The organism is Kitasatospora sp. NBC_00039, assembly GCF_045160625.1.
GTDB lineage: Bacteria > Actinomycetota > Actinomycetes > Streptomycetales > Streptomycetaceae > Kitasatospora.
Genome location: NZ_CP108289.1, coordinates 3,711,951 through 4,167,602, shown reverse-complemented (window position 1 = coordinate 4,167,602; position 455,652 = coordinate 3,711,951). Strand labels below are relative to the sequence as shown.

General features: G+C 72.9%; 404 protein-coding genes, 7 tRNA genes, 3 rRNA genes, 8 pseudogenes and 3 riboswitches (2 of these 425 running past the window's edge). Of the genes and pseudogenes, 265 read left to right on the top strand and 157 right to left on the bottom strand.

What is annotated here, in order from left to right:
* From OG286_RS18410 to OG286_RS18375, 8 genes are all read left to right on the top strand, one after another.
* A protein-coding gene (locus OG286_RS18410; RefSeq protein WP_396325543.1) for an LCP family protein crosses the window boundary here: on the top strand, nt 1-1,613 show its 3' portion. 199 nt of this gene lie to the left of the window's left edge; 1,613 of the gene's 1,812 nt are visible here — the last part of the coding sequence; its start codon lies beyond the left edge, outside the window; it ends in the stop codon at nt 1,611-1,613.
* A gap of 121 nt (nt 1,614-1,734) precedes the next feature.
* Nucleotides 1,735-2,181: an SRPBCC domain-containing protein gene (locus OG286_RS18405; protein ID WP_405365491.1), complete on the top strand. Its 447-nt coding sequence runs from the start codon at nt 1,735-1,737 to the stop codon at nt 2,179-2,181.
* A 240-nt stretch (nt 2,182-2,421) separates the two neighbouring features.
* Nucleotides 2,422-3,207 (top strand): VOC family protein, encoded by a 786-nt coding sequence (locus OG286_RS18400; RefSeq protein WP_396325541.1) that lies wholly within the window; start codon nt 2,422-2,424, stop codon nt 3,205-3,207.
* 207 nt (nt 3,208-3,414) lie between these two features.
* Complete coding sequence (locus OG286_RS18395) at nt 3,415-4,164, top strand: HAD family hydrolase (RefSeq protein ID WP_396325540.1); 750 nt, start codon at nt 3,415-3,417, stop codon at nt 4,162-4,164.
* Nucleotides 4,161-6,569 carry a glycoside hydrolase family 65 protein gene (locus OG286_RS18390; protein WP_396325539.1) on the top strand — a complete coding sequence of 803 codons (2,409 nt, stop codon included), beginning with the start codon at nt 4,161-4,163 and terminating at the stop codon, nt 6,567-6,569. Before OG286_RS18395 ends, OG286_RS18390 begins: the two co-directional genes overlap by 4 nt.
* A 132-nt stretch (nt 6,570-6,701) precedes the next feature.
* Nucleotides 6,702-8,414 carry a pyruvate dehydrogenase gene (locus tag OG286_RS18385; protein ID WP_396325550.1) on the top strand — a complete coding sequence of 571 codons (1,713 nt, stop codon included), beginning with the start codon at nt 6,702-6,704 and terminating at the stop codon, nt 8,412-8,414.
* 169 nt (nt 8,415-8,583) lie between these two features.
* The gene (locus tag OG286_RS18380; RefSeq protein ID WP_396325538.1) at nt 8,584-9,219 is read left to right on the top strand and encodes a helix-turn-helix domain-containing protein; all 636 of its coding nucleotides are present in this window, start codon (nt 8,584-8,586) and stop codon (nt 9,217-9,219) included.
* A 32-nt stretch (nt 9,220-9,251) separates the two neighbouring features.
* Nucleotides 9,252-9,464, top strand: a complete 213-nt coding sequence (locus OG286_RS18375; protein ID WP_396325537.1) for a DUF6126 family protein — start codon at nt 9,252-9,254, stop codon at nt 9,462-9,464.
* Between the two features lie 46 nt (nt 9,465-9,510).
* On the opposite strand, the gene OG286_RS18370 is transcribed toward OG286_RS18375, so the two are convergent.
* Nucleotides 9,511-10,980, bottom strand: coding sequence for a PLP-dependent aminotransferase family protein (locus OG286_RS18370; RefSeq protein ID WP_396325536.1), 1,470 nt, complete (start codon nt 10,978-10,980; stop codon nt 9,511-9,513).
* 237 nt (nt 10,981-11,217) lie between these two features.
* Between OG286_RS18370 and OG286_RS18365 the strand changes: the two genes are divergently transcribed.
* From OG286_RS18365 to OG286_RS18350, 4 genes are all read left to right on the top strand, one after another.
* On the top strand, nt 11,218-12,117 hold the full coding sequence (locus OG286_RS18365) for a sigma-70 family RNA polymerase sigma factor (protein ID WP_405360910.1): 900 nt from the start codon (nt 11,218-11,220) through the stop codon (nt 12,115-12,117).
* Nucleotides 12,118-12,320: 203 nt separating this feature from the next.
* Complete coding sequence (locus OG286_RS18360) at nt 12,321-12,683, top strand: YciI family protein (RefSeq protein WP_396325534.1); 363 nt, start codon at nt 12,321-12,323, stop codon at nt 12,681-12,683.
* Nucleotides 12,680-13,930: an RNA polymerase sigma factor gene (locus OG286_RS18355; protein WP_396325533.1), complete on the top strand. Its 1,251-nt coding sequence runs from the start codon at nt 12,680-12,682 to the stop codon at nt 13,928-13,930. Before OG286_RS18360 ends, OG286_RS18355 begins: the two co-directional genes overlap by 4 nt.
* Nucleotides 13,927-14,706, top strand: coding sequence for an alpha/beta fold hydrolase (locus OG286_RS18350; protein ID WP_396325532.1), 780 nt, complete (start codon nt 13,927-13,929; stop codon nt 14,704-14,706). Before OG286_RS18355 ends, OG286_RS18350 begins: the two co-directional genes overlap by 4 nt.
* 55 nt (nt 14,707-14,761) lie before the next feature.
* On the opposite strand, the gene OG286_RS18345 is transcribed toward OG286_RS18350, so the two are convergent.
* On the bottom strand, nt 14,762-15,547 hold the full coding sequence (locus tag OG286_RS18345) for an alpha/beta fold hydrolase (RefSeq protein ID WP_405360912.1): 786 nt from the start codon (nt 15,545-15,547) through the stop codon (nt 14,762-14,764).
* A 115-nt stretch (nt 15,548-15,662) separates the two neighbouring features.
* Nucleotides 15,663-16,619: a GlxA family transcriptional regulator gene (locus OG286_RS18340; RefSeq protein ID WP_405360914.1), complete on the bottom strand. Its 957-nt coding sequence runs from the start codon at nt 16,617-16,619 to the stop codon at nt 15,663-15,665.
* 102 nt (nt 16,620-16,721) lie between these two features.
* Here OG286_RS18340 and OG286_RS18335 point away from each other — a divergent pair, with 102 nt between their 5' ends.
* Nucleotides 16,722-17,315 (top strand): MBL fold metallo-hydrolase, encoded by a 594-nt coding sequence (locus OG286_RS18335; protein WP_405360916.1) that lies wholly within the window; start codon nt 16,722-16,724, stop codon nt 17,313-17,315.
* A 95-nt stretch (nt 17,316-17,410) separates the two neighbouring features.
* Here OG286_RS18335 and OG286_RS18330 read toward each other — a convergent pair whose 3' ends face one another.
* The gene (locus OG286_RS18330) at nt 17,411-18,196 is read right to left on the bottom strand and encodes an NRDE family protein (RefSeq protein ID WP_396325528.1); all 786 of its coding nucleotides are present in this window, start codon (nt 18,194-18,196) and stop codon (nt 17,411-17,413) included.
* Between the two features lie 231 nt (nt 18,197-18,427).
* Here OG286_RS18330 and OG286_RS18325 point away from each other — a divergent pair, with 231 nt between their 5' ends.
* Together OG286_RS18325 and OG286_RS18320 are read left to right on the top strand one after the other, a co-directional pair.
* A complete protein-coding gene (locus OG286_RS18325; RefSeq protein ID WP_396325527.1) occupies nt 18,428-18,904 on the top strand; it encodes a carboxymuconolactone decarboxylase family protein in 477 nt (158 codons plus the stop codon).
* A 12-nt stretch (nt 18,905-18,916) separates the two neighbouring features.
* Nucleotides 18,917-19,738: an isocitrate lyase/phosphoenolpyruvate mutase family protein gene (locus OG286_RS18320; RefSeq protein ID WP_405360919.1), complete on the top strand. Its 822-nt coding sequence runs from the start codon at nt 18,917-18,919 to the stop codon at nt 19,736-19,738.
* On the opposite strand, the gene OG286_RS18315 is transcribed toward OG286_RS18320, so the two are convergent.
* The 8 genes from OG286_RS18315 to OG286_RS18280 form a co-directional block, all read right to left on the bottom strand.
* Nucleotides 19,705-19,983 (bottom strand): hypothetical protein, encoded by a 279-nt coding sequence (locus OG286_RS18315; RefSeq protein WP_396325525.1) that lies wholly within the window; start codon nt 19,981-19,983, stop codon nt 19,705-19,707. The genes OG286_RS18320 and OG286_RS18315 overlap by 34 nt on opposite strands.
* 44 nt (nt 19,984-20,027) lie before the next feature.
* A complete protein-coding gene (locus OG286_RS18310) occupies nt 20,028-21,134 on the bottom strand; it encodes a cytochrome P450 (protein ID WP_405365489.1) in 1,107 nt (368 codons plus the stop codon).
* Nucleotides 21,098-22,630: a cytochrome P450 gene (locus OG286_RS18305; protein WP_405365487.1), complete on the bottom strand. Its 1,533-nt coding sequence runs from the start codon at nt 22,628-22,630 to the stop codon at nt 21,098-21,100. The genes OG286_RS18310 and OG286_RS18305 overlap by 37 nt, the downstream gene beginning before the upstream one ends.
* Entirely contained in the window at nt 22,627-23,196 is a 570-nt protein-coding gene (locus OG286_RS18300; RefSeq protein ID WP_396325549.1) for a GTP-binding protein, read from the bottom strand. The genes OG286_RS18305 and OG286_RS18300 overlap by 4 nt, the downstream gene beginning before the upstream one ends.
* A gap of 52 nt (nt 23,197-23,248) precedes the next feature.
* A complete protein-coding gene (locus tag OG286_RS18295; protein WP_405360924.1) occupies nt 23,249-23,596 on the bottom strand; it encodes a DUF742 domain-containing protein in 348 nt (115 codons plus the stop codon).
* A complete protein-coding gene (locus OG286_RS18290) occupies nt 23,593-24,006 on the bottom strand; it encodes a roadblock/LC7 domain-containing protein (RefSeq protein ID WP_396325521.1) in 414 nt (137 codons plus the stop codon). The genes OG286_RS18295 and OG286_RS18290 overlap by 4 nt, the downstream gene beginning before the upstream one ends.
* Nucleotides 23,990-25,333 (bottom strand): sensor histidine kinase, encoded by a 1,344-nt coding sequence (locus OG286_RS18285; protein ID WP_396325548.1) that lies wholly within the window; start codon nt 25,331-25,333, stop codon nt 23,990-23,992. The genes OG286_RS18290 and OG286_RS18285 overlap by 17 nt, the downstream gene beginning before the upstream one ends.
* Before the next feature lie 172 nt (nt 25,334-25,505).
* Nucleotides 25,506-27,836, bottom strand: a complete 2,331-nt coding sequence (locus OG286_RS18280) for a SpoIIE family protein phosphatase (RefSeq protein WP_396325520.1) — start codon at nt 27,834-27,836, stop codon at nt 25,506-25,508.
* A gap of 185 nt (nt 27,837-28,021) precedes the next feature.
* Between OG286_RS18280 and OG286_RS18275 the strand changes: the two genes are divergently transcribed.
* Nucleotides 28,022-28,098 (top strand) — tRNA-Ile (locus OG286_RS18275).
* Nucleotides 28,099-28,172: 74 nt separating this feature from the next.
* Here the strand turns inward: OG286_RS18275 and OG286_RS18270 are convergent.
* The 3 genes from OG286_RS18270 to OG286_RS18260 form a co-directional block, all read right to left on the bottom strand.
* Complete coding sequence (locus OG286_RS18270; RefSeq protein WP_396325519.1) at nt 28,173-28,742, bottom strand: TetR/AcrR family transcriptional regulator; 570 nt, start codon at nt 28,740-28,742, stop codon at nt 28,173-28,175.
* Nucleotides 28,743-28,911: 169 nt separating this feature from the next.
* The gene (locus OG286_RS18265) at nt 28,912-29,742 is read right to left on the bottom strand and encodes an alpha/beta fold hydrolase (protein ID WP_396325518.1); all 831 of its coding nucleotides are present in this window, start codon (nt 29,740-29,742) and stop codon (nt 28,912-28,914) included.
* 127 nt (nt 29,743-29,869) lie between these two features.
* Entirely contained in the window at nt 29,870-30,160 is a 291-nt protein-coding gene (locus OG286_RS18260) for a YiaA/YiaB family inner membrane protein (RefSeq protein WP_396325517.1), read from the bottom strand.
* 246 nt (nt 30,161-30,406) lie between these two features.
* Nucleotides 30,407-30,565, top strand: a riboswitch (cyclic di-AMP (ydaO/yuaA leader).
* Between the two features lie 12 nt (nt 30,566-30,577).
* Between OG286_RS18260 and OG286_RS18255 the strand changes: the two genes are divergently transcribed.
* Complete coding sequence (locus OG286_RS18255) at nt 30,578-31,438, top strand: M23 family metallopeptidase (protein ID WP_396325516.1); 861 nt, start codon at nt 30,578-30,580, stop codon at nt 31,436-31,438.
* A gap of 133 nt (nt 31,439-31,571) precedes the next feature.
* Here OG286_RS18255 and OG286_RS18250 read toward each other — a convergent pair whose 3' ends face one another.
* Entirely contained in the window at nt 31,572-32,444 is an 873-nt protein-coding gene (locus OG286_RS18250) for a hypothetical protein (RefSeq protein WP_396325515.1), read from the bottom strand.
* 203 nt (nt 32,445-32,647) lie between these two features.
* Between OG286_RS18250 and OG286_RS18245 the strand changes: the two are divergent.
* The 4 genes and pseudogenes from OG286_RS18245 to OG286_RS18230 form a co-directional block, all read left to right on the top strand.
* Nucleotides 32,648-32,983: pseudogene (locus tag OG286_RS18245) on the top strand (transposase); the annotation flags it as partial.
* 76 nt (nt 32,984-33,059) lie between these two features.
* Nucleotides 33,060-33,218, top strand: coding sequence for a GNAT family N-acetyltransferase (locus tag OG286_RS18240; RefSeq protein ID WP_396325551.1), 159 nt, complete (start codon nt 33,060-33,062; stop codon nt 33,216-33,218).
* A 134-nt stretch (nt 33,219-33,352) separates the two neighbouring features.
* Complete coding sequence (locus OG286_RS18235; RefSeq protein ID WP_396325514.1) at nt 33,353-34,066, top strand: sensor domain-containing protein; 714 nt, start codon at nt 33,353-33,355, stop codon at nt 34,064-34,066.
* A 93-nt stretch (nt 34,067-34,159) separates the two neighbouring features.
* Nucleotides 34,160-34,915, top strand: coding sequence for a class I SAM-dependent methyltransferase (locus OG286_RS18230; protein ID WP_396325513.1), 756 nt, complete (start codon nt 34,160-34,162; stop codon nt 34,913-34,915).
* A gap of 45 nt (nt 34,916-34,960) precedes the next feature.
* Here the strand turns inward: OG286_RS18230 and OG286_RS18225 are convergent, their stop codons facing one another.
* The 7 genes from OG286_RS18225 to OG286_RS18195 form a co-directional block, all read right to left on the bottom strand.
* Nucleotides 34,961-36,109: a hypothetical protein gene (locus OG286_RS18225; protein WP_405360928.1), complete on the bottom strand. Its 1,149-nt coding sequence runs from the start codon at nt 36,107-36,109 to the stop codon at nt 34,961-34,963.
* Between the two features lie 508 nt (nt 36,110-36,617).
* Nucleotides 36,618-36,691 (bottom strand) — tRNA-Met (locus OG286_RS18220).
* A gap of 50 nt (nt 36,692-36,741) precedes the next feature.
* Nucleotides 36,742-38,028, bottom strand: a complete 1,287-nt coding sequence (locus tag OG286_RS18215; protein WP_396325511.1) for a PrsW family intramembrane metalloprotease — start codon at nt 38,026-38,028, stop codon at nt 36,742-36,744.
* 126 nt (nt 38,029-38,154) lie between these two features.
* Nucleotides 38,155-38,985 (bottom strand): tRNA (guanosine(46)-N7)-methyltransferase TrmB, encoded by an 831-nt coding sequence (gene trmB / locus OG286_RS18210; RefSeq protein WP_396325510.1) that lies wholly within the window; start codon nt 38,983-38,985, stop codon nt 38,155-38,157.
* A 79-nt stretch (nt 38,986-39,064) separates the two neighbouring features.
* Nucleotides 39,065-40,300, bottom strand: coding sequence for an L-2-hydroxyglutarate oxidase (gene lhgO / locus OG286_RS18205; protein WP_396325509.1), 1,236 nt, complete (start codon nt 40,298-40,300; stop codon nt 39,065-39,067).
* A gap of 72 nt (nt 40,301-40,372) precedes the next feature.
* The gene (locus OG286_RS18200) at nt 40,373-41,962 is read right to left on the bottom strand and encodes a TROVE domain-containing protein (RefSeq protein WP_396325508.1); all 1,590 of its coding nucleotides are present in this window, start codon (nt 41,960-41,962) and stop codon (nt 40,373-40,375) included.
* A 550-nt stretch (nt 41,963-42,512) separates the two neighbouring features.
* The gene (locus OG286_RS18195; protein ID WP_396325507.1) at nt 42,513-43,940 is read right to left on the bottom strand and encodes an MFS transporter; all 1,428 of its coding nucleotides are present in this window, start codon (nt 43,938-43,940) and stop codon (nt 42,513-42,515) included.
* Nucleotides 43,941-44,689: 749 nt separating this feature from the next.
* On the opposite strand from OG286_RS18195, the gene OG286_RS18190 reads away from it, so the two are divergent.
* The 3 genes from OG286_RS18190 to OG286_RS18180 all read left to right on the top strand — a co-directional run bounded on the left by OG286_RS18190 (nt 44,690) and on the right by OG286_RS18180 (nt 48,326).
* Nucleotides 44,690-46,861 carry an asparagine synthase-related protein gene (locus tag OG286_RS18190; protein ID WP_405360932.1) on the top strand — a complete coding sequence of 724 codons (2,172 nt, stop codon included), beginning with the start codon at nt 44,690-44,692 and terminating at the stop codon, nt 46,859-46,861.
* Between the two features lie 141 nt (nt 46,862-47,002).
* On the top strand, nt 47,003-47,524 hold the full coding sequence (locus OG286_RS18185; protein ID WP_396325505.1) for a universal stress protein: 522 nt from the start codon (nt 47,003-47,005) through the stop codon (nt 47,522-47,524).
* A gap of 97 nt (nt 47,525-47,621) precedes the next feature.
* Entirely contained in the window at nt 47,622-48,326 is a 705-nt protein-coding gene (locus OG286_RS18180) for a DsbA family oxidoreductase (RefSeq protein ID WP_396325504.1), read from the top strand.
* Between the two features lie 102 nt (nt 48,327-48,428).
* On the opposite strand, the gene OG286_RS18175 is transcribed toward OG286_RS18180, so the two are convergent.
* Together OG286_RS18175 and OG286_RS18170 are read right to left on the bottom strand one after the other, a co-directional pair.
* On the bottom strand, nt 48,429-50,489 hold the full coding sequence (locus OG286_RS18175) for a sigma-70 family RNA polymerase sigma factor (protein ID WP_405365485.1): 2,061 nt from the start codon (nt 50,487-50,489) through the stop codon (nt 48,429-48,431).
* A 569-nt stretch (nt 50,490-51,058) separates the two neighbouring features.
* The gene (locus OG286_RS18170) at nt 51,059-51,985 is read right to left on the bottom strand and encodes a helix-turn-helix domain-containing protein (RefSeq protein WP_405365483.1); all 927 of its coding nucleotides are present in this window, start codon (nt 51,983-51,985) and stop codon (nt 51,059-51,061) included.
* Between the two features lie 554 nt (nt 51,986-52,539).
* Between OG286_RS18170 and OG286_RS18165 the strand changes: the two genes are divergently transcribed.
* From OG286_RS18165 to pstB, 13 genes are all read left to right on the top strand, one after another.
* Nucleotides 52,540-53,940 (top strand): NAD(P)/FAD-dependent oxidoreductase, encoded by a 1,401-nt coding sequence (locus OG286_RS18165; RefSeq protein ID WP_405366060.1) that lies wholly within the window; start codon nt 52,540-52,542, stop codon nt 53,938-53,940.
* Between the two features lie 151 nt (nt 53,941-54,091).
* Nucleotides 54,092-55,462, top strand: a complete 1,371-nt coding sequence (locus OG286_RS18160; protein WP_405366059.1) for a PP2C family protein-serine/threonine phosphatase — start codon at nt 54,092-54,094, stop codon at nt 55,460-55,462.
* Between the two features lie 551 nt (nt 55,463-56,013).
* Nucleotides 56,014-57,537: ribosomal RNA gene (locus tag OG286_RS18155) — 16S ribosomal RNA — on the top strand.
* Between the two features lie 276 nt (nt 57,538-57,813).
* Nucleotides 57,814-60,936: ribosomal RNA gene (locus OG286_RS18150) — 23S ribosomal RNA — on the top strand.
* An 85-nt stretch (nt 60,937-61,021) separates the two neighbouring features.
* Nucleotides 61,022-61,138: ribosomal RNA gene (gene rrf, locus OG286_RS18145) — 5S ribosomal RNA — on the top strand.
* Together the 16S, 23S and 5S rRNA genes form the textbook arrangement of a ribosomal RNA operon.
* 75 nt (nt 61,139-61,213) lie before the next feature.
* Nucleotides 61,214-62,245, top strand: a complete 1,032-nt coding sequence (mshD, locus tag OG286_RS18140) for a mycothiol synthase (protein ID WP_396325441.1) — start codon at nt 61,214-61,216, stop codon at nt 62,243-62,245.
* A 289-nt stretch (nt 62,246-62,534) separates the two neighbouring features.
* The gene (locus tag OG286_RS18135; RefSeq protein WP_396325445.1) at nt 62,535-64,712 is read left to right on the top strand and encodes an RNA degradosome polyphosphate kinase; all 2,178 of its coding nucleotides are present in this window, start codon (nt 62,535-62,537) and stop codon (nt 64,710-64,712) included.
* A 197-nt stretch (nt 64,713-64,909) separates the two neighbouring features.
* Nucleotides 64,910-65,995 carry a CHAD domain-containing protein gene (locus tag OG286_RS18130; protein WP_396325439.1) on the top strand — a complete coding sequence of 362 codons (1,086 nt, stop codon included), beginning with the start codon at nt 64,910-64,912 and terminating at the stop codon, nt 65,993-65,995.
* Between the two features lie 82 nt (nt 65,996-66,077).
* Nucleotides 66,078-66,536, top strand: coding sequence for an NUDIX hydrolase (locus OG286_RS18125; protein WP_396325444.1), 459 nt, complete (start codon nt 66,078-66,080; stop codon nt 66,534-66,536).
* Nucleotides 66,537-66,763: 227 nt separating this feature from the next.
* A complete protein-coding gene (pstS, locus tag OG286_RS18120; RefSeq protein WP_396325438.1) occupies nt 66,764-67,897 on the top strand; it encodes a phosphate ABC transporter substrate-binding protein PstS in 1,134 nt (377 codons plus the stop codon).
* Between the two features lie 145 nt (nt 67,898-68,042).
* Entirely contained in the window at nt 68,043-69,023 is a 981-nt protein-coding gene (pstC, locus tag OG286_RS18115) for a phosphate ABC transporter permease subunit PstC (RefSeq protein WP_396325437.1), read from the top strand.
* 103 nt (nt 69,024-69,126) lie between these two features.
* Nucleotides 69,127-70,203, top strand: a complete 1,077-nt coding sequence (gene pstA / locus OG286_RS18110; protein WP_405365481.1) for a phosphate ABC transporter permease PstA — start codon at nt 69,127-69,129, stop codon at nt 70,201-70,203.
* Between the two features lie 70 nt (nt 70,204-70,273).
* Complete coding sequence (gene pstB, locus OG286_RS18105; RefSeq protein ID WP_396325435.1) at nt 70,274-71,050, top strand: phosphate ABC transporter ATP-binding protein PstB; 777 nt, start codon at nt 70,274-70,276, stop codon at nt 71,048-71,050.
* A 140-nt stretch (nt 71,051-71,190) separates the two neighbouring features.
* Here pstB and OG286_RS18100 read toward each other — a convergent pair whose 3' ends face one another.
* Together OG286_RS18100 and OG286_RS18095 are read right to left on the bottom strand one after the other, a co-directional pair.
* Complete coding sequence (locus OG286_RS18100; protein ID WP_405365479.1) at nt 71,191-72,186, bottom strand: anion permease; 996 nt, start codon at nt 72,184-72,186, stop codon at nt 71,191-71,193.
* 5 nt (nt 72,187-72,191) lie between these two features.
* The gene (locus OG286_RS18095; protein ID WP_329489086.1) at nt 72,192-72,812 is read right to left on the bottom strand and encodes a DUF47 family protein; all 621 of its coding nucleotides are present in this window, start codon (nt 72,810-72,812) and stop codon (nt 72,192-72,194) included.
* 385 nt (nt 72,813-73,197) lie between these two features.
* Between OG286_RS18095 and OG286_RS18090 the strand changes: the two genes are divergently transcribed.
* Nucleotides 73,198-73,605 carry a metal-sensitive transcriptional regulator gene (locus OG286_RS18090; RefSeq protein WP_396325432.1) on the top strand — a complete coding sequence of 136 codons (408 nt, stop codon included), beginning with the start codon at nt 73,198-73,200 and terminating at the stop codon, nt 73,603-73,605.
* 73 nt (nt 73,606-73,678) lie between these two features.
* On the opposite strand, the gene OG286_RS18085 is transcribed toward OG286_RS18090, so the two are convergent.
* Complete coding sequence (locus tag OG286_RS18085) at nt 73,679-73,882, bottom strand: hypothetical protein (RefSeq protein WP_396325431.1); 204 nt, start codon at nt 73,880-73,882, stop codon at nt 73,679-73,681.
* Between the two features lie 172 nt (nt 73,883-74,054).
* Nucleotides 74,055-74,954, bottom strand: coding sequence for a hypothetical protein (locus OG286_RS18080; RefSeq protein WP_396325430.1), 900 nt, complete (start codon nt 74,952-74,954; stop codon nt 74,055-74,057).
* Between the two features lie 159 nt (nt 74,955-75,113).
* On the opposite strand from OG286_RS18080, the gene OG286_RS18075 reads away from it, so the two are divergent.
* A complete protein-coding gene (locus tag OG286_RS18075) occupies nt 75,114-75,305 on the top strand; it encodes a hypothetical protein (RefSeq protein WP_396325429.1) in 192 nt (63 codons plus the stop codon).
* A gap of 55 nt (nt 75,306-75,360) precedes the next feature.
* Here OG286_RS18075 and OG286_RS18070 read toward each other — a convergent pair whose 3' ends face one another.
* Nucleotides 75,361-76,068 carry a phosphatase PAP2 family protein gene (locus OG286_RS18070; RefSeq protein WP_396325428.1) on the bottom strand — a complete coding sequence of 236 codons (708 nt, stop codon included), beginning with the start codon at nt 76,066-76,068 and terminating at the stop codon, nt 75,361-75,363.
* 193 nt (nt 76,069-76,261) lie between these two features.
* Nucleotides 76,262-77,467 (bottom strand): NlpC/P60 family protein, encoded by a 1,206-nt coding sequence (locus OG286_RS18065; protein WP_405365477.1) that lies wholly within the window; start codon nt 77,465-77,467, stop codon nt 76,262-76,264.
* Between the two features lie 239 nt (nt 77,468-77,706).
* Here OG286_RS18065 and OG286_RS18060 point away from each other — a divergent pair, with 239 nt between their 5' ends.
* From OG286_RS18060 to OG286_RS18035, 6 genes are all read left to right on the top strand, one after another.
* Nucleotides 77,707-78,057: a hypothetical protein gene (locus tag OG286_RS18060; protein ID WP_241002623.1), complete on the top strand. Its 351-nt coding sequence runs from the start codon at nt 77,707-77,709 to the stop codon at nt 78,055-78,057.
* Nucleotides 78,058-78,224: 167 nt separating this feature from the next.
* Nucleotides 78,225-79,040 (top strand): hypothetical protein, encoded by an 816-nt coding sequence (locus OG286_RS18055; RefSeq protein ID WP_405365475.1) that lies wholly within the window; start codon nt 78,225-78,227, stop codon nt 79,038-79,040.
* A gap of 286 nt (nt 79,041-79,326) precedes the next feature.
* Nucleotides 79,327-80,313 carry a hypothetical protein gene (locus OG286_RS18050; RefSeq protein ID WP_405365473.1) on the top strand — a complete coding sequence of 329 codons (987 nt, stop codon included), beginning with the start codon at nt 79,327-79,329 and terminating at the stop codon, nt 80,311-80,313.
* A 7-nt stretch (nt 80,314-80,320) separates the two neighbouring features.
* Nucleotides 80,321-81,895 (top strand): SCO6880 family protein, encoded by a 1,575-nt coding sequence (locus OG286_RS18045; RefSeq protein ID WP_396325424.1) that lies wholly within the window; start codon nt 80,321-80,323, stop codon nt 81,893-81,895.
* Nucleotides 81,896-81,913: 18 nt separating this feature from the next.
* A complete protein-coding gene (locus OG286_RS18040) occupies nt 81,914-83,263 on the top strand; it encodes an ATP-binding protein (protein WP_396325423.1) in 1,350 nt (449 codons plus the stop codon).
* A gap of 257 nt (nt 83,264-83,520) precedes the next feature.
* Complete coding sequence (locus OG286_RS18035) at nt 83,521-85,314, top strand: bifunctional metallophosphatase/5'-nucleotidase (RefSeq protein WP_405365471.1); 1,794 nt, start codon at nt 83,521-83,523, stop codon at nt 85,312-85,314.
* 68 nt (nt 85,315-85,382) lie between these two features.
* Here the strand turns inward: OG286_RS18035 and OG286_RS18030 are convergent, their stop codons facing one another.
* The 5 genes from OG286_RS18030 to OG286_RS18010 form a co-directional block, all read right to left on the bottom strand.
* Nucleotides 85,383-86,942, bottom strand: a complete 1,560-nt coding sequence (locus OG286_RS18030) for a sensor histidine kinase (protein ID WP_396325421.1) — start codon at nt 86,940-86,942, stop codon at nt 85,383-85,385.
* Between the two features lie 73 nt (nt 86,943-87,015).
* On the bottom strand, nt 87,016-87,789 hold the full coding sequence (locus OG286_RS18025) for a response regulator transcription factor (protein ID WP_396325420.1): 774 nt from the start codon (nt 87,787-87,789) through the stop codon (nt 87,016-87,018).
* A gap of 98 nt (nt 87,790-87,887) precedes the next feature.
* On the bottom strand, nt 87,888-89,087 hold the full coding sequence (locus OG286_RS18020; RefSeq protein WP_396325419.1) for a S1C family serine protease: 1,200 nt from the start codon (nt 89,085-89,087) through the stop codon (nt 87,888-87,890).
* 89 nt (nt 89,088-89,176) lie between these two features.
* The gene (locus OG286_RS18015) at nt 89,177-90,229 is read right to left on the bottom strand and encodes a LacI family DNA-binding transcriptional regulator (RefSeq protein WP_396325418.1); all 1,053 of its coding nucleotides are present in this window, start codon (nt 90,227-90,229) and stop codon (nt 89,177-89,179) included.
* 122 nt (nt 90,230-90,351) lie between these two features.
* Complete coding sequence (locus tag OG286_RS18010; RefSeq protein ID WP_396325417.1) at nt 90,352-91,083, bottom strand: response regulator transcription factor; 732 nt, start codon at nt 91,081-91,083, stop codon at nt 90,352-90,354.
* Nucleotides 91,084-91,807: 724 nt separating this feature from the next.
* Here OG286_RS18010 and OG286_RS18005 point away from each other — a divergent pair.
* From OG286_RS18005 to OG286_RS17975, 7 genes are all read left to right on the top strand, one after another.
* A complete protein-coding gene (locus OG286_RS18005) occupies nt 91,808-92,101 on the top strand; it encodes a MoaD/ThiS family protein (RefSeq protein ID WP_396325416.1) in 294 nt (97 codons plus the stop codon).
* A gap of 5 nt (nt 92,102-92,106) precedes the next feature.
* Nucleotides 92,107-93,483 carry a hypothetical protein gene (locus tag OG286_RS18000; protein ID WP_405360944.1) on the top strand — a complete coding sequence of 459 codons (1,377 nt, stop codon included), beginning with the start codon at nt 92,107-92,109 and terminating at the stop codon, nt 93,481-93,483.
* Between the two features lie 175 nt (nt 93,484-93,658).
* Entirely contained in the window at nt 93,659-94,375 is a 717-nt protein-coding gene (locus OG286_RS17995) for a DUF2993 domain-containing protein (protein ID WP_396325414.1), read from the top strand.
* Between the two features lie 221 nt (nt 94,376-94,596).
* Nucleotides 94,597-94,677, top strand: coding sequence for an Ms5788A family Cys-rich leader peptide (locus tag OG286_RS17990; RefSeq protein ID WP_350517234.1), 81 nt, complete (start codon nt 94,597-94,599; stop codon nt 94,675-94,677).
* A gap of 232 nt (nt 94,678-94,909) precedes the next feature.
* On the top strand, nt 94,910-95,743 hold the full coding sequence (locus tag OG286_RS17985; protein ID WP_396325413.1) for a sulfurtransferase: 834 nt from the start codon (nt 94,910-94,912) through the stop codon (nt 95,741-95,743).
* 40 nt (nt 95,744-95,783) lie between these two features.
* Entirely contained in the window at nt 95,784-96,074 is a 291-nt protein-coding gene (locus OG286_RS17980) for a DUF1416 domain-containing protein (protein ID WP_093861460.1), read from the top strand.
* Between the two features lie 66 nt (nt 96,075-96,140).
* A complete protein-coding gene (locus OG286_RS17975) occupies nt 96,141-96,416 on the top strand; it encodes a DUF3099 domain-containing protein (protein WP_396325412.1) in 276 nt (91 codons plus the stop codon).
* Between the two features lie 15 nt (nt 96,417-96,431).
* On the opposite strand, the gene OG286_RS17970 is transcribed toward OG286_RS17975, so the two are convergent.
* A complete protein-coding gene (locus OG286_RS17970; RefSeq protein ID WP_396325411.1) occupies nt 96,432-96,815 on the bottom strand; it encodes a DsrE family protein in 384 nt (127 codons plus the stop codon).
* A gap of 274 nt (nt 96,816-97,089) precedes the next feature.
* Here OG286_RS17970 and OG286_RS17965 point away from each other — a divergent pair, with 274 nt between their 5' ends.
* The 3 genes from OG286_RS17965 (at nt 97,090) to OG286_RS17955 (ending at nt 99,223) form a co-directional block, all read left to right on the top strand.
* Complete coding sequence (locus OG286_RS17965) at nt 97,090-97,692, top strand: FABP family protein (RefSeq protein WP_396325410.1); 603 nt, start codon at nt 97,090-97,092, stop codon at nt 97,690-97,692.
* 93 nt (nt 97,693-97,785) lie between these two features.
* A complete protein-coding gene (locus tag OG286_RS17960) occupies nt 97,786-98,250 on the top strand; it encodes a Fur family transcriptional regulator (protein WP_396325409.1) in 465 nt (154 codons plus the stop codon).
* A 10-nt stretch (nt 98,251-98,260) separates the two neighbouring features.
* Entirely contained in the window at nt 98,261-99,223 is a 963-nt protein-coding gene (locus OG286_RS17955; protein ID WP_396325408.1) for a YgfZ/GcvT domain-containing protein, read from the top strand.
* Nucleotides 99,224-99,226: 3 nt separating this feature from the next.
* Here OG286_RS17955 and dtd read toward each other — a convergent pair whose 3' ends face one another.
* Complete coding sequence (gene dtd / locus OG286_RS17950; protein WP_396325406.1) at nt 99,227-99,667, bottom strand: D-aminoacyl-tRNA deacylase; 441 nt, start codon at nt 99,665-99,667, stop codon at nt 99,227-99,229.
* 579 nt (nt 99,668-100,246) lie between these two features.
* On the opposite strand from dtd, the gene OG286_RS17945 reads away from it, so the two are divergent.
* The 3 genes from OG286_RS17945 to OG286_RS17935 all read left to right on the top strand — a co-directional run bounded on the left by OG286_RS17945 (nt 100,247) and on the right by OG286_RS17935 (nt 102,224).
* The gene (locus OG286_RS17945) at nt 100,247-100,870 is read left to right on the top strand and encodes an ABC transporter substrate-binding protein (RefSeq protein WP_396325405.1); all 624 of its coding nucleotides are present in this window, start codon (nt 100,247-100,249) and stop codon (nt 100,868-100,870) included.
* A 74-nt stretch (nt 100,871-100,944) separates the two neighbouring features.
* A complete protein-coding gene (locus OG286_RS17940) occupies nt 100,945-101,904 on the top strand; it encodes an asparaginase (protein WP_396325404.1) in 960 nt (319 codons plus the stop codon).
* 104 nt (nt 101,905-102,008) lie between these two features.
* On the top strand, nt 102,009-102,224 hold the full coding sequence (locus OG286_RS17935) for a dodecin (protein ID WP_396325403.1): 216 nt from the start codon (nt 102,009-102,011) through the stop codon (nt 102,222-102,224).
* 69 nt (nt 102,225-102,293) lie between these two features.
* On the opposite strand, the pseudogene OG286_RS17930 reads toward OG286_RS17935, so the two are convergent.
* Nucleotides 102,294-102,584 (bottom strand): annotated as a pseudogene (locus tag OG286_RS17930) (hemin ABC transporter ATP-binding protein); the annotation flags it as partial.
* Nucleotides 102,585-102,893: 309 nt separating this feature from the next.
* Nucleotides 102,894-103,385, bottom strand: a complete 492-nt coding sequence (locus OG286_RS17925; protein WP_148643392.1) for an inorganic diphosphatase — start codon at nt 103,383-103,385, stop codon at nt 102,894-102,896.
* Between the two features lie 76 nt (nt 103,386-103,461).
* On the opposite strand from OG286_RS17925, the gene dacB reads away from it, so the two are divergent.
* From dacB to folE, 6 genes are all read left to right on the top strand, one after another.
* Nucleotides 103,462-105,120 (top strand): D-alanyl-D-alanine carboxypeptidase/D-alanyl-D-alanine-endopeptidase, encoded by a 1,659-nt coding sequence (gene dacB, locus OG286_RS17920; RefSeq protein ID WP_405360950.1) that lies wholly within the window; start codon nt 103,462-103,464, stop codon nt 105,118-105,120.
* 133 nt (nt 105,121-105,253) lie between these two features.
* Nucleotides 105,254-106,435, top strand: coding sequence for a zinc-dependent metalloprotease (locus OG286_RS17915; protein ID WP_396325401.1), 1,182 nt, complete (start codon nt 105,254-105,256; stop codon nt 106,433-106,435).
* 284 nt (nt 106,436-106,719) lie between these two features.
* The gene (tilS, locus tag OG286_RS17910) at nt 106,720-107,847 is read left to right on the top strand and encodes a tRNA lysidine(34) synthetase TilS (protein ID WP_396325400.1); all 1,128 of its coding nucleotides are present in this window, start codon (nt 106,720-106,722) and stop codon (nt 107,845-107,847) included.
* A gap of 71 nt (nt 107,848-107,918) precedes the next feature.
* On the top strand, nt 107,919-108,473 hold the full coding sequence (gene hpt, locus OG286_RS17905) for a hypoxanthine phosphoribosyltransferase (protein ID WP_030059589.1): 555 nt from the start codon (nt 107,919-107,921) through the stop codon (nt 108,471-108,473).
* Nucleotides 108,474-108,716: 243 nt separating this feature from the next.
* Complete coding sequence (ftsH, locus tag OG286_RS17900; protein ID WP_396325399.1) at nt 108,717-110,768, top strand: ATP-dependent zinc metalloprotease FtsH; 2,052 nt, start codon at nt 108,717-108,719, stop codon at nt 110,766-110,768.
* 110 nt (nt 110,769-110,878) lie between these two features.
* Nucleotides 110,879-111,484 carry a GTP cyclohydrolase I FolE gene (gene folE, locus OG286_RS17895; protein WP_396325398.1) on the top strand — a complete coding sequence of 202 codons (606 nt, stop codon included), beginning with the start codon at nt 110,879-110,881 and terminating at the stop codon, nt 111,482-111,484.
* Between the two features lie 24 nt (nt 111,485-111,508).
* On the opposite strand, the gene OG286_RS17890 is transcribed toward folE, so the two are convergent.
* A complete protein-coding gene (locus OG286_RS17890) occupies nt 111,509-112,297 on the bottom strand; it encodes a ferritin-like domain-containing protein (RefSeq protein ID WP_405365469.1) in 789 nt (262 codons plus the stop codon).
* A 134-nt stretch (nt 112,298-112,431) separates the two neighbouring features.
* Nucleotides 112,432-113,592 carry an alpha/beta hydrolase gene (locus tag OG286_RS17885; protein ID WP_396325396.1) on the bottom strand — a complete coding sequence of 387 codons (1,161 nt, stop codon included), beginning with the start codon at nt 113,590-113,592 and terminating at the stop codon, nt 112,432-112,434.
* A 373-nt stretch (nt 113,593-113,965) separates the two neighbouring features.
* On the opposite strand from OG286_RS17885, the gene OG286_RS17880 reads away from it, so the two are divergent.
* The 7 genes from OG286_RS17880 (at nt 113,966) to OG286_RS17850 (ending at nt 120,579) form a co-directional block, all read left to right on the top strand.
* A complete protein-coding gene (locus OG286_RS17880; RefSeq protein ID WP_396325394.1) occupies nt 113,966-115,801 on the top strand; it encodes a phosphatidylglycerol lysyltransferase domain-containing protein in 1,836 nt (611 codons plus the stop codon).
* Between the two features lie 86 nt (nt 115,802-115,887).
* On the top strand, nt 115,888-116,793 hold the full coding sequence (gene folP / locus OG286_RS17875) for a dihydropteroate synthase (protein WP_396325393.1): 906 nt from the start codon (nt 115,888-115,890) through the stop codon (nt 116,791-116,793).
* A 31-nt stretch (nt 116,794-116,824) separates the two neighbouring features.
* Nucleotides 116,825-117,307: a nuclear transport factor 2 family protein gene (locus OG286_RS17870; RefSeq protein ID WP_396325392.1), complete on the top strand. Its 483-nt coding sequence runs from the start codon at nt 116,825-116,827 to the stop codon at nt 117,305-117,307.
* Between the two features lie 246 nt (nt 117,308-117,553).
* Nucleotides 117,554-117,913 carry a dihydroneopterin aldolase gene (gene folB, locus OG286_RS17865; protein ID WP_030059580.1) on the top strand — a complete coding sequence of 120 codons (360 nt, stop codon included), beginning with the start codon at nt 117,554-117,556 and terminating at the stop codon, nt 117,911-117,913.
* Between the two features lie 40 nt (nt 117,914-117,953).
* Nucleotides 117,954-118,553: a 2-amino-4-hydroxy-6-hydroxymethyldihydropteridine diphosphokinase gene (gene folK, locus OG286_RS17860; RefSeq protein ID WP_396325391.1), complete on the top strand. Its 600-nt coding sequence runs from the start codon at nt 117,954-117,956 to the stop codon at nt 118,551-118,553.
* Between the two features lie 214 nt (nt 118,554-118,767).
* The gene (locus tag OG286_RS17855; RefSeq protein WP_396325390.1) at nt 118,768-119,256 is read left to right on the top strand and encodes a DUF3180 domain-containing protein; all 489 of its coding nucleotides are present in this window, start codon (nt 118,768-118,770) and stop codon (nt 119,254-119,256) included.
* Between the two features lie 144 nt (nt 119,257-119,400).
* A complete protein-coding gene (locus OG286_RS17850) occupies nt 119,401-120,579 on the top strand; it encodes a hypothetical protein (RefSeq protein WP_405360956.1) in 1,179 nt (392 codons plus the stop codon).
* A gap of 208 nt (nt 120,580-120,787) precedes the next feature.
* On the opposite strand, the gene OG286_RS17845 is transcribed toward OG286_RS17850, so the two are convergent.
* Complete coding sequence (locus OG286_RS17845) at nt 120,788-121,363, bottom strand: TerD family protein (protein WP_396325388.1); 576 nt, start codon at nt 121,361-121,363, stop codon at nt 120,788-120,790.
* A gap of 124 nt (nt 121,364-121,487) precedes the next feature.
* Nucleotides 121,488-121,976: a hypothetical protein gene (locus OG286_RS17840; RefSeq protein WP_396325442.1), complete on the bottom strand. Its 489-nt coding sequence runs from the start codon at nt 121,974-121,976 to the stop codon at nt 121,488-121,490.
* Nucleotides 121,977-122,038: 62 nt separating this feature from the next.
* Between OG286_RS17840 and arfB the strand changes: the two genes are divergently transcribed.
* Nucleotides 122,039-122,470, top strand: a complete 432-nt coding sequence (arfB, locus tag OG286_RS17835) for an alternative ribosome rescue aminoacyl-tRNA hydrolase ArfB (RefSeq protein WP_396325387.1) — start codon at nt 122,039-122,041, stop codon at nt 122,468-122,470.
* Nucleotides 122,471-122,484: 14 nt separating this feature from the next.
* Here arfB and OG286_RS17830 read toward each other — a convergent pair whose 3' ends face one another.
* Nucleotides 122,485-123,012: a flavin reductase family protein gene (locus tag OG286_RS17830; RefSeq protein WP_396325386.1), complete on the bottom strand. Its 528-nt coding sequence runs from the start codon at nt 123,010-123,012 to the stop codon at nt 122,485-122,487.
* 368 nt (nt 123,013-123,380) lie between these two features.
* Between OG286_RS17830 and OG286_RS17825 the strand changes: the two genes are divergently transcribed.
* Nucleotides 123,381-125,186 (top strand): diguanylate cyclase domain-containing protein, encoded by a 1,806-nt coding sequence (locus tag OG286_RS17825; RefSeq protein ID WP_396325385.1) that lies wholly within the window; start codon nt 123,381-123,383, stop codon nt 125,184-125,186.
* A 151-nt stretch (nt 125,187-125,337) separates the two neighbouring features.
* Nucleotides 125,338-126,336, top strand: a complete 999-nt coding sequence (locus tag OG286_RS17820) for a hypothetical protein (RefSeq protein ID WP_405360959.1) — start codon at nt 125,338-125,340, stop codon at nt 126,334-126,336.
* Nucleotides 126,337-126,413: 77 nt separating this feature from the next.
* Here the strand turns inward: OG286_RS17820 and nagA are convergent, their stop codons facing one another.
* Nucleotides 126,414-127,610 carry an N-acetylglucosamine-6-phosphate deacetylase gene (gene nagA, locus OG286_RS17815; RefSeq protein WP_405365467.1) on the bottom strand — a complete coding sequence of 399 codons (1,197 nt, stop codon included), beginning with the start codon at nt 127,608-127,610 and terminating at the stop codon, nt 126,414-126,416.
* Nucleotides 127,607-128,554: an ROK family protein gene (locus tag OG286_RS17810; protein ID WP_396324358.1), complete on the bottom strand. Its 948-nt coding sequence runs from the start codon at nt 128,552-128,554 to the stop codon at nt 127,607-127,609. Before OG286_RS17810 ends, nagA begins: the two co-directional genes overlap by 4 nt.
* A gap of 348 nt (nt 128,555-128,902) precedes the next feature.
* On the opposite strand from OG286_RS17810, the gene OG286_RS17805 reads away from it, so the two are divergent.
* Nucleotides 128,903-130,174 (top strand): extracellular solute-binding protein, encoded by a 1,272-nt coding sequence (locus OG286_RS17805; protein ID WP_405360963.1) that lies wholly within the window; start codon nt 128,903-128,905, stop codon nt 130,172-130,174.
* 24 nt (nt 130,175-130,198) lie between these two features.
* On the opposite strand, the gene OG286_RS17800 is transcribed toward OG286_RS17805, so the two are convergent.
* Nucleotides 130,199-130,543, bottom strand: coding sequence for a cupin domain-containing protein (locus tag OG286_RS17800; protein WP_396324360.1), 345 nt, complete (start codon nt 130,541-130,543; stop codon nt 130,199-130,201).
* A 66-nt stretch (nt 130,544-130,609) separates the two neighbouring features.
* Between OG286_RS17800 and OG286_RS17795 the strand changes: the two genes are divergently transcribed.
* Nucleotides 130,610-130,870: a DUF3263 domain-containing protein gene (locus tag OG286_RS17795; protein ID WP_396324361.1), complete on the top strand. Its 261-nt coding sequence runs from the start codon at nt 130,610-130,612 to the stop codon at nt 130,868-130,870.
* A gap of 44 nt (nt 130,871-130,914) precedes the next feature.
* On the top strand, nt 130,915-131,757 hold the full coding sequence (gene otsB / locus OG286_RS17790) for a trehalose-phosphatase (protein ID WP_396324362.1): 843 nt from the start codon (nt 130,915-130,917) through the stop codon (nt 131,755-131,757).
* Here the strand turns inward: otsB and OG286_RS17785 are convergent, their stop codons facing one another.
* Together OG286_RS17785 and OG286_RS17780 are read right to left on the bottom strand one after the other, a co-directional pair.
* On the bottom strand, nt 131,758-133,227 hold the full coding sequence (locus tag OG286_RS17785) for a trehalose-6-phosphate synthase (protein ID WP_396324363.1): 1,470 nt from the start codon (nt 133,225-133,227) through the stop codon (nt 131,758-131,760).
* Between the two features lie 38 nt (nt 133,228-133,265).
* Nucleotides 133,266-134,273 carry a glucosyl-3-phosphoglycerate synthase gene (locus OG286_RS17780; RefSeq protein ID WP_396324364.1) on the bottom strand — a complete coding sequence of 336 codons (1,008 nt, stop codon included), beginning with the start codon at nt 134,271-134,273 and terminating at the stop codon, nt 133,266-133,268.
* A 171-nt stretch (nt 134,274-134,444) separates the two neighbouring features.
* Nucleotides 134,445-134,579: riboswitch (SAM riboswitch) on the top strand.
* 17 nt (nt 134,580-134,596) lie between these two features.
* Here OG286_RS17780 and thrC point away from each other — a divergent pair.
* The 5 genes from thrC to OG286_RS17755 all read left to right on the top strand — a co-directional run bounded on the left by thrC (nt 134,597) and on the right by OG286_RS17755 (nt 139,495).
* Nucleotides 134,597-135,892, top strand: coding sequence for a threonine synthase (gene thrC, locus OG286_RS17775; protein WP_396324365.1), 1,296 nt, complete (start codon nt 134,597-134,599; stop codon nt 135,890-135,892).
* Nucleotides 135,893-135,923: 31 nt separating this feature from the next.
* Nucleotides 135,924-136,202 carry a ubiquitin-like small modifier protein 1 gene (locus OG286_RS17770; protein WP_396324366.1) on the top strand — a complete coding sequence of 93 codons (279 nt, stop codon included), beginning with the start codon at nt 135,924-135,926 and terminating at the stop codon, nt 136,200-136,202.
* A gap of 684 nt (nt 136,203-136,886) precedes the next feature.
* A complete protein-coding gene (locus tag OG286_RS17765) occupies nt 136,887-137,090 on the top strand; it encodes a cold-shock protein (RefSeq protein WP_030289665.1) in 204 nt (67 codons plus the stop codon).
* A gap of 324 nt (nt 137,091-137,414) precedes the next feature.
* Complete coding sequence (gene groL, locus OG286_RS17760; protein WP_209412901.1) at nt 137,415-139,037, top strand: chaperonin GroEL; 1,623 nt, start codon at nt 137,415-137,417, stop codon at nt 139,035-139,037.
* A 98-nt stretch (nt 139,038-139,135) separates the two neighbouring features.
* Nucleotides 139,136-139,495: a hypothetical protein gene (locus OG286_RS17755; protein WP_396324367.1), complete on the top strand. Its 360-nt coding sequence runs from the start codon at nt 139,136-139,138 to the stop codon at nt 139,493-139,495.
* Nucleotides 139,496-139,546: 51 nt separating this feature from the next.
* Here OG286_RS17755 and OG286_RS17750 read toward each other — a convergent pair whose 3' ends face one another.
* Nucleotides 139,547-140,179, bottom strand: coding sequence for a hypothetical protein (locus OG286_RS17750; RefSeq protein ID WP_405360968.1), 633 nt, complete (start codon nt 140,177-140,179; stop codon nt 139,547-139,549).
* Nucleotides 140,180-140,266: 87 nt separating this feature from the next.
* Here OG286_RS17750 and OG286_RS17745 point away from each other — a divergent pair, with 87 nt between their 5' ends.
* From OG286_RS17745 to OG286_RS17735, 3 genes are all read left to right on the top strand, one after another.
* Complete coding sequence (locus OG286_RS17745; protein WP_396324369.1) at nt 140,267-140,614, top strand: PadR family transcriptional regulator; 348 nt, start codon at nt 140,267-140,269, stop codon at nt 140,612-140,614.
* Complete coding sequence (locus tag OG286_RS17740) at nt 140,611-141,543, top strand: hypothetical protein (protein ID WP_396324370.1); 933 nt, start codon at nt 140,611-140,613, stop codon at nt 141,541-141,543. Before OG286_RS17745 ends, OG286_RS17740 begins: the two co-directional genes overlap by 4 nt.
* 149 nt (nt 141,544-141,692) lie before the next feature.
* A complete protein-coding gene (locus OG286_RS17735; RefSeq protein ID WP_396324371.1) occupies nt 141,693-142,379 on the top strand; it encodes a copper homeostasis protein CutC in 687 nt (228 codons plus the stop codon).
* Between the two features lie 115 nt (nt 142,380-142,494).
* Here OG286_RS17735 and OG286_RS17730 read toward each other — a convergent pair whose 3' ends face one another.
* Nucleotides 142,495-144,654 (bottom strand): HelD family protein, encoded by a 2,160-nt coding sequence (locus OG286_RS17730; protein WP_396324372.1) that lies wholly within the window; start codon nt 144,652-144,654, stop codon nt 142,495-142,497.
* Nucleotides 144,655-144,979: 325 nt separating this feature from the next.
* Here OG286_RS17730 and OG286_RS17725 point away from each other — a divergent pair, with 325 nt between their 5' ends.
* Nucleotides 144,980-145,180: a hypothetical protein gene (locus OG286_RS17725; RefSeq protein WP_396324373.1), complete on the top strand. Its 201-nt coding sequence runs from the start codon at nt 144,980-144,982 to the stop codon at nt 145,178-145,180.
* A gap of 30 nt (nt 145,181-145,210) precedes the next feature.
* Here the strand turns inward: OG286_RS17725 and OG286_RS17720 are convergent, their stop codons facing one another.
* Together OG286_RS17720 and OG286_RS17715 are read right to left on the bottom strand one after the other, a co-directional pair.
* A complete protein-coding gene (locus OG286_RS17720; protein ID WP_396324374.1) occupies nt 145,211-146,848 on the bottom strand; it encodes a DNA repair helicase XPB in 1,638 nt (545 codons plus the stop codon).
* Nucleotides 146,849-146,945: 97 nt separating this feature from the next.
* Nucleotides 146,946-147,347 carry a hypothetical protein gene (locus OG286_RS17715; protein ID WP_405360971.1) on the bottom strand — a complete coding sequence of 134 codons (402 nt, stop codon included), beginning with the start codon at nt 147,345-147,347 and terminating at the stop codon, nt 146,946-146,948.
* 105 nt (nt 147,348-147,452) lie between these two features.
* Between OG286_RS17715 and OG286_RS17710 the strand changes: the two genes are divergently transcribed.
* Nucleotides 147,453-147,707 carry a hypothetical protein gene (locus OG286_RS17710; RefSeq protein WP_396324376.1) on the top strand — a complete coding sequence of 85 codons (255 nt, stop codon included), beginning with the start codon at nt 147,453-147,455 and terminating at the stop codon, nt 147,705-147,707.
* Between the two features lie 8 nt (nt 147,708-147,715).
* On the opposite strand, the gene OG286_RS17705 is transcribed toward OG286_RS17710, so the two are convergent.
* Entirely contained in the window at nt 147,716-150,283 is a 2,568-nt protein-coding gene (locus OG286_RS17705) for a helicase-associated domain-containing protein (protein WP_396324377.1), read from the bottom strand.
* 126 nt (nt 150,284-150,409) lie between these two features.
* On the opposite strand from OG286_RS17705, the gene OG286_RS17700 reads away from it, so the two are divergent.
* The gene (locus OG286_RS17700) at nt 150,410-151,321 is read left to right on the top strand and encodes a hypothetical protein (RefSeq protein ID WP_405365464.1); all 912 of its coding nucleotides are present in this window, start codon (nt 150,410-150,412) and stop codon (nt 151,319-151,321) included.
* Nucleotides 151,322-151,353: 32 nt separating this feature from the next.
* Here the strand turns inward: OG286_RS17700 and OG286_RS17695 are convergent, their stop codons facing one another.
* Nucleotides 151,354-151,989 carry an NAD(P)-dependent oxidoreductase gene (locus OG286_RS17695; protein WP_405360976.1) on the bottom strand — a complete coding sequence of 212 codons (636 nt, stop codon included), beginning with the start codon at nt 151,987-151,989 and terminating at the stop codon, nt 151,354-151,356.
* 123 nt (nt 151,990-152,112) lie between these two features.
* Between OG286_RS17695 and OG286_RS17690 the strand changes: the two genes are divergently transcribed.
* Nucleotides 152,113-152,877 carry an SDR family NAD(P)-dependent oxidoreductase gene (locus OG286_RS17690; protein WP_396324380.1) on the top strand — a complete coding sequence of 255 codons (765 nt, stop codon included), beginning with the start codon at nt 152,113-152,115 and terminating at the stop codon, nt 152,875-152,877.
* A 126-nt stretch (nt 152,878-153,003) separates the two neighbouring features.
* A complete protein-coding gene (locus OG286_RS17685; protein WP_405360978.1) occupies nt 153,004-153,603 on the top strand; it encodes a TetR/AcrR family transcriptional regulator in 600 nt (199 codons plus the stop codon).
* Between the two features lie 26 nt (nt 153,604-153,629).
* Here OG286_RS17685 and OG286_RS17680 read toward each other — a convergent pair whose 3' ends face one another.
* Nucleotides 153,630-154,229, bottom strand: coding sequence for a TIGR03086 family metal-binding protein (locus OG286_RS17680; RefSeq protein WP_405365462.1), 600 nt, complete (start codon nt 154,227-154,229; stop codon nt 153,630-153,632).
* A gap of 64 nt (nt 154,230-154,293) precedes the next feature.
* Between OG286_RS17680 and OG286_RS17675 the strand changes: the two genes are divergently transcribed.
* Complete coding sequence (locus OG286_RS17675; protein WP_405360982.1) at nt 154,294-155,091, top strand: DUF6597 domain-containing transcriptional factor; 798 nt, start codon at nt 154,294-154,296, stop codon at nt 155,089-155,091.
* A gap of 92 nt (nt 155,092-155,183) precedes the next feature.
* Here OG286_RS17675 and OG286_RS17670 read toward each other — a convergent pair whose 3' ends face one another.
* The 3 genes and pseudogenes from OG286_RS17670 to OG286_RS17660 form a co-directional block, all read right to left on the bottom strand.
* Nucleotides 155,184-155,435, bottom strand: coding sequence for a hypothetical protein (locus tag OG286_RS17670; protein ID WP_405360984.1), 252 nt, complete (start codon nt 155,433-155,435; stop codon nt 155,184-155,186).
* On the bottom strand, nt 155,432-156,400 hold the full coding sequence (locus OG286_RS17665) for an ABC transporter substrate-binding protein (protein WP_405360986.1): 969 nt from the start codon (nt 156,398-156,400) through the stop codon (nt 155,432-155,434). Before OG286_RS17665 ends, OG286_RS17670 begins: the two co-directional genes overlap by 4 nt.
* 58 nt (nt 156,401-156,458) lie before the next feature.
* A pseudogene (locus OG286_RS17660) lies at nt 156,459-157,010 on the bottom strand (ABC transporter ATP-binding protein); the annotation flags it as partial.
* Nucleotides 157,011-157,181: 171 nt separating this feature from the next.
* Here OG286_RS17660 and OG286_RS17655 point away from each other — a divergent pair.
* Nucleotides 157,182-157,826, top strand: coding sequence for an HAD family hydrolase (locus OG286_RS17655; protein ID WP_405360988.1), 645 nt, complete (start codon nt 157,182-157,184; stop codon nt 157,824-157,826).
* Nucleotides 157,827-157,836: 10 nt separating this feature from the next.
* Here OG286_RS17655 and OG286_RS17650 read toward each other — a convergent pair whose 3' ends face one another.
* Complete coding sequence (locus OG286_RS17650) at nt 157,837-158,070, bottom strand: hypothetical protein (protein ID WP_396324387.1); 234 nt, start codon at nt 158,068-158,070, stop codon at nt 157,837-157,839.
* Between the two features lie 463 nt (nt 158,071-158,533).
* On the opposite strand from OG286_RS17650, the gene OG286_RS17645 reads away from it, so the two are divergent.
* Nucleotides 158,534-158,917, top strand: a complete 384-nt coding sequence (locus OG286_RS17645; RefSeq protein WP_396324388.1) for a cold-shock protein — start codon at nt 158,534-158,536, stop codon at nt 158,915-158,917.
* An 89-nt stretch (nt 158,918-159,006) separates the two neighbouring features.
* Here OG286_RS17645 and OG286_RS17640 read toward each other — a convergent pair whose 3' ends face one another.
* The 4 genes from OG286_RS17640 to OG286_RS17625 all read right to left on the bottom strand — a co-directional run bounded on the left by OG286_RS17640 (nt 159,007) and on the right by OG286_RS17625 (nt 162,553).
* The gene (locus OG286_RS17640; protein WP_396324389.1) at nt 159,007-159,852 is read right to left on the bottom strand and encodes a menaquinone biosynthesis family protein; all 846 of its coding nucleotides are present in this window, start codon (nt 159,850-159,852) and stop codon (nt 159,007-159,009) included.
* On the bottom strand, nt 159,845-160,594 hold the full coding sequence (locus tag OG286_RS17635) for a futalosine hydrolase (protein WP_396324390.1): 750 nt from the start codon (nt 160,592-160,594) through the stop codon (nt 159,845-159,847). Before OG286_RS17635 ends, OG286_RS17640 begins: the two co-directional genes overlap by 8 nt.
* Before the next feature lie 10 nt (nt 160,595-160,604).
* Nucleotides 160,605-161,138 carry a hypothetical protein gene (locus OG286_RS17630; RefSeq protein WP_396324391.1) on the bottom strand — a complete coding sequence of 178 codons (534 nt, stop codon included), beginning with the start codon at nt 161,136-161,138 and terminating at the stop codon, nt 160,605-160,607.
* A gap of 107 nt (nt 161,139-161,245) precedes the next feature.
* Entirely contained in the window at nt 161,246-162,553 is a 1,308-nt protein-coding gene (locus OG286_RS17625) for an MFS transporter (protein WP_396324456.1), read from the bottom strand.
* A gap of 621 nt (nt 162,554-163,174) precedes the next feature.
* On the opposite strand from OG286_RS17625, the gene OG286_RS17620 reads away from it, so the two are divergent.
* Both OG286_RS17620 and OG286_RS17615 read left to right on the top strand, forming a co-directional pair.
* Complete coding sequence (locus OG286_RS17620; protein ID WP_396324457.1) at nt 163,175-164,056, top strand: DUF3027 domain-containing protein; 882 nt, start codon at nt 163,175-163,177, stop codon at nt 164,054-164,056.
* Between the two features lie 208 nt (nt 164,057-164,264).
* The gene (locus OG286_RS17615; protein ID WP_396324392.1) at nt 164,265-167,570 is read left to right on the top strand and encodes a sacsin N-terminal ATP-binding-like domain-containing protein; all 3,306 of its coding nucleotides are present in this window, start codon (nt 164,265-164,267) and stop codon (nt 167,568-167,570) included.
* Here OG286_RS17615 and OG286_RS17610 read toward each other — a convergent pair.
* The gene (locus OG286_RS17610) at nt 167,567-168,592 is read right to left on the bottom strand and encodes a LuxR C-terminal-related transcriptional regulator (RefSeq protein WP_405360992.1); all 1,026 of its coding nucleotides are present in this window, start codon (nt 168,590-168,592) and stop codon (nt 167,567-167,569) included. The two genes, OG286_RS17615 and OG286_RS17610, sit on opposite strands and share 4 nt — an antisense overlap.
* Nucleotides 168,593-168,698: 106 nt before the next feature.
* Between OG286_RS17610 and OG286_RS17605 the strand changes: the two genes are divergently transcribed.
* A complete protein-coding gene (locus OG286_RS17605) occupies nt 168,699-169,682 on the top strand; it encodes an EamA family transporter (protein ID WP_405360994.1) in 984 nt (327 codons plus the stop codon).
* Here the strand turns inward: OG286_RS17605 and OG286_RS17600 are convergent.
* Genes OG286_RS17600 through OG286_RS17590 form a run of 3 tightly spaced genes read right to left on the bottom strand, consistent with a single transcriptional unit; the run spans nt 169,619 to nt 172,777 of the window.
* Nucleotides 169,619-169,840, bottom strand: a complete 222-nt coding sequence (locus tag OG286_RS17600; protein ID WP_405360996.1) for a hypothetical protein — start codon at nt 169,838-169,840, stop codon at nt 169,619-169,621. The two genes, OG286_RS17605 and OG286_RS17600, sit on opposite strands and share 64 nt — an antisense overlap.
* A gap of 41 nt (nt 169,841-169,881) precedes the next feature.
* Nucleotides 169,882-172,386, bottom strand: coding sequence for an HAD-IC family P-type ATPase (locus OG286_RS17595; protein WP_405360998.1), 2,505 nt, complete (start codon nt 172,384-172,386; stop codon nt 169,882-169,884).
* A 52-nt stretch (nt 172,387-172,438) separates the two neighbouring features.
* Nucleotides 172,439-172,777, bottom strand: a complete 339-nt coding sequence (locus OG286_RS17590) for a DUF2530 domain-containing protein (RefSeq protein WP_405361000.1) — start codon at nt 172,775-172,777, stop codon at nt 172,439-172,441.
* Between the two features lie 256 nt (nt 172,778-173,033).
* Between OG286_RS17590 and OG286_RS17585 the strand changes: the two genes are divergently transcribed.
* Nucleotides 173,034-174,494: an NCS2 family permease gene (locus tag OG286_RS17585; protein ID WP_396324398.1), complete on the top strand. Its 1,461-nt coding sequence runs from the start codon at nt 173,034-173,036 to the stop codon at nt 174,492-174,494.
* A 106-nt stretch (nt 174,495-174,600) separates the two neighbouring features.
* Here OG286_RS17585 and OG286_RS17580 read toward each other — a convergent pair whose 3' ends face one another.
* From OG286_RS17580 to OG286_RS17560, 5 genes are all read right to left on the bottom strand, one after another.
* Nucleotides 174,601-175,314 carry a creatininase family protein gene (locus tag OG286_RS17580; protein WP_405365460.1) on the bottom strand — a complete coding sequence of 238 codons (714 nt, stop codon included), beginning with the start codon at nt 175,312-175,314 and terminating at the stop codon, nt 174,601-174,603.
* A gap of 17 nt (nt 175,315-175,331) precedes the next feature.
* A complete protein-coding gene (locus OG286_RS17575) occupies nt 175,332-175,961 on the bottom strand; it encodes a hypothetical protein (protein ID WP_405361004.1) in 630 nt (209 codons plus the stop codon).
* 106 nt (nt 175,962-176,067) lie between these two features.
* Nucleotides 176,068-176,562, bottom strand: a complete 495-nt coding sequence (locus OG286_RS17570; protein ID WP_396324402.1) for an NUDIX domain-containing protein — start codon at nt 176,560-176,562, stop codon at nt 176,068-176,070.
* Nucleotides 176,563-176,735: 173 nt separating this feature from the next.
* Nucleotides 176,736-177,752, bottom strand: coding sequence for a hypothetical protein (locus OG286_RS17565; protein WP_396324403.1), 1,017 nt, complete (start codon nt 177,750-177,752; stop codon nt 176,736-176,738).
* Nucleotides 177,753-177,936: 184 nt separating this feature from the next.
* Entirely contained in the window at nt 177,937-178,380 is a 444-nt protein-coding gene (locus tag OG286_RS17560; RefSeq protein ID WP_396324458.1) for a VOC family protein, read from the bottom strand.
* Nucleotides 178,381-178,538: 158 nt separating this feature from the next.
* Between OG286_RS17560 and OG286_RS17555 the strand changes: the two genes are divergently transcribed.
* From OG286_RS17555 to OG286_RS17540, 4 genes are all read left to right on the top strand, one after another.
* Nucleotides 178,539-179,441: a DUF4231 domain-containing protein gene (locus tag OG286_RS17555; RefSeq protein ID WP_396324404.1), complete on the top strand. Its 903-nt coding sequence runs from the start codon at nt 178,539-178,541 to the stop codon at nt 179,439-179,441.
* Nucleotides 179,442-179,544: 103 nt separating this feature from the next.
* Nucleotides 179,545-180,027 carry an effector-associated constant component EACC1 gene (locus OG286_RS17550; RefSeq protein WP_396324405.1) on the top strand — a complete coding sequence of 161 codons (483 nt, stop codon included), beginning with the start codon at nt 179,545-179,547 and terminating at the stop codon, nt 180,025-180,027.
* A 5-nt stretch (nt 180,028-180,032) separates the two neighbouring features.
* Nucleotides 180,033-184,586 carry a hypothetical protein gene (locus tag OG286_RS17545; protein WP_405365458.1) on the top strand — a complete coding sequence of 1,518 codons (4,554 nt, stop codon included), beginning with the start codon at nt 180,033-180,035 and terminating at the stop codon, nt 184,584-184,586.
* Nucleotides 184,587-184,848: 262 nt separating this feature from the next.
* Complete coding sequence (locus OG286_RS17540) at nt 184,849-186,561, top strand: hydrogenase maturation protein (protein ID WP_396324407.1); 1,713 nt, start codon at nt 184,849-184,851, stop codon at nt 186,559-186,561.
* A 67-nt stretch (nt 186,562-186,628) separates the two neighbouring features.
* Here the strand turns inward: OG286_RS17540 and OG286_RS17535 are convergent, their stop codons facing one another.
* The gene (locus tag OG286_RS17535) at nt 186,629-187,411 is read right to left on the bottom strand and encodes an MHYT domain-containing protein (protein ID WP_396324408.1); all 783 of its coding nucleotides are present in this window, start codon (nt 187,409-187,411) and stop codon (nt 186,629-186,631) included.
* 331 nt (nt 187,412-187,742) lie between these two features.
* A complete protein-coding gene (locus OG286_RS17530; RefSeq protein WP_396324409.1) occupies nt 187,743-188,147 on the bottom strand; it encodes a VOC family protein in 405 nt (134 codons plus the stop codon).
* Between the two features lie 294 nt (nt 188,148-188,441).
* Between OG286_RS17530 and OG286_RS17525 the strand changes: the two genes are divergently transcribed.
* The 7 genes from OG286_RS17525 (at nt 188,442) to OG286_RS17495 (ending at nt 195,688) form a co-directional block, all read left to right on the top strand.
* On the top strand, nt 188,442-189,182 hold the full coding sequence (locus OG286_RS17525; RefSeq protein WP_396324410.1) for a WXG100 family type VII secretion target: 741 nt from the start codon (nt 188,442-188,444) through the stop codon (nt 189,180-189,182).
* Entirely contained in the window at nt 189,179-190,177 is a 999-nt protein-coding gene (locus OG286_RS17520; protein ID WP_396324411.1) for a nucleic acid/nucleotide deaminase domain-containing protein, read from the top strand. The genes OG286_RS17525 and OG286_RS17520 overlap by 4 nt, the downstream gene beginning before the upstream one ends.
* Nucleotides 190,178-190,228: 51 nt before the next feature.
* Nucleotides 190,229-190,759: an SUKH-4 family immunity protein gene (locus OG286_RS17515; RefSeq protein WP_396324412.1), complete on the top strand. Its 531-nt coding sequence runs from the start codon at nt 190,229-190,231 to the stop codon at nt 190,757-190,759.
* 16 nt (nt 190,760-190,775) lie between these two features.
* The gene (locus OG286_RS17510; RefSeq protein ID WP_396324413.1) at nt 190,776-191,624 is read left to right on the top strand and encodes a nucleic acid/nucleotide deaminase domain-containing protein; all 849 of its coding nucleotides are present in this window, start codon (nt 190,776-190,778) and stop codon (nt 191,622-191,624) included.
* A gap of 58 nt (nt 191,625-191,682) precedes the next feature.
* Entirely contained in the window at nt 191,683-193,485 is a 1,803-nt protein-coding gene (locus tag OG286_RS17505) for a hypothetical protein (protein ID WP_405365455.1), read from the top strand.
* A gap of 87 nt (nt 193,486-193,572) precedes the next feature.
* Nucleotides 193,573-194,007 carry a MarR family winged helix-turn-helix transcriptional regulator gene (locus OG286_RS17500; RefSeq protein WP_396324415.1) on the top strand — a complete coding sequence of 145 codons (435 nt, stop codon included), beginning with the start codon at nt 193,573-193,575 and terminating at the stop codon, nt 194,005-194,007.
* 124 nt (nt 194,008-194,131) lie between these two features.
* Entirely contained in the window at nt 194,132-195,688 is a 1,557-nt protein-coding gene (locus tag OG286_RS17495) for an MFS transporter (RefSeq protein ID WP_405361018.1), read from the top strand.
* Between the two features lie 48 nt (nt 195,689-195,736).
* On the opposite strand, the gene OG286_RS17490 is transcribed toward OG286_RS17495, so the two are convergent.
* Complete coding sequence (locus OG286_RS17490; protein WP_396324417.1) at nt 195,737-196,255, bottom strand: GNAT family N-acetyltransferase; 519 nt, start codon at nt 196,253-196,255, stop codon at nt 195,737-195,739.
* A 44-nt stretch (nt 196,256-196,299) separates the two neighbouring features.
* Here OG286_RS17490 and thpR point away from each other — a divergent pair, with 44 nt between their 5' ends.
* Nucleotides 196,300-196,887, top strand: a complete 588-nt coding sequence (thpR, locus tag OG286_RS17485; RefSeq protein ID WP_396324418.1) for an RNA 2',3'-cyclic phosphodiesterase — start codon at nt 196,300-196,302, stop codon at nt 196,885-196,887.
* A gap of 19 nt (nt 196,888-196,906) precedes the next feature.
* Here the strand turns inward: thpR and OG286_RS17480 are convergent, their stop codons facing one another.
* Nucleotides 196,907-197,527 (bottom strand): TetR/AcrR family transcriptional regulator, encoded by a 621-nt coding sequence (locus OG286_RS17480; RefSeq protein ID WP_396324419.1) that lies wholly within the window; start codon nt 197,525-197,527, stop codon nt 196,907-196,909.
* Nucleotides 197,528-197,611: 84 nt separating this feature from the next.
* On the opposite strand from OG286_RS17480, the gene OG286_RS17475 reads away from it, so the two are divergent.
* Nucleotides 197,612-198,409, top strand: coding sequence for an SDR family oxidoreductase (locus OG286_RS17475; protein WP_396324420.1), 798 nt, complete (start codon nt 197,612-197,614; stop codon nt 198,407-198,409).
* A gap of 150 nt (nt 198,410-198,559) precedes the next feature.
* Here the strand turns inward: OG286_RS17475 and serC are convergent, their stop codons facing one another.
* Nucleotides 198,560-199,678: a phosphoserine transaminase gene (gene serC, locus OG286_RS17470; protein WP_405365453.1), complete on the bottom strand. Its 1,119-nt coding sequence runs from the start codon at nt 199,676-199,678 to the stop codon at nt 198,560-198,562.
* A 133-nt stretch (nt 199,679-199,811) separates the two neighbouring features.
* Nucleotides 199,812-200,912 (bottom strand): citrate synthase 2, encoded by a 1,101-nt coding sequence (locus OG286_RS17465; RefSeq protein ID WP_396324422.1) that lies wholly within the window; start codon nt 200,910-200,912, stop codon nt 199,812-199,814.
* Nucleotides 200,913-201,329: 417 nt separating this feature from the next.
* On the opposite strand from OG286_RS17465, the gene pdxH reads away from it, so the two are divergent.
* From pdxH to OG286_RS17410, 11 genes are all read left to right on the top strand, one after another.
* Nucleotides 201,330-201,962, top strand: coding sequence for a pyridoxamine 5'-phosphate oxidase (gene pdxH, locus OG286_RS17460; RefSeq protein WP_396324459.1), 633 nt, complete (start codon nt 201,330-201,332; stop codon nt 201,960-201,962).
* Nucleotides 201,963-202,279: 317 nt separating this feature from the next.
* The gene (locus OG286_RS17455) at nt 202,280-202,459 is read left to right on the top strand and encodes a hypothetical protein (protein WP_396324423.1); all 180 of its coding nucleotides are present in this window, start codon (nt 202,280-202,282) and stop codon (nt 202,457-202,459) included.
* Between the two features lie 168 nt (nt 202,460-202,627).
* Complete coding sequence (locus OG286_RS17450; protein WP_396324424.1) at nt 202,628-204,022, top strand: TIR-like protein FxsC; 1,395 nt, start codon at nt 202,628-202,630, stop codon at nt 204,020-204,022.
* Nucleotides 204,019-208,068, top strand: coding sequence for an FxSxx-COOH system tetratricopeptide repeat protein (gene fxsT / locus OG286_RS17445; RefSeq protein WP_405365451.1), 4,050 nt, complete (start codon nt 204,019-204,021; stop codon nt 208,066-208,068). The genes OG286_RS17450 and fxsT (OG286_RS17445) overlap by 4 nt, the downstream gene beginning before the upstream one ends.
* A 217-nt stretch (nt 208,069-208,285) precedes the next feature.
* Nucleotides 208,286-208,471 carry a hypothetical protein gene (locus tag OG286_RS17440; protein ID WP_396324426.1) on the top strand — a complete coding sequence of 62 codons (186 nt, stop codon included), beginning with the start codon at nt 208,286-208,288 and terminating at the stop codon, nt 208,469-208,471.
* A gap of 41 nt (nt 208,472-208,512) precedes the next feature.
* The gene (locus tag OG286_RS17435) at nt 208,513-210,957 is read left to right on the top strand and encodes an FxsB family cyclophane-forming radical SAM/SPASM peptide maturase (RefSeq protein ID WP_405361025.1); all 2,445 of its coding nucleotides are present in this window, start codon (nt 208,513-208,515) and stop codon (nt 210,955-210,957) included.
* A 343-nt stretch (nt 210,958-211,300) separates the two neighbouring features.
* A complete protein-coding gene (locus OG286_RS17430; protein WP_396324428.1) occupies nt 211,301-212,104 on the top strand; it encodes an aminoglycoside N(3)-acetyltransferase in 804 nt (267 codons plus the stop codon).
* Nucleotides 212,105-212,421: 317 nt separating this feature from the next.
* Nucleotides 212,422-213,261 (top strand): aminoglycoside N(3)-acetyltransferase, encoded by an 840-nt coding sequence (locus tag OG286_RS17425; protein ID WP_396324429.1) that lies wholly within the window; start codon nt 212,422-212,424, stop codon nt 213,259-213,261.
* A 147-nt stretch (nt 213,262-213,408) separates the two neighbouring features.
* The gene (locus OG286_RS17420) at nt 213,409-214,773 is read left to right on the top strand and encodes a TIR-like protein FxsC (protein ID WP_396324430.1); all 1,365 of its coding nucleotides are present in this window, start codon (nt 213,409-213,411) and stop codon (nt 214,771-214,773) included.
* A gap of 73 nt (nt 214,774-214,846) precedes the next feature.
* Nucleotides 214,847-218,839 carry an FxSxx-COOH system tetratricopeptide repeat protein gene (gene fxsT / locus OG286_RS17415; protein WP_396324431.1) on the top strand — a complete coding sequence of 1,331 codons (3,993 nt, stop codon included), beginning with the start codon at nt 214,847-214,849 and terminating at the stop codon, nt 218,837-218,839.
* Between the two features lie 43 nt (nt 218,840-218,882).
* Nucleotides 218,883-219,851 carry a 2-hydroxyacid dehydrogenase gene (locus tag OG286_RS17410; protein WP_396324432.1) on the top strand — a complete coding sequence of 323 codons (969 nt, stop codon included), beginning with the start codon at nt 218,883-218,885 and terminating at the stop codon, nt 219,849-219,851.
* Here the strand turns inward: OG286_RS17410 and OG286_RS17405 are convergent.
* From OG286_RS17405 to OG286_RS17395, 3 genes are all read right to left on the bottom strand, one after another.
* Nucleotides 219,841-220,728 carry an alpha/beta fold hydrolase gene (locus OG286_RS17405; RefSeq protein ID WP_396324460.1) on the bottom strand — a complete coding sequence of 296 codons (888 nt, stop codon included), beginning with the start codon at nt 220,726-220,728 and terminating at the stop codon, nt 219,841-219,843. The genes OG286_RS17410 and OG286_RS17405 overlap by 11 nt on opposite strands.
* A 91-nt stretch (nt 220,729-220,819) precedes the next feature.
* Complete coding sequence (locus tag OG286_RS17400) at nt 220,820-221,731, bottom strand: DUF4231 domain-containing protein (protein WP_396324433.1); 912 nt, start codon at nt 221,729-221,731, stop codon at nt 220,820-220,822.
* Nucleotides 221,732-221,897: 166 nt separating this feature from the next.
* Entirely contained in the window at nt 221,898-222,662 is a 765-nt protein-coding gene (locus OG286_RS17395; protein ID WP_396324434.1) for a sugar isomerase domain-containing protein, read from the bottom strand.
* Nucleotides 222,663-222,883: 221 nt separating this feature from the next.
* On the opposite strand from OG286_RS17395, the gene OG286_RS17390 reads away from it, so the two are divergent.
* Nucleotides 222,884-223,576: a metal-dependent transcriptional regulator gene (locus tag OG286_RS17390; protein ID WP_396324435.1), complete on the top strand. Its 693-nt coding sequence runs from the start codon at nt 222,884-222,886 to the stop codon at nt 223,574-223,576.
* Between the two features lie 534 nt (nt 223,577-224,110).
* Here the strand turns inward: OG286_RS17390 and OG286_RS17385 are convergent.
* Nucleotides 224,111-224,809 (bottom strand): bifunctional DNA primase/polymerase, encoded by a 699-nt coding sequence (locus tag OG286_RS17385; RefSeq protein ID WP_396324461.1) that lies wholly within the window; start codon nt 224,807-224,809, stop codon nt 224,111-224,113.
* A gap of 324 nt (nt 224,810-225,133) precedes the next feature.
* Between OG286_RS17385 and OG286_RS17380 the strand changes: the two genes are divergently transcribed.
* Together OG286_RS17380 and OG286_RS17375 are read left to right on the top strand one after the other, a co-directional pair.
* Nucleotides 225,134-226,510: a transcriptional regulator gene (locus tag OG286_RS17380; protein ID WP_148643299.1), complete on the top strand. Its 1,377-nt coding sequence runs from the start codon at nt 225,134-225,136 to the stop codon at nt 226,508-226,510.
* Nucleotides 226,511-226,695: 185 nt separating this feature from the next.
* Nucleotides 226,696-227,877, top strand: a complete 1,182-nt coding sequence (locus tag OG286_RS17375; protein ID WP_396324436.1) for a hypothetical protein — start codon at nt 226,696-226,698, stop codon at nt 227,875-227,877.
* Nucleotides 227,878-228,030: 153 nt separating this feature from the next.
* On the opposite strand, the gene OG286_RS17370 is transcribed toward OG286_RS17375, so the two are convergent.
* Nucleotides 228,031-229,338 (bottom strand): ABC transporter substrate-binding protein, encoded by a 1,308-nt coding sequence (locus OG286_RS17370; protein ID WP_396324437.1) that lies wholly within the window; start codon nt 229,336-229,338, stop codon nt 228,031-228,033.
* 173 nt (nt 229,339-229,511) lie between these two features.
* Here OG286_RS17370 and OG286_RS17365 point away from each other — a divergent pair, with 173 nt between their 5' ends.
* Entirely contained in the window at nt 229,512-230,027 is a 516-nt protein-coding gene (locus OG286_RS17365) for an SCO4402 family protein (protein WP_396324438.1), read from the top strand.
* A 233-nt stretch (nt 230,028-230,260) separates the two neighbouring features.
* Nucleotides 230,261-231,127 carry a formyltetrahydrofolate deformylase gene (purU, locus tag OG286_RS17360; RefSeq protein WP_396324439.1) on the top strand — a complete coding sequence of 289 codons (867 nt, stop codon included), beginning with the start codon at nt 230,261-230,263 and terminating at the stop codon, nt 231,125-231,127.
* Nucleotides 231,128-231,234: 107 nt separating this feature from the next.
* Here purU and OG286_RS17355 read toward each other — a convergent pair whose 3' ends face one another.
* On the bottom strand, nt 231,235-232,416 hold the full coding sequence (locus OG286_RS17355; protein ID WP_396324440.1) for a zf-HC2 domain-containing protein: 1,182 nt from the start codon (nt 232,414-232,416) through the stop codon (nt 231,235-231,237).
* A complete protein-coding gene (locus OG286_RS17350; RefSeq protein ID WP_396324462.1) occupies nt 232,413-233,165 on the bottom strand; it encodes a sigma-70 family RNA polymerase sigma factor in 753 nt (250 codons plus the stop codon). The genes OG286_RS17355 and OG286_RS17350 overlap by 4 nt, the downstream gene beginning before the upstream one ends.
* 547 nt (nt 233,166-233,712) lie before the next feature.
* On the opposite strand from OG286_RS17350, the gene OG286_RS17345 reads away from it, so the two are divergent.
* Nucleotides 233,713-234,273, top strand: a complete 561-nt coding sequence (locus tag OG286_RS17345; RefSeq protein ID WP_396324441.1) for an ATP-binding protein — start codon at nt 233,713-233,715, stop codon at nt 234,271-234,273.
* A 419-nt stretch (nt 234,274-234,692) separates the two neighbouring features.
* Here the strand turns inward: OG286_RS17345 and OG286_RS17340 are convergent, their stop codons facing one another.
* Entirely contained in the window at nt 234,693-235,670 is a 978-nt protein-coding gene (locus OG286_RS17340) for a GlxA family transcriptional regulator (protein ID WP_396324442.1), read from the bottom strand.
* Between the two features lie 124 nt (nt 235,671-235,794).
* Here OG286_RS17340 and OG286_RS17335 point away from each other — a divergent pair, with 124 nt between their 5' ends.
* From OG286_RS17335 to OG286_RS17315, 5 genes are all read left to right on the top strand, one after another.
* A complete protein-coding gene (locus OG286_RS17335) occupies nt 235,795-237,216 on the top strand; it encodes an MFS transporter (RefSeq protein ID WP_405365448.1) in 1,422 nt (473 codons plus the stop codon).
* A 22-nt stretch (nt 237,217-237,238) separates the two neighbouring features.
* On the top strand, nt 237,239-237,766 hold the full coding sequence (locus tag OG286_RS17330) for a GNAT family N-acetyltransferase (RefSeq protein ID WP_396324444.1): 528 nt from the start codon (nt 237,239-237,241) through the stop codon (nt 237,764-237,766).
* Between the two features lie 117 nt (nt 237,767-237,883).
* Nucleotides 237,884-238,225 carry a DUF4229 domain-containing protein gene (locus tag OG286_RS17325; protein ID WP_396324445.1) on the top strand — a complete coding sequence of 114 codons (342 nt, stop codon included), beginning with the start codon at nt 237,884-237,886 and terminating at the stop codon, nt 238,223-238,225.
* A gap of 14 nt (nt 238,226-238,239) precedes the next feature.
* On the top strand, nt 238,240-239,427 hold the full coding sequence (locus OG286_RS17320; RefSeq protein WP_405365446.1) for a LacI family DNA-binding transcriptional regulator: 1,188 nt from the start codon (nt 238,240-238,242) through the stop codon (nt 239,425-239,427).
* Between the two features lie 222 nt (nt 239,428-239,649).
* Nucleotides 239,650-239,877 carry a hypothetical protein gene (locus tag OG286_RS17315; RefSeq protein WP_396324447.1) on the top strand — a complete coding sequence of 76 codons (228 nt, stop codon included), beginning with the start codon at nt 239,650-239,652 and terminating at the stop codon, nt 239,875-239,877.
* A 165-nt stretch (nt 239,878-240,042) separates the two neighbouring features.
* On the opposite strand, the gene OG286_RS17310 is transcribed toward OG286_RS17315, so the two are convergent.
* Nucleotides 240,043-241,257 (bottom strand): MFS transporter, encoded by a 1,215-nt coding sequence (locus OG286_RS17310; RefSeq protein WP_396324448.1) that lies wholly within the window; start codon nt 241,255-241,257, stop codon nt 240,043-240,045.
* Between the two features lie 449 nt (nt 241,258-241,706).
* On the opposite strand from OG286_RS17310, the gene OG286_RS17305 reads away from it, so the two are divergent.
* Nucleotides 241,707-243,068, top strand: a complete 1,362-nt coding sequence (locus OG286_RS17305) for a dicarboxylate/amino acid:cation symporter (RefSeq protein WP_405365444.1) — start codon at nt 241,707-241,709, stop codon at nt 243,066-243,068.
* Nucleotides 243,069-243,229: 161 nt separating this feature from the next.
* On the opposite strand, the gene OG286_RS17300 is transcribed toward OG286_RS17305, so the two are convergent.
* Nucleotides 243,230-243,748 carry a GNAT family N-acetyltransferase gene (locus OG286_RS17300; protein WP_405361040.1) on the bottom strand — a complete coding sequence of 173 codons (519 nt, stop codon included), beginning with the start codon at nt 243,746-243,748 and terminating at the stop codon, nt 243,230-243,232.
* 66 nt (nt 243,749-243,814) lie between these two features.
* On the opposite strand from OG286_RS17300, the gene OG286_RS17295 reads away from it, so the two are divergent.
* On the top strand, nt 243,815-244,135 hold the full coding sequence (locus OG286_RS17295; RefSeq protein WP_396324451.1) for a hypothetical protein: 321 nt from the start codon (nt 243,815-243,817) through the stop codon (nt 244,133-244,135).
* 82 nt (nt 244,136-244,217) lie between these two features.
* On the opposite strand, the gene OG286_RS17290 is transcribed toward OG286_RS17295, so the two are convergent.
* The 3 genes from OG286_RS17290 to OG286_RS17280 form a co-directional block, all read right to left on the bottom strand.
* Nucleotides 244,218-244,418 (bottom strand): hypothetical protein, encoded by a 201-nt coding sequence (locus tag OG286_RS17290; RefSeq protein WP_405361042.1) that lies wholly within the window; start codon nt 244,416-244,418, stop codon nt 244,218-244,220.
* Nucleotides 244,419-244,476: 58 nt separating this feature from the next.
* Nucleotides 244,477-244,608, bottom strand: coding sequence for a hypothetical protein (locus OG286_RS17285; RefSeq protein ID WP_405361044.1), 132 nt, complete (start codon nt 244,606-244,608; stop codon nt 244,477-244,479).
* 451 nt (nt 244,609-245,059) lie between these two features.
* Nucleotides 245,060-245,263 (bottom strand): cold-shock protein, encoded by a 204-nt coding sequence (locus tag OG286_RS17280; RefSeq protein WP_057227626.1) that lies wholly within the window; start codon nt 245,261-245,263, stop codon nt 245,060-245,062.
* A gap of 323 nt (nt 245,264-245,586) precedes the next feature.
* Here OG286_RS17280 and OG286_RS17275 point away from each other — a divergent pair, with 323 nt between their 5' ends.
* The 7 genes from OG286_RS17275 (at nt 245,587) to OG286_RS17245 (ending at nt 254,002) form a co-directional block, all read left to right on the top strand.
* On the top strand, nt 245,587-246,486 hold the full coding sequence (locus OG286_RS17275) for a menaquinone biosynthetic enzyme MqnA/MqnD family protein (protein WP_405361047.1): 900 nt from the start codon (nt 245,587-245,589) through the stop codon (nt 246,484-246,486).
* Between the two features lie 213 nt (nt 246,487-246,699).
* Nucleotides 246,700-248,493: a serine/threonine-protein kinase gene (locus OG286_RS17270; protein WP_396324455.1), complete on the top strand. Its 1,794-nt coding sequence runs from the start codon at nt 246,700-246,702 to the stop codon at nt 248,491-248,493.
* Between the two features lie 103 nt (nt 248,494-248,596).
* Nucleotides 248,597-249,820: a cyclic dehypoxanthinyl futalosine synthase gene (gene mqnC / locus OG286_RS17265; RefSeq protein WP_405361051.1), complete on the top strand. Its 1,224-nt coding sequence runs from the start codon at nt 248,597-248,599 to the stop codon at nt 249,818-249,820.
* Nucleotides 249,821-249,900: 80 nt separating this feature from the next.
* Nucleotides 249,901-250,560: an imidazolonepropionase-like domain-containing protein gene (locus OG286_RS17260; protein ID WP_396324555.1), complete on the top strand. Its 660-nt coding sequence runs from the start codon at nt 249,901-249,903 to the stop codon at nt 250,558-250,560.
* A 437-nt stretch (nt 250,561-250,997) separates the two neighbouring features.
* Nucleotides 250,998-251,585, top strand: a complete 588-nt coding sequence (locus tag OG286_RS17255; protein WP_405361053.1) for a hypothetical protein — start codon at nt 250,998-251,000, stop codon at nt 251,583-251,585.
* A 77-nt stretch (nt 251,586-251,662) separates the two neighbouring features.
* Complete coding sequence (locus tag OG286_RS17250) at nt 251,663-252,358, top strand: demethylmenaquinone methyltransferase (protein ID WP_396324553.1); 696 nt, start codon at nt 251,663-251,665, stop codon at nt 252,356-252,358.
* A gap of 354 nt (nt 252,359-252,712) precedes the next feature.
* On the top strand, nt 252,713-254,002 hold the full coding sequence (locus OG286_RS17245) for a geranylgeranyl reductase family protein (RefSeq protein WP_396324563.1): 1,290 nt from the start codon (nt 252,713-252,715) through the stop codon (nt 254,000-254,002).
* 204 nt (nt 254,003-254,206) lie between these two features.
* On the opposite strand, the gene OG286_RS17240 is transcribed toward OG286_RS17245, so the two are convergent.
* From OG286_RS17240 to OG286_RS17225, 4 genes are all read right to left on the bottom strand, one after another.
* Nucleotides 254,207-254,743: a hypothetical protein gene (locus OG286_RS17240; RefSeq protein WP_396324552.1), complete on the bottom strand. Its 537-nt coding sequence runs from the start codon at nt 254,741-254,743 to the stop codon at nt 254,207-254,209.
* A gap of 262 nt (nt 254,744-255,005) precedes the next feature.
* Nucleotides 255,006-255,332, bottom strand: a complete 327-nt coding sequence (locus OG286_RS17235) for a MazG-like family protein (protein ID WP_396324551.1) — start codon at nt 255,330-255,332, stop codon at nt 255,006-255,008.
* A gap of 85 nt (nt 255,333-255,417) precedes the next feature.
* Nucleotides 255,418-256,095 (bottom strand): peptidylprolyl isomerase, encoded by a 678-nt coding sequence (locus OG286_RS17230; RefSeq protein WP_396324550.1) that lies wholly within the window; start codon nt 256,093-256,095, stop codon nt 255,418-255,420.
* 435 nt (nt 256,096-256,530) lie between these two features.
* Nucleotides 256,531-257,148 carry a TetR/AcrR family transcriptional regulator gene (locus OG286_RS17225; protein WP_396324549.1) on the bottom strand — a complete coding sequence of 206 codons (618 nt, stop codon included), beginning with the start codon at nt 257,146-257,148 and terminating at the stop codon, nt 256,531-256,533.
* A 112-nt stretch (nt 257,149-257,260) separates the two neighbouring features.
* Here OG286_RS17225 and OG286_RS17220 point away from each other — a divergent pair, with 112 nt between their 5' ends.
* Together OG286_RS17220 and OG286_RS17215 are read left to right on the top strand one after the other, a co-directional pair.
* Complete coding sequence (locus OG286_RS17220) at nt 257,261-257,923, top strand: CatB-related O-acetyltransferase (protein ID WP_405361057.1); 663 nt, start codon at nt 257,261-257,263, stop codon at nt 257,921-257,923.
* Between the two features lie 282 nt (nt 257,924-258,205).
* Nucleotides 258,206-259,153 (top strand): DMT family transporter, encoded by a 948-nt coding sequence (locus OG286_RS17215; RefSeq protein ID WP_405365441.1) that lies wholly within the window; start codon nt 258,206-258,208, stop codon nt 259,151-259,153.
* A gap of 13 nt (nt 259,154-259,166) precedes the next feature.
* On the opposite strand, the gene OG286_RS17210 is transcribed toward OG286_RS17215, so the two are convergent.
* Nucleotides 259,167-259,832 carry a hypothetical protein gene (locus tag OG286_RS17210; RefSeq protein WP_396324547.1) on the bottom strand — a complete coding sequence of 222 codons (666 nt, stop codon included), beginning with the start codon at nt 259,830-259,832 and terminating at the stop codon, nt 259,167-259,169.
* A gap of 188 nt (nt 259,833-260,020) precedes the next feature.
* On the opposite strand from OG286_RS17210, the gene OG286_RS17205 reads away from it, so the two are divergent.
* The 20 genes from OG286_RS17205 to OG286_RS17110 all read left to right on the top strand — a co-directional run bounded on the left by OG286_RS17205 (nt 260,021) and on the right by OG286_RS17110 (nt 284,659).
* On the top strand, nt 260,021-261,130 hold the full coding sequence (locus OG286_RS17205; protein ID WP_405365439.1) for a sensor histidine kinase: 1,110 nt from the start codon (nt 260,021-260,023) through the stop codon (nt 261,128-261,130).
* Nucleotides 261,127-261,855: a response regulator gene (locus OG286_RS17200; RefSeq protein WP_396324545.1), complete on the top strand. Its 729-nt coding sequence runs from the start codon at nt 261,127-261,129 to the stop codon at nt 261,853-261,855. Before OG286_RS17205 ends, OG286_RS17200 begins: the two co-directional genes overlap by 4 nt.
* Before the next feature lie 795 nt (nt 261,856-262,650).
* Nucleotides 262,651-263,010 carry an NADH-quinone oxidoreductase subunit A gene (locus OG286_RS17195; protein ID WP_014137597.1) on the top strand — a complete coding sequence of 120 codons (360 nt, stop codon included), beginning with the start codon at nt 262,651-262,653 and terminating at the stop codon, nt 263,008-263,010.
* 116 nt (nt 263,011-263,126) lie between these two features.
* Entirely contained in the window at nt 263,127-263,681 is a 555-nt protein-coding gene (locus OG286_RS17190; RefSeq protein WP_396324544.1) for a NuoB/complex I 20 kDa subunit family protein, read from the top strand.
* The gene (locus OG286_RS17185; RefSeq protein WP_396324543.1) at nt 263,678-264,391 is read left to right on the top strand and encodes an NADH-quinone oxidoreductase subunit C; all 714 of its coding nucleotides are present in this window, start codon (nt 263,678-263,680) and stop codon (nt 264,389-264,391) included. Before OG286_RS17190 ends, OG286_RS17185 begins: the two co-directional genes overlap by 4 nt.
* Nucleotides 264,391-265,833 (top strand): NADH-quinone oxidoreductase subunit D, encoded by a 1,443-nt coding sequence (locus OG286_RS17180; protein WP_396324542.1) that lies wholly within the window; start codon nt 264,391-264,393, stop codon nt 265,831-265,833. The genes OG286_RS17185 and OG286_RS17180 overlap by 1 nt, the downstream gene beginning before the upstream one ends.
* Nucleotides 265,830-266,675 (top strand): NADH-quinone oxidoreductase subunit NuoE, encoded by an 846-nt coding sequence (nuoE, locus tag OG286_RS17175; RefSeq protein ID WP_405365436.1) that lies wholly within the window; start codon nt 265,830-265,832, stop codon nt 266,673-266,675. The genes OG286_RS17180 and nuoE overlap by 4 nt, the downstream gene beginning before the upstream one ends.
* The gene (gene nuoF / locus OG286_RS17170; protein ID WP_396324540.1) at nt 266,675-268,036 is read left to right on the top strand and encodes an NADH-quinone oxidoreductase subunit NuoF; all 1,362 of its coding nucleotides are present in this window, start codon (nt 266,675-266,677) and stop codon (nt 268,034-268,036) included. Before nuoE ends, nuoF begins: the two co-directional genes overlap by 1 nt.
* On the top strand, nt 268,033-270,690 hold the full coding sequence (locus OG286_RS17165; RefSeq protein WP_396324539.1) for an NADH-quinone oxidoreductase subunit G: 2,658 nt from the start codon (nt 268,033-268,035) through the stop codon (nt 270,688-270,690). Before nuoF ends, OG286_RS17165 begins: the two co-directional genes overlap by 4 nt.
* The gene (gene nuoH / locus OG286_RS17160; protein WP_396324538.1) at nt 270,687-272,048 is read left to right on the top strand and encodes an NADH-quinone oxidoreductase subunit NuoH; all 1,362 of its coding nucleotides are present in this window, start codon (nt 270,687-270,689) and stop codon (nt 272,046-272,048) included. Before OG286_RS17165 ends, nuoH begins: the two co-directional genes overlap by 4 nt.
* A gap of 6 nt (nt 272,049-272,054) precedes the next feature.
* A complete protein-coding gene (gene nuoI, locus OG286_RS17155; RefSeq protein WP_396324537.1) occupies nt 272,055-272,666 on the top strand; it encodes an NADH-quinone oxidoreductase subunit NuoI in 612 nt (203 codons plus the stop codon).
* Nucleotides 272,663-273,607 carry an NADH-quinone oxidoreductase subunit J gene (locus OG286_RS17150; RefSeq protein ID WP_396324536.1) on the top strand — a complete coding sequence of 315 codons (945 nt, stop codon included), beginning with the start codon at nt 272,663-272,665 and terminating at the stop codon, nt 273,605-273,607. Before nuoI ends, OG286_RS17150 begins: the two co-directional genes overlap by 4 nt.
* Nucleotides 273,604-273,903 (top strand): NADH-quinone oxidoreductase subunit NuoK, encoded by a 300-nt coding sequence (gene nuoK / locus OG286_RS17145; RefSeq protein WP_209412994.1) that lies wholly within the window; start codon nt 273,604-273,606, stop codon nt 273,901-273,903. Before OG286_RS17150 ends, nuoK begins: the two co-directional genes overlap by 4 nt.
* 14 nt (nt 273,904-273,917) lie before the next feature.
* Entirely contained in the window at nt 273,918-275,813 is a 1,896-nt protein-coding gene (gene nuoL, locus OG286_RS17140) for an NADH-quinone oxidoreductase subunit L (protein ID WP_396324535.1), read from the top strand.
* 34 nt (nt 275,814-275,847) lie between these two features.
* Nucleotides 275,848-277,479: an NADH-quinone oxidoreductase subunit M gene (locus tag OG286_RS17135; RefSeq protein WP_396324534.1), complete on the top strand. Its 1,632-nt coding sequence runs from the start codon at nt 275,848-275,850 to the stop codon at nt 277,477-277,479.
* Nucleotides 277,476-279,113: an NADH-quinone oxidoreductase subunit NuoN gene (gene nuoN, locus OG286_RS17130; protein WP_396324533.1), complete on the top strand. Its 1,638-nt coding sequence runs from the start codon at nt 277,476-277,478 to the stop codon at nt 279,111-279,113. Before OG286_RS17135 ends, nuoN begins: the two co-directional genes overlap by 4 nt.
* A 232-nt stretch (nt 279,114-279,345) precedes the next feature.
* Complete coding sequence (locus OG286_RS17125; protein WP_396324532.1) at nt 279,346-280,356, top strand: polyprenyl synthetase family protein; 1,011 nt, start codon at nt 279,346-279,348, stop codon at nt 280,354-280,356.
* 244 nt (nt 280,357-280,600) lie between these two features.
* Nucleotides 280,601-281,263: a LuxR C-terminal-related transcriptional regulator gene (locus OG286_RS17120; RefSeq protein ID WP_396324531.1), complete on the top strand. Its 663-nt coding sequence runs from the start codon at nt 280,601-280,603 to the stop codon at nt 281,261-281,263.
* 298 nt (nt 281,264-281,561) lie between these two features.
* The gene (locus OG286_RS17115; protein WP_396324530.1) at nt 281,562-283,610 is read left to right on the top strand and encodes a 2-oxoacid:acceptor oxidoreductase subunit alpha; all 2,049 of its coding nucleotides are present in this window, start codon (nt 281,562-281,564) and stop codon (nt 283,608-283,610) included.
* A complete protein-coding gene (locus OG286_RS17110) occupies nt 283,607-284,659 on the top strand; it encodes a 2-oxoacid:ferredoxin oxidoreductase subunit beta (protein WP_396324529.1) in 1,053 nt (350 codons plus the stop codon). The genes OG286_RS17115 and OG286_RS17110 overlap by 4 nt, the downstream gene beginning before the upstream one ends.
* A 71-nt stretch (nt 284,660-284,730) precedes the next feature.
* On the opposite strand, the gene OG286_RS17105 is transcribed toward OG286_RS17110, so the two are convergent.
* Entirely contained in the window at nt 284,731-285,111 is a 381-nt protein-coding gene (locus OG286_RS17105) for a VOC family protein (protein ID WP_396324528.1), read from the bottom strand.
* A 329-nt stretch (nt 285,112-285,440) separates the two neighbouring features.
* Here OG286_RS17105 and OG286_RS17100 point away from each other — a divergent pair, with 329 nt between their 5' ends.
* Entirely contained in the window at nt 285,441-285,824 is a 384-nt protein-coding gene (locus tag OG286_RS17100; RefSeq protein WP_396324562.1) for a carboxymuconolactone decarboxylase family protein, read from the top strand.
* Between the two features lie 66 nt (nt 285,825-285,890).
* Here the strand turns inward: OG286_RS17100 and OG286_RS17095 are convergent, their stop codons facing one another.
* Nucleotides 285,891-286,085 carry a hypothetical protein gene (locus OG286_RS17095; RefSeq protein ID WP_396324527.1) on the bottom strand — a complete coding sequence of 65 codons (195 nt, stop codon included), beginning with the start codon at nt 286,083-286,085 and terminating at the stop codon, nt 285,891-285,893.
* Nucleotides 286,086-286,196: 111 nt separating this feature from the next.
* Nucleotides 286,197-286,916, bottom strand: a complete 720-nt coding sequence (locus OG286_RS17090; protein ID WP_396324526.1) for a hypothetical protein — start codon at nt 286,914-286,916, stop codon at nt 286,197-286,199.
* A 312-nt stretch (nt 286,917-287,228) separates the two neighbouring features.
* Here OG286_RS17090 and OG286_RS17085 point away from each other — a divergent pair, with 312 nt between their 5' ends.
* Nucleotides 287,229-288,047, top strand: a complete 819-nt coding sequence (locus OG286_RS17085) for a hypothetical protein (RefSeq protein WP_405365434.1) — start codon at nt 287,229-287,231, stop codon at nt 288,045-288,047.
* A gap of 44 nt (nt 288,048-288,091) precedes the next feature.
* On the opposite strand, the gene OG286_RS17080 is transcribed toward OG286_RS17085, so the two are convergent.
* Nucleotides 288,092-288,292, bottom strand: a complete 201-nt coding sequence (locus tag OG286_RS17080) for a DUF397 domain-containing protein (RefSeq protein WP_405365432.1) — start codon at nt 288,290-288,292, stop codon at nt 288,092-288,094.
* A 10-nt stretch (nt 288,293-288,302) separates the two neighbouring features.
* A complete protein-coding gene (locus tag OG286_RS17075; protein ID WP_405365430.1) occupies nt 288,303-289,193 on the bottom strand; it encodes a helix-turn-helix domain-containing protein in 891 nt (296 codons plus the stop codon).
* 249 nt (nt 289,194-289,442) lie between these two features.
* On the opposite strand from OG286_RS17075, the gene OG286_RS17070 reads away from it, so the two are divergent.
* From OG286_RS17070 to OG286_RS17055, 4 genes are read left to right on the top strand one after another with little or no spacing between them, the layout of a single operon-like run.
* On the top strand, nt 289,443-289,808 hold the full coding sequence (locus OG286_RS17070; protein ID WP_396324522.1) for an ATP-binding protein: 366 nt from the start codon (nt 289,443-289,445) through the stop codon (nt 289,806-289,808).
* Nucleotides 289,809-289,845: 37 nt separating this feature from the next.
* Nucleotides 289,846-290,085 (top strand): hypothetical protein, encoded by a 240-nt coding sequence (locus tag OG286_RS17065; RefSeq protein WP_405361074.1) that lies wholly within the window; start codon nt 289,846-289,848, stop codon nt 290,083-290,085.
* A complete protein-coding gene (locus OG286_RS17060) occupies nt 290,082-290,231 on the top strand; it encodes a hypothetical protein (protein ID WP_405361076.1) in 150 nt (49 codons plus the stop codon). The genes OG286_RS17065 and OG286_RS17060 overlap by 4 nt, the downstream gene beginning before the upstream one ends.
* Nucleotides 290,232-290,267: 36 nt before the next feature.
* The gene (locus OG286_RS17055) at nt 290,268-290,600 is read left to right on the top strand and encodes a hypothetical protein (RefSeq protein ID WP_396324519.1); all 333 of its coding nucleotides are present in this window, start codon (nt 290,268-290,270) and stop codon (nt 290,598-290,600) included.
* A 216-nt stretch (nt 290,601-290,816) separates the two neighbouring features.
* On the opposite strand, the gene OG286_RS17050 is transcribed toward OG286_RS17055, so the two are convergent.
* The gene (locus OG286_RS17050) at nt 290,817-291,446 is read right to left on the bottom strand and encodes a class I SAM-dependent methyltransferase (protein ID WP_396324518.1); all 630 of its coding nucleotides are present in this window, start codon (nt 291,444-291,446) and stop codon (nt 290,817-290,819) included.
* Nucleotides 291,447-291,567: 121 nt separating this feature from the next.
* On the opposite strand from OG286_RS17050, the pseudogene OG286_RS17045 reads away from it, so the two are divergent.
* Nucleotides 291,568-291,681, top strand: a pseudogene (locus tag OG286_RS17045) (IS5/IS1182 family transposase); the annotation flags it as partial.
* Nucleotides 291,682-291,698: 17 nt separating this feature from the next.
* On the opposite strand, the gene OG286_RS17040 reads toward OG286_RS17045, so the two are convergent.
* The 4 genes from OG286_RS17040 to OG286_RS17025 form a co-directional block, all read right to left on the bottom strand.
* Nucleotides 291,699-292,268 (bottom strand): hypothetical protein, encoded by a 570-nt coding sequence (locus OG286_RS17040; protein WP_405365428.1) that lies wholly within the window; start codon nt 292,266-292,268, stop codon nt 291,699-291,701.
* 116 nt (nt 292,269-292,384) lie between these two features.
* A complete protein-coding gene (locus OG286_RS17035; protein WP_405365426.1) occupies nt 292,385-293,398 on the bottom strand; it encodes a hypothetical protein in 1,014 nt (337 codons plus the stop codon).
* A 200-nt stretch (nt 293,399-293,598) separates the two neighbouring features.
* Nucleotides 293,599-293,949: a hypothetical protein gene (locus OG286_RS17030; protein WP_396324515.1), complete on the bottom strand. Its 351-nt coding sequence runs from the start codon at nt 293,947-293,949 to the stop codon at nt 293,599-293,601.
* Between the two features lie 231 nt (nt 293,950-294,180).
* Nucleotides 294,181-294,726, bottom strand: a complete 546-nt coding sequence (locus tag OG286_RS17025; protein WP_396324514.1) for a hypothetical protein — start codon at nt 294,724-294,726, stop codon at nt 294,181-294,183.
* A gap of 242 nt (nt 294,727-294,968) precedes the next feature.
* On the opposite strand from OG286_RS17025, the gene OG286_RS17020 reads away from it, so the two are divergent.
* On the top strand, nt 294,969-295,886 hold the full coding sequence (locus OG286_RS17020; RefSeq protein ID WP_396324513.1) for a DUF6891 domain-containing protein: 918 nt from the start codon (nt 294,969-294,971) through the stop codon (nt 295,884-295,886).
* Between the two features lie 33 nt (nt 295,887-295,919).
* Here OG286_RS17020 and OG286_RS17015 read toward each other — a convergent pair whose 3' ends face one another.
* On the bottom strand, nt 295,920-296,120 hold the full coding sequence (locus OG286_RS17015) for a DUF6011 domain-containing protein (protein ID WP_405365424.1): 201 nt from the start codon (nt 296,118-296,120) through the stop codon (nt 295,920-295,922).
* 42 nt (nt 296,121-296,162) lie between these two features.
* Between OG286_RS17015 and OG286_RS17010 the strand changes: the two genes are divergently transcribed.
* Nucleotides 296,163-296,936 (top strand): TetR/AcrR family transcriptional regulator, encoded by a 774-nt coding sequence (locus OG286_RS17010; protein ID WP_396324511.1) that lies wholly within the window; start codon nt 296,163-296,165, stop codon nt 296,934-296,936.
* A gap of 262 nt (nt 296,937-297,198) precedes the next feature.
* On the opposite strand, the gene OG286_RS17005 is transcribed toward OG286_RS17010, so the two are convergent.
* Nucleotides 297,199-297,537: a winged helix-turn-helix transcriptional regulator gene (locus OG286_RS17005; RefSeq protein ID WP_396324561.1), complete on the bottom strand. Its 339-nt coding sequence runs from the start codon at nt 297,535-297,537 to the stop codon at nt 297,199-297,201.
* 217 nt (nt 297,538-297,754) lie between these two features.
* Here OG286_RS17005 and OG286_RS17000 point away from each other — a divergent pair, with 217 nt between their 5' ends.
* Nucleotides 297,755-298,609 (top strand): SDR family oxidoreductase, encoded by an 855-nt coding sequence (locus OG286_RS17000; protein ID WP_396324510.1) that lies wholly within the window; start codon nt 297,755-297,757, stop codon nt 298,607-298,609.
* 113 nt (nt 298,610-298,722) lie between these two features.
* The gene (gene rarD, locus OG286_RS16995; RefSeq protein WP_396324509.1) at nt 298,723-299,742 is read left to right on the top strand and encodes an EamA family transporter RarD; all 1,020 of its coding nucleotides are present in this window, start codon (nt 298,723-298,725) and stop codon (nt 299,740-299,742) included.
* Nucleotides 299,743-299,846: 104 nt separating this feature from the next.
* Here the strand turns inward: rarD and OG286_RS16990 are convergent, their stop codons facing one another.
* From OG286_RS16990 to OG286_RS16980, 3 genes are all read right to left on the bottom strand, one after another.
* Complete coding sequence (locus OG286_RS16990; RefSeq protein WP_396324508.1) at nt 299,847-300,770, bottom strand: ABC transporter permease; 924 nt, start codon at nt 300,768-300,770, stop codon at nt 299,847-299,849.
* Nucleotides 300,757-301,689 carry an ABC transporter ATP-binding protein gene (locus tag OG286_RS16985; RefSeq protein WP_396324507.1) on the bottom strand — a complete coding sequence of 311 codons (933 nt, stop codon included), beginning with the start codon at nt 301,687-301,689 and terminating at the stop codon, nt 300,757-300,759. Before OG286_RS16985 ends, OG286_RS16990 begins: the two co-directional genes overlap by 14 nt.
* A gap of 264 nt (nt 301,690-301,953) precedes the next feature.
* Nucleotides 301,954-303,216, bottom strand: a complete 1,263-nt coding sequence (locus tag OG286_RS16980) for an outer membrane lipoprotein carrier protein LolA (protein ID WP_396324506.1) — start codon at nt 303,214-303,216, stop codon at nt 301,954-301,956.
* Between the two features lie 180 nt (nt 303,217-303,396).
* On the opposite strand from OG286_RS16980, the gene OG286_RS16975 reads away from it, so the two are divergent.
* Complete coding sequence (locus tag OG286_RS16975; RefSeq protein WP_405365422.1) at nt 303,397-305,967, top strand: bifunctional FO biosynthesis protein CofGH; 2,571 nt, start codon at nt 303,397-303,399, stop codon at nt 305,965-305,967.
* Nucleotides 305,968-306,062: 95 nt separating this feature from the next.
* The gene (locus tag OG286_RS16970) at nt 306,063-306,437 is read left to right on the top strand and encodes a hypothetical protein (protein WP_396324504.1); all 375 of its coding nucleotides are present in this window, start codon (nt 306,063-306,065) and stop codon (nt 306,435-306,437) included.
* Between the two features lie 36 nt (nt 306,438-306,473).
* On the opposite strand, the gene OG286_RS16965 is transcribed toward OG286_RS16970, so the two are convergent.
* Entirely contained in the window at nt 306,474-306,659 is a 186-nt protein-coding gene (locus tag OG286_RS16965) for a hypothetical protein (RefSeq protein WP_396324503.1), read from the bottom strand.
* A 124-nt stretch (nt 306,660-306,783) separates the two neighbouring features.
* Here OG286_RS16965 and OG286_RS16960 point away from each other — a divergent pair, with 124 nt between their 5' ends.
* On the top strand, nt 306,784-307,899 hold the full coding sequence (locus OG286_RS16960; protein ID WP_396324560.1) for an ADP-ribosylglycohydrolase family protein: 1,116 nt from the start codon (nt 306,784-306,786) through the stop codon (nt 307,897-307,899).
* A gap of 202 nt (nt 307,900-308,101) precedes the next feature.
* On the opposite strand, the gene OG286_RS16955 is transcribed toward OG286_RS16960, so the two are convergent.
* The 3 genes from OG286_RS16955 to OG286_RS16945 form a co-directional block, all read right to left on the bottom strand.
* On the bottom strand, nt 308,102-308,311 hold the full coding sequence (locus OG286_RS16955) for a DUF397 domain-containing protein (protein WP_396324502.1): 210 nt from the start codon (nt 308,309-308,311) through the stop codon (nt 308,102-308,104).
* On the bottom strand, nt 308,308-309,171 hold the full coding sequence (locus OG286_RS16950; RefSeq protein WP_396324501.1) for a helix-turn-helix domain-containing protein: 864 nt from the start codon (nt 309,169-309,171) through the stop codon (nt 308,308-308,310). The genes OG286_RS16955 and OG286_RS16950 overlap by 4 nt, the downstream gene beginning before the upstream one ends.
* Nucleotides 309,172-309,773: 602 nt before the next feature.
* Nucleotides 309,774-310,523 (bottom strand): GPP34 family phosphoprotein, encoded by a 750-nt coding sequence (locus OG286_RS16945; RefSeq protein WP_396324500.1) that lies wholly within the window; start codon nt 310,521-310,523, stop codon nt 309,774-309,776.
* A 298-nt stretch (nt 310,524-310,821) separates the two neighbouring features.
* On the opposite strand from OG286_RS16945, the gene OG286_RS16940 reads away from it, so the two are divergent.
* Nucleotides 310,822-313,224, top strand: coding sequence for a hypothetical protein (locus OG286_RS16940; protein WP_405365420.1), 2,403 nt, complete (start codon nt 310,822-310,824; stop codon nt 313,222-313,224).
* Between the two features lie 121 nt (nt 313,225-313,345).
* On the opposite strand, the gene OG286_RS16935 is transcribed toward OG286_RS16940, so the two are convergent.
* Both OG286_RS16935 and OG286_RS16930 read right to left on the bottom strand, forming a co-directional pair.
* On the bottom strand, nt 313,346-314,236 hold the full coding sequence (locus OG286_RS16935; protein ID WP_405365418.1) for a YhjD/YihY/BrkB family envelope integrity protein: 891 nt from the start codon (nt 314,234-314,236) through the stop codon (nt 313,346-313,348).
* Nucleotides 314,237-314,364: 128 nt separating this feature from the next.
* Complete coding sequence (locus OG286_RS16930; protein WP_396324497.1) at nt 314,365-315,906, bottom strand: glycosyltransferase family 39 protein; 1,542 nt, start codon at nt 315,904-315,906, stop codon at nt 314,365-314,367.
* 194 nt (nt 315,907-316,100) lie between these two features.
* On the opposite strand from OG286_RS16930, the gene OG286_RS16925 reads away from it, so the two are divergent.
* Both OG286_RS16925 and OG286_RS16920 read left to right on the top strand, forming a co-directional pair.
* Nucleotides 316,101-316,173: transfer RNA gene (locus tag OG286_RS16925), tRNA-Arg, on the top strand.
* A 229-nt stretch (nt 316,174-316,402) separates the two neighbouring features.
* The gene (locus OG286_RS16920; RefSeq protein ID WP_396324496.1) at nt 316,403-318,913 is read left to right on the top strand and encodes an FtsX-like permease family protein; all 2,511 of its coding nucleotides are present in this window, start codon (nt 316,403-316,405) and stop codon (nt 318,911-318,913) included.
* 102 nt (nt 318,914-319,015) lie between these two features.
* On the opposite strand, the gene OG286_RS16915 is transcribed toward OG286_RS16920, so the two are convergent.
* Nucleotides 319,016-319,825: a phosphatase PAP2 family protein gene (locus OG286_RS16915; RefSeq protein ID WP_396324495.1), complete on the bottom strand. Its 810-nt coding sequence runs from the start codon at nt 319,823-319,825 to the stop codon at nt 319,016-319,018.
* Nucleotides 319,826-320,259: 434 nt separating this feature from the next.
* Between OG286_RS16915 and OG286_RS16910 the strand changes: the two genes are divergently transcribed.
* Nucleotides 320,260-321,231, top strand: a complete 972-nt coding sequence (locus OG286_RS16910; protein WP_396324494.1) for a sigma-70 family RNA polymerase sigma factor — start codon at nt 320,260-320,262, stop codon at nt 321,229-321,231.
* Between the two features lie 181 nt (nt 321,232-321,412).
* Entirely contained in the window at nt 321,413-321,691 is a 279-nt protein-coding gene (locus OG286_RS16905; RefSeq protein ID WP_396324493.1) for a hypothetical protein, read from the top strand.
* A 286-nt stretch (nt 321,692-321,977) separates the two neighbouring features.
* On the opposite strand, the pseudogene OG286_RS16900 reads toward OG286_RS16905, so the two are convergent.
* The 4 genes and pseudogenes from OG286_RS16900 to OG286_RS16885 all read right to left on the bottom strand — a co-directional run.
* A pseudogene (locus OG286_RS16900) lies at nt 321,978-322,034 on the bottom strand (MscL family protein); the annotation flags it as partial.
* Between the two features lie 668 nt (nt 322,035-322,702).
* Nucleotides 322,703-323,014 (bottom strand): FmdB family zinc ribbon protein, encoded by a 312-nt coding sequence (locus OG286_RS16895; RefSeq protein WP_396324492.1) that lies wholly within the window; start codon nt 323,012-323,014, stop codon nt 322,703-322,705.
* 147 nt (nt 323,015-323,161) lie between these two features.
* On the bottom strand, nt 323,162-324,487 hold the full coding sequence (locus tag OG286_RS16890; protein WP_396324559.1) for an MFS transporter: 1,326 nt from the start codon (nt 324,485-324,487) through the stop codon (nt 323,162-323,164).
* A gap of 509 nt (nt 324,488-324,996) precedes the next feature.
* Complete coding sequence (locus OG286_RS16885) at nt 324,997-326,487, bottom strand: potassium/proton antiporter (RefSeq protein ID WP_396324491.1); 1,491 nt, start codon at nt 326,485-326,487, stop codon at nt 324,997-324,999.
* Between the two features lie 342 nt (nt 326,488-326,829).
* Between OG286_RS16885 and OG286_RS16880 the strand changes: the two genes are divergently transcribed.
* Nucleotides 326,830-329,538 (top strand): penicillin acylase family protein, encoded by a 2,709-nt coding sequence (locus tag OG286_RS16880; RefSeq protein ID WP_405361090.1) that lies wholly within the window; start codon nt 326,830-326,832, stop codon nt 329,536-329,538.
* A gap of 81 nt (nt 329,539-329,619) precedes the next feature.
* On the opposite strand, the gene OG286_RS16875 is transcribed toward OG286_RS16880, so the two are convergent.
* Nucleotides 329,620-330,195: a 5-formyltetrahydrofolate cyclo-ligase gene (locus tag OG286_RS16875; RefSeq protein ID WP_396324558.1), complete on the bottom strand. Its 576-nt coding sequence runs from the start codon at nt 330,193-330,195 to the stop codon at nt 329,620-329,622.
* 105 nt (nt 330,196-330,300) lie between these two features.
* On the opposite strand from OG286_RS16875, the gene OG286_RS16870 reads away from it, so the two are divergent.
* From OG286_RS16870 to OG286_RS16835, 8 genes are all read left to right on the top strand, one after another.
* Nucleotides 330,301-331,209 (top strand): GGDEF domain-containing protein, encoded by a 909-nt coding sequence (locus tag OG286_RS16870; protein ID WP_405361092.1) that lies wholly within the window; start codon nt 330,301-330,303, stop codon nt 331,207-331,209.
* Between the two features lie 13 nt (nt 331,210-331,222).
* Entirely contained in the window at nt 331,223-332,143 is a 921-nt protein-coding gene (galU, locus tag OG286_RS16865; RefSeq protein WP_396324488.1) for a UTP--glucose-1-phosphate uridylyltransferase GalU, read from the top strand.
* 26 nt (nt 332,144-332,169) lie between these two features.
* Nucleotides 332,170-333,537: a gephyrin-like molybdotransferase Glp gene (gene glp / locus OG286_RS16860; RefSeq protein WP_405361094.1), complete on the top strand. Its 1,368-nt coding sequence runs from the start codon at nt 332,170-332,172 to the stop codon at nt 333,535-333,537.
* Nucleotides 333,538-333,645: 108 nt separating this feature from the next.
* A complete protein-coding gene (gene moaC / locus OG286_RS16855) occupies nt 333,646-334,146 on the top strand; it encodes a cyclic pyranopterin monophosphate synthase MoaC (protein ID WP_396324486.1) in 501 nt (166 codons plus the stop codon).
* Complete coding sequence (locus tag OG286_RS16850) at nt 334,143-334,661, top strand: molybdenum cofactor biosynthesis protein B (RefSeq protein ID WP_396324485.1); 519 nt, start codon at nt 334,143-334,145, stop codon at nt 334,659-334,661. The genes moaC and OG286_RS16850 overlap by 4 nt, the downstream gene beginning before the upstream one ends.
* Nucleotides 334,658-335,284 carry a GNAT family N-acetyltransferase gene (locus OG286_RS16845; RefSeq protein ID WP_396324557.1) on the top strand — a complete coding sequence of 209 codons (627 nt, stop codon included), beginning with the start codon at nt 334,658-334,660 and terminating at the stop codon, nt 335,282-335,284. Before OG286_RS16850 ends, OG286_RS16845 begins: the two co-directional genes overlap by 4 nt.
* A 150-nt stretch (nt 335,285-335,434) precedes the next feature.
* Nucleotides 335,435-336,511, top strand: coding sequence for a gephyrin-like molybdotransferase receptor GlpR (glpR, locus tag OG286_RS16840; RefSeq protein ID WP_396324484.1), 1,077 nt, complete (start codon nt 335,435-335,437; stop codon nt 336,509-336,511).
* Between the two features lie 81 nt (nt 336,512-336,592).
* Nucleotides 336,593-336,666 (top strand) — tRNA-Ala (locus OG286_RS16835).
* A 198-nt stretch (nt 336,667-336,864) separates the two neighbouring features.
* On the opposite strand, the gene OG286_RS16830 is transcribed toward OG286_RS16835, so the two are convergent.
* Nucleotides 336,865-337,755, bottom strand: a complete 891-nt coding sequence (locus tag OG286_RS16830; RefSeq protein WP_396324483.1) for a peptidase — start codon at nt 337,753-337,755, stop codon at nt 336,865-336,867.
* Nucleotides 337,756-337,757: 2 nt separating this feature from the next.
* Nucleotides 337,758-339,074, bottom strand: a complete 1,317-nt coding sequence (locus OG286_RS16825; RefSeq protein ID WP_396324482.1) for a VWA domain-containing protein — start codon at nt 339,072-339,074, stop codon at nt 337,758-337,760.
* Between the two features lie 315 nt (nt 339,075-339,389).
* Between OG286_RS16825 and OG286_RS16820 the strand changes: the two genes are divergently transcribed.
* The 5 genes from OG286_RS16820 to OG286_RS16800 all read left to right on the top strand — a co-directional run bounded on the left by OG286_RS16820 (nt 339,390) and on the right by OG286_RS16800 (nt 345,924).
* Nucleotides 339,390-339,653 carry a DUF1269 domain-containing protein gene (locus OG286_RS16820; RefSeq protein ID WP_396324481.1) on the top strand — a complete coding sequence of 88 codons (264 nt, stop codon included), beginning with the start codon at nt 339,390-339,392 and terminating at the stop codon, nt 339,651-339,653.
* Nucleotides 339,654-339,795: 142 nt separating this feature from the next.
* Nucleotides 339,796-341,127 carry an FtsW/RodA/SpoVE family cell cycle protein gene (locus OG286_RS16815; protein WP_405365416.1) on the top strand — a complete coding sequence of 444 codons (1,332 nt, stop codon included), beginning with the start codon at nt 339,796-339,798 and terminating at the stop codon, nt 341,125-341,127.
* Nucleotides 341,127-342,635: a penicillin-binding transpeptidase domain-containing protein gene (locus tag OG286_RS16810; RefSeq protein ID WP_396324479.1), complete on the top strand. Its 1,509-nt coding sequence runs from the start codon at nt 341,127-341,129 to the stop codon at nt 342,633-342,635. Before OG286_RS16815 ends, OG286_RS16810 begins: the two co-directional genes overlap by 1 nt.
* A gap of 180 nt (nt 342,636-342,815) precedes the next feature.
* A complete protein-coding gene (locus OG286_RS16805) occupies nt 342,816-344,390 on the top strand; it encodes an amino acid permease (protein ID WP_396324556.1) in 1,575 nt (524 codons plus the stop codon).
* Nucleotides 344,391-344,517: 127 nt separating this feature from the next.
* Nucleotides 344,518-345,924 carry a glycosyltransferase 87 family protein gene (locus tag OG286_RS16800; RefSeq protein WP_396324478.1) on the top strand — a complete coding sequence of 469 codons (1,407 nt, stop codon included), beginning with the start codon at nt 344,518-344,520 and terminating at the stop codon, nt 345,922-345,924.
* A 27-nt stretch (nt 345,925-345,951) separates the two neighbouring features.
* On the opposite strand, the gene OG286_RS16795 is transcribed toward OG286_RS16800, so the two are convergent.
* Together OG286_RS16795 and OG286_RS16790 are read right to left on the bottom strand one after the other, a co-directional pair.
* A complete protein-coding gene (locus OG286_RS16795) occupies nt 345,952-347,724 on the bottom strand; it encodes a penicillin-binding transpeptidase domain-containing protein (protein ID WP_396324477.1) in 1,773 nt (590 codons plus the stop codon).
* Between the two features lie 163 nt (nt 347,725-347,887).
* Entirely contained in the window at nt 347,888-349,720 is a 1,833-nt protein-coding gene (locus OG286_RS16790) for a dolichyl-phosphate-mannose--protein mannosyltransferase (protein WP_396324476.1), read from the bottom strand.
* Nucleotides 349,721-349,826: 106 nt separating this feature from the next.
* Between OG286_RS16790 and rsmI the strand changes: the two genes are divergently transcribed.
* From rsmI to OG286_RS16735, 11 genes are all read left to right on the top strand, one after another.
* A complete protein-coding gene (rsmI, locus tag OG286_RS16785) occupies nt 349,827-350,684 on the top strand; it encodes a 16S rRNA (cytidine(1402)-2'-O)-methyltransferase (protein ID WP_405361099.1) in 858 nt (285 codons plus the stop codon).
* 235 nt (nt 350,685-350,919) lie between these two features.
* Nucleotides 350,920-351,366: a hypothetical protein gene (locus OG286_RS16780; RefSeq protein ID WP_396324474.1), complete on the top strand. Its 447-nt coding sequence runs from the start codon at nt 350,920-350,922 to the stop codon at nt 351,364-351,366.
* A gap of 151 nt (nt 351,367-351,517) precedes the next feature.
* Nucleotides 351,518-353,137 (top strand): methionine--tRNA ligase, encoded by a 1,620-nt coding sequence (gene metG / locus OG286_RS16775; protein WP_405361101.1) that lies wholly within the window; start codon nt 351,518-351,520, stop codon nt 353,135-353,137.
* Nucleotides 353,137-354,015, top strand: coding sequence for a TatD family hydrolase (locus tag OG286_RS16770; protein ID WP_405361103.1), 879 nt, complete (start codon nt 353,137-353,139; stop codon nt 354,013-354,015). The genes metG and OG286_RS16770 overlap by 1 nt, the downstream gene beginning before the upstream one ends.
* Nucleotides 354,016-354,265: 250 nt before the next feature.
* On the top strand, nt 354,266-355,150 hold the full coding sequence (rsmA, locus tag OG286_RS16765; RefSeq protein ID WP_396324470.1) for a 16S rRNA (adenine(1518)-N(6)/adenine(1519)-N(6))-dimethyltransferase RsmA: 885 nt from the start codon (nt 354,266-354,268) through the stop codon (nt 355,148-355,150).
* On the top strand, nt 355,147-356,076 hold the full coding sequence (locus OG286_RS16760) for a 4-(cytidine 5'-diphospho)-2-C-methyl-D-erythritol kinase (protein WP_396324469.1): 930 nt from the start codon (nt 355,147-355,149) through the stop codon (nt 356,074-356,076). The genes rsmA and OG286_RS16760 overlap by 4 nt, the downstream gene beginning before the upstream one ends.
* 248 nt (nt 356,077-356,324) lie before the next feature.
* Nucleotides 356,325-358,148: an ABC-F family ATP-binding cassette domain-containing protein gene (locus tag OG286_RS16755; protein WP_405361106.1), complete on the top strand. Its 1,824-nt coding sequence runs from the start codon at nt 356,325-356,327 to the stop codon at nt 358,146-358,148.
* 368 nt (nt 358,149-358,516) lie between these two features.
* Nucleotides 358,517-359,104 (top strand): hypothetical protein, encoded by a 588-nt coding sequence (locus tag OG286_RS16750; protein WP_405361108.1) that lies wholly within the window; start codon nt 358,517-358,519, stop codon nt 359,102-359,104.
* Nucleotides 359,105-359,177: 73 nt separating this feature from the next.
* On the top strand, nt 359,178-360,770 hold the full coding sequence (locus OG286_RS16745; protein WP_405361110.1) for a WXG100 family type VII secretion target: 1,593 nt from the start codon (nt 359,178-359,180) through the stop codon (nt 360,768-360,770).
* 97 nt (nt 360,771-360,867) lie between these two features.
* Entirely contained in the window at nt 360,868-362,274 is a 1,407-nt protein-coding gene (locus OG286_RS16740) for a S8 family serine peptidase (RefSeq protein ID WP_405361112.1), read from the top strand.
* 456 nt (nt 362,275-362,730) lie between these two features.
* A complete protein-coding gene (locus OG286_RS16735) occupies nt 362,731-365,076 on the top strand; it encodes a hypothetical protein (RefSeq protein ID WP_405365414.1) in 2,346 nt (781 codons plus the stop codon).
* A 65-nt stretch (nt 365,077-365,141) separates the two neighbouring features.
* Here the strand turns inward: OG286_RS16735 and OG286_RS16730 are convergent, their stop codons facing one another.
* Genes OG286_RS16730 through OG286_RS16715 form a run of 4 tightly spaced genes read right to left on the bottom strand, consistent with a single transcriptional unit; the run spans nt 365,142 to nt 368,958 of the window.
* A complete protein-coding gene (locus tag OG286_RS16730; RefSeq protein ID WP_405361124.1) occupies nt 365,142-365,585 on the bottom strand; it encodes a hypothetical protein in 444 nt (147 codons plus the stop codon).
* Between the two features lie 16 nt (nt 365,586-365,601).
* Nucleotides 365,602-367,983, bottom strand: coding sequence for a putative T7SS-secreted protein (locus tag OG286_RS16725; RefSeq protein ID WP_405365412.1), 2,382 nt, complete (start codon nt 367,981-367,983; stop codon nt 365,602-365,604).
* A complete protein-coding gene (locus OG286_RS16720) occupies nt 367,983-368,543 on the bottom strand; it encodes a hypothetical protein (protein WP_405361128.1) in 561 nt (186 codons plus the stop codon). The genes OG286_RS16725 and OG286_RS16720 overlap by 1 nt, the downstream gene beginning before the upstream one ends.
* Nucleotide 368,544: 1 nt before the next feature.
* Nucleotides 368,545-368,958 carry a hypothetical protein gene (locus OG286_RS16715; protein WP_405361130.1) on the bottom strand — a complete coding sequence of 138 codons (414 nt, stop codon included), beginning with the start codon at nt 368,956-368,958 and terminating at the stop codon, nt 368,545-368,547.
* 227 nt (nt 368,959-369,185) lie between these two features.
* Between OG286_RS16715 and OG286_RS16710 the strand changes: the two genes are divergently transcribed.
* A complete protein-coding gene (locus OG286_RS16710; protein WP_396325376.1) occupies nt 369,186-370,532 on the top strand; it encodes an MFS transporter in 1,347 nt (448 codons plus the stop codon).
* A gap of 21 nt (nt 370,533-370,553) precedes the next feature.
* Here OG286_RS16710 and OG286_RS16705 read toward each other — a convergent pair whose 3' ends face one another.
* The gene (locus OG286_RS16705) at nt 370,554-371,150 is read right to left on the bottom strand and encodes a flavodoxin family protein (protein ID WP_396325375.1); all 597 of its coding nucleotides are present in this window, start codon (nt 371,148-371,150) and stop codon (nt 370,554-370,556) included.
* Nucleotides 371,151-371,322: 172 nt separating this feature from the next.
* Here OG286_RS16705 and OG286_RS16700 point away from each other — a divergent pair, with 172 nt between their 5' ends.
* The 4 genes from OG286_RS16700 (at nt 371,323) to galE (ending at nt 374,071) form a co-directional block, all read left to right on the top strand.
* Nucleotides 371,323-371,733: a winged helix-turn-helix transcriptional regulator gene (locus OG286_RS16700; protein ID WP_396325374.1), complete on the top strand. Its 411-nt coding sequence runs from the start codon at nt 371,323-371,325 to the stop codon at nt 371,731-371,733.
* Between the two features lie 118 nt (nt 371,734-371,851).
* A tRNA-Thr gene (locus OG286_RS16695) sits at nt 371,852-371,924 on the top strand.
* Between the two features lie 179 nt (nt 371,925-372,103).
* Nucleotides 372,104-372,772: a LuxR C-terminal-related transcriptional regulator gene (locus tag OG286_RS16690; protein WP_396325373.1), complete on the top strand. Its 669-nt coding sequence runs from the start codon at nt 372,104-372,106 to the stop codon at nt 372,770-372,772.
* 336 nt (nt 372,773-373,108) lie between these two features.
* Nucleotides 373,109-374,071: a UDP-glucose 4-epimerase GalE gene (gene galE / locus OG286_RS16685; protein WP_396325372.1), complete on the top strand. Its 963-nt coding sequence runs from the start codon at nt 373,109-373,111 to the stop codon at nt 374,069-374,071.
* Between the two features lie 104 nt (nt 374,072-374,175).
* On the opposite strand, the gene OG286_RS16680 is transcribed toward galE, so the two are convergent.
* Nucleotides 374,176-374,832: a TetR/AcrR family transcriptional regulator gene (locus tag OG286_RS16680; RefSeq protein WP_396325371.1), complete on the bottom strand. Its 657-nt coding sequence runs from the start codon at nt 374,830-374,832 to the stop codon at nt 374,176-374,178.
* 134 nt (nt 374,833-374,966) lie between these two features.
* Here OG286_RS16680 and OG286_RS16675 point away from each other — a divergent pair, with 134 nt between their 5' ends.
* The 4 genes from OG286_RS16675 to OG286_RS16660 all read left to right on the top strand — a co-directional run bounded on the left by OG286_RS16675 (nt 374,967) and on the right by OG286_RS16660 (nt 378,700).
* On the top strand, nt 374,967-375,548 hold the full coding sequence (locus tag OG286_RS16675; protein WP_396325369.1) for an NADPH-dependent FMN reductase: 582 nt from the start codon (nt 374,967-374,969) through the stop codon (nt 375,546-375,548).
* A gap of 21 nt (nt 375,549-375,569) precedes the next feature.
* On the top strand, nt 375,570-375,758 hold the full coding sequence (locus tag OG286_RS16670) for a hypothetical protein (RefSeq protein WP_405365410.1): 189 nt from the start codon (nt 375,570-375,572) through the stop codon (nt 375,756-375,758).
* A gap of 391 nt (nt 375,759-376,149) precedes the next feature.
* Nucleotides 376,150-377,085 carry a LuxR C-terminal-related transcriptional regulator gene (locus tag OG286_RS16665; RefSeq protein ID WP_396325367.1) on the top strand — a complete coding sequence of 312 codons (936 nt, stop codon included), beginning with the start codon at nt 376,150-376,152 and terminating at the stop codon, nt 377,083-377,085.
* Between the two features lie 61 nt (nt 377,086-377,146).
* Nucleotides 377,147-378,700 carry a polysaccharide biosynthesis protein gene (locus tag OG286_RS16660; protein ID WP_405361136.1) on the top strand — a complete coding sequence of 518 codons (1,554 nt, stop codon included), beginning with the start codon at nt 377,147-377,149 and terminating at the stop codon, nt 378,698-378,700.
* A 22-nt stretch (nt 378,701-378,722) separates the two neighbouring features.
* Here OG286_RS16660 and OG286_RS16655 read toward each other — a convergent pair whose 3' ends face one another.
* On the bottom strand, nt 378,723-379,220 hold the full coding sequence (locus OG286_RS16655; RefSeq protein WP_209417545.1) for a MarR family winged helix-turn-helix transcriptional regulator: 498 nt from the start codon (nt 379,218-379,220) through the stop codon (nt 378,723-378,725).
* Between the two features lie 111 nt (nt 379,221-379,331).
* On the opposite strand from OG286_RS16655, the gene OG286_RS16650 reads away from it, so the two are divergent.
* Entirely contained in the window at nt 379,332-380,123 is a 792-nt protein-coding gene (locus tag OG286_RS16650) for a methyltransferase domain-containing protein (protein WP_405361138.1), read from the top strand.
* Here the strand turns inward: OG286_RS16650 and OG286_RS16645 are convergent.
* Together OG286_RS16645 and OG286_RS16640 are read right to left on the bottom strand one after the other, a co-directional pair.
* Entirely contained in the window at nt 380,120-380,869 is a 750-nt protein-coding gene (locus tag OG286_RS16645; RefSeq protein WP_396325364.1) for a TetR family transcriptional regulator, read from the bottom strand. The genes OG286_RS16650 and OG286_RS16645 overlap by 4 nt on opposite strands.
* Nucleotides 380,870-380,895: 26 nt before the next feature.
* Nucleotides 380,896-381,867 carry an acyl-CoA desaturase gene (locus OG286_RS16640; RefSeq protein ID WP_396325363.1) on the bottom strand — a complete coding sequence of 324 codons (972 nt, stop codon included), beginning with the start codon at nt 381,865-381,867 and terminating at the stop codon, nt 380,896-380,898.
* 174 nt (nt 381,868-382,041) lie between these two features.
* Between OG286_RS16640 and OG286_RS16635 the strand changes: the two genes are divergently transcribed.
* From OG286_RS16635 to OG286_RS16600, 8 genes are all read left to right on the top strand, one after another.
* Complete coding sequence (locus tag OG286_RS16635; RefSeq protein ID WP_396325362.1) at nt 382,042-382,341, top strand: hypothetical protein; 300 nt, start codon at nt 382,042-382,044, stop codon at nt 382,339-382,341.
* Nucleotides 382,334-382,474, top strand: a complete 141-nt coding sequence (locus tag OG286_RS16630) for a hypothetical protein (protein WP_396325361.1) — start codon at nt 382,334-382,336, stop codon at nt 382,472-382,474. Before OG286_RS16635 ends, OG286_RS16630 begins: the two co-directional genes overlap by 8 nt.
* A gap of 7 nt (nt 382,475-382,481) precedes the next feature.
* Nucleotides 382,482-382,554 (top strand) — tRNA-Gln (locus OG286_RS16625).
* Between the two features lie 145 nt (nt 382,555-382,699).
* A complete protein-coding gene (gene glmU / locus OG286_RS16620; RefSeq protein ID WP_396325360.1) occupies nt 382,700-384,157 on the top strand; it encodes a bifunctional UDP-N-acetylglucosamine diphosphorylase/glucosamine-1-phosphate N-acetyltransferase GlmU in 1,458 nt (485 codons plus the stop codon).
* A gap of 202 nt (nt 384,158-384,359) precedes the next feature.
* Entirely contained in the window at nt 384,360-385,337 is a 978-nt protein-coding gene (locus tag OG286_RS16615; protein ID WP_396325358.1) for a ribose-phosphate diphosphokinase, read from the top strand.
* 282 nt (nt 385,338-385,619) lie between these two features.
* Complete coding sequence (locus OG286_RS16610; RefSeq protein ID WP_396325357.1) at nt 385,620-386,219, top strand: 50S ribosomal protein L25/general stress protein Ctc; 600 nt, start codon at nt 385,620-385,622, stop codon at nt 386,217-386,219.
* 108 nt (nt 386,220-386,327) lie between these two features.
* Entirely contained in the window at nt 386,328-386,909 is a 582-nt protein-coding gene (pth, locus tag OG286_RS16605) for an aminoacyl-tRNA hydrolase (RefSeq protein WP_396325356.1), read from the top strand.
* Nucleotides 386,910-387,053: 144 nt separating this feature from the next.
* Nucleotides 387,054-387,380, top strand: coding sequence for a hypothetical protein (locus OG286_RS16600; protein ID WP_396325355.1), 327 nt, complete (start codon nt 387,054-387,056; stop codon nt 387,378-387,380).
* A gap of 186 nt (nt 387,381-387,566) precedes the next feature.
* Here OG286_RS16600 and ppc read toward each other — a convergent pair whose 3' ends face one another.
* Complete coding sequence (gene ppc / locus OG286_RS16595; protein ID WP_396325354.1) at nt 387,567-390,431, bottom strand: phosphoenolpyruvate carboxylase; 2,865 nt, start codon at nt 390,429-390,431, stop codon at nt 387,567-387,569.
* Between the two features lie 259 nt (nt 390,432-390,690).
* Between ppc and OG286_RS16590 the strand changes: the two genes are divergently transcribed.
* Nucleotides 390,691-391,959: a sensor histidine kinase gene (locus tag OG286_RS16590; protein WP_396325353.1), complete on the top strand. Its 1,269-nt coding sequence runs from the start codon at nt 390,691-390,693 to the stop codon at nt 391,957-391,959.
* A gap of 88 nt (nt 391,960-392,047) precedes the next feature.
* Here the strand turns inward: OG286_RS16590 and OG286_RS16585 are convergent, their stop codons facing one another.
* A complete protein-coding gene (locus OG286_RS16585) occupies nt 392,048-392,593 on the bottom strand; it encodes an SUKH-3 domain-containing protein (protein WP_396325382.1) in 546 nt (181 codons plus the stop codon).
* A 64-nt stretch (nt 392,594-392,657) separates the two neighbouring features.
* Nucleotides 392,658-393,113, bottom strand: coding sequence for a YwqJ-related putative deaminase (locus OG286_RS16580; RefSeq protein WP_396325352.1), 456 nt, complete (start codon nt 393,111-393,113; stop codon nt 392,658-392,660).
* A gap of 361 nt (nt 393,114-393,474) precedes the next feature.
* Here OG286_RS16580 and OG286_RS16575 point away from each other — a divergent pair, with 361 nt between their 5' ends.
* The 7 genes from OG286_RS16575 (at nt 393,475) to OG286_RS16545 (ending at nt 403,743) form a co-directional block, all read left to right on the top strand.
* Nucleotides 393,475-394,665 (top strand): Gfo/Idh/MocA family protein, encoded by a 1,191-nt coding sequence (locus OG286_RS16575; protein ID WP_396325351.1) that lies wholly within the window; start codon nt 393,475-393,477, stop codon nt 394,663-394,665.
* The gene (locus tag OG286_RS16570; protein ID WP_396325350.1) at nt 394,662-395,642 is read left to right on the top strand and encodes an NAD-dependent epimerase/dehydratase family protein; all 981 of its coding nucleotides are present in this window, start codon (nt 394,662-394,664) and stop codon (nt 395,640-395,642) included. The genes OG286_RS16575 and OG286_RS16570 overlap by 4 nt, the downstream gene beginning before the upstream one ends.
* A 51-nt stretch (nt 395,643-395,693) precedes the next feature.
* Entirely contained in the window at nt 395,694-396,845 is a 1,152-nt protein-coding gene (locus OG286_RS16565; RefSeq protein WP_396325349.1) for a DegT/DnrJ/EryC1/StrS family aminotransferase, read from the top strand.
* A 57-nt stretch (nt 396,846-396,902) separates the two neighbouring features.
* Nucleotides 396,903-398,018, top strand: a complete 1,116-nt coding sequence (locus tag OG286_RS16560) for a DegT/DnrJ/EryC1/StrS family aminotransferase (protein WP_396325348.1) — start codon at nt 396,903-396,905, stop codon at nt 398,016-398,018.
* Between the two features lie 186 nt (nt 398,019-398,204).
* Nucleotides 398,205-399,206, top strand: a complete 1,002-nt coding sequence (locus OG286_RS16555) for an SMI1/KNR4 family protein (RefSeq protein ID WP_396325347.1) — start codon at nt 398,205-398,207, stop codon at nt 399,204-399,206.
* Nucleotides 399,207-399,326: 120 nt separating this feature from the next.
* Nucleotides 399,327-402,029 (top strand): SUKH-4 family immunity protein, encoded by a 2,703-nt coding sequence (locus OG286_RS16550; protein ID WP_405365408.1) that lies wholly within the window; start codon nt 399,327-399,329, stop codon nt 402,027-402,029.
* A gap of 265 nt (nt 402,030-402,294) precedes the next feature.
* Nucleotides 402,295-403,743, top strand: a complete 1,449-nt coding sequence (locus tag OG286_RS16545) for a hypothetical protein (protein WP_405365406.1) — start codon at nt 402,295-402,297, stop codon at nt 403,741-403,743.
* Nucleotides 403,744-403,822: 79 nt separating this feature from the next.
* Here OG286_RS16545 and OG286_RS16540 read toward each other — a convergent pair whose 3' ends face one another.
* Nucleotides 403,823-404,491, bottom strand: a complete 669-nt coding sequence (locus tag OG286_RS16540; RefSeq protein ID WP_396325344.1) for a hypothetical protein — start codon at nt 404,489-404,491, stop codon at nt 403,823-403,825.
* Nucleotides 404,492-404,878: 387 nt separating this feature from the next.
* Between OG286_RS16540 and OG286_RS16535 the strand changes: the two genes are divergently transcribed.
* A complete protein-coding gene (locus OG286_RS16535; RefSeq protein ID WP_396325343.1) occupies nt 404,879-405,280 on the top strand; it encodes a beta/gamma crystallin domain-containing protein in 402 nt (133 codons plus the stop codon).
* Nucleotides 405,281-405,358: 78 nt separating this feature from the next.
* On the opposite strand, the gene OG286_RS16530 is transcribed toward OG286_RS16535, so the two are convergent.
* Nucleotides 405,359-406,672, bottom strand: coding sequence for a nucleotide sugar dehydrogenase (locus tag OG286_RS16530; RefSeq protein WP_396325342.1), 1,314 nt, complete (start codon nt 406,670-406,672; stop codon nt 405,359-405,361).
* A gap of 720 nt (nt 406,673-407,392) precedes the next feature.
* Here OG286_RS16530 and mfd point away from each other — a divergent pair.
* Nucleotides 407,393-411,025 carry a transcription-repair coupling factor gene (gene mfd / locus OG286_RS16525; protein WP_396325341.1) on the top strand — a complete coding sequence of 1,211 codons (3,633 nt, stop codon included), beginning with the start codon at nt 407,393-407,395 and terminating at the stop codon, nt 411,023-411,025.
* A 121-nt stretch (nt 411,026-411,146) separates the two neighbouring features.
* Here the strand turns inward: mfd and OG286_RS16520 are convergent, their stop codons facing one another.
* Nucleotides 411,147-411,788 (bottom strand): DUF4352 domain-containing protein, encoded by a 642-nt coding sequence (locus OG286_RS16520; RefSeq protein ID WP_396325340.1) that lies wholly within the window; start codon nt 411,786-411,788, stop codon nt 411,147-411,149.
* Nucleotides 411,789-412,011: 223 nt separating this feature from the next.
* On the opposite strand from OG286_RS16520, the gene OG286_RS16515 reads away from it, so the two are divergent.
* The 3 genes from OG286_RS16515 (at nt 412,012) to OG286_RS16505 (ending at nt 416,960) form a co-directional block, all read left to right on the top strand.
* Nucleotides 412,012-414,285 (top strand): N-6 DNA methylase, encoded by a 2,274-nt coding sequence (locus OG286_RS16515; protein WP_396325339.1) that lies wholly within the window; start codon nt 412,012-412,014, stop codon nt 414,283-414,285.
* 147 nt (nt 414,286-414,432) lie between these two features.
* Entirely contained in the window at nt 414,433-415,278 is an 846-nt protein-coding gene (locus OG286_RS16510; RefSeq protein WP_405365404.1) for a hypothetical protein, read from the top strand.
* Nucleotides 415,275-416,960 carry a protein kinase domain-containing protein gene (locus OG286_RS16505; RefSeq protein ID WP_405361155.1) on the top strand — a complete coding sequence of 562 codons (1,686 nt, stop codon included), beginning with the start codon at nt 415,275-415,277 and terminating at the stop codon, nt 416,958-416,960. The genes OG286_RS16510 and OG286_RS16505 overlap by 4 nt, the downstream gene beginning before the upstream one ends.
* Nucleotides 416,961-417,001: 41 nt before the next feature.
* On the opposite strand, the gene OG286_RS16500 is transcribed toward OG286_RS16505, so the two are convergent.
* Nucleotides 417,002-417,481, bottom strand: a complete 480-nt coding sequence (locus OG286_RS16500) for a hypothetical protein (RefSeq protein WP_405361157.1) — start codon at nt 417,479-417,481, stop codon at nt 417,002-417,004.
* Between OG286_RS16500 and OG286_RS16495 the strand changes: the two are divergent.
* Nucleotides 417,480-417,590 (top strand): annotated as a pseudogene (locus OG286_RS16495) (histidine kinase); the annotation flags it as partial. The gene OG286_RS16500 and the pseudogene OG286_RS16495 sit on opposite strands and share 2 nt — an antisense overlap.
* Nucleotides 417,591-418,239: 649 nt before the next feature.
* Nucleotides 418,240-418,707 (top strand): annotated as a pseudogene (locus OG286_RS16490) (LuxR C-terminal-related transcriptional regulator); the annotation flags it as partial.
* A gap of 111 nt (nt 418,708-418,818) precedes the next feature.
* Here the strand turns inward: OG286_RS16490 and OG286_RS16485 are convergent.
* Nucleotides 418,819-419,472: pseudogene (locus tag OG286_RS16485) on the bottom strand (phosphatase PAP2 family protein); the annotation flags it as partial.
* A gap of 228 nt (nt 419,473-419,700) precedes the next feature.
* On the opposite strand from OG286_RS16485, the gene OG286_RS16480 reads away from it, so the two are divergent.
* Both OG286_RS16480 and OG286_RS16475 read left to right on the top strand, forming a co-directional pair.
* Nucleotides 419,701-420,297: a hypothetical protein gene (locus OG286_RS16480; protein WP_396325334.1), complete on the top strand. Its 597-nt coding sequence runs from the start codon at nt 419,701-419,703 to the stop codon at nt 420,295-420,297.
* A 173-nt stretch (nt 420,298-420,470) separates the two neighbouring features.
* On the top strand, nt 420,471-421,505 hold the full coding sequence (locus OG286_RS16475) for a MazG family protein (protein WP_396325333.1): 1,035 nt from the start codon (nt 420,471-420,473) through the stop codon (nt 421,503-421,505).
* A gap of 83 nt (nt 421,506-421,588) precedes the next feature.
* Here OG286_RS16475 and OG286_RS16470 read toward each other — a convergent pair whose 3' ends face one another.
* Nucleotides 421,589-422,014 (bottom strand): SDR family NAD(P)-dependent oxidoreductase, encoded by a 426-nt coding sequence (locus OG286_RS16470; protein WP_396325331.1) that lies wholly within the window; start codon nt 422,012-422,014, stop codon nt 421,589-421,591.
* A gap of 265 nt (nt 422,015-422,279) precedes the next feature.
* Between OG286_RS16470 and OG286_RS16465 the strand changes: the two genes are divergently transcribed.
* From OG286_RS16465 to OG286_RS16435, 7 genes are all read left to right on the top strand, one after another.
* Nucleotides 422,280-423,557 carry a cytochrome P450 gene (locus tag OG286_RS16465; RefSeq protein WP_405361160.1) on the top strand — a complete coding sequence of 426 codons (1,278 nt, stop codon included), beginning with the start codon at nt 422,280-422,282 and terminating at the stop codon, nt 423,555-423,557.
* A 274-nt stretch (nt 423,558-423,831) separates the two neighbouring features.
* Nucleotides 423,832-423,999: riboswitch (cyclic di-AMP (ydaO/yuaA leader) on the top strand.
* 5 nt (nt 424,000-424,004) lie between these two features.
* On the top strand, nt 424,005-424,904 hold the full coding sequence (locus tag OG286_RS16460; RefSeq protein ID WP_396325329.1) for a transglycosylase family protein: 900 nt from the start codon (nt 424,005-424,007) through the stop codon (nt 424,902-424,904).
* 247 nt (nt 424,905-425,151) lie between these two features.
* Complete coding sequence (eno, locus tag OG286_RS16455) at nt 425,152-426,438, top strand: phosphopyruvate hydratase (RefSeq protein ID WP_396325328.1); 1,287 nt, start codon at nt 425,152-425,154, stop codon at nt 426,436-426,438.
* Between the two features lie 143 nt (nt 426,439-426,581).
* Nucleotides 426,582-427,067, top strand: coding sequence for a septum formation initiator family protein (locus tag OG286_RS16450; RefSeq protein ID WP_396325327.1), 486 nt, complete (start codon nt 426,582-426,584; stop codon nt 427,065-427,067).
* Nucleotides 427,057-427,707, top strand: a complete 651-nt coding sequence (locus OG286_RS16445; protein WP_396325326.1) for a DUF501 domain-containing protein — start codon at nt 427,057-427,059, stop codon at nt 427,705-427,707. The genes OG286_RS16450 and OG286_RS16445 overlap by 11 nt, the downstream gene beginning before the upstream one ends.
* Nucleotides 427,704-428,645 (top strand): exopolyphosphatase, encoded by a 942-nt coding sequence (locus OG286_RS16440; protein ID WP_405365402.1) that lies wholly within the window; start codon nt 427,704-427,706, stop codon nt 428,643-428,645. Before OG286_RS16445 ends, OG286_RS16440 begins: the two co-directional genes overlap by 4 nt.
* A gap of 428 nt (nt 428,646-429,073) precedes the next feature.
* Nucleotides 429,074-430,444, top strand: a complete 1,371-nt coding sequence (locus tag OG286_RS16435) for an NAD(P)/FAD-dependent oxidoreductase (protein WP_396325324.1) — start codon at nt 429,074-429,076, stop codon at nt 430,442-430,444.
* A 263-nt stretch (nt 430,445-430,707) separates the two neighbouring features.
* Here OG286_RS16435 and OG286_RS16430 read toward each other — a convergent pair whose 3' ends face one another.
* Nucleotides 430,708-433,266, bottom strand: coding sequence for an ABC transporter permease (locus OG286_RS16430; protein ID WP_396325323.1), 2,559 nt, complete (start codon nt 433,264-433,266; stop codon nt 430,708-430,710).
* A 47-nt stretch (nt 433,267-433,313) separates the two neighbouring features.
* Nucleotides 433,314-434,087 (bottom strand): ABC transporter ATP-binding protein, encoded by a 774-nt coding sequence (locus OG286_RS16425; protein ID WP_405361167.1) that lies wholly within the window; start codon nt 434,085-434,087, stop codon nt 433,314-433,316.
* Between the two features lie 407 nt (nt 434,088-434,494).
* Here OG286_RS16425 and OG286_RS16420 point away from each other — a divergent pair.
* The 3 genes from OG286_RS16420 to OG286_RS16410 all read left to right on the top strand — a co-directional run bounded on the left by OG286_RS16420 (nt 434,495) and on the right by OG286_RS16410 (nt 436,088).
* Nucleotides 434,495-434,579: transfer RNA gene (locus OG286_RS16420), tRNA-Leu, on the top strand.
* 141 nt (nt 434,580-434,720) lie between these two features.
* Nucleotides 434,721-435,629, top strand: coding sequence for a Bax inhibitor-1/YccA family protein (locus OG286_RS16415; RefSeq protein WP_405365399.1), 909 nt, complete (start codon nt 434,721-434,723; stop codon nt 435,627-435,629).
* An 81-nt stretch (nt 435,630-435,710) separates the two neighbouring features.
* Nucleotides 435,711-436,088: a hypothetical protein gene (locus OG286_RS16410; RefSeq protein WP_396320579.1), complete on the top strand. Its 378-nt coding sequence runs from the start codon at nt 435,711-435,713 to the stop codon at nt 436,086-436,088.
* A 102-nt stretch (nt 436,089-436,190) separates the two neighbouring features.
* Here OG286_RS16410 and OG286_RS16405 read toward each other — a convergent pair whose 3' ends face one another.
* The 3 genes from OG286_RS16405 to OG286_RS16395 form a co-directional block, all read right to left on the bottom strand.
* Nucleotides 436,191-437,144, bottom strand: coding sequence for a hypothetical protein (locus OG286_RS16405; RefSeq protein ID WP_405365397.1), 954 nt, complete (start codon nt 437,142-437,144; stop codon nt 436,191-436,193).
* Between the two features lie 320 nt (nt 437,145-437,464).
* A complete protein-coding gene (locus OG286_RS16400) occupies nt 437,465-438,685 on the bottom strand; it encodes an acetyl-CoA C-acetyltransferase (RefSeq protein ID WP_396320581.1) in 1,221 nt (406 codons plus the stop codon).
* Between the two features lie 120 nt (nt 438,686-438,805).
* Complete coding sequence (locus OG286_RS16395) at nt 438,806-439,939, bottom strand: SGNH/GDSL hydrolase family protein (protein WP_396320582.1); 1,134 nt, start codon at nt 439,937-439,939, stop codon at nt 438,806-438,808.
* A 224-nt stretch (nt 439,940-440,163) separates the two neighbouring features.
* Here OG286_RS16395 and OG286_RS16390 point away from each other — a divergent pair, with 224 nt between their 5' ends.
* The 6 genes from OG286_RS16390 (at nt 440,164) to OG286_RS16365 (ending at nt 446,153) form a co-directional block, all read left to right on the top strand.
* Nucleotides 440,164-441,564 carry a cystathionine beta-synthase gene (locus OG286_RS16390; RefSeq protein ID WP_396320583.1) on the top strand — a complete coding sequence of 467 codons (1,401 nt, stop codon included), beginning with the start codon at nt 440,164-440,166 and terminating at the stop codon, nt 441,562-441,564.
* 451 nt (nt 441,565-442,015) lie between these two features.
* Nucleotides 442,016-442,354 carry a hypothetical protein gene (locus OG286_RS16385; RefSeq protein ID WP_396320584.1) on the top strand — a complete coding sequence of 113 codons (339 nt, stop codon included), beginning with the start codon at nt 442,016-442,018 and terminating at the stop codon, nt 442,352-442,354.
* Between the two features lie 196 nt (nt 442,355-442,550).
* Complete coding sequence (locus tag OG286_RS16380; protein ID WP_396320585.1) at nt 442,551-443,852, top strand: Ig-like domain-containing protein; 1,302 nt, start codon at nt 442,551-442,553, stop codon at nt 443,850-443,852.
* Nucleotides 443,853-444,025: 173 nt separating this feature from the next.
* On the top strand, nt 444,026-444,580 hold the full coding sequence (locus OG286_RS16375) for a SigE family RNA polymerase sigma factor (protein ID WP_396320586.1): 555 nt from the start codon (nt 444,026-444,028) through the stop codon (nt 444,578-444,580).
* The gene (locus OG286_RS16370) at nt 444,577-445,365 is read left to right on the top strand and encodes a hypothetical protein (RefSeq protein WP_405361174.1); all 789 of its coding nucleotides are present in this window, start codon (nt 444,577-444,579) and stop codon (nt 445,363-445,365) included. The genes OG286_RS16375 and OG286_RS16370 overlap by 4 nt, the downstream gene beginning before the upstream one ends.
* Before the next feature lie 293 nt (nt 445,366-445,658).
* The gene (locus OG286_RS16365; RefSeq protein ID WP_396320588.1) at nt 445,659-446,153 is read left to right on the top strand and encodes a DUF1203 domain-containing protein; all 495 of its coding nucleotides are present in this window, start codon (nt 445,659-445,661) and stop codon (nt 446,151-446,153) included.
* A 19-nt stretch (nt 446,154-446,172) separates the two neighbouring features.
* Here OG286_RS16365 and OG286_RS16360 read toward each other — a convergent pair whose 3' ends face one another.
* Nucleotides 446,173-446,538: a cupin domain-containing protein gene (locus OG286_RS16360; RefSeq protein ID WP_396320589.1), complete on the bottom strand. Its 366-nt coding sequence runs from the start codon at nt 446,536-446,538 to the stop codon at nt 446,173-446,175.
* 107 nt (nt 446,539-446,645) lie between these two features.
* A complete protein-coding gene (gene msrA / locus OG286_RS16355; protein ID WP_405361176.1) occupies nt 446,646-447,314 on the bottom strand; it encodes a peptide-methionine (S)-S-oxide reductase MsrA in 669 nt (222 codons plus the stop codon).
* A gap of 130 nt (nt 447,315-447,444) precedes the next feature.
* Here msrA and OG286_RS16350 point away from each other — a divergent pair, with 130 nt between their 5' ends.
* Nucleotides 447,445-448,602, top strand: coding sequence for a cystathionine gamma-synthase (locus OG286_RS16350; RefSeq protein ID WP_396320591.1), 1,158 nt, complete (start codon nt 447,445-447,447; stop codon nt 448,600-448,602).
* A gap of 56 nt (nt 448,603-448,658) precedes the next feature.
* Here OG286_RS16350 and OG286_RS16345 read toward each other — a convergent pair whose 3' ends face one another.
* A complete protein-coding gene (locus OG286_RS16345) occupies nt 448,659-449,138 on the bottom strand; it encodes a MarR family winged helix-turn-helix transcriptional regulator (RefSeq protein ID WP_396320592.1) in 480 nt (159 codons plus the stop codon).
* Nucleotides 449,139-449,260: 122 nt separating this feature from the next.
* Here OG286_RS16345 and ilvA point away from each other — a divergent pair, with 122 nt between their 5' ends.
* From ilvA to OG286_RS16330, 3 genes are all read left to right on the top strand, one after another.
* Nucleotides 449,261-450,472, top strand: a complete 1,212-nt coding sequence (gene ilvA / locus OG286_RS16340) for a threonine ammonia-lyase (protein WP_396320593.1) — start codon at nt 449,261-449,263, stop codon at nt 450,470-450,472.
* A gap of 213 nt (nt 450,473-450,685) precedes the next feature.
* Complete coding sequence (locus tag OG286_RS16335) at nt 450,686-451,789, top strand: ATP-binding cassette domain-containing protein (protein WP_396320594.1); 1,104 nt, start codon at nt 450,686-450,688, stop codon at nt 451,787-451,789.
* 1 nt (nt 451,790) lies between these two features.
* The gene (locus OG286_RS16330; RefSeq protein ID WP_396320595.1) at nt 451,791-452,648 is read left to right on the top strand and encodes an ABC transporter permease; all 858 of its coding nucleotides are present in this window, start codon (nt 451,791-451,793) and stop codon (nt 452,646-452,648) included.
* A 68-nt stretch (nt 452,649-452,716) separates the two neighbouring features.
* Here the strand turns inward: OG286_RS16330 and greA are convergent, their stop codons facing one another.
* A complete protein-coding gene (greA, locus tag OG286_RS16325; RefSeq protein WP_396320596.1) occupies nt 452,717-453,217 on the bottom strand; it encodes a transcription elongation factor GreA in 501 nt (166 codons plus the stop codon).
* Nucleotides 453,218-453,506: 289 nt separating this feature from the next.
* On the bottom strand, nt 453,507-453,923 hold the full coding sequence (locus OG286_RS16320; protein WP_396320597.1) for a DUF4307 domain-containing protein: 417 nt from the start codon (nt 453,921-453,923) through the stop codon (nt 453,507-453,509).
* Between the two features lie 256 nt (nt 453,924-454,179).
* Here OG286_RS16320 and mca point away from each other — a divergent pair, with 256 nt between their 5' ends.
* The 3 genes in view from mca to OG286_RS16305 are tightly spaced (at most 48 nt apart) and all read left to right on the top strand, a layout consistent with a single transcriptional unit that may run on beyond the window.
* Nucleotides 454,180-455,085 carry a mycothiol conjugate amidase Mca gene (gene mca, locus OG286_RS16315; protein ID WP_396320598.1) on the top strand — a complete coding sequence of 302 codons (906 nt, stop codon included), beginning with the start codon at nt 454,180-454,182 and terminating at the stop codon, nt 455,083-455,085.
* 48 nt (nt 455,086-455,133) lie between these two features.
* The gene (locus OG286_RS16310; protein ID WP_396320599.1) at nt 455,134-455,325 is read left to right on the top strand and encodes a hypothetical protein; all 192 of its coding nucleotides are present in this window, start codon (nt 455,134-455,136) and stop codon (nt 455,323-455,325) included.
* Nucleotides 455,326-455,367: 42 nt separating this feature from the next.
* Nucleotides 455,368-455,652 carry the 5' end (the start) of a thioredoxin domain-containing protein gene (locus OG286_RS16305; RefSeq protein WP_405365395.1) on the top strand. The gene runs 1,779 nt beyond the window's last position, so 285 of the gene's 2,064 nt are visible here — the first part of the coding sequence; its start codon is at nt 455,368-455,370; its stop codon lies off the right edge, out of view.

Here is a 455,652-nt window from a genome sequence, read left to right as displayed (position 1 = left end):
ACGGCCAGGCGGCCGCCGATGCGTCGGCGGCCGGTGGCCGGGCGGCGGCGCGCAACAGCCGCAAGCCGAAGAAGAACGTGAAGAAGATCGTGGCCTGGTCGGCGGCCGGCGTGCTGGTGCTGATAGCCGGCGCGGGCGGCGCGATCTACCTCAAGCTCAACGGCAACATCAAGTCCTTCGACGCGGACGCCATCGCCGCCGACCGCCCGCCCGAGGCCCAGGCCGACGCGGACGGCAACAAGCCGGTCAACGTGCTGCTGATCGGCTCCGACAGCCGCGGCAAGAACAATTCCGACCTCGGCGGCGGAGCCGAGGACGGCGGTGCCCGCTCGGACACCACGATCCTGTTGCACGTCTACGCGGACCACAAGCACGCCGTCGGCATCTCGATCCCGCGCAACGCCAAGGTCGCGATCCCGCCCTGCAAGCTGCCGAACGGCAAGTGGACGAAGGGGACTTCCAGCGACCTGTTCAACGCCGCCTTCTCCATCGGCGGGACGGACGAAGGCAACCCGGCCTGCACCCAGAACACGGTCGAGAAGCTCACCGGCATCCGGGTGGACCACACCATCGTGATCGACTTCCAGGGATTCTCCGCGATGACCAAGGCGGTCAACGGGGTGGACATCTGCCTGCCGAAGCCGATCTACGAGGGCGACATCAATCCCAAGCTGCCAAAGAAGGGCAGTGTCGTCCTGCCGCAGGGCAAACAGAAGGTGGAGGGGCAGCAGGCGCTCGACTACGTGCGGCTGCGCCACGGCATCGGCGACGGCTCCGACATCGGCCGGATGAAGCGCCAGCAGGCCTTCCTCGGTTCGCTCGCCTCCAACATCAAGGGCCAGGGCCTCAACCCCACAACCCTGCTGCCACTTGCCGACGCCGCCACCAAGTCGATGACCGTCGACCCCGGTCTCTCCTCCGCCGACAAGCTGCTCTCCTTCGGCCTCTCGCTGAAGAACATCGACATGCACGACCTCAAGTTCGTGACGGTGCCGTGGCGTTTCCGGACCCAGGACATGGACCTCGACATCGTCGAGGCGGACGCCAAGAAGCTCTGGGACACCATCAGGGCCGACCGGACCATCGACGGCCAGAACGCCACCGGCGAGCAGCCGGCCGAGGCCACCACGCCCGCCGCCCCGAACACCCCGGCCCCCGCCGCGACCAGCTCGGCTCCCGGGCCCGCCTCCGACGCGGGCAACGCCGCCATCAAGGTGGCGGTCTACAACGGGACCACCACCACGGGGATGGACGGCAAGGCGGCCGAGCTGCTCAAGGGAGCCAAGTTCAACGCCACCAAGGCGGGCCCCGCGGCCAGCACCAAGCGGGCGACGACGGTGGTCGAGTACGGCTCAGGCCAGAAGGCCAACGCCCAGAAGGTCGCCGAGCTCTTCCCCGGGGCGACCGTCGAGGCCGGCTCCTCGGCGGGCATCCTCGTGGTCGTGGGCAAGGACTTCGTGGCCGCCAACGGCGGCGGCGCGGCCTCCACGGCCGCCTCCGGCGCCCCGGCCGCGCCCGCAGCGCCCGCCCCGCTGCCCAGCAGCGTCACCGAGAACACCCGCTCGGCGGACGACGACATCTGCGCCGGCACCACCTACGGCAGTGGTGGATAACGCACGGTAGTGGCAGCAGAGAGCCGTCGCACAGGGCCCGGGGTGTGCCGACCCCGGGCCCTGTGCCATGGTGGCCGGAGGGGGACCGATCAGGGGGGCGCAGGCCCGAAAGGCGGATCCCATGGCCGAGATCGCCCTGCAGCTCGACATCGCCGCACCCCGTGCCGTCGTCCTCGCCGCGCTCAACACCCACGACGGGCTCACCAGCTGGTGGACCACCGAGGTGGACCGTGACGGGGACGTGCTGCTCTTCGACTTCCCCGGCGTCCCCGAGCCGTTCCGCCTGCGCCGCGAGCGCGCCGACCAGGACCGGGTGGTCTGGACGAACGTCGGCACCTTCCCGCCGCACTGGGCCGGCACCTGGATCAGCTGGGACCTCGCCGGCCAGCCCGACGCACCCGACCGCACCCGGCTGCTGTTCCGCCACGGCGGGTGGCAGCCCGGCACCGAGGACGGCGTGCCGATGGTGGCCGGCACCTGGGCCGAGCTGCTGGTCCGGCTCAAGGACTACGCGCAGAGCGGCAAGGTGCAGCCGTACTTCGTGAAGCCGGTGCCGCACGACTCGTAGCCCGCCGGGCCGTACCCGTCCCTCGCCAGGCGTCGTCCCCCGCCGTCCCCTGCCAGGCGTCGTCCCCCGGCCGGGCGCCGTCCGGTGGCGGGAACGCGGGGCCGCGGCGAAGGTGGGCGGTGTGCCGCCCGTCCGGCCGCGCATCCGCCGTACCCGCGCTCCGAGCACGACCTGCAGCCGGGACCGGCCGTGGCCCCCGGCCGGCCGTGCCGGAGGACCATCGCCCTTGGAGGCCCAGCAATGCCCGAAGTCACCGCTCCCTACAAGCCCGGCACCCCGTGCTGGATCGACCTGATGACGAGCGACCAGCAGGCCGCGCTCGACTTCTACCGCGACCTGTTCGGCTGGCAGGGCGAGATCGGCCCGCCCGAGTTCGGCGGCTACGCGATGTGCCTGCTGAACGGCAAGCCGGTCGCCGGGATCATGGCGCAGATGGCCCCCGAGGGCCAGCCCGTCCCGCCGGTCTCCTGGACCACTTACCTGGCCTCGGACGACGCCGACGCCACCGGCCGGGCGATCGCCGAGAGCGGCGGCACGATCCTCTACCCGGCGATGGACGTCGGCACGGTCGGCCGGATGCTGGTCGCCGCCGACCCGACGGGCGGGGTGTTCGGCGTCTGGCAGAAGGTCGACTTCATCGGCGCCGGCATCGTCAACGAGCCCGGCTCGCTGGTCTGGAACGAGCTCAACACGACCGACACCGACGCGGCCGGGGCGTTCTACCAGCAGGCGGTGGGCCTGCGCCCGGCGACCCTCCAGGGCATGGAGGGCTACTTCACGCTCAACGCCGGCGAGCGCGCGGTGGGCGGCATGCAGAAGCTGCCCGACTACCTGGCGCCCGGTACGCCGCCGCACTGGATGACCTACTTCTCGGTGGACGACACCGACTCCACCGTGGACGCCCTGGTCAAGGCCGGTGGCTCGGTGATCCGGCCGTCGTTCGACATGCAGTCCGGCCGGATGGCGGTCGTCACGGACCCGCAGGGTGCCGTCTTCGCGGTGATCGCCTCGCCCGACTCGCCGTAACGAGCCGCACCGTGCCGCGACGAGCCGAAACGTGCCGCGACTGGCTTGCGACGAGCCGCAACCAGCCGCGACGCGCCGCAACGCGCCCCGACTCTCCGTGACGTACCCGGACCCGCCCGGAGCCGCTGCGGCCCGGAAGCCGCCCGTTCCCGCGACGCGCCGCCGGGAATGGGCGGCTTCCCGCGGTCCGCGGGTAAGACTGCACCCATGCTGGGGCTTCCGGACGACATCCGTGCTTTCCTCTTCGACCTCGACGGGGTGCTCACCCAGACCGCCAAGGTGCACGCCGCGGCCTGGAAGGACACCTTCGACGCCTTTCTGAGCGCCGAAGCGGCCCGCAGCGGCGGGCAGTTCGTCCCCTTCGACGCCGTCGACGACTACGACACCTACGTCGACGGCCGCCCGAGACTCGACGGCACCCGGGCCTTCCTGCACAGCCGTGGCGTCGACCTGCCGGAGGGCACCGACGCCGACCCGCCGGGCGCCCGCACCGTGCACGGGATCGGCCTGGCCAAGAACGACACCGTGCTGCGGATGATCCGCGAACAGGGCGTCCAGCCGTACGAGGGCTCGGTTGCGTACGTGCACCGGCTGCGGGCGCTCGGGCTGCCCAGCGCGGTGGTCTCGTCCAGCGCCAACTGCCGTGACGTGCTGCGCGCCGCCGGGATCGAGGAGCTGTTCGACGTGGTCGTGGACGGCGTCGTCGCCCGGCGCGAGGGACTGCCGGGCAAGCCCGCGCCCGACACCTACCTGGCCGCCGCCCGGGCACTCGGCGTCGGGCCCGCGCACGCCGCCGTCTTCGAGGACGCGCTCGCCGGGGTCGCCTCCGGGCGGGCCGGCGGCTTCGGCGCGGTGGTCGGCGTGGACCGCACCGGCCAGGCCGCCGAACTGCGCCGCCACGGCGCCACCGTGGTCGTCAACGACCTCGCGGAGCTGCTCGAAGGGGGCTCGGCATGACCGGACTGGACAACTTCACCGTCGACCCGTGGCAGATCGCCGAACAGGGCCTCGACCTGGCCTCGATGGCCCGCGCCGAGTCCGTCTTCGCGCTCTCCAACGGTCACATCGGCCTGCGCGCCAACCTCGACGAGGGCGAGCCGCACGGCCTGCCCGGCACCTACCTCAACGGCGTGTTCGAGCTGCGCCCGCTGCCGTACGGCGAGGGCGGCTACGGCTATCCGGAGTCCAGCCAGAGCGTCATCAACATCACCAACGGGAAGATCATCCGACTCCTGGTCGACGACGAGCCGTTCGACCTGCGCTACGGCGAACTGGTCAGCCACCGGCGGTGGTTGGACTTCCGGGACGGCCTGCTGCGGCGCGAGGCGGAGTGGACCTCCCCGGCCGGGCGGACCATCAGGGTGCACTCCACCCGGCTGGTCTCGCTCACCCAGCGGGCCATCGCCGCCGTCGAGTACACCGTGGAGGCGGTGGACGCGCCGGTGCGGATCGTCCTCCAGTCGGAGCTGGTCGCCAACGAGCAGCTGCCCGGCGGGCCCGAGGGCGACCCCCGGGTGGCCGCCGTGCTGGAGGCCCCGCTGATCGCCGAGGTGCACCACGCCGGCGGCAGCAAGGCCGTCCTGGTGCACCGCACCCGCTACAGCGGCATCCGGGTCGCCGCCGGGATGGACCACGTCATCGAGGGGCCGGACCGGCTGGACACCGTCGCCGAGGCCGAGGCCGACCACTGCCGGATCAGCGTCACCACCCTGCTCGAACCCGGCGAGAAGCTGCGGCTGGTCAAGTTCATGTCCTACGGCTGGTCCGCGACCCGCTCGCTGCCCGCCGTCCGGGACCAGGTGGAGGCCGCGCTGACCGCCGCCCGGTACACCGGCTGGGGCGGTCTGGTCGCCGAACAGGCCCGTTTCCTCAAGGAGTTCTGGGAGACCAGCGACGTCGAGATCGAGGGCGACGTCGAACTCCAGCAGGCCGTCCGGTTCGCCGTCTTCCACGTGCTCCAGGCCGGCGCCAGGAGCGAGGAACGGGCCATCCCCGCCAAGGGGTTGACCGGCCCGGGTTACGACGGGCACAGCTTCTGGGACACCGAGACGTTCGTCCTCCCGGTGCTCACCTACTGCCTGCCGTCCGCCGTCAACCAGGCGCTCCGCTGGCGCCACACCACCCTCCCATTGGCCCGTGACCGGGCCACCCAACTCGGGCTCTCCGGCGCGGTGTTCCCGTGGCGGACGATCCGCGGCGAGGAGTGCTCCGGCTACTGGCCGGCCGGTACCGCGGCGTTCCACATCGGCGCCGACATCGCCGCCGCCGTCGCCCGCTACGTCCGGGCCACCGGGGACGTCGGGTTCGAGCGCGAGTACGGCCTGGAACTGCTGGTCGAGACCGCCCGGATGTGGCGTTCGCTCGGCCACCACGACGCCGTCGGCAAGTTCCGCATCGAGGGCGTCACCGGACCGGACGAGTACAGCGCCGTCGCCGACAACAACGTCTTCACCAACCTGATGGCGCAGACCAACCTGCGCGCCGCCGCCGAGGCCGCGGGCCGGCACCCGCGCGAGGCCGCCGCGCTCGGCGTCGACACCGAGGAGACCGCCGCGTGGCGGGACGCCGCCGCCGCGATGTTCGTCCCGTACGACGAGAACCTCGGCGTCCACCCGCAGGCCGACGGCTTCACCGACCACCAGTACTGGGACTTCGAGCACACCCCGCCCGAGAACTACCCGCTGCTGCTGCACTACCCGTACTTCGACCTGTACCGCAAGCAGGTGGTCAAGCAGGCCGACCTGGTGCTCGCCATGCAGGTCCGCGGCGACGCCTTCACCGACGAGCAGAAGGCCCGCAACTTCGCCTACTACGAGCGGCTGACCGTCCGCGACTCCTCGCTCTCCGCCTGCACCCAGGCGGTGATCGCCGCCGAGGTCGGCCAGCTGGACCTCGCCTACGACTACACCGCCGAAGCCGCCCTGATGGACCTCCACGACCTCGGCGGCAACACCCGCGACGGCCTGCACATGGCCTCGCTCGCCGGTACCTGCGTCGCCCTGGTGGCCGGCTTCGGCGGGCTCCGGGACCACAGCGAGACGCTCTCCTTCCGGCCCCGGCTCCCGGCCGGGCTGATGAAGCTCGGCTTCTCGCTGATGGTGCGCGGCCAGCTGCTCGGTGTCCGGATCACCCACGACGGCACGACGTACACGCTGCGCCGCGGCGAGGTGATCCACCTGCGGCACGACGGCGAGGCGGTGCAGGTGAAGGCGGGCGCACCGGTCACCGTCCCGACCGTCGTCCCGCCCGTCCAGGAACGGTGCAGCCAGCCCCCCGGCCGTGAACCGGCCCGCCGCCAGCCCCAGGCCGGCGTCGTCGCCGGCACCCTGGGCCCGGGCCCGGACCACCTCGCGGCGGAGTAGGGGTCCCCGGCTGCTTCACCCCTTCGGCCCCTCCCCGCATGCGTCGTGCGCCCTCCCGCCCGAGGGTGCAGGTGTCCTGTGGCAACCGGCGGCCGGTGAAGGAGTGCCCCCGTGGTGAGTGTGGCCGAGCAGATGGTGGAGGTGCTCCGGCAGGCCGGGGTGGAGCGGGTGTACGGGGTGGTCGGCGACAGCCTCAACCCGGTGGTGGACGCGATCCGCCGGGCCGAGGGGATCAGCTGGGTGCACGTCCGCAACGAGGAGGCCGGCGCCTTCGCGGCCGCCGCCGAGGCCGAGCTGAGCGGGCGCCTCGCGGTCTGCGCGGGCTCCTGCGGCCCCGGAAACACCCACCTGATCCAGGGGCTCTACGACGCCCAGCGCAGCGGCCTGCCGGTGCTCGCGCTGGCCTCGCACATCCCGTCCGCGCAGATCGGCACCGGCTTCTTCCAGGAGACCCACCCCGAGCGGGTGTTCACCGACTGCAGCACCTGGTGCGAGATGGTCTCCACCGCCGAGCAGATGCCCCGCCTGATCCGCGTGGCGATCCAGCACGCGCTGGGCGCCCACGGCGTCTCCGTGCTCGTCTTCCCCGGTGACGTGGCCGCGCTGCCCGCCGCCGGGCCGACCGGGACGAGCCACTTCCTCACCGAGCAGGCGGTGGCCGCCCCGCCCTGGTCGCAAGTGCAGGCGCTCGCCCGTGCCCTCAACGAGGCCGCCCGGGTGGCCCTGTTCTGCGGCGCGGGGGTGCGCGGGGCGCACGCCGAGGTGCTGGAGGCCGCGGAGGCCCTGCACGCGCCGGTCGGGCACTCCCTGCGGGGCAAGGAGTGGATCCAGTACGACAACCCGTACGACGTCGGGATGAGCGGCCTGCTCGGCTACGGCGCCTGCCACGAGGCGCTGCACTCCGCCGACCTGGTGCTGCTGCTCGGTACCGACTTCCCCTACGACTCCTTCCTGCCGCAGGCCCGCACCATCCAGGTGGACCACGACGCCACCCGGCTGGGCCGGCGCACCCCGCTCGAACTCGCCGTCCACGGCGACGTCTCGGCGACCCTGCGCGCCGTCCTGCCGCTGCTGGAGACGAAGAGCGACCGCACCTTCCTGGACGAAATGCTGCGCAAGCACTGGCGGGCGCTGGAGGACGTGGTCGGCGCCTACACCCGGGACATCGAGAAGCACCTGCCGATCCACCCCGAGTACGTGGCCTCGGTGCTGGACGAGGTGGCCGCCGACGACGCGGTGTTCACCGTGGACACCGGGATGAACAACGTCTGGGCCGCCCGCTACCTGCGGCCCAACGGGCGCCGCCGGGTGATCGGCTCGTTCCTGCACGGCTCGATGGCCAACGCGCTGCCGCACGCGATCGGCGCCCAACTGGCCTGCCCCGGGCGGCAGGTGGTGGCGATGGCGGGTGACGGCGGGCTGTCGATGCTGCTGGGTGAGCTGCTCACGGTGGCGAGGCACCGGCTGCCGGTGAAGACGGTGGTGTTCAACAACGGCGCGCTCGGCATGATCAAGCTGGAGATGCTGGTCTCCGGCTACCCGGAGTCGGAGATCGACAACGGGGACGTCGACTACGCGGGGATCGCCCGGGCGATGGGCATCCCGGCGAAGCGGGTCACCGATCCGGCGCGGGTGCGGGAGGTGCTGGTGGAGGTGCTGGAGCGGCCCGGCCCGGCACTGGTGGACGTGGTCACCGACCCGAACGCGCTCTCCATCCCGCCGCACATCACCGCCGCCCAGCTGAAGGGCTTCGCCCTGGCGGCCGGGCGGACGGTGCTCTCGGGCGGGGTCGGTCGCATGATCGACCTGGCCCGGAGCAACCTGAGGAACATCCCCCGGCCGTAGCGGTACCGGGCCTCGCGGGGCGGGTCCGCCGGGGTCTCGTACGGCCGGGCTGTCGGGCTCTCCTGGGGCCGGCCCGACGGGGCCTTCCGTCGGCGTCGGGCCTTCCGGGGTGGTTTGCCTCTGAGGCAAAGTCCTTGCCCCTGCGGCACGCGGGGTGTCCACTGGTCCCATGACCACCAGCCCACCCGGTCCCTCCACCCCCGGCGACCAGCCCGACGACCAGGAGGTCGTCGGCCTCGCCGCGAGGCTGCGCGAGCACCGGCTCGGCAGCCGCCTCACGCTGGAGGTCGCCGCCGCCCGGGTCGGTCTCTCCCCAGCCTATCTGTCCCGGCTGGAGACCGGCCGCCGGCAGCCCTCGCTGCCCGTCCTGCTGGGCCTCGCCCGCGCCTACGGCACCTCCGTCTCGGGCCTCCTCGGCGAGGCCCTGGTGGAGCCGGACCCGGTGGTGCGCGGCGGCGCGATCGAACCAGGGCGCGCGGGCGGCTGGGGCTACCGCCGGGCCGGCGCCCCCGGCCGCGCCATGCAGGCGCTGCGCGTGCACGTCCCCCCGGGCGTGCAGGACGCCGTGGTCCGGGTCCACCCCGGCGAGGAGTGGCTGTACGTCCTCCAGGGCCGGCTGAGGCTGACCCTCGGCGACCACGTCCACCTCCTTGCGGAGGGCGACTCCGCGCACTTCGACTCGCTCACCCCGCACTGCATCGCCGCCGAGTCGGCGGACGGGGTCGAGCTGCTCTTCGTCCACACCCTGCTGCAGAGCCCCGGCGGCGAACTCTGCCTCGGCGGCGGCCCTGCCGCACCCCACTGACCGTACGTCAGAACTCCTGGAGGAGAACTCCCATGGCTGATCCCGCCACCACCGTCACCGGGCCCGCCGCCACCGTCGGGGCCCCCGCCGCCGAGGCTCCTGCGGCCGACGCCCCCAAGACCATCGACGCCGGCAAGTGGGCCAACCGCCGGGTCGGCATCCGGGTGCTGATCTACATGGTGGCCACCCACGCCTTCGCGGGCTTCATCATGCTGCTCTTCGAGCTGGGCAACCGCAACAATTAGGCCGCCCCGCCGACCGGTTCGGCCGGTCGGCGCGTCACGCCCGGACTCACCGCTCCCGCAGCAGCTCGCAGAGCGCGTCCAGGGCGGCCGGGAAGTCGCGGTCGGGCGGGGTGCCGTAGCCGACCACCAGGGCGGGCGGGGCGTCCGGGGCGGAAGCGGGCTCGGCGAGGTGCCGGGTGAGGCCGCTGAGGACCAGTCCGGCCGCCTCGGCGCGGGCCAGCAGCTCGGCCTCCGGCGTTGCGCCGGGCGGCAGTTGCAGCACGGCGTGCAGCCCGGCGGCGATGCCCGTCACCCGGACGTGCGGAGCCCGCTCGGCGAGCGCCGCGACGAGTAGGTCGCGGCGGCGCCGGTAGTGCAGCCGGGAGCGGCGGACGTGCCGGTCGTAGGTGCCGGACGTGATCAGCTCGGCGAGGGTGAGCTGGTCGAGCACCGGCGACATGGTGTCCGCCAGTTGCTTCAGCCGGGCCACCGGCTCGACCAGCGCGTCCGGCAGCGCCAGCCAGGCCAGCCGGAGGCCGGGGGCGAGGCTCTTCGCGGCCGTCCCCGCGTACACGACCCGCTCGGGGTCGAGCGCCTGCATCGCGCCCAGCGGCTGCCGGTCGTAACGGAACTCGCCGTCGTAGTCGTCCTCGATCACGTAGCCGTCGTGTTCGCGCGCCCAGGTGACGGCGGCGGCCCGGCGTTCGGCGGCCAGCGCCGCGCCGGTCGGGAACTGGTGGGCGGGGGTGAGCAGGACGGCCGCGTCCCGCCGCCCGTCCAGCAGGTCGGTGCGGGCGCCCGCCCCGTCCAGCGGCAGCGGGACGGCGGCCAGCCCGGCGGCGCGGACGATGGCGCGCTGCGGCGCCAGCCCGTAGGCCTCGACGGCCAGCGACGTGGCGGCGCGCTGGTGCCGGGGCCGGCGTTCGCGCAGGGCGGTGCAGAGCAGGCCGAGCCCCTGCGTGAACCCGGCGCAGATCAGCAGGTGTTCCGGGTCGGTCCGCACGCCGCGCACCCGGGCCAGGTAGTCGGTGAGCGCCTGCCGCAGCTCGATCCGCCCCAGCGGGCTGCCGTAGTCGAACGCCTCGTGCGGCGCGGTGGCGAGCGCCCGCCGGGCGGCCGCGAGCCAGGCGCTGCGCGGGAAGAGCGAGACGTCCGGCCGCCCCGGCATCAGGTCGTACCGGCCGGTGCGGCGGCCGCGCGGCACGCCCGCCGCCCGCCGGCCCGGGCGCGGTGTCGTCCGCTCGGCCACCGTGGTGCCCGAGCCCTGCCGCGAGGTGAGCCACCCCTCGGCGGTGAGCTGCCCGTACGCCTCGACCACGGTGTTCCGGGCGATCCCGAGGTCCTCGCCGAGCGCCCGGGAGGACGGCAGCCGGGTGCCGGGCGCAAGCCGCCCGTCCTGCACCGCCTCCCGTAGTGCGTCCTCCAGCGCCGCCCGCACCCCGGCCCCGGCGGCCCGCCGCCCGGTGAGGTCGAGGTGCAGGTCGCCGCCGAAGGTGGTCCACGCGGAGGTGCGGGAGGTGGCGCGGGAGGTGGTCATGGGCTGAGGGGCCGTTCCGTGCGTTCCGTTGCCGAGGCTGTCCGTACGGGGATTATCGCCCTTCTCCCGGCCGGGCTCTCCCCGCTGGTCGCGCTCCTGGTCCCGTGGTTCCACGACAGCCACGTCGCGGCCTCGAACGGCGTGGGAGGGCACGCCGCGTCGGGCCGGGTGCCTCGCCCGCCCGGCCGGTTATCGTCCTTCACAGCACCGACGGATCAGAGTTGGGGGATGTGACAGGTGATCGGGGAAGATTTCCAGGCACAGCAGTTCGAGGAGCACCGGCACCAACTGCGGGCGGTCGCCTACCGGATGCTCGGCTCGCTCAGCGAGGCCGAGGACGCCGTGCAGGAGACGTGGCTCCGGCTCAGCCGCACCGACACCACCGAGGTGGCCAACCTCGGCGCGTGGCTGACCACCGTGGTCGGCCGGATCTGCCTGGACCTGCTGCGCTCGCGCACCGCCCGGCGCGAGGACCCGCTGCAGGACCAGGACGGACAGTTCCGGCTGCCGGACCCGGTGGTCGGCCCCGCCTACGGCGCCGTCGACCCGGAGCACGAGATCCTCATGGCCGACTCGGTCGGCATCGCGCTGATGGTCGTCCTGGAGACGCTCGCCCCGGCCGAGCGGCTCGCCTTCGTGCTGCACGACCTGTTCTCCGTGCCCTTCGACGAGATCGCGCCGATCCTCGGCCGCACCTCGGCCTCCACCCGGCAGCTCGCCAGCCGTGCCCGCCGTCGCGTCCAGGGCGCCGCCCCGGCCCCCGACAGCGACCTGGCCAAGCGCCGCGAGGTGGTGGAGGCCTTCCTCATTGCCTCGCGCGCCGGGGACTTCGACGCCCTGCTCGCCGTCCTCGACCCCGAGGTGGTGGCCCGCTCCGACGGCGGCACGCTCCGCCCGAGTCTGCTCCGCCGCGGCGCGGCCGACGTCGCCTCCCAGGCGATCACCTTCGCCCGCTTCGCCCAGGACGGCCGCCCGGTGCTCATCAACGGCGCGCCCGGTGTGCTCTCGCTCGCCGACGGCAAGCCGCTCTCGCTCATGGCGTTCACCATCCACGGTGGCCGGATCATCGCGATGGACTTCCTCACCGACCCGGAGCGCCTGGCCCGGCTCGACCTGTCGGACCTGCTGGACGGCTGAGGCCGGGAGCCTCTCCGCGCGGCGGGCCGCACCAGGCCCGCCGCGCGGCCGCTGATCGGCCTGCCCGCGTTCCAGCAGGTCAGCAGGGGGCCGGAAAAACTTCGAAGTAAGTCTGTCGACGGATGTAGAGGGCTGCCTCGGCCGCTCCGACTGAAGGGTGACAGCGCGCCGACGGGGCGCGCGGGACGGGGAGGACACCCGAGATGAAGTACGTCGCGATGATCTACGGCAACCAGGCCAAGTGGGCGTCGTTCCCGGCCGAGGACTGGCCCGAGGCGATCGCCAAGCAGGACGCGTTCAACAAGAAGTACCGCGGGAGCGGCGAGCTGATCGGCGCCTACGGCCTCGCCGACGCGGCCAATGCGCAGCTGGTCCGCCGGGAGGCCGGCCTGCCGGCGGTCACCGACGGCCCGTACCTGGAGACCAAGGAGTACGTCGCCAGCTTCTACCTGCTGGACTGCGACAGCCTGGAGCGGGCCCAGCAGATCGCCGCCGACCTGCCGTTCGCGGACGTCGACCCGGTCGAGCTCTGGCCGGTCCTGCACGACGCCGCGGCCGACGTGTGACCGCGCTGCTCCCGGACGGCATCGAGGGCCTGCTGCGCGAACTCGCGCCGCAGGCCCTCGGGGCGCTCGTCCGCCGCTACGGCGTCTTCGACGCCTGTGAGGACGCCGTGCAGGAGGCCCTGCTCGCCGCCGCCCTCCAGTGGCCCGAGGCCGGCGTGCCGGAGAACCCGCGCGGCTGGCTGGTCACCGTCGCCTCCCGCCGCCTGGTCGACCAGGTGCGCAGCGAGACGGCCCGCCGCCGCCGCGAGGACGCGCTCGCCCTGGCCACCCCGCAGTCCGCGCTGCTCAGCCACGCCGCCGACGCCCGGCCGGACGCCGACCGGGACGACTCGCTGGCGCTGCTCCTCCTCTGCTGTCACCCCGCGCTCTCCGCGCCCAGCCGGATCGCGCTGACCCTGCGCGCCGTCGGCGGCCTGAGCACCGCGCAGATCGCCGCGGCCTTCCTGGTCCCCGAGGCGACCATGGCCCAGCGGATCAGCCGGGCCAAGGCGACGATCAAGGGCCTGCCCCTCGCCGCGCCGCAGGGACCGGAGCGCGCCGAGCGCCTGGAGGAGGTCCGGCAGGTGCTCTACCTCGTCTTCAACGAGGGCTACACCACGACCGACGGCGCCGACCTCACCACGCCCGAGCTCTCCACCGAGGCGATCCGTCTCACCCGGTTGCTCCTGCGTCTGGCCCCCGAGGACGCCGAGACGGCCGGCCTGCTCGCCCTGATGCTGCTCACCGACGCCCGCCGCCCGGCCCGCACCGGCCCCGGTGGGAAGCTGGTGCCGCTGGCCGAGCAGGACCGGGGGCAGTGGGACGCGGGGCTCGTCACGGAGGGCGTGGAGCTGATCAGCCGTACCCTGCCACGCGGACAGGTCGGCCCGTACCAGCTGCAGGCGGCCATCGCGGCGGTGCACGACGAGGCCGCGGACGACGCGTCCACGGACTGGCCGCAGATCCTCGTCCTGTACGGCCTGCTGGAGCAGTTCGGGCCGAACCCGATGGTGACGCTCAACCGCGCGGTCGCCGTCGCGATGGTGCACGGGCCTGCCGCGGGGCTGGAGCTGCTCGCCACGCTGGAGGCCGACAAGCGGATGGCCTGCCACCACCGCCTGCTCGCCACCCGGGCCCACCTTCTGGAGCTGCTGGGCGACAAGGCGGGTGCGGTGGCCGCCTACCGCGAGGCCGCCCGCCGCACCACCAGCGCGCCGGAGCGGCGCCACCTGACGGAACGTGCCCAGTGCTCGGAGGCCACGGTATGAGGTTCGTCGTTCGTGACGGGGTGCGGCTCGCCTGCCGCGACTCGGGCGGCCCCGGGACGCCCGTGGTTCTGCTGCACGGGCTGGCCGGCCACGCGGGGGAGTGGGACGCCGTTGCGCGGAGCCTCAGCGCCCGGCACCGCGTCGTCGCCGTCGACCAGCGCGGCCACGGCGCCAGCGAGCGCCGGCCGCAGAACGTCTCGCGAGCCGCGTACGTGGCCGACGTGGTCGCGGTGATCGGGCAACTCGGCCTGGAACGCCCGGTCCTGGTAGGCCAGTCCTACGGCGGGCACGCGGCGATGCTCACCGCTGCCGCGCACCCGTCGCTGGTGAGCGGCCTGGTCCTGGTCGAGGCCGGGCCGGCCGGGTCCGACCCGGAGACGCAGGCCGGAATCGCCGGCTGGTTCGACTCCTGGCCGACGCCGTTCCCCTCCCACGAGGCCGCCGTCGCGTTCCTCGGCGGCGGCCCGGTCGGCGAGGGCTGGGCGGCGGGCCTGGAGGAGCGCGACGGCGGCTGGTGGCCGCGCTTCGACCGCGACGTGATGGTCGCGTCGCTGGACGAGAACGCGCAGCGCTCCTGGTGGGACGAGTGGGCGGCGGTGGCCTGCCCGACCCTCGCCGTCCTGGGCCAGTCCGGCATCATCGGCGCCGAGGAGATCGACCGCATGCTCCACACCCGGCCGGCGACGGTCGCCGTCGGCGTCCCCGGCACGGGCCACGACCTCCATCTCGAACGCCCTGCCGAGCTGGCGCGGTTGATCGGCGAGTTCGTCCGGTAGGCCCCGCGCCCGCCCGCTCGGCCTGTGAACGCCTGCTCGGCCTCTGCCGGGCCGCTCACGTCGCGTCGGCGTACAGCTCCTCCACCAGCCGCGCGACGGCTTCCGGCTCGCGCAGCGTCGGATAGTGGTCGGAGCCCGCCAGCCGGATCAGCCGGCAGCCGGGGATCCGGGCCGCCATCTCCTCGTTGCAGCGCACGACCGCCGGCCGGTCCTGCTCCCCCAGCGCCAGCACGGTGGGTGCGGTGATCTCGCCGAGCCGGTCGAAGGCCGGCGCATCGGTCTCCTGGTACCCGACGTTGCTGAACCAGGCGGGCAGGACCGCCCGGAGGTGCGCGGCGCCGACCGGATCGGCCTCGGGCGTGCCCCCGCCGGCCAGCCCCCAGAGGCCCAGCCCGAGCCGGACGACGCCCTCCAGGTCGCCGGCCGTGGCCAGCCGCTGCACGTTCTCGTACAGCTCGGTCTCGTCGAGCCCGTCATATCCGGTGACCCCGGGGACGAACAGCGCGAGGCCCGCCACCCGCTCCGGGGCGTCCAGCGTCAGGTTGACCGAGGCGGCCCCGCCCATGCTGGAGCCGACCAGGACCGCCCGTGCCAGCCCGAAGTGGTCGAGCACCGCGGCGAGGTCCTCGGCCGGGGAGTACGCGGCCGTGGGCGCGGGCGACCGCCCGTAGCCGCGGGCGTCGAAGCGGACCACCCGGTGCTGCGCGGTGAGCGCAGGGAGCACCGGGTCCCAGACGGTCGAGTCGCCGACGCCCGGGTGGACCAGGACCAGCGGCAGCCCGTCCCCTCCCGAGTCCTCGGCCCAGAGTTCACCGCTGGCGACAGGCACCGTGGTTTCCATGGCGCCCAGTCTGTTCGACCGGACGACCCTCCGCCACGAGATGTCGGCCCTTTGGCGGGAAATTCCCCCGACCGGGACGGCCCGCAGACGGCCTCACCCGCCGGCCGGACAGGACCTAAGGGGTGCGGGCGAAGGAACGGCGGTAGGAGCGCGGCGGTACGCCCCGGCGGCGGACGAACTGGGCCCGCAGGACGGCCGCGCTCCCGTAGCCGACGCGGCGGGCGATCTCCTCGACCGGCAGGTCCGTGGTCTCCAGCAGTTCCTCGGCGCGGTTCAGCCGCAGGTTGAGCAGCCAGGCGTGGGGGGTGGTGCCGGTCGCGGCGGTGAAGCGGCGGGCGAAGGAACGCCTGCTCATCAGGGCCCGGCGGGCGAGTTCGGCGACGGTGAGCGGCTGGTCGAGGTGTTCGTGGGCCCAGGTCAGGGCGTCGGTCAGGCGTTCGTCCCGGCAGTCCTCGGGGGCGGGGCTGGTCAGGTACTGGGCCTGTCCGCCCTCGCGGTGGGAGGGCAGCACGAGGTCCCGCGCGATGGCGTTGGCCGTCGCGGCGCCGTACTCGCGGCGCAGGAGGTGCAGGCACAGGTCGAAGCCTGCGGCGGCTCCGGCGCCGGTGGTGATCCGGCCCTCGTCGACGTAGAGGGCGTCGGGTTCCACGGTGACGCGGGGGTAGCGGTCGGCCAGCAGGCCGGCGAAGCGCCAGTGCGTGGTGGCGCGCCGGCCGTCGAGCAGCCCGGCCGCGGCGAGCGCGAACGCGCCGACGCAGTGCGCGGCGACGATCGCGCCGCGCCGGTGCGCCGTGGTCAGCGCATCGAGGACGTCGGGCCCCGGGGGCGTCCGGAAGCCGGTCCAAGGCAGCGTGATCACCAGGTCGGCCGTGGCGATCCGGTCCAGGCCGTGCTCGACGGTGACCGGCAGTCCGACGTCGCTGCGGACCTGCCCGGGCTGGTCGGTGCAGAGCGCGAAGTCGAAGCTCGGCAGCCCCTGGCCGCGCGCGTCGAAGACCTCGGAGGCGATGCCGGCCCCGAGCAGGCCCACACCGGGCGGGGCGTACGCGGCGACGGTCACGAAAGGCGGCATGCGGGGAGTGTGGCACCCTTCCCCGGCTCCTGGCACGTTTTCTGCGATCAGTGGCAGCACGGCCACTCGTGGCGGACCGGGCGGCACCGAAGAATTGAGGGCATGACAGACGCTCCCCTGGGCCGCACCGCCGCCTACACGATCCTGACCACCGGCTACACCCTGTCCACCGGCCCCGGGGTCGCCGCCACGGTCTCCTACGTACGTGACGGCGACCGTCACGTGATCGTCGACCCCGGCATGGTGGCCGGCCGGGACCGGATCCTCGGCCCGCTCGCCGAACTGGGGCTCCGCCCGGACGACATCACCGACGTGGTGCTCAGCCACCACCACCCGGACAACACCATGAACGTGGGCCTGTTCGGCAGTGCCCGCGTCCACGACCACAAGGCGATCTACCGGAACGACCAGTGGACCGACCGCGACGCGGAGGGCTACGAGCTCACCCCGTCCCTGCGGCTGATCCGCACCCCGGGGCACAGCCCCGAGGACATCACGCTGCTGGCGGGTACGGAGACGGGCGTCGTGGCCTTCGTCGGTGATCTCTGGTGGCGGCCCAACGGCCCGGTGGTCGACCCGGTGGCCCCGGACCTCGACGGCCTGCGGGCCTCCCGCCTCCGTGTGCTCGCGGCCGCGGACCGGCTCGTCCCCGGCCACGGCGGCCCCTTCCCGGCCGACGAGAGCGCCCCCCTGTAACCGCGGGCTCGCGGACCTGACCGAACCCGCGCGGCCGGCCGCCGTCCGCGTCGTACGGCGCCGGCGCCGTACGACGACGGCCCGCCGGCCCGGACCTAAAGGACCCGGCGCCAGCCGCCGTCCGCCGGACCGCCCACCGGCGCGGGGCCGAAGTCGTAGCGCACGCCGCCGGGGCCGAAGGCGAGCAGGGAGATCGAGGACGAGCCCCAGATCCGCCCGTCCCCGAACTCGCGCCGCTGGACCAGTGCCGCCGGGTCGTCCAGGGCGAGGCCGTCGCCGGAGACGATCGGCAGCCACGCGCCCCACGCCTGCTCCGTCCCGACGGCGTCCGCCGCCGGCTCCGGCCGCGCGGCGGTCTCGAAGCGGGCGCGGAAGTGGGCGGCGCGGGCGGCCATCAGTGAGCGGACCAGCTCCGACGCGGTGCGGTCCGCCGCCATGCCCTCCAGCCCGTCGTTGAGCACGACGCTCAGGCCGGGCGGCAGTTCGCGCTGCTCCGGCCGGCTGCCGCCCCAGCTCAGCACCCGTGCACCGGCCGGCCCCGCCAGGACGAGGTGGAACGGGTCGTACCGCTCCAGGTCGAGGTGCCCGATCCCGCCGTCCCGGACGGCGGTCAGCGGCAGCTCGCCGCGGGAGAGCCGGGCCTGCGCCGGGGCCATGGCGCCGAAGCCGTTCAGCAGGCAGGCCGCCACCGGGTCGGCGCCGGGGCGGACCGCCAGCCACGTCCCGCCCGCCGCGAGGTCCAGCCCGCCGATGGTCGTCGGGTGTCCGGGCCAGTGGTGGTCCGGCGGCGACCAGCGTCGCCCGGCGTACTCGTCCCGGACGGACAGCAGCAGCACGGGAACCGCCGACGACGGCTCGATGCTGACGAACGCGGTGCACACGCGCAGGGCCCCCTGACCTCGCCGACTCCGGGCGGCCCACGGGTACCGCCCTCCCCGTGATCCTCGCACGAACGTTCGCGTCCGGGCAGGGTCGGGCCGTCCCCCTTCCGCCGTCCCCGGGCCGGACCGGGACGGACCGGCGGGCATGGTGGCCCGACCGTCGAGTGGCCCACGATTTCGAGGCTCGAATGGGCCGGGCCGTCAGTCCACTCCCCGCCTAGGGTGGCAGGTATGACGACGACGACCGAGACCACCACCGTGCCCGCCCCCGAGCAGCGGATCTCCCTCCCCGACCTCGCCCCCGACTTCTACCAGGCCATGTTCGCGCTGGAGCGCGGCGCCCGGAAGGGCGTGGACCCGACGCTGGCCGAGCTGGTCAAGGTGCACGCCTCGATGATCAACGGCTGCGCCTTCTGCATCGACATGCACTCCACCGACGCGGTCAAGAACGGCGAGCAGAACCACCGGCTGCTCTCCCTCCCGGCCTGGCGCGAGACCTCCTGGTTCACCGCCAGGGAGCGGGCCGCCCTCGCGCTGACGGAGTCGGTCACCCTGCTGACCGAGGGGCACGTGCCGGACGCCGTCTACAACGAGGCCGCCGAGCACTTCGAGGAGGCCGAACTGGCCCAGCTGATCGCGTTGATCATCACCATCAACGCCTGGAACCGGATCGGCGTCACCTCCCGCCTCAGCCCGGCCGCGAAGTAGGGACCACCGGACATGACCGACACGATCGACAGCCGGCAGCAGAAGGCCCGCAGGCTCCGCGAACTGCACCGCCCCGGTGAGCCCTTGGTGCTCGCCAACGTCTGGGACGCCGCGGGTGCGCGCCTGGTCGCGGCCGCCGGTGCGCAGGCCGTCGCGACGGCCAGCGCCAGTGTCTCCTGGACGCTCGGCAGCGCGGACGGGGACGCGGCGGACCGGGACGAGGTGCTCGCCCAGACCGCGCTGGTCGTGCGCTCGGTCGGGCTGCCGGTGACGGCGGACCTGGAGACCGGGTTCGGCGCCACCGCCGCCGACGTCGGCGGGACGGTGGCAGCCCTGCTCGCCACGGGCGCGGTCGGCGTGAACCTGGAGGACGCCGACCGGCCGGCCGACGAGGCCGCCGAGCGGATCGCGGCGGCCCGGGCGGCGGCGACGGCGGCCGGGGTCGACCTCTTCATCAACGGCCGCACCGACGTGTTCCTCCATCAGATCGGCGACCCGGCCGGCCGCCTGGCCGAGGCGGTCGCCCGCCTGCGCGCCTACGTCGAGGCGGGCGCGGACGGGGTGTTCGTGCCCGGAGTGGCCGACCCGGAGACGATCGCGGCGCTGGTCGCGGCCGTCCCGGCGCCGCTGAACGTGCTGGCGGGCCCGGGCTCGCCGTCCGTGCCGGAGCTGGCGAAGCTGGGCGTGGCCCGGGTCAGCCTCGGGCCGGGCCTGGCCAAGGTGGCGTACGCGGCGGTGCGCCGGGCCGCCGGGGAGGTCTACGGCGCGGGCACCTACACCGCCCTCGACGGCGGCCTCACCTACCAGGAGCTGAACGCCCTGGCCGAAGGCTGAGCGAGCCGCCGCCCCCCGGGCATCTGGTTGTTGCCGACGGCCTCCACCTGCTGTGCGAGGTGGCCGGCCATCGGCAGCTTGCCGGCCTCTTGCAGGGCGAGGCCGGTGGGGGAGAGGTTGAGGCCGCTGGAGAGGCCGTCCAGCGCGTCCGGCTGCGAGGCGGTCGAGGTCGTGGCGGACGCGGCGGGGGCGGCCAGCGCGAGGCCCGCCATGGTCAGGGCGGCCAGGGTGGCGAGTTTCTTCATGGAACCCCCAACCACCCGGCCGCCCCGAGGTCACACCCGATCCGTCAGACGGTCACCCGCAGCGTCTTCACGCTGTTGCTGATGAACGACCCGATCGGCTCGGCCGGGCCCTCCTCGGCCAGGGCCAGCCCGGGGAACCGCTCGAACAGGTACCGCAGCGCCGTCTCCGCCTCCAGCCGGGCGAGCCCGGAGCCGAGGCAGAAGTGCGGGCCGTGGCCGAGCGAGAGGTGCCGGTTCGGCTGCCGGGTGAGGTCGAAGCGGTCGGCGTCCTCGTAGTGCCCGGAGTCCCGCCCGGCGGCGGCGTACGAGGCGAGCAGCGCCTCGCCGCGCCGGATGACGACCTCCCCGACCGGGATGTCCTCGGTCGCGTACCGCAGCGGGAACTGCCCGACCGGCGAGTCGTAGCGGAGCGTCTCCTCGACCACCGCGGACCACGACGCCGTGCCGTCCAGCACCAGCCGCAGCTGGTCGGGGTGGGCGAGCAGGGCGCGGACGGCGTTGGTGATCAGGTTGAGCGTGGTCTCGTGGCCGGCCACCAGCATCAGCAGCAGGGTGCCCACCAGCTCCTGCTCGCTGAGCCGGTCCCCGGCCTCGCGGGCCGCGATCAGGTCGGTGGTGAGGTCGTCGCCGGGCTCGGCGCGCTTGACCGCGACGACCGAGGCGAGCAGGGCGAACAGGCCCTGCTGGGCGGCGATGGCGGCCTCGGGGGTGGCGGAGCTGGAGACCAGGGTGTCGGAGAGCTCGTGCAGTTCGTCCTGCTGCTTGGGCGGCAGGCCCAGCAGCTCGCCGATGACCTGCATCGGCAGCGGGTAGGCGAAGTGCTCGCGCAGGTCGAACCCGCCCTCCAGCGTGGCGACCCGGTCGAGCAGCGTCACCGTCCGGGCCTCGACCGCGGGCTGCAGCTCGGCGATCCGGCGCGGGGTGAAGGCCTGGCTGACCAGGCCGCGCAGCCGTCGGTGGTCCTCGCCGTCGGCGGTGACCATGCCCGGCACGGTGACGAAGTTCAGCAGCGGCCAGCCCTTGGGCAGCCGGCCCTCGGTGAAGGTCGTCCACAGCTGCGGGTTCTTGCCGACGCGCGGGTCGGCGAGCAGCTCCTGAAGGGTGTCGTGGTGGGTTATCGCCCAGACCACCACCCCGCCAGGGAGTTCCACCAGGACCGCCGGCCCGGCTGCCCGGAGCCGGGCGTTCTCGCCGTGCTGGTCGCGTCCGAAGGGGTCGAGCCGGACGGGCTCGGGGCGGTGGCCGGCTCGGTCGTGCTCGGGTGCGGCGGTGTCCATGCGGGCCTCTCGGGTGCGGGAAGGCGGGGCGGGGTGAAGGCGCTGTACAGCACCGGCAGGCTGACCAGGGCGCGCGACCACGGTGACGGTCGCCAGGCCAGGTCCTGCGGAGGCACTGCCAGTTGGAGGTCGGGCAGGCGGTGCAGCAGGGTCTCGACGGCGGTCTCGACGATGATCCGGGCCGGGTGCTGGGCCGGGCAGACGTGCCTGCCTGCGCCCCAGGCCAGGTGGGCCCGGTTCCCGCCGAGGGTGCCGTGCGCGGCGGACGCGGCGGCCGGGTCGGCGTTGGCCGCGGCGAGGCCGAGGACGAGCATGTCGCCGGCGCTGATGTACTGGCCGCCGAGCACGGTGTCGCCGGTGGCCCAGCGGCCGGGGAAGTTCTGCGTCGGCGGGTCGCGCCAGAGCACCTCCTCCAGCGCGTCGGCGACGGTGAGCCGCCCGCCGGTGAGGGTGGCCCGGAACCGCCGGTCGGTGAGCAGCAGCCGCAGGGTGTTGCCGGTCCAGTTGATGCTGGTCTCGTTGCCCGCGACCATCATCACCACCAGGTGGTGGACCGCCTCCTCGTCGGTCAGCGCGGCCGGGTGGGCCAGCAGCCAGGAGGTGAGGTCGGCGCCGGGCGTGGTGCGCCGCCGCCGGACGAGGTCGACCAGGATGGCCTGGAACTCCGCGTTGGCCCGGACGGACTTCTCGCTGCTGTCGACGAAGTGGCTGATCAGCTCGATGAGACGGGGCCCGGCCTCGGCGGGCAGGCCGATCAGCTGGGTGAAGACCAGCAGCGGCAGCCGGCGCGCGTACTGGGCGACCAGGTCGGCGGTGCCGTCCGGGCCCCAGCTGTCGATCAGGGCGTGGGCGGCGGCCTCGGTGGTCTCGCGCAGCTGGCGGTGGTCGATCTGGGCGAGCGTGTCGGAGACGGCGGCGCGCAGCCGCTGGTGCTCGGCGCCGTCCAGGTTGAGCAGGGTGGGCCGCCAGGCGGTCATCGGCAGCAGCCGGGAGTCGGCGGCGAGCCGGCCCTCGGCCGGGACCCGCCAGCCACGCGAGTCCTTGGAGAACAGGGCCTCGTTGCGGGTGAGTTCGAGCAGCTCGGGGTAGCCGAGCACCAGCCAGGCCTCGACGCCGGGCTCCAGCTCGATCGGCGCGACCGGGCCGTACTGCGCGCGCAGCCGGGCGTACAGGCCGTGCGGGTCGTCGGCGACGGCGGGCCCGTACAGCTGCGCCGGCGGCAGCCCGGCGGGGAAGCCGCCGCCGGTGGGGACGCCCCCGCCCGGCGTGCCCCCGCCGGCGTGTGCCGGGCAGCCGGGCGGGGGGCCGGCCTGGGGGCCGGGGGGCGGAGCCAGGGGCGGAACGGCCGTACCGGGCTCGGGGGTCGTCATCGTGGGAGCTCCAGGACGGCGGTGGCGTGCAGGTGGCCGACGAAGTCGATCAGCAGGTCGTACGCGGCCCGCCGGTCCCGCGCGTCGCAGTACAGGATCGGCACGTCGGGCAGCAGGTCGAGGGCGGAGCGCAGCTCCTCCTCGGGGTAACTCGGCGTGCCCGGGAAGGTGTTGACGGCCACGGCGAACGGGATCCGCTGCTCCTCCAGCCGCCCGAGCACGTCGAAGCTCTCGTCCGGCCGTCGCAGGTCCACCATGGCGATGGCGCCGAGCGCACCGCGCGAGAGATCGTCCCAGAGCGGCCAGAACCGCTGCTGGCCGGGAGTGCCGAAGAGGTACAGGGCGAGCCGCGGGTTGAGCGTGATCCGGCCGAAGTCCAGCGCGACGGTGGTGGTGGTCTTGTCGCCGCGCCCGGTGAGGTCGTCGATGCCGCTGCTGGCGGCCGTCATGGTCTCCTCGGTGCGCAGCGGGGTGATCTCGCTGAGCGAGCCGACCAGCGTGGTCTTGCCGACCCCGAACGGGCCGGTGACCAGGATCTTGACCGCACCCTGCACGGAGGGGGGCAGGTACTGCGGCTCGGCGGGCGGGCCGGAGGCGGCGGACCGGTCGGCGGGGGCTTCAGCGGAGTTGGCGGAGGCCAACGAGCACCTCTTCCAGGAGGGTTGCGGGCAGGCGTTCGGCCTGCGGGACGGGCGGGAGCACCTGCACGGCGCCGAGGTCCCAGAGGTCGCCGACCAGCACCCTGACGATGCCGAGCGGCAGCCCCAGGTGGGCCGCCACCTCGGCGATCGACAGCAGGCTGCGGCAGAGGTCCAGGATCCGGTGGTGCTCGCGGTTGAGCAGCACGTCCTCGGGCAGTTCGGGGCGGTCGGGTAAGGCGCTGACGAGGCTTTCGACGGCGAGCGCGGCCCGGGTGGGCCGGCTGCGGCCTCCGGTGATCACATAGGGCCGTACCGGCCCGCTCACCGCTGGCCCCCCGCCGCGTGGTCGACCCGCGGCGGGCTGGTGAGGTGGCTGCCGATCCGCTCGACCAGGACCTGCATCTGGTAGGCGACCAGGCCGGCGTCGACGGCCTCGCCGGTCACCACGGCCAGGTGGGCGCCGGCCCCGGCGGCGACGATGAAGAGGTAGCCGCCGCCGTACTCGATGATGATCTGGCGGGTGGCGCTGCCGTGGCCGCCGAAGCCCTGGGCGACGCCGCGGGCCAGCGACTGCAGGCCCGAGCAGGCGGCGGCGAGCCGTTCGGCGTCCTCGCGCAGGATGCCCTCGCTGCGGCCGATCTCCAGCCCGTCGTTGGACACCACGACGGCGTGCCGGACCTCGGGGACGGAGACGATGTCGGCGAGCAGCCAGCCGAGATCAGGGGTGGTGGTCATGGAACTCTCCGAAGCTGGGGGGGAGCTGGGGGGAAGCGGGAAGGGAAGGATCGGGCCGGGCATCGGCCCGGGCGGCCGAGCGGCCGCTGGCCGTCCCGGCCTGGAACATCGCCATGAACGCCTGGGCGTCCTGCGCCGAGCGGTACGGCGGGGCGGGCGCCGGCGGGGGAGCGGCCGGCGCGCCGTGGCGGTTGGCGCGGTCGCGCCGGTGGCTCCGGCGGGGCAGCGGCGGTGGGGCGTCGTGGCCGGGCGAGGGGGATCGGTCGGTCGGCGGGGTTTCCACCAGGGGGTGTCCGGGGCCCGGGGGGTGTCCCGGCTCCGGGGGCCGGCCGGCTCCCTGGGGGGTGGCCGTGGGTGCGGCCGGGTGCAGGGGGGGTGCGGGGTGGCGCGGGCCGAGGGTGAACGCCGGGTCGCCGGGGCCGAGGCCCGGGACGGTCGGTGGGAGGGGCTCGGTGAGCAGGGCGTTCGGCAGCAGCACCACGACCCGCACGCCGCCGTAGGGTGAGGGCGCGGAGCTGAGGGTGACCCGGAATCCGTACTGATCGGCGAGCCTGCCGACCGCCGCGAGGCCCAGCTGCGGCACCTCGCCGAGGCGGGAGACCTCCAGCGCGGAGCCGCCGGCCAGGGCGGAGGCCGCCTTGGCGACGGCCTGCTCGGGCATGCCGACGCCGCCGTCGTCGATCTCGATGACGGCGCCGTTGTGGACCGGCATCAGGGTGACGAACACCTGCGTGCTGGGCGGCGAGTAGCGGGTGGCGTTGTCCAGCAGTTCGGCCACGGCGTGGATCAGTGCCTCGGCGGCGGCGCCGACCACGGCGGTGTCGATCCTGCTGCGGACGACCACTCGCTGGAAGGGCAGGATGCGCGACTGGGCGCCGCGGACCACGTCCTCCAGCGAGACCGGTTCGGGCCAGTGCCGCCCGGCCCGGGCGCCGCAGAGGACGGCCAGGGTCTGGGCGAGGCGGGCCTGCTGGGCGGCGGCGTGGTCCGCCTTGAGCAGGCCCTCCAGCAGGGCCGGGTCGTCGTGGGTGCGTTCCATCTCGTCCAGCAGGGCCTGCTGGTCGTGCGCCATGACGAGGATCCGGCGGGCCACGCTGAGGAAGGCGCGCTGGGTGGAGGCGTTGAGTTCCTGTTCCTGCTGGACGGCGGCCAGTTCGCCGCCTCGCCGGGCCAGTTCGGCGTTGAGCTCCTCCCGCAGGCGGGCGAGCTCGTGCTGCTGGCGGTTGTGGCGGCGGCGCAGGGTGGCGGAGACCGCGCGGTAGCGGGCGGCGACCACGAGGGCGAGGACGGCGAGAACGCCGGTTGCCGTTGCGCACCACTGAGTCATCGTCACGCGGCGAATTCTAGGGTGATGATCCTACGAAGGTGTGAACGGATCTCGCCAAGTGACCGGATCTCGTCAATATCCCGTCATTACGGCGTCAATCCGATGTCCTTCGTCCCCGATCGGCCCTTGGGGCGACGGGCTTTGTCGTCCGCTCACCTCCGGGGCGGGGCGTCTACTGCCCTGCTGACATCCGGTGCAACAGGAGCAGTGCCACGTCGTCCGGCCGGGAGCGCCGCTCGGTGACGTTGAGGGTGAGCAGGTCGGCCAGCCGCTCCAGGGCCGGCGCCGGACCGATCCGCGCCGGGCCGGTCTGCCGGGCCCAGAGCTCCAGCCCACCGAGCATCCGCTGCACCGACTCGTCGTAGTCCTCCTCGCGGTCCTCGACCAGCCCGTCCGTGTAGACGAGCAGCGTCTCGCCGGCTGCCAGGTGGCCGACCGACAGGTGGTAGACGGCCTCCGGGTCGACGCCCAGCGGGGGGCCGCCTGGCAGGTCCAGCTCCACGGCCTTGGCGTCGTCGGTGATCCGGACCGGGGACGGGTGCCCGGCGCGGGCCGCGCGCAGGGTGCCGTCGGCCGGGTCGACGGTGAGGTAGAGGCAGGTGGCGAAGAGGTCGGTGTCCAGGCCGGAGAGCAGCCGGCTCGTCCGGGCCAGCGTCGCGGCCGGATCGTGCCCGTCGGTCGCGTACGCCCGCAGGGCGCTGCGCAACTGCCCCATCACGGCGGTGGCCTCGGCGTTGTGGCCCTGGACGTCGCCGATCACCAGGCCGATCCTGCCGTCCGGCAGCCGGAGCAGGTCGTACCAGTCACCGCCGATCTGCATGCCCTCGGTGCCCGGCAGGTAGCGGGCGGCGCTGGCGATCCCGGGCAGCCGGGGCAGGGTGCGCGGCAGCATGGCGCGCTGGAGCTCGGTGGCCCGGTGGTGGTGGGTGTCGTAGAGGCGGGCGCGTTCCAGGGACTGCGCCAGGATGCCGGCGAACGCGGAGTAGAAGGTGCGGTCCTCGCGCCCGAAGACCCGCTCGGTCGCGAAGGTGATCAGGCAGGAGCCGACCTGCCGCCCCGAGGCGACCAGCGGCAGCACCGCCCAGGCGGGCGGGGTCAGCCGCCCGCCGCCGCCCGCCGGGGCGCGCCCCGTCCGGCCCGGTTCGCTGAACAGCGGGGTGGAGCGGGCCAGCGCGTGCTGCATGACGCCCTCGGAGAGGTCGGCCAGCCGGGTCAGCTCGGTCCGGCGCGGCCCGCCGTAGACGGTGTGGGAGACGGGCAGCAGCCGGCCCTCGTCCACCAGGTCGAGCACGATGCTGGCGGCGCCGAAGGCCGGGCGGGCGATGTCGGTGACCGCGGTGGTGACGTCCCGGACGGTGATCGCGCGGGACAGCGCCCGGGTGAGCGCCAGCAGCAGCGACGAGCGGGCCCCGGCCGCGGGGGCGCCGCCCGGCTCGCCGGCGGGCGGGCGTTCCTCGGGGGCGCGGGCGCGGTCCCGGTCGGCAACCAGGCCGGCGATCCGGACCGGCCGCCGGTGCACGTCCAGCATCACCTCGCCGGTCTCCTCGATCCGGACCACCCCGCCGCCCCGGCCCAGCACCCGGTAGGTGATCCGGTACGGGCCGCCGGTGGCGAGGGCCTCGGCGAGGGCGGCCTGGAAGTCCGGCAGGTCCTCCGGGTGGACGATCCGCTCCGGGTCGGGGGCGGGCGCCGGGCCGCCCCCGTCCGGCGGCGGCTGGCCCGCGACCCGGTAGGCCTGGGCGTCCCAGTAGGTCTCGCCGGTGACCAGGTCGCGTTCGAAGGCGCCGTGCCCGGCGGAGCGGACGGCCAGCGAGAGCAGCGGGTGGGCCAGCCCGTCGGCCCGCCCGGCGCTCTCCCCGCCGGGCGCCTGCAGCGTTCCGGCCCCGGGTACGGCTCCGGCTCCGGGCACGGGCCCCGGGCGGGCCCCCCGCTTCACGCCGGTCTCGGCGTTCACGTGGTCGAGCAGGTGGGAGAGCCGGTGGGCGCAGGCGTCGCCGAGCGTCTCCAGGACGTCCAGGTCGCGGCGGGGGACGGTGCCCCGGTGGGCCAGCGCCAGGGCCAGCACGCCGATCGGCTCCCCGTCGACGATCATCGGCAGGGTGATGACGGCGACCATGCCGGTGCCCATGCCCGCGTTGCGGTTGGGGTAGTCGACGCTGGTGCGCTCGGGGCTGAGCAGATAGGGCCGGCGCAGCCTGAGCGCCATCGCGGCGGGCAGGTCGCTCGCCGGGTCGACCACGTTGTACCGCTCGTGTGCCCACTCGGGCAGGCCGTGGGAGGCGGCGAGCCGGAGCATGCCGGCGGAGTCCAGCAGGTAGAGCGCGGAACCCTCGCCGGTGATCCAGCCCGGGCCCTCGGCGAGCACCGTGCCGAGGAGGTCGGCGGCGCTGGTGCAGCCGAGCAGTAAGCGGACGCAGCGCATGGCGCTGCGCGCGGTGGGGCTGCTGCGCGGCGTCCGGCTCTCGTCCTCGGACGGGGGAAGCCACGGCGAGGTCAGGTCCATGGGATCCCCGGCCTTTCCGTTGCCTTCTCGGGTGGTCCTTATCGGCCACTCAATTCTTAATACCTTATTTCTTATGCCGGTGAATGGTGACTCGGGCGGTGAGCCCCGCCGGGGCCGGGGCGCGGGACCGGCCGGGACGGATGTGCGGCACCGGGCCCGGGTCGAGTAGGATATGCGATCGGCGAGGGCCTATAGCTCAGACGGTTAGAGCGCTTCCCTGATAAGGAAGAGGCCACAGGTTCAAGTCCTGTTAGGCCCACCACCACGAAGGGCCCGGAGCGATCCCGCTCCGGGCCCTTCGGCGTCCCCGCCGCCCCCTCGCGGGTGCGCGGCGGCTCAGGCCCCGGGCCAGTCGCGGAGGCCGTGGGTCAGCACGGCGATCAGGCGGTCCTGGGTCCCGCCGAGGTCCTCGGCGAGCTGGAACGCGCCGCCGATGGAGAGCGAGGCGAAGCCGTGGGCCACCGAGCGGACGGCGCGGGCGGCGTGGATGGCCTCCGACCCGGAGAGCCCGTACTCGCGCAGCACCGCGATGATCACGCCGACCAGTCGCGTGGCCGCCCGGGTGAGGTCGTCGTCCGGCTGCGGGGCCTGCGGGAGCGCGTTGTAGCGGTGCGGGTGCTCGGTGGCGTACGCGTGGTAGGCGCGCAGGACGGCGGCGACGGCGTCGTCCCCGCCGCGGCCGAGGGCGGCCTCGGCGAGCCGGTCGGCCAACTCCTCGGTGACCCGGACGGCGATCAGCCGCCGCAGTTCGGCCAGGCCGCCGCTGACGTGCTTGTACAGCGAGGGCGTGGCCACGCCGGCCCGCACGGCGACGGCGGCGAGGGTGAGGGCCTCCGGGCCCTGCTCGTCGATGAGGGCGAGGGCGTGGCCGACGACCTGCTCGGGGGTGAGTCCTACTCGGGGCATGGGGGCGGTTCTCCGTGGTTCGGGTTCCGGGCGTCGGGAGGTCCGGCCCGGGCTGCGGCTGCTGGACGTCGGCTGCGGCTCAGGCAGGTGCGGCTCAGGCAGGTGCGGCTCGGGCCGGTACAGCTCAGGCAGGTGCGGCTCGGGCCGGTACAGCTCAGGCAGGTGCGGCTCAGGCGGCCAGCTCGGCGAGGAACGGCAGCAGCGCGTCGGCGGTGGCCTGCGGGTGGTCGGCCATCGGGTAGTGGCCGGCGTCCTCGATCATCACCTTGCGGGCGCGCAGGGCGGCGGCCTGCCGGTCGGCGACCAGCTCCGGCTCGGGGAAGTCGGGGTCCTTGCCGCCCATGACGACCAGCGCCGGGCACTTCACGGCGGCGGTCCAGCCGACGGGCGCGGAGTCCCCGTGGAGCTGCCCGCGGGTGGCGGTCTTGCGGCCGGGCGTCCGCATCGCGGCGACCAGCCCGTCGACGTACGCGTCGAAGTCGGCCGGCTTGGCGGTGGGGTAGGCCATCTTCCGGTGGTAGAGGCCCCACACCGCGGGGGAGTGCACCAGCAGCGTGCCCATCACGGCGAATGTCGCGCGCTGCAGGGCGTTCGGCGGCAGGTTCTCGACGAAGGCGTCCAGCAGGACGATCCCGGCGACCCGCTCGGGTGCGTCCCCGGCGGCCTTGACCACGGTGGCGCCGGTGTACGAGTTGCCGGCGAGGACGGCGCGCTCGATGCCGAGGTGGTCGAGCAGGGCGAGGACGTCGGTGGCGATCGCGGCCGGCGAGTAGTCGTCCCAGGCGATCGAGGACTCGCCGAAGCCGCGCAGGTCCATCGTGATCACCCGGTGGCCGGCGGCGACCAGCAGCGGGCGCAGGTGGCGGTAGGCGGCCCGGCTGTCGAGCATCCCGGGGAGCAGGACGACGGGGGCGCCGTCGCCCTGCTCGGTGTCGTCGTAGGCGAGCCGGCCGCCGGGGACGTCGAGGTACTGGGTGGTGGGGGCGGTGGTGCCGGACATGGGGCCTCCTCGGTCCGCCGGGACGGTCATCGGCGGGTGTGCCGATAGCCATAAAGCTAAGGCTAATAGCCTTAGCCGTCAAGTGGTCGCCGGCGGCCTTGTCCGAAGGGCGGATGGCCGCAGGGCGTCAGACCCCCTCCACCTTGAACGGGTCGTGCTCGGCCAGCAGCTTCTCCAGCCGGGCCTGGTCCACCCGGGTGACGATCTCGTTGGTCTCCTGCTTGTCGCGGATCACCTTGGCCAGGGTGAACGAGGAGGTGACGGTGTAGAGCAGGCCGATCCCGAGGAAGGCCCGGGTCCAGCCGCCCACCGGGAGGTAGGCGATCCCGACCGCGAGGGTGGTGCCGGAGAGCGCGAAGGAGAGCACGGCCTGGATGTAGTACGCGGCCGTGGTGCGGGACTGCATCGGTGCGTTCATGGCGCCAGGATGGCCGCGTCCGACCGGGCCGCACATGAGTAGAAGTACTCAGGTGGGGGGTCGTTCGTTGACGTCCAATCACGTTCGGTAGTGTCAGTTGTCGTCAAACCCCCCAAAACGCCCATCAGATCACGTAGTGTTCCGGACCATGTCCTGCTGCCCCGGACGGATGGCTTGGAATCAGGGGCTCCTAGGATTAACGTTTGATAACGCAGCGCGGTCCGCAACGCCGTACCCAGACGGCACCGTGCGCCGTCGCCTAATCCCACCGACCGGCCTCCGGGCAGGTCAGGGAGCCGGGGAACCACGTTCCTTGGGGTGAATCGGCCGGGCCCAGGCCCAGCCGTAGGAGACCTTCCTGCTCCGAACCCGTCAGCTAACCCGGTAGGCGCGAAGGAAGGAAAGGAGCGCGCCTCCGTGGCGTCGACGCACTCTCCGGCACACCTGCCCGGCTCCCCCGCCGGCACCCAGCTGCTCGACCACCCGTGGCCGCCCGCCCACCCCGGCGAGTACGGCGGGCCCTCCGACGAGGCCGCCCCGCAGGCCGCCGAGGCCAACCGGCACCGGATGCCGCGTCAGACCCGTGGGACCGCGCCACTGCTCGGCGTCACCGCCGTCGCCGCCACCCTGGGCGCCACCGGCTTCGCCTCCGCGACCCCGGCCGCCGCGCCCGCCGTCGAGGCCCCCGACGAGACCCCGGTCGCCCTCGCCGCCGACCCCGGCCTCGCGCTCGCCGCCCGGATCCAGCAGCAGGCCGACAGCCAGCGCACCGCCGCCGATGAGACCGCCCGGCTCGAGGCCGCCAAGGAGGCCGAGGCCAAGCGTGCCGCGCAGCAGCAGGAGGCCAAGCGGGCCGCCGAGGAGGCCGAGAAGGCCAAGCTCGCCGCCATCAACCTGCCGGTGCGCGACTACAACCTCTCCGCCCACTACGGCCAGAGCGCCTCGTACTGGGCCCACCTGCACACCGGCCTGGACTTCGCCGCGGACACCGGCACCCCCGTCTACGCGGTCGGCCAGGGCACCGTCACCTCGGCCGGCTGGGCCGGCTCCTACGGATACCGGATCGTCGAGACGCTGCCCGACGGCACCGAGATCTGGTACTGCCACCTCTCCTCGATCATCAAGGGCTCCGGCAAGGTCGTCCCCGGCCAGCAGCTCGGCAAGGTCGGCGCCACCGGAAACGTCACCGGCCCGCACCTGCACCTGGAGGTGCGCCCCGGCGGCGGCGCCCCGGTCGACCCGGAGACCTGGTTCGAGCAGCGCGGCATCACCCCCTGAGGCACCGCGTCCCCTGAGGCGCCACACCGCCTGAGGCATCGCACCGCCTGGGACACCGCACCGCCTGGGACACCGCACCACCTGACGCACCGCGAGGAAAGGGCGCCCCCGGTCCGGGGCGCCCTTTCGCGTCTCACTCCGCCGGCAGCTGCGCCAGGTAGGCGTCGATCTCCTCCTGGCCCGGCTCCGGCGCGAGGTCCGGGAACTCCGCCACCAGCAGCCGCGGAAGCCCCGGCACCGTCCACTCGCCGATCAGGTCCAGCGCCGCCTCGGCCGCCGCCTCCTCGAACGCCCCGAAGTCCCCGGCCAGCTCGTCCGGCATCGGGCGCCCCAGCGCCGTCAGCTCCGCCAGATTGCGGTAGCTGCGCCGCATCAGGCCCTGCTCCAGCAGCAGCCGGGCACCGTCCGTGGCCATCCCGACCGAGAGCACCCGGGCCGCGCCCCAGCCGTCCTCGTCCAGCTCGTCCAGCCACCCGGCCGCCGCCAGCGCCTCGAACGCGGCCCGCCGGTCCTCCTCCGCCAGCTCCCGGAACGCCGCCAGCCACTCCCGCACCGCCGCCTCGTCGGCGACGTCCACGTCGTGCGCGCACAGCAGCACCGTGTACAGCCGGGGCCAGGTCACCAGGTCGGCCCGGCGCAGCAGCCCGGCCGCCACCTCGCCCTGCCACTCGGCCTCCGCGTGCAGCCGCTCCTGCCGCTTGGCGTTGAGCCGCTTCGTCGCCCGCTGGTGATCGATCAGCAGCCTCACCGCCTCGCCGTACGCCAGAGGGTCCTGCTCCGGCGCGGGCTGGACGTACAGGTGGAGCCGCTCGTACAGCAGCTGTTCCACGGCGCCCGAGGTCAGCTCCGGCCAGCCGTCGTGCATCCTGCTCTCGCCCAGCTCCAGCAGCGCCAGCACCGCCCGCAGCGGGGGTTCGGCCACCGGCGCGCGGCCCTCGGCCTCCGCCCAGGCGAGCAGGTCGGCGGCCTTGGTGCGCGGGGCGAGCCGCAGGTCTTCTTCTTCCACCTCCTGATTTTCGCAGGGAATTCTGACCTTTGACGCCGGGGGGCTGACCATCCGCCGCCCACGCGTGCGCAGCGTGGCAGTGGCACTACGGAATGTCAGTGCCGTGTGGCGCGGTGGCTGTATTGACCGAGGGGGGTGGGCTGGGATGGTGCTGCTGACCGCCGAACAGGACCGGCCAGAGCCGCTGCCCCCCGACGGACAGCGTGGTCGGTATCGACCTGGGTGCAGCCCATTTCCTCGCCGACTCGAATTCCGGCTTCGTGCCCAATCCGCGTCACGGTCGTGCCGCCGCCGGGAAGCTGGAAGCCGCCCAGCAGGCTCTGTCCCGGTGCAAGCGCCGTAGCAGTCGGCGTCGGAAGGTCGTCCAACGGGTGGTCGCCCTGCACCGCAAGGTGCGCCGTCAGCGGCTCGACCACGCGCACAAGGCCGCGCGCACGCTGGTTCGCGCGCACGACGTCATCGCGCACGAGGACCTCAGGATCAGCCACCGCTCCGCCCACCTCGGCTACGCGCTGCGCCCGGACGCCTGGGGCAACGGCTACGCGGGCGAGATCACCCGGCTGCTCTGCGAGTTCGCGTTCGGGCCGACCCGGCCTGCACCGGCTGGTCGCCCGGGTGGACGTGGCCAATGCCGCCTCCATCCGGGTGCTCACCCGGGCCGGCTTCCGGCCGGAGGGCCGGCTGCGCCACCACGTGTACCTGCGCGGCGCCTGGCACGACTCCTTCCAGTACTCCCTGCTCGCCGACGAGTGGCCACCGCGCCCGCAGCGCTGAGCACGAGAGCGAAGGGGGGTTAACCCCACCCCGCTTCGGCGGGGAGCCGGATGTCCGCCCGGCCCGCACTTTGACAGGGTTGAGCCATCAGCCCGACCGGCACCGCCGCAGACCCGAGGACCGAGGCCCAGGCCATGAGCACCAGCGAGAGCATGCAGCGCAGCGAGTACGACTGGCACGAGGGCGTCCGCCGTACCCAGGAGCCGCCGTACGCCTGGCGGGCGCCGTTCTCCTCCTACTTCTACCGGGAGCTGGGCTTCGCCCTCAGCGGCCTGCCCGTCGCCCTCGTCGGGTTCACCTTCGGCGTCAGCCTGTTCTGCTTCGGCCTCGGCACCTTCCTCACCGTCCTCGGCATCCCGGTCCTGGCCGGGCTGACCGGCGGCGCGCGCGGCTTCGGCCGGCTGGAGCGGGCCCGGACCCGCTCGATGCTGGCGCTCGACGTGCCCGGACCGGCGCCGGTCCGGGCCGTTCGCCCCGGGGCGTGGGGCTCGATCACCGCGCGGCTGGCGGACGCGGCCGGCTGGAAGGCCGTGCTGTACCAGGTGGTGATGCTCCCGTGGGCCGTGCTGAGCTTCGCGGTGTCGCTGATCTTCCTGCTGATCGGCTGGACGCTCGCGCTCTACCCGGTCTACCACTGGGTCTTCCCGACCTACACCGAGTGGCCCGGCTACCGGCTCTTCGACTTCTGGGACAGCCACGGGGTCGAGCACGTCTACTACGTCCAGTCGCCGCTGCAGATCGCCGGGGTCTCGCTGATCGGGCTGTTCTTCGTCTTCCTCACCCCGCAGCTGGTGCGCGGCCTGACCAACGTCAACCGCCTCGCCGTCCGCGGTCTGCTCGGCCGCTGAGCCCCGGCTCCTCGGCCCGCTGCCCCGTACCGGCCCCGCCCGCGCCCGGACGCTCCGGATGCGGGCGGGGCCGGCCCGTGTTCGCATGGCCGGGTGACCGCCCGCACCACCTCTGGCAACCCCGGCCCGGCGGCCGGAGTCCTCGTCACCTCACGCCCGCTGGACGAGTACTGCGGCCTCTTCGGACTGACCCGTGCCCAGCTCGCCGCCCTCCCCGGGCCGCTGCTCGACTGCCCCGGCGGCGCGGCGGGCATGGCCGCCGAGGCGCGCGAACTCGGCTGCCACGTGATCGCCACCGACCCGGCGTACGCCCGGCCCGTCCCCGAGATCGAGGCCCGCGCGATGGCCGCCCGGGCGTCGATGGCCGCCGCGCTGGACGCCCGCCCCGACCTCTACCCCGCGCCGTACTTCCACCCGTACGACCGCTACCTGCGCAGCTGGGACCGGGCCCGCCGGCTGTTCACCGCCGACACCGCCGCCCACCCGCAGCAGTACGTGGCCGCCGCGCTGCCCCGGCTGCCGTTCGCCGACGGTACCTTCGCGCTCACCCTCAGCGGGTACCTGATCTTCGCCTACCCCGAGCTGTTCGGCCCCGAGCGGCAGGTGGCCGCGCTGACCGAGCTGGTCCGGGTGACCGCCCCCGACGGCGAGGTCCGGGTCCACCCCCTGTGCGACGGCGCCGGCCGCCGCTGCCCCCACCTCGACGGGCTGCGGCACGCCCTGGGCGAGCGCCGGATCGCCAGCGAGGTCCGCCGTCTCCCGGCCGGCGGCGCGGGCCGCCCGGGGCGCGTGCTCGTCCTCCGGGCCGCCGACCACCGCCGCCGGGCCGGCGTCATGGGGCGTGGCTGACCATTCCGTGCGCCGGCCGGGAACCGCCCGGCCACGCCCGTGCGGTCACTGCGGCGGTTCGGCGGGTTGCGGAGCGCCGGCCGGTTCGGCCGGCTGTGCCCCGTCGGCCGGGCCGGCCTGCTGCGGGATGACCGTCGTCGCCTCCAGCCGGGACAGTATCTTCTCCGCCAGCCAGCTCCGGTCCGAGCCGTACGGGATGCCGTCCGGTGCCACGAGCTGCCCGGACACCGCCTCGCGCAGCCGCCCCACGTCGGTGGCCGGCAGCCGGGCGAGCAGGCCGCGGGCGGCCAGCAGCGCGTTGTACTGCTCGAAGCCCGAGCGCGGGTGCTCGATCGCCTCCAGCACGCTGGGCAGGTCGGCCAGTGACGGATCGCCCTGCATCAGCGCCAGCGCCTGGATCCGCCGCCCCTCGGAGCCGTCCGCGAACAGCTCGCGCACCTGGTCCGAAGTGAGCGCCGAGCGGCGCGCCGTCGACCGGACCTCGGCCACCACGGTCGCCGGACCGGCCGCGGTGCCCGGCGGCAGCCGGCGGGCCGGCTCCTCGGCACGGTCGGCGCTGCCGCCGAGCAGACCCAGGTGCCGCATCGCCCGCACCCGCAGGTCGTCCGCGCCCACCTTGTCGCCCCGGCGGTCGCGGTCCTGTCCGGCCAGGAAGAGGTCCAGCGCCTGGTCCGCGTCGGAGAGCACCTGCGGCAGCGTCAGCCGGGTCACCAGCCACCCGGCCAGGAACCCGGACACCAGGAAGTAGAGGACCAGCGCGGCCGAGAACGGCACCGCGCCCTCGCCGCCGCCCAGCGCGGGAGCCAGCGCCGTACCGAGCTGGTGCAGCCGCTCGCCGAGCGAACCGAGCTGGGTCAGCCCGACGCCCAGCAGGACCTTGGTCAGCCAGTCCGAGACCTGCTCCAGATTGGTGTTCGGTACGTACGAGCCGTGCGGCTCACCGCCGGGGCCGCCGGGGCCGCCGGCACCGCCGCGCACCCGCGGCACCCCGAACAGGAACCCCAGCGCACCGCCCAGCACTACCGCCGCCCCGGCCACCACCAGGCCGCCGCCCAATGCCTGCCATACGTGCTCGCGGCCGAGCGAGAACAGCAGCAGCCCGAGCAACCCCACCCCGGGCAGCACCCCGGCCGCCCCCCGCTGTGCCGCGCGTCCGGCCGCCCCGCCCCCGGCCCGCCGGGTCGTCCTCGCCATCGCGTACCCCCTGTACCCGTCCCGCTACGGAATCCGGGCCGACTCTAGCGCCGGAGCCGGGCGGCCGAAACGCCTCGGACCGGCCCCGGAAACGCAGACAGCCCGTGGGCTGCTCCTCCGCGCCGGCCCTGCGAGGGGCCTGGCGCCGAGGCACCGGGGATGTACCGGTGAGCCCACGGGCCGGGTGACTGCTTGGGATTTCGCCTGCCGGAGGCCTAGGACCTCGCCCTGCGCAGGCAGGGGCGGCTCTAGCGAGCAGCCACCTCACGCATCCTGACGGTACTCAACCAGGATCACCTCCTTTCAGTGTGCCGCCACTGTAGGCAGCTCCCCCGAGGGAGGGCAACGGATTATTCGCGGAGAGCCTTTGGGCAGGGAGGGGCCTCGGGCAGTGGACACCCCCCCCGGGACAGTGGAGGGCCCCGGCCGGTGGACGCCCCCCGGGCCTCAGAGGGCGGACATGCGAAAGGCCCGGAGGACGAGTCCTCCGGGCCTTCCTGCTACTGAGTAGCGGGGACAGGATTTGAACCTGCGACCTCTGGGTTATGAGCCCAGCGAGCTACCGAGCTGCTCCACCCCGCGTCGGTGAACACAACAATACGGGGAAGTCGCGCGGATGGGAAATCGCTTCCTCAGCGGCCCCGCTCCGGGCCCTTGGCCCGGCGTGCGGAACGGCGTGCGGTGCGGGCCCGGGCCCAGGCGGCGAAGCAGATCAGTGCGGCGAAGCAGGGCACCATCAGCATCGCGTAGACCAGCAGGAAGCCGTGGGTGCCGAGGTCGGCGGCGGCGTTCCAGGTGCCGTGCAGGGCCATCGCGAGCAGCAGCCCGGCGGGCGCGGCCAGGCGGGCCAGCCAACGGCGGCCGGTGGTGAGGGTGACGGCCAGGCCCAGTCCGGTGAGCGCGGTGAACAGCGGGTGGGCGAACGGGGAGAGCAGGCCGCGCAGCACGAAGGTCTGCACGGTGCTGTCGAAGTCCCGCAGGCTGGGCGAGGCGCCGAGGCCGATGCTGTCCAGCCGCTGCTGCTGGTCGTCGGTGAAGGCGCGCCCCAGGTAGAGCGCGTTCTCGGTGAAGGCGAAGCCGCAGGCGGTGATCCCGCCGAGGACCACCCCGGCGGCCAGCGTCCGTGGCCGTGCGCGGGCGCGCGGGCGGTCGTGGGTCAGCGGGTAGGGGCGCAGGTACGGCAGCGGGCGCAGGTAGGGGCGCAGCCGTCCGCGGGCGTGCGGGAGGGCGGGCCGACGGTCGTACGGCCGGGGCGCCCGGGGGCCGGGGAGCGGGCGCAGGACGGTCGCGCAGGGGCGGTCGGTGCGGTGGCCGCGACATCGGAGCCGCTGTCCTAGCGGGAGCAGCAGGACCAGCAGCGCGGCGCCCTTGGCGCTCTCCTCGATCACCGGGGTGACCAGGTCGGCGCCCAGCATCTCGCCGAGGCTGCCCTGGTGGGCGGTCAGGTAGGTGCTGGTCCAGCCGTTGGCGAGGATGGCGGCGGTGGTCGCCGCGAAGGCGCCCCAGCCGAGGCAGAACACGGTGTGCCGCAGCGGCACCCGGGCGGTCTGGTTGAGCCAGGCGAGGCCGCCGAGCACGAAGGGCAGCGGGACCGTCGCGAGGCCGAGGCCGACCAGCAGCCCGGTGGTCCCGGTCTGGCGGCGGACCAGGTGCAGGATGAGGACGCCGCAGCCGGCCAGGGTGAGGACGGCGGTCGCGGTGACCGAGGAGAGCGCGACCGAGCGGGTGGGGCGCGGCAGCCGGGACGGCGGGGCCGGCGCCGCCACGGGGACGGGGACGGGCAGCCGGGGCACGGTGCGGTGGGCCCGGCGCATCCGGGGCCCCGGGATGGTGCGGGTGCCGGCGGTGCGCGTGGGCATCTCTCGGTCGTCGGCGGCCTGGACGGTGGTCCGGAACCCGCCGCCGGACGGGCTGCTCACCCGGCACAGGGTAGGCCAAGGCACCGGCTCCACGGGAGGACTCGGGACGAATCCCCCCGTCCGGGCCGGGCCGGACCGCGTTCCACGGGCACCGCGGGGCCGCCGGGTCGAACGCCCGGCGGCGGGTCAGCGGCGGCGGAACAGCAGGTCGTGCACCACGTGGCCCTTGGCGATGCCGGCCCGTTCGAACTTGGTGACCGGCCGCCAGTCCGGCCGCGGCGCATAGCCGGGGATGCTGCCGTCCGGGTGGTCCGCGGGCTCCAGCCAGCCGGTGCCGTCACCCTCGGGGTGCAGGTTCTCCAGCTCGGGGGAGGCGGAGAGCACCTCCAGCATCTGCTCGGCGTACGGCTCCCAGTCGGTGGCGCAGTGCACCAGGGCGCCGGGGGCCAGCCGGGGCAGGACCAGCTCCAGGAAGGACGGCTGGACCAGCCGGCGCTTGTGGTGCTTCGGCTTGGGCCACGGGTCGGCGAAGTACACCCGCAGGCCGGCCAGCGAGGCGTCCGGGAGCATGTCGCGGAGCAGGATCACGGCGTCACCGGCGGCGAGCCGCACGTTCTGCGAGCCGTCGCGCTCCAGCATGCCGAGCAGGTTGCCGTGGCCGGGGGTGTGGACGTCGGCGGCGAGGATGCCCCTGGCCGGGTCGGCGGCGGCCATCGCGGCGGTGGTCTCGCCCATGCCGAAGCCGATCTCCAGGGTGACCGGGAGGTCGCCGAAGAGCTCGCGCAGGTCGAGCGGGCTGCCGTCGATCGCGATGCCGTACTTCTCCCAGCCCCGGTCCAGCGCGCCCGCCTGGGCGTTGGTCATCCGGCCCCGGCGCGGCTGGAAGCTGCGGATGCGCCGCTCGCTGTGCTGGGCCTCGGTGGCCCGGTGCGGGTACATCGGCGCGGGGTAGCCGGCCGGCGCGGCGGAGAGCCGGGCGGACGGCGATTGCTGGGGGATCGGGGCGGTGGCAGTCACAATCAACCGAGTCTACGGGGCCGCCGGGTACGGGCCGCAGGGCCTGTGACGCACGTGACGCGGGGGCCGTCGTACCGGCTCACCCGCCCGCCTCCAGCGCGGCCAGCGCCCGGCGGGCCACCTCGCGGCCGATCGGGAGGGAGGCGGTGGCGGCCGGGGAGGGCGCGTTGAGCACGTGCACCAGGCGGCGGGTGGAGCGCGGGTCGTCCGGGTCGAAGCCGGCGAAGGCGAAGTCGTCCAGCAGCGCGCCGTCCCGGGTCACCGCCTGGGCCCGCACCCCGGCGCCGGCCGGTACGAGGTCCTCGGAGGTGACGGCCGGCAGCAGCCGTCGGACGGCGGCGGTGAACGCCCGCTTGGAGAGCGAGCGGTGCAGCTCGCCGAGCTCGTACCGCCAGTGCCGGCGGGCGATCTGCCAGGTGCCGGGGAAGGCCAGCGTGCCGGCCAGGTCGCGCGGGCGGACGGTGCGCCAGTCGTAGCCCTCGCGGGCCAGCGCGGGTACCGCGTTCGGGCCGACGTGCACGTCGCCGTGGATGCCCCGGGTCAGGTGCACGCCGAGGAAGGGGAACGCCGGGTCGGGCACCGGGTAGACCAGGCCGCGCACCAGCTCCCGGCGGTCCTTGGCGAGCTCGTAGTACTCGCCGCGGAACGGCACGATCCGCACGCCGGGGTCGTCGCCGGCCAGCCGGGCGATCCGGTCGCTGTGCAGGCCCGCGCAGTTCACCAGCACCTGGCAGCGCAGCTCCCCGGCGGAGGTCTGCACCGTCACCCCGTCGGCCCGGCGGGCGACCGCCCGCAGCTCGGTGCCGGTCCGCAGCTCCGCGCCGGCCTCGCGGGCCAGCCGGGCGTAGGTGCCGGCCACGGCGGGGAAGTCGCAGATGCCGGTGGTGCCGACGTGCAGTCCGGCGATGCCGGTGACCTCCGGCTCGTACCCGGCGATGCCGGTGCGGTCCAGCTCGGTGACCGGGATTCCGTTCTCCCGGCCGCGCTCGGCCAGCGCCCGCAGCCTCGGCAGCTCGGCCGGGTCGGTGGCGACGATCAGCTTGCCGGTGACCTCGTGCGGGATGTCGTGGGTACGGCAGAACCCGACCATCTCGGCGGCACCCGCGACGGCGTAGCGGGCCTTGAGCGAGCCCGGCCGGTAGTAGACGCCGCTGTGGATGACCCCGCTGTTGCGGCCGGTCTGGTGCGCCGCGAAACCGGTCTCCTTCTCCAGCACCGCCAGCCGCAGCCCGGGCCGCTCCAGGGTCAGCGCGTACGCCGTGGAGAGCCCGACGATCCCCCCGCCCACCACCAGCACGTCGACGTCGTACGCCACCGCTCGCTCCTCGCTCGACCCGGCCCCCGCCCGCCGATGCTGCCACGGCGGGCGGGGCCGGTCGAGGGGGCCTCAGTGGCCCGCCGGCTCCAGCCACGGCCAGGCCGCGTCCCGGCGCGATTCCAGCAGGGGGATCAGCCGGAACGCGGCGTCGCCCAGCCCGCCGAAGGTGTGCCGGTTCGCCGCGCCGCTCGGGCCGTGGCCGGGGGCGTAGCCGGCCAGGTTCCACGTGTAGACGGGCACCTCGGCCGGGATGGCGGCCAGCGGGTCACCGTTCCAGTGGCCGGGCCCGGTCTGCTCGTCGGTGACGATGACGACCCGGTCGTGGCCGCGGTAGTGGGTGCGGACGGCCTCCGCGGTGGCGGTGCCGCCGAGGTTGCCGAAGCGCTCCAGGACGCGCAGCACCGCCTCGCCCCTGCCCACCTCGACGACCCGGCTGGTGGAGCCGAACTCGACCAGGTCCGCGTCGGCGGCCCGGACCTTCAGGGCCGTTGCGAAGATCGCCGCCGAGTCGGCCCGGTTGAGCTGGGTCTGCGCGCTCGGCCGGTCGAACATCGAGCCCGAGCGGTCGACCAGGACCAGCGTCCGGCCGGGCAGCGCGGGCACGTTGGCGAGCGAGTGGGAGAGCGCCGTCTCCAGCGCGTGCCCCCAGCGCAGCGACGGCGCGTGCCGGTGGGCGGCGAGGTAGCGGAACGGGAACTGGCGGGAGCGGCGCACCTCGCCCCGGTCGCTGATCCGCCGCGCGACCTCGGCCGCGGTCTCGTCCGAGACCCCGGCCTGGTCGAAGTTGCGCAGGTTGCGCACCAGGGCCATCGGGCCCATGGACGGGATGACCGCCTCCCAGACGTCCGCGTCCAGCGGTCCCTGCAGCCAGCCGGCCAGCGCCTCCCAGGTCAGCCCGGCGGCGGCCAGCCGTTCGGCGCCGCCCTCGGCGGTCACCGCTGCCCGCCGCTGCTCGACGGGCAGCGCGAGCAGCTCGCGGTTGGCGGTGAGCAGCGCGTCCGAGGCCGGCGGTACGGCCTCGTCCGGCCGGTGCCGGCGGTCCAGCGCGTAGCGGAACAGCTCGCCCTGCCACGGCTTGGCCGGGTCGGGCGAGGGGTGGGTCAGTTCCAGCACGTCGCCGAAGCGGTAACCCTTGGACGCGGTGTCGTACTTGAGCAGGGAGCGGCCGTGGTAGAGCCGCCGGACGGCGTCCGCGACGCCGCGCTTGAGCGGCTTCGGCAGCGCGCGGCCGTAGCGGGACGTCCAGTAGGCGAGCAGCTCGCCGGGCTCGTCGGCGCGCTGGAGAGCGGCGTCGACGGCCTGCCGGGAGAAGCCGGGCGCCTTGGCGTCCAGCCGGGCGCGGGTGAACTCGGCGGCGCCGACCAGTGCGGCCGTGCGCAGGTGGGCGCCGGACCGCAGCCAGCGCAGCAGGCCGAGGGTCCACTCCGGGTCGGCGACGGCGAGTTCGCGCACCAGTGCGGTGTAGCGGTCGTCCCGCGCCCCGCCCTTCTCGTAGAAGGTGTCCTGGCCCACGAGGTTGGCCACCGACAGCAGGAAGAGTTCGGACTTGGCGTCGCGCAGGAATCCCGTTCCGCCGTTGTGGTTGACGGTCCGCCGCCCGGTGGTGGTCACGGGCGAGATCGGAATCGGCCTGCCGGTACGGACGTTGAAACGCGACATGGTGGAATCCCCCTGCTGGCTGGTGGAACGTGCAGGAGGCATGGCGGAGCAAGGGGTGCCCGAGATCGTGCCGGCCCTGCGGCCGGCGTCGGCGGAGGTGTATGCCTTGTGCTCTACCCGGATTGAGCTAGCGGCCGCGCTCGCGCACGGCACGCCCGGGATTCGAACCCGGAACCGCAAGATCCGAAGTAACCCCCGCCTGCGCACCGGGCACCCCCCGGCGCTCTGCCTCCCGAGATCAAAGGTGGCGGCGGTGTTGTGCGGGCTCGAACCGCAGCGTCGTGCCGACGCCTCACCAAGAAGTAACCGCTGCCCACGCACCGGGAGGTGCGGAAAAACCTATTCAGGAATGTGGTGTCCGGAGATCGAGGACGGCTGAGGTGACGAAGCTGCTCTACCGACTGAGCTACACCGACCCGAAGTCGGTGACGGGACTCGAACCCGCGACCCGCCCATTTACAGTGGAAGTAACCTCTGCCTGCGCACCCGGACGAGAGAGACCATAGCCAGGCCTCTCCCGCCCGTGCATCCGAATTACCGCGGGGCGCCGCTACGCCGGGGCGACGATCACCGCGCGCGCCCGCTCCGTCAGTTCCCTTACCCGGCGCTCGCCCTGGAACGGTTCGAGGCGGCGGAGCATCTCCACCACGTACTCGCGGCTGCGCTGGGAGGAGATCCGGCCGGCCACCTCGACGGCGCGTTCGCCGGCCGCGACCGCCGCGTCCAGGTTGCCGGCCTCGGCCTCGGCCATCGCGGAGACGACCAGCCGCAGCCCGTGCGAGCGGACGTAGCCCTCGGTGGGCCGGGCCAGCGCCTCCCGGGTGAACTGGCGGACCTTGGAGGGCACTCCGAGGTCGCGGAAGCACTCGGCGGCGTCGGCCGCGAGCCGGTCGTAGGCGTAGAAGTCGATCCACGCCGGATCGGGGTCCCCGGCGCGAGCCCGTTCGAGTGCGCTCTCCGCCGCGCCGAGCGCCGTCGCGCACGCCGCCGCATTGCGGGCCTTGGCCTGGGCCCGTGCCTCGACCAGGTGGAAGAAGCTCATGGTGCGGGCGGTGGCCAGGCCCCGGTTGCGCTCCAGCGCGGCCTGGGCGAGGTCGACCGCCTCCTCGGCGAAGCCCCGGTAGCCGGCCTGCAGGCTCATCGAGGCCAGCACGTAGCCGCCGAGCGGCACGTCGGCGGCGGCCCTGGCCAGCCGCAGTGCCTGGATGTAGTAGCGCTGGGCCGCCTCGTGCTGGCCGGTGTCGAACGCCATCCACCCGGCCAGGCGGGTGAGTTCGGCGGTCGCGCCGAACAGCGCCCGGCCGACCGCGTCGCTGTACGAGGCGAGCAGCAGCGGCGCCGCCTCCACCCGCAGGCACTCCGGGACCATCGAGGAACGCCAGTCCCCGCCGCCGTACTTGGAGTCCCAGCGGCGGGCCTCCTGGGCGGCCTCGCGGAGCTTGGCGGCGTCCGAGTGGCCGACCCGGTACGAGCTCGCGTCGGCGGGCGTGCGCGGCGCCTCGCGGGCCACCGAGCCGTCCGCCGGGGTGATCAGCCAGCGGGAGACGGGAGTCGCGTACGCGGCCACCGAGAAGGTGCCGGCCAGGCTGTCGCTCCAGCGGCCGCCGCCGGGGCCACGCCGCAGGTCGAGGTCGACCCGCCAGAGGTCGGTGGCCGAGCGGACCGCCTCGGAGACCTCGCGCGGGAAGGCCAGGCCGAGTTCGGGCGCCGGGTCGGTGTCGCCGAGGCCGATCTCCTCCAGTGGCACCGGCCGGCCGAGCTTGCCGCCGATCGCCGTGGCGATCAGGTGCGGGACGGGGCCCTGCGGGACCATGCCCTTGCTGACCCAGCGGGCCACCGAGGTCTTGTCGTAGCGCAGCGTCAGTCCGCGTTGGGCGCCGAGGTCGTTGACCCGACGGGCCAGGCCGGCGTTGCTGATCTGCGCGAGGGTCAGGAGCGTGCCGAGCCGTTCGTTCGGTCCTCGTGGGCTGACGGTCATGGTGGCGGCGGCACCTCCTGCGGCCTTGTGCGCGGGGCCCGGGCGGCACCGGGCCGTGGCTGCTGTACCTAGAGTAGTCGGACGCGTTCCGAGGGTTAAGAGGCCGCATTCCGGATGGCGGGATCGCGCACCCGGCCGCCGTCGGCGGGCGGTCCGGCGGGCGGTCCGGCGGGGTCGGTCCGGACCGTCCGGAACCGGCCGCGGGCGGTGGGTCCGGCCGCGAGCCGGAGCGTTGTGCTCCGGTCCCGTGTCGATGTGCGCCCGGCCGTGCCCCCTGGCCCGACCGGCTGGTCGGCGATTCGCTGGTGGTCGTGGGTCGGCCCGCCGTCGAGGACCCGGCGGGCCGGGGGATGCCGCCGTCTCAATCCCCGCGGACGGTGGCGGAGCCCGGGAGGGCATGCGGATGCCCTCCCGGGCCGAACGACGCCTTTCGGCCATCCCGCGATGGCCATGACAAGGCGGCCGTGAGGGCGGTCCGGGCCGTGGAGGGGGAGGCCCGGCCCGCCCGGCAGAGCAGCCGGAGCCGCCCGGCCCCGCGGCGCGGCCCGGTGACGGAGCCCGGTGCCGCCCGGCGACGCGAAATCGGAAACGCCAACTCCGGTCACGCGACCGCGAAGCGGTGGCACGATGTCTCCTGACGGCGCGCCGGATCCGCGGTGGGCGGCCGCCGCGGCGCGCCACGGGCTGGCAAGGGCGGCCCGGCGGCGGACGCGCCGCACGGCGGCAGGTCCTCGTCCGGTGGAGGCGCGATGCGGTGGCTGACGGGCTGGAGCACGGGCTCACCCCGGGCGGGCGCCCCGGCGCACGAGGCGCCCGGCGCGGTGGAACCGATTGCCGCGCGCCCCCTCTGGACCGGCCCCAACCCGCTCTGGGCGGTCGGCGACTGGCGGCCGGGGGAGATCCGCCTCGCCACCCTCCGCCCCGGCGCCCGCGCCACGGTCACCACCGGCCCGGCCGGCCCCGACCCCGTCGAGGACACCCCCGCCACCACCCGGCTCGCCGTTCTCGGCCACTGCGGCGCCTCCGACGCCGAACTGGCCGCCGGCCTCGCCGCCGCCCGCGGCGGCGCCGTCCGCCACCTCACGGCCTGGCCCGGCAGCTACACCGCCGTGCTGCGTACCGGCACCCGCTCCACCGTGCTGCTCACCGACCTCGCCGGCGCCCAGCCCGTCTTCCACACCCCCTGGGCCGGGGGCACCGCGTACGCCACCGCCGCCCTCCCGCTGGCCGACCTGGTCGGCGCGCCCCTCGACACCGGCCACCTCGCCGCCCGGCTCGCCTGCCCCGAGTCCCCGGAGGCGCTCGGCACGGGCACCCCGTACCTCGGCGTGCGGCAGGTGCCGCCGGGCCACGCGCTGGCCATCCGGGGCGGCCGTCCCTACCTCTCGGCGTACGACGAACCCGCCGGCGCGGCGCAGCAGCGCGGCGAGGCGCCGGCCGTCCGCGAACTCACCCGCGCCCTGCTGGAGTCGGTCCGCTCCCGGGTCCGCACCCCCGCGCCCGGCCCCGGGGCCGGTGGCCGGGCCCGGTTGGGCGTCGACCTCTCGTACGGGACGGCCTCCGCCACCGTCGCCCTGCTCGCGGCCGCCGTGCCGCTCGCCCCGGTGCCGGGCGCGGGCATCCCGGCCCACGGGGCGCCGCCGGTCCGGGGGGCGCAGAGGGGCGAGGGCGTCCGGAGCGGGGCCGTGAAGGGTTCCTGGGCCCGCGCGGCCGTCCGGCCGCCGTCCGCCCCGGAGCAGCTGGCCGCCGTGACCCTCGGCGAGACCGGGACGCCGGCTCCCCTCGCGCTCGCCCCGGACCTGCCCCGGCTGCGGCACACCGTGCTCGCCCCCGGCCCCGGCACCCTCCCCTACGCGGACCTGCGGGCCGAGCCGCAGGCCGGCCGGCTCACCGACGAGCCGGGTGCCGAACTGGTCGCCGCCGCCCGGGCCGAGGCCCGTTTCGACGCCGGCGGCACCGACCACCTCACCGGGTACGGCGCCCGCCAGGTGCTCGACGGGCACCCGGCCCGGCTCGCCGATCTGGTCCGGGCCGGCCGCCCGCGCGAACTGCTGCCCCCGGTGGCCGCGCTGGCCGGCGCCGACCGCGCCGCCGTCGGCGTCCTGGCCGGTGCGCTGCGGACCCCGCTCACCGTGGTCCGGGCCGCCCACCGGCTCTCCCGGATCCGCTACGCCGAGGCGCTCGACGACGCCGCGGTGAAGCTGACGCTCCGGCACGTCCCGGACGGGGGCGGGACGGCCGGCTCGCGTTCGGCCGACGACCTGGCCTGGTGCGTCCCCGGTCCGGCGGCCCGCTGGCTCTCCGACGAGGCGCTCTCCGCGGTCGCCCTGCGGCTGCGGCTGGCGGCGCGCGAACCGGCGCCCGCCGAACTGCCCGGCGCACGCCGAGCCCGGCACGCCCTGCACCGGCACGCGCGCGGGTTCCGCACGCTGGTGCACGTCGCCGAGCAGCCCGGCCAGCGGCTGCACGCGCCGTTCCTGGACAACCAGGTGGTCCGCGCGGCCCGTCTGCTGCCCGACGACGTCCGGCTCCAGCCCGGTGCCCGGCCCGCCCTGCTGCATGCCGTCCTCGCCGGCGCCGGCCGCACCGACCTGCCGCCCGACTGGGGCCGCGGCCCCCGCCCCGACCGCACCGCCGCCGCCCGGGCCGGCCTGCGGCTGGCCGCCGACGGCCTCGCCGAACTGTTCGACGCCCCGCTGCTCGCCGAGGCGGGCCTGATCGACCTCCCCGCCGTCCGCGCCGGCCTGGCCCGCTCCGCCGACCCGGCCACCCCGCTGCCGCCCGGCACCCTGGCGGGCCTCGCCGAACTGGTCGCCACCGAGCTCTGGCTCCGCCGCGTCCGCGCCCGCCGCCACGGTGCCTGCTGGACCGGCCTCCCCCTCGCCCAGCGCCCCGCGCTCGCACCGGCCCGCCTCGCCTGACCCGCCTAGCCCGGCCCGCAGGAGTACTGCGGGGCGCGGGGCCCGTTGTGAAGGCCCGGCGCGGCTCGCCCGTCCGGATGGGCGGGGCGGGCAATCATGGCGCCATCCCGTCCCGTCCGTCCCCCAACCGTGGAGGCCGTGGTGACCAGCGCCAGCCCGGATCCGTCCGTTCCCGTCGTCCTGTCGGTCCTCGGCCGGCCGCCGACGGGCCGCCCGCCCGGGGTGCTGGCGGCGTGCGACGGTTCGGACGGCTCGCTCTGGGCGCTGGACCGGGCGATGACCGAGGCGGAGCGGTTCGACCTGCCGCTCTACGTGCTCGCGGTGGTCAACCCGGCGCCGGCCGGGTACCCGCCGGGGATGGCCGAGCTGGTGCAGGAGAGCGTCGAGACGCTGGTCGAGAGCATGGCGGACGGCCTGCGCCGCGCGGTGGCCGCGGTGCAGCGGGCCCGGATCCGCCGGTACGAGGGGGAGCTGTCGCTGCACGTGGTGCTCGGCAACGTGATCGAGGTGCTGCTCGCCGCCTCGGGCCGGCAGCACACGCTGGTGCTCGGCACCCGCGGCAACGGCGGCTACGCCCGGCTGCTGCTGGGCTCGGTCAGTTCGGCGGCGGTCCACCACGCCGTCTGCCCGGTCCTGGTCGTCCCCGCACCGCCGAACCCGTGATCCGCCGCGGTGGGCCGGCCTGCCGGGAATGTCCCGAGATGGTTCATCGTTCACCTATCTCGGAACCCGTCCTCCCCACCCCTGGAGAACCCCCGTCATGAAGGTCGAGATCTACTCCGACATCGCCTGCCCCTGGTGCTACATCGGCAAGCGCCGCTTCGAGGAGGCGCTCGAGGGCTTCGCGGGCAAGGAGAACGTCGAGGTGGTCTACCGGCCGTACCAGCTGGTGCCGGACGCGCCGGCCACGGCGAGCCCGCACCGCGCCTGGCTGGCCGAGCGCTACGGCCCGCAGTCCGTCGCGATGGACGCGCGGGTGGCCGAGCTGGGCCGCGCCGAGGGCATCACCTACGACTTCGACACGGCGCTGCACGCCAACACCTTCCTCGGCCACCGGCTGCTCCACCTCGCCGAGACCGAGTACGGCGCGGCCGCCCAGGGCCGGCTGAAGGAGGCGCTGCTCAAGGCGCACTTCACCGACGGCGTGGACGTCGGCGACCGCGCGGCGCTGACCGAGGTCGCCGTCGCGGCCGGCCTGGACCGCGACCGGGTGGCGGCCTACCTCGCGGGCGACGAGGGCACCGCTGCGGTCCGCGCCCAGCTGGCGGAGGCCCGTGAGCTGGGCATCACCGCCGTGCCGACCTTCGTCTTCGAGGGCAAGTGGGCGGTCCAGGGCGGCCAGGAGGCCGAGACCTTCCGCAAGGTGCTGGAGCAGGTCGCCACCGAGATCGGCGAGCGGCGCCCGGTGCCGGTGCAGGTCGCCCCGGCCGGGGAGGCCTGCGCGGACGGCGCCTGCGCGATCTGACCCGCCCGCTGCCCGCGGAGAGCGCCGGCTGTCCGGCCAAGGAGAGCGCCGGCTGTCCGGAAGAACACCACGAGCACGCCCCCCGAGGCCCGCTTCACCGCGTCAGACGCACCGGAAGCGGGCCTCGGCCCAGTCCGCCGCGTTCAGCGCCGACCAGAAGCCGTGCGCCGGGGTGACCACCAGCCGGATCGACTTCTGCCCGTCCAGCGGCACGTGCACCGGCACCGCGTCGTCCCCCGTGGCCAGGACCGGTGACCGCCAGAGCGTGCGGCCGTCACCGCCCTGCACGGAGAAGACCACGCCGCCGGGCGAGGCGGTGATGTCGTCCACCCCGGCCAGCGCGTCGAAGGACGTGCAGCCGCGGTTGAGGTCGATCTGCGTGCTGGCGGGCGCGTGCACGGTGATGCCGTGCGCGTGCCGGGTGCCGCCGATCGAGACGCTGTCGCGCTGCCAGAACCAGTCGCTGCCCTTCTGCCGGATGCTCGGGCCCGGCGGCGGCACCCGGTTGTTGCCGGGCTTGCGCACCGGCAGGTCGTCGGCCCAGAAGTCGGTCGGGGCCGGCGGCGTCGGTGTCGGTTTCGGTGTCGGCGGTTTCGGTGTCGGCACCGGCGGGAGCGTCGGGGTGGGCACCACGGGCACGTCCGGCGTGGGCACCGGCGGCACGACCGGCGTCGGCACCTCCGGCACGGGGGGCTTCGGCGGCAGGGGCTTCGGCGTCGAAGTGGCGATCGGTGCGGGCGTCAGCGTCGGGGACGCCGGGCGCGGGCTCGGCGCGGGTGGCGGCGGCGCGGCCTTGGGTGCCGGGCGCGGCGGGGCCTTCGGCGCCGGCGTGGCGGACGGGCTCGGCGCGGGCTCCTCCGCCGGCGGCGGAGGAGCCGGGCTGCTCGGGGCCGGGCGCGGTGGCGCCGGCGGGGCCGGCGGGGCCGGTGGCGGCGCGGGCACGGCGGGGGAGGAGGCCGGGGGAGCGGCCAGCGGGGGCTTCGGTTCGGGCGCGCCGGTCAGCGCGTACGCGGCGACCGCGGCCGCGGTCACCGCGACGGCGGCGGCGATCCCGGCCTTCGCCGCGGTGCCCAGACCCTGGCCGACCGCCGCACCGGTGGCCCCGCTCCCGGACCCCGCCGCACCACCGGCGGCACTGCCCGCGGTCGCGCCGGCCGCCGCCGTTCCGGCCGCCGCCCCGCCGACCGCCCCGCCCACGGCGGCCGCGGCGGCGCTGAAGCCACCCAGGCCGACCCAGACCAGCACGCCGCCGGGCAGCAGCGCCCGCAGACCGTGGTTGATCTCGGAGAGCTCCAGGCAGGCGGCCGTGCACCGGTCACACTCCTTCAGATGCCGGCCGACCTCGGCCGACGCCCGCTTGCGCAGCGCACCGCGCGCGTGCGCGCCGAGCCGGTTGGCGTACGCCTCGCAGGCCCGGTCCTGGCTGCCCGAGACGTGGGCCTGGAGGAACCCCGCGGCCAGCCGGTCGCGCGCCCGGTGCGCCTGGACGGCGGTGGCGTTGGCGGTCTTGCCGAGCATCACCGCGACGGTCTTCGGGGACTCCCGCTCGACCTCGGTGTGCCAGAGCACCATCCGGTCGTCCTCGGGCAGTTCGGCGTAGGCCTGCATCACCATGCGCTGGTCGGCCATCGCCATCGCCCAGGCGTCGGCCCCCGGGTCGGCCAGGTCGAGGCCGAGGGTGGCGACCGAGGTCTGCGCGAACGCGCTGAAGTCGTCGACGAGTTGCTCGCGGCGCTCGCTGCGGGTCCAGGCGGCGGCGACGTTGCGCACCGCGGTCAGCAGGTAGGCACGGACGGCGAACTCAGGTCCCTTGCCCGCCTTCAGCGCCTGCAGGGTGCGGGCGAACACCTCGCCGGCGAGGTCCTCGGCGGTGAAGCTGTCACGGCAGCAGGTCCGCGCGTAGCGGCGCACCGAGTCGGCGTGCCGGCGGTAGATCTCCTCGTACGCGGCTTCGTCGCCGGCCCGGACGAGGGCGGTCAACTCGGCGTCGGAGGGCGGGCGCTCGCCGTCCACCGGGTCGGCGGGCGCGGGCACGGTCGGGCGGGCGGGGACGCCGTCGCCGACGAAGGCCTCGGGGGCGACGCCGCCCCGGCCGGCCGTGGCCTGGCCGGGGACGCGGGTGGGCGGGAGCGCGGCGGCGGAGAGCGATTCGCGGCTGGGCATGCCGGCCTGGTCCGGCACCTGTCCCGGGTTCCCGGGATTGCCCGGGGCCCCCTGGTGTCCGGACCGCTGGTGTCCGGACGGTGACGGCCCTGACCGTCCGGGCAGGGCGCCGGGCGTGTGCCCCGGCGCGTGACCGGGCGAACCAGCGCTCGGACCGTCAGCCGCGCCCTGCGGCCCGCCCGTGCCGGACCGGCCGAAGTCGAGGCCGTAGCCGTAGTCGTTCTGTTCCTCGGCGCTCACAACGGACCCCAGATTCCACGACAGCCCCCGTAGTGTGGCAGGGCGCGCGGGAATACGTGGGCGCACGATTTCCCGTCGTACGGCGCCGAGTGCGCGCGAACGGCGCGCATCGGGACATTGGCTCCAACCACGGGCAAAGGATGGCATAGCGCAGAGTTGGGCGGTAGCCGGACCGCCGTGACCCACCCTTCCGAGGGGGCCGTCGCGGATGTGTTCGGCCCGCGCCCTGGGCCCGGGAGCACGGCGGCCGAACGGGGCGAGCCCCGTCCGCGCGCCGCTCCGACGTCCAACCCGCCTGCCCGAAACGGACGGAGGCCCCCCGGGGGAGCTCAGCGCGCCCGCAGGCCGTCCAGCAGGATCTGCAGCAGCCGGTCGGCCGGGCCCGCCGCGGGCTGACCGTCCGTCTGCCGACCACCCGTCACCGGTGAACCGTCCGCCGGGGCCGCCGCCGACGCGTGCGCGGGCTCCCCCGCCACCGCGCGCGTGGCGTGCACCGGCACCGAGGCGGTCAGCACCAGCACCACGTCCGCCACCGTCACCCCGGGGCGCAGCTCGCCCGCCGCACCCGCCCGGGCCACCAGCGCGGCCAGCAGCTGCAGCAGCAGCCGCGGGTCCGCATCGGCCGGCGCCGGCTCCCCGGCGCCCTGCTGCGCCACGGCGCCGGCCGGTCCGGTGCCGTGCGCCCGGGCGCCGTGTGGCTCGAACCGGCCCCCGAGGAGCCCGCCCGCCCCCGCCGGCCCCGGCACCCGGCCCAGCTCCTCCGCGTACCTGAAGGCCTCCGGCGGCAGCAGCCGCCCGGCACCCGTGGACACCGCCCGCGCCAGGTACCCGGCCAGCGACTCCCAGGCGCCCCCGCCGCCGTACAGCGACTCGCGCGCCTGCGTCGTCAGCCAGGCCACCTCCTCGGCGGCGATCCGCTGGACCAGCACCTCCTTGCTCGGGAAGCGCCGGTACACCGTGCCGACCCCGACCCCGGCCCGGCGCGCGACCTCCTCCATCGGCGCGTCGTAGCCGAACTCGCCGAACACCTCGCGGGCCGCACGCAGCACGCTCTCCAGGTTCCGCCGGGCGTCCACCCGCAGCCGGGCCCCGGGCGCCGGACCGCCACCGCCCTGCGGCGGCTCGGCCCGGTACGGCACCCCGGCGTACGCCGTCCCGGCCTGCGCCGGAAGGTCCGCGGGGCCGCGTTGCTCCGGCACCACACCCTGGACGGTACGCGGTGCATCCCGCCCCAACAGTCGATCCTGCTCCATCATCCCAACTCTCCCCCGCAGGCGCCCGATCCCGGGCCCTGTCGTCGCCCGCCCCTGCACCCCCCGGTGCAGCTCCGTCCGTTGTCAGAAATGACCCGATGACCCATCGCTCGTGCCGGTTGTGCCGCTCGCCCTGCCCAGGTGGTGCCCGACCACGATCGCCGGACCGCACATGTCCGACCGCATACGCATGAACGCCACACGTTTGAGGCCTCGTGCGGGACTACCCTTCCCCGCATCACGCTCCCGCAGTCGGGTTGCTCCCGCCAACGCTGGAACTGGCCGTAATGGCAGCTCCACGGTGCGTCGCCGCCGGTTGACATGGCGATGGCCGCTCCGACACGCAATCCGACCATAGTTCACCGCCGTTGAAAGCCGAAAGTGCGTCAGAAACTCGCCCCGGCAGCACATCCGGCCCCACCTGTCCACTCCCGCCCCAACTGCCTCGGCACGGACTGTGGACAAGAGGGCCCCCGACGGTCCTTCATGGAGGGCGTGGTGGGGGGTGCCCCGGCCGACGGGGCCGGGGGAAGGGTCACTTCGGCCGGAGGTGCGCTATCAGGATCCTGATCGTCGGGGGCGGCTGCGCCGGTATGTCCGCCGCGCTGCACCTCCAGCGCGGCCTGCGCGAGCGGCTCCGCCGCGGCGACGTGGAGATCACCGTGGTCGAACCGCAGTCCTACCTGACCTACCACCCGCTGCTCGCCGAGGTCGCGGCCGGCTCGATCGACCCCCGCCACGTGGTCGTCCCGCTCCGCCGCGCGCTGCCGGACTGCCGCGTCCTCACCGCCCGGATCACCCGGATCGAGCACGCAACCCGCCGGGCCTGGGCCGACGCCGCCGGCCAGGGTGAACCGCCCGCCCCCGTCGAGCTGGACTACGACGTCCTGGTGGTGGCCCCAGGCTCGGTCTCCCGGACGGCGCCCGTCCCCGGCCTGGCCGAACACGGCCTCGGCTTCTCCACCGTCGGCGAGGCGGTGAGCCTGCGCAACCACGTCCTGGAACAGCTCGACCTCGCCTCCGCCACCCGCGACCCGGCCCTGCGCCAGGCCGCGCTCACCTTCGTCTTCGTCGGCGCGGGCTACGCCGGCGTCGGCGCGCTCGCCGAGCTGGAGGACATGGCCCGGTACGCGGTCCGCGGCTACCACAACATCAGCCCCGAGGACCTGCGCTGGGTGCTGGTCGAGGCCTCCGGCCGGATCCTCGCCGAGGAGCCCCCCGAACTGGCCGCGCACACCCTGGCCCAACTGCGCGAGCGAAGCGTCGATGTCCGGCTGCACACCACCCTGGAGTCGGCCGCCGGGCGGGTCATGGCACTCTCCGACGGCAGCCACTTCGCCGCCCGCACGCTGGTCTGGACGGCCGGGGTGCGCCCGTCCCCGCTGCTGCGCGACACCGACCTTCCGCTGGACGCCTCCGGCCGGATCCGCTGCCTGGCCACCCTGCAGGCCGTCGGCCCGGACGGCCGGGCGCTGCCCGGGGTCTGGGCCGCCGGGGACGGCGCCGCCGTACCCGACCCGCACGCCGACGGGGCGCCCTGCGCGCCCAACGCCCAGCACGCCTTCGCGCAGGCCGAGCTGCTCGCCGCCAACGTGCTCGTCGCGCTGGAGGGCGGCCCCCGGGCGGCGGGCATCACCGAGTACCGGCCGGACCGCGCGGCCTGCTCGACCTCGCTCGGCCTGCGCAGCGCCGTCGCGCACACCCGGCGCGGCGGCCGGCTGACCGGCCGGCGGGCCTGGTGGCTGCACCGGGCCCGGCACCTGCGCCGGATGCCGAGCACCGACCGGCGGGTGCGGGTCCTGATGGACTGGCTGCTGGGCGGGGTGTTCTCCCGCGAGGTGGTCTCGCTGGGGGCGGTCGAGCACCCGCGCTCGGAGTTCGAGGCGGGTTTCGGTCCGGGCTCCGGCCCCGGCTCCGGGCCGAGGTCCGGGCCGAGGTCCGGGCCCGGCTGTGACTGACATGACGGCCGCGCCGTGCGCGCGCGACTTCCGGAATCGGGCCTCCGCCTGACAGGATCTGCCCAACCGAGTCATTACCCCGTGTGCCAGTGCGCATACAAAAAGTGATGATATGCCTGGAAACCGAGGAAGCGGCCGTCGTTTGAATCTCATGCGCTGGAGCGCCCGGCTCACCGGAGTCCCTTGGCGTGCCGCCCCGTCCACCGGGACCGGCACCGACCAGGGCGCGCCGTCCGGCGACGTCGTGGTCCCCAGCCCACGCGACCCCACCAGCCTCGTCAGCCCGACCGAGGTGCTCGACCCGCAGCGGCCCCAGGACCTGCGCGAGGTGCTGAACCGCATTCCCGCCCCGGTCGCCGTCACCTACGGCCCGCTGCACCAGCTCGGCTACGCCAACCGCGCCTACCGCGAACTCTTCGGCGACCGCCCCACCGGCCTGCCCGCCTGCGACGCCCTGCCCGAACTCGGCACCATGGGCGTCCTGCCACTGATGGACCAGGTCATCCGCGGCGGCCGGCCGCGCAGCGTCAAGGCCCGCTGCATCCTCGGCCTCACCGGCAACCGCTACTACAACGTCTCCTGCGTCCCGCTCAGCCGCCAGGAACACCGCACGGACCCGGGCGACACCGACGAGCCCAAGGAGACGCCGCCCGCCGGCGTCCTCATCTTCGCCGCCGAGGTCACGGACCAGGTCCTCACCGCCGCCCGCCTCCGGGAGGCAGAACGCCGACAGCGCGAGGCCGCCGTCACCCTCCAGCGCAGTCTGCTCCCGCAGAAGCTCGACCAGCCGGCGGACCTCCGGGTCGCCGCCACCTACCAGCCGGGTGGCGCCGAGGCCGCGGTCGGCGGCGACTGGTACGACGTCATCGCCATCGACGGCGGCCGGACGGCACTGGTCATCGGCGACGTGATGGGCCGCGGCCTGCGCGCCGCCGCCGTCATGGGGCAGCTCAGGACGGCGGTCCGCGCCTACGCCCGCCTCGACCTCCCCCCGCACGAGGTGATGAGCCTGCTCGACGGCCTCGCCATGGAGATCGACGCCAACCAGATCGCCACCTGCGCCTACGCCGTCTGGGATCCCCAGCGCCGCACCCTCACCTACGCCTCCGCGGGCCACCTCCCCATACTGCTGCGCTGCCCCGATGGCACCGTCCTGCGCGGAGAGGAACAGAACGGCCCGCCGCTCGGCACCGGCGGCGGCGTCCACGTCTCGCACACCCTGCGCCTGCTTCCCGGCACCACCGGCGTCCTCTATACGGACGGCCTCGTGGAGCGCCGGGACGAGGACATCGACCAGGGCCTCGACCTCCTGGCCCGCACCCTCACCGGCGCGGTCGGCGCTCCCGAGGTCATCTGCGCCCGCCTGCTCCGGGCGATGGGCGTGACCGCGGAGCACGACGACGACATCGCCGTGCTCGCCTTCCAACTGCCGGCCGAGGAGAACCCTCCGGAGCCGAAGCCCCGGCTGGAGCTGCAGGAAGGGCTACGGACCGGGGTTGACCCGGGCCCGCAAGAGGTCTAGTGTTCTTCGAGCTGCCTGGCAGGGAGCACCGGACACGCATCGGCGCGGACGGTCCCGGGGCGGCCAATCCCTAGAAACACCACTTCCCGGTTCGGGCTGGGTCGCGTATTGCCTTTTTCGGCGACGTGGCTCGGGTCTTGTTCGGTGTGCCCGTTTATATGGATTGCGGCCGGATTCGCCTTTCGGGGCGGGGATGGGCTAGAGTTTGAAACGTCGGACGGGGCGTCAAGCCGCAGAAGACACCAGCGAGTTGGATGAATGAAGCGCCGGAAACGGAGCGGAAAACGTCTGGTAAGCTGGAAACACGAAAGAACGAAGCGCCCGGAGGGCCCGCTGGAAGGCGGTCCGAAGGAAGTGTCCGTTCCTTGAGAACTCAACAGCGTGCCAAAAGTCAACGCCAGATATGTTGACATCCCCGGCCTCGGTCTTCTGACCGGGGTTGGAGATTCCTTTATGAAGTAAACACTAGCGAGGACGCAGTGCGCGGGGCCGCCCTATTCCGGTGGTTGCCGTGCCGCTCGACGCGAGTGCGGCCCGATTGCGGGCAGACATTCACGGAGAGTTTGATCCTGGCTCAGGACGAACGCTGGCGGCGTGCTTAACACATGCAAGTCGAACGGTGAAGCCCTTCGGGGTGGATCAGTGGCGAACGGGTGAGTAACACGTGGGCAATCTGCCCTGCACTCTGGGACAAGCCCTGGAAACGGGGTCTAATACCGGATATGACCTGGGACCGCATGGTCCTGGGTGTAAAGCTCCGGCGGTGCAGGATGAGCCCGCGGCCTATCAGCTTGTTGGTGGGGTAATGGCCTACCAAGGCGACGACGGGTAGCCGGCCTGAGAGGGCGACCGGCCACACTGGGACTGAGACACGGCCCAGACTCCTACGGGAGGCAGCAGTGGGGAATATTGCACAATGGGCGAAAGCCTGATGCAGCGACGCCGCGTGAGGGATGACGGCCTTCGGGTTGTAAACCTCTTTCAGCAGGGAAGAAGCGCAAGTGACGGTACCTGCAGAAGAAGCACCGGCTAACTACGTGCCAGCAGCCGCGGTAATACGTAGGGTGCGAGCGTTGTCCGGAATTATTGGGCGTAAAGAGCTCGTAGGCGGCCTGTCGCGTCGGATGTGAAAGCCCGGGGCTTAACCCCGGGTCTGCATTCGATACGGGCAGGCTAGAGTGTGGTAGGGGAGATCGGAATTCCTGGTGTAGCGGTGAAATGCGCAGATATCAGGAGGAACACCGGTGGCGAAGGCGGATCTCTGGGCCATTACTGACGCTGAGGAGCGAAAGCGTGGGGAGCGAACAGGATTAGATACCCTGGTAGTCCACGCCGTAAACGTTGGGAACTAGGTGTTGGCGACATTCCACGTCGTCGGTGCCGCAGCTAACGCATTAAGTTCCCCGCCTGGGGAGTACGGCCGCAAGGCTAAAACTCAAAGGAATTGACGGGGGCCCGCACAAGCAGCGGAGCATGTGGCTTAATTCGACGCAACGCGAAGAACCTTACCAAGGCTTGACATATACCGGAAACGGCTAGAGATAGTCGCCCCCTTGTGGTCGGTATACAGGTGGTGCATGGTTGTCGTCAGCTCGTGTCGTGAGATGTTGGGTTAAGTCCCGCAACGAGCGCAACCCTTGTTCTGTGTTGCCAGCATGCCTTTCGGGGTGATGGGGACTCACAGGAGACTGCCGGGGTCAACTCGGAGGAAGGTGGGGACGACGTCAAATCATCATGCCCCTTATGTCTTGGGCTGCACACGTGCTACAATGGTCGGTACAAAGGGCTGCGATGCCGCGAGGCGGAGCGAATCCCAAAAAGCCGGCCTCAGTTCGGATTGGGGTCTGCAACTCGACCCCATGAAGTTGGAGTTGCTAGTAATCGCAGATCAGCATGCTGCGGTGAATACGTTCCCGGGCCTTGTACACACCGCCCGTCACGTCACGAAAGTCGGTAACACCCGAAGCCGGTGGCCTAACCCGTAAGGGGAGGAGCCGTCGAAGGTGGGACCAGCGATTGGGACGAAGTCGTAACAAGGTAGCCGTACCGGAAGGTGCGGCTGGATCACCTCCTTTCTAAGGAGCAATATGCCGCTTGCAGGCGAATGTTCTGCACGGTTGCTCATGGGTGGAACGTTGACTATTCGGCACATCAGGTAGGGCCTGTTAGTACTGCTTCGGCGTGGAACACAGAGCACTGCATGATGTGTCGGGCACGTTGTTGGGTCCTGAGGGAACGGCCGTATGGCTGTTGCTTCAGAGATGCCGGTCCCACTGAAGAGATCCGTTCGGGTCTTGGGGGTGGGTGACTGGTCGTTGTTTGAGAACTGCACAGTGGACGCGAGCATCTGTGGCCAAGTTTTTAAGGGCGCACGGTGGATGCCTTGGCACCAGGAACCGATGAAGGACGTGGGAGGCCACGATAGTCCCCGGGGAGCCGTCAACCAGGCTTTGATCCGGGGGTTTCCGAATGGGGAAACCCGGCAGTCGTCATGGGCTGTCACCCATACCTGAACACATAGGGTATGTGGAGGGAACGCGGGGAAGTGAAACATCTCAGTACCCGCAGGAAGAGAAAACAACCGTGATTCCGGGAGTAGTGGCGAGCGAAACCGGATGAGGCTAAACCCAGGTGGTGTGAGACCCGGCAGGGGTTGCCACTTGGGGGTCGTGGGATTTTTCTTGACCGGTCTGCCGGCCGGTCGGCGAGTCAGAAACCGTATGGATAGTCGAAGGACATGCGAAAGGTCCGGCGTAGAGGGTAAGACCCCCGTAGACGAAATCTGTGCGGCTCGTTTGAGAAACTCCCAAGTAGCACGGGGCCCGAGAAATCCCGTGTGAATCTGGCGGGACCACCCGCTAAGCCTAAATATTCCCTGGTGACCGATAGCGGATAGTACCGTGAGGGAATGGTGAAAAGTACCGCGGGAGCGGAGTGAAATAGTACCTGAAACCGTGTGCCTACAAGCCGTGGGAGCGTCGGACATGCAGCTTGCTGTGTGTCTCGTGACTGCGTGCCTTTTGAAGAATGAGCCTGCGAGTTTGCGGTGTGTAGCGAGGTTAACCCGTGTGGGGTAGCCGTAGCGAAAGCGAGTCCGAATAGGGCGTTTGAGTTGCACGCCCAAGACCCGAAGCGGAGTGATCTAGCCATGGGCAGGTTGAAGCGGAGGTAAGACTTCGTGGAGGACCGAACCCACCAGGGTTGAAAACCTGGGGGATGACCTGTGGTTAGGGGTGAAAGGCCAATCAAACTCCGTGATAGCTGGTTCTCCCCGAAATGCATTTAGGTGCAGCGTCACGTGTTTCTTGCCGGAGGTAGAGCACTGGATAGGCGATGGGCCTCACCGGGTTACTGACCTTAGCCAAACTCCGAATGCCGGTAAGTGAGAGCGTGGCAGTGAGACTGTGGGGGATAAGCTCCATGGTCGAGAGGGAAACAGCCCAGAACACCGACTAAGGTCCCTAAGCGTGTGCTAAGTGGGAAAGGATGTGGAGTCGCAGAGACAACCAGGAGGTTGGCTTAGAAGCAGCCACCCTTGAAAGAGTGCGTAATAGCTCACTGGTCAAGTGATTCCGCGCCGACAATGTAGCGGGGCTCAAGCACATCACCGAAGTCGTGTCATTGCAGCATGAAGGGCCAACGCCTGCTGTGATGGGTAGGGGAGCGTCGTGTGCCGGGTGAAGCGGCGGTGGAAACCAGTCGTGGACGGTACACGAGTGAGAATGCAGGCATGAGTAGCGATACAAGAGTGAGAAACTCTTGCGCCGATTGACCAAGGGTTCCTGGGTCAAGCTGATCTGCCCAGGGTAAGTCGGGACCTAAGGCGAGGCCGACAGGCGTAGTCGATGGACAACGGGTTGATATTCCCGTACCCGCTTTGAAGCGCCAACGCTGAACCAGGTGATGCTAAGGCCGCGAAGCCGGCCCGGAGTCTTCGGACAAAGGGACGTGGTGGAGCCGCCGGACCAAGTCTGCAGTAGGTGAGCGATGGGGTGACGCAGGAAGGTAGTCCAGCCCGGGCGGTGGTTGTCCCGGGGTAAGGGTGTAGGCCGAGTGATAGGCAAATCCGTCACTCATTAAGGCTGAGACCTGATGCCGAGCCGATTGTGGTGAAGTGGATGATCCTATGCTGTCGAGAAAAGCCTCTAGCGAGTTTCATGGCGGCCCGTACCCCAAACCGACTCAGGTGGTCAGGTAGAGAATACCGAGGCGTTCGGGTGAACTATGGTTAAGGAACTCGGCAAAATGCCCCCGTAACTTCGGGAGAAGGGGGGCCATTCCTGGTGACGGCACTTGCTGCCAGAGCTGGGGGTGGCCGCAGAGACCAGCGAGAAGCGACTGTTTACTAAAAACACAGGTCCGTGCGAAGCCGTAAGGCGATGTATACGGACTGACGCCTGCCCGGTGCTGGAACGTTAAGGGGACCGGTTAGCTTGGATTCGTCCAGGCGAAGCTGAGAACTTAAGCGCCAGTAAACGGCGGTGGTAACTATAACCATCCTAAGGTAGCGAAATTCCTTGTCGGGTAAGTTCCGACCTGCACGAATGGCGTAACGACTTCTCGACTGTCTCAACCATAGGCCCGGTGAAATTGCATTACGAGTAAAGATGCTCGTTTCGCGCAGCAGGACGGAAAGACCCCGGGACCTTTACTATAGCTTGATATTGGTGTTCGGTTCGGCTTGTGTAGGATAGGTGGGAGACTTTGAAGCAGCAACGCCAGTTGTTGTGGAGTCGTCGTTGAAATACCACTCTGGTCGTGCTGGATGTCTAACCTGGGTCCGTGATCCGGATCAGGGACAGTGTCTGGTGGGTAGTTTAACTGGGGCGGTTGCCTCCTAAAGGGTAACGGAGGCGCCCAAAGGTTCCCTCAGCCTGGTTGGCAATCAGGTGTTGAGTGTAAGTGCACAAGGGAGCTTGACTGTGAGACTGACGGGTCGAGCAGGTACGAAAGTAGGGACTAGTGATCCGGCGGTGGCTTGTGGAAGCGCCGTCGCTCAACGGATAAAAGGTACCCCGGGGATAACAGGCTGATCTTCCCCAAGAGTCCATATCGACGGGATGGTTTGGCACCTCGATGTCGGCTCGTCGCATCCTGGGGCTGGAGTAGGTCCCAAGGGTTGGGCTGTTCGCCCATTAAAGCGGTACGCGAGCTGGGTTTAGAACGTCGTGAGACAGTTCGGTCCCTATCCGCTGTGCGCGTAGGAGTGTTGAGAAGGGCTGTCCCTAGTACGAGAGGACCGGGACGGACGAACCTCTGGTGTGCCAGTTGTCCTGCCAAGGGCATGGCTGGTTGGCTACGTTCGGGAGGGATAACCGCTGAAAGCATCTAAGCGGGAAGCCTGCTTCGAGATGAGCACTCCCACCTCCTTGAGAGGGTAAGGCTCCCAGTAGACGACTGGGTTGATAGGCCGGATATGGAAGCCCTGTGAGGGGTGGAGTTGACCGGTACTAATAGGCCGAGGGCTTGTCCTCAGTTGCTCGCGTCCACTGTGTTGTTCTGAAACAACGACCCCCATGCCTGGTCACGGTATGGGTGCGGCCGACAGTTTCATAGTGTTTCGGTGGTCATAGCGTGAGGGAAACGCCCGGTTACATTCCGAACCCGGAAGCTAAGCCTCACAGCGCCGATGGTACTGCAGGGGGGACCCTGTGGGAGAGTAGGACGCCGCCGAACAATCATTCACAAAGAACCCCCACCCGGGATCCGGGTGGGGGTTCTTTGCGTTTCAGGTTGACGTATCGTCAGGGCATGGACGATCAGGACGCTCAGCAGGAACGGGTCTACGACGGAACACCGGCGACCGGCGAGGGCGCGGTGGTCGTCGCCCGTGAGGTGCTTTCGCCGGATGTGCGGGACGGCGCACTGCGCGTCCTGGCGGACGCTCAGGCGGTGGACGGCCGGGAGGCGGTCTCCGAGCAGGGGCGGCTCCGGTTGCGTTCCTCCGACTCCGCCCGCGCCGGGGTGGTCCACCTCGTCCAGCACGAAGGCCGTGAAGCCAAGGACATCGCCGGCTACGGCCAGCTCGAGGTCCCCCAAGCCGGTGATGCCAACCCCTCCGCCGAGCTGGTGGTCGTTCCGGCCGTGCGCGGCCGGGGCTACGGTCGCCCGCTGGTGGACGCGGTTCTCGCCGAGGCGCACCGCGCCGGCCGGGACCACGTCGACTTCTGGGTGCACGGCGGCCACCCGGCTGCCCGCCATCTGGCCGAGCGGTACGGCGCCGAGCTGGTCCGCGAGCTGCGGCAGATGCGCCGGACCGGGCCGCAGACAGAGGAGGTCGCGCTCCCCGACGGGGTCGAGCTACGGACGTTCCGTCCGGGCGTCGACGACGCGGAGTGGCTGCGGCTGAACGCGCTCGCCTTCGCCCACCACCCGGAGCAGGGCGCCTGGACGCAGCGGGACCTCGCCGACCGGCTGGCCGAGCCCTGGTTCGACCCGGCGGGCTTCTTCCTCGCCACCCGTGAGGGCAAGGTCGTGGGCTTCCACTGGACCAAGGTGCACCCGGCGACGGCCACCGAGCCGGCGCTGGGCGAGGTGTACGTGGTCGGGGTGGACCCGGCGGAGCAGGGCAGCGGCCTCGGCCGGGCACTGACCGCGGCCGGCCTGCGGCACCTGACCGGCGGCGGCCCGGGTGAGCGGGGGCTGGCGACCGTACTTCTCTACGTCGATGCCGACAATCCGGCCGCTGTGCGGGTATATGAACGACTGGGGTTCATCATTCACGAGGTGGACCTGATGTACCGCGCCGAGTACCGCACGCACCACGAGCCGAGCGGGGCATAGCGGAGAGCCGGGGCCGGAGGCAACCGGCCGGTCGTACGACACCGGTCCGGCCCCGGCTCCGACCGACTCAGCTTTCCTCCTGGCCATGCGGTGTTTACCGTGGATTCAATTGCTGCCGCGAAGATCACAGGATGAAGTCCGCAGTGTCTCGTTCGTGCAGCGTCGGCGACGCCTGCCGGCCGGTCCCGTGTTGACCGCGCCGGGCGGGTGGGCGTTGGCGCTGGGCGAGAACGAGGGCCCGCAGAGCCTGTCGCGTCCGGACGCCGTCCTGCTGGAGGAGCTGGAGCCCATGAGCATCCCCCGCCCCGTCTCTGCCCCGCTGTCGCCTCCGGCCAGAATGTCCAGTGCCCTGGGGATAGCGCCGGAGCTGCCGGCCGCCGACGAGCAGGACCAGGAGGAACTGCCCCAGGGCCGCTTCCTGGACCGCGAGCGCAGCTGGCTCGCGTTCAACGAGCGGGTCCTGGAGCTGGCCGAGGACCCTGCGATCCCGTTGCTGGAACGGGCCAAGTTCCTGGCGATCTTCGCGAGCAACCTGGACGAGTTCTTCATGGTCCGGGTGGCCGGCCTGAAGCGCCGGATCGCCACCGGAGTGGCCCAGCGCAGTGCCTCGGGCCTTCAGCCGCGCGAGGTCCTGGATCTGATCTGGACCCGTTCGCGCGAGCTCATGGCCCGCCACGCCGCCGCCTTCCAGCAGGAGGTCCTGCCGGACCTCGCCGCCGAGGGCATCGAGCTGGTCCGCTGGCCGGAGCTGGCCGAGAAGGAGCAGGCCCGCCTGCACACCCTGTTCCGGCAGAAGATCTTCCCGGTGCTCACCCCCCTGGCGGTGGACCCGGCGCACCCCTTCCCGTACATATCGGGGCTCTCCCTCAACCTCGCCGTGGTCGTGCGCAACCCGGTCTCGGGCCACAAGCACTTCGCCCGGGTGAAGGTCCCGCAGTCCCTGGCCCGGTTCCTGGAGGCGTCGCCGCAGCGGTACGTGCCGCTGGAGGACGTGATGGGGGCGCACCTGGAGGAGCTCTTCCCGGGCATGGAGGTGCTGGCGCACCACGCGTTCCGGGTGACCCGCAACGAGGATCTCGAGGTGGAGGAGGACGACACCGAGAACATCCTCAAGGCCCTGGAGAAGGAGCTGATGCGGCGGCGCTTCGGCCCGCCGGTGCGGCTGGAGGTCGAGGAGTCGATCGACCCCTACATCCTGGACCTGCTGGTGCGGGAGCTGAACATCACCGAGGCGGAGGTCTTCCCGCTGCCCGGTCCGCTCGACCTGACCGGCCTGTTCGGCATCGCCGACCTGGACCGTCCGGAGCTGAAGTACCCGAAGTTCGTGGCCGGTACGGCGCGTGGGCTGACCGACGTCGAGTCGGCCTCCCAGCCGGACATCTTCGCCGCGATGCGCGAGCGGGACGTGCTGCTGCACCACCCGTACGACAGCTTCTCCACCTCGGTGCAGGCCTTCCTCGAGCAGGCCGCGGGCGACCCGGACGTGCTGGCGATCAAGCAGACGCTGTACCGGACGTCCGGTGACTCGCCGATCGTGGATGCGCTGATCGACGCGGCGGAGTCCGGCAAGCAGGTGCTCGTCCTGGTCGAGATCAAGGCTCGCTTCGACGAGCAGGCCAACATCAAGTGGGCCCGCAAGCTGGAGGAGTCCGGCTGCCACGTCGTCTACGGTCTGGTGGGGCTCAAGACGCACTGCAAGCTGTCGCTGGTGGTCCGCCAGGAGGGGGACACCCTTCGGCGCTACTCGCACGTGGGCACCGGCAACTACCACCCGAAGACGGCCCGGCTGTACGAGGACATCGGGCTGCTGACCTCGGACCCGCAGGTCGGCGCGGACCTCTCGGACCTCTTCAACCGGCTCTCCGGCTACTCGCGCCGCGAGTCGTACCGCCGGCTGCTGACCGCGCCGCGCGGGCTGCGGGACGGGCTGATCTCGCGGATCCACAACGAGATCGCCCACCACCGGGCCGGTCGTCCGGCGTACGTGAAGCTCAAGGTCAACTCGATCGTCGACGAGGCCGTGATCGACGCGCTGTACCGGGCCTCCCGGGCCGGCGTGCCGGTGGACGTCTGGGTGCGCGGGATCTGCGCGATCCGCCCGGGGGTGCCCGGGCTGAGCGAGAACATCCGGGTGCGCAGCATCCTCGGGCGCTTCCTGGAGCACTCGCGGATCTTCGTGTTCGGCAACAACGGCGATCCGGAGGTGTGGATCGGCAGCGCCGACATGATGCACCGCAACCTGGACCGCCGGATCGAGGCGCTGCTGCGGATCACCGACCCGGCGCACCGGGCCGAGCTGTCCGGACTGATCGACCTCGGGGTGTCGGACGAGACGGAGTCCTGGCACCTGGGGGCGGACGGGGCGTGGACGCGCCACGCCCAGGACGCGGAGGGGAAGTCGCTGCGGCACGTCCAGGACCTGCTCATCGACTCGCGCCAGCGCCGCCGGGCCGCCGCGGCCCGGTGACGGTGCGCCGCTGCCGCGGCGCCCGGCCACGACCACCGACGCGTGCCACCGAGGCCGAGGCCGGCGAGGGCGGCGGCCACTGATGCGTGCCACTGACGCGAGCCACTGATGCGAGCCGCTGAGCGGTCGGGACCCGCCGCAGCGGTCGGCCACCAGCCCCGGGGGACGGCCCCGGGGGAACGGGGATCTAGCTAGTCATGACCGATGCGCCGATGACGGCCCTGGCGGCCTCCACCGCGACCGCCGGGGACATCCTCTCCAGCCATCTCACCGCCCAGGCCGGCGTGTTCCTGCGCGCGCTGCCGCAGGCGGTGGGCGAGGTCGGCGCCAGACCGGGGATGGCCGTCGTCCCGTCCGTCGGGACGGCCGACCTGCTGCGGGCGGTGCGGCGGATCGGCGGGCTGCTGCACACCTTCGGCGGCACGTTCGAACAGACCTGGGCGCAGGAGTCGCGCACCGAGCTTCGCTGGCTGCTCAACCTGCTGGCTCTGGAGCCGGGGTACGTCCGCCGCTCGGCCCGGTTGCTGGGCGCGCTGGACGCGCTGAGCGGCAGCGAGGCGGACGGCGCGGGGATGCTCGCCGGCCACGCCGGGGTGCCGAAGGCGCGGGCGCTGCTCGACCGCCAGCTGACCCTGGCCCGGACCAGGGCGCACACGTCGGTGCTCCAGGAGCTGCGTTCGGCGCGGCTGCACGCGCTGGCGGACCGGATGACTCTGCTGGTCGCCGAGGCGCCGATGCTGGACGCGGCGGACGGCCGGGCCGCGGCGGTGCTGCTGCCGCAGGCCGGGGCGGCGTTCACCGCGCTGGCCGCGAGCGCCCGGCAGCTGCCGTTGCAGCGGGCCGCCACCCCGTACGGCGGGGACGGGCTGCGCCGGCTCGGCTCGGTGCCGCCGGCCCGGGGCGCGGTGGACGCGGACGCGGCGCTCGCGGCGGACGACGCCCCGTGGCACCGGGTGCGGATCCTGGTGAAGCGGGCCCGGTACGCGTTGGAGGTGTGCGGCCGGCCGGCCGTCGAGCTGGACGAGCTGGACGAGGTGCTGGGCCGGCACCAGGAGGCGGCGGACGCCGCGGTCACCGCGGCCACCGCGGCACGGACGCCGAGGATCACGCCCGCGACGGCGTACGTGCTCGGTGTGGTGCATGCTGATCAACGACTGGAGGTGGAGGCGGCACGGTACGCCTTCGGCCACCGGTGGCCCGAGCTCCCGTCCGGCCTGGACGGTGGGCTGGAGATTCCCCCGGCCGAGGGCTGGGGGTCCGACCCCGCACCCCGGATGGCATGAGTTGCGCAACCGCCTGAGCACCGAGCAGGCCGATGGCCCCTTCACGAGCAGCAGCCCCGGCGGCGGGCGGTCGCCGGTCGTCCTGGCCGCGGGCGCGGTGCTCTGGCTGCCCGGGCGGCCCAAGAAGAGCGGCCGGCTGGGGCGGCCGCGGATCGCGGTGATCCACCGGCCCAAGTACGACGACTGGAGCCTGCCCAAGGGCAAGCTCGACCCGGGCGAGGGCGTGGTCGAGGCGGCGCTGCGCGAGGTGCGCGAGGAGACCGGGTTCAGCTGCGTGCTGGGGGATGAACTGCCGGCCCAGCACTACCTGGCGCAGGGGCGGCCGAAGGAGGTCAGGTACTGGGCGGCGGTGCCGTCCGCCGGGGCGTTCCGGCCGAGCCGGGAGGTGGACCGGCTGGACTGGCTGCCGGCCGGGAAGGCGCGGGCGCGGCTCACGCACGAGCGGGACCGGGTGCTGGTGGACGCCTTGCTGGAGCTGCTGGGCGCCCGGCCGGTGGCCGGTGGGCGGGGCCGGCCGTCGGTGAAGGAACAGTGGAAGTGATCTCCCCGCGCCCTTGCCGTGACGCAACCGTTACTACCTGACGTAGTTTCCTGCCATCCGTTCGAGGTTCACTCGCCGTTCACTTCCGACCGGCTGACGTGTCACTTACCCGGCCTAACTTCGGGGATACCGGAGGGCCGCACGGGCCCCGGACCACAGCAAAACCCGCGCTCCGCCGTCTTCGTACGGCCCGCGCGCCGGGCAATGCCACAGAAAGGGACATCCCTGTGAAGCTCCAGCGGAACGGCCGCTCCAAGGCCCTCGCCATCGGTGCCATGGCGCTCGTCAGCTCGCTGTCGCTCGCCGCCTGCGGTTCGGACGAGAACAACAACACCAACGCCGGCAGCGGTTCCAGCGGGTCCGCTCCGGCCGCGATCAACTGTGGCAGCAAGCCCACCGCCCTGCTCTCCGCGGGCTCCACCGCCCAGGGCACCGCGATCGACGTCCTGAAGACCAACTTCGGTGCGGCCTGCAAGGAAGCCTCCATCAACTACGGTGGCGGCGGCTCGGGTGCCGGTGTCCAGCAGTTCAACCAGGGCAAGATCCAGTTCGCGGGCTCCGACTCGGCGCTGAAGCCGGCCGAGGTCGAGGACAGCAAGAAGGTCTGCACCGGCGGCCAGGGCGTCAACCTGCCGCTCGTCGCGGGTCTCGTCTCGATCGTCTACAACGTGGACAACGTCGACAACCTGGTCCTGGACGGCCCGACCATCGCCAAGATCTTCGACTCGCAGATCACCAAGTGGAACGACCCGGCGATCGCCGCCCTCAACCCGGGCGCCAAGCTGCCGGACGCCGACATCCAGGCCGTCCACCGCACGGACGACTCCGGCACCACCGAGAACCTGACCAAGTACTTCGCCAAGGTCTCGGGCGGCGCCTGGTCCTACCCGGCCGGCAAGGCCTGGGCGGGCAAGGGCGGCCAGGGCGCCAACGGCTCCGCCGGTGTCGCGGCCCAGGTGAAGCAGGTCAAGAACTCGATCAGCTACGCCGAGCTGGCGTACGCCCAGACCAACAACCTGAAGAGCGCCGCGATCAACACCGGCGCCTCCAAGCCGGTCGAGGCCACCGCCGCCAACGCCGCCACCACCTTCGCCAAGGCGAAGATCGCCGGCACCGGCAGCGACCTCGCGCTGACCCTCGACTACGCGACCAAGGACGAGGGCGCCTACCCGTTGGTCCTGGTCACCTACGAGATCGTCTGCGACAAGGGCAACAAGGCCGACACCCTCGACACCCTGAAGGCCTTCCTCGCCTACGGCATCAGCGACGCCGGCCAGAAGGCCATTGGTGAGAAGGGCTACGTGCCGCTCCCCAAGGAGCTGACCGACAAGGTCAACGCCGTCATCCCGACGCTGGCCTGATCCAGTAGGACCTCCGGTGGAGCGGCCCCGTGAACGAGGGGGGTCGGGGCCGCTCCACCGGGAGCAGAGACCGAGAAGCACGTCCGGGGCACCGCCGCCAGGGTGCCGCCCCCTCGGGGCAGCACCACCAGACCGGAGTAGACCAATGACTTCATCCACCCCTGCCGCCCCGCGAGGCAGGGAACGCCGCAAGCGCGACAGCCGGCTCGGCGACAAGATCTTCATGAATGCCGCGCGAGGCTCGGGCATCCTGCTGCTGGTCGTCATGGCCGCCATCGCAGGGTTCCTGGCCTGGCGCTCCGGCATCGCCCTCGGCAAGAACCAGGGCAACTTCCTCACCACCTTCGAGTGGACGCCGGACGCCCCGAAGCCGGTCTTCGGCATCGCCGTCCTCGCGTTCGGCACCATCGTCAGCGCGGTCATCGCGATGGCGATCGCCGTGCCGGTGGCCATCGGCATCGCGCTGTTCATCTCGCACTACGCGCCGCGCCGGATCGCCCAGCCGTTCGCCTACCTGGTGGACCTGCTGGCGGCCGTGCCCAGCATCATCTACGGCCTCTGGGGCGCGCTCTTCCTGGTGCCGCACCTGTACGGGCTGACCAGTTGGCTGGACGAGTACCTCGGCTGGACGTACGTCTTCGACCAGTCCCGGACCGGCACCGTGCCGCGCACCCTGTTCACCGTCGGCATCCTGCTGGCCATCATGATCCTGCCGATCATCACCGCGGTGAGCCGCGAGGTCTTCCGGCAGGCGCCGCGGATGCACGAGGAGGCCGCGCTCGCGCTCGGCGCGACCCGCTGGGAGATGATCCGCACCGCGGTGCTGCCGTTCGGCCGCCCGGGCATCATCTCCGCCTCGATGCTCGGCCTCGGCCGCGCGCTCGGCGAGACCATCGCGGTCGCGGTGGTGCTCTCCTCCAACAACGTTCTCTCGCTGCACCTGCTCGACCCGGGCGGCGGCACCTTCGCACAGAACATCGCGCTGAAGTTCAGCGAGGCCCAGCCCTTCGGCCGGGACGCGCTGATGGCCTCCGGCCTCGTCCTGTTCGTGATCACCCTGCTGGTGAACGGTGCCGCGCGGCTGATCGTCGCCCGCCGCAAGGAGTACTCGGGGGCCAACGCATGAGTGAGCGATGGGGGTGCTCCCTGCCGAAGGCCGGGGGAGAGCGAATCATCGAAGGGTGCGGGTTGCGCGCATGCGCCCCGACGAGCGCAGCGAGGAGGGCCGCATGAGCGCCGCGACCACTACCGTTCCGGCGGACGCCCGCCCGGTCGGCCGCCCGCTGACCGCGAACCGGCTGCCCAAGCGGGCCCCGGCCGCCGTCGCCGCCGGCTCGATCGCCCTGGGCTGCGCGATCGGCGCGCTCGGCGGCCTGGAGAGCCACCTGCAGTGGGGTCTGATCTCCGCGCTGCTGTTCCTGGCGATCAGCTACGGGCTCGCCGCCCGGGTCGAGGGCCGCCGCCAGGCCAAGGACCGCTTCGCCACCTCGGTGGTCTGGGTCGCCTTCATCCTGGCCGTGGTCCCGCTGATCGCGCTGACCGTCTACACCGTCCAGCAGGGTGCCGCGGTGGTGGACGGCAACTTCCTGACCCACTCCATGAAGGGCGTCCTGCAGGCGGGCCCGGGCGGTGGTATCTACCACGCGCTGATCGGCACCCTGCAGCAGGTCCTGCTGGCCACCGCGATGGCCGCCCCGATCGGCCTGCTGACCGCCGTCTACCTCGTCGAGTACGGCCGCGGCCGGCTCGCCAAGGCGGTCACCTTCTTCGTCGACGTCATGACGGGTGTCCCGTCGATCGTCGCCGGTCTGTTCGTCCTCTCCCTGTGGAACGTCGCCCTCGGCTTCAACTACTCCGGCTTCTCGGGCGCCATCGCACTCGCGATCCTGATGATGCCGGTGGTGGTCCGCTCCACCGAGGAGATGCTGAAGCTCGTCCCGAACGAGCTGCGCGAGGCCTCGTACGCGCTCGGTGTGCCGAAGTGGAAGACCATCCTGCGGATCGTCCTCCCCACCGCGATCGGCGGCATCACCACGGGTCTGATGCTCGCGGTCGCCCGCATCACCGGCGAGACCGCCCCGGTGCTGATGCTGGTGTTCGGTGCCGACTACATCAACAGCAACCCGTTCGACGGTCCGCAGCAGTCGCTGCCGATGTACATCTGGCAGCAGTACGCCATGGTCAACAACGACTACGGCTACGCCCGCGCCTGGGGTGCCGCGCTCGTGCTGATCGCCTTCGTGATGGGGCTCAACCTCATCGCCCGGGGCATCGCACGCTGGCGCTCGCCCAAGGGCGGACACTGAGCCTCCGACTGACGTACGACACAGAATTCATCAGCGGCCCCCGGCCGCGGGCGAGAGAAGACGAAAGATCATGGCCAAGCGCATCGACGTCAGCGGACTGTCCGCCTTCTACGGCACCACCAAGGCCATCGAGGACATCTCGATGAGCATCGAACCCCGTTCGGTGACGGCCTTCATCGGCCCCTCCGGCTGCGGGAAGTCCACCTTCCTGCGCACCCTCAACCGGATGCACGAGGTGATCCCCGGCGCCCGGGTCGAGGGCAAGGTGCTCCTGGACGACGAGAACCTCTACGGCTCCTCGGTCGACCCGGTCGCCGTCCGCCGCTCGGTGGGCATGGTCTTCCAGCGTCCGAACCCGTTCCCGACCATGTCGATCTACGACAACGTGGTCGCCGGACTGAAGCTCGCGGGCGTGCGCAAGAAGTCCGTCCTGGACGGCGTGGTGGAGAAGTCCCTCAAGGGCGCCAACCTCTGGAAGGAGGTCAAGGACCGGCTGAACAAGCCGGGCGCCGGCCTCTCCGGCGGTCAGCAGCAGCGCCTCTGCATCGCCCGCGCCATCGCGGTCGAGCCGCAGGTCCTGCTGATGGACGAGCCCTGCTCCGCGCTCGACCCGATCTCCACCCTCGCCATCGAGGACCTCATCGGCGAGCTGAAGTCCCAGTTCACCATCGTCATCGTCACGCACAACATGCAGCAGGCGGCCCGCGTCAGCGACCGCACCGCCTTCTTCAACCTGGCCGGGGTCGGCCAGCCGGGCAAGCTGATCGAACTGGACGACACCCAGCGGATCTTCTCCAACCCGTCCGTGCAGGCGACCGAGGACTACATCTCGGGCCGTTTCGGTTAGTCGGGCCGCTCCTCCCGAGGAGCCCCGACCCACAGACTGCTTCGCGGTGCTGCATGGCGGTGCCGCCGCGAAGTATGAAGAAGGGCCCGCCCCCGAGATGTGGGGGCGGGCCCTTGTCAGTTCCAGGGGCGTCCGGAGGCTCAGCCCCAGAACAGGTGGATGAACCAGTACACCAGCGCTGCGACGATGGCGGCCGCCGGCATCGTGATGAACCAGCCGAGCACGATGTTCTTCGCCACGCCCCAGCGGACCGCGCGGATCCGCTTGGTGGCCCCCACGCCCATGATCGCCGAGGTGATCACGTGGGTGGTGGAGATCGGCGCCTTGAAGACGAACGACGTGATGTACATGACGGTCGAGGCGGTGGCCTCGGCCGCGAAGCCCTGCGGCGGGTCCAGCTCGATGATCTTGCGACCGAGGGTCCGCATGATCCGCCAGCCACCCGCGTAGGTGCCCAGCGAGAGCATCGTGGCGCAGGAGATCTTCACCCAGACCGGGATGGCGTCGGTGCTCTGGTGGCCCGAGATGGTGAGGGCCATCACCACGATGCCCATGGTCTTCTGGGCGTCCTGCAGGCCGTGTGCGAGGGCCATGGCGGCGGCCGAGGCGGTCTGGGCGACCCGGAAGTTGCGCTTGGCGCGGTGCGGGTTGGCCCGCCGGAAGACCCAGAGGATCGCCAGCATCACGATGAAGCCGCCGATCAGGCCGACGATCGGCGAGACGATCATCGGAATGACGATCTTGTCCAGGACGCCGCTCCAGATCACCTCGGTGCCGCCGGCCAGTGCCGCGCCCACCATGCCGCCGAACAGCGCGTGCGAGGAGGAGGACGGGAGGCCGAAGTACCAGGTGACCAGGTTCCAGGTGATCGCACCGACCAGGGCGGCGAAGAGGATCGCCATGCCCTGACTGCCGGTGGGTGTCTCGATGATGCCCTTGGAGACGGTGTGCGCCACGCCGCTGCCGAGGAAGGCGCCGGCCAGGTTCATCACGGCGGCCATCGCGAGCGCGGCCCGCGGGGTCAGCGCCCGGGTGGAGACCGAGGTGGCGATGGCGTTCGCCGAGTCGTGGAAGCCGTTGGTGTAGGTGAAGAAGAACGCAACGCCGAGGACGGCGATGAGTGCTGCCATGTCCACGAGGGTCAGGACTCCTTGACGGCGATGGTCTCCACCGTGTTGGCGACGTGCTCGAAAGCGTCCGCCGCCTCCTCAAGAACGTCCACGACCTGCTTGAGCTTGAGCACCTCGATGGCGTCGTACTGGCCGGAGAACAGGTGGGCGAGCAGCTTGCGGTGGATCTGGTCGGCCTGGTTCTCCAGGCGGTTGACCTCGATCCAGTACTCGGTGAGGTTGGACATGGTGCGCAGGTTCGGCATCGCCTCGGCGGTGAGCTCGGCGGCGCGCGCCAGCACCTCGATCTGCTGCTCGATCCCCTTGGGCAGGGTCTGGATGTCGTAGAGGACGACCAGGTCGACGGCCTCCTCCATGAAGTCCATGATGTCGTCCAGCGACGAGGCGAGGCTGTAGATGTCCTCGCGGTCGAAGGGCGTGATGAAGGACGAGTTCAGCTGGTGGAAGACGGCATGGGTGGTGTCGTCCCCGGCGTGCTCGGCGGCGCGCATGCGCTCGACGATCTCCGCGCGGGCCGACACGTCTGATCCCAGCAGTTCCAGCAGGAGCTTCGACCCGACGACGAGGTTCTCCGCTGCCGCGGCGAACATGTCGTAGAAGCTCGTCTCCTTCGGGGTCAGGCTAAAACGCACGGAAATCTCCGATGTGCGGGGTAGGGACTGAACGATGCTAGGTGCAACCAAGCGCAATCGTGCAAACGGGGTGGTGAGGGAGGAGCCGGAACCTCCTCTTCCGGTTGCCTGCCGCAGCAGTGGACCCGGGCCGCACGCCCATGTGCGGACACGAGCCCCCAGTCTGACGGAACCTCGCCCGGATTGCCCCCGGCGTGCGGGCGGAAGACTGCGGTGTCGGCCCGGAAGGGGGAGCCCCTCCGCACACCCCTTTCGGAGCCGCCCGGACACCTCTCCGGTGCGCTCCGGGCCTGCGGACTTGCGCCGGAGGAACACCGGGACCGGCCCCGGTGTTGGACACTGGAGGCCGACGCAGCCACCGAGGCACTCAGACGAAGGCGGGCCGATGACCACGACGGAAGCGCGCACCCAGCCGGACCACGCGCCCGGGGCGGAGCCGGGCGGCGACCAGCCGGTGCCGGCCGCCGCGGAGGCGGCCGACCAGCACGCCGACCAGCACGCCGGCCACGGGCCCCACGGGTACAGCGGGCAGAAGGACGCCCACCTCAAGCGGCTGCGCCGGATCGAGGGCCAGATCCGCGGTCTCCAGCGGATGGTCGACGAGGACGTCTACTGCATCGACGTGCTCACCCAGGTCTCGGCCAGCACCAAGGCCCTGCAGTCCTTCGCGCTCTCGCTGCTGGAGGAACACCTGCGGCACTGCGTCGCCGCGGCCGCCGAGGAGGGCGGCACCGAGCTGGACGCCAAGGTCGCGGAGGCCACCGCCGCGATCGCCCGGCTGCTGCGCAGCTGAGACGCTGGGCAGCCGCACCCCGCGCAGCCGCACCCCGGGCGCTCCCGCACGGCGGAGGTACCGGCGCCCACTCTCAGTTCTGGCCCCCCGCTTCCGGCGGCCCGTCGGCGGACACCCCGCCGTCGGGCCGGTCCAGCAGCACCTCGTCGATCCGCTCGGTCGGCAGCCGGTCGTCGGTGCTGGCCGTGGCGGCGATCATCAGCTCACCGGCCAGGTCGATCTCGTCGAGGGCCGCGTCGTCGTGGCCGCCGCTGCGGCCGCCCGTGGACGACACCACCTGCACCACCCCTTCAGTGCCTCGCCAGCCCGGGCGGCAGCCACCCGACGTCCAGCCTAGGCACTTCGGAGCCCGCCCACATGGCACGGACGGGCCATCTCGGCGCCGCCGAAACGGGTGGGCCCGACCGCTCCGGGCGGTCCACCGACGCCGACGGCGCCCCTGCGCCCCGCTACTTCGGGCTCTCCGTGGGCTTCATCGCGTAGATGTCGGAGGCCGGCGGCTCGGCCGCCTCCACCGCCTTGCCGAAGTCGGCCAGCGCGGTGGTCGACGTCACCTTCACCTGGTCCTTCGCCTCCTTGGAGCCGGCCACCCCGGCGAAGGTGAACACCTCGACCACCTTGTGGAGCCGGCCCTGCTCGTCCAGCCAGGCGTCGTACGGGACCTCCTTGACCGTGAAGGTCTGCGCCGCCATCCGCAGGCCGTCCCCGCCCCGGCCGCCGGTGGCCTCGGCCGCCTTGGTCAGGTCCAGGGTGCCGCGGTAGTGCTTCAGGGCCACCCCGCCGACCGTCTCGGTGCCGACCAGGTCCGCCTTCTGTGCCCCGCGCAGCGCGCCGGTGGCGGAGGCGGGGTCGGTCGCGCCGCTGGAGACGAGGTTGCCGTCCGGAAGCTGGCGCACGTCCAGCTTGACCCACTTGCCCTCGGGCACCTTGGCGCCGCTGTTCTGCAGATAGACGGTGCCCGGCAGGACCACCTCGACGATCTTCCCGGTGGTCGCCGCGCCGGGCGGCACCGTCACCTCCAGCCGCCCGATCCGCTTCACGTAGTCGTAGCCGCCGGTGCCGGTGAAGACGGCCTTCCTGTCGGCGGACTCGGTGACCAGCTCGGTGGTGGTGTGCGCGGAGCCCGTCCGACCGGTGATGTCGGCGGCGTTGCGGACGGCCGTCACCGGGTCGGCGGAGAGCTGGTCGGGGGCGGCCGCCTTCCGGTCGGCGGAGCCGTCGGACGCGCCGGAGCAGCCGACCAGCCCGGTGAGGGCGGCGGCGAGGGCGACGGCTCCGGCCGCCGACCGCAGGTGTGGCAGCGGGCGGCCGTGCCGCCGGCCGCTGCGCTGCACGCCGGTGATCTTCATCTCGCGACAACCCCCTCGGGCCCGACTGCCCCGCCGGCCACCACCACCGGGTGGGCAGAGCTCTTGCCGGGCAAACGAGTTGAGGTCCGGGGGGTTACGCGGAACCCGGCGCGCAGCGGGCGTCGCGCGCCGGGGGCCCGGCGGGTTACCGTGAGGCACGTGCACAGTGAGCTGCCGGCTGACCCCGGCACCACCCCGATGCCCGAGCACCGTGTCGCGATCAGCGAGCGCGGTTCCTTCTGTTTCGCGACCTGCAGCTGCGGCTGGTTCTCACCGGCCCGCCGCTCCCGCGACCTGAGCAGACGCGAGGCCGCCGACCACCTGGTGGAGAACGGCGCCGGCGGCTCCTAGCCGTCGGGGACGGCGTTCCGGGAAGGAAGACGGCACCGGCCTTCGGGGCCGGGCCTCAGGCCGCCAGGTCGGACTCCGGCGGCTGCTCGTCGGCCCGGACGGGGCCGCGCCCGCCACCGCGCCGCCGTCCGCCGCGCGGGCCGCTCTGCGGGGCCCGGATCAGCGGGGCGGCCGCGGTCCGAGCCAGTGCGTGGCACAGCGGGACCAGCACGGCCATCGCGATCGGTGCCAGCAGCAGGACGACCGCGGTGGCGAGCGCGAAGCCGCCGATCACGTCGGTCGGATAGTGGACGCCCATGTACATCCGGCAGAAGCCCTGCAGGAGGGCGAGCCCCCCGGCGATCCAGCCGAGCCGGCGGTTCACCAGGAACAACGCGACCGCGATGCCCATCGACATCGTCGAGTGGTCGCTGACGAAGGAGTGCGTGCCGGCCTTGCCGTCCACCAGCACGTCCAGCCCGGTGTGGTCGACGAACGGGCGCGGGCGGTCCACGATGGCGGCGATCGGCAGGTTGGCCAGCTCGGCGATGGCGACCGAGAGCGGTGCCCAGAGCAGGCCGGCGACGGCCACCGGGGCGTCCGGGCGGCGTCTGGCCTGCAGCCAGCCGACCAGGCCGAGCAGGGCCAGGCCGATCAGGATGCCGTACTCACCGATCCAGGAGACCAGGTGGTCCAGCCACTCCGGGGAGCGCTTGGCCAGGCCGTTGACGGCGTAGAGCAGGCCGAGGTCGGGGTTGGTCGTGTCGGCAAGCGGCGTCGACACGCCGCACCTCCTTCTGGTCCGCAGCACCTGGTCGTTCCGGCCGTGGCCCGCCCGCCCCTTCCTGTCCGGGAAGGTGACGTGGGGCCATCGGACAGAACGTCATAACCGGGCTACAGCGTTCCACGGAAACACGCGGTTATCGAAACTTGACTCAGCGTCCACAGTGCACGCACACCCGGCGGTCCGGGGAGGGTCAGCTCTTTGCAGGCGTTTGACCTGGACCTGTCGGGGTGGGGTCGGCCGCGGCGGCCGCCCGGGACGCCGGGCCGGCGGCGGGCGCCCCCAGGGCGGCGGCGGCCGAGGGGGCGGCCGGGATCGGCGTGGGGGTCGGGGCCGGGGTCTCCGGAGCGGTGGTGCCCGGGCGGCTCGGGGCGGTGATGCTGCCGTCCGCGTTGCGCCCCGGCAGCGCCTGCGCGCTGTCCGAGGTGACTCGGGTGGCACCGATGTACTCCCGGGTGTCGATCTTGTCGTAGCGGATCACCGCACCCGTGTGCGGCGCGTTGATCATGTACCCGCCGCCGACGTAGATACCGACGTGGTGGATGCTCCGCGGATCCGTCAGGTCCGTTGCCCAGAAGACCAGATCCCCCGGGCGGAGCTGGTCGCGCGAGGGGTGCTGCCCGGCGTACCACTGGTCGTTGGCCACCCGGGGGAGCGTGATCCCCACACTGGCGTACGCGGCCTGGGTGAGCCCGGAACAGTCGAACCGCCCGTTCTGCGACGGCAGCCCCTCGCCGCCCCACAGGTACGGGGTGCCGAGCTTGGTCTGCGCGAAGTAGATCGCGCCGGAGGACTGCTGGGAGACCTCCACCGGCGCCGTCGGCGCCGTGAAGCTGCGGGCCATCGCCTGGATGTTCTTCACGTAGCCCTGGGTCTCCTTGTACGGCGGCACCCCGTTGTACCTGGTCACCGCGTACGGGCCGGCGTTGTAGGCGGCCAGCAGGTTGGCCTGGCGGTCGCCCGGCACCTTGGAGACGTCCTTGGCGAGGGCGCAGTCGAACGTGGCCGCCGAGGCGATCGCGTCCATCGGGTCCCAGACGTCCTTCTTGCCGTCATTGTTGCCGTCCGTGCCGTATGTTCCCCACGTCTCCGGCATGAACTGCGCCATTCCCTGTGCGCCCACGCCCGACCGGGCACGCGGGTCGAAACCGCTTTCCTGGTACAGCTGCGCCGCGAGCATCGGCGGCGAGATCTCCGGACAGAGCGCGCCCCACTGCTGGATCGATGCCTGGTAGGCCGCCGGAACGGTGCCCGGCGAGAGCGCGGAGCGATTGGCCGACTGCTGCGGCGCACCACTCGCCGCATACGTCGCGACCGTGACCATGCAGATGAAGCCGACCGCGACAACTCCCGCAGCGGCGGCGGCCGTACCGGCCTTCCGGAGTACCATCAGCACCATCCCGACGAATCGTCAGTCGAAGTGTCCCGGAAGGCGTTGCTCACCGCAATCATCAGAGATACAAAGAGTGAGCGCTATCCTTCGTACGGTGGACATCCTCGCGTACGTGTCCCATACCTCACGACCAATCCGCGAGAAGCAGCCAAGTCGACATCAGATCCGGCCAAGAATAGGTACCGACCCTTCGCGCGGGCGGGGTCTGGGCCCTTGAATTTGCCTGATCGGGCGGTGAGACGGAAATGAACCTGAGCAGCGTGAACAGCATCGCGATCGGCCACCTGGCCGAGGACCCACCAAAGAAGCCGAATATCGACACCATCATCGGCGGGATCGCCCCGGACTGGGGCCCGTTCGCGAGCCTCGGGTCGGAGGCCCGGGTGATGGTCGAGGTCGTCATGGCCGTGGCGATCCTGGCCTGCCTCGGCATCGCCGTCTGGGGCGCGGCCAAGCAGCGCATCGGCGCCACCGCCATGCGCGACAGCTTCGGTGCCGAACAGGGCAAGGGGCTGATCATCGCCGGGCTGACCGGCGTGTTCATCATTGGATCACTCGGCACTCTGTTCACCATTGTGTACGGCATGGCCATCTGACGATCGGACAGGGCCGACGAGACAGGCGGTGAGCCCGCCCGGCCGTCCGGCCGCCACGATCCGCCGGAGTCCCCGCCGGGAGTCCACCCATCACCCCGCCCTCCGCGCCCGCCCACGGGCGGAGGGGCCCCGGAGCCGCCCCGGCTCCCCGCACCAGGAGGGCCGCCGTGCCGTTGTCCGACGACCAGCCGCACACCCGTACGCGGCTGCCGGTCGGTGAACAGCCCTCCTCCCAGCCGACCACCCGTCAGTCCAGGCCGCTGCGAACCCTGCTGACCGTCCTGGCGGTCGTCACCCTGCTCGTGGTCGCCATCTCCATCGCCAACCGCGGCAAGGCCGACCCCGGCAGCACCGCCGGGCGTTCCGCCGACGCCGCCCCCACCGCCGCCTCCGGCGCCGGACCCGCCCCCAGTGGCGACCAGCCCGTCAGCACCACCACCAACGGCATCGGCAGCGGCTTCCCGCACACCGACCAGGGCGCACAGTCGGCCGCCGCCAACTACGCGGTCGCCATCGGCTCCGCCGACATGTTCCGCACCGACAGCCGCCACGCCATCGTCGCCACCATCACCGACCCGTCCGCCACGGCAGCCCTCCAGAGCCGCCTGGACCAGGGGTTCGGCGGTGACACCGCCACCCGCTACGGCCTCGACGCCCAGGGCCACGCGCCCAAGGGCCTCACCTTCGTCAGCCGCACGGTCCCGGCCGGCACCAAGTCGGTCGACTACAGCGACAGCGACACCAAGGTCGAGGTCTGGTGCACCGGCCTCACCGGCCTCGCCGGCGAACGCTCCGTCCGGCCCGTCACGGAGAACTGGTTCACCCTCACCCTGACCCTCCACTGGACGGGCAGCGACTGGAAGCTCACCGACTACGCAAGCCGGCAGGGCCCAGCCCCGATGCCGGGCGACCAACAGGCCGCCACCGCCGAGGAGATCACCGGCGCCGTCCAGCAGTTCGGGGGTTTCCGCTATGCCCGTTGACGCCGTCACAAGGAAGATGGCCCGGTTCGGTGGGGTGCTGGGGGTGCTGGTCACTCTTCAAGTCACCTCCCTGGCCCTGGCCTCGCGGGCACTGGCGGAGCCCAGTCCGAGCCCGACAGCTTCGCCCAGCGGGAACGACTGCGATGTGCTGCCACTTCCAGGTAGCGGTGTCTACTGCGCGTCCAAGCCCGGCGGCAGCGGATCCATCCCCGGAAGCTCGACTGTTGGCGGTGTCACCGACCCGCTCGGGTCGTTGGCGAAGGGGTGTGCGCAGGCGGCGGCCTGGGTGGTGCGGAGTCTGTCGGGGGCGATCGACGGGACGACGCAGGTGGACTTCACCAACGCGTCGTTCCTGCAGCAGTACGCGGTGGTGTTCGCCGCGTCCACGATCATCACGCTCGTGCTCTGGCTGCTGGCGGTGACGAAGCGGGCGGTGCGCGGGGCGCCGTTGACGACGGCGGTGTCGGAGGCGATCGGCTTCCTGTGGCTGACCGTCGTGGCGTCGGCGTTCACGCCGCTGATCCTCTACACCGTGGTGAGCGCGACGGACGGGGTCACCAAGGCGATCGCGGTGGGGACGAAGTCGGACACCGGGACGTACCTGGGCGGGTTCGCGGACACTCTGGAGAAGGGGTCGATGGGTGGCGGCCCGCTGATCCTGATCATCGTGTCGCTGGTGGCCGTGCTGGCGGCGGCGGTGCTCTGGGTGGAGCTGCTGATCCGGGCGGCGATGCTGTACGTGGGCGCGCTGCTGGGAACGGCGGTGTACGCGGGGCTGGTGGACAAACAGCTGTGGAAGCACGTGCGCCGCTGGGCGGGGGTGATGCTGGCGGTGGACCTGGCGAAGCCGATCATCGTGATCATCCTTGGGCTGGCGGGCGCGGTGGCGACCGGTGCCGGGGCCAGTGACGACTTCGCGCGGGTGCTGTCGGGGCTGGCGATCCTCTTCCTGTCGATCTTCGCGAGCGCCTCGGTCTACCGTTTCGTGCCGGGCTTCGGCGACGAGATCATGAGCATGCGCAACGCCCGGGCCAACGCGGTGTCGGCCGGTTCGGCGATGATCAACGGGACCGCCAACCTGGTGAAGCAGGGCATCAGCACGCACGGCGACCGCGGCCCGCAGGGCGCCGGCGGAGGCGGTGCGGGTTCGGGCGGCGGCTCGGTCGCGCCGGGGATCGCCGCCCACGCCGCGCGCACCCCGGCGCCGCCGCCGCAGGCCGCACCGCCGGCGTCGGTTCCGATCCGCGACAGCAATCCAGCGAAGGGAGGGTGACGGGTAAGTGAGCAGCGAACCACTCGGTCAGTACGGTGCCCAGTACGCCCAGCCGTACGTGCACCAGCGCCGCACCTACCTGATCGGCAAGGCCCGCCCGAACGCGCCGATCGGCCGCAACCGGGAGTCCGGCGAGATCGTTCTGATCATCTTCGGGGCGTTCCTCGGCATGCTCTGGGGCCTGATGATGCCGGTCCTGCCGCTGCGCATCGCGGGCCTGGTCGGCCTGCCGATGCTGGCGATCGCGGCGGTCTACGTGCCGTACCGGCGCCGGACGTTCTACAAGTGGGTGGAGATCAACCGCACCTACCGCCGGACGGTCCGCAGCGGCCGGGCGGTGTGGAAGTCGGACGCGATGGACGCCGGCACCCGGCTGGACGGCCGCGAGGTCGAGGTCGGGCCGCCGCCCGGGGTCGGGCGGCTGCGCTGGCTGGCGGCGCCGTTCGGGCCGGACGAGGTCGGGGTGCTGATGCACCTGGAGCGGCGCACGGTGACGGCGGCGATCGAGATCGAGGGCCCGGGCGTCGGTCTGCGCGACTCGGAGGACCAGGAGGCGCTGGTCGACCGGTTCGGCACGCTGCTGAAGCACGTCGCCAACGGGGACGGTTTCGTGACCCGGCTGCAGATCCTCGCCCGGACGCTGCCGGCCGACCCGGACGCGCACGCCAAGGACGTGGAGCGACGCGGCGACCACGACGCGCCGCGCTGGCTGCAGGACTCGTACGACCAGCTGCAGTCGATGGTGTCGACCTCCTCGGAGCAGCACCGGGCGTACCTGGTGGCCTGCATGCACTACACCCGTGACCTGGCGGCCGAGGCGCACGCGATGGGCCGGACGGCGACCGGGCGCCGGGCTCGGGACGACGAGGGCCTGGCCGCGGTGATGGCCCGGGAGCTGACCGACATCTGTGCGCGGCTGGCGGAGGCGGACATCCGGGTGCGCCAGCCGCTGGGCCAGGCGCGGCTCTCCTCGCTGCTGCACTCGATGTACGACCCGGACCACCCGATCGACCACATCCAGGCGATGTCCCGCCGCAACGCCTGGCCGGCGGAGCTGGACGCGACGCACCCGCAGTTCCTGCAGGCGAAGACCCGGGAGTCGGTGACCCGGGCGCCGTGGTGCCACGCCACCGCCTGGATCAAGGAGTGGCCGCTGACCCCGGTGGGCGTCAACTTCCTGGCCCCGTTGCTGGTGCACACCCCGGACGTGATCCGGACGGTCGCGGTGACGATGGACCTGGAGCCCACCGACGTCGCGATCGAGCGGATGCTCACCGAGAAGACCAACGACGAGGCGGAGGCGAGCCGCGCCGCCAAGATGAACCGTACGGTCGACCCGCGCGACCTGGCGCACACCGGCCGGGTCGACCAGCGTGGTGACGACCTGGCGTCCGGCGCGGCCGGGGTCAACCTGGTCGGCTACATCACGGTGTCCTCGCGCAGCCCCGAGGCGCTGGCCCGCGACAAGCGGACCATCCGTGCCTCGGCCGGCAAGAGCTACCTCAAGCTGGAGTGGTGCGACCGCGAGCACCACCGCGCGTTCGTCAACACCCTGCCGTTCGCCACCGGCATCCGCCGCTGATCCACCTGGAGGCCCCGTATGGCGATCGGCAACCTCACCGACGCGTTCACCAGCCTGATGTTCGGCAAGGTGGAGACCACCCGCCTGCCGGTGCGCACCTCCACCGGCCAGGCGCAGGCGGTCTACCTGCCCACCGCCGCGCCGGGGCTGGGTGATTCGGGCGTGATCATCGGCCGCGAGGTCTACAGCGGCAAGGGGTACGTCTACGACCCCTTCCAGCTGTACGGGCAGCAGCTGCCGGCCCCGCACTGGCTGGTGCTGGGCGAGTCCGGCAACGGCAAGTCGGCGCTGGAGAAGACGTACGTGCTGCGCCAGCTGCGGTTCCGGGACCGCCAGGTGGTGGTGCTCGACGCGCAGGGCGAGGACGGGGTCGGCGAGTGGAACCTGATCGCCAACGCCCTGGGCATAAAGTCGATCCGGCTCGACCCGATGGCGGCCCGGGACGGCGGGGTGAAGCTCAACCCGCTGGACCCGGCGATCACCCAGACCGGCCAGCTGTCGTTGCTGCGCACCATCATCGAGGTCGCGATGGGGCGCGGCCTGGAGGAGCGGGCCGGCTTCGCGCTGAAGGCGGCGCACGCCCATGTGATCGCGACCGTGAGGGATCGCCAGCCGGTCCTGGACGACATCATCAACACCCTGCGCAGCCCCGAGCTGTCCTCGGTGGACTCGCTGGGCGTGGCGGTGGACGAGGTGCAGTCCTGGGGCCTGGACGTGGCGCTGGTGCTGGACCGTCTGGTCGACGGTGACCTGCGCGGCATGTTCGACGGTTCGACCACGGACGGAATCGACCTGGACGCGCCGCTGATCGTCTTCGACCTGTCGCACATCGACCGGAACTCGATCGCGATGCCGATCCTGATGGCGATCGTCGGGGTCTGGCTGGAACACACCTGGATCAGGCCGGACCGGAAGAAGCGGATCTTCCTGGTCGAGGAGGCCTGGCACATCATCAACAGCCCCTTCGTGGCCCAGCTGTTCCAGCGACTGCTGAAGTTCGGGCGCCGGCTCGGCCTCTCGTTCGTGGCCGTGGTCCACCACCTGTCCGACGTGGTGGACGGCGCGGCGGCCAAGGAGGCCTCGGCGATCCTCAAGATGGCCTCCACCCGGACCATCTACATGCAGAAGGCCGAGGAGGCGAGAGCCACCGGCCGGGTGCTGGGTCTGCCCCGCTGGGCGGTGGAGATCATCCCCACACTTTCGCCGGGCATCGCGGTCTGGGATGTGAACGGCAACGTCCAGGTGGTGAAGCACATCATCACCGAGACCGAGCGGCCACTGGTCTATACCGACCGCGCGATGACCGAGGATGCGGTGGCCGAACGGGTGCGTGCCGAGCGGCAGTTGGCGGCCGAGCCGGGCGTCTGACGAGCGCCTCGAAGGATGCGTGGCGGTCCGGACCACTCCCGGGGCCGCCGTCGGAGGGGGCGGGCCGGCCCGCCCGGCAGGCCCCGCGCGGCCGGAAGTCCGGCGACGATTCGTCAGCAGGTGACCCTGTCGTTATGTTCAGGGTCCTGACAGCTACGCGCGTTGACTCTAGGCTGCACTCGCGCAAGGACACCGTCGCCCGCCCGGACCTTCGTCCGCAGCCGGGCGCTCTCTCAAGGTGCAGGGGACCCCTCAGAATGTTCACCGTCAGATCCCGACGTGCGGTGCTGGCCGCGGTCGCCGCAGCCGGTCTCGTCGGCACGGTGGCCGTGCCGACCGCAGCCCAGGCCGCGGACGCCAAGCGGCACAAGACCGTCAACCTCCAGCTGCTGGCGATCAACGACCTCCACGGCAACCTGGAGCCCCCGGCCGGCTCGTCCGGCACCATCAAGGAGATCGACCCGGCCACCGGGCAGGTCGTCTCCACCCCGGCCGGCGGTGTCGAGTACCTGGCCACCGCGCTGCGCCAGGCCCGGATCCCGGCCGACGACTCGATCACCGTCGCCGCCGGTGACATCGTCGGCGCCTCCCCGCTGACGTCGGCGCTCTTCCACGACGAGCCGACCATCGAGGCGATGGACAAGCTCGGCCTGGACGTCACGGCGGTCGGCAACCACGAGTTCGACGAGGGCGCCAAGGAGCTCATCCGCCTCCAGGAGGGCGGCTGCCACCCGGTGGACGGCTGCTACGAGGAGGGGCGCAAGTTCAAGGGCGCAAACTTCAACTACCTCGCCGCCAACGTCACCAACGAGAAGACCGGCAAGCCGATCCTGGCCCCCTACTGGGTGACCAAGTCGCAGGGCGTGAAGGTCGGCTTCATCGGCGCCACCCTGGAGGGCACGCCGAACATCGTGACCGCCGAGGGCGTCAAGGGCCTGAAGTTCGGCAACGAGGTCGCCACGATCAACAAGTACGCGGCCGAGCTGAAGAAGCAGGGCGTCAACTCGATCGTCGCGCTGATCCACGAGGGCGGCTACCCGGCCAGCAGCACGTACAACTACGACTGCGGCACCGCCGGCCAGGGCATCTCCGGCCCGATCGTCGACATCGCCAAGAACCTGGACCCGGCGATCGGCGCCATCGTCACCGGTCACACCCACAACGCCTACGCCTGCACCATCCCCGACCCGCAGGGCGTGCCGCGCTCGGTGACCAGCGCCGCCTCCTTCGGCCGGCTCTACACCGAGATCGACCTGAAGCTCGACAAGACCACGGGCACCATCGTCCGCCCGTCGGTCAAGGCCGAGAACCACGTCGTGCGCCAGAACGTCGCGAAGGCCCCGGACATGACGGAGCTGATCGCGCACTACTCCAAGCTGGCCGCGCCGATCGCCAACCGCCCGGTCGGCTTCATCGCCTCGGACCTCAACGGCCGCGGCAGCAGCGACCTGGAGAAGCCGCTCGGTGACGTGATCGCCGACGCGCAGCTGGAGGGCCTTGCCCCCGCCGACAAGGGCGGTGCGCAGGTCGCGTTCATGAACCCCGGAGGCATCCGCTCCGACCTGGTCTACAAGGCGAGCGCCGCCGAGGGCGACGGCGTGGTGACCTACGGCGAGGCGTTCACCGTCCAGCCGTTCACCAACATGATGCAGGTCAAGACGCTGACCGGCGCCCAGCTGATCCAGCTGCTCCAGCAGCAGGTGAGCGGCCCGAACGACGCCGCGCCGAAGATCCTCCAGTCGTCCAAGGGCCTGACCTACACCCTGGACATGCGCAAGACCGGCGCCGACCGGGTGCTGGTGGACTCCATCCGCCTCAACGGCGCGCCGATCGACCCGGCCGGCAAGTACCGGGCCGCGGCCAACGAGTTCCTGGCCGGCGGCGGCGACGGCTTCCCGGCCTTCGCGGCCGGCACCGACAAGCTGGTCGGCGCCTCGGACCTGGACGTCTTCACCGCCTACCTCGCCGCGCACAGCTCGGCGGCCTCGCTGTTGAAGGCGCCGGCGCAGGACCGGATCAAGGTCCTCGGCCCGGGCAGCGACATCGACTGACCGAGGCCGGCAGGGACGGGCGGGGCGCTGTCGGGGCGCCCCGCCCGTTCTGCGTTCTACGGCCCCGGCTACGTGGGCGCGGGCCCTCCCGGCAGCCGGACGGTGGCGAGGGCGCCCGGCCCGCCGTCCTGGGCCGGACCGAGCGAGACCTCGCCGCCGGACTCCCGCACACTCTGCGCGACGATCGACAAGCCGAGGCCGGAGCCCGGGAGTTGCCGCGAGGACGGCGAACGCCAGAACCGGTCGAAGACGTACTGCAGCTCGTCCGGCGGAATGCCGGGGCCGTGGTCGCGGACGGTCAGCACTCCCTGCTGGAGGCCGACTTCGATGGTGCCTCCGGGCGGGCTGTACTTGACCGCGTTGTCCAGCAGGTTGATCACCGCCCGTTCGAGGGCGGCGGCATCGCCACGCACGAACCACGGCGCGACCGCGGTCTCGAAGACCAGCCCGGGGCCGCGCAACTTCGCCCGTGCGACAGCCCGTTCGGCGATCTCGTGCAGGGCGACGACCGCCAGGCTGCGGACCGGCTTCGGCGAGTCCGGGCGGGAGAGCTGGAGCAGATCGCCGATCAGGAGGGTGAGTTCCTGCATCTGCGCCTTCATGTTGCCGAGCAGCTTGGTCTTGGTCGCGGGCGGCAGCGGGCGGCCGGTGTCGTCGCTGCGGATGAGGAGATCGACGTTGGTGCGGAGGGAGGTCAGCGGCGTGCGGAGCTCGTGCCCGGCATCGGCGATCAGCCGGGTCTGGCGGTCACGGGAGTTGGCGAGCGCGGTGCTCATGGAGTTGAAGGAGGCGGAGAGCCGCGCGATCTCGTCGCTGCCCTGCACGGGGATGGTGGTGCCGACCTCCTCGGTCCGGGCGATGTGCTCGACCACGTCGGTGAGCCGGTCGACGGGCTTGAGCGCGGACCGGGCGACGAGCCGGCCCGCGAGGCCGGCGAGGATGATGCCGCCGACGGCCACGCCGCCGAGGATGATGGCGAGTTGGTTGAGGGACTCCTCGACGATGGCCACCGGGTCGGCTACCAGGTAGCCGTACACCTTCCCCTCGTAAGCGAAGGTGGACACGCGGACCCGGACGTCCTCGCCCGTGGTGAACGTCCCGTCGCGGTAGGTGTAGTGGCCGAGCCGGGCGCTCCCTTGCGGTGCCTGCAGATCGGATGACGTGAGGGTGATGGCGTGGGTGGCGCCGGTGGGCAGGCACGGCTGGCCGTCCGGCGAGATCACCTGGACGGACCACCGGGGAGCGCCGACCATGATCCGGCCACCGTTCCCCGGGGCGGTGGCGGCAGCTGCCGCGGTCGCGGCGGCGAGCGCTCCGCTCGGCGTCGGGGCGCACCAGTAGTAGTCCTGGAGCAGCCGCTGCGGCGGCTTCACGCCGGGCGGCCCGTCCTGGATCGGCGAGGGAGCGGCGGTCGCCAGATTGCGGTCCACCTGGTCGTACAGCCGCTGTTCCACGATGAACCAACACGCCAGCGCCGACAACGCGATGGCCACCGCGACCGCCGCGGCCGTCAGGAACGTGAGCCGGCTGCGCAGGGACTGCGCGCGGTACCAGCGGACGAGGCGTTGGCGGCGGGGGACGCGGGGCGGGGCGAGGGGCGGTGGCGGTGGGGTGGCGGTGTCGCTCACGCGCCCTCCTCGCTCCGCCCGGAGGCCCTTTCGCGTGACGCGCCCCTGCTCACGGCCGGCTCATCGCGCCCGCTCACGCCGGGGTGCCGGCGGCCGGGCGGAGGGCGTAGCCGACGCCGCGTACGGTCTGGATGAGCCGGGGCATGCCGCCCTGCTCGGTCTTGCGGCGCAGGTACATCACGTACACGTCTAGGGAGTTGGAGGAGGGCTCGAAGTCGAAGCCCCAGACCGCCTTGAGGATCTGTTCGCGGGTGAGCACCTGGCGGGGGTGGGAGAGGAACATCTCCAGCAGCATGAACTCGGTGCGGGTGAGCTCGACCGGCTTGCCGGCGCGGGTGACCTCGCGGGTGGCGGTGTTCATCCGCAGGTCGGCGAAGGCGAGGACCTCGGTGTCGTCCTCGACGGCCGCGGCGCGGGCGGCGGCTTCGGTGGCGAGGGCGTTGCGCCGAAGCAGGGCGCGGACGCGGGCGAGCAGTTCGTCCAGCTCGAAGGGCTTGGCGAGGTAGTCGTCGGCGCCGACGTCGAGGCCGGTGACCCGGTCGCCGACGGCGTCGCGGGCGGTGAGCATCAGGACCGGGACGGTGTCGCCGCGCGAGCGCATCCGGCGGACGGCGGTGAGGCCGTCCATCCGGGGCATCATGATGTCCAGCAGGACGAGGTCGGGCTTGTCGCGTTCGACGGACTCCAGGGCCTCGTACCCGTCCGTCGCGGTGGCCACCTCGTAGCCCTCGAAGGCGAGGCTGCTCTCCAGGGCGTCCCGGAGGGCGGGTTCGTCGTCGACCACGAGGAGCCGGGCGGTGGCCTGTCCTGGCTCGGCGGGGGTGCGGTCGTCGGCGGACGGGGTCATGGGCGGTTGCCCTTTCTCATCGTCGGAGAGCCTGCTGGCGGGGCGTGCGGGGGCGTGCGGTGGGCGGGTGCGGAGACCTGCCCGGAGTAATTGTCCGTCTAGACGTTCTGGCCGGCCTGCAGCTTCGGCAGCACCTGCTTGATGTCGTTGATCGGGATGGCGAAGCCGAGGCCGACGCTGCCGGCGCTGCTGGTGCCTGCGGTGGAGCTGGAGCCGCTCGCCGAGTACATCGCCGAGTTGATGCCGATGACCTGGCCGCCGGCGTTGATCAGCGGGCCGCCGGAGTTGCCGGGGTTGAGGGCGGCGTCGGTCTGGAAGGCCTTGTAGGTGGAGGTCTCGCCGCCGCCCTGCGGGGTGCTGCCGCGCAGGCCGGGCAGGTTGGGGAAGCCGAACCCGCCGTTGCCGCTGGTGGTGCCCTCGTCGACCTGGACGGTGACCTCGCGGTTCTGGGCGCTGATGATGCCCGAGGTGACGGTGCCGGTGAGGCCCTCCGGGTTGCCGATGGCGACGACCGGGTCGCCGACGGAGACGGCGGAGGAGTCGCCGAGGGTGGCGGGGGTGAGGTTCCCGGCGCCGCTCGCGGTGATCACGGCGGCGTCCAGGGCCTTGTCGGTGCCGGTGACGGTGGCCCTGGCGGTGGAGCCGTCCTTGAAGGTGACGGTGACCTGTCCGCCGTCGGCCGCGCCGGAGACCACGTGGTAGTTGGTGAGGATCTGGCCATCCTTGGTGAGGACCACGCCGGTGCCGGTGGAGGTGCCGTTCGCGGTCCTCACGGTGATCTGGACGACGCTCGGCGAGACGGCGGACGCGATGGCGGCGACGTCGGCGCTGCCGTCCGAGCGGGCGGAGACGGGGCTGGCGACGGTGGCGGTGCGGCCGGCCGAGCCGTGCTCGCCGGCGGCGATCGCGCCGCCGGTCACCCCGCCGAGGACGGCGGCGACCGCGGCGACGGCGGTGACCAGGGCGAGCCGGCCGCGGAGGAGGCCTCGCCGGGCCCGGCCGTCGGGCGCGGAGGGCCCGCCGCCCTCGGGCGGGGCGGGGGGCATGGGAGGCCCGGCGGGCGGGGGAGGGGGCGGGGTCCCGACCGAGGGGGTCTCGGCGGCGGGGTGCCCGAAGGCCTGGTGGCCGCCGGCCGGCTGGTACCCGGGGGCCGCTTGGTACCCGCTGGTCGCGCTGTCGAGGACGGTGCCCGGGATGACCTGTCCCTGGGCGGGGCCCGGGTACGCCTGAGGGTGCCCGGTGCCGTACTCGTACAGGCCGTCGTACTGCTCGCCGTGGTGCTGCTGCCGATCGCTCATGTCGACCAACGTCCGCCCGCTGGATGAGGATCCGATGAGAGCGGGCTCAGAAGGCCCCGAGAAGCCCGTTGACTTCTCATAAAGCCTGGTCAGGCCGGGGTCGGCGCCCCGGTCGGGTCGCAGCCGCAGGAACGGCGGATGACCAGGCGCGACGGGAACTTGCGGACCCGTTCGGTGTCCGAGCCCGGCACCATCAGCGAGTCGTCCAGTACCAGGTCCACGGCGGCCCGGGCCATCGCGTCGCGGTCGGAGGCGACGGTGGTGAGCGGCGGGTCGGCGAGGGCGGCCTCGGGCACGTCGTCGAAGCCGGTCACCGCGAGGTCCTCCGGTACGCGCAGGCCCACCTCGCGGGCGGCCCGCAGCACGCCGATCGCCTGGTCGTCGGTGGAGCAGAAGATGGCCGGCGGGCGCTTCTCCGAGCGCAGCAGGCCGAGCGCGACCTCGTAGGCGCCGTAGCGGTGGAAGGGCGCGTCGATCAGGTACGGCTCGGTGGGCAGGCCGTGGGCGTCCATGGCGCGCTGCCAGCCCTCGACGTGGTCGATGACCGGGTCGCCGGGGGCGGGGGACTCGACCGGGCCGCCGAAGCAGGCCACGTACGGGTGTCCGTGCTCCTCCAGCAGGTGGCGGACGACGGCCTCGGCGCCGCCCACGTCGTCGGTGACCACGGCGACGTCGTCGATGGCCTCGGGGCGGCGGTGCAGCAGCACCACCTTGGCGCCCTCCATCGCGGCGAACTCCTCGGCGGCCCGCTGCGAGGGGCCCTGGCTGACGAGGATCAGGCCGGAGACCCGCATGCCGAGGAAGGCGCGGACGTAGTGCACCTCTCGGTCGTCCACGTAGTCGGAGTTGCCGATCAGCACGAGCTTGCCGCGTTCGGAGGCGGCGCGTTCGACGGCGTGCGCCATCTCGGCGAAGAACGGCTGGCGGGCGTCGGGGACGACCATGCCGATCAGGTTGGTGCGGCGGGAGGCCATGGCCTGGGCGACGCTGTTCGGCCGGTAGCCGAGCTGCTCGATCGCGGCGAGGACCTTCTCCTTGGTCGCGGGCGCGACCGGGCGCGGCCCGTTGTTGATGACGTAGCTGACGACCGCGGTCGAGGTCCCAGCCAGTCGGGCTACGTCGTCGCGCGTCACTTTGGCCACGGGGGGAGTCTACGCGTGTGGCGTCCGCCCGGGCAGTGTGAGCTCGGCTACCGGGCGATGTCCGCAGGACAGTCCGGGGCGAATGCGGACAGGCCGGGCGGGGTCGCCCGCCCGGCCTGCGGTCAGGCCTCCAGCGGGGCCGAGGCGCGCTGGGCCAGGTCGGGCCGCTCGCCCTTGTCCGGCTTCTCGGGCACGACGAAGCGGTAGCCGACGTTGCGCACGGTGCCGATCAGCTGTTCGTGCTCGACGCCGAGCTTGGCGCGCAGCCGGCGGACGTGGACGTCGACCGTCCGGGTGCCGCCGAAGTAGTCGTAGCCCCACACCTCCTGGAGCAGCTGTGCCCGGGTGAAGACCCGGCCGGGGTGCTGCGCGAGGTACTTGAGCAGCTCGAACTCCTTGAAGGTGAGGTCGAGCACCCGGCCCTTGAGCTTGGCGGAGTAGGTGGCCTCGTCGACCGAGAGGTCGCCGTTGCGGATCTCCATCGGGCTGTCGTCCGTGACCACCTGGAGCCGGCCGAGGGCGAGCCGCAGCCGGGCCTCGACCTCGGCGGGGCCGGCGGTGTCCAGCAGGACGTCGTCGATGCCCCATTCGGCGGTGACGGCGGCCAGGCCGCCCTCGGTGACCACCAGGATCAGCGGACAGCCGATGCCGGTGGAGCGCAGCAGCTGGCAGAGGCTGCGGATCTGCGGCAGGTCGCGCCTGCCGTCGACCAGGATGACGTCGGCGCTGGGGGTGTCGACCAGGGCCGATCCCTCGGCCGGTGCCACCCGGACGTTGTGCAGCAGCAGGCCGAGGGCGGGCAGCACCTCCGCTGAGGGCTGCAGTGCGTTGGTGAGGAGGAGTAGAGAACTCATACCCGGTTAGTCCCCTTTCCGGGTCGTCGCGGTCGCGTTGCGGCTGCCGCCACAGCCGGATGGCGCTCGTGCAGGGAGGTGTCGCGCGCGGCACGTCCGAAGAAGAAGGCGGCGGCGGGCGACGGGTGGGGGGTGAAGGACGCCGGGTGCCCACCGGAGGACTCGCCGGAGCGCACGACGGAGCGGCTTTCGCACCAGAGGTCCCGCAACCCCTGAGGCACCGTCTCTGCCCTGCTCATCCCGCGAACCTTCCGGTCTGTCCCGTTCCGGGCGGCGGCCCGGCGCCGGGTGTCCGTACGCCCCTGCCGGGCCGGGCACGTCGTTGTGCCGCGAATGGCGGGGCCGTTCCTGCGGTGCGCCGGGGGTGGGCCGACGAATCGCAAGAACGTCCGTACTGGCGTCCTGAAAGCACAAAAGGATCCGGGGGCGACTCTGCCCGGATCCCTCAGGGCACGAGAATAGCCGACCGGCCCCCGCGCCGGGAGGCCCCGAAAGCGGCGGTTCGCCCATTCCGGGCGTGTTCGGGGTGAGCCTGGCCACAGCTCCGGCGGCCCGCCGGCACCCGCCGGGCCAGGGCGGTTGCCGGTCGTGGCGGCGGACACGCCATCATGGGACGCACATCGGCGGCACCGTGCGCGTACACCTTTCGGGTGGTGTCCGGACGCTCCGGTGGCGACCCGGCCGGGGTGTCCGGGCCGGGGCGAGGACGACGAGAGGGGTTGCCATGGGTGCGACCACGGAGCCGGCGGGCGCCGCCACGGTGAGCGGAACGATCCGCTACTGGGCGGCGGCGAAGTCGGAGGCCGGGCTGGCCGAGGAGCCGTACGAGGCGGCGACCCTGGCGGAGGCGCTGGCCGCGGCCAGGCAGCGGCACGCCGACCGGCCGAAGCTCGTCCGGCTGCTCGGGCACTGCTCCTACCTGGTGGACGGCTCGCCGGTCGGCGGGCGCGACCACGCGACCGTGGCCCTCACCGAGGGCGGCACGGTCGAGGTGCTCCCGCCGTTCGCGGGAGGGTGAGCGGCGTGACGGATCCGAACCTGAACGGCGGCCCGGACGGCCGGCAGCAGCAGCCGCACCGGCAGGCACAGCAGGAGCACCCGCAGGCACAGCAGCAGCCGTACCCGCAGGGGCAGCAGTACCCGCAGCAGCAGCATCTGCAGCAGCAGCACCTGCAGCACCCGCAGCCCCCGTACGGGCAGCAGCAGGCGTACGCGCCGGAGCCGTATGCGCAGCAGGGGCACGCGGCCCAGCCGCACGCCCCCGGCCAGGGGTACGCGCCGGGGCAGGAACAGTACGGTCAGCCCGGGCAGGAACAGCACGGCCGGCCGCAGCACGGGCAGCACCGGCGCCACGGGCAGCCGCCGTACGGGCAGCCGCCCGCGGACGACGCCGCGACGGCCCTGCTGCCGCCCGTCCCGCCGATGGACGATGCGGCGGCCACAACGCTGCTGCCGCCCGTGGTGGTGTCGGGCGCGATGCCGACGGCGGCCCAGGCCCAGGTGCAGGCCCAGGCCCAGGCCCCGGTCTTCGACCCGCCGACCATGACGCTCAAGCGCCCGGCCGCCCCCGCCGCCCACGGCGCGCCGTACGCCGCCGTCCCGGCGCAGCCGGTCCCGGCTGCCGCGGCGCCCACCGGCCCCACCGGCCCCACCGCTGTGCCCGCGCGGGCACCCCGGACGGGCTCGCCGATCATCGACCCGGGCCTGCAGCCCGCCCTGATCACCGCCGCCGTCGCGGCCCTGCTGGCCGGTGGAGCGGCGCTCGGGCAGGTCGCGCTGGCCCTGGTGGTCGCGGCGCTCCAGGCGCTGACGGCGGCCGGCTGGTTCCGCCTCAACGGCATGTGGCCGGCCCGCCAGGGCATCGCGCTGGCCGCGCTGGCCGGCCTCACGGCCGACGTGGCGGTGCTGCTGGCCGACTCGGACGGCGGCGCGGCGGCCGTGGCGGGCACGCTGGGCGGGTTCTTCCTGCTGGTCCTGGTGTTGCAGACGTTCCGGCCCTCGGACCCGAAGGAGCGGTTCTACGCGCTGACCGTGCTCGGCTCGGCCACCGTGGTGACGGTGCTCTGCACCACGCTGCTGCTGGCCGACTGGGTGCCGGCGGCGGTCGGCGCGGTCGCGCTGGCCACCGTGCTGGCGGCCGCGCCCCTGCCGGGCCCCAAGCAGCTGGGCCCGGTGCCGGTGGGGTGGGTGCTCGGCCTGGTCGCGGCCGTGGTGTTCGGCCTGGTCGTGGGCGCGCCGCCGGTGCTGGGCGTCCTCGCGGGCCTCGGCGCGCTGGTCGGCCGCCGGGTGGCCGGGTACGACTTCCCGTCCCGCTTCGTGCACATGACGGCGGGCGTGGCGCTGCCGTTGGCGGTGGCCTCGCCGCTGGTCTGGATCGCCACCCGTCTGCTGGCCGGCTGACCCCCGGCCGCTCGCCGCTGCGACGCCCCGCCCCGGAACCATGCTCCGGGGCGGGGCGTCGTACCGTCGTGCGGGGAGCTGCCCCGTGGGGCGTGCGGGACGAGAACGACGATCAGTGCGGGACGAGAACGACGAACAGCAGGACGACAGCGGCAGGCGACGACGGGGGAGAGCGATGCGCGGTTGGCTGAAGGCGACGATCGGCCTGGCGGTGCTCTGCGGGCTGCTGGTGGGCGCCGACCGGATCGCCGTCGGGGTGGCCGAGGACGAGGCCGCCGACCAGATGGTGAAGAGCGGCCGGATGAGCCAGCGCCCGGACGTGTCGATCGAGGGCTTCCCGTTCCTCACCCAGGTGCTGTCGATGAAGCTGGACGACGTCCGGATCTCGGCCGACGGCCTGACCGTCGGCGACGGGACCCACCAGGTGGCGCTGCACTCCTTCAAGGCCAAGCTGGCCGGGGTCGAGGTGAGCGACAGCATGACCAGTGCCACCGTCGACAGCGGCACCGGCACCGGCCTGATCTCGTACGCGGACCTGGCCCAGCTGCTGCCGCCGGCGTCCCAGATGGTGCCGAACGCGGGCAAGCTCCCGCTGGGCTCCGGCACCCGGCTGAGCCTCTCCTACGGCGGCCCGGGCAGGATCAAGGCCTCCCTGGGCCCCCTCCCGATCGGGGAGGGCTCGGTGCACAGCCAGGGCAACACCGTCACGGCGGACGGCTTCAAGCTGAGCGGCATGGCCGGGATGCTGGCGGGCCTGGCCAACCAGCAGGTCGAGCCGGTGAGCTTCACCCTGGCCGCTCTGCCGGCCGGGCTCAAGCTGGCCTCGGTGTCGCCGCAGGAGGAGGGCCTCCAGCTGACCTTCGACGGCAACCACGTCAAGGTCATCGGCTGACCGAAGCCGCACATCCGGTCCGCTTCGTTCCGCTCCGCGAGACGCGCTGTCCAGCGCCGGCCGCGGAGCGGTGTCGTTCCTGCCCCTGTGCGGACCTCCTGACGGCCCCTGGCCGGTTCCCGCCACCCAGTGAATGGCTAAATCTCAATATTCGGATCATTTGATCTCAGGATTCGATACGCTAATGACAGCGGGCATCCGGTGTCCCTAGCATCGTCGGCATGAAGCGACAGACGGACCTCACGAAGCGGCGGGCGGTAGACCTGTGCCGCGTGGCCGCCTGTCTGTGTCGAATGCGCTAACTCGGCTTCCTGGCAGGGCTGTTGAAGCCCGCCGCCGATTCCCCTGGTGACCTGGCCCGGCTTTTGGGTCGACCGTCGCCGCTGCCCACCGCAGACCATTGTCCGGCCGCACCGTGCACCCCCTCTCGTCCCAGTATTCGGACAAGAATTCGGACCGGCCGCCGCCGGGCGACCCGCAGCACCCCCAGCAGCAGCACCTTCCGCAAACCGCCCCCGGATGGAGAACATCACCATGAGCCGCAGCGACGTCCTGGTCGACGCCGACTGGGTCCAGGCCCGCCTGGACGACCCGAAGGTGGCCATCGTCGAGGTCGACGAGGACACCTCCGCCTACGACAAGAACCACATCCGCAACGCCGTCCGGATCGACTGGAAGACCGACCTCCAGGACCCGGTCCGCCGCGACTTCATCGACCAGGCCGGCTTCGAGGCGCTGCTCAGCGCCAAGGGCATCGCCAACGACGACACCGTGGTGCTCTACGGCGGCAACAACAACTGGTTCGCCTCGTACGCCTACTGGTACTTCAAGCTGTACGGCCACGGCGACGTCCGCCTGCTGGACGGCGGCCGCAAGAAGTGGGAGCTGGACTCCCGCGACCTGGTCTCCGAGGTGCCGGCCCGCGCCGCGACCGAGTACAAGGCGCAGGCCGTCGACTCCTCGATCCGCGCCTTCCGTGACGACGTGGTCGCCGCCATCGGCAACCTGAACCTGGTCGACGTGCGCTCGCCCGACGAGTTCTCCGGCAAGCTGCTAGCCCCGGCCCACCTCCCCCAGGAGCAGTCGCAGCGCCCCGGCCACGTGCCGAGCGCCCGCAACATCCCGTGGGCCAAGAACGCCAACGACGACGGCACCTTCAAGAGCGACGACGAGCTCAAGGCCCTGTACGAGGCCGAGGGCATCGACCTCGCGAAGGACACCATCGCCTACTGCCGCATCGGCGAGCGCTCCGCGCTCACCTGGTTCGTGCTCCACGAGCTGCTCGGCCAGGAGAACGTGAAGAACTACGACGGTTCGTGGACCGAGTACGGCAGCCTCGTCGGCGTGCCGATCGAGCTCGGCAACTGAGCCTCCGGCTCGAACCGTAAGTCAGAAGGGAAGACAAGACATGTGCGGTGCGAAGGCCGGCGGCCCGGACCTGGCAGGAGTTGACGTGGCGAACGAGACGATCATCCAGGGGTCCGTGACCCGAGACGGCGAGCCGGTCAACGGCTACGTCCGGCTGCTCGACGAGGGCGGCGAGTTCACGGCCGAGGTGCCCACCTCGGCGACCGGACAGTTCCGGTTCTTCGCCCGCCCGGGCAAGTGGACCCTGCGCGCGCTGGTCCCGGGCCAGACCGTGGACCGCCAGGTGGTCGCCTCCCAGGGCAACCTGACCGAGGTCGCGATCGCGGTCTGATCCACCCCCGCGAAACAGCACCGAGGGCCCCTGCCGAGCAGGGGCCCTCGGGCATACCGTGGAACCGTGCAGGGACGCCGGCGCCACCGCTACTACTTCGCCATGATGGCCGTCTGCCTCGGGCTGTTCGTGCTGGCCTGGGGCGTGGTGCGGTTCTGGTCCGTGCCGGCCGCGATCGCCATGTGCGTCGTCGCGATGGTCATCCCCCCTGCCGCCGCGGTCTTCGCCAACAAGCGGGACCCGGAGGACGACTGGTGGAACGACCCGCGCTGGGACGATCCGAAGTGGGACGACCCCGGCCACGACCGGGACCGCCCGGACCGGGAGGACCGCTCCTGGTGAACGGGGAGAGCGCTCCTAGTACACGAGCGCCTGCACACCGTCGGCCATGATCTCGCTGACGAAGACCTGGGCGCCCGCGATCCGGACTCCCTCGACGGTGTCCTTCTGCTCGATCCCGCGCCGCACCGCGCACTGGGTGCAGAGGGTGACGGTGCCGGCCGCCAGGATCGACTCCAGCAGGTCCGGCAGGGGCGCCGCGTGCGGCAGCTCGAACTCCGCGGCGCGCCCGGGCAGCGCGAACCAGGACGACTCCCCGGTCAGCCAGAGCGAGACCTCGATCCCGCTGGCGACGGCGACCGCCGCCACCGTGAAGGCCTGCGAACAGCGCTCCGGCGCGTCCGCCCCGGCGGTGACCTTGATGACGAGCTTCTTCGCGCTCTGCGATGCGTTCGACGACATGCCGACACCCTAGATCGCCGACGTGGTGGGGCTCACCGAGACCCGTCGACACCCGGCGGATAGAGTGAGCGCGAGCAAAATCCACCACACTGTCGCCGCCCTGGGAGCCCCCCGTGTCCGGTCTGGAAATCTTCTTCGACGGTCTGCTGGCCCTCATGGCCGTGCTGATCACCTGGTTCGCCATCTTCTCGGTGATGAAGCTGTACCAGGGCCAGCGCTGAGCCGGCTGCCGTACGGTTGAAGCAGCCCCATACCGACGACAGCGACCAGGAACATGATCGAGATCCCCTCTGACCTCCACAGGGACGTCGTCCCGCTCGCCTTCCTCCTCGGCACCTGGGAGGGCGCGGGTGTCTACGCCCCTCTGCCGGGTGAAGGAGGCCCGGGCACGGAGAAGTGCAACTTCGGCCAGGAGATCGTCATCCGGCACGACGGCCGGCCCTTCCTGGAGTTCCGCTCCCGCACCTGGGTGCTGAACGAGGAGGGCGAGAAGGTCCGTCCGCTGGAGAACGAGCACGCGTTCTGGCGCATCACCAGCAACCACCACGGCACCAGCGGCGCCCGCGGGATCGAGATCTCCTCCGTCCGCGACGACGGCACCGTCGAGATCTGGTACGGCGAGCTGGCCGACGGCAAGCCGCAGATCGACGTCTCCACCGACGCGGTGGCCCGGATCGAGGGCTCGGCGCCGTACTCCGGCGGCAAGCGCCTGTACGGCTTCGTCAACGAGGAGCTGCTCTGGGTCGGCGAGAAGGCCGCTCCCGAGGTGTCGCTGCGCCCGTACATGTCGGCGCAGCTGAAGAAGGTGCTGAGCCCGGCGCAGCTGATCAAGGACATCAACGACCTGCCGGACGACGGCATCGCGTTCTTCCGCTGATCGCAACGGCTCATCGAGCTCATGGGTAGGGACCGGCCCCCGGCCGGTCCCTACACTTGCCTCAGGACCCCCGACCTTGACAGGGACAGCACCGTGGCGGACACCGGCACCACCGACTGGCAGCTCTCCGGCGACTGGAAGGCCGACCTGCGCGAACGCGGCTACCGGCTGACCCCCCAGCGCCAGCTCGTGCTGGAGGCGGTCGACGTCCTCGACCACGCGACCCCGGACGACATCCTCGGCCATGTCCGGCAGACCGCCAGCGGCATCAACATCTCCACCGTCTACCGGACCCTGGAGCTGCTGGAGGAGCTGGGACTGGTCTCCCACGCGCACCTCGGCCACGGCGCCCCGACGTACCACCTGGCCGGCCGTCACCACCACCTGCACCTGGTCTGCCGGGACTGCGAGAAGGTCACCGAGACCGGCACCGAGATCGCCCGGCCGCTGATCGAGAGCCTGCGCGAGCAGCACGGCTTCGACACCGACCTCAAGCACTTCGCCATCTTCGGCCGCTGCGCCGACTGCACCGCCAAGCGCGCCGGGGACCAGTCGTAAGCTGGCCGGTATGAAGAGCCCGCTGCTTGCGCTGCCCGGTGCCGTCCCCGCCGAGGGAACCGACGAGGGCGTGGCCGCCCACTACGGTGACATCTTCCGCGAGCAACGCAACCTGGCGCAGGGCACCGGCTTCGTGGACCTCTCGCACCGCGGCGTGCTCACCGTCACCGGCGACGACCGGCTGGCCTGGCTGCACCTGCTCCTCACCCAGCACGTCAGCGCGCTGCCGCCGCAGCAGGCCACCGAGGCGCTGGTGCTCTCCCCGAACGGGCACGTCGAGCACGCGCTCTACCTGGTCGACGACGGCACCACCACCTGGGCGCACGTCGAGCCGGGCACCCAGCAGGCGCTGATCGGCTACCTGGAGAGCATGAAGTTCTTCTACCGGGTGGAGGTCGCCGACGCGACCGCCGACTACGCGGTGGTGTACCTGCCGGCCGGCTCCACCGCCCCGGCGGAGGGCGCGGCGGCGGTCCGCGAGCTGTCGTACGGGCGGGACCTCTTCCTGCCGCGTGCCGAGCTGGCGAAGCTGACCGAGGGCTACGGCCCGGCGGCCGGGATCTGGGCGTACGAGGCGCTGCGGATCGAGGGCCACCGGCCCCGGCTCGGCTTCGAGACCGACCACCGGACCATCCCGCACGAGGTGGACTGGCTGACCACCGCGGTGCACCTGCAGAAGGGCTGCTACCGCGGGCAGGAGACGGTCGCCCGGGTGCACAACCTGGGCCGGCCGCCGCGCCGCCTGGTCTTCCTGCACCTGGACGGCACCGAGGAGGTGCTGCCCCCGCACGGGGCGGAGGTGCGGCTCGCCTCGGATCCGGACGGCCGGGCGCTGGGCGTCGTGACGTCCTCGGCGCGCCACCACGAGCTGGGCCCGGTCGCGCTGGCCGTGGTCAAGCGGAACGTCCCGGTGGACGCGGTGCTGCTGGCCGGGACGGTGCCGGGGACGCAGGACGTGATCGTCCCGCAGTAGGTCTCAGACCTCGACGAGCACGGTGAACGGTCCGTCGTTCACCAGCGCCACCCGCATGTCCGCGCCGAACCTGCCCGTCTCCACCTTGGCGCCGAGCGCGCGCAGCCCGGCGACCACCTCGTCCACCAGCGGCTCGGCGACCGGCCCGGGGGCGGCGGCGTTCCAGGTGGGGCGGCGGCCCTTGCGGGCGTCGCCGTAGAGCGTGAACTGGCTGATCACCAGCAGCGGGGCGGCCAGGTCGGAGCAGGACTGCTCGACGCCGTTCCCGTCCGCCTCCAGCAGCCGCAGGGTCCAGAGCTTGCGGGCCAGCTGGGCGGCCTTGGCGGGGGTGTCGTCGTGCGTGACACCGACCAGGACACAGAGCCCGGGCCCCTCGATCGCGCCGACGGTCTCTCCGGCCACGGTCACCCGGGCCTCGGTCACTCGCTGCACCACTGCTCGCATGCGGCCATTGTGCCGGAGCGGGCCGGGCCGCCCGCAGGGCCCCCGGGTGGTCCGCGAGGGTTCGGGAGGGGCCGCGGGGCAGGCCCGGGAGGAGGGCCTCGGGGCGGCCATGCCCGGGAGGAGGGCCTCGGGGCGGCCGCGGGGCAGGGGTAAGACCCGGCGCGTATGGACATGGTGCGCGCCGGGTGGGGCGCGCCTGCGCCTCTTCGGGCGCCGCTCCTCCTGGGGAAAGCCTTGGTCGTATCAGCCACCCCCGTTCGCCAGGGGGCCGTTCGGGTGCACGGGCGGTGCACCGGCGGTGGGCGGGGTGGCACGCTGGGGAACCGTACGAGGGGTCCGGGGCGCCAGAGGTCCGCCGCACCGGGCCCGGTTCGGCCGGGCGGTCGAGTCGATAGGTCAGGCGTTCTGGTGGTGTCGCCCCGGCGGGTGGCACCACTCGGGGGCGGGAACCTTCGGGGGCGCCCGGGCGTGCCAACGGACGGGTACGCGCGACGGCCCGCCGGGGGAACGGGCCGGACCTGCGGCAGGCGACGGGGTGCCGCGAGCGGGCGGGATCGGACGACGGCAGGTGGTTGGTTGATGGACGCGAGCAGCGCGGCGCAGGACCGGTCCGGGCGGGTGCCCGGGGGCACGGAGCCGGCGGGGGACACCTCCCGCCCGGCGGCGGGCAAGGAGGGCGAGCCCGAGCTGGAGCGGCTGGGCCTGGCGCAGCTGCGGACCCTGCGCCGGGAGACCCTGGAACAGGAGGCCGACCTCTCCTATCTGCGGCGGCTGCTGCACGGGCGGATGGACATCCTCCGGGCCGAGCTGGACCGCCGGCCGGGCACCGCCGTCCGCACGGCGGCGGGGGGCGAGATCCCGGTGGGCGGCGCCCTGCTGGACCGGCTGCCGGCCATCCTCACCGACGCGCCGTCCACGGTGCGGCGCTCCGCCCGGCACGTCACGCTGGGGCCGCCGCGCGGCCAGCAGTCCCAGCTGGAGGCGGACGAGCTGATGGGCGACGTCCAGCTGGCCGACCTGGCGGCCCACCCGGAGGCGGAGCTGCTGGCCGCGCTGGACCGGCTGCGGGCACACGAGCGCGAGGTGTCCGGCCGGCGGCAGCGGCTGCTGCGGACGGCGGACGGCTGCAGTGCCGAGATCACCCGCAGGTACCGTGATGGGGAAGCGCGGGTCGAGGACCTGCTCGCGGGCGGCCCGCTCTGACCGGGTGAGGGCGTCCGGGGGTGGGGAGGCCCGGCTCGCCCCCGGCTCACCCTCGCCCCCGGAAGGCTTCCGCCATGTCCCACTCCGCCGCCCTGCCCGCCCTCGCCGAGGTCATACGCTCGGGCTTCACCGAGGGCCGGCACCACGGCTCGCTGGTGCTGCTCGCCGCCGACGGCTCGGTCGAGTTCGCCCTGGGCGCTCCCGAAGCTCCGGTCTTCCCGCGGTCGTGCGCCAAGCCGTTCCAGGCGGTGGCCACGCTGCGGGCGGGGCTGGCGATCGGCGGTGAGCTGCTGGCGCTGGCGGCTTCCAGCCACTCGGCAGAATCGTTTCACCGCGACGGCGTGAGGCAGATCCTGGCCGGTGCCGGGCTGGACGAGTCCGCCCTGCAGACCCCGGCGGACCTGCCGCTGGACGAGACCGAGGCCGAACTGCTCCTGAAGTCCGGCGGCGAGCGCGCGCCGATCCTGATGGACTGCTCCGGCAAGCACGCCGGCTGGCTGGCCGCCTGCGTCGCCAACGGCTGGCCGACCGCGAGCTACCTCGACCCGGCGCACCCGGTCCAGCAGCTCGCCCGTGAAGCTCTCCAGGAGGCCACCGGCGAGACGCCGGCACACGCCGGGGTGGACGGCTGCGGCGCGCCGCTGCTGGCCCTCAGCCTGACCGGCCTGGCCCGCGGCTACCGCGCGCTGGTGCTCGCCGAGGAGGGCACCCCGCAGCGCCGGGTGGCCGACGCGATGCGTGCCCACCCCGAGTACGTGGCCGGCACCCGCCGGGCCGACACCTGGCTGATGCGGGCGGTGCCGGGTGCGCTCTCCAAGATGGGCGCCGAGGCGGTCCAGGTGGTGGCGCTGCCGGACGGCCGGGCGCTCGCCTTCAAGATCGACGACGGTGCCGAGCGGGCCCGCGGGCCGGTCCTGGCGGCCGCACTGGGCCGGCTCGGCGTGGTGGCGGCGGACGACACCATCGACCGGATCGGCGCGGCCCCGCTGTTCGGCGGCGGCGTGCCGGTGGGCGAGGTCCGGGCGGCGTTCTAGGACCCGGGCGCGCCCGGCGGACTCCCCGTGGCGGCCGCCGGGGTGCGGAGCGACCGGAGGCGGTGCACGGTGGACCGGGGGCCGTCGCAGAGAGGGAGTCCGCCATGAGTGAGCACGTGTACCGGGTGACCGAGATCGTCGGGTCCTCGACCGAGTCCATCGACGCCGCCATCAGCAACGGGGTCGAGCGGGCGTCCCGGACGCTGCGCAACCTCGACTGGTTCGAGGTGACGCAGGTCCGGGGCCACTTGGAGGACGGCCGGATCAAGCACTACCAGGTCGGCCTGAAGATCGGCTTCCGGCTGGACGACGAAGGCTGAGCCGGCGGGGGCCGTGCCAGTGGGGGCCGTGCCGGTGAGGGCCGGGCCGGCGAGGGCGGGGCCCCAGCCCCGCTCCGGCAGCGCCAGCGGGACGCCCGTGCGCGGGTGCGGCAGTACCTCGACCGGGTGGCCGTACACCTCGCTGAGCAGCGGTGCGCGCAGCACCTCGCCCACCGGGCCGGCCGCGACCGTGGCGCCGCCGCTCAGCAGCACCATCCGGTCCGCGTAGGCCGCCGCCAGCGAGAGGTCGTGCAGCACCACGACCACGGCGTCCCCGGCGGCCGCGCGGGCCCGGGCCACCCGCAGCACCAGCTCCTGGTGGCGCAGGTCGAGTGCGGCGGTGGGCTCGTCCATGAGCAAGGGCCCGGTGCGGACGGGCTGCTCGGGCGTGGGCCTGCGGCCTCCAGGGATCGAAATCGGCCGACTAATGATGGTTAGCCTAACCTAAGTCTCCATCATGCCGACAGGGTGTCGGCAACCCCGGGCACCTCGCCCCCGGCCCGGACGCACGCTCCGGACCCAGCCTCGGACACGGACCCACTTCCCGGCCCCGCACACGGCCCCGCACACGGCGAAGGCCGGGGCCCGCGGACCATTCCGCGTACCCCGGCCTCCGACTGCCTCGACCTACCTCGAACTGCCCTGGGCGAACGAGATCGGTACGTCGGCTCAGTGACCGCCCTGCTCCGCCAGACGCTTGATCGACGCGGTGACCTCGGCCTCGGCCTCGGCGCGGCCGACCCAGTTGGCACCCTCGACCGACTTGCCCGGCTCCAGGTCCTTGTAGACCTCGAAGAAGTGCTGGATCTCCAGGCGGTCGAACTCCGACACGTGGTGGATGTCCTGCAGGTGCTCCCAGCGCGGGTCCGTCGCCGGGACGCAGAGCAGCTTGTCGTCGCCGCCGGCCTCGTCCGTCATCTTGAACATGCCGATGACGCGGCACTTGATCAGGCAGCCGGGGAAGGTCGGCTCCTCGAGGATGACCAGGGCGTCCAGCGGGTCGCCGTCGTCCGCGAGGGTGCCCTCGACGTAGCCGTAGTCGGCGGGGTACCGGGTCGAGGTGAACAGCATCCGGTCAAGACGAAGGCGACCGGTCTCGTGGTCGACCTCGTACTTGTTGCGAGAGCCCTTAGGGATTTCGATAAGGACGTCGAATTCCAACGGTTCCTCCAAGGTAGGGACTGACAGAATCCAAGTGTCTCCTACGGGAGTGAGTGCTCAGGAAAGGGGCCGGTCGGTGGGCGCAGGGGTCGGGGCGGGGTACCGCCGCAGGGGGACGGCCGCGGGGCTGTTCGGGGCGGCACTACTGGTCGCCGGGGCGGTCCTCACCTCGGGCGGTGGAGCGTACGCGCAGCCGTCCCCGCCGCCCGGCGGGCAGAGCGCCACCGGCCGGGGCGAGGGCGACGACCGGGACGGCGGACACGGCGACAAGGGCGGCGGAAGTAGCGGCGACAAGGGCAACAACGGGGGCAACGGCAAGGGCAAGGGGCGCACCGGTGCCACCGAGACGCCCCGCCCGGCCGGAACCGGCGCCGGCAACGGGCCGGTGGCCCCCGCCGCCGACCCCACCACCGCCACCGGTGCCCCCGCCTCGCCGGCCACCGGCCACCCGGCCCCCGCCGCCGGGGCCGTGCTGGCCTCCGCGGAGGCCGGGCCGACCGCCGGGCTGCCCACCGGCCAGGGCCTCCAGCAGGCGCTCGCCACCGTGCTCGGCGACCGCAACCTCGGCACCGTCAGCCTCGCCGTCGCGGACGCCGCCGGCGGCCGGCTCCTCTACGGCTCCGGGGAGAACACCCCCGCCACGCCCGCCTCCACCACCAAGCTGGCGACCTCGGTCGCGGCGCTCTCGCTGATCCCGGGCGACACCCGGCTGACCACCCGGGTCGTCAAGGGCGCGGATCCCGGCGAGATCACCCTCGTGGGTGGCGGCGACCCCACCCTCACCGCGCTGCCCGCCGACCAGGTGCAGATCGCCGGTCTGCCTGCCGACGCCGACACCGCCCCCGCCTCGCTGGACGCGCTGGCCCGGCAGACCGCCGCCGCCCTCAAGGCCACCGGCACCACCACGGTCAAGCTCGACTACGACCTCTCGCTGTACTCCGGCAACCCGCAGCACAAGAACCACGACGCGGCCAACATCGCGCTCGTCACCTCGCTGATGGTGGACGAGGGCAAGGTCGACCCGAAGAGCAGGGAGGACGCGCCCGCCCGCGTCGCGGATCCGGCCTTGTCGGCCGCCGACGCCTTCGCGACCCTGCTGAAGGCCCAGGGCGTCACCGTCGACGGCAGGGCCAAGCCCGCCACGGCACCCGCGGCCGCCACCGCGCCCGTTCTCGGCCGGGTGGACTCGCCGACCGTCGCCCGCCTGGTCGAACGGCTGCTGACCACCTCCGACAACACCCTCGCCGAGGCGATCGCCCGTCAGGCCGCGCTCGCCGCCCACCAGCCGGCCAGCTTCGAGGGCGCCGCCACCGCGGTCACCCAGGAGCTCGCCCGGCTCGGCGTGCCGACGGCCGGCGTGGTGCTCAACGACGGCAGCGGGCTGCACCAGGGCAACGCGATCCCGCCGGCCGTCCTGGTCCAACTGCTCTCGCTGGCCGCCTCGGAGCAGCACCCGACGCTGCGTCCGGTGCTCACCGGCCTGCCCATCGCCGGCTTCACCGGCACCCTCGGCAAGCGCTTCGGCTCCGGCTCCGGCGCCGCCGAGGCGGCCGGCCTGGTCCGCGCCAAGACCGGCAGCCTCAGCGGCGTCAACACCCTGGCCGGCACGGTGGTGGACGCCGAGGGCCGGCTGCTCTCCTTCGCCGTGATGACCAGGACCAACGCCCCCGCCGACACCGCCCGCGCGGCCATGGACCGCATCGTCGCCCGCCTCGCCGCCTGCGGCTGCCACTGACGGCCCGACAGGTCGCCGCCGGGCGCGATCCCGGCGGCCGGGCGCCGTTCGCACGGGCCCCGTCCGGTTCCGCCCCGCAGACCGTCGGTACCTGTGGCTCCCCCGGATGGGCGGGAGCACGTACGGTGAGGGCATGACGAGCGCGAGCGGCGGTGCTGACATGGTCGACTGGAATCTCGCGGTCGCAACCGCGACCAGGCTGGTGCGGCCCGGGCCGGAGGTGAGCCGCGCCGAGGCGTCGGCCGTCGTGGCCGAGCTGCGCCGGCACGCCCTGGAGGCCGAGGAGCACGTCCGGGCGTTCACCGGCATGCGCTCCAGCAGCCTCGTGGAGGCCGCCGCGACCCCGGTGCTGATCGTGGACCGCCCCGGCTGGGTGCGGGCCAACGTGGCGGGCTTCCGCACGATCGTCCAGCCGCTGGTGGAGAAGCTCCAGGCCCGCAGGGCGGGCAGCGCGGCCGCGGGTGTCCTCGGCACGGTGGGGGAGAAGGCCACCGGGATCGAGGTCGGCGCCCTGCTGGCCTTCCTGTCCACCAAGGTGCTCGGCCAGTACGAGACGTTCGCCCCGGCAGAGCCCTCGCTGGAGGCGCCGGACAGCCCGGCCGCGCTGTTCGACAAGCCCAGGCTGGGCCCCGACGGCCCCGGCCCTGGCCGGCTGCTGCTGGTGGCGCCGAACATCGTGCACGTCGAGCGGGAGCTGGACGTCGACCCGGCCGACTTCCGGCTCTGGGTCTGCCTGCACGAGGAGACCCACCGCACCCAGTTCACCGCGGTGCCGTGGCTGCGCGACCACATCCAGTCCGAGGTGCAGTCCTTCCTGTCCGAGACGGACGTCGACCCGGGTGCGCTGCTGGACCGGCTGCGGGACGCGGCCGGCTCGCTCGGCGGCGGCCTGCCGGGCCTCGGCGGCCGCGGAGACGCCGGACGGGCCTCCGCCGGCCTGCTGGAGATCGTCCAGTCGCCCGCACAGCGCGAGATCCTGGGCCGGCTGACGGCCGTGATGTCGCTGCTGGAGGGTCACGCGGACGTGGTGATGGACGGCGTCGGCCCGGCGGTGGTGCCGAGCGTCGCGGAGATCCGGGAGAAGTTCCAGCAGCGCCGGGACCGGGGCGCCAACCGGCTGGACCTGGTGCTGCGCCGGCTGCTCGGCATGGACGCCAAGCTCCGCCAGTACCAGGACGGCGCGGTCTTCGTGCGCGGCGTGGTGGACGAGGTCGGCATGGACGGCTTCAACCGGGTCTGGACGTCGCCGAACACGCTGCCGACCAAGGACGAGATCCACGACCCGGCGGCCTGGGTGGCCCGCGTCGCCCGCTGACGCGCGCGGCGGGGCGAGCCACATCGCGCGGGACACGCCGAGGGTGGTCGAGGGCGGTCAAACCCGTTCGTACGAGTGGTCCAGTCGTGCAGATGGCGGGTGAAGATACGTTTCTCCATTCACCCGAACGTGGGACGGTGGTCGTACCGGTGGCGCGGGTGGCGTAGCGGGTGCCTCCTTTCTGCCACCATCTGTGAGCGCCCGGTAACAGGGTGCTCACGGATGCGCGGTCCCTGCCGCGCCCACCGCCGTCCTGTCCCCCCTCCGCCAAGGAGCCGTCCGCCGTGGGCCCACACCCCGCTGTCGCCGCGATACGCCTGGCCGTACGCCGCACGCTCACCGACCTCGCCGCCGAGGCTGGCACCACCTTCACCGCGCCCGTGCGCGAGCCCCGCGAGCGCCCGAGCGGGGCACCGCTGGTCGGCGCCGCCGTCGGGACCACCCTGATCGGCAACGCCCACCGCCACCCCTCCGGGCTTCCGCGCACCCCGGCGGCGCCCGGTTCGCCGCTGGTCCTGGTCGCCGTCAGCGGCGGCGCGGACTCCATGGCGCTGGCCATCGCGGCCGCCTTCGAAGCCCCCAAGATCGGCCTGCGGGTCGGCGCCGTCACCGTCGACCACGGCCTCCAGACCGGCTCCGCCGACCGCGCCGCCCAGGTCGCCGAGCGGCTCCGCTCGCTCGGCCTCGACCCGGTCGAGGCCGTCCCGGTCCGGGTCGGCCGCGCCGGCGGCCCCGAGGCCGCCGCCCGGGACGCCCGCTACGCGGCCCTGGACGAGGCCGCCGAGCGCCACGGAGCGGTCGCCGTCCTGCTCGGCCACACCCGCGACGACCAGGCCGAGACGGTGCTGCTGGGCCTGGCCCGCGGCTCCGGCTCCCGCTCGCTGGCCGGGATGCCGGCCCAGAAGGGCCGCTACCGCCGCCCGCTGCTGGAGCTGGACCGGGCCGCCACCCGCCAGGCCTGCTCCGCCCAGGCGATCCCGGTCTGGGACGACCCGCACAACTGCGACCCCGCCTACACCCGCTCCCGGGTGCGCCACGAGGTGCTGCCGGTGCTGGAGAAGCACCTCGGCGGCGGCGTGGTCGAGGCGCTGGCCCGCACCGCCCGGCTGTTCCGGGACGACGCCGACGCGCTGGACCAGTGGGCCGCGCTCGCCGAGCGCGACCTCCGGACGGGCGAAGGCACGCTGGACGCCGCCAAGCTGGCCGAACTGCCGCCCGCGGTACGCCGCCGGGTGCTGCGCCGGGCCGCGCTGCGGGCGGGCTGCCCGGCGGGGGACCTCTTCGCGCGCCACCTCGAAACGATCGACCTGCTGGTCACCGGTTGGCGCGGCCAGGGGCCGCTGCACCTACCCGGGGGCGTCGAAGCCACCCGCAGGTGTGGCACGCTGGTCTTTCGGCGGCAGGGCGACTGACGGGCAGGCATGCTCCCGGGGCGCCGGGCCGCCGGCCATCCAGACCCCGAACGTTTGAGGACGTATCCCCGGTGGACCAGAACGACATGGGCGCTGACCTCGCGAAGGTGCTCATCAGCAAGGACGAGATCGACGCCAAGCTCCTGGAGCTGGCCGAGCGCATCGACCGGGACTACGCAGGCAAGGACCTGCTGATCGTCGGCGTCCTCAAGGGGGCCGTGATGGTCATGGCGGACCTCGCCCGTGCGCTGCACTCGCAGGTCACCATGGACTGGATGGCGGTCTCCTCGTACGGGATGGGCACCAAGTCCTCCGGCGTGGTGCGGATCCTCAAGGACCTCGACACCGACATCGCCGGCCGGGACGTCCTGATCGTCGAGGACATCATCGACTCGGGCCTGACCCTGTCCTGGCTGCTCGGCAACCTGGGCTCGCGCGGCCCGGCCTCGCTGGAGGTCTGCACCCTGCTGCGCAAGCCCGACGCGGCCAAGGTCGAGATCGACGTCAAGTACGTCGGCTTCGACATCCCCAACGAGTTCGTGGTCGGCTACGGCCTCGACTACGCGGAGAAGCTGCGTAACCTCCCCTTCATCGGGACCCTCGCCCCGCACGTCTACGGCGGCTGAGAAAAAACGGTCCCGGGGCCCCGTTCGGGCTACGGGCGGGAACAGTACGCCGTTCCCGCCCGTTGGATCGGGGGGAAATAGAAATACGTCGTGTCGCTGTGCTCCCGCCACGGGTGGGTCGGACTGCGGTACGGTCCAATAAAACCGCTCTTCACATGAGCACAGACCGGATGCGCCGGCGGCCCTCGAGCCCCGCGGCGCCGTTGAGTGGCAGGAGGGACGGGGCGGCAACGCCCCGCATGGATGGACGTCAAGCGATACTTCCGTGCGCCGATCATGTGGATCGTGCTGGCCGTCCTCGCCGTCATCGTGCTGATGCAGGTCGTTTCTGACTCGAACGGCTACAAGACGGTGGACACCGGGCAGGTCGTCGCAGCGATCGATGCCAAGCAGGTCAAGTCGGCGCAGATCACCACCGGTGACTCGAACACGATCAAGATCCAGCTGAAGGACGGCGCCAAGCTGTCCGACGCCGGCACGGGCAAGCCCCCGTCCGGCAGCAAGTTCCAGGCCTCGTACATCGGCGACCAGGGTGTCAATCTCGCCGAGAAGCTCCAGGCCCAGATCAACGACAACGACCAGAGCACGCTCTCCGACGGCTACACCGTCAGCCCGGAGAAGCAGAGCACCTTCGTCAGCCTCCTGCTGTCGATGCTGCCCATCGTGATCATCGTGCTCGTCTTCCTGTTCCTGATGAACCAGATGCAGGGCGGCGGCTCGCGCGTCATGCAGTTCGGCAAGTCGAAGGCCAAGCTGCTCACCAAGGACACCCCGAAGACCACGTTCTCGGATGTCGCAGGTGCGGACGAGGCGGTCGAGGAGCTCCACGAGATCAAGGAGTTCCTGCAGGAGCCGGCCAAGTTCCAGGCCGTCGGTGCCAAGATCCCCAAGGGCGTGCTGCTGTACGGCCCGCCCGGTACCGGTAAGACCCTGCTGGCGCGCGCCGTCGCGGGCGAGGCCGGGGTGCCGTTCTACTCGATCTCCGGCTCCGACTTCGTCGAGATGTTCGTGGGTGTCGGCGCCAGCCGCGTCCGCGACCTCTTCGAGCAGGCCAAGGCGAACGCCCCGGCGATCGTCTTCGTCGACGAGATCGACGCCGTCGGCCGGCACCGCGGTGCGGGCCTCGGCGGCGGCCACGACGAGCGCGAGCAGACCCTCAACCAGCTGCTGGTCGAGATGGACGGCTTCGACGTCAAGGGCGGCGTGATCCTGATCGCCGCGACCAACCGCCCCGACATCCTGGACCCGGCGCTGCTGCGCCCGGGCCGCTTCGACCGTCAGATCGCGGTCGAGCGCCCCGACCTCCAGGGCCGGCTGGACATCCTCAAGGTGCACCAGAAGGGCAAGCCGATCGCGCCCGACGTCGACCTCTCGGCCGTCGCCAAGCGCACCCCCGGCTTCACCGGCGCGGACCTGTCGAACGTCCTCAACGAGGCCGCTCTGCTGACCGCCCGCTCGGACAAGAAGCTGATCGACAACAACATCCTGGACGAGGCGATCGACCGCGTCGTGGCCGGTCCGCAGAAGCGCACGCGGATCATGTCCGACAAGGAGAAGAAGATCACCGCGTACCACGAGGGCGGCCACGCCCTGGTGGCGGCGGCGTGCCCCAACAGCGACCCGGTGCACAAGATCACGATCCTGTCCCGCGGCCGGGCCCTCGGCTACACCATGGTGCTGCCGGACGAGGACAAGTACTCCACCACCCGCAACGAGATGCTCGACCAGCTGGCCTACATGCTGGGCGGGCGTGCGGCGGAGGAGCTGGTCTTCCACGACCCGACCACCGGCGCCTCGAACGACATCGAGAAGGCCACCGCCACCGCGCGGGCCATGGTCACCCAGTACGGCATGACCGAGCGCCTCGGCGCGATCAAGTTCGGCTCGGACAACTCGGAGCCGTTCCTCGGTCGTGAGATGGGACACCAGCGCGACTACTCGGAAGAGGTCGCCGGGCTGGTCGACGAAGAGGTCAAGAAGCTCATCGAGAACGCGCACAACGAGGCCTGGGAGATCCTGGTCGAGAACCGCGACGTGCTCGACAACCTGGTCCTGGAGCTCCTGGAGAAGGAGACCCTCAACAAGGAGCAGATCGCCGAGATCTTCTCGACCATCGTCAAGCGCCCGGCCCGGCCGGCCTGGACGGGCTCGTCCCGTCGGACGCCGTCCACCCGGCCGCCGGTGCAGTCGCCGAAGGAGCTGGCGCTCACCAACGGCGCCGCCGCCATCGACACCGCTCCGGTGGACGTGGTGAAGCTCCCGCCGCTGCCGGCGGAGCCGCCCACGGAGGGCTGATCCAGCGCCTGGACAGTACGGAATGGATGCCGCGTCACCGGGGTTTGTACCCTGGAGGCGCGGCATCCGTGCTGTTCAGCCAGTCGTTCCCACTAGTTAGCGAGGCCCGCATGATCGACCCGGTGACGCTCGACGGTCCGCCCGCCGTCGGGACCTTCGACCAGAAGCGGGCCGAGAACGCCATTCGCGAGCTCCTGCTCGCCGTGGGGGAGGACCCGGACCGCGAGGGCCTGCTGGAGACGCCGGCCCGGGTCGCCCGGGCCTACAAGGAGATATTCGCGGGCCTCTGGCAGGAGCCCGAGGACGTCCTCACCACCACCTTCGACCTCGGCCACGACGAGATGGTGCTGGTCAAGGACATCGAGCTGACGTCCGTCTGCGAGCACCACCTGGTGCCGTTCCGGGGCGTGGCGCACGTCGGGTACATCCCCTCGGCCAGCGGGAAGATCACCGGGCTGTCCAAGCTGGCCCGGCTGGTGGACGTCTACGCCCGCCGCCCTCAGGTGCAGGAGCGGCTCACCAGCCAGGTCGCCGACGCGCTGATGCGGATCCTCGAACCGCGCGGGGCGATCGTCGTGGTCGAGTGCGAGCACATGTGCATGTCGATGCGCGGTATCCGCAAGCCCGGCGCCAAGACCATCACGTCCTGCGTGCGCGGCCAGCTCCGTGACCCGGCCAGCCGGGCCGAGGCGATGAGTCTCATCATCGGGCGGTAGCAGCAGGGTACGGGCAGGGCAGGCTCAGAGCGCCCCCTGCCCGGCGTGCGGCGGGGCCGGGGCGCCCAGGGCGTTGCGGCGCTCGGGCATCCGCAGCCTCACCATCCGCCGCCAGCCGAACGCCAGGTCGTAGAGGTAGAGCGCGTGGACGCCGGCCGTGACCACGGCCAGCTGCCAGCGCGGCCAGCGGAGGATCTTCGCCATCCGGGCGGTCACCGCGAGGCCGACGTCCCGGTGGGTGCGGATCTCGCCGCGCGCACTGGTCTCCAGGGTGTGCCGGATGTACGGGCCGTGGCCCTCGGCAGCCAGCCGGATCAGCTCCTCGTGGCAGTAGGCGAGGTGGTTGTCCTCGTCGGCGGAGATCATCCGCATCGCCCGGCCGAGGTCGGGGTTGTCCCCGTACACCTTGACCAGCTGGCGCATCTGCTCGGCCGCACGCTGCTCGGTCACCCGGCTGTGCACCAGGTAGGTGATGATCTCGCGCTCGGCGAGCGGGATGTCGCTGTTCAGCCGCTCGTGCGAGAGGCCGACGCCCTGGCGCTCCAGCAGCATGCAGTAGTCGGCCTCGGCGGGGACGTCCACCTTGGGCAGGCCGCGCTTGTTCAGCAGCTGGGTGAAGATCCTGCCGTGCTTGCGTTCGTCGGCGCCGTGCCGGGCGATCTTGGGGGCGAGGACCGGGTCCCGGGTGAGTGCGGTGATCCGTTCGTTCTCCCAGCCGCCCTGGTCCTCGCCACCGGCCGCGATGCTGCAGAACAACTGGTAGGCCTCGTCGTTCCGGTAGATCTCGTCGAAGAGCGATCGGGTGCTGAGCAATGGAGCCTCCTGCTCGGATCCGGGCCGGCGCCGGCCGGTCGGCCGGGCGGCCGCGATACGTTCCCGCGGGGCGCCGGACGCCTCACCCGACCGGCCGGTAATCACTCACCCGGCGGCGAGGTACCAAGCGGCGGTCAGGTCCATGTGAGCCGGGCGCCCATCCACTCCAGGGCGGCGGGCAGCTCGCGGCGCCAGCTGTCGAAGTTGTGGCCCCCGTCGTCCAGGTAGAGCGATTCGACCTTGAACTGCGGGTTGGCCGCCGACACCTGCTGGGCCAGTTCGACGAACTTCACCGTCTCCGGGTAGTCGGCCTCCTTGCGGCTGCTGATCACCATCAGCGAGAGGTTCGGCGCGGGGAGGTTCTGCAGCCGCCAGTTGAGGTCGCTGTGGTCGGCCAGCCCCTTGTCCCCGCCGAAGAGGTTGCCACCGGTGAACTGGTCCTCGGCCACCTTGAAGTCGCCGTGCATGCCCACCCCGTTGCCGAAGACCTCCGGGTAGCGCATCGCCAGCCGCATCGCGCAGCTGCCGCCGGTGGAGAAGCCGAGCACGCCCCAGGACGAGGCGGAACGGCTGACCCGGTAGGTGGCGCGCAGTGCCTCGGGCACGTCGTTGGCGAACCAGGACTCGGTGCGCGCCCCGCCGGGGACGTCCACGCACTCGGTGTTGCGCGGCGGGGCGACGGTCGGTCGGGCCATCACGATGATCGCGGGCGCCATCTTGCCGGCCTTGCGCAGCTCCCAGGCGGTCTGCGGGACGGGGAGCTCCTTCATCAGGTTCAGGCTGGTGCCGGGGAAGCCGGAGATGCCCAGCAGGACAGGGAAGCGCACCATGGCGAGCTTCGGGTCGAAGTACTCCGGCGGGAGGTAGACGAACATCTGGTCGGAGAGGCCGGTCTCCTTGCCGGTGACCCGGACGGACTCGACCTTGCCGACCTCCTCCGGCGGACCCTTGGGCAGGTCGGTGATCTCCTCCATGCCGCCCTCGTTGCTGGGCTGGACCAGCGCGTCGGAGACCGGGGTGCCGCCGTGGTGGTTCTCGTTGCTGGTGAGCGCCAGCTTGGCGCCGCCGGGGCTGAGCAGGTCGTCCCAGGAGGTGTAGAAGCCGAAGGAGTTGTTGACCGAGAGCGCAAGCACCGCCAGCACCGAGACCTGAGTGACGGTCATCAGACCGACCCGGCCGATCACCGGCAAGGGGCGCTGGCGGGCCAGCCGGGGCCAGAGCCAGAGCGTGGCGAGCAGGGCCGCCGCGCCGAGTGCGAGCAGCGAGTTCACCAACGCGTCGCTGGTCAGTTCCATGCCGTCGGCCTTCCGCTGGGACACTGTCGGGCAGGCTTCATCGTCTGGCGGTCCGTCAGTTCCGGCCATCGCGGCTAGGCTGTCCGGACGTCGGGGCAGGCCGGGAGGCCGGGGGTGATCCCACGCAACCGGCGCCCTAGAATGCGGCGTCCACCGTACGTACCGCGCATGCGGGGGCCCGTCGCGCCACGCGGTGCGGGGTCCCGGCTCCCACCCTCGGCTCAATCGCAGCGCACGCCGAACACCGGTTTACCTTCTGTTTCCGGATGTTTGGTGTGCGCATTGCCCGATGAAGGAAAAGGCATGAAGGTCCATCACAACTCCTCCCCCGGAGTGACAGGACTGCGCTCCGCAGCCTCTACGCTGAGCTTCCATGAGCGTTCCCGTGTCCGTTGAGCCGAGCCCCGAGCAGCCGCCCCGCCGCCGCGGCCTGCAGACGCTTCGTACCCAAGCGGCCGCCGTCCCGAGGGCTTGGCTCCCCGGTGCGGTCGGCTACGCGTGCCTCCTGATCGGGCTGGTGGACATCGCCAGCGCGGTGTTCCCCAGGCTTCGGCACACCAGGGTGCACGACTTCACCGGGCAGCTGCCCGGCGGCACCACCACCCTGGCCACGGCCGGCACGCTCATGGTCGGCCTGCTGCTGGTGCTGCTCGCCCACGCCCTGCGCCGCCGCAAGAAGCGGGCCTGGCGCGCGGTCTGCGTGCTGCTGCCGGTCGGCGCGGCGCTGCACATCCTGCGCTGGCACCAGATCGGCCCGGCGGTCGTCTCGCTGGTGCTGTTCGCGGTGATGCTGGTCCACCGGCGCGAGTTCTACGCCAAGGCCGACCCGCGCACCCGCTGGCGGGCCGTGGTCAACCTGGCCGTGATGGGCACCATCAGCGTGCTGATCGGCCTGCTGATCGTCTCCACCCGGACCAAGTACGAGATCGGCCACCCGGGTCTGTTCCACCGCCTGGAGCACGTCGGGTACGGGCTGTTCGGCTTCGAAGGACCGGTCGGCTACACCTCGGACAGGGTCTCCGACCTCGTCGCCTACCTGCTCGGCGGGATGGGCCTGATCACCGCCTTCACCACCGCGTACCTGGCGCTGCGGCCGGAGAAGCCCAAGCCGGAGCTGACCGCCGAGGACGAGGAGAAGGTCCGCGGGCTGCTCGACCGGCACGGCGAGCGGGACTCGCTCGGCTACTTCGCGCTGCGCCGCGACAAGAGCGTGCTGTTCTCGCCCACCGGCAAGGCGGCGATCTCGTACCGGGTGGTCTCCGGCGTGATGCTCGCCTCCGGTGACCCGGTCGGCGACGTCGAGGCCTGGCCGGGCGCGATCAAGGTCTTCATGGCCGAGGCCCGCGAGCACGCCTGGGTGCCGGCCGTGATGGGCTGCAGCGAGGTCGGCGGCGAGGTCTGGACCCGCGAGGCGGGGCTGGACGCGCTGGAGCTCGGCGACGAGGCGATCGTCGACACGAGCACCTTCTCGCTCTCCGGCCGGGCCATGCGCAACGTCCGGCAGATGGTCAAGCGGATCGAGCGCAACGGCTACTCCTGCCAGGTGCGCAAGGTCGCCGACCTCACGGCGGACGAGAGGTACCGGATCGCCGACGCCGCCGCCCGCTGGCGCGGTACCGACACCGAGCGCGGCTTCTCGATGGCGCTGGGCCGCTTCGGCGACCCGGGCGACGACGCCTGCGTGGTGGTCACCGCCCACAAGGCGCCGGAGGAGGGCGAGAGCGGCGACGACCTGAAGGCCGTGCTGCACTTCGTGCCGTGGGGGCCGGACGGCATCTCGCTGGAGCTGATGCGCCGTGACCGCGCCGCCGACCCGGGCCTGAACGAGCTGCTGATCGTGGCCGCGCTGCAGGCCGTGCCGGCGATGGGCATCCGCCGGGTCTCGCTCAACTTCGCGATGTTCCGCTCGGCGCTGGCCCGCGGTGAGCGGATCGGTGCCGGGCCGGTGCTGCGGGCCTGGCGAGGGCTGCTGGTCTTCCTCTCGCGCTGGTTCCAGATCGAGTCGCTGTACAAGTTCAACGCGAAGTTCCAGCCCGAGTGGGAGCCGCGCTTCCTGGTCTTCCCCAACACCCGCGACCTGCCCCGGATCGGGTTCGCCGCGATGCAGGCCGAGGCCTTCATCACGCTCGGGATGCCGCGCTTCGGACGCAAGCCGCAGCGGCACGGCCTGATGCCGGCGCCGTGCCCGGAGGTCACCGAGGCCGCCTGAGCCGCGCCGCACCACTGATCGGGCCCCCACCGGGAAACATCCGGTGGGGGCCCGGTTCGATAATGGCCGGTTCGATAATGGGGGGTATGAGCGATTCGCTGTCCTTCTCCCTGCCGGCCGGACTGCCGCGGCTCGACCGCTGCGCCGTGATGGGCGTGGTCAACGTGACCCCCGACTCCTTCTCCGACGGCGGGATGTGGCACGACCCCGCCCGCGCCATCGCGCACGGCCTCGCGCTGCGGGCCCGCGGCGCGGACCTGGTGGACGTCGGCGGCGAGTCCACCCGCCCGGGCTCGCAGCGGGTGCCCGAGGAGGAGGAGCTCGGCCGGGTGCTGCCGGTGGTCCGCGAACTGGCCGACGCCGGGGTGGTGGTCTCCGTCGACACCATGCGCGCCTCCGTCGCCGAGCAGGCCGTGGCGGCCGGCGCCCGGATCATCAACGACGTCTCCGGCGGCCTGGCCGACCCGGCGATGGCCCGGGTGGTGGCCGAGACCGGCGCCCCGTTCGTCGTGATGCACTGGCGCGGGCAGTCCGCCGCCATGGACGAGCTGGCGGTCTACGGCGACGTGGTGGCCGACGTGGTCGGCGAGCTGACCGCCCGGGTGGACGGGCTGCTGGCGGCCGGCGTCAAGGAGGAGCAGCTGATCCTGGACCCGGGCCTGGGTTTCGCCAAGACCGCGGAGCACAACTGGGCGCTGCTCGGCCGGCTCGACGCGCTCACCGGGCTCGGCCGTCCCGTCCTCGTCGCCGCATCGCGCAAGCGGTTCCTGGGTACGCTGCTCGCCGACCCGGAAACCGGGGAGCTGCGCCCGGCCCGGGAGCGCGACGACGCGACCGCTGCGGTGTCGGTGCTGTCGGCCCGGGCCGGCGCCTGGGCGGTGCGGGTGCACGACGTTGCCGGCACGGCGGATGCCGTCCGGGTGGTCGCGGCCTGGCAGCGCGCGGCCCGGTTGGGCCCCTCCTGCCCGACGACGGGCACGGAGGGCGGGTGAAACGGGAGGGTCTGTGGCAGGTGACGGCAGGGTGAGTGGCGAGACCGCGGGTCAACGAGCCGGAGAGGCGGACCGGGAGGCCGTACTGGAGGCCAACCGGGCGCTGTACGAGGCGCTGGAGAACGGCGATCTGGAGGCGCTCGAGGACGCCTGGCTGGGGGCCGCCGAGGCCGACGACAAGGGCGGCGTGGTGTGCGTGCACCCCGGCTGGCCGGTGCTGCGCGGGCGGGCCCAGGTGACCCGCTCGTACATGCTGATCATGGCGAACACGGAGTACATCCAGTTCATCCTGACCGATGTCGAGGCCGAGGTTCACGGCGATGTGGCTCTTGTCACGTGCACGGAGAACATCCTTTCCGGCGGGGAGGCCGAGGAGGAGGGCGAACTCGGGCCGCTGGTCGGGGGAAAGGTCGTGTCGACCAATCTCTTCCGCCGTACGCCGGGCGGCTGGAAGCTCTGGTCGCACCATGGGTCACCTGTGCTGACCAGCGGTGACGACGAGGACGAGGACTGATCCGGGGACCGTCGGGAAAACGGAGCCCGACGGTCGTCCGGGAATTTCCGATCGGTCACCGAACGTTCACGTCAATCGCCATTCCGGCGCGCGTGGCGACGGTTCGTGCCGGGTAGGACGGTCAGGCGTTGTCTGCGCTCGCAGGTAGATTCGAAACGGAGTGGCGGGCGCGATGCCCGCCTTCACCCTGCCTGCCCACGTTCCGCCGGGGCAGGGCCCGTCCGACTGGGAGCAGTGATTCGTTTGCTGGACCGCGTCACCCTGCGGGGCCTGCGTGCCCGGGGCCACCACGGCGTCTTCGAGCGCGAGCGCGTCGAGGGCCAGACCTTCGTCGTGGACCTGGTGCTCTACCTGGACACCCGCCCCGCCGCGTCCGGCGACGACCTCACCCGCACGGCGCACTACGGGATCGTGGCCGAGGAGGTCACCGCGATCATCGCCGGCGAGCCCGTCGACCTGATCGAGACCCTCGCCCAGCGCATCGCCGACCAATGCCTGAAGCACGAAGCGGTGGAGGAGGTCGAGGTCACCGTGCACAAGCCGGACGCCCCGATCACCGTGCCGTTCGACGACGTGACCGTGACCATTCACCGGGGCCGCGCATGAGCCCGACCGCGCACCTCGTTCCAGTTGCAGAGGGATTCCGATGACCACGAGCGACCCGACCGCCTCGCCGACCACATTCGACCTGGAGCGCCGGGTGGACTCGGCCGACACCACGCTGCACAGCCAGCGCTGCGCCGTGATCGCCCTCGGCTCCAACCTGGGCAACCGCCTGGACACCCTCCAGGGCGCCGTCGACGCCCTCGCCGACACTCCCGGGCTCCGGATCAAGGCGGTCTCCGCCGTCTACGAGACGGAGGCCGTCGGCGGCCCCGAGGAGCAGCCCAACTACTACAACGCGGTGGTCGTGCTGCGCACCTCGCTGCCCCCGCGCGACCTGCTGGAGCGCGGCAACGCGATCGAGGACGCCTTCGGCCGGGTCCGCACCGTCCACTGGGGCCCGCGCACTCTGGACGTCGACATCCTCGCCTACGAGGGCGTCACCAGCGACGACCCGCAGCTGCTGCTGCCGCACCCGCGCTCGCACGAGCGGGCGTTCGTGCTCGCCCCCTGGCTGGACGCCCAGCCGGAGGCCGAGGTGCCCGGGCACGGGCAGGTCGCCGCGCTGCTGCAGGCGCTCGGCGGCGCGGACGCGCAGGGCGTCCGGCGGCGCGAGGACATCCGGCTGACGCTGCCGGAGTAGGGCCTTCGGCCGCCCGCCCGGGCCCGGCCGGCCGCGCGGGGGCTCCCGCCCGGGCCGGCCGGGGAACTCGGGCGGGGCCCCGGCCGTACGACCAGGTGTCCGCCACACGCGCGGGTGCCCGCCTGGCCGGGCCGGTACGGTGGCCTGGCGCCGTTGTACCCCCAGCCCGGGGGCGGCCGCCCGACTCCGGAACCCCGGGAAGGACCATGTCCGAGTGAAGCTGCTTCGCCTCCGCCTGCTGGTCGGCATCATCGCCACGACGACGGCGCTGTCCTGGGCCGGTGCCAAGCTCTGGGCCTCCCTGGACACCCTGCCGGCCGTGCCCGGCGCGGCGCCGGTGGTCCTGGCCGCGGTGGCGGTGATCCTCTTCGCCACGGCGATCTCGCTGCGGTCCCGGCTGAAGGCGGCACGCGAGCGGCAGCCCGGGGCGAAGGGGGTGGACCCGCTGGGCGCGGCACGGGCGGTCGTCCTGGCGCAGGCGAGCGCACTGGTCTCCGCGGTGGTCACCGGCATCTACGCGGGTGCGGGGATCTACCTGCTCGGCGAGCTGGACGTGGCGGCCCGCAAGGACCAGGCCGTGACGGCCGGCCTCTCGGTGCTGGCCGGCATCGCGGTGATCGCGGCGGCGCTCTGGCTCCAGCACGTCTGCAAGCTGCCCGAGAATCACGACGACCCGAGCGGGCCGGCTGCCACACACCGCTGAGCAGGCCCCTTTCCGTGATCAGGGGCGATGCGCTCGGTGATCTTGAGTGAGAAGCCGGGCACGTGCGGTAAAGCTTGTGCAGTGTCAAGGGCCAAAGCGGACCCTGGGCTGACACGGCCCCAATTCGCACGCTAGTTTCTTGGCATGTCTCGCGGACGCCACCGTCATTCCTCCGTCCTCGGCCGGGTCTTTCCCCCCACCGCCGCCGGCGTGCTCATCGTCGCCGCGGTGGCCGCGCTGCTTTTCAGTCAGGACACCATCCTGGTCCGCTCGGTGGGCGTGGCCGCGGTGCTCGCGGCGCTCGGGATCGCGGTGCTGCTGCGCCAGCGCGACCGGGCCGCCCGGGCCGCGGCCGAGGTCTCCGTCGCCCAGCGGCTGCGGGCCGAGGAGCGCTTCGAGGAGCAGCTCGCCGAGGCCGAGTACGCGGCGGAGGTCGCCGAGGAGCGGGCCACCCGGTTCGGGCGGCGGCTGACGGCGGAGAAGTCGCGGCTGGCCAAGGCCGAGACGGAGATCGCGCGGCTGCTGCGCGAGCGGGCCGTCATGGTCGCGGAGCAGGCGCTCAAGGAGGCCGAGGCGGCGCAGCGCGCGCTCGCCGCGAGCCGCCCCAAGTACCCGGCCAGCCCGGCCGCCTTCATCCGGGCCGCCGCCGTGCTGCGGCATCTGGAGCGGCGCGCGGCGGCGCAGCAGGAGCAGCGGGAGCGTGCAGCCGGCGCGGAGGTCGCGCTGCGCGCCCGTACGGTGCCAGCGGCTGTCTCCGCGCCCGCCCCTGCGCCCGTTTCCGAGCCCGTTTCCGAGCCCGTTTCCGTGCCCGCGCCGGTGGTCTCCGCGGTGCCGGCCCCGGTGGTGCCCGCGGTGCCCGCCCCGGCGGCGTCCAGGCCCGCGGTGGCCGTACCCGCGGCTCCGGTGAGGCCGGTGCTGACGGCGACGGTCGGGCAGCTCGGTGGCGCCCAGACCGCGCCCGCGGTGCCGGCCGAGCGGCCGCGGCCGCGGCCGGCGCAGTCCGGGGCGGCGCGCGGGCACGGCTTCAGCTTCTTCGGCCGCAACTCCGCCGGTGCCGTCCGGGCGGCGGCTGCGGCCCCCGTTGTCGGCAGCGTCGCGGAGCTGGGCGAGCGTACGGACCTCGCCGACGTGGTCGGTGACGAGGCGGTGGCCGCCCAGGCCGAGGCCGCGGCACAGGCACAGGCTCAGCCGGCGGCGGCCGGTACCGGGACGGAGCCGGCCGAGGCGGCCCAGGCGGTCCAGGGGCAGCCGAAGGTGGTCGACCTGACTCCGGACGACGAGACCGAGCTGCTCCAGCTCCCGGAGCTGCGCGCCTCGCGCTGACCCCACCCACCACTGCTGCCCTCGGCGCAGGGAGCCGGCCCGGCCGGCTCCCTGCGCCGAGGTGTTGCGGGCGGGAGGCGGGGAGGGCGGTCCGGGAGGGTCTCCGGGGCGCACGGGAAGCCGGCGGTGCCGGCCTTCCGTGCACGGGCCGGGAACGGCGGAGCGCCCGGCCCCTGACGGAGGGGGGCCGGGCGCTCCGGGGGTGGCGTCAGAGCTGGACGCCGAAGTCCTGGGCGATGCCCGCGAGGCCGGAGGCGTAGCCCTGGCCGACGGCACGGAACTTCCACTCGGCGCCGTTGCGGTAGAGCTCGCCGAAGATCATGGCGGTCTCGGTGGCGGCGTCCTCGGAGAGGTCGTAGCGGGCGATCTCGGCACCGCCGGCCGCGTTGACCACGCGGATGTAGGCGTTGCGGACCTGGCCGAAGTTCTGCGACCGGGAGACGGCGTCGTAGATCGAGACCGGGAAGGTGATCTTGACGGCCTCGGCCGGCAGGCCGGCCAGGTTGACGTTGATCGCCTCGTCGTCGCCGGCGCCCTCGCCGGTGCGGTTGTCACCGGTGTGGACGACGGTGCTGTCCGGGGTGCTGGTGTTGTTGAAGAAGACGAAGTGGCTGTTGGACAGCACCTTGCCGTCGGCGTTCAGCACGATCGCGCTGGCGTCGAGGTCGAACTCGGCGCCGGTCGTGGTGCGGACGTCCCAGCCGAGACCGACGGTGACCGCGGACAGGCCGGGGGCCTCCTTGGTCAGCGAGACGTTGCCACCCTTGGAGAGGCTCACTGGCATGGTGTTTGCTGTCCCTTCGTTGCTTTGCCCGGGATAACGCGGGAGACCGTGGGCTTGGTTCCAGGCTCCCCGGCAAATTCTTTTGGGTGAATCACGTCAGGGCAATGGCCGGAACGAATTCCGATCAGATTCGCCGGAAGCGGCCCTGGAGCGACCAGATGGCCGGATTGTCGGCCAGATCGGGGTGCATGTCGAAGAGGTCGGCCAGGGTGTCCTGGAGGAAGTCGCGGGCTTCGCGCCGCAGATCGCTGTGGCGGACCACGGCGGGCTCCTCGTCCGGCAGCCACGTGGCGCTGACCTCCACCCAGTTGAAGCGGCGGGCGAACCTCAGCAGCTCCGTGTTCTGGGTGAAGTCGAGGTCGGCGGTCTGCACCCGTGCGGCGCGGCTGCCGTCGGGGTCGCGGTCCAGCTCTTCGGCGATGTCGCAGAGCGCCCAGGCGAAGTCGAGCACCGGCACCCATCCCCAGGCTGTGGACAGTTCGGTGCCGTCGCTGTCCAGGAAGACGTCGCCGCAGAACAGGTCGTACCGCAGTGCGTGCACGGAGGCGGTGCGGTAGTCGGTCTGCGGGGGGTCGGGGAAGCGGTTGGAGAGGGAGTAGCCGAGCTCGATCACGTACGCCATTGTCCTGGTAAAACCGCGTGACCGGTGCGTCCCGGGCGCGGGATGATGGGCGCATGCCTGAGCCCATCCGCGTACGGGGGTCGGTGGTCGTCCCCGACGCCGAGCTCGTCTGGCGCTTCTCGCGTTCGTCCGGCCCCGGTGGCCAGCACGTCAACACCTCCGACACCCAGGTCGAGCTGCGCTACGACCTGGCCGCCTCCGCGGCGCTGCCCGAGGTGTGGAGGCAGCGCGCCCTGGAGCGGCTGGCCGGCCGGCTGGTGGACGGGCGGGTGCTGGTGGTGCGCGCCTCCGAGCACCGCTCGCAGTGGCGCAACCGCGAGGTCGCCGCGGCCCGGCTGGCGTCGCTGCTGGGCGAGGCCACCGCGCCGCCGCCGAAGACCCGCCGGGCGACGAAGCCGAGCCGGGGCATGGTCGAGCGGCGGCTCTCCAACAAGCGGCACCGGGCCGAGCTGAAGCAGGGCCGGCGCTCCCCGAAGGGCGAGTAGGAGGGCCCGGCGGTTCAGCCGAGCTGCCGGTAGCCGCCGCGGAAGTAGAGCAGCGGGCGGCCGCCCGGGTCGGGCACGACCGCCTGCAGGACGCGCCCGAGCAGCAGGGTGTGGTCGCCGGCGGGTATCCGCTGTTCGGTGCGGCACTCCACGGTGGCGAGCGCGCCGTCGATCAGCGGTGCGTCGCTGTACGGGCCGCGGTGGTGCGGCGCGTCGGCGAACAGCAGCCGGTCGCTGAGCCGCCCCTTCATGGCGAACCTCGAGCCGAGCGCCTTCTGCTCCTCGGAGAGCAGTGACACCGCCCAGGTCTCCGTGCGGGAGAGCACCTCGTCCATCCGCGAGTCCTCGCGGACGGAGATCAGCACCAGTGGCGGCTCCAGTGACACGGAGAGGAAGGACGTGGCGGTCATGCCGACGTCCTCGCCGTCCTCCGGGTCGTGGACGGTCACCAGGCTCACGCCCGAGGCGAGCTGGGAGAGCGCCGCCCGAAACTCGTCGGGCGTCGCTTGGGAGGCAGCTTCGGGCTGCGGAGACGAGTACACGTACCGCACGGTAGTCGGCGGCGGCGCCGAAGGGCATCGGACCGTGGTCGTAGGACCAGGGCCGCAGAGGTCACGGTTCGGGGCCGGCCTAACCCCCAGGAGTGAAGGCAGGGGGCCTGCCGGCCGCCTGATGACTTCAGTGCGCGGCCAATGCGGCCGACCACCAGAAATGTTCCGATAAAGCCTTGTGTCCCGTTATGGGGCGGATGAGCTGATTAAGGGCGCATAAGTGTCGTGTGATTTAAGTCACAAGTGATGGCCTATTGCTGACCGAGCGTGCCGAACGCTGTGCTCCCTGTGATTCAGTTCTTCTGGCAATCGGACGATAACCATTCAAGAACTATCCGAAGCAGCCGGGGAGCCCCCGCATGGAAGCCGAGTCGGAGCCCTACGTCCGTCTCGCGACCCTCCGCACCTTGCACCGGGTCGTGGCGGACCTCAACGCTGCCCGCAGCCTGGCGGGCACGCTGCAGGCCGTGGTCGAGGGCGCGGTGCACGGGCTCGGGTTCGACGCCGCGGCGGTCAGCCTCGTCCGGCCGGACGGGGACCTCGTGGTGGCGGCCGTCTGGGAGCTGGAGGAGAGCGCCATGGGCGGCCCCTCCGTCCTGCTCGGCCAGGTCGGCTCGCGGGAGTCCTGGGACCGGCTGCTCGGCGTCAGCGACCACTGGGGCACGCTCCGCTTCCTCCCCTACGACCGCGGCTGGGCCGTGGCCAGCGACATCCCGCGGTGGATCGGCGACGGCCCGATGCCCGTCTACGCCAACGACTGGCACCCCGCCGACGGTCTGCTCGCCCCGATGTACAGCGCCGGCGGGGACCTGCTCGGCGTCCTCTCGGTGGACCGCCCGCGCAGCGGCAAGCGGCCCGGAGCCTGGACCAGGGAGGCGCTGGAGATGTTCTCGCTCCAGGCCTCCATCGCGATCGGCAACGCCCGGCTGCGGGCCGAGATGCAACGCGCGCTGGCCCGCCTGGAGAAGGAACAGCAGGCGCTGCGGGCCAGTGAGGAGAGCTTCCGCCAGGCCTTCGAGTACGCGCCCAGCGGGATGGCCATCACCGAGCTGCACGGTGCCGGCCGCGGTCAGCTGACCAGGGTCAACGACGCGCTCTGCCGCCTGCTCGGCCGCCCCCGCGCGGTACTGCGCCAGCAGAGCTTCGCCGACCTCGTCCACCCGGACGACCGCGCGCTGCTGGAGCGCACCAGCGCCGAGAGCGGCCGGGCGGAACTGCGGCTCTCCCGGCGCGACGGCGGCTACCAGTGGGTCTGCCTGCGCAACTCGATCGTCGCCGACGCGGCCGAGGGCCCGAGCTTCCTGCTCACCCACGTCGAGGACATCGAGGACCGGAAGCGGCACGAGCTCCAGCTCGCCCACCGGGCCAGCCACGACGCGCTCACCGGGCTCCCGAACAGCGCCGAGCTGAAGGCCCGGCTGGGGCGGCGGCTCTGCAACGAACCGCAGAACGTCGGCGCCGTCGCGGCCACGGCGGCCGGGCTCGGCGAGGGCGCGTACCCGCAGCCGTACGCCGGCTACCCCGCCGACTCCTACAGCGCGCACGCCGCGTACGACGGCTTGGAGGGGGGCGACCCGTTCTCCGCGCCCGTCCACCACTACGGCGCGGTCGACGGCTACGCGCTGCCGCCCGCCGCGCCGGGCGGGTACGGGGATCACGTGCACGCGGTGGTCCCGGCCGACCACGGGGCGGGCGACGTCTGGTCGGGCCCGTTCCGCTCGGGTGCGGCGGCCGTGGTGGACAAGGGGCTCGCGGTGATCTTCTGCGACCTCGACGGGTTCAAGTCGATCAACGACCGGTTCGGTCACAACGCGGGCGACGCCGTCCTCGTCGAGGTGGCCCGCCGGCTCAGCCAGGCGGTGCGGGACGGCGACACGGTGGCCCGGCTCGGCGGCGACGAGTTCGTGGTGCTGGCCGACGGCATCGGCCGCGAGGAGGCCAAGGACCTCGCCCACCGGCTGCGCAACGCGATCATCCCGCCGATGCGGATCGACGGCCGGGCGATGCGGGTCGGCGTCAGCCTCGGCATCGGCTGGGCGGGCTGCGGGATGAGCATCGAGGAGGTCCTGCACACCGCCGACGAGCGGATGTACGACGAGAAGCGGGCCCGGGGCGGTTCGGTGCGCGGGGCACGGGGCGAGCGCTCGCACCGCCGGGCCGGTTAGGTCCTGTCCGGCCGTCGGCCGGGGCAAAGCTACCGGCGGGTTGTCAAGGGGTCTTTCCGGGGCGTCCCCGGCGGCAGGTAGGGTTCCCGGGTACGAGCGACCACTGGCGCCGGCGGCACGGAAGTCCGGCGACGCGAACGCGATGGGGGAGTTGACCACCGTGACGACCGCCGGCAGCAACGGAGTGCCCGAGAGCCCGGAGGGCGGTGCCCCGCAGGACGACGACCCCTTCGGTTACCTCTACCGTCCGGCCGACGGCAGTGCCGCGCAGTCGGCCGAGCCGCAGCAGGGCGTGCCCCGCACGTCGTACAACCGCCCGATGGAGGTCGGCCGCGCCCAGTACGGGCAGCAGCCGTACCCGCCGCAGCAGCGCCAGCAGCCGTACCCCCCGCAGCAGCAGGGGTACCCGCAGTCCGGCCAGGGCGGTCAGCCGTACGGGCAGCAGCCCGAGTACGGCGGCGGCGCGACCACCCAGCAGGCCCGGTACGCCGAGCGCTCCCGGCCGCAGCCGGGGGAGGAGCGGCCGAGCGGCGGGCGGAGCAAGGGCGCGGTGATCGGCGCCGTGGCGGTGGTCGCGGCCATCGCGATCGGTGCGGGCATAGCGCTCTCCACCGGGGACCCGGACGGCGACAAGAACGCCAAGAACGGCGGCCAGACCACCGCGCCGGCCGCCCCGAGCAGCGGCACCGGCTCGGGTTCGGGCAGCCCGTCGGCCGGCGGTTCGCCGTCGGCCGGCGCGTCCGCCACCGCCGGGCCGTTCACCGTCGACGCCGCGCAGCTGCAGGGGCAGAACGCGCCGTCCGGCAACACCGTCAAGGGCGCCAAGTCGGCGGACGGGAGCTATCTGACGCTGCAGCCGGGCTCCACCGTGAGCTGGACCGGGGACATCGCCACGGCCGGTACGTACAAGCTGACCGTGCACTTCAACAACGCGGCGGCCGACGTGAAGGCCTCGGCCTCGGTCAACGGCAAGGACTGGCCGAGCGGGCTGAAGTTCCAGAACTACTCGCCCGGCCAGGACCCGGCGTCCTCGTGGTTCAAGACGTTCATCCTCCCGCCGATGCAGGCCGGTTCGAACACCGTCACCATCTCGAACCCGAGCGGGCCGGTGCTGATCGACCAGATCACGGTGGAGCCGTACAGCACCTGACGACGGCGCCCGGACGCGTGACGGCCGCCCGTTCCCCTCGGGGAGCGGGCGGCCGTCGTCCTGTGACCGGAGGTCCGTCAGGCGGGCTTGACCGTGGCGAACCGGTCTCCGCCGGTGATCCACTCGCCGCGGCGCATCACGGCGGCGAGGTCGTAGGTGACGGAGTCGACCACGACGAGGTCGGCGTTCTTGCCGGTCTCCAGTGAGCCGACGGTGTCGGCGAGGCCGAGCAGGCGGGCGGGGACGGCGCAGAGCGACTCGACGGCCTGGTTCGGGGTCAGGCCGTTGACGGTGACGGAGCGTTTGAACGCGACGTCCAGGGTGAGCGTGGAGCCGGCGATCGCGCCGCCCTCGACCAGGCGGGCCACGCCGTTCCTGACCTCGACCTGGAGGGGGCCGAGGGGGTAGAGGCCGTCGCCCATGCCGGCGGCGCCCATGGCGTCGGTGATCAGGGCGACGCGGGAGGCGCCGGCGGTGCGGTAGGCGAGGTCGAGGACGGAGGGGTGCAGGTGTACGCCGTCGTTGATCAGTTCGACGGTGATGCGTTCGTCCTCGAGGAGGGCGACGATGGGGCCGGGGGCGCGGTGGGCGATGCCGGGCATGGCGTTGAAGAGGTGGGTGGCGACGGTGGCGCCGGCCTCGATGGCTTCGAGGGTCTTGGTGTAGTCGGAGTCGGTGTGGCCGACGGCGGCGATGACGCCGAGGTCGGTGAGCATCCGGACGGAGTCGAGGCCGCCGGGGAGTTCGGGGGCGAGGGTGACCATGGTGGCGTGGCCGCGGGCGGCGTCGACGAGCTTGCGCACGAGGGCGGGGTCGGGGTCGCGGAGCAGGTCGGGGCGGTGGGCGCCGCAGCGGCCCGGGGAGATGAACGGGCCCTCGAAGTGGATGCCGGCCAGGGTGCCGTCCTCGGCGAGTTCGGACAGGACGTGGGCCTGGCGGGCGATGTCGTCGATCTCGCCGGTGACGGTGGAGGCGACGGTGGTGGTGGTGCCGTGTTCGAGGTGGGTGCGGGCGGCGTGCAGGGCCTCCTCGGCGATGCCGGAGGCGTAGGAGGCGCCGCCGCCGCCGTGGACGTGCAGGTCGACGAAGCCGGGGAGGACGGTGTACCCGGTGAGGTCGAGGTCGCCGGGTTCGGTGGCGCCGCCGAGGCCGGCGATGCGGGTGCCCTCGATCGCGAGGCGGTCCCCGTCCACGACACCGCCGGGCAGGACGAGGCGGGCGCCGGACAGGGCGGTGCCCCGCGACAGGGCCGCTGATTGAATCCGCGCGGTCACGCGGTCACCTCCAAGGAGAGCAGATCCCAGGCGAGCAGGCCCGCGCCGAGGGATGCGGCGGTGTCTTTGAGCATGGCGGGTACGACTTCGGGGGGCATCTGGAAGGTCAGTCGCTCGCCGACGGCCGCGCGCAGGGGCGTGAAGAGGGTGTCGCCGGCCTCGGCGAGGCCGCCGCCGACGATCACCGTGGACGGGTCGAGCAGGCTCTGGGCGAGCACGATGCCGTCGGCGAGGGCGTCCACCGCGTGCTGCCAGACCGCGGCCGCGCGCTCGTCCCCGGCGTCCACCGCGACGGCGCAGGATGCCGCGTCGGCGTCGGGGTCCCCGCTGGCCTCGGCCCAGGCACGGGAGACGGCGGAGGCGGAGGCGAGGGTCTCCAGGCAGCCCCGGGCGCCGCAGCCGCACTGCGGGCCGCCCGGCCGGACGACGACGTGGCCGATCTCGCCGCCGTAGCCGTGGGCACCGGCCTCGATCCGGCCGTCGATGCCGATGGCGCCGGCGATGCCGGTGCCCAGCGCGATGAACAGGAAGCGTCCGACGCCCCGGCCGGCGCCGAGGCGGCCCTCGGCGAGACCGCCGGACCGCACGTCGTGGCCGAGGGCGACCGGCATCGCGACACCGCCCGGACCGGCCAGCCGCTCGCCCAGCAGCTTGCGCAGCGGCAGGTCCCGCCAGCCGAGGTTGGCGGAGAAGACCGCGATGCCGTTCTTCTCGTCGATCGTCCCCGGGACGGCGACGCCCGCCGCCAGCGGGGCGACGCCGAAGCGGCCGCGGCCTTCGTCCGCCAGGTCGGCGGCGAAGTCGAGGATGGCGGCGACGACGGCATCCGTGCCGTTCTCCCGCCCGGTCGGTCGGCGTGCTTCGAACAGCACGGAGCCGTCCTGGGCGAGCAGCGCGGCCTTCATGCCGGTGCCGCCTACATCGAGTGCGATGACGTGCTTCACGGAGGACAGTTTCCCTTGGCTGGGCCGGAGAGGTCTAGTCCAGTTCTCGGATTGGTCTGGTCCAAAGTAGGTGAGCTTTGTCGCAGAACCATGTGGTGTGCGGCGCTTTGCGCGCGCCGTCGCGGGCTCCCGGCCGGCCGGCCCCGGGGCCGGATCCGGGTCGGTTCGCGCCTGGTCGGCCTCGATTCGTTGCGCATCGTGCAACGACCTCCGCACTTCGATAACTACCCCGCGGGTACGGCCCGGAGGTCTGGACCACTGTGCAGGGCTTTTGGCAGTGTGGCGCTCCCCCCCCGTCGGATTCCACCCGTCCGGCTGCTTTCTTCTCCCTCGAAGGCGGTACCCGCGTTGAACAGGCGCGCCCAGGTCCCCACCCGGCTGCTCGGCACCGCGCTGGCCGGAGCGCTGCTGCTCACCGGCTGCAGCGGCCAGGACCACCGGACGGTCACCCTCAGGCTGGTGGCGGCCGACTACGGCGAGGACGCGGCGACCAGCTCCAAGCAGTACTGGGACGACGTCGCGCGCCGCTTCGAGAACGGGAACCCGGGCATCAAGGTGGACGTCGAGGTGGTCGGCTGGACCGACATCGGCAAGCGGGTGGGCGACCTGGTGGACAGCGGAAAGTCCCCCGACCTGGTGCAGACCGGCGGCTTCGCCGACCAGGTCGCCGCGAACCGGCTCTACCCCGCCGCGGACGTGCTCTCGCTGGACACCCAGGCCAACATGATGGAGTCGTTCAACCACGCCGGGCAGGTGCTCGGCACCCAGTACGGCATCCCCTTCGTCTCCTCCTCGCGGGTGCTCTTCTACAACAAGGCGATCTTCAGGCAGGCCGGGATCACCCAGCCGCCGGCCACCTGGAACGAGCTGAAGCAGGCCGCGGAGAAGATCAAGGCCAAGGTGCCCGGGGTCACGCCGTACGGGCTGCCGCTCGGGCCCGAGGAGGCGCCGGCCGAGTCGATGCTCTGGACGCTGAGCGGTGGCGGCAGCCTCTCCGACGACGTCGGCAACTACACCATCGACAGCGCCCAGAACCAGGTGACCTTCAGCTGGCTGAAGACCAACCTGGTGGATGCCAGGCTGACGTACCCCGAGCCGGGAAGGATGAACCGGACGCCGGTGTTCACCGACTTCACGGCGGGCAAGGTCGCGATGCTGAACGGGCACCCGACGCTGCTGCGGATGGCCGCCAACGCGAAGGTCGACTTCGGGACGGCGCCGATCCCCAAGAAGGACGGCCTGGCCAGGACGGGCAGCCTCGGGGTGGCCGACTGGATGATGGCGTTCAAGGCCAACGGCCACAAGAACGAGATCCGCAAGTTCCTGAGCTTCGTCTACGCGAAGGACAACCAGCTCAAGTTCGACGGGACGTACAACCTGCTGCCGGTCACCCAGGACGCCTTCACGGAGATGACCGCGGACGGCAAGCACGAGGACCTGAAGCAGTTCGCGTCCGGGCTGACCAACGCCAGCTTCTACCCGTTCGGTGACCCGGCCTGGGTCGACGTCAGCAACCGGATCAAGGCGGGGATCGGCGGGGCCGTGACCGGGGACGCCAAGCAGGTGCTGGAGGGGCTGCAGGAGGCCGCGGTCAAGGAGGCCGCCCGGGTCCGGAAGTGAACCCGGGGGCCGCCGGGTGCTGCGTCAGAGGGTGATCGCGTAGGCCTTGCGCAGGGTCTCGTGGACCGTCCAGGTGGTGCGGTCACCGGCGCGCAGGACGGCGCAGTCGCCCGGGCCGACGTGCAGGGTCGGGCCGCCCTCGATCTCGATGGTGGCCCGGCCGCTCAGCACCACGAACAGCTCGTCCGCCTCGACGTCGGTGACCACGCCCGGGGTGATCTGCCAGATGCCGCGGAGCTGGCGGCCGTCGGGGGACTCGGAGAGCACGCGGCCGGAGACCTCGGGGGTGCCGGAGACGATCTGGGCCGGGTCCAGCGGGTCGGGTTCGAGGTCGGCGGTGGGGATGTGCAGCGCGAAACTTTCGGTCATGGGCCGACGCTAGTGGGGGAGCGGGCGTCGTGCGGGGCGCAGAGTGTGTCGGGTGCGCGGGGGACAATGACACTCCGTAGTGGTGGGCGGAGGTGGAGCGTGGACGAGCTGAGCGAGCGGGACCGGGCGGTGCTGGAGCTCGAAGGACGCCAGTGGCGTACAGCGGGGGCCAAGGAGCGGGCCGTCCGGGAGGAGCTGGGGCTCTCCGGTACGCGGTACTACCAGCTTCTGAACGCCCTGCTGGACCGGCCGGAGGCGCTGGCGTACGCGCCGGTCCTGGTGAACCGGCTGCGGCGGGTGCGGGAGGCCCGGCGGGGAGCCCGGTAGCCCGGCGGGTGCTTCGGCGGGCACGGCTGGGTATGGGTCCCGGCATGGGGCTTGAGGAGACTTTGCAGCTGAGGACGGACGCCGGACGCCAGGGCCTGGAGGCGGTCCTCGCCTCGCCGCGCGACGCGGTGGTGGCGCTGGACTTCGACGGGACGCTCGCGCCGATCGTGGCCGATCCCGACCGGGCGCGGGCGCACCCCGGGGTGGTGGGCGCGCTGCGGGCGCTGGCACCGCGGGTGGGCGCGACGGCGGTGGTCACCGGCCGGCCGGCCGGGCTGGCCGTCGAGTACGGCGGGTTCGACGGCATCGACGGTGTGGTGGTGCTGGGGCACTACGGGGCCGAGCGCTGGGAGGGCGGCGCGGTGACGGCGCCGCCGGTCCACCCGGGGGTGGACGCGGTGCGGACGGTGCTGGACGCCGCGCTGGCGGCGGCCGGTGCGCCGGCGGGGACGTGGGTGGAGGACAAGGGGCGCTCGCTGGCGGTGCACACGCGGCGGACGGAGGCGCCGCAGGAGGCGCTGGAGCTGCTGCGCGCGCCGGTGGAGGCCCTGGCCGCGGAGCACGGGCTGGTGGTGGAGCCGGGCCGGCTGGTGCTGGAGCTGCGGCCGCCCGGGATCGACAAGGGGGCCGCGCTGAGCGGGTTCCTGCGGGAGCGGGGCGCGCGGTCGGTGCTGTACGCCGGGGACGACCTGGGGGACGTGGCGGCCTTCGCGGCGGTGGAGAAGCTGCGCGCGGAGGGCGTGGCCGGGCTGCTGGTGTGCAGCGCCGCGGTCGGGGACGCGCCGGTGAGGGAGCTCGCCGACCGGGCCGACCTGGTGGTCGAGGGCCCGGCCGGCGTGGTCGGACTGCTGGAGCGGTTGGGGGCGGAGCTCGGCCGCCGGGAGTGATCAGCCGAGAGCGGCGAGCTGGTCGAGAAACCACTGCTGGGGCGGCAGCGCAGTCGCGGCGGCGGCGAGGCGCTTGGTGCGGTCGGCGCGTTCGCCGGCGGGCATGCCGAGCGCGGTGTGCAGGGCCTCGGCGGTGGCGACGACGTCGTACGGGTTGACCGTGAGGGCGTCGTCGGCCAGCTCGGCGTACGCGCCGGCCTCGCGGGACAGGACGAGTGCGCAGCCCTGGTCGGAGACCACCGGCACCTCCTTGGCGACCAGGTTCATGCCGTCGCGGATCGGGTTGACCAGGGCGACGTCCGCCAGCCGGTAGGCGGCCAGCGACCGCGGGAAGTCGTCGTTGACGTGCAGGATCAGCGGCTGCCAGGTGGGCGTGGCGAACTCGGCGTTGATCTCGGCGGCGAGCTGCTGGACCCGGGCGGTGTACTCGCGGTACTCGGCGAGGTCGGTGCGCGACGGGTACGCGAAGGCGAGGTGGACGACGCGGTCCCGCCACTCGGGGTGGGTGTGCAGGAGGTGCCGGAACGCCTGGAAGCCGCGGACGATGTTCTTGCTCAGCTCGGTGCGGTCGACCCGGACGACGGTGCGGCGGTCGCCGACGGCCTCGCGCAGGGTGGCGAGGCGCTCGTCGACGTCCGGGCGGTGGGAGCGCTCGCGCAGGAAGTCGGCGTCGGCCCCGAGGGCGTGGACGCCGAGCCGGGTGGTGCGGCCCCGGAGGGTGACGGTGAGCTCGGCGCGGTCGACGGTGGCGCCGAGGAGCTGCTCGCAGCAGTCGGCGAACGCCAGGGCCCAGCGGCGGGTGAGGAAGCCGGCCCGGTCGGCGCCGAGGATGCCGGTGAGGACGGCCTCGGCGACGTCGTCGGGCAGCAGCCGGAAGTACTCGGGCGGGGCCCAGGGGGTGTGCGAGAAGTGGCCGATCCGCAGGTCGGGCCGGGCGGCGCGGAGCAGGGCCGGGGTCAGCGAGAGGTGGTAGTCCTGCACCAGGACGGCCGCTCCCGGGGCGGCCTCGGCGGCGAGGGCGTCGGCGAAGGCGGTGTTGTAGGCCGTGTAGGCCTGCCATTCGGTGCGGAACCCGGCGTCGAAGGAGGGGGCGGTGGGGGTGGCGTAGAGCAGGTGGTGGACGAACCAGAGGGTCGAGTTGGCCACGCCGTTGTAGGCGCGGGCGAAGGTCTCCGGGTCTATGCCCAGCATGCGGACGGCCTGCCCGCCGGTGTCGTGGCCGGCCCGGTCGAGGCGGCCGTCCGGCGCCTCCCGGGCGGCCCGGCGGTCGGCGTCGCCCAGGGCCGCGCAGACCCAGACGGCGTCGGGGTCGTCGATGGCGGAGAGCCCGGAGACCAGGCCTCCTCCTCCTCTCCGGAGGGTCAGCGTGCCGTCGTCCGCGGTGCTGAACGACACCGGTCCCCGGTTGGAGGCCACCAGGACGGGGGCGGTGCCGGTCGGATTCGAACGTTCGGTCGTGAGATCGCCCATGACTGGTTGGTTGCCGGGGGTCTGCGGACCCAAACCCTTCAGTGCCGGGTGGCGTACTCGGGGACGGTGTGCATCGGGGGGCGTTCCAGGGCGGTGACCGGGTGGGTGTGGGCGGTGAACGCGCGGGTTTCCGGGTCACGGGTGAACTGGGTGAGCAGCGGGTGCACCAGGTCGGCGGAGGCCTTGAGCCGGTGGGTGCGGTCGAGCCGTTCCAGCGCCGTGCGGTAGATGGTGGCGGCCATCCGGCCGAGCGCCTGGCCGTCCTGGTGGCGGTGGTGGCGGACGCCGACGTCGACCTGGGCGAGGGCGTCCAGGCCGGCGGTCTCCAGGGCGTCGACCAGCAGGCCGAGTTCGACGCCGTAGCCGGTGGGGAACGGGAGGCGTTCGAGCAGGGAACGGCGGGCCGCGTACTCGCCGCCGAGGGGCTGGACGAAACCGGCGAGTTCCGGCCAGTGCAGGTTGAGCAGCGGGCGGGCGACCAGCTCGGTGACCCGGCCGCCGCCGGCCGGCACCACGGCTCCTTCGGTCTCCAGCGGCCGGTCGTACATGGCCTTGACCAGCTGGATCTCCGGTTCGGTGAGCAGTGGGCCGATGATGCCGGAGACGAAGGCCGGGTCGAACTCGCGCAGGTCGGCGTCGACGAAGCAGACGATCTCCCCACGGGTGACCAGCAGCGAGCGCCAGAGCACCTCGCCCTTGCCGGGGGCGGCCGGCAGCCGGGGGAGGATGTCGTCGCGGTGGACCACCCGGGCGCCGGCCTCGGCGGCCTCGGCGGCGGTGCGGTCGGCGGAGCCGGAGTCGACCACGACCAGTTCGTCGACCAGCGGCAGGCGTTCCATCAGCTCGCGGCGGATGGTGCGGACGATGTCGCCGACGGTGGCCTCCTCGTCCAGGGCGGGCAGGACGACGCTGACGGTGCCCGCGCGGCCGGCGGCCCGCTTGGCGTCCAGCAGGGTGCGCACCGGACGGTCGGCCGCGCTCCACGACCGGCGGCGCAGCCAGGACGCCGCCTGTGGGAGGAGCTCGGGTGTCGGGTCGGCGGGCACGGATCTCTCCTCGGCGGGGGTCGGCTGGGACGGGCTGGGAAGGGCCGGGACGGGTCATCTCGCGTGGCGGACGGTCCCGTTCGGGGTTGACGCCTTCGGATACAGTCTTCGTACAGCGGTCGGACCTTCGCACGCCGGGGTCACCGTTGCGCAAGACCAACAACTTCACAGAGCTCATCCAGAGGGACTGAGGGAACGGCCCGTTGACGTCCCGGCAACCTTCTCGCGCGGCTGTCGTTACAGGCCCCGGCGGGACAGGTGCCAATTCCGGCCTGTGGCGCGACCGCGTCACGGGGAAGATGAGGAGAGAGGCCTCCGCCATCATGGCTATCACTGCGACGACTCCTTCTGGCGCCGCACCCGCAACCGTTGACCTCGGCCCCGCCGCAGCCCTGTCCTGCCGCGAGTGCGGTAGCCGGTTCCCGCTCGGTCCGAGCTTCGCCTGTCCGGAGTGCTTCGGGCCGCTGGAGATCGCGTACGACTTCGGCGGCGAGGCCGCGGAGGAGCTGCGCAAGCGGATCGAGGCCGGTCCGGCGTCGATCTGGCGGTACGCGCCGCTGCTGCCCGTGCCGGCCGACGTGGCCGGGAAGCCCAACCTGAACCCCGGCTGGACCCCGCTGGTGAAGGCGGACAACCTGGGCCGCGAGCTCGGGTTCACCGCCCGGCTGCACATCAAGGACGACTCCGGGAACCCGACCCACTCGTTCAAGGACCGCGTGGTCGCCTGTGCGATCGAGGCGGCGCGCGCGTTCGGTTTCACCACGCTCTCCTGCTCCTCGACCGGCAACCTGGCCGGTGCGGTGGGCGCCGCGGCCGCCCGGGCCGGTTTCAAGTCCTGCGTGTTCATCCCGCACGACCTGGAGCAGGGCAAGGTCGTGATGGCCGGTGTCTACGGCGGTGAGCTGGTGGGCATCGAGGGCAACTACGACGACGTGAACCGCTTCTGCTCGGAGCTGATCGGCGACCCGGCCGGCGAGGGCTGGGGCTTCGTCAACGTCAACCTGCGCCCGTACTACGGCGAGGGCTCGAAGACGCTGGCGTACGAGATCTGCGAGCAGCTGGGCTGGCGCCTGCCGGAGCAGATCGTGATCCCGATCGCGTCGGGTTCGCAGCTGACCAAGATCGACAAGGGGCTGCAGGAGCTGATCAGGCTCGGACTGGTCGAGGACCGGCCGTACAGGATCTTCGGTGCCCAGGCAGCGGGCTGCTCGCCGGTGTCGGCGGCCTTCAAGACCGGCAGCGACGTGATCCGCCCCGTCAAGCCCGACACCATCGCCAAGTCGCTGGCGATCGGCAACCCGGCCGACGGCCCGTACGTGCTGGACATCGCCCGCCGCACCGGCGGCGCCGTCGAGGACGTGACGGACGCCGAGGTGGTGGCCGCGATCAAGCTGCTGGCCCGGACCGAGGGCATCTTCGCCGAGACCGCGGGCGGGGTGACCGTCGGAGTACTGAAGAAGCTGGTCGAGACCGGGCAGCTGGACCCGGCCAAGGAGACCGTCGCGATCAACACCGGCGACGGCCTGAAGACGCTGGACGCCGTCTCCGACGCCGGGATGACCGCCGTCATCCGCCCGACGCTGGCGTCGTTCCGCGACGCCGGCCTCGCGTCCGCCTGACCCCTCCACCCCGCCGCAAGGAGAAGCCCCCATGAGCGCCAACGTCCGCATCCCGACCATCCTGCGCACCTACACCGGCGGCGCCGCCGAGGTGGCCGCCGAGGGTGCCACCCTCGGTGAGGTCATCGCCGACCTGGAGAAGAACCACGCGGGGATCGCCGCCCGGATCCTGGACGACACCGGCAAGCTGCGCCGTTTCGTCAACGTCTACGTCAATGACGACGACGTGCGGTTCGCGGAGGGCCTGGCGACCGAGATCGCGGACGGCGCGAGCGTGTCGATCATTCCCGCGGTGGCCGGCGGCTGCTGAGCCGCACCGCCGACGGGAGGCCGTCCGGGTGTACGGAATTCCGTACACCCGGACGGCCTTCGCATTTCCCCCCGAGCTTCCGGGTGTTCCCGGGGTGTTTCCAGGTGCTTCCGGGATTCTTTCGGCGTCGCCGTGAAGGCCGCCCGCCCGGGCGCTTTCCCGGGCCGTCCCCGCGCGCCGCATTCCGGCGGGAATATTTCCCCCGCCAGTCGGAGTAGAGTGTCGCTCGGCCGGGAAGAGGGCCTCCCCTCCCCCCTCGCACCGGTCGTCGCCCCCCTGTTGCGCCCCGTACCGCCGGTGTATGTCCGGCCGCTGAGACCGGCGCCGGGCCCGCGGCCGTGAAACATGTCAGGCCGGTGTCAGAATTCTTGAGGGCATTTGGGTAATTCGTCCGCTATGTCCGGCGTGAAATGTGAAGTTTTTGGGCTTTTGGCCCGTCCTGTCCCCTGACGGGCCGGGGGAATTCCCGGCGGCTGGCTCTGTTGCAGAGGGCGTCGAGCCGGATACATTCAGCCGCGGTCGACGCAATCGCCCCTTCATCGGACACCGTCCGGTGGCTCGGCGGGGGGATTGTGGCGTGCACGGCTGCGCCCAGGGGGGGTTCCCCGGGCCGGCCTCAAACCAGACCCGGGCCCGCGACCTGCGGGCGCGTGAAGGGCCAGCACAGCACTAGGGGAGTTCGGAATGGCTCAGGGCACCGTCAAGTGGTTCAACGCGGAGAAGGGCTACGGCTTCATCGCGGTCGACGGTGGTGCGGACGTCTTCGTCCACTACAGCGCGATCCAGATGGACGGCTACCGCACCCTTGAGGAGGGCCAGCGGGTCGAGTTCGAGATCTCTCAGGGGCAGAAGGGCCCGCAGGCGGACATGGTCCGCGCGGCGGTCTGACCTTTCCGGCACCCAGGAGTTCGGCTCGGCCCATCGGCTGGTGCACCTCTTGCTTCGCGACGGGCCCGTGCGACACATGTCGCACGGGCCCGTTGCCGTGTCCGGGGAGTGGCCGGTGCGGCTCGCGGGTTGCCCATTGGGCTTGCACTCGCCCACCCAGAGTGCTAATCATTGGCGTTAGCACTCACAGCGTGAGAGTGACAGCGGACCGGGTCGGTGAGGCCCCCGGGAGCGGTAGGGGAAAGGACCCCCGCACACCAGGGCCGTCCGTCGCGGGCACCCCTTGGTCCGAGCAGTCGACCGTGTCCCGGAGGACCACTTCTGATGGCCAAGATCATCGCCTTTGATGAGGAAGCTCGCCGCGGCCTTGAGCGTGGCATGAACCAGCTCGCCGACGCAGTGAAGGTCACGCTCGGCCCCAAGGGTCGCAACGTCGTGCTGGAGAAGAAGTGGGGCGCCCCCACGATCACCAACGACGGTGTCTCCATCGCCAAGGAGATCGAGCTCGAGGACCCCTACGAGAAGATCGGCGCGGAGCTCGTCAAGGAGGTCGCCAAGAAGACCGACGACGTCGCGGGTGACGGCACCACCACCGCCACCGTGCTCGCCCAGGCGCTCGTCCGCGAGGGTCTGCGCAACGTCGCCGCCGGCGCCAACCCGATGGCCCTGAAGCGCGGTATCGAGAAGGCCGTCGCCGCCGTCTCGGACCAGCTGCTGGCCCAGGCCAAGGACGTGGAGACCAAGGAGCAGATCGCCTCCACCGCCTCCATCTCGGCCGCCGACACCCAGATCGGCGAGCTCATCGCCGAGGCCATGGACAAGGTCGGCAAGGAAGGCGTCATCACCGTCGAGGAGAGCAACACCTTCGGTCTGGAGCTCGAGCTCACCGAGGGCATGCGCTTCGACAAGGGCTACATCTCCGCCTACTTCGCCACCGACCTGGAGCGCATGGAGGCGACGTTCGAGGACCCGTACATCCTCATCGCCAACTCCAAGATCGGCTCGGTCAAGGACCTGCTCCCGCTGCTGGAGAAGGTCATGCAGAGCGGCAAGCCGCTCGTCATCATCGCCGAGGACGTCGAGGGCGAGGCCCTGTCGACCCTGGTCGTGAACAAGATCCGCGGCACCTTCAAGTCCGTCGCCGTCAAGGCCCCGGGCTTCGGCGACCGCCGCAAGGCCATGCTCGGCGACATCGCCATCCTCACCGGTGGCACCGTGATCTCCGAGGAGGTCGGCCTCAAGCTGGAGAACGCCGGCATCGACCTGCTGGGCACCGCCCGCAAGGTGGTCATCACCAAGGACGAGACCACCATCGTCGACGGTGGCGGCGACAGCGACCAGGTCGCCGGCCGCGTGAACCAGATCCGCGCCGAGATCGAGAACAGCGACTCGGACTACGACCGCGAGAAGCTCCAGGAGCGCCTCGCCAAGCTGGCCGGCGGCGTGGCCGTCATCAAGGCCGGTGCGGCCACCGAGGTGGAGCTCAAGGAGCGCAAGCACCGCATCGAGGACGCCGTCCGCAACGCCAAGGCCGCCGTCGAGGAGGGCATCGTCGCCGGTGGTGGCGTCGCGCTGCTGCAGGCCGGTGTCGCGTTCGACAAGCTGGAGCTCGAGGGCGACGAGGCCACCGGTGCCAACATCGTCCGCGTGGCCCTGGAGGCCCCGATCAAGCAGATCGCGACCAACGCCGGCCTCGAGGGCGGCGTCGTGGTGGAGAAGGTGCGCAACCTCCCCGCCGGTCACGGCCTGAACGCGGCCACCAACACCTACGTCGACCTGATCGCCGAGGGCATCATCGACCCGGCCAAGGTCACCCGTTCCGCGCTGCAGAACGCCGCCTCCATCGCGGCGCTCTTCCTCACCACCGAGGCCGTCATCGCCGACAAGCCGGAGAAGGCCGCTGCGGCCGCCGGCGGCGGCATGCCGGGCGGTGACATGGACTTCTGATCCTCCGGGGTCGGTCGTTTCCTGATCGCACGGGCGGTTCCCCTCGGGGAGCCGCCCGTGCGGCGTTCGTGCCGGGTGCTCTTTGGGACAATGTACGGATGGCTTCCTCCGACGACATCGAGACCGCCCTGCACAACGCGCGGGCGCTGATCCTGGCCGACCTGACCGCGAAGGACGTGGCGGACGCCGCCGTGGTGTCGCTGGTCGAGACGGCCGTGACCCACCGCCGCTGGTGGCTGGAGCAGTGGCCGGACGGCACCGAGTACGTGCTCGGGCTGGTCGCCCAGGACGTCCAGGACGCGCTGCTGGAGGCCTACGGCCGCTGGCCGCTCTGCGCCTCCTGCGCGGCCGACGGGGACCCGCACGCGCTCAGCGTCGAGCCCGAGCTGGGCCCGGAGCCCCACTGGGTCTGCGGCAAGGAGGGCACGGTCGTGGCACCCGTCGGGCAGCTGGCCTAGGGGCGTCCCCCGGCGCCTGCCGTCGGGCGGACGGGACTCCGGCGACGGGCCTCAGCCCTCCAGTGCGGCGAGTTCGGCGGCCAGGTTGGCGCGGGCGGGGGCGTCGAAGCGCGCGTGGGCGGTGGGGGTGCGGTAGAGCGCGGGCAGCGCGAGCAGTTGGCGCAGGACCGCCGCCCGGCCGGCCCGGAAGTCCGGCTCGGGGACGAAGGCGTACTCCTCCCGGACGGCGGCCGCGTACGCCGCGTACGCCTCGGGGGTGGTGCCGAGGACGGCGAGGTCGGCGTCGCAGAGCACCTCGCCGTCGCGGTCGCCGGGCTCGGGGTGGTGGGTGACGGTGAGCCGGACCAGCCGGGCCACCTCGGCGGTCCGCTGATCCGGGAGGCCGGCCTCGGTGAGCGCCCGGACGGCGAGGGCGGCGCTGCGCTCCTCGTTCTCGGAGCGGTCGGGGCGGTAGACGGCGTCGTGGAACCAGACGGCGAGGCGGACGGTGTCCGGGGCCCCGGCGTGCCCGGCCAGCGCGTCCACCTGGTGCAGCATCGCCCGCAGGTGGTCGGTGGTGTGGTAGCGGCGCTGCGGCTCGGCCCAGCGGTGCAGCAGGTCGCGCCCGTAGGGCTCGGGGTCGGCGCTCGCGCCGCAGCGGTGCAGCAGGGCGGTCCAGGCGGTGAGCAGGTCGTCCGTCGGCATGGGAGTCATTGTGGTGGCCCGGCGCGCCGGGGGTTCGGCCGGGGCTTCCACTGGACCTATAGGTAGTTTGACGATATATGTAGTTCCATGACCGAACGCTCCATGCAGGAGCCCACGCTGCTTCTGCTCACCGCACTGGCCGACGCCCCCAGACACGGCTATGCGCTGATCCAGGAGGTCGCCGCGATCTCCGGCGGCCGGGTCGCGATGCGCACCGGCACGCTCTACGGCGCCCTCGACCGGCTGCTCCAGCAGGGCCTGATCGAGGTCGCGGCCGAGGATGTCGTGGACGGCCGGGCTCGGCGCACCTACGCGCTGACCGTCGCCGGCCGGGCCGCGCTCGCCACCGAGGCGGAGCGGCTGCGCGCCGTCGCCAGCGAGGCGGAACGCCGCCTCTCCGTGTTTCACCCAAGGGCCAGGGGGACCTTCGCATGACCATGAACACGCCGACCGTCGCGATGAAGGCGGCGCTCCAGTTCTACCCGGCACGCTACCGCCGTGAGCGCGGGGACGAACTCGCCGCCGTCTTCTCCGACACCACGGCCGAGGCCGGGAAGCCGGCCGTCGTCCGGGAGGCGCTCGACCTCGCCGCGTACGGCCTGCGGGTGCGCACCCGGCTGACCGCCTTCTCGCCCGGCGGGCGGCTGCTCGCACTGGCCGCGCCGCTGATCGCCGGGGCGGCCGCGGGGGCCGGGTTGTACCCGTGGGTCGGCGACTCGGACCAGCTCGCCTGGCGGCTCGAGCACACCTCGTCGGTGGTCACGCTGGTGGCCGCCTTCGCGCAGCCGGTGGCGTCGCTGCTGCTGGCCCTCGCCGCCCTGCTGGGGCGGTGGGCGGAGGCGCGGGTGATCTCGGTGGCGGTGATGGCTGCCGGGCTGCTCGGGATGAAGGAGGTCTTCGTGGCGGACGGGATCAACGCGTGGTGGGTCCTGGCCGTCGGCTCTTCGGCGATGCCGTTCCTGCTCTCCGGCCTGCTGGTGATCGCGGCGCCGCGGGAGATGCTGGGCGAGCCGACCTGGCGCAGCCGCGGCCTGGTGCTGGCGTCGGTGGTCGGCGGCTGGCTGGTGATCGCCTCCCAGGGTGGCTTCGACTCCCACTACATGCTGAACGGCCCGCGCTCCGCCGTGCTGGTGGTCGTCCCGCTGTTCCTGGTGCTGACGGCGCTGCGCGGCCGGCTGGTGCCGGCGGCGATCGGGCTCGCGATGCTGCCGCTGACCGCCACCTTCGGCATGTTCACCCTCTGGCAGACGACAGGCGGCCTCTGGAACCTGCTGCCGATCTCCGCCGCGGCGGTGGCGCTGATCGTGGCGCCGCTGATGATCGGGCGCGGGGCCGGGGCGGGTGGCGCCCACAGCATCGCCTGATCGGACGCCCGGCCGGACGCCTGGCCGGACGCCTGGCCGGGCGCGTGACCGGACGCCTGGCCGGGCGTTCGACGGAAGGCGCGACGGAGTGCCCGGCGTACAGCCGCGCAGGGCTCGCCGCCGCCGGGCGGATGTGGCAGGCTTCGCATATGTCTAGACCAATTTTCGAAGTCATCGCGCTGACGCCCCAGGACGCCCAGGCCGCCGAGTCGGGCGGCGCCGACCGGCTCGAACTGGTCACGGACATGGCCGCCGACGGACTCACGCCGTCGGCCGAGGACTTCGCCGGGATCCGCGCCGCCGTGCACCTCCCGCTGCGCGTCATGCTGCGCACCCGGGACGGCTTCACGCCCGGCGACCTGGACGGGCTGCGGGCCCGCGCCGCCGCACTCCGGGCCGAAGGGGCGGACGAGTTCGTCTTCGGCTTCCTGGACGCCGACGGCGCCGTCGACCTCGCCGCCACCGCGGCCGTCGCCGAGGCGGTGGCCGGCTGCCGCTGGACCTTCCACCGGGCGATCGACCACAGCGCCGACCGGGCCGCCCTCCGCGCGGCCGTCGGCGCACTGCCCGGGCTGGACACCTTCCTCACCTCCGGCGCGGCCGCCGGTGTGGACGCCGGCCGGGAGGTGCTCGCGGCCGAGCTGGCCAGGGACGGCGAGCCCGGGTACGGCCAGCGGATCCTGATCGGCGGCGGGCTGCGGGCCGAACACCTGCCGGGCCTGCGGGCGGCCGGCTTCGACGCCTTCCACGTCGGCGGTGCGGTCCGCGCCGACGGGTGGCGGTCGCCGGTGGACGCGGGCAAGGTCGCCGAGTGGCGTGCCCTGATCGACGGCTGAGCGTGGAAGCGCCGACGGCTGAGCGATCGGTGGCCGTCGGCTCGGCGGGAAGGGGACCGGCATCGGCCGGTCCCCTTCCTCGTGGGTGCCGCCTTCCCCCTGGGTGCCGCCCGGCTCAGCCCAGCTGCTCGGGCAGCGGCTCGGCGTGCAGCACCGCCAGCCCGGAGACGGCACGGGTGAGCGCCACGTACAGGCGGCGCAGGCCGGTCCGCCCGTCCGGCTCGCCGGCGACCACCGCGGCCGGCTCGTCCAGCACCACGTAGTCGTACTCCAGGCCCTTGGCCAGCGAGGCCGGGACGAGGGTCAGCCGGGCTTCGGCGCTGGTCTCGGCGCCGGGGGAGAGGTGCGGCAGGCCGGCCGCGTCGAGCGCCTCGGCGAGCAGCGGGATGCGCGCGTCGGCAGCGATCAGGCCGGTCGAGCCCTCGTGCTCCAGCGCCCGGTGGCAGGCCTCGACGACCGCCTTCTCCAGCCCGTCCTCCGGGACGCGGGTGATCGTCAGCGAGCCGGGCGCCTCGCGGACCGACGTCGCCGGGGCGAGGCCGGGGGCGATCGCCGGCAGCAGCCGGGAGGCGTAGGCGATGACCTCCTCGGGGACGCGGAACCCCTTGGTCAACTCCTCGATGTGGGCGGCCGGTTTGCCCAGGTGGTGCAGGGCGTCCGGCCAACTCGCCGTCGCCCACGGGGTGGTGCCCTGGGCGAGGTCGCCGAGGACGGTCGCCGAGCCGGTGGTGCAGCGGCGGCCGACCGCGCGGTACTGCATCGGCGAGAGGTCCTGCGCCTCGTCCAGCACCACGTGCCCGAGCGAGGCCGTGCGGTGGACGAGGTCCGCGGTCTCGTCCACGAGGACGGCGTCGGCCTGTGTCCAGCGGGCGGTCTTCACCGATCGGCCGGGCTTGGGCCAGAGCACCGTCCGCTGCTCCTCGGGGGTGAGGACGCCCTCCGCACACGCGGCCAGGAACTCCGGGTCGGAGAGCAGCCGCAGCACCAGCTTGGCCGGTTCGACCAGCGGCCAGCACTCCTTGACCAGCGCCTTGACCGCGGAGTTACGGGCCACCGCGTCCTGCACCCGGTCGTCCGGGGCCTCGCCGCCCTGCTCCATCTTCAGCAGCACGGCGTGCGCGATCCGCTGCGGCAGGGCCTCCCTGGCGGCGCCGTAGCGGATGTCGCGGCCCTTCAACTCCTCGATGATCTCGACCAGTTCGTACGCCGGGACGCGCCAGCGCCGGGAGCCGCGGACCACCACGCAGGGCTCGGTGGGCAGGGTGATGCCGGCCCGCACCGCCCGGCGCAGCACCTCGGCCATCCGGGCGTCGCCCTTCAGCCGGGCCGCCTCGGCGGTGTCCTCGGCCTTCACCTCGACGTGCGCGACCAGCTGCTGGACGGTGGCCTGGGCGACGTCCAGCTCGCCGAGGGCGGGCAGCACCTGCTCGATGTAGGAGAGAAAGGCGTTGTTCGGCCCGATCACCAGGGTGCCGGTCCGGGCGAGCCGCTCGCGGTGCGCGTACAGCAGGTAGGCCACGCGGTGCAGGCCGACGGCGGTCTTCCCGGTGCCGGGGGCGCCCTGGACGCAGACGGTGCCGGTGATGTCGGCGCGGACGATCTCGTCCTGCTCGGGCTGGATGGTGGCGACGATGTCGCGCATCGGTCCGACGCGGGGCTTCTCGATCTCGGCGGCGAGCAGGGCCGAGGCGGAGTCCGACTCGGCCGGGTCGGAGAGGTGCTCGTCCTCGTACGCGGTGAGCTCGCCGCCGGTGTAGCCGAAGCGCCGGCGGCGGTCGACGTCCATCGGCTCGGTCCGGCTGGCCCGGTAGAACGGCTGGGAGACCGGCGCGCGCCAGTCGATCACCATCGGGTCGCCGTCGGCGTCGTGGACGTGCCGGCGCCCGATGTAGAAGTTCTCCCCGCCGGAGCCCTCGGAGAGTTCCTCACTGATCGCGTGCAGGTAGTCGAGGCGGCCGAAGAAGAGCGGGGTGTGCGAGAGGTCGGCCAGGGCGGCGATCCGGGCCTCGATCTGGTTCTGCAGCACGACGGCGGTGACCCAGGTGCCGGTCACGTCGCGGATGTCCAGCGACTCGACGTCCTCCCGCATGGCGCGCAGGGCGGCCCGGGAGGCGGCCAGGTGGTCGCGTTCGCGCTGGAGGGGGTCGGTGGTGGGGGTGGCGGGCACAGCGAACCTTCCCGGCTGCCCCGGAGACGGGCGCAGCGGATCGTTGGAGCTCACGGTGGACACAGCCGACCGTCCCTCCTTGCCCGGCAACGGGCAGGAGGGGCCCATCGTGCGGTCGGCGCCTCCCCCGGCTGCCTGCGGGACTCAGCAGGTACCACGGTTCGGGAGGGGGCAGACAGACGATCCTAGACGGCCCGCGGCCCCGGTGCCATCCAGTTTGCCGCGCTGCCTCGGACCGGCGTACCCGACCACCTGGAGGCCGGCACGCCCAGCCCCGCGACCGCCCCGGCGTCCTCTCCCACTTCTCCCGTCCCGTAGGGGGAGGCGTAGGGGGTGGCGGGGGCCTCAGTACACCCGGAGGACGACTTCCGGCCCGTCCGGTACGGCCTTTGGGGTGATGTGCCCGGCCCGCCACGGACCTACCGTTGAAGACATGAGCACCGTACACGTCACGGCGCCGCGAGTGCCGAACCAGAAGTCCGCCCCCGCCCGCCCCGCGGGCGCCACCGCCATCGCGGCCACCGGCCCCGGCCGGCACCGCAGCCCGCTGAAGACCGCCGTCCGCAACGTCGGCATCGCCCTCGACACCGCCGCGCGCGTGGTCTTCCTCGGGCGCGACGGCGTCAGGTACTAGGCGTCAGGCCCAGGCGTCAGGCACCGGCCGTCAGAGCACGTCGTCCGCGTCGATGATGCGGTAGGCGTAGCCCTGCTCCGCCAGGAAGCGCTGGCGGTGGGCGGCGAAGTCCTGGTCGACGGTGTCGCGGGCCACCACCGAGTAGAAGTGCGCCGCGTGGCCGTCCGCCTTCGGGCGCAGGACACGGCCCAGGCGCTGGGCCTCCTCCTGGCGGGAGCCGAAGGTGCCGGAGACCTGGATGGCGACGGTCGCCTCCGGCAGGTCGATGGAGAAGTTGGCCACCTTGGAGACCACCAGGACGCTGATCTCCTTGGTGCGGAAGGCCTCGAACAGCTTCTCGCGCTGGGCGTTGCTGGTCTCGCCCTTGATCACCGGGGCGTTCAGGACCTCCCCGAGCTCGTCCAGCTGGTCGATGTACTGGCCGATGATCAGCGTCTGGTCCTTCTCGTGCTTCTTGACCAGTGCCTCCACCACCCGCCGCTTGGTGGCGGTGGTGGCGCAGAAGCGGTAGCGCTCCTCGGGCTCCGCGGTCGCGTAGGCGAGCCGCTCGGAGTCGGTGAGGGTGACCCGGACCTCGCAGCAGTCCGCGGGCGCGATATAGCCCTGCGCCTCGATCTCCTTCCACGGGGCGTCGAAGCGCTTGGGGCCGATGAGCGAGAAGACGTCGCCCTCGCGGCCGTCCTCGCGGACCAGGGTGGCGGTCAGGCCGAGCCGGCGGCGGGCCTGCAGGTCGGCGGTGAACTTGAACACCGGCGCGGGCAGCAGGTGGACCTCGTCGTAGACCACCAGGCCCCAGTTGCGGGCGTCGAACAGCTCCAGGTGGGCGTAGACGCCCTTTCGCTTGGTCGTCATCACCTGGTAGGTCGCGATGGTGACCGGGCGGATCTCCTTCCTGGTGCCGCTGTACTCGCCGATCTCGTCCTCGGTCAGCGTGGTCCGCTTGACCAGCTCGTGCTTCCACTGCCGGGCCGAGACGGTGTTGGTGACCAGGATCAGCGTGGTCGACTTGGCCTCGGCCATCGCGGCCGCGCCGACCAGCGTCTTGCCGGCGCCACAGGGCAGCACCACGACGCCCGAGCCGCCGTGCCAGAAGCCCTCGACCGCCTGCGCCTGGTAGGGGCGCAGCTGCCAGCCGTTCTGGTCCAGCTCGATGGGGTGCGCCTCGCCGTCCACGTAGCCGGCGAAGTCCTCGGCGGGCCAGCCGAGTTTGAGCAGCACCTGCTTGATCTGCCCGCGTTCGGACGGGTGGACGACGACGGTGTCGGGGTCCACCCGGGCGCCGACCAGCGGGATGATCTTCTTGGAGCGCAGCACCTCCTCCAGCACCGGGCGGTCGGTGGTGGTGAGCACCAGGCCGTGGGTGGGGTGCTTGCTGAGCCTGAGCCGCCCGTAGCGCGCCATGGTGTCGGCCACGTCGACCAGCAGCGCGTGCGGCACGGGGTAGCGGGAGTACGTCACCAGGGCGTCGACGACCTGCTCGGCGTCGTGCCCGGCGGCGCGTGCGTTCCACAGCCCGAGCGGGGTCACCCGGTAGGTGTGCACGTGCTCGGGCGCGCGCTCCAGTTCGGCGAACGGCGCGATGGCCCGGCGGCAGTCGGCGGCCTTGGGGTGGTCGATCTCCAGGAGAAGAGTTTTGTCGCTCTGGACGATGAGCGGTCCGTCGTTCACGCGGGGAAGCCCTCCACTGGCTGACAGGTCTGTCGGGACGCAGACCCTCCAGTGTCGCCCATCCGGCGGGAAAGGCGGGAGGCCGCCCTGAGGGGGGCTACTTCCACTCGAACACCTTGGCGGTGTTCTTGCCGTCGGCGCCGGACTCGAACTCGAAGACGCCGGCGGTGCCGTTCAACCGGGAGAACTGCGGGGACGCGGTGGTGAAGTAGACCGAGCCGCGGTACGAGACACCGCCGCCCTCGGTGAAGTGGCCGACGCCGCTGCCGTGCCAGGTGATGGTCTGGCCGTCGGCGGTCATGTCGACGCCCTGGCCCTCACCGAACAGGGTGCCGTCGGCGTGCAGTTCCGACTCGTAGGTGGCGAACTCCGTGACCGGGGTGCCGAGGACCTCCCCGGCGCCCTGGAACGAGACCTCGACCACCGGGCCCTCGCCGCCGGCGAGCACCCGCCGGACGGTGTCCTGGCTCTGTATCTCCGCTATCTGATCGCCGAGCATGGTGACTCCTTCCGCGACCCCCCTCCCCTCCGGACTACGCCGCATCGCCGGAGGCGTCAATCGGAGCGCGGTGACCGGTCCGGGCGTCGCTCGTCAGAGCAGGTCATGAACAAGCCGAAGCGTGCCCTCACCGCTCTCGCCCTCCTCGGTTCGGCCTTCGCCGTGACCGCCTCCTCCGCCGGTTCCGCCCACGCCCTCGCGGGCGTCGGCGAGGGCCCCGGCGGGCTGCTCGCGTCCCCCGCCTTCCTGATCGCCGACCTGGCCGGCGCCCCCGAGCTGCCGGTCGGCAAGGACCAGATCGGCACGCTCGCGGACAAGGCCGTCAAGGAGAAGGTCAAGGAGGCCCGGCAGGGCCACTGATCCGGCGGCTACTCCTCCAGTTCGGCCACGCCGGTGATCCGGTGCAGGGCGAAGGTGCGGAGCTCGTCGGCGTGGTGGTCGAAGGCGGTGACGTAGCCGCCCTCGACCTTGACCGGGTCGATGATCCGCTGGCTGGAGAGCCCTTCGGCGTTGAGGTAGCCGATCCACATCCGTTCGCCCAGCAGGACGGCCGTCTGCAGCGCGGCGAGGGTCTCGGCGGCCGGGGTGCGCGGGAGTTGGCGCGGGTCGGGGGCGGCCTCGCGGCGGACGGCCGTGGCGGCGCGGTCGCCCGCCCGGATGGCCTTGATGGCGGCGGCGAGCAGGGTGTCGTCGGGCGTGGGCGGGCCGTCGGGGACGGGTACGGGGGCCGCGCGCGGCGGGGTGCGGTGGCTGTCCGGCCGGGTGATCAGCACGTCGCCCTCGGCGGACTCGGCCGCGGGCGCGTAGCCCATGCCGCGCAGGGCGGCGAGCAGCACGTCCGGCGTGGCCTGGGCGGCGAGCACGGTCGGGGCGAGCAGGCGCAGCCGCAGGTCGACGGAGCGGCGGTCGGCCAGGACCTCGTTCAGCAGCGCCGGGTCGTCGCAGCGCAGGTACGAGGAGGCGGCGCCGACCCGCAGGATGCCGTGCCTGCGGGCGACGTCGTCGATCAGGTAGCCGAGCGGCTGCGGGACGGGCGTGCGCGAGTGCTGCTCCAGGAAGGTCTGGAGGTCGGCGGCGGTGCGGCCGGCGTCGAGGGCGCGGCGGACCGACGCGGGCGTGAACCGGTAGACGGTGGCGCCGCCCTTGGACTCGATGTCGGCGCAGAGCGCGAGCGCCTGGGCGAGCGGGGTGAGCAGCGGGCCGGGGGCGATCGCGGTGAGGTCCGGCTGGAGGATGACGTGGTCCAGCGGCTGCGGCAGCAGCGGGGCCAGCACCTCGGCCGGGTCGGCCTCGGCGGTGAGCAGTGCGCGGGCGGGGGAGGCGAGGGCGCCGCGGCCGGTGATGCCGAGCAGTTCGGCCTCGGCGAGGGTCCAGGCCGTGAGGTCGTCGCGCAGGTCGCGGCCCTGTCCGGTGGCGGGGGCCTGTCCGGCGGGGGTCTGTCCGGCGGGGCCCTGGCCGGTCGTGGGGGCCTGTCCGGTGGCCGGGCCGCCGCGCAGCGGGCGCTGCCAGTGCAGGGTGGGCAGCAGTTCGTCGGCGGTGGCGGCGGTGCCGGGCGGCAGTTCGGCGAGCAGCGCGAGGGCGCCGCGGCGGACGGAGGGGGCGAGCGTGCGGTCCAGCTCGGGGCCGAGAGCGGCGCGTGCCTTGCCCTTGCCGTCCGGGGTGCCGGTGAGGGCGGGGACGCGGGTGGCGGCGAGCCAGCTGCCGGCCAGCAGCAGCCAGCGGTCGGCGGTGTCCTGCTGGAGCCACCCGTCGTACGCCGGGGTGGGTGCCCAGCGTTCGTCGGCCTCGCCGTCGGGAGCCAGCAGGCCCGAGGTGTAGGCGAGTTCGAGCCAGAAGGCGGTCTGCTGCTCAGTGGTCTCCAGGGCCTGCGCGGTCCGCTTGAGGTCGCGGACGCCGAGGCCGCCGGCGCGCAGGGTGGGCGGCGGGTTGAGGCCCCAGAGGTCGAGCAGCTCCTCGACGATCCGGACGGCGGTGTGGGCCTGCCCGGCGGCCGCCCTGTCCACAACCTGTGGATCACGCGGGGCGGCGGCCGGGGCCGGCTCCGGCTGGACCGGCTCGACCACGCGGTGGGTGCGGCCGCCGCGCAGGTGCAGGGCGAGCTCGCGGGGCAGGACGACGCTGCCGGGGCTGCTGGGCAGCAACAGGCCGCGGGCCAGCAGCCATTCGACCGGGCTCTGCGCGTCCTCGGCGGTGACCGGGCGGGTGGCGTCCGGGACGGTGCCGGTGGGCGGGCCCCAGACCAGGCGGTCCAGCAGCCGCAGCGCCGGTTCGGGGGCGGTGGCGAGCAGGGCGTCGCAGCGGGCGCGGTCGCCGAGCAGCGCGGTGAGCGCGGCGACGGCGGTCACCGGGTCCGGGGTGGCGGGCTGCCCGGCGGAGGCGAGCAGCTGCTGGAGCCGGGCCGGGGACATGCCGGCGGTGGCGTCGGCCAGCGTCGGGCCGAGCCCGGTCCGGCCGGGGTTGGCGGCGGTGGGCGCGAGTGCCTCGCGGGCCGCGATGACCAGGCGCGGCCCGTTCTCCGGCCCCCAGAGCAGGGCGCGGTCACGCAGGGTGGCGAACGCCCGGGGGAGGGCGGCGCCGACGGCGGACCGGTCGGCGGCGGTCAGCGGGGTGGCGCCCGGGTGCGGCTTGACCCGGGCCGGGCCGGTCAGCAGGGCCTTCACGGTGGCCGGGGAGGCGCCGTCCGGGGCGGCGGCCATCGCCTCGGCGACCTGGAGGGTGAAGCGGTCCAGTCGCTCCAGGGCGCGCAGCGCGGAGGCGCGGGAGGAGAGCCGGGCGGCGAGCTGGGTGAGGTCGCCGGGGACGGGGTTGAGCAGGTCGGGGCGGGACCGGAGCAGGGTGGCGAGGTCGTCGTCCGCGCGGCTGCGGAGCTCCTCGGCGAGGGTGCGGGGGCCGGTGGGCGCCTTGCCGGGGCGTTGGGGGCCCTGCTGTGTGGTCATTCGACCTAGGTTAGTCGCGAGGACGGACGGTGGGGACCGGTCGGCGTGGCCCCGGTTCGGGTGGGTACCGTCTGACCGGCGGCCCCACGACGGCCGTTGCGGCACGGGTGAGGCGGGGTTGGGGCGATGGCGGACGGCGAGTGGTGGCGCAAGCGGGGGCCGTGGAGCGGGCCACCGGGGGGTGGTGACGGCGCGGGGGGCGGACCGGGCTCCGGCGACGAGGACAGTGTGTACGCCGAGGGGGCGCCCGCGGTGCCGCCGCGGCCCTCCGCGCCGCCTGCCGGGCCCCCGGCGGACCACCCCGTCGACCGGCCGCCCGCCGTGCGGAGGCCGGCGGCCGCCGACGACCCGGGCTCGCCCTGGGTGTCGCAGCCGATCGCGGATGCGGACGCCGATCCGGATGCCGTGCCGGCGCCGTTCACGGCCGTGAACGCGGGCGACTGGTCGCTCGTGTCGCTCGACTTCTCGGACGGCCCCGGCCCGGCGGTCAAGCCGATCCCCGAGCAGCGGACCGCCGCCGAGGGCGCCCCGGGGGAGGTCCCCGCGCAGACCCCGCCGGCCGAACCGGCCCCCGCGAAGGGCAGGGGAAGAAGGCGCGGGAAGGGCAGGGTGGTGCCCGCGCCGCAGCCTGCCGCGTCCGAAGGCGCCGCCGGGGCCGCCCCGAAGCCGTCCGCGATGGCCGGCCGCCGCCCCTCCCCGCTCCTGCTGCTCGCGGCGGTGACCCTGATCGGCGGCGCGGTCTCCAGCCAGATCGTGGTGATGCTGGTCGGCTGGGGGCTCGGCTACCTGTCCGGCCGACTGACCGACTTCACCCGCAAGGTCGGCATCCTCGGCATCCCGCTGCTGACGATGAGCGGCACCACGCTCTGGTTCTGGGGCCGCGCCCAGGGCCGCTGGGGCGAGGCGCTCCAGCCGGGCCAGCAGGTCGGTCAGGTCACGTGGTCGGCCGCTCCCGGTGTGCTGCGCCTGGCGGCCGTGCTGTCGGCGCTGTTCCTGCTGGCCGTGGCGCTGAAGCGGCGTGCCCAGCCAGGGGGCTGACCCGCGGGGCCGGAAGGCGGCGGGCGACCGGCTCAGCGGTCGGCGATGGTGATCCGGCGGCAGAAGGTCGCGGGCGCGCCGAGGTGCCGGACGATCCAGGCGGCGATGGTGGCCCGGGTGGCGGTGCCCGAGTCCGGGAGCGGAAGCCCGTACGAGACACGGGGGTCGGCGGCGGCCGGTCCGTCCTTGAGCATCGGGGCGCGGACGACGGTCCAGTTCGTTTCGGAGCCGGCCAGCACCGCCTCCATCCGGGTCAGGTCGCGGTGGATCTCCCGGTAGAGCCGGTCGACCACCAGCCGCGTCACCACCCGCTGGGCGAAGGGGAGATGGTCGGTCTCCAGGCCTGCCGAGCCCAGCGCCACCAGGTGCTGCACCCCGCCGGCCCGCGCTGCGGTCACCAGCTCCCGTGCGCCGTCCGAGAAGACGGTGGTGGCTGCCCGGCCGGTGGCGCCGAGCGCCGAGACCACCGCGTCCTGGCCGGCCAACGGCCCCTGGAGGGAGCCGGGTCGGTGGACGTCGGCCTGCGCGATGCGCGGGGTCCCGTGGGCGAACTCCGGTAGTCGGGCGGGTGTGCGGGCCACCGCCGTGACGGTGTGCCCGGCGGCCAGGGCCAGGTCGACGACCAGGCGGCCGGTGCGTCCGGTGGCGCCGACGACGGCGAGCTTCATCGGGTTCCTCCTTGCGGGCGGCCCTCGCGGTCTCCCGGGGTGCGCCCTTGCCGATTCATTCAGACAGGCTGTATGACTGAATCCAGTGAACCACAACAGTGCGGCTCAAGGGAGTGATGGGACATGGGAGTTCAGTACCCCGACCTGACCGGCAAGGTCGTCGTGATCACCGGAGGCAGCCGCGGGATCGGCGCGGAGACCGCCCGGGCGTTCGCCCGGCAGGGCGCGGCCGTCGCCGTCCTCGGCCGGGACGAGGCGGCCCTCGCCGCCGTCGAGGGGGAGCTGCGCGCGTCCGGTGCCGAGGCGCGCGGCCTGGTCGCCGACTGCACCGACGCCGCCGCGCTCGCCCGGGCCGGCGCCCGGATCGAGGAGGAGCTCGGCCCGGTCGGCGTCCTCGCTGCGTTCGCCGGCGGGGACGGCTACCCCGTGCCGACCGTCCGGGAGACCGAAGAGCACTGGCGCGCCGTGCTGGACGCCAACCTCACGGCCACCTTCCTCACCGTCCAGGCCTTCCTGCCACGCCTGTTGCAGCGCGGCAGCGGCTCGGTGATCACCATGGCTTCCACGGCCGGCCGGCTGCCCAGCGGTGCCTCCGCCGCGTACGCCGCCGCCAAGGCGGGGGTGCTGATGTACTCCCGCCACCTCGCCCTGGAGCTGGCGGGTGAGGGCGTCCGGGTCAACGCGATCGCGCCCGGCGCCGTCCGGACCGAGCGGACGGCCGCCGTCATGCCGCCCGAGCTGCAGGCGGCGGTTGCCGCCGCCCACCCGCTCGGCAGGCTCGGCGAACCGGCCGACATCGCGGCGGCCACGCTCTTCCTCGCCTCCACCGCGTCCTCGTGGATCACCGGCCAGACGCTGGACGTCAGCGGCGGCCGGGTCATCGTCTGACGCCCCCGGCCGGGGAGCGGAGGGCTCGCCCGGCCGGGGTTCGGAGCCATCGGGGATACTGCCTGTTCACGAGAGGTCCGACGGCCGTTGCACCGGCGGCGGGACGAGCGAGTGGAGGCGAGCGCGATGAGCCCCCGGTCCTACCGGATGGGACAGCGGCAGGCGGACGTGGACGAGACGCGCGCGCGGATCGTCGCGGCCGCGCGGGGGCAGCTGACCGGGGCGGGCACGCTCTCGCTGGATGCGGTCGCCAAGCGGGCGGACGTCGCGCGCGCCACCGTGTACTACCAGTTCGGCTCCAAGACGGGCCTGCTGGAGGCGGTCTGCGACGCGCTCGCGGCCGAGGGCGGGATGGCGCGGCTCGCCGAGGCGTTCGCCTTGCCCGAGCCCTGGCCGGCGGTGGACCGCTTCGTCGAGGTGATGGGCGGCTTCTGGGCGGTGGACCGGGTCTGTACCCGTCGGCTGCGTGCGCTGGCCGCCCTGGACGAGGAGGTGGGCCGGGTCGTCGGTGCGCGCGACGCCCGCCGCCGTGAGGGTGCCGGGGTGCTGGCCGCCCGGCTCGACGGTGCGCCGCAGGACGCGGCGGCGCTGCTGTTCGTCCTCACCGGTTTCGAGACCTTCGACGCGCTGGCGGGCGAGGTGGCCGGCCCCGAGGGGGACCTGCGGACGGCTGTCCCGGCCGTCATGCGGCTGGTCCGTGGCGCGCTGGGCGGGCCTGCGGCCTGAGGGGTCGCGGGCCCGCCCGGTACGTCTCAGGCCGACGCGGTCGCCGGCGCCCACTGCGGGTCGCGACCGGACGCCGCCAGCGCGCGGTCGAGCGGCGAGGCGTCGGCGGGCACGGCCGCCGGGGCGGCGAAGCCGTCGTACTGGCGGTACATCTCGGCGAGCTCCTCGACCAGCCCGACGGTCGCCACGGCCAGGTCGTCCTCGACCTCGCTCGGCTGGCCGGTGGCGCGGGCGACGTCCCAGGTGTGCACCACCAGCTCCAGGATCAGCATCCGGGCGATGGCCGTCGCGGGCATGGACGACCCGCCCAGGTCCAGGTCGCCCTCCCAGACCGCCGGGTCGGCCCAGGCCGCGACCGCCCGCTCCAGCTGGGCGGCGTAGGCGTCGGCCCACTCCGGGTCGGTGGTGAAGTCGTGTTCGGTCAGGTCCTTCGGGAGCTCCTTGCGCAGGGCCCGGTGCTCCAGGCCGTGGGAGGTGTAGAGCACCCAGTGGTTGACCAGCGTCCGGGTGTCGAACCCGGCGCAGGGGGTGGGCCCGTCCAGCTGTTCGGGACGGACGCCGCGGGCGATGCGCGCGGCTTCCGTGGCGGCGCGAGCCATGAGGGGGTGGAGTGCATGACCGTTCATGGGCCGATCCTGGGCCGGGCGGTGCCGCCGGGTCTTGAAGAAACGCGACGGCTAGCCTGGCGGTGTGAACGCTCCTGATCTCGGCCGCGGGGTCCTCCACCCCGGACGGGCGGCGGGCGTGGTCCACCTGGCCCGGCTGGAGCCCGCCCCCGGGCTGGCGCGCCTGGTCGAGTACTACTGGCTGGTGCGCTGGGACCGCCGCGGCCTGCCCGTCCACGAGCAGAAGGTGCTCTCCCACCCCAACGTCCACCTGGTCTTCGAGGCGCCGCGGGCCGCCGTGTACGGGGTCGACCGGTCGCTGTTCGTCCGCCGGCTGGAGGGGGCCGGGCACGTGCTGGGGGTCAGGTTCCGGCCGGGCGGGTTCCGCCTGCTCACCGGCCGCCCGGCGGCCGGGCTCGCGGACCGGTCGGTGCCGGCGGCCGGGATCTTCGGCCCGGGCACCGACCGGCTCAACGAGGAGGTGTTGTCCGGCGCCCCGGAGCCGGCCGCACTGGTGGACGCCTTCCTGCTCGCGCGGCTGCCCGAGCCCGACCCGGTGGCGGGCCGGCAGGCCGAGCTGGCCGCCGCGATGGTCGAGCGCATCACCGCCTCGCCGGACCTGCACCGCGTGGACGAGCTGGCCGGTGAGTTCGGCGTCACCGTCCGCCGGTTGCAGCGCCTCTTCGCCGAGTACGTCGGCGCCGCCCCCAAGTGGGTGCTGCGGCGGGCCCGTCTGCACGAGGCCGCCCAGCGTGCGGACGGGGGCGCGGACGTGGACTGGGCGGCGCTCGCCGCCGACCTCGGCTATGCCGACCAGGCGCACCTCACCCGCGACTTCACGGCTGCGGTGGGCCTGTCGCCGGCCCGTTACGCGGGCGGCTGACCGGTCGTGGTCCGGTCAGCGCTCGGGCTCGGCCATCAGCGTGGTCAGGAGCCCCGGGAAGGCCTCCTCGAACTCCTCCCGGCGCAGCGCGTTCATCCGCGAGGTACCGACGTGTACTGCCGGATGAGCCCGGCCTCGCGCAGCACGTGGAAGTGGTGGGTGGCGGTGGACTTGCGGACCGGCAACTCGATCGTGCCGCAGGCGAGGTCCTCGGCGGCGGCGTAGACGTCGGCCCGGAGGTGACCGGCTTCGAGCCCGGCCAGGCGGTCAGCGTGGTGCCCGCGTTCTCGATGAACGACTACGGCGTCTACGCCGAGCGAGGGAGCCGTGGGACCGCCGCTCACGCCCCCAGGAACCGTTGCAACTCCGCGAGGACGTAGTTGGCGCCCGTGTAGCCGATGCCCTGGAACCAGAGCTGGTCGTCCACCTCGAAGGCGCGGTGCGCCCTCACGGCCCCGAGGGACTGCCAGGCCGGCATGGCCAGGACGGCGGCGGTGCCGGCCGGGTTGCCGTAGGTGGCGTACACCAGCAGATCGCCGTCGGCCTTGGCGAGTTGGTCGATGGGGATCTCGACGTCGAACTGGTCGGTGTTCTGCGCGTCCGGCCGGCCGAGCTGGACGTCGGCCAGGACGGTGCCGAGGAAGTTCTGCCGGCCGTACAGCCGGATCCCGCCGCCCTCGACGAACCTCACCAGGCTGACCTTCCGGCCCGAGGCCTTGGCGCCGGCGAGGGCCTGGATCACCTGGGAGACGTGCCGTTGGTACGAGCCGACGAACGCCGCCGCCGCCTCCTGGCGGCTGAGGGCCTGGGCGTGCACCTGGAAGTCGCCCTTCCAGGGGGCGCCGGTGGTCTGCGTCAGCACCGTGGGGGCGATCTCGCGGAGCTGGTCGTACCGGGCGCCGTCGCGGGTCTGGTTGGAGAGGATGAGGTCCGGCCGGAGGGCGCGGATCGCCGAGAGGTCCGGGTTGCCGATGTCGCCGACCCGCGTGATCCCGCTGAGCCGGGAGGTGGGCCAGTAGTCGGGGAACCCGGAGTCCAGGGGGGCCAGCGCCGCGCCGACCGGGGTGATGCCGAGGGTGAGCGCGGAGTCGAACTCGGCGGTGTCCAGGGCGACGACGCGCATCGGCGCGCCCGGCACGAGCACCGGCCCCGTCGCGGTGTTCACCGTGACGGGCGGCAGCGGCGTCGGGCTGGGCGTGACGGTGGCCGCCACGGTGTCGGCGGGCGGGGTGGTGTGCCGCGTGCTGCAGCCGGTGAGGGCGGCGGCGCCGAGCCCCGCGAGCAGGGTGCGGCGGGTGGTCGGGGGCATCGGCGGTCCTGGGCGGTGGTGAGCACAAAGGGTGCGTCGATTATGTCCGAATTGCCCGCTAGGCGTCCGCCTTCACCGCCCAGGGCGCGCCCGGCACCACCAACGGAGTGCCGGTCACCGGGTCCGGTACGACCACCGAGTCCAGCCCGAAGACCTCCCGCACCAGCTCCGCCGTCACCACCTCGCCCGGCTCGCCCTGGGCCACGATCCGCCCGTCGCGCATGGCCACCAGGTGGTCCGCGTACCGGGCCGCCTGGTTGAGGTCGTGCAGGACGGCGACCACCGTCCGCCCGCGTTCGACGTTGAGCCGCCGGACCAGGTCCAGCACCTCCACCTGGTGGGCGATGTCCAGGAAGGTGGTCGGCTCGTCCAACAGCAGGATGTCCGTCCCCTGGGCGAGCGCCATCGCGATCCAGGCCCGCTGCCGCTGGCCGCCCGACAGCTCGTCGACGGCCCGCTCGGCCAGTTCGGCCGTGGACGTGCGCTCCAGGGCCTCGGCCACCGCCTGCTCGTCCTCCGCCGACCACTGCTGCCACCAGCTCTGGTGCGGCTGCCGACCGCCAGGCTCAGCAGGACGGCCGCGGCGAGCAGGGCGAGGGCGGCGGCGAGCCACAGTATTCGGCGGCGCAACAGCCGCCGCTTGCCCGGTGCGGTGGCCGGTCGCGCGGTGGTGTCGGTCATGGCTCTCTCTCGCAGATAGCTCAGGTAAACCTAAGTTCCACGGAGAAGGCGCGGCAAATCACCGTGCCGGCCGGTCGGCCGGGTTGGATAGCCTGACGGCATGCCCCCCACCCCGGATGCCCCGCTCACCGTCGGCTTCGACCTGGACATGACCCTGTTGGACACCCGGCCCGGCATCCGGGCCACCTACGCGGTGCTCTCCGCCGAGACCGGCGTGTACATCGACGCCGACCTGGTGGTCACCCGGCTCGGCCCGCCGCTCGTGGACGAGCTGCGCAACTGGTTCCCGGCCGAGCGGCTCCAGGCGGCCGTCGACCGTTACCGCGAGCTGTACCGGGACCACGCCTTCGCCCCCACCGTCGCCCTGCCCGGCGCGCACGCCGCCGTGGAGGCGGTCCGCGCGCACGGCGGCCGGGTCGCGGTGATCACCGGCAAGTACGAGCCGAACGCCCGGCTGCACCTGGAGCACGCCGGGCTGCACGCGGACGCGCTGGTCGGCGACCTCTGGGCGGAGACCAAGGGGGACGCGCTGCGCGAGCACGGCGCGAGCGTCTACGTCGGCGACCACCTCGGCGACATCCGGGGCGCCAGGCACGCGGGAGCCGTCGCGGTGGGCGTGGCCACCGGTCCGTACGGCGCGGACGAACTCCTGGCGGCGGGCGCGGACGTGGTGCTGGCCGGCCTCACCGAGTTCCCCGCCTGGCTGGCCGGGCACCTCGCCGGTCGCGTGAGCCGTGTGAACTAGGAGCCGGGCGCTAGGAGCCGCGGACCCGGCGGCGCTGGGCGCGGGCGGAGACCAGCAGCCCGGTCAGGGCGAGCAGGAAGCCCAGCGGCATCATCATGCTCAGCCAGTACGCGGCCGTCGGCAGCGGCGTGAGGTGCAGGAACAGCGGAACGAAGGTGACGAGCGTGGCGAGCGCACCGAGCCCGAAGACGATCGCTCCGGCCTTGACGTAGGTGTCGCCTCGGTCGGCGCTCTGGCTGCTCACTGTGCTTGCTCCTCTGCGGGCCCGGGGGAGTCGGTCTGCCGCCCCAGTCTCGCAGAGCGCCCGGGCGGTGCCCGCGCCGGACCGCTTCGGGGGCGAGCGGTTCGGTCACGTTGCGCAGTTTCCCGGGAGCTGGGAGTTTTGATCCCTGCTGAGCGGGGGTATGCAGGCTGTGCCGAGGGGTGCGACAGGTGCGCCCCGTCTCCTCAGACCGGGGGTGTGAGCCAGTGGAAAGCGCCGAGTCGCGCCCCGGCCATGCCAGTACCGGGTCGCCCGTGGCCGCGAGAGCCCCGTACGGATCCTTCGCGGAACGCGGATGAGGCAGTGACGGACCGTTAGTCTGCTCCCTACAGCGTGCCGACCGTGAGCGCCCCGCGGGCGCCGAGCCGAGGTCGGCCCGCCCTCCCACCCAGTGATCCCCGGCCAGGGCCGGGATCCCTCACACCCACATCGAGGACTGTTCGAGATGCCCACCGGCCAGGTCAAGTGGTTCAACGAGACGAAGGGCTTCGGCTTCCTGTCGCGCGACGACGGCGGCGACGTCTTCGTCCACACCAAGGCGCTGCCCGCCGGTGTCACCGTGCTGAAGCCGGGCCAGCGGGTCGAGTTCGGCGTGGTCGCGGGCCACCGCGGCGACCAGGCGATGGCCGTGCAACTGCTGGACGCGCTGCCGTCGGTGGCAGCCGCCCAGCGGAAGAGCCCGGACGACATGGCGGCGCTCGTCCAGGACCTGATCACGATGATGGACTCGGTGCTGCCGGGCCTCCAGCACGGCCGTTACCCGGCCAAGCCGGCCGGTCAGAAGCTGGCCGTACTGCTGCGCGCGGTGGCGGACCAGTTCGACGTCTAGGTCCTCGTCCGGCCGATCTGCCCGCCCGGCAGGATCGGCCGGCCAGGGCGTCGGTCCGCCGCCGGAGTCCGCCCCGCGTTCAGCGGGGCTCAGAACGCGAGCGCACCCGGGTCGACCGGGGGTACCAGCCCCTCGGCGGCGGCTCGGGTGAGCAGCGCCCGGACGGCGCCGTAGCCCTCCTCGCCGAGGTCCGCGGTGAACTCGTTGACGTACAGCCCGATGTGCTGGTCGGCGACGGCCGGGTCCATCTCCTGGGCGTGCGCCAGCACGTACTCCCGGCTGGCCGAAGGGTCCGCCCAGGCCTGCCGGACGGAGGAGCGGATCGCGTCGGCGATCTCGCGCAGCCGCTCGGTGCCGAGCGAGCGCTTGGCGATGATCGCGCCGAGCGGGATCGGCAGGCCGGTCTCCTGCTCCCAGGCCTCACCCATGTCGGCGAGGCAGTGCAGCCCGTACTGCCGGTAGGTGAAGCGGGCCTCGTGGATCACCAGCCCGGCGTCCACCCGGCCGTCCCGGACGGCGGGCATGATCTCGTGGAACGGCAGGACGACGATCTCGCCGAAGCCGCCCGGCACCGCCTTGGCGGCCCAGAGCCGGAACAGCAGGTAGGCGGTGGACCGCTCGGACGGGACGGCGACGGTCCGGCCGGTGAGGTCGCCGTCGGTGTCCGGGCGGGTCAGCACCAGCGGGCCGCAGCCGCGCCCGAGCGCGCCGCCGCAGGGCAGCAGGGCGTACTCGTCCAGGACCCAGGGCAGGGCGGCGTAGCTGATCTTGAGGAGGTCCAGCTCGCCGCGCTCGGCCAGGCTGTTGGTGATGTCGATGTCCGCGAAGGTGACCTCGGGGGCGTCCGCGCCGGGCACCAGGCCGTGCGTCCAGGCGTGGAAGACGAAGGTGTCGTTCGGGCAGGGCGAGTGGGCGATGCCCAGCTGTTCAGCCACGGCGGGCCTCCTTCAGGAACTCCGGGTGGGGCAGCGCGGCGAAGGCCCGCTCCAGCGCGGCCAGTGCCTCGCCGATCCGCCAGGCGGCCCGGTCGCGCGGGCCCACCGGGTTGGAGACGGTGCGCAGTTCGAAGGCCGGTACGCCGTGCCGGGCGGCGGCCTCGGCGACACCGAAGCCCTCCATCGCCTCGGCCACCGCACCGGGGTGGCGGGCGGTCAGCGCGGCGGCGCGTCCGGCGCTGCCGGTCACCGTGGAGACGGTCAGCACGGTGCCGGTGACGGCGCCCAGCGCCTCGGCGGCGAGCGCCACGGCGGCGGGGGCCGGGGTGTGCCGGACCGTCCCGAAGCCCAGCTCGGTGACGTCGGTGAACCCGTCCTGGGTCTCGGCGCCGAGGTCGGCGGCGACGATCGCGTCGGCGAGCACCGTGGCGCCGACCGGCGCCTGCGGGGCGAAGCCGCCGCCGATGCCGGCCGAGACCGCCGCGTCGTAGCGGTGGGCGGCGAGCGCGGCGGACGCGGCGGCAGCGGCGGCGGCCGGGCCGACCCCGCCCGCCAGCACGTCCACCGTCACGCCCGAGGGGTGCACGGCGCGGTGCAGTTCACCGCCGGGCAGCGGCAGGCTCCGCGCGGCCCCGCCGAGGCCGCGCAGGACCGCCTCCGCCTCGGCGGCCACCGCGACGACGACGAGCAGCCGGCCCCGCTCGGGGGCCGACTGCTCGTCGTCGGGAAGTCGCGCGGTCACCGGGCGACCATCAGGCGTCCTGGGTGTTCAGCTCGAAGTACCAGACGCCGTAGATCGCGTCGGGCTGCTTCGGGTCGGACTCGACCACGGTGATCAGGGTCTTGCCGGAGGCGTTGATCGCCTTCGAGGCCGGAACGGAGCCGGAGTACGTGGAGCCCTTGGTCGCCGGGGCCAGGATGAAGCGGCCGCCGGAGGCCTGGCCGCCGCCGTTGGTGTTGGCCCACCAGCCGCGGTCCGCCACGTCCGGGGTCACGCCGAGGCCGATCATGTCGCTGGCGACCACGTCGGACTTGGGGAGCTTGCCCTCGTCCAGGGCCTTGCTGGCCTTGTCCTGGCACTCACCCTGCTGGTCCTCGGTGAGCGGCTTGCCGTCGTTGAAGCAGAACGGGCCGGTCTCCATCGAGGAGCGGCCGACGGTGAGGGTCGCGCGGTGGCTGACGGGCTCGTCCTGGCCCATGGCGTAGGCGATGGACCCGCCGACCGTGCCGGCGCCGATCACGACGACGGCGCCGAGGGCGGCGATGACACGGGTGCTGAGGCTCATGGGTCAGAGGCTACCGGGCTTTGCCGATCACGCTACGCGGGGGTGGGCAACCGCGTGTTGTGGCCGGAAACCACCGCCTCGTCCCGGCCGCCGGCGGGGCGCGGCCCTCAGGCCGCCCGCGGCGCGGCCGCACGGTGGCGCAGCCTCACCCGGAACAGCGAGCGGACCGTCCAGAGCAGCACCAGGCCGACCACCGCGGACGCCACCCAGAGGCCGAGCGCGCCGTTCAGCGGCATCAGGATGCCGACCGCACCGCCGGCCACCCAGGACAGCTGGAGCAGCGTCTCCGAACGGGCGAAGGCGGACGTCCGCACCGACTCCGGGACGTCCCGCTGGATCAGCGCGTCCAGCGCCAGCTTGCCCAGCGAGGCCGCCACCCCGGACGCCGCGGCAACCACGATCACCGTCACCACGCCGTACCAGAGCGCGGCGGCGGCCGTCGCGCAGGTGGCCAGCAGCAGCATCGCGGTGATCGTCGCCTCCGAGCCACGGGTGCGGAGCCAGGAGCCGAGTACCGAGCCCAGCGCGTTGCCCGTTCCGGCCGCCAGCGCGACGAGGCCCAGGGCCAGGGTGGGCTGGAGGCCGCCGATCGGGTCGTCACGGAGCAGGAACGCCAGGAACATCACCAGGAAGCCGACCAGCCAGCGCAGCGCCGACATCGCCCGCAGCGCCAGGATCACCGAGGGGCCGACGGTGCGCAGCGACGCCTTCGGGGCCTTGGCCGCCTGTGCGGGCCCGGCTCCGGCTTCGGCGGGGGCGGTCCCGGCCTCGCCGTGCACCTCCGCGTGCAGGACGGCGCGCTGCTCGCCCTTGGCCGAGTCCACCACGTGCGGCAGGTGGAAGGCCATCAGGGTGCCGACCACGAAGACCAGGAAGGCGCCTCGCAGCGGCCACCCGGGCCCGATCAGGTGCAGCAGCCCGCCCACCCCGGCCGCCACCATGGTGGCCAGCAGTCCGGCCAGGGTGACGCGTGAGTTCGCCTTCACGAGTGACAGCCGGCTCGGCAGCAGCCGGGGCACCACGACGCTGCGCACCACCCCGTACGCCTTGGACGCCACCAGCACGCCCAGCGCCTCCGGATAGAGCGCCAGCCCGCCGCCGGCCACCGTGCCGGCCATCGTCCACGCCAGCACCGCGCGGGCCAGCATCGACATCGCCATCGCCGCCCGGCGGCCGTGCGGCAGGCGGTCCAGCAGCGGGCCGATCACCGGGGCCAGCACGGCGAACGGCGCCATGGTGATCAGCAGGTAGAGCGCCACCCGGCCGCGGGCCTCGCCGGTGGGGACGGAGAAGAAGATGGTGGACGCCAGGGCGACGGTGATCAGCATGTCGCCGAAGGAGTTCAGCGCGTGCAGCTCGATCAGCTTGGCGAGGCCGGACTCGCCGGCGCCCTCCGCGGAGGTGGCCTTGCGGATCCGCCGGCCGGTGCCGTGTACGACCTTTCCGGTGCGCGAGCCGGCGGCGGAGGCGGTGCGGACGAGGAAGTGCCGGCGGGGCTCCGCGGCCTCCTCGTCGAGAGGGTACTCCCCGAGCGCGTCCTCCTCGACGAGCGCGTTTGGGTGCTTGGCGAGGTCCACGGGCCCGGTGGGATCCGGAGGCGTCGTGGAGGTGCCCACCGGCTGCGGTTCACCCGCAGCGAGGACCGGAGGCTGCTGTCGCGGCACGGCGTTCGCCTCGTCGGGGCTGCCGTCGGCCTGCGAGGCGCGCAGTGCGTGCTGCGACGGGTTTTCGTCCGCCACAAGCCCATCCTGCCCCAGAATCGTGACTGCGACGCGGGATTCCGGTCCGCTCGGCGCGGCCGTTCCGGCGCCGGCCACCGCCCCGGACTGTGCCGGGCGGCCGACCGGCGGGTAGCCTGCCCAGGGTCCGCCCGACGGCCGGCCGGGCGCCGGCGGGAGCGGGCGAGCGGCGCGGCCGGTATCCGAGGCGGCCCGCGGTCGCGCAGAATGGACGAGGGACACCGAGCCGCGACGGAACAGGCAACACGCCGTGGGCAACAGAAGAACTGGGAGAGAATCGACGCCGTGAGTGCTGCGATGCGAAGCCGTACCCCCGACCGGCTCTGTGCCGAGGCCGTCGAACTCGCCCGGCAGGCAGCGGACGAGGCCGTCGGAGCAGAGACCGTCGGTGCGCACCTCGGAGTCCAGGCGGACGCCGACCGCGTCGTGACCCACACCTTCGAGTGCCTGGACGCGGCCTACCGGGGCTGGCACTGGGCCGTCACCGTGGCCCGCGCCCCGCGCGCCAAGAACGTCACCCTGGACGAGGTCGTGCTGCTGCCCGGCCCCGACGCCGTCCTCGCCCCGCAGTGGGTGCCGTGGAGCGAGCGGCTGCGCCCCGGCGACATGGGCCCCGGCGACCTGCTGCCCACCGACGCCGACGACCTGCGCCTGGAGCCGGGCTGGACCGGCGAGGACGAGCCGGCGCCGAACTCCGCGGTGGCGCTGGCCGCCGATGAGGACGTGGTCGTCAGCGACCCGCACATCCAGCCGGCCCCGGTCCGCGCGCAGATCGGCGCCGTCGCCGAGGAGCTCGGCATGGGCCGCAGCCGGGTGCTCTCGCGCCTCGGCCTGCACCTGGCGGCGGACCGCTGGGAGAAGGCGCACGGCCCGCAGACCCCGATGGCGCAGTCGGCACCGGCCTCGTGCAACAGCTGTGGCTTCCTGATCCCGATCGGCGGCTCGCTGGGCCAGGCGTTCGGCGTCTGCGGCAACGAGTTCGGTCCGGCCGACGGTCAGATCGTCTCCTTCGCGTACGGCTGCGGCGGCCACTCCGAGGCGGCGGTCATCCCGGCCCCGCCGGCGCCGTCCGAGCTGATCCTGGACGAGCTGGTGGTCGAGCCGCTCCAGCTGCACCCCGACCGCACCTCCGGCTCGGTCGAGCCGGACGCCCCGGCCGAGGAGCTCGGCCACTCCTGAGCCGGCGCCGCAGGCCTGGGCCCGGTGTCGCGGGCCCGGGCCCGGCGCTGCGGGCCCGGGACGGTCGGACACCATCGGGTTCCCCCCTCGCCGGGCCGTCGGAGCGGCTTCAGCACAGGCGCGGCCCCACCCCGGTCCGCCGGGGGTGCCCGGGCGGGGGAGAATGCCCCCCGTACGAAGTACAGGGCGGCGGAAGGCGGCAGGTCCAGTGGAACCTCGGATCATCGGCAGCGGCACGGACGAGCACCTCGCGGACCACTTCGGCAGCGCCGGGCTGCGCCGCCGGGTGCTGGACGCCTGGGCCGCCTCCCCGGCCCGGTTCCGGGAGGACGCCAACGCCGAGGAGGAGCTCGCCCTCGGCGGGTACCGTGACCGCCTGGTGGTCGAGTTGGCGCAGAACGCCGCCGACGCGGCGGCCCGCGCGGGCGGCGGGCCCGGCCGGCTGCGGCTCACCCTGGCGGACGGCGTGCTGGCCGCCGCCAACACCGGCGCGCCGCTGGACGAGGCCGCCGTCGAGTCGCTCTCCACCCTGCGGGCGTCCTCGAAGCGGGCGGACGACCGGCCCACCGTCGGCCGCTTCGGTGTCGGCTTCGCCGCCGTCCTCGCCGTCACCGACGAGCCCGCCGTGCTCGGCGCCGCCGGCGGCGTGCGCTGGTCGCTCGGCGAGGCCCGCTCGCTGGCCGAGGCGCAGCCGGCCCTCGCCGACGAACTGCGCCGCCGGGACGGCCATGTGCCGTTGCTGCGGCTTCCGTTCGCGGCCGAGGGCCCGGCGCCCGACGGCTACGACACGGTGGTCGTGCTGCCGCTGCGCGACGCCGCCGCCGAGGATCTCACCCGCCGCCTGCTGGCCGGCATCGACGACGCCCTGCTGCTCACCCTCCCCGGCCTCGCCGAGGTCGTGGTGGAGACCCCGGAGGGCACCCGCACGCTGACCCGCAGCGCCGCCGAGCCGCGCCCGGACGGCGTCACCGAGGTCACCGTCACCGACGACGCGGCCGGGCGGCTGCGGCACACCGTCTGGCAGACCGCCGGCGCCTCCGGCTCCCTGGACGCCGGGCTGCTCGCCGACCGCCCCACCGAGGAGCGCGCCCGCCCGTACTGGACGGTGACCTGGGCCGTTCCGGTCGCCGCCGACGGCTCCCCGCAGACGCCCGGGATCGCCCCGGTGCTGCACGCGCCCACGCCCAGCGACGAGCCGCTCGGCCTGCCGGCGCTGCTGATCGCCTCCTACCCGCTGGACTCCACCCGCCGGCACGTCGCCCCCGGCCCGCTCGCCGACTTCCTCACCGAGCGCGCCGCCGACAGCTACGCCGACCTGCTGCGCGCCCGCGGCGGCGACCTCGGCTCGCTCGGCCTGGTGCCCGGCCCGCTCGGCCAGGGCGCGCTGGACAACGCGCTGCGCGCCGCGATCCTCTCCCGGCTGCCCGGTACGCCGTTCCTGCCGCACCCGGCGCCGGTCGAGCAGGGCACGCCCGCGCTGCGGCCGCGCGACGCCACGCTGCTGGAGGGTGCGGACGGTTCCGTGGTCGAGGCGCTCGCGCCGATCTTCCCCGGTCTGCTCCCGGCCGGTCTGGAGCGCCGGACGGAGCTGCGGGTGCTGAACGTGCGCCGGGTGCCGCTGGCCGACGTGGTCGACCAGCTCGGCGGCCTGGACCGTGAGCCGGCCTGGTGGCGGAACCTCTACGCGGCGCTGGGCGCGGCCGACCCGGAGGCGCTCGGCGCGCTGCCGGTGCCGCTGGCCGACGGACGGACGGTCACCGGCCCGCGCCGCGTCCTGCTGCCCTCCGACGACGCCGACTGGGCGGCCTTCCCCGGCTATCCGGAGTCGCTCGCCGGCGCGCTGGCCCTGCTCGACCTGCGCCTCGCCCACCCGGAGGCCGCGCACCCGCTGCTGGCCAAGCTCGGCGCCGGCACCGCGACCCCGGCCGGGGTGCTGGACACGCCCGAGGTGCGGGCTGCCGTCGCCCGCTCCTACGAGCTGGCCGAGGACGACCTGGACGCCGCCGTCGACCTCGCCGAGTCCGTCCTCGCCCTGGTGAAGGCGGCCGCCCCGGCGGTCGGAGAGCACCCGTGGCTGGCCCGGCTGGCGCTGCTGGACGACGAGGGCGAGCCCGCCCGCGCGGGCGAGCTGATCCTGCCCGACAGCCCGCTCGCGGCGCTGGCCCGGGAGGACGACGCCGGCTGGGTGGACGACGAGCTGCTGGACCGCTGGGGCCCCGAAGTCCTCACCGCCGCAGGTGTACTGGCGGACTTCGTGCTCGTCCGCGCCGAGGACGTGGTGCTCGACCCGGACGACCTGGAGCGGCTCGACCCGACCGTTCCGGCCGACCGCGCCGCCGGTGGCCGGCCCACCGGACTGCTGGACGAGGCGCCGGACGGCCTCGCCGAGTGGGCCGAGGACGCCCTGGAGGCGCTGCACGCCGACGACGCCGACGCGGTCGGCGTGCCTCCGGTCGCCGCCGAGCTGCTGGTCGTCCGCGACCTCGACCTGGTGGACGACGACGCCTGGCCCGAGGCGCTGGCCGCGCTGGCCCGCCCGCCGTACCGGGACGCCGTGGTCCTCCCCGTCCGCACCCTGCTGCCGAACGGCTCGTACACCGACCTGCCGCCGTACACCGCGTGGTGGCTGCGCGACCACCCGGTGCTGGACGGCCGGGAGCCGGCGGGCCTTCGTGCGGCCGGTGCCGACCCGCTGCTGCGCGGCCTCTACGACGAGGCGCGGACGGCGCTGGACGAGCAGTTCCTGCACGCGCTGGGCGTCCGCACCACGCTGGCCGCGCTGCTCGCCGAGCCGCACGGGCCGGACGAGGTGCTGGACCGGCTCACCGACCCGGCATCCGAGATCGGCCACCGCCAACTGCACGGCATCCACAGTGCGCTGGCCCGCGTCGAGGCGGACCGGATCGACCCGCTGGACGTCGTCCGGGCGCTGCCGCCGCTGGACGTGGAGACCGGCCGCCGCCCCGCGCACACGGTGATCGTGGACGCCACCGAGGCGGTCGTCGCCGACGCCCCGGACCTGGTCCAGCTCCTGCACCGGTACCCGCTGTTGCCGGTCGCCCCGGCGCTGGCGGCCGACCTCGCCGAGCGGCTGCACGTCTCGCTGGCCAGCGAGGTGGCCGGCGGACGGGTGCTCTCCGAGGGGCAGCTGCACCGGGTCCCCGCCGTGGTGCGGGAGTTGCTGCCCGGCTGCCCGGTGGCCTACGAGGAGCACGAGGAGCTGCTGGTGGTCGGTCCGGACGGCAACGAGGCTGCCGTGGACTGGCGTTGGGACACCTCGGCGGACACCCCGGAGGCGCCGTACGACCCGGAGGCAGCCGAAGCGGCGGACGAGGACGACGAGTTCGACCTGGCGCCGGTGCCGGGGCTGCTGCACGCGGCCACCCCGGAGGGCCTGGCGGCCGGGCTGGCCTGGTCGGTCGGGCAGTGGCACCGGCGGTTCGAGGTGCTGGCCGCGCTCACCGAGCCGGACCGCGCCTACGAGCTGTCCGCCGCCCGGGACTTCGAGGGTTAGATCCGTTGTCGGGCGGGCTGGTCCCCGGGTGCTTCCCCGGTCTGCAGCCCGCCCACCAGATAGCCCAGCTGGAACCGGCTCCTGGCGCCGATCCGGGCCATCAGCTGGGCGATGTGCCGCTGGCAGGTCCGCTCGGACATGCCCAGTCGGCGGGCGATCGACCGGTCGTCGAGGCCCTCCGCCAGCAGGGCGACCACGGCCTGCTGCAGCTCGTCCGAGATCACCAGTGCGCCGGCCCGGTCCGCCGGTGAGCTGAACGGCCTGGCCTGGAGCCAGTTCTGCTCGAACACCGAGCGCATCAGGTCGATGATGTTGTGCTCGCGGACCACCAGGGCGGCGTCCTCGTCTCCCTGCACCTGGAGCAGTGCAACGGACCGGTCGAAGACCAGCATCCGGCGCAGACCGTCTCCCACCGTCCTCGCCTGGCCGCCGAGTTCGGCCACCCGTTCGGCATGCGCGACCGTCGCCGGGCGGCGCCGGGCGGTGTGCTGATAGAGCGTGCGAACGGCGACTCCTCGGCCGAGCAGCTCCGCGTCCCGCTCGGCGGAGCCGGTCAGCGGCCCGGCCGGCCGCCCGTCGCCCGGGTGCGCGGCCAGCACCTCGACGCCCGCCCGGTGGGCCGCGTCCTGGATGATCCCGCGCACTGCCGCAGCGTCCGCCACCAGCTCGACCCGGCCCGAACGGCGCTGGTGCGCGGCGCCCGCCTCGTACCGGGGCGCCAGCTCCAGCAGCCCCGTGCGGGCCCGGTCGATCGCCAACTGGGCCTCCCTGGCCCGCTGCTCCATCGGCGCGAGGAGCCGGGCGGCGGCCGACTCCGGCGGCACCGGGGAGAGCAGCCACGGCTCGCCGTGCACCCGGGCGAGCAGGTGCAGCCCCTCCAGCTCGGCGACCAGACTCTCCGCCGCCCGCCTGTCCAGGTCGAGCGCATCGGCCAGCTCGGCGACCCCGAAGCAGAGCCGGTCCACCGCGAAGGCGTACGCGCGGGCGGCGGCCTCGCTCAACACCGGTCCCTCGGCCGACATGTGCCGCCCCCTTCGGTTTTCCGCCTGTCGTGATCCCGCCGCCCAAGCTATCTCGACCACCGGCCCGGCGCCTGTGATCGTGATCGCGGAACGGAGGAACTCCCTGATGCCATCCACGACCCTGCCGGCGACTCTCCCGGTGCGGGGCGCCGCGCCCCTGCTCGGCTATGCCGCCCTCACCGCCGCCCTCGATGTCTACGCCGGTAACCGGCTCCAGTCGGTGGACCCGCTGGCGCTGGCCGCCGTCTCGTTCACCCTGGCCGCCGCGTTCTTCCTCGGCCTCGAAAGCGTCCGGAACGGCCCGGCGCAGGCCCTGCGGCCGCTGCGGGCGCACCGCGGGGACGTGCTGGCGGTCAACCTCTCCACCGCGGTGACCTGGCTCTCCATGCTGTACGCGCTGAAGTACCTGGAACCGGCGGTGGTCAACGTGGTGGGGCTGGCGATCGGCCCGGTGCTGACGGTGCTCTTCGGGCCGCTGCTGCGGCGGGGCGCGGTGGTGTTGCGGGCCGAGGCCGTGGCCTCCGCCGGGATCGTGCTCAGCCTGGCGGTGCTGGTCTGGGGCTCGCTCACCGGCCGAAGCGGGGTCGGCGGGGTGGGCGCGGGTGCGGCCCTGCTCGGGCTGGCGCTCACCGTGGTCTGCGGCTGCGCGGTGACCGCCAACGTGCTCTACTCCAAGCGGCTCAGCGAGGCCGGGCTCGGGCCGCGGGCGGTGCTCTCGGTGCGGTTCTTCCTGACCGTCGGGGTGACGTGGGCGGCGGCGCTGCTCGGCGGGCCGGAGCGGATCGGCCCGGCGGCGCTGCCCGGCGCGGTGATCGCGGTGATCGGGGTCGGTCTGCCGCTCTACCTGATCCAGGTGGGCATCAAGCACACCGAGCCGATCACCGCCTCATTGCTCAGCGCCCTCTCGCCGCTCTTCGCCTACCTGCTGCAACTGCCGGACCGGCGGCTTTCGCCGTCCCCTCTGACGCTGCTCTGCGTGGTGGGCATCACCGCCATGGTCGGCCTGGGCGCCGCTGCCCGGGCCCGCTACGGCAGGGTGCCGCGGGAACCCGGCGTTCGCCCCGCAGCGCGTGAGAGCAGCCGGCGGTAGATCCCGACCGTGCTGCTCAGCCACGCCGCCGCCAGCAGCACGGCCGCGGCATTCCGGTGCCAGGGCGCCGGTTCGACCAGCGCGCCGATCCCCGCCAGCGCCAGGGCCAGCAGCCCGGTCGCCAGCACCCCGCCCAGGAAGGCGCTGAACGCCTCCAAATCCCGCTCCCGGTAAGCCAATGCGGCCACCCCCCTCCGGGTCAATCATCCACCTTCCGGCGCATGACCCGCCAGGTCACCTCCAGCGTCACGTCGGCGATCACCGCGATGCCGACGCCGATCCACGGGTCCCGGGTGCCGGAAAGGGAGAGTTCGAAGAAGTCGGAGAGGAACGGCACGAACAGCACCAGCGCGAACGCCCCGCACATCGTGCCGATCAGCAGCAGCCGCCACCAGTTGTACGGCCGGGCCACGATCGCCAGCACCCAGATCGCCACCAGGAACAGCGTCAGCGTGGCCACGCTGGTGTCGGACTCCAGATCGGTGGAGTGGTCGGCCCGGGCCAGCGCGTAGGCGACGAAGGTGGCCGTCCCGGCGATGATGCCGCCGGGGACGGCCAGCCGCAGCACCCGGCGGACGAAGCCGGTGCGGGCGCGTTCGTTGTTGGGCGCCAGCGCCAGGAAGAAGGCCGGCACGCCGATGGTGAGCGTGGAGAGCACCGTCGAGTGCCGGGGGAGAAACGGGTACGGCGAGTGGGTGAAGATCACCAGTAGGGCGAGCAGCACCGAGTAGACCGTCTTCACCAGGAAGAGCCCGGCCACCCGCTCGATGTTGCCGATCACCCGGCGGCCCTCGGCGACCACCGACGGGAGGGTGGCGAAGGAGTCGTTCAGCAGCACGATCTGGGCGACCGCCTTGGTCGCGTCGCTGCCGGTGCCCATCGCCACACCGATGTCGGCGTCCTTGAGCGCCAGCACGTCGTTGACGCCGTCGCCGGTCATCGCCACGGTGTGCCCGCGTGACTGCAGCGCGCCGACCAGCTCACGCTTCTGCTGCGGGGTGACCCGGCCGAACACGGTGGTCCGCTCCGCGGTGTCGGCGAACTCCGCCGGCTCGCCGGGCAGCGTCCGGGCGTCCAACGGGTGGTCGGCGCCGGGCAGGCCGAGGTGGGCGGCGACCGCGCCGACCGAGACGGCCGCGTCGCCGGAGATCACCTTCGCCTGGACCTGCTGGCCCTCGAAGTAGCGCAGGGTGTCGGCGGCGTCCTCACGCAGGCGCTGCTGCAGCACCACCAGGGCGAGCGGCTGGAGGTCGGCGGCCGGGTCGGGGGCGTCCAGCGGGACGGACGTACGGCCGAGCAGCAGCACCCGCAGGCCCTTGGCGCCCAGTTCGTCGACCTCGTCGAGGGCCCGGTGCCCGGTGGGCAGCAGCACGTCCGGCGCGCCGAGCAGCCAGCTGGCCTCGCCGCCCTGGGGCTCCAGCAGCTGCACGCCGCTCCACTTGCGGGCCGAGGAGAACGGCATCGCCTCGATCACCCGCCAGCCGCCGCCGGTGCCGTCGTTCCTGCCGTAGGCGTCGATCACGGCCTGCATGGACGGGTTGGGGCGGGCGTCCGCGCCGGCCATCACGCCGAGCGCCTGCCTGATGACCGCCGGGTCGGCCGGGATCCTGCGGGCCGACGGGGCGTCCGGCCGCGGGTGGTCGTCGGCCTCGGCGGCCTCCGGCAGGGGCCGCAGCTCGACCACGTCCATGCCGCCCTCGGTGAGGGTGCCGGTCTTGTCGAGGCAGACGGTGTCCACCCGGGCCAGCCCCTCGATCGCGGGCAGCTCCTGCACGAGGCACTGCTTGCGGCCGAGCCGGACCACGCCGATCGCGAAGGCGACCGAGGTCAGCAGCACCAGCCCCTCGGGGACCATCGGCACGATGCCGGCCACCATCCGGCGGACCGCCTCCCGCCAGTCCCGCCCCTCCACCGCCAGCTGGCTGATGATCAGGCCGACGGCGGTGGGGATCAGCAGCCAGGTGATGAACCGCAGGATGGAGTCGATACCGCTGCGCAGCTCGGACCTGACCAGGGTGAACCGGCTCGCCTCCTCGGCCAGCTGCGCCGCGTACGCCTCGCGGCCCACCTTGGTGGCGGTGAACGCGCCCGCGCCGGCCACCACGAAGCTGCCGGACATCACCTGGTCGCCGGGCTGCTTGAGGACGGGGTCGGGCTCGCCGGTGAGCAGCGACTCGTCGATCTCCAGGCCGTCCGCCTCGGTGACCTCACCGTCGACGATCACCTTGTCGCCGATGCCGAGCAGCACGGTGTCGTCCAGCACGATCCCGCCGGTGGCGATCTGCTGGACGGTGCCGTCCCTTCGCACCTGCGGTCTGGCCTCGCCGATCAGTGCGAGGCTGTCCAGGGTTTTCTTGGCGCGCAGCTCCTGGACGATGCCGATCGCCGTGTTGGCGACGATGACCAGGCCGAACAGGCCGTCCTGGATCGGGCCGACGATCAGGATGATGCCGAACATCACGCCGATGATCGCGTTGAACCGGGTGAAGACGTTGGCCCGGACGATCTCCCGGGTGGAGCGGCTGGACCGCACCGGAACGTCGTTGACGTCCCCGCGGGCGACCCGCTCGGCGACCTCGGCGCTGGTGAGGCCGCCGCGCCGCCCGGGCAGCAGCCCGAGCGGGTGGGCGCCGTCGTGCTTCCGGTCGCGGCCGCTGTCCTGGTTGCCGGGCGTCTCTTCCGCGGGCTGCGCAGGCTGCGTCATGGCACCGACTCTACGGTCGCCTTATGTCCGATGCGTGCTACTAAAGGACTATTCAGTCCGACCGGGTGGCCGGGTCCGCGCCGTTGTCCGTCGCGTCGTTCCCGGGCGTGCCGTCCCCGGGCGTGCCGGCTCCCGCGGCCTCGGTCTCGGCGGCGCGGCTGCGGGCGATCGCGTCCCGGCGGGCGCGGCAGTACCAGAGGCCGATCAGGCCCAGGCCGGCGCCGGACAGGCAGATCCACGGCCAGCTGCCGTGTCCGTGGTCGGAGAGGGTGCCCTGGAAGGGGAGCAGCGCCAGGAAGGCGACGAACCACAGCACCGTGCCGCCGCCGACGATGGCGACGTCGTTGGCCTCCAGCGGCGGGGGCGAGGGGTGCAGCGGGGTCTTCGGCATGGGCCCTAGCGTACGGCGCCGGGGCCGCGAGTCCGACTCCCGGCGGCCCACGCCCGGTCGTCCTTCGCCCTTGATCGCCCCTGCTCGTTCTACGCGCGAAGATAGCGCGTGTGCGATCGGGGAATTCATACTGGGCCTTCCGGTTGGCCGCGCCATGCCCAGGACGCCTGAGTTCGTGCCCGTCCCACCGGGTCCGCCCGGCCACCGTCGCTCCGGGCGTTCACCCTCTCCTCAGCCCCCACCAGAGGACGCACGCATGCCTGTGGCCCAGCCGACCACCGAGTCGCCCGAGCCCGCCTCCACCGCGCCGAAGCCCCCCACCGGCGCCCTGGACCGTTACTTCCGGATCACCGAGCGCGGCTCCACCCTGCCGCGCGAGGTCCGCGGTGGCATCGCCACCTTCTTCACCATGGCCTACATCCTGGTGCTCAACCCGATCATCCTGGCCAGCGCCACGGACATGAACGGCACCCACCTGGACAGCGCCCAGCTGGTCACCGCCACCGCCCTCACCGCCGGGCTGACCACCCTGCTGATGGGCGTGATCGGCAACGTCCCGATCGGTCTCGCGGCCGGCCTCGGCGTCAACACCATCGTCGCCCTCCAGCTCGCCCCCAAGATGACCTGGCCGGACGCCATGGGCATGGTGGTTCTGGCCGGCTTCGCGATCATGGTCCTGGTCGCCACCGGCCTGCGCGAGCGGGTCATGAACGCCGTCCCGCTCGGCCTGCGCAAGGCCATCGCGATCGGCATCGGCCTCTTCATCAGCCTCGTCGGCCTGGTCGACTCCGGCTTCGTCAGCCGCATCCCGGACGCCGCCCACACCACCGTCCCGCTCCAGCTCGGCGGCAACGGCCACCTGCTCGGCTGGCCGGTTCTGGTGTTCGTGCTCGGCCTGGTGCTGACGCTGGTCCTGATCGTCCGCAAGGTGCCCGGCGCGATCCTGGTCTCCATCGTCGTGATGACCGGCCTCGCCGTGGTGATCGACAAGCTCGCCGACATCCCCGCACTCAGCTGGGGCCTCACCGTCCCGGCCTGGCCCGGCAACCCGGTGGCCGCCCCCGACTTCGGCCTGGTCGGCAAGGTCAGCCTGTTCGGCGGCTTCGAGAAGGTCGGCGTGCTGACCGGCGTGCTCTTCGTCTTCACGGTGCTCATGTCGTGCTTCTTCGACGCGATGGGCACCATCCTCGGCGTCGCTGACGAGGCCCACCTGCTGGACGAGAAGGGCGACCTGCCCGGGATCAACAAGATCCTCATGGTCGACGGCATCGCCACCGCCGCCGGTGGCGCCACCTCCTCCTCCGCCAACACCTGCTTCGTCGAGTCCACGGCCGGCGTCGGCGAGGGCGCCCGCACGGGCTTCGCCTCGATCGTCACCGGCCTGCTGTTCGTGGTGGCCCTCTTCCTCACGCCCCTCGCCACCATGGTCCCCGCCCAGGCCGCCACCCCGGCCCTGGTCGCCGTCGGCTTCCTGATCCTGGCCAACTCGATCAAGGAGATCGACTGGGCCGACTACACCATCGCGATCCCGGCGTTCCTGACCATCGTGATGATGCCGTTCACGTACTCGATCACTAACGGCTTGGGTATGGGGTTCATCACCTTCTGCATCCTCCGCCTTGCCGCTGGCCGGGGACGTGAGGTGCAGCCGGCCATGTACGCCGTGGCTGGTGTCTTCACCTTCTACTACCTGATGCCCGCCCTCGGTCTGCTCTGACCAGCACGGACCGCGGCGCTCACGGCGCCTGACCGAACCGCGAACGGGCCCTCTCCTCCAACCAGGAGAGGGCCCGCTCTGCTGCTCGAACGCTCCGGCCTTTCGGTCAGGCGCTCCGGAGAATGCTGAGGTGGGCGGCCGCCGACTTCGACAGGCTGTCCAGCAGTGCCTGGCCCTTGCTTGCCGTCCCCAAGGAAGGGCTGCCAATGATCCCGTTCTCGGTGTAGCCGGCCATGCCGAGGGTCAGGAGGTGGGGGCGGTCCGGGGCGGAGTGGTCGTCGCCCTCGATCCCGTCACGGATCAGGTGCGGGGCGCCGTGGCGGAGGAGGGAGACCTCCAGTTCGCCGCCGTGCATGTCCTCGGCGCTGCTGCTCTCCAGACCTGCGGCGTCGCGGGCCTGGTGCCAGTCCTCGCGGGCAGGGAAGAGGGCGATGCACGGGCCGGAGGTGTTGGCCTCCTGGACGACGTTGGAGAGGACGTAGTTGCCGCCGTGGCCGTTCACGATGAGCAGGCCGGGGACGCCGGACGCCTGGAGGGACTTCCGGATGTCGTTGATCACGGCGTACAGGGTCGCGGCGCTGATGCTGACGGTGCCCGGCATGTGGGCGTGCTCGTGGGAGCAGGACACGGTGACGGGTGGCAGGAGGAGCAGGTCGTAGTCGGTGGCGATCCGCTGGGCGATCAGGCCGGCCACGACGGTGTCGGTGGTCAGCGGGAGGTGGGCGCCGTGCTGTTCGAAGCTTCCGACGGGCAGTACGGCGATCTTGGCGTCGCGCTGGCGTTCGTCGGCGGAGGTGGCGGCCGTGATCAGTGCGTCCATGGACTCACCCTCTCCCATCAGACGGTCGGCGGTCGAGAGGCGGCTGCGGTGGTCATCAACCTCAATCGGCTGGTGAACGTGACCACTTCGGGCACGGCGCTCCACCGCTGGAGTGCCTTCCCAGCTGCGGACAGTTCGGACATGGCCCGGGCGGACTCGGTGTCGACGGCGATCGACAGTGCCCGGTCCGCGGCGGCGGCAGCCTGCTCCGGCTCGTTGGAGACGGCGTAGGCGCGCGCCAGACGGGAGAGGTAGACACCCTGGTCATTGCGGTAGATCGGCGGCAGGACGCGAAGCTCGGCCTCGAACATGTCGACCGCCTTGCGCGGGTCACCGAGTTCGATCAGACAGTTGGCGCGCTGCATCTCGATGTAGGTCGGCGTGCAGTAGGCAAGATCGAGTGCATCGTCGCTGTGCGAGTCGTCCGGCGTGGCGGCACGCTCGTGTGCCTCGTCGAACTTGGTCTGGGCGAAGCGCGGATTGCTCATGATTGCGTGCCCCTGAGCCTCCTGCTGCGCGGCCAGGGCCCGGATACGCAGGGTCGCGCCGGGCGACCGCTGTGCGGCGCGGGCGAGTCCGACGGCCTGTTGCGCGTTGCGGCGCGCCGTGGCCTGGTTGCTCTTCCTGAAGAGCAGGTAGGCCGCCATCACGTCGTCACCAGCTTCGGAGGCGAGCGGCGGGCCAGCGCCGCGAGCGAAGCTCGCCTTGAGCAGGGCTGGCAGCGACCCGACTGGTTGTGTGCCGGGAGTCGTGTCACCAGGAGTCGACCGAAACGCTGGGGCCGTTCTGGAGGTACCGGCTGAGGGCCGTTCCCGTGGTGGAGACGAACTCCTGCGGAAGTGCTTCGGTGCTCACCCAAGCGACATCCGAGTGCTTCTCGGGCTCTCCGTTGCGGAGGCTGCCGGACCACTCGTGTGCGGCGAACACCACGGTCAGGAAGCCGTTGGGGGCCTCGACGCCCCGTGCTCCGTGGATGACGTGCACCAGGTTCAGGGCGTCGGGCGACACGATGAGTCCGGTCTCCTCGGCGAGTTCGCGCACTGCGGTCCGGGTGATCGGCTCGCCCGGCTCGTTCTTGCCGACAGGGAGGTCCCACATGCCTTGCGCGAACTTGGCCTTGGGGCCGCGCCGGAGGAGGGCCACTCGTTGGGCCTCGCGGTCGTGGACGATCACAGCGGCAACCGGCAGTGTCATCGACTCCGTGGCGGGCTTGAGCGCGACGGGCTGATCGGTGCTTGTCTGGGCCACGGGTTCGGTTCCTTCCGGCGGTGGGGCTGTCAGGTCAGTGCCTCGCGTGCTCGGCGTTCCAGGTCGCTGGCTCCTGGGACTCCGCGACAGCGGTAGATCGCCATCCCCCGACCGGGAGGGGGCCCGGTCTGTTTCTCCGCGCGGGCGTCCGCAGAAACAGACCGCGCCCGGGTTCAGTGGAGGCCCCGGATTTCGCGGTACACCGAGCCCAGGTAGTCCGGGAAGTCCCCGACCAGTCGCTGGTAGTCCTGCCGCCACTGGTCGATGTCGGACTGGTCGACGGGCTGTCCGAGCACGGTCGCCAGGTGGCGGGCCAGGAACTCGTCGTCCTGGTCCGGGGTGAAGGTCACCCTGCTGCTCGAAATCTCGAACCTGCGGGTCAGTTCGAGGCGGAGCGTCTTGTAGAGGAAGGAGTTCGCGGTGAAGCGCAGTGACTCCGGCATCTCCTTGGCCTGGGACTGGGGGCCGTGGTACCAGGAGATGTAGACGGAGTCGTCGAACATCTCGTAGCGGTAGACGGCCGTGTCCTCGACGTGCAGCAGCTCGACCGGGCAGAAGCGGCGGTAGTCGAAGAGCGACACGATGCTGACGATCAGCTCGTGGCGCAGCTCGGTTTCGAGCTGCTGGAGCTCCCGGTCCGAGAACCGGTCCCAGTGGACCCTGTCGGCGGCACGCCGCTGGATGGCCCGGGAGTCGCTCGGGTTCAGCATGGCGACCTTCACCTGCTGGGGGTACTGGTTCGAGGCGCGGAGCCGCGCTGCCACGTAGCGGGCGCTCGGGCCGCGGAAGGCGTAGAAGCCGGTGGCCTCCAGGCTCCTGGTCATGTCGATGTTGAACCGGTTCCCGTACCGGCCGTCCGAGGGATTCAGGGCGGGGTAGAGGGCGATCGGCAGGTAGTCCTTGTTGCCCTGGGCGACGGTGGCCGTCAGCTCGCCCGACAGCTCCGCGAAGCTCTCCTTGAGCGACTCCTGGAGGCTCTTCTCCTGGATGCGGGTGCTGAACGCGGTGAAGATGAGGGCGAACAGCACGCTGCCGATCAGGCTGAGACCCAGGTTCGAGAGGATCTGTCGGGTGGTCAGGCCGGGATCGGCCTTCATGAGCAGGAAGCCCGCGAACAGGGCCACCAGGCAGGCCAGGAAGAACGCGTAGTTGACCAGCGTCCTGCGGGTGTCCTGATGCCTCGCGGCCATCGGCCCTCCTGTCTGGGCGCCGGCACCTCGGGCGGTCAACTTATCCGAGACAGGGCAGGGTTGGAGGCCGGAAGGGCCACATTGCCGGTCGGGGGCCCGGCAGGCAGGGGGTGCGGCGACCGCCGGCGCCCCGGAGCGGGAGGCCGGACCGGACCGGCTCCCCGCTCCGGGGGCGAGGTGCCCGCTACTGAACGCAGAACTCGTTGCCCTCGGGGTCGGCCATCACGACGTGATCGGTGCCGGGCTCCTTGACGTGGCGCAGGGCGGTGGCGCCGAGGGCGGTCAGCCGCTCCACGGTGGCGTCGCGGTCGGCGGGGCCGGGGTGGAGGTCGAGGTGGAGGCGGTTCTTGACGGTCTTCGGTTCGGGTACCTGCTGGAAGAGGAGGCGGTGGCCGAGGCCCGTGTCGCTGACGGGGTCGAACGGCTCGTCGGGGTGGCGGACGGCGGCCAGGGCGCGGAAGGCGGGGTGGCCGTCGACCTCGGTGAGGAGGTCGGGGGTGACCGCGCCGGCCGACACCAGGCGCTCGATCAGGGTGCTGTGGTCCTCGACCGTGTAATCCAGGGCCGCGGCCCAGAAGGCGGCCTGGCGGTGCGGGTCGGCGCAGTCGATGACGATCTTCCAGTGCATGGGCATGTAACCGTGTATATCGGTCACCCCGGACACGGGCAATCACCGGCGGGCGGAAGGTGTCAAAAAGGGGACTGTGTAGGCCAGTTGGTGGTGGGCATACTGCCTGGACGGGAGACGCGGAGGGGGCTCGACCGATGGTGCAGGAAGATCCGCCCGTGGGCGATGAGGCGCGGCTGCTGCCGGAGCTGTTCTGGACGGCCGACCGGGCCTCGGTGGACGGGCAGCGGCAGACGCTGCGCTGGTACCGCGGGCTGATCGCGATGCTGGTGATCGCCGCGGTGGTGGGATCGCTGCCGGGCCCGGAGCACCGCGGGGACGGCGACATCACGCCGCTCTTCTCCGTCGTGGCGTTCCTGGTCGCCGGCTACTTCTGGTCCCGGCTGCGCCGCAGCAACCCGCAGGGCCGCTGGTACGAGGCCCGGGCGGCGGCCGAGTCGGTGAAGACCCTCGCCTGGAAGTACTCGATGCGGGCCCGGCCGTTCGACGGCGCGGCGGACTCGGCGGAGGTGGACCGCGGCTACCTGCTCCAGCTGGAGGACGTGCTCCGCGCCTTCGAGGACCCGGAGATCGTGCCGCCCGGCACCATCCCGGAGATCACCCCGGAGATGCGCCGCGTCCGCTCCGCCAGCCTTGTCGCCCGTCGCACGCTCTACCTGCGCACCCGGGTCGAGGGCCAGCGCACCTGGTACCGCTCGCGGGCCGAGGCGTGCGAGTCGCAGGCGGTCTCCTGGGGGCTGGGAGTGGCGGCGCTGATCATCATCGGTGCGGCGGCGGCGATCGCGCAGGCGGTCGGGGCGCTGCCCGTCCACGTCTTCGGCGCCAGTTCGGCGGCGGCCGCCGCGGTGATCGCCTGGACCCAGCTGAAGCAGCTGCGTCCGCTGGCGGCGGCCTACCAGCTGGCCGCGCGCGAGTTGGAGAACGTCGGCAACCAGCTCTCCGACCTCGACCTGAAGGCCCCGGACGCCGAGCTGCGCTGGGCCCGGCTGGCCGCCGAGGCGGAGGACGCGGTCTCCCGCGAGCACACCACCTGGCGCGCCCGTCGGGCCTTCCCCCGCTGAGGGGGCCGTTGGTGCCCTGCGGCGAGAAGGTCGGGATGTCGAGGCCGGGGGTGGGCTCGACTCTTTCGCGGAAACGGAATGTGATGTGACGTCGGATCCAAGGTTGTCGATCTCGGTGCGGTCGGGCGCGGGGGAGGACGCCTCGGGCGGGCTGCTGAGGTGGCTCGACCGGCAGCCCGAACTGCGCGGCGTTGTAAGGCGGGACGACACTGCCGTACCACCGCCCGGAACGATGGGCGGCGCAGGTGAGCTGTTCCTCGCGGTCCTCGCCCCCGGCGGTGTCGCCGCCGTCCTCGCGACCGCGGTGGTGGCCTGGGTGCAGAACCGCCGCGGCGGCCAGAGCGTCTCGGTGACGGTCACCAGGCCGGACGGCGGTCAGGTGACCGTGGCCTCGGATCGGGTGCGCCCGATGAACCCGGAGCAGCTCGCCGAGCTGACCCGGCGGATCGCGGACGTCATCGAACCGGGGCCGCCCTCGGCCGAACCGCCCTCGGCCGAACCGCCGCTGTCCGCTGGGCCGCCGACCGCTGTGCCGCCGTCCGGGCCGCCGCCGGCCCCCCGCGGCCTGCCGCCCGTGCGGGGCTGACGGCCGTGGCACCCCCTGCGCCCCGCCGCTCCGAGGGCTTCGCCGTGCCCGGAGCTCGGGCCGTTGTCGTCGGCACCGCCCGGCACGCAGCGGCCGTCGTGCCGGACGGCGCCGCCGCCCTGCCGAGGCTGCCCGACCTCCCGAGCGCCGCCACCACCGCACGCGACATCGCCGCCGTCCTGCACGAGGTGTGCGGCATGGCGCCGGACCAGATCACCCTGCTGGTCGACCCGCCGAACGACGGCGTCGTGGTCGCAGCGGTCGAGGAGGCCGTCGCCGAGGCGCGCGGCCCGGTGCTGTTCTACTTCGTCGGGCACGGACTGCTCAGCGCCGGCGACGAGCTCTACGTGGCGACCAGCGCGAGCACCGGGGCGGGCCGGGTTGCCTACGCGGTGCCCTTCCAGTCCGTCCGGGACCCGCTGAGCGGCTGCCTCCAGCCCACGGCCGTCATCCTGGACTGCTGCTTCTCCGGCCTCGCGGACGTGGGTGGGGGTTTGCGCCGGGACCCGTTCGTCTCGGCACGCCCGCGCGGTAGTTTCCTCCTGACCTCGGCCTCGGGGTTCGACCGCTCGTACGCACCCGAGGGCGAGCGGCACACCCGGTTCAGCGGCGAGCTGTTGCGGCTGCTGGGCGAGGGGCACCCCGGCGCGCCCGCCTGGCTGACGCTGGAGGACGTCTACGCCCGGCTCGACCAGCAGTTCGCGAATACCGACGTCCGCCCGCACCGGCAGAGTTCGGACCGCGCGGGCGAACTCGTGCTGGCACGGAACCTCGGCTACCCCCTTCCCCCGCAGCCTGACCGCGACCAGGAGCCGGTCCGGAACGACGGGGCGATCTGCCCGTACCCGGGTATGGAGGCGTTCCGGCCGGAGGAGTACGACTACTTCTTCGGCAGGGAGGAGCTGGTCGGGCAGCTTCTGGCCGAGGTGCTCCGTCCGGCCGGGCAGGCCCCGCCGGTCGACGGTGCCGCGGAGGGGCGGGCCGTCGTGGACGGCGCCGCCGAGGAATCGCCGGGTCTGCCGGTCATGCTGGTCGGCGCGTCCGGTGCGGGCAAGTCCTCGATTCTGCGTGCCGGCCTGCTCCCGGCGCTGGAGCGCCGCTACGGTGCGGATCCCGCAGTGCCCTGGCCCGCCCTGTTGCTGGAGGCGCCGGGCCCGCGCCCGCTGCGTGCGCTGGCTGCCCGCTGGGCGCAGGCCCTGGACCGGCCGGTGGCCGACGTCGAGGAGGAGCTGGCTGCCGGCGCGGTGCCCGCGGGCTGCCCCGTCCTCCTGGTCGACCAGTTCGAGGAGGTCTTCAGCCGTTGTCCGGATGAGCAGGAGCGGGGCCGCTTCGTCGCCGCCCTGTGCGAGGCGGCCGCCGCCGGGGTGCGGGTGGTGATCGCGCTGCGCGCCGACCGGTACGACAGCTGCCTGGACCATCCGCAGCTGGTCCGGGCGCTGCACCGACGCCAGGTGATCGTTCCGCAGATGGGTGAGGACGGTCTTCGGGCCGCGATCGAGGGCCCGGCCGCGCAGACCGGCCTGGCGCTGGAGCCAGGCCTCACGGACCTGCTGCTGCGCGACGCGGGAAGGGGCGGCGGACCGGCCCTCGGCTCGGCCCTTCCGTTCCTCGCGCACGCACTGCGTCAGACCTGGGTACGGCGGTCCGATCGCACCCTCACCCTCGCCGGGTACGCCGCGACCGGCGGCATCTGGGACTCGCTCACCCACACGGCCGAGGCGATCCACGACGAGCTGGACGAGGAAGGCCGGGCACTTCTGCGCGACCTGATGCTGAGCATGATCCAGCTGCCGGACGGCAGGGAGGGGGCGGTACGCCGGCAGGTCCGGCTTCGCGTGCTGCGGGAGGGCAGGTCGCGCGAGCAGCGGGAGCTGCTGGCCCTGCTCCTGGACCGGCTGGCGGCGGCCCGGCTGGTCACCGTCGGCCGCGGAAGCGCCCAGCTCGCGCACGAGGCCCTGCTGCGCGCGTGGCCGCGGTTGAAGGGCTGGATCGAGGCGGACAGAGCCGACCTGGTGAAGCGTCAGCAGTTGGCGTCCGCCGTCGATGCCTGGGACCGCTCCGGCCGTGACCCGGCCTACCTCTACGTCGGTACCCGTCTGGCGGCGGCGGCCGAGTGGGCGACCGACGAACGGGCGGCGCGGCTGCTGCGGACGGTGGACGAGCGGTTCCTGCGGGTCAGCCAGGCCGCCGAGCAGGCGGTGCAGGCACGTGAGCTCCGTCGGCTCCGGGTGCTGCGGCGCCTGCTCGCCGTGACCGCGGCGGCGTTGTGCCTGGCGCTGGCGGCCGCCTACCTGGCCCGGCAGCAGCAGCTGACGGCGCAGGAGCAGCGTCAGGCCGCCACGGCCCGGGTGCTGGTCTCCGACGCCCGTGACTTGCGGGACGTCCAGCCGGAGAACGCGATCGCGATGGGGCTTGCCGCCGTACGGCTGGACTCCGCCCCGCACACCCGGGCCGGCCTGGCCACGACGCTCGCGCAGTCGCGCTTCCTGGGTGCCCGTGTGGAGTCGCCCGCCGACCCGGTCGACTTCGTCGACGAATCGGCGTTCAGCCACGACAGCCGGCTGCTGGTGGGCGTGACCCGCACCGCCGTCGTCCTGTGGGACGTCGCCGATCCCCTGCACCGGCGCCGTCTGGCGGAGCTGCCGGTGGACCGGGAGCGGGTCACCGGGTTCGGCTTCAGCCCCGACGACCGGACCCTGGTGGTGCTGGAGACCGGCCGCGACCCCGCCCGGGTGAGGACGGTGACGCTCTGGGGCCTCGCCGATCCGGCCCGTCCGGTCAGGAGCGCGGTGCTGGACCCCGGGCTGACCGAGGGGGCGGACAGTGTTTCGTTCAGCGGGGACGGCACGATGATGGCCGTCGTCGGGAGTGTGAAGGACACGGAGTGCGGCACGCTGACGCTCTGGGACCTGCACGACCGTACGAAGCCGGTCAGGGTGACCCGGATGTCGGACCTCTACGACTGCGACACCGTCTCGCTGAGCCCGGACGGCCGCACGCTGGTGATCGGCGACGGCATGATCAAGTTCAGCAGCGACGTGCCCGATCCGGACTCGGTCGTCAAGCACTCCGGCATGACCGTCTGGGACATCTCCGACCCCACCCGGCCGAGGCGGCTGAAGCGGATCGACGGCTGGTCCGCCGGGCTGGTGTTCAGCGCGGACGGCCGCCTGCTGGTGACCCGTTCCGGGATTCGTGTGCGGCTGTGGGACATGGCCGACCCGGCCGACCCGCGGGCGCTCTCCACCGTGGCCGATCACACGGACGACGTCTCGGCGCTGCGGTTCAGCCCCGACGGCCGGCGGCTGGCGAGCGGGGACGGCGTGGGGACCGTCGTCGAGTCCGATGTGACGGACCCGGCGCATCCCCGGGTGGTGGCCACCGTCACCAACCGGGAGAGGGACATCGAAGCCCTGGCCTACAGCCCCGACGGCCGGACCCTCACGACACTGGACGGCCAGAACCGCCTGACCGCCTGGGACGTCGGCAAGCACACCGAGCCCACCCTCCTCGGCCGGGCGGACCTCGGGGCGTCCGGGCACGGGATCGCGTTCACCCCGGACGGGCGGTTCGCCGCCGTCGGCACCGCCGCTGAGACCGTCGAGCTGTGGGACCTCTCCGACCCGCAGCACCCGCGGGCGGCAGCCGCGCTCACCGGCCACACCCGGATGGTCGACACCGTGGCGTTCAGCCCCGATGGCACCGTGCTGGCGAGCGGCGCGGTGGACGAGACCATCCTCTGGGACGTCACCGACCGCGCCAGCCCGCGCCTCGCCGTCACCCTGCCCGGTACGCGGGGCAACGCCTCGGTCGGCTTCACCCCGGACGGGACGACGCTGATCACGTCCGGGGCCGCGAACTCGTTCGCGTCCGGCACCTCGGTGGTGTGGGACGTCAGGGACCGCGGCCGGCCGGTGGCCGCGTACCGCCTGGAGGGAGCCAGCGCGACCGCCCCGGTCCGGATCAGCCCGGACGGCCGGCTGCTGCTCGTCCCGCTCGACACCGGTGGGAACTTCACCAAGCCCATGTCGGCCGTGTTCCGCCGGACGCCGGACGGCGGATGGAAGGCGGTGCAGGACGACGGACATCCCTACGGGGTCGGCCAGGGTGCTTTCAGCCCGGACAGCCGAACGCTGGCCGTGACCAAGGGCGGCGCGGGCGTCGTCCTGTGGAACCTCGCCGACCCCGACAGGCCCAGGGAGGCCGCGCAGCTGGCCGACATCAGGGACAGCCACGCGGTGGCGTACCACCCCGGGGGCAAGGTGGTGGCGGGGGCGAGCTCCGCCGGCGCGATCGCCGTCTGGGACGTCGAGGCTCCCGACCAGGCCTTCCTGCTGGCGCGGCTGAGCATGTCGACGGGCGGGGAGGTCGGTTTCAGCCCGGACGGCCGGTTGCTGGTGGGTGTGTCGGACCGGACGCTGCAGGTCTGGGAGCTCGGTGACCTCCCCGCGGTGGCGGCCGACCTCATCGGGCTGGCCTGTCACCGGCTGAGCGGGCAGCTCCCCGACGAGCTGTGGAAGAAGCACGCCCCGGGTGTCTCGCAGCCGAAGCTCTGCTGACCAGGTGCGTCGCCCCGGACCGGGAGCGCGCCCGGCGGGCCTTCCCCCGCTGAGGAGCGGCGCAGCGCCGGCACCCCTTGCCGCGTCACGGGGGAAATCGGGAGGTCGTGGGGAGATCGGGCGAAGCCTGCGCACTGCTTGGGGCACAGGTGTGCGAGGTGGGTGAGGGTCGGGCGCGGAAGCCCGAACCGTAATCGTTACGTGTCCATGCCCTGGTTTCATCGCCTCCGCGCACGACGTCAGTCACTGCTCGGAGGCCCCCTTGCGCATTCTCCTGATCGCCAGCGCGTTCAACAGCCTGACCCAGCGCGTCCACGCCGGACTCCGCGACCGCGGGCACGAGGTGGCCGTGCAACTGGCGCTCGGCGACGAGCAGATGCGGGCGGCGGTGAAGCGGACCGACCCCGAGCTGATCCTCTGCCCGATGCTCACCAAGGCCGTCCCCGAGGACATCTGGTCGCAGCGCACCGTCCTGATCGTGCACCCCGGCCCCAAGGGCGACCGAGGCCCCTCCTCGCTCGACTGGGCGATCACCGAGGGCGCCGAGCGCTGGGGCGTGACCGTCCTCCAGGCCGTCGAGGAGATGGACGCCGGGGACATCTGGGCCTCCGTCGACTTCGCCGTCCCGGCCGGCGGCAAGAGCGAGCTGTACCGGAACGAGGTCGCGGACGCCGCCGTCGAGGCGGTGCTGCTGGCCGTCAGCCGGTTCCAGGGCGGGCTGTTCACCCCCGAGCCGCTGGACTACGACCGCCCGGACGTCCGTGGTGAGCTGCGGCCCTTCCTCAAGCAGGACGCCCGCCGGATCGACTGGTCGGAGGACCCCACCGCCACCGTGCTGCGCAAGCTGCGCGCCGCCGACTCGCAGCCGGGCGTGCTGGACGAGCTGTACGGGCGCGAGTACTTCCTGCACGGCGGCCACCCCGAGGACGAGCTGCGCGGCCGTGAGCCCGGCGCGGTGATCGCCACCCGGGACGGCGCCATCTGCCGGGCCACCGTGGACGGCGCGGTCTGGATCCCGCAGCTGCGCCCGCGCCGCACGCCCGGCGGGCCGGCCACCTTCAAGCAGCCGGCCGCGACGGTGCTCGCCGGCCACCTCCACCGGGTCCGCGAGGTGCCCGTCAGCCCCGCCTCGGCGGCCGGGCGGGACACCTGGTCGGAGATCCGGTACCACGAGCAGGACGAGGTCGGCTTCCTCGAATTCGCCTTCGCCGGCGGGGCGATGAGCACCGAGCAGTGCCGCCGTCTGCTGGCCGCCTACCGGGAGGCCGCGGACCGGCCGACCTCCGTGCTGGTGCTCGGCGCGGCCCGGGACTTCTTCTCCAACGGCATCCACCTCAACGTGATCGAGGGCGCGTCGTTCCCGGCGCTGGAGTCCTGGGAGAACATCAACGCGATGGACGACCTCGTGGAGGCGGTCCTCACCACCACCGACAAGGTCACCGTCTCCGCCCTGGCCGGGAACGCGGCCGCCGGCGGCCTGATGCTGGCGATCGCCGCCGACGAGGTCTGGTGCCGCGAGTCGGCGGTGCTGAACCCGCACTACCGGCTGATGGGCCTCTACGGCTCCGAGTACTGGACGTACACGCTGCCCCGCCGGGTCGGCGCCGAGCAGGCCGAGCGGCTGACCACGGAGGCGCTGCCGGTCGGCGCGGCGCACGCGGAGCGGCTGGGCCTGGTGGACCGGACGGCGGGCGGCAGCGCGGCGGACTTCCGCCGCTGGGTGGCCCGGGAGGCGGCCCGGCTCGCCGGCTCGCCGGAGCTGACCGGCCGGCTGGTGGACAAGAAGCGCCGCCGGGCCGAGGACGAGGAGACCAAGCCGCTGGCCGAGTACCGGGCGGAGGAGCTGCGCCGGATGCACCGCAACTTCTACCGGGACGGCGAGCCGTACCACGAGCTGCGGCGGAACTTCGTGCACAAGGTCTGCCCGGTCGCGACGCCGGAGCACCTGACCGGGCTGCTCGGCAAGCCGGAGTAGACGGCCCGGGTGCGGCGAAGCCCTGGGGCCCGGTCGGAAGACCGGGCCCCAGGGCTTTTGCGCGTGCTCAGCGCCCGCGCGGGGCGAGCGGCGCCGCCCGGCCGACCAGGATCGGCTGCGTGTTGACGGCGCTGCGGCTCGGCGAGACCGCGAAGGCCAGCGAGCCGAAGAAGATGTAGCAGCCCAGCCCGACCACCAGCGGGAAGATGAACTGGAGCGCCATCACCCCGCCCAGGGTGCTCTGCGAGGCGTCGAGCTGGACGGAGACGGCGGCCATCCCGGTGTAGTGCATCGCGCACACCGCGACGCCCATCACCGGGGCGGCGGCCAGCACGGCGACGGTGCCCCGGATGTTCAGCGCGGCCCAGAGCGCGGCGGTCGCGGCGAACACCGCGATGCCGACCGAGAGCCACACCGTGGTGCGGTCGTAGCCGACGTGGCCGGGCAGGACCATGGCGGCCATGCCGAGGTAGTGCATGGCCGCGACGCCGAGCCCGGTGGTCACTCCGCTCGCCAGCAGGGCGACGACGCGGTGGCGGCTGTAGCCGACGGCGAACATGCCGAGGCCGACGAAGAAGATCGCGACGAGCAGGCTGAGCACGGTGAGCCCCGGTCGGTAGCTGATCTCGATCCCGGTGACGGAGAAGCCGAGCATCGCGATGAAGTGCATCGACCAGATGCCCGCGCCGAGCGAGGTCGAGGCGAAGAGCAGCCAGTAGACGCGGGTCCGGCCGGTGGAGACGAGCGCCCAGCGGGTGCTGCGCAGGGCGACGAAGGCGCCCAGGCAGGCGACGAAGTACGAGACCGCCGGCGTCACCCAGCCGTGGTCGGCATGATGGATCTCTCCCACGAGGAAGCTCCCTGACGGGTTTGGGGGGAGGACTGACGCCAGGAACGGGCGGACGCGTCGGCCGTGGGACGGCCCGGTCATGGGTGGCGAAGCCGGATGCGCGGTACGCGCGGGTGTCGCGGTCCTGCCCGGGGGAAGCCTGGCGTGTGGTGCCCCTGACAACGGGGGACAGTAACCACTACCGGCGAGTCGCACAATGTTCGGGTTTTTGGTGAAAGCGCAGGTCAGGGCTGTCCTTCACGTGATCGGCAAGATCTCGCCACCAAGCCCTGACGTCGCCTGCGCATAGAGCACCCGGCCTGTCCGGGGAGCCGCTCGGGCCTCCCGGCCGTCACTCCAGAGGAGCTAGGCCGAACGGGTGGCCGGCCGGGTCGATCAGCACCTTGAGGGTGCGGCCGTGCTGGTAGCGGGGTTCGGTGGCGCCGAGCGCGAGCGCCCGGGCGGTGGCGTCTTCCAGGTCGTCGACGTAGAAGTCCAGGTGGAAGTGTTTGCTGCCGTCCGGTTCGGTCCACGGCTCCGGCCGGTACCCGGTCACCCGTCCGAAGCCGAGCGGGCTGCCGCCCTCCGGGTTGTCCAGGATGGCGAAGTGCTCGTCCACGTGCCGGGTCTCCCACCCCAGGAGCTCGCCGTAGAAGGCGGCCAGCGCGACCGGGTCGGCGCAGTCGATGGTGACCATGGCGAGGCGGGCGAAGCCGGTGTCGTTCTGCTCGGCCTGCTCGGCGGCGACGTCGGTCATTTCTGGTCGGCCCTTTCACTGAGGGGTGGTGCTGGTCGGCCCTTCCGTCGAGGGGTGGCGTGGCGCCGGGAGCCGTGTAGGTCAGGCCCCAGAACCAGCATCGCACCGGGAGCCACGGAGGGCACGGCCAGCGGGCCGGATGCGGGTGGGGCCCGTCCCCGGGGGGCCGGGGCCGGCCGCCGGAGCGGATCGAGAGCGTCCGGGTCGGTACAGATCGGTACAGAATCGGCACGTTCCGGGGGGAGGCGTCTGATGGTTCATTGGATAAAATTTCGATGCAATCGACGGATTGGTGTGAGTGGGGGGATCCTGATGGCGATCGAGCTGCCCGGCGAGGTGGCGACGCTCCTCGAGTTCATCGGCATTCACTGGCCCTCGGTCAACGAGGACAAGGTCCGCGAATTCGGAGAGCACGTCAAGGAGTTCGCCAAGGGACTCGAAGACCTGCACACGGACTCGACCGCGACGGTCCATCAGCTCGGCGGGGCGTACGAGGGCGAGTCGTACGAGGCGTTGGTGGCCAAGTGGGCGCTGATGTCCGACAAGCACTTCAACGAGGTCGTCCAGGCGGCCCACGTGGTGGCGAAGGCGCTGGACACCGCCGCGGACGTGATCATCGCCATGAAGATGGAGGCGCTCGCCGAGCTCATCGTGCTGGCCGCCTCCTTCGTCGCGGCCCAGGCCGCCGCCGTGGCGACCCTCGGGCTTGCGGAGGCGGGGGTGATCGCGATCCAGCAGGCCGCGCGCAAGCTGATGTCCTATCTGGCGCACCAACTGGAGGACCACATCATCTCCGAGGTGATCGAGGCGGCGGTCACCCCGCTGGTGGAGATCGTCGCGGGGGCGGTGTCCGGGTTGGTGTTCGAGGCGGCGGAAGCGGCCGTGAACGGCGGAGGCGGTTCGGCCGGCACCGGATTCAAGATCGACCCCGCGGTCGTGGAGACGCACGCCCGGGCCCTGCACGCCCAGGCGGAGAAGGTCGCCCAGCACGCGCAGGTCTTCAGCGCCCGAGTGGCAGGGGTGAGCTTCGAATGACCGACCCGGTCGTCAAGGCGCTGCAGAAGAGCGCCCAGAAGCTCGGCAAGGCCCTGGCCGAGGACACGGGCAAAGCCGTCAAGAAGATGTACAAGCAGGCGGGCGACAATCTGGCCAAGACCGCCAAGCACCACAAGACCAACGACGAGCACCACGCGCAGGGCTTCGCCGACAAGGGCAAGGACAAGGCCGCACCGCCGCCGCACGCGGGCACCAGCGCCGGGGGAGAGCCGAAGCCGCCGCCCCGGAAGTACTTCATCCACGACGACGGCCGGGTCCAGGAGATCAAGGACGGCAAGCTCGTCGACCCGGACGGGAGCGACAAGTCCCTCAAGACCCTGCTGGACGGGGATTCGGGCAAGGTCAAGGACGCGGAGCCGAAGGATCTCAGCTCCACGTACCACGCGAAGAAGTACAAGAAGTCGGACAAGGACGACGACGGCAACCCCAAGCAGGACGAGAAGGTCGTCAGCCAGAAGATCACCGAGCCGACGGAGCTGTCCCGGGCCGTGGAGGAGGCCCGGCGCGCCGAGGGCAACTACGGCGGCAAGAACTACGCCTCGCTCAGGTACAAGGACGAGCATGGCGAGTTCATCCTGGTCGGCCGGAGCGACTACGTCCGCAGCCACTCGGAACGGTCGATCGGCAAACCGCTGCTGGGCGGCAAGGAAGGCAACGTCAGCGAGCTCTACACCGAGCGGGCGCCCTGCCAGGCCGGCCCGAACTGCGAGCGCTGGCTGGCCCGCCACTTCGAGTCGGAGAATCCCGACCTGAAGGTCACCCACGGCGTCGACTACGACAACAAGGTCCCCACGAAGGACCGTGACTGGGGCCACAAGGCCTATCTGGACCAGCTCGAGGAGGACCACTCCACGGGCAAGCATGATGGCACGATGGGCACGAAGGACTTCGACGCGCAGGGGCAGCAGGACAAGGCGGCCTCCGACGCGAAGCACGTGGCGAAGAAGCAGAAGCTCAAACACACTGGCCTGTGACGGGCGGGACGACAGGATGGATGACTGGTGCTGGTAGGGATTGACTGGCCCGTGGTCGTTGAACGGGCCACCCCGGGTGATCTGCTGAGGTTCCGGCCCGAGGCCGCGGCACGGATCTGGCCGGACGGCGACGGCGCGCGCTTCGTGACGGAGATCGGGATCCCGAACTCCAAGGGGCTCTTCCGGATCCTGGAGGAGCTGGCGGACCGGGACCCGGCGAGCCGGGACACCGCCTTCGAGAACTGGCCCGGGCCCGAGCCGGTCGACACCCCGCACGGGAAGCTGCAGCCGCTGGGCAGGCTCTACCAGGCGGTCGTCTTCGTGCACCTCGGCGACGGGACGATCTGGGCCTCCGACCCGGACTCCGAGATCGAGTACGAGCTGATTCACGGGGACGTCTCCTCGCTGGCCTACCTCGTCTACAAGTTCGAGGTGGAGCGGCCGGGTCCGGACGAGCGCCCGGACCCCAACGACTGGGCCGAGGTGGAGGAGATCGTCCGCGAGGGAATGGAGCGCTGGGACTCGCTGCCGTTCAAGAGCGAGTTCTGGACGGCGTTCCTCGACTCCTACCCCATGCTGTGAGAGGGCCGGTTCGGACGTGAGCGCGGAGATGGACGACGAGCTGACGGCGGCGCTGCTGGCGCACTTCGGGCCGCGGGGGCTGCGCAGCCTGCCGATCGCGCCCGAGGGGCCGCTGCGCCACCCGGGGCTGCCGCTCCAGGTGGGGCCGTACTTCCGGGTGGCCGAGGAGTCCGACCCGCTGTCGGTGGGCGAGTACGCGGCCACGGCCGGGCTGGACGCGGGGCCGGTGGCGGCGCAACTGCGGATCGGCACGGACGGCGGGGCCGAGCTGTACTTCGCGCCGGACCGGTCGGTGCGGGCGGTGCTGGTGGGTGCCGAGCCGGTCGACCTGCCGGTCAGCTCCGGCGTGGCGGCGTTCGCGGCCGGGCTGCTGCTGCTGGACCGGCACCTGCCGGCGGTGGCCGCGTCCGACCGGCCGGAGGAGGCCCTCGCGGCCTACCGGGAGCTGCGCCAGGGGCTGCTGGCGGCCGACCCCGCCGCGTTCGAGGACCGCGAGGGCTGGTGGCCGCGGGTGCTGGACGACCTGCGGCGCCCGCTGAACGTCAACTCGTCGGCGGCCTTCGAGGTGGTCGACGAGCAGGGCGGGAAGCGGATCGTCACGCAGGTGGGCGGCCCGGGGCCGCTGCACCCCGAGGAGGTGCTGTGGCACCGCCTCCGGGCGGACGGCGTCGAGGCCGAGCAGGTGGTCCGGGTCCACTGCGAGCTGGAGCCGTGCATGATGCCCGGGCACTACTGCGCCCGCTGGATGGCGCGGGAGTTCCCGCAGGCGGAGTTCACGCACAGCTTCGACTACGGGGACACGGCCGAGTCCCGCGAGAGCGGGATCAAGGCGTTGATGATCAGCCTGGCCGAGCGGCAGGGCTGAGCGGGGGAGAGACCCGAGCGGTCGGACCGTGGTGGAACCAGGAGAGGGAATCAGGGGAATGGCGCGGGACGGACGGCGGATGCCGCCGCTGGAGGCGGGGCGCAGGCCGGCCGGACTGGCACTGCTCGGCTGGCTGGACGACCTGCGGGCGCCGCGGCTCTGCCGGGTGGCGGGGCCGCCCGGGGCCGGCAAGTCGCACCTGCTGGCCTGGCTGGTCCGCGGCTGCACCACGGAGACGGTGCCGGGCGCGCGGCGGATCCACGCCGTGCTGCCCGCCGCCGGGGCCACCGTCCGGACGGCCGTCTGGTCGCTGGGCCGGCAGCTCGACCTGGTCGCGCACGCCCCGGGCCCGCTGATCGAGGCGATCGCGGCGGACGCCCGGCCGACCCTGCTCTGCGTCCCCGAGCTGGACGCGGCCGAGGACCCGGCCGGCCTGGTGACCGGACTGCTCGACCCGCTACTCCGGCTGCCCGGCGTGCGACTGGTGGTCGAGGCGACGACCGGGGGCGCGGCGGCCGGGGCGTTCACCGCGGTGCCCGCGCCGGCGGTGCTGGACCTCGGCGATCCGCAGTGGACGGACCGCGCGCGGTTCGCGCAGTGGGCGGCGGCCCGGGGCGGCGACGCGGCCGCCTACCCGCTGCCCGGCCCGGTCCTCGGGACACCGGCCGCCCCGTCGGCTCCGGTGCCGCCGGCGGTCCCGGCCGGTGCCGACCTGCGGGCGGCCGGCGAGGAGACGCTGTCCGCGCTCTGGACGGCGGCCGCGGCCGGCGGCGACCCCGGCCCGCTGGCCGCGGACCCGCTGCTCTACGCGCTGGCCCGCCCCGTCCCGGTGACGGCGGCCGTCGAGCGGCGGGACGACGCGCTCGCCCGGGCCTGGCGCGCCGCCGGTCCGGCCCTGATCGAGGAGCCCGACCCGGCCGTCCGGGCCGCCGTGCTGCGGACCCGGCTGCTCGGCGGGGACGCCTCCGCCGCAGCCGCCGCGTCCGTCCTCGCGCAGCTGCCCGTGCCCTGGTCCGGGCGCTGGGCACGCTGGGAGGGTGCCGACCGGGACTGGCCGGGGCCGGCCGTCGCGATCACCGCCGGGGCGGGACCGTACCTGTCGCAGGTGCTGGTGAGCGATCCGACCGGCGCGGTGCGGACCTTCGACGCCGCCACCGGCCGCCGGGTCGGCGCCGTGGTGGTGCCGTCCCCGCGTCCGCTGCGGGGGCTGGCGGCGACGGCCGGCGGTTCCGTGGTGCTGCTCGACGCCTGGGGCCGGGCGGAGCTGGTGGCCCCGGCCGAACCGCGGCCGGGCCTGGAGCCGTACGGGCTGATGACGGCGTTGGACGCGGTCGGCTCGGTGGCCGGCGGCACGACGCCGGCCGGCGACCCGGGTGGCCTGAGCGCGGTGGCGGCGATCGGCGGGCTGGCCGGTTCCGCGCCGGCGTTCGGCGACGAGGCCGGCGCCGTGCACTGGTACGAGGACGGCAAGGTGGTCAGCGAGCGGCTGCACCACGGGCCGGTCACCGCGCTGGCCGGTACCGCCCTGGGGGGCGGGCCGTTGTCCGATCCGGAGATCCCGCTGCTGGTGAGCGGCGGTTTCGACGGCGCCGTCCGGATCTGGGGTCCGCGCTCGGCGCCGATGCCCGAGCCGTCCGACCGGCGCGGCTGCCCGGTGACGGCGGTGGCCGCCGGGGCGACGGCGGCCGGCCCGGTGGTGGCGGCGGCCTGGTCCGACGGGCTGGTCCGGGTGCGCTACCTGGGCGGCGGCGGGGTGCTGGACCTGCGGACGGGCTCGGAGGTCTGGTCGCTCGCCCTGGCCGGGACGCTGTTGGTGGCGGGTATGCCGGACGGCCTCGCCGCGGTGGACACCCGGCGCTGACGGCGCCGGCGCCGGGGCGCCGGCGGTCGGCCGAGGGTGATCGGAAAGCAATTTTCCTTAGCGAGAGTAATGACGTAGGCTAAGGACATGCCCGAGATGTCCGAGCAGGACCTCGCAGCCGTCAGTCAGCTGCGGTCGTCCACCATGCGCCTCTCCCGTCGCCTGCGTCACCAGCGGGTCGAGGAGTCGCTCAGCCCTACCGAGATGGGGGTGCTGGGCACCCTCGCACGCTGCGGGAAGGCCACGCCGGGTGAGCTCGCCCGGAAGGAGCACGTCCAGCCGCCCTCCATGACCAGGATCGTCGCGATGCTGGAGGAGAAGGGCCTGGTGCGGCGGGAGCCGCACCCGGAGGACCGCCGGCAGGTGGTCGTCAGCAGTACCGAGCAGGCGGAGGTGATCCTCGCGGAGAGCCGTCGCCGGCGCAACGCCTGGCTCGCCGAGCTCGCCGAAGGGCTCGACGAGGAGGAGTGGGCCGTCCTCCGGGAGGCCGCGCCCGTGCTGTACAAGCTCGCACATCTCTGAGGCACGCCTGTTTCCGGTCAGCCGCCGGAGGACGAAGGAGAACCGCATCACCGCAGGACCGAGCACAGACACCAGGAGCGCGACGGCCCCCCGACGGGTCGTCGCGCCGCGAGGGGAGACCACCGTGACACCGCCGGCCGCAGCCAGCGCCGCCGCCATCCGTACCGACGAGCCGACCACCGACCCCGCCGCCGCCTCCGCTGCGGCCGCCGACGCCCAGGCACCCGCCCCCACGGGGCTGCCGGGCAACGGCGACGACGACCCCGACGAACGCACCGCGGCGGTAGACCCCGCCGCTCAAGGCAGCGCCCGCCCGTCGCCCGCCACCACCGCGCGGCCCCTCTCGGCGGCCGCATCCCCCACAGGCGCCCGCTTCACCCGGCCCGGGGGGATGTTCTCCTCGCTGCGCGTCCGCAACTACCGCTACTACTTCGCCGGCCAGGTGGTGTCCAACACCGGCACCTGGATGCAGCGGATCGCGCAGGACTGGCTGGTCCTCAGCCTCACCGGCAGCCCGTTGGCCGTCGGCATCACCACCGCCATGCAGTTCCTGCCGATGCTGCTGCTCGGCCTGTTCGGCGGCGTGCTCGCCGACCGGATGCCCAAGCGCCGGCTGCTGATCTACACCCAGGGCGCGATGGGCCTGCTCGCCGCCGGCCTGGCCGTGCTGACCATCGGCGGGGTGGTCACGCCGTACTACGTGTACGCGTTCGCACTGCTGCTCGGCCTGGTCACCGTGGTCGACAACCCGACCCGGCAGGCCTTCGTCTCCGAGATGGTCGGCCCGAAGGACCTCGCCAACGCGGTCAGCCTGAACGCCGCCAACTTCCAGACCGCCCGGCTGGTCGGCCCCGCCGTCGCGGGCCTGCTGATCGCCGCGGTCGGCAGCGGCTGGGCGTTCGCGGTGAACGCGCTCTCCTTCGCCGCCGTGATCGGCGGACTGCTCGCCATGCGGCAGAGCGAACTGCGCCCGACCGCGCCGATCGCCCGCGAGAAGGGGCAGTTGAGGGAGGGGCTGCGGTACGTGAAGGAGCGGCCCGAGCTGCTCTGGCCGATGGTACTGGCCGGCTTCATCGGCACCTTCGGGTTCAACTTCCCGACGCTGCTCTCCGGTTTCGCCCGTGACACCTTCAAGGTGGGCGCCGGGCAGTACGGCCTGCTGAACACCGCGATGGCGGTCGGCTCGCTGGCCGGCGCCCTGCTCGCGGCCCGCCGCGGCGCGCCCAGACTGCGCGGGCTGGTGGGGGCGGCGCTGGCCTTCGGCACGCTGGAGGTGGTGGCCGCGTTCGCGCCCGGCTACTGGACCTTCGCGGCGCTGCTGACCCTGATCGGGGTGTTCGGGCTGAGCTTCAACACCTCGGTCAACTCCACGCTGCAGCTGGCCACCGACCCGGAGATGCGGGGCCGCGTGATGGGCCTGCTGGTGCTGGTCTTCACCGGCGGCACGCCGATCGGTGCGCCGGTCGTGGGCTGGGTGACGGCCTCGTACGGGCCCCGGCTCGGGCTGCTGGCCTGCGGGTTGGTCTCGGCGCTGGCCGCCGGCACGGTCGGCCTGGTGCTGGCTCGCAGTGCCGACCTCAAGGTCCGGGTCGACCTGCACCCGGGCCGCGGCGGACGAGTGGTGGCCTTCGTGCCGCGCACCAGGGCCACCGTCAAGTCGGAGCTGGCCGCCGCCTGCTGACGGCCGGTCACACCCGGGCGGGCGCGGTGGCCCGCCCGGGGCCGGTGGTCAGAGCCGGATCTCCAGGATCTGGCCGGGCCAGAGGCCGTTCGGCTGCTCGACCTCGAAGGGTTCGGTCTCGGTGAATCCGAGTGCCCGGTACTGGCCGACCAGCCGGCGGTCGTCGCCCGCGTAGCAGTCCACCCGGACCAGGCCGATGCCACGGCGGCGGGCCTCGTCCCGGGCGTCGGCGATCAGCGCGGCGCCGATGCCCGAGCCCTTGCGGGACCGGTCGGTGACCAGGTTGCGGATGTACAGCTCCCGCTCCTCGACGGCCGGGATGTACTGGCCGCGCTCCTCGGACACGACGCAGCAGCCGACGGTGCGGCCCTCGTCGTCCACCGCGAGCCGGATCAGGAACGGCTCGTCGGCGTACTTCCGGATGTGGTCGACCCTGGCCGGGTTGCCGCTGAAGGGCTGGTCGCCCCACTGGCCGGTGCGCCCCCGGGCGGCCAGCCAGGCGACCGCGCCGTCGAGCAGGGAAAGGATGTCGGCGACGTCGTCGGGGCCGCCGGTACGGATCTTCATGAAAATGTTCTAGCTCAAAGAGCCGTGCGCGGGAAGATGACCTCATGAGGCTCTTTGTGGCGGTGCTGCCGCCGGTCGAGGCGTTGCAGGGGCTCTCCGACGCGGTGGCGCCGGTGCGTGGCCTGCCGGGGGCGGACCGGCTGCGCTGGACGACGGTGGAGGGCTGGCACCTGACCCTGGCCTTCCTCGGCGAGGTGCCGGTCGAGCGGTTGCCGGAGCTGGAGGCCGGGCTGGCCGGGGTGGCGGAGGTGCACGCCGTGCACCGGCTGCGGTTCGCCGGGGCCGGGCGGTTCGGCGACCGGGTGCTCTGGGCCGGGGTGGAGGGCCAGACCTGGGCACTGCGGCGGCTCGCCGAGGCGGTGAACGAGGCCACCGCGGACGTGATCGGCGAGGTGGACGCCTTCACCTTCCACCCGCACCTGACCCTGGCCCGGGCAGGCTCCTTGCGCGGCCGGCGGCGGGCGGTGCAGCGGGTGGCCGCGGCGGAGCTCGACTCCCTGGCGCTGGCGCTCGGCGAGTACCGCGGGCCGGAGTGGGAGGCCGCCGAACTGCACCTGATGAAGAGCGAGCCGGACGGCGGCTTCGCGCACTACGAGACGGTCCGCTCCTGGCCGCTGGCCGACTGGAGCTAGGGCCAAGGGCGTCCGGTCGTCAGGGCCAGATCCGCATCGCGGCGGTGGCGACCAGTTCCAGCTCGGCCCGGCTCGCGCCGTCACGGGCGCGCTGGGACATGCCCTGCAGCACGGTGGCGGTGAACGCGGCCAGCGCCGCCGGGTCGGCGTCGGCGGGCTCGTGGCCGGCCGCGATGTCGGCGCGGATCAGGGACTCCAACGCCCGGACGTTGGCGTTGCGCAGCTCCCGTACGGCGCCGGTGACCTCGGGCGAGGTGCAGTTCACCGTCGAGCTGATCACCAGGCACCCCCAGGGGTGGTCCGGGTCGGTGCCCTGGGCCGCGGCCTCGTGCAGCATCCGGGCGACGCCGGCCCGGGCGGTGGGCTCCTCGGCCAGCGCGCGGGGCGCGTACGCGCCGTGGGTCTTGCGGTAGCGGGTGACGACCTCCTCGAAGAGCGCCCGCTTGTCGCCGAAGGCCGCGTAGAGGCTCGGCGGGCGGATGCCCATGGCGGCGGTGAGGTCGGCGACCGAGGTCGCCTCGTAGCCGCGCTCCCAGAAGAGCCGCAGTGCCTGCTCCAGGGCGGCCTCGCGGTCGAAGGAGCGCGGGCGCCCGCGCCGGGGGGTGCTCGTCGTGGGCGTGGTCGCCGGAGTCGTCGCCATGCGGAGATTCTATATCGAGCACTACAGAACACCTGCTACGGTTCCTTTCATTAGCGACCGCTACATAAATGAGGGGGCGTGGCCATGAGCACGCTTGCGGGGAAGACGGCACTGGTGACGGGCGGCAGCCGGGGGATCGGGCGGGGCATCGCCGAGCGGCTGGGGCGGGACGGCGCGCTGGTCGGCGTCCACTACGCCACCAACGCGGCGGCGGCCGAGGAGGTCGTCAAGGTGATCGAGCAGGCCGGCGGGCGGGCCTTCGCGGTCGGCGCCGAGCTGGGCGTCCCCGGCGACGCGCAGGCGCTCTGGGCGGCATTCGACGCGGGCCTCGCGGCGGCCGGCGGTGGCGAGGGCCTGGACATCCTGGTGAACAACGCCGGGATCGGCGTGGCCAAGGGGATCCACGAGGTGACCGAGGCCGACTTCGACCGGGTCTTCGCGGTGAACGCCAGGGCGCCGTTCTTCGTCGTCCAGCAGGGCCTGGGCCGGCTGCGGGACGGCGGCCGGATCGTCAACGTGTCCTCCGGCGTCACCCGGGTGGCGTTTCCGACGGCGGTTTCGTACGCGATGACGAAGGGTGCGCTGAACACCCTGACGCTGACCCTGGCCGAGGAGCTCGGCCCGCGCGGGATCACCGTCAACGCGGTGCTGCCGGGCGTCGTCGCCACCGACATCAACCCCTGGCTGGAGGATCCGGTGGCGCGCGCCCGGGTGGCCGCCTATTCGGCCTTCGACCGGGTCGGCGAGGCGGCCGACGTGGCGGACATCGTGGCCTTCCTGGCCTCCGACGACTCCCGCTGGGTCACCGGGCAGAACCTCGATGCCAGCGGCGGGTCCAACCTCGGCGTCCTGACCCGGCCGGGGTCCGGGTACGCTCGTTGACCGTGGATCCCAAGACTCGTATGCGTATCGTGACCGGCGCCCTGGTGCTGCTGCTGGCCGTCGTGGTGATCAGCTCGCTGGTCAGCAGGTAGCTCCGGACAGCGGAAAGGACCACCGTGGGCGGTGGCCCTTTCCGCGTGCGTCAGCCGGTCAGAGCTGCTCGACCACGTAGTCGATGCAGGCGGTGAGCGCCTCGATGTCCGCCGGGTCGATCGCCGGGAACATCGCGACGCGCAGCTGGTTGCGGCCGAGCTTGCGGTACGGCTCGGTGTCGACGATGCCGTTGGCACGCAGTGCCTTGGCGACGGCGGCGGCGTCCACGGAGTCGTCGAAGTCGATCGTGCCGACCACCTGCGAGCGCTCGGCCGGGTTCGCCACGAACGGGTTGGCGAACGCGGACTTCTCGGCCCAGCCGTACAGGCGGGACGAGGAATCAGCCGTACGGGCGACGGCCCAGTCGAGCCCGCCGTTGCCGTTCAGCCACTCCAGCTGGTCGGCGAGGAGGAACAGCGTGGCGATCGACGGGGTGTTGTACGTCTGGTCCTTCGACGAGTTGTCGATGGCCGTCGGCAGGTCGAAGAACGGCGGGATGTAGCGGCCGGAGCCGGCGATCTCGGCGGCGCGCTCCAGGGCGGCCGGGGAGAAGGACGCCAGCCAGAGCCCGCCCTCGGAGGCGAAGGACTTCTGCGGGGCGAAGTAGTAGACGTCCGTCTCGGTGATGTCGACCGGCAGGCCGCCGGCGCCCGAGGTGGCGTCCACCAGGACGAGCGAGCCCTGGTCGGCGCCGGCCGGGCGCCTGATCGGCATCGCGACGCCCGTGGAGGTCTCGTTGTGGGTGAGTCCGTAGACGTCCACGCCGGCCTCGGCGACCGGCAGCGGGTGGGTGCCCGGGGCGGTCTTGATCACGGTCGGCTCGGCCAGCCACGGGGCGGCCTTCACCGAGGAGGCGAACTTGGACGAGAACTCGCCGAAGTCGAGGTGCTGGGACTTCTCCCGCACCAGGCCGAAGGCCGCGATGTCCCAGAAGGCGGTGGAGCCGCCGTTGCCGAGCACCACCTCGTACCCCTCGGGGAGGGAGAAGAGGCTGCTCACGCCCTCGCGCACGCGCTTGACCAGGTTCTTCACCGGGGCCTGGCGGTGGGAGGTGCCGAGCAGGGCGGTCTCGGTCGCGGCGAGGGCACTCAGGGCCTCGGGGCGCACCTTGGACGGGCCGCAGCCGAAACGGCCGTCTGCGGGCTTGATGTCAGCGGGGATCTGGATCTGAGCCACGCGCGCAGCCTACCGGCCGGGCCCGCCGCGGTGTGCGGTCGGTCCGCCCGCTGAGATGTGATCTTCGCGGCCCGGAGCTGCGGAAACAGCGGGCCGGGCACGAGGCCTGACCCGCTGTTCAGCAGGGGTTTCGTCAGCGCGCGATGGCTGCGTAGCCCTCGATGTCGCGCGGGCTGCGCGGGCCGGGGCCGATGTAGCGCGCGGCGGGGCGCACGAGCCGGCCCGTGCGCTTCTGCTCCAGGATGTGCGCCGACCAGCCGGCGGTCCGGGCACAGGTGAACATCGAGGTGAACATGTGCGCGGGGACCTCGGCGAAGTCCAGCATGATGGCGGCCCAGAACTCGACGTTGGTGGCCAGCACGCGGTCGGGGCGGCGGTTGTGCAGCTCCTCCAGCGCGGCCTTCTCCAGCGCCTCGGCGACCTCGAAGCGCGGCGCTCCGAGCTCCTTGGCGGTGCGGCGCAGCACGCGGGCGCGCGGGTCCTCGGCGCGGTAGACGCGGTGGCCGAAGCCCATCAGGCGCTCGCCCTTGTCGAGGGCGTTCTTCACCCAGGCGGTGGCGTCGCCGGTGCGCTCGATCTCCTCGATCATGCCGAGCACGCGGGACGGTGCGCCGCCGTGCAGCGGGCCGGACATCGCGCCGACGGCGCCGGAGAGCGCGGCCGCGACGTCGGCGCCGGTGGAGGCGATGACGCGGGCGGTGAAGGTGGAGGCGTTCATGCCGTGCTCGGCGGCGGACGTCCAGTAGGCGTCGATGGCCTTGACGTGCTTCGGGTCCGGCTCGCCCCGCCAGCGGATCATGAAGCGCTCGACGACGGTCTCGGCCTTGTCGATCTCGCTCTGCGGGACCATCGGCAGGCCCTGGCCGCGGGCCGACTGGGCCACGTAGGAGAGCGCCATCACGGCGGCGCGGGCGAGGTCGTCGCGGGCCTGCTCGGCGGAGATGTCCAGCAGCGGCTTGAGGCCCCAGACCGGGGCGAGCATGGCGAGGGCGGACTGCACGTCGACGCGGATGTCACCGGAGTGGACCGGGATCGGGAACGGCTCGGCGGCCGGGAGGCCCGGGTTGAACTTGCCGTCCACCAGCAGGCCCCAGACGTGGCCGAAGGAGACGTGGCCGACCAGGTCGTCGATGTCGACGCCTCGGTACCGCAGGGCGCCGCCTTCACGGTCGGGTTCGGCGATCTCGCTCTCGAACGCGACGACTCCCTCAAGCCCGGGTACGAAGTCGGACATGCGACGGCTCCTTCAGTTCTGCGATCGGCGGGCCGCCGTGGTGGGGCGGTACGCCAGTGACCGAATGGTGGTTGGCACTCGGTGCCATCCTCACAGGCACAGAGTGCATTGCGCCATACACCACCGTGGTGATGTTGCCCGCGGGCCCGCTTGACTTTTTGCCCGGAGGCCGGTCGCGCCAGGGAAATCTCCGGAACCAAACCCCAGGTTCCGGACAATTCACCGTAGGCCGGGCGGTCAAGCGGTGGCGAGTCACCTTATCTCCCACCGGGGTTTGTCCGGAGGTAGCGGTGCCGGTTGCTTGTCGTACGGGATGATGTTGACGTGCAGACCCCGGAACGCGCCCAGCCGACGCCCCTGAGCCCCGCCACCCGGATCCTGGCCGACGAGGCCCGGCCCGGGCCGGACCTCACCGTGATGCGCAAGCACTACACGCAGGAGGGCCTGGTCGAGGAGCAGCTCGCGGCCGAACCGGTCGCCCAGTTCACCCGCTGGTTCCACGAGGCGGACGACGCCGGGCTGGCGGAGCCCAACGCGATGGTGCTCTCCACCGCCGACGCCCAGGGGCGGCCGAGCTCGCGGACCGTCCTGCTGAAGGGCTTCGACGCGCGCGGCTTCGTCTTCTTCACCAACTACGGCTCGCGCAAGGGCACCGAGCTGGCGGCCAACCCCCATGCGGCGCTGCTCTTCCCGTGGATCGCGCTGGCCCGCCAGGTGATCGTCCAGGGCCGGGTGGAGAAGGTCGGCCGGGACGAGACCGCCGCCTACTTCCGCACCCGCCCGCACGGCTCGCAGCTCGGCGCCTGGGCCAGCGAGCAGTCCAGCCCGGTCGGCGGCCGGGACGTGCTGGAGCAGCGGTATGCGGAGCTGGAGCGGCGCTACCCGGAGGGCGAGGGGGTGCCGGTGCCGCCGTTCTGGGGCGGGTACCGGGTGATCCCGGAGAGCGTGGAGTTCTGGCAGGGCCGGGAGAACCGGCTGCACGACCGGCTGCGTTACCTGGCCGACCCGTCCGCCCCGGCCGGCTGGCGGGTGGAGCGCCTCTGCCCGTGAGCGGCGGCGTCCGCGAGTGACGGCGTCCGTGGGTTCGGCCTCCGGGGGGTCCGGAGCCCGTGGGTTCGGCCTCCAGGGGTGCGGAGCCCGTGGGTTCGGCCTCCAGGGGTGCGGAGCCCGTGGGTTCGGCCTCCAGGGGTGCGGTGCCCGTGGGTGCGGCCGGGTCGGGCGGGGCCGTGCGCCCCGCCGTGCGCTCCCGCGTGAACCGGCCGCCCTCCGGCGCGATCTGACTCCACGTCATCCGCGACGGTAGCGTGGGGCAAAGGCCCCGGCCGCGGGCCGGAGCCACCACTCCTCCCGAGAGGGTGAGGCAATCGATGAGTGACACCGCCACCCCCACCGCGGCACTCGATCCGGGTGACGACGCCGAGCGCCCGACGCTCGGCCGACTCGCCGAACAGGCAACCGCCTACGTCGGTGAACTGGTGCGCCGGGCAGGCGTGGACGAGGACCGGCCCGGCGCGCTGCCGGTGGCCCGTTTCCAGTCCGCGGTCTGACCGGCCGGTCCGCGCACCGCCCCCCGGGGCGCCACCCTGCGGCGTGACCGCCCCGTGGCGGAACCGGGTGAAAGCCGAGCCGGGATCTTCCCCAGTCCCGGCTCCCCATCGACCCAACTCCCCGGTAGCGTAGGCCGAGTTCGCCGACCGGCCCGGGGGGTGCTGCAAGTGCGGCCGTACTTCTTCTTCAGCTACGCGCGGCGGGACCACCAGGCCGGCGGTGCCTTCGTCGACCAGTTCTTCAGCGACCTCCGGGACGAGCTGGCCCGGATCGAGCCCGCGGTGGGCCCGGGCGAACTCGCCTACCGGGACACCGAACGGCTGCGCGTCGGCGACGACTGGGAGCGGCAGCTCTCCCGGATGCTCGCGGTCAGCCGCACCCTGGTGGCGCTCTACTCCCCGGCCTACTTCGCGAGCCCGTACTGCGGCAAGGAGTGGACGGCCTTCGACGGCCGGATGCGCCGGCACCAGGAGCTGACCGGCGAGGCGGTGCCGGCCCTGATCCCGGTGGTCTGGGAGCCGCCTCCGGCCGACCTGCCGGCCGAGGTGCTGCGGATCCAGTACAGCCAGCACGATCTGGGCGCGGCGTACGTCACCGGTGGGCTGCGCGACCTGCTGCGGGCCGACCCGCACGGGCCCGACTACCGCCGCGTGGTCCGGGCCATCGCCGAGCGGGTGCGGGAGGCGGCCTGCCTGCCGTTGACCGAGCTGCCCCACCTCGACCTGGGCCGGGTGGACGGCTGCTTCCCGGTGCCGGACGCCGCACCGCCGCCGGGGCGCAGCGGCATGGTCCGGATCTTCGTCGCCGCCGGCAGCGTGGCGGCCCGCCCCGCCGCCAGCGCCGAGGACCGGCCGGTGGCCGCCACGGTGCCGGCAGGGGACGAGGGGGCTCCGGCGCCGGCGCAGGACGAAGGCCGGTGCCGCGGTGGGTGGTACGGGGACCGGCCCAGGGACTGGGCGCCCTACCACCCGCCGCGACTTCCCTCGCTGGTCGTGCAGGCCCAGCAGGCGATCACCCGGGCCGGGCACAGCACCACGCTGGACGAGGTCGGCCCCGGTCTGTCCGCCGACCTGGACCGCGCCCGCGAGAACAACGAGGTCAGCGTCCTGCTGGTGGACCCGTGGGCGGCCGGCGCCGAGCACTACCGGCGGGCGCTGCGCGATTTCGACGACCGGAACCACCCCGTCACCGGCGTCCTGGTGCCGGCCGGCACCGACGACCCGCCCGAGGGGCCGGCGCGCACCCGGCTCTGGGGGGGAGTGCGGGACGTGTTCCCGCGCAACTGGCTGCACAGGTCGGGGCCGGAGCCGCTCTTTAGGGTCCGCGTCCAGCGGGAACGCTTCGAAAGTGAACTGCTACGCACCGTTACGGTCGCCCAGAACAAACTGTTAGACGAGGCGGACGAGGCCGATCCGGTTCTGGCCAGGGCCACGTTCGGCCTCGGCCCCGGAGCCGCGGCCATGCCCGGACTGACCATCCCGGCCTGGCCGCCGGCCGTGTCCCCTGATGCAGTCCTGCCCCCGGCTCCCCGGGGGCCCCGCGAAGGAGACTCCGTACGATGACCGCCGACCAGGTGGCCCTGGCGGACGCCGAGTCCGCCGTCCTGTCGACGCCCGGGACCGGATCGGTCGTCACGTTCTACTCCTACAAGGGCGGTACCGGCCGCACCATGGCGCTGGCCAACGTCGGCTGGATCCTCGCCAGCCAGGGCCTGCGCGTCCTGGTGGTCGACTGGGACCTGGAGGCGCCCGGCCTGCACCGGTACTACCACCCGCTGCTGATCGACCCCGAACTCCACGCCACCGACGGCCTGATCGACCTGCTGCGGGCCTACGTCGAACAGGCCCTGCCCGGCCCCGGCGACGCCGCCGCGGCGGCCCCCCGGCAGTGGCTCGCCGAGCCCGGCCGGCTCAACCGCTACCTCTGCGGCCTCGCACTCGACCTGCCCGCCGGCGGGCGGCTCGACCTGATGCCGGCCGGCCGGCAGAACGCCGCCTACTCCGCCGCCGTGACCAGCTTCAACTGGCGCAGCTTCTACACCCGCGGCGACATCCGGGGCGCCGAGTTCCTGTACGCGCTGCGCGAGCAGTGGACCGCCGCGTACGACTACGTGCTGATCGACAGCCGCACCGGGGTCAGCGACACCTCCGGCATCTGCACCGTGCTCATGCCCGACACCGTGGTGGACTGCTTCACCCTCGGCGCCCAGAGCATCCGCGGCGGCGTGGACGCGGCGCACGCCATCGTGGACGCCGACGAGCGCGACATCCGGGTGCTGCCCGTCCCGATGCGGGTCGAGGACGCCGAGCGGGCCGGCCTGGCCGCCGGGCGCGACCTCGCCCACGACGCCTTCGCCCCGTACCTGGACCGCTGGCTGAGCGCCGAACGCCGGGCCGACTACTGGCGGGACGTCGAAGTCCCGTACAAGCCGTTCTACGCGTACGAGGAGGTGCCGGCCACCGTCGTCGACCGGCCGCAGCAGGGCCGCAGCCTGCTCGGCGCGTTCGAACGGCTGGCGGCCTGGCTCACCGACGGCCGGGTCCGCACGCTGCGGCCCGTCCCCGACCGGGCCCGCCGCCGGCTGTACGCGGCGTACCTGCGCACCGGCCGCAGCCGTTCCCGCCAGGTGTACGTCAGCTACGCGCCCGGGGACCGGATGTGGGCCGAGTGGGCCGCCGCCGCCCTGGCCGGCTTCGGCTACCTCGCCTCACTGCACGGCGCCGCGGCGGCGCTGGACGCCGGACCACCGGGTGACAGCGCCCTGCCCGAGGCCGCCGGCCCGCTGGACGGCGACGGCCGGGTGCTGGTGCTGCTCTCGCCCGAGTACGCGGCGTTGCCCCGCGGCCGCGAGATCTGGCGCCGCCTCACCTCCGCCGAGCAGGACGGCGGATCGGCCGGCCTGCTGGCGCTGGCCCTGGCGGCGCCGGGCGAGTGGCTGTCCGGGCCGTTCGCCGGCCACCGGGTGCCCGAGCTGGCCCGCGGCTCCGCCGAGCCGGCCGAGACCCAGCTCTTCGAACTGCTCGGCCCGCCGCCCGGCGCCGGCCGCTGGCTGGAGGCCGACGAGGAGGCCCCGCCCGCCCCCGCCCGCTTCCCGTCGGGCCGGCCCGACGTGGCGAACCCGCCGCCGCGGCTGCCCGCCTTCACCGGCCGCGGCCGGCTGCTGGAGACCCTGCGCGACGGATTCACCCTCAGCCCGGCGGCCGAGCCGATGCAGGTCCTGTACGGCATCGGCGGGGTCGGCAAGTCGCAGACCGCGGTCGAGTACGCCCACCGCTTCGCGCCCGCGTACGAGGTGGTCTGGTGGGTGCCGGCCGAGGAGCCGGCCGGCATCCCGCAGCGGCTCGCCGAACTCGCCCCCGAACTCGGCCTGGACAGCGGCGACGACGTGGCCCTGACGGCCCGGGCCGTGCTGGACGCGCTCGGCCGGGGCCGCCCGTACCGGCGCTGGCTCCTGGTCTTCGACAACGCGGAGGACCCTGAGCAGCTCGCCCCGTGGCTGCCGGCCGGCTCCGCCGACGGCCACGTCCTGGTCACCTCGCGCGACCGGCGCTGGGCCCGGCACCGCGGATGCACCGAGGTCGAGGTGTTCGACCGGGCGGAGAGCATCGAGCTGGTCCGCCGCTTCAACACCGGTGCCGGGGCCGCCGACGCCGACCGGATCGCCGAACTCCTCGGCGACCTGCCGCTCGCCGTCGGCCAGGCGGCGGCCTGGCTGCACGAGACCCCGATGCCGGCCGCCACCTACGCCGAACTGCTGGACGAGACGCTCACCGACATCCTCGACCGGTCGGTCCAGGCGGACGCGGAGTACTCGACCGTCACCGCGGCCACCTGGCGGATCGCCGGCGCCGACCTGCGCCGGATCAACGCCCCCGCCGCCCGGCTGCTGGAGGTCTGCGGCTTCCTCGGACCGGACGCCATCCCGATCCGGCTGCTCTACAGCGCGCCCGTGATCGAGGCCGTCGGGCTGCCCCCGGACACCCCGGACGCCCGGCTCGCGACGGGCGAGATCCTGCGCACCGTCAACCAGTTCAACCTGGCCCGCTACGACCAGGCCGGCGGGACGCTGAGCGTGCACCGGATCACCCAGGCGCTGCTGCGCGACCAGGTCGCCGAGCCCGACCGGGCCCGGGTACGGGCCGTCGTGCACCGCGCGCTCACCCTCGCCGACCCGGGCGACCCGGACGTCCCGGCGAACTGGCCGCGCTACGCCGAACTGCTGCCCCACCTCTGGCCGTCCGGCGCCGCCGGATCCGCCGACCCGGCCGTCCGGCGGTGGATCGTCGGCTCGGTCCGCTACCTGTGGCAGCGCAGCCTGCACGGCGCCGCGCGCGACCTCGCCGAGCGGGTCCTCGCCCGCTGGCACGAGGCGGGCCCGGCCGGGCCCGGGCACGACGGCGGGAACGACGTCCCGACCCTGCTGCTGCGTGTCGAACTCGGCAACGTCCAGCGGCTCCAGGGCCTCGCGGGGGAGGCGTACGAGACCGACCGGGACGTGCTGGCCCGGCTCACCGCCGCCCTCGGGCCCGACCACCCGAACACCATCGCCGTCGCCAACAGCCTCGGCGGCGACCTGCGCCACCTCGGCCGCTACGAGGAGGCCCGGGCGCTCGACAGGGAGACCCTCGCCACCGCGGTGCGGGTGCTCGGGCCGGACCACCCGCGCACCCTGATGAGCGGCAACAACCTGGCCGTGTCCCAGTTCCTCTGCGGGGACTTCGCGGAGGCGGTCCACGGGCACCGGGAGGTCCTGCGGCGCCAGCGCGCGACGCTCGGCGCCGACAGCCCCTACACGCTCTTCTCGGCCGCCAACCTCGCCCGCGACCTGGGCGATGCCGGCCGGCCCCAGGAGGCACTGGACCTCCTGGAGGCCACCGTGCGCGGCTACGCGGGGCTGTACGGCGAGGACCACCACGGCCTGCTGCGGGCCCGCGGCTACCTCGGCGCCGCTCTGCGCCGGCTCGGCCGGTACGAGGAGGCGCTCGCCAACGACGAGGACGTCCACCGGCGGCTTCTCGACCGGCACGGCGCCGACCACCCGGGCACCGCGGCCGCCGCCGCCAACCTGGCCGGCTCGCTGGCCGCGCTGGGTGACACCGGGCGGGCCGTCCCGCCGGGCGAGGACGCCTACCGGTACTGCCGGACCCACCTCGGCGCGCAGCACCCCACCACGCTGACCACGGCCGGGAACCTCGCCGTGCTGCTGCGCCGCGGCGGCCGCACCGCCGAGGCCCGGCAGCTCTCCGGCGAGGCCCTGTCCGGCCTGCGCACGGCCCTCGGCGACCACCATCCGTACGTCGGTATCGCCCTGCTCAACCGGGCCAACGGGCTTGCGCTCGACGGCGGTCCGGCGGCGGCGCTCCCGCTGGAGGAGGAGGCCCTCGCACTGCTGGCCGGGCGGCTCGGCGCGGACCACCCGGACGCCCTGGCGGCCGCGTCCAACCTCGCGCTCACCCTCGCCGCGACCGGTGACCACGACCGGGCGGCCCGGACGGCGGCCGACGCCCTCGCCCGGGCCCGGGAGACGCTGGGCGAGGAGCACCCGGTCACGGTGGCGATCCGGGAGGGGGTGCGGCTGGACCGCGACATCGAGCAGCCCCCGGTGTGATCCCGGCACGGCCACCCGTGTGGCGTGCGACGCCCCGATGCGACCGCCGAGTGGGTGAACTTTCCGCGTGACGTCGCAGCCCGGCGGGGGTAGTGGGCACAGACGTGCACGGAACGGTACGGCGCTGCTGTCCCGCTGCCACTACATTGATGATTGGAGCCGGGCCTTATACCCGGTATCTGCTCTCTCTAACCCCCATCGCGGAAGAGAATCGAACATGACACCCGCACTGGACACCAGGCCCACCAGCGAACTGACGGAGCCTCAGGGCGATGTGGACCGGCTCACTCTGGCCGGTCTCGCCGCACTCGGGTCGGACGAGCTGGCCGCGCGACTCCGACGTGCCCTGCCCGGCTCCGATACCGGTCTGGTGCCGGTCGCGGCCTTCAACTCCTCCATCTGACCAGCCGATCGACCATCGGCTCCGGCTGAAACAGACTGACCATGACGCGATCCCTGCTTCCGTTCACGCAGTTCGTTGTGAAGGTCCACAGCCGGTGCGATCTCGCCTGTGACCACTGCTACGTCTACGAGCACGCCGACACCAGTTGGCGCGCCCGGCCCAAGGTCATCGGCGACGAGGTCCTGGCCAAGGCCGCCGAACGGATCGGCGAGCACGCGGCCGCCCACGGCCTCACCGTCGTCCGGGTCGTCCTGCACGGGGGAGAGCCCCTGCTGGCCGGCCCGGACCGACTGCGCCGCGCCGCCGAGGAGTTCAGGTCCGCACTCCCGCCCGGCTGCGCGCTCGACCTGCGGATCCACACCAACGGCGTGCTGCTGAGCCCCGCCTTCTGCGAGCTCTTCGACCAGCAGGACATCAAGGTCGGCATCTCGCTGGACGGCGACCGCGCGGCCAACGACCGGCACCGGCGGTTCGCCGACGGCCGCAGCAGCCACCCGCAGGTGCTGCGGGCGGTGGCCCTGCTCCGGCGGCCCGAGTACCGCCACCTCTACGCCGGCCTGCTCTGCACCGTCGACGTCGACAACGACCCGGTCGCCGTCTACGACGCATTGGCCGAACTCGACCCCCCGGCCGTCGACCTCCTGCTCCCGCACGCCACCTGGGACCAGCCGCCGAAGCGCCCCGCCGACCGGGGGGAGAACCCCTACGCCGCGTGGCTGCTGGCCGTCTACGACCGCTGGGAGGCGGCCGGCCGGCCGTTCGCCGTCCGCACCTTCGACTCGGTCCACCGCACCCTGCACGGGCTCTCCAGCCTCACCGAGTCACTCGGCCTGGAACCCGCCGCGCTGGTCGTGCTGGAGACCGACGGCACCTTCGAACAAGCCGACAGCCTGAAGACCGCGTACGACGGCGCGCCCGCCACCGGTCTCGACGTCTTCACGCACAGCCTGGACGAGGTCGCCCGGCACCCCGGCATGGTCGCCCGGCAGTCCGGGCTGGCCGGCCTCAGCGCCACCTGCCGGGCCTGCCCCGTCGTCCGCTCCTGCGGTGGCGGTCTGTACGCCCACCGCTACCGGGCCGATGGTGGTTTCGACCACCCCTCCGTCTACTGCGGGGATCTCATGACACTCATCAACGGAATCGCCGACCGCGGCGAGCCGGCCCCCGGGCCCGGCGAGGCCGCGCGGCCGGCGGCCGTCCAGGCAGTTCCCGCGCAGGCCGGTGAGCCGGCCGTGCCCGCGGGCCTCACCGACCGCCGGCTCGACGAGCTGGCCCACGGCCACGGCGGCGCGGACACCGTCCGGGCCCTCGTCCGATCCCAACTCGCGCTCACCCGCGCCATGCTGGCAGCCGTCTGGGGCACCTCCGGGCTGCGCTCCTCGGCCGCCTGGGAGCTGCTCGCCGACCTCGACTCCGCCGCACCGGCCGCGCTGGACACGGTGCTCGGGCACCCGTACGCCCGGGCCTGGGCGGCCCGGCGGCTCGGCGGGGACCCCGGCGCCGGGCTCGGCCGGCTGGCCGAGCTGGCCGGCGCCGCGGCCGTCCGGGCGGGGCGCGGCGACGCCGTGGCCGTCCCGGTCCGGGCCGGCGCCCTGCACCTGCCGACGCTGGGCCGGCTCGCCCTCCCGGGCGGCGAGGCGGTGGTCACCGGCACCGGCGGCGGCTTCACCGTCCGCACCGCCGACGGCGAGGTGCTCACCATCGGCGCGGGCCACGGCGACCCGCGCTGGGAGCCGGTCCGGCACGTCCGGCTGGCCGGCGGCTGGACGCTCGCCCTGGAGGACACCGACCCGCAGCGCGACAGCCACCAGTGGCCGGTCGGCGACCGCCTCGACGAGGCCGAACTGCACGCCTGGACCGGGGCGTTGCGCGAGGCCGTGGAACTGCTCGACCGCGACATGCCGGCCTACGCCCAGGGCCTGCGCACCGGCCTGACCACCGTCACCCCGCTGTGCCCCGGCCCGGCCGGGCGGGACGTCAGCGCCGCCGCCAGACAGGCCTTCGGCGCGGTCGGGATCGCCCGCCCGGCCACCGCGCCGATCCTCGCGCTGCTGCTCGCGCACGAGTTCCAGCACGTCAAACTGGGCGCCGTGCTGGACCTGGTGGACCTCTACGACCCCGCCGACGGCACGCTGTACGACGCGCCCTGGCGGCCCGACCCGCGCCCGATCGAGGGTCTGCTCCAGGGCACCTACGCCCACCTCGCGGTGACCGCCTTCTGGGGCACCCGGACCGCCATCTACGACGGCCTGCCCGGCACCGCCGCCGAGCACGCCCGGGCGCAGTTCGCGCTCTGGCGCCGGTACACCGCCGAGGCGGTCGAACGGCTGGCCGGCTCCGGCTCGCTGACCCCGGTCGGCCTGCGCTTCGCGGACGGCATGCGGGAGACGGTCGGGCCCTGGCTGGACGTGCGGCTGCCGAAGGCGGCCGAGGACGCCGCCCGGCAGGCCCGGCAGGACCGCCGGCCGACGGTGCCCACCGGCTGACCGCACCGGCGGGAGTCGGTCGGCGGGAGGCGGCGGGGCCGGCCACCACAGGCAGACCACGACCGGCCGGGACGGCCACCGACCACCACCGGACGACCACCACCACCGGCCGACCACGACCACCGGCCGGCCACTCCAGGCCGGTCTCAACTGGCCGAACACGAGCGGCGGTTGCCGGGTGCCCTGCCACCCGGCGCGCCGTCTCGGAGGTACGCTCGCCCCTACCCCAGCCGGCTCCGGAGACCCCTCTCCGGGCCCTTCACCCTCGGGAACCGCCATCCCTCACGAACCGAGTCCCGCGCCTCCCCAGCGGGACATATCCGAAAATAAGCTGACCCGGGCCGTGCTCACCCGTCAGCTCACCGATCTCGGTGTGCGGCCGGGGGACGTGCTCCTCGTGCAGGCCTCACTGCGGGCGATCGGCCCGGTGGAGGGCGGCAGCGCCACGGTCCGCGAAGCGCTGCTGGACGCGCTCGGAGGGCCCGAGCGGGGCACCCTGGTCGCCTACACCGCCACCCCGGAGAACTCGGACACCTCCCGGCTCGTCACCACCATGATGGCGGGCTGGACGCCCGGGCAGGTGGCGCGGTGGCGTGCGGCCATGCCCCCGTTCGACCCGGCCGAGACGCCCTCCTCACGGACCATGGGCATGCTCTCCGAACTGGTCCGCACCCACCCCGAGGCGGTCCGCAGCACCCATCCGCAATCCTCCTTCGCGGCCGTCGGGGCCCGCGCCAAGGAGATCACCGAACTGCACCCGCTGGAGTGCCACCTCGGCCCGGAGTCCCCGCTCGGCCGGATGTACGAGATCGGCACCCGGGTGCTGAGCATCGGCGTCGAGCTGGCCAAGTTCACCGCCTTCCACCTGGCCGACCTGCGGATGCCGAACCTGCCCGTCCGGCACTACGGCTGTGTGGTCAGGGACGGCGGCCGCAGCCACTGGATCCGCTTCGACGGCCCGCTCCTGGACGACCTGCACTTCCAGACCCTGGGCGAGGAGGTGCTGCGGCGCGCCGCCGGCGTGGTGACCGGGCGGGTCGGGGCCGCCGACTGCCGGCTGATCCCGATGCGCGAGGCGGTCGACCTGGCCGTCGGTATCCTGCACGAGCGCCCCGAACTCCGGCCCGGCGCACCGCAGCTCGGCTAGGGCTTGTCTGACCGTTCGCGTCGCACCAGTGCGCGGCGGGATTTGTCGGACAAGCCCTGGGCCCGGCCCCGTGGCAACGCCACCCAGGCGGTCCGCAGCGTCGCGGACGGCCGCGGCACACTGCTCTCCGGGGCGGGCCCGTCCCACCCCGCCCGCCCCGGCGTACGGTTCACCGCCTCTGCGGTGCCCGCCCAGTTGTACCGTTCACCACCTCTGTTGTGCCCGCCCGTGGCGGGCTCCGCCGCGGCCTGCGCCGCGCCCTCATGTCGTTCCGTCCCCCGGACACCCTCGCCGGGGGTTGCCCCCAGGGAATTGTCATGGCCGCTGCCCACCGTCCCGTCGCCTCCCGTGGCGAAGAACCCGAACTCACCGCATCGGACCTGGCCCGCGAACTCGCCTCACTCGGCGTCCGGCCGGGCGGGGTCCTGTTCGTCCAGGCCTCGCTGCGCAACCTCGGCCCGGTGTGCGGCGGAGCCGCCACCGTGGTCGACGCACTGATGGAGGCCGTGGACGCGCCGGACCGGGGCACCCTGGTCGCGTACACCGCCACCCCCGAGAACTCCGCGACCTCGCGCCTGTACATCGCGGCCACGGCCGGGCTCTCGGCCGAGGGGATCGCCGACTACCGGGACCGGATGCCGCCCTTCGACCCGGCCACGACCCCCTGCTCGGCGACGATGGGGGTGGTGTCCGAGAAGATCCGCACCCGCGCCGGGGCACTGCGCAGCTCCCACCCCCAGACCTCCTTCGCCGCCCTCGGCCCGCGGGCCCGGGAGATCACCGCGGACCACCCCCTCGACTGTCACCTGGGGGAACGTTCCGCCCTGGGCCGGCTCTACGACCTCGACGCGAAGGTCCTGCTGCTCGGCGTCCCGATGTCCCGGTTCACCTCCTTCCACCTGGCGGATCTGCGGATGCCCGACATACGGCACCGCGAGTACTACTGCCGGGTCCAGGAGGGGTGGGTGGCCTTCAAGGCACCCGACCTGGACGACGTGCACTTCGCCGGGCTGGGGGAGGAGGTCCTGAGGAGCGCCACCGGGATAACCGAGGGCCGGGTGGGCGGCGCCCGCTGCCACCTGGTCCCGATGCGCGAGGCGGTCGATCTCGCGGTGGGCATCATGCGGGCGGGCCGCGCCTCCGGCCGTGGCGCATAGGGGCCGTGCGGGGGCAGTCGTTTCGGTCATGTCAACTCGTGTGGCCCACTGTGCTATTCCATTGGACCCTCAGTCGTTCCTACACTGAAGCCCCGCGTACGGGGACTCGCGGGAAAGAGGTTGCCGGCGGGCCAGGGGGAGGCGCGTGTGAACGATCATGGCTGGGACGAGGACTCCGCCCGGCCGTACTTCTTCCTCAGTTACGCCCACACCCCGAAGGCCGGCGCGCGCGGCGCCGGTGATCCCAACCACTGGGTGCGGCAGCTGTACCGCGACCTCTGCGAAGCGGTGCTGCAACTGACCACCGTGCCTGCGGGCGTGCCGGTCGGGTTCATGGACGAGTCCATGCACCAGGGGGAGTTGTGGGCCGAGCGGCTCTCCGAGGAGCTGGCCACCTGCCGGGTCTTCGTGCCGCTGTACTCGCCGCGGTACTTCAACAGCCTGCCGTGCGGGCAGGAGTGGCACTCATTCACCCAGCGGCCGGTCTACCCGGCCAATCTCGACTCGGAGCGGACCAGCGGCATCGTGCCGGTGCTCTGGGCGCCGATGAGCCGCTACAAGCTGCCCGGGGTGGCGAGCGAACTCCAGTTCAACCACGCCAGTTTCGGCCCGGACTACGCCACCGAGGGCCTCTACGCGCTGATGAAGCTCAGCTACTTCCGCTCCGCCTACGAGCTGGCCGTGCACCGGCTGGCCCGGCGGATCGTCGAAGTGGCCGAGGAGACGGTGATCCCGGTCGGGCGCCGGCTCGACTTCAACGCCCAGCCCAGCGCCTTCAACGTCACCGCGCCGACCAAGCAGCTGCGGATCTCCGTCCTCGCCTACCGCCGGGGCGAGGTGCCGCAGAACCGCAACTGCGACTACTACGGCGCCCGGCGCACCGACTGGCACCCGTACCGGCCGGCCGCCGCCCGCCCACTGGCCGAGCACGCGGTGCGGCTCGCCCGGCAGTTGGGGTTCCAGGCCACCGTGCACGAGTTCGACGGCGAGGCCGAGGCGATCATCTCCGGCGGCGAACCGGTCGCGCCCGGTCTGCTGCTGCTGGACCGCTGGGTGCTCCAGGACGAGCGGTGGAGCGAGCTGGTCCGCCGCTTCGACAGCTCCGACTGCTCCTGGGTGAGCGTCCTGGAACCGTGGAACCTGGACGACCCGGACTGCGTGGAGAAGCACCGTGAGATAGGCGAACTCAGCGACCGTGTCCTGCGGTTCACCCACCGGTCGGTCCGGCCGAGCTTCCTCGGCGCCACCGGCGGGCCGCCCGGGCTGGGCAGCCTGGAGGAGTTCGACGACGCACTTCCCCGGGCCGCCATGAAGGCCAAGTACGCCTTCGAGAGCCGTACCAGGACCGAACCGGAGGAACCACCGGCGCCGCGCCCCAATCTGCGGGACGCTTTCCGGAACGGACGCGGCCGGGACGGGCCCGAACCCTTCGCCTACGACGACGACCAGCCAGCACGCGACTTAGGCGAACGCCCGGACGACGGGACGCCGCCCGGGGGAGGAACCACATGAGCGAGCGGAGCGAGCGATTCATTGAGGGCTGCGCGTTTCGCGAAGCGGCCTCCGAGTGCAGCGAGGTGGGCGCATGAGCGAGGACCGCACCAGGAACCTCCGCATCGGCGGCCTGACCGCAGCCGAACTCGCCGCCCAGCGCGAGGCGGAGCAGGACCGCCAGGGCCGGATCATCACCTTCTACTCGTACAAGGGCGGCACCGGGCGCACCATGGCGCTCGCCAACACCGCCTGGATCCTGGCGGCCAACGGCTTCCGGGTGCTCACCGTCGACTGGGACCTCGAGGCGCCCGGCCTGGCCAAGTTCTTCCACCCGTTCCTCGACCCGGCGGTGCTGGCCGGCACCACCGGCATGATGGACCTCATCGCCGAGTACCGGGAGGAGGCACTGCGGCCGGTCGAGCACGCCGAGGGCTGGCACCTCGACTTCGCCCGCGTCCACCCGCACGCGCTCTCGCTCTCCTGGCCGCTGTTCCCCGACGGCGGCAGCCTGGACTTCCTCTCCGCCGGCCAGTTCAACCGGGACTACTCCGAGGCCGTCACCCACCTCGACTGGGACATCTTCTACGACCGCTTCGACGGCGGGCAGTTCTTCGACGCGCTCCGCGCCGACATGAGCAAGCGCTACGACTACGTGCTGATCGACTCCCGGACCGGCCTCTCCGACATCGCCGAGATCTGCACCGTCCAGATGCCCGACGACCTGGTGGTCTGCTTCACCCTCAGCGACCAGTCGATCGACGGCGCCTCCCGGATCGCCCAGCACATCCACGACCGCTACCGCGAGCGCGGCATCCGCATCCTCCCGGTGCCGATGCGCATCGACGAGGGCGAGAAGGAGAAGGCCGACGCCGGGCGGGCGCTGGCCCGGATCCGCTTCGACGGACTCCCGGCCGGCGTGCACGGCGAGGACCTCGCCCACTACTGGGGCTCGGTGGAGATCCCGTACCGGCCGTTCTACGCCTACGAGGAGATCCTCTCCACCTTCGGCGACCAGGGCGGCACCCAGACGTCGATGCTCGCCGCCTGCGAGCGGCTGACCGGCGTGATCACCGAGGGCCGGGTCACCTCGCTGCCCGCGGTCGACGAGGAGGTCCGGCTGCGCTACGTGGACGCCTTCACCCGGCGCCGCCCCTCCGTGCCGGCCGACCTCTACCTCTCGTACGTGCCCGAGGACCGGATGTGGGCGGACTGGATCGAGTCCATCCTGACCAGGGCCGGCTTCCGCGTGCTGCCGAGGGACCTGAGCGCCGGCTCGGACCCGCGCCACGAGACCGAGCGCGGCATCGACGCCGCCTACCGGACGGTCGCCGTGCTCTCGCCCGCCTACCAGCGCTCGCCGCAGGCCCGCGCGCTCTGGGAGTCCGTCGTCAGCTCCGACCCGTCCGGCACCCGCCGCCAGCTCGTCCCCGTCCGGGTCGGCGACGTCCGGCTCACCGCGCCGTTCAGCAACCGCAACCCGGTCGACCTGGTCGGCCGGGACGAGACGCAGTCCGTCCAGACCCTGCTGCGCGCGCTGGGCCGCGGCGACGTGCCGCTCGCCGAGACCACCGGTACCGGCCCGCGGTTCCCCGGCAGCAAGCCGCAGGTCTGGGACGTGCCGCCGCGCAACCCGTCCTTCACCGGCCGCGCCGCCGTTCTGGAGCAACTGCGCAACCAGCTGCGCGGCGGCATGGCCGCCGTCCTGCCCACCCCGCAGACCCTGTACGGGCTCGGCGGCGTCGGCAAGACCCAGGTCGCGCTGGAGTACGCGCACCGTTTCATGTCCGACTACGACCTGGTCTGGTGGATCGACGCCGAGCAGACCGAGCTGGTCGCCCCGGCCCTGGCCGACCTCGCCCGCCGGCTCGGCCTGCGGGTCGGCGACTCCGTCACCGAGGCCGCCGAGGCCGCCCGCGAGGCGCTGCGCCGCGGCGTGCCCACCTCGCGCTGGCTGCTGATCTTCGACAACGCCGACGAGCCCTCCGAGATCCGCCGGTTCTTCCCCGGCGGCTCCGGCCACATCCTGGTCACCTCCCGCAACCAGGCCTGGTCCGGGCACGCGGAGGCGCTGGAGGTGGACGTCTTCACCCGTGGCGAGAGCGTCGAGCACCTCTGCCGGCGCGCCCGCGGCCTCTCCCGCCCCGACGCCGACCGGGTCGCCGAGGCGGTCGGCGACCTGCCGCTCGCCGTCGAGGTCGCCGCCGCCTGGCTGGACACCACCGGCACCCCGGTCGACACCTACGTCGCCCAGCTCCAGGCCGAGGCCGCCCGCGCCCTGGCCGGCGCCCGGCCGGCCGACTACCCGACGCCCGTCGGCGCGACCTGGAACGTCTCGATCGGCCGGCTGCGCACCCAGTCCCCGGCGGCGGTGCGGCTGCTCCAGCTCTGCGCGTTCTTCGCGCCCGAGCCGATCTCGATGAACCTCTTCTACAGCGACCAGATGATCCGCGCGCTCGTCCAGTACGACGCCGACCTCAGCGACAAGTTCATGCTGGGCAAGGTCATCCAGGCGATCGGCCGGTACGCGCTGGCCAAGGTCGACGCCGGCACCAACAGCTTCCAGGTGCACCGGCTGGTCCAGGCGGTCATCCGGGCCGAGATGACCGAGGACGAGCAGGAGGTCGCCGTCCACGAGGTGCACCGCATCCTCACCGGCGCCCGCCCCGTCCTCGGCGACACCGACGACCCGGCCAACTGGCCCGCCTTCGACGAGATCTGGCCGCACCTGTCGCCGTCCAAGGCGCACAACTGCGACGAGGCCGACACCCGGCAGCTGCTCATCGACCGCGTCCGCTACCTGTGGAAGCGCGGCGAACTGGACCGCGCCCGGGACCTCGGCCACGCCCTGGACTCCGAGTGGACCGGCAAGCTCGGCGAGGACGACCGGCAGACCCTGCTGCTCCGCTTCCAGCTCGCCAACGTCCTGCGCTCGCAGGGCAACTACGCCGAGGCGCTGTCCCTCGACGAGGCCACCCTGGAGCGCCAGCGGGCCCTGCTCGGCGAGCACCACCCGTACACCCTGATGACCGCCGGATCGCTCGGCGCCGACCGGCGGGCGCTCGGCCGGTTCCAGGCCGCGCTCGACCTCGACCGCGAAATCCTCGACCAGTTCCGCGAGTTGTTCGGCGACGACAACCCGCGCACGCTCTCCATGGCCAACAACCTGGCGATCGACTACCGGCTCGTCGGCGACAGCGAGGCCGCCCGCGAGCTCGACCAGGAGACGCTGGACCGGCGCACCGCCGTGCTCGGCCCGCGCCACCCGTACACCCTCTCCACCAAGTCCAACCTCGCCCGCGACCTGCGCGAACTCGGCGACTACCGGGGCTCGGTGGACCTGCTCCAGGAGGTCACCAACGACCTCGGCGACGTGCTCGACCCCGACCTGCCGGAGAACCTGCGCAACGCCAAGTCGCTGGCGGTCTCGCTGCGCCGCACCGGCCAGCTCGCCGAGGCCCGCCGGATCACCAAGGAGACGTACGAGCGCTACCTGGAGCGGTACGGCGCCGACGCGCCCGACGCGCTGGCCTGTGCGCTCAACCTGGCCGCCGACCACAGCGCCTCCGGCGACAAGGAGGCCGCCCGCGACCTCTGCACCACCGTGTACGACGGCCACCGGCGGCTGTTCGGCGACGAGCACCCGTTCACCCTGGCCTGCGCCAACAACCTCGGCATCTACCTGCGGGGCAGCGGCGACATCCGGGGCGCCATCGCCCGCGGGGTGGCCACCGTCGAAGGGCTGACCGAATCGGTCGGCGCGGAGCACCCGTACACCCTCAACGCGATGATCAACCTGGCCAACGCGTACGGCGAGGACGGCCAGATCAGCAGGGCCGAGGAGCTCGGCCGCCTCGCGTACGCGGGCCTGTGCGAGCGCTACACGCCCCGGCACCCGGACGCGGTGGCCTGCGAGGCCAACCTGGCCGTCACCCTGCGCGCGGCCGGCCGGCACACCCAGGCGGCCGAGCTGCGGGCCAAGGCGATCGCCGAGCTGATCCGGCAGTTCGGCGAGGAGCACCCCAACACCGTCTCGGCACGCGGCTGGAAGCGGATCAACCGCGACCTGGAGCCGCAGCCGGTCTGACGCGAACACACCGGCCGGGGCCCGGGGGTACGCTGCGGGACTTATGAGCGAGCAGCCACTGCCCCCGGTCCTGGTCACCCGCCGCCTCGCGCCCGGGGTGATCGAGCGGCTCACCGCGCACCACGCGGTGACCCACCACGACTCGGACGTACCGATGCCGCGCGCCGAGCTCCTGGCCGCCGTCCGCGGCCGGTCGGCGGTGGTCACCACGCTGGACGACGTGGTGGACGTCGCGTTCCTGGACGCGGCCGGCCCGGGCCTGCTCATCGTCGCCAACCACGCGGTCGGCCATCACAACGTCGACCTCGCCGCCTGCGCCGAGCGCGGCGTGCTGGTCTCCAACACCCCCGGCGTGCTCACCGCCGCCACCGCCGACATGGCCTGGGCGCTGCTGCTGGCCGCGACCCGGCGCCTCGGCGAGGGCGAACGGTGGCTGCGCTCCGGGCGTCCGTGGGCCTGGGCGCCGGACTTCCTGCTCGGCCTGGAGCTGGCCGGCACCCCGCTGGGCGTCCTCGGCATGGGCCGGATCGGGCAGGCGGTGGCCCGCCGGGCCCGCGCCTTCGACATGCCGGTCGGCTACCACAACCGCTCCGAACTCCCGCCCGAGCAGGCCGAGGGCGCGCGGTGGCTCCCGCTGGAGGAGCTGCTCGCCACCTCCACCGTGCTGGTGGTGACCTGCCCGCTGAGCGCCGCCACCCGGCACCTGCTGGACGCCCGCCGGCTGGCCCTGCTCCCGCCCGGGGCGGTCGTGGTCTCGATGACCGCCGGGGTGGTGGACGAGGAGGCGCTCGCCGCCGCGCTGGAGTCGGGCGCGCTGTTCGCCGCCGCCGTGGACAACTTCGAGCACGAGCCGGCCGTGCCGTCCGCCCTGCTCGCCCAGGAACGCGCGGTGCTGGCCCCGCACCTGGGCAGCGCCACCGTCCGGACCCGGCAGGCGATGGGCGGGCTCGCGGTGGAGAACGTCCTGGCGGTGTTGGCCGGCGGCGAGCCGGTCACCCCGGTCAAGGCCTGAGGGCCCGACCGCCCGCCGAGGTGTGGCCGGCCGCCCAGGCCAGCGCGGTGGTCATCACCCGGAACGCCCCGAAGTGCGCGGCGCCGGGCTCCAGGAAGAGTTCGGCGCCGGGGATGTGGTCGGCCAGCCAGCGCGAGTGGTCGACCGGCGAGAACTGGTCGTCGGCGCCGTGCCAGAGCCAGGTGGGCACCGTGATGTCCTGCACCTTGAAGCCCCAGTCGGCGGTGAACGCGAGCACGTCGTCGATCCAGCCGTCGGCGCCGTGCCGGAACGCCTCGCGGTAGTTGCTCTGCAGCATCCGCCGCAGCCCGGTGTCGGCGACCACCTCGCGGTCGGTGGCCGGCAGCTCCGGCCGCAGGCCCTTGAGCAGCCGGACCGGGTCGGCCTTGATCTGCTCGGAGCGGAACCGCATCGCGTCGGCGATCCGGTCGTGCCCGCGCTCGGCCTCCCGGTACGCGCGGACGTTGGACGGGGTCATCCCGCCGTACCAGTCCAGCCCGGCCGCGTTCCGGGGCGCCAGGCCCACCAGCACGGCGACCCGGCCGACCCGGTCGGGCAGCAGCGCCGCACAGGCCAGCGCGTGCGGGCCGCCGCCGGAGCGGCCGAGCACCGCGAAGCCGCTCAGCCCCAGCTCGTCCGCGATGGTCCGCACGTCGGCCGCGGCCGCACTGACCCGGCGGCCTGGCAGCCGGGTGGAGTCGCCGTAGCCGGGCCGGTCGAAGGAGATCAGCCGGATGCCCAGGCGGTACAGCACGGTGTTGCGCGGGTGCGGGCCGATCCGGCTGCCGGGCATGCCGTGCAGCAGGAACACCGGCCGGCCGCGTGGGTCGCCCAGGGTCTCGACGGCGATGGCACGGCCGTCCGGCGCCTTGACCATCCGTAATGACACGCGCGGCCTCCTCGGTACGGGGTACTGCTGTTCGGTGGTCCCGGTCTGTTCGGTGATCCTCGTCCGCGCTGGTCCCGGCTCAGTGGTCCCGGTCGGTGGTGCCGCGGACCTCACGGCGGGCCTGCCAGGTGGTGTGCTCCCGGGAGACCGCGTCCTCGGCGTCCCGGGCCAGCCGGGCCCAGATCTCCTCGGCGTCGGACGACGTCACGTCCAGCTGGGCCAGCTGGCTGCGGATCAGCTCCAGCTCGTCGGCGGCCAGCCCGTACGCGGCGGCCAGCGGCCGGTACTGGCGCAGCTGCGCCCAGGCGGCGACCGAGGCGGCCACCGCCGAGACGGTGCCGAGCGCGTCGTAGCCGAACTCGCCCATCGCCCGCAGCACCGCCAGCACCAGGCCGAGCAGCGGCAGCACCACGCCCAGGACGCCGGTCCAGAAGCCGGCCCGGGCGCAGTACCGCGCCTTCGAGCGGTACCAGTCGTGCTGCACCTGGATCCGCTCCCGCAGGTACACCTCGCGGCGCACCGCCAGCGGCTGGTCGCGCAGGTCGCGCATCGCGTCGGTGATCCGCGCCCCGCCGTCCTCCGTCCCGGCGGCGCCCATCGCCCGGCTGCCCCGGAAGGCGTTCAGCACCCGGCCGAGCTGGAAGCTGTACAGCCCCTCGGCGTCCGGCAGGCTCCGCGGCGGCGGCTGGTACGCATCGGCCCGGACGCTGAACTTCCAGGCCAGCGTCTTCACCGACTCGGCGGCCGCCCGGCCCTCGTACCAGAGGCCCTGCGGGTTCTGGCGGCTGATCACCACGGCGAGGGCGATCGCACCGAGGTAGGCCGCGGCGGCCGGCCAGGCCCAGGGCGTGCCGTCGGCCGAGCCGAACGCGGCGGCGGCGACCAGCAGCACCAGCTCCCACGCGGAGAGCAGCACGGACCGCCGCTGGCCCTGCAGGGAGGCAGAGTCGGCGGACCAGAACAGCGCGGGCATCAGCTCCTGCTCGCGCACTCTTCCCATCGGACCCCCACCCGACGCCATCCTCGGCCCCCACCCGTCGCTCCGGTCGCACCGCTGTCCTGCCCCGCCCGCCGTGCCGGTACGCCTGGCCCGGGCCGGCTCCGGCCGCATTGGCCGGGATGCCGCCGCAGGTTGTCCGGTACCCGGGCACCCGCCCTCAGTACGTGTAGAAGATCCGGTCCGCGTTGTCGGCCATCTGCTTGGCGTTCCACTCGGTGCCGCCGGGCACGTTGCCGGAGCGGAACAGCGGCGGGGCGGCCCCGGCGCCGGCCGCCGCCGCGTCGGCCAGCCGGCCGACCGCCGTGGCGACCACGGCCTGCATCAGCGCGCTGGTCACGATGGTGGAGACCGGGCCGAAGGAGGTCTCGGCGGCCGGGTGGGTCAGCTCGCCGTCGCCGACCGCGATCTTGCTGTCCAGGACGACGTCGCAGTGGTCCTTCAGGTACGTGCCGGAGGGGTGCGCCGAGGGCACCTCCTCCGGGTACGCCAGCGAGGTCACCCCGATCACCTTCAGCCCGCGGGTCCGGGCGTACTGGGCCAGCTCGACCGGCATGACCTGGCGGCCGGAGAGCGAGATGACGAAGAGGAGGTCCCCCGCGGTGGCCGGGGTGAGGTCCAGGGTGGTGGTGGCCAGGCCGGAGACGCGCTCCAGCGCGCTGGCGAGCGGGGCCGGCATCACCGTCACCCCGGCCATCCCGGGGACGTCCAGCAGGTTGACCGGGACGAGCCCCCCGGCCCGGTAGACCACGTCCTGGGCGGCCAGCGAGGAGTGGCCGGAGCCGAAGGTGAAGATTCGGCGTCCTTCGGTCACCGCCTCGGCCAGCAGCGCGCCGGCCGCGTCGATGGTGTCGGCCTCCTCGGCGCGGACCCGCTGGAGGTGGGCGATCGCGGCGTTGAAGTACCGGCCGACCAGGTCACTCATCGGTTGCCTTCGCTCTCTGCCGGCGGGGGAGCCGGCCGGGTGGGGAGGCCTGGGTGGTCCAGACCGCCGATGGAGAAAGCTACGGCGAGCACCGTGCTGCCTCACCGGTGCCGCTGTCAACAGGAACGAAATGCGGCCCCCGGGGCCCCTGCGCGGGCCCGGTTGTCGTTGCCGTACGTCAGAATTGGCGGTGAGGACACCGAAGAACGGAGCCAGCGGCGATGTCTGGGCTGATCGACACCACTGAGATGTACCTTCGCACCATCCTGGAGCTGGAGGAGGAGGGCATCACCCCGATGCGCGCCCGGATCGCCGAGCGTCTGGAGCAGAGCGGCCCCACGGTCAGCCAGACGGTCGGCCGGATGGAGCGCGACGGGCTGCTCCGGGTAGCGGGCGACCGTCACCTCGAACTCACCGAGGAGGGCCGCCGGCTCGCGGTGCGCGTGATGCGCAAGCACCGCATCGCCGAGTGCCTGCTGGTCGACGTGATCGGCCTGGAGTGGGAGCAGGTCCACGAGGAGGCCTGCCGCTGGGAGCACGTGATGAGCGAGACGGTCGAGCGCAAGGTGCTCGCCATGCTCGGCCACCCGACCCAGTCCCCGTACGGGAACCCGATCCCTGGCCTGGACGAGCTGGGCGACGCCAAGGCGGAGGGCGAGGGCTTCGACGCCGCGCTCGTCCCGCTGGACACGGTCCGCCCGGGCGACGCCGGGGCGGACGTCGTGGTCCGCCGGATCGGCGAGCCGATCCAGACGGACGGCGAGCTGATGCGCACGCTGCGCCGGGCCGGGATCCGGCCGGGCTCGACGGTGCGGGTCACCGCCGGGGTCGGCGGGGTGCTGGTCGGCACCGGCGACACCGCGGCCGAGCTGGGCAAGGAGATCGCCGCGCACGTCTTCGTCGCGCAGGCCTGACCCTCCCCGACAGCGCAGTGACGACAGAGCAGTGAGCAGGGCCCGGTGCATCCCCGTGCACCGGGCCCTGCTCGTCCTCCCCGTCCCTCCCTGTCCCACGGTGCTTCCGTGACACCGGCCTCCCCGAACCCGGCCGGTGTCACGGCCCCTCCGTTCCCTCCCGTCCCTCCCGTCCCCTCCGTTCCCTCCCGTCCCCTCCGTTCCCTCCCGACCGCCCCGCCCGGCTTCCCCGTCCGAGCGTCCCTTCCGGCGTCCCCTCACGGTGGAATTTCTCCCCTCGGCAGATCATGGCAATCCTTGAGCGTTGTCACTCGTACGAGGGGCTTTCGCCGTTGACCAGCGGGTACACCGAAGCCTTATCCGCACATGCATGTGACGGGCCCCGCCTCCGGTGGGAGGCAAGGCCCGTCAGTCGCGCGCGGGGTGTCGCGCGTTGCGCACCCTCACCCGATAGGCGTAGGGCGGCCGTTCACGGGACGGTGAATCTCCGGGCCGGGCCCGGAGACCGTCCGGCCCAGCACGGGCCCGGGTGGCTCAGCGCACCGCCGCCGGCTGGGCCGGCTGGGGGTGCGCCGACGGGGTCTCGCGACCGCAGGCGTAGGCGAGCGGGCTGATCAGCTCGGCGGCGTCCGGCAGCCAGCGGTTCAGCACGGAGGGCGAGCGGGCCCACTGGGCGAAGCCGGACGGGCCGACCCGGGACGGCGGGGCCACCGTCCAGTCGCCCTCGCCGCGGGCCACCAGGTCCAGCCGGCCGGGAGGCCAGCCGAGCTTGCGCAGCATCTCCGGCAGCTTGGCGGCCACTCCGGGCAGCACCAGGAAGTGCAGCCGCCGGCCGGAGCGTCCGGGGGCCGCCGGAACGGCCACCACCGGGCCGAGCTGGAGGTCCATCCGCTCCATCCGGGCCAGCGCCAGGCAGCCGGCCACCTCAGGCACGTCCAGGACGTCGAAGGAGCGGCCGGTGGGCAGCAGGATCGAGGCGTCCGGGCGTTCGGCCCACCAGCGCCGCACCGCGCCCGGGCCGGCGCTCGCCTTGCGCGCCCAGTCCGAGTCGATCGGGTGCGCGCCGGGCAGCGGGCAGCGGGCGTCGCCGCAGGAGCAGCGGGCCGGCCCGTCGCCGTCGATCAGCCAGGCGCCCGGCGCGACCTCCCAGTGCCGGCTCTCGGCGTAGCTGACGGCTTCGATGAGCAGCGGGGGCAGTCCGGCGGTGCCGCCCTGGTCGGGGGAGTCTGGGATGTCTTCCACGCGGTGCACAACTACCGTGCGTGAGGCTGGTTACGGCCGGGCGTGGGCGGGTCTTGCGCGTGGTGGCAATGTCACCCGAACCGGTGAGGCAACCGAGTTGGCGCGACCGGGGTGGACCGGGGTGGGCGCAGTGGGGGCGCACGGGGGCATTTCCCAGGGCGCGCGGGGGGTGGGGATCGTCACCGTGGGTATCCCGGTGGCGTTGCTGATCGCTAACCTGGTGTCAGATTCCTTGGACGGTCGGACAGTCGGCAACAGATCAGCAGAATCGTCGCCCGCCGGCCGGGACCGGAGGGTGTGGGGAGGCGAAGCCCAATGGCCGCGAGACCACTTGTCGCACGACAGCCCAACGAGCGTCTGCAGCAGCTCATTCAGGAGGCCAGCTGCTCCAATGCCGGCCTGGCGCGGAGAGTCAACCTGTGCGGCGCGGAGCACGGCCTGGACCTTCGGTACGACAAGACGTCCGTCGCGCGCTGGCTCCGCGGCCAGCAGCCGCGCGGGCAGGCCCCGGCGGTCATCGCCGAGGCGCTCGGCCGCAAGCTGGGGCGGAGCGTGTCGGTCGAGGAGATCGGCATGGCCGACGGCAAGAACCTCAGCTCCGGGATCGGGCTGCAGTTCGCGCCGACGCTGAACGCCGCGCTGGAGCAGGTCTGCGAGCTGTGGCGCAGCGACGTCGGCCGACGGGACTTCCTGACCGGGGCGACGGTGGCGGCCTCCGCGCTCGTCGAGCCCAGCCGCGACTGGCTGATCACCCCGCCCGACCCGGTGGTGGCCCGTACCGGCGGCCCGCGGGTCGGTCCGACGGACGTCGCGGCGATCCGGGCGACCACGGCGATGCTGGTCGACCTCGACCACCGCTTCGGCAGCGGGCACGTCCGCCCGGTGGTCGTCCACTACCTCAACAGCGTGGTCTCCGGCCTGCTGGGCGGCGCCTACCGGGAGGAGACCGGGCGGCAACTCTTCGCGGCGGTCGCCCGGTTGACCGAGCTGGCCGGCTACATGGCGGTGGACACCGGGCAGCCTGGCCTGGCCCAGCGCTACTACATCCAGGCGCTGCGGCTCGCCCAGGCAGCCGATGACCGCGGCTACGGCGGATACGTGCTGGCGGCCTCGATGAGCCACCTGGCGGCGACGCTGGGCAACCCGCGGGAGATCGCCCAACTCGCCCGCGCCGCGCAGGAGGGTGCCCGCTCGGTGGCCACCCCGACGGCGATGGCGATGTTCTACGCGGCCGAGGCGCGCGGCCACGCCCTGCTCGGCGACGCCCGCTCCTGCGAGGCGGTGGCCGCCAAGGCGCTGGAGGCGATGGAGAAGCGCCGCCCGGAGGACGACCCGGACTGGATCGTCCACTTCGACGACGCCTACCTCGCGGACGAGCTGGCCCACTGCCACCGCGACTTGGAGCAGGCCGGCCAGGCCGAGCACTACGCCCGCCGGGCGCTCGACCTGCACCCCCCGACCAGGGTGCGGCGCCGGGCGGTCGACCTCGTCCTGCTGGCCACGGCCCAGCTCCAGCAGCGCGACCTGGAGCGGGCCTGTGAGACCGGCGCCCAGGCGGTGCGGCTGCTGAGCGGGCTGCGGTCCAACCGGGGCGTGGAGTACCTGGACGAGTTCCGGCGGCGACTGGAGCCGTTCCGGGAGCAGCGGGTGGTCCGCGAGTTCCAGGCCCGGGCCGAGGCGGAGGCCGCCTGACCTGGACGGAGGGCGCGTCGTCGGCGCGCACGTGAGGGGCCGGTGAGGGATGGACCGCCCACGTGGTCACCCGGTTCGGCGAACCGGTAGCGTGGGCGCGACGTCCAAGGAACTGTGATGCTCCCAAGAACCGACGAGATGTGGTCCGCCGTCAGCGCGCGGTCGTGCACAGGTGAGGAATCGCGTTGAGCCAGCGCCGCTCGTACCCCAACTCGGGTGACTTCAACCTGGACGATCTGTTTCGCCCGGAGCCCGGCCAGCCGCAGGGCCAGGGCGGTGTGCCGGGCCAGGGTGCGCCGGGCCAGCAGCCGCCTGCCGGGCAGCAGGCCGGTCCCGCGATCGGACAGCCGCACCTGCCGCCGGCCGGTCACCCCGCCGGTCAGCCGGAGTACCTCGGCGAGGGCGCGCACGCGCTGCCGACCCAGGCCATCCCGGCCCAGGGCGCCCCGTGGGGCGGCGCGCCGCAGCCCGGGTACGGCGCCGCGCCGCAGGCCGACCCGGCCCCGGCCACCCAGTACCTGCCGCCCTACCCCACCGCGGACCCGCAGGCGGCCGGCTACCCGCCCCAGCCCGGCTACCAGCAGCCCGCGCCGGGGCAGGCCTACCCGCAGCAGGCGCAGCCGGCCTACCAGCCCGCCCCGCAGGAGTACCCGGCCCAGCCCGAGTACAGCGGGCAGGACTACCCGACCGGCCCGGTCCCGGCCCGGGGCGGCGGCAACGGCGGGCGTTCGTCCGGCAAGCTGATCATCGGCGGCGTGGTGGCCGGCTGCGCGGCGGCCGGCATCCTGGTGGCCGTCCTGATGAGCGGGGGCGACGACAAGTCCCCCGGCAAGGAGAAGCAGGCCGCCCCGGTGGCCACCGGCAGCAGCACCTCCACCGGTGCGCCGACCGCGAGCGGCTCGGCGGCGACCGTCAACCCGGAGGTCAAGGCACAGGCGCAGCCGCTCTCCGACCTGCTCGGCACCGCCAGCGACAGCCGCACGGCGGTGGTCAACGCGGTGGGCGCGGTTCAGAAGTGCGACAAGCTGCCCGAGTCGCAGCAGGCCCTGGCCGACGCCGCGGGCAAGCGCCGGGAGCTGCAGACCAAGCTGGCGGCGCTGAAGACGGACAAGCTGCCGGGCGGCCCGCAGCTGGTCGAACAGCTCAACGCGGCCTGGACGGCCTCGGCGACCGCCGACGACGAGTACGCGGCCTGGGCCACGGACATGCAGGCCGCCTGCGACGCCAAGAAGGCCGACAACCAGCACTACAAGAACGCGGTCCAGGCCAGCAGCACGGCCACCAACGCGAAGAAGCAGGCCTCCGCCCTCTGGAACGCCATCGCGGGCCAGACCGGCCTGCCGACCCGCGGCGACGGGGATCTGTAGGCGAGAGCCTCCCCGCGGCCGCCGGCCGGCCCCGGGAGCTCCGGAGGGGCCGCCCGGGTCGCCCGGGTACGGCCCCTCTCGGTACGGTGCCTCCCGGGCAGGCCTCTGCCGTTCAGGCCCCTCCCGTTCGGGCCCCTCCCGGGCGGGCCCCGGTCACGCAGGCGGCCTGCCGCCGGTGAGCACCCAGCGCACGTCCACGAAGCCCGGCTGCTGCAGGGTCATCCGCCCGCCCTTGACCACCTGGTACGTCACCCAGGTGTTCACCAGCCGCGGCGACTCGGTGCTCGGCAGCATGTTGGTGGTGCCCCAGTTCAGCGGCGGGGTCAGGCCGACGTCGATCTGCTCGCCGCCGTCCAGCAGCCCGGTCACCGTCTTGGAGGTGACCGTCCGGCCGGCCGCGTTCAGCCGGTCGACCGCCTGCCGGAACACCTCGTAGGCGACCCAGGTGGTCTGCACCCCGGGGTCGGAGACGTCGATGGCCCGGCCGCCGGCGGCGTCGCTGCGGACCACCGCGCGCAGCGCGTCCCAGGTCTTGGCCGACTCGGGCGGGTACCAGCCGGTCACGTAGGCCCCGGCCAGCGGGCCGCTGTCGCCGCCGGTGGAGTCGACCACCGACTGCTGGACGCTGCCGATCACCGAGGCGATCTTGGTGTTCCTCGGGCCCAGCCGGCGGTAGGAGTCGAGCAGGTTGCCGGTCGGCTCGGCGCCCAGCGCGGAGGTGAGGCAGTTGCCCGGCTCGTCCTTGCCGATCGCCTTGCGGGCCACCGGCGTGTAGTCGGGGGACTGCTCCGGCGCCTTGACGTCCAGCAGCTTGATCCCGGCCGGCTTGAGCGCGTTGGCGAGGTAGCCGAGCAGGTTGTCGCCGGCCGGGGTGTCCGGGCGGACCAGCGAGACGGTCTTGCAGCCGGCCTCCACCAGTTGCCGGCCGCTGCCGCCGATCAGCGCCGGCATGCCGCCGGCCACGGGGTACGACAGCGGGCTGCTGAACTCGGGCTGGGAGAGCCCGTACCCGCCGATCAGGGGGACGCCGGCCCGCTCCAGGATCGGCATGAAGCGGTCGCCGTACTGGCTGTACGAGCCGATCACGGCGACCGCCTTGGCGTCCACCGCCTGCTGGGCACAGGCCGTGGCGCCGTCGGCGGTGTTGTGCTCGTTGCAGGTGAGCACGCGGAGCTTGCGGCCGTTCAGGCCGCCCTTGGTGTTGAGGTCCCGGCCGATGGCGTCGGCCAGCGTGGTCATGCCGGGCCGGTCGGCGGCGCCGGTACCGGACGGCGCCCAGGTCATCACGGTCAGGTCGCCGGCGTCGTTGGTGGCGGCGGCATCGGCCGGTCCGCCGCACGCGGAGGCCGAGAAGAGGGCGGGGAGCAGCGCCACGGCGGTGGCGGCTGCGGCGATCGGGCGGCGGCGACGCCGTACCGCGATCGGGTACTGAGCCTGGGACGAGCTCCTTCGGCTGGTCATCGGTCTTCCCTCCCGGGGCGCTGTGCTGCGCACCGGCACAAGCCAAGCCCCGGCGTCACACGCCGAGAGGGCCGAAAAGGGAACGGACGGCAAACGGCGGCCGAACTCCGGGCAGGGACGCGTGTAGAACCGGAGTAGAGCACGAACGGTCGGGGAACGTACGATCGTCCACCATGTCCGCCAGCACAGATTCTTCGCATCGGTCTGCCCGAAACCCTTCTCGTCCGGGCCACCGCTCCAGCACGATGGGCGGCATGCCGCTCAACGATCTGCCCTGGTGGCGCTGGCGTGCCCGACTGCGCTCGGCGCTGCACATGCTTTCCGACCCCGGGTTCCAGCAGGAGACCTGGCTGGCCGGCCGTGAGGGCTTCGGTGACGTGACCGACGCCGTCTACCGGCTGGTGGAGGACACCTGGCTGGACCGGTGGTCGGCCGAGAAGTACGTCGGCACGATCTTCCGCGACTCGGCCGAGGCCACCGTGGTGGATGTCGCGGTTCTCCGGGTGGTCCGGATCCTGCACGAGGTCGGCGCGGACGCCCCGGCCTCCGCGTACCTCGGCCACCACGGCTGGCCGGAGGCGGTCCGGGCGGCCCGCGAGGCGCACGTCAAGCTGGCGGTCAACGACGGCGAGGACCCGGACGCCCGCCCGCGCTCGCTGGACGTGCTGCGCATCCTGACCTCGTCCTGACCCGGGCCGGCGCTGACGCTGCCCGGCCCTGCGCCGGCGCTGCCCTGCTCCGGCGCTGTCCCGGCCTTGTCCCGCTCCGCCCCGAGGCCGGTGCCGCAGGGCTCCGCTCCGCCCCGAGGCCGCGGGGTGGGCCGGGCCGTCCCGGAGTGCGGGCAGCGGGACGGTGGCTGTCCAGGATGTGACACGCTGGACCACTCACCAACAGCACGACCTCAGGACGGGAACCCCCCACCGTGGAACAGCAGCCGGCCAGCGCCCAGTACGTCCTCACGCTGTCCTGCCCCGACAAGCAGGGCATCGTCCACGCGGTCTCGAGCTACCTCTTCATGACCGGGTGCAACATCATCGACAGCCAGCAGTTCGGTGACGGCGACAGCGGGCTGTTCTTCATGCGGGTGCACTTCTCCGCCGCCGAGCCCGTCACCGTGGACAAGCTGCGGGCCAGCTTCGCCGCGATCGGGGCCTCCTTCGGGATGGACTGGCAGATCCACCCGACCGACGAGCGGATGCGGATCGTCCTGATGGTCAGCAAGTTCGGGCACTGCCTGAACGACCTGCTGTTCCGCAACCGGATCGGCGCGCTGCCGGTGGAGATCGCCGCGGTGGTCTCCAACCACACCGACTTCCGCGACCTGACCGAGGGCTACGGCATCCCGTTCCACCACATCCCGGTGACCCGGGACACCAAGGCCGAGGCGGAGCAGCAGCTGCTGGACCTGGTCGCCAAGGAGAACGTCGAACTGGTCGTGCTGGCCCGCTACATGCAGGTGCTCTCGGACGAGCTCTGCACCGCGCTCTCCGGCAAGGTGATCAACATCCACCACTCCTTCCTGCCGAGCTTCAAGGGCGCCAAGCCGTACCACCAGGCGCACGCCCGTGGCGTGAAGCTGATCGGCGCCACCGCGCACTACGTCACCGCCGCCCTCGACGAGGGGCCGATCATCGAGCAGGAGGTGGCCCGGGTGACCCACGACATCACCCCGGACCAGCTGGTCGCGCTCGGCCGGGACGTCGAGTGCCAGGCACTGGCCCGCGCGGTGAAGTGGCACAGCGAGCACCGGGTGCTGCTCAACGGCACCCGTACGGTGGTCTTCGCCTGACCGTCCGGGCCGGAGGCACGCAGCTGCGGGCCGCGGGCCAGGGCCCGCATGCCCGCAGCCCTGTGTGCCTCCAGGCCTACGGCTGAACGGCTCGACGCTCCACGGCCCTACGGCCGCGAGAGCAGCGGGGCCGCGTGGAGCACCTCGCGGATCGCGGCCCGGTCGCCGTGCGCGCCCACCGGCAGCCGGTCCGGGTCGCGGTGTGCGGCGGCCAGCTGGCAGAACTCCAGCCCGTCCAGCACCATCGCGGCCACCGGCTCCCCTCCGGACGGGCCGCTCTCCGGGCCGTCCAGCGGTATCAGCCACTCACCGGCCGCGGGGCCGTCGATCACCAGCCGGACCTGCCGGCCCGTCCGGCCGTCCCTGCCCGGCGCAGCCGCGGGCGCCCCGGCGTGCTCGGGCCGTGCGGCACGCAGCCCGGCCAGCGCCGCCGGGAGCATCCGGACGGCCAGGTCGACCATCTGCCGCAGGTGCTGGGGCGCCGGCGGGTCGTACGGGTACGCCACCGCGCGGGCCACGTCCTCGCCGTGGACGTAGCACTCGAAGGCCCGGTCGACGAAGGCGTCGCGCAGCGGGACGGTCGCGAAGCCGTAGTCGACGGGCGTGTTGCCCTGCGGGGCCAACGCGGCGGTGCGGACCAGCTCCTGGCAGTGCCGGCGCCACCGGGCGCGCACCGTCTGCGGCGGCAGGCCGGCCTGTTCGGCGGTGAGCCGGGCGGTGCGCTCGGTGATCCCGGCGAACGGCGGGCCGCCCTGCGGCGGCACCCGGGGCGCGGGCGGGGCCGCCTCCTGCAGCGGTACCCGGCGGCCGGCCGGTGGTGTGGGGGTGCCCGGGACGGGGTCGGGCAGGCCGAGGGCGACGGCCAGATAGCCGTCCACGGCGGCGAGATGGCAGAGCACCTCGGCCGGGCGCAGGTACTCGGTGCCGCCGTGCCAGGGGAGTTCGGCCACCTCCTGCCACTCCTCCGGGCCGAGGTCGCGCAGCAGTGCGTCGAGCTTGGCGGTCTCGGCGGTGTAGGGCGCGCCCCAGGCGGGGACGGGCAGTTCGGCGGGGCGCCGGGACAGGCACCAGTCGAGCACCTGCTGGCGCAGCGATCCGGGCTGGTCGAGCGGTTCGTCGACGGCGAGCCAGCCGGCGGCCTCGCGCAGCCGGGCGGCGTCCTCGGCGCAGTCCGGGCAGGCCCGCAGGTGGCGTTCCAGCTCGGCGGCCTCGCGGCGCGGGCAGGCGCCCAGGGCCCAGGCGCCGAGCAGCGAGCGCAGGGCCTCGTGCTGCTCCTCGGTGGTCGTCACGTGCCCCCGTCCTCGTTCCGGTGCCGGTCGTCGGGCTGTTCGTCCTGCTGTTCCCCGTGGTGCTGGTGCCCGTGCTGCCCGTCGCCGCGCTGCCGGGCGTCGCCGCGCCGGTCGTCGCCGTGCCGGGCGCGCCGCTGGCGGTCGCGCTCCTCGGCGAGTTCGGTGGCCAGCAGCTCCAGGCCGAGCCGCATCCGCTGCTTGGCGATCTGCTCGCTGACGCCGAGTCGCCGGGCCGTCTCCTGGTAGGTGCGGCCGCCGTAGTACGACACCGTGATCGTCTCACGCAGGCTCTGCGGCAGGGAGTCGACGGCGATCTGGATCCGGGCGGCGGTGGCCACGGTCCGGATCTCCTCCTCGACGGGTGAGACCTCGCCGTAACTGCCGCTGCCGGAGGCGTCGTTGGCGATCGGTCTGTCCTCGCTTCCGTCGCTGTCCCCGCCGGCGAGCGGGGCCTCGGCGGCGCGCCGGAGACGGAGCCGGTCCACCGCGCGGCGGTGGGCGAGCGAGCCGATCCAGGACCGGAGTGAGCCCTGTGCCGGGTCGAAGGCCTCGGGGTGCTCCCAGACATGGGCGAATATCTCGCGGGTGAGCTGGGCGGCGGCGGCCTGGTCGGCCAGTATCCGCCCGGCCAGCCCGTGCACCATCGGCGCCAGCTGGTCGTAGAGTTCGCCGAGGGCGGTCTCCTCGCCCCGGGCGAGCCGGCGTTGGAGCTGTTCGTCCCAGCGCGGGGCGCTGCCGGGGGTGGCCATCGTCAACCACCCTCCTGCCATGGGGTTCGCTGCCGTACCCAACGGTATCTTGCGCTCTTCCGGGGCCGGGTGGATTCCGGGCAGAACGGGAGCCCGCAGTTTCGGATCGTCACATCGGGGGATCTGCCGCCGATCCTGCTGTTCGAAGGCCGTTGGACATATGTCGCACGGGTGGTTCGCGAGTGGCGGGCCGGGTACCGGGGGCGTCCGGCGGTAGGTTCGCCACTGCGTGTCCGGCCGGTCGGCCCCCGGTCGGACGAGCGCCGGTGCGAGGCTCGCGAGAGTGAACGGAACAGTATGCACTGCCCTGTCCCCCGATCGCTGGAATATGCCCGAAGCGCTTGCTGCGGTCCGCCCGCCGACTCATCCTGAGGCGTATTCGTGTCGCAGCCAGTGCGCGACGGACGAGGTGGCGCGGGTGCGACGTACCGGGTTGACGTGCGGCGCGGCCCGGCATGCGGTGGCCCGGCGCGCGCCAGGGCCGGCCGGCTGGACGACCCGGCCCGATCGAGACGACGGCCGAACTGCGAGTGCGGGTGGTGGAGCGGTGCAGGTTCTTCAGGTACAGCTGGCGGTGCAGGCGGACCCCGCCGAGGTCGGCCGGGCCCGCCGCTGGGTGCGCTCACGGCTGCTCAACCACGGCGTTGATCCGGATGCCCCGATCGCCGAGACGGTGGTGCTGGTCGTCTCCGAGCTGGTGACCAACGCCGTGGTGCACACCGGCTGTCCGGCCGTGCTCCGGCTCTGCTTCCCGATGGACGACGTCACCACGGGCTCCGGCCCGGCGCACGGCTCCGCGGTGGGGGGCGTGGGCGGTGGCGGTGCGGTCGGCGGCGGTGCGGTCGGCGGTGGCGTGCGCGAGACGGTAACCGTCGGCCCGCTCCGGGTCGAGGTCGCGGACGCCAGCCAGGCCGCCCCCGCCCCCCGGCACGCCGGCGCGGACACCGACGCCACCAACGGACGCGGCCTGGAGCTGGTCGAACTGCTCTGCGACCGCTGGGGTTGGTATCCGGACGGTTCGGGCAAGCGGGTCTGGTGCGAGATCGGCGCGGACGCCCGGCCGGTGGACCCGCTGACCACCGTGGACTGGGCCGCGCCGGCGCAGTGACGACTCCCGCGGGACGCCGGGCGATCACCCGGCGATCATCGGGCCGAAACCTGACGCAACCATTCCGAATTTCGGACAAGCCATTGACGTGACGTATCCGACTGATCACTCTTGGGAGCAGCTCTCCGTCGCGAGGGGACGCCGAGGGAACACCCGAACGCCGCTGCGGTGCTGCTGTCCAGGGGGATCATGTCAGCAGGGGGGCCGTGGTCTGCCGATCGCGCGGTGGCTCCTTGGCGAGTGCGGAGCGCGGTTGCGCGGGTTCAGGGCCCGTGCGTCGCGGTTGGATGGCGGCCTGCCGTGCCGTGCTCGGGGTGCGTGCGGCCTGCCGCCATCCAATCCGTCCACTCCCGGGGGCGTGTTTCGGCCACCGGCGGGACCACTTTTCCGGCTCCTCGGACCACGGCGCCCGCTGGCCGTCAGCCAGTGGGCTCGACCGTGCGGAAGGTGCGCCGGTACGCGCTCGGCGCGACGTCCAGTCGGCCGCGCAGTCGGAGCCGCAGTGAGGCGGCCGTCCCGAATCCGGACTCCCGGGCCACCTGGTCGATCGTCATGTCGGTGCGTTCCAGCAACTGCCGGGCCCGTTCGGTGCGCTGGACCGTCAGCCACTGGCCCGGGCTGGCGCCGGTCTCCTCGCGGAACCGCCGGGTGAAGGTCCGTACGCTCATGCCCGCCCGGTCGGCGAGCAGACGCAGCGGCAGCGGCTCGTCCAGGTGCTCCAGCACCCAGGCCCGGACGGCGGCGGTGCCGGGTCCGGTCTCGGCGGCCGTGCGGGGGAGCGTGACGTACTGCTTCTGTCCGCCCTCGCGCCACGGCGGGACCAGGCAGGTGCGGGCCACCGTGTTGGCCACCGCGCTGCCGTGGTCGCGCCGCACGATGTGCAGGCAGAGGTCGACGCCGGCCGCCACCCCGCCCGAGGTGAGCACGTCGCCGTCGTCCGTGAAGAGCACGTCCGGGTCGAGCCGGACCTTCGGGAAGAGCGCGGCGAACCGGCCGGTGTAGCTCCAGTGGGTGGTGGCCGGGCGGCCGTCGAGCAGGCCGGCGGCGGCCAGGACGAAGGACGCGGTGCAGATCGAGACCAGCCGGGTGCCGGGCCGGATCCGGGCCAGTGCGGCGATCAGGGCGGGGCTGAGCTCGGCGTCCACCTCCTTGGGGCCCGGATCGGTGGAGGCCGGGATCACCACGGTGTCGGCCCGTTCCAGCAGTTCGGGCCCGTGGTCGACGGCGACCCGGAAGTCGGTGCTGGTGGCGACGGGCCGGCCGTCCACGGTGCAGGTGGCCACCTGGTAGAACGGGACGCCGTCGGCGTCCTTGGCCGACTCGAAGATCCTTGCGGGGATGCCCAGTTCGAAGGCGATCACCCCGTCGAGGGCCAGTACCGCGACCTTGTGCGCCACCCCGGTCTCCCTTCCCGTGCCCCGATGCAGTGCCTCAGCGTACGCCGGTCGCTGGCCCGATCCTTGCGAAAGCTGGCAGTCAGGCCAGTCGTGGGCGTTCGGGCTGTTCGGGAGACTCGGCCGGGTGAACGAACCGGACGCCCCCGCACCCGCACCCGCACCCGCCCCCGCACCCGCCCCCACCTCCGTCGCCTCTCCCGGCGCCCCCGCACCCGCACCCGCCCCCACCTCCGTCGCCTCTCCCGGCGCCCCCGTCTCCGTCGCGTCCCCTGCCCCCCGCGGCGCCCGCAAGCCGCGGCCGCACTACGCCTGGGTGGTGGCCGCCGTCTCGCTGCTGGTCCTGCTCGGCTCGGCCGGGTTCCGCTCCACGCCCAGCCTGATGATGGACGCGCTGCACAACGAGTTCGGCTGGTCGACGGGGACGATCTCCAGCGCCACCTCGGTCAACCTCACCCTCTACGGCCTGACCGCCCCCTTCGCCGCCGCCCTGATGGACCGGTTCGGCGTCCGGCTGGTGGTGGTCTGCGCGCTGCTCACCATCTCGGTCGGCGCCGGCCTCACCATGCTGATGCGCGAGCCCTGGCAACTGGTCCTCTGCTGGGGCGTGTTGGTCGGCCTGGGCAGCGGTTCGATGGCCGGTGCCTTCGCCACCACGATCACCGGCCGCTGGTTCCGGGCCCGGCAGGGACTGGTCACCGGCGTGCTGACCGCCGCCGGCGCGGCCGGCAACCTGGTCTTCCTGCCGCTCGGCGCCTGGCTGGTCGAGGAGCACGGCTGGCGTTCGGCGGTGGTGGTCGTGTCGCTGGCTGCCAGCGCGGTCGCCGTCCCGGTGCTGCTGCTGATGCGCGAGCGCCCGGCCGACCTCGGCCTGCTCCCGTACGGGGCCACCGAGGCACCGCCCGCGCCGGCGGCGGACGGGCGGGCAGTGGCCCGCTCGCTGCGGGTGCTCCGCCAGGCCTGCCGCAGCCGGGCGTTCTGGCTGCTGGCCGGTTCCTTCGCGATCTGCGGCGCGACCACCGCCGGCCTGGTCGGCACCCACTTCATCCCCGCCGCCCACGACCACGGCCTGCCCGTGACCACGGCGGCCGGCCTGCTGGCGCTGGTCGGCGTCTTCGACGTGGTCGGCACGATCGCCAGCGGCTGGGCCACCGACCGCTTCGACTCCCGGAGCCTGCTGGTCGCCTACTACGCGCTGCGCGGGCTCTCGCTGGTCCTGCTGCCGCAACTGTTCGCCGGCACGCTGGAGCCGCCGATCCTGGCCTTCGTGATCTTCTACGGCCTGGACTGGGTGGCCACCGTGCCGCCGACCGTCGCGCTCTGCCGCCGGCACTTCGGCGAGGACGCGTCGATCGTCTTCGGCTGGGCGCTTGCCGGCCACCAGATCGGCGCGGCCGTGGTGGCCGGCCTGGCGGGCCTGGCCAGGGACGCGCTCGGCACCTACGACCTGGCCTGGTACGCGGCCGGTGGGCTCTGCGCGGTCGCCGTCGTGCTCTGCCTGGCGCTGCGGGGGAACGGCGCGGCCCGGCCGGTCCCGGCACTGTCGTAAGGGTCGGGTAGGCTCCGCGGCCATGACGCTCGCCTTCACCCTCGACCCGGTTCTCGACCCTGACCTGCGCGCCGCCGCCGTCCGGCTCTGGACGGACGTCACCAATGCCGGTGGCGCGGTCGGCTTCGTCGCACCGGTGACGGAGGACGAGGTCTGGAAGACCGCCGACGTGCAGTTCGCCGGTGTCGGGCCGGGCGAGCCTGACCGGCTGCTTGTCGCCCACGAGGTGGAGACCGGCCGGCTCGCCGGCTTGCTCTTCTTCGAGTCCATGCGGTTCGCGCCGATGGACCATTGGCGGCTGCTCAAGCGGGTCATGGTCCACCCGGACTTCCAGGGGCGCGGTTACGGCGCCGGGCTGATGGCCGAGGCCGAACGGGTCGCCCGGGCCTGGGGCCTGGAGAGCCTGCGGCTGACCCTGCGCGGCGGGCTCGGCCTGGAGGCCTTCTACGGGCGCTGCGGCTGGACCGAGGCCGGCCGGGTCCCGGCCGCGATCCGGGTCGCCCCCGGGGACGATCGCGACGACGTCACCATGTGGCTCGACCTGCGCTGACGGCGGCCCGGCGGCCGCCCGGACGCGGGGGACGGGCGACCCGTGCCCCGCGCAGTCCGTCAGGCATGCTTCACTGGGAGACCGGCCGAGCCCCGCGCAGAGAAGGATGTGTTCCCGGTGAGCAGCAATGTGAGCAGCAAGTCGCACGCCACGCTCCGTTACACCTCCCTGCGGGTCAGCATCTTCCTCGGCTGCCTGCTGCTCTCCCTGCTGCTCGGCCACTTCGGGGTGATCCCGGTCAAGGGCGAGCTCGGCGTCATCTTCCTCTTCCTGCTGGCCGCACTGGTCTCGGCGCCGCTCAGCTACGTCCTGCTGAGCAAGCAGCGCGACGAGATGTCGGCCCAGATCTCCGACAAGGTCTCCGGTCTCCGCAACCGGACGGCCGAGCGGATCGCGGCGCAGAACGCCGAGGAGGATGCCGCCGACGACGCCGCCCGCGCGGCGGCCCTGCAGAGCTGACCCGCACCAGCGCCGTGCCCGCCCCCGCCCCAGGTCCCGCGCCACAGCACGACGAGCCCGCGCACGAGGTGCCCGCGCACGAGGTGCCCGCGCACGAGAAGTCGGCCGGTCCGACTTCGCGTGCTTCCGGCGCGTCCGGAGGGACGGCCGCGTCCGGCGGTGCGCCCGGTGAGGGCGTTCTCGGCACCTGGCCGGCGCCGGTCCGCAAGCCCACCGGCAGGGACGTCGCCCGCCTCGCCGGGGTCTCCCAGGCCACCGTCTCGCTGGTCTTCTCCGGCTCCGAGGCCGGCCGCCGGGTGTCCGACGCCACCCGCGAGCGCGTCCGGGAGGCCGCCCGCAGCCTCGGCTACCGCCCGCAGGCAGCCGGCCGGCAGCTGCGCCTCGGCCGCAGCGGCATGATCCTTCTGGCCGTCCCGAACATCCTCGGCCCGTTCTTCGGCCGGGTGCTGGAGGGCGTCCACGAGGAGGCCGGCAAGCACGGCCTGGCCGTCGTGGTCAGCTCCGGCTGGGGGAGCGCCACCCTGGCCGACGCCGCCACCACCAGCCGCTTCGACGGCCTGCTGATCTGCTCTCCGGACGACAGCCAGCTCGGCGAGCTGCCCGCCGACACCCCTGCCGTCTTCCTGGACGCCGACCCCGGCACCGACCGGGCCCGCCCGACCATCGAGCTGGACGTGGCCGGCGGCATGCGGGCCGCCGTCGAGCACCTGGCCGGGCTCGGCCACCGCCGCCTCGGCCGGCTGCGCTCCACCCACTCCGCGTACACCTTCCGGGTCCGCCAGGCCGCGTTCGAGGAGGCGGCCCGGGCGCTCGGCCTGGACGTGATCGAGCTGGGCGTCAGCCTCAACGAGGGCCAGCCCGCCGCCCTCGGCGTCGCCCGCCGGCTGCTGGAGCGCCCGGACCGCCCGCACGCGGTGATCTGCGACGACGACGTGGTGGCCTCCGGGGTCTACCAGGCCGCCGCCGAACTCGGGCTGCGCGTCCCCGCCGACCTCTCGGTGGTCGGCATCGACAACATCCCGGTGGCCGGCCTGCTCACTCCGCCGCTCACCACCGTCGACCTGCCCGGCGAGGAGCTGGGCCGGGCCGGAGTCGCTGCCCTCGCGGACCTGCTCCGCGGCGAGCCGGTCGCCCCGGTCCCGCCGCTGGCCACCTCGCTGGTGCTGCGCTCCTCGACCGCGGCCGTCTCCGCCGCCCGCTGAGCCGGCTGACCCCCCGCTGACCCCGCCGACTCGGGGGGACCGCCGCCGCCCCCGCCCGCTCCCGTCCGCCGACCCCGGTCCATCGGCGCCCGGTCCATCGGCGCCCGGGCCCGCCGCCATCGAAAGGGCCGTTCGGGCAACCCCTGGTTCGAACAGGTGAAATATCGTCAGGGCGTCTCGCGCCGCGTGGCCGGGCAGATAAACGGACGATGAGATTCCGCCATGCGGACGCTCCGATCCAGACCTCCACGCCTGCCACGCCTGGTACGGCTGGCCGCCGTCCTAGGACTCCTCGGCGGCACCCTGCTCACCGGCGCCCTGGGTGCCCCGCCCGCCGAGGCCCACGGCGGCGGGCTCGGCACCCTCGCGGGCCTGCTCGGCGCGGCCGTTCTCGGCGCCGGCCTGCTGCTCGCCCTGATCGCCTGGGGAGGCCGCGGCCGCCACAGCTGATCGAGCCGGGCCGGGGGCGGTGAACACAGGTGAACGCAGGTGCATGTGTAACTAAGTGACTGCGCCCGTCGGCCAGACCACCCGGTCCGACGGGCGCAGTCACGTCTCTGGGGCGGGCCCGGCCCACCTCTGCGGCGGGTCTCAGTCCACCTCTGCGGGTGGGTCTCAGCCCACCGGTACCGGCGCCGCCACCGGGGTGGCGGCGGCCGGCGCGGGCCGGAACCAGCGGCGGGCGCCGAACAGCAGCAGCCCGCCCAGCGCGATCCCGCCCACCGCGCAGAGCGCCACCGAGCGCAACGAGCCCTCCGCGAGGCTGCCGGAGACGGCGTAGCCGAGCGAGTTGCCGGTCGCGAACAGCGTCACCAGCCAGGCGAACGCCTCGGTCACGGTGCCGGCCGGCGCCAGCTCGGCGACCAGCACGAACGCGGCCGCCAGCAGCGGCGCCAGCCCGATCCCGGAGAGGAAGGCCAGCCCGGCCATCGCGTACGGCCCGGGGAGCAGCATGAGCGGCAGGTAGCTGGCGGCCATCCCGAGCGCCATCACCCACGTCCGGGTGGCGGTGGAGCTGCGCCACCGCACCGCGCCGTAGGCGAGCGCGCCGAGCAGGCCGCCGAGTGCCGCCAGGGCCAGCAGCGTCCCCGCGCCGCCGGGCAGTCCGCCGTCGTGGGCCTCGGCGTAGGCGATGAAGAGCACGTTCTGCGCGCCGACCGTCCAGCCGGCGCCGGCCAGGCCGACCAGCAGCAGGACCAGGCCGGGGGAGCGGAGCGGCCCGAGCAGGCCGGCCGAGTGCGCGCGGGGCGGCGCCTGCCAGGCCCGGGCCGGTCCGGCGGTGGCCACGATCAGTGCCCCGGCCAGGCCCAGGCCCGCGGCCACCCAGAGCGCCGCGACCGGGCTGAACACGCCCGCTATGCCGGCCACCGCGAGCGGTCCGGCGACGTAGAGGATCTGCTGCGAGGCGGAGTCGAAGGCGTACGCGGTGTCGAGCTGCTTCTCCTCGACGACGTCCGGCCAGAGCGAGCGCAGGCAGGGTTCGAGCGGCGGCATGGCCAGGCCGGCGATCGCGGCGCCGACCGGTGCGGCCACGGTGGAGCCGGGCGCGAGCGCGAGCAGCGCGTAGCCGCCGCCGGCGACCACGGCCGAGGCGAGCAGCACCCGCGGTTGTCCGGTGCGGTCCACGATCCGCCCCAGCACCGGCCCGCCGACGGCGGCCGAGATCGCGTAGGCGGCGGTGGCCAGCCCGATCCGGCTGTACGGCGCGCCGGCCTCGCGCAGGGCCAGCGCGATCACCAGGGCGGTCATGCCGGCGGGGAGGCGGCCGAGCAGGGTGCCGAGGAGGAGGCGGCTGACGTGCGGGGCTCGGAGCAGGGCGAGATAGCCCATGGACGGTTCTCCGGTTCCGGGCAGGGAGGGGCGGGGGGGTTGCCTCTAAGTTATACGTATAACCAGCGATGGTCAATCGGGGTGATCGGAAGAACTGATGGCGTGTCAGTCTCGTTCGTGTCCGGATTTGATCGGAAGGTTGCCCTCATCTCAAACAAGTACTTTGAACATCTCAAACCTTTACTGCTAACGTGTCGGCCATGACCACCTCAGGAGCACCCCGGATGAACGGCCTGGGCTCGATGCCCGGCGCCGCCCGCCGGTGCTGCCTGCCGGGTGCTGTGGGCAGCCCCCGCCGCTGTCGCGCCATGAGCTGTCGCGCCATGAGCTGTATCCAGGCGGCACGCCCCTGACCGGGGGCCGGCCCTTTCCCGTCCGGCCCGCGCGCCGTGCCGCCTTCCCCGCGTCACCTCACCGTCAGCAACGCCCTCCCCCGGAGCCGCACCGTCATGTCCACAGCGCCCGAGGCGACCTCGTCGCCGTCCGTGCTCGCCAGTCTGCGCAGTTCAAAGCTCGGCAGGACCCCGTTCTGGGCCCAGATCGTCGCCGGCCTCGTGTTCGGCGTCGGCCTCGGCTACCTGGCCCGCGCGGCCGACATCTCCTGGCTGGCCACCACCCTGGAGACGATCGGCAGGATCTTCGTCCAGCTGCTGAAGCTGGCCGTCCCGCCGCTGGTCTTCACCGCGATCGTGGTCTCCGTCGCCAACCTGCGGAACGTCACCAACGCGGCCCGCCTGGCCGGCCGCACACTGCTCTGGTTCCTGATCACCTCGCTGATCGCCGTCGCGATCGGCCTGGGCCTGGGCCTGCTGACCAACCCGGGCGAGGGCACCAACCTCACGACCGAGGGCCTCAAGCCGCCGAAGTCCACCGGCACCTGGATCGACTTCCTCACCGGCATCTTCCCGACCAACATCGTCGACGCCTTCACCCAGGTGAACGTGCTCCAGATCGTCTTCCTGGCGGTCGTGGTCGGCGCGGCGATCATCAAGCTCGGGGCGAAGGCCGAGCCGGTCCTCAAACTCAGCGAGTCCGTCCTGGAGCTGGTCCAGACCGCCCTCTGGTGGGTCATCCGGCTCTCCCCGCTCGGCACCCTCGGCCTGATCGGCAAGTCCGTCGCCAAGTACGGCTGGGACCTGCTGAAGCCCTTCGCCACCCTGACCGCCGACATCTACATCGGCTGCGCGCTGGTGCTGTTCGTCGTCTACTCCCTGCTGCTGAAGTTCGCCGGCGGCCTCAACCCGGTCAACTTCTTCAAGGGCGCCTGGCCCGCCATCCAGCTGGCCTTCGTCTCCCGCTCCTCGGTCGGTACCCTGCCGGTCACCCGGCGCGTCACCGAGCGCCTCGGCGTCCCGAGCGAGTACGCCTCCTTCGCCGTCCCGTTCGGCGCCACCACCAAGATGGACGGCTGCGCCGCGATCTACCCCTCGCTGGCCGCGATCTTCGTCGCCCAGGTCTACGGCATCGACCTCGGCATCAAGGACTACCTGCTGATCGCCTTCGTCTCGGTCATCGGCTCGGCCGCCACCGCGGGCCTCACCGGCGCGATCGTCATGCTGACCCTGACCCTCTCCACCCTGGGCCTGCCCCTGGAGGGCGTCGGCCTGCTGCTCGCCATCGACCCGATCCTCGACATGATGCGCACCGCGACCAACGTCGCCGGTCAGGTGGTCGTGCCGATCCTGGTCGCGGCCCGCGAGAAGACCCTCGACCTGGCCGCCTACAACAACCCGCACGGCGACCTCTACGAGGACGCCCCCGCGGCCGTCGTCCCGGCCCAGGCCACCAAGGAGGCCGTGGCCACCGCCTGATTCCGGCCCCTTTCGGCCTCGCCCCCGCGTCGGTCCGCCCGACGTGGGGGCGAGGCCTTTCCACGGCCGGACGGGAACGGGCCTGATGCGCCGCAGGAGGCGGCCCGCGGCGGGCGGCGGGCGGCCGGCGCGCCCGGCGTGGGCCGTCGCCGGCGCCCGTCTCAACCGGTCCGCCGGTCCTCCTCGGGGGCGAGGTACGCCCGCAGCCGTGCGAGGCGGCCGTCCGCCGTCCTCCAGTCCGCCGTGGAGGTGCCGGCGTAGCGCCACCGGGCGCGCTCGTAGAGCCGGACGGCCGCCGTCGCGCCCTCCTCGACCTCCAGGACGAGCCCGAGCCCGTGGGCTTCGGCGGCTTCGGCTGCCGTGCCCAGCAGCTTCGCGGCCACCCCGCGCCGCCGGGCCGCGGTGCCGACGAAGAGCCGGGCGACAGCCAGCAGGCGCTCTTCGGGGAGCCCCACGACGGCGGCCAGCTCCGGTCCGGCGCCGGTGAGGGCCATGTGTCCGAGGACCTCCGATCCGTCCACGGCCACCCAGGCATCGACCAGGTCCGCCGGGGTCAGCCAGCCCTCGGGATCGGCGGGCCAGTCCACCGGGTAGCGGTCCGCCTCCTGGACCGTGGCGAGGGCCTTGAGGCAGCCCTCCATGTCGTCATCGACCCGTCGGCGAATCATCAGTCCGTCCATCCCGGGATCCTGGCACATCGGCAGGCCGGGTCGCGGGCATGCTGGGCGAGGAGAAGGGAGAACACCATGCGATGCCCGGAGTGCGGAGGCGAACTCGGCTCCCTGTGCGGGCCCTTGCGCCGCCGGCCCGACGTGATCTGGCTACGCTGCCTCGCCTGCGACTGGATCGGCCGCCGCCGGAACAGCGCCGACCCCGAGCTGAGGACCCTGCACAGCTACGAGGGGCGCGACGCGCTCTGCTCGTGGTGCGGCGACGACAACTACGTGTACGAGGAGGCCGACGCGCCCGCCGAGAGATTCGGCCGACCGGGGCGCTGGGTCACCGACTTCTGCCTCGACTGCGGCCGGGCGGGCAGCTGGTTCCGGGAGGAGAAGGGCCCCGCCTGAGAGGTGGGGTCAGGGCTGTCCGGGCTCATTCTGCGAACGTAGGTGACGTGCCGGTGCCGCTGCCGGTGGCCGGACGGGAGTGTCAGTCGGACGGGCGGCCGGTGGCCCGGAGGATCTGCTTGGAGCGGGTCAGGTACCCGGCCTGGAAGCGGCTTTCGGCTCCGAGGGGGGCGAGGGCCTCGGCGGTGTACTTGCGGCAGGTGCGCAGGGAGACACCGAGCCTGCGCGCGATGGTCGCGTCCCGCAGGCCCCCGCTGAGCATGGCCAGGATCGCGTTCTGCACCTCGCCGCGGACTTCGGCATGCGGGTCGCACAGGTTGTAGGGGGAGGCGAGGCTCCAGTCAGTCGGCGGCGACGATCGGCGGCCCGGCGCTCGCCGTGGGCGCGCTGATGGCGATCAACCCCGCCCTGCTCTTCGCGGCCTTCGTTACAGCCGACAACGTGACGATGCTGACCATTCGCCAGTCGGTCACCCCGGCCGGGCTCCAGGGGCGGGTGGCGGTGACCAACCGCTTCGTCGCGATGGGGGTGGTACCGCTGGGCGCGCTGCTCGGCGGCCGGCTGGGGGCTGGGCTCGGGCTGCGCGGCACGGTGCTGGTGACGGCGTTGGGCCTCTGCCTGGCGCTGGTACCGCTCGGTCTCTCCTCGCCGGCCCGGATCGGGGGCGAGTTGCCGGCCGCCCGGTGGGAAGGCCCGGGGAGCAGGGGGCCGGGGGCCCGGAGCAGTGGTGGGGACGCGGAGCAGAGGCCGGGGGATCCGGGGCAGGGGCCCGAGGGCAGAGGTCGGTGTATGCGGGGCAAAAAGGCAGGGGGCCCGACGACGATGGGCGGGCCCCCTTGGGTACTTCTCTTGTGCTCATGGTGACGGCCGCAGGGCCGCCGGCGGACCCGAGGGGTCCCGAGCGATCAGGTCATCAGAGGATGATCAGATAGCGGTGACGTTCTCCGCCTGCGGGCCCTTCGGACCCTGGGTGACGTCGAAGCTGACCGCCTGGTTCTCCTCCAGCGAGCGGAAACCGTTCGCGTTGATGGCGGAGTAGTGGACGAAGACGTCGGGGCCGCCGCCCTCCTGGGCGATGAAGCCGAAGCCCTTCTCAGCGTTGAACCACTTGACGGTTCCCTGAGCCATGCCGTTCTCCTTGCGAGGGACGTGTTGGGGGCCACACCGTGTGGCACCCGGTCCGCTGCGCTGATCGCCCTGCCTCCGGACGGGTCCGGAGTTTTTCGATATTGCTGAAAAACTACAAAAAGCCTGCGGTTACATGCTCCGCAGGCTTCAAGTACTGCAAGGGGAATCAAACTGCAACTGACAGCAACGCTAGCATGCGTGCGCTGTCACGACCAGGGGTGACTTACGAGCCGGATCGGGCGTGTCGTAAGGCCGGTGCGAGCCTTCCGGAGCGGCAGGCGTACGGTGCGGGGGAGGCGCACGAACAGCAAGGGAGCGGCGCAGTGGCGGTACCGGATGCGGAAACACAGGAGCCCCGGGAGAACACCCCGGTCAGGCCGCGGGTCGGGCATATTCAGTTCCTGAACTGCGTCCCTCTCTACTGGGGCCTGGCCAGAACGGGCAATCTGCTTGATCTGGATCTCACCAAGGACACCCCGGAGAAGCTGAGCGACCAACTGGTCGACGGCTCGCTGGACATCGGTCCGATCACCTGCGTGGAGTACCTGCGGCACACGGACGAACTGCTCGTCCTGCCCGACATCGCGGTCGGCAGCGACGGCCCGGTGATGTCCTGCGTGATCGTCAGCAAGCTGCCGCTGGCCGAGCTGGACGGCCGCAAGGTCGCCCTCGGCTCCACCAGCCGGACCTCGGTGCGGCTGGCCCGGCTGCTGCTGGAGGAGCGCGAGGGGGTGCAGCCGGAGTACTTCAGCTGCCCGCCCGACCTGGACGCGATGCTCGCCGAGGCCGACGCCGCCGTCCTGATCGGCGACCCGGCGCTCCGCGCCTACCTGGGCCAGGCGGCCGCGCAGGGTCTCGCGGTGCACGACCTCGGCGAGATGTGGAAGGAGTGGACCGGGCTGCCCTTCGTCTTCGCCGTCTGGGCCGCCCGCCGCGAATTCGCCGAGCGCAGCCCCGAGCTGACGGCGGCGGTCCACCGGGCCTTCCTGGAGTCCCGCGACCTCTCGTTGGTGGAGGCCCGCGAGGTGGCCGAGCACGCGGCCCGCTGGGAGGCGTTCGACGCCGGGGTGCTGGAGCGCTACTTCAGCAAGGCACTCGACTTCTCGCTCGGCGAGCGGCAGTTGGCCGGAATGGCCGAGTTCGGCCGCCGGGTCGCCCGCGACAGCGGCTTCGCGCCGGACGTCGCGGTCCGCCTGCTGGAGTCGGTGCCCGCGGTCGTCTGACCGCAGAGCCGGTGGTGGGCCGACCGCCGACCGCCGACCGCCGACCGCCGACCGAAGTAGAGGAAGTAGAGGAAGGGGTACGAGCTGTGCCCCTTCCTGCTCTCGTGGCCCGGTAGCGTCTGCACGCGAGATCCGTGACAGCGGCGGCCGGCGGTGGCTGGTGGCCGGTGACCGGTGGCGAGGCCGGGCGGGCGGGCGAGGGGAGCGTGCGGGATGCAGGCACTGGGGGCGGACGATCCGCGCCAGGTGGGCGGGTACCGGCTGCTGCGCCGGCTCGGCGCGGGCGGGATGGGCCGGGTCTACCTCGGGCGGACGGCCGGCGGGCGCACGGTTGCCGTCAAGCTGGTCCGCGGAGAGCTGGCCGAGGACGCCGAGTTCCGCGCGCGCTTCCGTCAGGAGGTCGCCGCGGCCCGGCGGGTCGGCGGATCCTGGACGGCGCCCGTGCTGGACGCCGACACCGAGGGCGAACACCCCTGGGTGGCCACCGGCTACGTCGCCGGCCCCGCGCTCGGCACCGCCGTACGGGACTTCGGGCCGCTGCCCGAGCAGGCAGTGCGGACCATGGGCGTCGGCCTGGCAGAGGCGCTCACCCATGTGCACGGGCTCGGCCTGGTCCACCGGGACGTCAAGCCGTCCAATGTGCTGCTGACGCTGGACGGGCCGCGGCTGATCGACTTCGGCATCGCCCGCGCGCTGGACGCGACCAGCGGGCTCACCCAGTCCGGGTACGTGGTCGGCTCGCCCGGTTTCATGTCCCCGGAGCAGGCCAACGGGCAGCCCGCCGGGCCGGCCAGCGACGTCTTCTCGCTCGGCGCGGTGCTCGCCTTCGCGGCCACCGGAACCCAGCCGTTCGGGGAGGGCGTGAGCGTCGCGGTCCTGCTCTACCGGGTGCTGCACGAGGAGCCGGAGCTCGCCGGGCTGGACGGGCCGCTGCGGGCGGTCGTGCTCGACTGCCTGGCCAAGGACCCGGCCGCCCGTCCTACCCCCGATCAGCTGCGGACCCGGCTGGACGCCGATGGCACCGCCACCGTCCGGCTCGGCAGGGGCGGCTGGCTGCCGCCCGCGCTGGCGGCGGAGGTGGGGCGCAGCGCCGTCCGGCTGCTGGACCTGGAGGGGGAGTCGGATCCCGCGGCCGGGCCGGGGCCGGTGGGTGCTCCGGGGCCGGTGGACGCGCCGGGGCCCGCGGACGTGCCCGGGCCGGCGGGTGCTCCGGTGGACGGTTTGCCGCTGCGGACCCCCACGATCGGCGGGGGCACGCCGGTCGAGGCGCCGCCGGAGTGGACGCCGATGGCCGGCGCCGGTGTACCGACCGGAGCCGGGGCGAGACCGACCTGGGTGCCGGGGTCCTCGCCCGGGCGGCAGCTGGCCCGGGAACACGAGCGGCGGATGCGTTGGCCGGTCGCGATCGCCGGAGTGACCGCGGTCGTACTGGCGCTGGTGGCCGTCAAGCTCGGGCTCTTCAGCTGGCAGGGGAGCGCGGACCCGGAGATCACGGACACCACCGCCACCACCTCTGCGCCGACCGGCGCGACCGGCGTCACCCAGCCGCCGCCCACGGCCTCGACGGGTACGCCCTCGACGGGTACGCCCGCCACCTCCTCATCCGCCTCCTCCGGGCCCGCGACCACCCCGTCCGCCGGTCCCGGTGTCGTGCCGGCACGCTTCCTCGGTACCTGGAGCGGGGAGATGACCACCGAGAAGGGCCTCCCCGCCGGCACCACCACGCTGGTGATCGGTCAGGCCGCGGTCGGGCAGGAGAACACCACCAGCCGCAACGCCACCAGCGGCCCGCTCTCCATCACCTGCGAAGGCGCCTGGAGGCTCGACTCCGCGTCGCCGGAGAAGCTGGTGTTCACCTCCCGGCTGGTCCGCTCCTCGTTCCCCGGCGCGTGCACCGGCGGTTCCAACGCGGAGACGCTCACCCTGCAGCAGGACGGCACCGTCCGCTTCACCTCCGCCGACCCGCCGGCCGGGAACCCGTCCGGGACCATGCGGAGAGCGGGCTGACACGGCGGCCGCAATGCCCTGGCGTAGGCTGGTTCGGCCGTATCCGGAAGCCTCCGGAAGCACCGGAGCATGCAGCAGTACCCGAGAGAGAGAAGGCCGCCAGGTGTCCGAGCTCGCAGCGACCACCCTCGATGCGCCCAGCACCGACCTGCAGGCCGTGCTCGACCGGGCCGCCGGTGGTGGCCGGATCACGCCGGAGGAGGCGTTGGAGCTGTACCGTTCGGCGCCGTTGCACGCGCTGGGTTCGGCTGCGGACGCGGTGCGCCGGCGTCGGTACGCGGGGACGGAGCACATCGCGACGTACATCATCGAGCGGAACATCAACTACACGAACGTCTGTGTGACGGCGTGCAAGTTCTGCGCGTTCTATGTGGCGCCGAAGAGTGACAAGGGCTGGTCCCGTGATCTCGACGAGATCCTGCGTCGTTGTGCGGAGACGGTCGAGCTGGGTGGTACGCAGGTCATGTTCCAGGGTGGGCACCACCCGGACTACGGCGTGGAGTACTACGAGCGGGCGTTCTCGGCGATCAAGGCGGAGTTCCCGCAGTTGGTGATCCACTCGCTCGGTGCGTCCGAGGTCGAGCACATGTCGCGGATCTCGGGGGTGTCGGTCGAGGAGGCCGTCACCCGGATCCACCGGGCGGGTCTGGACTCGTTCGCGGGTGCGGGTGCGGAGTTGCTGCCGGAGCGGCCGCGCAAGGCGATCGCGCCGTTGAAGGAGTCCGGTGAGCGGTGGCTGGAGATCATGGAGGTCGCGCACGGTCTGGGTGTGGAGTCGACGTCCACGATGCTGATGGGTACCGGTGAGACCAACGCCGAGCGGATCGAGCACCTGCGGATGATCCGTGACGTGCAGGACCGTACGGGTGGTTTCCGGGCGTTCATCCCGTACACCTACCAGCCGCAGAACAACCATCTGAAGGGTTCGACCCAGGCGACGGTGTTCGAGTACCTGCGGATGATCGCGATCGCGCGGCTGTTCCTCGACAACGTGGCCCACATCCAGGGTTCGTGGCTGACCACCGGCAAGGAGGCCGGCCAGCTGTCGTTGCACTACGGGGCGGACGACCTGGGTTCGGTCATGCTGGAGGAGAACGTGGTGTCGATGGCCGGTGCGAGGCACCGGTCGAACCTGACCGAGCTGATCCACCTGATCCGGGCCGCGGACCGTGTCCCGGCGCAGCGCTCGACGACGTACGAGCACCTGCGGGTGCTGGACGATCCGGCCGACGACCCGGTCGACCCGCGGGTCGCCTCGCACATCGCCTCCACCGCGATCGAGGGCGGCACCGCCCACCCCGAGCTGAAGATCCTCAACAACGGCTGAGGCCGTACAGCTGTGCCGACCCAGGCTGCCGTACCGACCCCGCGCCGTGCCGGACCCGCCGTCACGGCGGCCTCTCCGCCGTGCTGACCCTGCACCGGGCGGCCCTCGTGCTGCCCGATCCGGCCGACCCCACCGCCCCGACGTTCTCCGACGGGGCGGTGCTGGTGCACGACGGGCGGATCGCCGCCCTCGGCCCGTACACCGGGCTGGCCGCCGCCCACCCCGGGGCGCGGCTGCGGGACTGGGGCGACGCCTCGCTCACGCCAGGCCTGCGCAATCCGTACGGGCACTGGCTCCTGGAGCGCGCGTACCACCCGGACCCGCGTGAGGGAGTCGGGGACGCGCCCGTCTCCGGGGGGCTGTCCGAGGCGACGGACGAGGCGCGGTGCGGTGCGAGCGCCCGGCGCGGGCTGCAGCGGATGCTCGGGTGCGGAGTGACCGCGGTAGCCGGGCCGTTCGAGCGCGCCTCGGTCCGCACGGCGGTGGCCCGCTCGGGGCTGACCGCGCTGCCCGGTCCTGCGAGCCCTGTGGGTTCTGTGGGTGGGGAGGAATCGCTGGACCCACTCGCCGTGCTGCCGCTCGCGGCGGCGGTGCACGGTCGGCTGGCGGTGGACGGGCCGGCCGACTTCGCGGTCTTCGCGCGGCTCGCGAGCACGGCGGCCGTCGGTACGGGCGAGCCGCGTCCGGGCGGCTGTCTGGCCACCGTGCTGGCCGGGCGGCTGGTCTATCGGCGTCGCTGAGCGTGTCGGTGGGCGTCGGTGGGCGCCGGTGGGCGTGTCGCTGAGCGTGTTGGTGGGCGTCGGTGGGCGCCGGTGGGTGCGGAGGCGGTGCTGGGGTGCGGAGTGTCGTGGGTGCTGGGTGCTGGGTGCTGGCGGGTGCTGCGTGCTGGGGATGCTGAGCGCCGGGGGGCTGTGATTGCCGGGGACCTGATTTCCGGGGCACTGACTGCCGGCTACTCGCGGGTAGCCGGAATCCCGTGCAGCACACGGGACTTCCTTCGTGTGCTGCCGAACTCGGTGTTCGGCCATATGGTCTGATTCACCCTTCGCCGTGACCTGAGGGCCCGCCAGCGGATACGATCCCGGACAGCTCACTCCGCACCCTCACCACATACCGCCCGCCCCCGCGGGTGGCGGGGCCCAGTCCCAGGCCCTGAAGGCAAGCCAGGACAGGAACCATGCGATCCGCGACCGTCCCCCCGCCGCGTTCCCCGCGGTTGGGCCGTGGTTGGTACCTCACCGCCGTGCTCAGTGCCGTGCTGGCCGTCGGCATGTGCCTGCTCGGTTGGCGTCAGGCCGAGCAGGCCGACCGGATCGGCGCGCACCCGGTGAGAGTGGACGGCGTCGTCACCCAGCTGCCCACCGGCGGCGGTTCGTACTCCACCGTCAACTACCGGGCTGCCGGCCAGTCGCACACCGCCGCTGCGCTGCCGCTGGCCGACGGCACCAAGGTCGGCGACGCGATCTGCCTGGAGCACGCCGCCGACGACCCGGGCGCGGTCCGGATCTGCGGCGACACCTACCCGCAGCCGGTCGGCGTCGGGCTGGCCCGGATCAGCGTGCCGGTGGCCGGTCTGCTCTTCCTCGTCTGTGTGCTGCGCATCCGCCGGCACCGCCGGGCGGTCGCCATCCGGACCGGCGAGGGCCGGTTCGCCACCACCGTGGCGCTCGCCGCGGGTGCGCTGCCGGACGGGATGCCCGCGATAACGCAGGGCAAGCGCTCGCGTCGCAAGCGTCGTTCGGGCGGACGGCGCGGCCTGCACTGAGGCCGGTGCCGGGCTCTTCGTGGCGGGCGGCGTGCCCCCTTGCCCGGGTCGCCGGTGCCAGGGTGAACAATGGGGGCGTGACCCGAGCCTCTCTGGACAAGCAGCCGCACGAAGTCGCCGCCATGTTCGACGACGTCGCGGCCAAGTACGACCGCACCAACGACGTGATCTCCCTCGGCCAGGCCCGCGCCTGGCGCCGGGCGGTGGCCGAGGCGGTGGCCGCCGGACCGGGGGACCTCGTGCTCGACCTCGGAGCCGGCACCGGCACCTCCTCGCTGCCCTTCGTCGAGGCCGGGGCCAAGGTCGTCCCGTGCGACTTCTCGGTCGGCATGCTCACCGAGGGCAAGCGCCGCCACCCCGAGCTGCCGCTCACCGCCGGGGACGCCACCAGCCTGCCGTTCGCGGACGACACCTTCGACTCGGTGACGATCTCCTTCGCGCTGCGCAACGTCCATGACACCGACGCCGCGCTGAACGAGATGTTCCGGGTCACCAAGCCCGGCGGCAAGCTGGTGATCTGCGAGTTCTCGACGCCGACCTGGACGCCGTTCCGCACGGTCTACACCGAGTACCTGATGCGGGCACTGCCGCCGGTCGCCACCGCGGTCAGCAGCAACCCGGACGCGTACGTCTACCTCGCCGAGTCGATCCGTGCCTGGCCGGACCAGCCTGCCCTGGCCGCAAAGCTCCAGGAGGCCGGCTGGTCCAAGGTGGCCTGGCGCAACCTGACCGGCGGGATCGTGGCACTGCACCGGGCGTACAAGGTCTCGTAGGGCCCTCTGCCCGCTGGTTCGACTGCCCCCGGTCTGGGCAGTTGGTCCTGGTCGGCTGCCTCCTCGGCACCGACATCGCCTTCGCCCATGCGGCCATCCCGGCGTTCATCATGGGGGCCGTCCCGCCGGGCGAGACCGCTGCCGCCAACGGGTTCGCGCTCGAGGCGCTGCCTCGACGACCGGAGGCGCGGTCTCGCTGCCGGGAGGGCCCGTCCCGACGCCCGGCCGGCCGTCCGTGGCGGGCGCCGCCGTCGGATCCGGTTCCGAGGACGGCAACTAGACTGCCGGGGACAGCCGCCGTCCCCCAGCCGCAGCTCCAGGAGAGTGCCCACCGTGTCCGAGACCGCAGCCGATCTGACGAAGCCGGACAGCCCCGTGGAGAGCACCGCGGACGTCATCGTGGTCGGCGCGGGCCCGGCCGGCTCCACCACCGCGTACTACCTGGCCCAGGCCGGCCTCGACGTGCTGCTGCTGGAGAAGACGTCCTTCCCGCGCGAGAAGGTCTGCGGTGACGGCCTGACCCCGCGCGCCACCAAGCAGCTGGTCGACATGGGCATCGACGTGTCGACCGACAACGGCTGGCTGCACAACAAGGGCCTGCGGATCATCGGTGGCGGCGTCCGGCTGGAGCTCGACTGGCCGGAGCTGTCCGCCTTCCCCGACTACGGCCTGGTGCGCAAGCGCGCCGACTTCGACGAGCTGCTCGCCCGTCAGGCCGAGAAGGCGGGCGCCCGGCTGTACGAGCGGTGCAACGTCAGCGGCCCGGTGCTGGACGACCGCACCGGCCGGATCGTCGGCGTCACCGCCCGACTCGGCGAGGAGAAGCGGGCGGTGACCTTCCGCGCCCCGCTGGTCGTCGCCGCCGACGGCAACTCCACCCGGCTCTCGCTCGCCATGGGCCTGCACCGCCGCGAGGACCGCCCGATGGGCGTCGCCTACCGGACGTACTTCAACTCCCCGCGCCACGACGACGACTACCTCGAGTCCTGGCTGGAGCTGTGGGACACCCGTGGCGGCGAGCGCAAGCTGCTGCCCGGCTACGGCTGGGTCTTCGGCATGGGCGACGGCACCTCCAACGTCGGCCTCGGCATCCTCAACTCCTCGCCCGCCTTCGGCGAGCTGGACTGGCGCGAGGTGCTCAAGGCCTGGTGCGCGAGCATGCCGGAGGAGTGGGGCTACACCCCCGAGAACATGACCGACCCGATCCGCGGCGCCGCCCTGCCGATGGCCTTCAACCGGCAGCCGCACTACACCCGCGGCCTGCTGCTCGTCGGCGACGCCGGCGGGATGGTCAACCCGTTCAACGGCGAGGGCATCGCCTACGCGATGGAATCCGGGCAGATCGCCGCCGGCGTCATCGTCCAGGCCAACGCCCGCGTCACCGACACCGGCCGCGAGCGCGCCCTCCAGGCCTACCCGCGCATCCTCAAGGACGTCTACGGCGGGTACTACACGATGGGCCGCGCCTTCGTGAAGCTCATCGGCAACCCCAAGGTCATGCAGCTCGCCACCCAGCGCGGCCTGACCCACCCGATCCTGATGAAGTTCGTCCTCAAGATGCTCGCCAACCTGACCGACCCGCAGGGCGGCGACGCCATGGACCGCATCATCAACGGCCTCGCCAAGGTCGCCCCGAACGCCTGACGTTCGGGGCCGGGGGCTCGGGGACTCGGGGGCTCGGGGGCCGGGGGCCGGGGCTTGAGGCTTGGCGCTTGAGGCGGGGTGGCTGATTTCTGGTCGCTGTTGCGTGGCGGCTGAGTGAGTGATGGCGGACGCCCTGCCCCCTGTGCTTGTGGGGGCAGGGGGCAGCGGCGCGCCTTGCCGGGGGCGGGCCGGCGCCGGGTCGGTTCAGCCGGTGGCGCGTACGTAGATGTCGGCGCCGTCGGGGGAGCCGGGCTCCGCGGTGACGACGAAGATCTGCCGCTTGTCCGTGCCCGTCTGCGATACCAGGGGGGCTTCGGCCGGCTCATTGCCGGGGAACGCCGCCCGCAGGTCGTCCGGCAGCGGGGCCGGGGCGCCGAGCTGTGGCAGGTCGTAGACGCGGAGGAAGTCGTCCACGCTGGAGTCCGTGTCTGCCCGCACCTGGTAGTGGAGGTAGGCCGCCCGTGTGCCGTCCGGCAGCCGGCCGAACACGGCCTCCATCGGGATGTAGTACCGCCCCTTGGCCGGATGCTGCTTGTAATGCAGGGTTGCCAGCTTCTCGGCCCGGTCGGTGTCCGTCTCGGGCGGGTGGAAGGTCGTCACCATCGCGTACGCGATCCATCCGACGGCCGCGAGGGTGAACACCACACAGAGCCCGAGCGCCCCGGCCACCGCCCGGCGGACCCTTGGCCGCTGCCGCACCGCGGGCACCGCTTCACTGATCCACCCGCCGGCCTTGGCCATCCGATGCTCCCCCCGGGATCGTCCGTTGCCGCTGACGACTCTAGGGGGACGGAGCGAGGCGAACCATCCGTAGAAGTACTCACATCGCCAGGTACGCGGGCGCGGGTGTGGGCGCGGTCGTGGCGGGGACGGGGGCGGGTGTGCGGCGCGGCGCGGCGCGGCGGGGACGGGGGCGGGTGTGCGGCGCGGCCGGTGTGGGTCTGCGGGGCGTGGCGGGCGTGCAGGGTGGCCGCGGCTACCGCGGCTACCGTGAACGGCGGGGTCACTGTGGGCGGCTGGCGGCGGAGCGCTGCTCGACGTAGGCGAGGCGGTCGGCGAAGACCTGGGCGGCATCCGGGGTGAGGGTGCGGAGGGCGACGAGGGCTGAGAAGACGACGTCGCAGAGCTCGTGCTGGACGTCCTCCCAGGTGTGGGTGACGCCTTTGCGGGGGTTCTGCCCGGTGGCCCCGATCACCGCCGCGCCGACCTCGCCGACCTCCTCGGAGACCTTGAGGATGCGGAGCAGGCGCTCCTCCTGGGCGGAGAGTCCGCTCTCGTCGTCCAGCCAGGCGACCAGGTGGTCGACGCTCTCCCAGATCCTGCTGTCCATGTGCGCGGCTCCCGTACGGCTTCGGTGACGCTGCCCACCGTACGGGAGCCTGGCAGGGGCGGAGAGGTCGCCCGGCAGCTCGGTTTCAGCGGGAGCTGATCTTCACGTTGCGGATGTTCACCGGGAGAGTGGGGTAGCCGTCGCCGGGGTTGTTCTGGTCGTCCTCGCCACCGGCCGCGATCTTCTGCAGCACGTCGAGGCCTGCGGTGATCCGACCGAACGGGGTGTAGGCGGGGGAGAGCTTGGTGTCCTTCCAGACGAAGAAGAACTGGCTGCCGTTGGTGTTCGGACCCGCATTGGCCATGGCCACGGTGCCGGCCGGGTAGGTGGCCCCCGTCAGGTTCTCGTCCGGGAAGGAGTAGCCCGGGCCGCCGCTGCCGGTGCCGGTCGGGTCTCCGCACTGCAGGACGAAGATCCGCTGGGTGGTGAGTCGGTGGCAGTGGCTGCGGTCGAAGTAGTCGTGCTCGGCGAGGAAGCGGAACGAGAAGGTGGTGCAGGGCGCCTCGGCGGTCAGGGCCTGGAAGGTGATCGCGCCCTGGCTGGTCTTCAGCGTCGCGCTGTAGGGCTTGGCCGCCTTCTTCGCATCGAAGACCGGGATGCCCTTGAAGTTGTCGGCGGGCACCGCCGGGGTGTAGGTGCAGGTGGCGGCGGTGGGCGTGGTCGGAGCCGGGACCGGCGGGGTGTCCGCGACGGCGGTTCCGGTGGTCGCGACCAGCGGGAGGATGGTGGCAGCGGCGAACAACGCCCAGTGTTTGCGCTTCACTTGACGAGCCTTCCCGGGGGTGGTGGACGGCGGTGTTGTCATGGCGACATCATCCACGGCCGGGGGTGGATGCGGTAGACGTCGGGGGTACGTGTCGCGCGCGTGCAGCGTGGGGTGGCTGGCGCGGGGCGGGCGGCGTGGAGCGGGTGGAGTCGGTCGGCGCGTGCGGGTGCCCGTGGGGTGGGCGCGTCTGAGGTCGGCGCGTGCGGGTGCCCGTGGGGTGGGCGCGTCTGAGGTCGGCGCGTGCGGGTGCCCGTGGGGTGGGCGCGTCTGAGGTCGGCGCGTGCGGGTGCCCGTGGGGTGGGCGCGTCTGAGGTCGGCGCGTGCGGGTGCCCGTGGGGTGGGCGCGTCTGAGGTCGGCGTTTCGGGGTGGGCGTTCCGGGGGCGCCGTTCTGGGGCGGGCGTTGTTGGGCTTCGCGGGCCGGCATCTGGGGGTCAGGCGGCCTCTGCGGTGAAGAGGCCGGCGCGGGCGGCGAGGGCTGCGGCATCGGCGGCCCGCTCGGCAGTGCTAGCGTCCAGCGGCTCGCCGGTGACGAACAGGCGGTAGTAGAGCGGGGCGGTGGCTGCGCGGACGACCTCAGTGCCATCGGTGCCGACGGGAAGATCGCCACGCTCGACGGCGCGTTCAGCCACCTCGGCGGCCTGTCGGTGGCGCGCGGAGAAGAAGGCGCGCAGGGCGGCGGCGCCGACGTCGGAGCGCTGGGCGGCGGTGATCAGCGCGGTCGGGGTCGAGCCCAGTTCGGGGTCGGTGAAGACGGCGAAGACCTCATGGGTGATCCGACGTAGGTCGCCGGCGAGGTCGCCGGTGTCGGGGAGTGGCCACGGCTGGTCGGCGGAGGCGGTGAGTGCGTCCGCGACCAGGCCGTCCACCCCGTTCCAGCGGCGGTACAGGGTGGCCTTGTGGACGCCGGAGCGCGCCGCGACCGCGTCGACGGTCAGCCCGTCGTACCCCTTCTCGGTGATCTCGGCGAGCGTCGCGGCGATGACGTTCGCGCGGACCCGGGCGCTGCGCCCGCCCGGCCGAGGGGTGGGGGTGCGGGTTTCCTCGCTCAAAGTCGACTCCAGTCGCGTTAAGGCTTGCCGTGGCGGTGTCGCCATGCCATCCTCATCTTAATGCGACTTCAGTCGCATTTCGAGAGGTCCGTTTGAGCCGTTGAGGAGTTCCATGACTGTCGCGATCCCCGACCACACCGTGCTCCACCCGCTCGCTGGGCACGACCGTGTCGTCATGCTGCGCCCGCTGGTCACCGACCCGCGCATTCAGGTCGGCGAGTACACCTACTTCGACGACCCGGACGGTGCCACCCGTTTCGAGGAGCGCAACGTCCTGTACGCGTACGGGCCCGAGCAGTTGGTGATCGGCAAGTACTGCGCGATCGCCACCGGTACCCGCTTCCTGATGGCCGGCGCCGCCCACCCCACTGTCGGAGTCTCCACCTTTCCGTTCACCATGTTCGGCGGCAGTTGGACCGAGCGGACCCTCGACATCGTCACCGGACTCCCGAGCCGGGGCGACACCGTGGTCGGCAACGACGTCTGGTTCGGACATGGGGCCACCGTGCTTCCCGGTGTCAGGATCGGCGACGGCGCGATCATCGCCGCCGGCGCCGTCGTCACCGCCGACGTCGAGCCGTACACCGTCGTCGGCGGCAACCCGGCCCGCCCGATCCGTCGCCGCTTCGACGACGCGGACGTCGACCGCCTGCTGCGCGCCGCCTGGTGGGACTGGCCGGTCGAACTCGTCACCGAGCACGTCCGAGCCATCATGTCCGGCAGGCCTGCCGACATCGAGGCCATCGCCGCGGTCCACGGTTTGCTGGCCACCTGAGGGCGCGGGACGCAGGAAGGCGGGTATGGGGCGGGGCCGGGACGGAGGCCGGGGCACCAAGGGGCCGGGGGTACAAGGGGCCGGGGCACAAGGGGCCGGGGGTACAAGGGGCCGGGGCACAAGGGCGTCGGGCCGTGCGGGGACCGAAAACCGTTGATCGCCGGCCGTCGGGTGCGCGAAGATGGCGGGCCCCTGGTGGGGGGCCTGTTGTGGCCCGAGATCCGTCCGATGTCGTACGGGAATCTCCTCGTCGGTTCCGTTCGCCCCGGAGGGTTCCTGTTCATGCGTGATTCGTCGTCCTTCCTTCGTGATGTGCCCGTACTGCTGGTTGCGGTGGTGTGGGGGTCGAGCTTTCTGGCCGTGCAGCGGGTGGCCGAGCCGGGGACGGTGGTGGCGATGCTGGTGCTGAGGTTCACCTTGGTGCTGCCGCTGCTGGGACTGGTCGCGTGGCGGGGGCTGCGGAGGATGGGCCGGTCCGAGTGGCTGGGTGGCGCGGTGCTGGGACTGGTGCTGGGGGGCGTCTTTCTGCTGGAGACCTATGGCGCGGTGCACACCTCGGCCACCAACGCCGGTCTGATCATCAGCCTCACCATGGTTTTCACTCCTCTCGCGGAGAGCGCGCTGGCTCGGACGCCGCTGCCGCGGGCCTTTCTGGCCGCGGCCGGGCTGGCGGTGGTGGGGGTCGCCATGCTGACCGGGGGCGGTGGGCTCAAGGCGCCGTCGCTGGGCGATCTGCTGGTGCTCGGAGCTGCGGTGGTGCGGACCGTCCACGTGCTGACGATGGCTCGGCTCCGGCCTATCCGGGACACCGACTCGCTGGCCCTCACCTGGGTCCAACTTGCGACCGCGACGCTGGTGTTCGCCGTCGTCGCGCCGTTCGCCGGACCGCTGCCGTGGACGGCCGCCGCCTCGTACGGGCCCGCGCAGTGGGCTTGGCTGTTGCATCTGGCCCTGCTCTGCACGCTGTTCGCCTTCTTTGTGCAGATGTGGGCCGTCCGCGCCACCTCGCCGTCCAGGGTCAGCCTGCTGCTCGGTACCGAGCCGCTCTGGGCCGCCGCCTTCGGCATCACCCTCGCCGGCAACCACCTCGGCCCGCTCGCCCTCCTGGGAGGTGCCCTCGTCCTGGTCGCCACCGAATGGGGGCGCCGTACCGCCGTCGCCCCGGCCCGGGACGCGGCGCAGGTGGTGGAGGCCGACGCGGCGGCGGAGCCGGCCCCGGCTTCGGTGTGACGGGGCGCCCTCGTCATCGACGCCCCAGAGTGCGGCGGGCGTAGGCGAACGTGACGAGCGCGAGAAGCGGACCCCAGGCGACCAGCGGCAGGTAGCAGAGGGTCATGACGAGGCCGGCCGAGCCGTGCGGGGCGTCGGGCGAGCTCATGTTGCTGCTCCAGCCGCCGAACAGGGCCGTCATGCCGAGCCAGGTCAGGACCGCGGAGCCGAGGGCGGCCGGGACGATCGCGGCGAGCGGTCGGACCGTACGGCCGCCTATCAGCGGGATCCAGCCGGGCACCACCTCGCCCCAGGGGCGGACCAGGCCGACGGTGAGGAAGGCAAGCAGCTCGGCCAGGGCGCTCAGCACCAGGACGTACGCCGTGCCCCAGCCGGGGTTGTGCCGGTCGGCCAGCGCGGCGAACTCCCCGCTGAAGCCGACCGGGACGCCGAGGCCGAACGCGATCCGCCAGAGCCCGGAGGGCACGGTGGTCCAGACGGTGGCCTTGGCCGCCAGCTCGGCCCAGCGCGGGACGGGCGCGGCGGTGCCGGCCGGCCGGGAACCACCGGTGTCGAGGGACGTCGGGGCCGCCCCGGTCGTGGTGCCGGAGCCGGCGCCTGTGCCTGTGCCTGTGCCGGCCGTGTTCCCGTTCCTCGCCCTGGATGTGACCGTGGTCGTGGTGTTGGTGACGCTGCTCATGGATGTGGACTCCCCTCTCGCCCGGCCCCACCGGCCGATCCGATGGGTCAAGCCTGGCGGTCGGCTGCGGTCTGCGGCAGATGCCGATCGGGCTGTTCTCGCCGCTCAGAAGGTGTGCGCGAATATGCCGATCGGCACAGGCGGCGGGGTGCTGAGGTCCGTAGGCTTACCGCCGGAAGGAGGCGACTATGAGTCAGATCCTGTCGTTGGCAGCACCAGTGGCCGTGCTGCTCGGATGGGCGGTGCGGGCCCGGTGCGGGGTGGTGGTCGTGGCTGGTGCGGCCGGCGCGGTCTCGGTGGCGGCCACGGTCGGCGTCTGGGCGGCCGGTCGATGGGGCGAGTCACAACGCTGGCCCGGCGTGATCGGCCTGTTCGAGCTCGCCTCCCTCCTGCTCCTGTTGGTGCTGGCGCTGCGCGCCGAGGACGGGCGGCGGTCGGCAGTCGTGGCCTGGACGATCGGCGGTGCGGCGGCGCTCTGGCCGTCCCGGTTCGAGGCGATCGTCGGGCCGGGGGATGCGCTGACCCTCTTCGGGTTCGGTTCGGTCTTCGCGCTGCCGGCGGTGCTGGCCGGTCTGTATCTGCGCGGGCTGGACGAGAAGAGGCGCCGCTCGGTGACGGCGGCCCGTCGCGCCCAGCGGCTCGAACTCGCCCACGACCTGCACGACTTCGTCGCGCACGATGTCAGCGGCATGGTTGCCCAGGCGCAGGCGGGCATGGTGCTGGCCGCCTCCGATCCGGCCCGGGCGGCGGAGCTGTTCGAGCGGATAGAGAAGGCCGGGCAGCTGGCGCTGGCCTCGCTGGACCGGACCGTTCACCTGCTGCGCAGCGGGGAGACGGACGGTCCGGAGCGGGGGCCGCAGCCGGGCCTGGCCGAACTCACCGCCCTCACCGATCGGTTCGCGGAGTCAGGCGGTGTCACCGTCCGGTTGGACGCCCCGGAGGTGCAGGCCGGCGTACCGCGGGAGATGGCGGCGACGGCGTACCGGATCGTGGTCGAGGCGCTGACCAACGTCCGCCGTCACGCACCCGCGGCACGTGTGGTGGATGTCCGGGTGCGGCGCGAGGGCCGGAGGCTGGAGGTCATGGTGCGGGACGACGGCGGGGGCCCACATGCGTCCGGGGCGCGCCTGGGAGAGGCCCGCCGTGGAGAGGACGGTCGTGGAGGGGCCGTTCGGGGCGGCAGCGGACTGGCCGGGCTGGCGGCCAGGGTGGAGGCGCTGGGCGGGACGCTCGCCTCCGGGCGGGAGAAGGCTGGCGGTTGGCGAGTCACCGCGACGATGCCCTTGGAGGGCCGATGAGCATCCGAGTCCTCCTCGCCGACGACGACGAGGCGATCCGCAGCGCGTACCGGATCATTCTGGACGCTCAGCCGGACATCGAGGTGGTGGGTGAGGCCGAGGACGGCGCACTGGCGGTGGAGGCCGCCCACCGGCTGCGGCCGGACGTGATCCTCGCGGACATCCGGATGCCCCGACTGGACGGTCTGGAGCTGACCCGGCAGCTGGGCCGGGAGTTTCGGGTGGTTGTGGTGACCACCTTCGACCTGGACGAGTACGTGCACACGGCGATCCGGGCCGGCGCGGCCGGATTCCTGCTGAAGCGTTCGGGCCCGGCGCTGCTGGCCGAGGCGGTCCGGGCCGCGGTCGCCGGGGATGCGTTGATCAGTCCGCAGGTCACCGTCCGCCTGCTGCAGCAGCTGTCGGACCGGGGGCAGGAGCAGGAGCGGGACCACCAGGAGCAGGGGCGACAGGAACAGGGGAGGAAAGGGAGGAAGGAGAGGCAGGGGAGGAACGAGCTGCAGGGCGGGCCGGAGCGCCAGCGTCCGGAATTCATCGAAGAGCTCACCGCGAGGGAGACGGAGATCGCCCAGCTCGTCGCCGGCGGGGCGACCAATGCGGAGATCGGCTCGCAACTGTTCATCGCCGCCGGGACGGTGAAGAACCACCTCGCCACGATCCAGCGCAAGATCGGCGCCCGGAACCGCGTCGGTATCGCCGCCTGGGTCTGGGAGACCGGTTCCTGAGCACCTAGCCCTGCCCGCCCTGCCCTGCCCCGCCGCGCCCTGCCCTGCGCCCCGCCCCTAACCGGCGGCGGTTCCCAGCCCCACCCCTGTGCGGGATCCGCCCCCCCCACCCCTGCCCGGCCCCACCCCTGCCCGACCCCCACCCCTGCCCGACCCCCACCCCTGCCCGGCCCCTGCCCCCGGCCCCGTGGGCGGACCGCGTGGTCACCGCCGCCCCTGCCCAGCCCCGCCCCCACGTCACCCCTGCCCGGCCCGGTCGTTCGACCCATCCGCTCGCCCCGCCCCCGCCCCCGCCCCCGCCCCCGCCCCCGCCCCACCCGTCCCGCCCCGCCGCCCCGCCGTCCCGCCCCGCCCCGCCGCCCCGCTCGCGCGCTTGTGAACGAAGGGTCAAGCGGGCGTTCGGAGACCTGCCACCCCTGCGAGTGAGCCTCTATAACACGTCAACCTGGCGCCCAGAAATTTGCTCTGGGCGGAGCATAGTTGATATAGAAGCGCAGCCCTGACCAGCCGCTTCGCAGGTAAATGCGACTGGTTGTGACCATTTGACTTCTTTGCGTTGACAACTCTGGGCATGTTCGCTTTCGCCACCATTCCAGGGGTGGCGTAGATCACAAAGATCGTCGTGAACTGCGTGTCGCAGATCACAAGCCGACGGGCATAGGATGCGCTCGTTCCAGGCTTTGTGAACTGCCTCACATGAGGTGGATCTCGGGAACTGGAACGCGGGTCCACCACAGCGTGACCCGTCGGTTCCGATCTGCAGTCAAGGACGACTGGACGGAGGGAGCGGGGGCTATGAATGCCTACGCGCCGATCCTCGTACTCGGTGCCATCGCGGCGGCGTTCGCGGTCGGCTCCGTCGTGATGGCCTCACTGACCGGCCCGAAGCGCTACAACCGGGCCAAGTTGGAGGCGTACGAGTGCGGCATCGAGCCGACCCCGCAGCCCGTGGGCGGCGGTCGGTTCCCGATCAAGTACTACCTGACGGCGATGCTCTTCATCGTCTTCGACATCGAGATCGTCTTCCTCTATCCGTGGGCGGTCAGCTTCGACGCCCTGGGGATCTTCGGGCTGGTCGAGATGCTCCTGTTCATCGCCACCGTCTTCGTCGCCTACGCCTATGTCTGGCGCCGCGGCGGCCTGGAGTGGGACTGAGTGCGGGGCGGCCGCTGACTTTGTGAACGGGCGGACAAGCCCGGCCGGGTGCAGCGACCCGAACGAGCGGACCAACCACAGGACTTGAGGGCACCGAGGGCATTGAGAGGGATCTGATGGGAATCGAGGAGAAGCTGCCGAGCGGCTTTCTGCTCACGAGTGTGGAGACGGCCGCGGGCTGGGTGCGCAAGGCGTCGCTCTTCCCGGCCACCTTCGGACTGGCCTGCTGCGCGATCGAGATGATGACCACCGGAGCCGGCCGCTACGACCTGGCCCGGTTCGGCATGGAGGTCTTCCGGGGCTCCCCCCGACAGGCCGATCTGATGATCGTGGCGGGGCGGGTGAGCCAGAAGATGGCCCCGGTGCTGCGCCAGGTGTACGACCAGATGGCCAACCCCAAGTGGGTCATCTCGATGGGTGTCTGCGCCTCCTCGGGCGGGATGTTCAACAACTACGCGATCGTGCAGGGCGTCGACCACATCGTCCCGGTGGACATCTACCTGCCCGGTTGCCCGCCCCGCCCGGAAATGCTGATGGACGCGATCCTGAAGCTGCACGACAAGATCCAGCACGAGCGGCTGGGCGTGAACCGCCGCCGGGCCGAGGAGTTGGGCGAGGCGCTGGCCCTGAAGGCCACCCCGGTGAGCGAGATGCGGGGGCAACTGCGATGAACGACCAGGTACCCGAGACCCGCCGGGAGCAGCCGCACCGCGAGATCCCGGTCGAGGTGGTCGGCCGGCGCCAGGGCATGTTCGGTGCCAAGGGCAGTGGTGACACCTCCGGCTTCGGCGGCCTCGCCGCCCCGATCGCCCTGCCGCCCGCGAGCCGACGCCCTTACGGGGGCTGGTTCGACGAGGTCGCCGACGAGTTGGAGGGCGCACTGGAGGAGCAGGGCCTCGACCCGGCGGACGTGATCGAGAAGACCGTCGTCGACCGCGCCGAGCTGACGTTCCACGTCGCCCGCGAGCACCTGCTGAAGACCGTCCGAACCCTGCGCGACGACCCCGCGCTCCGTTTCGAGCTCTGCCTCGGGGTGAGCGGCGTCCACTACCCGGGCGACCAGGGCCGCGAGCTGCACGCGGTCTACCACCTGCGCTCGATCACCCACGGCCGGCTGATCCGGCTGGAGGTGACTGCGCCGGACGCCGACCCGCGCATCCCGTCCGTGGTCAGCGTCTACCCGACCAACGACTGGCACGAGCGCGAGGTCTACGACTTCTTCGGCCTGGTCTTCGACGGCCACCCCGCGCTCACCCGGATCATGATGCCGGACGACTGGCTGGGCCACCCGCAGCGCAAGGACTACCCGCTCGGCGGCATCCCCGTCGAGTACAAGGGCGCCCAGATCCCGGCACCCGACCAGCGGAGGTCGTACAGCTGATGAGTACTCAGCACTACGAGAAGGCCGACGGAGCGGCCGGGGCCGGCGCGTCGGCCGGAGCGTCGGCCGGGGCATCGCCCGAGGGAGCGGCTGCCGGAGCATCGGCCGAGGAGGCCGCGGCGGCAGCGGAGACCGCGGCAGCCCGCGAGACCACCGAGGGCCGTGTCTTCACCGTCACCGGTGGCGACTGGGGCGAGGTGGTCGAGGCGGTCGGCCGGGCCGACGACGAGCGCATCATCGTCAACATGGGCCCCCAGCACCCGTCCACCCACGGCGTGTTGCGGCTGATCCTGGAGATCGACGGCGAGACGGTGAAGGAGGCCCGCTGCGGCATCGGCTACCTCCACACCGGCATCGAGAAGAACATGGAGTTCCGCAGCTGGGTCCAGGGCACCACCTTCGTGACGCGGATGGACTACCTGACCCCGCTGTTCAACGAGACCGCCTACTGCCTGGCGGTCGAGAAGCTGCTGGGCATCACCGATGACGTCCCGGACCGGGCCAGCGTCATCCGCGTCCTGATGATGGAGCTCAACCGGATCTCCTCGCACCTGGTCTGCCTGGCCACCGGCGGTATGGAGATCGGCTCCACCACTCTGATGATCTACGGTTTCCGCGACCGCGAGCTCATCCTGGACATCTTCGAGCTGGTCACCGGCCTGCGGATGAACCACGCCTACGTCCGCCCCGGCGGCCTCGCCCAGGACCTCCCGCCCGGGGCCGTCGACCAGATCCGCGAGGCGGTCAAGACGCTCCGCTCCCGGATGCACGAGTACGACAAACTGGCCACCGGAAACCCGGTGTTCAAGGCCCGCCTGGTCGACGTCGGCTTCCTCGACCTGCCCGGCTGCCTGGCCCTCGGCGCCACCGGCCCGATCCTGCGCGCCACCGGCCTGCCGCACGACCTGCGCAAGACCGACCCGTACTGCGGCTACGAGGACTACGACTTCGAGGTCGCGATCGCGGAGAGCGCCGACTCCTACGGGCGCTTCCTGATCCGGCTGGAGGAGATGCGCCAGTCGCTGCGGATCGTCGAGCAGTGCCTGGACCGGCTCCGCCCCGGCCCGGTCATGGTGGCCGACAAGAAGATCGCCTGGCCGGCCCAACTGGCCGTCGGCCCGGACGGGATGGGCAACTCGCTCGACCACATCCGCAAGATCATGGGCACCTCGATGGAGGCCCTGATCCACCACTTCAAGCTGGTCACCGAGGGCTTCAGGGTCCCGGTCGGCCAGGCGTACGCGGCGGTCGAGTCACCCAAGGGCGAGCTGGGCGTGCACGTGGTCAGCGACGGCGGGACGCGCCCCTACCGGGTCCACTTCCGGGATCCGTCGTTCACCAATCTGCAGACGATGGCGGCGATGTGCGAGGGCGGCCAGGTCGCCGACGTGATCGTCGCGGTGGCCGGGATCGACCCGGTGATGGGAGGCGTGGACCGGTGAGCAATGTGGAACTCGGACTGCCGGCACTGCCGGCCAAGCCGTACCCCGAGGAGGTGCACGCCCGCCTCGCCGCCGACGCCGCGGAGCTGATCGGCCGCTACCCGGTGGCCCGGTCCGCCCTGCTGCCGCTGCTGCACCTGGTACAGGCGGAGGACGGTTTCGTCAGCGCGACCGGCATCCGCTTCTGCGCCGAGCAACTGGACCTCACCACGGCGGAGGTCACCGCCGTCGCCACCTTCTACACCATGTACCGGCGCCGGCCGGCCGGGAAGTACCACGTCGGGGTCTGCACCAACACCCTGTGCGCGGTGCTCGGCGGGGACCAGATCTTCGACGAGCTCCAGCAGCACCTCGGGATCCGCAACAACGAGACCACCGAGGACGGCGAGATCTCGATCGAGCACATCGAGTGCAACGCCGCCTGCGACTACGCCCCCGTGGTGATGGTCAACTGGGAGTTCTTCGACGACCAGACCCCGGAGAGCGCCCGGCAGTTGGTCGACGACCTGAGGGCGGGCGAGGACGTCCGGCCCACCCGTGGCGCCAGGCTCTGCAGCTTCAAGGAGTCGGCCCGGATCCTGGCCGGCTTCCCGGACGAGCGCCCCGGTGCCGTCGACGAGTCCGGGGCGGGCGGTGCGCCCTCGCTCGCAGGCCTGCGCCTGGCCAGGGGCGAGGCCCTGCCCGGAACGGCCGGCGCCAAGGTGGTCTCGCCCCGCCACGAGGGAGCCCGCCCCGACGGCACCCGCCCCGACGGCACCGACCGCGAGGGCACCGGCCGCGACAGCACCAACCGCGAGGGCACCAACCGCGAGGGCACCGGCCACGAAGGGACCGAAGCGTGATGACCTCCGCCGAGCCGGCCGAGAAGCTGCTCACCCCCGTGCTCTCCGCCTCCTGGGACGATAGCCGCCCCTGGACGCTCGCCACCTACCGCCGCCACTCCGGATACGAGGGCCTGAAGGCGGCCCTCGCGATGCCCCCGGACGACGTGATCGCCCTGGTCAAGGACGCCGGCCTGCGCGGCCGCGGCGGCGCCGGCTTCCCCACCGGCATGAAGTGGCAGTTCATCCCGCAGAACGACGGCAAGCCGCACTACCTGGTGGTGAACGCGGACGAGTCCGAGCCGGGCACCTGCAAGGACATCCCGCTGCTGTTCGCCAACCCGCACTCGCTGATCGAGGGCATGATCATCGCGTCCTACGCGATCCGCTGCGACCACGCGTTCATCTACCTGCGCGGCGAGGTCGTCCCGGTGCTGCGCCGGCTCCATGCCGCGGTGGCCGAGGCGTATGAGGCGGGGCTGCTCGGCAAGGACATCCAGGGCTCCGGCATCAACCTCGACATCACCGTGCACGCCGGCGCCGGCGCGTACATCTGCGGCGAGGAGACGGCTCTCCTGGACTCACTGGAGGGGCGCCGCGGCCAGCCGCGGCTGCGCCCGCCGTTCCCGGCCATCGCCGGCCTCTACGCCTGCCCGACGGTCGTCAACAACGTCGAGTCGATCGCCTCGGTGCCGCCGATCCTGGCCAAGGGCAAGGAGTGGTTCAAGGGCCTGGGCACCGAGAAGTCCCCCGGCTTCACGCTCTACTCGCTCTCCGGCCACGTCACCAACCCCGGCCAGTACGAGGCCCCGCTCGGCATCACCCTGCGCCAGCTGCTGGACATCAGCGGCGGTGTCCGGGCCGGGCACCGGCTCAAGTTCTGGACCCCGGGCGGCTCGTCCACCCCGATGTTCACCGATGAGCACCTCGACGTCCCGCTCGACTACGAGGGCGTCGGCGCGGCCGGCTCGATGCTCGGCACCAAGGCGTTGCAGATCTTCGACGAGACCACCTGCGTGGTCCGGGCCGTGACCCGCTGGACGGAGTTCTACGCCCACGAGTCCTGCGGCAAGTGCACCCCGTGCCGCGAGGGCACCTACTGGCTGGTCCAACTGCTCAAGCGGATCGAGGCCGGCGAGGGCGTCGACGGCGATCTGGAGAAGCTGCTCGACATCGCCGACAACATCAACGGCAAGTCCTTCTGCGCCCTGGGCGACGGCGCGGCCAGCCCGATCGTCTCCTCGCTCCAGCACTTCCGGGCCGAGTACGAGCAGCACCTCGCCGAGCGCCGCTGCCCGTTCGACCCGGCCGCCTCCACCGTCTGGGCCGACGGCCCCCGCCCCGGCCACCAGTCCGCCACCGAAAGGGAGGTGCACGCGTGACGATCACAGAGCCATCCACCTCCAAGGCCGCGGTCGAACTGGTCACGCTCACCATCGACGGCGTCGAAGTGCAGGTCCCCAAGGGGACGTTGGTGATCCGGGCCGCCGAGCAGATCGGCACCCAGATCCCGCGCTTCTGCGACCACCCGCTGCTCGATCCGGCCGGCGCCTGCCGGCAGTGCATCGTCGAGATCGAGGGCCAGCGCAAGCCGGTCGCCTCGTGCACCATTCCGGTGGCCGAGGGCATGGTGGTCCGGACGCAGGTCAGCTCACCGGTGGCCGAGAAGGCGCAGCGCGGCGTGATGGAGCTGCTGCTGATCAACCACCCGCTGGACTGCCCGGTCTGCGACAAGGGCGGCGAGTGCCCGCTGCAGAACCAGGCGATGTCCACCGGCGACACCGACTCCCGCTTCGAGGGGATGAAGCGCACCTACGAGAAGCCGATCCCGCTCAGCACCCAGGTGCTGCTGGACCGCGAACGCTGTGTGCTCTGCGCCCGCTGCACCCGTTTCTCGCAGCAGATCGCCGGGGACCCGTTCATCGACCTGGTCGAGCGCGGTGCCCTCCAGCAGGTCGGTATCGGCGACGCCGAGCCGCTCGACTCGTATTTCTCCGGCAACACCATCCAGATCTGCCCGGTCGGTGCGCTCACCTCGGCGGCTTACCGTTTCCGCTCCCGCCCGTTCGACCTCGTCTCCTCGCCGAGCGTCTGCGAGCACTGCTCGTCCGGCTGCGCCCAGCGCACCGACCACCGACGCGGCAAGGTGCTGCGCCGACTGGCGGGGGAGGACCCGGAGGTCAACGAGGAGTGGAACTGCGACAAGGGCCGGTTCGCCTTCCGCTACGCCCAGCAGCGCGACCGGCTCACCACACCGCTCGTCCGCGACGCCGGCACCGGTGAACTGACCCCCGCCTCCTGGCCGGAGGCACTGGCCCGGGCCGCCGAGGGTCTGCGCGGTGCCCGCACCGGCGTCCTCACCGGCGGCCGGGTCACCGTCGAGGACGCCTACGCCTACGCCAAGTTCGCCCGGGTGGTGCTCGGCACCAACGATGTGGACTTCCGCTCCCGCCCGCACAGCGGCGAGGAGGCGGACTTCCTCGCCGCCGCCGTCGCCGGCCGCGGCACGGACCTCGACGGCACCGGCGTCACCTACCAGGAGCTGGAGAGCGCTCCGGCCGTCCTGCTCGCGGGCTTCGAGCCCGAGGAGGAGTCGCCGATCGTCTTCCTGCGGCTGCGCAAGGCCACCCGCGCCGCCGGCCTCAAGGTGTACTCGATCGCCGCCTACGGCTCCCGGGGGCTGACCAAGCTGCGCGGGGCGCTGCTGCCCGCCGCCCCGGGCACCGAGGCCGAGTGGCTGGCGGCCCTCGCCGCCGAGGAGCCGCTGAACGACGACGCCGGCCGCGCCGCCGAAATGCTGCGGAGCCCCGGCGCCGTCATCCTCGCCGGTGAGCGGTTGGCCGCGGCCCCCGGCGCACTCACCGCCGCGCTGCGGCTGGCCCACGCCACCGGTGCCCGGCTCGCCTGGGTCCCGCGCCGGGCCGGTGAGCGCGGCGCGGTCGAGGCCGGCGCGCTGCCCGGGCTGCTGCCCGGCGGCCGTCCGGTCTCCGCGCCGGCCGCCCGGGCCGAGGCCGCCGCCGCCTGGGGCGTGGCCGAACTCCCGGCCCGTCTCGGCCGGGACACCGACCAGATCCTCGCGGCCGCCGCCGCGGGTGATCTGGACGCGCTGCTGATCGGCGGCGTCGACCCGGACGACCTGCCGGACCCGGCGCTCGCCGAGGAGGCGTTGGCCGCGGTGCCGTTCGTGGTCTCGCTGGAGCTGCGCCCGTCCGCCGTCACCGCCCGGGCCGACGTGGTGCTGCCGGTCGCCGCGGTGGCCGAGAAGGCCGGCACCTTCCTGGACTGGGAGGGGCGGGTGCGGATGTTCGAGGCCGCGCTCAAGCCCGACCAGCAGATGGGCCGTCACCTCCACGCGGACTCCCGGGTGCTGAACATGCTGGCCGACGCGCTGGGGCACCGGCTCGGGCTGGCCGACGTCCGGGCCGTCCGGCTGGAGCTGGACCGGTTCGCGCCGTGGGCCGGGGACCGGTCCACCGGCCCGGCCACCCACCCCGGGCTGCTGCCACGGCCGGCCACCGGCCAGGCGGTGCTGGCGGGTTGGCGCCAGCTGCTGGACAACGGCACGCTCCAGCAGGGCGACCCGCACCTCGCCGGCACCCGGCACCGGGCGGTCGCCCGGATCTCCCCGGCCACCGCCGAGGAGATCGGCGCCGGCCTGGTCAGCGCCGCCGAGGTCGGCACCGCCGCGACGGGCACGGCCCACACCGGCACGGCCCACACCGGCACCACCCGGACCGGCACCGCCGCACTGCGGCTGACCGGCCCGGCCGGTTCGCTGACGCTTCCGCTGGAGATCACCAAGGACATCCCGGACCGCACGGTCTGGATCCCGCTCAACTCCTCCCCGGGCGGGGCCTACCGGGCCCTCGGCACCACCGTCGGCCACCTGGTCACCATCGCGGCCGACACCATCACCGAGGCCGTCACCGCGACCGCCGCGACCGTCGCGACCACCGAGCCCCTCACCGCGACCACCGAGTCCGCCGAGGCCACCCCCGGCGCCAAGTCCGCCACGACCACGGAGGAGGAGCAGTGAACCTCGCCGCGTACGAGACCCTGGGCTTCTTCGGCCGCGACCCCTGGTGGCTGGTGCTGCTCAAGGCGGTCTTCTGCTTCGCCTTCCTGGTCGGCACGGTCCTGATCGCGATCGTCTGGGAGCGCAAGGTCGTGGCCTGGATGCAGCTGCGCATCGGCCCCAACCGGCACGGCCCCTGGGGCATGCTGCAGTCGCTCGCCGACGGCGTGAAGCTGGCGCTCAAGGAAGACCTGGTGGTCACGAGCGCCGACAAGGCGGTCTACATCCTGGCCCCGATCGTCTGCGCCATCCCCGCGTTCATGGCCTTCGCGGTGATCCCCTTCGGCCCGGCCGGCGACGAGGTGTCGATCTTCGGTACCCGGACGCCGCTCCAGCTGACCGACTTCCCGGTGGCGCTGCTCTACATCCTGGCGACCGCCTCGGTCGGCATCTACGGCATCGTGCTGGCCGGCTGGTCGTCCGGCTCGACGTACCCGCTGCTCGGAGGGATCCGCTCGTCGGCCCAGATGATCAGCTACGAGATCGCGATGGGCCTCTCCTTCGCGGCCGTGTTCATCTACTCGGGCTCGATGTCCACCTCGGAGATCGTCGCCTCGCAGCAGCCGACCTGGTTCGCGGTGCTGCTGCCGGTCTCCTTCATCGTCTACATCATCGCGATGGTGGGCGAGACCAACCGGGCACCGTTCGACCTCCCGGAGGCCGAGGGCGAGCTGGTCGGCGGCTTCAACACCGAGTACTCCTCGCTGAAGTTCGCGATGTTCATGCTGGCCGAGTACGTCAACATGGTCACCGTCTCGGCGGTCGCGTCCACCCTCTTCCTGGGCGGCTGGCGCGCGCCCTGGCCGGTCTCCACCTTCTGGGAGGGGGCCAACCACGGCTGGTGGCCGATGCTCTGGATCACGCTCAAGATCCAGCTGCTGCTGTTCTTCTTCATCTGGCTGCGCGGCACCCTTCCCCGGCTCCGCTACGACCAGTTCATGAAGCTGGGCTGGAAGGTCCTGATCCCGGTCTCGCTGGTCTGGCTGGTCATGGTGGCCAGCGTCCGGGCGCTGAGGAACGAGGGCTACGACTTCGGCGAGGTGGTGCTGTACGTCGGCGCCCCGGCGGGCGCGATCCTGCTGCTCGCCCTGGCCCGGGACGTCATGAGGCGCAAGCCCGAGCCGGAGGAGGCGGCGCCGTCCGGCGGTGCGGGCACCCCCCGGCCGAAGCCCGGGGGAGCGTTCGACCCGATGGCGGGCGGGTACCCGGTGCCCCCGCTGCCCGGTCAGGAGCTCCCGCCGGTCCCGCGCCGGCGCAGCCGCGCCCCGAAGCAACTCCAGGACGCCCTCAACGGGGCCGACCATTCCGAAGGGAGCTGAACCGAGATGTCGTCCGACCAGAACGGCAGCGGCGACCGGCCAGACCGGCCCGACAAGCCTTCCGTCCTCGGGCCGGCCGCCGGCTTCGGCGTGACCTTCAAGGCCATGTTCAAGAAGCGGCTCACCGAGCAGTACCCGGAGCAGAAGAAGCCCACCGCTCCGCGCTTCCACGGCCGCCACCAGCTGAACCGGCACCCGGACGGCCTGGAGAAGTGCGTCGGCTGCGAGCTCTGCGCCTGGGCCTGCCCGGCCGACGCGATCTACGTCGAGGGCGCCGACAACCGCGAGGAGGAGCGCTACTCGCCCGGCGAGCGGTACGGCGTGGAGTACCAGATCAACTACGCCCGCTGCATCCTCTGCGGCCTCTGCATCGAGGCCTGCCCGACCCGCGCGCTCACCATGACCAACGAGTACGAGCTCGCGGACTCCTCCCGCAAGGACCTCATCTTCACCAAGGAGCAGCTGCTGGTCGGCCTCTCCGAGGGCATGGTCGACACCCCGCACGCGATCTTCCCGGGCGCCGACGAGGGCGCCTACTACCGGGGCGAGATCACCGCGGCGGCGCCGGGGACGGTCCAGCAGGAGCGCACCGCCCGGGAGAAGGAGGCCCAGCAGTGACCGCCGCCTCCACCTCCCTCGACCTCGCCGCCGTGACGGGCGCGACCTCCACCGGCGAGGCCGTCCAGTTCTGGGTGCTCGCGGTGATCGCCGTCGGCGGCGCGCTCGGCATGCTGCTGATGAAGAAGGCCGTGCACAGCGCGCTCTGCCTGGCGGCCACCATGCTCGCCCTGGCGGTCTGTTACATGGCCCAGGGTGCGGTCTTCCTGGGTGTGGTGCAGATCGTCGTCTACACCGGCGCGATCATGATGCTCTTCCTCTTCGTGGTCATGCTGGTCGGCGTCACCAGCGCCGACTCGCTGAAGGAGCAGCTCAAGGGCCAGCGGTTCGCCGCGGTGCTCTGCGGGATCGGCTTCGGCGTGCTGCTGATGGCGGGCATCGCCAACGCCAAGCTGGACACCTTCACCGGCCTCGCCGAGGCCAACGCCGAGGGCAATGTCCAGGGCCTGGCCCGGCTGATCTTCACCAAGTACGTCTGGGCCTTCGAGGTCACCGGCGCACTGTTGATCACGGCCGCGATCGGCGCCATGGTGCTGACGCACCGCGAGCACGTGAAGGCTCCGAAGACCCAGCGCGAGCTGGCCGCCCAGCGGATCCAGGACAACATCCAGGTCCCGCCGCTGCCCGCGCCCGGCGTCTACGCCCGGCACAACGCGGTGGACATCCCCGGCCTGCTGCCGGACGGCACGATCGCCGAGGACTCGGTGATGGAGACCCTGCGCGAGCGTGGCCAGATCCGCGACGTCAGCCAGGAGATGCTCCGGCGGATGGCCGAGCTGGAGTCCACCACCGCCGACTGGCTGGGCCGCGCACCGTCCGAGCGCCCGCCGGTGACCGGTCCCCTCAAGGGTCCGCGCAACGGCTCGCACAAGGAGCTGGAGCCGGCGGCGACCAACAACCACGCCGCTCCGAACGGCCACGACGAGGAGGGCGCGGAGTGAATCCGGTCAACTACCTGTATCTCTCCGCCCTGTTGTTCACCATCGGCGCCTCCGGCGTGCTGATCCGGCGCAACGCGATCGTCCTGTTCATGTGTGTCGAGCTGATGCTCAACGCCTCGAACCTGGCCCTGGTCACCTTCTCCCGGCTGCACGGCAATCTGGACGGCCAGATCATCGCGTTCTTCACCATGGTGGTCGCGGCGGCCGAGGTCGTGGTCGGCCTCGCCATCATCGTCTCCATCTTCCGGACCAGGCACTCCGCTTCGGTCGACGACAGCAATCTGATGAAGCTGTAGGCGGAGGGCCTTCGGTGAACTCTCTCATTCCGCTGCTGGTGGCGGCCCCGCTGGCCGGTGCTGCCCTGCTGCTGCTCGGCGGCCGGCTCTTCGACCGCTTCGGTCACTGGCTCGCCACCGCGCTCGCCGCGCTCTCCTTCGGTTTCGGGCTTGCCCTGTTCTCGGCCATGCTGGGCCGTGACGCCGAGGACCGCGCCGTCACCAAATACCTGTACACCTGGATCCCGGTGAACGGCTTCCAGGCCGACATGGCGTTCCGGCTCGACCAGCTCTCGATGACCTTCGTCCTGCTGATCACCGGCGTGGGCACGCTGATCCACCTCTACTCGGTGGGGTACATGGCGCACGACGAGCGCCGGCGCCGCTTCTTCGCGTACCTGAACCTCTTCCTGGCGGCCATGGTGCTGCTGGTGATCGCCGACAACTACCTGCTGCTGTACTTCGGCTGGGAGGGCGTGGGCCTCGCCTCGTACCTGCTGATCGGCTTCTGGCAGCACAAGCCGAGCGCCGCGACGGCCGCCAAGAAGGCGTTCATCGTCAACCGCGTCGGCGACATGGGCCTCTCCATCGCGATCATGCTGATGTTCGCGGAGTTCGGTTCCTTCACGTTCGAGCCGGTCTTCGACGGCGCGAGCCAGGCGAGCGAGGGCAAGCTGACCGCGATCGGTCTGATGCTGCTGCTGGCGGCCTGCGGCAAGTCCGCCCAGGTGCCGCTGCAGTCCTGGCTCGGGGACGCCATGGAGGGTCCGACCCCGGTCTCGGCCCTGATCCACGCGGCCACGATGGTGACCGCCGGCGTCTACCTGATCGTCCGCTCCGGCCCGATCTTCAACCTGGCGCCGGACGCCCAGACCGCCGTGGTGGTGGTCGGCGCGGTCACGCTGCTCTTCGGTGCGATCATCGGTTGTGCCAAGGACGACATCAAGAAGGCGCTGGCCGGCTCGACCATGTCGCAGATCGGCTACATGATCCTGGCGGCCGGCCTCGGCCCGATCGGGTACGCCTTCGCGATCATGCACCTGGTCACGCACGGCTTCTTCAAGGCCGGGCTGTTCCTCGGCGCCGGGTCGGTCATGCACGGCATGAACGACGAGGTGAACATGCGTCACTACGGCGGCCTGCGCAAGTACATGCCGATCACCTTCGTCACCTTCGGCCTCGGCTACCTGGCCATCATCGGCTTCCCGGGCCTGTCCGGCTTCTTCTCCAAGGACAAGATCATCGAGGCGGCCTTCGCCAAGGGCGGCACCGAGGGCTGGATCCTCGGGCTCTGCACCCTGGTCGGCGCGGCCGTCACCGCGTTCTACATGACCCGGGTGATGATCATGACCTTCTTCGGTGAGAAGCGCTGGCATCCCGATGCGGAGGGCCACGACCCGCACCCGCACGAGTCGCCGAAGACGATGACCACCCCGATGATCCTGCTGGCCTTCGGTTCGGTCTTCGCGGGCGGCCTGTTCGTCCTGAACAACTCCTTCCTGGACTGGCTGGAGCCGGTCACCGGGTACGAGGAGGGCCACTCGCCGCTCAGCCCGTCGGTGGTCACGCTGCTCGCGACGGTCTGCATGGTGGTCGGCGTCGCGCTCTCGTACGTGATGTACGGGCGCTCCGCCGTCCCCGTGGTGCCGCCGGTCGGCTCCCCGCTCACCCGGGCCGCCCGTCGCGACCTGCTCCAGGACGACTTCAACCACGCCGTCCTGGTCCGGCCCGGCTCGGCGCTCACCGCGGCCCTGGTCTTCTTCGACAGTCGCGGGCTGGACGGCTTCGTCAACGGCCTGGCCGCCACCATCGGCGGCATCTCCAGCCGGTTGCGGCGGATCCAGAACGGCTACGTCCGCTCGTACGCGCTCTCCATGTTCGGCGGCACGCTGGTGCTGGTCGCCACGACTCTCCTGATGAGGTCCGTCTGATGAATAGGCCCAGTTCATCTCCGGGGGTGTGGCGATGAGTGCCCTGCTGTCCGCCACCTGCGCCGTCCCGGCGGCCGGCGCGGTGCTCACCGCCGCACTGCCCGCCGGGTCCACCGAGGCCCGGCGGCGGACCACCAAGGCCGTCGCGCTCGGCGTCTCGGCCGTCACCCTGGCCCTGGCCGCCGCCGTGGCCGGGCAGTTCGAGCCGGGCGGCGCGCGGTACCAGCTGACCGAGTCCTACAGCTGGATCCGCTCCTTCGGCATCACCTTCTCGCTCGGCGTGGACGGCATCGGCACCGTGCTGGGGCTGCTCACCGCCGTGCTCGTGCCGATCGTGATGCTGGCCTCCTGGCACGACGCCGACCCGGCGCCGGCCGCGCCGGACGGCACCTTCGAGAACCGCAGGCGCACCCAGGGCTTCTTCGCCCTGATCCTTGCGGTCGAGGCGATGGTGATCGTCTCCTTCTACGCCACCGACGTCTTCGTCTTCTACGTCTTCTTCGAAGCCATGCTGATCCCGATGTACTTCCTGATCGGCGGCTTCGGCGACAAGGCGGGCGGCCCCGAGTCGGCGCGTCAGCGCTCGTACGCGGCGGTGAAGTTCCTGCTCTACAACCTGCTCGGCGGCCTGATCATGCTGGCCGCCGTGATCGGCCTGTACGTGATCGCGCAGGACCAGGGCTTCGCCACCTTCGACCTCCCGACGCTGACCGGCGCGATCGCCGACGGCAGGCTGGTGCTCAGCGGCACCGCCGAGAAGGCGCTGTTCCTCGGCTTCTTCTTCGCCTTCGCCGTGAAGGCCCCGCTCTGGCCGCTGCACACCTGGCTGCCGAACGCGATGGGCGAGTCCACCGCCGGAACGGCCGTGCTGATCACCGCGGTGGTCGACAAGGTCGGCACCTTCGCGATGCTCCGCTTCTGCCTCGGCCTCTTCCCGGACGCCTCGAAGACCTTCGCCCCGGCGATCCTCGTCCTCTCGGTGATCGGGATCATCTACGGCGCGCTGCTCGCCATCGGCCAGAAGGACATCAAGCGGCTGGTCGCCTACGCCTCCATCTCGCACTTCGGCTTCATCATCATGGGCATCTTCGCGCTGACCAGCCAGGGCCAGAGCGGAGCCACCCTCTACATGGTCAACCACGGCATCTCCACCGCCGCGTGGATGCTGGTGGCCGGCTTCCTGATCTCCCGCCGCGGCTCCCGGCTGATCGCCGACTACGGCGGTGTCCAGAAGGTCGCCCCGGTGCTCGCGGGGACGTTTCTGATCGGCGGCCTGGCCACCCTCTCGCTGCCCGGCCTGGCGCCGTTCGTCAGCGAGTTCCTCGTCCTGGTCGGCACGTTCACCCGGTACCCGGCGATCGGCATCGTCGCCACCTTCGGCATCGTGCTCGCCGCGCTCTACGCCCTGCTGCTCTACCAGCGCACCATGAGCGGCCCGGTCAAGGAGAGCGTGCGCACGATGCCCGACCTCAAGGTGCGCGAACTCGTGGTGGTCGCCCCACTGCTGGCCCTGACCGTCCTGCTCGGCGTCTACCCGAAGCCGCTCACCGACATCGTCAACCCGGCGGTGGACGCGACCCTCTCGCAGATCCACCAGTCCGACCCGGCGCCGGCCCACCCGGTCGCCGCCAACGGAGACGCCACCTCAGGAGGTGAGCACAAGTGAGCACCACCGGATGGCTCGCCGCCGCCGGCGGCAACACCCAGAGCATCCCGGCGCCGCATGTCGAGTACGGACAGCTCTCCCCGATGCTGGTGGTCTTCGGCACCGCCGTGGCCGGCATCCTGCTGGAGGCCTTCCTGCCCCGCCGGCACCGGCACTGGGCGCAGGTCTGGCTGGCCCTGCTCGGCCTGGTCGGAGCGTTCACCGCCGTGGTGGTGCTCGCCTCCCAGGGCTACGGCTCCACCAAGGTCGACCTGCTGGCGATGGGCTCGGTCGCGCTCGACGGCCCGGCGCTCTTCCTGCAAGGCGTGATCCTGCTGGCCGCCGTGGTCGCGGTGCTCACCTACGCCGAGCGGAAGCTGGAGCCCAAGGCGGGCGGTGAGCCGGCCGACGCCTTCGCCGCGCAGGCCGCCGCCACCCCGGGCGGCGAGCAGGAGCGCGCCGCCGTCCGGGCGGGCTTCACCACCAGCGAGGTCTTCCCGCTCACCATGTTCGCGGTCGGCGGGATGCTGCTCTTCCCCGCCGCCAACGACCTGCTGACCATGTTCGTGGCGCTGGAGGTCCTCTCCCTCCCCCTCTACCTGCTCTGCGCGCTGGCCCGGCGCCGCCGGCTGCTCTCCCAGGAGGCGGCGGTCAAGTACTTCCTGCTCGGGGCCTTCGCCTCGGCGTTCTTCCTGTTCGGCACCGCCCTGCTGTACGGGTACGCGGGCAGCGTCCGGCTGGGCGACATCGCCGACGTCATCTCCGGCAAGGCGCTGGCCACCCCGGCGCTCCTCTCCACCACCCAGAACGACGCGCTGCTGCTGGTGGGCCTGGCGATGCTCGCGGTCGGCCTGCTCTTCAAGGTCGGCGCGGTGCCGTTCCACTCCTGGACCCCGGACGTCTACCAGGGCGCGCCGACCCCGGTCACCGGTTTCATGGCCGCCGCGACCAAGGTGGCCGCGTTCGGCGCCCTCCTCCGGCTGTTCTACGTGGCCTTCCCCGGTCTGCGGCTGGACTGGCGGCCGGTGCTCTGGGGCGTGGCGGTCCTGACGATGGTGGTCGGCGCCGTCCTGGCCGTCACCCAGCAGGACGTGAAGCGGCTGCTCGCCTACTCCTCCATCGCGCACGCCGGTTTCATCCTGACCGGCGTGATCGCCACCAACAAGCAGGGCCTCAGCTCGGTGCTGTTCTACCTGCTGGCGTACTCCTTCGTGACGCTCGGCGCCTTCGCCGTGGTCACCCTGGTGCGCGACTCCAAGGGCGAGGCGACCCACCTGTCCAGCTGGGCCGGGCTGGGCCGGCGCTCGCCGCTGGTCGCGGCGGTGTTCGCGCTCTTCCTGCTGGCCTTCGCGGGCATCCCGCTCACCTCGGGCTTCACCGGGAAGTTCGCGGTCTTCCAGGCAGCCGCGGCCGGCGGGGCGACCCCACTGGTGATCGTCGGTGTGCTCAGCTCGGCGGTGGCCGCGTTCTTCTACATCCGGGTGATCGTGCTGATGTTCTTCTCCGACCCGCAGCCGGGCGGCCCGACCGTGGCCATCCCGAGCGCCTTCACGGCCACCGCGATCGGCGTCGGCGTCCTCGTCACCCTCGGCCTCGGCCTGCTTCCGCAGTACTTCCTGGACTTGGCGTCGAAGGCCTCGCTCTTCGTCCGCTGACCCCCGGGCCGACTACCCGTCGGCGCTTCACCGTCCGGGCCGCGCAACACTCCGCGCGGTCCGGACGCGCCGCTTCCGGACCGGCTCCGACCTGCGGGTCCAGCCCGACCATGACAGGACCAGCACGCCCGTGCAGTGATCCACTCGCGACCGGATACCCTGCCTGTATGGCCAAGCGGCGGCACTCAGGGACCAGGCCGCTAGATCGACCAGGGACAGAGGAGTGGTCTTCGTGACCGTCGTGGGACCCTTTGGGCTCAGCGTGCAGGACCGCGATCTGACCCGTGACGTCCAGGCCGGGATGGACGCGGTGGAGGCGGCGCTCATGGAGGCCGTCAAGAGCGACGTCCCCTTCATCACCGTCACCGCCAGCCACCTGATGGAAGCGGGCGGCAAGCGCTTCCGCCCCCTGCTGGTGATGCTCGCCGCCCAGTTCGGCGACGCCAACGCGCCCGGCGTGGTGCCGGCCGCCGTCGTCGTCGAGCTGACCCACCTCGCGACGCTCTACCACGACGACGTGATGGACGAGGCCCCCGTTCGCCGCGGCGCCCCCAGTGCCAACTCGCGCTGGGACAACTCGGTCGCGATCCTCACCGGTGACTTCCTCTTCTCCCGCGCCTCCCAGGTGCTCTCGGACCTCGGCCCCGAGGCCGTCCGCGTACAGGCCGACGCCTTCGAACGGCTGGTCACCGGTCAGATCCTGGAGACCGCCGGCCCCGGCCCGGACGACGACCCGCTGTGCCACTACCTGGACGTGCTGGCCGGCAAGACCGGCTCGCTGATCGCCGTCTCCTGCCGGATAGGAGCACTGCTGGCCGGTGCCGAGCCCTGGGTGACGGACATCCTCAGCGCCTACGGCGAGCGCATCGGCATCGCGTTCCAGCTGGCCGACGACGTGCTCGACATCGCCAGTGACGGCCACGAGTCCGGCAAGACCCCCGGGACCGACCTGCGCGAGGGCGTGCCGACCCTGCCCACCCTGCTGCTCCGGCAGATGCCGGTGGACGAGTCCGACCCGGCCGACCTGCGGCTGCGCGAGCTGATCGACGGCGACCTCGGCGACGACGAGCGGCACGCCGAGGCGCTGCGGCTGCTGCGCCGCCACCCGGCGCTGGAGCACGCCCGCCGGGAGACGCTGCGACATGCGGAGGAGGCCCGCGCGCTGCTCGACCCGCTGCCGGACGGCGCGGCCAAGGCGGCGCTGCAGGGCCTGTGCGACGCGGTGGCCATCCGCACCATGTGAGGCGGGCGGCCGGGGTGCCGTCGCGCGCGGCGATCCGGCCGCGGCGCCCGGCGGTCCACGGCCGTGCCTGGCGGTGCTCGGCCGTGCCTGGCGGTGCTCCGGTGCGGCCCGGTGGGGTCCTCCGTCCCTGCCCGGTGGTGCCCGGTGGTGCAGCCCGGTGCGATTTATTGCCCGACGGCCTTACGAGTAGGGAAGACTGACAGGCGTCAGCCCAGCCGCAGCCGTACCAACCCGGAAGGCCACCATGCTTCGCGTCGTCATCGCCGAGGACTCCGTACTGCTGCGGGAGGGCCTGACCAGGCTGCTCACCGACCGGGGTCTGGAGGTCGTGGCGGGCGTCGGGGACGGCGAGGCGCTGCTGAAGGCCGTCCACGACCTGGCCGCCGACGGTGCGCTGCCCGACGTGGTGGTCGCCGACGTCCGGATGCCCCCCACCCACACCGACGAGGGCGTCCGCGCCTGCGTCACGCTCCGTGGTCTCTACCCGGAGCTGGGCGTGCTGGTGCTCTCGCAGTACGTGGAGGAGCGGTACGCCTCCGAGCTGCTGGCCGGCTCCACCCGGGGTGTGGGCTACCTGCTGAAGGACCGGGTCGCCGAGGTGCGCGAGTTCGTGGACGCGGTGGTCCGGGTCGCCGGGGGCGGCACCGCGCTGGACCCGGAGGTCGTGCAGCAGCTGCTCAGCCGCAGCCGCAAGAGTGACGTGCTGGCCGGGCTGACCCCGCGCGAGCGCGAGGTGCTCGGGCTGATGGCCGAGGGCCGGACCAACACCGCGGTGGCCAAGCAGCTGGTGGTCTCGGACGGCGCGGTGGAGAAGCACGTGAGCAACATCTTCCTCAAGCTGGGTCTGGCCCAGAGCCCGGAGGACCACCGCCGGGTGCTGGCGGTGCTCACCTACCTGAACTCCTAGCCCGCACTCCCCGGCCGGTACGCCGGGGCCGGTATTCCCCGGCCCGCACTCCGGGCCGGTATTCCCCGGCCCGCACTCCCTGGCCCGCACTCCCTGGCCCGCACTCCCGCGCCGGTACTCCGGCCCGGTATGGGAGCGCGGATTCAAGGCGTTGTACCCAATGTGGCAGCGATTTGCCGCCGCATCCGGTAGTTCCGTCCAAGGCAATCCTTACCCGCATAGGATGCGAGAGGTGCACCAGGCGGACGGGGCACACGGCTCACGCCCGCGGCTGGTGCCCACGAGGAGGTCCGCGGCAGTGACCAGTCAGGTCGATCAGTCAGAAGCAGTGGACGGCTCGGACGGCGGCCAGGGCCGCTCCGGGACGGGTGAGGACCGTTCCGGTGTCGCCGCGCCGACGAGTCCGCAGCCCAGGCGTGCCAAGCCGATCCGCAGACTGGACCGGGTGATCATCCGGTTCGCCGGAGACTCCGGCGACGGGATGCAGCTCACCGGTGACCGATTCACCTCGGAGACGGCGTCCTTCGGAAACGACCTCTCCACCCTGCCCAACTTCCCGGCCGAGATCCGGGCCCCTGCCGGGACGCTGCCGGGTGTCTCGTCCTTCCAGCTGCACTTCGCCGACCACGACATCCTGACCCCGGGGGACGCCCCCAACGTCCTGGTGGCGATGAACCCGGCCGCCCTCAAGGCGAACCTGCCGGACCTGCCGCGCGGCGCGGAGATCATCGTCAACACCGACGAGTTCACCAAGCGCGCCCTGGCCAAGGTCGGCTACCCGGCAGACCCGCTGGCCGACGGCTCGCTGGAGGCGTTCCACCTGCACAAGGTGCCGCTGACCACGCTGACCCTGGAGGCGCTCAAGGAAAGCGGTCTGGCGCGCAAGGACGCCGAGCGGGCGAAGAACATGTTCGCCCTGGGCCTGCTCTCCTGGATGTACCACCGGCCCACCCGAGGCACCGAGTCCTTCCTGCGCACCAAGTTCGCCAAGAAGCCGCAGATCGCCGAGGCCAACATCAGCGCCTTCCGGGCGGGCTGGAACTTCGGCGAGACGACGGAGTCCTTCGCGGTCTCCTACGAGGTGTCGCCGGCGAAGCTGCCCCCGGGCCGCTACCGCAACATCTCCGGCAACCTGGCCCTGTCCTACGGCCTGATCGCCGCCGCCGAGCGCTCCGGGCTGCCGCTCTACCTCGGCTCGTACCCGATCACCCCGGCCTCGGACATCCTGCACGAGCTGAGCAGGCACAAGAACTTCGGCGTACGCACCTTCCAGGCCGAGGACGAGATCGCCGGCATCGGCGCGGCGCTGGGTGCGGCCTTCGGCGGCGCGCTCGGCGTGACGACCACCTCGGGCCCGGGCGTGGCGCTCAAGAGCGAGACGATCGGCCTGGCCGTCTCGCTCGAACTGCCGCTGCTGGTGGTCGACATCCAGCGCGGCGGCCCGTCCACCGGTCTGCCGACCAAGACCGAGCAGGCGGACCTCCTGCAGGCGATGTTCGGGCGCAACGGCGAGGCCCCGGTGCCGATCGTGGCCCCGGCCACCCCGGCCGAGTGCTTCGACGCGGCGCTGGAGGCGGCACGCATCGCGGTCACCTACCGGACGCCGGTGTTCCTGTTGTCGGACGGCTACCTGGCCAACGGCTCCGAGCCCTGGCGGATCCCGGAGGTCGACGAACTGCCCGCGATCGAACCGGACTTCGCGACCGGTCCGAACCGGGAGGACGGCGCGTTCTGGCCGTACCTGCGGGACCCGCAGACGCTGGCCCGCCCGTGGGCGGTCCCCGGTACGCCGGGCCTGGAGCACCGGATCGGCGGCATCGAGAAGCAGGACGGCACCGGCAACATCTCGTACGACCCGGCCAACCACGACTTCATGGTCCGCACCCGGCAGGCCAAGGTGGACGGGATCACCGTTCCTGTCATCGATGTTGACGATCCTCCCTCCTTGCCCGCCGACGGGCAGGAGGGGCCCATGGCGAGGGCACGCGTGCTGGTGCTCGGCTGGGGTTCGACCTATGGGCCGATCACCGCGGCCGTTCGCCGGGTCCGCGCCGACGGCGGCCATGTCGCCCAGGCCCACCTGCGGAATTTGAATCCCTTCCCGGCCAATCTCGGCGCGGTGCTGAAGAGTTACGACAAGGTCATCGTCCCCGAGATGAACCTCGGGCAGCTGGCACTGCTGCTGCGCGCCAAGTACCTGGTGGATGCGCAGTCCTACAACCAGGTGCGCGGACTACCGTTCAAGGCGGCGCAGTTGGCCGACGTGCTGTGGGCGGCTATCGGCAATCTGGACGAGTCGGCGAGCAACTCGGCGGCCGCACCGGCGAGCGAGGAGGACAACCGATGAGCGAGAAGTTCCCCTCGTTGAAGCTGGTCCCGAAGGACGACACGCCGCAGAGCGCCAAGGACTTCAAGACCGACCAGGAGGTGCGCTGGTGCCCGGGCTGCGGTGACTACGCGATCCTGGCGGCCGTGCAGGCCTTCATGCCGGAGCTGGGGATCAAGCGGGAGAACACCGTCTTCGTCTCCGGGATCGGCTGTTCGTCGCGGTTCCCGTACTACATGAACACCTATGGCGTGCACTCGATCCACGGCCGGGCGCCGGCCATCGCCACGGGGCTCGCGTCGTCCCGGCAGGACTTGAGCGTCTGGGTGGTGACGGGTGACGGTGATGCGCTCTCGATCGGCGGAAACCACCTGATCCACGCGCTGCGGCGGAACGTCAACCTGAAGATCCTGCTCTTCAACAACCGGATCTACGGCCTCACCAAGGGCCAGTACTCGCCGACCAGCGAGGTCGGCAAGATCACCAAGTCGACGCCGATGGGCTCGCTGGACGCCCCGTTCAACCCACTCTCCCTGGCGATCGGCGCGGAGGCCTCGTTCGTCGCGCGGACCATCGACTCCGACCGCCAGCACCTCCAGTCGGTGTTGCGGGCGGCGGCGGAGCACGAAGGCACGGCGCTGGTGGAGATCTACCAGAACTGCAACATCTTCAACGACGGCGCCTTCGAGGTCCTGAAGGAGCCGAACACCCGGGACGAGGCGCTGATCCGCCTGGAGCACGGGCAGCCGATCCGGTTCGGCACGGACCGCTCCCAGGGCGTCTTCCGCAGCCCGGACGGCGAGTTGTTCGTCGACGCCGTCACCACTGGCAACGAGGCCTCGGTGGTCGTCCACGACGCCCATGCCGCCGGCCCGGCCGGGGCGTTCGCCCTCTCCCGGATCGCCGACACGGACACGCTGCATCACACCCCGATCGGCGTGCTGCGGAGCGTGCAGCGCCCGGTGTACGACGAGCTGATGGCCTCCCAGCTCGCCACGGCGGTCACCCAGCGCGGCCAGGGCGAGCTGGCCGCGCTGCTGGCCGGGAACGACACCTGGACCGTCGCCTGAGGTCTGCGCGGTGACGGCGCCCCCATGGCCTGGGCCATGGGGGCGCCGTCGGTTCCGCTACCGCGCCGGTGCTACTGCCGAACCCACTCGACCAGCTGGATCACGACCCCGTTCGGGTCGGTGACCTGGAAGAGCTTCTCGCCCCACGGCTCCTCCAGCAGCGGCATGGTGATCTCCACGCCCTCCCCGCGGAGCCGCGCCTCCTCGCCCTCCAGGCCGGTGACGTTGAAGGCGAGGATCAGCCCGGCCGCGTGCTGGTCCCGGAACCCCTCCGGCAGCACCTCGATCCCGCGCCGCAGGAAGATCACGTTCATCCCGGAGTCCTCCCGCCCGAGCGAGACGAACCCGTCGGCCGCCATCTGCTCGGCGAATCCGAAGTGCTTCCGGAGGAAGGCCGAGGAGGCGGCCTCGTCCTCGACGGTGAGCGAAACGGCGGCAGCGGTGATCTGCATGGATGAAGGCCCTCTCGTCGGCGAATACCTCGTACGCAGTACACTATACATAGTACGGAGAATTGCGCCAGAGGGATGCGCGGAGCCAGAGGGATGCGCGGGGCTGTCTGCGGGGCGACGTGCGGGCGATGCGGCGGTGCTTGCCTTAGAGCGGACTCCAACTCCTACTGTCCTTGGTGTGGCCGGCGGAGACGCGAATCCCGCTTGGCCGGAGTGCAGGCTCACCCGCAACGAACAGCTGCCGTCCCGGCGGCGGAAACGGACCATCCATGAAGAACGCCGCCGCTGCTGCCCCCGCCGCGACCCGCCAGGAGCGCTTCGACCACGGCATGGAGGTCCTGACCCGCATCGACGGGGAGGGCGGGCAGAAGGTCATCGACGCACTGGCGGACATCTCGCCGGAGCTGGGCCACCAGGTCGTCTCCTGGGCCTTCGGTGACATCTACGACCGGCCCGGCCTGGCCCCCCGTGACCGGCAGCTGGTCACGCTCGGCATGCTCACCGCGCTCGGCGGCTGCGAACCGCAGCTGGACGTGCACATCAACGCGGCCCTCAACGTCGGCCTCGGCCCCGAGGAGATCGTCGAGGCGCTGCTGCACTCGGCCGTCTACTGCGGCATGCCGCGTGCGCTCAACGCGACCTTCGTCGCCAAGAAGGTGTTCGGTGAGCGCGGACTGCTGCCCGTCGGCGGGCCGGCGCCGGCGCAGGGTTGAGCAGGACGGGACAGGACGGGACAGGACGGGGCAGAAGGGGGCAGGGGGCCCCGCCGCGACGCGGCGTCAGCAGTCGCTGTCGCCCGGGTCGGAGCGGCGGGACGCCTTCGCCACGGCCTTGAAGGCGCCGAGGAGTCCGTCGCGGACGACCCCGGCGAACAGCGCGGCGACCCGCAGCCGGTAGCTGCGGGCGTAGCGGGCCCGGAGGGAGCGGACTGCGCCTGCGTCCTCGCGGGGCGACGGGTGGCGGGACTCGTTCATGAGGGGGACGGTACCCCGGGGGTCCGGCCCGATGCCCGGCGGGCCGCCGTCGCGGCCGGTACGGGTGCCGGGCCGGCGGAAGCCCGGCACCGGCACCCCTACCCTGCACCGCTACTTCCAGGAGATGGCGCCCTTGCCGAGGGTGTAGGGGGAGCCCCAGTACTCGGCGCCCGTGACCTTGGTGGCCGTCGGGGCGAGCGCGACGGCGCAGGCCTGGGCGGTCTGGCCGTTGGTGAAGCCCTTCGGGAGCGAGGAGCTCGGGCACTTGGCGAAGCCCCCGATGATCATCAGCTCCTGGGCCTCGCTGCCGTCCGGCAGGAGGCCCTTGATGTGGTCCACGCTGGTGAAGGACAGGTCGGTGGTCCCCGCGTTGGTGATCGAGTAGTGGACGTAGTACGGGACGAGGCCCTTCACCTTGTCGCCGAGCTTGAGCGAGTCCAGGTCGGCCGGGTCGCCCGTCTCGATCGAGCTGACGGCGAGTGCGATGACGCCCTTGGTGCTGCCGGAGGTGAACTGCACCTGCGCGGGCTGGCCGATCTTGAAGGTCTGCCCCGGGGCGGCGTCCGTGCCGCCGCCGGCCGCGGGCGCAGGCGCGCCGGCGGGGGCGCCGGCCGGAGCGCTGCTGGACGCGCTCGCGGCGGCCGGGGTGGTCGGCGCGGCGGAGGGCGTGGTCGGGGCGGCCGCCGGGGTCGTCGGGGCGGCGGCCGGGGGCGGAGTGTTCGTGGCCGTGTCCGACGAGTTGTCGTCGTTGCAAGCGGTGAGGGTCAGCGCGCCTACTGCCGCGAGGCTGACGAGTGCCAGCGTGCTTCTACCGGCGCGGATGCTGCTCATGTGAAGTTCCCCCGTGTCCCGGACCGCCAGGCGGCGGTCCTGCTCTCATGTTGATAGCGCGGCGGAGGGGGCGGGCGCCACGGCTTTGGCGAGCTTTTGACCCGGACGTGACGTGATCGCGTCGGGGTTGTCGAAGAGCCGGGGCGGCCGCCGGAGTTTGCCGGGGCCGCGCAGGCGTGGACCTGCGGCGAGTCTCGGGCCCGTTGCGGGGGTGTCTCGGAGGCATCTCGCGCGAAGGTCGGAGGGGAGGGCGTGGCTACGGTGGTGGCCATGAGAGCGGGGGATCACTCGGTCCGGTCCGGGATACGGCGGGTGTTGTTGACGTTGCTCGGCCTGGTCGTGGCGGCGGCGGTGATCGTCGTCGCGGTGTTCGCCTGGGCTTTTTACGATCTGACTACCCTTCCCAAGGCGCCGGACGCGGCAGGACTGGCCCGCGCCGCCGACACGCGTGAGGCCCGCGACCGGGCGGTGGCGTTCGCCGACGACCACACGGCGCGGCTGAAGGCGGCGGCGCCCTGGGCGGAGGTCCTGGACAGCTCGGTCGCCGACCGCTGTCATGCGGAGGCCCGCAGCGAGAGCTTCGGCAGCAAGCCGGCCTGGTCGCCAGTGGTGTGCCGGAGGACGACGGTGCTGTACGCGGCGTTCGACGGCAAGATCGAGCAGCGGCTCGCCGACCTGGACCGGGCGGCCGAAGGGCTCGGCTGGAAGCTGCGACCCGACGGCAAGAACCTGGTGCAGCAGTTGCGGCACATGCACAGCCCGGGCGGCGATGCGACGGCCGAGCAGACGGCGGAGGCGCTGGCCCGGCCGAACACGGTCAGCGTCGACCACGTGCCCGGCGACGGGCGGAAGGGGGTCACGCTGACGGTCGGAGTCGCGGACGGCAAGGGCATTCCGCTGGTGATGGGCAGTTGGGACGACCGGACGTCCCTGAGCGGCCCGGACGCGAAGCCCTACCTGGACCGGGAGCACGAGCGGGTCGTGTACTTCGACTGGCGGCGCGTCGACGCCGAGGGGCTCAAGGCCAAGGCCTATGCGGGCCACCGGTACCTGATGGCGATCGGCGTGACCCAGACCTACGCCACCGGCTGCCCGGGCGCCGAGTGCAACGGCGTCGGTCCTGCCTGGTAGGGGCGATGGCTGCTGAACCGGCAGTCATAGCCCCGGCTCGTCGGTCAGATGAGGTGGTCGAACTCGCCGGCTTTGACGCCGAGGATGAAGGCACGGAGCTTGGTGGTGGTGGTGGTGAGGACGACGTCCGGGTCGTCGGACTCGCGGAGGTGGCGGAGAACGCCGGTCCCGGGGGCCAGTTCGAGGCAATTGTCGGCGCCGTCAGCATCGCTGTATGACGACTTCTGCCAAGAAAGGTGGGACATCGGATGCCTTTCAGCCCTGGAGCATGTAGACGAGATGCTGAATGAGACCCCACGAGTCTCGGGAGGAAAGCTCGCGGAGGGTTCCACTCGTATCCACGCCGGCGAGCGCGAGGTCGCTCAGTTGCTCGAACTTCTCATGGTAGGCGGCGATGTCGACCGGATCGCCGAAGTGTTCGGCGCGCTTCGGACCAGAGATAACGATCGTGGCCAGATCGGTGCAGCCTGGGTCGCAGAACAGGAACGAGGACGACAGCGGCGCATGCCTCGGCGCTGTGAACGGCAACACCTGGATGGTGACGTTCGGGAGCTCTGCCACGTCGAGCAGGTGAAGCAGCTGCGCCCGCATGACAGCGTCGCCCGCGAACCGCATGCGCAGTGCTGCCTCGTGGATTACGAATCGGAACTTCCGCTGCTTACCGTCAGCAAGAATCTGCTGTCGTTCCATCCGGAACCGCACTGCCGTCGCCACGTCCCACTTGGCCTGGCGGTAGGAATCCTGGTAGATGGCTTCGGTGTATGCAGGTAGCTGGAGGAGGCCTGGGACGTACAGCGTGTCGTAACTGTCCAGCCGGACGGTCCTGTTCTCCAACTCGGCCAAGTCCAGGGCAAGTGCTGGCACCTGGTCTTCGAACGCCGACCACCAGCCCTTGCCCGTGGCCCGGCCCATCTCCGCGAGCGCCACTCGGTATGGGATATCCGTGCAGCCATAGGCGTCGAGCCAGATCTCAAGCCGCTCCAGGTTGAGGCTGATTCGACCCGACTCGGTGTGGCTTACTGCTGGCCCCTTCATGCCCACGAGCGCACCCGCTTCTGAAGCGGACAGTCCCGCCGCCACGCGAAGTCGTTGCAGCTCTTCGCCGAATCGACGCTGACGCTGGCTGATCGGCCCCTTGTATCCCACGGCAGTCCTTCCCTGTCTGCGCAGTCTCGCGCACAAGTCACCTACGGCGCCACCAACGGGTGACGCCAGCTAGGAAAACTTGGCGATCGGCTTGCAACTCTTACACGCCGCCCCCTACTCTCAGTGTTGCACCGATCACACGACGGAGCGTCAGTAATGCCTGTCTGGGCGCCGCAGAGCAGCCATGTGCGGCCTGGCTCACGGTCACGTCTCCGCCTCGAACTCCCTCTCCTCTTCCGGAGGTTCTTCGTGCGTGCCTTCAACCCTCCCGACTGGTCCGCCGCCCGCGACGAGCTGCGGGACGTCCTCGGCTCCTCCGGCTGGCCGGACGACGTCATCCGCGATGCCGAACTCGCCCTCCACGAGCTCTTCGTCAATGCCTGGAAGCACGCCGGCAGTCAGGCGCCCCTCGTGGTGGTCGTCGTCCTGAACCGGACCGTCCGCGTCTCGGTCAGCGACGACAGCCCGGACCTCCCCGAGCAGCGAACCTCCGCCGACCCCTACGAGCTCTCCGGCCGAGGGCTCCACCTGGTCCGCTCGCTCACCCACCGCTTCGGGGCCGATCCCCGCAAGCGTGGCAAGAGCGTCTGGTTCGAGCTGGACGCCGCCGCGTGAGCCGAAACCTCGTCCTCGACGCCCGGCGAGGTGAACCGTGGGAGTCGTGATCCCGCTCGTCACCAGCTCCACCCATGTCGAGCGAACGACCGTCCCCTACCTCGCCGTTGAGGCCGTCCCCGACGCCACCGTGCAGCTCCGGCTCGCCGTCGACCTGGACGTTCACGCCGGCCCCGGCGAACAGCTCGCCTTCCCCCTCACCCGCGACCAGGCCCACGAACTTCTCCACGGCCTCGCCGCCCACCTCGGCCACTGCGTCATCGGGATCCGCCGATGAGAGCCGGCACCATCGACTTCCTCGTCGGCGCCGCGTTCGCCGTCCTGATCGCGCTCGCGATCGCCACCCTCGTCCTCGGCGTCATCACCGCTGGCAAGGTTGCAAAGCCCGAGTATGACGCGCCCGCCCGGCGCACACCGAACTGATCGCCCCCTGTCACCCCTCCCCTGAAGGGCACCTCCATGCCCGAAGTGCCGCCGCAGCCTCCGCTCGCCAACGCGCTCGCCGCCGCCCACTACGCCGTCGCCGCCGCCTTCAACGCGCACACCGCCACCGGATGCACCCCGACCGTTCCCGACGACTTCGACTGGCCCCAGCTCGAAGCGTTCATCCACCAACTCGGCTATGACGCCGACGAGTCTGACGCTGCCCTCAACCTCTACCGTCTGCTCACCGCCGTCCAGCGGATCGCCTACCGCGAGGGCGCCGGCCGCAACACCACCTGGCACCCTGCCCGTCTCAACCCCCGACCCGGGGCCGGCCCCAGGGCCAGGCCAGCCGCCTCGGACCCGTAGTGGGAAGTCGGCCCATCCGACTTCCCACTCCGCGACCGCCACCGCCACCGGCGCCCTCCCACATGACCTCAGGGCACGAGGGAAACGAAGGACGCGGGGCGGATGCAGACCGGCAGGCCGCGCCCGACCGGCCACAACGGTGGCGAGGTCTCGACCCAGGGGCTGAAGCCTCGTCACAACACGTGGCGTCGCCCTGCGGGCATTGTCGGACAGGCCCTACGAACGGCGGGCCAGCAGGTGGGCGTCGAGGAAGCCCCGCTCGGAGGCCGGGTCGTGGAGCAGCCGGGCGAAGGGAACGAGCCCGGCGTCGGCCAGCAGGTCGGCGAGGCGGTCCACCGGCCAGCTGAAGGCAGGCGTCACCTTGTGGTCGAATCGGACCGGTTCCGGTCCGTCGGTCCCGAAGAAGGAGACCAGGAGCAGGCCGCCCGGTGCCAGGACGCGCACCTGCTCGGCGAGCAGCTCCGGCAGTTCCCCCGGCGGGGTGTGGATCATCGAGTAGTGGGCCAGTACGCCGCCGAGCGCGCCGTCCTCGACCGGCAGGGACTCCATCCGCGCCTCCTGGAAGCGCAGCGCCGGATGGGCCCGCCGGGCGTGGTCGACCATGCCCGGGGAGAGGTCGAGTCCGAAGGCGTCCAGGCCCAGTTCGTGCAGCAGGGCCGTCAGATGTCCGGGCCCGCACCCGACGTCCGCTGCCCGCGGGTTGCCCGTCTCGCGCACCAGTTCGGCGAAGGTGCTGATCATGGCCCGGGCGAACGGCCGCCCCTCCAGCCGGTCCGCGAACAGCGATGCGTACAGCTCCACGACACCGTCGTAGGCCACCCTGGTCTCGTCCTGATGATCCGCCACGGGAAGCACTCTAAAGCCGGTCTGATGATTGGTCTTGTGGCAGGCCGCGGTGGGGTGACGGACGCGGTGTGGGAGCGGAGCCAGGCCCTCGGCCGCTCCCGGGGAGGACTGACCACTCGACCGCCTTGGGCAGTTCCGGGCGATTGCCACGCACTTCGGCAAGCTCGCCGACCGCTCTCGCGCCGGCGTTGGTCCGGCCTCCCTGATCATCTGGCTTCGCGAACCAGTCAGATGATCATCTGTCGGGCAGTCCTAGTGCATCAGGACGAAGACGGCTCCGGCGACGACCGCGATGAGGACCGCGAGGAGGAGGCCGAGCACCGTTGGCGAGATCCGGTCCCGGGACCGCTTCTGCGGCCGGATCCGAGCAGGCTCGTCCGTGCTCAGTTCCCACCAGTTGACGACGCGCTGGAAGTCGACGTCGAATTCGGAGTCGGGGTACATGTCGCTGTTCTGGAGCCCGGGGAGCGAGCGGCGCCGCCCGCTCGTGAGGAACATCCGGGCCGCCTGCGAGTCGCCGGTCTGGCTCTCGATCTTCCGCACGTCGATCCACTGGACCTCGTGCCACGGGTAGGTGCGGCCGCGCCCGAGGCCCCAGCAGATGGTTATTCCGGCGGGGCCGACCGAGGACCAGCTCCGGAACGTGACGCAGCCGAGGGGTATCAGGAGCAGAATCGTCCCGCCGATCAGCCAAGCGCCGGCCGTGGGACCCATCTTGACGACGGCCAAGGAGCCTTCGAGGCCGAAGATGACGAGCGTCATCAGGAGGTGCGACCAGGACGGACGGTACCGGTCCTTGGCCCGAAAGATCAGTTCGTTCACTCCGCGCACACTACGCCGTGGGCTGTCGCGCCGGGACGGCGGGGATGCTCACCGTCCGATCCCCAACAGGCCTGCGGGGCAACGTTCCAGTGCTCGCAGCGAGGCCGACCCGCCGGCTACTGCATGACCTCGAGGTGCGGGTGGTCGAAGGATGTCGGGCAGAAGTAGAGCTGCAGGTTGTAGCCCCGGCCGATCTGCACCATGACCGGGTCGTCGATGTCGCGCCGGGCCTCCGCGTCCGCCGGCACACCCTGCTCCTCCAGCGGCGCCCATGTCCCGTCCGAGTCGCCGGAGCTGATCGTCAGCAACGGTGTCATGGCGGCCCCGCATGCGCCGCAGGTCATCGCCCACGGATCGCGGAAGCTCCACGGGCCCCACCCGCCGACCTTCCAGCCGGGGGCGACGGAGAGGTCCGACTGGTAGCAGGCAGGGTCGCCGCCCCCGGGGCGGCCGGACGTCTCGCCCCACTGCCGGAGCCGGGACCGCAGCTCCCGGTCCAGCTCCAACGGCGCCGGGTACTCGGTGACCACCTCGGGGTGGAGCACGCACGGCTCCGGGACCGTCCCGCCGTGGCTCTCCACGTCGGCCGGCTCGGGAGGGTCGGTCAGCACGACCCGGACATCGGCGGAGGACCGCCACACCAGGTGCACGACCGGCATGTCCTCCCCGTGGCCGTCGAGCGGGCACCACAGCACCTGGAGCAGGTCGGCACCGTCCGGGCAGGGCACGCCCGGTACGTCCCGTGCGTACAACTGGGCCACGGGCAGCATCGCGTTCGGTGCCGTGCTCCAGGGGTGGCTCTCTCCGGCGCGGTCGAGCGCCGCCCGCTCCTCCGGCGTGAGGAAGTCGACTCCCGGTCGCCGCGGCCGCTTCCGGGCCTCGCCCAGGATGCGCCGCTCCAGCCGGACGTCGCTCGGCGACACCGGCAGCCCGTGGTCGTCCTCGTGCTCCCGCTCGCACACCGGCCAGGGCTCGTCCGCCGGCCAGAGCAGCGGCCCGCCGACGGAGCTGTCGCGCACCGTCGGCTCGCCGCGGCGCGGGTGCAGCCGGACGGCCTCGCGGGCCAGCGGCGCCAGTTCGGGGAACGCGGCGACGATGTCCGCGGGGCGGGGCGGTGAGGTGCGTGCCAACGGAGGTCCTTCGGCGGTGGACGGAGACCGGGTCGGCGAGGACGTTACCCGTCGGCGCGGACACCGCTCCGGCGCCGGACCCTGGGGTCCACAGGGGAGCGGGACGTCGGATCCGCCGACTTCCCGCTCCGCTTGGATCCGTTCGACTCAGTCCTTGCAGACCGCGTTCACGCGCACGTCCGGATGGTCCGCCGACTCGTTCACGGCCTGGGCCAGCCAGCCGTTGGAGCGGACTCGTAGATCGAGGCTCCGACGGCGATCGCGCCTCCGCCGGTCACCGCCCGGGACGGGCAGTACTTCAGGTCCTGGGCGGTCCCGTGGAAGAGCGGGAGCTTCGTGCCGGTGCCCCAGCAGTGGTGATGGGGCGACAACGAGCAGACCACGAAGGCCTCCAGGTAGTGGGTCATCCCGCTCACGTTGTCGATGGAGTAGGCCCAGCGGTCGTTCAGGTCGTTCCCGGTGGCGTAGGACCCCCCGACGTTGAGCACGCCGAGGTCGACGCGCCCGCCGCCTCCGGTGGCGTACTGGCCGGGCGGACACAGGGCCTGCAAGGCCTGCTGCTCCGCGCCGGAACCGCGACCGGCCTGTTGAACACCTGGGTGTGCGGCGCCGTGGAACAGATCGCCGACGCCCACAGCGTCGCGTCGACGTCCGATGCGCCGTCCACGGTGAGGACCCAGGTCGGGCCGCCGGCGTAAGAGCTGATCAGCGGCAGCGGGTGGTGGCGGTGGCGGCGGGGAGGGCCCGGCCGCGCCCTCCGCGTTCGGTCCCGCTGCCGGCGCTCACTGCGCTGTCGGTGCCGCCGCTTCGGCGCGGCGACGCCGGGCGTAGGCGACGGTGAGCGCCCCCACGAGCGGGCCCCAGAGCAGCAGCGGCGCGTAGCAGGCGTCCATCACCAGGCCGGCGGTGCCCCGGGGAAAGTCGGGGTTGTCCAGAGGGCCGCCGGGGATCAGCGTGACCGCGGCGCAGAGCGCGGTCACGGCCGCAGCGCCCAGCCCGGCGGGGACGGTCACCGCCGCCCGCGGGATGCGCCGGCCGCCCAGTCCCGGAACCCAGTGCGGGACCCGCTCGCCCCACAGCCGGACCAGGCCCAGCGTCAGGCAGGCCGCCGCCTGCGACGCGACCGACAGCACCAGCACGTAGACCGTGATCGCCGGACCGGTGTACAGCTCGCCGAGCCTGCCGGTGAAGCCGACGTCGGCCCCGAAGCCCAACGCCAGCCGCCACACGCACGAGGGGACCGTGCACAGCACGGTCGCCCACGCCGTCCACACGGCCCAGCGGGGCGCGGCGGCTGCGGTCGTGTTCGACAGGTGGCGGCGGGACATCGTGAACTCCTTCGGTGGGAACGGGGTTTACCGACCCCTCGACGATCGCGCAGCGGACGACCGGATCCATCGTCTGCACCGGCGGACCGTCTCCCCCCGCCGAGGGAGCGCCGGGCCGGGGTGCGCCCCCGGAGGAGGAGACGGGACCCTGACCCGAGGCCCGAGGCCCGAGGCCTGAGGCCCGAGGCCCGAGAGGTGATCCCCGGGTGGTGGCTGTCAGCGGGGTGTGCCAGAGTCTGCGTGTGCTTGAGATCGTGGTCGAGACGGAGAACTGGGAGCGGCATGTCCGCTTGTCCGCCGAGGAGTTGGCCGGGCTGGTCCGCCGGATCGGCGGCGACGGTGACCGGTTCCTGGTGATCCAGCGGGTTCCCGACCTGCCCGACGTCTTCGCCCAGGTCTGGCACGAGTCCGGCGGGGAGTACACGCTGGAGTACCGCGACGGCTCCTCCGACCGGCACTTCCGGACGCCGGCCGACGGTCCCGAGGTCGTGGTCGCGGTGCTGACCGGCTGGGCCCGGCAGGAGGCCGGTTGGGATTCCGGTCCGGTCTGGTCGCTGCTCGACCTGGGCCCCGCGCGCGAGGTGCCGGCGCTCGACCTGGACGAGGACGACCGCAGGCAGTTGGAGAAGCGCGTCCGCGAGGTGCTGGTCGGCGGCTACGCCTCCCGCGCCGAACTGGCCGAGCTCGCCGAGGACTACCTGGTCACCAAGGACCGTCGGCCCGTCTCGCGCGAGCAGGCGCAGGTGCTGGCCGACCGGCTGTGGCTGGAGCGCGTCGCGGAGCAGGCGCAGTGGCAGGGCGAGACCGACCCGGAGCGGCTCACCCGTGTGTTCGCCGCCCTGCAGGAGACCGGTATCACCGCCCGCGAGAACTTCGCGTGCTGCCGCAGCTGCGGGCAGTCCGAGATCGGCGGCGAAGGCGGGCCGGACGCCCGCGGCTTCGTCTACTTCCACACCCAGTGCACGGACGCCGCTGCGGCCGGCCACGGCCTGACGCTGCTCTACGGCGGCTTCGACGGCTCGTCCGAGACCACCGCGGCCATCGGCCACGAGGTGGTGGCGGCCCTCGAAGCGGGCGGCTTCCACACCGAGTGGGACGGCGACCCGGGCCAGGCCGTCACCGTCACCCCTCTGGACTGGCGCCGCCGCCTGGTCGGCTAGAGCTCACGCACAGCCCTCCTTCTGCAGCAGGCTTCAGGAGCCGTCCAGCCCCGGCAGCGTGTCCTGCTCGACCTCGTGGCGGGCGACGCGCTCCGCCGGGTCCCGGCACTCCGGGCCGAGGCGCAGCATCCGGGACTCGGGGTCGTGCAGCGGCCGGTGGCAGCGGCGGCAGGTGACCCGGGGGCGGAGGACCTCCGGGGCGTCCGTGCCGGGGAGGGGGTCGGGGGCGGTCATGGGCTAGACGGTAGCCGGGCCCGGCCGTGAAAGGATCTCCCCATGGCGAGTGAGCGCAGCAGTGCAGGAGATCCGGCGCGCACGCTGGCACTGCTCTGGGGTGTGTCGGCGGAGGAGAAGCCGGGCCGGCGCGGGCCCCGGCAGGCGAAGTCGCCGGCGGAGATCGCCGCGACGGCGATCGCGCTGGCCGACGCGGAGGGCGTGGACGCTGTCACGATGCGGCGGGTCGCCCAGGAGCTGGGCGTCTCCCCGATGGCGCTCTACACCTACGTGCCGGGCAAGGCCGAACTGCTGGACCTGATGCTGGACACCGTCTACGCGACCATGCCGCGCACGGCCCCCGCCGGCGAGGGCTGGCGGGCCCGGGTCACCGCCGTGGCCGACGACAACCGGGCGCTCTACCGGGCGCACCCCTGGGTGGCGGGGGTATCCACCAGCCGCCCGCCGCTGGGGCCGGGGGTGATGGCCAAGTACGAGTACGAGCTGCGTGCCCTGGAGGGGACGGGTCTGGCGGACGTGGAGCTGGACGCGGCCCTCACCCACCTGCTGGGCTTCGTGCAGACCTGCGCGCGGATGGCCGTCGACGAGCGTGCCGCCGAGCAGGACAGTGCGATGAGCGACGCCCAGTGGTGGGCCGCCAACGCCGAGCTGCTGGCCCGCGTGCTCGACCCCGAACGGTTCCCGGTCGCCGCGCGCGTCGGCTCCGCGGCCGGCGAGGCCCACGGCGGCGCGTACAGCCCGGACCACGCGTACGCGTTCGGGCTCGCCCGGGTGCTGGACGGATTCGCGGCGCTGATCGCGGCGCAGGGGGAGTAAGTAGACCGGCCTACCTATTTTGGCTGCGCGCCGGGTGCCGCGCGGTGAATCTGTAGACCGATCGGTTTATGCAGACCGGTCTACATAGGTAGACCGGTCTGCATAAAAGCCCGGTGCGTGGCCGCTCGGGCCTCGTCACGGCCGGGCCGCGCCCCGCCCTCCGCGCCCCTGCCCGTCGTGGCCGCCGGTGCAGCCGACCCGCCCGGTGCAGCCGACCCGCCCGGTCCAGCCGACCCGCCCGGTGCCGCCGTGCTCGCCCGGCTCAGCGGGGCGGCCGGGCGTCGTACTCCTCGCGGGCGGCCCGGACGCCGCACATCCGCTCCTCCACCCAGTGCGCGAGCGCTGAGACGTGCTCGGCCGCCTCCAGTCCGAGCGGGGTCAGGCTGTAGTCGACCCGGGGAGGGATCACCGGGTGGGCCTCGCGCAGGACGAAGCCGTCGCGCTCCAGCGTCTGGAGGGTCTGCGCGAGCATCTTCTCGCTCACGCCCGACACCCGGCGGCGCAGCTCGCTGAAGCGGTAGCCGCGCTCGCGCAGCGCGACCAGCACCAGCACGCCCCAGCGGCTGGTGACGTGCTCCAGGACGCCGCGCGACGGGCACATGCGGTCGTAGATGTCGGGCGCTCTGTCGAGGAACGACGAGGCCGACGAGGCCGATGAGGCCGATGAGGCCGATGACGTCTCTGCCATTACCTTCATGTCAGTACCCTACTTCCAAGTGCGTACTATCCAGAAGTTAGTGCCCTCCCTAGGGTGAGTTCCCGAAGCCGACGCGCGGCGAGGACCCGGACGCGCGGTGAGAAACCCCAGGGAGCAGCACATGTACGTCGTCACCGGTGCCACCGGACAGCTCGGCAAGCTGGTCGTGGAGGGGCTGCTGGCTGCGGTCCCGGCGGACGAGATCGCGGTGGTCGTCCGCTCGGCGGACAAGGCCGCCGCCTGGGCCGCCCGGGGCGTGCGGGTGCACGAGGCCGACTACGGCCGGCCCGAGACGCTCGCCGGGGTGTTCGCGGCCGGCGACCGGGTGCTGCTGATCTCCGGGAACCAGTTCGGCAGCCGGGTGGCGCAGCACCGCGCGGTGATCGACGCGGCGAAGGCGGCCGGGGCCGGGCTGCTGGCGTACACGAGCGTGCTGGGCGGCCCGGCGGCGACGTTCCGGATCGCCGAGGAGCACATCGCCACCGAGGCGGTGCTGCGGGAGTCCGGCCTGCCCTTCGCGCTGCTGCGCAACGGCTGGTACACCGAGAACTACACCGCTACCGCGGCCGGGAGCCTGGAGCGCGGGGAGGTCTTCGGCAGTGGCGGGGACGGTCGGGTGGCCACCGCCCCGCGCCAGGACTACGCCGACGCCGCGGTCGCGGTGCTCACCGGCGAGGGGCACGAGGGCGGTGTGTACGAGCTGAGCGGCGACGCCGACTGGAGCATGGGCGAGTACGCGTCGGAGCTCTCCGCGGCCTCGGGCCGACCGGTGGTGTACCGCGAGGTCGAGCCGGCCGAGCAGGTCGAGCGGCTGGTGGCGGCGGGTCTGCCGGAGGCGCTCGCGGAGGTCTTCGTGGACACGGACGCGGCCATCGCGCGCGGCGAACTCGGCCTGCGCACCGGTGACCTGGCCCGGCTGATCGGCCGTCCGACCGTCCCGCTGGCGGAGACCGTGCGCGCCGCGCTCACCGCCTGAGGGTTCCCGGTCCCTTCGTTGTCATGACCAAAATGCGCGTACGGAGATGACAGCCTGCCCCCGTGCCCGCTACCGTCGGCTCGACACACGTGCGCGCGGAGGGCAGGCCGGCAATGCCAGAGACAACCCAGCAGGAGGCCGGCCGAGGGCTCTGGTTCGGTGTGGCCGCGTACGGGATCTGGGGGCTCTTCCCGCTGTTCTGGCCACTGCTGGAGCCGGGCGCGGCCGACGACATCCTGGCCAACCGGATGGTCTGGTCGCTGGTCGCCGTGGCGCTGCTGCTGCTCGTCCAGCGGCACTGGGGCTGGATACGCCCGCTGCTGCGCCAGCCGCGCCGGCTCGCCATGCTGGGCGCGGCCGCCGCCGTGATCTCGGTCAACTGGGGCGTCTACATCTGGGGCGTCAACGCCGGGCACGTCGTCGAGACCAGCCTCGGCTACTTCATCAACCCGCTGGTCACCATCGGGTTCGGCGTGCTGGTGCTGAAGGAGCGACTGCGGCCGGCGCAGTGGGCGGCCGTCGGGATCGGCGCCCTCGCGGTGGTGGTGCTGACCGTCGGATACGGCCGGCTGCCGTGGATCGCGCTGACCCTGGCGCTCTCCTTCGCCACCTACGGGCTGCTGAAGAAGAAGGTCGGGCTGAGCGGGCTGGAGAGCCTGGCGGCCGAGAGCGCCTTCATGTTCCCCTTCGCCCTCGGCTACCTGGTCTACCTGGAGTTCAGCGGCCGCGGCACCCTCGGGCACACGGTGGCCGGCTCGTACGGCTGGGGGCACTCGGGGCTGCTGATGCTCAGCGGAGTGATCACCGCGATCCCGCTGCTCTGCTTCGGCGCGGCGGCCGTGCGGGTCCCGCTCACCGTGCTCGGGCTGCTGCAGTACCTGGCGCCGGTGTTCCAGTTCCTGATCGGCATCGCGGTGTTCCACGAGTCCATGCCGCCCGCGCGCTGGGCCGGTTTCGCCCTGGTCTGGGTGGCGCTGGTGCTGCTGACCTGGGACGCGCTGCGCCGGGTGCGGGCCGACCGGGTGGAGCGCGCCGCGGCCCTGGCCCGGGCAGTCGCCTCCACGACGGCCGGACCGGGCATGACCGGACCGGGCACGGCCGGACCCGCCACCGCCCCGGCCGTCACCCGCTGAACCCGCCGCCCGGCCCGCCGACGCCGCCCGGGCCCGGCTGAACGGGCGGCCTGACCACGACTCCCCGGCCACCCCGGAAGGGGCCGCCGGCCGGGGAACGGACGTCAGGCCGTGATGTCCCGGCTCGTGAAGCGGGCCCACGCGGCCGAGCCGAAGACCGCGACGTACGCGCCCTGCAACCCGAGGTTCTTCAGCACGCCGTCCCAGTACATCGGTTCGCGCAGCAGATCCCCGAAGCTCAGCCAGTGGTGGGTGAAGAGGAACGGCTGGATCGCGTGCAGCTGCGGGAAGCTGTCCAGGATCTGGATGGTGATCACCAGGCCGACGGTGGCGGCCATCGCCGCGATGCCGCTGCCGGTGAGCGTCGAGATGAAGAGCCCGATCGCGACGAGTCCGGCCAGTGAGGCGGCCACCACGATCGCGACCAGCACCGCCCGCAGCAGCGCCGAGCCGAGGCCGATGGTCTCCCCGGAGATCAGCGTGACGTCGTCGAGCGGGAACAGCGCCGCGCCGGTGGCCAGTGCCGCCAGGGCGACGGCTGCCGTCGCGGCGAAACAGAACACCAGCCCGGCGGTGAACTTGGCGGCCAGCAGCCTGGTCCGCCCGGCCGGGGCGACCAGCAGGTAGCGCAGTGTGCCGCCGGCAGCCTCGCCGGCCACCGAGTCCCCGGCGACCACGCCGACCGTCATCGGCAGGAAGATCGGCAGTGCCACCGCGAGCGCGGTGAAGACCAGGAACAGGCCGTTGTGGGTCACCTGCGCGATGAACGCCGGGCCCTCACCGCCGCGCGGGCCGTCCGTCTCGATCTTGACGACCACGCCGATCAGGACCGGCAGCACCGCGAGGATGCCCAGCAGCACCATGGTCCGCACCCGACGGAAGGTCAGCAGCAGCTCGCTGCGGAACAGCGCCAGGAACCCGGCCGCCGTCTGCGCCCGGCGCCCGGCCACCGGCACACCCGGGACCCCGGCGTTGCCCGCCACGGCACCGCCCGCCACGGCGCTGTTCGCCACCTCAGCCCGCGACATCGAAGCCCTCCCCGGTCAGCGCCACGAAGGCGTCCTCCAACGTGCCCCGCTCCACACCGAAGCCGTGCACCCGCACCCCGGCCGCGACCAGCGCCGCGCAGATCCGGGGGAGGACGTCGTCGGCCGGTGCGTCCAGCCCGCCGTCCACCCGGTCCTCGCCCTTCTGCAGGTCGGCGACCTGGTGCGCGGTCAGCACCTCGGCGGCCATGGCCACGTCCGGCGTGCGGACGACGAGTCGGCCCTGGGCCCGGGCGGCCAGTTCGGCGACGGTGCCCTGCACCACCAGCCGGCCGCGCGACATCACCGCGGCGTGGGTGCAGACCTGCTCGATCTCGTCCAGCAGGTGCGAGGAGAGGAAGACCGTCGTGCCCTCGGCCGCGACCTCGCGGACCAGTGCCCGGATCTCCCGCATGCCCTGCGGGTCGAGGCCGTTGGTCGGCTCGTCCAGCACCAGCAGCTCGCGCGGCTGGAGCAGGGCGGAGGCGAGGCCGAGCCGCTGCTTCATGCCCAGCGAGTAGGCCCGGGCCTTCTTGCCCGCGGCGGCCGTCAGGCCGACCCGCTCCAGCGCCTCGGCGACCCGCTGCTTGCGGGTGCGCGGATCGGCGGTCGGATCGGCAGCGTCGAACCGGGCCAGGTTGTCCCGTCCGGAGAGGAAGCCGTACAGCGCCGGGCCCTCGATCAGCGCACCGACCCGGGGCAGCACCGTGCCGACGGACTGCGGCATCGGCTCGCCGAGCACGGTGGCGACGCCCGCGGTGGGCGCGATCAGGCCCATCAGCATCCGGATGGTGGTGGTCTTGCCGGAGCCGTTGGGGCCGAGGAAGCCGAAGACCGAGCCCCGGGGGACGGTCAGGTCCAGCCCGTCCACGGCGAGCTGGCCGCCGCGGAACCGCTTGGTGAGCCCTCGGGTCCTGATCACATCGTCGGTCGGGGAGCCAGGAGAGCCGGGGGACCAGGAAGCGCCGGGAGACCCGGAAGGGCCGAAAGCGCCGGAAGCGCCAGGAGTACCGGAAGACCCGGAAGACCCGGAAGCACCGGAAGCGCCGGAAGCGCCGGAAGCGCCGGGAGACCCGGGAGAAGGAGAGCCGGGGGAGGCGGGAACGGCCACGGGGGCCGGGCGCGCAGCAGCGCCCCGGCCCCCGGCCGGCTCCGTAACGTCCCCCGTTACGGGAGCCTGGGTCACTTACTTCACCCCGGCCGCACTCTGCAGCACCGGCAGCGTCACCGCGCCCGCGAAGACCCGGCCGTCGTCGGTGACCAGCACGTTCAGCACCTTGGTGCTGATCAGCGAGCCGCCCTTGACCGGCTTGCCGAGCGACTTCGCCAGCGCCAGCGGGTTCTGCAGCTGGGCCGGGCCGCCCTTGCCGTGCTTGCCGTGCCCGCCCTCGGCCGGGACGCTGACGTCGCCGGTGGGCAGCGTGGCGCTCAGCACCGCCGTCCAGCCCTCGCCGACCACGTTCAGGCCGTCGGCGGCCTTCTGTGCCTCCGCCCCGGACGGCGCCTTGGCCGCGTCTCCCGCCTTCTGCTCCGTCACCTTGGCGCCCTTGGGCACCGTGAAGTCGAAGGTCTTGGCGGCCGGCTTGGCGAACGACACCTCGGTGAAGTGGATGTCGAACACCTTGCCGCCGTCGGCGCCATTGACCAGCACGGCGAGCGGCACGCCGTTCTCGGCGGCCACCGCGATCCGGACCTCGCCGATGGTCGAGCCGGACTGGGTGGGCTTCACGCTGAGCTGGTACGCCTTCTGCCCGGCGACGGTCGCCGTGCCGTCCACGGTGACGGCGGTGGTGCCCGCGCTCGCGGTGAGGAACTGGCGGGCGGCCTCCTGCGGGGTGGCCGGCACCTCGGTCAGCGGCGCCTTGCCGGGGTGGCCGCCACCGGGGTGGCCGTCGGGGCGGGAGCCCTGCGGGGCCGTCAGGTGGACGGCCTCGTTGCTGGAGCTGTCCCAGGCCCAGACCTGGTCGCCGTTGTGGACCACCTCGTACCCGGCCAGCTGCTCGATCAGGCCGATCCGCTGGCGGTCCGGGCCGTCCACCGCGACCCGCAGGGTGTGCTCGCCGCCGAGCAGCTGCGTCAGCTTGGCCTCCGGCGAGGCCGCGGACGGCTTGGTGCCGCCGGTGCCGCCCGAGCCCACTCCGCCACCGGCCGAGAGCCCGGCACCGGCCCCGAGCAGCTGGCTCGGCACCCCGAGGTCGGCGGAGACCGAGACCGTTCCCGAGAGCGTCTGCGCCTGCGAGCCGAGGGCCTTCGCCACCACCTGCTCCGCCGACAGTGTCGGCAGGTCCGGCGGGGAGTCGGCCGCGAGCGCCGGCACCAGGCCGACGCCCGCGGCGATCACCGCCGCCACCGCCACCGGAACCGCGACCCGCACCGCCGTGCGCCGCCCTGCCCGGTATGGCACCGCGGCGCCGTCCTGGCCCCGCTCAGTCGCCGTGTCGTCCGTCATGTCGTCCTACCCCTCCATCACCGTGACCGACTGCCTCTGCCCCTCCATTACACGGCCCCGGGCGGCCCGAGTCATCGCCCTCCAGGGCCAGATAGGGGTCGCACTATGGGCGCAGCCGACCCTGATACCTCCTCAGGGTTGGCTCCTCCGGATGTACGAGAACTGGCGTAGGGTCGCGCCATGGATGCAACCAACACCCCGACTGCGAACGCGATGCGGCGCGCCCTGCGCCGTGCCTGGGACGGTGTCGCGCTGGACGCGGCCGAGGCTGCGGTGCTGCTCCAAGCCAGGGGTGCGGACCTGCTGGATCTCTGTGCGAGCGCGGCCCGCGTGCGGGACGCGGGCCTCGAAGCGGCCGGCCGGCCCGGCGTCATCACCTACTCCAAGAGCGTCTTCATCCCGCTCACCCGGCTCTGCCGCGACAAGTGCCACTACTGCACCTTCGTCACCGTCCCCGGCAAGCTGCGCCGGGCCGGGCACGGGATGTTCATGTCGCCGGACGAGGTGCTGGAGGTGGCCCGCCGGGGCGCCGAACTCTGCTGCAAGGAAGCCCTGATCACGCTCGGCGACAAGCCCGAGGACCGCTGGCCGGAGGCCCGCGAGTGGCTGGACGCCCACGGCTACGACGACACCATCGCCTACGTCCGGGCGATGTCCATCCGCATCCTGGAGGAGACCGGCCTGCTGCCGCACCTCAACCCCGGGGTGCTGAGCTGGACGGACTTCCAGCGGCTCAAGCCGGTCTCGGCCTCGATGGGCATGATGCTGGAGACCACCGCCACCCGGCTGTGGAGCGAGCCCGGCGGCCCGCACCACGGCTCGCCGGACAAGGAGCCGGCCGTCCGGCTGCGGGTGCTGGAGGACGCCGGGCGCAGCTCGGTGCCGTTCACCAGCGGGCTCCTGATCGGCATCGGTGAGACGTACGAGGAGCGCGCCGAGTCACTGTTCGCGCTGCGCCGGGTCTCCCGGGCCTACCACGGCATCCAGGAGCTGATCCTGCAGAACTTCCGCGCCAAGCCGGACACGGCGATGCGCGGCATGCCCGACGCCGAGCTGGACGAGCTGGTCGCGACCGTGGCCGTCGCCCGGCACATCATGGGCCCGTCCGCCTGTCTGCAGGCGCCGCCGAACCTGGTGGACGGCGAGTACCGGCGGCTGATCGGCGCCGGGATCGACGACTGGGGCGGGGTCTCGCCGCTGACGCCGGACCACGTGAACCCCGAGCGCCCCTGGCCGCAGATCGACCGGTTGGCGGAGGAGTCGGCGGCGGCCGGCTTCGAGCTGCGCGAGCGGCTCGCCGTCTACCCCGAGTACGTCCGGCACGGCGAGCCGTGGCTGGACCCGCGGGTGCTGCCGCACGTCCGGGCGCTGTCCGACCCGGAGACCGGCCTGGCCCGCCCGGACGCGGTGGTCCAGGGCCACCCCTGGCAGGAGCCGGAGGACCTCCCGGCCTCGTACGGGCGTACGGACCTGCACGCCACCATCGACACCGAGGGCCGCACCGGCGACCGCCGCGCCGACTTCGAGGACGTCTACGGGGACTGGGAGGTGCTGCGCGAGCAGGCCTCGCTCCCGGTGCCGGAGCGGCTGACGGGTGACGTCCGCGAGGCCCTGGCGGTGGCCGCCGACGACCCGGCGAGGCTGACGGACGACCAGGCGCTGACGCTGTTCCACGCGGACGGCCCGGCGCTGGACGCGCTCTGCCGGATCGCCGACGACGTGCGGCGTTCGGCGGTCGGGGACGACGTCACCTACTGCGTCACCCGGAACATCAACTTCACCAACGTCTGCTACACCGGCTGCCGGTTCTGCGCCTTCGCCCAGCGCCGCACCGACGCGGACGCCTACACGCTCTCGCTGGCGCAGGTCGCCGACCGGGCCGAGCAGGCCTGGGAGGTCGGGGCCACCGAGGTCTGCATGCAGGGCGGCATCCACCCGGACCTCCCCGGCACCGCCTACTTCGACATCGCGCGGGCGGTGAAGAAGCGGGTGCCCGGCATCCACGTGCACGCCTTCTCGCCGATGGAGGTGGTCAACGGGGCGACCCGGACGGGGCTCTCCATCCGTGACTGGCTCCAGCAGGCCAAGGAGTCCGGCCTGGACACCATCCCGGGCACGGCCGCCGAGATCCTGGACGACGAGGTGCGCTGGGTGCTCACCAAGGGCAAGCTGCCGGCCGCGACCTGGGTGGAGGTCGTCACCACCGCCCACGAGCTGGGCATCCGCTCCTCGTCCACCATGATGTACGGGCACGTCGACACCCCGAGGCACTGGCTGGGGCACCTGCGGCTGCTCGCGGAGATCCAGCAGCGCACCGGCGGTTTCACCGAGTTCGTGACGCTGCCGTTCATCCACACCAACGCGCCCGTCTACCTGGCCGGCATCGCCCGGCCCGGGCCGACCGCCCGGGACAACCGCGCGGTGGTGGCGATGGCCCGGCTGCTGCTGCACCCGCACATCCCCAACATCCAGACCAGCTGGGTGAAGCTGGGCGCCGAGGGCGCGGCCGAGATGCTCCGCTCGGGCGCCAACGACCTGGGCGGCACGCTGATGGAGGAGACCATCTCGCGGATGGCCGGCTCGGCGTACGGGAGTTACAAGTCGGTCCGGGACCTCCGGGCGATCGCCGAGGCGGCGGGCCGCCCGCACCGGCAGCGCACCACCACCTACGGTGAGGTGCCCGCCGAACGGCAGGCCGCCGCGCTGGCCTCGGACGGGCACCTGCCGGAGCTGCTGCCGGTGCTCGACTGACCGCCGCCTGGGCGGGGGACGGAACCGGGGCGCCGGTGCCCGCGTCCTCGCCGTGGCGGCCGCCGGACGGGGCCGCCACGACGAGGGGGGACGCGGTGCGGAGGACGGCGGTCGGGGACGGCGCCGGCTGGTGGGGCGTGGTCGGGGCGGCGTTGCTGCTGGCCGTGCTGGGGTTCGCGCTCACGACGTACGCGCACGACACCCACCGGGACCTGGCGGGGGACGTCTGCCACGCGGTCGCCTCCCTGCCCGTGGCGGTGTGGGCCGCGGCGGTCGGGGCGCCGGCGGCGAGCCTGGTGGGCGCGGCGGGGACGACGTGGCTGGCGGTGGCGGCCCGGCGGCGGCCTGGTCTGATGGGGACGGCGATCGTGGTCGCCTCCCTCGCGGGGCTGCTCTGTCTGCTGGAGACGTACACCGCCGTCGACATGCTGGCCGTCGACCACACCAACGGGAACACCTGCGGGTTCTGAGCGGCCGTGGGGCGAGCCGCCCCACGGCCGGCGGCCTCAGCCGACGAGCAGCCGGCTGCGGGAGCGGGCCGGGGCGGCGACGGCGAGCGCCGGGGTGCCGAGGGTCAGTGCGCCGGTCAGGGCGGGCGCGGTGGCCAGGCGGGTGCGGGAGAGGTCATGGGCCGGGACGGTAGGCGGCCCGGGGCGGTGGTCCGTGGGCGGCGCATGACCCGGCAGCAACATTTTGTTGAAGACTGCTGTTCCACTGAACCCCTCGACTTGTTCGGCCATTCGAATACAGTGCGAGGGCGCGCGACCGGCCCGGGCCGCGCCGCTCCCCTTCCCGGACGAAAGGCGCCCCGTCGTGATGCCACTGTGGTCACGCGCACAGCAGCAGGACTTCCGCAGCCGGGTGCGGGGCTGTCTGCTCGGCGGCGCGATCGGTGACGCACTCGGTGCGGGCATCGAGTTCGAGTCGTTGGAGAAGATCAGAGCGGTGCACGGCCCGCAGGGCGTCACCGGCTACGTCCCCGCGTACGGGCGGCTCGGAGCGGTCACCGACGACACCCAGATGGTGCTCTTCACCGTGGACGGGCTGATCCGCGCCCACATCCGCCGGGACACCGGCAGCTGGCACCCGCCCACCGACCTCCACCTCGCCTACCTGCGCTGGTCCGCCACCCAGCGGGACTGGGGCCCGGACGAGCGGCGGGTCGATCTCGGCTGGCTCGGCCGCGAGGAGTGGCTGTACGCCCAGCGTGCGCCCGGCCAGGCCTGCCTCTCCGGCCTCTCCGGGCCGGACGCCGAGCGCCTCGGCACCCTGGAGGCACCCAAGAACCCGCACTCCAAGGGGTGCGGCACGGTGATGCGGGCGGCGCCGTTCGGGCTGCTCACCACCTGGGAGCCCGGCCTGGTGTTCCAGCTGGCGGTGGAGTGCTCGGTACTGACGCACGGCCACCCCACCGGCTACCTCTCGGCCGGCGCGCTGGCGGTGATCGTCCAGACCGCGGCCCGCGGCGGGACGCTGGAGGAGGGCGTCCACCTGGCCCTGGCCCTGCTCTCCGAGCGGCCGGCGCACGAGGAGACCACGGCGGCGCTGCGGGCGGCGCTGGACGCGGTCCGGGCCGGGGAGCCGTCGGCCGAGCGGGTCGAGGCCCTGGGGGAGGGCTGGGTGGCGGAGGAGGCGCTGGCGATCGGGCTGTACTGCGCGCTGGTCGCTCACGACATCCGCTCGGGCCTGCTGCTGGCCGTGAACCACTCGGGGGACAGCGACTCCACCGGCGCGATCTGCGGCAACCTGCTCGGCGTGCTGCACGGCGACACCGCGCTGCCGTCCGGCCTGGTGGCCGGTCTGGAGGGGCGCGGGGCGCTGCTGGAGCTGGCCGACGACTTCGTCCTGGAGCTCATGCACGGGTCGGAGCTGCACGGCCCGGACACCGCGGAGGGCGCGGCCTGGTCCGCGCGCTACCCCGTGCTGCGCTGATCCTCGTTGGGTGCCGGTCCCGTTCGGTGCCGGTCCCGTTCGGCGCCGGCCCGTCGTTCTGTCCCCGGCCCGCGGTCTGCCGCGTGGAGTGCCCTGCCGCCTCGAATGTCCCGGACACGCAGGTGCCCGTAACGGTGTCCGCCACCGGGGGAAGGCGACGGGCACCGCTACGGGCAACCGGGCCGAGAACGGTGGAGTCGGTTCAGAAGCCGCCGAACACCCCTGCTCCGGCGGCGCTGGCGAACGCGTTCCAGGCCTCGGCCGAGAAGTGCAGCTGCGGGCCCTGTGGGTCCTTGGAGTCCCGGACCGCCACCGCGTCCGCGGCCGGCGTGGCGATCTCCACACAGGCGCCGTTGCCGCCACTGTGACTGCTCTTCCGCCAGGCCGTCCCGTTCTCGAAGGTGGTGCTCATGCGTGGTATCCCTCTTCAATGTTGGCTATCAGTGACCGGCTCTCGGCCACCCCGAGCGCGGCCGCCCGCAGGTGGTCGTAGAGACTGGTATAGCGGCGCACGTCCGCGTCCTTCTCCAGGTAGAGATCGCTCGTCACCCCTTCGAAGTAGACAACCGTGGAATCGGCTGACTCGGGGAACTCGAGCAGGGAGAATGTCCCGGTCATGCCGGGATGGGCGCCGTGGGCGAAGGGGATCACCTGGATGGTGATGTTCGAGCGCTGGCTCAGCTCCAGCATGTGCTTCAGCTGATCGGCCATCACGGCCTTGCTGCCGACCTCGCGGCGCAGGACCGCCTCGTCTATGACGGTCCAGAGACTGCCGAGCGGGTTCTCGCCGTTGACGCGGTCCTGGCGCTTCATCCGGACCTGCACCCGGCGCTGGACGGCGAGCGCGTCGGTGTCCGGCTGGGTGCCCTCGACCACGGCCTGGGCGTACTGCTCGGTCTGCAGCAGGCCGGGGACGAACGAGGACTCGTAGGCGCGGATCGAGGAGGCCTCGGCCTCCAGGCCGATGTAGACGCTGTAGGGGGTCGGCATGTCGTTGAAGTCGTGCCACCAGCCGCGCTGCCGGGACTCCCGGGCCATCTCCATCAGGCTGGCGCGCATCGCCTCGTCGGTCACGTTGTAGACGTCACAGAGGTCGCGCACGTCGCGCTGGCTGATGCTGCGGCGGCCGTTCTCCAGGCGGCTGATCTTCGACTGGGAGACCATCAGCCGGCCGGCCACCTCCTCCGCCGTCATGGCCAGACCCTCGCGCAGCTTGCGCAGTTCGGAGCCCAGGCGCCTGCGGCGCACGGTGGGATTGATGTTCGCGGACACGTCGACCTCCGGCCGGACCTCTGGTGATCGTTGGAACGGCAGTCCTCGGAACACTGTGGAAATTGGGACCAACCCCCCTGACTTGGAGCAGCATGTCACCTTGGATCAGGTCGGCGCCGGGGAATCACAGGAGCGCAGTAGAACAGATCATCGGAAAAGCGCTTCTGAGAGACAGTGGGCACCCCGGAGTGGTAAGGCGGCTCTGCGGCTCGATCCGGTAGTTCTGCGATGGCGGTGCGGGCGCCGCCGACGCCCGCGGATGTGCTGGAGGCACGTGCCGAGGTGGCCCGGGCCCGGCTCCGCGGAGCGGTCCGGCCACCCTCGGGGACGGCGGAGGGGCGGCCGCCCGGCGACTTCCGTCGCGGGCGACCGCCCCTCCGTGCTGCTGGTTGCTCTCCGCCGGGTGGCGGCGTGAGCGGCGCGGCTGGCGCCGTGCCGCACGCGGTGCCGTCCTGCGGTTCCCGCGATGCTGCGGTTCCTGTTCTGCGGCGCGGTGCGGTCTGCGGTGCTCTGGTGCTGCGGCGCGGTGCGGTCTGCGGTGCTGCGGAGCGGTGGTGCTGCGGAGCGGTGGTTCCTGGGTTGCGCTGCCCGGACCGGCCGCGTCAGCGGACGCCCACGCGCGGCGCCACGACCCGGCCGCCGGACCCGCTGCGGCTGGCCGTGCGCTGGCCGGGGTGGCCCGCACCGGCCGGGGCGCCGCCGCCCTGGGGTGAACGGTTCTGCTGGGACGGCAGGCCGTTCTGCACGTCCATGACGGCGTGCGCGACCATCCCGTTCAGCGGGTCGTACCGGATCAGGTCGCGCAGCCGGGACCGCGAGGACCGGCCCTCGTTGCCCGGGTACAGATGCTTGCCCAGGCCCACCGAATGGGCCAGGGCGGCGAGCGCGGCGGTCCGCGGGTCCGGCGGCACGCCGGTGCGGATCGCGGTGTCCAGCCGCTGTTTGATCGCGGCGTTGGTGCAGTCGTCGGACGCCTGGTAACGCGTCGTCGGCAGCACCCCGCACACCTGGCCCGGCACGGCCGTGACCATGCCGCACCTCTCCAGGTGCGCCAGATAGGTCTGCCGCAGCCCCAGCCGGGGCCCGCCGATCCAGTGCGCGGCACGGACCGGACTGCCGCGTCGGCGCAGCAACTCCAGTGCGTGGTCCAGTGTCGGGTCGCCGGTCGGCCTTGGCAGCACGACGGCGATCCGGTCGCCCTCCGGGACGATCCGTCCGGCCAGGGACAGCTCGACGAGCTGTGCCCCGGCGAGTCCGAGGTCGAGGGTCTGCGGCTGCGCCGTGGTACCCGTGGTCGGGTCCAATGCGAGCAGCAAGAGTTCCTCGGGAACAGTTCTGCGGCTCTTGCCCATCCAAGCCTCCCCGCGTGGATGGGAAACAGCGTGACGCCTCTCACACGGGCTTGTCGAGTACGCCTCCGAATCGTGACCTTGCGTACGAAGCGGGGAACCGGCGGCGCCAGGCCCGGCGTCTGAGCGGTGAACGGGCCGCAGTGCGGCCGTGCGGCGGCAATAACCGCCGGTCGAGCGGGGTGTGGGCGGCCGGAACCTCCGTCGGTGGCGGAGACTGTACAGGTACACGGGGCGGGGCGTCGGCTTCCCGAAATCGGGTCTGCCGGTGCCCCGCCGGTCGTTGAGGAGGCTGGGTTACGTGGGCGAGTCCCCCGACAGGGTGCTGCGGGACGGCGATCGGGCGCGCGAGCAGGACGGGGAACGGGGCGGGGAGCGGGAACGCCCGGCCGGGGGTGACGGTGTGCAGGAGACGGCTGCGTCGGCCGTTCCGGCCGACGCAGCCGCTGCCGATGCGGCTGATACCGCGGACGCAGCCGACGCCGCCGATGTCTCGGACGCCGCGGACGCCGCGGATGCCGCCGACCTTGCCGACGCCGCCGCGGATGCCGCCGACCTTGCCGACGCCGCCGCGGACGCTGCCGACGGCGCGCCGGTCGAGGTGCCGTCCGGAACGGCCACGGCCGGCTCGACCGTGCAGCTCCGGGTCCGGGATGTGGACACGAAGACCACGATGATCCGGCTGCCCGTCGACAATGCGACCACGGCCCTGAGGCTGCCGCCGGAGCTCACCGCACCCGCCCCGAAGCGTGACGAAGCCGCAGCTGACGGAGGGTCCGGCGATGCCGCCGACCGGTCGCCGACGAAGGGGGAGGAGCCCGCCGGAGCCACCGGCCGTTCGTCCCGTCCCGACCCCCGTCTCGCCCTTCGGACTGCCGCGCCGACAGAGCAGCCCGTGGACGACGAGGAGCCGGCGAAGGCGGAGAAGCCCATCGAGAAGCCTGGCGAGAAGCCGGCCGAGACGCAGCCGGGGAAGCCCGTCGAGACGCAGCCGGGGAAGCCCGTCGAGAGGCAGTCGGGGAAGCCGGAGCCGGAGCAGGCGAAGGCGGAGAAGCTGGAGAAGCCCCTCTCCGCGAAGGCCGCTGCCGCGCTCCCCGCCGCACCCGGCTCCGGCGCCGGCACCGTGCCCAAGCCGGTGCCCGAGCCGCACCCGGAGCCGGCGCCCCTCCCCGAGCCGGAGCCGACGCCCGAGCCGCTGCCGAAGCCCGCTCCGGCCCCGAAGCCCGGGCCGGCCCCCGCGCCCGAGCCGCTCCCCACCCCCGACCCGAAGCCGCTGCCGCCGGCCCCGCCGCTGCCGAAGCCGGAGCCGCTGCCCGCCCCGGACGCGCCGCGCCCGGACGCGCCGCGAAACCCGGAGGCGGCCACCACCGAACCCCTGGCGGGCCCCGACCTGCTGAGCCTCACCCAGCCGATGCTCGGGCCGGCGACGACCGCCGAGGCGATGGACGTGCTGGCGGCGCTCAACGCCCGCCCGGTCTCGCCGCTGCGCCGCGCGCTCAAGCGGATCACCATCTGGACCGTCTTCCTCACCGTCGTGCTCGGCGCGGTCGTGGTCGCCCAGCTGCTCCGCCCGCTGCCGGACACCAAGGTGAAGATGACCGCCTCGGGGAGCTTCAGCTTCGGCGGCGACCCGCTGGACCTGGCCTGGCCGGCCAAGGGCCAGTCGGCGGCCGAGGTGGTCGGCGTCGGCAGCCTCGGCAGCTCCGGCCCGGAGACGCCGGCCTCGATCGCCAGCGTCACCAAGGTGATGAACGCCTACCTGATCCTGCAGTCGCACCCGCTGAAGAAGGGGGAGAGCGGCCCGAAGATCACCATCGACAAGCAGGCCGCCCAGGAGTCCGGCAACACCGACGAGTCCAGGGTCACCCTGACCGAGGGCCAGCAGCTCACCCAGTACCAGGCACTGGAGCTGCTGATGCTGCCGTCGGCCAACAACGTGGCCCGGCTGCTGGCACGGTGGGACGTCGGCTCGGAGGACGCGTTCGTCAAGAAGATGAACGACGCCGCCGCCAAGTTCGGCATGGCCAACACCGTCTACATCGACCCGGCCGGCTTCAGCCCGGACACCAAGAGCACCGCCAAGGACCAGCTGAAGCTGGCCGAGCAGGCGATGCAGGACGAGATCTTCCGGCAGATCGTCTCGACCCCGGACACCACCTTCAACGGGCAGAAGATCTACAACACCAACACCCTGATCAACGCGAAGACCGGGGTCATCGGCGTCAAGACGGGGTCCAGCACCCCGGCCGGCGGTTGCCTGATGTGGGCCGCGTACAAGGAGATCGGCGGCGTGAAGCGGCTGATCCTCGGCGTCACCCTGGGCCAGCCGGCCACCTCCCCCGCGGTCACCGACGGGATCCTCCCGACGGTGCTGAAGGTCAGCGGCAAGCAGATCCAGGCGGCCCAGAACGGGGTGACCGGGCAGACCCTGGCCAAGCAGGGCGACGTGGTCGGCCGGGTCGACAACGGCCTCGGCGGTACCGTCCCGGTCGTCGCGGGCAAGGACCTCACCGCGGCCGGCTTCCCCGGCATCACCGGCACCCTCACCCTGGACCCGGCGAAGCTCGGCCACCAGGCCAAGGCCGGTACCCAGGTCGGCACGCTGAGCGTGGGCGCGGGCGACAACCGGACGGAGGTCCCGGTGCTCCTCAAGTCCGACCTGGCGCCGCCGTCCATCCTCTCCCGCATCACCCGCCTGCTCTGAGCGACCCGCCTCGGGACGACGGGGTGGGAGGCCGGCCGGCCTCCCACCCCGTCGGCGTTTCCGGCGTTTCCGGTGCTTCCGGGTGCTTTCCGGTGCTTCCGGTGGCGGCGGCCTCGAGGGGTCAGAGCCGGGCGCCGCCCCAACGGCCCGGCTCGGTGCGGGTGCCCAGCCGGCGGGCCACCATCTCCTCCTCGGACACCACCCGGCCCAGCGCGATCGCCAGCGTCAATCCGGTGAAGGCCACGATCAGCCACGAGAGGCTGGTGAAGACCACCCCGTACGGTCCGAACTGGGCCACGCTGCGCGACATCGCCCGGGGCAGGTAGACCCGGGCCACGATCCCCAGGCCGCCCACCACGACCCCGCAGAGCAGCGCACCCGGCAGCAACGGCAGCCAGCGCACCCGGCCGACCAGCAGCAGGTGCTGTGTCCACCACCAGATGGCCGTCGTGAGGAGATAGGCCAGCGGGATCCCCAGCCACGCACCCAGCCCGAAGCCCTCCCGCACGGGGGTCTGGCACACCAGGTAGGCCAGCCATACCACCAGCCAGACCAGCCAGCGCCAGGCCGCCAGCCGGGTCCCCGACTTGGGCAGCTCCCAACAGCGCTCGCAGACCCGCTGCATCGCCCGGCTCAGCGCCGTCGCCGACAGCAGTGTCACCAGCGCGCCGAGCACCCCGACGCCGGTCTCCTGTTCGTGGCTGGTCTGCAGCAACTGCTGGACCGACTGCTGGGCCGCGCCCTGCAGGCCCAGCTCCTTGCGGAGCGAGGTCGCCATGCCGTTGCGGAGCGCGGCCGGGGCGAACACCGAGACCACGAACAGCGCGGGCAGCGCGCTCAGGAAGGCCTGCGCGGCCAGCCGGGTCGCGCTGTCCAGCAGGTTCACCCGGAGCAGCTGGCCGAGGGCCCGGCCGACCAGCGGCACGTGCTCGGGCAGCCCACGGCCGTAGCGGGCCAGCTCCCCCGACCGCTTCCTCAGCCGGGCCATCCGCCCGGCCGGCTGCTCGCTCACGGGCTCGTCCTCCTGGGGCTGTCGCGGCCGTGGGCCGCAGGGCGGAGGCGCCCTGATCGCCGTGCTCCATGGTCGCCCGGCCCCCGTGCACCCGCATCCGGGAGGCGGCGGGCGCCGCGGCCGGCCCGTCAGCGGGCGGTGCGGTCCAGCACGGCGAGCGTCAGGCCGCCGAGCGGGGTCACCCGGCCCGGTGCGCCGTACCGCGCCCGGAGCGCCTGCGCCTGGTCGTCGGGCATGGCGGCCAGCGGCTCGGTGGTGTCCCCGAGCACCAGCAGCCATATCCGCTGCCCCTGCCCGACGCACTCGTCCGGCCGCGGACAGACGGAGGGGAAGAGGTCCTCCGCCTGCTCCGCACTCTGCTCGACGAAGACCGGGTACGGGCGGACGTCCGCCGGCAGGTAGTAGGAGACGCCCGGCCCGACCATCGACCAGCTCTGGTTGCCGAGCGGCGCCGCCAGGCCGTCCCCGGGCCGGTAGCCGGCCGCGATCAGCTCGGCGGCCGCCCGGTACGGCTCGCGGGAGAAGGAGTGCGAGCCGGCGTCCCGCACCGAGGACTGCTTCGGCAGCGCCACCAGCGCGGGCACCGCCAGCAGCCCGACCGCCACCAGCACCCCGGCGGCCCGGACCTGCCCCGGGGTCCGGCTGCGCCGGGCCGCCGCCGCCAGCGTCGTGTACACCGCCCGGACCCCGCCGCCGGCCAGCGCCGCCCAGGCCGGGACGGTGAACAGCAGATACCGGTCGACGAAGTACGAGGTGCTGCCCCGCGAAACCAGCCAGACGGACACCACCGGCAGGACGGCGAGCAGCAGGAGCTGCAGTGCGGGCAGCCGTCGCCCGGGTAGCGCCAGCGCCAGCAGGGCGAGCAGGAGGAAGGTGTGGAACACCCCGGCCGAGCCGAACAGCGGCTCGCCGAAGTGCCGCAGCTGGTAGAGGGACGGCGTGCCGATCCAGCCCAGCTGCCGCCCGGACTGCCGGCTTCCCAGCAGCAGCACCGGCACCGCCGGCAGCGCCGCCACGGCCACCGCCGCCGGGAACTGCCAGAGCAGCCGCCGCTGCACCGCGCCGCGGGTCTGCCAGAGGTGCAGCAGCACGACCGCCACCTGCCCGGCGACGGTGCTGAACGAGATCAGGTGGCCCGCCCCGGCCATCGCCATCGCCACGCAGTACGGCGCCCAGCGCCGCAGTCCCGGCCGCTCCAGCGCGCGCAGCAGGAACCAGGTCGCCGCGGCGACCGCACAGGTCACCAGCGCGTACGAGCGGGCCTCCTGGGCGTACCGGGAGATCAGCGGCACCACGGCGAACAGCAGCCCGCCACCGACCGCCGCCACCCGGCCCCCGAACAGCCGCTGCGCGGTGAGCGCCACGAACGCCGCCGCGCCGGCCATCGCCAGCACCGAGGGCAGCCGCAGTGCGATCACGGAGTCGCCGGCCACCGTGGTCCAGCCGTGCATCAGCAGGTAGTAGGCACCGTTGCTGGCGTCGATGTGCTGGAGCAGCCTGAGCAGGTCGCCGAGCGGCCGGGTCGCCGCGGTCCAGGTCGACACCTCGTCCCGCCACAGCTCGGGCGTCCCGAGCCGGTACCCGCCGACGCAGAGCATGGCCAGCGCGGGCCACAGCCAGACCTGCCCGAGCAGGCGGAGAGCCGGGTGCGGGGCGGCAGCTGGTCTCATCGGGCGGCCTTCGTGGTCGTACGGGTGCTGGGCAGTCCCTCGCAGGCTACTGGACGTCCTCTGACGCCCAGTCGGCAGTCGCCCCTCCGGGCACCGCCCCCGCCCCCGCCGCACGCGCCTCCCCGGTCACCCGCGCATCGCGGAAACCTCAACGCCCGCCCCATCCCCGATCCGGTACGCTGTCCACCGAGCGCGCCTCAGTAGCTCAGGGGATAGAGCACGGCTCTCCTAAAGCCGGTGTCGCAGGTTCGAATCCTGCCTGGGGCACAGTGGGAACGACCCGAGGGAAGCCCCGGACCGCCATGGTCCGGGGCTTCCCGCTTTTTCCGTCAGGGGCGGCGTACCTCCCGAGGAGGACGGGCGGGCGGAGGAGCTCAGACCTCGGAGTGATCAAGGATGCGACGTCGTGCTGACGGGGGCGGGGGCCGGCCGACCTAGGCTCGATCATGATCCTGACGGCGCATCACGGCTGGTCAGGCGGTTGAGCCGAGGGACGATGACGACGTACCGATACACCCTGGCCGAGCTGCGTGGGCAGCTCCGGCAGTTGGTCCTCACCGGGGCGGCGATCGCGCTGGGGGTGGCCTTCCTGATCACCTCGGTCAGCGGCAGCGGGGCCCTGGTCGACTCGTTCAGCCAGACCGCCGCCGCCGAGGTCGGGCCGGCCGACGTCCAGGTGACCGGGGCGCAGGCACAGGGCCCGCTGGAGCCCGGGACGGCCGACCGGGCGCGACAGGTGCCCGGGGTGGCCGCGGCGTCGGCGCGGCTGGTCGGCCGGGGCGGGGTGCTGACCTCCGCCGGGCGGCCGCTGGACGAGCCGGCTGTGGTCAGCTCGATCGCGGCCGACCCGGCGCTGCGCTGGCAGCTGCTCAAGGACGGCCGGTGGCCGGCCGGCCCCGGCGAGGTCCTGCTCGACGCCGACACCGCCCGGCGGGTCGACGCCCGGCCCGGCTCGGACGTCCGGCTGACCCGCGCCGACGGCACCACCGGAACCGTCCGCCTGGCCGGTACCCTGGACGGCCGCGGCGCGCCCAGCCTCGCCGGGAGCCCGGTCGTCGCGGTGCCGGACGACGCCGTGGCGCAGTACGCGACCGGGGTCGGCACCGCCCGGCTCGACCTGCGCCTCGCCCCCGGCGCCTCGCGCTCGCAGACCGCGGAGGCACTGCGGCAGGCCCTCGGCGGCGGGGCCGAGGTCCGCACCCACGACGCCTCCGTCGCCGAGGCGACCCGGCAGAGCAGGACGCTCTACGGGGTGGTGCTGATAGCGGCGCTGTCGTTCGTGCTGATCGCCCTCGCCGTGGCCCGCATGGTCGTCGGCAACACCTTCTCCGTCGTCCTCGCCCAGCGGACCCGCCAGCTCGCCCTGCTGCGGTGTGTGGGCGCCGACCGGGCCCAGGTCCGGCGGCTGATCCGCCGCCAGGGGCTGCTGCTCGGCGCGGGCGCGTCGGCCGCCGGGGTGCTGCTCGGGACGGGGCTCTGCGCCGCCGGCACCGTGCTGGCCGGCACCGCCGACCTCGGGCCGGTCCGCCTCTCCCTCACGCCGTCCCCGCTCACCTGCGTGGCGGCCGGGATGTTCGGCATCCTGCTCACGGTGCTCGCCGTGCGCGGACCGGCGAAGGCCGCCTCGGCGGTGCCGCCCGTCGCGGCGCTCGGGGGCGCCGCCGGCGGCACCACCGGCGGCGCCAGGCTGCGCGCGGCGGCGCTGTCCGTGCTGCTCCTGGCGGCGGGCACCGCACTGCTGGTGGCCGGGGTGGTGGCAGGGCCACCGCTGTCGCTGCTGGCCGTCACGCTGGGCGCGATCAGCAGCTTCTTCGGGGTTCTGCGGCTCTGCCACCGCCTGCTGCCGGCGGTCGTCGCGGGGCTGGGCGTACCGGTGCGGCGGCTCTGCGGGACGGCGGGCAGGCTCGCCACCCAGCAGCTGCGGCTGAACCCGGCCCGCACCGGCGCCACCGGATCGGCCCTGCTGCTCGGCGTGACGGTGATGGTGAGCGCCGTCACCGCGCTGGAGATCACCTCCAACTCCCTCGTCCCGGCCGTCTCCGCCCGCCAGCCCGGCGTCTTCTCGGTGACCGCCCCAGGTGGCGCCCCGCTGCCGGCCGGGGTGCTGACCGCGCTCGGACGGGAGCGGACGCTCGGCGTCACGCCCGTCCGCTCGGCCACGCTGGAGATCGACGGCCGCAGCACGCTGGTGGCGGCGGCCGACCCGGCGCTGCTCGGCCCGGCCGCCGACGGGGCCGATCGGGCCCGGGCGCTGGCCGGCGGCACCGCCCTCAGCGGCTTCGGCGACGACGGACCGGCCGGCCCCGGCGGGAACGGTGAGCACGTGGTCGCCGGCCGGGCGGGAGCGCCCGCCGCCACCCTGCGGATCGAGCCCGGCCGCAGCGCGCTGCCGTTCATCCTCCAGAGCGGGGCCGTCCTCTTCGTCACCCCGGCCACCCTGGAGCGGCTCGCCCCGGGGGCGGCCGTCACCACGGCCTGGATCAGCCCCGCCGCCGGGGCCGACCGGCTCGCCGCCCGCCAGGCGATGGACCGGGCACTGGACGGGCAGCCGCAGCTCACCGTCACCGACACGGCCGCGCAGGCCGAGGGCCTGCGGTCGCTGCTGGACCGGATGATGCTGATCAGCATGGCCCTGCTCGGCTTCTCGGTGGTGATCGCGGGCCTCGGCGTCGCCGCCACCCTGATGCTCAGCGTCAGCGAGCGCTCCCGGGAGATCGGCATGCTGCGGGCGATCGGGATGTCCCGGCAGCAGCTGCGCCGGATGCTCACCCTGGAGGCGGTCCTGCTGGCGCTGGCCGGCGCCCTGGTCGGCACCGGCCTGGGCCTGGCCTACGGCTGGGCGGCCGCCCGGTCCGTCACCTCGGCCCTGGGCACGGTCGGCGGCCCGCCCGTCCTCCTGGTGCTCGCGGCCCTGGTGCTCACCGTGCTGACCGGCCTCGCCGCGGCCGTCCTCCCGGCCCGCCGGGTGGGGCGGATGACGGTGGTGGACGCGTTGCACACGGCGTGACTTCGCGGGGCCCGGGGCACGGGGCCCGGGGTTCCACGGGCCCCGGCGGTGGCGGTGGCGCACAGCGGTGGCGAACCCCCGCGGCCGGGCGCCCCAGCCTCCCTAGCCTGCCGCGCCGTCCGGGTGGTCGGTGGCGTCATCGAAGCCCGGATCGTAGGGGGCGGGCCTGACCGGGGAGACCAGGACGCGCTGGACCCTCGGCCTGGTCCGCCAGTTGACCCGCCGGACGTCCCGGGCCAGGGCGCCGGGCCGCCAGAGCTCGACGGCGACGGTGACCGCCCCCAGCACGAACCCGGCGGCCAGCCACCCGCCCAGGACGTCGCTCGGCCAGTGCACCCCGAGGGCGATCCTGGTCCAGCCGATCGCCAGTACCGTCACCGCGGCGACGGCGCAGGTGGCGATCCGCCCGCCGCGCCGGGTCTGCGACCAGAGCAGCCCGGCCAGCACGGCGCAGGCGATGGTGGAGGCCATCGCGTGCCCGGAGGGGAGTGCCGGGCCGCCGGCGTGTGAGACCGGGTCGGTGAAGGACGGCCGCTGGCGGTCGAAGGCGAGCTTCAGCGCCCACTGCGCGCCCCAGCCGACCAGGGTCTGTGCCACCACCCAGCCGGCCAGCACCCGTGCGCCGATCAGCCAGAGCCAGAGCGCGGCGAGGCCGAGCAGGGTCCGCATGGTGATCGTGCCGCCGATGTCGGAGAGCGTCTGCACCGAGGCGGTCCAGGCCGTGTGCTCCCGGGCGTAGCGGTGCGTGCTGTCGATCCACGCGTGGTCGAACCGGGCGAGCGGGTGCCACCCGGTCTGCACGAGCGCCGCCAGGATGCCGAACAGCACGGCACAACCGGTCGCGAGCGCCACGTGCCGGCGAAGGTGCCGACTACGTGGGGTGATGGGCGACGAGCTGTTGGTCAGGTGCATGGCTGACACCTTCCCAGTGCGGTGTGCCCAGCGGGCGCTCGACCGATAGCGATTTGGCATCTTTTGTGCGTAGGACCTGCGTGCGCCGGGGCGTGGGCGCGGGAGGAATGCCGATGGCGTGGGAACGCGGGCGGCGGCCCGGGGGTTCACGAAGGAAAGGGGTGGGGCGGTGAAGGGGGTGCGAAGGGCCGAGCGCCGCGTCGCTCCGAACCGGTCACCCGATAGACACCCGATGCACCGGAGTGGTCACCCTCCGTCCATGACCGGGATGAAAACCGGCAGGATACTGCATCGCTGGAAGAATCTGAGCGACTTGGGAATGTTGTCCGGAATCTGTTCGTTGGATCGTTACGTGTGAGCCCCGTGGGGCCCGCACTTCTTGCCCTCTCAGGGCAGGCAGGCAGACCTCGGCAACACCAGCAAAGGGAGCAAGCATGGCCACCCGTGCCGTCGTTCGCGACAGGGCCGACCGGACTCGCGCGGCCCGCCCGACCAACCTTGAGGCCGACCGTGACCTGGTCGGTATGTACCTCGACGAGATCGCCAGGACGCCCCTGCTCGATGCCGCCGAGGAGGTCGAGCTCTCGCTGCGGATCGAGGCCGGCGTGTACGCCCAGCACCTGCTGGACGGAGGAGAGCTGCCCAAGGGCGTCGAGCGCGAGGAGCTCGAAGCGATAGCCGAGGATGCCGAACGCGCCAAGGACGTCTTCATCCGCTCCAACCTCCGTCTCGTGGTCGCCGTCGCCCGTCGCTACCCGCGCAGCGGGCTGCCGCTCCTGGACCTCATCCAGGAGGGCAACGCCGGCCTGGTGAGGGCGGTCGAGAAGTTCGACTACGCGAAGGGCTTCAAGTTCTCGACCTATGCGACCTGGTGGATCCGGCAGGCGATCACCCGGTCGATCGCCGACCAGTCGCGGACGATCCGCCTGCCCGTCCACCTGGTCGAGGAGCTGGGCCGGATCCGGAGGGTGCAGCGCGAGAAGTCCAAGGAGCTGGGCCGCGAGGCCGAGCCGGCCGAGATCGCGGCCGAGCTGGACACGACCGAGGCGCGCATCAAGGACGTGCTGGACTGGGCGCGCGACCCGGTGAGCCTCAACATGTCCGTCGACGACGAGGGCGAGACCCAGTTCGGCGACCTCGTCGAGGACACCGGGGCGACGTCCCCGGAGGACGCCGTGATGGTCATGCTCCGCCGCGAGGAGCTGGATGACCTGATCGGGCGGCTGGACGACCGTACGGCGTCGATCATCCGGTCCCGGTACGGGATGGAGGACGGTCGCGAGCGGACTCTGACCGAGGTCGGCAAGCAGCACGGGCTGACGCGCGAGCGGATCCGCCAGATCGAGAAGCACGCGCTGGCCGAGCTGAAGAAGATCGCCGACCATGCGGGCTTCGAGGCCGCCTGAGGGCCTCCGGGCCGCCACAGCCTCCCTCCGCCTCGACTGCTGTTCCCGGGCCCTGGTGCGGAACGCCCCGCACCGGGGCCCGCGTGCGTGCCCCGGACGGTGGGCCGGCGTCGGGGCCGGTGCCGGCGCCGGGAGCTTCTAGGCTGGAGGAGTGGACAACGTGCAAGACGGAGGCCGACCGGTGACCGAGCAGAAGCCCGCGCAGGACGCCGCGGCGGCCGAGGACCAGACAGCGGCCACGGACCCCGCGCCGACCACGGACCCCGCGACGGCCGAGGCCCCTGCCACCCCCGCCGCCGAGGCGGCGCCCAAGGCCCGGCTGGTCTTCCGCGACCCGCTGGACCAGCAGTCCCGGGACGACAGCGATACCGGCTGGGGCGACCGCCCGGCCGCGGGGGAGAGCGGTGGGCGGGGTCTGGACTGGTACCTGAGCCAGCGCCCGCCGCACCACGGCGACTGACCGAGGCCCGGGGCCCGGGGCACGCCGAGCCGTGCCGAACCGCCCTGAACCGAGCCGAGCGGCCCGGCAGCGCGGCACAGCTCAGCTCAACTCGGTGCAGCGCGGCGCTGTGCGGCGCCGACCGGCTCAGCGCTGCTGCGTGACCAGCGCATCGCGGATCTGGGTGAGCGGGACGACCTCCTTGGCCTCCGCCTCCGCCTGGGCCGCGGCAAGGGTTTTGCGCTTGGCGGTGTACTTGATCATGGACAGGACCGACGATGTTGGTGAAAGCGGCGCCGATGACCACGGCGACGGCGAGATCGACGACGTTTCCACGCAGCAGGAACTCTTTGAAGCCTTTCATGCCGCGTGAACGACAAGTCGTTGTCCGGTTACGGGTGATCTTCGCCGCCCTCCGATTGACAACCCGCTTGGTGGGCGGGCGCGGCTCCGGGCGGCGACAGGCCCGCCCATGCGGGCCCGGATGCCAGTGCCGCGGCCACGGCGAGCAGGAGCAGCGCGGGCAGCCCCGGCCGGTGCCGCAGGGCCTGCCGGAGCCGGTGGAGCCGGCCGGACCCGCGCCGGATCGGCGGGAACGACGGCACCTCCCGCCGCGGCGGGACTGCGGGCGCGGGGAGCGGGAACGGAAGGGGGAGGCTCGTGGTCGTCATGGGTACCGCCGGTGGTCGCAGGGCGTCGGCCCCGGGTGGGCCGGCTTCTGATGACGCACACTCTGGGCGGCTCGTAGGTCCGGCGGAAGGCCTTTCCGGGAACCTGTGGACAACCCGGGGCTGTGGATGAACTCCGCCACCCGCGCGGGCTAATTCAATGGCCGCGGGAATTCCATATGACCGCAGGAATGCCCCATGACCGCAGGAGTGCCACATGACCGCAGGAATGCCCCATGACCGCGGGGGCGAGAGGGATCGGGGAGCGCAATAGGGGCCCGGGAATACAAGGGGAAGGCCGGGAACGCGAAAGGCCCGCCGGCCCCGCCGGAGCGGGGTCAACGGGCCTTTCGAAAGCCTGGGATCAGCCGGCCGGCTTCGCCGCGGCCGCCGGAGCGGGGCTCGCCGCGGGGGCGGAGCCGCCCGAGGACGAGGCCGGGGCGGTCGACGAGGACGAGGTCGACGAGGTCGAACCCGCACCCACCGAGCTGGTGGAGGACGAGCGGCTGTCGGTCCGGTAGAAGCCGGAACCCTTGAAGACCACACCCACGGCCGAGAAGACCTTGCGGAGCCGTCCCTGGCAGTCGGGGCACGTGGTCAGCGCCTCGTCGGTGAACTTCTGCACCGCCTCCAGGCCGTTGCCGCACTCGGTGCACTGGTACTGGTACGTGGGCACTTGTCTTCCTCCTGGCACTCTCGCCTGATGAGTGCTAACGATGGTCAATGATGCGGCATTCCGCTGCATCAGTCCAGCGACTCGAATGTGAGATGAGCCGGGGGCCGCCGTGTGGCGACCCCCGCGTGAGTGCTGTAGGCGCTCCGCTCAGCCCTTGGCCGCACCCGCCAGCTGCCGCGTCACGGGTCGCTCGCCGCCGCCCGCGACCACCGTGCCGGTGGCGCTCGGCGCGACCAGCAGGTGCCGCAGCACGACCAGTGCGACGAGACCCAGCCCGGCGCCGGCCACCGGCACCAGGAACCCGGCCGACGGCCCGTGGCTGTCGATCAGCCGCCCGGCCACCGTGGAGCCGGTCGCCAGGCCGAGGCCGATGGCGCCGGTCAGCCAGGTGAAGGCCTCCGTCTTGGCGCCGTCTGCGACCAGCGTCTCGACCAGGGTGTACCCGGTGATCAGCGTGGGCGCGATGGCCAGGCCACAGACGAGGCCGGCGACGGACAGCGCGACCAGGTTGGGCATCGCCCAGAGCGTCGAGCACCCCAGCACCAGCAGCGCGTAGCTGGCCAGCAGCCGCTGCTGGGCGGCCCGGCGCCAGGCGATCATGCCGTAGAGCACACCGGCCAGCATCGAGCCGCCGGCGAAGATCCCGTACACCGTGCCGTTGGCGCCGGGCTGGCCGACGGACTCGGTGAAGGCGGTCACCGAGACCTGCATCCCGCCGAAGACGGTGCCGACGCCCAGGAACGCGCCGGCCAGAAGCCGGACACCGGGCGAGGAGAGCGCCGAGACGCGGCGGGCCCCCGGCTGGTGCGGGTGCCGGGCGGGGGCGGTGCGGCGCTGCGCGGCAAAGGCGAGCCCGCCGGCGACGGTCAGCGCGGCCTCGGCGATCAGCCCGGCCGAGGGGTTGACCGAGGTGGCGATGGCGCTGGCCAGCACGGGGCCGATCACGAAGGTGAACTCGTCCGTCACCGACTCGAAGGCGAACGCGGTGTTCAGCTTGGCCGCGGGCGCACCGTCGGCGGAGAGCTTGGCGACCCAGCGGGAGCGCACCATCGCGCCGATCTGCGGCACGCTGGCGCCGGCCGGCGCGGCGGCCACCAGCAGGGCCCAGACGGGGGCGTGGCCGAGCGCCAGTGCGATCAGCGCGCCGACCGAGACGGCGTGCACGATCACGCTCGGCACCAGGACGGCGGCCTGGCCGTACCGGTCGGCCAGCCGGCCGGTCTGCGGGCCGACGAGGGCCTGGGCGACGGCCGAGACGGCCGCGACGGTGCCGGCCGTGCCGTACGAGCCGTGGGTGTCGAAGACGAGCAGCAGGATGCCCAGGCTGAGCATGGCGTACGGGAGCCGCGCGGCGAAGGCGGGCGCCAGGAACGTCCAGGCGCCCGGGGTGCGCAGCAGTGCGCCGTACCCGACGCGGGCGGGAGCCTCGGTGGCGGACGCGGTGTCCGGCGAGGTGCCCGAGGGGGCGTCCATCGGGACGCCGCTGTTGTCGACCGTTCGGCGGGCCGTCACGGTCGGTCCTTCCTGCTGCCTGGTAGCGCGGAAGGGGCATGCGGTGGCCCCGACGGCGCCGAGAGTCGTCCTCTCGCGCGTCGACCGGGGTAGTTACCGGGCCGGCCCGGCGTGGTTTCCGGGGGTCTGGCCGCGGCCGCCGAGCGGTCGCGCCAACTCTGCGTCAGGCAGATGCTGGGTGTGTATCAACCATCATACATATACGCGCGTAGATGTCGCGCTTGCCTCCACAGTACAGGGCACATCCAAAATTATCCTGCCAATTGAAGGTAAATGCTGGACAAACCCTTCAGGGCCCCTGCTCGCGGTGCCCCAAGGCCCTCGCTCGCGGTGCCCCAAGCCCTCGGCCGTGACACCCCACGGCCCTCGGCCCCGTGACGCCCGGGCCCCTCGCCGGTGACGCCCGGGGCCCTTGCCCGCGGCACCCCGGGCCCTCGCCCCCGTGGCGCTTCCGGCCCTGCCCGTGACGCTCAGGCCCCCCGCCCGTACAGCCACCCGGCGAGCTTGCCGCCCTTGTCCACGGCCCGCAGCCGCCGCTCCGCCGCCTCGCTCACGTCGTCCGTGGTGACCACCAGCAGTTCGTCGCCGCCGCGCAGCACGGTGGCCTTGTCCGGCACGAAGCTGCTCCCCTCGCGGACGACCAGGGTGACCGCCGCGCCGGCCGGCAGCCGCAGCTCGCCGATCTCCACGCCCGACATCTTCGAGTTCGGCGACAGTGCCACCGACAGCAGGTGCCCGTGCAGCTTCTCCAGCGGGGCGGACTCGATGCCGAGGTCCTGGCCCATCGAGCCCTCGCCGATCCGCAGCCACCTGGCGACCAGGGGCAGGGTCGGCCCCTGGAGCAGGGTGAAGACCACGACCAGGATGAAGACGATGTTGAAGACGTCCTGTGCCATCGGCGCGTCCGCCACCATCGGGATGGTGGCCAGCACGATGGGCACCGCCCCGCGCAGCCCGGCCCAGCTCAGCAGTGCCTGTTCGCGCGCGGGCAGCTTGAACGGCGTCAGGGTCAGCACGACCGAGAGCGGCCGCGCCACGAAGACCAGGACGGCGCCGATCACCAGCGCGGGCACCACGGCCGAGCCCATCGTCTCGGGGGTGCAGAGCAGGCCGAGCAGCACGAACATGCCGATCTGACCGATCCAGGCCAGGCCGTCGGCGAAGCCGCGGACGGCCGGGCCGTGCGGAAGCTTGGCGTTGCCGAGGATGACGGCGCTGATGTAGACGGCGAGGAAGCCGGAGCCGTGCAGCAGCGCACCGCCCGCGTAGGCGAGCACGGTGAGCGCCATGACGGCGATCGGGTAGAGGCCGGAGGACGGCAGCGCGACGTGCTTGATCCCGAACGCGCCGATCTTGCCGACCGCGAAGCCGACGGCCGCGCCGATGGCCAGCTCGGCGACGATCGTGCCGGCCAGCACGTACCAGGAGTCCAGTTCGCCGGTGGTGGCGAAGGCCACGACCAGGATGACCACGGGCGCGTCGTTGAAGCCGGACTCGGCCTCCAGCAGGCCGGTCAGCCGGTGCGGCAGCGGCACCATCCGCAGGACGGAGAAGACGGCCGCGGCGTCGGTCGAGGAGACGATCGCGCCGAGCAGCATGGAGGTGCGCCAGTCGAGGCCGACCAGCCAGTGCGCGCCGGCGGCGGTGACGAAGACGCTGACCCCGACGCCGACGGTGGCGAGCACCGTGGCGGCCGGCATCACCGGTCTGACCTCACGCCAGCTGGTCTTGAGACCGCCCTCGGCGAGGATCACCACCAGGGCGGCGTAGCCGAGCACCTGGGTCAGCGCGGCGTTGTTGAAGGAGACGCCGAGGCCGTTCTGGCCGAGCGCGACGCCGATGCCGAGATAGATCAGCAGGCTGGGCAGTCCCGACCGGGTCGAGATGCGCACGGCGACCACCGCGACCAGCAGGATCACGGAGAACTCGAGGAGCAGCTGGTTCAGGTGGTCGACATTCACGCAGGGGCACCTCGGGCAGGCTGGGGGCGGGCGGGGTGTCTGACGGCGGTGAGGCCGAAGGAGTCGACCGGAAGGTGAGGCGGGGCCGGGAGGGCCGATTGCTCCCCTTGTGGATCGTTACTCAGTCTAACATTTTGCCATATCTTTAGCTTCGCCTGTGACATCGGCCTCCGCCTCCGCTCCCCGGAAGCTTCTCCGGCGCTTCTCTGACCTCCGCAGATCCCACCGTGAGCGTCCCCCGTGCACGTCCGCCAGCCGAGTCGGCCTAATGTGGTGCCCTGTCATGGCCGAGTGCCCTGGACACGCCCACCTGCTCCCCAGTCGAGGACCGCAAGGACCCAGATGCCCCGCTCGAAGAAGTTCCGGCGCGCCCGTCTGATCGTGATCGTGCTGGTCGTGCTGCTGGTGGCCGGCGCCGGCTACGGCGGCTACCAGGGGGTGGCCGCGGTCCGCGCGTCATTCCCGGAGGTCGACGGCAGCGTCAAGGTGGCGGGCCTGAGCGCGCCGGTCGACGTCAAGCGGGACGCCAACGGCATCCCCCAGCTCTACGCCGACACCAGTGAGGACCTCTTCCGCGCCCAGGGCTACGTCCAGGCCCAGGACCGCTTCTGGGAGATGGACGTCCGACGGCACATCACCGCGGGCCGCCTCTCCGAGATGTTCGGTGACAGCCAGGTCGAGACCGACTCCTTCATCCGCACCATGGGCTGGCGCCAGGTGGCGCAGAAGGAGTTCGACGAGAAGCTCACGCCCGAGACCAAGAAGTACCTCCAGGCCTACGCGGACGGCGTCAACGCCTGGCTCGGCGAACACCCGGGCGGCCGGAGCGCCTCGCTGGAGTACACGCTGCTCGGCGTCGTCAACGGCGGCTACAAGCCCGAGCAGTGGACGCCCGTCGACTCGGTGTCCTGGCTGAAGGCGATGGCCTGGAACCTCTCCGGCAACCTCCAGGAGGAGATCGACCGCTCGCTGCTCGCCCAGGACTTCAGCCCGGAGAAGATCGCCGAGCTCTACCCGGAGTACCCGTACGCGAGCAACGGCACGATCGTGAAGACCGGCACCGTCAGCGGCGACACCTACCGCCCCGCCGACAGCTCCGGCCAGGCCAACGCCGGTGCCGCCGCCCAGGGCGCGGCCGCCACCAAGGCGACGCTCAAGGACATCACCGGCCGGATCGACGCGATGCCGCAGCTGCTCGGCCGCCAGGGCCAGGGCATCGGCTCCAACTCCTGGGTGGTCGCCGGCTCGCACACCACCACCGGCAAGCCGCTGCTGGCCAACGACCCGCACCTGGGCCCCGGCCTGCCCTCGGTCTGGTACCAGATGGGCCTGCACTGCCGCACCACCTCGGCCGCCTGCCAGTACGACGTCTCGGGCTTCACCTTCGCGGGCATGCCGGGCGTGGTGATCGGCCACAACAAGGACATCGCCTGGGGCTTCACCAACCTGGGCGCCGACGTCACCGACCTCTACCTGGAGAAGGTCACCGGCCCGGAGACGTACCTCGTGGACAACAAGGAGGTGAAGTTCGCGCTGCGCAAGGAGACCATCAAGGTCGCCGGCGGCGAGGACCGCACCATCACCGTCCGCACCACCCAGACCGGCGCGCCGCTGATCTCGGACCAGAGCACCGAGCAGCAGAACGTCGGCAAGTACGCCCCGAACGGCACCGCCGCCCCCGACCGCGGCACCGGCGGCTACGGCGTCGCCCTGCAGTGGTCGGCGCTCAACCCCGGCAAGACCATGGACGCCGTCTTCGCGCTGGACCGCGCCAAGAACTGGGAGGAGTTCCGGGGCGCCGCCAAGGACTTCGCCGTCCCCGCGCAGAACCTGATCTACGCCGACGCCTCGAACATCGGCTACCAGGCCCCCGGCGACATCCCCATGCGCGGCAAGGGCGACGGCAGCTACCCCGCCCCCGGCTGGGACTCCGCCTACCAGTGGAAGGGCTCCATCCCCTTCACCGCCCTGCCCTACAGCTACAACCCCTCCGTCGGCTACATCGTCACCGCCAACCAGGCCGTGGTCGACCCGTCGTACAAGTACCTGCTGACCAAGGACTGGGAGTACGGCACCCGGGCCAAGGAGATCACCGACCAGATCGAGCTCAAGCTCAGGAACAACGGCCGGATCTCGCCCGACGACATGCAGGAGATGCAGCTCGACAACACCAGCATCCTCGCGAAGAAGCTGGTCCCGCTGCTGCTCAAGGTGCCGATCGACGACCCGTACGTGCGTGAGGCGCAGGACCTGCTGAAGGACTGGAACTACCACCAGGACGCCGACTCGGCCGCCGCCGCCTACTACAACGGCGTCTGGCGCCAGCTGCTCAGCCTCTCCTTCGGCCAGAAGTTCCCGGCCGATCTGCGGGCCGAGGACAACTGCCTGCTGGTCCGCCGGCAGACCGACCCGACCAAGCCGGACAGCAGCTCCCAGATCGTCACCGAGTGCGGCACCCGCGACCCGGGCAAGGCCCAGCCGGACGGCGGCGACCGCTGGACCGAGGTGGTGCGCCAGCAGCTCGACAGGCCCGACAGCAGCTGGTGGACGTACATCGACTCGCAGCACAAGGAGCAGAAGGGCCTCGACAACCTGCTCGCCGAGGCCATGAAGAACGCCCGCCAGGACCTCACCTCGCTGCTCAGCAAGGACATCTCGACCTGGAGCTGGGGCCGACTGCACAAGCTGACCCTGCGCGAGCAGACCATGGGCACCGACGACTCCTCGATCGCCTCCGGCGTCGTCCACAAGCTGCTCAACCGCGGCCCGTACCGCCTCTCCGGCGGCTCGGCGGCGGTCGACGCGGCGGGCTGGAACGCGGCGGCCGGCTACCAGGTCGACTGGATCCCGTCGATGCGGATGGTGGTCGACCTGAGTGACCTCGACGCCTCGCGCTGGATCAACGTGGGCGGCGCCTCCGGGCACGCCTTCCACCCCAACTACAACGACCAGACCGACCTCTGGCTCGGCGGCAAGCTGCTGACCTGGGCCTACTCGCCGGACGCGGTCGAGAAGGCGGCCAAGCACAAGCTGGTGCTGACCACCGGCTGACCCACCGCTCGACCGCGGCCCCGCCCTCCCCGCACCGGGAAGGGCGGGGCCGCGGTCGTGTTCAGGCCCGACGGCCAGGACCTAGCCCAGCCGGTGCAGCCCCGACGGCGTGAGCGCGGCGTCCACCGGCAGGTCGTGCGGCTCGGCCGGCACGCTCGCCAGCAGCTCGTGCTCGTACAGCAGCACGGCCAGCAGGGGGCGCACCCCGGCCCGCCCCAGCCGGGCCAGCACCCGGTCGTACGAGCCGCCGCCCCGGCCCAGCCGCAGCCCCTGCCGGTCCGCCGCCAGGCCCGGCAGCAGCACCAGCTCCGCCCCCGTCACCGCCTCCGGTCCGAGCCGGCCGCCGACCGGCTCCAGGAGCCCGCGCCCGGCCGGGGCCAGCGCCCCCGGGCCCTCGTAGGCGGCCCAGTCCAGGTCGTTGTCGGCCAGCAGCACCGGCAGCAGCACCCGCACCCCGCGTGCCAGCAGCGCGTCCAGCAGCGGCCGGGTGCCCGGCTCGGCGCCGACCGACACGTACGCGGCCACCGTGGCACCCGGCGCGGCCAGCTCCCCGGAGTGCCCGGCCAGCGCCTGCGCGGCCGCCTCCCGGGCCTCCGGCGACAGCGCACGCCGCTGCGACAGCAGCCGTGTCCTCAGCGCGTTCTTCTCGTTGTGCATGGGATGCTCCACGGCTCGATCCTTCACGGCCCGATCCTCCCCGGTTCGGTGCTCCCCGGCTCTGTGCGGGCGACGCCCAGAGCCTGACACGCGGAAGGCGCCCCGATGTCCACCCCGCTGCTGGTCCAGACTCTGGCCTCGCTGAGCGTCCCCGCGCTGGCCGGCGCCACCGTGCTCGGCCTGCGACTGCGCCGCGGTGCGCGGGGCGGGGCCGCCCGCGAGGCCGCGCTGCGCGAGCGGGTCGCCGAGCTGGAGGCCCGCTGCGCCGAGCTGGAGCGCACCGCCTCCTGCGACCCGCTCACCGGCGTCTGGAACTACCGGCACCTGCAGCTCACCCTGGACCGGGAGATCGAGCGCGCCCGCCGCGCCGAGCAGACCGAGCAGCAGGAGGGCCCGCGCCCGCTGGCCGTGCTGCTGCTGGAGATCGCGGGCTTCGAGGCGGTCATCGCCGAGCACGGCCGGGCCCGGGCCAACGCGGTGCTGCGCGACCTCGCCCAGCGGCTCGGCATGGAGATCCGCCGCTCGGACACCTTCGGCCGGTACAGCGGCGAGGAGTTCCTGGCCGTGCTCCCGGACACCGGCGCCGAGGGCGCCGCGCAGGTCGCCGAGCGGCTGGTCTGGTCGGTCCGGCGCCACCTGCTGCTGGACTGGTCCTCCGGCCCGCGCGAGGACCGCCGCCCGCACGGCAACGGGCTGACCGCCGCCGTCGGTCTCGCGGTGCTGCCGGAGGACGGCACCCACGCCGCCGTCCTGCTCCGGGTCGCCGACCGGGCCCTCGCCGAGGCCCGGGCGGCAGGCGGGGACTGCTGGCGCGGAACAGTCCCCCCGCGGTCGGAGGGCAGCTCCGATGCCGAGCGTGACCGTTCGGGAAAGGCGGGTAGTCTGTCGGCCTGTGCCGGAGGGGACACCCTCGCCTCTCCCGTCACTTCCCCCCTGCCTGCCATCGTGGCCGGGCCCAGCGACGCGCTGTCATCACCGGTCAACCGCGCTCGGCCAGGCGTAAACATGCCTTAGTAAGGTAAAACGCATGACGACGACCAGCTCTCGAGTGCCGGTAACCAAGGCCGTGGTCCCCGCGGCCGGACTGGGTACCCGCTTCCTCCCGGCGACCAAGGCGACTCCGAAGGAGATGCTGCCGGTCGTCGACAAGCCTGCGATCCAGTACGTCGTCGAGGAGGCGGCCGCCGCCGGGCTGTCCGACATACTGATGGTCACCGGCCGTAACAAGCGCGCCCTCGAGGACCACTTCGACCGCGCCTACGAGCTGGAGGAGCTGCTCGCCCGCAAGGGTGACCAGGATCGCCTGCGCCGGGTCCGCGAGTCCGTCGACCTGGCCAACATGCACTACGTCCGCCAGGGCGACCCCAAGGGCCTCGGCCACGCCGTCTCGGTCGCCGAGCAGCACGTCGCCGGCCAGCCCTTCGCCGTCCTGCTGGGCGACGACCTGATCGACCCGCGCGACCCGCTGCTCGCCCGCATGATCGAGGTCCAGCAGGAGCTCGGCGGCTCGGTCGTCGCGCTGATGGAGGTCGACCCCTCCCAGATCCACCTGTACGGCTGCGCGGCCGTCAAGGCCAACGGCTTCGGCGAGGACGTCTTCCAGGTGACCGACCTGGTCGAGAAGCCCGAGACCGCCGACGCCCCGTCGAACTACGCCGTCATCGGCCGTTACGTCCTCGACCCGTCGGTCTTCGACGTGCTGCGCGAGACCCCGCCCGGCCGCGGCGGCGAGATCCAGCTCACCGACGCCCTGCGCGAGCTGGCCACCCGCGAGCCGGAGGTCGGCGGCCAGGTGCACGGCGTCCTCTTCAAGGGCCGCCGCTACGACACCGGCGACCGCGCGGACTACCTGCGCGCTATCGTCCGACTGGCCTCCGAGCGCGAGGACCTCGGCCCGGAGTTCCGCTCCTGGCTCCGCGAGTTCGTCGCCTCCGAGCTGCAGGACTGACCTACCGACAGAGAGCGAGTGAGCCGATGACCGGGTCCACGGAAAGCAGCACCACCCCTGCCGCAGCCTGCTGCGAGGGGACCGCGGACCCGGCACCGGCCGCTCGACCGGCCAGGCTCTGGACGGTCGACGAACACCTCGCCGACGTCCTGGCCACCGTCGGCCCACTGCCCGCGATCGAGCTCCAGCTGCTCGACGCCCAGGGCTGCCGGCTCGACGAGGACGTGCTCGCCGACGGCGACCTGCCGCCCTTCGACAACAGCTCGATGGACGGCTACGCGCTCCGCACCGCCGACACCACCGGCGCCACGGCCGCGTACCCCTCGGTGCTCGCGGTGGTCGGCGACATCGCCGCCGGCGCCGGCGAACTGCCGAAGGTCGGCCCCGGCCAGGCCGCCCGGATCATGACCGGCGCCCCCGTCCCGCCCGGCGCCCAGGCCGTCGCCCCGGTCGAGTGGACCGACGGCTCCACCGGCAGCGGGCAGGCCGCCGACGCGATGACCGCCGCCGTCGAGGACGAGGAGGTCCGGGTGCTGCGCCCGGTCTCCGACGGTGCCCACATCCGCCGCCGCGGCAGCGATGTCGCGGCCGGCTCGCGGGTGCTGGAGGCCGGCACCCGGCTCGGCCCCGCCCAGCTCGGCCTGCTCGCCGCGATCGGCCGGGCCACCGTGAAGGTCCGCCCGCGCCCGCGGGTGGTCGTCCTCTCCACCGGCAGCGAGCTGGTCCAGCCCGGCGAGCCGGTCGGCCCGGGCCGGATCTCCGACTCCAACAGCTTCACCCTCACCGCCGCGGCCCGCGACGCCGGCGCCATCGCCTACCGCGTCGGCGGCGTCCCGGACGACGCGGCGCGGCTGCGCGCCGTCCTGGAGGACCAGCTCGGCCGGGCCGACCTGATCGTCACCAGCGGCGGCGTCAGCGTCGGCGCGTACGACGTGGTCAAGGAGGTCTTCGAGTCCTACGGCGGAGTCGACTTCCGGCGGCTGCGGATGCAGCCCGGCAAGCCGCAGGGCTTCGGCCGGATCGGCGCCGGGAGCGGTGCCGGGGCCGGCGGCGCCGGGGTTCCCCTGATGGCCCTGCCCGGCAACCCGGTCAGCGCCTACATCTCCTTCGAGCTCTTCGTCCGCCCGGTGATCCGCACCATGCTCGGCGCCGCCGACGTCCACCGCCCGGTGGTCCGCGCGCTCTGCCCCGCGACGCTGCGGTCGCCGGCCGGCCGGCGGCAGTTCCTGCGCGGCCGGTACGACGCGGCGGCCGGCGTGGTCGAGCCGGTCGGTGGGGCCGACTCCCACCTGGTCGGCGCGCTGGCCCGGGCGGACTGCCTGATCACCGTCCCCGAGGACGTCACCGAGCTGCCCGCCGGCAGCGAGGTGGACGTCGTCCTGCTCGGCGGCTGACCAGCCGGCGCGGCGGGCCGTCTCGCGGACGCGGCCCGTCCCACGCCCCGGCCGGGACGGGGGGGTACGGTAGCGCGGTATTCGACCTGCGCGCCCCCTGGAGCACCCGTGAGCACCTCACCCCCCGGCGACCGCCTCACCCATGTCGACGACCAGGGCGCGGCCCGGATGGTCGACGTCACCGAGAAGGCCACCACCGCGCGCACCGCCGTCGCGGCCGGCCGGGTCCGGGTCTCCCCGCGCGTGGTCGAGCTGCTGCGCGGCGAGGGCGTGCCCAAGGGTGACGCCCTCGCCGTCGCCCGGATCGCCGGGATCATGGGCGCCAAGAGGACTCCGGACCTGATCCCGCTCTGCCACCCGATCGCGGTCTCCGGCGTCCAGGTCGACCTCTCCGTCGCCGACGACGCGGTCGAGATCACCGCCACCGTGAAGACCGCCGACCGCACCGGCGTCGAGATGGAGGCGCTCACCGCCGTCGCGGTGGCCGGCCTCACCGTGATCGACATGGTCAAGGCCGTCGACAAGAGCGCCACCATCGAGTCCGTCCGGGTGCTCAGCAAGACCGGTGGCAAGAGCGGTGACTGGTTCACCCCGGAGGCGGGCGCATGAGCGAGGCGGGCATGCGCGCGCTGGCCGTCACCGTCTCCAACCGGGCCTCGGCCGGCGTCTACCAGGACAAGGGCGGCCCGCTGCTGGTGGCAGGCCTGCGCGCGATGGGCTTCACCGCCGACGGCCCCGAGGTGGTTCCCGACGGCGAACCGGTCGAGGCGGCCCTGCGGGCGGCCGTCGCGGCCGGCTACGACGTGGTGCTGACCACGGGCGGCACCGGCATCTCCCCGATGGACCTGACCCCCGAGATGACCGCCAGGGTCATCGACCGGCAGGTCCCCGGCATCGCCGAGGCCATCCGGGCCCACGGCCGCGCGAAGGTCCCGACCTCCGCGCTCTCCCGCGGGCTGGCCGGCCTCGCCGGACGTACCCTGATCGTCAACCTGCCGGGCTCGACCGGCGGCGTCAAGGACGGCCTGGCCGTCCTGGAGCCGCTGCTCGCCCACGCCGTCGACCAGCTCGGCGGCGGGGACCACCCCCGGCCCGACGCACCTGCTTCCGGGAGAGCGCACTGAACGCCGGCTGGCCGGTCGAGCTCCACGAGGGGGACGTCGCGCTGCGCCCGATCAGGGTGCGCGACCAGCGTGAGTGGCAGGAGGTCAGCCGGCGCAACCGGGACTGGCTGCGCCGCTGGGAGGCCACCGTGCCACCCGGTCCGGCCGGCCAGGGCGCCGGTCCGCGGCCCACCTACCGGCAGATGGTCCGGTTCCTGCGCGGCGAGGCCTCGGCCGGGCGGATGCTGCCCTTCGTGGTGCTCCACAAGGGCCGGCTGGTCGGCCAGCTGACCGTGGGCGGGATCACCTGGGGTTCGATGTGCTCGGCCAATGTCGGCTACTGGGTCGACGAGGCGGTGGCCGGCCGGGGCATCATGCCGACCGCGGTGGCGCTTTCGGTGGACCACTGTTTCCGCACGCTCGGACTGCACCGGATCGAGGTCTGCATCCGCCCGGAGAACGGGCCGAGCCGGCGGGTGGTGGAAAAGCTCGGCTTCCGCTCGGAGGGAATGCGGCCGCGCTATCTGCACATCGACGGCGACTGGCGGGACCACCTGGTGTACGCGCTCACCGCGGAGGAGGTCGCCGAGGGGATGCTGGAGCGCTGGCGGGCGCTCAGTTCCGGGCGCGGCCGCAGGAATTGAATACATGTTCGAAAGAAATATCGATATGGCATCGGCGTGGCGACGGACGGGCACAAATACCGGCAAAATAGTCGGAGAATCAGCTTGATCACACGACACGCCGTGCCAAATTGCTGCCAGGCCTTCCCCGGCGCCCGTACGGTGTGAAACGTGAGCAGTAGCGGCCTTATCTACGCCGTCATCGTAGGGGCCTGGGCCGCCTATCTCGTGCCGATGTGGCTCCGCAGGCAGGACGAGCTCAACGAGGCGCGCCCGACGGAACGCTTCAGCACCGCCATCCGCCTGTTGGCCGGGCGTTCGGCGCTGGAGCGGCGGGCATCCCGGGCCCTGGGCGACGAACCGCGTGACGACGAGCAGAGCAAGGACGGCCCTCCCGGACGGGACGAGGCCGACTCCGGCGACCCCGGGAACGGTCCCGCCGAGGATCGGGCGGAGGGCCCGTCGGACGATCCGGCCGAGCGGCCCGTGGAGCACCCGGCCGAGCGGACGGGCGAGCGGACGGGCGAGCGCGCCGCCGAGCGCGCCGCCGAGCGCGCGGCCGAGGAGACCGCCGAGCGGCGGGCCGGGGTCGAGCGCCGGGCGCGGCTGCTCGCCCGGCGTCGCAGGATGGTCAGTGTCCTCTTCCTGGCGTTCGCGCTCGGCGCGGTCGTCGCGGCGGTGGCCGGTCTGGCCTTCCTCTGGGTCCCGGCCGTGCCGGCCGTCCTCCTCACCCTCTACATCGGCCACCTGCGCAAGCTGGAGCGCCAGCGGTACGAGGTGAAGCTCGATCGCGCCCGGGCCGCCCAGGCCGCCGAGCGGCTGCGCAAGCGCGAGCAGCAGCGCGCCGAGGCCCGCCCGGCGGAGGAGCCGGTGCCGGACGCCCCCGCGGAGCCCGTCCGCGGCCGCCCGCACCTGCGGCTCGCCACCGAGCCGGCCCCGGCCGACCCCGCCCCGGCCACCGGCTCCGCCTCGGCGTCCGCCGTGGCGGAGGCGACCGAGCACGAGGAGTGGGTCGACGGCATGCGCGAGCGCGGCGCGGCCGGCCCGGACTCCTGGGAGCCCGTGCCCGTCCCGCTGCCGACCTACGTCACCGCTCCGGTGGCCCCCCGGGTCACCCGCGCCCTCGACCTGTCGGCCCCCGGTACCTGGACCGCCGGCCGCCCCACCGAGGCCCGCACCACTCCGCTCTTCGACCAGTACGCCGAAGCCCCGGCCGCCGAGACCCGCCCCCGCGCCGCCAACGAATGACCGCGCCGGGCGCCGACCGGGACGGCGTCCCGGGGGGTGGTCACAAGCCCCCTCCGAAAGGTGCTAAAGTTTCTTCTCGTTGGGGCTGTGGCGCAGTCCGGTAGCGCACCTCGTTCGCATCGAGGGGGTCAGGGGTTCGAATCCCCTCAGCTCCACCCAACAGGAAGTCCCGCCCGATCATCAGATCGGGCGGGACTTCTGCGTTGTGGGGGCGTAGGCACCGGATGGCGGGTCAGGCGCTCGGGGCGGAGCGCCGGTTCGGCGGCGTGACGATGATCACTCCTGTGGGGCGGAAACGGCCGAGGGCCGGGCGGAGCGGGTGCTCCGGCCGGCCCTCGGGGGGGCGGGGTCCGTCAGGACTGACCCGAGCCCGCGTAGGGGCCCGGCTGCGGGGCGCCGGCCTGCGGCGGGACGGTGCCGTAGCGGGCCGGACGGTGGCCGCGCGGGTGGCGGGTCAGGGTGTAGCCCGCGACGCCGGCCAGGGCGGCCAGGGCGCCGCCTGCGAGGGTCCAGAACCAGCGGCTGTTCCAGCCGGAGAACCAGCCGGTGTACCAGTGGTCCTCGGGCTCCGCCGGCGCGGCCGCCTTGGCGGTCGCGGCGCCGCCGCCGGCCGGCGGGACGAGCGGGGCCTTGAGCTCGCCGCCCTCCGGCTGGGCGTTGTCCGCGTCGCCCTTGGCGGCGACGTGCAGCTGGACGGAGGCGGCGAGGCCGAGGTCGGGCTGCGGGACGTCGGAGACCGAGAGACGGACGTAGTAGGTGCCGGGCAGCGGGTCGCCGGACCACGGCTCGGCCCAGGAGCGGACCTCGCGCAGGGTGCAGCTCAGGGCGAGCGACGCCGCGGTGGGCTCGGCGGTCGCGTTCTGCGTGCCGGCGGTGCAGGACTGGCGGCGGCGCAGCCCGTCGAAGACCTCGACGCTCCAGGTCTGCGGGCCGTGCCGGTCGGTGGAGGGGGCCAGGTTGACGGTCAGGCCGACCGTCGGGGTCTGGCCCTCGGAGGCACCGAACGCCCAGTACAGGTAGTCGCCGGTGGAGGCGGCGACATTGGCGTCCTGGCGGGCGGCGAGGTTGATCGCGGTCAGGAAGGACGTCCCGGCCTTGGTGACGGGGGCGGGGGTGCCGCTCGCGCTGGGCGAGGCGGACGGGGAGGCGGCGGAGGCGGCCGGGGCCGCGACCACGAGGGCCGGGAGCAGGGTGAGCCCGGCCAGAGCCTTGCGGAAGGAGCCGCGGGTCGTCGAGTTGGGCATGGTCAGTTCTCCCGCCAGACAGCGATCCGCCAGCGTGCGATCCAGCCGAAGAGCAGGCCGGTCAGCAGGCCGGCCAGGGTGAGCACCAGCAGCAGGATCCAGCCGCGGCCGAGACCCATCGCCGGGCCGTCCGGGGCGGGCGAGGCGGCGGTCAGGTCGACCGTCAGTTCCAGCGGCAGGCCGGGCTCGGCCTGGACGCCGGGCTGGGCGGCCAGCGAGTTGCTGACGACCAGGCAGACGGTGGTCTCCGGCTTGCCGCTCGGCGAGGCGGAGGGCGTCGCGGAGGCGTAGCCCTTGGAGTCGTCGGTGGACCAGCGCAGGCCGGTGGAGACCACATCGGTCCGGCCGCTGCCGGCGTCGGTGCCGCGGACCAGTTCCTGGCCGGCGGTGCTGGTGGCCTGGAGCAGGACCCCGTAGTCGCGGGCCACGGCCCGGTCCACGGAGACGCTGACCGAGGCGCGCAGCTCCTGACCGGCCTTGACCGGGACGCGGTAGACGCGGTGCTCCGAGAACTTCTCCCGGTCGCTGTAGACGCCGGGGGTCAGCACGGGCGCGCTCTCGCACTTGTCGGTGCCCGCGGTCTTGACCGGCGTCACGGTGTAGGTGTCGTTGGAGCGGTCGACCAGCTGCTTCACCTTGTCGGTGAGCTGCTCCTGGGTGCGGACGTCGGTGTAGGTGCCGCCGGTGGCGTTGGCGATGCAGAGCAGCTGCTGACGGGTCTTGTCGTCGTGCGCCAGGCCCAGGGTGTCGACCACCAGGTGGATGCCCTGGGCGGCCAGCTCGCGGGCCACGTCGCACGGGTCCGGCGGGGCGCAGGAGTCCTCGCCGTCGGTGATCAGCACCACCCGGCGGGTGGTCTCGCCCTTGCCGAGGTCCTGGGCGGCGCCGCGCAGGGCCAGGCCGATCGGGGTCCAGCCGGTCGGGCGCAGCGTGGCGACGGCCGTCTTGGCCTCGACCTTGTTGGTCTTGCCGACCGGGAAGAGCTGCTTGGTGTCCTGGCAGCCCTGAGCCTTGTCGTCGCCGGGGTAGTTGGCGCCGAGGGTGCGGATGCCGAACTCGGTCTCCGCGGGCAGGGCGTCGATCACCTCGTTGAGGGACTGCTGGGCCACCGAGATGCGGCTCTTGCCCTGGATGTCGGCGGCGCGCATGGAGCCGCTGACGTCCAGGACGAGGTCGACCCGGGGGGCTTCCTTGCCGGCGGAGCCGGCTGATGGTTCGTCGGCATGGGCGGGCAGGCCGCTGAGCAGCGCACCGCCTGTTATCGCCAGGGCGGCCAGCAGGCTGCCGAGCCTGGCCTTGGGTCGTCGTCCGGTAGTCACCCGCCAGATCCTAGGGATCATCAGTTCGCCGTGGCCAACGCGGTCCGGTGTGCGGGTGGCCGGGATCCGGCGTGAACTCCCGGGCGCCGGTGGGCGATCGGGCGCCGGGCGCCGAAGGACGCGCCGAAGGGCGCGGAGAGGAGTGTGGAGGGGGTGCGGAGGGGATGCGGAGGGGGCCGGGCAATCCGGGACACACCGGGGAGAAGAACCGATAAATATGGATAGTGCTCGTTAGGGTGACGAAAGGGGTACCGGCGTCGCCGCACCGGCGCGCTGCCCCGGCCGGTACGTCCGACGGAGTGGAAGGACCCGCACGTGAGCAACCTCTTCGCGATCGCCTACCCGGATCTGGCCACCGCCCAGGCGGTGCGCAACGAGGCGGTCGGCCTGCAGACGCAGAAGCTGATCGACCTGGAGGACGCGGTCGTCGTGGAGCGCGCCACCGCGGACAAGGTCGTCCCGGCGCTGGCCCGCTACGGGGGCCGGATCATCCAGACCTCGCTCTCCGTCGAGGCCGAGGCCGAGCTGAGGGCGACCGTCGAGGCGTCCCGGCCGCAGAGCGCCCAGGCCTCCGTCTGAGCCACCGGCCCAACCGACCAGCCGCTCACGTCGGGGCGGACGGGCCCGGCCGCCCGTCCGCCCCGATCGCCGTCGTACGACGGCCCACCCACCACCACCGCAGCAGGGACACCCAGGACGGTCCGTGGCGACACCCTCCGCCGTGACGAGAAGCGCCGGCCGGCCGCGCCGGACGGTGCCCACCCGGCGCAACACCGAACTCGCGCTGGTCCTGGCCGCCGTGCTGATCGCCGTCTTCGGCTACGCCGAGGCCGGCGTCAACGTCGACGGCACGGTGCCCGCCGACGCGGCCGAGTACGGCGCCGCGCTCGGCGTGCTCGCACTGCTGGCGCACGCCGTGGTCCGCTGGAAGGCGCCGTACGCGGACCCGCTGCTGCTGCCGATCGGCGTGCTGCTCAACGGGACCGGCCTGGTCGTCATCTACCGCCTGGACCGCGCCACGGCGGGCAGCGGCGCGGCGCCCACCCAGCTGCTCTGGTCCACCCTCGGGGTGGGCCTGTTCATCGCCGTCGTCCTGCTGCTGCGCGACCACAAGCGGCTGCAGCGCTACGCGTACATCGGCGCGCTGGTGGCGCTGGTCCTGCTGGTGCTGCCGATCTTCTTCCCGCCGGTGTACGGCTCGCGCATCTGGATCACGGTCGGGCCGCTCTCCTTCCAGCCCGGGGAGTTCGCCAAGATCCTGCTGGCGGTCTTCTTCGCCGCCTACCTGGCGGTGCACCGGGACGCGCTGGCGCTGACCGGCCGCCGGGTGCTCTGGTTCCAGCTGCCGCGCGGGCGGGTGCTCGGGCCGGTGCTGCTGATCTGGGCGGCGTTCGTCGGCGTCCTCGTCCTGGAGACCGACCTCGGCACCTCGCTGCTCTTCTTCGGCCTCTTCGTGGTGATGCTCTACGTGGCCACCGCGCGCAGCGGCTGGATCGCGATCGGGCTGTTCCTGGCCGCGGTGGCGGCGGTCGGGGTCGGCCGGCTCTCGCCGCACGTGCACAGCCGGGTCAACGACTGGCTGGACCCGCTCGGCTCGATCGCGGCCGGCCGGGGCGCCAACCAGATCGCCCAGTCGCTGTTCGCCTTCGCCTGGGGAGGGGAGCTGGGCGCCGGGCTCGGCAACGGGCACTCCGTGCTGATCGGGTTCGCCGCCAAGTCCGACTTCATCCTCGCCACCATCGGCGAGGAGCTGGGCCTGACCGGGCTGATCGCGCTCTTCCTGCTGTACGCGCTGCTGGTCTCCCGCGGGTTCCGGACCGGCATCGCGCTGCGCGACCCGTTCGGGCGGCTGCTGGCGATCGGGCTGGCCGCGATCGTCGGCCTCCAGGTGTTCGTGGTCGCCGGCGGGGTGCTGGACCTCATCCCGCTGACCGGGATGACGCTGCCGTTCGTCGCCCAGGGCGGCTCCTCGGTGGTGACCAACTGGATCATCGTCGCGCTGCTGGTGCGGATGAGCGACCTCGCCCGCCGGCCGGCCCCCGGGGAGGCCTGATGGCGCTGGGCCGCGGCAGGGGCAACGGGCCGCAGGGCCGGCCCGGGATCTCCGTCACCGGACGCCGGGCGGGCACCTTCTGCCTGCTGCTGATCGGGGCGCTCTGCGTCCAGGCCACCCGGGTGCAGGTGTTCCAGGCCAAGGAACTGGACCACAACCCGGCCAACCAGCGGCTCACCATCGAGCGGTACTCCCAGCCGCGGGGCAACATCCGGGTGGGCGCCGACAGCGTCACCGGCTCGGAGCCGACCGGCGGCCGGTACGACTACAAGCGCACCTACACCGACGGGCCGCTGTACGCGGCCGTCACCGGGTACTCCTCGCAGGCGTACGGCAACACCCAGCTGGAGGGGACGGAGGACGACCTGCTCTCCGGCACCGACAGCCGGCTGGCGAGCTGGGCCGTCTGGGACGCCATCGCGCGGAAGCAGAACCCGGGCGGTGACGTCCACACGACGATCGACCGGGCCGCCCAGCAGGCCGCGATGCGCGGGCTGGGCGGCCAGAAGGGCGCGGTCGCCGCGATCGAGCCCGCCACCGGCCGGATCCTGGCGCTGGCCAGCACGCCGTCGTTCGACCCGGGGAGCTTCGCCGGCTCCTCCGCCGCGGACCAGGCGGCCTGGAACAGGCTGCAGGCCGACCCGGACCAGCCGATGCTCAACCGGGCGCTGCGCCAGACCTACCCGCCGGGCTCGACCTTCAAGGTGGTCACCGCGGCGGCCGCGCTGCAGAACGGCGTGGTCTCCGACATCGACGCGCCGACCACCGCGCCGTACCCGTACGTGCTGCCGGGTACCACGACGCCGCTGGTCAACGACACCTCGGCCTGCGACGAGCCGGGGCAGTCGCTGGACACCGCGATGGTCCTCAGCTGCAACAGCGTCATGGGCTACCTCGGAGTGCAGGTGGGGCTGGACAGGATGGTGGCGACGGCCGAGGACTTCGGCTTCAACGACGCCAGGCTGGACGTCCCCGTCCGGCCGGCGCGCTCCAACTTCGACACGGCGATGAACCAGTCCCAGGTGGCGCTCTCCTCCATCGGCCAGTTCGACACCGCGGCCACCCCACTGGTGATGGCGATGGTCGCGGCCGGGGTCGCCAACAACGGGACGGTGATGCATCCACAGCTTGTGGACAAGCTGACCAGGAGCGACGGCGCCACCGTGCAGCTGATGCGTCCGGAGGTGTACCGGCGGGCGATGAGCCCGGCGGTGGCCGGGCAGGTGCAGAAGCTGATGACCGACGTGGTGGAGAACGGCACCGGGCGCAACGCCCGGATCGCCGGCGCGGTCGTCGGCGGCAAGACCGGCACCGCCCAGCACGGGGTGGACAACACCGGGACGCCGTACGCCTGGTTCATCTCCTGGGCCGGGCCGGCCGGCTCGAACGACGTGCCGCCGGTGGCCGTCGCCGTGGTGATCGCGGACAGTGACGCCTCGGACGTCACCGGTGGCGGCCTCGCGGCGCCGATCGCGCGCTCGGTGATGCAGGCCGTACTGGGCCGCTGACGGTGCCCAAGGCGGCGCTGACCTGGGGCTTAGCTGCTCGATGAGAGATCCGCCGTTTGCGAAGTGTCCGGTTTGTGCAGTCTGATGCGACGATTCGTACAATGCGCGCGGCGCGACTGTTCGTTTGCGACACTGGTGCTTTCGCGGGGTACTGTCCCATGTTTGTTCGGTTGGTCCTTGATGTCACCCCATGGCGCATCGCGTGACCGGCCGCTAGGACACCCTCCCCCGCCTAGAAGGATCGTCGTTTTGGCCAGCAACACCCTCGGCGCGCGCCTGCTGCGGCGCAAGCCCGTCTCCACCCTGATCGCCGAGAGTGAGGGCCACGGCGCCCTCCCCGCCGGTGCGCCCGAAGAGGGCGGACGCTCCGGCATCCACCTGCGGCGTTCGATCGGACTCTGGCAGCTGTCCTCGATCGGCATCGGCGCCACCATCGGCACCGGCATCTTCTTCGTGCTCAGCACCGCGGTGCCGTCGGCGGGCCCGGCCGTGATCCTGTCCTTCGTGATCGCCGCGGTCACCGCCGGCCTCACCGCGCTCTGCTACGCCGAGATGGCGTCCGCGATCCCGGTCTCCGGCTCCTCGTACTCGTACGCCTACGCCACCCTCGGTGAGGGTGTCGCGTTCGCCGTCGGCATCTGCCTGCTGATGGAGTACGGCGTCTCGGCCTCCGCGATCGCGGTCAGCTGGGCCGAGTACCTGAACAAGTTCCTCGACCTGGCCAGCGGTGGTCGCCTGCACATCCCCGAGCACCTCTCCGGCGCGCCCGACAGCACCCACTGGTTCAACCTGCCGGCGCTGCTGCTGGTCGCGATGGTCTGCTTCCTGCTGATCCGCGGCGTCAGCGAGTCCGTCAAGGTCAACGCGGCCATGGTGGCCGTCAAGATCCTCATCCTGGTGCTCTTCGTCGGCGTCGCGCTGACCGGCTTCCACTCCGGCAACCTGACCCCGTTCATGCCGCTCGGCATCGGTGGCGTGCAGGTCGCGGCCTCCAGCATCTTCTTCTCGTTCATCGGCCTGGACGCCGTCTCCACCGCCGGCGAGGAGGTCAAGAACCCGCGCCGCACCCTGCCGATGGCGATCATCATCTCGCTGGTCGTGGTCACCCTGCTCTACATCCTGGTCGCCCTGGCGGGCATCGGCGCCCAGCCCTGGGAGAAGTTCGACGGCCAGGAGGCCGGCCTCGCCCAGATCCTGCAGGACATCACCGGCCAGAGCTGGCCCGCGATGGTCTTCGCGATCGGCGCGATCCTCTCGATCTTCTCCATCACCCTCGTGGTGATCTACGGCCAGACCCGCATCCTGTACTCGATGGGCCGCGACGGCATGCTGCCCAAGCGCTTCGCCCAGCTCTCGCCGCGCACCGGCACCCCGGTCTGGAACACCATCGTGGTGGGCCTCGGCGTCGGCGCGCTGGCCGCCTTCATCCCGCTGGAGAAGCTGGCCGACATCACCAGCCTCGGCACCCTGATCGCCTTCTCGGTGGTCTCCATCGGCGTGATCATCCTGCGCCGCACCCAGCCCGACCTGCCGCGCGGCTTCAAGGTGCCCGGCTACCCGGTCGTCCCGCTGGTCAGCGTCGGCTTCTGCATCTACCTGATCACCGGCCTGCACACCGACACCTTCGAGGCCGGCGGGGTCGCCCTCGTGATCGCCCTGGCCGTCTACTTCGGCTACAGCATCAAGCACTCCAAGCTGGAGCGCGCGGAGCAGCCCGACGCGGCCGACGTGCTCGCCGACAGCAAGGCCGGCTGACCATCACGGCCACCCGCGGACGGGGCCGTCGGACGGTGACGACACCCCGGCGGCCCCATTCGTCCCCGTGGACACTCACATACCGGACACGGCGACAGGGCGCGGTCCCCGCCAATAACCTTCCACCATGGTGAGCACCCGCACGCCCGGCCACTCCCGCCCGCGCGGCCGCTTCACCGGCCGTGGCGCGGCCGTCCCGCCCGCGGCGGCCGGGCCACCGACCGGGCGCGAACGGCTGCGCCGCAGCCTGACCGCCAGGCCGTTCCCCCGTCAGCGTGGTGACGGCACGCCATCGCCACCCCCCGATCGGCTGAATCCGGCCCGGCTCGCCTCGATGCGCCGCGTCCAACTGCTCGGCTGCCTGATCGCCGCCGGCTGGGCGGCGGCCTTCCCGCTCGTCTCCGACCTGCCCAACCAACGGCTCTGGGGCACCGTCGCGGCCCCCGCGTACGCCCTCGCCGGGCTGCTCTGCCTGACCCTGCCCCGGCGGTTCGCCGCCCGTGCGGCGGCCGGGGTCGCCCTCCTGGGCGCCGTCCTGGTGCCGCTGGCGCTGCTGGCGCTGGAGGGCCGCCACCAGTCCGAGGTGATGGTGGTCGAACGCTCGGCGCATCTGCTGCTCACCACCGGCAGCCCGTACCTGCCCCACCCGGTGGTCGTCACCGACTACAACCCGTACCTGCCGGCCATGACCCTGTTCGGGATGCCGCGCGCCCTGGTGGGCAGCGGCAACCCGGTGGCGCAGGTGGCCGGGGACGCCCGGATCTGGTTCGCGCTGACCTTCCTGGCGTGCCTGCTGGCCAGCTGGCGGCTGCTGCGGCCGTCCCGGGACCGCGCCCCGCTGCTGCCGCTGGGCGTGCTCACCGCCTCGCCGCTGATCGCGCTGGCGTTGGTGGTCGGCGGGGTGGACCTGCCGCTGATCGGGGTCTGCTGTCTGGCCATGGCGCTGGCCGAACGGGACCGCACCATCGGTGCCGGGCTGGTCCTGGCGCTGGCCTGCACGCTGAAATGGACGGCCTGGCCGGCGCTGCCGGTGGCCGTGCTGCTGCTCTGGCGGCTGTACGGGCGGCGCCCGGCCGCCCGGGCCGGGCTGACCGCGCTCGGCGCGGGCCTGGCGGTGATCGGGCCCTCCGCGCTGGCCCGGGCGGACGCGCTGCGCGAGCAGGTGGTGCGGTTCCCGCTGGGGCTGACCGCGATCCAGACGCCGGCAGGCAGCCCGCTGCCCGGCAAGGTGCTGGCCGGGTTCGGGCCGACCGGGCACACCGTGTCGCTGGCGCTGATGACGGTCGGCGGGCTGGGGGTGGCGATCTGGCTGCTGGCCCGGCCGCCGGTCTCCGCGATCGCCGCCGCCGACCTGCTCGCGGCGGGGCTGGCGATCGCGTTCATGCTGGCGCCGGCCGGGCGGTTCGGATATCTGGCGCTGCCGGTGGTGCTGGTGATCTGGCCCCGGCTGGCGGCCCGGCGCTGGAGCGGGCGGCGGCCCGTCCCGTCCACCTGCCTGCTGGCCCGGCCGGAGCCGGCCCTGCCCCGGAGCTGACCGGGGCAGGGCGTTCCTCGGCAGGGCTCAGCGGGTGCCGGCCGCCTTGATGACGGAGGCGACGGCCGGGCCGGCCGCGTCGGCGCCGTGGCCGCCGCCCTGGACCTCGGCGGCGATGGCGATGTTGCCGCGGTAGGCGGTGAACCAGCTGTTGGTGGTCTCGACGCCGGTGGCCTCCGCCGAGCCGGTCTTGGCGCCCGCATTGTCCGAGATCCCGTTCATGACGGCCTTGGCGGTGCCGTCCTTGGCCGTGGCCGCCATCATCGCGCGCAGCTTGCCGGCGACGTCGGGGGAGAGCGACCGGGCGGCCTTCTGCTGCGGCAGGTCGGCGACCAGGATCGGCTGCTTGAACTCGCCGCTCTGCACGGTGGCGGTGATCGAGGCGATGGCCAGCGGGTTCATCTGGACCTTGCCCTGGCCGATGGACTGCATGGCCTGCTCGTCCTTGTTGGTCCCCGGGTCCGGCACCTTGCCGTCGGAGTTGGTCAGGCCGGTCTTCCAGTCCATCCCGATGCCGAAGACGTCCTTGGCGGTGCTGCCCAGGGTGTTCGGCTTGAGGCTGGCCAGGCCCTGGTTGATGAAGGCGGTGTTGCAGGAGATCATGAAGTCCTGCTGGAGCGTGTTGTTCGGGTAGGCGTCCGGGAAGGAGTTCGGGATCGCCTGCGCGTTGCTGCTCTTCAGCGGGCAGGGCACCACGGTGTCCGGATTGACGCCGGCCTCCAGCAGGGCCGTCGAGGTGACGATCTTCATCGTCGAGCCGGGGGCGAGCTGGCCCTCGAAGGCGCGGTTCTGGCCGTTGGCGGGCGCGTTGGCGAAGGCCAGGACCTGGCCGGTGCTCGGCTCGATGGCCACGATCGAGCCCGACTTGCCGCCGAGGTCGGTCATCGCCTTCTCGGCGGCGGCCTGGATCGCGTTGTCGATGGTCAGCTTGAACGGCTTGGCGGGCTTGGGCTCGACGATGGTGAACAGCTTGTCCTGGGCGCCCTTGCCGGCCGCGTCGGTGATCACCACGCCGCTGCCCGCGTCGCTCTGGTCCTTGGTCGGGTCCGACTGGAGGATCTTGCGGTAGTTCGTCTGCAGGGTGGAGAGCAGCGCCGGCGTGATCGAGCTGCCCTGCAGCGGCTTGCCGTTGCGGTCGACCACGTTGCCCGGCGGGGCGAAGACCGGCTGGGTGGAGATGACCTCGCCCGGGCCCAGGTGAGGGTGGAGCACCGAGGGCGCCCAGTGCACGGCCGGGGTGTTGTCGCTCATCTTCACGACGCCGAGGAAGCCGTTGTAGTCCCAGACCCGGTTGGTGCCCTCGAACTCGGCGCGGGCCTTGAAGCCCATCAGCACACCGGTCGGGGCCGCCGAGGCGGAGGCCGACGGCGCATCGGTGCCCGCCGCGGACGGCGTCGCCGAGGCGGAGGCCGCGCCGGTGGCCTTGGCGGCGGGGGAGGGGGTGCCGGTCGCCGAGGCGAAGGCGGCGGGGGTCGCCGGGCCGGACGGCGCGAGGGTCAGCCCGCTGGGCTTCACCTGGTCCTTGAAGGCCGTCAGCGCCGTGGTCGCGGCCGCCGGGTCGTCGGTCAGTCCGGCGGCCTTGGCGAGGTCACCGGCGGCCCAGGCCTCCAGGAAGTCCTTGGCGCCGGCCGTCGCCTGGTCCGCGCTGGGAGGTTCGGCCACCACCGTGCGGGCCTTCTTGCCCTGGGCTCCGTCCGTGCCGCCGGAGCCGCCGACGAGGCTGTACGCCCCGTACCCGCCGCCCGCGAGCACGGCCAGGGACACGCCGGTGATGATGCCGATCTTCGCGCCTCTGCGCATGGTGCTGCTCCCCCAAGGGTCTGGCGACTGGCCGCTTTCGGAGGTGGCCGGATACGCGTTCGGTGCTCAGCCTAGGCAGACCGGCTCCGCGCACTGACGAAATGCCGGGGTCTTGTGACGGATCTGGTACGTGTCGCGCACCACGTCGGCACCGTTCCCCCGCTCAGATCCAGCTGTTGAACCACATCCGCCTGCGCCAGTCGTCCATCGGAATCGTCTCCCCCGTGAACAGGGGGTAGAAGAAGAGAAAGTTCCACACGATCAGCAGCACCAGCAGCCCGGCCGCCGCCGAACCGATGATCCGGCGGTCCCGGGACGCCCCGGGCGGGCCGATCAGGGCGCCGACCATCATGGTGACCGCGAGCACCAGGAACGGCACGAAGGCCACCGCGTAGAAGAGGAAGATCGTCCGCTGCTGGTAGGCGAACCAGGGCAGGTAGCCCGCGGCCAGGCCGCAGAGCACCGCGCCGGCCCGCCAGTCGCGCCGGGCGGCCCAGCGCCAGAGGCAGTACACCAGCGCCACCGCGCCGGTCCACCAGAGCAGCGGGGTGCCGATGCCCAGCACCTCGCGGGCGCACTCGCTCACCGTGCAGCCGGCCTGGCCCTGCTTGGGGGACTCGTAGAAGAAGGAGACCGGGCGGCCCAGGACCAGCCAGCTCCACGGGTTCGACTGGTAGGTGTGCGGGTCGCTCAGGTGGGTGTGGAAGTCGTACACCGTCGAGTGGTAGTGCCAGAGCGCCCGCAGGCCCTCCGGGATCCACGGGTAGTCGGTGGACCGGCCGACCGCCCAGTCGCGGCCGTAGCCGCCCCTGCCGGGCACGGTGCTGCTGGCGAACCAGCCCCACCAGGAGGTCACGTAGACCACCGCGGAGACCACGACGACCGACACGAAGGCCGGCACGACGTCCCGCACCAGCGTCCACAGGTACGGGCGGCCCGCCCCCGCCAGGCGGCGGGCGCCGGCGTCCCAGAGCACCGTCAGCACGCCGAAGGCGGCCGCCACGTACAGGCCGCTCCACTTGGTCGCGCAGGTCAGGCCGACGCAGACACCGGCCGCGATCCGGTACGGACGCCAGCCCAGGTTCAACCGCTGGGCGGCCGCCGCGTCGGCGACGCCGCCGACACGCCGGGCGATCCGGGCCCGGGTGTGGTCACGGTCCAGCAGCAGGAAGCCGAAGGCGGCGAGGATCCAGAACATCACCACCAGGTCCAGCAGCGCCGAGCGGCTGAGTACGAAGTGCAGGCCGTCCACGGCGAGCAGCAGCCCGGCCACGCAGCCCAGCAGCGTCGAGCGGAACAGCCGGCGGGCGATCCGGGCCACCATCAGGACGGAGAGCGTGCCGAGCAGCGCCACCGCGAACCGCCAGCCGAACGGGTTCATCCCGAACAGCTGCTCGCCGGCGCCGATGATCCACTTGCCGACCGGCGGATGGACCACGTAGCTCGGGTCCGGCCGGTAGGGCACCGGCCCGCCCGCGATGATCTGCTCGTTGGCGCCGTCCGGCCAGTTGATCTCGTAGCCGCCATGCCAGAGCGCGTAGGCGTCCTTGGCGTAGTACGTCTCGTCGAAGATGATCGCGTGCGGCTGCCCGAGGTTGGTGAACCGCAGGATCCCGGCGAACAGCGCCACTGCGAGCGGGCCGAGCCACCCCGCCCAGCGGAGGAGCCAGGACCACAGGGCCTCCGGCAGGGCTATGCCGAGCCGCAGCAGCAGCGGCCAGGGCGCGACGCGGTCCGGCGTCACGCCCGGGCCGTCCGGCATCGGCGGCACCAGCCGCTCGGCGAGCGTGGCCTGCGGCGCCGGCGTGTAGCCGTACCGGGACAGGCCGCGCAGCCAGGCCGCACCCGCGGACCGCGGCCGCTCGGGCTCCGGCTCGGGCGCGCGGGGGGCCGGGACGGCGGGGGACGCCTGGTCCGTCAGGACCGGCACGCCGACGCCACCCTGCGCGGTGGGGTCTGTACCAGTGGGCGTCTCTGCCGCCGTGTCGCCGTTCATCCGCCACATCGTAGGGGCGCTTCCCACACGGAGAACGGCTCCCTCCGAAGCTGCCCGAATCGTCACCAAAAACACCTGGGGCCTCGATGCTGGAAGGATGGGGCGCGTGACAGGAGTACTCGTTCTCGCAGGCACACCCATCGGCGACGTCTCGGACGCCCCGCCCCGGCTGCTCACCGAGCTGGCCACCGCGGACGTGATCGCGGCGGAGGACACCCGGCGGCTGCGCCGGCTCACCCAGGCGCTCGGGGTGACCCCGGCCGGGCGGGTCGTCTCCTACTTCGAGGGCAACGAGGTCGGCCGCACCCCCGAACTCGTCGAGGCGCTGGTCGGCGGCGCCCGGGTGCTGCTGGTCACCGACGCCGGGATGCCCTCGGTCTCCGACCCCGGCTACCGGCTGGTGGCCGCCGCCGTCGCCGCCGACGTCAAGGTGACCGCGGTACCCGGGCCGTCCGCCGTGCTCACCGCGCTGGCGCTCTCCGGCCTGCCGGTGGACCGCTTCACCTTCGAGGGCTTCCTCCCGCGCAAGACCGGAGACCGGGCCCGCCAGCTCGCCACGGTCGCCGCCGAGCCGCGCACCATGGTCTTCTTCGAGGCCCCGCACCGGATCGCCGAGGCGCTGGCCGCGATGGCCGAGGCGTTCGGCGCTGACCGGCCCGCCGCCGTCTGCCGCGAGCTGACCAAGACGTACGAGGAGGTCAAGCGCGGCCCGATCGGCGAGCTGGCGGCCTGGGCGGCCGAGGGCGTCAAGGGCGAGATCACCGTGGTGGTCGCGGGCGCCCCGCCGGCCGCCCCGCAGGAGCTGACCCCGGCCGAGCTGGCCCGCCTGGTGGCCGTCCGGGAGGAGGCCGGCGAGCGGCGCAAGGAGGCCATCGCGGCCGTCGCGGCGGAGCTCGCGCTGCCCAAGCGGGACGTGTTCGACGCGGTGGTCGCGGCCAAGAACGCGGCGGTGGTGAAGCCCTGAGACCGGGGGTGCCGCAGTCGGCGGGGGCGCGTACCTTGGAGAGAAGGCCCCGGGTAAACACCCGTTGAGCTGAAGCTTTGGCCGTGGTTTCCGGAGACGACCCACCCTTTCGTATAGGGATTCCCAATCCGCGTCCAAGACTTCACAAGACGGGCATCGACCGGGGCGTTCCGGGCATTTCCTGGGTTGGAAAGACCCAGCCGGGCGAGCGTCCGGCGGGCGCTGGGAGACGGCTATGAGCGAGACGATCGGTAGCCCTCGTGGTGGTAACGCGCTGAGCGACCCCGGCCTGACCGGCCGGCCGCACTCTCCCGTGGAGACCGTCCGGGAGGCCTACTCCTTCGCGTGCCTGAGCTGCGGGTACGGCTGGGAGCAGGCGTACGACATCGAGCACCACGTGGCCCGCGACGGGCGGGTCGTGTTCGAGTACCACGCCAACGGTGTCAGGGTGCCGTCCCCGCTGCTCAAGCCGACCTGCCCGGGGTGCGGCGGCCACACCGTCCGGATCATGCGCGAGGGCCGGGTGGCCGTCGCGGACCAGCTCTGGCAGCACGCCCCCGGCTACTCGGCGCACGCCGAGCCGGCCGGGGTGCCGGTGGCCGCCCCGGTGGCCGCACCGGAGGCCGGTCCCGCCCGGCAGCGCGGCTTCCTGGGCCGGCTCTGGTCGCGGCTGACGGGCTGACCGCCCGGCGGGCAGCGCGGCCCGCCGGGGAGGTGACGGGGTCACCGGTGGCGGGGCCGCCCGGGAGTCGACGGGGCCGCCGGGTGGCGCGGCCGCCCGCCGGGGTAACTCGGTCGAGGGCGGCCCCCGTACCCGATTAAGCTTTCCGACCATGGCGGCCACTGCAGAGCACAGCACCACCGGGAGCACGACCCCGGCGTACTACGTTTCCACCCCGATCTACTACGTCAACGATCGCCCGCACCTGGGCCACGCCTACACCACCGTGGCGGGCGACGTGCTGACCCGCTGGCACCGCCAGCGCGGCGAGAAGGTCTGGTACCTGACCGGCACCGACGAGCACGGCCAGAAGATCCTGCGGACCGCCGAGGCCAACGGGGTCAGCCCGCAGGAGTGGTGCGACAAGCTGGTCGAGGAGGCGTGGAAGCCGCTCTGGCAGCACCTGGAGATCGCCAACGACGACTTCATCCGCACCACCCAGCAGCGGCACACCGACCGGGTGCAGGAGTTCGTCCAGGACCTGTACGACAAGGGCGAGATCTACAAGGGCGGTTACTCCGGCCCGTACTGCGTCGGCTGCGAGGAGTACAAGCTCCCCGCCGAGCTGCTCGACGGCGCCACCGAGGGCGAGAAGCTCTGCCCGATCCACAAGAAGCCGGTCGAGTGGCTGGAGGAGGAGAACTACTTCTTCCGCCTCTCCGCCTACGGCCCGAAGCTGCTGGAGTTCTACGCCGAGAACCCCGGCTTCATCGCTCCCGAGTCCGCCCGCAACGAGGTGCTCCGCTTCGTCGAGCAGGGCCTGCAGGACCTCTCCATCTCCCGCTCCACCTTCAACTGGGGCGTGCCGCTGCCCTGGGACGAGAAGCACGTGCTCTACGTGTGGGTGGACGCGCTGCAGAACTACATCACCGCCGCCGGCTACGGCAGCGACCCGGAGCGCTTCGCCGAGCTGTGGCCGGCCTCGGTGCACCTCGTCGGCAAGGACATCCTGCGGTTCCACGCGGTGATCTGGCCGGCCATGCTGATGGCCGCCGGACTGCCGCTGCCCAAGCGGGTCGTCGCCAACGGCTGGCTGATGGTCGGCGGCGAGAAGATGTCCAAGTCCAACCTGACCGGCATCGCCCCGCAGGACCTCACCTCGCACTTCGGCGTGGACGCCTACCGCTACTACTTCCTGCGGGCCATCCCGTTCGGCACCGACGGCTCGTTCTCCTGGGAGGACTTCACCGCCCGGTACACCTCCGAGCTGGCCAACGACTTCGGCAACCTGGCCTCCCGGGTGGCGGCCATGGTCGGCAAGTACTTCGACGGGGTGCTGCCGGCCGCCGTCGCCGCCGGCCCGGCCGAGCAGGCCGTCGCGGACGGGCTGACGGCGGCGGTCGCGACCGCCGACCGGAAGATCGGCGAGGAGCTGGACTTCGCCGGCGGCCTCGCGGCGGTCTTCGAGTTCGTCAAGCAGGTCAACGGCTACCTCACCGAGCAGGAGCCCTGGAAGGTCGCCAAGGACGACTCCGAGGAGGGCCGCGCCCGCCTCGCGACCATCCTCTACACCGCCGCCGAGGCGCTGCGGGCCACCGCCGTCCTGCTCAACCCGGTCATGCCGGCCACCGCCGAGAAGCTCTGGGTCTCGCTCGGCGCCGCCGAGGGCCTCGGCGAGCTGCCCGCGCAGACCATCGCCACCGTGGCGGACTGGGGCCGGCTGCCCGCCGGTGCCACCGTCACCAAGGGCGAGATCCTGTTCCCGCGTCTCGAAGAGAAGCCCTCCGCCTGATGGCCAAGAAGGACGACGACCGGTCGACGCCGCCGCCACTGCCCGCCCCGCTGGCGGTGGCGGTCGCCGACTCGCACACCCACCTGGACATGCAGTCCGGCACCCCCGCCGAGGGCCTGGCACGCGCCGCCTCGGTCGGCGTGACCACCGTCGTCCAGGTGGGCTGCGACGTGCCCGGCTCACGCTGGGCCGCCGACCTGGCGGCCCAGTTCGAGCAGGTGCACGCGGCCGTCGCCCTGCACCCCAACGAGGCCCCGCGGATCTACCTCGGCGACCCGGACGGCTGGTCCGGGCAGCAGCGCCCGGCCGGCGGGCAGGCGGCGCTCGACGCCGCTCTCGCCGAGATCGACGCGCTCGCCGCGCTGCCGCACGTCCGCGCCGTCGGCGAGACCGGCCTCGACTACTTCCGTACCGGCCCCGAGGGCGTCGAGATCCAGAAGGAGTCGTTCCGCCGCCACATCGAGATGGCCAAGCGGCACGACAAGGCCCTGGTCATCCACGACCGGGACGCCCACGAGGACGTCATCGCCGTCCTGCTGGAGGAGGGCGCCCCCGAGCGGACCGTCTTCCACTGCTACTCCGGCGACGCCGCGATGGCCAAGACCTGCGCCGAGCACGGCTGGTACCTCTCGTTCGCCGGCCCGGTCACCTTCAAGGCCAACCAGCCCCTGCGCGACGCCCTCGCGGCCACCCCGCTCGACCGCGTCCTGGTCGAGACCGACGCCCCCTTCCTCACCCCGCACCCCTACCGGGGCCGCCCCAACGCCCCGTACCTGATCCCGGTCACCGTCCGCTCGATGGCCGGCACCCTGGGGCTGCACGAGGACGAGCTCGCCACGGCCATCGCGGCGAACACGGCGCGGGCGTTCGGGTACTGAGCCGGCCGAACGGACATCGGTCGAACACATATCGGGTCACGCCGAAACGATTCGGCACTCTCGTCGGACTGCGATGCCGACTGGCATGAGTGCGTGAGGGAGGTGGCGACGACCGCCGAGCCGATCGACTGGAAGCTTCCGCCGTCCCAGGCTGGACGTACGAGCAGGTCCGAGCTGCCGTACCCCGTGGAGATCGACCTCCAGCAGGTCGTCGAACTGTGAGCACCCGCCCCGCCCGTATCCTTGCGGGGTGAGCACCACCGACCCCACCTCCGACACGCACCTGCTCGGCGCCTCCGACATCAGGGAGCTGGCGGCCACCCTCGGGGTGAAGCCGACCAAGCAGCGCGGGCAGAACTTCGTCATCGACGGCAACACCGTGCGCCGCATCGTCCGGGCCGCCGAGGTGACGAGCGAGGATGCGGTGGTCGAGGTCGGCCCCGGGCTCGGCTCGCTCACCCTTGCGCTGCTCGACGTCGCCGCGCACGTCACCGCCGTCGAGATCGACCCGCTGCTCGCCCAGCACCTGCCCACCACCGTCGCCTCCCGGCTGCCCGCCCGCGCCGAGGACTTCGACCTGGTGCTCAGCGACGCCATGGAGGTCACCGAGCTCCCCGGCCCGCCGCCCACCGCGCTGGTCGCCAACCTCCCCTACAACGTGGCCGTGCCCGTGCTGCTGCACATGCTGGCGACGTTCCCCAGCATCGAGCGCACCCTGGTGATGGTGCAGAGCGAGGTCGCCGACCGGCTCGCTGCCAAGCCCGGCAACAAGGTGTACGGCGTCCCGTCGGTCAAGGCCAACTGGTACGCGGACGTCAAGCGGGCCGGCGCCATCGGGCGCAACGTGTTCTGGCCCGCGCCGAACGTCGACTCCGGCCTGGTCTCGCTGATCCGCCGCGAGCCGCCGCAGACCACCGCCACCCGCGCGGAGGTGTTCGCGGTCGTCGACGCCGCGTTCGCCCAGCGCCGCAAGACCCTGCGCGCAGCTCTGGCCGGCTGGGCCGGCTCACCGGCCGGGGCCGAGCAGGCGCTCGCCGCCGCCGGGATCGACCACAAGCTGCGCGGCGAGATGCTGACGGTCGAGCAGTTCGCCGCGATCGCCGAGCACAAGCCCGCGAAGTCGGAGTCCGAGTGATCACGGTACGGGTCCCCGCCAAGGTCAACGTCCAGCTGGGGGTCGGCGGCCTGCGCGCCGACGGCTTCCACGACCTGGCCAACGTCTTCTTCGCCGTCGCCCTCGGCGACGAGGTGACGGCGACGCCCGGCTCACCCGGCGAGGGCGTCACCCTCAGCTGCTCCGGGCCGGACGCCGCCGTCGTCCCGCTCGACGACAGCAACCTGGCCGCCCGCGCCGCCCGGCTGCTCGCCGCCCACCACGGCCTCGCCGGCCCCGCCGTCCACCTGCACATCGCCAAGGCCATCCCGGTGGCCGGCGGCATGGCCGGAGGCAGCGCGGACGGTGCGGCGGCGCTGGTCGCCTGCGACGCGCTCTGGGGCCTCGACACGCCGGCCGACACCCTGCTGGAGCTGGCCGCCGAGCTCGGCTCCGACGTGCCGTTCGCCCTGGTCGGCGGCGTCGCCCTGGGCCGCGGCCGCGGCGAGATCCTCGACCCGCTGCCCGTCGCCGGGATCTTCCACTGGGTCTTCGCCGTCGCCGACGGCGGCCTCTCCACCCCCGCCGTCTTCCATGAGTGCGACCGCCTCCGCGAGGAGGCCGGCACCGGCTCCAGCGACACCGACGTGCCCACCCCCGACGCCGACCCGGCCCTGCTCGCCGCCCTCGCCGACGGTGACGCCGTCGCCCTGGCCGGCGCGCTCGCCAACGACCTCCAGCCGGCCGCCCTCTCGCTGCGCCCCGCGCTCGCCGCCACCCTGCGCGCGGGCACCGAGGCCGGCGCGATCGGCGCCCTGGTCTCCGGCTCCGGCCCGACCTGTGCCTTCCTCGTCAAGGACGCCGACGCGGCGGCCGCCGTCGCCGAGGCGCTGCGGGCGTCGGGCACCTGCCGCACCGCACACGCGACGTACGGGCCGGTGCCCGGGGCGGCGGTGCTCGGCGGCTGAGGCGCCGCGGGGGTGGCGCCGGGGGTGGCGCCGGGGAGTGCCTGGGGTGGAGGCGCTCCGGGGTGGTGGTGCTCGCGGGTGAGGCGCCCGGGGTGCCGGGGACGGGTGTGCCCCGGGGCGGTGGTGCTCGCGGGTGAGGCGCCCGGGAACGGCCGACTAGGCTGGGGAGATCGGGGCCTTCCCCGAAGGGGTGTGCGCCGCGAGACCGGGGCGGCCCCGAGACCGCCGAACCCAGGAGCGCAGCACACGTGGCCGTCAACCTCGCCACCATCGAGTCCGTCACGAAGGTCTACGGCACCCGGGCCCTTCTGGACGGGGTCAGCCTCGGCGTCAGTGAGGGGGACCGGATCGGCGTCGTCGGACGCAACGGCGACGGCAAGACCACCCTGATCCGGATGCTCGCCAAGCTGGAGGAGCCGGACGGCGGCCGGATCACCCACTCCGGCGGACTGCAGCTGGCCGTCCTCACCCAGCACGACTCGCTCGACCCCGAAGCCACCATCCGGCACGAGGTGATCGCCGACCGCGCCGACCACGAGTGGCTCGGCGACGCGCGCATCCGCGACATCATCGAAGGCCTCTTCGGCGGCCTCGACCTGCCCGGCTTCGCCGACGGCCTGGACACCGTCATCGGCCCCCTCTCCGGCGGCGAGCGCCGCCGGATCGCCCTCGCCAAGTTGCTGCTCGGCTCGCCCGACCTGATCGTCCTGGACGAGCCCACCAACCACCTCGACGTCGAGGGCATCGCCTGGCTCGCCAAGCACCTCCAGAACCGCCGCTCCGCCCTCGTCTGCGTCACCCACGACCGGTGGTTCCTCGACCAGGTCTGCACCCGGATGTGGGACGTCCAGCACGGCGCCGTGCACGAGTACGAGGGCGGCTACTCCGACTACGTCTTCGCCCGCGCCGAGCGCACCCGGATCGAGGCCACCGAGGAGCAGAAGCGCCAGAACCTGGCCCGCAAGGAGCTCGCCTGGCTGCGCCGCGGCGCCCCGGCCCGTACCTCGAAGCCGCGCTACCGCATCGAGGCCGCCAACGCCCTGATCGCCGACGTGCCGGAGGTGCGGGACAAGAGCGAGCTGATGAAGTTCGCCAACGCCCGCCTCGGCCGGACCGTCTTCGAGCTGGAGAACGTCACCGTCACCGCCGGCCCCAAGCTGCTGCTGGAGAACCTCACCTGGCAGCTCGGCCCCGGTGACCGGATCGGCCTGCTCGGCGTCAACGGCGCCGGCAAGACCTCGCTGCTGCGCGCCATGCGCGACGCGTACGCCTCGGAGGGCGACGTGCAGCCCGCGTCCGGCGTGATCAAGGTCGGCAAGACCGTCCGCCTCGCCTACCTCTCCCAGGAGGTCGCCGAACTGGAGCCGGAGACCCGGGTGCTCCAGGCCGTCGAGCAGGTGCGCTCCCGGGTCGACCTCGGCAAGGGCCGGGAGATGAGCGCCGGCCAGCTCTGCGAGCAGTTCGGCTTCGGCAAGGACAAGCAGTGGACCCCGGTCGGCGACCTCTCCGGCGGTGAGCGGCGCCGGCTCCAGCTGCTCCGGCTGCTGATGGACGAGCCGAACGTCCTCTTCCTCGACGAGCCGACCAACGACCTCGACATCGAGACGCTCAACCAGCTGGAGGACCTCCTCGACGGCTGGCCCGGCTCGATGGTCGTCATCAGCCACGACCGCTTCTTCATCGAGCGGACCACGGACGTGGTGCACGCGCTGCTCGGCGACAAGAAGCTGCGGATGCTGCCCAACGGCGTCGACGAGTACCTGGAGCGGCGTGCCCGCATGGCTGCCGCGGCTGCCGCTGCCGCCGCTGCCGCCACCGGGGCCTCGGCCGCCGAGGCCGCGGCGGCCCCCGGGCTGTCGGCCGGGGACGCGCGGGCGGCGAAGAAGGAGATGCAGAAGCTGGAGCGGCAGATCGCCAAGCTGGACGACAAGGAATCCAAGCTCCACACCCAACTCGCGGAGCACGCCGCCGACTTCTCCAAGGTCGCGGAGCTGGACACGCAGCTGCGCGCCGTCCGGGAGGAGAAGGAGGAGCTGGAGATGAGCTGGCTGGAGCTGGCCGAGCAGGTCTGAGCCCGGCCGGCCCCCGACCGTCCTGTCCGCATGGCCCGGCGCCCGGTGCGCCGGGCCATGCGGGCGGGTCGGGCGGACCGTCGGCCTGGTCGGCGGGCGGTGCTCGCGGGCGGCGGCGGGCCCGGGGCGGTGGGGTGGGGATGGCACGGCAGGGCCCTGTGCGTGTCAAGTTCGTACCGATCGCGCTCAGTCGTGCCATGGGCCCTGCCGGGGCGACGGCGGTGGTGGCTACGATGGCCGAGGCAACCGCTGTCCCTCCGTGCGGACCGACGGGTGCATGAGTAAGACTGTATGACCGAGAAGTTGACGGTGTGTTGCGGTGCGGCGGCCTCCGGGCCGCCCCGCACACGGGGGAGAGGTGGATTACGGTGGCAGACGCGCCTGCAGGCGACGGTACGGGGACGGCCAACGGTACGACGGGCGCGGTCAAGCCCGACGAGATGCCGTTCTCGCTCGGTACGGGCCACAGCAACAGCTTGTTCGGCTTCGGCGCCGTGTTCGGCGCGGCCGACACCGTTGTGCGCGCCGTCCAGACGAACGCCAGCGCCTCGGAGCTGGTCTCCGCGTTCGGCAGCAAGAACGTCCAGGTCGAGCTGGACACCCTGACGGCGTTCACGAAGAAGATCGAGGCACTGCTCCAGGCGATGGAGGGTTCGGCGGCAGCGCCGTACAACCTCCAGGAGCAGCGGCTCCAGGCGGACAACTTCGGCAAGAACTTCTCGCAGTCCACCGATCTGACGACGGCCTACCAGCGGGCTCACAACGAGCTCGTGAACATGCACAAGGTCTTCGTGAAGCAGATCGAGGAAATGCAGAAGTCCGTCACGAAGGCGGCGGCCAACTACGCGGGCAACGAGGAGAACACGGCCGCCGCCCAGCAGGCCGTGGCGAAGAACGCGGGCGTCGCGACGCCGGCGGCCGGGCCGAACGGGCCTGGCCCGAAGGTGGGCTTCTGATGTTTGGTCCAGGGGGCAGGACGCTCGGTATGACGGGGAGTGAGTGATGGCAGGCGGAACGAACTTCGAGCCCATGAAGCACGAAGAGCTCAAGGTCATGGTCGACAGCAGCGACCCGTCGAAGGTCCTCGGCCGCGGAAGTCAGCTGCAGGCTGCCGGCCGTGTTCTGAAGGACCTCAGCGGGGCGCTCAAGTCGCACATCGACCAGATCGCCTGGGAGGGCCCGGCCGGCGAGGGCTTCAAGGCGTGGGCCAGCAACTTCCACAAGTCGGCGGCGAAGCTCGCCGACTACTCCACGGGTGTCGGCGACGCCATGCACCAGGCGGGCGAGGCGCTCAGCACGGCCAAGGTCGCCATGCCGAAGCTGCCTCAGGCCGAGATCGACAAGGTCGCCAAGCACAAGAACCAGAACATCCCGTACCTCCCCTCCGACTTCGAGGCCCGGTACGGCGTCGGCTCCACCGTGGACTCCGTCATGAAGCAGGCCAACCCGAACTGGGTGACCGGGGCCGAGGCGGCCGAGGCGGAGAAGAAGGTCAAGCAGGAGCACCAGGAAGCCGTCAACCAGATGGTGAAGCTGGCGCAGGCCTACGAGGCGGTGACCACCAAGCTGAACTCGCTCGAGACGCCGGAGGAGCTGAAGCCGCCAGGTGAGGGTGGCGATCGAGACTCCTCGTCGGACCACTCGATTGGTGGTGGCGGCGGCACCGGCTCCGGTGGCACCGGCCGCAACCCGCACGGCGGAGTCGGTGGCGGTGGCGGCGGCAGCTACAGTCCGCCCGGTGGTGGCGGTGGTGGTGGCGGTTCGGTGACGCCGCGTCCGCCCGTGCCGGTCCCGCCGGGTCCGAGCGGACCGGGACACGTCGACCCGATTCCTCCGCGCAACGGTCCGGTGCCGTTGCCGTCGGACCCGGGCGTGCCCGTGCCCACTCCGGCACCGTCGTACCCGCCGGACCGTCCCGGGACCGACCTCAACAGCCTGCCGCCCGCTCCGACCCTGCCCGACCAGACCGGTCCGTTCACACCGGGCGGCCCCGGCCAGCTGCCCCCGAACGGTCCGGGCGGCGGACCGGGCTACCCGAACGGTCCCGGAGGCAACAACAACTTCCCGGGCCCCGGTCCCGTCCCGTTCGGCGGTGGCGGCACCATCCCGCCCAAGGTCACCGGTCCGAGCCCGAGCCGGACGAGCACCTTCGGCGGTGGCAACCTGCCGGCCAAGAACGGCAACCCGGGTGTCCCGAGCGGTGGAACGGTCTTCGGCCGCGACGGCCAGGCGGGCCGGGCCGGTGGCGGCCCGGGCGGCCCGGGTGGGGGCGGCATGCACCCCGGGGCTGGCGGGGGCCACGGTGGCGGCGCCTCGGGCGGCAGCGTGCGCGGCCGCGGGCTGACCTCGACCGGCGGCGGTACGGTCGGCGGCCGCAAGGGGCCGACTGCGGGTGGCGAGTTCACCCCGGGTGGGACGGGTCTGCGCAACCGGGCCGGCGCGGTCGGGCCCGAGGGCGGGTCGCGTTCGGGCCAGAACGGCATGGCGGGCGGTCCCGGCATGACGGGCGGCGGCGCGGGCAAGAGCGAGCGCGAGCGTCGTCAGCGGGCCGACTACCTGCACGAGGACGAGGAGACCTGGACCAGCGGTACGCCGCAGAGCAATCCGGGCGTGATTGAGTAGGACTGCAGTAGCTGCCCGGTCACTGGGCCCAACCAGTGGCCGGGCAGACCTGTCCGGGGCGCAGTCCTCGGCCGACGGGAGACAACAAGGAGTTGTGATGGGGCGGACGAACGTGCGAGTGCGTGGGCGGATGTTCGCTGCGGCGCTCCTGGCGGCAGGTATGGCTGTGGGCCCCGCAGCGGTTCCGGCAGCTGCGGACGGCTCCATCCGTAAGGACCAGTGGCACCTGGATGCCATGCATGCCCCGGAGATGTGGCAGATCTCGAAGGGCCAGGGGATCACGGTCGCGGTGATCGAGGGCGGGTTCAAGCTGGATCACCCGGATCTCGTGGGACAGTTGCTGCCGGGCAAGGACTTCAGCGGGCTTCCCGGTGGAGTGGGGTCCTACAGCAACGGCCACGGAACGCAGATGGCCAGCCTCATCGCGGGGTCCGGCAAGGGAATGGGGGGCAACGGCGCCTATGGCCTGGCCCCCGGCGCCAAGATTCTGCCGCTGAAGATTCAGAACGGGTCCGATGGCAGCGGTTTGTCCTCGGCCGACTTCCTCGACCAAATCGGCCAGGCCGTCAGCTACGCGGCGGACCAGGGGGCGAAGGTCATCAACATCTCGCAGGGTATTGAGGCCATCAAAACCTCTCCTGACGATGTGGCCAAACTGAACCGCGTCATCGCGAGCGCAACCGCAAAGGGTTCGTTGGTGGTCTCCAGCGTCGGGAACTCGGCCCAACAGGGCAATCCGGTCGAGTACCCCGGCGGCCTGCCCAATGTCGTCGGGGTCGGGGCGGTCGACCGCAATGGGGAAGTGACCTCGGAGTCCGAGCGGGGGCCGCAGGTTGATCTTGTTGCGCCCGGTGCGGAGATGGTCGAGGCCTGCACGGGACAGACCGGCTACTGCGACAGTCATGGCACGTCGGACGCGACCGCGCTGGTCTCCGCCTCGGCGGCGTTGGTGTGGTCCGTCCACCCGGACTGGACCGCCAATCAGGTTCTGCGTGTGCTTATCAGCTCGGCCGGCAAGCCGAGCGATGGGTCAGTCCGAGCCGACAATGTCGGTTTCGGGGCTGTTCGGCCGCGGATCGCGCTGACCGCTCCCGGCGACCCCGGCCCGGCGAATGTGAACCCGATTCCGGAGAAGCCGGCCGAGGCCCCTGCCGCGTCGTCTTCCGCAACGCCTTCCACGTCGCCGTCTGCGGCGGTGTCCTCCCCGGCGTCGGCTGTGGCGAGTCCGGCCCCGGCCGGCGCGCCGGCGGCGTCGCCGGTCGCGCAGCCTGTGGCCGCGAGGGATTCCGGCAGTTCCCTGCCTGTCGTGGCGGCGGCGGCGGTGGTCGGTGGGCTGGTGCTGGTGGCGGGTGTGGTGTTCTTCGTGCTGCGGAGGCGGTCGGCACCCTCCCGGGAGGGTGCGGTCGTGCCGCAGATGCCGCAGCAGACCGGGCCCGGTGTTCCGCCCGCGCCGCCCGCGTACGAGCCGCCGGCTCCGCCGAGTGACAATCCGTACGCGCGGTAGTCAGAAGAGTGAGGCAACTGCCCGGCCGCATGGTGTGAACCCGGTGGCCGGGCAGCGTTGTTCGGGAGATGAATGACAAGCCGGATCGATGGGGCAGGGCTGGGGGGCTCGCGAGCGGGCTGCTGGCCGGGCCGGTAGTGGCGCCGGCAGTTGCGGCGGACTCGATCCGTGACAATCAGCGGCACCTTGACGCCATACACGCGCCGGAGATGTGGAACGTCAGCAAGGGCCGAGGCATCACGGGTCGCCGTGATCGATAGCGGCTTCAAGCTGGACCACCCCGACCTGGTCGGGCAGTTGCTGCCGAGGAATGGTTCAGCGGGCTGCCCGGCGAGCCCAGTACACGCCCGCCCGGATTGTCGACCGCCGGCCCTCGTGGCTACTTCAGCAGCGCTCGTAACCGCCTCTGAGCACGTAGAATTTTCGTGGCCATACCGGCCTGGAGATGGGGGGTTCGTGAGCGAAACGGAGCGTCAGTTGCCGCCACTTCGGGCGGGGCGGCAGCCGGCTGGTGTTGCGTTGCTGAAGTTCTTGGATGATCCCAGGGCTCCCCGCATTTGTGTTGTTTCCGGGCCGTCGGGCATCGGGAAGTCTCACTTGCTGACCTGGTTGGTGGCTGCCTGCAGTGGTTCCGGTAGTCCGGCTGGTCGGCGGCCGGACGCTGCGTTCTCGTTGGCGGGGATGACGGCGGATGCGGCGGTCTGGCGGTTGGCCGCTCGGTTGGGGGTGTACGCGCGTACGGCCTCGGATCTTGTCCGGGCGCTGCAGGACGGCGGCCGTCCGAAGCTGCTGCTCCTGTGGGACCTCGGTCGCTCGGCCGAACCGGAGGCCATTGCGGTGCGGGTGCTGGGCCGTCTGCTGGATGTGCCAGGGCTGCGGGTGGTGGCCGAGGGCGGAGGTGGTGAGGGGGACACCATCCAGGGGGCCGCCGTTCTGGCCTTGGACGAACCCCGGTGGACCGACCCTGTACGGTTCTCGGCCTGGTACGAGAAGCGGCGGGGTGCTTCACCATTCAACGCTTCCGATGTCTACCCCAGCCCGGGCCTGGCCCTGCTTGCTGCGGCGGTTCCGGCTGAGGTGTCCGGGCAGGCGGCAAAGGGGGTGCATGCCGCGTGGTGGGCCGCTGCGGGAGACGACGCGCGAGTAGCACTTGCCGCTCTCGCCGGTGCGGAACAGCCGCTGAACTTGGCGCAGTGGTCGGCCATCGCGGGTGTCGAGGCTGTCGAGACCGCGGCTCGGCTACTTCCTCCCGATTCCATGGCGGGCGGGACGTGGTGGCTACCGGCGGGGCCGCTGCGGGACACGGTCACGGCCGATGCCGACCCTGTCGACCCGGCTGAACTAACGCGTGCCCTGGCCGGAGCCGTTCCCCGTCTTTCCAACCGCTCTCCCGACTTCACGCGTGCCGACCCAGCAGAGCTGGCACTTGTTCTGCGCCAGGCACTTCGCGCAGGTCTGGCAGACGAGGTGCTCGAGGACGTTGAGTTGCTCGCTCACGCCGACCCGATCGCGGTCACCACCGCGCTCGCTGTTCATCCGAACGTCCAGATCGCCAAAGCCTGGAGCCTTGCCGGCCCCGCGCTGATCGACGAGCCCGACCCCGCAGTTCGGGCCATCGTCCTCCTGGCGCGGCGTCCACGGGACGTGAGCGGGGGCGAGCTGCCGCTCAAGGGAGCCGTCGACTGGACGGTTGAGCAGACCCTCTGGTTCCAGGCAGGCGATTCGCCTGTACGTGCTGGCATGCTGGCCCAGAGACCACATGGCGGCGATATCGTGCTGGTCACCGATGACGGCACCCTGAAGGCCGTTGAGTTGGCGTCCGGGAAGCAGTTTTCGGTGCCAGGTTGTCCGCTTGCGACTCCAGTACTGACAGTGGGGCTTCAAGGCCTGCCCGATGGCACGCCTGCGGCTCTCGGCTCGAACGGCCAGCCCTACCTCCTCGCCGGCAGCTCCCTGCCCGCCTTCCCCGTGCCGAGGGTGGGCCACCTGACCGCGATCGGCCCGCTGGGCGCCGCCGGTGACAGCACCGGCCGGGTGTACTGGCCGGCGGGTGCGGTGGACGAGGTGCTGCACATCGGGCCGGTCACGGCGCTGGCCATAACGCCCCCCGACGCCGCTGGTGAAGGGCTCCTGGTCAGCGGGGGTGCCGACGGCCGGGTCCGCTCCTGGGAGCCCGGTTCGGGAACGCCGCCCGGGGTCGTTGACCAGAGGCAGTGCCCGGTCGCGGGCGTCGCAGTCGGCGGCAGCACGTACGGCTTGGTCATCGCCATGGCCTGGAACGACGGACTCGTCCGCGTCCGCAGGCCTCAGACCGGGCAGGTTGTCGACGTCAGATTCGGCTCACCGGTTCGATCCGTCTTGGTCGATGCCTCTGGGAGGGTCATTCTGGTGCTTCCGGAGGGGGTGCTCAGCATTCTGCTCAGCACCCCGCCGGCCTGGCAGGATGGGGACGACGCCCGGATCCCTGCCGAGGCCGCCCTGTGCAGGTTGGCGTCCGGCGAGGGGAACCCGTCCGAGCTGCTGGCGGCGCTGCTGGACGCTGAACTGCTGGTGTGCCCCGACGCCGAGACCGGTGTGCTGCTGGTAACGACCGGGGGAAATGGCAAGGACGGCGTGGACGCATGTACCTCACAGGGGCATGTTCCGAGACACTGGGCCGGCGTCGTTCGGATGTCAGGCCGTGACCTTGCCGCTACGTTCGAAGGGCTGGACCTGCGGCTCAACCCCGCAAGTCCGACCTCCCTCGCCTTCCCTCTCCGTGATCTCCGGCGGGCCGCTGGGAGTCCACGTACCCCGACCTGAGGAACACTGGCCTCCCGTGGTGGCCCCTGCTGATCTCTGGGGCCACCACCACGTGCGCGTAGAACTCAGCGACCTCGGCCGCGAGGCATCTCGGGCTGCGCGGGCGGCTCCCACCCTTCGCGCGCCTTCACGCGCAGTTCGACGACACTCGCCGCCTTCGCCCGCGAACCGGACACGACCTGTCCGGACCATCCACCTTCGGTGTCTGCAGACAACTCGGCCAGAGCCTGCGACGGCAGCAGCCCACGGGCTTTGGCCTCACGCAGCTTTCCGTACCAGTACCTGCTGCCGTTCATCGCGATAGCACCGGCAGCGAGCCGACCCTCCCAGCCTGCGGCGTCGTCAGCGTCACAGGCCCACAGGTAGCCAAGGATCCCGTCGCCCTGGTTGGCGACCGCCACGTACTCGACGGGCTTGTCCGTCTGGAAGACGAAATCGACTGGCCCGCCCTCCACCAGTCGCATTTGCATGTCCTCCCCGAGGAGGCGACTTCCTTCGTTCTCACTCATCGACCATTTCCCTTCATCAGGGGAGAACCTCCCCATAGATGTGCCATTTGCCGTCATTGCCGAAGATGACACTATCGGCCCGCCACTGCATCCCCCGTCCGAGCAGCACCTCGCGCTCGTCCATCCCCTTGCAGACCGAGATGTCTTCCACCCACAGCGCCGGAGTCCCCTGGGGGACTTTCAGGTGGAGGACTGCCTCCTTGCTCTGAAAGCCGGAGGCGGGACCGCCGAGCGATGTGGATGTATACGAGTCCTCGGTGAACACTTTTCCGACCATGCTCGGGGCATCTCCGGGAATATGAAAGAGATCTTGCCTCCGACTGAGCATAATATCCTCCGGTAGAGGATGACCAGCCAGAGCACTGTCAATGTCTTTGACATACTGGAGAAGCCCTGGGGTCTCCTTCACGCTTCCACGCAAGTAGCCATTGATCTCATTATATGTCGACCCTGTATAGTCAACGACGGATTTCAGCTCATTCGGGGGCAGCTCGGAAACATATTTGTTCCAATAATCGTCGCCGTACTTCATGGCTTCGCCATTGTCGGCGAATGTTTTTGCGCCCTGCGAAACCTCGGCCTCAGCGGCCTTCATCTCTTCCGCGGGTGTCAATGGCTGGGGGCTGTGCGGCTTCGGCGGCTCCCCATCACCACTGGAGGTGCCACCCTCGGCTTCCTTGGCAGGTGTGTGATCACCGGAATGGCCGGGTGCAGGTTCCGAAGCGCCGTCACTGGATGATGTCTCGGGCACGTGACCAGAAGTGTCCCCACCAGGATTGTGCGGCGTGGGTTGCGCAGTGGTATCGCCACCGTGGGCGGTGCCAGGGCCTTCGGCCGACTTCACCGACGGGTGTGCGCCGTTGGGCTCCACTGACGCCGGTGCGGGTTCAGGGTGCGGGGCCGACGAGGGGTGCGGTGCGGGCTGAACAGGGTGCGGGACCTGCTGCGACGGGACGGACTTGGGGGTGCCGGCCGCCACATCAGCCGTTTCCTGGACAGGACTCTTGAGGGTCCAGCCTTCAGGCAGGCCGGCCGGGTTGGTCGGTGACGGAACCACCGGCTTCGCCGCGGCCTTCTCCGCCGCTTCCTGTAGGGCTTTCTCGGCAGCTTCCTTGGAGGCTTTGTCCGCTGCCTCCTTCGCCGCCTTCTCGGCGGCCTGCTTCACCGACTTCTCTGCTGCCTCTTTCGCGGCCTTCTCCGCTGCTTCCTGGGCCGCCTTCTTGGCGGCGTTCTCGGCGACGGCGGCGGCTTCGCGTTCGGCGAGGGTGGCGGCGGTGCCGCCGCCTCCGGTGCCCGCGCCGATGAGGAAGTTGCCGACGAGTTTGCCGCTCGCCTCGGAGGGGTCGTTGCCCCAGCCGCTGCCGACCAGGCCCTTGAGGAGGTCGACGGGGTGGTCGCCGGCCTGGATCAGCCCGGCGGTGGTGGTGGAGAGGCCGTCGAGGTACTGGGCGGGGTGGGACAGGTTGTACGGGTCCATGGGGTTCAGGGAGCGACCGAGCTTGATCAGGTCGGTACCGCTCTTGACCAGACCGCCGTAGAAATGCTCGTACGCCACCGGTACGGCCATCAGGCCGTCCTTGACCTCGGCCTTGAGGATCTGCATCTTGCTCGGCATCGCCGGCGCCGACGCAACCAGGGCCGCGATCGCGTCGGCCGCGGTGCGCGCGGCGGAGTCCCGCTGGGTGCGGGCCGTGTCCAGCTTCTCCTCGGCGTGCCGGAAGTCGGCCTCGGCCGGGTTCTTGAACTCGCCCGGCTTGGCCGGCGGGGTCGCCGGACGCTGGTCGGCGGGCGTGGAGTTGTAGGCCTTGACCCGAAGGTCGTAGGTGAGCGCGTCGTCGATCGCGGACTTCATCGCCGCGTCCGACTTCTTCTTCGCCTCCTTCCACAACCGCGCCGCTTCCGCGGCCTCGCCCTGCGCCCAGGTGACGGTGTGCGCGAACGTCTCCAGCGCGGCGGCGGCCTTGCCGCAGGCGTCCGCGGCGCTCAGCCACTGCTTGGGCTGCGGATCGAACGCCTTCTGGAAGGCCTCCGCGGCCTCGCCGGTCCAGTGCTCGTGGTCGAGTTTGGCCAGGCCTGTGCCGGTCTTCTCGAACGCGTCGTGGAACTTCTTCAGGTGCCCGGCGACCGCGTTGAGTTTCTTCGCATCACCGTGGACCAGCTCCTTCGGATCATCAGTCTGGTCGAGCCCCCGCTCGCCGACCTTCAGCCCGGCCCCGTCCGCGACATCGTCGCCCCACCCGTTGACCTTCTGCGCCGCGCCGTGCAGTCCGGCCTCGTCCAGGGCGCCGCCCACCAGGTGGGAGCCCTTCTGGATGGCCTTCCCGCCGGCTTTGACGCCCGAGTCGACGACGGCCTCGGTCACATCGACCAGGTCGGTGATGCTGAAGTGCAGGCCCATCAGTGGTCACCCGCCGCGGCCTCGGCGATCTTCTTGTTGATCCCGAACGGGCCCTCCAGCTTCTCCTTCCCGACGTCCTTCCACGTCTTCCCGATGTTGTCGAAGGCCTTGTCCGCGGACTCCTGCGAGAAGTCGGGGTTGGTGAGCTGGGTGTAGGGGTTGTCGCCCAGGATCGCGTCCCAGGACTTGCCCTCGATCTGCTCCTCGGTCTGGTGCGGGTTGCCGATGTTCGCCGCGACGACGTCCTTCAGCAGGCCGCTGCCGTACTTCTCCTGCTCGTGGTAGTAACCCGCCGACAGGCCGAGCTTCCCGGCGATGTCCGTGCCCTCCTGCACCAGCACCCGCACCCCCCACGACCAGCGCTCGCAGAAGTCGGTGAACACCGCCTGCAGGTCCGGGTGCCCGGCCTCCATGCCCGTCAGCTCCAGCTCCGAGAACCCGCGCCCGGACTCCGCGAGACCGGCGATCCCCAGCCCCTGCAACTCGGCGATCGCCCCGTTGATGCCCTCCTCCGCCAGCTTCAGCGCCTCAGGATCAACCCCGAACCCCGACCCCGCCATGTCACCCCTCCCCCGTCGTCACCATCGGCCCGTCCAGGGCGACTTCGTCCGGCACGATCCCGCGCATCGGCGGGAACAGCATCGGCTCCGCCCCCGCCACGTCCAACGCCACCCCGCCCGCGACCCCCAGCCCCGGCACCGCCACCTCCAGCAGCCGCGAACCCAGCACCGTCAGATACGGCAACCCCTCCACCGGCACGTCCTTCAGCCGCGCGAACGCCGCCAGCTCCTCCTCCGACGTGAACGCGAAGATCCACCGCAGACCACCCTCATCCGCCGTCCACAGCCCCTCATCCCCCCACCGTGGCACCAACAGCACACTCAACCGGAACTGCGCCACCATCAGAGCAGGATCACCCACCCCCGCCCGCAGCATCCGCACCTGATGCACCAGACCCGCGTTACGCACCGTCACCCCCAAACTCAAAGCAGTCAGCGTATCGCAGGCATGTACACCAACTACGAGCCATCGGCCGGGATGTGCCATGGGCAACCGGGCCTCAAGCGCCCAAGAGCATCCCACCTTGCGACCCGGGGTCCGTGCCATGGCCGTGCGTCGGGAGGCGTGCAGTGCGGGGGTGTGCGCCGGTGTCACCCGGGTGGGTGCTGTCGCGGGGGCGAGCGGGTCGCCAGGGTGGCGGTATGGATACGCAGGACGCCCGGCGGGCGGCGCAGTTGCGGAGGGCCGCAGCGGCGGCGCTGATCGGCACGGCGATCGAGTTCTACGACTTCTTCATCTACGGGACGGCGGCCGCGCTGGTCTTCGGGCCGGTGTTCTTTCCCGGACTGGGCACCGTGGGGGCGCTGTTGGCGTCGTTCTCGGTGTACGCGGTGGCGTTTCTGGCGCGGCCGCTGGGGGCGGTGGTGTTCGGTCACTTCGGGGACAGGTTGGGCCGGAAGGCGACGCTGGTGGTGTCGCTGCTGCTGATGGGGTTGTCGACGGCGGCGGTGGGGGCGCTGCCGGGGTACGGGGTGTGGGGGTGGTGGTCGCCTGTGGCGCTGGTGGTGCTGCGGGTGTGCCAGGGGCTCGGGCTGGGCGGGGAGTGGGGCGGGGCGGCGCTGCTGATCGCGGAGAACGCGCCGGCCGGGCGGCGCGGGCGGTACGGGGCGTTTCTGCAGCTCGGCCCGACGATCGGGTTCGTGCTGGCGAACGGGGTGTTCCTGGCGCTGCAACTGGCCCTGGACGAGCGGGCGTTCCACGGGTGGGGCTGGCGGGTGCCGTTCCTGGCGTCGCTGGCGATGGTGGCGGTGGGGCTGTTCGTGCGGCTGCGGATCGAGGAGACGCCGCTGTTCGCGGCGGAGGCCGGGCGGGTGCGGGAGCGACCGCCGGTGGTGGAGGTGCTGCGCGGGCATTGGCGGACGGTGCTGGTCGGCTGCGGCGTGATCACCGTGGGGTACGCGATGTTCTACCTGACCACCACGTACGCGCTGGCGTACGCGACGACCGGGCTGGGGGTGTCGAGCACGCTGGTGCTGTCGATGCTGCTGGCGGGCGGGGTGGCGATGGGCGGAACGGTCTGGGTGAGTGCCCGGCGCAGTGACGGGTGGGGGCGGCGGCGGACGTTGCAGGGGGCGACGGGACTGGCGTTGCTCTGGTCGCCGTTGTTGTTCCCGCTGTTGGAGACGGTGCGCCGGCCGCTGATGTTCCTGGCCCTGGCGGGGGCGATGGTGGTGCTGGGGTGTCTGCTCGGGCCGGTGGCGGCGTATCTGCCGGAGCTCTTCCCGACCCGGGTGCGGTACACGGGGGCCGCGCTGACGTACAACCTGGGCGGGGTGGTGGGCGGGGCGACCACGCCGTTGATCGCGGCCAGGCTGACCGACGTGTACGGCACGGCGGAGCCGGTCGGCTGGTACCTGGCGGTGCTGGGGCTGGTGGCGCTGGGCTGCCTGCGGTTGCTGCCGGAGACCAGCGGTACGGATCTGGCGGTGGCCGGGGCGGACGGCGGACGCCGCCGGGCGCCCGTGTTGGGGGCGGATCCGGCGGCGTAGCCCGCGGGGAGCGGGTGCGGGTCAGACGGCCTGGGCGGCGCGGCCGGCCAGCAGGGTCGCGGTGTGCTTGGCGACCCGCCCGCCGAGGTGCTCGGCGGTGGCGATGTCGGCCTTGTGCACGGTGTCGGGGCCGCCGTCGGAGGGGGTGGAGGCGGCGGCGCCGGAGAAGAAGCCGAGGCGGTTGAGGTCGTTCTCGGTGGCGGTGGTGGAGTTCCAGCCGGGCTTGAGGCCCAGGTTGACCCAGTTCATGCCGTGCTGGGCGGCCAGGGTCTGGAAGAAGCCGAGGGTGCCGGCCTTGTCGCCGCTCTTGGAGGCGGAGTTGGTGAAGCCTGCGGCGACCTTGTCCAGCCAGGCGTCGCCGAACCAGCGCTTGCTGCTGGCCTCGGCGAAGGTGTGGAAGGCGCCGGAGGCGGTGCCCATGTAGGTGGGCGAGCCGAAGATGATCGCGTCCGCGGCGTCGAGCCGGGCCCACTGCTCGTCGGTGATGGTGTCGACGGCGACGGAGACGACCTCGGCTCCGGTGGCGGCGGCTCCGCGGGCGACGGCCTCGGCTATCACGGCGGTGTGGCCGTAGCCGGAGTGATAGGCGATGGCGACGGTCGGGCGGATTGCGGTCATGGCGGGTGCTCCTCGCGGAAGGTGGAAGGAAGGGCCCAGGGGGCGGGGTGAAACGGCGGGACCAAGGGGCAGGCAGAACCGGGAGGCCCTGCGGCCGCCTTGGTCTCCAATATAGACCAGGTCTCTATTGGTTACCAAGGGCGGATTGGAGACCGCCCGCTACCCTGGAGCTATGACGACGAAGGAAGAGGCCGCGGCCGGGCCCGACCAGGCCCAGAGCCGGGATGTCTTCGCCCGGCTCTGTCCGAGCAGGGACGTGTTCGCCGAGCTGGCGGACAAGTGGTCGCTGCTGATCCTCATGGGCCTCGACCAGTGCGGTCCGCAGCGGTTCTCCGAGCTGCAGCGCGCGGTGGGCGGGGTCAGCCGGAAGATGCTCACCCAGTCGTTGCGCTCGCTGGAGCGGAACGGGCTGGTGCGGCGCACCGTTCACCCGGAGACGCCGCCGCGGGTGGTCTACGACCTGCTGCCGCTCGGCCGGGAGCTCGCCGAGCTGGTGGCGCCGGTCGGTCGCTGGGCGGAGGCGCGCACCCCCCTGATGATGGCCGCGCGGGAGGGGTTCGACCGCGCGCACACCGAGGGTTGAGGGGCGGAGGCCGGCTCCGGGTTCCGGGGCCGGGGCCGATTTCCCTTCTGGGCCGTCGGCCGTGTAATCTCTTCCTTGTTCGAGCGAGCGAGTGAGCAAGTGAGAACACAAGGTTCAGGCCCCTATAGCTCAGTCGGTAGAGCGTCTCCATGGTAAGGAGAAGGTCTGCGGTTCGATTCCGCATGGGGGCTCAAGTGAAAGACCCTCGCCCAACGGCGAGGGTCTTTTTCGTGTCCGGGTTCGTGCGCCCGGCCGGCCCCGGCGCCGAGGCGGCCTGGCGGCCCGGGCCCGAATGCGCTGTGATGGTGCGTCATCGGCCGCCCGCCCCACCGGGTGCGGGCGCGGGCCGGACCCCGACCGGGAGGGCGTCATGGGCGTTCGACTCGTGGTGGTCGACGACCATCGGCTGCTGGCCGAGGCGCTGGCCACCGCGCTCCAGCTGCGCGGCCACCGGGTGCTCGCTGTCGGCTCGCCGGCCGGCTCCGCCGCCGACCTGGTGGCCGGCCGCCGGCCGGAGATCTGCCTGCTGGGGGTGGCCGGGCCGGGCGAGCCGGGGGCCTTCGACGGGCTGCGCCGGATCCGCCGCGAGCGGCCCGAGGTGGCCGTCATCGTGCTCGGACCGGTCGGCGAACTGCGGGGCGTGGCAGCCGCGTTCGCTGCGGGCGCGGCCGGGTACGTGCCCAGCGACGAGCGGATCGAGGTGGTCGAGCGGGCCATCGCGCGCGCCCGGGCGGGGGAGGCGGCGGTCGCGGTGGACGTCCTGCGCGGCGCCTTCGACCAACTGTTGTGCCCGGCGGCCGAGTCGGACGACGAGGCGGTCCGGCTGATGCGGTTGCTGACCCGCCGTGAGGTCCAGGTGCTGACCCGGATCGCGGACGGCGAGGACACCGCGGCGATCGCGGCCGGGATGCGGATCGCCTCCAGCACGGCCCGGACGCACGTCCAGCGGGTGCTGATGAAGCTCGGCGCGCGGACCCGGCTGGAGGCGGCGGCGGTGGCGGCCCGGACCGGGTTGCTCGAACGGGTGGCGCGCGACTGAGCGGGCTCGCCCCCCGGAACGGGGGAACGGCGCCCGGGGTGAGGGCTTGCTCTCTGGACCGGGGAACGGCTCCCGGAACGACGGCTTGCTCTCCGGGGCGAGGGGACGGCCCCCGGAGCGAGGGCCTGCTCGCCGGGACCGGGGAACGGCGCCCGGAACGAGGGAACGGCGCCCCGGGGCCGGGCGGCGACGACCGGAACAGCCGGTGAACGGCGCCCCGGGCCGGACGGACGCGGTCCGGAGCACTCCCGGTGGCCAGGGAGAATGGCCCCAGTCGTACGTACGTCACCGATGGCCCGCCGAGGCCGCGGACCATCGCCCGCTGGAGGTCGCATCATGAGTAAGTACCTGGTCACGGGTGGTGCCGGATATGTCGGCAGCGTGGTTGCCGCCCACCTGCTGGAGGCGGGGCACCGGGTGACCGTCCTGGACGACCTGTCGACGGGCTTCCGCGAGGGTGTGCCGGCGGGTGCGGAGTTCGTGCAGGGCCGGATCCAGGACGCGGGCACGGTGCTGGACGGCTCCTTCGACGGGGTGCTGCACTTCGCCGCGTCCTCGCAGGTCGGCGAGTCCGTGGTGGACCCGGAGAAGTACTGGCGCAACAACGTGGCCGGCTCGCTGGAGCTGGTGAGCGCGATGCGCGCGGCGGGCGTGCGCAAGCTGGTCTTCTCCTCCACCGCCGCCACCTACGGCGAGCCGGAGGTCGTGCCGATCGCCGAGACCGCCCGTACCGCTCCGACCAACACGTACGGCGCCACCAAGCTCGCCGTCGACCACCTGATCACCAGCGAGGCCGTCGCCCACGGGCTGGCCGCCGTCTCGCTGCGCTACTTCAACGTGGCGGGTGCGTACGGTGTCTACGGCGAGCGGCACGAGCCCGAGTCGCACCTGATCCCGCTGGTCTTCCAGGCCGCTCTGGGGCAGCGCGAGCACATCGCGGTGTACGGCGACGACTACCCGACCCCGGACGGCACCTGCATCCGTGACTACATCCACGTGGCGGACCTGGCCGACGCGCACCTGCTGGCGCTGGACGCGGCCAAGCCGGGCGAGCACCTGATCTGCAACCTGGGCAACGGCAGCGGCTTCTCGGTGCGGGAGGTGATCGAGTCGGTCAAGCGGGTCACCGGCCGGGAGATCCCGGTGCGGACCGTCGGGCGCCGTGCGGGCGACCCGGCCGTGCTGGTGGCCTCCGCCGAGCGCGCCCACCGGACGCTCGGCTGGACGCCGCGCCGCCCGAACCTGGACGACATCGTGGCCGACGCCTGGAAGTTCACCCTGGAGAAGAACGGCCTGTAGGCCGGGCGACCTCGTGAGGCGCCGCCCCCGGCCAGTCCGGGGCCGGCGCCTCACCTGTGCGGCGCCCGGTCCTGGGGTGCCCCGACGCGCTCAGTGGCGCGACCTCATCGGCGGGGCGCCGCGTAGGCGCGCAGAAAGGCCCGGACGCCGGCGACGACGATCTCCTCGGTCTCCGGCCGGGCGAGCGGGTACGCGCCCCAGTACGAACGCTGGGTGACCTCCGTCGCGGTCAGCAGCACGAAGTGCGAGGCGGCCCGCCCAGGGTCGGGCGCCTCCAGCCATCCTTCCTCGGCCAGCTCGGCGAACCGGCGCCCGAGCGCGGCGAACACCCGGCGCGGTCCGGTCTCCTGCCAGGCGTCGAGGGAGGCCTTCGGCAGGTGCCGGGCCTCGGCGTTGATCTGGCGGACCAGTCCGAAGTGGTCCGCGAACTCGGTCAGCGGGGTCATCCAGGCCAGCGCGAACGCGACGAGGTCCGCCTCCAGGTCGGTGACCTTTCCGAGCCGGCGCTCGATGATGTCCAGCTGGACGTCGCCGACCTGCGCCGAGCTCTCCTGGACGACGGTCTGGAAGAGCACTTCCTTGCCGGCGAAGTGGTTGTAGATGGTGCGGGTGGACACCCCGGCCTCCGTCGCGATGGCGTCGATGCTGGCGCGGGTGTAGCCGTCCCGGCCGAAGACCGTGCGGGCGGCCCGGGTGATGGCCTGGCGCTTCTCGGCCAGCCCCCGGCGGGGCCGGTCCGGCGTTTCCTGCCGGCTGGTCACTGGGGGCTCCTTCATGGAGGGTCCTTCGGGACAGTGCAATGACCATTGTACTAGTTGCCATACACGTTGTACTTTACCTGACGGGCCGTCCGATCGGGCGGTGGCCGACACAGCACGTATCCCTGGAGACAGCCATGTCCGAGACCTCGTTCCGCCTCGCCGTCATCATCGCCAGCACCCGCCAGGGCCGCTTCGCGCCCACCGTCGCCGACTGGTTCGTCCGCACCGCCGGGCAGCGCGCCGACCTCGAGCTCGACGTCATAGACCTGGCCGAGCACCCGCTGGCCCACGTGGGTGAGGAGCCCACCGCCGAGCAGGCCGAGCGGCACGCCGCGCTCTCGCCCCGGCTGGCCGCCGCCGACGCCTTCGTGGTGATCACCCCGGAGTACAACCACAGCTTCCCGGCCGCCCTCAAGAACGCGATCGACCTGCACGGCGCCGAATGGCGGGCCAAGCCGGTCGGCTTCGTCTCCTACGGCGGCCTCGGCGGCGGGCTGCGCGCGGTCGAGCAGCTCCGGCTGGTCTTCGCCGAACTGCACGCCGTGAGCGTCCGGGACAGCGTCAGCTTCCACAGCGTCTGGGGCCTCTTCGGCGAGGACGGCGACCCGGTCGACCCGACCATCCCGAACGGTGCCGCCAAGGGCATGCTCGACCAGCTCACCTGGTGGGCGCACGCGCTCCGGGACGCCCGCACCGCCCGCCCCTACGGCGCCTGAACCGCCCCCCCGGGGGGAGCGATGACGAGCACCACCGCCGCGGCGGCCGCCGTACCCGGCGTGCGCACCGCGGCCGTCGCCGCCGTGATGGTCCTCGGCTCGCTGATGACCGTCCTCGACGCCACAATCGTCGACGTCGCCCTCAACCGCCTCTCGGCGGACTTCCACGCGCCGCTGGCCACCACCCAGTGGGTCGCCACCGGCTCCTGACGCTCGCCACCGTCACACCGGTCACCGCCTGGGCGATCGGGCGCTTCGGCGCGCCCGCCCCCGGCATTGCGGACGCCTTCCGGGACACCCGCGGCTGGGCCGTCGCCCTGCTCGCACTCGCCTGCTGCCCGCCCTGCTGCTCTCCCGCCGGGCCGCGGGCGGCAGCGCCGGGAGCGCCAAGTCGCGCCAAGTGCGCACCTCCTGACGAAACTTCACCAAACCCCCACCGAGCCGCCCCCCACCCCGTACGCTGATTTCGGTACCGGTGGGGGTCGGCGCCTCAGGTCCTCCCGGCAACTGGGGGGTGGGCGGCGGACTAGTGCCCAGGTCAAGGCGGTGGAACCGGGCTGTCGCCCCGGGCCCGGCTCGGCCTGAGCAGGGGGGAGTGACGATGGGGCGGATCCGCGTCCTGGTGGTCGACGACCACCGGATCTTCGCCGAGGCCCTGGCCGCGGCGCTCGCCGCCGAGCCCGATGTGGAGGTCGGCGCGGCCGGCAGCGCGGCCGCCGCCGAGCGAGCGCTGGAACGCGCCGGCGTCGAGGGCCGCGCCTTCGACGTGATCCTCATCGACGCCGACCTCGGCGCCGACTCCGTTGCCGCGGGGGCCCGCAGCCCTGTCCGGCCGTCCGCCGACCGCCGCCGCCCGTCGGCCGTCGTGCCCGCACCCCGCCGCCCGGCCGCGGCTCCCGGCCAGGGCGCCGTTCCTCAGCAGGCCCCGCCCGCAGCGCCGCCGTACCCGGCGGCCACGGCGTCCGTGTACCCGGCCGGGCCGCAGTACGGCGCCGCGCCGGTGCCGGACGGCATCACCCTGCTCGCCCGGGTCCGCCGCAACCACCCCACGCTGCGGGCCGTCGTCCTGGCCACCGCCGACGACGCCCACCGCGCCGCCCGCGCGCTGCACGCAGGCGCCACCGGCTGGGTGGCCAAGGAGAGTTCGCTGGCCCGCCTGCTGGCCGTGGTCCGCGGCGTCCTGCGCGACGAGACGCACCTGCCGCCCGCGCTGCTCACCGGCGTGATCCGGGAGCTCACCACCGCCCGGCGGGACCGCACCGAGAGCGAACGCCTGGTCGACACGCTCACCCCGCGCGAGAAGCAGATCCTGCGCTGCATGGTCGCCGGGCTCGGCCGACAGGCCGTCGCCGAGCGCCTCTACCTCTCCCCGCACACCGTGCGGACCCACATGCAGAACGTCCTCGGCAAGCTCGGGGTGCACTCCACCCTGGCCGCCGTCGCGGTCGCGCGCCGGGCGGGCATCAGCCCGTCCGAACCGGCCGCGCCCGCAGCCACGCCGTCCGTCGCCACGACCACAGCTCCCGGCGCCGGCTGATCCGCCCGTAACACCCAGGTACCGGCTCAGTTCCGTCAGGTCAGGGAAATCCGGAGGACAGATGTCGTCGCACAGCACTTCCGCACGCCCGCACACAGCCCAGGACGGCCCGGGAGCGGGCCGGAGCGCACCGCCGACGGGCCTGCGCACCCTGGTGGTCGGCGCCGGCGCGGCCGGCACCGCCCTCGTCCGCGACCTCGGCCGGACACCCGACTTCGGCCTCGCCCCGATCGGCCTGCTCGACGACGACCCGGCCAAGGCCGGCCGGGCCGTGGACGGCGTCCCCGTCCTCGGCACCCTCGCGGAGCTCACCGGACTCGCCGTCCGGCACCACGCCCACGTGGTCGCGCTGGCCATCCCCGGCCTCGCCCCGCAGCGCGTCCGCGCCCTGGCCACCGCCGCCGCCGCGGCCGGTGCAGCCGTCCGCTACCTGCCGTCCTTCCTGGCCGCACTGCGCCGCGAGGTGGTCGGCTCGGACATGCGCAGCCTCGACGTCAACCGGCTGATCGGCCGGCACGAGGTGCACGTGGTCTCCGCCGACGTCCGGGACGTGATCGAGGGCCGGCGGGTGCTGGTGACCGGCGCCGGCGGCTCGATCGGCAGTGAACTCTGCCGCCAGGTCCACGCGTTCAAACCGAGCGCGCTCTACATGCTGGACCACGACGAGTCCAACCTGCACCGGCTCCAGCTGGAGATCTGGGGCGAGGCGCTGCTCACCGACGACTCGCTGGTGATCGCCGACATCCGGGACCGCCCGCGGATCCAGCAGATCTTCCGCGACCTCAAGCCCGAGGTGGTCTTCCACGCCGCCGCCCACAAGCACCTGCCGCTGCTGGAGCGTCACCCCAGCGAGGCGGTCAAGTCCAACGTGCTGGGCACCGACCACCTGGTGGAGGCCGCGCTGGCCACCGGTGTCGAGCGGTTCGTCCTGATCTCCACCGACAAGGCGGCCGACCCGACGTCCGTGCTCGGTGCCAGCAAGCGGCTGGCCGAGCTGATCGTGCAGGCCAACGCCCGGGACGCGCGCAACCTCGGCACCGGGGTGTTCTCGGCGGTCCGCTTCGGCAACGTGCTGGGCTCGCGCGGCTCGCTGCTCTCGGTGCTGGCCGAGCAGCTGCGCAGCGGCGGCCCGGTGACCATCACCCACCCGGACGTGACGCGGTTCTTCATGACCATCGAGGAGGCCGTCGGCCTGGTGCTGGAAGCCGGCCGGATGGCCCACGGCGGCGAGGTGTTCGTGCTGGACATGGGCGAGCCGGTGCGGATCGTCGACCTGGTGCACAACTTCGCCGAGCAGGTGCAGCTCGGCCGGGACGAGGTGGAGATCCGCTACACCGGCCTGCGGGCCGGGGAGAAGCTGAACGAGGCGCTCTTCTCGGAGGGCGAGGAACGGCTGCCCACCGCGCACTCCCGGATCTACGCCACGGTGGCCGAGTCCGCCGCCGGCCCGGAGGACCTCGCGGGCGGGCTGACCGGCCTGTACGAGGCCGCGGTGGGCAACAGCGACGAGGAGGTGCGGCGGCGCCTGGCGGAGCTGCTGCCGGGCTACCGGACGGCGGAGGCGGAGCCGGCGCCGGTGCCCGCGCTCAGCGCCCCCTACCCGGACGGCTTCTAGCGGTGCCGTGGGGCGCTGCGGCTCAGCCCGGGATGTTGTCGAAGGGGGCGACGAGCTGCCGCAGCAGCCCGGCGAGCTCGCCCTGCTGGGCGCCGGTGAGCTGGGCGAGCAGCTCACGCTCGTGCGCGAGCAGCCCGGCGAGCGCCTGGTCGGCGCGGTCGCGGCCGTCCTCGGTGAGCCGGACCAGGACGCCGCGCCGGTCGTCCGGGTCGGGCAGGCGCTTGACCAGGCCCTTGCCGGTGAGCCGGTCGATCCGGTTGGTCATCGTGCCGGAGGTGACGAGGGTCTGGGTGAGCAACTGCCCGGGGGAGAGCTGGTACGGGGAGCCCGCCCGCCGAAGCGCGGTCAGGACGTCGAACTCCCAGGGCTCCAGGCCGTGCTCGGCGAAGGCCGTCCGGCGGGCGCGGTCGAGGTGCCGGGCGAGACGGCTGACCCGGCTGAGCACCTCAAGTGGTTCCACGTCGAGGTCGGGGCGCTCTCGGCGCCATGCTGCGACCAGGCGGTCGACCTCGTCCTCCATGACGATCAGTGTATCGGGGGATGTGTCGATGTGAAGTCTCTTGACGTCGAGAAATGTAATGTGGAAGCTGCCACTGGATATCTTGACGTCGAGATACTTGTGAGGCCCGTCATGACCACCCCCGTCTGGGACCCTGAGCAGTACCTGCGTTTCGCCGACGAACGGACCCGTCCGCTGCGCGACCTGCTCGCCCGCGTGCCCGAAGTCCCGCACCAGCCCGCCGCCACCGTCCTCGACATCGGCTGCGGCCCCGGCAACTCCACCGCCGTCCTGCGCGAACGCTGGCCCGAGGCCCGGATCACCGGCATCGACAACTCCGCCCAGATGCTCGCCACCGCTCGCACCACCGGCGAGCCCACCGCCGACTACCTGCTCGCCGACGCGGTCACCTACGACCCGGCCGGGGCGGCGCCGGACCTGATCGTCTCGAACGCGACCCTGCAGTGGCTCCCGGGCCACCTCGGACTGCTGCCGCGCTGGGCCGCGGCGCTCGCGCCGGGCGGGGTGATCGCCTTCCAGGTGCCCGGCAACTTCGACTCGCCCAGCCACACCGTGCTCGCCGAGCTGCGCCGCAGCCCCCGCTGGCGCGACGCCCTGGGCGAGGACGCGACCCGGGCCGGCGTCCACCGGCCGGGCGACTACCTCCGGGCCCTCGCCGACGCCGGCTGCACCCCCGACGTGTGGGAGACCACCTACAGCACCCTGCTCACCGGCCCCGACCCGGTACTGGAGTGGGTCAAGGGCACAGCGCTGCGGCCCGTCCTCACCCGGCTCACCAACCCCGCCGCCCGCGAGGCCTTCCTCGCCGAGTACGGCGCCCTGCTCCGCGAGGCCTACCCGGCCGGACCGCAGGGCACCGTCTTCCCGTTCCGGCGGATCTTCGCCGTCGGGACCAAGCGTTAGGCCTTCCGCTCGCCGACCAGCTTCGGGTGCCGCTCCATCCCCTCCAGGCCGTGCCAGGCCAGGTTGACCAGGTGGGCGGCCACCTCGGCCTTCTGCGGCTTGCGCACCTCCAGCCACCACTGGCCCGTCAGCGCGACCATCCCCACCAGCATCTGCGAGTACATCGGGGCAAGGCGCGCGTCGAAGCCCCGCGCCTTGAACTCCAGGCCCAGGATGTCCTCCACCTGCGTCGCGATGTCGCTGATCAGCGAGGCGAAGGTGCCGGTCGACTGGGCCACCGGGGAGTCCCGGACGAGGATCTTGAAACCGTCCGTCGACGTGTCGATGTAGTCCATCAGCGCGAACGCCGCCTGCTCCAGCAGCTCCCGCGAGTGCCCGCCGGTCAGCGCCCCCGTCACCATGTCCAGCAGCAGCTGCATCTCGCGGTCCACCACCACCGCGTACAGCCCCTCCTTGCCCCCGAAGTGCTCGTACACCACCGGCTTGGAGACCCCGGCCCGTTCGGCGATCTCCTCCACCGACGTGCCGTCGTAGCCGCGCTCGGCGAACACCGACCGGCCGATCTCCAGTAGCTGCTCCCGCCGTTGCTTCCCGGTCATCCGCACCCGGCCGGCCCGGCGGCGGCCCGCCGGCGCAGCCGCACCCGCCGGGGCGGCCGCACGCGGACGGGCCTGCGCCGCATCCGGCGCGGCCTCCGTCCGCGTGCTCTCGTGGCCGCCTGTGCTGTCTGCGCTGCTCCCGTTCACCCCTACATCATGCTGCAGGCGCGCCCTCATGCGGCGCGGCGGGCGGCGATCCGCTGTGCGTCCGGCCAGCGGACGTCCCGGGCCCAGCCGGCCAGCTCGAACCAGCGGATCAGCCGGGCCGAGGAGTCGACCTGCCCCCGCAGCACACCGTGGCGGGCCGAGGTCGGGTCCGCGTGGTGCAGGTTGTGCCAGGACTCGCCGCAGGAGAGCACGGCCAGCCACCAGACGTTGCCGGAGCGGTCGCGGGAGCGGAACGGGTGTGCGCCCACCGCGTGGCAGATCGAGTTGATCGACCAGGTGACGTGGTGCAGCAGTGCCACCCGGACCAGCGAGCCCCAGAAGAACGCGGAGAGCGCGCCCTGCCAGGAGAGCGTGACCAGCCCGCCGACCAGTGGCGGCAGCAGCATCGAGAGCGTCGTCCAGAGCCAGAACAGCCGGGAGACCACTCTTATGGCCGGGTCGCGCACCAGGTCGGGCGCGTACTTCAGCTGCGGGGTCTGCTCCTCGTCGAAGAGCCAGCCCATGTGCGCCCACCAGAGGCCCTTGAGCAGGGCCGGGACGGTCTCGCCGTAGCGCCAGGGCGAGTGCGGGTCGCCGTCCTTGTCGCTGTACCGGTGGTGCTTGCGGTGGTCGGCCACCCAGCGCACCAGCGGCCCCTCGATCGCCAGCGACCCGGCGATGGCGAGGGCGACCCGCAGGGCCCGGTTGGCCTTGAAGGCGCCGTGGGTGAAGTAGCGGTGGTAGCCGACCGTGATGCCGTGGCAGGTGAGGAAGTACATGGCGGTGGCGATCGCGAGGTCCGTCCACCCCAGCCCCCAGCCCCAGGCCACCGGCACGGCGGCCAGCAGGGCGGCGAAGGGTACGGCGATGAAGAGCCCGAGCGCGACCCGCTCGGCGAGCCCCTGCTTCTCCCCGCCACGGGTGGCGGACAACTGCGTCGGGGCGGGATCGATGGAGTGCGCGGTATCGGCGCGCGCCTCGCCGGCCTGGATGGTCATGGGCGTCCCTTGGGGGAGGGGGCGGAGGCTACGTTGGCGTAACCTACGGCATCGTAGGTTGTGCCCGGTTGTCCGGGGAATACGCCGCTGGGGTCACTTGAGTGAATTCACCCGACTGGATGGATGAAGCTCTGATTCGCCCCACATGGGACGTATCGCACACAGAATCGCCGCATGCGAGCCAGGACCGAGCTGCGGGAAGCCGCCCGCCGCCTCCGCGGCGAGGGCCGGGCGTACGACGAGATCCAGGCCGAGCCGGGGGTGTCGAAGAGCTCGATATCCCTGTGGGTGCGGGACCTGCCGGCGCCGCGGCCGAGCCGAGAGCGGATGCGCAGAGCGGCCGAGACCCGCTGGGGGCCTGTCCGCAGACAGCGGGAGGAGGAACGCAGGGCCACGAAGACGGCTGCCGCTGCAGAGATCGGCCCGATGAGCGACCGGGATCTCTTCCTCGTCGGACCCGAGGACGGTGAGTAAGAACACCGGCGAGGGTTATCACGGTTGCCTGGTTGTCAGCGTGCTGGGCGGCGCCGACCTGTATCGCCGGATCGAGGGCTGGTGGAAGGGGATTGCCGATACACAGCGCGCGGCGGACTCGGGTAAGGTCTGAGCAACTATCCGCCGTGGGGTAATTGGCAGCCCGCAGGCCTTTGGAGCCTTGCAGTGATGGTTCGAGTCCATCCGGCGGAGCATTGCCATGGCCGATGCCCCTGGATCCAGGCCAAACTGTCCGTTTCCCGGCCCCGGCTATCCTCTAGGCGCCGGGGCGTAGACGTGCGGATCCTCTCTCTGGCTGCACTGCCCTCTCTGTGAACCGACTGAGGAGCCTCCACCCGTGAGTGCCAATTCGCCTGCCGCCGTTGTCGTACTTGCCGCCGGTGGCGGGACCCGGATGAAGTCGAACAGCCTGCCCAAGGTGCTGCACGAGGTGTGCGGGCGGTCACTGGTGGGTCATGCGGTGGCGGCGGCAGAGGAGCTGACTCCGCAGCAGTTGGTCGTGGTGGTCGGGCACATGCGCGAGAAGGTGCAGGAGCACCTGGCGGCGCACCACCCGGCGGCGCGCGCCGTGGTGCAGGAGGAGCAGAAGGGCACCGGGCACGCCGTGCGGACGGCGCTGGAGGCCCTGGCCGCGGACGGGGTGGAGCTGGACGGCACGGTGATCGTCACCACCGGGGACGCGCCGCTGCTGACCGGGGCGACGCTGGCCGCGCTCGCCGGTGCCCACACCGAGCAGGGCAACGGCGTCACCGTGCTGACCGCCGTGGTGCCGGACCCGTTCGGCTACGGCCGGATCCTGCGGGACGGGGCGGACGGCGCGGTCGCGGCGATCGTCGAGGAGAAGGACGCCTCGGACGCCCAGCGGGCGATCGCCGAGATCAACTCCGGGGTCTTCGCCTTCGACGCCAAGCTGCTGGCCGAGGCGCTCTCCCGGGTGACCACCGACAACGTGCAGGGCGAGGAGTACCTCACCGACACCCTGGAGATCCTGCGGACCGCCGGCCACCGGGTCGGCGCCGTGGTGGCCGCGGACTACCGGGACATCCTGGGCATCAACGACCGGGTGCAGCTGGCGCAGGCCCGGCGGCTGCTGAACGACCGCCTGCTGGAGCGGGCGATGCGCGCGGGCGTCACCGTGGTGGACCCGGCGACCACCTGGATCGACGTGCAGGTGTCGTACGAGCCGGACGCGGTGGTGCTGCCGGGCACCCAGCTGCAGGGCCTCACCCACCTGGGCGAGGGCTGCGAGGTGGGCCCGAACTCGACGCTGAAGGACACCCGGATCGGCGCCGGCGCCCGTGTGAGCAACACCACGGCGGACGGTGCCGAGGTGGGCGACCTCGCCACCGCCGGCCCGTACGCCTACCTGCGGCCGGGGGCGAAGCTGGCCCGCAAGGCGAAGGTCGGCACCTACGTCGAGGTGAAGAACTCGGAGCTGGGCGAGGGCGCCAAGGTGCCGCACCTCTCCTACATCGGGGACGCCACCATCGGTGAGGGCACCAACGTCGGTGCGGCCTCCGTCACGGTGAACTACGACGGGGTGAACAAGCACCGCACGGTGATCGGGGCGCACTGCCGTACCGGATCCGACAACATGTTCATCGCTCCGGTCACCGTCGGCGACGGTGCCTACACCGCGGCCGGCTCGGTGATCTCCTCGGACGTGCCGCCCGGCGCACTGGGCGTGGCCCGGGCGCAGCAGCGCAACATCGCGGGCTGGGTGGAGCGCAAGCGCCCCGGGACCACGTCGGCCCAGGCTGCGGCCGCCGCGTCGGAAGAGGCTGCGGAGGCCTGACGGGGCGGGGCGGGAGTCCGAGGGGCGATCCCGGGGCGGACGGTTTCTGCGCGGGCGCGTAACCTTGGGGTCATACGTGCGCCATTGGGCTTACCGCCCGTGTCCAGGCGTACCGACATTCCCCCGACCCCTATCGCCAGCGGGCTCGCGCCTGCCTGCGGTGCGGACGGGTTCAGCGTCAGCAACGCGAGGAGACGGTGCAGTGAGCGGGATCACGACGTCGGGTGAGAAGAAACTCAAGCTCTTCTCCGGCCGTGCCCACCCGGAGCTGGCGAGGGAGGTGGCCGCGTCGCTGGGGACCGAGCTGGTCCCGACCAAGGCCCTGGACTTCGCCAACGGCGAGATCTACGTCCGCTTCCTGGATTCGGCGCGCGGTGCGGACTGCTTCGTGATGCAGAGCCACACGGCTCCCATCAACCAGTGGATCATGGAGCAGCTGATCATGATCGATGCTCTGAAGCGGGCCTCCGCCCGGAGCATCACGGCGATCCTGCCGTTCTACGGCTACGCCCGCCAGGACAAGAAGCACCTGGGCCGGGAGCCGATCTCGGCCCGCCTGATCGCGGACCTGCTGCGGCAGGCGGGCGCCGACCGCCTGATGGCGGTGGACCTGCACACCGCGCAGATCCAGGGCTTCTTCGACGGCCCGGTCGACCACCTGTTCGCGCTGCCGCTGCTGGCGGACTACCTGGGTGAGAAGGTCGACCGCGACCGGCTGACCATCGTCTCGCCGGACGCCGGCCGGGTGAAGGTCGCGGACCAGTGGTCGGACCGCCTGGGTGCGCCGCTGGCGATCATCCACAAGCGCCGCGACATGACGCAGGCCAACACCATCCTCTCCGCCGAGGTGGTCGGTGACGTCAAGGACCGGGTCTGCGTCCTGGTCGACGACATGATCGACACCGCGGGCACCATCTGCGCCGCGGCCGACGCGCTGTTCGAGAACGGCGCGGCGGACGTCATCGTGGCCGCCACCCACGGTGTGCTCTCCGGCCCGGCGGCGGACCGCCTGAAGAACTCTCGGGTCAGCGAGTTCGTGTTCACCAACACGCTGCCGACCCCGGCCGAGCTCCAGCTCGACAAGATCACCACGCTGTCGATCGCCCCGTCGATCGCGGCCGCGATCCGCGAGGTGTTCGAGGACGGTTCGGTCACCAGCCTGTTCGAGGGCGTGCACTGACGAAGCCCGCGCAGGCGGCCCCGGTCCCGAAAGGGCCGGGGCCGCCGCCGATTTCGCGAGAGGCCACCGGTGCGGTTAGACTCGTGAAACTGCTCGGCGAGGGATGCCGTGTGCCTGCTTGCCGGGTGCCCGCTCCGTGATCGACGCGCTGCCGGTGCCGGATTTTCGGCTGTCGGCAGAGGTCGTAGGCCGCCGAGTGACCCCCGAACGTACTGAGGGTGTGGTCCCGGCGGTTTTTCGCGTTGCCTGCACCCCCGCGCCATTTTCACGAGGAGTGCAGTCGTGTCCGAGATCCGCCTTGCCGCTGAGACCCGTACCGAGTTCGGCAAGGGTGCCGCCCGTCGCGCCCGCCGTGCCGGCTTCGTCCCCGGTGTCGTCTACGGCCACGGCCACGCCCCGGTTCACCTGAACCTGCCGAGCCACGACCTGATGATGGCCCTCAAGACCCCGAACGCCCTCCTGGTCGTCCCGATCGAGGGCAAGGACGAGTACGTCCTGCCGAAGGCCGTCCAGCGTGAGGCCATCAAGCGCACCATCGAGCACGTCGACCTGCTGCTCGTGAAGCGCGGCGAGAAGGTCACCGTCGAGATCCCGGTGCACACCGAGGGCGAGCTGGCCCCCGGCGGCAACCTGCTGGAGCACGTGCTCAACGCCCTGCCGATCGAGGCCGAGGCCACCCACCTGCCCGAGTCCGTGACCGTCTCGGTCGAGGGCCTGGAGGCCGGTGCCTCGATCACCGCCGGTGACATCGAGCTCCCCAAGGGCACCACGCTGGCCGTCGAGGCCGACACCGTCGTGCTGCAGGTCATCGGCGCCCAGGCCTCGCAGGCCGACGCGGACGCCGAGGCTGCCGAGGCCGCCGAGGCCGGCGCCGAGGCCTGAGCCTCTCGCACAGCCTGACCGCTGCCCCGGTCGCTCCCGTGCTGGAGCGGCCGGGGCAGCGGCATGTCCGGGATGATGACGGTGAACATGACCACGAGGAGCGGTGGGATGAACGACGACGTGTACGAGGGGCCCTGGCTGGTGGTGGGGCTGGGCAACCCGGGTGAGCAGTACGCCCGCAACCGGCACAACATCGGGTTCATGGTGGTGGACCTGCTGGCGCAGCGGATGGGCACGAAGTTCAAGGCGCACAAGAGTCGGGCCCAGGTCGCCGAGGGCAGGCTGGCGGGCCGGCGGGTGGTGCTGGCCAAGCCGATGTCGTTCATGAACCTCTCCGGCGGCCCGGTGACGGCGCTGCGGGACTTCTACAAGGCGCCGGCCTCGGCCGTGGTGGCGGTCCACGACGAGCTGGACATCGACTACGCGACGCTGCGGCTGAAGCTGGGCGGCGGGGACAACGGCCACAACGGGCTGAAGTCGATCACCAAGTCGCTGGGCCCGGACTACCACCGGGTGCGCTGCGGGATCGGCCGCCCGCCGGGCCGGATGGAGGTCGCGGACTTCGTCCTGAAGGACTTCTCCGGTGCCGAGCGCAAGGAGCTGGACTGGTTCGTGGACCGGTCGGCGGACGCGGTGGAGGCGCTGCTGACGGAGGGGCTGGAGCGGGCCCAGGGGACGTACAACTCCTGAACCGGTGACCGACCGTCAGAAGTCCGGTGGCGGTACGCAACAGTCGTACAACGCTTGGCCCTCCAAACCTGAACGGGCGTGAGAATCACGTGCGGGATCCGATAGCGTCGGGCCCGTACGCGAACGGGTCCTGGGGAGTTCTCGATGCGGAGTTTTCGGCCGGTCCGGCGCCTTCGTCGGGTCCGGGTGGTGCGGCTGAAGCAGCTCGGACGGCGAGTGGGTACGGCCGGTGCGCTGGGAGCGGCCGGGGTGCTGCTCTCGGGCGGCGGCGTGGCGCACGCGGAGACGGTGGCGGATCCCGATCCGGGTGTGGTGTCCTCGGATCCCGCGGCGGCGCAGTTCGGCCCGGTGCTGGGCGGCTCGGTCGGCGGTGACGCGGGCCTGCTGGCCGTCGGCGGCGGCCTGGTCGTGGCGGCCGGCGGCGCGGCCCTGTGGGTGAAGCGCCGGCGCGCGGGCGATCTGGGGGAGTGACGCGAGAGGTGCCCGGCGGGGCCGGTGTCCGGAGGTCCGGGCACCGGCCCCGCCCTTTCTCTCCGAAGGGTCGTCATCCGTTGCCGTCGGCCGGTGGTGGCCGAGGTCCGTTCCCGGGAGATGCCGAAGGGGCCGGCGGCGGGCGAGGTGCCCGCCGCCGGCCCCTTCTCCGTGGGGCGGCCGGGGTCAGCCGGTGTTGCGCAGGCCGGCGGCGATGCCGTTGACGGTCAGCAGCAGCGCGCGGGCGCGCAGCGGGTCCTCGTGCCGGCCGGTGGCGGCCTCCTCGCGCTGGCGGCGCAGCAGCGCCACCTGGAGGTAGGAGATCGGGTCGAGGTAGGCGTCGCGGACGGTGAAGGTCTGCTTGAGCACCGGGTTGTGCTCCAGCAGCTCGCTCTCGCCGGTGAGCCGGAGCACCTCGCGCAGGGTGCGGTCGTGCTCGGCGGTGATCTGGTCGAAGATGTGGTGCAGCTCGGCCGGCACCAGCTGCTCGACGTAGTGGCGGGCGATCCGCAGGTCGGTCTTGGCCAGCGTCATGGCGACGTTGGACAGGAAGTTCTGGAAGAAGTGCCACTGGCCGTACATCTCGTCCAGTACGTCGCCGAGACCGGCGTCGCGGGCGGCGGCCAGGCCGGAGCCGACGCCGAACCAGCCGGGGACGATCTGGCGGGACTGGGTCCAGCCGAACACCCACGGGATGGCCCGCAGGCCGTCCAGGCCGGCGCCGGAGTCGGGGCGGCGGGACGGGCGGGAGCCCAGGTGCAGCGAGGCGAGCTGGTCGACCGGGGTGGCGGCGAAGAAGTACTTCGGCAGGTCCTCCTGCTCGACCAGGGCCCGGTACGCGGTGTGGGCGGCCTCGGAGACCTGGTCCATCGCGGCGTCCCAGCGGGCCAGCTCCTCGGGGGCCTGGCGCGGGGCGGTGTGCAGCGCGGAGGCGGAGAGGGTGGCCGAGATGGTCAGTTCGAGGTTCTCCCGCGCCAGCGAGGGCAGCAGGTACTTGTCGGAGATGACCTCGCCCTGCTCGGTGACCTTGATCTCGCCCTCCAGGGTGCCCCAGGGCTGGGCCAGGATGGCCTCGTGCGAAGGGCCGCCGCCGCGGCCGACGGTGCCGCCGCGGCCGTGGAAGAGACGCAGCCGGATGCCGTAGCGGTGGGCGACGTCGCGCAGCCGGCGCTGGGCGCGGTGGATCTCCCACTGGGAGGTGGTGATGCCGCCGAACTTGGACGAGTCGGAGTAGCCGAGCATGACCTCCTGGACGTCGCCGCGGAGCGAGACGAGCAGCCGGTAGGAGGGGTCGGAGAGCATCTCGTCCAGGATGCGGTCGGCCTCCTGGAGTTCGTCGGTGGTCTCCAGCAGCGGCACGATGCCGATCTTGGCGATGCCGGAGTGCAGGTCGATCAGGCCGGCCTCGCGGGCGAGGACGGTGGCGGCGAAGACGTCGTCGGCGCCCTGGCACATCGAGATGATGTAGCTCTCGACGATCTCGTCGCCGAACCGCTCGAAGCCCTCGCGGATGGTGTTGAAGACGCCGAGGGTCTTGGTGCCGGCGGCGTCCAGCGGGGCCGGGGTGGGGGCGAGGGGCCGGCGCGAGCGGAGCTCCTTGGCGAGCAGCTTCTGCCGGTACTCGCGGGGCATGTCGGCGTAGCGCCAGGCCTCCTCGCCGAGGCGGTCGAAGAGCTGGCCGAGCGCGTGGTGGTGGGCCTCGGCGTGCTCGCGGACGTCCATGGTGGCGAGCTGCAGGCCGAACGCCTCGATGGTGCGGATGGCGCGGGCGAGGCGGCCGTCGGCGATCAGCTCGCCGCGGTGGGCGCGCAGGGAGTCCTGGATGAGCCGGAGGTCGGTGATGAGCTCGCGGGTGCCCAGGTAGTCGCGGCCCGCGACGTGCGGGGTGCCGTGGGCGAGCCGCTCGCGGGTGTTCTCCAGCTTGAGTCGGACGCAGGTGGCCTTGAGGCGGTAGGGCTCCTCGGCGTTCATCCGCTTGTAGCGCGGGCTGAGTTCGGGGAGCACGTGCAGGTCGGTGTTGAGCGAGGCGAGCAGCTCGACCGAGGCTCCGGCCAGGCGCTCGGAGGTGGAGAGGGAGCCGCGCAGGTCGTCGACGGCGGCGAGGGCGTCCTTGATGCCGTACTCGTGCTGGAGGTTGAGGACGTCCCAGGTGACCTGCGGGGTCACGTTGGGGTTGCCGTCGCGGTCGCCGCCGATCCAGGTGCCGAAGGTGAGCGGGCGGACGCCGTCGGGCAGGGTGAGGCCGACCCGGGCGAGCTCCTCGTGCAGCTCCTCCAGGACCTCCGGGACGGCCTCGCGGTAGAGCTCGTCCAGGTAGTAGACGGCGTTGCGGGCCTCGTCGGTGGGCTCCGGGCGGGCGATCCGCAGCTCGTCGGTCTGCCAGAGCAGGTCGATGACCTCGGCGAGCCGGCGGTCGGCCTGGCGCTGGAGGGAGGTGCGCCGTGCAGCGGCCCGGTCGGGGCTGGTGGCCGGGTGACGGGTGGCCGAGGTGTGGGCCGGGTTCGCCTCGGCGAGGCCGGAGGCGAGCTGCTCGCGGTGGATCCGGTCGAGGAGTTCACCGATCCGGCGGAGCTTGTTGAGGACGCTGCGCCGGGCGGCCTCGGTGGGGTGGGCCGTGAAGACCGGGCGGACGGCCAGGTGGGCCAGGGTGTCCGCGAGGTGCTTGGGGTCGGCCTCGGCGAGCTGGTCGGCGGTCTGGGCGAGCAGCGAGCCCTCGCGGGCCCGCCGGGTGGCGAACTCGCGGCCGCGGTGCACCTGTTCGGTGACGTTGGCGAGGTGGAAGTAGGTGGAGAAGGCGCGGACCAGCTTGGCGGCGGTCTCCAGGTCGATGTCGGAGAGCAGCTCGGCGGTGGCCTCGCCGTCGGTGCGGCTGAGCAGCCGGACCTGTTCGACCAGGCCCAGCAGCTGGGGGCCCTCCTGGCGGACCAGCGTCTCGCCGAGCAGGTCGCCGAGGCGGCGGATGTCCGCGCGCAGGGCGGTGTTGTCGGCGTCGGCGCCGGCTGCGCCGACTCGGCTTGGGCTGTCCGCCGGGGTGGGGACCGGAGCGGTCACGGCTGGCTCCCTGTGGTGGTGGGGTTCGGCAACGGCTCATCGCCACAGTTCCGCGCGCGTGTGGCGCGTGTGACGCGTGCGGACCGCGCTGTCCGACGCGACCAGCATAGGTGTCGGGAGGGGTGGTGTCCGCGAGGTGGCCGGATGGCGGACAAGATCACGGTCCCGCCGTGTGGTCTGGACCACTTGGCCACTTGAAGGGGTGTCGGAACGGAACCGGGTGGGGAGGGGACGGGGTTCACGCTTAGGCTGTGGGGCTATGAGCAAGTCGCCTGGGGAGCGCGCGCAGGACCGGTCGTTCTGGTGGTGGGAGCGGCGTCGCAGCGCTCTCCTGGACATCGGGCTGGCCGCGCTGGCGGCCCTGGAGTGCGCGGCCAGCGGGGTCGCCTTCCTCGCGCCCCGGGTCCACATGGGGACGCTCGCGATCGTCGGGGTCGCGCTGTTCGGCGCGCTGGCCGGGGCCAGCCTGGTGCTGCGGCGGCGCTGGCCGGCGGTGCCGCTGCTGGTGGCGCTGCTCGCGATGCCCGGGATGCTCGGTGTGCTGCTGCTGGTGGTGTCGCTGTACACGCTGGCGGAGACCTGGGAGTGGCCGACCCGGCGCCGGCGCGTGGTGGCACTGTCGGCGCTGGCCTTCGCCGAGGCGGTCGGCGTGATGCTGGTGCAGATGCTGACGCCCTCCGACACGACGGTGGAACAGCCGCCGCTCTGGGGCCAGGTGCTGCTGTCGGTGCTGGTGGCCGTCGGCCTCACCGTGCCGCCGGTCGTGACCGGCCTCTACATGGGTGCGCGGCGGCGGCTGATCGAGTCGCTCAAGGACCGCGCGCACGGCCTGGAGACCGAGCTGGACCTGCTGGCCGAGCAGGCCCGCGAGCGCGCCCGCCGGGCCCGGCTGGAGGAGCGGACCAGGATCGCCCGGGAGATGCACGACGTGGTGGCGCACCGGGTGTCGCTGATGGTGGTGCACGCCGGGGCGCTGGAGCGGATCGTGGCGAAGGACCCGCAGAAGGCGGCGCAGAGCGCCAAGCTGATGGGCGAGGTCGGCCGGCAGGCGCTGAACGAGCTGCGCGAGATCCTCGGGGTGCTGCGGATGTCGGACGAGACCGCGCCGGAGCCGGACTCGCTGACCGGGCTGCCCCGGCTGGTCGACCAGTCCCGGGCGGCCGGGATGGCCGTCACCCTGACCGTCAGCGGCAGCCGCCAGGAGTTCACCACCGAGGCCGAGCAGACCGCGTACCGGGTGGTGCAGGAGGGTCTGACCAATGCGCACAAGCATGCCGGCGGCGCGGAGGTCTCCGTCCTGCTCGCGTACGCGCCCAACGGCGTGCGGGTGAGCGTGGTGAACGCCTGCCCGGACGGCGAGCGCGGCGCGGCGGCGCTGCCCAGCGGGGGCAACGGGCTGGTCGGGATGCGCGAGCGGGTGGTCGCGCTGGGCGGCACCTTCTCGGCCGGTCCCGAGCGGGACGGCGGGTTCCGGGTGGAGGCGGTGCTGCCGTCCCGGCTGGCGGTCCGCGCCGACCGGCTGGCCTGAGGCGCGGCCGCCCGGCACCCGGAGATCGTCGGCGGTGCGCACCCGCCAGGCCCCTGGGCCTCGTCGGCGGTGCGCACCCGTCCGATCCCTAGACCTCGTCGGCGGTGCGCAGCCGCTCGGGTGCGGTGCCGAGGACCAGCGCGGTGATCGCCTGGTCGATGCCGTGGCCGAGGAACCACTCGCCGGTGTGGTCGAGGCTGTAGACCCGGCCCTCCTCGTCGATTGCGAGCAGCGCCTGCCCGTACGCCTCCTCGCCGAGCGGGGCGAGCCGGGTGTCCAGCGCGCGGCCGAGGTCGGCCAGGGTGCGCGGCTGGTGCAGCCCGCGGAGCGGGTCCACCAGGAACGGCGTGCGGGCCAGCTGCCGCCCGGGGCCGGCCAGGTCGAAGGCGAGGCCGCCGAACTCGGCCCAGGCCTCCACCGCCGCCGGGAACACCGTGTGCGGGACGCCGGCCGGGGTGCCGTACCCCATCAGGGTGTCGGCCCACTCCTCGGCCTGCCGGATCTCCCAGCGGCCGGGGTGCCAGCCGGCCGCCTTCAGCTCGGCGGCGACGTCGGCCGGGAAGCGCGGGCGGGTCCGGAGGGCGGGACCGCCGAGCGTGCTCGGCGGAGGCGGGGGCGGGCTGGTCGGGTTCAGGACGGGCTCCGGTGGCTCGGGGGCGGGGGACGTACGGGGGCGCGGGGCCGGCCGGCCGGTGTGGTCAGCGCGGTCCGACGGCGACGCTCTGCACGGTGAAGTGCTCCAGCAGCGGGATGCAGGAGCGGCAGGGCGGGGCGTGGGTGCCGTGCGCCGGGTCGTGCTCCTCGCGGATCCGGACGGTGGTCAGCCGGGAGCCCTTGAGCGCCTTGCGGGCGTCCTGCACGCTCATCGGCTTGCGGGAGGCGCGCTTGGAGCGTCTGGCGTCCACCGTGGTCAGGTACTGGGAGAGCAGGACGGCCTCCGGGCAGCGGCCGGTGAACCGCTCGCGGTGCTCCAGCGGCAGCGCGTCCAGGAAGTCCCCGACCAGCGGGTGCAGCACCGGACGCCGGGCGGGCTTGTCGCCGGCCAGCGTGTGCACCTCGCCGCCCTTCAGCGACAGGGCGGCGGCGACGGCGGGCAGCAGGCTGTCGCGGTGGTGGCGCAGCAGGGGCGGTCCGGCCGGTTCCCCGGTGGTCATGCGTCGTCCTCCTCCTCTTCCCGCTGACGGCACGGCCGGCAGGGGCCGGTCCGGGGCAAGCCTGTCAAATGTCACCGACATTCGTACAACCGGGGTGCGGGGACGGACGGCCGGTCCCGGCGGCAGGCCGGGCGGGCACGTGGTCCTGGCCGGATCCGCACGCCGTCGTCACGACTCGTCCCCGGGTTTCCCGAATCCGCCCCCGGCCGGTGGTGGCGGCCGGTAGCGTTCCAGCAGGGGGCCAAGGGGACGGCCGGCCGGAGGGGGGTTTCCGGCAGGTCATGACAACTCCTTTGCCCGCACTGTCCGTTGAGGCCCCCGGGGCAAGGGTGCCCCGGGGCCCGGCAAGGGGGGTCTTGCGATGACGGAGACGGAAACCGCCAACGAGGCACCCGGTGAGCACGTGCCCACGCCGGGTGCGCTGCCGCAGCCCACGCCCGCGCACCCGGTCGGGATCGCCGTGGTCGGAGCCGGCTACTGGGGCCCGAACCTGGTCCGCAACGCGCAGCAGACGCCGGCGCTGCGCCTGCACTGGCTCTGCGACCTGGACGAGACCCGGTCCCGCCGGGTGCTGGGGGAGTACAGCACCGTCCGGTCCACCACCTCCTTCGAGCAGGTGCTCGCCGACGAGCGGGTCGGCGCGGTCGCCGTGGCCACGCCCGCCGCGGCGCACTACCGGCTGGTGCGGGCCGCGCTGGAGGCGGGCAAGCACGTCCTGGTGGAGAAGCCGATCACCACCTCCGCCGCGGAGGCCGCCGACCTGGTGGCGCTCGCCGAGGAGCGCGGGCTGGTGCTGATGTGCGACCACACCTTCTGCTACACCCCGGTGGTGCGCCGGATCCGCGAGCTGGTGCACGGCGGGGAGATCGGCGACGTCCAGTTCTTCGACTCGGTGCGGATCAACCTCGGGCTGGTCCAGCCGGACGTCGACGTGCTCTGGGACCTCGCCCCGCACGACCTGTCCATCCTCGACTTCGTGCTGCCGCCGGGCGTCGAGCCGGTCGGGGTCTCCGCCCAGGGCGCCGACCCGCTCGGCGCCGGCCGGGCCTGCGTCGCCTACCTGACCGTCCGGCTGAGCAACGGCGCACTGGCGCACTGCCACGTCAACTGGCTCTCCCCGACCAAGGTCCGCACCACGCTGATCGGCGGCTCGCGGCGCACCCTGGTCTGGGACGACCTCAACCCGCAGGCCCGGCTCGCGGTGCACGACCGGGGCGTGGACCTCACCCCGCCCGACGAACTGACCGACGCGATCCGCCACCAGGCGCTGATCTCCTACCGGGTCGGCGAGATGGTCGCGCCCGCCCTGGTCGAGCAGGAGGCGCTGCGCAACGTGATGGCCGAGTTCGCCGCCGCCATCACCGAGGGCCGGGCGCCGCTCACCGACGGGCGGGCCGGTCTGCGCGTGCTGCAGCTGCTGGAGGCGGCCTCGCTCAGCCTCGAACTCGGCGGCGCCACCGTCCCGGTGGGCGCCGGACTGGATGACGCAGTGACGATCGACCGACTGTCCGATGCCCGGGAAGACGCTCAGGAAAGGTCCGCCGCGCGGTGAACGCTGTACAGATCGAGGGCTCCCGCTGCCTGGTCACGGGCGGGGCCGGCACCATCGGCTCCACCGTGGTCGACCAGCTGATCGAGGCGGGCGCCCGCGAGGTGGTCGTGCTCGACAACTTCGTCCGCGGCCGGACGGCCAACCTGGCGTACGCCCGGGGGATCGCCGCCCCCGGGCAGCTGCGGGTGGTGGACGGTGACATCCGCGACCGTGCGCTGCTGCGCGAACTGCTGGACCCGGGCACCGACCTGCTCTTCCACCTGGCCGCGATCCGGATCACCCAGTGCGCCACCGAGCCCCGGCTGGCCCTGGAGATCATGGTGGACGGCACCTTCGACGTGGTCGAGGCCGCCGCCGAGGTGGGCGTCGGCAAGGTGGTCGCCTCCTCCACCGCCTCCGTCTACGGCCTCGCCGACACCTTCCCCACGCCCGAGACCCAGCACCCCTACAACAACGACACCCTGTACGGGGCCGCCAAGGTCTTCAACGAGGGCCTGCTGCGCTCCTTCCACGCCATGTCCGGGCTGGACTACGTCGCCCTGCGCTACTTCAACGTGTACGGGCCCCGGATGGACGTGCACGGCAAGTACACCGAGGTGTTCATCCGCTGGATGGAGCGGATCGCCGCCGGGCAGTCGCCGCTGATCTTCGGCGACGGCGCGCAGACCATGGACTTCGTCTACACCGAGGACATCGCCCGGGCCAACCTGCTGGCCGCCGCCGCGCCCGTCACCGACCGGGTCTACAACATCGCCAGCTCCACCGAGGTCTCGCTGCGCGGGCTGGCCGACGCACTGCTCCGCGCGATGGACCGCCCCGACCTGGACGTCGAGCACGGGCCCGCCCGGGGTACCGCCGGGGGCGTGGTCCGGCGGCTCGCGGACATCACCGCCGCCGAGCGCGACCTCGGCTGGAAGCCCGGTCTGGGCCTCGACGACGGCCTGCGCAGGCTGGTCGCCTGGTGGCGCGAGCAGTAGTTCCCCTCGTCCGTACGACATACGGCAGTCATGGCAGTTCGGAGTGCAGCTGTGTCCGAGAACAACCCCGTCATGCCCAACATCCCGGTGATGGTGCCGTGGCTCGGCGAGGAGGAGGCCGAGGCCGCCGCCGAGGCCGTCCGCTCCGGCTGGGTGGCCCAGGGCCCCCGGGTCGCCGCGTTCGAGCGCGCCTTCGCCGAGCACCTCGGCGCCCCGCACGCCGTCGCCGTCTCCTCCTGCACCACCGCCCTGCACCTGGCGCTGATCGGCGCCGGCATCGGGCCCGGGGACGAGGTCGTCGTCCCCTCGCTCTCGTTCGTGGCCACCGCCAACGCCGTCACCTACGTCGGAGCCGTTCCGGTCTTCGCCGACGTCGACCCGGTCACCGGCAACCTCACCGCGGCCACCGTCGAACCGCTGCTCACCGACCGGACCAGGGCCGTCATCGCCGTCGACCAGGGCGGCGTCCCGGTCGACCTGGACGCGATCCGGGCCGCCGTCGAGCCCCGCGGGGTCACCGTGGTCGAGGACGCCGCCTGTGGGGCCGGCTCGGTCCTCCGCGGCCGCCCGGCCGGCAGCACCGCCACGATCGCCGCCTACTCCTTCCACCCGCGCAAGCTCCTCACCACGGGCGAGGGCGGCATGGTCACCTGCCAGGACGGCGAACTCGCCGCCCGGCTGCGGCGGCTGCGCGAGCACGGGATGAGCGTCTCGGCCGCCGACCGGCACGCCGCGGCCGGCGGCGCGAGCCTGCTGGAGACCTACGACGAGATCGGCTTCAACTACCGGATGACCGACATCCAGGCCGCCATCGGCCTGGTGCAGCTGCGCAAGCTGCCGGCCATGGTCGCCCGGCGGCGCGAACTCGCCGCGCGGTACCGGGAGCTGCTCGCCGGCACCGGCGCCCGGCTGGTCGCCGACCCGGCGCACGGTACCACCAACTACCAGTCCTGCTGGGTGCTGCCGCCCGACGGCGCCCCCGACCGGGCCGAGCTGCTCGCCCGGCTCGCCGGAGCCGGCGTCTCCGCCCGGCGCGGCATCATGGCCGCCCACCTGGAGGCCCCGTACAAGGGGACCGCCCGGGTGCCGCTGCCCGCCACCGAGCTGCTCACCCGCCGCTCGCTGATCCTGCCGCTCCACCACGCGCTCACCGAGGAGCAGCAGGACCGGGTGGCCGCCGCGCTGCGCGCCGCGCTCGGCTGACCTGCCCGCGTGCCCGTCCCGCCCAGACCCGCCGAGACGCCCCAGGAGGAGACCAGGATGACCACCGACCAGCCGCCCGTCCCGCTCGTCGACCTGAAGGCCGCGCACGCCGAGGTCGAGGCCGAGGTCCGGGCCGGGTTCGACCGGGTGCTCGCCACCGGCGGCTACATCAGGGGCCCCGAGGCGGACGGCTTCGAGGCGGAGTACGCCGCCTTCTCCGGCACCCGGCACTGCGTCGGCGCCGCCAACGGCACCGACGCAGTCGAACTGGCCCTGCGCGCCCTCGACCTGCCCCCCGGCGGCGGCGTGGTGCTGCCCGCCAACACCTTCGTCGCCACCGCCGAGGCCGTGGTCCGGGCCGGGCTGCGCCCGGTCCTGGTCGACGCCGACCCCGAGCACCTGCTGATCGACCCGGTGCGGGTCGCCGACGCCCTGCCGGGCGCGGTGGCGCTGCTGCCCGTCCACCTCAACGGGCAGCTCGCCCCGATGGCGCCGCTGCTGGAGCTGGCCGGCGACCGGCCCGTGGTGGAGGACGCCGCACAGTCCCAGGGCGCCCGGCAGGACGGCCGCGCCCTCCACGGCCGGATCTCGGCCACCAGCTTCTACCCCGGCAAGAACCTCGGCGCGTACGGCGACGCGGGCGCCGTCGTCACCGACGACGACCGCCTGGCCGCCACCGTCCGGCTGATCGGCGACCACGGCTCCGGCCGCAAGTACGAGCACGAGCGGTTCGGCTTCAACTCCCGGCTGGACGCCCTCCAGGCCGTCGTCCTGCGGGCCAAGCTGCGCCGGCTGCCCGCCTGGAACGAGGCCCGCCGGGCCGCCGCCGCCTGCTACCACCGGCTGCTGGCCGGGCTCGACGGCGTCACCCTGCCGCGGACGGCTCCCGGCAACGAGCACGTCTGGCACCTGTACACGGTACGGATCGGCCCCGGCCGGGACCGGGACGCCGTGCTGAACGCCCTGCAGGCGGCCGGCATCGGCGTGGGCATCCACTACCCCGTGCCGGTCCACCTCCAGCCCGCGTTCCGTCACCTCGGCCACGGGGAGGGCGCGTTCCCGGTGGCCGAGCGGGCCGCCCGGGAGCTGCTCACGCTGCCGCTCTACCCCCAGATCACCGAGGGCCAGCAGGAGCGCGTGGCCGAGGCGCTGGCGAAGGCACTCTCGGACTAGTCCTGTCCGGCTGGTCCTGTCCCGGGGACGCGTCGGCGATTCGCGCCCGGCGGGAGTTGCCGGACAGGCCCCGAGGGCCGATCCCGCTCCGTCCCCCGGGCGGGGGTCCGGGGCCAGGGCCGACCCCCTACGCTGGTAGCCAGCAAGCGCACCGAAGTATTTGCAGCAGCCAGTGGGGGCTCCCAGATGACGACAGGTCGGCCCGGCGTCACCGCCGCACCGAACGCGGCGTACGCAGGTCAGGTGGTGCAGTTCCCGGACCCGGTCCGTGCGGAGCGGCACCCGGCCGGGATCCGGGTGGACGAGTACGGTTTCCCGGACTTCGGCCCCTACGCCGCTGCCGCGGCCGAGGTCGCCGACCCGCCGGAGGGCTTCGGCGTCGACGAGCTGCGCCTGACCGACTACGTCTCGGCCAACGCCGCGCAGTTCACCCAGGGCCACCCGCTCTGGGCCGACCTGGAGACCGCCGTCGCCACCCCGCCCGGCTGGACCTGGCACCACGCGGTCGGCCGGGCCGCGCCCGGCTGGCGCCGGATGGAGCTGGTCCCGGTCGAGGTCAAGGCGCTGCTGCGGCACCACGGCGGCCTGGCCACCTCCAGCGCCGACCACAGCCGCCGCGGCACCCGCCCACTGCAGGAGCGCCGGCCGGTGCACTTCTCGCTCGCCAAGGACGGCACCGACCCGATCGGCGTCCCCGAGGACCTCGTGCAGCGCGCCGAGGAGCGCCTCGGCTACCGGCTGCCCGGCGCCTACCGGACCTTCCTCAAGCTCGGCGGCGGCCGCGCCCCCGTCGGCGTGGCGCTCGACCCCGAGCTCGGGCTGCTGCTCGACCAGCCGTTCCTGACCCTGAGTGAGGAGTACGGCACCGAGGACGTCGTCTACGCCAACAAGTGCCTGCGCGACCACCTCACCAAGGACTACCTGGGCATCGCCTACGCCCAGGGCGGCATCGTGGCGCTCAAGGTGCGCGGTGACCGGATCGGCTCGGTCTGGTTCTGCCTCTACGACGACGCCCGCGACACCGGTGCGCCCGAGGCGCCCGAGGACCGCGTCGCCCGGCTCCTGCTGCCCTGCGGCGAGGACTTCGACGCGTTCCTGCTCCGGCTGGCCGGCAGCCCGCCGGAGCTGGAGACGGTGGCGGAGCTGATGGTGGACGGCGGGTTCGCCCGCGCCGTGCCGGTGGGCTGACGTGGCCCCGGTGGCGGTGGTCAAGGGTGTCCGGCCTGCTGCGACGACGTGGCAGGCCGGGGCGAAGCAGCAAGCGGCGAAGCAGCAAGCGGGGATGAAGGGGACAGGGGTGAACCGGGCGTGGTGACGTACGCGCAGGCGCAGGAGCTCGCCGACGAGTGGATCAACGGCGGGGTGCCGCGTTCGCAGCAGCGCGAGGTACGGGTCCGGGAGTTCGACCTGGGCTTCGTCTGCTGGGCGGTCCAGCCCGCCGACGGCCCGGGCGAGACGGGCGGTGCCGGCGAGGGTTCCGGGCCGGACGCGGCCGGTGGCGCGGGCGGCCCGGCAGATTCGGGCGGCTCGGCAGGCGAGGCGCGGCTGGTGATCGCCCGGGACTCCGGTGCCAGCACGCTCTGGCCCGCGCTGCCCGTCAACGAGGTGGTCCGGCAGTACGAGGAGGTCTACGGGCGGCCGGTGGCGGCCAACCCGGCCGGGGCGGCGCGGCCCGCGCCCGGCCCGGTCGAGGCGACGTCCTTCCTGCTCAGCCCGCCGCAGTGGCTCCAGGAGGCGGGCGCCGCGGCGATCGCGGCCGAGGCCGAGCGGCTGGGGGCGCAGGCGCCTGCTCAGGCTGCCCCGGCTCCCGCTCAGGCTGCTTCCGCTCCCGCCCCTGCACCCGTGGCTGCCGCTGCTCCGGTGCCGGCTGCAGCGCCGGAGTCCGCGCCCGCACCCGCGCCCGTTGCGGTGCCGGCGCCGGCGCCGGCACCCGCCGTGCTGACCACGCCGCCGATCTCCGAGCGGCCCGCCGGGGACGCGCCGACCATGCTCGCGCCGCCGCCCGGCCACGACGAGCCGGCGTTCCCCGCCCCGCAGCCCGCGCCCGTCGAACCCGTCGCGCCGGCCCTGCCCGCGCCGTCGGCCGGCTCCGCGGGTGTCGAGGCGGCGACCGTGCTGCTGCCCGACGGGCTGCGGACCAATGGCGCCGGCCTGCCCGGCGAGCCCCGGCCCGGCGCCGAGGCGGCCACCGAACTGCTGCCCGTGAGCGACTACGGCATGCCCCCGGCCCCGCCCGCGGGCCCGTCCGCGGCGCCTGCGCCCACCCTGCTGGCGCCGCCGGACGGTCTGCCGGGGCTGGCCGGTCTGCCGGGTGCGCCCGGCCCCGGTGCGCCGACGCCCGGCCCCGGTGCCCCCGTCGAGTACGCGGCGACCATGCTGGCCTCGCCGGACGGTCTGCCGGGGCTGGCCGGCCTTCCGGGTGCGCCCGGCCCCGGTGTCCCCGCCGCCGACGCGCCGCAGGGCGGGCTCGGCCGCAACCCGGGCGGCGCCCCGCCGCCGCCCCCGCCGGCAGCGCTGCGCGGCGGCGCGTCCGGCCAGCCCGGCGCCCCCGTCTCGCTCGGCCGCAACTCCGGCTCGGCCCCGCCGCCGCCCCCGCCGGGTGAGCTGCGCCAGACGCCCGGCTCCGGCACCCCCGTGGCGAGCCCGGGCGGCCGCAACGCGGCCGGCGCCCCGCCGCCCCCGCCCCCGGGGGGCCTGCGCGGAGCTGACGCCCCGGCCGGGCCGCCCGCGGCGCCGGCCCCGCCCGTCGGCGCCACGCCCGGCGCCGGGGTGGCGTACGAGCGCACCCAGCTGGCCGGCGCGATCGACCCGGCGCTGCTCGGTGCCGGCCCGGCAGTGCCCGTCGACCCGGGGACCCCGCCGTCCGGCGGCCCGGCCGTCCCGCCGCCGCCCGGTGGCCCGGGCCCCGGCGCGCCCGCGGCCGGCTACGGCTACCCCGGCGCGGCCTCGCCCGCCGCCCCGGCACCGGCGCCCGCCCCGGCGGCCGTCCCGCCTGCGCCCGTCCCCGGCCCGCCGCAGGGCTCCCCGGTGCCGCCCGGCGTGCCCGCCGTCGGCCCGGGCTACTTCGCCGCGCTCAGCTACCGGGGCCCGGACGGCTCCGAGCAGAAGCTGCTGCACCGCAGCGAGCCCGGCACCCCGCACCCGGAGTGGAAGATCCTTCAGGACCTGCGGCGGCTGAACGTCCCGCCGGAGCAGGTGCTGGAGCTCTACACCGAGCTGGAGTCCTGTGACCTCCCGGGTGGCTACTGCAACCGCATGATCGCCGCCTCCTGGCCGAACGTCCGGCTCACCCACACCGCCGACTACGGTCGCGACCACCACTCCCGGCAGGCCGGCATGGCCCAGCTGCTCGACCACCTGGACGAGCTGCACCAGCTGGCCTCCGGCGCCCAGCGGGTCCGCCCGTTCCGGGTGCCGCTGCCCGCCCCGGGGACGGTGCCGCCGCTGCCGCCGATCGCACCGCAGGAGCTCGCCCAGGAGCTCGGCCAGGCCTTCGGCCCGAACGTGTTCTGCTTCGAGCAGCGCGCCGTCTCCCGCCAGGGCGTCCCCGAGCCGGTGGCGCAGACCCTGATGTGGGCGGGCCTGCCGCGCGAGTTCGGCCCGTTCTTCTGGGCCCAGGCCCAGGAGGGCCGCCCGATCCCGACGCTCGCCGAGCTGGCCGCCGAGCGCGGCCTGGGCGGCGGCCCGGACTTCGGCGGCTACCTGGTGCTCGGCAACGACTACGGCCGTCAGCTCTGTGTGCAGTACGGCACAGCGCACGTGGTCGCGGTGGACATCGACGGAACCGGAGAGCCGCCTCGGTTCGTCAACAGCGGTGTACCGGAGTTCGTCCGCGCCCTGGCCCTGCTGGGCCGGATGTGGCGGCTGCGGTACGGGCTGACGCCGGACCAGGCCGGTCGCTGGACGACCGACTTCCAGGCTCAGCTCGCCGCGATCGACCCGGCGGCCCTGCAGTCGGCGGACACCTGGTGGGCCGTCCTGCTGGAGCAGTTCTGGGACGGCCTGTTGTAGCAGGTCGCTCCGGATCCGCGCAGGTGGAGGGGGTCGTTCCGGTGTCCGGAACGACCCCTTCGGCATGCCGCTGCGGCTCTGCCTCGTTGGGGTTTCGCCCTGATCTGCGCAAAATAGGTCAAGAGGATGGGTCTACCCGTCCGGTCCTCGACACGTTCCGATCAGTACCGCGTCGATAGTGAGACCCGGTCCTCGATCGGGTACCCGATCCGTCCGATCCGTCCGATCATGGGCTCCGCAGCCCGCGACCCGAGGGGAAGAGCCCATGAGCGACGCCGTCCCCCAGTACGGCTTCACCGCTGCCCGGCGCGGTTACGCGCCTGAGCAGGTCGACCGAGCGCTGGCCGCTCTCACCGTCCAGCGCGACGAGGCGTGGGAACGGCTGAGTGTGCTCGGCGCCGGAATCCGGGAGATGGAGCGCCGCCTGGCCGACATCCAACAGGCCGCCGCCGACGCCCCGGAACCCGACTACCAGGTCCTCAGCGAGCAGGCCGCCGGCCTGGCCCGGATGGCCGAGAACGAGTCCCGCGCCGTCCGGGAGGCCGCCGAGCGGTTCGCCGAGGACCTGCGCGACGAGGTGTACGAGGCCGGCCAGGCCCTCGGCCAGGCCGCCAAGGAGTACGCCGCCACCACCCGCTCCGAGTCCGACCAGGCCGCCCGCCGCACCGACGAGCGGACCAGGGCCGAGGCCGAGACGATCCGGGCCGAGACCGACCGCGAGATCCGGACGCTGCGGGACTCCGCCACCGCCCACGCCGCCAAGGTGCGGGTCGCGGCCGCCGAGGCCTCCGAGCAGGCCGAGGCCAAGCTGGCCGAGCTGCGCCGCAAGGCCGACGAGACCTTCGCCGCGGCCGAGGCCAGGGCCGACGCCGAGGACGCGGAGGTCTCGGCGACCGCCGAGCGCCGGCTCAAGGAGGCAGAGCAGCACCGGGAGACCGTGCTCGGGCAGATCAAGCAGTCGGACGCCGAGGCGCAGGCCCGGGCGGACCAGCTGGTCGAGCAGGCCCGCCGCGAGGCCGAGCAGATCAACGCGGCGAGCGAGCGCGAGCAGCGCGAGTTCGCGGTCCGGCACGAGACGGTGCAGCAGCACCTGGACCACATCAAGGCCACCCTCGCCTCGCTCACCGGCGCGGCGGTGGGCGCGATCGAGCCCGCCGAGGAGGCTGCGGCAGCGCAGGCCCCGGCAGTACAGCGCGCGGCCGTTCAGGGCGCGGCCGTGACGGACGCTGCGGATTCGTCCGAGGTGTCCGGGGTGTCCGAGGTGTCCGGGGTGTCCGAGGTGTCCGGGGCGTCCGGGGCGTCCGGGGTGTCCGGGGTGTCCGAGGCGGACGCGCCGGCGGTGGACTCGGAGGCGGACACCGGGGAGATCGCGGTGGCCGACCTGCGCAAGGACGTCGCCGTGGGCGCCGACCGGCCGGCAGAGGCGGCCACCAACGTGCCGTCGGTCACCCCGGGCCGGGTCATGCCGGGGCCGGTGGCGCCGGCGCCCCTGGCAGCGTCCCAGCCCGCCGTTCCGGCCGCCTCTGCGGCCGGGGCGCCGCCGCGGCCGTCCTCGCCGCCGAACGGGGCGTCCGCCTCCGGCCTTGCCACCTCCGGTGCCCCGGAGGTGGCGGGGAGGCCGGAGGAGGAGACCCGGATCATCCCGAAGATCGTGATCGTCGACGACGGCGGCGAGTACGCCACGCCGAACACGGTCGGCTACAACCGGCGCTGACGGCGGCGTCCGCAGCCTGGCGGCTGAGGCCCGAGGCCCGAGGCCCGAGGCCTGACGCCCGACCGGCGGCCGGCGCCGGTCACGAGCCGTCGCCTGCCAGCAGCTGCGCGAGCTTCGCGTCCTGGGCCCTGACCGCATCCCTCTGGGCGGTCAGGGCCTCTGCGTTGCGGTCGATCTGCTGCTGCTGGTAGCCGGCCAGGACGGCGAACCAGATCCCGGCCAGGTTGGTCCGGCCCGTGCAGTCCGCGTCGGCGCGGGCCGTCGCGAGTTCGGTGGGGGTGGCCTCCGGGGTGGCCCGGAACCGGTCCGGCAGCACCGCCGGGTCGTCGGTCCGGAAGCCGGCGGTGGCCATGCAGGCTGACCACTCCTTGGTCGCCGCGACCACCCGGGTCTCGCGGCCGGTCGCCGCGATCGATTCGTCGAAGAGACGGCCGACCAGCTCCGTCCCCGGCCCGGACGGCGAGCCGATCCGCTCCGCCGCCTGCCGGTCGCAGTCCACCCGGGCGCTGTCGTACGCCTCGCCGGAGCCGGCCGCCGTCCCGGCCTGCCGGGGGAGGGGCCGCTTCGGCGGGTGGAAGCCCTGGACGCCCGCGACCGCCGTCCCGAGGTACCCCCAGGCACCGGCCGGCAGGGCGGTCGCATTGTCGGGGGCCTGCGCGGCCTGGAGCCCGTCGCCGTCGAACGCCGTGTACCCCGCCTTGCGCATACAGGAGACGACCAGGGCATTCCTCGCCTGAATCTCTTTCACGGCCACCTGGTCATTGGCCTGATAAGCGGAGAGCGGAAGTCCGGTCATTCCGGCGCGCCCGGATTCCGGAGGTTTCGGTGCGCTGATCTCCGGCGGGGTCGGCGGGGATTCCGCCGGACCGCTGCCGGATGAACTGGCACAGCCCGCGGAAAAGGCCGATAAAGCGGCCGCCAGGGTGATGGCGGCGAATCGTCCGAAATGTGGTGGACGTGCCAACCTTCTGCTCCGATCCTCAAGCGCTGCAAGCTTGTTCGGACCCTAGCGCATTCCCTTTCGGCCCGTTCCGGGGACTGCTCGCGGGGCTCGGCTTGGCCGGAAATCAACTGTTCGGCGGCGGGGTCCCATGTAAATCTCTGGAGTCGCAACCGCCGTCGATGGAGGGGTTTCATGATTCACCGCACAAATCCCGCAAATCCTCGCAAGGAACGTCGCACCTCAAATGGCCGGGCCCGCCGGGCCGGCGCGCTCGCCGTCCTCACCGCCGCCGCGGCCGCACTGCTGCCGGTCGCCGGTGCGCACGCGGTGAACCGGGTCGATTGCGGTGACCGCAACGATTACGCGAAGGTCTACAACTACGGCTACAGCGGGCAGCTCTGCTTTGCGAACGACGGCTGGATGGCGGTCCGCATCTACAACGTCGACCGGATCGACGCGGGCAACAACCGGGTCGTCACCTATCTCGGGGGCGGCATGGGCTCCTGGACCGTCTTCAACTGGGAGCAGTACGACTTCAACGGCCACCAGGGTCACCAGGTGATGATGTACGACATCAACCTGTCCCGCTGGTAGCCGGATCACGTCCCTTGCGCGGTGCCGGGCGGGTGCGGACGCCCGGCACCGCGTTCTGCCGTCCGGGGCGGGGTGCGGTCAGAGCACCTCGACCGACGCCCCGGAGAGCCGGCGGCGGCAGTCCAGCACGTACCGGGCGTGCGCGGTCACCGCGTCGTAGTCGAACTCGTCGTGGTCGGCGAGCAGCACCACCGCGTCCGCCGCCGCCAGCTCCTCCGGGGTCGCCTCGACCCGGCGGACGGCGGCGAACGGGTCGCCGTGGCGGTCCTGCTCGGCCGCCCGCTGCCCGGGGATGACCGGCTCCGGGACGTGCACCCCGACCACCACGTGCGGGTCGGCCGCGCGGACCTCGGCGCCCATCCGGCCCAGCAGCTCGGCGATCCGGGCCGCCGGGGTCTCCCGGGCGTCGCCGGTGTTCTTCTTGTACGCCAACCCGAGCAGCAGCACCCGGGAGCCCTTCACCGAGCGCTGCCGCTCATTCAGCGCCTCGCCGAGCCGGCGCACCACGTAGTCGGGCATGTGGCTGTTGACGTCGTTGGCCAGTTCGACGAAGCGGAACGACTGGCCGAGCGCCCGCTCCACCCGCCAGGACAGGTAGGACGGGTCGATCGGCAGGCAATGCCCGCCGACACCGGGCCCCGGGGTGAAGCGGAGGTAGCCGAACGGCTTGGTGGAGGCGGCGTCGATCGCCTCCCAGACGTCGATGCCGAGGTCGTGGGCGAACATCGCCAGCTCGTTGACCAGCGCGATGTTCACGTGCCGGAAGGTGTTCTCCAGCAGCTTGGTCAGCTCGGCCTCCTTGCAGGAGGAGACCGGCACCGTCCGCTCCACCAGCTGTCCGTAGAAGCCGTCGACCGCCGCCAGCGCCGCCGGGTCGATGCCGGAGACCACCTTCGGGGTGTTCTCCAGCCGCCAGGTCGGATTGCCCGGGTCGATCCGCTCGGGGCTGTAGCCGAGGTGGAAGTCCCGGCCCGCGGTCAGCCCGGACCCCTCCTCCAGCAGCGGCGCGAGCAGCTCCTCGGTGGTGCCCGGGTAGGTGGTGGACTCCAGGACGACGGTCGCCCCCGGCCGCAGGTGCTGGGAGAGCAGCGCGGCCGAGGCCTCGATGTACGACAGGTCGGGCACGCCGTCGCGCAGCGGGGTCGGCACGGTGATCACCGCGATGTCGAAGCCCGCCACGTCGGCCGGCTCGGCCGACGGCAGGTACGTTCCGTTCTCCAGCAGCGGCCGCAGCCGCTCGGCCGGGATGTCCTCGACGTAGGACTCGCCGACCGCCAGCCGTTTGATCCGGCGCTCGTCCACGTCGTAGCCGACCACCTGGTGCCCCACCTCGGCTGCCCGGACCGCGAGCGGCAGCCCCACGTACCCCTGGCCTGCGATGACAACGCGCATGACGAAGAACCCCCTCCATCGCGACGCCCCCTGGCCCCTCCGGGCGTCTCCACACGGTCTTCACCACAGGGTAGGGAGGGCGGACCGGCCCGGGTGAGCGTTCACGCAAATGCGGGGTGCGGATGTGCGTGGCGCCGTGAACGGACGCGAGGGAGGCTGCGAACGGGGCCGTGAGGGGAAGCTGTGAGGGGAGGCCGTGAGGGGAGGCCGTGAGGGGAAGCTGCGAACGGGGGCGGGTGGGGAAGCCGCTGAACGGGCGCCACTGACGAAAGGGGCCGAGACCCGTGGCGCCCTCCAGGAAAGGGCGCCACGGTTCCCGGCGCTTGGGCGGGCGCCCCCACCCAGGGTCGCCCGGCCTCGCACCCCCGACCCCCATCGGGTGTGCGACTGTGCCCTTCCGCAGCCATCCCCCACGGTTGGGTGCGGCGGGCACATTCACCATGGTGCGCGATCTCCATGGACGGGCAGTGACAGGAGTATGTCCAGTTCGTGGCAGATCGCGGAGGCGCAGTCGCAGCCCGCGCCCGGTGCTTCGTCCTCGTCCCGGTGCGGCCGCGGCCGTCCGCGCGGCCGTGCCCCGGCCGTGCGCCACGTGCGTGTCGGTGCTGCGGCGTAGTCTGGAGACCCCCGGCCGCTCGGCGTGCCGGGCCGTTCGCGTTGCCCCGGCGGGCCTCTGCCGCCCCGGGCAGCACCAGCCACGGGACGAAGAAGAGACTCCAGATGAGCCTGACCGGACTGCTCGATGTCGTCGCGCGGGACGCGGCGCTCGCCGAGGCGATCGAGGCCGCGACCGCCACCGGCGCCGCGGCGGGCGGCCGCCACCACCTGGACCTGGTCGGTCCGCCCGCCGCCAGGCCGTTCGCCATCGCCGCGCTGGCCCGCGCGATGGCCGGGCAGGCGGCGGGGGAGCGCGGCCGCCCGGTGCTGGCCGTCACGGCGACCGGCCGGGAGGCCGAGGACCTCGCCGCCTCGCTCCGTTCGCTGCTTCCGCCGGACGCGGTCGCCGAGTATCCGGCCTGGGAGACGCTGCCGCACGAGCGGCTCTCGCCGCGCTCGGACACGGTCGGCCGCCGGCTGGCCGTGCTCCGCCGGATCGTGCACCCGCGGGCGGACGACCCGGCGGCCGGCCCGGTGCAGGTGATCGTGGCTCCTGTCCGCTCGGTGCTGCAGCCGCAGGTGAAGGGGCTGGCCGAGCTGGAGCCGGTGGCCGTCCAGCGGGGCGAGTCGCACGATCTGCAGGAGATCGCCCGGCGGCTCTCCGCGGCCGCCTACGCCCGGGTCGAACTGGTCGAGAAGCGGGGCGAGTTCGCCGTTCGCGGCGGCATCCTGGACGTCTTCCCGCCGACCGAGGAGCACCCGCTCCGGGTGGAGTTCTGGGGCGACGACGTCGAGGAGATCCGGTACTTCAAGGTCGCCGACCAGCGCTCGCTGGAGATCGCCGAGCACGGCCTCTGGGCGCCGCCCTGTCGTGAGCTGCTGCTGACCGACGAGGTGCGGGCGCGGGCCGCCGAACTCGCCGTCGAGCACCCGGGGCTGGCGGAGATCCTCGACAAGATCGCCGAGGGCATCGCCGTCGAGGGCATGGAGTCGCTGGCGCCCGTCCTGGTGGACGACATGGAGCTGCTGCTCGACGTGCTGCCGCTCGGCTCGGTCACCGTGGTCTGCGACCCCGAGCGGGTCCGCACCCGGGCCGCCGACCTGGTGGCGACCAGCCAGGAGTTCCTGCACGCCTCCTGGGTGGCGGCCGCGGCCGGCGGCGACCGGCCGATCGACCTGGAGGCGATCGACGTCTCCGCCGCCTCGCTGCGATCGCTCGCCGAGGTGCGCGAGCACGCGGCCGAGATCGGCCTTCCCTGGTGGTCGGTCAGCCCGTTCGCGACCAGCGACGCGTCGGTCAGCACGGCCCTGGAGTTCGACGTCAACACCCTGACGCTGGGCATGCACGCGGTCGAGGCGTACCGGGGTGACACCGCCCGCGCGATCGCCGACGCCAAGGAGCGGCTGGCCGCCGACTGGCGGGTCGTCATGGTCACGGAGGGCCACGGCCCGGCCTCCCGGCTGGCCGAGGTGCTCGGCAACGAGGGCATCCCGGCCCGGCTGGTCGCCGACCTCGGCGAGGCGCCGACCCGGGACGTCGTCTACGTCTCCTGCGGTTCGATCGAGCACGGCTTCGTCGACGAGGCGCTCAAGCTGACCGTCATCACCGAGACCGACCTCTCCGGCCAGAAGTCCTCCACCAAGGACATGCGGCGGATGCCGTCCCGGCGCCGCAACGCGATCGACCCGCTGGCGCTGGCGGCGGGCGACTACGTCGTCCACGAGGCGCACGGCGTCGGCCGCTACGTCGAGATGGTGCAGCGCACGGTCCAGGGCGCCACCCGCGAGTACCTGGTGCTGGAGTACGCGCCGGCCAAGCGGGGCCACCCCGGCGACCGGCTCTTCGTGCCGACCGACCAGCTGGACCAGGTCACCAAGTACGTCGGCGGCGAGGCCCCCACGCTGCACCGCCTCGGTGGCGCGGACTGGGCGAAGACCAAGCAGCGGGCGAAGAAGGCGGTCAAGGAGATCGCCGCCGACCTGATCAAGCTGTACTCCGCCCGGATGGCCGCCCCGGGCCACACCTTCGGCCCGGACACCCCGTGGCAGCGCGAGCTGGAGGACGCCTTCCCCTACGCGGAGACGCCCGACCAGCTGACGACCATCGCCGAGGTCAAGTCCGACATGGAGAAGTCCGTCCCGATGGACCGGCTGATCTGCGGCGACGTCGGCTACGGCAAGACCGAGATCGCCGTCCGGGCGGCCTTCAAGGCGGTCCAGGACGGTAAGCAGGTGGCGGTGCTGGTGCCGACCACGCTGCTGGTGCAGCAGCACTTCTCGACGTTCGCCGAGCGGTACGCCAACTTCCCGGTGACGGTGAAGGCGCTGTCGCGCTTCCAGACCGACAGCGAGGCGAAGGCCGTCCTGGAGGGGCTGTTCGAGGGCTCGGTGGACGTCGTCATCGGCACCCACCGGCTCTTCTCCTCCGAGACCAGGTTCAAGGACCTCGGGCTGGTCATCGTGGACGAGGAGCAGCGGTTCGGCGTCGAGCACAAGGAGCAGCTGAAGAAGCTGCGGGCCAACGTGGACGTGCTGACCATGTCCGCCACCCCGATCCCGCGCACCCTGGAGATGGCGGTCACCGGCATCCGCGAGATGTCCACCATCACCACCCCGCCGGAGGAGCGGCACCCGGTGCTGACCTTCGTCGGCCCGTACGACGAGAAGCAGATCTCGGCCGCCGTCCGGCGTGAACTCCTGCGCGAGGGCCAGGTGTTCTACATCCACAACCGGGTCGAGTCGATCGACAAGGCGGCGGCCCGGCTGAAGGAGCTCGTCCCCGAGGCGCGGGTCGCCACCGCCCACGGGCAGATGGGGGAGACGGCGCTGGAGAAGGTCGTCGTCGACTTCTGGGAGAAGGAGTTCGACGTCCTGGTCTCGACCACGATCGTGGAGTCGGGCATCGACATCTCCAACGCCAACACCCTGATCGTCGAGCGCGGCGACACCTTCGGCCTCTCCCAGCTGCACCAGCTGCGCGGCCGGGTCGGCCGTGGCCGCGAGCGCGGGTACGCGTACATGCTGTACCCGCCGGAGAAGCCGCTGACCGAGACGGCGCACGAGCGGCTGGCCACCATCGCCCAGCACACCGAGATGGGCGCCGGTATGTACGTGGCGATGAAGGACCTGGAGATCCGCGGCGCCGGCAACCTGCTCGGTGGTGAGCAGTCCGGGCACATCGCGGGCGTCGGCTTCGACCTCTACATGCGGATGGTCGGCGAGGCGGTGGCCGAGTTCCGGGAGTCGCTGGCGGGCGGTGGCGGCGAACCGGAGGAGGAGCCGCTGGAGGTCAAGATCGAGCTGCCGGTCGACGCCCACGTGCCGCACGACTACGCCCCGGGCGAGCGGCTGCGGCTCCAGGCGTACCGCTCGATCGCGGCGGTCAACTCCGAGGACGACATCAAGCAGGTCCGCGACGAACTGGTGGACCGGTACGGCAAGCTGCCCGAGCCGGTGGAGAACCTGCTGCTGGTGGCGGCGCTGCGGCTGTACGCGCGGCGCTGCGGGATCGCGGACATCACGTTGCAGGGCGCCAACGTCCGGTTCGGGCCGGTCGAGTTGCGGGAGTCGCAGCAGCTGCGGCTGAACCGGCTCTACCCGCGCAGCCAGGTGAAGGCGGCCGCCCAGCAGCTGCTGGTGCCCCGGCCGTCCACCGGCCGGATCGGCGGCAAGCCGCTGGTCGGGCGCGAACTACTGGGGTGGTGCCGGGAGTTCCTGTCGGCGATGTTCGACGACCTGGCGGGGGCGAAGAAGTAGCGGTGGGGAGGCTCGCCGGCCACTTCGGCGGGTGAGCCCGCCCGCTTCGGCGGGCCTTGCGGCGGTCTCGGGCCATGGCGCCTGAGGCCGCCGTCGCGCGTTCGGGGAGGGCGGCTCCTGGTCAGCCGAGCTTCCACTGGCCGGTCTGCGGGGCGAAGCCGCTGTCGAGGCCGAACTGGGCCTTGTCGAGCTTGACGTCCTTCGGCACCTCGAAGGTGACGAAGCCGAGGGCGCTCTCCCCGGGGGCGATGTTGGCGGGGATCTGGAAGCTCGGGCCCGCCTTGGTGTCGGCGACCGTCGAGCCGAAGGCCTGGCCCTGGGCGTCCAGCAGCTTGGCGCCGTTGCCGGGGACGTCGCTGTAGGCCTTCTTGCCGCTCGCCTTGATCCGGAACTGGACCGAGACGAAGCGCTTGCCGTCGGCCGGGTGGGTGAACTCGTCCTCGCCCTCGGCGTTGTCCACCACCTTCACCAGGGTGACGTCGGCGGTGTCGGCCGGGTCGTTGCCCTTGAGCGCGATGGTGTCGCCCGGCTTGGCCGCGGCCTTGGGGGCGTCGGCCGGCTTGGACTCGGCGGGCTTGGCGGTGTCGCCGGCGCCGGTGGTGGCGGCCGCGGCGGAGGTCTGCTTCGGCTCGGTGGAGACGGTGGACCCGCCGGTGGAGTTGCAGGCCGTCGTGGTGAGGGCGACGAGCGCGGCGCCGAGCAGCAGGGCGGCGTTGCGGCGGGTGGTGCGGGTGGTGCGGGTGGTGCGGGTGGTGACCGACATGGGGTGTCTCCCGGTTCTCGGTGGTGTGGTGTCGGCGCCCTCTGCGGTGCCGGCAGAGAGATCACATCATTCGCTGTGAACGATGTCAACACTGATTCATGAAACCTCTCTGTTCACGTGTGAACTCCGAGATGGAGGACGCTGGCTATGCTGTGTGATCACACCCCGGGCCTCGTGTGCGGGTGTGGTCACACCCCAGCCCGCGTGCGCCGAAGGAGCCCCCATGCCGGACCGTCCTGAGGTGACCGCCGTCGAGATCGCCCGGCTGGCCGGGGTCGGACGAGCCGCCGTCAGCAACTGGCGCCGCCGCCACGCCGACTTCCCCCGCCCGGTCGGCGGCACCGACAGCAGCCCGACCTTCTCGCTCGACGAGGTGGCCGGCTGGCTTCGCGACCAGGGCAAGATCGCCGAACTGCCGCTGCTGGAACGCGTCTGGCAGCTGCTGGAAACCCTCCGCGACCCCGCCGGCCACCCCGCGGCGCCGCTCCTCCAGGCCGGCAGCATCCTCCTGCTGCTGCACCGCGAGCCCGGCCGCTGGCCCGCCCTCGCCGCCGAGCCCGACACCCGGCTCGCCACCGCCCTGCCCCGCGCGCTCGCCGACGCCGCCGTCCGGACCTTCGGCGACGACGCCGCAGGCCTGCGCCTCCCGGGCCTGCTCGGCTCCACCCAGCTGGACCTCGCCCGCCTGCTCGGCGAACTCGCCTCCGCCGCCGGCGCCCCGGGGGCCTACGAGCAACTGCTCACCCGGTACGCCGAGGCCAACACCCGCCAGCTCAGCCCCACCCCGCCCGAGGCCGCCGAGCTGCTCGCGGCCGTCGCCGGCGTCCCCGCCACCGTGCTCGACCCGGCCGCCGGCCTCGCCGCCCTCCTGCTCGCCCTCCCGTCCACCACCGGCCGCTACGGCCAGGACGCCGACGAGGTCACCGCCGCGCTCGCCCGCCTGCGGCTCGCCCTGCACACGCCCGCCGCCGACCCCGGTCCGCTCCCGGTCGAGGTCCGCCCCGGCGACGCCCTGCGCGCCGACGGCTACCCCGGCGACACCTTCGAGGCCGTGCTCTGCCAGCCGCCCTACAACGAACGGGACTGGGGCCACGACGAGTTGCAGTTCGACACGCGCTGGCCGGGCGGGCTCGTCCCACCGCGCGGCGAGTCCGAACTCGCCTGGGTGCTGCACTGCCTCGCCCACACCCGTCCCGGCGGCCTCACCGCGCTGCTGCTGCCGCCGACCGTCGCCACCCGCCGGGCCGGGCGCCGCGTCCGCGCCGAACTGCTGCGCTCCGGCGCCCTGCGGGCCGTGGTCGCCCTGCCGGCCGGCGCCGCCCCCCCGTACGGGGTGCCGCTCCACCTGTGGGTGCTGCGCGCGCCCCGCCCGGGCGACGACTTCCGGCAGGTGCTGATGCTCGACGCGTCGTCGGTGCCGTCCGCCGCCGCGTCGTCGGTCGCCTCGCTGTCCGCCGCTTCGTCGTCCGCCGTTTCGTCGTCCGGCGCGGAGCCGGGGGAGGGCGGGCGCGACAAGGTCCGGTGGGCCGAGCTGCGCCGGACAGTCGTGGACGCCTGGCGGGCCTTCGACCTCGCCGCCCGCGAAGGCCTGCCGCTGCCGCAGGACCGGCCGGGCGTCCACCGGACGATGGCCGCGATCGACCTGCTCGACGACGAGACCGATCTCTCGCCCACCCGGCACGTCCCGCCCGCCTCACCGGTCGGCGGCGCCGCCGAACTCTCCCACCTGAGCGGACGGTTGAGCGAGCTGCTGAGCGGTCTCGCGGACCCGGGCTCGCTGCTGCCGGCGGCGGCCGGCGCCGGGGCGGGCGCGTCCGACGCGGGTGCGTACGGTGCGGGCGCCGCGGTGTTTCGGGCGCCCCAGGCGCCCCGGGTCCCCCCGGTGGTGACGGTGGGGGAGCTGGTCCGCGGCGGGGTGCTGGAGGTGTACTCCTCCGGGGCCGGCGCGCCGGCCCGCCCGGCGGGCGCCGGCCCGGCCGGTACCCCGGTGCTGACGGATCAGGACCTCCTCGCGGGCAGCCCGCCCAGCGCCGTCCTCGATCCGGCGGGCCCGGTCGGTTCGGTCGCTTCGGCCGGTGCTGCCGGCGACGTCCGGATCCGCCCCGGGGACGTCCTCGTCCCCGCCCTCGGCGGCGGCGTGGCCCGGGTCGTGGAGCCGGGCAGCCCGCTCGCGGGCGCCGCGCTCGGCCGCCAACTCCACCTGCTGCGCCCCGACCCGGCCGCGCTCGACCCCGACTTCCTGGCCGGCCAGCTGCGCTCCACGGCGTCCACCCGCCGGGCCGCCAGCCACGCCTCCACCACCGCCCGCCTCGACATCCGCCGGGTCGAGCTCCCCCGCCTTCCGCTCACCGAACAGCGCGTGCTCGGCGCGGCCTTCGCCGGCCTCGCCACCTTCGACACCAGCCTCCAGCAGGCCGCCGCCCTCGCCCGCACCCTCACCCAGGCCCTCACCGACGCCCTCGCGACCGGCACCGCCCGGCCACCGGAGCACCCCTGACCTCCCGTCGGCACGGTCAGGGCGGGCCGTCGGCCTCGCCGGCCCGAGGGCCGGGAAGCCCTCCGGTGCGCAGGCCGCGGGCGGTACGGTGTGCGGGGTTCGTCCGTACCGCGGCCGACCGCCGTCCTCACCCGCTCAGGAGCGCACATGTCAGGGCAGTACCCCGGGCAGTACGGACCACCGCCCGGCGGCGCGTTCCCCGGTGGCGCGCCCCACAACGGCATACCCGGCGGGGCTTCGTACGGCGCCCCGCCCCACCCCGCCCGGCAGTACCCGGCCCGGCAGTACCCGGCCCAGCAGTACCCGGCTCAGGAGTACCCGACCCAGCCGTACTCCGCCCAGCCCTACCCCGTCCCGCCGACCCAGGCCGTTCCGGCGCTGCGCCCGGGGATGGCCGCCGGTCCGTTCGGCGTGCCCGGTCGCGTGCTGTGGTCCCTCGTCCCGCTGGTGACCATCGGTCTGCTCGGCGTGATCCCCTCACTGCTGCTGGCGATCCGCCGGCGACGGGCGTACGACATCATCGGCGCGGTGGCCTTCGTCGGGGTGTTCCTCACCTACCTGGTCTGCGCGGGCGTCGCCGGCGGCACCAAGGCACCCACCGCGGACACCATCGGCATGGTGGCGATGGTGCTGATGTGGCTGGGCACGCCGCTGCACTTCCTGGTGATGGACCTGCAGGTGATCTGGAACGCCGGCCGCCCCAAGCCGCCCGCCCCGGCGGCCTACTACGCGCCGCCCGCCACCTCGGCCGCGCCGCCCTCCGCCGCGTCGGGCATGCCGCCCTCCGCCGCGTCGGGCATGCCCGCGGCGCCGTACGCGCCGTACGGCCAGGTCCCTGCGCCCGGGTACGCGACCCCTGCCTCTGCGCCCGCCCCCGGATCCGGGCCCCTTCCCGGGCCGCCCCCTCCCGGAGCGGCCCCCGCGACCGGCGACGAGCTGCGCGAGCTGGGTGAACTGCTGCGCCGTCAGGCCCGTGAGGGCGGTCGGCCGTGACCGCCACCCGGGTGATCGGCGGCCGCTACCGGCTGGCCGAGAAGATCGGCCACGGCGGGATGGGCCAGGTCTGGGGCGGCTACGACGAGCGGCTGGACCGCCCGGTCGCCGTCAAGCTGCTCCGCACCGACCAGCTCCTTGCCGCCGACCCGTCCGGCGGCAGCAGTGGCGGCGGCCGTGGTGACACCGAACGCCGCCGCCACGGCGACGAACTCCGACGCCGCTTCCTGCGCGAATGCCGGATCACCGCCGCCCTCGACCACCCCGGCCTGGTCACCGTCTTCGACGCGGGCGAGGACGACGGCGAGCTGTACCTCGTGATGCAGCGAGTCCCGGGCGTCAGTCTGGCCGACCTGATCGCCGAGGACTCGCCGTTCCCCGTCGAGCGCGCCGCCGCCGTCGCCGCCCAGCTCTGCGCGGCGCTGGCCGCCGTCCACGCCGTGCCGGTCGTCCATCGCGACCTCAAGCCCAGCAACGTGATGGTCCGGGACGACGGCCGGACCATCCTGCTCGACCTCGGCATCGCCACCGCGCTCGACACCGAGGCCACCCGCCTCACCCTCACCGGCGTCCCGATCGGCAGCCCCTCCTACATGGCCCCCGAGCAGGCGCTCGCCGCCACCATCGACCCGCGCAGCGACCTGTACGCGCTCGGCTGCCTGCTGCACGCGATGCTCACCGGCGAGGAGCCGTTCCGCGCACCCAGCGCGCTCGGCGTGCTGCGGCAGCACGTCGACGAGCCGCCCGTACCGCTGCGGGACCTCCGGCCCGACGTCCCGGAACCGCTCGAACGACTGGTCCTAGACCTCCTCGCCAAGCAGCCCGCCGACCGTCCCGCCCACGCCCAGCAGGTCTACGCGCGGCTGCTCCCGCTGCTCCCCGCGGCCGTACCAGCCCCGCAGCCCCGGTACGGGCCGCTGCCCGACCCCACCCGCCCGTACCGCCACCCCCACCAGCCGCAGCCCCGGACGGAGGAGACGGCAGTGGCGCCGGCGTCGGCCGCCGTGCCGCCGACTGCGCGCATGGAGCCGCACCCGTTCCTGATGGCAGCGGTGCCCACGCCCGCCGCACCACCGGCAGCTCCTCCCTCCTCGGCGAGCGAACCGGACCTGGCCGCCGCCTGCGCCCGCCTCTCCGACCTGGTCGACGCCGGCCGGCGCGCCGAAGTACTCGACCTCGCCGCGACCCTGCTGCCCCGCGCCCAGGCCGAACTGGGCGACGGCGCACCGCTCGTCCGCACCATCCGGACCATCTACGCCCGCACCCTCCACCAGGAGCACCGTTACCGGCAGGCGCTCCCCGAGTACCGGGTGCTCGCCGACACCGCGGACGGCGGCCCGCACGGCCCGCAGGCCCTGGAACACCGCTTCCGGGCCGCCGAGTGCCTGGACCGGCTCGGCCAGGGCCCGGAGGCGCTCGCCGAGTACCGGGCGCTGCTCACCACCGGACCGGGCCCCGACCCGGACCGGGCCTTCGACATCCGCGAGCGGATCGGCGCCCTGCTCACGGCGGCCGGCGACGTCGAGGCGGCCTGGCAGTGGCTGCTCCGACTCCTCTTCGATCGCGAACGCCGCGACGGCCCGCACCACCCGGCCGTCCGCCGCCTCCGCCAGACCCTCGACACCCTCCAGCCCCACCGCACCACCGGCAACCCCGATCCCCGCACCACCCCCTGGCACTGACACCACACGCGCGGCCGGGCACCCCGCCCTCCCGCCGGTCCTCACCCCGGCCGTATGACTTTCGGCAGATTCGGTGCCGCACCCGGGCTCCGTAGGGTCGTGCCCGTGCGGAGTGGACAGCGGTGGTGCGGGTGGTTCGACGGTGGGCTGCTGGTGGGGGCGGTGGTGGCGATCGGGCTGAGCACGGTGAGCATCTGGTGGGCCGTGCCGGCGATCGGTGCGGCGTTCCTGGCCGGGCGGCGGATGGAGCGGGTGCGGCCGGCGGTGGTGGTGCTGGCCGTCGTGGTCGCCGTCGCGGTGCCGGCGGCGTTGCTGGTGCCGGCGTGGATGGTGCCGGGGACGTCGTTCCTGTCCCTGGTGGTCTGCGCCGGTATGGGGCCCTGGATGGTGGGCCGGTTCTGGCGGCAGTCGCAGGAGCTGGTGCGGGCCGGCTGGGACCGGGCAGAGCGGCTGGAGCGCGAGCAGCAGTTGGTGGCCGAGCAGGCCCGGCTGCGTGAGCGGGCCCGGATCGCGCAGGACATGCACGACGCGCTCGGCCACGACCTGAGCCTGATCGCCCTACGGGCCGGCGCCCTGAAGCTGGCACCCGACCTGGCCCCTCCGCACCGGGAGGCGGCCCGGGAGATCCGGGCGGGCGCCGGCGCGGCCGTGGAACGCCTGGCCGAGGTGATCGGGATCCTGCGGGACGATGCGGACGGGGCGTCCACCCGGGGGCCGGCCGACGCCGGCGTCGCCCAGCTGGTCGAGGAGGCGGCCGCGGCCGGCCTGGACATCGGGCTGGCCGTCACCGGTGAGGCGGACGGTCTGCCGCGCGCGGCCGAGCACGCCGCGTACCGGGTGGTCCAGGAGGCGCTGACCAACGCGGCCAAGCATGCCCCGCAGGCGCCGGTCACGGTACGGGTGGCCTACGCGCCGGACGGCGCCCGCGTCCAGGTGGTGAACGGTCCGTCACCGGTGGGCCCGGAGGGCGTTCCGGCCTCCGGCGGCCGGGGCCTGATCGGCCTGGCCGAGCGGGTCAGACTGGCGGGCGGCACCTTCGCTCACGGGCCCAGGGCCGACGGCGGTGGGTTCGAGGTCTCCGCCCACCTCCCGCGCTCCGGTGGCCCCGCTGCTGCGGCCACCGGGCCTGCGCCCGTGTCACCGGCCCGCGAGCTGCGGCACGCCCGCCGCCGGGTGGGCCGGATGATGGCGGCGGTCGTCCTGGTGCCGCTGGCCACCGTGCTGGTGCTGACCACCGTCCTGCGAGGATGGACGATCTACACCGCCGACCGGCGCCGCCACCGGGATCGTCATCCTGACGACCTTCGGGGAGGACGACTACATCCTGCGGGCCCTCGGCGGTGGCGCCAACGGGTTCCTGGTCAAGTCCGGCGCGCCCGAGGAGCTGATCGCGGGCGTCCGGGCGGTCGCGGACGGCGCCGCCTACCTCTCACCCAAGGTGGCCGCGCGGGTGGTCGCCCACCTGGCCTCCGCCCGGGCCGGCGGGCCGGCCGACCGGCGCGCCACCGTCCGGGAACAGGTGGCCGCGCTGACCGGCCGGGAGCGGGACGTGCTGACGCTGATCGCCGCCGGGCTCTCGAACGGCCAGATCGCCCGCCGGATCGGGGTGGTGGAGGGGACCGTGAAAGCCCATGTGAGCTCCATCCTGTTGCGGCTCGGGGTGCCCAACCGGGCGGCCGCCGCCGTCCTCGCGCACGCGGCCGGCCTGACCCTCGGCGCGGAGTGCGCGGGCGGTCCGCGCGCCTGACGCGGAGGGTACGGGCGGCTGGGGCCCCACCAGCAGGGGCCCCAGGACGCGCACGCCGGCCAGCGCCGCCACCGCGGTCGTCGCGAGCGGCAGCAGGGCGACGACCACGGCGCCTGTGACGGCTGCGCCCAGGACGGCGCCGGCGACCACGTCGTGCGGGTAGTGCACGCCCGCGGCCACCCGCAGCGCGGCCGTCAAGCCGCCGACCGGGACGACCATCAGGCCCCACCGCGGGCGCAACAGCACCAGGCCGGTCGCGAGGGCGACGGCCAGCGTCGCGTGGTTGCTCGGGAACGACCAGTCGCCCGGCGGCGGGCATTCGGCGACCGCCGACCGCGCCGACGCCGTCGCTGTGCCGAGCAGTGCCCGGCAGGGGCGCTCCTCGTCGATCACCACCTTCAGCACCTCACTCGCCCCGTACGCGAGCACCGTCCCGAGACCGGTGAGCACAGCCCCCGCGACCAGGTCGGTGGCCCGCCGGCCGCGCGCCGTCCACCAGCAGAGCGCCAGCAGCAGGCCCAGGACCAGCAGACCGGCCTCGGTGGCGGGCTCCAGCAGCGAGGCCAGCCAGTGCGGGGCGTCGGCGACGGCGGCCGCCACCCGCCGGTAGCCGGTGGCGGAGGGGCCGTCGACCACCCGGACCGGCGCGCCCTCGCTGCCGCGCGCCGGGGCCAGCCACCCGACCACGCCGGTGCCCGCCGCCAGCAGTACCACGGCGACGGCCACCCGGGTGCCCGTCGTTCCGACCGCATTTGTCCTGACCATGTGCCTCATGGCCAGGACAGTAGGAGCGGCGGGCGGGTGGCTGCCCGACCCGAAAGTAAGGGGGCGACCTGGACGATCGTCAGGGTTGACGGCCGGTGTGCTGGGTGCGGGTGACCCGTTCGGGCCACGGTCCGCGCGACCGGGCCGTGCCCGCCCTACCCTCGGGACAACGCGCGGCCTCCGACCGGAACACCCCGCCGCGCGCCGCCGTCACCCCGGAGACCAGCCATGCACCGTCGGACCGCCGTCGCGGGCGCCCTGCTCGCCGCCTCGGCGCTGGCCGCGTGCGGGCGCGACGGGCTCACGCCGGGCACGGCGGCGCTCATGGACGGCCGGCGGATCCCGGTCGGCGCGGTCGAGGCCCGGGTCGCGGAGCTGCGGCACGCGGCCGGCGGCGCCTCGGCGGACGCCCGTCAGCAGCCGGACGGGCCGGCCCGGCGGGCCGTCTCCGACCTGGTGCTCGACGTGGTGGTCGCCCGCGCGGTGGCCGACCGCGGGCCGGGGGTGGGCAGCGCCGAGGTGGCGGCGGCCCGCGCGGCGGACGAGGACAGATACGGCGGGGCCGGCCCGCTCGCCCGGGTCCTGGCCGCCCGGGGCGTACCGGGCAGCGGGATCGACGACTACTACCGCCGCCGGCTGGGCATCAACCGCCTCGCCGCCGCAGCCGGCCGGAACGCCGGCACCCCGGCGGGCGACACCATCGTCCGCCGCGCCCTGGCCGCCGCCGCCAACGCCCTCCACCTGCACGTCAACCCCCGCTACGGCACCTGGGACCCGGCCCAGGTCGCCCTCCTCCCCGACACCCCACCCTGGCTGGCCCCCTGAGCCGGCCCCGCCGGGGAGGGACGCGGTGCACAGGAAGTCGGCTGGGCCGACTCTTGGTGCGCGGGTGGGGTCCTGCGCCGGGGAACGTGGGCCGCGGTGCCCGGCCTGACCGCCGGGACGCCTCCGGGGAAGCGCGGAAGCGGGCCGTGGTCGGGGGCGGGTAGGTTCGGGGTGTGACGAATTCTCCGGGCGCGAAGCTGATCCTGCTCACCACCACCCACCGGGTGGCCCCCGGTCTGCTGGCGTGGCCGGCCTGGGAGGCGCTGCGGTCGGCGGGGCGGGTGCTGGCGGGGGACGCCGGGAATCCGCAGCTGGCGGCGGTGCGGCAGGCCGGGGTCGAGGTGGAGGTCGTGCCGCCCGGTTCGGCGCCGGCGCTGGCGCGCCTGCTGACCGGGCTGCCGGCGGAGCAGCCGGCCGGGACGGGCCCGACGGTCTGGCTGGGCAGCCCGGACGGCGACCCCGGGCTGACCGACGCGCTGGCGCGCCTCGCGGTGGAGCACGCGGGTGAGGTGCCCGAGATCGAGGTGCTGCCGGGCTCGTACGACCTGCCGGGTGCGCGCCTGCTGGACCTGGTCTCGGTGATGGACCGCCTTCGCTCGCCCGGCGGCTGCCCCTGGGACGCCGAGCAGACCCACGCAAGCCTGGTGAAGTACCTGGTCGAGGAGGCCTTCGAGCTGGTCGAGGCGATCGAGGAGGGGGACCGCGGGACGCTCCGCGAGGAGCTGGGCGACGTCCTGCTCCAAGTCTTCTTCCACTCGCGGATCGCCGAGGAGCACCCCACCGACGCGTTCTCGATCGACGACGTGGCGGGGGACATCGTCGAGAAGCTGATGTACCGCCACCCGCACGTGTTCGGGGACACCGAGGCCGGGGGCGCCGCCGAGGTGGAGGCGAACTGGGAGACGCTGAAGGCGGCCGAGAAGTCGGATCGCGAGTCGGTGCTGGACGGTGTGCCGGCCGGGCTGCCGTCGCTGGCGTACGCGGCGAAGCTGGTGTCGCGGGTGCGACGGTCCGGGGTGGCGGGCGTGCCGGACGCGCCGTTCGAGCTGCCGGCGGAGCTCACCGCGGAGTCGGCGGGCAGGCTGGTGCTCGCCGTGGCGCAGCGGGCGCACGACGCGGGGGTGGACGTGGACGCCGCGTTGCGGGCGGCCGCTCGCGAGTACCGGGACGCCGTCCGCGCCGCCGAGGGGCTCAAGCCGAAGGACTGAGGCCCGCACCGGGCGAGGCGGCCCCCGCACCGGCTCGGGACCGCCCCCGCACCGACCACGGGCCGAGCCCCGTGACGGTCGGGTCAGACCGTCGCGACGTCCTCCACCGGACGGCGCTGCTGCGGGACCACGACCTCGCCGATGGCCTCGCCGACCAGGGCGAGCAGCTCGGCGAGGCGCTCCAGGTCGAGGTGGTCGGGCAGCTCGTCGAGGGAGACGATCCGCTCGCCGTCCGGACCGGCGACGCAGAACAGGTCGATCGGTCCGAGGTGCTTCTCGGCGGTGTCGACCAGGGCGGCGACGTCGCTGGGCCGGCGGATGTCGCCGCAGACGCCGACGACCGGGCAGCCCGGCCGGTCGAGCTCGGCGGCGAGGTCCTCGGCGAGGCCCTCCCGCTGGTCGGCGACGAGCACGCCGACGGCGCCGGCGGCGGTGAAGCGGCGTGCGAGGTCGGCACCCGACCCGCCGTCGAGTACGGCGATGACCACGACTGCCCCGGTGACCCGCATGGTGCGCTCCTCCCTGGTGGGCGGCTCCGCACCGGCGCCCACGTGTTGCTTTGCGGAGGATCGTAGGCTTGTCCTGACCCTCCGCAACAGGGATTACCCCTCAGGTGACCAGGCTCACGCCTGCCACGCCCGAGAACCCGCCCGGCGCGGGCCGGGAACCGACCCGCCGCGCCCGACGGCCGACGCCCGACACGTTCCCTGCGGCCCCGCCGGCCGACCGGCCCGGCAGGGAACCGCGCCGATCCCCACCGGATACCGTCGACGCATGCCAGTTCAGCCCGATTCCGCCCGCCCGCCGCTCTTCACCTGGGACTTCGCCGCCGACCCGTACCCGGCGTACGCGTGGCTGCGGGAGCACGAGCCGGTGCACCGCACCACCCTGCCGAGCGGGGTGGAGGCCTGGCTGGTGACCAGGTACGCGGACGCCCGGCAGGCGCTCGCCGACAGCCGGCTCTCCAAGAACCCGGTCCACCACAGCGAGCAGGCCCACCGCACCGGCAGGGTCGGCATCCCGGGCGAACGCCAGGCCGACCTGATGACCCACCTGCTGAACATCGACCCGCCGGACCACACCCGGCTGCGGCGCCTGGTGTCGAAGGCGTTCACGCCCCGCCGGGTGGCCGAGTTCGAGCCCCGGGTGCAGCAGCTCACCGACCGGCTGATCGACGGTTTCGCGGAGCGCGGCAGCGCCGACCTGATCCACGAGTTCGCCTTCCCCCTCCCCATCTACGCGATCTGCGACCTGCTCGGGGTGCCGGCCGAGGACCAGGACGACTTCCGGGACTGGGCGGGCATGATGGTGCGCCACACCAGGCCGGGCCAGGGAGGGGGCCAGCGCGGCGGTGTGGGGCGGGCGGTCAAGCGGATTCGCGCGTACCTGGCGGAGCTGATCCACCGCAAGCGGGCGGACCTCGGCGACGACCTGATCTCCGGTCTGATCAGGGCCAGCGACCACGGCGAGCACCTCACCGAGAACGAGGCCGCGGCGATGGCCTTCATCCTCCTCTTCGCCGGCTTCGAGACGACCGTCAACCTGATCGGCAACGGCACCTACGCGCTGCTGCGCAACCCGGAGCAGCGGGCGCTGTTGCAGGACTCCGTCGCCCGCGGCGAGAGCGCCCTGCTGGAGACCGGGATCGAGGAACTCCTGCGCTACGACGGGCCGGTGGAGCTGGCCACCTGGCGGTTCGCGACCAGCCCGCTGACCATCGGCGGGGTGGAGATCCCGGTCGGCGACCCGGTGCTGGTGGTGCTCGCGGCGGCGGACCGGGACCCCGCGCGGTTCGCCGACGAGAACACCCTCGACCTGGCCCGGACGGACAACCCGCACCTGGGCTTCGGGCACGGCATCCACTACTGCATCGGGGCCCCGCTGGCCCGGCTGGAGGGCCGGGCGGCGCTGGCCACCCTGCTCACCCGGTTGCCCGATCTGCGGCTGGCCGAAAGCCCGGAGAATCTGCGCTGGCGGGGCGGTCTGATCATGCGTGGCCTCCGTGAACTTCCGGTCGAATTCAGTCCGGAGAAGAAGCCCGCCGCAAGCTGACAAACCCTCCACGGACCTGCCGTCAGGGCCGCGAGTGTCACGGTCTGAGGATCCGACACTCTGACGGGACGTCTCCGACACGCCGCGACAGGGAGGTTGAACCATCATCAACCCGGACATATCGCCCCCGTTTGTGGACGATCGATCACGCACCGTAATTTCTGTGTGATATCGGCGATATGAGCTTGTGATTGGTAAGAGGATCTGTCTACCCTCCGTGGAGTTCGCAGCTGCGGACCTCGTGCGCGGAACGCCGAATCCTGCCCGCCGTGTCACGGGAAACCGACCAGACCCTGGGCAGGGGCGGGGGAACCAGGTTTGTTGCCGTCCTCCACGGCTTGGGGTGAAGCCGCTCGCGCGGGCTGAAAGTCCGTGCGACGCGGCCGGGCCACCTCCCGGTCCGAACCCGACAGCTCACCTCGCAGGCGTGCGGAGAGGGACCTCTTCATGCTGTTCGTTGGAACTGGCCGTCACCGTCGTCGTACCCAGGCCGAGAAGGCCATCGCCGTCGCAGGTGTGGCCGGCGTCGGACTCGCGATGCCGATCCTCACCGCCACCGGCGCCTCGGCTGCCCCCGCCTCGACCTGGGACTCCGTGGCCCAGTGCGAGAGTGGCGGCAACTGGAGCATCAACACGGGCAACGGCTTCTACGGCGGTCTGCAGTTCACCTCCAGCACGTGGAAGGCGTACGGCGGCACCTCGTACGCGCCGCAGGCCCACCAGGCCAGCAGGGCCCAGCAGATCTCGGTCGCCGAGAAGGTGCTCGCCTCGCAGGGCCCGGGTGCCTGGCCGGTCTGTTCGCAGAAGGCCGGCCTGAGCAAGGGCGGTGCACCGGCCTCGGTCGACACCTCCACGGATGCCGCACCCGCCGCTCCGAAGCCGGCCCAGTCGAAGCCCGCGCAGAAGCCGGCCCAGAAGCCCGCCATCCAGCCGCATGCCCAGCAGACCCAGCCGTACGCGCAGCAGGAGACCCAGGCCCCGGGCTTCTCCGGCCAGGCCGGCTGGGACGCCGACGCGCAGGTGTACTGGTATCAGAACAACGGCGGCTGGTACTGGACCAGCCACCCGAGCGTCTACCAGCAGTACGCCGGCCAGGCCGCGAGCCAGGACACCCGTGCCGCCCAGAGCACGCCGGTCGCCCAGAGCGCCCCGGTCGCGCCGAGTGCCCCGGCCGCCCAGCAGTACGCCGGCCACGGCTACACCGTCCAGTCCGGCGACACGCTGGCCGGCATCGCCGCCACCCAGGGCGTCTCCGGCGGCTGGGAGTCGCTGTACGACGGCAATCGCGGCACCGTCGGCTCCGACCCGAACCTGATCCTGCCCGGCCAGGTGCTCAACATCGGCTGAGCGGCCCCGTCTTCACGGTGATTCGACGAAGGGGGCCGGATTCGACCCCCTTCGTCCGCATCTGGTCGCCTTCCGTGGGGCAACCAGGTGAACTACCGGGGGGTAGCAGGGCCACACGCTGAGACGGGACCGAGGTCAGCGTGGCCCCGAGAGCCCGTGCGGTTAGGCTCTGGTCGTAACGACTCCGCAATCGTTCGCCCGACAGCACCCATCGTCGGGCGAACCTGCTTCCGCTAGGAGATGCCTCGTGCCGTCCATCGATGTCGTCGTAGCCCGTGAGATTCTCGACTCGCGTGGCAACCCCACGGTCGAGGTCGAGGTCGGCCTCGACGACGGCAGCACCGGTCGTGCCGCTGTCCCGTCCGGTGCCTCCACCGGTGCCTTCGAGGCCCTGGAGCTGCGCGACGGTGACAAGAACCGCTACTTCGGCAAGGGCGTCGAGAAGGCCGTCCTGGCCGTCATCGAGCAGATCGGCCCGGAGCTGGTCGGCTACGACGCCACCGAGCAGCGCCTGATCGACCAGGCCATGCTCGACCTGGACGCCACCCCGGACAAGTCCTCGCTCGGCGCCAACGCCATCCTGGGCGTCTCGCTGGCCGTCGCGCACGCCGCCTCCGAGGCCAGCGACCTGCCGCTGTTCCGCTACCTGGGCGGCCCGAACGCGCACGTCCTGCCCGTCCCGATGATGAACATCCTCAACGGCGGCTCGCACGCGGACTCCAACGTCGACATCCAGGAGTTCATGATCGCCCCGATCGGCGCGGAGTCCTTCTCCGAGGCCGTCCGCTGGGGCGTCGAGGTCTACCACACCCTCAAGGGCGTGCTGAAGGAGCGCGGCCTCTCCACCGGCCTCGGTGACGAGGGCGGCTTCGCGCCGAACCTGGACAGCAACCGCGAGGCCCTGGACCTCATCACCGAGGCCATCCAGAAGGCGGGCTACGTGCCCGGCCGCGACATCGCGCTGGCGCTGGACGTCGCCGCCTCCGAGTTCTACGAGGACGGTGCCTACCAGTTCGAGGGCAAGGCGCTCACCTCCGCCGAGCTCATCGAGTACTACGCCGAGCTGGTCGCCTCGTACCCGCTGGTCTCCATCGAGGACCCGCTGGACGAGTCTGACTGGGACGGCTGGAAGGCCATGACCGTCAAGCTGGGCGACAAGGTCCAGCTGGTCGGCGACGACCTGTTCGTCACCAACCCGGCCCGCCTGGCCAAGGGCATCGAGACCGGCACCGCCAACGCGCTGCTGGTCAAGGTGAACCAGATCGGCTCGCTGACCGAGACCCTGGACGCCGTCGAGCTGGCCCAGCGCAACGGCTACCGCTGCATGATGTCGCACCGTTCCGGCGAGACCGAGGACGTCACCATCGCCGACCTGGCCGTCGCCACCAACTGCGGCCAGATCAAGACCGGTGCCCCGGCCCGCTCCGAGCGCGTCGCCAAGTACAACCAGCTGCTGCGCATCGAGGAGATCCTCGACGACGCCGCCGAGTACGCCGGCCGCGGCGCCTTCCCGCGCTTCCGCTCCGCGGAGTAATCGACGCGGTAGGCACGAGGGCCGACCGCGCCCGCCCGTGCAAGCCTGACCGGTGCCCCGCCGTTCACCCCGTAGGGTGGACGGCGGGGCACCGGCGCGACCAGGAGGGGATACGGGAGATGGCAGGCTGGAGGATCCCGGGCTTGGCGGCCCGGCCTCGCTTCACGAGCCGGGCGACCGTCCTCGTCCTGGTGCTCTGCTCGCTGGTGGCGATCCTGGCCTACCCGACCCGGCAGTTCATCTCCCAGCGCTCCGAGATCTCCGCTCAACGGGCGAAGGCCGAGCACGCCCGGCAGCAGGTCGAGCAGCTGCGCCGGGAGAAGGCCCGCTGGCAGGACCCGGAGTACGTCAAGGCGCAGGCCCGTTCGCGGCTGCACTACGCGATGCCGGGGGAGACCCCGTACATCGCGGTGGACCCGGCCGGCCAGGGCGCCGCCAAGTCCTCCGTGTCCTCACCCGCCCCGTCCGACGGTGCGGCCGCCGCTCCCGCGAAGGCCGCCAAGCCCTGGTACGCCAGCGTCTGGGACTCGGTGGACGCCGCCGACACCGCCGCCCTCGCCCCGCCCTCTCCCCTCCCTCCGCAGACACCCCTGCCCCCCGCTGGAGTCAGCTCCCCTCATGACCACTGAGAACCACCCCTCCGTCTCCGACGCCGACGTCGCGGCCATCGCCGCCCAGCTCGGCCGGGTCCCGCGCGGTCTGCGCGGCGTGGCGCACCGCTGCCCCTGCGGCAACCCGGACGTCGTGGAGACGGCCCCCCGGCTCGCGGACGGCACGCCGTTCCCGACCCTCTACTACCTGACCTGCCCCAAGGCCGCCTCGCTGATCGGCACCCTGGAGGCGGACGGCGTGATGAAGGACCAGACCGCCCGGCTCGCCGAGGATCCGGAGCTGGCCGCCGCCTACCAGAAGGCCCACGAGGACTACATCGCCCGCCGTGACGCCATCGAGGTGCTGGAGGGCTTCCCGAGTGCCGGCGGGATGCCGGACCGGGTGAAGTGCCTGCACGTGCTGGTCGGCCACTCGCTGGCGGCCGGTGAGGGCGTCAACCCGCTCGGCGACGAGGCGATCGGCATGCTGGAGGACTGGTGGGCCAAGGGCCCGTGCGTCTCCGCCGCCGAGGTCGAGGCTGCGGGCGAGCGGGTCGCGCGCAACCGGGCCAAGGAGCAGGACCACGCGGCGGTGATCGCCGCCAAGCAGCAGAAGGCCGCCGAGCGCGCCGCCAAGAAGCAGGCCGCGGCCGAGGGCACCGAGGAGGCCGGCGCATGACCACCACCCGGGTCGCGGCGATCGACTGCGGCACCAACTCGATCCGCCTGCTGGTCGCCGACCTCGACCCGCAGACCGGGGTGATCACCGACCTCGACCGCCGGATGGTCATCAACCGGCTGGGCCAGGGCGTGGACCGGACCGGCCGGCTGCACCCGGACGCGCTGGCCCGCACCTTCACGGCCTGCCGCGAGTACGCGGAGATCATCTCCGGCTTCGGCGTCGGCCCCGACCGGATCCGCTTCGTCGCCACCAGCGCCTCCCGGGACGCGGAGAACAGCGACGAGTACACCAAGGGCGTACGCGACATCCTGGGTGTCTCGCCCGAGGTCGTCAGTGGCGAGGAGGAGGCGCACCTCTCCTTCGTCGGCGCCACCAAGGAGCTCACCGGCGGTCAGTTCCCGGCGCCGTACCTCGTCTTCGACCTCGGCGGCGGCTCCACCGAGTTCGTGCTGGGCGGGGCGGACGTCCAGGCGGCCCGCTCGGTGGACATCGGCTGCGTCCGGCTGACCGAGCGCCACTTCGGCGGCGCCGAGCTGCCCTCGGCGGATCAGATCGCCGAGGCCCGGGCGCACGTCCGGGCCGAGCTGGACAAGGCCGAGGAGGCCGTCCCGCTGACCGGCGCGGCCACCCTGGTGGGCCTGGCCGGGACGGTCACCACCGTCTCGGCGATCGCCCAGGACCTGCCGGCGTACGACTCCGAGGCGATCCACCATTCGCGGATCAGCCGCGAGCAGGTGGCCCGGATCGCCGACGAGCTGCTCGCCGCCACCCACGACCAGCGGGCGGCCATCCCGTCGATGCACCCGGGCCGGGTGGACGTGATCGCGGCCGGTGCGCTGGAGCTGCTGGAGATCATGGCGCGGACCGGCGCCGCCGAGGTGGTCGTCAGCGAGCACGACATCCTGGACGGCATCGCCTGGAGTATGGCCTCCTGAGCCCGTGCAGGCCTTACCCGACCGGCCCCGGAGCCCCCTGACGGGGCCCGGGGCCGGGGCGCGCCCGGGGCCGGGCGGAAAAGTTCGTGAATTTCTTCACATGGCGATCCGTCCATTCGTCGTGCCTGCGTGCCCGCAACGTCCGAAATGTGGGACTGAAGGCGCGGCCGGCGTGGCGCCCGCTGGATCGCAGGCGGGGCGCCCGCGCGGGTTTGAAAATCGAAATCACACGCGGGAACCCAGGCGTAGTGCGGATCGTTGCAGCTCAGCCGGGCCGTCCGAACGCCCGTGCTCACCGGGGGGTCCTGGGGGTCGTGAGGTGACGCCCCGGGGTGGCGAAAAGGGCCGCGAAGTGTAGCACAGGGTGTCCAGAAGCTTGTGAGCGGGCTCACGAACGCTGCTCCGGACGGTGCTGGATACTTTCGGATATGAGCACCACGGAGCGTCCTCGCATCCTCATTGTCGGCGGTGGTTACGTCGGCCTGTATGCCGCGATGCGCATCCTCAAGAAGATGCGCTACGGCGAAGCGACCGTCACGGTCGTCGACCCGCGGTCGTACATGACGTACCTGCCCTTCCTTCCCGAGGCGGCCGGCGGCAACGTCGCGCCCCGCAACCTCGTCGCGCCGCTGCGCAGCGCCCTGAAGAAGGCGGAGGTGCTCACCGGTGCTGTCACCGGTGTGGACCACGCCCGCAAGGTCGCGACCATCCAGCCCGCGGCCGGCGACTCGTACGAGCTGCCCTTCGAGTACCTGGTCGTCGCGACCGGCTCGGTCTCCCGCACCTTCCCGATCCCGGGTCTGGCGGAGCACGGCATCGGCATGAAGACGGTCGAGGAGGCCATCAGCCTCCGCAACCACGTCATGGCGCAGCTGGACAAGGCCGAGTCCACCACGGACGAGGCGATCCGCCGCAAGGCCCTGACCTTCGTCGTCATCGGCGGTGGATTCGCCGGTGTCGAGACGATCGCCGAGATCGAGGACATGGCGCGCGACGCCGCCAAGATCTACCGGACCGTCAGCCGCGACGACATGCGCTTCATCATGGTGGAGGCGGCCAACCGCATCCTCCCCGAGGTGGGCCCGGACCTCGGTCTGTGGACCAAGGAGAAGCTCGAAGAGCGCAACATCGAGGTCTTCATCGAGACCTCGATGGACTCCTGCGTCGACCAGCACGTCGTGCTGAAGAACGGCGTCGAGGTCGACGCCTCCACCATCGTGTGGACGGCCGGCGTGAAGCCGAACCCGGTGCTGGCCAACTTCGGCCTTCCGCTCGGCCCGCGCGGCCACGTCGACACCGCCGCGACCCTCCAGGTCCAGGGCTTCGACTACGTCTGGTCGGCCGGCGACAACGCCCAGGTGCCGGACCTCGCCTCCGGCGAGGGCGCCTGGTGCCCGCCGAACGCGCAGCACGCCTGCCGTCAGGCCGTCGTCCTCGGCGACAACGTGATCTCCGGTATGCGCGGCTTCCCGCAGAAGGAGTACAAGCACAAGAACCTCGGTGCGGTGGCCGGTCTCGGCCTGCACAAGGGTGTGGCGATCCTCTTCGGCAAGGTCAAGCTGAAGGGCCGCCTGGCCTGGTGGTTCCACCGCGCCTACCACGGCGCCATGGTCCCGACCGTGAACCGCAAGGTCCGCGTGTTCACCGACTGGACGCTGGCGATGTTCCTGAAGCGCGAGACCGTGGGTCTGGCCCAGATGGAGAAGCCGTTCGAGGCGTTCCAGGAGGCCGCGGCGCCCGCGCCCAAGCCCGTCGAGGCCGCCAAGCCGGCCGCCGACAAGGAGCTCGCCAGCAAGTAAGCGACTGCGACCCCGGTGTGGGAGCACCGGGGTATGAGTCGGAGGCCCTCCGCCCGGCAGCGTCGCCGGACCACGACCTCCGTGGTGCTCAGCCGGCCAGTGCGACCGGGCGGAGTACAGAAGTACGAGAAGGCCCCTGCCGAACCCTCCGGCGGGGGCCTTCTCGTGGTCGGTGTGCGTGGTCGTCCCAGGACGGTGGCCCCGGGCGTGGTGCCCGGGGCCGGTGGGCCGACGGTCGGTCCGTCGGTCCGTCAGTCGGTCCGTCAGTCGGTCTTGATGCTCGCCAGGATGTCCAGCTTGGACGCCCGGCGGGCCGGCCAGATCGCCGCCACCAGGCCGACCACGCCGGCCAGGGCGAGGAAGAGCAGCAGCTGACCGAAGGGCAGGACGGTGGTCAGGCCTGCCATGCTGGACTTCAGGGTGCCGTTGATCGCCCAGGCCATGAAGCAGCCGAGCAGCAGGCCGATGCCGGCGCCGAAGACCGAGATCACGACGGACTCCAGCCGGACCATCCGCTTGATGCCGCCGCGGTCCAGGCCGATCGCCCGGAGCATCCCGATCTCGCGCTTGCGCTCGAAGACCGACATGGCCAGCGTGTTGATCACACCGAGGATCGCGACGATCACGGACATCGCGAGCAGCCCGTACATCATGTTCAGCGCGAAGGTGATGATCTGGCTGAAGTCGTCGCGGACGTCCTGCTTGGACTTGACCTCGATCACCGGGTTGGCGCCGGTGGCGTCCTTGAGCGCCTGCTTCAGCTTGTCGGTGGCGCCGTCGGCGCCCTTGACCAGGACGTCGCTGAGGTAGGGCTCGGGCTCGTGCTTGACGATCTCGCTGTTGGCCAGCAGGACCCGGCCGAGCATGCCGCCCGCCTTGTAGACGCCGCCGACGGTGACCTGGCCGGTGGACTCGTCGGGGTAGGTGACCGTCATGGTCGAACCGGCGGTGACGCCGTTCTTCTTGGCGACGTCCTCGTCGACCATGATCTTGCCCTGGCCCAGTGCGGTGGCGGAGCCGCTGGTCACGTCCACCGAGACGAGCTTGTCGAAGGTGTTCTGGTCCAGGCCGGTGATGGCCCGGGTGCTGCCGTTCAGCTCCCAGTACACGGTGGTCATCGCCGAGGCGGCCGTCACCCCGGGGGTCTTGGCGATCTCGGCCGGGATCTTCTCGGAGAGGCTCATGCCGTTCGCGGCCGAGACCACGTAGTCGGCCTTCATCGTGCTGGTGACGGCCTTGTCGATCGCACCGCCGATCGAGGCGCCGAGCACCGTCAGGCCGCTGACCAGGGTCAGACCGATGGTCAGCGCGGCCGCGGTGGCGGCGGTGCGGCGCGGGTTGCGCACGGCGTTCTGCCGGGCGAGCTTGCCGGGCGTGCCGAACAGCTTGCCGAGCACCGGGCCGACCAGGGCGATCACCGGACGGGAGAGCAGCGGCAGCAGGATGAAGATGCCGATCAGGGCCAGCAGGGCGCCGAACGCGACCGGCACCCGGCCGCCGCTGTCGCCGGTGGAGGCGCCGTAGGCGATCAGCGCGCCGCCGCCGGCGGCCAGCACCGAGCCGATGGTGTTGCGCACCACCAGGCTCTTCTGGCTGCTCGGCTGGTCGCCGCTGCTCATCGCGGCCACCGGGGCGATCCGGGAGGCGCGCATGGCGGGCAGCAGGGCGGAGAGGACCGTCACCAGGATGCCGACCACCAGGGTGACCGCCACGGTCATCGGCTTGATCACCAGCGAGCCGGTGGGCATGCCGTCGTCCAGCGAGTGGATCAGGGACTGCAGTCCGGCGCCGATCCCGATGCCGGCCACCAGACCGGCGACGGCCGAGATGGTGCCGATGGCCAGTGCCTCGATCAGCACCGACCGGGTGACCTGCTTGCGGCTGGCACCGATCGCCCGCAGCAGGGCGAGCTCCTTGGTGCGCTGGGCGACCAGCATGGTGAAGGTGTTGGCGATGATGAAGATGCCGACGAAGAGCGAGATCCCGGCGAAGGCGAGCAGCATGGTGCGCATGCTCGACGTACCGCTCTCGATCATCTTCTGCTCGTCGTCCTTGAGCTCCGTGCCGGTCTCGGAGTGGATCTGCTGGCCGGCCGGGAGCTTCGCCCCGGCTTCGGCGAGCAGGGCGCTCTCGGTGGTGCCGGGCTTGGCGGTGAGCACGATGCTGCTGTAGCGGCCCGGCTCCAGCAGCAGTTGCTGGGCGGTGGCGCGGTCGAACAGGGTGAGCGTGCCGCCGGAGTTCACCACCGGGTCGTCGGTGGTGAAGATGCCGGTGAGCTTCGCCTCCAGCACCGGGCCGTTGGAGGCCAGCCGGACGGTGTCGCCGACCTTGTAGCCGGCCTTGTCGGCGGTCTTGCGGTCGAGCGCGATCTCCTGGGCGCTCTTCGGGCCCTGGCCCTCGGCCATCGGGTAGCGGCTGTCCTTGCCGTCCGGCCCGGGCGCGAAGTTGGCGCCCTTGGCGGACCAGGCTTGGCCGACCAGGTTGCCGCTCTTGTCGGCGACGCCGGTGAAGCCGCTGACCACGCCGCGGGCGTGGGCGGCGCCGGGGAGCGCGCCGAGCTGCTGGACGGTGGCGTCGGTCAGGGTGGCCGCGCTCTTCTCGCTCTTCTCGCGGGCGGAGGCGCCGGAGCCGGCCGCCCGGTCGACGATCTGGACCGACACGTCGGAGTAGCTCTTGGAGTTGCTGTCCCGCATGGCCTTGCCGAACGTGTCGGAGAAGACCATGGTGCCGGCGACGAAGGCGGTGCCCAGCATGACGGCCAGTGCCGTCATCAGCAGTCGGCCCTTGTGGGCCAGCACGTTGCGCAGTGCGGTGCGATACATGGGGTGTCCTGGGGTCTGCGGAGGGGCGGGGTGCTGGCGGTGGGGCGTCAGCTGGTGCGGCCCTTGGCGTCGAAGCGGCGCATGCGGTCCAGGACGGTGTCGGCGGTGGGGCCGGCGAGTTCGTCGACGATGCGGCCGTCGGCGAGGAAGACGACGCGGTCGGCGTAGGCGGCGGCGACGGGGTCGTGGGTGACCATGACGACGGTCTGGCCGAGTTCGCGTACGGAGTTGCGCAGGAAGGAGAGGATTTCGGCGCCGGACCGGGAGTCGAGGTTTCCGGTCGGTTCGTCGGCGAAGATGATGTCGGGCTTTCCGGCGAGGGCGCGGGCGCAGGCGACGCGTTGCTGCTGGCCGCCGGAGAGCTGGCTGGGGCGGTGGGTGAGGCGGCCGGAGAGGCCGACGGTCTCGACGACGCGGTCCAGCCAGGCCTTGTCGGCCTTGCGGCCGGCGATGTCCATCGGGAGGGTGATGTTCTCCAGGGCGGTGAGGGTGGGGAGCAGGTTGAAGGCCTGGAAGATGAAGCCGATGTGGTCGCGGCGCAGCTGGGTGAGCTGCTTGTCCTTGAGGCCGACGAGTTCGGTGTCGCCGATGGTGGAGGAGCCGGAGGAGACGGTGTCCAGGCCGGCCATGCAGTGCATGAGGGTGGACTTGCCGGAGCCGGAGGGGCCCATGATGGCGGTGAACTCGCCCTGGGGGAACGTGACGCTGACGTTGTCGAGGGCGACGACGCGGGTCTCCCCCTCCCCGTAGACCTTGTTCAGGCCGGTGGCGCGGGCGGCCGCCCGGCCGGTACGGACGGCGGTTGCGGTCGGCGTGGTCACGGGGGTGCTCCTTGGGGTCGCGGGGAGGGGGCTGCGGACGGCGCCGGCGGGCGGCGGGAGGTCGTCGGACGGCCGGGCCCCGGGGGGCTTCCGGCCGTACCTCCATGCTCGGCCACGTGATCACTGATATTCGTCGCTCCGCCGGACGGTTGGCCTGACCACCGCTGGGCGTACGTCCAGGTAAAGCCCTCATCCTCCGGTATGACACCGACCCTGATCGGATCTCCGTGGCCGGATAGCGCGCTTCGCATGGCCAAATCACGAACTGTTCGTCAGATGGCAAGGAAACATGACAACTTCCCTGGCTGGGAACATGCGAAAGGGCGATGTGGGCGACTAGGCTCAGGGTCGGCCCGGACGGAGTCGGAACAGCACCATCCGTCACCGCCGGAGCCGGTCCACGGGACGCCCGGATGGTGGAACGCAGACACGGGCAGCTTAAAACTGCTTGGCCGCGAGGCCGTGCCGGTTCGAGTCCGGCTCCGGGCACCAATCGACCCGTCGGGGGCGCCGATCCGGCGTCCCCGACGGGTGTCGTTCACCGCATCCTCCTCGCGGCGTATCCCTATTTCTTTGCCAAGCCATTACCCTTGTGGTTCGGGCGGTGCAGCACCGCCACGGAGGGAATGAGCAATGAGAAGCAGCAACCCGGTCTTCTCGCGGGAGGGGTCGTTCACCCGCGAGCCCGGCTACGCGGGTTCCGGCACCACGCAGGCCCCGCCGGCCGGGAGTCCGTACGCGGCCAACCCCTACGGCAGCAGCCCGTACGGCGACAACCCGTACGGCAACAATCCGTACGCCCAGCAGGCGCCGGGGCAGCAGCAGCTGACGGACGACCAGCTGGCCGAGATGTACAGCGCGCCGTCGGCCGCTCCGGCGGCGATGGGCCGCATGACGCTCGACGACGTGGTCGCGCGGACGGCCATGACGCTGCTCACCCTGGTCGCCTTCGGCGCGCTGGCCTGGTTCGCGCTGCCGGCCGAGAAGTACGGTTTCGCGCTGGGCGCCAGCCTGGTGGCCTTCTTCGTCGCCATGGCGGTCTCCCTCAAGCGGAGCGTCAGCCCGCCGCTGATCCTGCTCTACGCGGCGCTGGAGGGCTTCGCGCTCGGCGCCGTGACGCACGTCTTCGACATCCTCCTGCCGGGCATCGCGATCCAGGCGGTGCTGGGCACGGCGGCGGTCTTCGCGGCGATGCTGATCGCCTACAAGACCGGCCGGATCAGGGTCACCCCGCGGTACACCCGGATCGGCATCGCGATCGCCATGGGCTTCGTGATGCTGATGATGATCAACCTGGTCGCGTCCATGTTCGGCGCGGACATGGGGCTGCGCTCCGGCCCGCTGGGCATCGTGGTCGGCCTGGTCGGCATCGGCCTGGGCGCGTTCTTCCTCTCGCTGGACTTCGCAGCCATCGAGGAGGCCATCGCGCAGGGCGCTCCGCAGAAGGAGTCCTGGCGGGCCGCCTTCGGGCTCACCCTCTCGCTGGTCTGGATCTACATCGAGATGCTGCGGCTGATCGCGATCCTGCGCGGCGACGACTGATCACCGCACCGCCGAAGCGTTGCCGCCGGGCCCCGGAGCCGTTCGCTCCGGGGTCCGGCGGCTTTTGGCTAGGCTCGTCGCATGCCCGATGCACAGCCCCTGGTCGAAGCCGTCGACTCCCTGGCGGACCGTTTCCGCTCCATGCCGCAGAGCCGCCTGCTGGGCGCCGTGCCCGGCCACCCCTCGCGGGCGGCGGCCGCGCTGGCCCTGGCCGCTCGGCTGGCCGCGACGGCGCAGGGCGCCGAGGGCGGGCCGGTGCGGGAGTTCCCGGACGCCGGGGCCTTCGCGGCCGGCGACCAGCTGGCGGTGGCCGGGCACGACCTGGCGGCCGCGCTGGCGGCGCTGCCGGACACCGCGGTGGTGGCGCTCCCGGAGGCGCTGGGCGGGCCCTCGCCGGCCGCGGCGGTGCTCGCCGGGGCGCTGGCCGGGGTGGCCGCCACGGCCGCGCTCTGCGCCTGAACTCCTCGGCGGGGAACGCCGAAGGCCGACCGGATCGGTAACCCCGTGATCCGGTCGGCCTTCTGGCGTGCGGTCAGCCGCCGGTGGTGCCGGCGGGCGGCGTCAGATGCTGGCGACGACCCGGTCGGCGAGCACGTAGACGGTGTCCTCGTCGGTGGAGAAGGTCAGCGAGTACGAGCCGGAGAACCGCGAACCGCCGAGCAGTCGGACGTCCTCGCAGGCCCGGACGGCGTCGATCAGCCGGTAGGCGGCCTCACGGTCGCCGGGGGCGACGCAGAGCGTGGTGCCGTCGGCGAAGGCGTACACGTCCAGGGTGCCGAGCGGGCCGGGGCGCACGTCCACCAGGGCCACGCACTCCTCGGCGAGGGCGGTCAGCCGGGTATCGGTCCAGTCCCGGGACGGCGCCTGGCTCGGCACGAAGTCGGGGTGCGAGGGGTGGCGGCGCGGGTCGGGCGCGGCCGCCGGCGCCTCCTCGACGGCCGGCTCGGCGTCCAGCAGCCCGGCCTCCAGGCCGGTGGCCAGCAGGTCGGCCTCGCGACGGGCCCGGGCGTCGCCGCCGGCCTCGGCGGAGGGGGCGCCGGCCGGGTGGCCGGGGCGCAGCGGGACGCCGCCCTCGGGGCCGGGCTCGGCCGGGCCGGTGCCGCCGTCGTTGATCAGGTCCTCCAGCGCGGAGCGCAGCGCCTCGCCGAACTCAGGGTCCATGGTGCCCGCGTTGTCGGCGGCGTCCTGCGGCCCGGTCGGCCGGGGGAAGAAGAGCGGCCACTCGTCGGTGGTGCCGAGCACGCTGGCGAACGGGGAGTCGAACAGTGGCGCGTCCTCGGCCGCGCGGGCCTCCTGCTCGGCCCAGAAGGCCCGGGCCTCGGTGATCTCCCGCTCGCGGTCGGCGGCGAGCGCGTCGGTGACGGCCCGGCGTATCGCGGCTTCGTCGACCGGTGCGGGCGCGGCGGAGGCCGCGGCCTGCGCGTCCAGCCGGCGGGAGAGTCCCCGGAGGCGGAGCAGGACGGCGGTCGACACGGTGATCAGGATCAGCAGCAGGATGGTGTAGACGGCGCTCACGGAACGTACTCCTAGGGAGGAGCGGAACGGGGTTACCTCTCCACACTGCCGCATGCGGGGCTGTTACCGCAGTGGCGAATGTCTAATTTGTCCGAGACTTTCGCCCTTGTCCCCAAATTGTTAGGTAACACCGTTCTACGCTGCGGAGTTGATCCGCTCCGCACTGTCGATTTCCGGTCCGGATTCGGAAGAAAAGAGGGCCGGATCGACCTCTCGGTGTGATCCGGCCCTCAATTACGCAGTGTCACTCCAAATGGGTGCTCCGGACCCTTCGGGATCGACGCTCCGGTGCCGACCGCAGGACGGCCGGCATCCGCGGTTCAGCTGAGCCGCTCGATGACCATCGCCATGCCCTGGCCGCCGCCGACGCACATCGTCTCCAGGCCGAACTGCTTGTCGTGCCACTGCAGGGAGTTGATCAGGGTGGTGGTGATCCGGGCGCCCGTCATGCCGAAGGGGTGGCCGACCGCGATCGCACCGCCGTTGACGTTCAGCCGGTCCAGGTCGATGCCCAGGTCACGGTAGGAGGGGATGACCTGCGCGGCGAAGGCCTCGTTGATCTCGACCAGGTCGATGTCGCCGATCGACAGCCCGGCGCGCTTGAGCGCCTGCTTCGAGGCCTCGACCGGGCCGTAGCCCATGATCTCGGGGGAGAGGGCGCTGACCCCGGTGGAGACCACCCGGGCGAGCGGGGTGATGCCCAGCTCGCGGGCCTTGGTGTCGGACATGATGACCAGCGCGGCGGCGCCGTCGTTCAGCGGGCAGCAGTTACCGGCGGTCACCGTGCCGTCCGGGCGGAACACCGGCTTCAGGCCGGAGACGCCCTCCAGGGTGACGCCGGCCCGCGGGCCGTCGTCGGTGCTGACCACGGTGCCGTCCGGCAGCGTGACCGGGGTGATCTCGCGCTCCCAGAAGCCGGCCTTGATGGCCGCCTCGGCGAGGTTCTGCGAGCGGACGCCGAACTCGTCCTGGTCGGCGCGGGTGATGCCCTTGAGCGCGGCGAGGTTCTCCGCGGTCTGGCCCATCGCGATGTAGGCGTCCGGCACCAGGCCGTCCTCGCGCGGGTCGTGCCACTCGCCGCCGCCCTCCTCGGCGCGCTTGGCGGTACGGGCCTGGGCCTCGTCGAAGAGCGGGTTCATGGTGCCCGGCATGCCGTCCGAGGTGCCGTTGACGCTGCGCGAGACGGTCTCCACACCGGCCGAGACGAAGACGTCGCCCTCGCCCGCCTTGATCGCGTGCAGCGCCATCCGCGTGGTCTGCAGCGAGGAGGAGCAGTAGCGGGTGATGGTGGTGCCGGGCAGGTAGTCCATGCCCATCTGGACGGCCACGATGCGGGCCAGGTTGTGGCCCTGCTCGCCGCCGGGCAGGCCGCAGCCCAGCATCAGGTCGTCGATCTCGCGCGGGTCGAGCTGGGGCACCTTGGCCAGCGCGGCGCCGATGATGTGCGCGGTCAGGTCGTCCGGGCGGACGTCCTTGAGCGAGCCCTTGAACGCCCGGCCGATCGGCGAACGGGTGGCGCTGACGATGACGGCTTCGGGCATGGCGGGCTCCTCGCTGAGTGACCTTCGTACTGTCCTTCGGACTGGGGCGCCCGGGCGGCCGGCCGGCCGTGGGGCCCGGTCGGACGCGGACGTCCGGGAGGAAAGTTACCGCCTGGTAGTTCAGGCGTCACCCGCCCCAGCGTGTGAGCTGGCCGACGTATTCCCGTCCTCTGCCACGGGTTCTGCCGTCGCCGGCGGTTGTACCGGCGGCTCCGCCGGTGGCGTCGCCACCGGGGCTCCGGTCGGTTCCTCCATCGCCCACGCGCCCGGCAGGCCGACCCGCAGCCGGTGCCGCAACAGCGCCCAGCGCCCGGCGGCGGCCCCGGTGCCGACCGCCGTCACCTCGCTGCCGGCCCGGCCGGCCGCGGCCGCCGCGGCCACCGCCACCGGCAGCACCGTCTCGCCCGGCACCGGGCCGGCCGGGCGCTCCTCCTCCGGCCAGAGGCCCAGCATGGCGCAGAGCGAGGGCAGCACCGCCATCGCCGCCGTCGCGTAGCCCTGGGCCGAGGGGTGGTAGCGGTCGGCGGCGAACATCTCCGGGCGCGCCGCGAACTCCGGCCCGAGCAGCGAGCCCAGCGACACCGTCCGGCCGCCCGCCTCCACCACGGCGATGGTCTGCGCGGCCGCCAGCTGCCGGCTCAGCCGGCGGGCCACCCAGCGCAGCGGCGGGCGCACCGGCTTGATCGTGCCGAGATCCGGGCAGGTGCCGACCACCACCTCGCAGCCGTTGGCGCGCAGCGCCGCGACCGCCTCGCCGAGCTGGCGCACCGCGAGCTGGGCCGGGCTGTGCCGGGTGACGTCATTGGCGCCGACCATGATCACTGCGATGTCCGGGCGGTGCGGCAGGGCCAGCTCCAGCTGGCCGGAGAGATCGCCGGAGCGCCCGCCGGAGCGGGCCACGTTGACCAGCCGCACCGGCCGCTCGGCCACCGAGGCCAGGCCCGCCGCCAGCAGTGCGCCCGGGGTCTCGCGGGCCCGCAGCACGCCGAGGCCGGCGGCGGTCGAGTCGCCGAGGAAGGCCAGCACGAGGGGCGGCTGCGGGTCGGCACCGTCGGCGAAGGCCTCCCCGTAGACGCCGTCGGCCTTGGGCGGGTCGCCGTCCAGAATGCCGATGGCCTGGACGGCGAGCCTGCTCTCGGTCACCAGCAGGCCCACCAGGCCGACCCCCAGCAGGCCGAGCCCTCCGCCGCCGTACGCCGCCGCCGTGGCGATCCGGCGGGCCACCCGGGCCCGCGACTCCTGTGCCCCTGGCATCCGGTGCCCCCTTCGCGTCCTCGTGCCGCCCCCGGCGGGGCCTCTCCAGCGCACCTGTACACCCCTCCTACCCGCGTTGGCGACGCGCTACGACGGGGGTGGGCCATCCGTGGCGGAGGGGCGGGCGGGAGGTGAGTGGCGCGAGGGCGGGCTGGGGCCGGTGGCACGCCCTAGGCTTTGCAGTACCGAAAGCACTCGCATGCCCACATCCCGGGAGGACCCCCGTGCGGTACAGCAACTCGATCATCGACCTCGTCGGCAACACGCCGCTGGTCAAGCTGAACAAGGTCACCGAGGGCATCAGCGCGACAGTGCTGGCGAAGGTCGAGTACTTCAACCCCGGCGGCTCGGTCAAGGACCGGATCGCGATGCGCATGATCGAGGCCGCCGAGGCCTCGGGCGCGCTGAAGCCCGGCGGCACCATCGTCGAGCCGACCTCCGGCAACACCGGCGTCGGCCTGGCGATCGTGGCCCAGCAGAAGGGCTACAAGTGCATCTTCGTCTGTCCGGACAAGGTGTCGACCGACAAGATCAACACGCTGCGCGCCTACGGCGCCGAGGTGGTCGTCTGCCCGACCGCCGTCGCCCCGGAGCACCCGGACTCGTACTACAACGTCTCCGACCGCCTGGTCCGTGAGACCCCCAACGCCTGGAAGCCGGACCAGTACTCCAACCCGGACAACCCGGCCTCGCACTACCACTCCACCGGCCCGGAGCTGTGGGAGCAGACGGAGGGGAAGATCACCCACTTCGTGGCGGGCGTCGGCACCGGCGGCACCATCTCCGGCACCGGCAACTACCTGAAGGAGATCTCCGGCGGCAAGGTCCAGGTGGTCGGCGCCGACCCGGAGGGCTCGGTCTACTCGGGCGGCACCGGCCGGCCGTACCTGGTCGAGGGTGTCGGTGAGGACTTCTGGCCGACGGCCTACGACCGCAACGTCGCGGACGAGATCGTCGCCGTCTCCGACAAGGACTCGTTCCAGATGACCCGCCGCCTCGCCAAGGAGGAGGGCCTGCTGGTCGGCGGCTCCTGCGGGATGGCCGTGGTGGCCGCGCTGGAGGTCGCCAAGCGGCTCGGCCCGGACGACGTCGTGGTCGTGCTGCTGCCGGACGGCGGCCGCGGCTACCTGTCCAAGATCTTCAACGACGACTGGATGGCCGACTACGGCTTCCTGCCCTCGGCCACCGACGAGGCGCACATCGGCGAGGTGCTGGCCCGCAAGGACGCCATCGAGCACGAGGGCATCCCGCAGTTCGTCCACATGCACCCGAACGAGACGGTCGCCGAGGCGGTCCGGGTGCTGCGCGAGTACGGCGTCTCGCAGATGCCGGTGGTCTCCCCGGGCGCCGGGCACCCCGACATCATGGCCGGCGAGGTGATCGGCTCGGTGGCGGAGAAGCTGCTGCTGGAGGGCGTCTTCGCCGACGAGATCCAGCTGACCGACACGCTGGACAAGGTGATGTCCAAGCCGCTGCCGGTGGTCGGCTCGGGCGAGACGGTCACCAACCTGATGAGCGTGCTGGAGAAGGCCGACGCCGCGGTGGTGCTGGTGGAGGGCAAGCCGCAGGGCATCGTCACCCGTCAGGACCTGCTGGGCTTCCTGGCCGGCCGCAGCGCGCACTGACACCCGCTCAGCCCTCGTGGCTGCCGCGGCGGCTGAGACTTCGTCCACGGGCGAAGTGGTACACCGACGTCACCTGCGCGCAGCACGCGCTTAACAACGCCGGGGCATCGTGGTGGTCAACGGCAAGACGCCGAGCGAGGCGACGACAACCGTCCGGGAGCGGCTCCCCGGCGACCGTGGTCGTCTCCGGACACGTCGGTCGGCCCTGACCCGGCCGGCCGTGTCCTCTCCGTAGGGGGCGCCGTCGTCCCGCCCCTGTCCGGCTCCGGCCGGTCGACAGGGTGCGGCGGCTCCTGCGGTCACCACCGCGCCGCTTGGCGCGTCTCCGCGGCTCCCGGGTGGGGGAGCCCCGGCGGAGAAGGCGGGCCGGTCCCTCCCCGGAGGGGCCGGCCCTTCCCGTGTCCGCTTCCCGTGTCCGTTCCCGGGGCCCGTTTCCCGTACGCTCGCACGCATGACCAGCACTGAAACGACCGGCCAGGACGCCCCGCGCTACGTCCGGCTCAGCATCGAGCTCATCGCCGAGATCACCGACGAGGGGGCGCTCAAGGCGGCCGCCCTGAAGCAGGTGGCCGACGACGAGTACCTCGACGACGAGGAGCGCGCCCAGTCCGTCGAGGCCATCGAGGTGGACCCGTCGGGTTCGCTCGCCCACTTCATCGACCCGGTCGCCCTGCTCGGCGACGTCCCGGGCGTGGAGCTCGCCTCGGCGACCTGGGAGTCCGCGCAGACCGAGTTCGACCCCGAGGGCGAGGGCTGGGACGAGTACACGGTGGAAGAGTCCGCCGAGTAGTCACCGCTCTGCCGCCCACCTCCGTCACGGTTGGTGACCGCCCGGTCTGCTGTCTGCAGGCCGGGCGTTTTGTCCATATTTGGTGGGAAGTTGGGTCATCTCATACGATCGATTTCCGTCGGTAATGGAACCGTGAAGGGGTGGTTTGCGTTTCTGTATCCGTAATGCCCGGGATGATCAGCAGGGAGAACGCGACGTGACGGCACGGGACGCGCAGGGGCGGACGGGCGGAAACAGCTGGAGCCGGCGTGGCGTGCTGGCCGGCCTGATCGGTGCGCCGGTCCTGCTGCTGGCGGCCTGCAACGACACCAAGAGCGGCGAGAGCGGCAACGCCGGCGGCGGGGCCTCGCCGGGCGCGGGCGCGGGCGCTGGGAGCGACTCCGGCGGCGGGAACGCCGTGAGCGCGAGCAGCTCGCCGAAGACCTCCGTGGCCGTCATCACCGTGACCCCCGCCGACGGCGCCACCGCCGCCAGCTTCAGCGACCCGGTCAAGGTCGCCGTCGCCGGCGGCACGCTCGGCTCGGTCAAGGTCACCGACTCCACCGGCCGGGCACTGGCCGGCGAGCTCTCCGCGGACGGCACCAGCTGGGTCTCCGCCGCCGCACCGGCCAGCGGCACCAAGTACACCGTCACCGCCTCGGCCACCGACAAGGACAAGCTGGAGGCGGCCGCCAACGCCACCTTCACCACGGCGACCCCCGCCAACACCTTCGTCGGCTACTTCACCCCCGAGGACGGCTCCACTGTCGGCGTCGGCATGCCGGTCTCGATCAACTTCAGCAAGCCGGTCACCGACCGCAAGGCCGTCCAGCGGGCGATCACCGTCATAGCCGAGCCGGGCGTCGAGATCGTCGGGCACTGGTTCTCCAGCACCCGTCTCGACTTCCGGCCGCAGGAGTACTGGGCCAAGGGCACCAGGGTCACCGTCAAGCTCCGGCTCAAGGACGTCCAGGGGGCGAAGGGCGTGTACGGCACCCAGTCCAAGGACGTCCGCTTCACCATCGGCCGCGCGCAGACCAGCGTCGCCGACCTCGCCACCAAGAAGCTCACCGTCACCACCGACGGCCAGGTCAGCGCCGTCTACGCGATCTCCGGCGGCGCACCGGACTACCGCACCTGGGGCGGCAGGATGGTCATCTCCGAGCAGTACCAGCAGACCCGGATGAACTCGCAGACCGTCGGCCTCGGCAGCGAGTACGACATCGCCGACGTGCCCCACGCCCAGCGGCTCACCACCTCCGGCACGTTCATCCACGGCAACTACTGGTCCCCGGCGTCGATCTTCGGCGGCCAGAACACCAGCCACGGCTGCGTCGGCCTGAAGGACGCCAAGGGCGGACAGGACCAGAGCGTGGACGGCTACAGGTTCTACAAGAGCTCGATGATCGGCGACGTGGTCGAGGTCGTGAACTCCGGCGACAAGACCGTCCAGCCGTCCAACGGCCTGAACGGCTGGAACCTGGGCTGGGCCGCGTGGAAGGCCGGCAGCGCGCTCTGAGCCCGCTGCGTGTCCGGGGCCCGTCGAATGCCCTGGGCCTCTGCGTGCGCGGCGCCCGCCGGGCGCCGTGAGCCGCTGTGTGTACGGCGCCCGCCGGGCGCCCTGAGCCGCTTCACCGAAAATTCTCCCCGGGCGGACCGAACCTCATCGGGCGCCCGAGGAGTCGGGTGGGTGTGAAACGCGAGCAGAGACAGCGCCAGGACGCCGAATTCAGCGCGTTCGTCGCCGGCAACAGCCGTCAACTCATCAGGCTGGCCGAGCTGTTGACCGGCGACCCGCACCGGGCCCGGGACATCGTGCAGTCCGCGCTGGAACGCGCCTACCTGCACTGGCACCGGATCACCGCCGACGACCCGACCGCGTACGTCCGGCGGATCGTGGTCAACCAGCACCGTGACTGGTGGCGGCGGCTGCGCAACCGCGAGCTGCCGACCGACCGCACACCCGAGCGGCCCGGCCGCGAGGACCTCGCCGAACGGCAGGCCCAACAGGCCCTGCTGCAGCAGGCGCTGGCCACCCTCACCCGGCGGGAGCGGTCGGTCGTGGTGCTGCGCTACTACGGCGACCTGAGCGAGGCCGAGACCGCCGCCGAACTGGGCATCGCCCCCGGCACGGTCAAGAGCACGCTCCACCGGGCGCTGTCGAAGCTGCGCGCACGACCCGAACTCGCCGACCGCGACGGTGGTGCGGCGGGTCTGAACCCGAGGAACATCGAGGTGAAGGTGTGAGCTTCGACAAGCGGCTCGGCGAGCTGCTCAAGGACGAGAACCGGGAGTACCGGGAGGCGGCCGGGCTGGCGCCCGGGCCGATCATCGCGCGGGCGCGCCGCCGTCGGGCCCGGCGGACGGCGGGGGCGGGTGCGGCGGCCATGGCCGTGGCGCTGGTCTGCGGCGTCACGGCGGTCACGGCCGGCGGCGCCCGGCAGACCGGGCAGGTGGCGGGGGCCGCGGGCGTGGCGCTGACGCCGTCCGCCGGGGCGGCCGCCGCCTCGGCACCCACACCCACACCCACGCCGACCTCGACGGCGTTGCCGCGGTCCCCGGTCCGGCAGCTGGCCCCGGGCGAGAAGTTCGAGTACACCGACGGCGAGCGGATCTGGGTCACGGCGACCGAGAAGTGCGAGGAGTCCCGGGGCGTGGACGGCGTCTGGAGCTCGGGCACGGGGTGCCGGGACTCCACCAGCGACAACCTGGACCACGAGAAGCCCACCATCGGCTATCAGGGCTCGCTCGGTCAGGACCGTGCCGTCCTGACCGGCCTCTACCTCGGCCCGGTGCCCGCCCGGGTCGTGGCCTTCATGGGCGGGAAGCCGACGGTCGCCACCGTGGTCACCACCACCGGCATGGAGGGGTGGAGGGCCTACTACGTGGTGCTGCCGGGTGCTCCCGCGCTCGCCGACGGCCGCCCCAGCAGCCCGGCCGTCGCCGCCTACGACGCCGAGGGCAGGCTGCTGGCCGAGCTGCCGGGCCGGGGCACGGACGGCGCCCAGGAGAAGGCCCCGGCCCGGCTGTAGCACCCGGGCCTGCCGGAGCGGGGGCGTCGGCGGGCTCCCGGCGGGCGGCGGTGACGGTCCGACGCACGTCCGGAACGCGAAGGCCGAAAGCGACCGCCCGGAAGACGGCCGAAAGCGACCGCCCGGAAGACGGCCGAAAGCGACCGCCCGGAAGACGCCCGAACGCGACGGCCCGGAAGACGGCCGAAAGCGACGGCCCGGAAGACGCCCGAACGCGACGGCCCGGAAGACGCCCGAACGCGACGGCCGAAACCCGCCGGACTCGGCGTGGCCACGGCGGCAGGGTGGGCCGTATGACGACAACCACCACGCCCGCCCCGGCCGTCCGCCCGGTCGACCCGGCCGTCCACCGCTCCCTGCTGGTGCGCGACGACGCGGGGCGCCCGCCCGTCCGCTCGACCGACGACACCGGCGGCGCCCCGCTGCGCTGCTGCCTCACCCGGGCGCTGCCGGGCGACCGGATCGCCCTCGTCGCCTACGCCCCGCTCCGGCGCTGGGCCGCCGAGACCGGGGCCGAACCGGGCCCGTACGACGAGGTCGGCCCGGTCTTCGTGCACGACGGCCCGTGTGCCGGCGCGGGCCCGGCCTGGCCGGCCGCGTTCCACACCGGTGACCGGGTGCTGCGCGCGTACGACCGGCGGGGCCACATCGTGGGCGGCGTGCCCGTCTCCCCCGAGACCGCCGAGGCGGGCGCCGCCGCCCTGCTCGCCGACCCGGAGGTGGCGGTGGTGCACGTCCGCGCACTGCAGTTCGGCTGCTTCATGCACGAGGTCCGGCGGGCACGGTGAGCCCGGTCCGGCCCGGGGCTCAGCGCTTGGCGTAGTCGACGAAGCCCTGCCAGTCGAGGGCGACGCAGGGCTCGTCGCCCACCACCCAGGCGTCGTGACCGGGCGGGCAGATCATGAAGTCGCCGGGGCCGTACTCGGCCTCCTCGCCGTCGTCCATCACGATCTTCATCCGGCCGGAGATCACATACCCCAGGTGGGAGGCCTGGCAGCTGTCGGTGCCGGCGATCGGCTTGATGTGCTGGGACCACCGCCAGCCGGGCTGGAAGACCGCCCGCCCGACGGCGCCGCCCTCCAGGTTGACCAGGCGCAGTTCGCCCGTGCCCGCCTCGAAGGGGCGGACCTCCTCGGCCTGGTCGTCGAAGTTCCTGCGGATGAGGCCGGCCATCGGTACTCCTCGGGACACGGCCGGCCCCTGTCACCGGGGCTCGGTGACGGGGGCCCGGCCCGCTGGTCCTTCCAGTCTGCGCCCGGCCGGGAGCAGCCGCGCAGCGATCAGTCCTGCGGGGTGCGGGCGACGCCGATCGGGCAGCTGGCGCCGGTGCCGCCGAGACCGCAGTAGCCGTTCGGGTTCTTGGCGTCGGACAGGTACTGCTGGTGGTACGGCTCGGCCGGGTAGAAGGGGCCGGCCGGGGCGATCTCGGTGGTGACCGCGCCCAGCCCGAGCGCGGTCAGGGCCGGCTGGAAGGCGTCCCGGGTGGCGATCGAGGCCGCCGCCTGGGCGGGCGAGTGGGTGTAGACGGCGGAGCGGTACTGGGTGCCGACGTCGTTTCCCTGCCGGTTGCCCTGGGTCGGGTCGTGCGCCTCCCAGAAGGTCTTCAGCAGCCGCTCGTACGGGATCACCGCCGGGTCGAAGACCACCCGGACCGCCTCGGTGTGCCCGGTCAGCCCGCTGCACACCTCGTCGTACGTCGGGTTGGGGGTGTACCCGCCCTGGTAGCCGACCAGTGTCGTCCAGACGCCGGGCAGGCGCCAGAACGTCCGCTCCGCGCCCCAGAAACAGCCCAGCCCGAAGTCGGCCACCTCCAGCCCCTCCGGGTACGGCCCGGTGAGCGGGTGGCCGAGCACGGTGTGCGGCTCGCCCAGGGCGAAGGCCGGCGTCTCCCGGCCGGGCAGCGCCTGGCCGGCCGGGACGAGTGAAGTCTTGTGGCGGTTGAACAGCACGGCCTGCTCCAACTGGTCGGAAAAGGTGGCAAGGGTGACGCAGGGTGCAACGCGGACGGCGGCCCCCGGATTCCGCGGGCGTCGGGGATTCCGGAAGGCACCCCGCCGTTCGCCCACTACGCTCGGAGGCATGACCGAGCACCAGCTTCCCCAGGGCTTCGAGACTCTCGCCATCCACGCGGGTCAGGAAGCAGACCCCCAGACCGGGGCCGTCGTCACGCCGATCTACCAGGTGTCCACCTACAAGCAGGACGGGGTGGGCGGCCTGCGGGGCGGCTACGAGTACAGCCGCAGCGCCAACCCGACCCGCACCGCGCTGGAGGAGTGCCTCGCGGCGCTCGAAGGCGGCGCGCGCGGCCTCGCCTTCGCCTCCGGCCTGGCCGCCGAGGACACCCTGCTGCGCACCATCCTCAAGCCGGGCGACCACATCGTGATCCCCAACGACGCCTACGGCGGCACCTTCCGGCTCTTCGCCAAGGTGCTGACCCGCTGGGGCGTCGAGTTCTCCGTCGCCAACACCCAGGACCTCTCGACCGTCCGCGAGGCGCTGCGCCCGAACACCCGCGCGGTCTGGGTGGAGACGCCGTCCAACCCGCTGCTGGGCATCACCGACCTCGCCGCGCTCGCCGAGATCGCGCACGGCGCCGGCGCGCTGCTGGTGGTGGACAACACCTTCGCCAGCCCCTACCTGCAGCAGCCGATCTCGCTGGGCGCGGACGCGGTCGTGCACTCGACCACCAAGTACATGGGCGGCCACTCGGACGTCGTCGGCGGCGCCCTGGTGCTGGCCGACGCCGCCCTCGGCGAGGAGGTCGCGTACCACCAGAACGCGATGGGGGCGGTGTCCGGCCCGTTCGACGCCTGGCTGGTGCTGCGCGGTATCAAGACCCTGGGTGTCCGGATGGACCGGCACAGCTCGAACGCGGAGAAGGTCGCCGAGCTGCTGGCGGGCCACCCCAAGGTGAGCCAGGTCCTCTACCCGGGCCTGCCCGAGCACCCCGGCCACGACATCGCCGCCAAGCAGATGAAGGCGTTCGGCGGCATGGTCTCGTTCCGGGTCAACGGTGGCGAGGAGGCGGCGGTCGAGGTCTGCAACCGGGCGCAGCTGTTCACCCTCGGTGAGTCGCTGGGCGGCGTCGAGTCGCTGATCGAGCACCCGGGCCGGATGACCCACGCCTCGGTGGCCGGCTCCGCCCTGGAGGTGCCCGCCGACCTGGTGCGCGTCTCGGTCGGCATCGAGTCGATCGACGACCTGCTGGCCGACCTCACGCAGGCGCTCGGCAAGTAGCGGCCGGGTCCTGTCCGGCCGGTCGCGCCGATCCGCCGAGATCGGCCGGACAGGACCTAACCGCCCTGCCGGCCCGCCGTGTACGACTCCATGGAGTGGTTGAAGCGGGCGAGCAGGGCGCAGAACGCGCGCTGCTCCTCGGGTGGCCAGTCGGCCATCAGCCGGCGGGCCAACTCGGCTCGCCCGGCGCTGACTTCGGCCAGCCGGCGGGTGCCGACCGGGGTCAGTGCGAGCCGGACGGCGCGGCGGTCGGCCGGGTCCTGGACCCGGCCCACCAGCCCGGCCGTGACCAGCGGGGCGACCTGCCGGGTGACGGTGGAGGAGTCGACGCCGAGCGCGTCGGCCAGAGCCTTGACGTTGACGGGCCCGTGCCGTTCCAGCCGGTCGAGCAGCAGATAGGCGGCCCGGTCCAGCGCGCCCACCGCGTCGGAGCTGCGGACCTGTTCCATTCGCCGGGCGAACACCGCCAGCTGGTACTGGAGTTGGGTGTGCACGGGGTCGGTGCGGTCGGTGGCCTGGGGCGAGGTCGTCGTCATCGCGGCTCACGATCGTCGTGCGGTGAGGGAGGCTCAGGACCAGCAGCGTACGCGGGCCGGGCGGGCCCGGGAACAGGCCCGACATCCCGGGTTGGCGGCGTCACCCACCGTAGGCTGGCGGTATGCACAGCTGGCCGATCACCATCGACGATGTCCGCGGCGCCCAGAAGATGCTCGCCGGGGTCGCCCGGGTGACGCCGATGGAGGGGAGCCGGCACCTGTCCGCGATGATCGGTGCGCCGGTCCACCTGAAGTGCGAGAACCTGCAGCGCACCGGTTCGTTCAAGCTGCGCGGGGCGTACGTGCGGATCGCGGGACTCTCGCCGGTGCAGCGGGCCGGCGGGGTGGTCGCGGCGAGCGCAGGCAACCACGCCCAGGGGGTGGCGCTGGCGGCGTCGCTGCTCGGGGTTCGTTCGACGGTCTTCATGCCGGTGGCCGCGCCGTTGCCCAAGGTCGCGGCGACCCGCGAGTACGGCGCCGAGGTCCGGCTGCACGGCGCCAACGTGGACGAGGCCCTGCAGGCCGCGCAGCTGTACTCGGAGGCGACCGGGGCGGTGTTCATCCACCCCTTCGACCACTGGGACGTGGTCACCGGCCAGGCCACCGTCGGCCTGGAGATCCTGGAGCAGTGCCCGGAGGTGCGCACCATCCTGGTCGGCGTGGGCGGCGGCGGGCTGCTGGCCGGGATCGCGGCGGCGGTGAAGCCGCTCCGCCCGGACGTGCGGGTGATCGGGGTGCAGGCGGCGGGCGCGGCCGCGTACCCGCCCTCGCTGGCGGCCGGGCGGCCGGTGACGCTGGAGCACTTCGCCACCATGGCGGACGGGATCATGGTCGGCCGGCCCGGGGACATCCCGTTCGAGGTGGTCAACACCCTGGCGGACGGCGTCCGTACGGTCTCCGAGGACTCGCTCTCGCGCGCCCTGCTGCTGGGCCTGGAGCGGCTGAAGCTGGTGGTGGAGCCGGCCGGGGCGAGCCCGGTGGCGGCGTTGCTGGAGCAGCCGGAATCCTTCGAGGGCCCGGTGGTGGCGGTGCTCTCCGGCGGCAACATCGACCCGCAGCTGATGCAGCGGGTGCTGCGGCACGGCCTGGCGGCGGCCGGCCGCTACCTGTCGCTGCGGGTGCGGCTGGCGGACAAGCCGGGATCGCTGGCGGACCTCCTCGGGGTGCTGACCCGGGTGGACGCCAACGTGCTGGACGTGGCGCACGTGCGGATCGACCCGCAGCTGGGGCTGACCGAGGTCGAGGTGGACCTCCACCTGGAGACCAAGGGGCCGGAGCACTGCGCGGCGGTGCTCGGTGAGCTGCGGGACGCGGGGTACGTCGTCTCCCGGTAGGTCCCGCGGCTCGCGCGGGCCGGGGAACCGTCAGTGACCTCCGTCCGTCACCACGGCGGAGCCATGCCTCTCGATGCGATATATCGCGTGCTGCCAGACTTGCGATACATCGCGTCCTGTCGCCACGTGGCCGGAAATCGAGTCGCCTGCGCGCCTTAACCCGGGGCAGAGTGGGACAGATCGCTCATATCGTCCGAGGAGATGAGGCAGGCCATGGCGCCAGCCATCCAAGCCGAGAACCTGGTGAAGACCTTCGGCGACGTACGAGCCCTGGACGGCGTCAGCCTCGACGTCCCCGAGGGCACGGTGCTCGGGCTGCTCGGCCCGAACGGCGCCGGCAAGACCACCACCGTGCGCGTCCTCACCACCCTGCTCCGACCCGACTCCGGCCGCGCGGCGGTCGCCGGCGTCGACGTTCTCCAGCACCCCAACCAGGTCCGCAGCATGATCGGGCTCTCCGGCCAGTACGCCGCCGTCGACGAGTACCTCACCGGCTTCGAGAACCTGCAGATGGTCGGCGAGCTCTACCAGATGAGCGCCCGCGAGGCGAAGGCACGGGCACTGGAACTGCTGGAGTGGTTCAACCTCACCGAGGCCAAGGACCGCACCGCCAAAACCTACTCCGGCGGCATGCGCCGCCGCCTCGACCTCGCCGCCGCCCTGGTCGTCCGCCCGCCGGTGATGTTCCTGGACGAGCCGACCACCGGCCTCGACCCGCGCAACCGGCTCGCACTCTGGGAGGTCATCGAGACCCTGGTCGAGCAGGGCACCACGCTGCTGCTCACCACCCAGTACCTGGAGGAGGCCGACCGCCTCGCCCACGACATCGCCGTGGTCGACCACGGCCGGGTGATCGCCCGCGGCACCGCCGACCACCTCAAGGCGCAGATCGGCGGCGAGCGGATCGAGGTCGTGGTGCACCGCGCCGACCTGGTCGGCGACGCGGTGGCCGCGCTCTCGGAGTTCGCCCTGGGCGAGCCGGCCGTCGAGAAGAACACCCGGAAGATCACCGTCCCGGTCAGCGGTGGCGCCCGGGTGCTGGCGGACGCCATCCGCGAGCTGGACGCCCGCTCGATCGAGATCGACGACATCGGCCTGCGCCGGCCGACCCTGGACGACGTCTTCCTCTCGCTCACCGGCCACGTCACCGAGGCCGAGGAGGAGGAGAAGGGTGCCGCCGGCAAGGGCGGCAAGGGCGGCCGGGGCCACGGCGGACGCGGCAGGGGCCAGGCCGGGAAGAACGACGAGGGCAGCGCCGCCGGCGAGGGCGGCCGGGGCCCCGACCAGCAGGCCGTCCCGGCCGGCAAGGAGCTGTGAGATGACGACCGCCACCGAGCACGCCATCGGCGGGGCGATCCCCAAGCAGCGCCGGGGCGCGGCCGCCACCCTGCACGACTCCTGGGTGGTCGCCAAGCGCAACCTGCGCCGGATGACCCGGATACCCGAGATCGTGGTGTTCGGGCTCATGCAGCCGGTGATGTTCGTGCTGCTGTTCTCGTACGTCATGGGCGGGGCCATCCAGATCCCCGGGACGCAGGCCAGCTCGTCCACGTACATCCAGTTCCTGATGGCCGGCATCTTCGCCCAGACCGTCACCTTCGCCACCGCCGGCGCCTCCGCCGGCATCGCGGAGGACATGACCAAGGGCCTGGTGGACCGGTTCCGCTCGCTGCCGATGGCCCGCTCGGCCGTCCTGGTCGGCCGCACCCTGGCGGACCTCGTCCAGACCGCGTTCACGCTGGTCGTGCTGGCGCTGGTGGCGCTGGCGGTCGGCTGGCGCATCCACAACGGGGTGCTCAGCGCGCTGGGCGCGTTCGGGCTGCTGCTCCTGCTCGGCTACGCCTTCTCCTGGATCGGCGCGCTGATCGGCCTCTCGGTGCGCAGTCCCGAGGCGGCCACCTCGGCCGGGCTGATCTGGCTCTTCCCGCTGACCTTCATCTCCAACGCGTTCGTGCCGATCAGCTCGATGCCGGGCTGGCTCCAGGGGATCGCCTACTGGAACCCGTTCAGCGCCACCGTGCAGGCCTGCCGCGACCTCTTCGGCAACCAGGTCGGCCCGGTGGACAGCGCCTGGCCGATGCAGCACGCCGCGCTGGTGTCGGTGCTCTGGTCGCTGCTGATCACCGCCGTCTTCTCCTGGCTGTCGGTGCGCAAGTACCGCTCCGCCGTGGGCTGACGCCCGGCGTGCACGCGCGAGGGCGGCCGTGGAGTCCCCTCCACGGCCGCCCTCGGTGCGTCGGCGGGTCAGCCGTTGTGCGGCTTCACCTCGGTGATCGTCACCGAGGCCTGCTTGCCGTTCGGCAGCTCGTACGTCGCCTCTTCGCCGACCTTCTTGGCGTCGATGGCGCGGCCCAGCGGCGACTGCGGGGAGTAGACGTCCAGGTCGTCGCTGCCGGCCATCTCGCGCGAGCCGAGCAGGAAGGTCATGGTGTCGTCCTCGTCGCCGTCGAAGGCGACCGTGACGACCATGCCCGGGGCCACCACGCCCGAGTCCGCCGGGGCCTCGCCGACCTTGGCGCGCTCCAGGAGCTGGGTGAGCTGGCGGATCCGCAGCTCGTACTTGCCCTGCTCCTCCTTGGCCGCGTGGTAGCCGGCGTTCTCCTTGAGGTCACCCTCTTCGCGCGCCGCCTCGATCTTCTGGGCGATCTCGATGCGCCAGGGGCCGGTCAGGTGGTCCAGCTCGGCCTTGAGCTGGTCGTAGCCGGACTGAGTGAGCCAGGTCACGTGGTCGCTGGTCTGGGTCACAGGTGCTCCTCGTAGGTGCTGGGGCTGTGCTGAGGGTGTGAGTCGTCAGCAGGGGTGGTGGTGGAGATATCGGTCGTAACTACAAAGCAACGCCCGCTCCCGTACCTCTTGGTGCGGAAGGGGCGAAACCACGAGCCTAACAACTCCCGCCGACAAGCGGGAGAGTCGTTGGCGCGTCATTGACGACAGCATTGCGCCGAGGTGTACAGGACCGGTGTGGCAGGACTCCTCTACGGATTCCCGCTCTCCAGATCGAATATGCGCCCGGGCGTGCCGCGATCGCCAGCCATTACTTCGCCGGCGTGCATCCCAGCAGCTCGGCGGTGGTGCCGCGGGCGGTGGTCCGCAGGCTCACGGTGGCGTCGTAGCTGCCGCCGTCCTTCGGGACGGGGAAGTCGGCCATGCCGACCACCGCGCCGTCCTCGCCCTGCGAGCGGACGGTACAGCTGCCCGCCGTGCCGTCGCTCTTGCGCACCGCCAGGTGCAGCTTCATCTCGCCGTCCGAGACCGCCTCGAAGGAGGGGACGGTGCCGTTGATGGTGGTCTCGCGGATCAGGTAGGAGCCGCCCAGCCAGGCGAGCAGGCCCAGTGCCAGGACGCCGCAGACCGCGCCCACCACCTTGAGACGGCGGTCGGCCTCGCGGTCGCCGCGCCGTCCGTAGCGCCCCTCGGGCAGCTGCGCAGCGGTGGTGGTGCCAGAGCTCATCGAACTCAGTCCTCTCGTGGGAGGCCCGCCTGGGTGGTGCGGGGAATGCGACGCTCCTCCAGTCCGTCACTATAGGAGGGGCACGCCCGCGGCCGGTCCGGCGGGGGCGGGGCTCGGCCGTGTCGGCGGCGTGGCGATGTGGCGCCGCGGCGCTCCGGGCGGCCGGTCCCGCGGTGACGTGGTCCCGAACCGAACCTCGGACGGTGGGCAGACCGGACTTCGCGGGAGCCCAGACATTGTGGAAGGAACGCAGGCGTTGACTGAGCAGTTGCGACTCATGGCGGTGCACGCCCACCCGGACGACGAGTCCAGCAAGGGCGCGGCCACCATGGCCATGTACGTCGACCAGGGGGTGGACGTGCTCGTGGCCACCTGCACCGGGGGGGAACGCGGGTCGGTCCTCAACCCGAAGCTTCAGGGGAAGCCGGAGATCGAGGGGAACATCCACGAGGTCCGGCGCAAGGAGATGGACGAGGCCCGCGCGATCCTCGGGATCAAGCAGGCCTGGCTGGGCTTCGTCGACTCGGGCCTGCCGGAGGGCGATCCGCTGCCCCCGCTGCCCGACGGCTGCTTCGCCCTGCAGGACGTCAAGGAGGCGGCCGAGCCGCTGGTCCGGCTGATCCGCGAGTTCAAGCCACAGGTCATCACGACCTACGACGAGAACGGCGGGTACCCGCACCCGGACCACATCATGACCCACAAGATCACCATGCTGGCCTTCGACGCCGCCGGTGACCCGGACGCCTACCCGGACGCCGGCGAGCCCTGGCAGCCGCTGAAGCTCTACTACAACCACGGCTTCCCGATGGGCCGGATCCGCGCGCTGCACGCGTACCTCACCGAGCACGGCCACGAGTCGCCGTACGGCGAGTGGATCGAGGGATGGGAGAAGAGCGGCCGCAAGGAGCGCGAGATCACCACCCGGGTCCGCTGCGGCGACTGGTTCGAGACCCGGGACCGGGCGCTGATCGCGCACGCCACCCAGATCGACCCCGACGGCCCCTGGTTCCGCGTGCCGCTCGAGGTCCAGCGAGAGGTCTGGCCGACCGAGGACTACGAGCTCGCCCGCACCCTGATCGACGCCGACCTGCCGGAGGACGACCTGTTCGCCGGCCTGCGCACCCCCACCCTGGCGGTCGAGGCCGCCGACACGCGCGACTGACCCACCCCCGATGGCCCGGCTCCCCGTGAGCCGGGCCACCATAGAGATATGAGCGCCCCCGTGAACCTCACCCACATCGCCGCCGAGCTCGCCCTCGACGAGACCAAGGTGACCCCCGGCCTGCTGGGCTTCGTGGTCTTCGCCGCCCTCGGCGTGGCCACCTGGTTCCTGGTGAAGTCGATGAACAAGCAGTTCAAGCGCGTCGACTTCGTCGAGGAGCCGGAGACGCCGAAGGAGTGAGACGGGGCCCCCGTCCGAGCGCCGATGCGCAAGGATGGGGGCATGCCGAACCGTCTCGCGGACGCGACCTCGCCCTACCTGCTCCAGCATGCCGAGAATCCGGTGGACTGGTGGCCGTGGGGCCCCGAGGCGTTCGAGGAGGCGCGCCGGCGGGAGGTGCCGGTGCTGCTGTCCGTCGGCTACGCCGCCTGCCACTGGTGCCACGTGATGGCGCACGAGTCCTTCGAGGACGAGGCGCTGGCCGGGTACGCCAACGAGCGGTTCGTCGCGGTGAAGGTCGACCGCGAGGAGCGCCCGGACATCGACGCCGTCTACATGGAGGCGGTG

What these genes read in the sequence shown, in the direction of transcription:
- OG286_RS18405 (WP_405365491.1), top strand. Translation starts at nt 1,735, where the DNA reads ATGGCCGAGATCGCCCTGCAGCTCGACATCGCCGCACCCCGTGCCGTC.
- OG286_RS18400 (WP_396325541.1), top strand. Translation starts at nt 2,422, where the DNA reads ATGCCCGAAGTCACCGCTCCCTACAAGCCCGGCACCCCGTGCTGGATC.
- OG286_RS18395 (WP_396325540.1), top strand. Translation starts at nt 3,415, where the DNA reads ATGCTGGGGCTTCCGGACGACATCCGTGCTTTCCTCTTCGACCTCGAC.
- OG286_RS18390 (WP_396325539.1), top strand. Translation starts at nt 4,161, where the DNA reads ATGACCGGACTGGACAACTTCACCGTCGACCCGTGGCAGATCGCCGAA.
- OG286_RS18385 (WP_396325550.1), top strand. Translation starts at nt 6,702, where the DNA reads ATGGTGGAGGTGCTCCGGCAGGCCGGGGTGGAGCGGGTGTACGGGGTG.
- OG286_RS18380 (WP_396325538.1), top strand. Translation starts at nt 8,584, where the DNA reads ATGACCACCAGCCCACCCGGTCCCTCCACCCCCGGCGACCAGCCCGAC.
- OG286_RS18375 (WP_396325537.1), top strand. Translation starts at nt 9,252, where the DNA reads ATGGCTGATCCCGCCACCACCGTCACCGGGCCCGCCGCCACCGTCGGG.
- OG286_RS18370 (WP_396325536.1), bottom strand. Translation starts at nt 10,980, where the DNA reads ATGACCACCTCCCGCGCCACCTCCCGCACCTCCGCGTGGACCACCTTC.
- OG286_RS18360 (WP_396325534.1), top strand. Translation starts at nt 12,321, where the DNA reads ATGAAGTACGTCGCGATGATCTACGGCAACCAGGCCAAGTGGGCGTCG.
- OG286_RS18350 (WP_396325532.1), top strand. Translation starts at nt 13,927, where the DNA reads ATGAGGTTCGTCGTTCGTGACGGGGTGCGGCTCGCCTGCCGCGACTCG.
- OG286_RS18345 (WP_405360912.1), bottom strand. Translation starts at nt 15,547, where the DNA reads ATGGAAACCACGGTGCCTGTCGCCAGCGGTGAACTCTGGGCCGAGGAC.
- OG286_RS18340 (WP_405360914.1), bottom strand. Translation starts at nt 16,619, where the DNA reads ATGCCGCCTTTCGTGACCGTCGCCGCGTACGCCCCGCCCGGTGTGGGC.
- OG286_RS18335 (WP_405360916.1), top strand. Translation starts at nt 16,722, where the DNA reads ATGACAGACGCTCCCCTGGGCCGCACCGCCGCCTACACGATCCTGACC.
- OG286_RS18325 (WP_396325527.1), top strand. Translation starts at nt 18,428, where the DNA reads ATGACGACGACGACCGAGACCACCACCGTGCCCGCCCCCGAGCAGCGG.
- OG286_RS18320 (WP_405360919.1), top strand. Translation starts at nt 18,917, where the DNA reads ATGACCGACACGATCGACAGCCGGCAGCAGAAGGCCCGCAGGCTCCGC.
- OG286_RS18315 (WP_396325525.1), bottom strand. Translation starts at nt 19,983, where the DNA reads ATGAAGAAACTCGCCACCCTGGCCGCCCTGACCATGGCGGGCCTCGCG.
- OG286_RS18305 (WP_405365487.1), bottom strand. Translation starts at nt 22,630, where the DNA reads ATGACGACCCCCGAGCCCGGTACGGCCGTTCCGCCCCTGGCTCCGCCC.
- OG286_RS18290 (WP_396325521.1), bottom strand. Translation starts at nt 24,006, where the DNA reads ATGACCACCACCCCTGATCTCGGCTGGCTGCTCGCCGACATCGTCTCC.
- OG286_RS18285 (WP_396325548.1), bottom strand. Translation starts at nt 25,333, where the DNA reads ATGACTCAGTGGTGCGCAACGGCAACCGGCGTTCTCGCCGTCCTCGCC.
- OG286_RS18280 (WP_396325520.1), bottom strand. Translation starts at nt 27,836, where the DNA reads ATGGACCTGACCTCGCCGTGGCTTCCCCCGTCCGAGGACGAGAGCCGG.
- OG286_RS18270 (WP_396325519.1), bottom strand. Translation starts at nt 28,742, where the DNA reads ATGCCCCGAGTAGGACTCACCCCCGAGCAGGTCGTCGGCCACGCCCTC.
- OG286_RS18265 (WP_396325518.1), bottom strand. Translation starts at nt 29,742, where the DNA reads ATGTCCGGCACCACCGCCCCCACCACCCAGTACCTCGACGTCCCCGGC.
- OG286_RS18260 (WP_396325517.1), bottom strand. Translation starts at nt 30,160, where the DNA reads ATGAACGCACCGATGCAGTCCCGCACCACGGCCGCGTACTACATCCAG.
- OG286_RS18235 (WP_396325514.1), top strand. Translation starts at nt 33,353, where the DNA reads ATGAGCACCAGCGAGAGCATGCAGCGCAGCGAGTACGACTGGCACGAG.
- OG286_RS18225 (WP_405360928.1), bottom strand. Translation starts at nt 36,109, where the DNA reads ATGGCGAGGACGACCCGGCGGGCCGGGGGCGGGGCGGCCGGACGCGCG.
- OG286_RS18200 (WP_396325508.1), bottom strand. Translation starts at nt 41,962, where the DNA reads ATGTCGCGTTTCAACGTCCGTACCGGCAGGCCGATTCCGATCTCGCCC.
- OG286_RS18195 (WP_396325507.1), bottom strand. Translation starts at nt 43,940, where the DNA reads ATGACCGTCAGCCCACGAGGACCGAACGAACGGCTCGGCACGCTCCTG.
- OG286_RS18190 (WP_405360932.1), top strand. Translation starts at nt 44,690, where the DNA reads ATGCGGTGGCTGACGGGCTGGAGCACGGGCTCACCCCGGGCGGGCGCC.
- OG286_RS18180 (WP_396325504.1), top strand. Translation starts at nt 47,622, where the DNA reads ATGAAGGTCGAGATCTACTCCGACATCGCCTGCCCCTGGTGCTACATC.
- OG286_RS18175 (WP_405365485.1), bottom strand. Translation starts at nt 50,489, where the DNA reads ATGCCCAGCCGCGAATCGCTCTCCGCCGCCGCGCTCCCGCCCACCCGC.
- OG286_RS18170 (WP_405365483.1), bottom strand. Translation starts at nt 51,985, where the DNA reads ATGATGGAGCAGGATCGACTGTTGGGGCGGGATGCACCGCGTACCGTC.
- OG286_RS18160 (WP_405366059.1), top strand. Translation starts at nt 54,092, where the DNA reads ATGCGCTGGAGCGCCCGGCTCACCGGAGTCCCTTGGCGTGCCGCCCCG.
- mshD (WP_396325441.1), top strand. Translation starts at nt 61,214, where the DNA reads ATGGACGATCAGGACGCTCAGCAGGAACGGGTCTACGACGGAACACCG.
- OG286_RS18135 (WP_396325445.1), top strand. Translation starts at nt 62,535, where the DNA reads ATGAGCATCCCCCGCCCCGTCTCTGCCCCGCTGTCGCCTCCGGCCAGA.
- OG286_RS18130 (WP_396325439.1), top strand. Translation starts at nt 64,910, where the DNA reads ATGACCGATGCGCCGATGACGGCCCTGGCGGCCTCCACCGCGACCGCC.
- pstC (WP_396325437.1), top strand. Translation starts at nt 68,043, where the DNA reads ATGACTTCATCCACCCCTGCCGCCCCGCGAGGCAGGGAACGCCGCAAG.
- pstA (WP_405365481.1), top strand. Translation starts at nt 69,127, where the DNA reads ATGAGCGCCGCGACCACTACCGTTCCGGCGGACGCCCGCCCGGTCGGC.
- pstB (WP_396325435.1), top strand. Translation starts at nt 70,274, where the DNA reads ATGGCCAAGCGCATCGACGTCAGCGGACTGTCCGCCTTCTACGGCACC.
- OG286_RS18090 (WP_396325432.1), top strand. Translation starts at nt 73,198, where the DNA reads ATGACCACGACGGAAGCGCGCACCCAGCCGGACCACGCGCCCGGGGCG.
- OG286_RS18080 (WP_396325430.1), bottom strand. Translation starts at nt 74,954, where the DNA reads ATGAAGATCACCGGCGTGCAGCGCAGCGGCCGGCGGCACGGCCGCCCG.
- OG286_RS18065 (WP_405365477.1), bottom strand. Translation starts at nt 77,467, where the DNA reads ATGGTGCTGATGGTACTCCGGAAGGCCGGTACGGCCGCCGCCGCTGCG.
- OG286_RS18060 (WP_241002623.1), top strand. Translation starts at nt 77,707, where the DNA reads ATGAACCTGAGCAGCGTGAACAGCATCGCGATCGGCCACCTGGCCGAG.
- OG286_RS18040 (WP_396325423.1), top strand. Translation starts at nt 81,914, where the DNA reads ATGGCGATCGGCAACCTCACCGACGCGTTCACCAGCCTGATGTTCGGC.
- OG286_RS18035 (WP_405365471.1), top strand. Translation starts at nt 83,521, where the DNA reads ATGTTCACCGTCAGATCCCGACGTGCGGTGCTGGCCGCGGTCGCCGCA.
- OG286_RS18025 (WP_396325420.1), bottom strand. Translation starts at nt 87,789, where the DNA reads ATGACCCCGTCCGCCGACGACCGCACCCCCGCCGAGCCAGGACAGGCC.
- OG286_RS18020 (WP_396325419.1), bottom strand. Translation starts at nt 89,087, where the DNA reads ATGAGCGATCGGCAGCAGCACCACGGCGAGCAGTACGACGGCCTGTAC.
- OG286_RS18010 (WP_396325417.1), bottom strand. Translation starts at nt 91,083, where the DNA reads ATGAGTTCTCTACTCCTCCTCACCAACGCACTGCAGCCCTCAGCGGAG.
- OG286_RS18005 (WP_396325416.1), top strand. Translation starts at nt 91,808, where the DNA reads ATGGGTGCGACCACGGAGCCGGCGGGCGCCGCCACGGTGAGCGGAACG.
- OG286_RS17995 (WP_396325414.1), top strand. Translation starts at nt 93,659, where the DNA reads ATGCGCGGTTGGCTGAAGGCGACGATCGGCCTGGCGGTGCTCTGCGGG.
- OG286_RS17990 (WP_350517234.1), top strand. Translation starts at nt 94,597, where the DNA reads ATGAAGCGACAGACGGACCTCACGAAGCGGCGGGCGGTAGACCTGTGC.
- OG286_RS17985 (WP_396325413.1), top strand. Translation starts at nt 94,910, where the DNA reads ATGAGCCGCAGCGACGTCCTGGTCGACGCCGACTGGGTCCAGGCCCGC.
- OG286_RS17980 (WP_093861460.1), top strand. Translation starts at nt 95,784, where the DNA reads ATGTGCGGTGCGAAGGCCGGCGGCCCGGACCTGGCAGGAGTTGACGTG.
- OG286_RS17970 (WP_396325411.1), bottom strand. Translation starts at nt 96,815, where the DNA reads ATGTCGTCGAACGCATCGCAGAGCGCGAAGAAGCTCGTCATCAAGGTC.
- OG286_RS17965 (WP_396325410.1), top strand. Translation starts at nt 97,090, where the DNA reads ATGATCGAGATCCCCTCTGACCTCCACAGGGACGTCGTCCCGCTCGCC.
- OG286_RS17955 (WP_396325408.1), top strand. Translation starts at nt 98,261, where the DNA reads ATGAAGAGCCCGCTGCTTGCGCTGCCCGGTGCCGTCCCCGCCGAGGGA.
- dtd (WP_396325406.1), bottom strand. Translation starts at nt 99,667, where the DNA reads ATGCGAGCAGTGGTGCAGCGAGTGACCGAGGCCCGGGTGACCGTGGCC.
- OG286_RS17945 (WP_396325405.1), top strand. Translation starts at nt 100,247, where the DNA reads ATGGACGCGAGCAGCGCGGCGCAGGACCGGTCCGGGCGGGTGCCCGGG.
- OG286_RS17940 (WP_396325404.1), top strand. Translation starts at nt 100,945, where the DNA reads ATGTCCCACTCCGCCGCCCTGCCCGCCCTCGCCGAGGTCATACGCTCG.
- OG286_RS17935 (WP_396325403.1), top strand. Translation starts at nt 102,009, where the DNA reads ATGAGTGAGCACGTGTACCGGGTGACCGAGATCGTCGGGTCCTCGACC.
- OG286_RS17915 (WP_396325401.1), top strand. Translation starts at nt 105,254, where the DNA reads ATGACGAGCGCGAGCGGCGGTGCTGACATGGTCGACTGGAATCTCGCG.
- ftsH (WP_396325399.1), top strand. Translation starts at nt 108,717, where the DNA reads ATGGACGTCAAGCGATACTTCCGTGCGCCGATCATGTGGATCGTGCTG.
- folE (WP_396325398.1), top strand. Translation starts at nt 110,879, where the DNA reads ATGATCGACCCGGTGACGCTCGACGGTCCGCCCGCCGTCGGGACCTTC.
- OG286_RS17885 (WP_396325396.1), bottom strand. Translation starts at nt 113,592, where the DNA reads ATGGAACTGACCAGCGACGCGTTGGTGAACTCGCTGCTCGCACTCGGC.
- OG286_RS17880 (WP_396325394.1), top strand. Translation starts at nt 113,966, where the DNA reads ATGAGCGTTCCCGTGTCCGTTGAGCCGAGCCCCGAGCAGCCGCCCCGC.
- folP (WP_396325393.1), top strand. Translation starts at nt 115,888, where the DNA reads ATGAGCGATTCGCTGTCCTTCTCCCTGCCGGCCGGACTGCCGCGGCTC.
- folK (WP_396325391.1), top strand. Translation starts at nt 117,954, where the DNA reads ATGACCACGAGCGACCCGACCGCCTCGCCGACCACATTCGACCTGGAG.
- OG286_RS17850 (WP_405360956.1), top strand. Translation starts at nt 119,401, where the DNA reads ATGTCTCGCGGACGCCACCGTCATTCCTCCGTCCTCGGCCGGGTCTTT.
- OG286_RS17845 (WP_396325388.1), bottom strand. Translation starts at nt 121,363, where the DNA reads ATGCCAGTGAGCCTCTCCAAGGGTGGCAACGTCTCGCTGACCAAGGAG.
- arfB (WP_396325387.1), top strand. Translation starts at nt 122,039, where the DNA reads ATGCCTGAGCCCATCCGCGTACGGGGGTCGGTGGTCGTCCCCGACGCC.
- OG286_RS17825 (WP_396325385.1), top strand. Translation starts at nt 123,381, where the DNA reads ATGGAAGCCGAGTCGGAGCCCTACGTCCGTCTCGCGACCCTCCGCACC.
- OG286_RS17800 (WP_396324360.1), bottom strand. Translation starts at nt 130,543, where the DNA reads ATGACCGAAAGTTTCGCGCTGCACATCCCCACCGCCGACCTCGAACCC.
- OG286_RS17795 (WP_396324361.1), top strand. Translation starts at nt 130,610, where the DNA reads ATGACACTCCGTAGTGGTGGGCGGAGGTGGAGCGTGGACGAGCTGAGC.
- otsB (WP_396324362.1), top strand. Translation starts at nt 130,915, where the DNA reads ATGGGGCTTGAGGAGACTTTGCAGCTGAGGACGGACGCCGGACGCCAG.
- OG286_RS17785 (WP_396324363.1), bottom strand. Translation starts at nt 133,227, where the DNA reads ATGGGCGATCTCACGACCGAACGTTCGAATCCGACCGGCACCGCCCCC.
- thrC (WP_396324365.1), top strand. Translation starts at nt 134,597, where the DNA reads ATGGCTATCACTGCGACGACTCCTTCTGGCGCCGCACCCGCAACCGTT.
- OG286_RS17770 (WP_396324366.1), top strand. Translation starts at nt 135,924, where the DNA reads ATGAGCGCCAACGTCCGCATCCCGACCATCCTGCGCACCTACACCGGC.
- OG286_RS17765 (WP_030289665.1), top strand. Translation starts at nt 136,887, where the DNA reads ATGGCTCAGGGCACCGTCAAGTGGTTCAACGCGGAGAAGGGCTACGGC.
- groL (WP_209412901.1), top strand. Translation starts at nt 137,415, where the DNA reads ATGGCCAAGATCATCGCCTTTGATGAGGAAGCTCGCCGCGGCCTTGAG.
- OG286_RS17755 (WP_396324367.1), top strand. Translation starts at nt 139,136, where the DNA reads ATGGCTTCCTCCGACGACATCGAGACCGCCCTGCACAACGCGCGGGCG.
- OG286_RS17750 (WP_405360968.1), bottom strand. Translation starts at nt 140,179, where the DNA reads ATGCCGACGGACGACCTGCTCACCGCCTGGACCGCCCTGCTGCACCGC.
- OG286_RS17745 (WP_396324369.1), top strand. Translation starts at nt 140,267, where the DNA reads ATGACCGAACGCTCCATGCAGGAGCCCACGCTGCTTCTGCTCACCGCA.
- OG286_RS17740 (WP_396324370.1), top strand. Translation starts at nt 140,611, where the DNA reads ATGACCATGAACACGCCGACCGTCGCGATGAAGGCGGCGCTCCAGTTC.
- OG286_RS17735 (WP_396324371.1), top strand. Translation starts at nt 141,693, where the DNA reads ATGTCTAGACCAATTTTCGAAGTCATCGCGCTGACGCCCCAGGACGCC.
- OG286_RS17730 (WP_396324372.1), bottom strand. Translation starts at nt 144,654, where the DNA reads ATGGGCCCCTCCTGCCCGTTGCCGGGCAAGGAGGGACGGTCGGCTGTG.
- OG286_RS17725 (WP_396324373.1), top strand. Translation starts at nt 144,980, where the DNA reads ATGAGCACCGTACACGTCACGGCGCCGCGAGTGCCGAACCAGAAGTCC.
- OG286_RS17715 (WP_405360971.1), bottom strand. Translation starts at nt 147,347, where the DNA reads ATGCTCGGCGATCAGATAGCGGAGATACAGAGCCAGGACACCGTCCGG.
- OG286_RS17710 (WP_396324376.1), top strand. Translation starts at nt 147,453, where the DNA reads ATGAACAAGCCGAAGCGTGCCCTCACCGCTCTCGCCCTCCTCGGTTCG.
- OG286_RS17705 (WP_396324377.1), bottom strand. Translation starts at nt 150,283, where the DNA reads ATGACCACACAGCAGGGCCCCCAACGCCCCGGCAAGGCGCCCACCGGC.
- OG286_RS17700 (WP_405365464.1), top strand. Translation starts at nt 150,410, where the DNA reads ATGGCGGACGGCGAGTGGTGGCGCAAGCGGGGGCCGTGGAGCGGGCCA.
- OG286_RS17695 (WP_405360976.1), bottom strand. Translation starts at nt 151,989, where the DNA reads ATGAAGCTCGCCGTCGTCGGCGCCACCGGACGCACCGGCCGCCTGGTC.
- OG286_RS17690 (WP_396324380.1), top strand. Translation starts at nt 152,113, where the DNA reads ATGGGAGTTCAGTACCCCGACCTGACCGGCAAGGTCGTCGTGATCACC.
- OG286_RS17685 (WP_405360978.1), top strand. Translation starts at nt 153,004, where the DNA reads ATGAGCCCCCGGTCCTACCGGATGGGACAGCGGCAGGCGGACGTGGAC.
- OG286_RS17680 (WP_405365462.1), bottom strand. Translation starts at nt 154,229, where the DNA reads ATGAACGGTCATGCACTCCACCCCCTCATGGCTCGCGCCGCCACGGAA.
- OG286_RS17665 (WP_405360986.1), bottom strand. Translation starts at nt 156,400, where the DNA reads ATGCCCCCGACCACCCGCCGCACCCTGCTCGCGGGGCTCGGCGCCGCC.
- OG286_RS17655 (WP_405360988.1), top strand. Translation starts at nt 157,182, where the DNA reads ATGCCCCCCACCCCGGATGCCCCGCTCACCGTCGGCTTCGACCTGGAC.
- OG286_RS17645 (WP_396324388.1), top strand. Translation starts at nt 158,534, where the DNA reads ATGCCCACCGGCCAGGTCAAGTGGTTCAACGAGACGAAGGGCTTCGGC.
- OG286_RS17630 (WP_396324391.1), bottom strand. Translation starts at nt 161,138, where the DNA reads ATGAGCCTCAGCACCCGTGTCATCGCCGCCCTCGGCGCCGTCGTCGTG.
- OG286_RS17620 (WP_396324457.1), top strand. Translation starts at nt 163,175, where the DNA reads ATGCGAAGCCGTACCCCCGACCGGCTCTGTGCCGAGGCCGTCGAACTC.
- OG286_RS17610 (WP_405360992.1), bottom strand. Translation starts at nt 168,592, where the DNA reads ATGTCGGCCGAGGGACCGGTGTTGAGCGAGGCCGCCGCCCGCGCGTAC.
- OG286_RS17605 (WP_405360994.1), top strand. Translation starts at nt 168,699, where the DNA reads ATGCCATCCACGACCCTGCCGGCGACTCTCCCGGTGCGGGGCGCCGCG.
- OG286_RS17595 (WP_405360998.1), bottom strand. Translation starts at nt 172,386, where the DNA reads ATGACGCAGCCTGCGCAGCCCGCGGAAGAGACGCCCGGCAACCAGGAC.
- OG286_RS17590 (WP_405361000.1), bottom strand. Translation starts at nt 172,777, where the DNA reads ATGCCGAAGACCCCGCTGCACCCCTCGCCCCCGCCGCTGGAGGCCAAC.
- OG286_RS17585 (WP_396324398.1), top strand. Translation starts at nt 173,034, where the DNA reads ATGCCTGTGGCCCAGCCGACCACCGAGTCGCCCGAGCCCGCCTCCACC.
- OG286_RS17580 (WP_405365460.1), bottom strand. Translation starts at nt 175,314, where the DNA reads ATGGACGCACTGATCACGGCCGCCACCTCCGCCGACGAACGCCAGCGC.
- OG286_RS17575 (WP_405361004.1), bottom strand. Translation starts at nt 175,961, where the DNA reads ATGGCGGCCTACCTGCTCTTCAGGAAGAGCAACCAGGCCACGGCGCGC.
- OG286_RS17565 (WP_396324403.1), bottom strand. Translation starts at nt 177,752, where the DNA reads ATGGCCGCGAGGCATCAGGACACCCGCAGGACGCTGGTCAACTACGCG.
- OG286_RS17560 (WP_396324458.1), bottom strand. Translation starts at nt 178,380, where the DNA reads ATGCACTGGAAGATCGTCATCGACTGCGCCGACCCGCACCGCCAGGCC.
- OG286_RS17530 (WP_396324409.1), bottom strand. Translation starts at nt 188,147, where the DNA reads ATGACCGACGTCGCCGCCGAGCAGGCCGAGCAGAACGACACCGGCTTC.
- OG286_RS17520 (WP_396324411.1), top strand. Translation starts at nt 189,179, where the DNA reads ATGACCGACCCGGTCGTCAAGGCGCTGCAGAAGAGCGCCCAGAAGCTC.
- OG286_RS17505 (WP_405365455.1), top strand. Translation starts at nt 191,683, where the DNA reads ATGGCGCGGGACGGACGGCGGATGCCGCCGCTGGAGGCGGGGCGCAGG.
- OG286_RS17500 (WP_396324415.1), top strand. Translation starts at nt 193,573, where the DNA reads ATGCCCGAGATGTCCGAGCAGGACCTCGCAGCCGTCAGTCAGCTGCGG.
- OG286_RS17490 (WP_396324417.1), bottom strand. Translation starts at nt 196,255, where the DNA reads ATGAAGATCCGTACCGGCGGCCCCGACGACGTCGCCGACATCCTTTCC.
- thpR (WP_396324418.1), top strand. Translation starts at nt 196,300, where the DNA reads ATGAGGCTCTTTGTGGCGGTGCTGCCGCCGGTCGAGGCGTTGCAGGGG.
- OG286_RS17480 (WP_396324419.1), bottom strand. Translation starts at nt 197,527, where the DNA reads ATGGCGACGACTCCGGCGACCACGCCCACGACGAGCACCCCCCGGCGC.
- OG286_RS17475 (WP_396324420.1), top strand. Translation starts at nt 197,612, where the DNA reads ATGAGCACGCTTGCGGGGAAGACGGCACTGGTGACGGGCGGCAGCCGG.
- OG286_RS17465 (WP_396324422.1), bottom strand. Translation starts at nt 200,912, where the DNA reads ATGTCCGACTTCGTACCCGGGCTTGAGGGAGTCGTCGCGTTCGAGAGC.
- pdxH (WP_396324459.1), top strand. Translation starts at nt 201,330, where the DNA reads ATGCGCAAGCACTACACGCAGGAGGGCCTGGTCGAGGAGCAGCTCGCG.
- OG286_RS17455 (WP_396324423.1), top strand. Translation starts at nt 202,280, where the DNA reads ATGAGTGACACCGCCACCCCCACCGCGGCACTCGATCCGGGTGACGAC.
- fxsT (WP_405365451.1), top strand. Translation starts at nt 204,019, where the DNA reads ATGACCGCCGACCAGGTGGCCCTGGCGGACGCCGAGTCCGCCGTCCTG.
- OG286_RS17440 (WP_396324426.1), top strand. Translation starts at nt 208,286, where the DNA reads ATGACACCCGCACTGGACACCAGGCCCACCAGCGAACTGACGGAGCCT.
- OG286_RS17435 (WP_405361025.1), top strand. Translation starts at nt 208,513, where the DNA reads ATGACGCGATCCCTGCTTCCGTTCACGCAGTTCGTTGTGAAGGTCCAC.
- OG286_RS17425 (WP_396324429.1), top strand. Translation starts at nt 212,422, where the DNA reads ATGGCCGCTGCCCACCGTCCCGTCGCCTCCCGTGGCGAAGAACCCGAA.
- fxsT (WP_396324431.1), top strand. Translation starts at nt 214,847, where the DNA reads ATGAGCGAGGACCGCACCAGGAACCTCCGCATCGGCGGCCTGACCGCA.
- OG286_RS17410 (WP_396324432.1), top strand. Translation starts at nt 218,883, where the DNA reads ATGAGCGAGCAGCCACTGCCCCCGGTCCTGGTCACCCGCCGCCTCGCG.
- OG286_RS17405 (WP_396324460.1), bottom strand. Translation starts at nt 220,728, where the DNA reads ATGGTCAAGGCGCCGGACGGCCGTGCCATCGCCGTCGAGACCCTGGGC.
- OG286_RS17395 (WP_396324434.1), bottom strand. Translation starts at nt 222,662, where the DNA reads ATGAGTGACCTGGTCGGCCGGTACTTCAACGCCGCGATCGCCCACCTC.
- OG286_RS17390 (WP_396324435.1), top strand. Translation starts at nt 222,884, where the DNA reads ATGTCTGGGCTGATCGACACCACTGAGATGTACCTTCGCACCATCCTG.
- OG286_RS17380 (WP_148643299.1), top strand. Translation starts at nt 225,134, where the DNA reads ATGGCCGCGAGACCACTTGTCGCACGACAGCCCAACGAGCGTCTGCAG.
- OG286_RS17370 (WP_396324437.1), bottom strand. Translation starts at nt 229,338, where the DNA reads ATGACCAGCCGAAGGAGCTCGTCCCAGGCTCAGTACCCGATCGCGGTA.
- OG286_RS17365 (WP_396324438.1), top strand. Translation starts at nt 229,512, where the DNA reads ATGTCCGCCAGCACAGATTCTTCGCATCGGTCTGCCCGAAACCCTTCT.
- OG286_RS17350 (WP_396324462.1), bottom strand. Translation starts at nt 233,165, where the DNA reads ATGGCCACCCCCGGCAGCGCCCCGCGCTGGGACGAACAGCTCCAACGC.
- OG286_RS17330 (WP_396324444.1), top strand. Translation starts at nt 237,239, where the DNA reads ATGACGCTCGCCTTCACCCTCGACCCGGTTCTCGACCCTGACCTGCGC.
- OG286_RS17315 (WP_396324447.1), top strand. Translation starts at nt 239,650, where the DNA reads ATGCGGACGCTCCGATCCAGACCTCCACGCCTGCCACGCCTGGTACGG.
- OG286_RS17310 (WP_396324448.1), bottom strand. Translation starts at nt 241,257, where the DNA reads ATGGGCTATCTCGCCCTGCTCCGAGCCCCGCACGTCAGCCGCCTCCTC.
- OG286_RS17305 (WP_405365444.1), top strand. Translation starts at nt 241,707, where the DNA reads ATGTCCACAGCGCCCGAGGCGACCTCGTCGCCGTCCGTGCTCGCCAGT.
- OG286_RS17300 (WP_405361040.1), bottom strand. Translation starts at nt 243,748, where the DNA reads ATGGACGGACTGATGATTCGCCGACGGGTCGATGACGACATGGAGGGC.
- OG286_RS17295 (WP_396324451.1), top strand. Translation starts at nt 243,815, where the DNA reads ATGCGATGCCCGGAGTGCGGAGGCGAACTCGGCTCCCTGTGCGGGCCC.
- OG286_RS17280 (WP_057227626.1), bottom strand. Translation starts at nt 245,263, where the DNA reads ATGGCTCAGGGAACCGTCAAGTGGTTCAACGCTGAGAAGGGCTTCGGC.
- OG286_RS17270 (WP_396324455.1), top strand. Translation starts at nt 246,700, where the DNA reads ATGCAGGCACTGGGGGCGGACGATCCGCGCCAGGTGGGCGGGTACCGG.
- OG286_RS17255 (WP_405361053.1), top strand. Translation starts at nt 250,998, where the DNA reads ATGCGATCCGCGACCGTCCCCCCGCCGCGTTCCCCGCGGTTGGGCCGT.
- OG286_RS17240 (WP_396324552.1), bottom strand. Translation starts at nt 254,743, where the DNA reads ATGGCCAAGGCCGGCGGGTGGATCAGTGAAGCGGTGCCCGCGGTGCGG.
- OG286_RS17235 (WP_396324551.1), bottom strand. Translation starts at nt 255,332, where the DNA reads ATGGACAGCAGGATCTGGGAGAGCGTCGACCACCTGGTCGCCTGGCTG.
- OG286_RS17220 (WP_405361057.1), top strand. Translation starts at nt 257,261, where the DNA reads ATGACTGTCGCGATCCCCGACCACACCGTGCTCCACCCGCTCGCTGGG.
- OG286_RS17215 (WP_405365441.1), top strand. Translation starts at nt 258,206, where the DNA reads ATGCGTGATTCGTCGTCCTTCCTTCGTGATGTGCCCGTACTGCTGGTT.
- OG286_RS17210 (WP_396324547.1), bottom strand. Translation starts at nt 259,832, where the DNA reads ATGAGCAGCGTCACCAACACCACGACCACGGTCACATCCAGGGCGAGG.
- OG286_RS17205 (WP_405365439.1), top strand. Translation starts at nt 260,021, where the DNA reads ATGAGTCAGATCCTGTCGTTGGCAGCACCAGTGGCCGTGCTGCTCGGA.
- OG286_RS17200 (WP_396324545.1), top strand. Translation starts at nt 261,127, where the DNA reads ATGAGCATCCGAGTCCTCCTCGCCGACGACGACGAGGCGATCCGCAGC.
- OG286_RS17195 (WP_014137597.1), top strand. Translation starts at nt 262,651, where the DNA reads ATGAATGCCTACGCGCCGATCCTCGTACTCGGTGCCATCGCGGCGGCG.
- OG286_RS17190 (WP_396324544.1), top strand. Translation starts at nt 263,127, where the DNA reads ATGGGAATCGAGGAGAAGCTGCCGAGCGGCTTTCTGCTCACGAGTGTG.
- OG286_RS17185 (WP_396324543.1), top strand. Translation starts at nt 263,678, where the DNA reads ATGAACGACCAGGTACCCGAGACCCGCCGGGAGCAGCCGCACCGCGAG.
- OG286_RS17180 (WP_396324542.1), top strand. Translation starts at nt 264,391, where the DNA reads ATGAGTACTCAGCACTACGAGAAGGCCGACGGAGCGGCCGGGGCCGGC.
- nuoF (WP_396324540.1), top strand. Translation starts at nt 266,675, where the DNA reads ATGACCTCCGCCGAGCCGGCCGAGAAGCTGCTCACCCCCGTGCTCTCC.
- nuoI (WP_396324537.1), top strand. Translation starts at nt 272,055, where the DNA reads ATGTCGTCCGACCAGAACGGCAGCGGCGACCGGCCAGACCGGCCCGAC.
- OG286_RS17135 (WP_396324534.1), top strand. Translation starts at nt 275,848, where the DNA reads ATGAGTGCCCTGCTGTCCGCCACCTGCGCCGTCCCGGCGGCCGGCGCG.
- OG286_RS17120 (WP_396324531.1), top strand. Translation starts at nt 280,601, where the DNA reads ATGCTTCGCGTCGTCATCGCCGAGGACTCCGTACTGCTGCGGGAGGGC.
- OG286_RS17110 (WP_396324529.1), top strand. Translation starts at nt 283,607, where the DNA reads ATGAGCGAGAAGTTCCCCTCGTTGAAGCTGGTCCCGAAGGACGACACG.
- OG286_RS17105 (WP_396324528.1), bottom strand. Translation starts at nt 285,111, where the DNA reads ATGCAGATCACCGCTGCCGCCGTTTCGCTCACCGTCGAGGACGAGGCC.
- OG286_RS17100 (WP_396324562.1), top strand. Translation starts at nt 285,441, where the DNA reads ATGGAGGTCCTGACCCGCATCGACGGGGAGGGCGGGCAGAAGGTCATC.
- OG286_RS17095 (WP_396324527.1), bottom strand. Translation starts at nt 286,085, where the DNA reads ATGAACGAGTCCCGCCACCCGTCGCCCCGCGAGGACGCAGGCGCAGTC.
- OG286_RS17090 (WP_396324526.1), bottom strand. Translation starts at nt 286,916, where the DNA reads ATGAGCAGCATCCGCGCCGGTAGAAGCACGCTGGCACTCGTCAGCCTC.
- OG286_RS17080 (WP_405365432.1), bottom strand. Translation starts at nt 288,292, where the DNA reads ATGTCCCACCTTTCTTGGCAGAAGTCGTCATACAGCGATGCTGACGGC.
- OG286_RS17060 (WP_405361076.1), top strand. Translation starts at nt 290,082, where the DNA reads ATGAGAGCCGGCACCATCGACTTCCTCGTCGGCGCCGCGTTCGCCGTC.
- OG286_RS17055 (WP_396324519.1), top strand. Translation starts at nt 290,268, where the DNA reads ATGCCCGAAGTGCCGCCGCAGCCTCCGCTCGCCAACGCGCTCGCCGCC.
- OG286_RS17025 (WP_396324514.1), bottom strand. Translation starts at nt 294,726, where the DNA reads ATGTCCCGCCGCCACCTGTCGAACACGACCGCAGCCGCCGCGCCCCGC.
- OG286_RS17015 (WP_405365424.1), bottom strand. Translation starts at nt 296,120, where the DNA reads ATGACCGCCCCCGACCCCCTCCCCGGCACGGACGCCCCGGAGGTCCTC.
- OG286_RS17010 (WP_396324511.1), top strand. Translation starts at nt 296,163, where the DNA reads ATGGCGAGTGAGCGCAGCAGTGCAGGAGATCCGGCGCGCACGCTGGCA.
- OG286_RS17005 (WP_396324561.1), bottom strand. Translation starts at nt 297,537, where the DNA reads ATGTGCCCGTCGCGCGGCGTCCTGGAGCACGTCACCAGCCGCTGGGGC.
- OG286_RS17000 (WP_396324510.1), top strand. Translation starts at nt 297,755, where the DNA reads ATGTACGTCGTCACCGGTGCCACCGGACAGCTCGGCAAGCTGGTCGTG.
- rarD (WP_396324509.1), top strand. Translation starts at nt 298,723, where the DNA reads ATGCCAGAGACAACCCAGCAGGAGGCCGGCCGAGGGCTCTGGTTCGGT.
- OG286_RS16990 (WP_396324508.1), bottom strand. Translation starts at nt 300,770, where the DNA reads ATGTCGCGGGCTGAGGTGGCGAACAGCGCCGTGGCGGGCGGTGCCGTG.
- OG286_RS16980 (WP_396324506.1), bottom strand. Translation starts at nt 303,216, where the DNA reads ATGACGGACGACACGGCGACTGAGCGGGGCCAGGACGGCGCCGCGGTG.
- OG286_RS16975 (WP_405365422.1), top strand. Translation starts at nt 303,397, where the DNA reads ATGGATGCAACCAACACCCCGACTGCGAACGCGATGCGGCGCGCCCTG.
- OG286_RS16965 (WP_396324503.1), bottom strand. Translation starts at nt 306,659, where the DNA reads ATGTTGCTGCCGGGTCATGCGCCGCCCACGGACCACCGCCCCGGGCCG.
- OG286_RS16960 (WP_396324560.1), top strand. Translation starts at nt 306,784, where the DNA reads ATGCCACTGTGGTCACGCGCACAGCAGCAGGACTTCCGCAGCCGGGTG.
- OG286_RS16955 (WP_396324502.1), bottom strand. Translation starts at nt 308,311, where the DNA reads ATGAGCACCACCTTCGAGAACGGGACGGCCTGGCGGAAGAGCAGTCAC.
- OG286_RS16945 (WP_396324500.1), bottom strand. Translation starts at nt 310,523, where the DNA reads ATGGGCAAGAGCCGCAGAACTGTTCCCGAGGAACTCTTGCTGCTCGCA.
- OG286_RS16930 (WP_396324497.1), bottom strand. Translation starts at nt 315,906, where the DNA reads ATGAGACCAGCTGCCGCCCCGCACCCGGCTCTCCGCCTGCTCGGGCAG.
- OG286_RS16920 (WP_396324496.1), top strand. Translation starts at nt 316,403, where the DNA reads ATGACGACGTACCGATACACCCTGGCCGAGCTGCGTGGGCAGCTCCGG.
- OG286_RS16915 (WP_396324495.1), bottom strand. Translation starts at nt 319,825, where the DNA reads ATGCACCTGACCAACAGCTCGTCGCCCATCACCCCACGTAGTCGGCAC.
- OG286_RS16910 (WP_396324494.1), top strand. Translation starts at nt 320,260, where the DNA reads ATGGCCACCCGTGCCGTCGTTCGCGACAGGGCCGACCGGACTCGCGCG.
- OG286_RS16890 (WP_396324559.1), bottom strand. Translation starts at nt 324,487, where the DNA reads ATGGACGCCCCCTCGGGCACCTCGCCGGACACCGCGTCCGCCACCGAG.
- OG286_RS16880 (WP_405361090.1), top strand. Translation starts at nt 326,830, where the DNA reads ATGCCCCGCTCGAAGAAGTTCCGGCGCGCCCGTCTGATCGTGATCGTG.
- OG286_RS16875 (WP_396324558.1), bottom strand. Translation starts at nt 330,195, where the DNA reads ATGCACAACGAGAAGAACGCGCTGAGGACACGGCTGCTGTCGCAGCGG.
- OG286_RS16870 (WP_405361092.1), top strand. Translation starts at nt 330,301, where the DNA reads ATGTCCACCCCGCTGCTGGTCCAGACTCTGGCCTCGCTGAGCGTCCCC.
- galU (WP_396324488.1), top strand. Translation starts at nt 331,223, where the DNA reads ATGACGACGACCAGCTCTCGAGTGCCGGTAACCAAGGCCGTGGTCCCC.
- glp (WP_405361094.1), top strand. Translation starts at nt 332,170, where the DNA reads ATGACCGGGTCCACGGAAAGCAGCACCACCCCTGCCGCAGCCTGCTGC.
- OG286_RS16850 (WP_396324485.1), top strand. Translation starts at nt 334,143, where the DNA reads ATGAGCGAGGCGGGCATGCGCGCGCTGGCCGTCACCGTCTCCAACCGG.
- OG286_RS16830 (WP_396324483.1), bottom strand. Translation starts at nt 337,755, where the DNA reads ATGCCCAACTCGACGACCCGCGGCTCCTTCCGCAAGGCTCTGGCCGGG.
- OG286_RS16810 (WP_396324479.1), top strand. Translation starts at nt 341,127, where the DNA reads ATGGCGCTGGGCCGCGGCAGGGGCAACGGGCCGCAGGGCCGGCCCGGG.
- OG286_RS16805 (WP_396324556.1), top strand. Translation starts at nt 342,816, where the DNA reads ATGTCACCCCATGGCGCATCGCGTGACCGGCCGCTAGGACACCCTCCC.
- OG286_RS16800 (WP_396324478.1), top strand. Translation starts at nt 344,518, where the DNA reads ATGGTGAGCACCCGCACGCCCGGCCACTCCCGCCCGCGCGGCCGCTTC.
- OG286_RS16795 (WP_396324477.1), bottom strand. Translation starts at nt 347,724, where the DNA reads ATGCGCAGAGGCGCGAAGATCGGCATCATCACCGGCGTGTCCCTGGCC.
- OG286_RS16790 (WP_396324476.1), bottom strand. Translation starts at nt 349,720, where the DNA reads ATGAACGGCGACACGGCGGCAGAGACGCCCACTGGTACAGACCCCACC.
- OG286_RS16780 (WP_396324474.1), top strand. Translation starts at nt 350,920, where the DNA reads ATGAGCGAGACGATCGGTAGCCCTCGTGGTGGTAACGCGCTGAGCGAC.
- metG (WP_405361101.1), top strand. Translation starts at nt 351,518, where the DNA reads ATGGCGGCCACTGCAGAGCACAGCACCACCGGGAGCACGACCCCGGCG.
- OG286_RS16770 (WP_405361103.1), top strand. Translation starts at nt 353,137, where the DNA reads ATGGCCAAGAAGGACGACGACCGGTCGACGCCGCCGCCACTGCCCGCC.
- OG286_RS16745 (WP_405361110.1), top strand. Translation starts at nt 359,178, where the DNA reads ATGAAGCACGAAGAGCTCAAGGTCATGGTCGACAGCAGCGACCCGTCG.
- OG286_RS16740 (WP_405361112.1), top strand. Translation starts at nt 360,868, where the DNA reads ATGGGGCGGACGAACGTGCGAGTGCGTGGGCGGATGTTCGCTGCGGCG.
- OG286_RS16730 (WP_405361124.1), bottom strand. Translation starts at nt 365,585, where the DNA reads ATGAGTGAGAACGAAGGAAGTCGCCTCCTCGGGGAGGACATGCAAATG.
- OG286_RS16725 (WP_405365412.1), bottom strand. Translation starts at nt 367,983, where the DNA reads ATGGGCCTGCACTTCAGCATCACCGACCTGGTCGATGTGACCGAGGCC.
- OG286_RS16720 (WP_405361128.1), bottom strand. Translation starts at nt 368,543, where the DNA reads ATGGCGGGGTCGGGGTTCGGGGTTGATCCTGAGGCGCTGAAGCTGGCG.
- OG286_RS16710 (WP_396325376.1), top strand. Translation starts at nt 369,186, where the DNA reads ATGGATACGCAGGACGCCCGGCGGGCGGCGCAGTTGCGGAGGGCCGCA.
- OG286_RS16705 (WP_396325375.1), bottom strand. Translation starts at nt 371,150, where the DNA reads ATGACCGCAATCCGCCCGACCGTCGCCATCGCCTATCACTCCGGCTAC.
- OG286_RS16700 (WP_396325374.1), top strand. Translation starts at nt 371,323, where the DNA reads ATGACGACGAAGGAAGAGGCCGCGGCCGGGCCCGACCAGGCCCAGAGC.
- OG286_RS16690 (WP_396325373.1), top strand. Translation starts at nt 372,104, where the DNA reads ATGGGCGTTCGACTCGTGGTGGTCGACGACCATCGGCTGCTGGCCGAG.
- galE (WP_396325372.1), top strand. Translation starts at nt 373,109, where the DNA reads ATGAGTAAGTACCTGGTCACGGGTGGTGCCGGATATGTCGGCAGCGTG.
- OG286_RS16675 (WP_396325369.1), top strand. Translation starts at nt 374,967, where the DNA reads ATGTCCGAGACCTCGTTCCGCCTCGCCGTCATCATCGCCAGCACCCGC.
- OG286_RS16670 (WP_405365410.1), top strand. Translation starts at nt 375,570, where the DNA reads ATGACGAGCACCACCGCCGCGGCGGCCGCCGTACCCGGCGTGCGCACC.
- OG286_RS16665 (WP_396325367.1), top strand. Translation starts at nt 376,150, where the DNA reads ATGGGGCGGATCCGCGTCCTGGTGGTCGACGACCACCGGATCTTCGCC.
- OG286_RS16660 (WP_405361136.1), top strand. Translation starts at nt 377,147, where the DNA reads ATGTCGTCGCACAGCACTTCCGCACGCCCGCACACAGCCCAGGACGGC.
- OG286_RS16655 (WP_209417545.1), bottom strand. Translation starts at nt 379,220, where the DNA reads ATGGAGGACGAGGTCGACCGCCTGGTCGCAGCATGGCGCCGAGAGCGC.
- OG286_RS16650 (WP_405361138.1), top strand. Translation starts at nt 379,332, where the DNA reads ATGACCACCCCCGTCTGGGACCCTGAGCAGTACCTGCGTTTCGCCGAC.
- OG286_RS16640 (WP_396325363.1), bottom strand. Translation starts at nt 381,867, where the DNA reads ATGACCATCCAGGCCGGCGAGGCGCGCGCCGATACCGCGCACTCCATC.
- OG286_RS16635 (WP_396325362.1), top strand. Translation starts at nt 382,042, where the DNA reads ATGCGAGCCAGGACCGAGCTGCGGGAAGCCGCCCGCCGCCTCCGCGGC.
- pth (WP_396325356.1), top strand. Translation starts at nt 386,328, where the DNA reads ATGAACGACGACGTGTACGAGGGGCCCTGGCTGGTGGTGGGGCTGGGC.
- OG286_RS16600 (WP_396325355.1), top strand. Translation starts at nt 387,054, where the DNA reads ATGCGGAGTTTTCGGCCGGTCCGGCGCCTTCGTCGGGTCCGGGTGGTG.
- OG286_RS16590 (WP_396325353.1), top strand. Translation starts at nt 390,691, where the DNA reads ATGAGCAAGTCGCCTGGGGAGCGCGCGCAGGACCGGTCGTTCTGGTGG.
- OG286_RS16580 (WP_396325352.1), bottom strand. Translation starts at nt 393,113, where the DNA reads ATGACCACCGGGGAACCGGCCGGACCGCCCCTGCTGCGCCACCACCGC.
- OG286_RS16575 (WP_396325351.1), top strand. Translation starts at nt 393,475, where the DNA reads ATGACGGAGACGGAAACCGCCAACGAGGCACCCGGTGAGCACGTGCCC.
- OG286_RS16560 (WP_396325348.1), top strand. Translation starts at nt 396,903, where the DNA reads ATGACCACCGACCAGCCGCCCGTCCCGCTCGTCGACCTGAAGGCCGCG.
- OG286_RS16555 (WP_396325347.1), top strand. Translation starts at nt 398,205, where the DNA reads ATGACGACAGGTCGGCCCGGCGTCACCGCCGCACCGAACGCGGCGTAC.
- OG286_RS16545 (WP_405365406.1), top strand. Translation starts at nt 402,295, where the DNA reads ATGAGCGACGCCGTCCCCCAGTACGGCTTCACCGCTGCCCGGCGCGGT.
- OG286_RS16535 (WP_396325343.1), top strand. Translation starts at nt 404,879, where the DNA reads ATGATTCACCGCACAAATCCCGCAAATCCTCGCAAGGAACGTCGCACC.
- OG286_RS16530 (WP_396325342.1), bottom strand. Translation starts at nt 406,672, where the DNA reads ATGCGCGTTGTCATCGCAGGCCAGGGGTACGTGGGGCTGCCGCTCGCG.
- mfd (WP_396325341.1), top strand. Translation starts at nt 407,393, where the DNA reads ATGAGCCTGACCGGACTGCTCGATGTCGTCGCGCGGGACGCGGCGCTC.
- OG286_RS16520 (WP_396325340.1), bottom strand. Translation starts at nt 411,788, where the DNA reads ATGTCGGTCACCACCCGCACCACCCGCACCACCCGCACCACCCGCCGC.
- OG286_RS16515 (WP_396325339.1), top strand. Translation starts at nt 412,012, where the DNA reads ATGCCGGACCGTCCTGAGGTGACCGCCGTCGAGATCGCCCGGCTGGCC.
- OG286_RS16510 (WP_405365404.1), top strand. Translation starts at nt 414,433, where the DNA reads ATGTCAGGGCAGTACCCCGGGCAGTACGGACCACCGCCCGGCGGCGCG.
- OG286_RS16500 (WP_405361157.1), bottom strand. Translation starts at nt 417,481, where the DNA reads ATGTCCTGCGCGATCCGGGCCCGCTCACGCAGCCGGGCCTGCTCGGCC.
- OG286_RS16480 (WP_396325334.1), top strand. Translation starts at nt 419,701, where the DNA reads ATGCACCGTCGGACCGCCGTCGCGGGCGCCCTGCTCGCCGCCTCGGCG.
- OG286_RS16470 (WP_396325331.1), bottom strand. Translation starts at nt 422,014, where the DNA reads ATGCGGGTCACCGGGGCAGTCGTGGTCATCGCCGTACTCGACGGCGGG.
- OG286_RS16465 (WP_405361160.1), top strand. Translation starts at nt 422,280, where the DNA reads ATGCCAGTTCAGCCCGATTCCGCCCGCCCGCCGCTCTTCACCTGGGAC.
- OG286_RS16460 (WP_396325329.1), top strand. Translation starts at nt 424,005, where the DNA reads ATGCTGTTCGTTGGAACTGGCCGTCACCGTCGTCGTACCCAGGCCGAG.
- OG286_RS16445 (WP_396325326.1), top strand. Translation starts at nt 427,057, where the DNA reads ATGACCACTGAGAACCACCCCTCCGTCTCCGACGCCGACGTCGCGGCC.
- OG286_RS16440 (WP_405365402.1), top strand. Translation starts at nt 427,704, where the DNA reads ATGACCACCACCCGGGTCGCGGCGATCGACTGCGGCACCAACTCGATC.
- OG286_RS16435 (WP_396325324.1), top strand. Translation starts at nt 429,074, where the DNA reads ATGAGCACCACGGAGCGTCCTCGCATCCTCATTGTCGGCGGTGGTTAC.
- OG286_RS16430 (WP_396325323.1), bottom strand. Translation starts at nt 433,266, where the DNA reads ATGTATCGCACCGCACTGCGCAACGTGCTGGCCCACAAGGGCCGACTG.
- OG286_RS16415 (WP_405365399.1), top strand. Translation starts at nt 434,721, where the DNA reads ATGAGAAGCAGCAACCCGGTCTTCTCGCGGGAGGGGTCGTTCACCCGC.
- OG286_RS16410 (WP_396320579.1), top strand. Translation starts at nt 435,711, where the DNA reads ATGCCCGATGCACAGCCCCTGGTCGAAGCCGTCGACTCCCTGGCGGAC.
- OG286_RS16400 (WP_396320581.1), bottom strand. Translation starts at nt 438,685, where the DNA reads ATGCCCGAAGCCGTCATCGTCAGCGCCACCCGTTCGCCGATCGGCCGG.
- OG286_RS16395 (WP_396320582.1), bottom strand. Translation starts at nt 439,939, where the DNA reads ATGCCAGGGGCACAGGAGTCGCGGGCCCGGGTGGCCCGCCGGATCGCC.
- OG286_RS16385 (WP_396320584.1), top strand. Translation starts at nt 442,016, where the DNA reads ATGACCAGCACTGAAACGACCGGCCAGGACGCCCCGCGCTACGTCCGG.
- OG286_RS16365 (WP_396320588.1), top strand. Translation starts at nt 445,659, where the DNA reads ATGACGACAACCACCACGCCCGCCCCGGCCGTCCGCCCGGTCGACCCG.
- OG286_RS16360 (WP_396320589.1), bottom strand. Translation starts at nt 446,538, where the DNA reads ATGGCCGGCCTCATCCGCAGGAACTTCGACGACCAGGCCGAGGAGGTC.
- OG286_RS16350 (WP_396320591.1), top strand. Translation starts at nt 447,445, where the DNA reads ATGACCGAGCACCAGCTTCCCCAGGGCTTCGAGACTCTCGCCATCCAC.
- OG286_RS16345 (WP_396320592.1), bottom strand. Translation starts at nt 449,138, where the DNA reads ATGACGACGACCTCGCCCCAGGCCACCGACCGCACCGACCCCGTGCAC.
- ilvA (WP_396320593.1), top strand. Translation starts at nt 449,261, where the DNA reads ATGCACAGCTGGCCGATCACCATCGACGATGTCCGCGGCGCCCAGAAG.
- OG286_RS16335 (WP_396320594.1), top strand. Translation starts at nt 450,686, where the DNA reads ATGGCGCCAGCCATCCAAGCCGAGAACCTGGTGAAGACCTTCGGCGAC.
- OG286_RS16330 (WP_396320595.1), top strand. Translation starts at nt 451,791, where the DNA reads ATGACGACCGCCACCGAGCACGCCATCGGCGGGGCGATCCCCAAGCAG.
- OG286_RS16320 (WP_396320597.1), bottom strand. Translation starts at nt 453,923, where the DNA reads ATGAGCTCTGGCACCACCACCGCTGCGCAGCTGCCCGAGGGGCGCTAC.
- OG286_RS16310 (WP_396320599.1), top strand. Translation starts at nt 455,134, where the DNA reads ATGAGCGCCCCCGTGAACCTCACCCACATCGCCGCCGAGCTCGCCCTC.